The following is a 331,446-nucleotide window of genomic DNA, read 5'->3' as shown; positions in this document are numbered from 1 at the left end:
ACCAGACGGTAGCTTTGGTCCAGTAACCTCGACGGCAACACAGCCTTCGGGAGATGTCTCAACAACCCAAACCGATCCAGCGAATAACATCTCGCCAGCGGTAACGGATACCTATACAGACACCACAGCACCAGCTGCACCAACGCAAGTGATTACGGTAAACACTGACGGTACACTCAGTATCTCTGGAACGGGTGACCCTGGAAATACGGCTACCGTGACGTTCCCGGATAACACGACCGGTACAGCGACAATTCAACCAGACGGTAGCTTTGGTCCAGTAACCTCGACGGCAACACAGCCTTCAGGAGATGTCTCAACAACCCAAACCGATCCAGCGAATAACATCTCGCCGGCGGTAACGGATACCTATACAGACACAACTGCACCAGATGCACCAACGCAGACTATAGAACTTAATCCTGATGGTACTTTAACCATTACAGGTTCGGGTGAGCCGGGTGCTACTGCGACTGTTACATATCCAGATGGAACGACTGATACAGCAATAGTTCAACCAGATGGCACGTTCGGTCCAGTGACATCTACAAATCCACAAACTTCAGGTGAAGTTACAACCACACAAACAGATCCGAGTGGGAATACTTCATTACCGACTACTGACTTGTTCACAGATCTATCAGCGCCTGACGCACCAACGCAAGTGATTACGGTAAACCCTGACGGTACGATAAGTATCACTGGAACCGGTGAACCTGGAAATACGGCTACCGTGACGTTCCCTGACAACACTACGGGTACAGCGACAATTCAACCAGATGGTACGTTTGGCCCAGTGACCTCAGTGGCAACACAACCGTCGGGAACGGTATCAACGAACCAAACAGATGACGAAGGAAAAATTTCTCCTCCTGTAACTGATTATTATACGGATAACTTGTCTCCTTCAGCTCCTACGATAAACGTTGTAGATGGCGCAGATGGTTATTTGTCGGCTAGTGAAATTTCAGCGGGTATTACAGCTGTGATTACAACACCAGCGGGGACTGTTGCAGGTGATGTCTTGACGGTTGATACAGATGGAGACAGCTTAGCTGATCACACGATCGTACTGACAACAGAACAATCTTCAGGTGGTACAGTTAATGTCATTGTGGACCCTTTAGATATTCCTGCTAACGGCACATTTACGATTGAAGCTCAGATTACTGATGAATCAGGTAACACAGGTGATAGTGCTTCAGTAGCTTTGAATACAGACTCTGTAGCACCAAGCTTGACAATTACAGCACCTAGTAATTCCTCGGATGCAACACCTGGACTTACTGGTAGCAGTGATGAAATAGGGGCGGTAGTTTCTATAACGGTTAGAGATAGTTCAGGTGTTATACAAACAATATCTGCAACAGTTCTTCCTAACGGTTCGTATTCAGTTGAAGTTCCATCATCGATGGCGAATGGTGATTATACAGTTAATGCAACGGTTGCTGATGCTTATGGTAACAGCACCAGTATTTCTGCTTCAGGTTCTATAGATGCTGAATCTGCTCCTGTTGCTAATAATGACAAAATGGATGATCAACCTTTAGGGCAAACAGTAACTATTCATACTGTTGGTAACGATATTGATGCGGATAATAACCTTGATCCTAAAACGGTAACGTTGCGTGATACATCTGGTAATTCTGTCACTTCGCTATTAGTAAGCGGCGAGGGTAACTGGACAGTGGATGCAACAACTGGTGATATTACCTTTACCCCAATAACTGGTTATTTGTTAGATCCTACACCTATCAGTTATACAGTCAAAGATACAACTGGACTTGAGTCAAATGTAGCAACGGTAACAATTGATTATGAAGATCCTGCTGCACTAGAAGGGGCTGTTTGGCTAGACAGCGATCAAGATAATACGATTGACGCTAGTGAGACACTCAAGTCCGGATGGACACTAAAGATCAAGAATGACGATAGTGAAGTCGTAGCATCGACTACTACAAATAGTCAGGGTGGTTATTCAGTAACAGGTTTAATTCCACAGGAATACTCAATTGAGCTCTTTAATACCAATGGCACGTTGATTGGAGTCAAGTCTACACAAGGTTCTTTAACATCAGGACAAGTACTCAACTTACTCTTATCAGTAGACCCCAGCGGTATCATGTATGACAGTGCAACTAGTGAGGAGTTAGCTGATGTAACCATACAACTAGTTAACTCTCAAGGTACTGCGGTGAGTGATAGTTGTCTGGGAGAAGGCCAGCAAAATCAGGTGACAACAGAAGATGGAATATACGCTTTTGATGTAAACCCAGCTGCGCACTCAAGTTGTCAAAATAATGAAACCTATACGATCAAGGTGCTATCTGCTCCCGCTGGTTACTTCACAAATAGTACGATAATACCTCCGCAAGCAGGTGTTTATGACAGTGATTCAAATGAGTCTCGTTGTACTGTTGATGTAATTAATAATAGCGGCAGATGTGAAGTGCAGGGTCAGCCTGATGCTCCAAAGGGTGATCAAGATAAAACCTACTATATGAATTTCTCAATGAGTTCGGGTGACAGCAATGTGATCTATAACCATATCGCGCTGGATTCAGAGATAGCACGTCAAGCAGACATAGCTGATGACACTATATTAATGAGTATATCTGCGAGCAAAAAGCAAGTCAGTGTGGGAGACCAGCTTTACTACACGATACGTGCTGAGAATACTGAGGAAGATGGTATTGATGTCGACGTTCGAAATGATTTACCTAAAGGTTTTAAATTTGTATCAAATGAAGCAAAACTGACAAGAGCAGGAGAAGACAAAAGCATAGGTACTGATGACGATATTGTTACAACAATTAAAGCAACAGGTACTGACGCAATAAGTTTTGGCCCATTAGCATTGGATGGTAAAGAAGTCGTACAGATAGGCTATATCGCTAAAATAGGTACCACAGCAAACCAGGGGAATGCTGTGAATACAGGTCAGGCATTTGCTACAGACTCTGACAGCGATGTTGCTAGTAATATCGCTACCGCGACCGTTGCGGTCGTTGCTGACAGTGTATTGGATCAATCTACCTTGATAGGTAAAGTATTCCATGACCGTGATGGTGATGGCTATCAAGATCCAGCAAGTGTCACTGGTCTTACGGTGAAAAGTGATTACTTTGGTTGGAATAGTTTAAACCTTGGCAGACTTAACGGTCGTATCAGCGCCAACGATGATCCCGGTAAATACCGTAGAGTTGTTCGCATGCCTTATTCGAAGAAGAATGACTTCAAGGTTACGACTCAACAAGGCACGGTAATTACAGTGGATAACCAGGGTCGGGTTAAGACAGCTCATAGAGGTGAGAAGAGGAGAGGTCTTACCGCTCAGGATATTCGTGTAACGACACGTAGAATCCGGGGTGTGCCAACGCAGACACCAATCAAATCGAAACGTGTTCCTGCAAAAGACACAGATGTTCTTGAAATTACGATGACAAACTACGGAATTAATGAAGAAGGTATTCCAGGTGTGCGTCTTGCTACAGCTGAAGGTCTCCTTATTGAAACCGATAGTTACGGTCGTTATCACATACCGGATGTAGATGGTGGTCGTCGTGGCTGGGGTAAAAACTTTATTATTAAAGTTGATGTGACTACCTTACCTAAAGGCTCTCGTTTTACTACTGAGAATCCAAGGGTGCTTCGTGTCACAAGCTCTGCGCTGAGTAAGATTAACTTTGGTATTCAATTACCAAACCAACAGTCTTCAAACACACAATCAACAGAAAAAAGTGCCCCAAAGGTGGGGGGTGTGATTGAAAGCGAGATGACTGTCGAAGTTATTCTTAAAAGTGACTTCTTTGTGAGCAATCAAGTGAATATCTTAGCGGGTAATCTAAAAGTGTTGGATGAGATCGCTGCAGCCGTAAAAGAACATGGAAGCGCAATCATTCAAATCAAATCTGGTAAGAATAAGGCTCTGACTAGATTGCGGGCAAATGTAGTGAGAAAAGCACTTCATAAGAAATTAGGAAATCTTATGGGACAGGTAAAAGTGGAAGCTCACTAAATAGAACACTCAGAGAACATATAAAAAGCATAAGACATGGATGTCTGCTATTTCAAAAATATAAAAATAAGACCAACGATGAACAGGTTTAATAATGAATACAAGACTAACAGTAAAGACTGATTTAATTACCAATTTGAGCACCAAGTCGGGCAATGATTTAGGTATCAATCTGGGCACTAATGTTGATACCAGGAAGCCATTCAATAGCGCACCAAAATTTGGTAAAGCGTTGTTTGGTCTTGTTATGTGTAGTGTTTGTGTGATCACACATGCAACTGAAAGTGATGAAAACACCAACGATTCTTATTCGATTAAAGTGGTAAAAAAGCAGGCTGCAGATAAAACTGTCTCTTACACAGTTAAGCCTGAAAAAACAGACCCTTTAAAGTCAGCGGATTCAAATGATGCAAGGACTATTCGATTAGGAGAAGGCGGAATCATCTGGGTCAGTAATGATCCTGTTTCCTTGACGCCACTGTTGAATGTATCAACAAATAAAGATGTGAAATTTTCAGGCAATGCATTTGAATCAGACGTCACATTTACGTTAAATACAAACTATGCAGCATTTATCGATAGCTGGGAATTAGATATATACAGAGCCACTGATGAAGACGAGCGTCGACCATTAAAAAGTTTTAGTGGCTCAAATCTCATCAACGGTCAGACAATCGCATGGAATGGTGATGTCAAAAAAGGAGAAAAACTCACAGCAGGTGATGAATTAAAATATATATTAACCGTTCGCAATAAAACGGGGCACAGTGATACAACCAATGCTCGCACAATTACCCTTCAAGGACCGGGTCGTAATTTCGAAACCGATACGGTAAGTACACAAAGTGTTGAAAATAATCTCGATCGACAGACGATTCCTTTATACGGGTCTAGAATTCGTTTGTTTGGCAACGATATCTTCGATCACAATCAAATATCCATTGATGGGGAAAAGGTAACAATCACCGAAAATCGTTTTGTCGTAGAACGATTACTCCCAGAAGGTAAACACGAATTTAATGTTGAAATCACTGAAAATAATGAAGCCAGCTACAGTAAAAAACTCAATGTTGATGTAGATGGCCGCTATATGTTTATGGTGGGGCTGGCTGATGTCACAATTGGGGAAGGTAGCGTTTCTGATAATCTGGAAACATTAACCGATGGGGATAAGTATCTGGAAGGTGATATTTTTGTTGATGGTCGTATCGCTTTTTATCTGAAAGGAAAAGTAAAAGGTAAATACCTGGTTACGGCTCAGATGGATACAGGTACCGCAGACATTGAAGATCTGTTTGATGATATTCATAAGAAAGACTCACAAAGTCTATTCAGACGTTTAGATCCAGACCAGTATTATCCCGTCTATGGTGACGACTCAACCATCATCGATGATACAGACAGTCAGGGTAAGATGTATGTACGTGTCGATTGGGATAAGTCACGTGCACTCTGGGGTAACTTTAATACGGACATGACTGGCACCGAGTTGAGTTCATTCAACCGCAGTTTATACGGAGCAAAGTTAAGCCATAAAAGTACTCAGGTCACTAGCGACGGTGATCATAAAACGGATGTTACGGTGTTTGCATCAGAGGCTCAAAGCGCCTTTAGACATAATCAGTTTCTAGGAACTGGTGGAAGTCTCTACTATTTAAAAGACACAGACATTGTGGTGGGTTCAGAGAAAGTCTGGGTAGAAGTGCGCGATCGAAACAGTGAACGCGCCATTGAAACCATCGTGATGGAAGAGGGGCGAGATTATGAAATTGATGACTACCAAGGTCGCATCATTCTGCATCGTCCGTTATTGCAAATTGCAGAACAAGCAAGCCCATCTTTAGTTAAAGACAATCCCTTAGATGGCGACCAAGTTTATCTAATGGTTGATTACGAGTATGTGCCGGATGATTTTGAAAGCGATAAAGCCAGTTACGGAACACGTGGCAAAGTCTGGTTAAATGATCATTTTGCAGTTGGTGGCACTTACGCTCATGAAAATCGCGATAACGATGATTACGATTTACAGGGCGTTGACATCACACTGAAGAAATCCAAAGGCACATATTTCACGGCAGAATATGCTGAAAGTGAATCTTTGCAAACTGCGGGTAGTTTTAAGTCTATCGATGGTGGTCTCAATTTTAATGACTTGATCTCTGATGATGGATTAACAGATAAAAAGGGAACTGCTTATAGTTTTGAGGCGCGTGCAAACCTTGAAGACTTTAGTAAACATACAGGGGTTTTAGGTGCCTGGTACAGCCATCGTGACGCAGGGTTTTCAAGTGCGCGATTAGAACAGGGCACTGAAACGGTTGGAGCTGGTGTAGAAGCAATCATCGAAACAATGAAAGCGATGAAATTATCCGCTAAATCCACTTTATTAGATAAAAAAGATATCAGCAAAGTCACCACCGCAAGTGTTCAAGCCGACTATACCTTGAATGATAAAGTGACATTGAGTGCTGAAGTCAGGCACATCAAAGAAGAAGATCAAAGCGAAAATGTAAACACCTCCGAATCGATTGATGGGGAAGGCACATTAGCTGCATTCAGAGTGGGCTACGATGTGAATAAAGATATCAATCTTTATGTTATCGCACAAAGCACCTTGAGCAAGAGCGGCGCTTATACCTCTAATGATCTGATTACACTTGGAACAAAAGCCAAATTAAACGATAAAATTGATCTTAACGCAGAATTCAGTACAGGTGATCGTGGCGAAGCGGTTACTTTAGGTGCTGACTACAAAGTGAGTAAAGATCATACGGTTTATACCAATTACACCCTATCGACAGATGATAGCAGTGATCAAGGAAACCTATTCACGGTCGGTCAACGCAAATCTATCAGTAATCGATTGAAAGTTTTTAGTGAGCATCAATTTACTCATGAAGACAAGCAGTCGGGACTCGGTCATACCTTCGGTATTGATCACGAGTATGACGATGATATTACGCTAAGCGCATCTGTCCAAACGGTTCGACTAGATAAAGAAGACGGTGGAATTACAGATCGTGATGCATTCTCAGTCGGTTTGACGTATGAAAAAGGGAAAAGCACAGGAAGCTCACGATTAGAATATCGTCGAGACAAAGGACAAACTAATCTTGTCCCTGAAGATACGGAACAATGGGTCACAACTAATCGATTAAATTATCAGTTAAGCCCTTCGTTACGCTTGCAGGGTAAAGTGAATTACTCGGTAACCAAAGATATTATCGGCAATAGTAATGATGCCAAATTTGCAGAAGTAGGTTTTGGGTTTGCATTTAGACCAGTTGATAATGACCGATTAAATATTCTTGGTCGTTTAACCTATCTTTATGATTTACAACCTATCTCGCAAAGTACAGAGGCTGATGAAAAGTCGTTAATAGCGAGTCTGGAAACAACCTATCAACTCAATCAAAAGTGGCAAGTTGGTGGAAAAATGGCTCACAAATTAGGAGAAATTCGCACTGATCGAGATTCAGGTTCTTGGGAGAAAAATGATGCGACCCTAGTGGCTGCAAGTGTTACTTATCACCTGAATAAAAAATGGGATGCAATGGCTCAGTATCATTGGATGAATTCTGATGAGTCACAAGACGCACAGCATGGTGCTATGATTTCCGTTGATCGTCATATTAATGAAAACATGAAGGTTGGAATCGGTTATAACTTTACCAACTTTGACGATGATTTAAGCAATACAAGTGGAGATGCAGAAGGGTGGTTTATCAACTTGGTGGGTAAGTTCTAATCCAAACTGCGCTTTAAGTTTAATCAATAATGGCCCACAGAAATGTGGGCTTTTTTATTGATTTAAAATAAAAATATATACACCCCCCTACTTATAAGCCGTTTTTTTGATCGTATTTTACCCCAATAGGGATATTCAGAAACTCTAATATACACGTATACTTTGTGAATCAAATTTCAATCAATATGTTATCAAAAGTGTATCTAACGTATTGCTTACTGATATTTATATAAATTTAAAAAAGATGTTAGAGGAATAGTCAATGAATCAGGAATATTACGATGCAGTTGTTGCAATGGAAAAAGCAGGCGTAGATGCTGAATATCTACAAGGCTGGCAGGGAGGATACCTTGTAAATCCTGAGCGCGAAGAACAGCGTGTGACCGAAGCATACGAAGCAGGATATGCAGATGGTACTGAAAAAAACATGGATGGCTACAAAGAGTGGATTAAATAATCACTTTGTTTTAACCATTTAGACAACATAAAAAAAGCAGGTTTAACCTGCTTTTTTTATGTTTAGCTTTTATGGGTAAATTATCTAAAAGCCACCCCCCCACTTATACCCGTATTTATAGAGGTATACTTTTTAACTGTTTTTAAGCTGGTTTATCCCTTAGTAAGACATGACGAGAATCCAGTGCTTCGCCGCCTACATCTTTAATTTCTTCGTCCACTAATCCTACCGATTTTACTGTCTTTTTAAACAGCCCATAAAACTCCGGCATAAGCACTTGCTGAATATAATCCAGCGCCCATTTTCTATCATTGGGACCAAGTACATCAGCAATATTATTACCGAATTCACGCCCCATAGAGAAACCAGGCTCGTGCTTTTCTTCATTCCACTTGGTGTCGGAATAAGATTCAAAGCGACTATTTAGCTTTTCGATAAAGGGGGTTCTGTAATCGCCTGGACCACTAAAGTCTCTCGCATTGTCTTGCACATGATCCGCTACTTTTTTCGCGTAAAGGCTGATGAGTGTGGCGCGATCTTCATCGCTCATCGTTTCATGCACCACGCGATCCAATGATTGAATCATGAATGCCATCACTTCTTCGATGACTTCGATGCGTTGTACTTGCGAATCTACCTGAAAATTTTCATTTTCAATTTCTAACAAGGTCTGCATGCCGATTTTCCAGCTATTAAAAGCAAGCACACTGACGGCATCTTCAACCGTTACTTCGCGCTCTTCTTTGCTCCACTTTGTTTTGATACGAATTCGCATAATGATTTCCAAACGATAGTTATTAGAATTATAGGTATCTCTTTAGGAAAAGCGAATACCTCTTTAAAACCTTGTATTATGCCTTTATGAATAGCCAGTTAGAAGAACTCGTAAAAACAGTGCAACACAACTGCCATATAGCGGATGCCAGACATGCGGGTGATTACACCTTGTGCGTATATTTGCTGAAAATGCGGGAAATGTATCGCTGGGAGCAGGGGATTAATTTTAAGACGATGCTAACAACCGATGATGTTGGAGATTGGTTAACGCATCGGGAAGGTGTCTGGGATGAGCTGGAAGAACAGGAATATAAACCTCTGAATATCGAACAGCAGCACTTTAAAGCATTCGATAATAAAGCGATCAACGCTGTATTAGGTAAACAGAACCTTGTATATAACGCGGGTCTGGGTATTCGCAGCAGACCACACTTTTTTATTGCAGAACTTGAAAAGTCCATTCGGCACGATGACTACACAATTAGCATTTCTGACAAAGAATATGCACGGGATATGGCCGCTCCACCGGCAATGGCTCAAGGTAAACATATCTTTATTCGGCGCGAATCATTAAGGCGTGTTATTTGGGAAATTCTGGATGATGCGAGGGTGTCTGGTTTAGATAATCCCTTGACCAGAGCAATGAGTTTTTATGATTTCGAATCAGACCCGGAAGTTGCAATCAACCAGATGACAGAGTTTGAAATCGAACACGTAATTCAACATGAAATAGGTGAAGTTAAAGCCGGTGAGCTATTGGCTCAAATAGCAGGCGATGAAATCTGGAATGAGATGCTCAATAACTACGCCCGTACACATGCTGAAATCATGTTACGAGCAATACGGGATCATCTGGCAGATTCTATAACTACCTTAATTAAATTGTTAGATGATAGCTGTATTGAACAAAATAGCGCATCCATACATTTTTATTTTGGTAATTTGACAGCCATGCGAAAGCACCTAGCGCCAAAGCTGGTGGATGCGTATCAGCATTGGAATAAAACGGGACAGCTAGATCAAATTCAGCGGGTGCTTGAATATTCGCAAAATCATTGGTTAGGTCTTTCCAGAAAATTAATTGAACAGTATCAAGCCGGGAAAGATGCAGCCGCAATCGAAGCATTAGTGAATGACAATAAATTAGTATGAGTAAAATAGTAGAAGTAAAATCAGGAAGTTTTATTTTTGAAATCAAGGATGCTTTACCTGATTTCCTATGCGATGACATGGTTGCCCGTTTTGAAGAAAACCAATCCGACCAATATGCCGGACGTGTAGGGTCGGCGATGACAGACAATACCCAGTTAAAGAAAACCACAGATTTAGTTGCCAGTGGCAAAGAGCACTGGAAAGACGTCGATAATAATCTGTTTAGATCACTGGCGATGGCATTAAAAAGCTTTAAAGAGAGCTATCCCTATTTTGCCGATATGAGTCGATATAAAGATATGGGCTATAACTTACAACGTTATCAACCGGGCGAGTACTATCACTGGCATGTGGATGCGGATAATCTGGCACTGGCATCGCGCCAATTGGTTGCCTTGTGGTATTTAAATGATGTGGAGCAGGGTGGGCAGACTGATTTTATGCATCAACACGTATCAATCACCCCAGAGAAAGGAAAACTGGTTTTATTTCCACCATTCTGGACACATGAACATCGTGCAGCGGTGGTTGAGCAAGGCGTTAAATATATAGCAACTACCTGGATAACCTTTAGATAAATGAAGCTGGCTAAAACTAGGCTACAAAGCTTACTTAAAGACTGTTCTAACAGTTCTAACAGTTCTAACAGTTCTAACAGTTTAAGACGTAGAAGGCTCATCCCTTCGAGACAAACGTTTATTCAAAGCCTGACGTGTGATACCTAAAATGCTGGATGCTTTCTTCTGATTGTTATCGCAGCGTTTTAACGCTTCATCAATAAGATTGTTGGTTGAATTCTTTATTGTCGGTAACTCATACATACTTACAAAATCCCCCCATACTTCTTTGGCTTTTGCGCTATCACCAGAGGAAGTTAATGCTAAATGTCTTTTGATGTGATCAAGGCTTAAGGTATCACCCGTGGTATGGATAGCTGCGTCATAAAGCAACATTTCCAATTCACGTACATTGCCTAAAAACAAATGATTATTAAAAAGATCATATAATTCATTGGGAATCGCAGGTGATTCTTTGCCAAGTTCTTCACAAGCGCGTTTCAGGAAGAATTTTGTTAATACCGGAATGTCATCCCGTCTTTCTCTCAGAGGCGGAATTTTGATGGTGTGTATTTGCAGTCGGAAATATAAATCATTACGAAAACTTCCTTCAGAAATGAGGGCTTCCAGGTTTTGATGCGTAGCGGTGATAATCCGAGCCGTATTTGTTTCTGATATATCAGAGCCTAACGGGTAATAGGTATTTTCCTGAATCAAACGTAATAATTTGATTTGTGATTGTGGTTTTAAATCACCTATTTCATCAAGGAAGATGGAACCGTTTTTAGCTTTTTTAATCAGACCTTCTCGATTCTGAAGCGCCCCTGTAAAAGCGCCTTTTTTGTGCCCGAAGAGGCTATCAGAAAACGCGGTGTCATCAAGTCCGGCAGCGTTTACGGTAACGATGTTACCCGTGCTATTCGAAACATTGTGAACTGCATGTGCAAAAAGCTCTTTACCTGTGCCGGTTTCTCCCAAAATTAAGACAGGTCTATTAGATTGTGCAATCGCCTCGATGTATTTAAACAGCTTCTTCATTCCTGTATTTTCAGTCAGAATATTGGAAAAGTGTGCGGATTGAGTGACTGTATTATCAAGAAGGTGTTGCTGGATTTCTAACAGTTCCTGTTTGTGATTTTTCTCTTCGATTGAATTTTCAATGACGTGAAATAAGCGCTCATGATCAATTGGCTTAACAAAATAGTCGGAGGCACCGAGTCTGGTACATTTGATAGCAACGTCGACAGTATCATCACCTGTAATCATGATGACTATTTTTTCCGGAAAATCTTTTTTTATTTTTGATAATAAATCGAGTCCACAGACGTTGGGCATATGCAAATCAAGTAGAATAATATCAGGCTTATTAGTGATTATTTCCGGTATCACTTTTTCAGCATCGGTGAGTATTTGCTGTTTGGTATAACCCTTAGTTTTTAATATGATCGATAAGCCGAGCAAGGTCTTCTCGTCATCGTCTACCATCATAATTGATATATCTTTATTCACTCTGTGTTTCCTTAAAATATGTCTAAACCATTTCTACTGAGGTTTTCTTAAGCTTGATCGGAGCTCGTTTTAGTCGTTACTTCTGTCTGGTCAACTTTGTGTAATATCTCTAAAAGCCTGATGTTGTCTAAAGGCTTAATGAAGTAGTCGAGTGCGCCTAACGCTTTGCATTCCTTAATGGTATCCCGGTGATCCATGGCAGAAATGATGATGATGTTTAGGTCAGGGTCGATTACCAAAAGAGGGGCAATTAGATCTTTACCCGATAAATGCGGAATATTGAGGTCGAGCAATACCACATTAAATTTGGTGGCTGATACTGCTTCGAGTACTTCGCGGCTATCGGTTAAGGTGGATACATCTTTAAAACCTTTAGTTTTTAAATATGTGGATGTACTCCGGGTGATCATTTCCTGATCGTCTACTATTAATATTTTCATGTTCACATGCTCGCTAATATTTTAGTTTTTTTATTGTTCTGTTTCTGTTGGTTTTCTTTATAGTGTTTTCGTTTTTATGCCTTTTTTAATAACGCACTAGTAAATAACAAACTGGTTTATGACAGTCTGGTTTATGGCTATCTGTTTAATTAATCCCTAGTTGAACATCCATCGGCTTCACATCGATTGGAAAATCAATGGTAAATTCTGTGCCTTGTGTGAATGCTTGATTGATTCTGATTTCGGTATGGTGTTGTGCCGCAATACTCTGGGAAATGGCTAAACCTAAGCCTGTACCGCCGGTATCCAGTTTGGTTGAGAAGAAAGCATCAAAAATCTTATGAAGATTTTCTAACGGGATGCCATCACCGTAATCTCTCACTCTTACCGTAACGAAGTTTTCTTTATCGTTTGATGTGTGGATACTAATTTTTTCTGATGGATTATCGATTGCTTCAAGTGCGTTGATAATCAGGTTAATAAGCACTTGTGAAATACGTCTTTTATAGCACCAGATATCAGAAGGGGAAGCTTGTAAATCCAATTCAAAATTATTACAGCGTGTATTAATTTGCGTTCTCAAGGTGTATCTGACTTCTTCAATCAGATCGTTCAAAGAACACACGCTGATGTCCTGATCTTTGTCCTGTCGAACAAAAGACTTTAGATCATTAATGATGTTGGTTATCTGGTCACTGCCATAATGTATATCATTAATAAGCTCAGGGATGATTTTGATTAATTCGTTAAGGCTTATATTGTTAAAAGTAATATCCGGATGCTTTTCTGCATAGGCATTAAGCTCGGGTTGCATTGCATTAAAGGTTTCCTTTAAAACGATAGAGTTCTGTTTAATGATGTGATTAGGGTTATTAATTTCATGCGTTACGCCGGACAACATTGTTCCAATAGAAGCCATTTTGTTTTTCTGGATGAGTTGTAACTCGTAGTCTTGTTGCTTCTTCTTTAACTCCAACTCATTGGTAATATCGTTAAACACAATCTGGATGACTTCATCATCATCTTCTTCTTGAGTGATAAGCATAAACATCGCCTTTACATATTTGGCGGTATTCTTCTTTGTGATTAACTTTATTTCGTTATAAACAACGGGTTCGAAGCTGATTGTTTTTAAGGTGTTATGTATGTCTTTGGGGATGATTTCATTTGGGAAATGAATAAGTAAATCACCAATGATGTTATTGTCATTTGTATATTCCAGAATATTGAACGCTTGTTTATTGCCGTAGATGAATTTCCAGTTTTTATCGACAATGATAATCCCTTGCAGAGAACCTTCGACCAATGCTCGATAGCGTCTTTCACTGGTTTCAACTTCATTCATGGACGAGTGTAATTCTCCACAAAGTTTATTGAATGATTGTGTGAAAACATCCAGTTCGTCATTAATGGTGTTATTACTAGAAGGTCGATTGAGTACTAATTGTTTTTTATCTTTAAAAGCGCTGGGATTTTGTAAGAACTCACTAATCGTACTTAAGTGTCTCGCAACGAGTTTCTGGAAAATATACAGAATGAATAAGGCAACCAGAAAGGTCTTAACAAAATTAGCGGAGAGAACAATTAATAGTCGGTTTTTAAGGTTGTTATAGACATATTGACTGTTCTGGGCGACTTCCAAAACACCGATGACATGGCGTCTATTTCTCGTCGGGGATAATATTTTTTGAGTAAATGTGCTGATATTTTTACTGTGATGCTTAAAGTCTATTTTTGAGTGTTTAAACAGTGTATTGACTTGGCTATCTGCTTTGATGCTGGCTTGGGTAACGGTAGGTAATGCCGTAATTCCTTCCAGTAACGCCTCGATTTGGCGTTTGTTAATACCCCAAACCGCGTTTTCAATACTCTTTAAATAACTCTTATTGATCTGCTCCCGGACTTCATTGATTTGATTCAAATCCTTTTTATACTCGATATACAGTTGAATGCCGGAGAGTAATAGCGTGACCAATGAACTAAACAGCAATACCCGCAATAGAAATGCTCTGCCGATTTTGGAAGAGATATTCGGATTGAAAAAATTAGGACTCGCTGCATTCATTGAATAATGTGATCTACTTTTTATTTTGTTTGTTAATTATTGACTCGCTTAGTTACTTATCAATTAAGCAACTATTGTGCCAATAGAAATAATTGGACAAAGCCCTATATACAAGGGTTTCAATGACTTGGGTGGGGATTAGAATGAGTGCCGGATTTTTACAAATAGACACATGGAGACATAAGTCTCAGATTGGGGACATAAGTTTACATTTTTTATTACTTTGATTGCTACGTTGATTGCTTATTTTGAAAGTATGTATTCAACGACTTTGACTCAATCTTCAAAGCAATATCCTAAAAAAGTGCCTCAAAGTAGGGGGGTGACTTATTGATTAATCTTGGAATAACTAAACAGCGAATGAAAGTCTTATCGGGTTTCCAGATCATAGAGTGTCATGTCGCCTTCGGTATTAAGATGCAGCGCATAAGCATTAGGTACACGAGATAAAATATATCCAGCCATCAACGTTCCGGTTTCTTTATTGCCCGTTTCAAGCGCAGTTAGAATTCTATCGCCGACGATTTGGCAACGTTGCATTAAGTCAGGTTTTTCGATCCACGAACGGCTCATTTGATAGCCTTGATCCATGTCTTTGTCTATCATGTCGAAATACTCACGAGCATCCGTAATGATTTCATCTGGCACGTGTATATCCTGTTCGTGTTCATCAACAAAGATTTTAAGTATCATGAAGCTACTTCCTACAAAAGGGGGGTAAAGAATACTGGAAAACGACGATTAAAAATACGCTATTTAAAGTATGGTAACCTGATCATTATGTTATTAATAATTAAAAATGTCCTTAAGCAAAATCAACTAAAAGTCATTTCTACCTTGCTAAAGCAGGCTGATTTTGTGGATGGTAAATTATCAGCAGGAAAAGAAGCGGTAAAAGTAAAAAATAATGTGGAACTAGCACAGCAAAGCCCACTGCATGATCAGCTTAATCAAATGGTAATGACATCTCTGCTTCAGCATCCTGAGTATCAGGCGAGTGTTTTTCCGCTTAAAGTAGCGACTCCTTTTTATGCTCGTTATGCGAAAGGTATGGAATATGGATTTCATGTGGATGACCCCGTCATGGGAGCCGCTTCTGGGGGAATGCAAAATCGTTATCGATCTGATATTTCCACAACCGTTTTCCTGAATGATGACTATGATGGCGGAGAACTCATCATTAAAACCGCGTTTGGTGAACAAAGCATTAAGTTATCCGCAGGCGATGCGGTTGTCTATCCATCCAGCAGTTTGCATAAGGTAACCGAGGTTACCAAGGGTGAGCGTTTGGTCGCTGTCACTTGGGCACAAAGCATGATCAAGGATAATAGCCAACGCGAGTTATTGTATGAATTAGGTCAGGCGCGAGAAACGCTGTTAGAGAAAAGTCCAAATAGCGATGAAACTTCTAAAGTCAGCAACGTTTATGCAAATCTGGTGCGTCGCTGGAGTGAGTTATAATTGAGTGATAATTGAATTGTAATTAAGAAATAAAAAAAACGCCTCAAAGTAGGGGGTTGGCTTTATATCTTTGTTACTTATTCTAATCAGAAATTAATGCCTTAAGCGTTTGTATTTGAGACAAGTAGGGTAAACGTGCCTGCGCAGCTTCTACAGCGTTGATGCTTATTTTCGCAAAAATCGTTTCTTCACCCGCACAAGCTCTGGCAGCATCAACCCCATCGGGTTGAACAATACAACTCCCCCCATAGTAACGTAAGCCATTTTCAGTGCCGGAATGATTGGCATAGATGACCCAGATTCCATTTTCAAAGGCTCTGGTGGGCATGACTTTTTCGGAAACGACTCCCCAGTTTTCCGAAAGTGCTGTAGGAATAATCACCGCATGCGCGCCTGCCAAGGCAGCGGCACGAATTGATTCTGGAAATTCGGCGTCGTAACAAATCAACACACAGCATTTAAATGCACCGATATTGAAGTAACTCATGCTTTTGCCAGAGTCAAAATGATCAGCCTCAAAACCCGGGGGGAATAATAATTTACGGTGATTGATTAAAGTCTCACCGTGCTTGTCGATGCACAGTGCGGAATTATATATCCGCTCATCTTCCTGTTCTGGGTAACCATATACAATGGCGGTGTTAAAGTGCTTCGCCAATTCTGCAACGTGCTTCGCGGTCTCGCCTAATTTGGATTCAGCCCGCTGTTTGAGTTGCCCCCCCATATTATAACCAGAACTAAAAAGTTCAGGACAGACTAGCAAATCAGTCGACTCAGGTAGGTTTGCTAATGCCTTATCTAGTTTATTAACCCGGTGCCTAACGTCCGACTCATCGGCATCACTTTGGAATATGGCAACGTTTAGTGGCATCGTTTAACGGTCTGAAATGAGAATTTCGCGGGAGAAATTAGTTAAGTATTCAGAGCCTGTAGAAGTTACCACCACCGAATCGCCTATGCGGCCACCGAGTTCACCATCGACAGAGATACCGCCATCGACAGCGAAAGTCATTCCCGCTTGTAAAATGGTTTTATCACCGGTTTTGAGTTCGGGCGTTTCCAGATAGGCCATACCAATCGAGCGTCCGGTTCGATAACCGGTTTCATAACCCTGTTTGTCATAAACTGCATTCGCCGCTGCTGCGATAGATTCTGCAGTGACGCCTGGGCGTATCGCTGCAATCGCAGCTTGTTGTGCGTCAATCGCAACTTGCTGCACTTTGGCCGCTTCATCTGAGACTTCTTTGATAAAAAACATACGGTCAAAGCCAAGTTTGTATTGTTTAAATTGCGCCATATTACAAAAGCAGAAATACACTGGATCACCCAATTCCAAGGCTTTAACACTAGCGCGTCGGTGCACCATAGAAGTGTCTTTGCCAGATTGCATAATTTGTAAATTATGAATCATTGGTGAGATAAATGCTTCCCAGCCTTTGTCTGTGAGAAACCCCGCTGCTTTGCGTGTGCCTGCATTAATCACCGCGAGCGCGGCTTCGTATTCCGGAAGTCCTTCTGCAAGGCTATCTGATGCAGCTTGCATCATCGAACCAGCGATACTGCCAGCCTGTTTCATAACTTCGATTTCTTCGGCAGATTTAATCATGCGCATTTCACCCAGTAACGGTGAGACATTGATGAGTTTATTATCCGGCAAAACTTCATCAAACCAGTTTCTAACTATGGGGGGCAATGCTGCTGCCTCGACAGCAATCGATTGCTGTTTACTTTGATCGCTGTTTAAAGCTAGTGCTTTAGTTAAAATATTTTCCCAGCGATTTGGTCCTGAATCTTCCCAGGTCATAATGTTTTCAACCCAGGTCATTGCAGAAACCATTTCGCTTTCCATCAATGGGGTAATCACAATCGGGTCTGATTCTGGTCGAACAATTAAGAAAGTAGGGCGTCCAAATTCTACTGAAAGATATCCCCAAAAACCTGCAAGATACGCGATTGAACTTTCATCGGTGATGACTGCGATATCAATATTTGCGTTTGCGAGTCGTTGTTGAAATTCGGCGGTGCGAAGTTTGGCTTGTTCTAGCATGAATATTCCTGAGTAGATTCAAGTGAGTTTTTGCACTAATGCAACCTTAGAAATAGTTTAGTAATCTAGATAAGTCAATTAATAGGAATAGGTGTTGAAAAAACGGCCTGTAAGTAGGGGGGTGACTTGGTCATTTAAATGTTTAACAAACACGTACAAAAAAACCGCTATACAAGCGGTTCTTTTAAAATGATTTAATGCTGATTATCGCTAAGCGATTATTTCCAGAAATTAGCTTCTTCAGATGCTAGGTCACGAACTTGATTGGTTAATTCCTGGTAACGTTCACGATAAGCTTTCCATTCACCAACATAATAATCTTCGGCATCAAACTCGCCACTTTGCTCGTATTTAATAAACTTAGCCTGCATATCAAGCATTTCTTGGATGAGTTCTGCTTTGTTGCTCATGTGTCGTCTCCAGAGATATATTTTGGATGAATTATATGTTCAATAATATACCTGTAGCGCCGTTTAAGGGGTATACCCATTTAAGGATATTAGAATTGATTAATATTTATTTCCTTAGTATAGGAGGGGGTGACAATCGATTTAAGCTATGACATTGTATTTCTATATTAGAAAATGCTGAATTGGTTTTAGTGGGCATTTTCATCTTTTGTCTATCCAAAAAAAGAGAGGAGTTAATAGATGGCACTTGAAGTTAATGGTAATTCTATCGCGACGACTGAAGCGGGATATTTAGTAGATTTAAATGACTGGAATGAAGATGTGTGCAAGGCACTTGCCGACGCAGAAGGTATCGAGCTAACCGATAAACACATGGATGTTGTCGCTTTTTTGCGAGATGAATATATCAATAACGGTGGAAATCAGCCCATGGAACGTGCCATTACCAAGCACATGTCCGGCGTTTGGGGCGAAAAATTAAAGGGTAAAGATTTGTATAATCTATTCCCGGGTGCGCCTAGCAAACAAGGCTTAAAAGTATCTGGTTTGCCAGCGACAACACGCAAAGGCGGTTACTGAGCCTCCCTCAAGTGTTGAACAGTTGATAACGGTTTGATAGTTAAGCTATCAGACCGTTTCTGTGTGTTTGGATTGAGAAAAATTATCAATCCACTTAGTTACTCTATTCAGTGTTTCTTGCAGTTTGTCTCGTTGCGCAGGTTTGGTCAGATACGTTGTAGCACCTGCGATCACTCCCTGTACTTCATCCAGAGGAGAGGTTTTACCACTGAGCATAATGATTGGTGTTTTTTTGTATTCCGCCATCGCACGAATCTGCTTGCAGGTTTCATAACCGTCGATGCCAGGCATAATAATATCGAGGAAGATCAGATCGAACTGTCCTTCTTTAACTTTCTCCAAAGCATCTTCACCCGATTCTGCAAAGTCTGATGTAACACCAGCATCGCGTAATTCTAATTCAAGCTGCTTTCTAATTGACGCACTGTCATCGATGACTAAAGCATGATGGGCTTTTTCTGATCTGCTATCTGCTTCAGTTTCTATTTTGCTCTCTGTTTCGCTTGATGCGCTTAACGTGGTGATGCTGTTATCAATGATCGTATCTGTGCTGGTTTGGTGATCAGCAGTTAATGATGTTACGTTTTCAGATAGGTCGACTTCTGATGCAATATCTTCCTGTAGGTTTGCTACAGGCACTGCTAAACGTTTTTGTTTTACGATTTCAATCGCTTCACCTAAGGCATTCATGACTTTGGTGATTAATAACGGACGTTGAATTTGAGCATCTACGCTTTCATTGGATGGTTTATCAGAGACCAGGAAAACGGTTTTATTATTCAGTAGTGTTGATTGGAGTGAAGGATACTCATTCTGACTAACAATGATGAGATCTGCTTCTTCACTATTTGTTGTTTTATGCGCAACCAATCCATGCGTGAAATTGAAAGCTACCACACGATCGAAGATGGCTAACTCTCTAGCATCTAAGCCAATCGTGTGAATGCCAATACTTTTTTCAGTATTCATATCATTAGTTTCGTTTTCGGGGCTTGTGTCATTCATCGTTTAGTTATCCATTTTTTTAACTAATTTTGTCTTTTTGTCTTTTTGTCTTTTTGTCTTCTTATCGTCTAGCGTACTTGTATGTGCTGAATAGACTACTTACATCTTAATCTGGCTTAAATCTTGTTTAATTGATTTAGTTAAAAAGTGCCTGTAAGTAGGGGGGTGTGTTTCTATTATTCAGTCGCTTCTTTCTGTTTTAGCCAGGTATTCATTGATTCGAGTAAGGTCTCGGTAACAACGGGCTTTGTTAGGTAATCATCGACACCGGCTTTTGCTGCAAGGTTTCTATGTTTTGCGGTGGTTCGCGAGGTAATCATGATTACTGGAGTGTCTTTTTTATCATTCCATGCTCGAACGGCTTGCGTGAATTCCAAACCATTCATACGGGGCATTTCAAGATCGGTGAAGACCATATCAATGTCGTTGTCGTTCATCACCTGAAGTGCATCAAGACCATCTACCGCTGTTAGTACTTCGTATTCGGTTTGTTCGATAATCAGACTCAAGGCTTTACGATTGCTCATCGAATCGTCGACCACGAGAATCTTTTGTGCAGCTTTGATTTCTGCTTCAGGCTGTTTGGTTTTGACTTTATGAGTCTTCTTAGTCGAGGATTCTGTAGCCGCATTCTTTAAAATAGTGACCAGATTAATTACCGGAGCAACGCCACCATCATTCAAGTGACAAGCACCTGTTATGCCTTTTCTGGCGTTAACCCAAGGCTCTAGGTTTTTTACCACCACTTCGCGTGAATAGATAATTTCTTCTATTTGCACGGCTTGTAAATGCTCACCTGTTTTAATTAACAGTAGCGTATGTGGTTTACTGAAATCGATTGCCTCGTCGGACCAATCTAGCAACTCCGATAAGGAGTGGATAATCAGTTCTGTGTCATTATGGCTTACATAATGTCTGCCCTTCTTTTCAATAACGCGTTCTGGCGCTAGATACAGAATTTGATCTATGTTTTCTGAGGCTATCGCGACTGGATTATCGGACGCCTTAACCAACAATGTAGTATTGGTAATCAGTGTTAGCGGAATCCTGACGTTAAAGCGCGTGCCTTGATTCATCTCGCTGTTGATCTGCAATTCACCTTTGAGGTTTTCTACAGATGTGTTTACGACGTCCATGCCGACACCACGGCCTGACACTTCGCTGACACTTTCCTGTGTGCTAAATCCTGGGTGTAAAATGAGTTTTAATGTTTCAGCAGGGGAGAATTCCTGATCGGGTGTGATAATGTCCTTATCGATCGCGCGTTGGTAGATGAATTCTGGGTCAATACCCGCTCCATCATCTTGCAACTGCATCAAGATATGATTTCCTTCACGGCTAAAGTCGAGCAGGATAATACCAATCTCATCTTTGTTTTTAGTCGCTCTTTGTTCGGGGGATTCGATGCCGTGATCTATTGCATTGCGCAATAAATGTAGTAGCGGATCTACAAGTCCGTTAAGAATATCAGTATCAATATTGATATCATTACCGGTCACTATCAATTCAGCTTTCTTGCCCGTTTTACGACAGGTTTCGCGCACAATTCTTTCTAGTCGAGGAATCAATGTATTCAAAGAAACCATGCGAGAACTCAGAATAACGTCACTTAATTCTTTGTTTAATTTATCCAGCGACTGCAAGTCTTCCTGAATATCACGTAACTGTTTCGACAGATTATTTTCTATCGTTTCACTATCCAGAATACTTTCTGTTAATAAACCAACAACACTATGAAGTTCGTTATAAGTGTCCATTTCCAGCGAGTCAAAATCACTTTCCTGAAGACTGGACAGCATTTTATGCTGATCTTTTTCTTGCTGATAGATCGTGTCATTCAACTCATTCAACATCTTATGCACATGCGTATCTTGTGTCTGAATGTCTTTATTGGTGATTTCTGTTTGTTTCAGTTGGTCAGATACTTTCGTTGAGGTTGTTACCAGTTCACCCGCCAGATTGAGTAGCTTATCAATAATATCCACGGGAACACGTATATGTGTTTCAGAAACGGATAAGTTTGTATCGACGGTATTGCCTGAATATGATGTTGCTGCCGGGGTCGATAATGTATTAGCCACAGTATTAGACACGGTATTAGACACGGTATTAGACATAGAATCAGACACAGACTCTATAAAATCAGGTAATTCTGGGCTGTCAAATTCGAGGTCGTCCTGTCCACTTCTGTCTGCAGAGCTATTTTCTATAGCGTCTAGTTCTTCGGTAAATGTGGTTAATTTGTCGAGTACAAATGATAACTCTTCTGGAGCTTGTCGCTTTTGCTGAATTGTTTCAAACAGGCTTTCCAGACAATCGGAAGTGTCAGCTAAAAAGTCAGCAGTATCTTTGGGTAGTTCATTGTTGACTGAAAAATCCAGAATATCTTCAAGTCTGTGGGTTAAATCTACCAGTGACGTTAAGCCAACAATGCCGCTCGCACCTTTGATGGTGTGAGCGATGCGTGATGCTTTTTTATAGTCATCCTTGCTTGCTTTATTGTTTGATATTTTATGCAGTAATCCTGCAACTTCAGCGACTTGGTCTGGGGTTTCCTGAAAGTAAGTGGATAGTAATTCAGGGTGTATATCACTATCCCAACTGATTACTTCTTCGGATTGCTTGTTATCACTGCTATTACTGTTATCACTATTGTCGCTACTAATGTTCTCCTGTGTACTGTCTTCAAAAGGGTTAGTGGTATCTAAATCACTTACGTCGTCTACTTTGGGGAGCTGATTTGCCGTAATTTCATTATTATCTGTTGTAAATTGCAGGGTGTTTTCTATAGTTTCTATGTTTGATGTTATGTCGGTATTTGTGTCCGAATTTAAATTGTAACCATCCTCTTCAGGATTATTCACATCATCATTAGCAGAATCTTTAAAAGAACCTTCACTAGAGCTGTCACTAGAGTCGTCGTCAATAGAAACATCAAAAAATGCTTCTTTTCTAATCGCTAACAGAACATTTTGTAACTCATTAATATCTAGCGTTTCGGTCCATTCTTCGCGTATCAGCTCGGCTGTAAGAAATGATAGATTCGAGGGGTCTTCTGGATCATTAAGGCAGATTCCAAGATGCTCTAACCATGCCCAGCATTCACCTGTAGAGATAAATTGTTCGCTTGATTCTGTTTGAATATTTGTGAATTCAAATAAGTTGCTTTGACACCACTGGCTTAATTTTGCAAGTTCAGGATAGCCCGAAATTTCAGCCAGCATTTCAAAACGATCTAACTCGAGATTGTATTTTTCGATGTTTTGGAAAACATCTTCCGAGTTTGCTGTAATACTCGCCAAGGTCATAACAATGTCATCTATCTCGACCGTGATGTCATTGCTGTCATCTGCGATATCGAAATGATCGAGGTTGCCAAAATCGTTGTTCTGCTTATCATCAACGAAGTTATCTATTTTTTCTAAAGCGTTAGGGATTTCGTCAGGGAGTCTTATCTCTTCGAGGGAATGTGCGGCTGATGTAATTATTTCATAATTACTTGTAGCGTCTTCTTGATTATTTGCATTGGTGCTTTCATCAAAAAATGCCTGTTCATTTTTCAGAATGGCATCTTCTAATGCTTCTTCAGATTCATCGGCCAAACCTTTAAAAATCTCAGTTTCGAGTGAATCATTTAAGGAATTCTGAGATTGAATGAAATCTGGTAAATCATTGATATTTAATGCTTCAAGCTCTTCTTCTTGATTACTTATGTCTTGTTGTGACGTGTCGTCATCAGTTTGGTAATCTTCAAGATGATCAACAAAATATGATAATTTATTATAAATACCTAAAAATTCTTGAGGTTCTTTTTGCTTGCTTTGAATCGCATCAAATAAGTGTTCTAAGCAGTTTGCAGTGTCAGGTAATATCGACAACAGTTCGTCTGGTAACGGGTGCTCTACAGAAAAATCCAGTAATGTTTCTAGTCGGTGTGCATATTCAGAGAGTGCGTTGATACCTACAACAGCGCTTCCACCCTTAATGGTATGCGCCAATCTGGCTGCCGTATATTTTTCATCATTGTCAGCTTTGTTTTCGCTAATGGCTGAAAGTAGGGGGGTGAGTTTGGTAATTTGGTCTGGTGTTTCCGCTAAATAAACAGATAGCAACTCAGGATGAATATCGTCATTCCAGCTCGTTTCTAATCCTGATGTCTCATAGCTTTTTCCGGAGCCATCATCAGCGTTATTGTCAAAAAGAGGAATTTCTGAAACTAGATCTGTGACTACTGCGGAATCAAGTAATTCGGGTATTTCAAATAAAGGAAATTCAAGATCATTGTTAGTCTGTAACGAGTTGAAATCATTATCATCATTACTATTAAGGGTCTGATCAAAGTCGTTATTTAAGTCATATTGATGAGTATGGTCTTCAGTATTTTGATTTATATCTATCAGCAGTCTCTCTAGATCTTCTTCCTCAAATGACTCCAACCATTCTTTTCGATTTAATTCTATTGTTAGATTATTTAAGTGAATGGTTTCATCAGAATCACTCATGCTGATGTTTAGCAACTCAATCCAGGTCCAACATTCACCTGACTTCACGAAATGCTCATTGATTCCATTTTGATTTTCTTTAAATAAACGAATGTTTTTTTGACACCAGTTTGATGCATTTGATACACCTTCATAATTTGAAATTTCAGCAAGTTGTGTCAAACGTGATAATTCTTTTAGATAAGAATCAATATCTTCTAAAGGTTTGGTTGATGTTGAAGAACTCGCTGAGAGATTCATTACAATATCGTCAACTTCTAAGGCAAAGTCAGATCGATCATTGTCGTCAAAACCAGGAAAATCCATCTCATCGTTGTTATCTGATTCTGGAACAGTGCTGTTTTCATTGATCGGGGGAGTATCAGACAAGCCCGTTTTATCTATCTCAATCAGCGATACTTTAAAATCAGGGTGTTCTTTTAATTCCTTTAGAATTGCTGCCGTGTTGTGGTTGTAATTTTTATGTAATATCGACAGGTCTACTTCTTCAAAGACATGTTTTTGAAGAAACTCCTCTTCCAGGGTATCTATAAATACCTCATCTGAACTTTCGTCTTTGGTCTCTTTGGTCGGTTGTTTCTTTGATGTCTCAGTTAAAACATCTGTTGATGTTTCTGCTTCTAACTGCGACTTTACATCAACGTCTTGAGAGGGGGCGCGACCTTCCTCAATCCATATGGCAATACTTTTTAGCAGGGGAGCTGATGGCTTAATGAGCCATGGTGGAGAGGTTAAACTCTGGTGTAATTGAGGAAGTAATACAGGGTCATAGTGACGTAACACTGACGCTAAAATATCAATCCATATAGAAAAATGATCTTCCCTGAGTAACGTTGTGATCTGCTCATGGGTATCATCGTTTAATTCAAGATTCATCCCCATCCAGTGAGAGATTACTCTTAAGGCAACGGCATCGTGCTCTTGAGAAATAGCGTCAATGCGCTCCAAACCCTTTTCTACGGTTTGCAACGATTGTGTAAGGTTGTTTTTTTCCAGCATGGAAAAAACAAGTACGATATCTTCAAGCTCATCAGCAATTAATTGCTGTTTTTCTATGGTGTCAGTCATATCAGTCATTTCCATGAGTTCCTTAACTAAACCTTATACTTTTGCGTTATGTATAGTTTTGGCGGAGTCTTCTTCGTCAATCTTAAAGACATTTACAGACTTCACGAGTTGTTGTGCATATTCGGCCATATTGCGGCTCAAACCTGTTAACGACAGTAATTCTTGTCCGGTAGATTGGGTAGATTTAAGAATACCTTCAGCTTTGTGTTTAAGGCCCTCACTGATACTCACCTGATCTTTAGATGCGATGGCGATCTGGTCAACCGAATGTACAAGCTCAGAAGTCGTCTCAAGTACGCGTTTCATCTGCTCTGCAGCATCTTCGGCTTTTGTTGATCCGTCGATTACTTGCTCGATAGTCTGGTCCATGGTGGCAATGGTGGTATTGGTTTCTTGCTGAATGTTTCGTACCAATGTTGAAATCTGGCTGGTAGATTCACGAGAACTTTCTGCCAGTCGCTGAATTTCTTCCGCGATAACAGAGAAGCCACGTCCTGCATCACCAGCTGCAACTGCCTGCATACTGGCATTAAGTGCCAATACTGTTGTTCTTTCAGCGATGGTGTTGATGATTTCAATAACATGAGAGATTTCTTGAGAACGCTCACCCAATTGTTTAATACGTTTCCCCGTTTCTTGAACGGTTTCACGGATGACGGACATTCCGTTTAGCGTGTCTGATACTGACTCATGCGCTCTCTTAGTTGAAATAGAGGTATTGTCAGCCATGGTGTTGGTGGCCGCAGCAGACTCTGCAATGGAATCTAGACGTAGTAACATTTTATTCATTTGATCGGTTGTTTCTATCGCACGTTCCTGCTCTTTCATAGCGAGTTTATTTACCGACATTAAGTGAGTATTTACCTTCTGCGACGTTTCGTTAACTTCTGTGGCAACATTACGAACTTCGAAAAGTGTCGCTGAAGTTTCTTCAGCAAGTAAGTTGATCGCATCCGCTACAGGACCTGTTGCATCTTCTGTTACGTTGGCGCGGATCGTTAGGTTACGTTCACTTAACTCAGCAACGGCTTGCAGAAGACCAAATACTGATTGGTTTAATTCCTTATGCTCTGAGTCAATGGTGTTAAGTGTGACAGCACGGTCATCAAGTAGAGAGTTGAATGCAGTACCTAAACTAAAGAATTCATCCTTACCTCGTGTGGTTACACGGGCATCGTATTCACCAGACGCTAAACGATGAACAACGTCTGTCAGGTTCTTAGTCGGGATGGTGATTGATTGCATGATCAAATTACCAAAAATGATCATAACTAATACGCCACTAAATAAAGCGATAAGTACGTTGTTACGCGTAAAGCCGGCTTGTTCTAATGCGGTGCTACTTATGGCCGATGTTTCAGCAAATTTTTCATCAACAATACTGTTGATTTTGTCTTCCACAGTTTTCGCAAGAGGGAGCATCTTGGTTTGAGCGTAGTTATTCAAAGCAATTTTTTCTGCTTCACCGTAACCATCGCTAAAGAATTTCTTGATCGATACGTAACCTGCGATTAGATCGTCCTGTGCGTTGAAAAGCTCTTTAACTTCGGGTGTTCTTTTTTCTTCTGAAGAAAGCGCACTATTAAACTTTGAGAAGCTAGATTGAATAGTCTGAATGCCTTTTCTGGTTTTAGATTCACCTTCAGACCATGGAATAAATCCCATGTTTATATTCGATAGGAGTAGGCTGTAATGTTGATTGATATTGTAGTTGACGTTAGATGACGCTAAAACCGTCTTTAGGTTTTGGTCGCCCGTTTTTAATGCGCGATGATCCTGGTCAATACCATTTAAAGAAATAATCCCAATCACGAAGAATATGATAACTGGCAGCATGATGAATACTAGCATTCTCATACCGATGGATAGTCTATTTAACATGGTTTTTCCTTTATTTTTTATTGTTGTTTTAGACGCGTTTTACGCATTTATTATTTTATTTTTATTTAATTGAATCTAGCTAAACTCTTTTATCTGACTCAATAATTGATGGTGATCTATCTCAATGATCGAGTTTGTATCATTGTCTAACGTATTTAACATCCACGCAGGTTTATTGTTTATTTTGGTTCTTTTCTTAAGCTTATTAATACTGATCTGTCTAGGAAGGCTATCTACTTTGAACACAATCGGCGAATGATTTTGATGTTCAAGTTTTAAAAGATAACTTTCATTTTGCTGTGTTTCATCTGAGTCACTGTTATCTTGACTCACAGCATTAGTTTGAAAATTGACAAACTGCTGTATATTGATAACGGGCATAATTATCCCGCGTATATTTACGATTCCCATAAACCAGTTAGGTGTAAAAGGAATCTGGTTGATAGGCATGTTTTTTATTGTTTCCGCCTTTAAGTTTTTTTCTAAAAGGAAGTAGTTTGAGCCGCTTGAATAATAAAATTGCTTATCGTTTAATTCGGCATCTTCATGTCCGTTTTGTGACGTATTGGTACTAAAATCAATGGCTTTTTGAAGCGTTGCAGAAAATGATTCGTCACTGTGTTTAGTGAATGTATTTGTGTCATAGAATGCGCTATTTGTTAGAGATGTTTCTAACTGAGTAACTGCTCCCATTTCTACTTCATTTTCTAGGTTGTTTTCAATCTCAAGTGTGGTCACTTATTGCTCCAAATTGCTCAAAAGTTATCATACGAAAAGTACTGAATTAAAAGCGTCGTTTATTGTTATTTTTAGTTATTGAGTATGTCTGTGATTTTAATTAAATAGCCTGTAATTTTTCCAAAACTTCAGAGTTTTCATAGGGCTTTACGATGTAATCTGTCGCGCCTAATTGTCGCGCCCATTGTTTATCAACCGGGTTTGATTTACTGGACACCATAATGATAGGTGTGTTGATTGTTTCCGGGTTCTTTTTAATCGTGCGACACGCTTTATAACCGTCACCATCTTCCATCACAATATCTAGCATAATTGCATCCGGAGATAATGTCTGGCTCAATGAGATTGCTTCGTTTCCTGAATTTGCAGTAATTGTTTGGTAACCAGCGGCTTCCAGAATCGATTTCAAATGCAATAGTTGTGTATCTGAATCATCAGCGATTAAAACGGTGTGAATTGCAGCCATGTATTGCCCCTATTTTATGTTTATTATATTAGAGTGAATCGTGAGTAAGCATCAGCGGTTAGCCATTCACGAACTTATTTATACACCCTAGGTTCATTTTTGGTAGTTTTCGCTGATGAGCGGTTGCTAATTAAGCTTGCTGATAAATTCACTTTTTCAGATGGAATCGCTGATTTTATTGGGAGTGCTATATTGGGTAAAAAGTAGGCAGATTTAGGTCGTAATCACTTCAAGACAGATTTTACATAAGTGAGCGTTTTTACCGCTTTTTTTTATCAGACTAAAAAAACTCGCTGTAAGTAGGGGGGTGACTATTGTTTGTTGAATAGCTAAAAAAATAAAGATAAAAATAAAGATGATACCGAGTAAACTCGTTTAGTCAGTTATTAGCTATGTTGATCTCTACTCGTCTGCAGCAAAATCCACATGTATATGATTTCCGTCAGGGTCCCAGATATTGATTTGTACTAAGTTTACTGCAGATAGGTCAACGCGACGGTATTCTTCCTTCAATTCATTTAATCGTGCTTCAAATTCATTGAGTCCTGAGGCGCTAAACGCAAAATGCTCCAGTTTTAAGTAAGCTTCAGAGCCAATACCTTCTGGGCCATCAATACCAATTAAATGCACCATCACGGTGTCGTTTGAATACAGCCAGGCTCCAGGGAAAGGAAAGTTAGGTCGATCTCCGGTTTTCATGCCTAGAACATGACTATACCAATTGATCATGTTATCAAGTTGAGTGGTTCGTATATTGACGTGATCGAGTTTTTCGATTTGCATTTTGAACTCCATTGAGGAGGTGAGCGTTTACAGGTTTTTTAAAATAAAGGATTAACTAATAGTAGTACAAGCTGTGAAAAGTACTCAGATTCCATTTCAAGCTACGTTTATAAAAGACGTAATATTATTCAAAGTCGGGGTGTAGCTACACAATTATTCGGTGGGTTTTAACGTCTTGATGCTTTTATGTGGCAAGAATAAACCGCATCCTAATTCTCTTGAGCCACCTAAACCTAGTTGCTGAATTTTGATAGAGGTATCGCTGTCTAAGTCAGCAATCATGAGATGTTTGGTATGTAAATCAAGGTCTGGCGTTGTAATGTTATGGCTTTTTCCGCAGAGCATTTTCTTCACTTTAAAGCCGGTTTTAGTGTTGATTTCAGCAGCCATTCGGGTGAGAAAGGTGTTTTCATCTTCGTTAGGTTCGCACAAAACGTAACGTGCGAAGAGTACGCCGACATTGGTAAATATTTTCTTTTTTGCTTTGCCAACAACGAGTTCATGGCCATCGATATTCAGCGTTTGCCCTATGATATTGCTTGCTTCGTCATATTTTTCTAAGGGGATCCGGATTGTGAGTTTGGTTCTTTTTGAGGGATATAGCACAGCGCCTATTTCATCATCCTCTGGGCGCATCCAGCCGTTATTGCTTTCGGCGACATGGATTTGATGGATACCTGCAAAGTCATAGTCTGTGAGCCATGGCAGGTGTTTAATAATCTCTCTCGATAATGGCCAGGCATGATTTAAGGGAAGCGTTTTGCTTTGCATCGCAAACACCATATCAATTACGTCATCAGGCGCTTGATAGGGTAATGTTTTATCTTCATCTTCTTCCCAGAACATTTCTAATCTCTCTAGATTGCAAGTTTTTAGCGTGCAGATTCAAACGCTAGATTGAGTTGATCGTGCCAGTCACTAGGACGATCATCATAAGCTGGCGGCTCGATATCCACCTGAAAATGTAGCTCGCGAGTTTCTATTGCCGTTTTTTGGATGCAGCTTTTTAGTTCTTCAAAATTGGATATGTTATCGCTTTCTTTTAGCAGTAATTCACTGAGTGATAGCATAGTGTATACCTTGTTCTAATTAATAAATATGGTTGCTTTTATAAGTGTTTGCTTGCATCTATAAGCGGTAGTTCGTCATAAAAACGACCACGAAAGAGTAAACGTTTTTCCTCTGGATGATCAGAATCCACATAAGCCGTACGGCAATGAAGCACGTTTCGACAAATGATTCCTTCTCCCGATTTTAATCTATGTTTAATGATGTATTTTGACTCACTTTCAAACATTTTTTCTATAAATCCCACAGCATCTAGTGTGGTGGCATCTTGCTTCCATTCAATATTTCTTTTACGAGCCGAGTAACGCATGTGTAACTGCCCTTGAGTATTCAATGAAAAAACCGGACCTGTTTGCGCTGCTCTGATTTCCTTTCCATTTTGTATATTGGCGGGAATGGTTAGAACATCTTTCTGCATTAAGGCTTCGATATAGTCGGGGTTCTCATCACGCAGCAATATATAAGCAATTTCGTGATCCATAAATTTGGACTCGCCGCCTTCTTCGGCTTGTCGAGCACAATGCAATAGCATCGAATGTATGGTGTTCTGCGGTAAATTATAGTATCCGTCTGTGTGCCAGCTTAGTCGTTTTGTGGAATAGGGAATGTACTCGTGTTGACCCGCTCGGCTTGTCTGTGTGATTGAGGTTAGGCTATCTTCGTCAGCACAGATATTGCCATCTAATTGTGAAAGTCCCAATTTATTGGCAAGTGACAAAATCATACGTTTCGTCTGCTTGATATCGTAGCTTTCATGGTCTCTGATTTGATACAGAGAGAGACAATAATCATTGCATTGTTTGATGATGTTATTTAATTCATTCTCAGTAGGCGAAAGACCATTTTGAATAATGCCCTGAAAGTGGGGGGGTGACTTTTGATAAGCACTTTCAACCCTTGCAAGCTTGGCATCTCTCCAGCGTAGATAACTTTCTTGATTGGCTAAGGAAAAGGGTGAAGGCATAGTTTTACCGGTTTATTTGCTCTTGAGTTATCGCAATATTTACTTGCTATTTAAGCATATTCGAATATTCTTTACTGCTTTTCTAGGACTCATTTGTATTAACGCAAATTTCGTCGAAAAAAACACCTACCCACTAAGGGATAGGATAATTATTTCATAGCATCCCATGGGTGAGATTCTTATATCAGCGCTTAACTATTAGAATATGCTTATATCGTAAATATACCAATATCAAAGACGGTGTAGTGCGGCTTAAATTGAGTGACAGAGTGTTTTTATTCTCTGTTAGATAATCAAAATTATGAGGAGGCAATAATGGCTGATATTAAGAAGTATCCTACGCCGATGCTAGACGTTTTAGAAGATGGTCCTTGGCCAAGCTTCATCAGTGGCATTAAAAACCTACGTGACAATCACCCTGATGAGCGTATCAATAATGTAACGAACGGATTACTCGGTCAGCTTGAGCATTCATACGAGACCAAGATGGGTTACTGGAAAGGTGGCACGATCTCGGTATTCGGATATGGCGGCGGTATTATTCCTCGTTTCTCTGAAGTAGGGGATAAATTCCCTGAGTCTAGAGAGTTTCATACATTACGTGTGCAGCCAACTCCGGGTAACTACTACACAACTGACATGATGCGCAAGCTTGCAGACAGTTGGGAAAAATGGGGTTCAGGCCTTCAGACTTTTCACGGTCAGACAGGTAATATCATGTTTATCGGTGCTGATAATGATAGTTTTCAGCACTTCTTTGATGAGATCAACGACTATGGTTGGGATCTTGGTGGAGCGGGTCCCTGTGTACGTACAGCGATGTCATGTGTGGGTGCAGCACGTTGTGAGCAATCTTGTGCTAACGAGCACGCGGTTCACCGTCATCTAGTGAATAACTTTACTGACGATGTTCACCGTCCAGCGCTTCCTTATAAATTCAAATTTAAAGTTTCGGGTTGTCCTAACGATTGTCAAAATGCTATCGAGCGTGCTGATTTTGCTGTTATCGGTACCTGGAGAGATCACAAGAAAATCAATCAGGACCATTGGAAAGCATTTGTTGCTGACAAAGGTGTTGAGTATGTGATGGATAACGTTATTTCACGTTGTCATTCAAAATCACTTTCACTAGGTGAAGATAATTCATTAATCGCCGATGAGAGCAACTGTGTACGTTCTATGCATTGTATGAATGTTGTGCCCAAGGCTATCAGTCCTGGCGATGACAAAGGTGTAACGATTCTTTGTGGTGGTAAGCGTACGCTGAAGATTGGTGACTTGATGGGAACAGTGCTAGTTCCATTCATGAAGCTGGAAACTGCAGAAGATTATGAGCAGATTGTTGAGCTTGCTGAAGAGATCATTGATTTCTGGGCTGAGAATGGTCTTGAGCATGAGCGTACAGGTGAGATGATTGAGCGTATTGGCTTAGTTAATTTCCTAGAAGGTATTGGCGTTGATCCAGATCCAAACATGATTGCGCAACCACGAAACGTATCTTATGTGCGAACAGATGGTTGGGATGAGGCTGCTGAAGAGTGGTTTAACCGCAAGCGTGAAGAGAAAGCTGCTAGCTAGTAGCTGTTTAACTCTAACCTTATTACAGAATGAATGACTAATTGGCGAGATGTAGTTTATATCTCGTCTAATTAACAGATTTTAGGAGCAAAACCATGTCAAAACCACAGATGCGTGAACCGATAGAATCAGGTTGTCCTGATGGCTTTCAATATATGCACCCGACAATGCGTCGTAACTTCGGTATGTGGGATTATCACGAAGATACGCAGCCAGGCGTAATGGTCCATGTCGCTAAGAATGGTGACAAACTCTATACAGTAAAAGCGGGTACTCAACGTATCCTTGATGTGTTCACTCTGCGCGATCTTATGGATATCGCTGATGAATATGCAGACGGGCACGTACGTTTCACTATTCGTAGTAATATCGAATTCTATACCGATCACGAAGAAAAAGTTCAGCCACTAGTGGATGCCTTAAAAGATAAAGGTTACGCAGTAGGTGGTACACGTAACTCGGTTGCTTCGATCTCGCATACACAGGGTTGGTTGCATTGTGATATTCCTGGTACTGATGCATCGGGCGTTGTTAAATCGATGATGGATGAGTTATACGACGAATTCACAAACTGGAATATGCCTAACCGTGTTCATATCACGACTTCATGTTGTCAAATCAATTGTGGTGGTCAAGGTGATATCGCGATCAATGTACAACACACTAAGCCACCTAAGATAGATCACTCTCTTGTAGGTAACGTGTGTGAACGTCCATCGGTTGTTGCTCGTTGTCCTGTTGCGGCGATTCGTCCTGCCATGGTTGACGGTAAGCCTTCGCTGGAAGTGGATGAGAAAAAGTGTATTTGTTGTGGTGCTTGTTACCCGCCATGTCCTCCGATGCAGATTAATGATCATGAGTTTACTCAGCTTGCAATCTGGATCGGTGGTAATCACTCTAATGCTCGTGGTAAGCCAACATTCCAACGTTTAGTTGCGGCTGGTATTCCAAATAATCCACCACGCTGGCCTGAAGCGACTGCAGTAGTTAAGAAGATTCTTGAGAGCTACAAAGAAGGCGCTCGTGATTGGGAACGTATCAACGAATGGGTTGAGCGTATCGGATGGCCGCGTTTCTTTGAAGTGACAGGTTTGCCTTTCACTAAGTACCACATTGATAACTGGCGCGGAGCGCGTGCGAATTTGAATTCGTCTACGCACATTCGTTTCTAGATCGTTTTTACATAGTTATCAATTAGGATTTATAGATGAAATTTACAATTATGGTTAACGAAGGGCCTTATCAGCATCAGTCTGCTGATTCGGCACTTCAGTTCGCTCGCGCAGTATTGGCGCAAGGGCACGAAATTTTTCGAATCTTCTTTTATCACGATGGCGTAAACAACGGCACACGTTTAAGTGTTCCGCCGGCAGATGATCGTTTGATCCAGAAAGAGTGGTCAGAGCTTGCAAAAGAGCACGATCTTGATTTGGTGATCTGTATTGCTGCTGCACAACGACGCGGCATCATGGATGAAGATGAAGCCAAGCGACAGGGCTTGGATGCTAACAATATAATTGAAGGCTTCCGTATTTCTGGTTTGGGTCAATTGATCGAAGGTGGAATTGAAGCTGATCGCACTGTTGTATTTGGAGATTAAACGAAATGGCTACTAAGAAATTCATGTTTGTTAATCGTAAAGCGCCTTACGGTACAGCTTATGCGCTAGAGTCACTGGAAGTTGTGTTGATATCTGCAGCATTCGAGCAAGATGTTTCACTTGCTTTTATAGATGACGGTGTTTATCAGATCACTAAGGGTCAAGACACAACAGGTATTGGGCAAAAGAACTTCTCTAATACTTATAAAGCTCTAGGAGACTATGAAGTGAATAAGCTTTATGTCGAGAAAGAGTCTTTGGAAGAACGTGGTTTAACTCAAGATGATCTTATGGATCTTGTTTGGGAAGACGAAGATGAGGATTGGACAGAAAAGCCATCAATTATCATGGTAAGTCGTTCTGAAATGGCTGATGTTATGGCCGAACAAGAAGTTACTCTTAGCTTCTAATCACCTAACGGAGAATACTAGAATGGCAATGCTACATATTGTAAACAAGTCACCGTTTGAAAAGGTGGCTTTTAGAAGTTGTTTAAATCATGCTAAAGCAGGTGACTCAATTTTGATGATCGAAGATGCCACCGTTGGTGCAATCGATGGAACATCATTTTCTGAGAAACTTAAGGCAGCATTGGCAGATAAGTCAGTGTATGTTTTAGGTGGTGATCTTGCAGCACGTGGTTTAAGTGAAGATCGTATGATCGATGGTATTAAAGCTGTTGATTATGCAGGTTTTGTCGACTTGACCGTAGAAAACGAGACGACACAAAGCTGGCTATAACCTGTATGACATTAACTTGGATTTTCCAAGTGACCTGAAATACGATTTTTAGCTGATATTTTTTATTTTTATATTTTTTGTATATAAACAAGAGGAGAGCTCACATGGCACTCGAATTAGATGGTCAATCAATTGAATTAGATGAAGAAGGTTATTTAGTTGACCTTAGTGCTTGGACGCCAGAAATTGCTAAAGCATTAGCATCAGGTGAAGACGTAGAATTAACAGATGAGCACTGGGATATCATTAACTTCCTTCGTGAATATTACGAAGAGTATCAAATTGCTCCTGCAGTTCGTGTTCTAACAAAAGCTGTTGGTAAACGTTTAGGCAAAGACAAAGGCAACTCTAAGTACCTTTACTCTTTATTCCCATACGGTCCTGGTAAGCAAGCGTGTAAGTATGCTGGTCTTCCAAAGCCTACGGGTTGTGTGTAAGCCCAGAGCTTATAACGTAGTCTGAAAGATTTCGGAGCGTAATATCTCCGAATTCTTTTTCTCAAACTCATCAAAGTTGGTCTTTTTTATAAGTCCCGAGTACTTTTGTGAGTTTTAGAAAAAGAAGTAAAGTATAAAAAATTAAGAATTACAATAAGTTATAGAGATAGAAGAATTTTAGGAGCTACATAGTGCAAATGACCATTGGTGTTATTTATGCCGTATTATTTTGGGCTGCGACACTTGTATTGGTACTAGGTGTTGCAAATAAAATCCGAATATACGCTAAAGTCCCAGCACCACTCAAAATCCCTACAACGCCAGCACCTGTCACACAGGGTGGGGTAGTGATTCGAATGATGCAAGAAGTATTCTTATTTAAGAGTCTCTTCCGTTCGGACAAATTGTTGTGGGCATTGGGTTTTCTGTTTCACTATGCAATGTTGCTGATTGTGATTCGCCACTTCAGATACGTGCAAGAACCAATTTGGGGTTTCGTTCAGTTTATGCAGCCGTTTGGTAAGTATGCTGGATTCCTGTTTATCATTGGTTTGTTAGGTTTATTAGCCCGTCGACTTTTTATCGACCGCGTTCGTTATATTTCAGCACCTTCTGACATCGCCATGCTGTTATTGCTAATCATGATTGGTATTTCAGGTTTGCTAATGTCCTTTGTTAGTCATACTGACATAGTAATGGTTAAAGCATTCTTTAGAGGGCTAATTACCTTCGATTGGCAACCGCTTCCTACTGATGGGCTATTACTATTACATTTAGGGCTAGTCGCCATTTTGATGCTGATTTTTCCAATCAGTAAATTATTGCATGCGCCTGGTATTTTCTTTAGTCCTACTCGAAATCAAGTAGATAACCCGCGTGAAAAACGACATGTAGCTCCGTGGGCTGAAGAGTTAGAAAAGCAAAATAAAATGTTCCTGGATGAGTTGGATTAAACGATGCTAATAAACCTGAAACTAAGCAGCAAATTGGTGTCTGAAATCGAGAATAAAGTATGGGAGAATCATTGTGGCTGATTATGATGTTCCTGAAATAACCGGTGAAGATGGCATAGTAGATGTGCCAGCTTTGCAGCCTGATGCAATGAAATCTCATGGGCCCTGGGTTTCTAAACCTGAATTTCAGGATGCAATGCATTTTCCAACAGACTTCAATATGCCTGAAGATGTTTCTGCATACGGAAATACTGATACCTTAGTTGAGAATTGGAAAGAGCGTGCGCTAGACAAAATGGCGGACCTAAAGGGGCGCTACCGATCGCTTCAGGTATTTTTAGACATTTGTGTAAAGTGTGGTGCGTGCACAGATAAGTGTCATTACTACTTAGGAACAACAGATCCTAAGAACATGCCCGTCGCCAGACAAGATTTATTGCGCAAAGTGTATCGTCGTTACTTTACCTTTGCTGGTAAGTTTTTCGGCAAAATGGGTATGCCCGGATTTGTTGGTGCGGCTGAACTAGACGAAGATGTGGTTAAAGATTGGTATAACTACTATCACCAGTGTTCACAATGTCGTCGTTGCTCGGTTTTTTGTCCTTATGGTATCGATACTGCTGAAATATCAATGGCAGCGCGTGAGATTCTTGATCATATTGGTATGGGGCAGAAGTACTGTACTGAGATCATGGGTAAGCTTAATAAGATTGGTAATAATCTTGGTCTACCAGAAGCAGCATTAGCTGATACCTTAGAAGGTCTGGAAGAGGATATTTACGATGAAACAGGCGTCGAAGTTAAATTACCTTTGGATAAAAAAGGCGCAGAAATACTTCTAATTACCCCTTCAGCTGATTTCTTTGCAGAACCCCATGTTGATGGTTTGATGGGTTATGCAAAAGTATTTCATGAGCTAGGACTCGATTGGACATTAAGCTCTTATGCATCTGAAGGTGCTAACTTCGGGATGTTTATCGGCAGTTACGAGAATATGCGTAAAATATCTCTGCGTATTCGTAAGGCAGCTCAAGACTTGGGTGTTAAACGTATTGTATTTGGCGAATGCGGTCACGCGTGGCGTGTGGCGTATAGCTTCTTAAATACACTAGCTGGACCCTTTGATTTTCTTGATCAGAATTACCCAATTCCACAACACGTATTAGAAATTACTGAGCCTGCATTAGCGGCCGGTAAGCTGAATATTGATAAGTCAAAGAATGACGACATGGTTCTGACTTTTCATGACTCTTGTAATATTGCACGTGGTAGTCGTATGGGAGCAAAACCCGGTGGTCAGTTCGATATTCCCCGTAATGTGATTAGAGCAGTTTGTAATAACTTTGTAGATATGCCGGCGGACACAATTCATGACGCAACATTCTGTTGTGGCGGCGGTGGCGGAATCCTGACTGATGATCTGATGGATATTCGTATTAAAGGTGCGCAGCCAAGAATGGAAGCACTTAAACATGTTACTGATAAGCATCAGGTAACTCACATGGCGGCGATCTGCGCTATTTGTAAGTCCCAATTCACAAAGGTCGTTCCTTACTATGGATTCAGTATGGATATGATTGTCAGTGTGCATCAGTTAGTGAGTAACGCGATTTTCTTGACGGGCCAACTTACTGAAGAAGAAATAGAAGCAAAAGAAGCTGCTGAAGAGGCAGAGTGGGCAGCTGCAAGAGAAAAAGCAGCGGCAGAAAAGGCAGCAAAAGAATCCGAAGAAGCTGAGAAAGAAACTAGCGATAAGTAAATTACGCTATTTTTGACTATTAAGAGTTGAAAATCTTTAACAGCGTTTTAGAAATTAAATTATCTAGAATTTTCTGGATAGAGTAATGGAGATATAAGCATGGCAACTTCACCTGATGATAAGAAATTGGCACAGACCCACACATTTCGTCGTTACGATGATGGCGATGATACGTGGAGCAGCATGGGAGACCATATCTTCCAGGAAGATACATCGTATAAATGTCCTACCTATATTCAGAAAACTCCACCATGTCAGGGAAGTTGTCCTTCTGGTGAAGATATCCGTGGCTGGCTACAGATTGTCCGTGGCATAGAAAAGCCAACAGGTGACATGACCATGCAGGAATATGCATTCCGTCGTTCTACCGATGCGAATCCATTTCCTTCTATGATGGGTAGAGTTTGTCCTGCACCTTGTGAAGAAGGTTGTAACCGAAATGATGTTGACGAGTTTGTAGGAATCAACTCTGTAGAACAGTACATTGGTGATCAAGCGACAGCGGCAGGTTTAACTTTCGATGATTCTGCAACGCCAACAGGTAAGAAAGTTGCCATTATTGGTGGCGGAGTTGCTGGAATGGCGGCAGCGTATCAATTACGAAAAATGGGGCATTACTCAACAATTTTTGACGATCATGCACAATTGGGTGGCATGGCTCGTTACGGTATACCGGGATATCGTGTACCACGTGACAGCATGGATGCTGAAATCGCCCGAATTACAAATATGGATGGCGTTGAAGTAAAACTAAACACACGTGTTGGTAAAGATGTGGCGGTTGCTGATCTTGAAAGTGAATATGATGCCATTCTTTGGGCATTAGGTTGTAAAAATGGTCGTGGTTTATTTGTAGATAACTGGGATCAAGTTCCTAATGCTGTTACGGCAGTAAAATTTCTGGAAGCCTTTAATCTTGGTGATATGAAATACACTGCACCTAAAGTTGTTTGTGTGGGTGGTGGTGATACTTCTATCGATGTGGTTTCTGTCTCTCGTCGTATCGGTTCATTAGCTAATTACACAGAGCACGCTGAAGATGTTGCAACGGGTAAAGTGAAGCATGATGCAGAACCTGCGAATAAAGTACCTGCGGAAGTTACCTTAACGTCATTGTTTCCATTGGATCAAATGACCGCTGCCGAGCATGAAGTTCAAGACGCACTAATCGAAGGCGTCACAATTTTAACCGAAGTAATGCCTTCTGAAATCGTTGTTGACGAAAATGGCAGAGCCATTGGACTTAAAGTGGTTGAAGCTGTTATGGAAGGCAATATGCCTAAGCCAAAAGAGGGCGGTAAAGAGACGTTAATCGAAGCTGATCTTATCGTTTCTGCTATCGGACAGTTTGGTGACTTAGAAGGTGTCGAGGAATACGGTAATGACCGTAACGCTATCGATGCTGATAACTTTTATCAGGTTCCTGGAAAAGAAGGACACTTCGTTGCTGGTGATATTGTTCGTCCTCACTTATTAACGACTGCAATCGGACAGGCTTCAATAGCTGCTGAAACCATTGATCACTATCTTGTTCATAACGAAGAAAAGTTAAGCAAACGTCCAAAAGTCGATAAACACCATTTTGACTTATTAGACAAACTAAAAGAATTTAACTTGAGCCCGGTTTCTTATGAAGAGGGTAAAGAAGAAGATCTTCGTGGTACAGATAAAGACGATTTTGCAGTACATAACTTTGATGATCGTTCTGAACATGAAATTGTCGCTTCCAGCGAACTATTCCTGGGTCATTTCGAAAATGTAGAGCGAAATAAACGTACTGAAGATGTGCCAAATGAGAATCAGGTACTAGGTCACTTTGTCGAGCGTATGAACGCACTTGAAGAGCAACAAGTTGTCGATGAAGCGGAACGTTGCATGAGTTGTGGTATGTGTTTTGAGTGCGATAACTGTGTTATTTACTGCCCTCAAGATGCTGTCTTCAGAGTCAAAAAAGACCAATCTACAACGGGAAGATATGTTGATACTGATTACAACAAATGCATTGGTTGTCATATCTGTTCTGATGTTTGTCCTACAGGCTACATTGAAATGGGCCTAGGCGGTTAATTCTGGCTATCAGCAATTTTCAGAGAACAATATGTTGAGAATTCAATCTACATTCACACGGTTTTTAAAACAGTCAGTACCTTTGGCTGTTTTATTATCGTTTTTATCGGTAACACTTCTAAGCTTAAGTGCCTGTGATAGTGAGCCGCCTGCATTGATGAAAGCATCAAAGCAGTTTGATTCTGATGAAATCCGCGATAAACATGTAGCTCACATGCGTAAGAATCACATGGATGAGCTTATGCATAAACGAGATGAAACTGTCTACAATGGAATTCGAACGCAAAAGTATAGTTTGAATGCCTGCATTAATTGTCATGTGCCAGAACAGCATAATGGTGAAGTTTTACGGCATACCAACCCCGAGCATTTCTGCTCGACGTGTCATGGCTATGTAGCTGCTAAATTAGATTGTTTTGAATGTCATGTTGATCACCCTGTAAAGCAACCAACTACATCAATATCCAATTCAATACAGAATTATCATAATTCTAAAGCACATACTGAAATTAAAAGTTATATCCAGGCAAATGTAAGCGATGAAATTGCAACACTGTCATTGGCTAAAAACGTCACTTTTGATACCAATGAAGTTTCAGATGTGAAAACAGATCAAAGTAATAAAGCGAGCTCTAAAAAAGGGAGTGATCAGTGAGTAAGATAGATTCATACCGCCGAAATTTCCTCTCTGGCCTAGCAGGAACAGCAGCAGCTGTAACAATTGCGCCGGGTGTATTCTTGCGCGAAGTGCAGGCTAAACCTGCCGATGAGCCAATCAGCGATAAAGTACGTTGGGGCATGCTGATAGATATTAATAAGCTGAGCGATGGCGGTGATGCCTGTATTGAAGCCTGTAAAAAAGAACATGGTTGGGGTGATGAAAAACACTCAAACGATCAACAAGATGCACAATGGATACGTAAAGTAAAAGTCACAGAAAAAATGACTGGTAAAACAATGAGTTTACCCGTTATGTGTCAACATTGTGAGACTGCGCCTTGCGTCGATGTATGCCCAACTGGTGCATCAATGAAGCGTGCAGATGGAATCGTCCAGGTGAATAAACACATCTGTATTGGTTGTCGTTACTGCATGATGGCGTGTCCTTACAAAGCCAGAAGTTTCGTTCATGAAACTCTGGTAGATCAACGCCCAGGCACTCCCCGTGGTAAGGGTACGGTTGAATCTTGCAATATGTGTGTTAATCGCGTCGATGCAGGAAAGAATCCAGCGTGTGTTGATGCAGCGCCTGAGGCAATGCTATTTGGTGATTTAAACGACGAAAACAGCCAAATCAGCAAAGTATTAAAACAATATGGTGGAACGCAGATTCGTGCTGATCTCGAGTTGAATACTGGCGTGCGTTACTGGGGTATATAAAATGTCTACAAATACCGTATTCAGTGAAGTTAAAAATAGTGGTCTCGGCTATTGGGCTGTTTTGGGTTTCTTTGGTTTATTGGCTTTGGCTGGTATCGCTGCGTTTTACTACATACATCATCATGGTCATTATGTTACCGGGATGAATAATCAAATCGTATGGGGGATGCCTCATGTGTTTGCGATATTCTTAATCGTTGCTGCATCAGGTGCTGCTAACGTGGCGACTGTTGGTACGGTCTTTGGTAAAAAAATATATCAGCCATTAGGGCGTTTATCTGCTTTTCTCGCAGTAGCGCTACTGATTGGTGGTTTGGTCGTTTTATTGCTTGATTTAGGAAGCATAGGACATGTTATCGAAATGGCATTTGGTTATATTAATTTTAAATCGATATTTGCGTGGAACATTATCCTTTATTCCGGTTTCATAGCAATTATTGCCGTCTATCTATGGACGATGATGGATCGCAGTAAAGCGTCTAAAAAACTGTATAAGCCTGTTGGTATCATCAATATGATCTGGCGCTTTGTGCTGACTATGGGTACTGGCTCAATCTTCGGTTTTCTGGTTGCGAGACAGTATTACGATGCCGCAATTCTAGCGCCATTATTTATCGTAGCATCCTACGTATATGGTACTGCGATCTACACATTAGTGCTGATGGCAAGTTTCAAAATGACGGGTCGTGAATTAGGTGATGCCGTATTAAATCGTTTACGTTATACCTTGGCGATTTTTATTGCCTTGGTATTTTTCCTGGAATTAGTGAGGCACTTAACCAATCTCTATGCCACAGAACATCATGGTGTTGAGTCCTATATCCTTAATGGTGGTCCGTTCTCTAATCTATTCTGGTACGGCCAAATCCTTTTTGGGAGCTTGGTACCTATGTTTCTGGTTTGGTGTACCTTCCTTAGAAATAATAGAATGGCATTGGCTGTGGCCGCAGCATTAGCTGTTTTTGGCGGTCTTGCCCAGATTTATGTGATCTTGATTGGTGGACAATCGTATCCATTGGTGTTGTTCCCAAACTCGGAAACCAGTAGTACATTCTCTGATGGTGTTTTCAATGCATACTCAGCTACCTTGCCGGAATATCTTTTAGGTATAGGCGGAGTAGGTCTTGCCATTTGTTTCCTGATTATCGGGATGAAAATCTTCCGGTTGTTACCAACGACGTTGTCAGATGCGAGTGTAGACCCACATCATTCTTAAAAACTCATTACTTAGTATTCACTAGGTAATGATCTGAGTGAATAGTTTATTAGTTAGTGTTTAGTCATGTATTGAGCCATGTATTGAGAGCTATGTAGAACTCCATCTAGTCAAAATTAAACTCACAATGAATTAATTCAAAGATATTTTAATCTCTGTAAAACCCTGTAAAAAAAGTGCCCCAAAGTAGGGGGGTGCCTTTAATCAAAAACAACAGTCTCTTTTTATTGAAAATATCCAGTCTCGCATCTCTGAGATTCCACCAATCTAATAGCTGTTTTTGCCTTAAGAAATGCATTGTATTTCGTTAGATAACTTGAGTTGAACACCTCATTTTACAATCATTTATATTGTTATCTAGATATGAGTTCACTATGTAAGACTGGAGTTCATTCAGAAAAGGATGAGAAGCTGATTAAAGTAAACGATACGAAACGACTTATCACATCACAACTAAAGGAAAAGCGTAGCCAATAATCAAAGAGAGAGAGAGAACTAGATTAAGATTAAATCTATAGTGAACTAAGCGTTTGGCGTAAAAGACAGCAGAAAAACTGCCTCAAAGTAGGGGGGTGTCATTTTAATCAGAAGCTATTCGTTGAAGTTAGCTTCTGATTAAAATGAAGTAATAGTCGTGTTTTTGCTTAGCTAACCATACTAATCATCACACCTGCTGCAATAGCAGATCCAATAACACCAGCAACATTTGGTCCCATAGCGTGCATAAGTAAATGGTTGTGTGGGTTTGATTCTAGTCCGACTTTATTCGATACACGGGCCGCCATAGGCACAGCAGAAACACCTGCAGAACCGATCAACGGGTTGATTGGATTCTCGCTGAATTTATTCATCAGTTTAGCGAGTAAGATACCCGAAGCAGTACCAATACAGAAAGCAACTGCGCCTAATGCAAGAATACCCAGTGTTTCCCAGTTAAGGAATTTATCTGCGCTCATTTTTGATCCAACACCCAGACCAAGGAAGATTGTTACAATATTGATCAATGAGTTTTGAGCAGTATCACTCAAGCGATCTACCACGCCCGCTTCACGCATTAAGTTACCAAAACAGAACATCCCTAAAAGAGGAGCCGCGCTAGGTAATACCATTGCGACAAGTCCAAGTAGTAATAATGGGAATACGATTTTTTCTGTTTTCGTTACATGGCGTAACTGAACCATTTGAATAGAACGTTCTTTTTCAGTGGTTAATGCACGCATAATAGGCGGCTGAATAATCGGAACCAATGCCATATATGAATAAGCAGCAACCGCTACAGGTCCGAGAATATCCGGGGCCAGTTTACTGGTTACGAAGATAGCTGTTGGGCCATCTGCACCACCGATAATACCAATAGCTGCAGCATCATTCAGACTAAAATCAAGGATACCAAAGTAGCTTAAGCTTACTGCGCCGATGACCGTTGCGAAGATGCCGAACTGAGCTGCAGCGCCTAATAATAAGGTTTTAGGATTAGCAAGTAGCGGACCAAAATCAGTCATCGCGCCCACGCCCATAAAGATAATAAGCGGGAACATACCTGAGGCGATACCAACGTTATAGATGTAATACATCATGCCGCCAGGACTCGTCATGTGTCCAAGCGAATCATAAACGGGGGCCGCTTCAAAACCGCCACCTGGCACATTAACCAGAAGTGTACCAATAGCGATAGGCACTAAAAGTAGAGGTTCAAACCCCTTTTTAATCGCAAGATAGAGCAACACCAAGGCAACAAGCATCATAGCTGCCTGGCCAAATTGTAATTGAGCGATACCAGAATCGCCCCATAATTTTAATAGAGTTTCCATGAGCGAGTCCTAGGCCAGTGTCACTAATATATCGCCGAGGGCTACATCGTCGCCTTCTTTTACTGCGACATCTACGACAGTAGCGGACTTAGGTGCGATCACCGTAATCTCCATTTTCATTGCCTCAAGAATGATCATTACATCACCTTCATCAACGAGATCTCCCGGAGCGACCTGAACCTTAAATACGTTTCCTGCCATCGGTGCTGGGAAACCTTCCCCTTCCGAAGAGCTTGGTGCGGCACCCGCGCCAGCTGCTGATGCGCCTGCAGCAGATCCGCCAGAGGTAGGAACAACACCCGTGATATCACCACCATTGCCAACGGTAACAACATGATCAACGCCATCAACGGTTACGGTGTAAACCTCTTCTCCCGTTGCTGATGTTACTGTAGAACCTTCTTTACCTGTTGGGATAGGCTCAAATGCATCAGGGTTGTTTCTGTTTTCAAGGAATTTCAATCCCACCTGAGGGAATAGAGCATAGGTCAGAACATCATCGATCAAGCCTTCGCCTTCAGTAAGTTCTATAGACTTCTCTTTAGCAATTGCGACAAGTTCGTCTTTGATCTTATCTAATTCAGACTCGAGTAAATCAGCAGGTCGGCAAGTGACTAGTTCGTCTCCAGCCAAAGCTTCCTTTTGTAACTCTTCATTCACGTTAGAAGGCGTTGCGCCATATTCGCCACGAAGAACACCGGCAGCCTCACCGGTAAGCTTTTTATAACGCTCACCTGTTAATACATTGAGTACAGCCTGTGTCCCAACGATTTGAGAAGTTGGTGTAACCAGTGGAATATAACCAAGATCCTTTCGTACTCTAGGAATTTCCGCTAATACTTCGTCTAGTTTGTCGCCAGCACCTTGTTCTTTGAGTTGACCTTCCATATTGGTAAGCATGCCACCAGGAACTTGAGCCAGTAAAATACGTGAATCGATACCTTTTAAAGAACCTTCCCACTTTGCGTATTTTTTACGAACTTCACGGAAGTAAGCAGAAATTTCTTCAATAAGGACTAAATCAAGACCCGTATCGCGGTCTGTGCCTTGCATGGTCGCAACCATTGATTCTGTAGAAGAATGGCCGTAGGTCATCGACATTGAAGATATTGACGTATCAACGCGAGCCGCACCAGCTTCAGCACATTTAAGATTGGTCATGCAAGATAAGCCAGTCGTGGCGTGACAATGCACGTGGATGTCTAAATCAACAACCTTCTTTAATTCAGAAACTAATTCAAAGCCAGCATAAGGTTTTAGTAATCCCGCCATATCTTTGATACAGAGTGAATCACTGCCGATGTCTTCAAGGCGTTTAGCCATATCGAGCCAGCCTTGTAGATCATGAACAGGGCTAACGGTATAAGACATGGTAGCTTGAGCATGCTTACCTGTTTCCTTGACCGCCTTTAACGCTGTTTCCATATTGCGGGTATCATTCATCGCATCAAAAACACGGAAAACATCTACGCCGTTTACGGCCGCTCGTTCTACGAATTTATTAACAACATCGTCTGCATAATGACGGTAACCGAGGATATTTTGAGCACGAAACAGCATTTGTTGAGGCGTTTTAGGCATTGCTGCTTTAAGTTGGCGAATACGATCCCATGGATCTTCACCGAGGAAGCGTATGCAAGAGTCAAACGTCGCTCCGCCCCATGTTTCAACTGACCAATAACCCACATTATCTAGCTTTTCAGCAATAGGTAACATGTCTGCAAGTCTCATTCTAGTCGCGAATAAAGATTGATGCCCATCACGTAAAACCACATCAGTGATTTGAAGTTTATTGGGGTTGTTGCTTGTATTTTGTTTCTGACTCATAGTGCTTTAACTATTTCATTTAGGTTATCGTTTACCCCAACAAAAAATGGGAATTCGTTTATTTACCTTTACGGTGTTGGTCTATGGCTGCTTGAAGTATTTTTAAGGTAGCAGGAGCAATACTAGCCCCACTAGCTGCCGTAGCTCTCTTTTTTGGGGTAGGTGGTTCAATAATTTTTTCAGGAAACCAGCGTAATATCGTTTTAGACATGCCCGCGGTAGCGAAAATAAGTATCGTAAGGAAAATAAATACTGTCCCCATGCCAAAAAGCATGAGATTAAACCCTTGTTCTATTAAAGAATTATCCATATTTATAGAGTGTTCTTGAATTAATGATTAAAAACTGAAAATTTATTTCAGGAGGGATACTACCATCATAATAGGAAAAAAAGCTGACAATCACAGCAAAAGTTTCAATTATGAACCAGATACAAATTATCTTTCCTGTTAAGTGATGTCAATTCAGATCGTTTTCATACTGGAAAAGCAATTTTAATTATTGGAAAATCAATTGATGAAAAAAGTGGCTCAAAGTAGGGGGGTGTCATTTTTTATTATTTATTTTTAATTGATAACTACCTTAACTCTATTAATTCATTTGTGCATTAATCAGACTTTTGAAGACACATGTTTACATGTGCACGCTTTTTAAATGAATCTGATTATCCGAGTTATTATTTAGGTGGAATTAAACAAAAACTGACAAAAGGACTATTTTGTTAACCGTTTATTTAAATAATTTTAATTCTTTTGATTAAGTTTTTTGGGGTTTATAGTGAGCATTAATTTTTACTAAAAAACAGGTGGTTACATCAAATTTTATTGATTTTTACTCGATTCAAAAACTCACTTATTTAGCAAAGCAGAGTACATATGCTGTCTCAAGCAATTGCTTGTAAATTTAGTTTGCGTATATAATTATTTTCGAGACATGTAAAAAAATATAAACGTTGAAACGTTTTAAAATATAAAAATAACTAAATATATTCGATTTTCAAATGCAGTAAATGGGATGAATCGCAGCTTATCTCTTTTACTTCCAATATAAAAATAATGAGGGATATACCAATGATGTCTATAAGGAAACATCAATCTTTAGCAGTAAAATTAACTATGGTTCTAATGACTTTTTTAATGTTATCAGCATGTGGTGGCGGTAAGAGCTCTACTTCAGTTGATGAAAATTCACAAGAGACGTTAGAAGAAAAAGCTAAATGGGGTTTTAAATGGGATGACGGCCACGTTTGGCAGTAAGACAGAATATAAAAATAAGTTTTAAGTATAAATAACAAGGGAGATTGGAAGTGTATAAATTAAGATCTAAGAAAACGTCATGTTTATTAGCGATACCTTTAATGGTAGGAGCTAATTCAGTATTTGCAGAAAGCACAGTGGTAACTCATACATTTGTAGCAGGCCAACCTGCACTGGCATCAGAGGTGAATACAAATTTTTCTGACTTAGCGAGTGCTATCGATACCAATAAAGAATCACTAACCGTACTTAGTACCAGCGTAAATGAGATGGTAGGAATACCCGGACCTCAAGGTGAACAAGGTCTGAAAGGGGATACTGGTAGTACCGGGCCTCAAGGAGCTACAGGTCCTCAAGGTGCCACTGGTGCTACAGGAGTAGCAGGTCCTGCTGGGGAAAGAGGCGCAACAGGACCTCAGGGAATTGCTGGTAATACTGGTGCTACGGGCCCACAAGGTCCAGTTGGGCCTATGGGAGTCGAAGGGCCACAAGGACCAATAGGCCTTAGTGGTATTGCATGTTGGGATATAAATGGTAACGGTTTAGGTGATTTAGCAACCGAAGATACGGATAGTAGTGGGGTTGTTGATGTCCTAGATTGTAAAGGCGCTTTAGGAGCTGAAGGTTCCGCAGGCCCACAGGGTCCGATTGGCCCGCAAGGTTTAACCGGTGCTATCGGCCCGAAAGGAGATACTGGGCCTACTGGTGCAGATGGAGTAGCCGGACCTATTGGTCTTCAAGGGCCAATAGGAAATACCGGGCCAGAAGGGCCTCAGGGTTTAGTGGGACCAATTGGACCACAAGGACCACAAGGTGATACAGGACCTGAAGGACCGCAAGGAGCTCAGGGTTTGCCTGGTACCGAATTGCCTGATGGCGCTAATACAGGCGATATTATTGTGTGGGATTCTGATCTAACGCCTCCTGCATATAAAACGGCATCAAATCCAGTACCTACTAACGGTGTTCCAGTCGGAAGTATGCTGTACTGGGACAATGTTAGTGAAAGTTATGTTGCTGGGGGGAAGCCAAGTTATACTGCAAACTATGATCAGCCTGTGAATAATATGCAACCTTTTAACACAATCAATTATATCATTGCATTGCAAGGTGTTTTCCCTTCACGAAGTTCAGTTGACCCCCTTTTGGGTGAAATAATTATGTTTAGTGGAAACTTTGCACCTAGAGGTTGGGCTTTTGCAGATGGTCAACTATTAGCTATATCGCAACATTCAGCATTGTTTTCGATTATTGGTTGTACCTATGGTGGTGATTGTAGAACCTCATTCGCTTTACCAGATCTTCGTGGGCGTGTACCCATTCATCCGGGTAATGGACCTGGACTCTCCCCTAGAGTATGGGGTGAAAAAGGTGGTGCTGAATCAACTCTTATCTCAATTCAATAAAAATTTTACTATTATAAATGTAGAGGCCTGCGCAAAGCAGGCTTCTTTTTGTATCACTTACGCGTTATATGAATTTATGATTAAACAACTGCAAATTGCTTTAGTTCCCGCTTTAATTATTGGTTTGCTATTAAATATGGTAACCGTTCAAGCCCAAGAAATAACTGAACAATCATCTTATTTAGCGCAAATTAAATTGCCGAAAATGATTGGTAGTGGAAATCCCAAAAACAAAATTCTTATTGCCATAGTAGATGATGGTATTAGAACTTCTCATAAAGATATCAATAAATATATTTGGAATAATCCACTGGAAAACCCCGAAAATGGTATGGATGATGATGGGAATGGCTATGTAAATGATATCAATGGGTGGGATTTGGCTGATAATAATAATTCTGTGATACCGCCTTTAAATACTCGTTTCGACTTTTATCATGGTACGCATTTAGCCGGTATTATTACCAGAATCACAGAATCCATTTATGGTGATAATGCCCCAAAGTACATAAAGATAATTCCAGTTAAAAGTATTAAGAATGAAGCGAATACACCATATATAAAATACGGCTATCAAGGTATTGAATATGCAATAAATGCAGGCGCCGATATTATCCTTACAGCTTGGGGAGTAGGGCATGTTTCGGATCATGAATCAAAAATTCTGAAGCAGGCAAAAGATAAAGGAATTTTAGTGGTTGCGGCCGCTGGAAACCTTTCGACAAATAGTAAGCAATACCCTGCAGCAGAAGCTAGCGTCTTATCAGTTGCGGCACTTGATATTGATAATAAAAAGATTAAACCGTCCAACTTTGGTGCATACGTTGATATTTCAGCCCCTGGTGAAGATATTTACAGTGCCAGTTTTAGTACGGATAGCGGATACGAAAAACATACGGGTACCTCGCAATCATCGGCAATAATCACTGCTGTTGCAGCAATTGTAAAGTTACAGAATCCTGCTTATTCCTGGGAGCAGGTTAAAGCGTGTATCAAGAACAGTGCTGATCAGATTGATGCGATTAATCCTCGTTTTAGCAATAAGCTCGGGGCAGGTGCAGTTAATCTGGCTAAAGCAATAGCCTGCGATAGCTTGAAGAACAACAATGAAAATAATAAGCGACTAATTAATCCTCAGGGTTATTTAAATTTAACTTCCAATATAAATATTAGTGGGGATCAACAATCCCGTACATGGTCAATCAAACCTAATGGTCGTTTTAAAGGTATAAGGTTTAGAAAAGTTTCATTATCAAGTGATACAGGTGATGCAGTAATCAGTGTCCACAAGGGTTTAACCGCAGATTCACCTGCGTTTCTTCAATATTCCCTAGCGAGTATGCCAGACAGTTTCTATATTCCCGGGGCTACAGCTTCGGTGCGTTTAAAAGCTAATTCACCCTTAGAAGGGCTTGTAGAATATAAAGTGGAGCCGATTGATTTCACGACACTATATTGCAGTGACACTAAATTTTTAAAAAAGGAAGGGGTGCTTGAGGATGGCAGTGGCGCAGATGATTATTCTTATAATAGTAGTTGCAAATGGTTAATTACAGCACCACAGGGAAAAGTGATTCGTTTTAACTTTGCCGAACTAAATACAGAGGCAAAAATAGATAAGCTCTATTTCTTCAATGGAGAAAAAACCAATGGAAAAATCATGGCACTTATCAGCGGTTCTAAACTCCCTCCAGAAATAGTGAGCTGGGGTAATAAAGTATTAATCTGGTTTGTCTCTGATGGAAAAAATCAAGGGCAGGGCTGGAAATTTAACTATAGTTTTGAAGATCTCTAATGAATGCAACTCTTTCTATAAATAGGCATATCTAATAATAGAAATGATGTCATATTTATACCTTTCTGATATTTTGTAAACCATGTCTAAATTATCATCAGCTACGGGGATCGATGCCTCAATTCAAAAATATATTGGTAGTTATCCCGCTACAGTTGTAGGGCAAGTTAGGTCATTAGTGGCTAATGACAAGTTGACTGATTTTTTATTACAGCGGCATCCTGTGCCACATACTATTTATAATGATCACGAGTTACGTGAGTATGCAATAGGGCTGAAAAATCAGCATATTAAGAAATCTTCACCGTTGAGCAAGGTGATTTATGACAGCAAAATTCATGTGGTACACAATGCTTTGGGTTTGCACAGTTATGTCTCGCGCAAACAAGGGAGTAAGCTTAAGGCAAAAAACGAATTGCGCGTTAGTGCGGTGTTTAAGCAATCATCCGAAGCATTGTTAAATATGATTGTCGTGCACGAGCTAGCCCATTTGAAAGAGAAAGAACATAACAAAGCATTCTATCGACTGTGTTTACACATGCTACCTGATTATCATCAATTGGAATTTGAAATGCGTTTGATGCTTATCCAGTTGGAGCAGGGTGGTTCGATTTATGATTAATAGCACTAATATTTCTAGCTAACCCCAATAATCAAAAACCAAAACACACCCCCCTACTTACAGGCGTTTTTTTCATAACTATTCATTCTGTATTACGTTATCCTGTGTTTCGCATTCCCGCTGCAATGGCATTAATTGTCAGCAATAGCTCATCAATCCAGGGTGATTCTTCTTCGGATTTGCTGATAAATTCCCGGTGTCTTCCTAGTACCGTTATCTGGATATGATTTAATGGATCAAGATATGGTTCGCGACGTTCCAGTGAATATTGCAACAATGGTGTTTCTTGAAGAAGATTATCGATCTGTGCAACGGATAATAATTCTCTAACGGTTAGGTGATATTCAGCGGCTATTTTGTCGTAGATAATGGCTGAGCGTTTCTTGTCTTTCCACAGGTTTGAATATTCCTTGGCGATATCCATTTGCGCTTTGAATAAAGACATTTGCACATTACTCAACAACGCTTTGAAGAATGGCCATTTCTGGTACATTTCTCTTAACAATAACTCGCCATGTTCTTTACGGAATGTTTCGAGGGCTGTTCCAATACCATACCAGGCAGGTAGCGTATGTCGTGATAGTGACCAGCCAAATACCCAGGGAATAGCACGAATAGACGCTTTAGAGCGATCTGTTTTACGGTGTGAAGGGCGTGATCCGATATTCATCTGCCCAATTTCGGTAACGGGTGTGTTTTCGTAGAAATAATCCTGAAAACCTTCGGTGTTATCCGTCAAGTCTCGATAACTTTGCTCTCCTGAAACGGCGATATCTGCCATTGCCTGAAGATAATTATCTGCATATTTCCCATGCTTTTTGACGATAGATTGACTCGCTTTTAACAGCCCTGTGATTCCCACACCCAATTCATACACTGCGGTTTCGGTATTACTGTATTTGTTTGATAAGACTTCACCTTGCTCGGTGAATTTGATTTGACCATGAACGGTATCAGGCGGTTGCGAAATTATCGCTTCATGCGTTGGACCGCCGCCACGTCCTACAGTCCCTCCACGACCATGGAACATACGGCATTTAACGCCATAGGAGTCTGTTAGTGCGATAACCTGTTTCTGGGCATTGTATAAATTCCATTGCGACGCGAGGATGCCGCCGTCCTTACATGAGTCGGAATAACCCAGCATGACTTCCTGTAAATTCCCCGAAACTTTAAGTAATTCCATATACACAGGGTTTTCGAATAGATTGGTGAGTACTTCACTGATGTGACGTAAATCTTCAATAGTTTCGAATAGCGGGGAGATTTGTATATTGCAGAATGGTTTGCCATCGGCATCTGTGCCAACGATACCTGCCAGTCTAGCCAGGAACATCACTTCTAAAACATGGCTGGCGGTATGCGTCATTGAAATGACATACGTACCAAAAATGCTATCGCCTGTTTCGGCGCGCATTTCCTCCATCGTATCAAATAATTCTAATGCCTCGACAGATTCTGCAGATAGTGATTCCGGATTGGGTTTTGGTAAATTAACCCGCGATATTAAATTTGCCAGAGTTTCAATGCGTTGTGTTTCAGATAATGTCTCGTAATCCTGATCTGGGGTAAATTGCTTAAGCACTTCGGTAACCGTTCGTGTATGCACGGTTGATTCTTGTCGAAGATCTAATTTATACAAAGTGAAACCACAGGTTTCTACTAAGCGGATTAAATCTTTAAGTTCTCTGTTAGCAATATACTGATCGTTGTGACTGATCAGAGAGTCGCGTATTAAATAGAGCTCATTGAGAAACTCAGTAACTTCTTTGTAGGTGCCTTTTAACGCGCCAGAGGACATATCAGCTTTTTCTCCACTGATATAACTTCTCACGATGAGAAAGTTTGCATTTAATCTATGCGCCATATAGTCAAGTTTCTGTCTATAGGGCTCATTTTCAAACAGTTCGGTTTTTCGTTTAGAAATAAATTCTTTTAGTTCTGCTTCATCCGCTTTCAGTGAAGTTATAAATTCTGCACTTGGTGTTATGTATTCTATATCGTGAGATAAAATACTACGCAGTTTCACAATACGACAATGGTATTCGTTGAGCGCTTCTTGCATATGCAGGCGAATGGCATTTCGAGTGACGGCAGGGGTTACAAAAGGGTTGCCATCTCTATCACCACCAATCCAGGAACCGAATTTTAATAGGCTGGGTATGTTAATTTTTCCAGAGCCATACACTTTACGTGTTGCTCGTTCAAAATAACGATAAACCATGGGTATTGCTTCAAACAGGCTTGCCTGAAAATAAAACAGCCCGTAGCGCACTTCATCTTCTACCGTTGGTTTGTTTAACCTGACTTCTTTAGTGCGCCATAATAATTGAATTTGCGATTTGAGCTGGTTTTGCAGTGAGCCTCTTTCTTCTGAAGTGAGTTCGTCTCTATTCAGTTGATCAATTATAAGAAAGATACGACGCTGTAATGTCATCATCGTTCTTCGGCGAGCTTCAGTAGGGTGGGCCGTAAAAACCGGGGTGTAACGTAACTCATCGATAATTCTTTGCATATCTTCTGCAGAGATTCCAGATTCTGCAATTTCATCGACCGTTCTCAGGAATGAGCCTTGCCAGAGTTTTCGATCGTCTTGTTTATAGAGGTTACGCCGTTCGCGGTGCAAATAATCTTCTTCAACAATATTGGAAAGTACATAAAAGGTATTGAAAGCACGGGTCACTTGTTTCAGTGTGTGTTCGTCAAGTGTTTCGATATATGCCATGAGATCCAAACGTTTTTGTGGATCATCTTTATGACGCAAGCTGATATAGCCTGTTCTTAAGTATTCAACCGTATCAAAAATCGCTTCACCTTCTTGTTCTTTCAAAACCTCGCCAAGAAGGTTTCCTACAATACGAACCTGCTTTTGCAGTGGTTCCATATTTGTTTCTGGTTTTTTTGTTTGTACTTCATTATTCATAAGAATTTAATACGCCGTTAAATTTATTGGTTAATGATTACTTGCTCATTGTGGTTTTTCTTAAAATGCGGTTACTTATGCTTTTTTACAAGTGGTTTGCAAAAGCCTCACCTTATTATTTAGATTAGAATGAATAAAAAATCATAAATAAATTATGTGGTTCAGCTTTTAGACAGCTAAACCTCGGTATTATAGACGACGCTAACAACAAGAAATCGCTTGAGCGATCACATTCAACGGGCCTAGTGCCCGTTTTTTTTCGCCTAAAATTTGTAAGATTTCTGTGACACTCTCTAAAACTATGTAAGAATGCGTCCATGAATGAATCAACCAAACCATCTCCACGTAAAGGTATTTATCTCTTACCTAATTTGGTCACTACAGCGGCTTTATTCAGCGGATTCTTCGCCATTCTAGCTGCGATGAATGGTCAATTCGAAAAAGCCTGTATCGCTGTTTTTGTGGCCATGATCCTAGACGGACTGGACGGCAGAGTTGCACGCTGGACCAATACTTCTTCCGAATTCGGTGAGCAATACGATAGCCTATCAGATCTGGTTTCATTTGGTTTAGCACCTGCATTGGTCATCTATCAATGGTCATTAATTTTCATGCGAGACACGAGTGTATCGTGGGGCAAACTAGGCTGGATGGCTGCGTTTATCTATGTGGCTTGTGCGGCATTAAGATTGGCTCGTTTTAATTCTCAAATACATGAAGTCGATAAAAGACATTTCATTGGCTTGCCAAGCCCAGCATCTGCAGCGATTGTTGTAGGAATGGTATGGATGCTTCACGATTTGGAATTTGAGGGTAAAGCACTTCAGATTCCGGCATTGCTGATAACCATCTTCGCAGGATTATTGATGGTAAGTAATGTTAAATACAATAGTTTCAAAGACTTTGACTTGAAAAGTAAAGTGCCGCATCTGGCGATATTAGTCATTATTTTGATCTTTGCTTTAGTGCAGGTCGCACCTCCAATAGTGCTGTTTTTTGTGTTTTTTATCTATGCCTTATCTGGACCTTTCAACTGGTTACAAACCAGAAGGAAAGCATTGAAGCGTTTATCTGAAACACAGAATAAAAAAACGGGTGATGATGCGTAAAAGCACATCATTAAATGTGATTTGCTTGAATAAATTAAGAAATGAAATTATATTCGAAACATGAAGCACCGACATAATAGAGTTCATTTTGCCAAGACCAATAACATTATTGCGTCAAAAGCCAAGGCAATTACAAAAAATCAATCTTCGGATTTGATCGTGTTAGCAACGCTTGTTTCACTTCTACTGCTCAGTTTGTTACTCCTTCTGCCTTTGGGCAGCTGATAATTGCCTTTGCGAGGCTAAACGCAACTTCCATTTATTTTTTTGTAAACTTTCTCTGAAGCCTTCTTTAGACCTATAATTGGTTATTATTCGCGCCCAGAGAATGGAGTAAATACCAATGACAACTAATACTAATTCTAACGATCGTTTGATCGTTTTTGATACAACTTTGCGCGATGGCGAGCAAAGCCCAGGGGCTTCCATGACGTTGGAAGAAAAGGTGCGTATAGGCAAAATGCTGGAACAAATGCGTGTAGATGTTATCGAAGCTGGTTTCCCGATTGCCAGTCCCGGTGATTTTGAGTCAGTAAAAGCCGTGGCTACTGCTGTAAAAGACAGTACTGTCTGTGGTCTGGCTAGATCGTTGGATGCAGATATCGAACGCGCTGGCGAAGCGCTAAAGCCAGCTAACTCGGGTCGTATTCATACCTTTATTGCGACATCACCGATACATATGAAAGAAAAGCTTCGTATGCAGCCGGATGATGTACTCGCGCAAGCTATTCGTGCCGTTAAAAAAGCGCGCCAATACACAGATAACGTTGAGTTTTCAGCAGAAGATGCGGGCAGAACAGAGTTCGATTTTTTATGCCGTGTTGTAGAAGCCGCCATCGATGCAGGCGCAACTACCATCAACATCCCTGATACTGTTGGATATAATATTCCGCATCAATTTGGTGATTTGATTCGTCGTTTAATCGAAGCAGTCCCCAATGCTGATAAAGCTGTTATTTCAGTTCATTGTCATAATGATTTAGGTTTGGCAGTAAGTAATTCTTTGTCTTCGGTGTTAAATGGTGCGCGTCAGGTTGAATGTACTATCAATGGTTTGGGCGAGAGAGCAGGGAATGCGTCTTTAGAAGAAATCGTAATGGCTATTCGTACCCGTCATGATGTATTCGATTGTCATACTAATATCGATACTTCCTTTATCGTTCCGGCATCACGCTTAGTGTCTTCTGTTACAGGTTTTCCTGTTCAACCGAATAAAGCCATTGTCGGTAAGAATGCTTTTGCACATGAGTCTGGCATTCATCAGGATGGCGTTCTTAAATCAAGAGAAACCTATGAAATCATGCGTGCACAGGATGTAGGCTGGTCAGACAATAAAATCGTCTTGGGTAAACACTCAGGTCGCAACGCTTTGAAATCGCGTTTAGAAGAGATCGGTATCATTCTTGATAATGAAGAAGCTTTAAATGCTGCATTTTCGCGTTTTAAGGATGTTGCAGATCGCAAGCATGAAATTTTTGATGAAGACTTAATTGCAATTGCATCTGAATCACAGGCTGCTTTAGAACATACTCGTTACCATCTAGTCTCTTCTTTTGTCTGCTCTGAAACGGGTGAAACACCAAGAGCTAAAGTCGTGTTAAATATCGATGGTAAAGAAGTCACTGGCGAAGCAGAAGGTGGTGGGTCAGTTGATGCGGTATTCTCTGCAATTAAAACCATTGTTGAAGACCATGGCACACTTGAACTGTATTCTGTCAATAGCATCACTAGCGGAACCGATGCGCAGGGTGAAGTGACAGTTCGCATTGAGAAAGCAGGGCGCCAGTTTTATGGAAATGGGTCTGATCCTGATATAGTCATAGCGTCTGCTTATTCTTACCTTGATGCACTGAACAAGTTAGCCAGTGACGAAAGCCGAGCTCACCCTCAGCATAGTGTTTAACAGACATTGCTTAACAGACAGCATTATAAATAATGTCACACATAATCTATGACTAGTCCTGCACAATTAAACTATCTAAATGCCATGGGAATCCCTGTTTGGGTTTCCCGTGAGTTAGTCATTGATGAAGCATTGTTGATTGATGAGGGACGCTCAGCATCAACGAGCTCAGCATCAACTAATGCAGCACCTAATCAGTCTGCAGAACGTACTGCGGATAATTCTTCTGGTGGCTCAAATGCGATAGAAAATATTCTGCAAGATCTGGAGCAAAAAGAAGACAAAAGCAGAACCGCGAGAGCTAGAACTAGTGAAGCATCACAGGCGGCCAGTGAAACCATTAGACGGATCACTGAAACACTTGAGTCTGAGCCAACAGCCTCTAAGCAAGCACCAACAAACCTCCCCAATATTTTCAATAAAACCGCCGAACATACTGTTTACGCAGAAGGAAGTTTAGACGCTAAGTGGATGATTATTGGGCAAAACCCCGAGTTTATAGAGCACGAACACGGGCAGCCTTATAATAGAGAAGAAGGTGTGTTGATGGAAAACATGCTGCGAGCAGTAGGAATTCCAAACCCGAGAAACGATGCCTATTTAGTCAACGTATTACGAAATTCACAGCAGAATGAAACTGATGCTAAAGTCTCGAAAGCAGAACTCAACGTCATTCTTCAAGAATGTATCAAGCAAGTGCAGCCAGAAATCATAGTCATTGTCGGGCAGTTGGCAGCGCAGAATATATTACATAGCGATGAGCCTTTAGCACGTTTAAGGGGCAAACCATTTACCTTGCCAGAAACAAAGATACACATTGTCGTTACTTACTACCCAAGTTACTTATTGAGTAAACCCTCGGATAAGCGTAAAGCCTGGGAAGACTTGAAACTGGCAATCAGTTTGATTGATTAAAATGAGTTTGATTACAGAATGAAACAATCTACTCAATCGACTCAACTTCAATACCTTCGCCCCATGCTGCATGAGGATTTGACAGAGGTTATGGTGGGGGAGCTTGCCTCTTATCCATACCCATGGACTCTGGGTAACTTTAAAGACTGTATCGATAATAAGGCTTATTCTTGCTGGGTGTTTCAACAGGGTAAACAGCTCAATGGACATGTCGTAATTTCCGCGGTGGTCAAAGAAGCGCATATCCTGAATATCTGCGTTTACCCAGAATTACAGGGAAAAGGGTGGGGAAGAAAGTTACTTGCAGAAGCAGAAGCTATCGCTGAAAAGCACGACGCAGAAACTGTTTTTTTAGAAGTCAGGCCCTCGAATAAAGCGGGAATCAATCTTTACCAAAGTGAAGGTTATAATGAAATTGGTTTAAGAAAAGGTTATTACCCTGCGGATAATGGTCGTGAAGATGCAGTCGTGATGGCAAAGACTTTAGTCTTCAAGTCGTTATAAGAGATCGTAAATAAGAATTCGTAAATAAGAAATCGTAAAAACCTGCTAACTGCTAACTAATTACTCTGTTGTTATTGCGTCGCTTTCTTTAAAAAAGCAATTAACGCTTTTCTTTGTTTATCATCCGCTACTTTTTGCAGTGGCATTTTAGTACCAGGTACCACTTTCGCTGGCCCTTCTACAAATAATTCGTCGATGGTTTTTTCATCCCAGATAATGGGTGAATCCTTCAAACTGTCCGAGTAATTATACCCTGCAAGACTGCCCGCCTTTCGACCAAAGACGTTATGCAATGTCGGTCCAGCGCGATTTGCATCATTTTCGTTCAAGGTATGACAGACACTACACTTGCGTGCGAATTGTAATTCTCCCAATGGCAAACCTGTTTTAACCTGAAAGCGTCTGGGCTTGTGGTCTATCCATAGGTTTTCATCGTCTTTATCGGTGATTTTCCAATATTTCACTTCGTCATCGAGTGAACCATAATAGAGCGATTTACCATCATGATTAAATGCCAATGCCCAGACAGGACCCAGGATGGTTATGGTTTGTCCTTTTAACTCCCAATTAGTAATATCCCAGACCCGAATTATTCCGTCATTTCCACCGCTGGCAATCAAATTATGCTGTTTAGATACGGCTAAGCCCAGGACAGGTTTTTCATGCGGAATCAACACCTTGACGATTTTTTCTGCGGTAGGATCGAATATTTGAACATCGCCATTGGTAGTGCCAAAGATGAGTTGTTTTTGCTCCGGTAACCAACGCATGATATTGATCGGCCAGCCGTGAGAATGGAGTACTTTAATGAAATCACCAGTGGTTGCATCCCACGAGCGAATCTTGCCATCGTAACCTGCGGAATAAAGTGTTTTTGCATCCTCTGAAATCAACACAGCATTGACAGGATGATTCTGCACATGGATTTTATGGATCAGCTTATGAGTCGCTAAATCCCATAAAATCACATGACCATCCCAGCTGGAAGTGGTGGCAACTTTGGCATCATTGGAGATATCGATGGAAACGACTTTGGCGAGATGTCCTTCTAGCTGAGCGATGACCTTCTTTTCTTTCAAGTCCCAAACGTACACATTGCCATGATCGCCAGATGATATGGCTTTGTCACCTGATGGGAAAAACTGAATCGCACTTACTGCGCCTTTGTGTGCAATAAAACGGTGGTGTTGGCTATTTGGTTTGGTTTTTTTAGCAACTTTTGATGCGTCTGGGGATGCGTTCAGGGATGCGTCTAGATCCCACAACATTACGGCATAATCGAGGCTGCCAGAAAGCGCAGATTTACCATCAGGACTAATTGCGACGGTATTAACCGGACCACCATGACCTACCAGATTTCTATTATTTTCGGCAGCGTCAGCATTAAGATTGCTGTGAAACAGCAAACACATAGGGAGAACGAAAGTAATGAAGAAACGTTTCAATTGGTGGCTCTTTTATTCCTTACCTAGAGTTTATAGAATAAAAAGTCGAAAAAGCCAAATCAAGAGTTTGTTTTTGGATTAGCTTTTGTGTGTTTGTAGTTTATCCATGTTCTAAAAAAAGCCTCCAAAGTAGGGGGGTGCATTCAATAATTAATGATTCTTTAACTTAAAGATTCTTTAACTTAAAGGACTCTTTGCCAGTGCTACTTATCTGATACTTTAATTAAGCCATTTATTACGCTCTCTATTTCAGGCTCTTGCCAATCCATTGCTCCCGTTGCGGCGAAGCTGAGCTTTCCGGTTTTATCGACGATGAAATTACTCGGATAGACATAAACTTTCCAGGCTTCAGTTACGGCCGAGTCGCTGTCTTTTAAAATAGGAAAGTTGATTCCCATCGTTTGGGTAAATGCCTTTATCACCTCGGTGTCTTCACGAACGTTGACAGCAAGTATTTCCAGATCCTGTTTGTATTTTTCTTTGAGTTTTACCAGTGATGGCATCTCTTCGATACAGGGACGACACCAGCTAGCCCAGAAACTGACGACAATGATTTTATCGTGATAGTCAGTGAGATTGTGTGGCTTGCCACTCAGGTCGGTTAATACAAGTGATGGAGTAGTAAGTGTTACTTTTTTTAGCATGTTCAAGCGCTTTTTGGTTTTAACGACCGTGTATTCTTTAATAGGTTTCAGTGGCGCTGACTCAGCAAATGCCAGCATACTTAGTGCATTGTTTATTTGTTTCGGAAAAGCATCTTTTGCTTTTAAATCTATGGGAGTTAGATCTTCTTTATTTCTGGCATGAAATCCACCCGTAATGCCTTTGAGGACATGCGTGTATACTTGACTGCCACCTTGTTCAAGCGCTTTGATGAGTTGCGGTAATGGCACGTAACGCGGTGATCGTTCCGCCTGAAAAACATACAAAGGCAGATTACTGTGTTTTGCAATATCAAGATATTCAACCCTTTTACCTATGTCAGGCGTTTGTTTTTGCAAATAGGGGGCGATGAGAATTAGTCCCGCAATAGTGCCTGTATTTTCACTGGTGTTTGTATGGGGGGTATTTATGGCTTTTTCTGTTTGTAGCTGATGTAACGCTTTTAGGGTGTGGCTTGCTGCTCTATCACTGGCAACGATAAAGAGCGTATCGAATTTGTCTGCGTAGTATTTGATGAGGTCCCTATAATCTTCTTCGGGGATTTTTTCCAAGGCAGATCGGGAAGGGCTTAAAAAGTAACTGTCATGCCAGTCGGGCATCAAAATGTGCAGATCATTTTGTTTGCTAATTTCTAGAACCGTTTTTTGTAGTTCGCCAGAGATGCCTCGTTCCGAGGTAAGCCAGAGGATATGCTTTTGACTTTCAGCTGAGCCGTTTTCTTCTACATTGATTTCTTGCTCTGAAGGTAAAAGTACTGTTTCTGCGGATGCGTGTGAACAAAACAATATCGTAGATATCAAAATACCGAAAAAATAACCAGAATATGTTTGTCGTTGCATTTGCCGATAGTAATCGTTTTTATTTTAAATTTAAACACACCCCCCTACTTACAGGGCATTTTTTGAAAACTAGTCTATAACTAAGTAAGTGGTATTCGAAATCGAAATTGATGATGTTTTCTTAAAATTAAACGGTTCTTATTGAGCTAGATGCGAGTGAGATCAATGAAGCCGATACAAAATGCAGTATCTATATTATGAAACGTCATGGCAGTATCAACTTATGACAGGCGTAAATCTGAAACACTGTTATTGTTAATTATGCAGAGGGTTAATCAATAGCAATTTCTATATTTACTTCATTGGTGATATTTCTGTTTAGAGGGGTTAGGGATATTCTTCTAAGCTTGAGTTTTCTGGATATTTAAATTTTAAGGTATCAGATTAGTAAAACTTCGGAATTTCAATATCGGTAGATAAATACCACTGAATTTATGAATACTATTTTTCTTAAGTTGATCTCGATTGAGTCAAATTTACAGATTTATAAATCAACTATGATTTTAGAGTAACTATTTATAACTGGTAAAATGATAATGGCTAATACTAACAAAGAAAAACCGTCTCTAACTACATTGCCAGCTTACAAGAAATTGCAAAAACACTTTGCTCAGGTAAGTCAGCTTCACATGCGCAGATTATTCAGCGTAGATCCACAAAGAGTGAATAAATATTCCATCGAATATAACGGTTTATTTCTGGATTATTCAAAAAACCGGATCTCACACGAAACCATTCCTTTGCTCTGTGAGCTTGCTAAAGAGGCAGATTTGGAAAGTTGGCGAGAGCGCATGTTCAGCGGTGAAAAAATTAACAATACCGAAGGCCGGGCGGTATTGCATACTGCGTTACGCAACCGAACCAATACGCCTATCATGGTGGATGGTGAAGACATCATGCCAATGATCAATTCGACCATTGATAAGATGGACGCTTTCTCTGAAAAAGTCAGGAAAGGAAGCTGGAAGGGTTACACCGGTAAAAAGATCACTAACATTGTCAATGTTGGTATTGGTGGTTCAGATTTAGGGCCGAAGATGGTCTATGAGGCATTGACCCCTTATCACCATAAGCGTTTGAGCGTAAATTTCATTTCAAATGTTGATGGCGCACACATTGATCAATCGCTAGAAAAACTCAACCCAGAAACAACGTTGTTTGTGATTTCTTCGAAAACGTTCACCACACAGGAAACATTGACCAATGCACACGTTGCCCGTGAATGGTTTTTGCAGTCAGCGGTAGATGAGGCGCATATAAGCAAACATTTTGTCGCTGTTTCTACGAATCGTGAGGGCGTCATCAAATTTGGCATCGATCCAGAAAATATGTTCGAGTTCTGGGATTGGGTTGGAGGACGCTATTCGCTCTGGTCAGCGATTGGTTTATCCGTGGTTCTGGCAGTTGGTATGAAGAAGTTTAAGAAGATGCTGAGTGGCGCGCATTCGATGGATCAGCATTTTAGGGAAGCGCCACTTGAACAAAACATGCCGGTGATTCTGGCTATGCTTGGAATTTGGTACAACAATTTCTTTGAAGCAGAATCCTACGGTATTTTTCCGTATGACCATTATTTAAGAAGTTTAACCATGTATCTGGAACAGGCAGATATGGAAAGTAATGGTAAATCTGTCGATAGAGATGGTCGCAAGGTTGATTATGCAACCGGCCCCATAATTTGGGGGATGTCGGGAATTAACGGCCAGCATGCGTTTTATCAGTCGATTCATCAGGGTACGAAAATGATCCCATCGGATTTTATTGTATCGATGTTGACGCACAGTACCCATCAGGACCAACATAATATTATGTTTGCGAATGCTCTGGCTCAAACTGAGGCATTGATGCGTGGCAGAAATTTTGATGAAACCTTAGCCGATATCAAGGCAAGTGACGCTGATCTGGGTGATATTGAAAAGCGGATCCACCACATGGTTTTTGAAGGAAATCACCCGACTAACACCATACTCATTCGTAAATTAACACCACGCACTCTGGGAATGCTTTTAGCACTTTATGAGCATAAGATATTTGTGCAGGGCATAGTCTGGAATCTCAATTCCTTTGATCAGTGGGGAGTTGAACTGGGTAAGCAACTGACCAAAACCATTCTCGAAGATATCGATCAACCGTACGAAGTTAGAAGTCATGATGGATCAACCAATACACTCATCAATTATTACCGTGATGTTATTGGTGTAGGAACAGAATAAGTTTAATAACAAAATACTGGCATAGTAATTGCTTCATTTTACATACTAATGGCTGTTTTAAACAGTCATGCGAATAAAGGGATAACAAAATGGATAGTGGTTCAACAAAGCTAACTCAAAGTCGAAATCAAAACTTTGTGCCAAGAACTGCGACAGAAATGACACGTAAAACACTTGTGTTAATTCTTGCAGGTGGAGAAGGTTCGCGTTTGAAGGATTTAACCAAATGGCGCGCCAAACCTGCAGTGCCAATTTGTGGTAAATATCGCATTATCGATTTTGCACTTTCAAATTGTGTGAATTCGGGTTTACGAAAAATCACCGTGTTAACGCAATATAAATCACACTCCTTGTTAAGGCATTTACAACGTGGCTGGAGTTTTTTACGTGCAGAAATAGGTGAGTTTGTCGAGTTGTTGCCTGCACAGCAACGTACGGCAGAGAAAGCCTGGTATAAAGGTACTGCGGATGCTCTATTTCAAAATATCGATATTATGCGCAGTCACCGAGCTGAGTATGTGATTGTGTTAGGTGGGGATCATATCTACACCATGGATTACACCAAAATGTTACTTCAGCACGTTCAATCAGGCGCTGATTTTACCGTGGGTTGTATCGAAGTGCCCAGAGCAGAGGCGTCGTGTTTCGGCGTCATGGCGGTTCAGGATGATATGCAAATTTCCAATTTTACTGAAAAACCAGAGAACCCCGAACCGATGCCGGGCAAACCAGATTCTGCATTGGCTTCTATGGGGATTTATATTTTCTCTACCCGTTTTCTTTACGAAACGTTGAAAGAAGATGCCAGCAATCCTGCGTCTACTCATGATTTTGGTAAAGATATTATTCCTGCAAAAATCAAAGACTCAATTGCCATGGCCTATGCCTTTGCTGACGAGGAAACCGGTGAGCCTTCTTACTGGAGAGATGTTGGAACGCTGCAATCTTATTGGCAAACCAATATGGAGTTATGCGATATAGAGCCAGAGTTGAACTTGTATGATCAGGAATGGCCAATATGGACTTATCAAACACAAAGCCCACCCGCAAAATTTATTTTTGACGATGAAGGCCGTCGTGGCGAGGCAATAGATTCATTGGTTTCTGGTGGCTGTATTATTTCAGGCGCGCGCGTCAAACGATCTGTGATTTCATCAGGAACAACCATTGAAAGTTATTCGCATGTGAAAGACAGTGTGATTTTACCCAAGGTTCGCATCGGCAAGAATTGCCGCATTAGCAAAGCTATTATCGACAAAGCCTGTGTGATACCTGATGGCACTGTAATTGGTGAAGACCTTGAGGCTGATCGTAAAAAATACCATGTTTCTGATGAAGGTATCGTACTGGTAACTCCAGGGATGCTTGGTCAGGATTTGTTTTCATTTGAAGGTGATTGATTTATGAAGTCTAAGCTTAAAGTAGTACTGTGCTGGCATATGCATCAGCCTTACTATCGTGAAGGGCCTAATGGTACTTTCCATCTGCCGTGGGTTTATCTGCATGGCATAAAAGATTATACCGATATGGCGAAGCATCTTGAAAACCACCCAGATATGGCTGCTGTTGTTAATTTCTCTCCGGTATTGCTGGAACAGCTTGATCAATACGTTGAAGAGCTTAAAAATTATCAGTCGAGTACTTCACATAAAACAAACCCATTATCAGATCCTCTGCTTTCGGTACTGGCGGGAACAGCAGATATCCCATCAAATTTAGCGCAAAAAAAGCGTTTATTTGAAGATTGTCAGCGCTGTTATGCACCAAGAATGATTGAGCCTTATCCTGCTTTTGATCAACTGATGAAAAGTATGGAAAGTGTGTTTGATAAAATTTCCAGAGAGAATGAGTCAGCTTTTGATTCGCAAACTAACTCGCCCATTGACTCATTTGTTGAAGGTCTGGAAGATCAGAAATTTCATGATCTAGTGGTTTGGTATCATCTGGCCTGGTTAGGTCATTCTTTGAAAGGCTCAAAACAGGTCACTGCACTATTTGAAAAAGGTCATGACTATTCTCTGGATGATCGAAAACAGCTGCTGTCAATTATCTATGAAGCCTTAAGCGGCATCATCCCTCGTTATCGTGCCTTAGCAGATAGTGGGCAAATAGAGTTATCGTTAACTCCGTATGCGCATCCTATTGTGCCCCTGTTGAATAAATTTGAGAACATGAAATGCTCATCCCCAGAAGCTCCGATGCCTAATTGCGATGATTATCCGAATGGTGTAAGTCGTTCAGAATGGCATATGGAAAAAGGCATTCAATCGTTTCAGCATCACTTTGGTAAAAAGCCTGATGGTGTGTGGCTATCAGAAGGCGGAGTGAGTGAAGACGCCATTGAGATGTTAGATAAATTTGGTATCAGTTGGACCGCTTCTGGTGAGCAGGTTTGGCGAAATACATGTCATCTGAATCAGATGGATTCTGAAGAAGTACATAATAAAAAGGCATTATTTAAGCCTTATCAATATAAAGATCATGGCACTCAGATGTATTTTAGAGATGATGGGTTGTCTGATTTTATTGGTTTTGAATACAGTCACTGGAACGCTGATGATGCAGCGCATAATTTTGTAGAAAACCTGCAGAATATTGCGAAATTTGTCGGCGATGATGTGGAGCAACAAGTCGTCTCGGTGATCCTCGATGGAGAGAATGCCTGGGAATATTATCATGACAATGGTTATTATTTTCTGGATGCCTTGTATCAACAAATGAGTCAATGCGAAGACATAGAAGTAACAACGTTCGCCAAATCAGCAAAATCTGTGACAGCAACCAAAGTAGATAGCATTTGCGCCGGCAGTTGGGTGTATGGCAGTTTTACTACATGGATAGGGCAGGAAGATAAAAATCGTGCCTGGGAATACCTGGTTGCTGCCAAAAAAGATTGTGACGAGGTTGTCTCTGCTAGCGCTTTATCAAAAGATGAATTGCTGGAGTTAGATGACCAACTCGCGATTTGTGAAGGCTCTGACTGGTTCTGGTGGTTTGGTGATTATAACTCGTCTGAGAGTGTGAATGACTTTGATGAGTTGTATCGTATCCAGTTGAAAAAGCTCTATACATTGATTGATAAAGTGCCTCCTGAACATCTTAATCACCCTATATCCATAGGTGGAGGAAATGCCGAAAACTCAGGTACCATGAGGCGTAATGTTTAAATGGAAACATATTCCGAATTAACCGATAAGGAAGCGCGATTAGGAGGGGTGTTACTGCATCCAACCTCTTTACCTTCCGGCGTCTTGGATAACGATGCTTTTCGATGGTTAGATTTTCTGTCGAATGCAGGTATCAGTGTATGGCAAATATTGCCATTAGGTGTACCTCAGGAAAACTTGTCTCCTTATCAATGCTACTCGGCATTTGCGATAAATCCTGCATTGCTGGCAGCTAACGATTACGAAAATATTAATGTCGGCGATCAAGAATTCATACGCTGGTTATTTGCTCAGGATTACTGGATACATGACTACGCCTTATTCATGTCGTTAAAGCAAACACTGGAATTTAAACCCTGGTATGAATGGCCAGATGAATTTCGCCATCGTGAAGAACACGCCTTAGATCAGTATAGAACAGAGAATCATGATCAAATAGATGCCATTTGTTGGCAGCAATTTTGTCTTTATCGACGTTGGAATGAAATCAAACACTATGCTGATGAGCGTAATATTATGATCTTTGGCGATATGCCAATTTTTATTGCTCACGACAGTGCGGACACATGGAGTAATCCAGAATTATTTTTATTAGATGACCAAAGTCAGCCCACTGTAGTTGCAGGAGTGCCTCCCGATTATTTCTCCAAAACTGGGCAACGCTGGGGTAACCCGCACTATAATTGGGCGCAAATGCGACAAGATGATTTCAAGTGGTGGATGCAACGCCTAAAAAATCACTTCAGTCTTTTTGACTTGGTACGTATTGATCATTTCCGTGGCTTAGAAGCTGTATGGGTAATCCCAACAGAGTGTGAAACGGCAGTCGATGGCGAATGGCAAAAAGTACCAGGTGAGGAATTGCTTGAGCATTTAAAGCAAGAAATGGGCTCATTAGCGATTGTTGCTGAAGACTTGGGAATCATTACGCCTGAAGTGAATGCCTTGCGTGAGAAATATAAACTTCCGGGAATGTCGGTGTTGCAATTCTCATTCGACAGCTTTTCGGATAATCCGCATAAACCTGAAAACATTACTTATGATCGTATCGTTTACACGGGTACACATGATAATGACACGACTCTCGGCTGGTTTACGAGCCAGGATACAGAGATGCAAAATCACATTTTGCATACTTTAGAACTTTCTGACCCAAACAAAATATCGGAGAAGCTCATTGAGGTTGCATTCAATAGCAGGGGGCAATTAGCGATTGCTCCAATTCAAGATTTGCTGAATTTGGGCTCAGAAGCTCGCATGAATGTTCCAGGAATCTCAGAAAATAATTGGACCTGGAAATTCGACTGGGAACAAATAACCAAAAGCATCGCCAATAAAACTAGAGAGCAGCTAGAAAATGCTGGTCGCTTATATAAAATGGATTCTCACTAATGGCACAAGCTAAGAATAATATGACGGGTAAGAAATCGTGAAAAAAGCTAGTCCAAGCACAGTAAGCTCTGCCAAAAAAGCCGCTAGCAAAAACGTTTCTAGCAATAAAATTGAGGTCGAAACGTTGACGCCAGAATTGTCCAAACTACAGCAGGGTAAACATCATGACCCGTTTTCTGTTTTGGGTGTTCATGCCCTAGACAAAAAAGAAGGAGCCATTGTCCGCAGTTTTCTCCCTCAGGCAGAAGTTGCAGAATTGAAAGGCATAGGAAAGATGTCGCGAATTCCTGACAGTGACTTCTTTGAGTATCAGTTATCGGCTAAGGAAGCCAAATCACTGGATAAACATTACACACTCAAATGGCAACAAAAAGGCAGTGAAGAATGGCATGAGTCAATCTCTGCCTACAGTTTTGAACCGCAAATAGGTGAGATGGATATTTACCTATTTGCTGAAGGAAAACATCATCATGCCTATCAATTTATGGGTGCGCATATTCAGACAATTGATGGGGTAAGCGGTTGTCAATTCGCCTTGTGGTGCCCCAATGTTAAAAGGATTAGCGTTGTTGGTGATTTCAATGGCTGGGATGGCCGCAGACATCCAATGCGGAGCCGAGGATCATCAGGTCTATGGGAATTATTTATTCCGGGCTTGGTCGAAAATGACGTGTATAAATATGAAATCTGTACGCAACACGATGAGATCTTAAAGAAAACGGATCCCTATGCTCAGTCTATGGCATTACGTCCTGATACAACATCGCATATATCGTCGGCAAAAGCATTTAACTGGGAAGATCAAGACTGGATAGAACAGCGTGAAGTTTTCGATTGGCAACATAAACCAATCAGTATCTATGAGTTGCACGCGGGCTCATGGCGTCGTGATGAAGACGGTTATTTCCTCAATTGGCGAGACATTGCTAGCCAACTCATTCCCTATATCAAGAAATTAGCCTATACGCATATCGAATTACTGCCGATAGCAGAACACCCGTTAGACCAATCCTGGGGATATCAGGTTACAGGTTTCTTTGCACCTACGGCACGATTCGGTACGCCGGAAGATTTTCGCTACTTTGTTAACGAATGCCACAAAGCAAATATTGGTGTGATTCTTGACTGGGTTCCTGCCCATTTTCCAAAAGATGCGTTTGCGCTGGCGAAGTTCAATGGCGATGCGCTTTACGAGCATGCCGACCCTAGAAAAGGTGAGCATCAGGATTGGGGGACTTTAATCTTCAATTACGGGCGCAATGAAGTACGCAATTTTCTGATAACCAACGCAGTCTACTGGATTGAAGAATTCCATTTAGATGGACTTCGTGTAGATGCGGTTGCTTCTATGCTTTATCTGGATTATTCAAGAGAAGCTGGCGAGTGGTTGCCGAATGAGTTTGGCGGTAGAGAAAATCTGGAAGCCATCGAATTTCTCAAGCAAATGAATACCACGGTTCATGGATTGCACCCCGGTGTACTGACCATGGCAGAAGAATCAACGGCATGGCCGATGGTTTCTAGGCCTGTAGAACTCGGTGGTTTAGGCTTTTCCATTAAATGGAATATGGGTTGGATGAATGACAACCTGAGCTATATGGAAACCGATCCGGTACACCGTAAATACCATCATAACCAACTGACTTTCAGTCAAATCTATAGCTATTCTGAAAACTTTATTTTGCCGTTATCGCATGATGAAGTGGTGCATGGCAAACGTAGTCTGGTCAGTAAAATGCCAGGAGATGACTGGCAGAAGTTAGCCAATTTACGTTTATTGTACGCGTGGCAATACATTCATCCGGGCAAAAAATTATTATTCATGGGGGGTGAGTTCGCGCAATGGATTGAATGGAATGACAATGCGGAACTCGATTGGGCGTTAACATCTGTAGAACAACATCACGGCATTAGTCAGTTAATCACAGACCTGAATAAGCTCTATCAGAGTGAGGCTGCGCTGCATTACTGGGATTTCTCTCACGATGGTTTTGAGTGGATAGATTGTAACGATTCAGATCAGTCAGCACTGAGTTTGATACGTAAATCTAACGACCCGCAAGAGTCGATAATTTGCTTATTGAATTTTACACCAGTACCCCGAACTAACTACCGAATTGGCGTTCCAGCGGCAGATACATACCACGAGTTGTTAAATACAGATTCTGCATTTTATACGGGCTCAAATTGTGGAAATGACAATCCCATTGTTGTTGAACCGACACCATGGACGGGCTATCAACAATCAATCAGTGTTACGTTGCCACCTTTAAGTGCTCTGTTTTTAAAAGGTGATTTTTCTCATTAGGATGAAATAAACATTTAACAACTACTGGCATGAGAATTGCTTATATACGACTAAAGAGAACCCTTAAAAAAAACGGCTGTAAGTAGGGGGGTGACTTTCTACTTTAAATAGCCTGGAGAAAACAGTAAAAAAAGCAAAACAATGTCTGAATGTTAATGATATGACGAATATTTATAAAGAGAATGTGTTAATGGTGATTTTAAGGTGAAGGTTTTATTCGCGACGAGTGAAGTGTGGCCATTAATAAAAACAGGTGGCTTAGGTGATGTCTCTTACAGCCTGCCGCATGCGCTACAAGAAAAGAATCTCGATGTTCGTCTGGTACTTCCTGCCTATCGGGATGTGTTAAACAAACTAGACTCTTTCAAGACGCTAGGTTGGTTAAGCATTAACCTCGGCGGAAGCAATAGAGACGTTCGCATATTAGAAGCAACACATGAGCAGTTTAAAATGCCCATTTGGCTGGTTGATGCTCAACACTTATTCGATCGGGAAGGTAATCCATACAGTCATTCAAATGGCTATGATTGGCCCGACAATGCAGAACGCTTCACATTGTTTTCTCAAGCCGTAGCAGCCCTAAGTTTAGATAAACTGGATCAAGGCTGGAAAGCCGACGTAGTGCATTGTAACGATTGGCAAACCGGTTTAGTTGCCGCATTTTTAGATCACGAACCGGAACGTCCGCGTCGTGTTTTTACTATACACAATCTGGCTTATAGCGGTAGCTTTTCCAAGGATGAATATGACCGTCTTCGATTACCCAGCGCCTGGTGGTCGATGGAAGGCGTCGAATTTTACGGTAATTTATCGATGCTAAAGGCAGGTATTGTTTATTCCGATGCTGTTACAACCGTTAGCCCAACTTATGCAAAAGAAATCTGTACCGCAGAATTTGGTTATGGACTCGAAGGCGTACTTTCGTCGAGAAGTTATAAATTAACCGGAATTCTCAATGGCATCGACACAAACGTCTGGAATCCCTCGACGGATACCTTAATACCTTTTAATTTCACCGCGCAGCGACGAAACCCTGGCAAACAAAAAAACAAAAAAGCGTTGCTCGAATCGTATGGCGTAACGGCTGAAAAAGAACAGCTAGACGCACCATTGTTAGGGCTAGTAAGCCGACTGGTCGAGCAAAAAGGCATTGATATGGTGCTGGAAGCCATTCCTACAATTCTTGATGAAACCACGGCGCGTATAGTCATTATCGGAACAGGGCATGCCTACATCGAAGCTCAGTTGAAACAGCTAAACCAAAAATACCCCGATCGGGTCTTAGTCACTATCGGTTACGATGAAGAGAAAGCGCATCTGCTAGAAGCTGGTTGTGACATCTTTCTAATGCCTTCCAGATTCGAGCCGTGTGGCCTCAATCAAATGTACAGCTTAAGTTATGGCACTTTACCCATCGTCAATCGTACTGGAGGTCTTGCGGATACTGTCGTCGATGCCGACGAAGCGAATGATGAAGAGTCTTCATTTAAACCGAATGGTTTTGTGTTAGAAGCGCCGAATACAGCAGCATTAATTAAGACTATTCAGCGTGCGCTTTCATTGTATGAAAACAAGAAAAGCTGGCAACAACTGCAACGAAATGCCATGACGCAAGACTTTAGCTGGGAAAAAAGCGCCGATGCTTATATAGAAATTTACAACAATTAAACCGTTTAAAACGCCAAGATAGCGACACCACTATTTACTAATGAGAAAAACATGATCGAAAAAGCACAGTTAGAAACCTGTTTACCCACTAACATTAAATCTTTACCAAATACGTCTAAGGCGATTAGTGAAAGCTTTGAAAAATATCTAACGTATCACCTTGGTCGTACTCAAGGTTGCCACTCATTTTATTTTTATGAAGCACTGTCGTTTACCTTACGAGACAGGGTTGTCGCCAATTGGTACAAAACCTGGGAAGCCTATCGCCAGCCAAATGTCAGGCGCGCTTATTATCTGTCATTGGAATTTCTCATGGGCAGAGCCCTGGGCAACCATCTACTCAATCTGGATGCGACCGAAAGCTCCAGAGAAGCGATGGAAAAATTCTGTTTGCAGCTAGAAGACGTTGAATCAATCGAACCCGATGCAGGCCTAGGTAACGGTGGCTTAGGTCGTCTGGCAGCGTGTTTTATGGATAGCTGTGCAACCTTGCAATTACCCGTATTAGGTTATGGTATTCGTTACGAATACGGCATGTTTAAACAAGCCATTGTCGATGGTCGCCAAGAAGAGAGACCTGATCACTGGTTAAGAGACGGAAATCCCTGGGAGCTGGAACGCCCAGAATATACGCAAACTGTAAAGTTTGGGGGGCATACCGAGTTTTATCGTGACGAGCATAATAATCTGCATGCTCGCTGGGTTGAAACCAATGATGTGCTCGCGATTCCTTTTGATGTACCGATTTCCGGATATAAAAACAAAACCGTTAATACCTTGCGCTTATGGAAGTCTTCTGCGACGGATGAATTCGATCTTGAAGAATTTAATGCGGGTAGTTACACCGATGCGGTGGCTGCAAAAAACAATGCCGAAAACATCACGATGGTTTTATACCCGAATGATTCCAGTGAAAACGGTAAAGAGTTGCGCTTAAAACAGCAATACTTCCTGGCTTCAGCCAGTCTTCAAGATGTTTTCCGTCAATGGGAGACAATTCACGGCAATAATTATGAAAATTTTGTCGCACAAAATGTGTTCCAGATGAATGACACACACCCAACCATTTCAGTGGCGGAAATGATGCGCATACTGATGGATAAGAAGTGCTTAAACTGGGATGACGCATGGAGCATCACCACTAAAACCATGGCGTATACCAATCATACGTTATTGCCAGAAGCGCTTGAAAAGTGGCCAGTTCATTTGTTTGAAAGTCTGTTGCCGCGATTATTGGAAATTATTTATGAAATCAATGCGCGCTTCATGCGCGTTGTGCAACAGAAATGGCCGGGTAATACCGAACGCCATGCAAGAATGTCGATCATAGAAGAAGGTCCCTACAAACAGGTTCGTATGGCTAACCTTGCTATTGTCGGAAGTTTCTCGGTAAATGGTGTTGCAGCACTGCATTCACAGTTATTGTGCGAAGGTTTGTTCCATGATTTTTACGAATTATGGCCAGATAAATTTACCAATAAAACCAATGGTGTAACGCCTAGACGCTGGATAGCACACGCTAATCCTGAAATGACGGAATTAATTTCTAGCCACATTGGTGAAGACTGGATTACCGATCTCTCGCACATTAGCGAGATTAAAAAGCTTTCAGCAGCCAAACAGAAAACGTTTGCCAAAGCATTTAAACAGGTAAAGCAATCCAATAAGCAACGCCTGGCAGATTTAGTCGAACAGCTCTGCGGCGTAAAATTTAATACCGATTCATTGTTTGATATTCAGGTGAAACGTATCCATGAATACAAGCGACAACTATTGAATTTACTGCATGTGATTCATCTGTATATTCAAATAAAGCAGGGCAATACCGAAAACTGGTCAAATCGCTGTGTACTCATTGGTGGCAAAGCTGCACCGGGATATATCCTGGCTAAGGATATTATCAAGCTTACCAATAACATTGCTGAAGTGATCAACTCTGACCCTGATGTGGGTGATAAGTTAAAGCTGGTTTTCTTCCCGAATTATGGTGTCACCGCCATGGAAGTCATCGCGCCAGCTGCTGATTTGTCGGAGCAAATATCTACCGCCGGTAAAGAAGCTTCTGGAACTGGCAATATGAAATTCATGATGAATGGCGCCTTGACCATAGGTACTTATGATGGTGCTAATATCGAAATAATTAATGAAGTGGGCGAGGAAAACTTCTTCTTGTTTGGTCTAAAAGCCAATGAAGTACAAGACTTGCAAGGCAATTATGATCCTATGCACTATATCAATCAGGATCAGGATTTGAAGGCAGTGATGGAATTACTTCAGTCTGCGCATTTCAATGCCAATGAGCCAGGGATTTTCGACAGTATTATCCAGAGTTTATATAATCGTAATGACCCATGGGTGACGTTCGCTGATTTTAGAAGCTATGTAGATGCGCAAAATGAAGTCGCTAAAACGTGGCAGGATCAGGAAAAATGGGGACGCATGAGTGTTATGAATACCGCTTGCAGTGGATTCTTCTCAACCGATAGAACCATGCAGGATTACAATAGAGATATCTGGAAATTAGACGCTCTTGAAATCAAGTAGCTAATATTGTCATTCGTTAGTGTTTATTTTTTAATCTAATTAAATGGAGTTAATTGTGAGTATCAAAAAACAATTTCTGAAGTCACGACCAGTGTGTAAAGTGACATTTCGTGTTGGAAAAGATGCAGCTAATTCTGCTGAAAAGATGTATATCGTTGGTGAGTTTAACCAATGGGATAACAAAGCAACACCGATGAAGCGCCTTAAAAGTGGTGATTTCACACAAACTGTAGAACTGGACCTAGCTAAGCCTGAGTATCAATTTCGTTATCTAAACGATCAAGGTGTTTGGGAAAATGATTGGGAAGCTGATAAATATATTCCTAATGGCATTGATGGTGAAAATTCTGTTGTACAGCTTTGTTAAAGCAGTAAGTAAACGCTAAGCAAATTTTTAGAATTAATGTGATGGAAATGTCGGCAGAGTTTTACCGAATAAAACCCTATCGACACTTCCCAATAAAAAAAGCCCCAAAGTAGGGGGGTGTCATTTATTGTTAGTTGTTTTAGTTGTAAAGAGTAAAGAGTAAAGCTATGGATCTTGAAATATGAATGCAAAAGCAAAGTCTAAGCTCCCCGCAAATAAGCGAGTGATTGCCGATATCGGTGGCACCAATGCACGTTTTGCATTGCTAACCAGTAATAAGTTTATTCAAAATGAAAAGGTGCTGGCAGTCGGTGATTATCCTGATTTTGCATCAGCTTATAAGGACTATTTGCAGCAGGTTAACAACCCTCAAGTACTCGAAGCGGCGATAGCCATCGCTAATCCTATTGATGGTGATCGCATTAAAATGACAAACCACGATTGGGACTTTTCGATTGAACAAACACGGCAACACTTGTCCCTCGATTCTTTAGTCTTCAAGAATGATTTTGAAGCACTGGCCCTGTCGATTCCACATTTAGCGCGTGAAGATTGCCATCAAATAGGCAGCGGCGAAATCAAACAGGATGCGCCAATTGGTATTCTAGGTCCTGGTACGGGCCTTGGTGTTGCGGGGTTAATATTTTCGGGTGAAGAATGGCTACCATTAGCGGGAGAAGGTGGCCACGTAAGCTTGAGTCCAACCACTCAACGTGAGAGTCAGATACTAGAAACGTGTTGGAAGGAATTTCAACATGTATCCGCAGAACGGCTGATTTCCGGTAGCGGCTTACAACGCCTCTATCTGGCTATCTGTGAGCTTGATCAAGTAGATCCGAAACCGGATTTAACCCCGAAAGATATCTCCCAATATGCGCTTGATCAAACGGATAAACAGTGCGAGGAAACGTTGAAAGTCTTCTGTGGCTTACTCGGTGTAGTGGCAGGAAATCTTGCCTTAACATTGGGAGCGAAAGGGGGCATTTATATCGGTGGAGGGATAATTCCGAAGCTTGGCAGCTATTTTGACAATTCTCTCTTTAGAGAGCGTTTTGAATCCAAAGGCCGTTTTAAGGATTACTTAAAAGAGATTCCTGTATTTGTCATCAAGTCTGAACATCCTGCCTTGGTGGGTATCAGTCAGGTTTTTGATTGATGTGCTTTCTTCTACTTCAAAATCCAATCCAAACTCAAACTCAAACCCCTAAACGATTCACACGTTAGCTAATTAACCCCCCCCCCCCCCCCCCCCTAAAAAGGCCTCAAAGGTGGGGGGGGGCCATTTTTACTGTGCGCTGAAATATGTCATTCACACCTATTTCAACGATGCTTTAGACCTTGGTAAATTCAATAATAACGCCACCACAATCAAAATTACCGGCAGAATAAATACAGTCAAGGTATCACCGAGCTCTATCTGTTTGGCATTTGCCGCGAGCTCAGCCGGCATATTGGCAAAACTTTTTTCTATCGCATTTTGTTTGTACATGAACTTGACCCAGGCCAAAGCAATTACGATAAGGCCAAAAATATTAAATAGCTTGCGACCACTGTCTAATTTTTTTATCAGTTTAATCCCGATATAAAGCGCTCCTAAGGCAGTAAGCAGGGAAGTGATAGAGAGCGCAATAGTGTATTTATCTTTGGATGATAGCGGGCCAGTATCTCCAGAAGCGGCTTGTAAAACCACAATAGTTATTAAACTGAAAACGGTTGCGACAAGAAAAAACACACCAACGAATGCGATAAGAAAACCCAGTGTTCGCGGAATTTCACTGTGTTTTTTTAATGTGGACTTTGACTCTGAATCTCTGGAATTACTCATAAATTTTTTTTCGCAACCAGCAATTAATTACACACATCTTATCGGCTTTTTCAAAATATAGCCTCTCTTTTTAGTTGTAATAAAATCAAACATATAAGTAATAAGAAATAAGAATTATTCTAAGAAAAACGACTTATATTTCACTAAATGAGATTATTTGTCCCAATAATTAGTTTGACAGAGGTTTGTATGAGCTGTTAATGTCCGTATCACTTGTCGGGGTGTTCACCCCTTTATGATTATTTTTCAGTCTTTACGGAAAATATGATGGAGGGATGAGCTGAGATTTTTACCCGTTGCACCTGATACGGTTCATACCGTCGTAGGAAACAAGAAGATAGTATTTTCAACTACCAAATTGGCAGTGAATTTCTAATCCGACAGGTAATTTTTTAATTAAACTGTTGGAGGAAGAATGCTTAAAACTGCGAAAGCTATACCCGCTAGTATTGTCACTAGCGTCACTCGTGAACCACTCTCTGGTTCCAAAAAAATCTATGTAAGCAACGAAGCAAATACCTTTAAAGTCGCTATGCGTCATATCGAGTTGAGCCCGACCTTATTGCGTGGTTCAGGCGATACTGCAGAATATGAGGAAAATGAGCCGGTTCGTGTTTACGATACATCGGGTCCTTATACCGATCCTTCAATTGATATTGATCTTAATAAAGGCTTACCGAAGTTTCGCAAAGACTGGATAGATGCGCGTAACGATACGGTGCAATTAGAAAACTTCAGTTCGGACTTTACCAATCAACGTTTGATTGATGAGCTTGATATCGAGCCTTTTGAAAACAAGCCAAAACCACGTATTGCGGCAGAAGGCAAAAACGTATCGCAGATGCATTACGCTCGCCAAGGCATCATTACTCCGGAAATGGAGTACATTGCGATTCGTGAAAATCTGGGACGTGCATCAATCCCGCAAGATCAAATTGCCGAATTGACCGCAAAAGGATTGCCTAAAGAAATCACAGCTGAATTCGTGCGCAAAGAGATTGCAGAAGGGCGTGCGGTTATGCCGATGAATATCAACCATCCAGAATTAGAGCCAATGATTATTGGTCGTAATTTTTTGGTGAAAATCAACGCGAATATCGGTAACTCCGCATTAGGCTCATCGATCGACGAAGAAGTTGAGAAGATGGTGTGGTCTACCCGCTGGGGTGGCGATACCGTGATGGATTTATCGACCGGTAAAAATATTCACGAAACGCGCGAATGGATCATCCGTAATTCTCCCGTTCCTATCGGTACAGTGCCAATCTACCAGGCTTTGGAAAAAGTAAAAGGGATTGCAGAAGACCTGACTTGGGAATTATTCCGCGACACACTTATCGAGCAAGCGGAGCAGGGTGTGAGCTACTTTACAATTCACGCAGGCGTATTGCTTGAATACGTACCATTAACGGCTAATCGTGTGACTGGCATCGTTTCTCGTGGTGGTTCTATCATGGCTAAATGGTGTTTGGCGCATCACAAAGAAAACTTCCTTTACACACACTTTGATGACATCTGTGAAATCATGAAAGCCTATGATGTAACGTTTTCGCTGGGTGATGGTTTACGCCCCGGTTCTATCGCTGATGCAAACGATGCAGCCCAGTTTGGCGAACTAAAAACGCTGGGTGAATTGACTCAAAAGGCGTGGAAACACGATGTTCAAGTGATGATCGAAGGCCCAGGTCATGTGCCTATGGATAAAATCAAAGCGAATATGGATGAGCAACTGCATCACTGTTACGAAGCGCCTTTTTACACCTTAGGTCCTTTAGTGACTGATATTGCGCCGGGTTACGATCACATCACATCGGGTATCGGTGCGGCTCAAATCGGTTGGTACGGCACAGCGATGTTGTGTTACGTGACGCCTAAAGAGCATTTAGGACTACCCAATAAAGATGATGTTAAAACCGGGATTATCACCTACAAGATTGCAGCTCATGCGGCTGATTTAGCTAAAGGGCATCCAAACTCACAAGTGCGTGATGATGCGATGTCTAAAGCGCGTTTCGAATTCCGCTGGGAAGATCAGTTTAATATCGGTTTAGACCCTGATACTGCACGCGCTTATCACGATGCAACCCTGCCTAAAGAGTCCGCTAAAGTGGCACATTTCTGCTCTATGTGTGGACCCAAGTTCTGTTCGATGAAGATCACACAAGAGGTACGTGATCAATACGGTACAGGCAGTGAGTATGCAAAACAGCAGGAAGCTGCGGCAGTAGGGATGCAGGAAAAGTCGATTGAATTTGTTAAGTTGGGCAGTGAAATTTACAAGCCCGATTTTAATGAAGCTAATAGCTAATCCTTAGTCCCAGTTTCTAATTCTGAGGTTTAAACGTTTAGATGAAAATAGCAATTATTGGTGCGGGTTTAGCAGGTCGTGTATTGGCATGGCGGCTAAATGAATGTAATCAGGATATAGAAATTACCCTGATCGACCAACATGATCGCCATCATAAAGGCACAGGTCTAGTTGCCGCAGCAATGATTGCTCCTTTTACAGAAGCCGTTACAACCGAAGCCATTACGCAACATTTAGGCGTTAGGTCTTTTGAGTTATGGGCGAAATGGCTGGTTGATTTAGAGAACACAACCCATCAGAAAGTGAGTTTCAATCAGCAAGGAACGTTAGTGGTTTCGCACACTCAAGACGACGCTAGCTGGCAACGGTTTCAGATTAAGGCTAACGCCATGATTGACGAAAAACATGTGCAGGCATTAGACCAAAAAAACTTGCATAAGCTTGAGCCAGAATTAGCGCATAATTTTAGTAAAGGTCTATTTTTCCCTGAAGAAGGGGTGATCAATAACCAGACACTTTACCCTGCATTAAATGATTATTTTGACCAATCAAGTGCGATTGAATGGCATGAGTCATTGGAAGTGAGCCTAGATGAATCTGCCAATTATGGAATCATCGATGGGTTTAACGATTGTGTTTTCGATTTCGTTTTTGATTGTCGTGGCAACGGTGCGCGAGCAGATCTAACACAGCTTCGATCAGTTCGTGGTGAAGTGGTTAGCGTGTATGCACCTGAGGTTAATTTTACCCGTGCCATTAGGCTGATGCATCCGCGATACCCCTTGTATATTGCTCCTCGTGGTGATCATCATTACATCATCGGCGCAACACAATTAGAAAATGATAATGATGGACCGATCACGATAAGGTCAGGTTTGGAATTGTTGTCAGCGCTTTACAGCTTGCACCCGGGTTTTGGCGAAGCACATATTATCGATATGCTTTCAGGGCTTCGTCCCACATTTAATAATAATTTACCTGAAGTGTCCCTGCAGGGACGATTAGTCCGTATCAATGGTTTATATCGTCACGGTTATTTATTTGCCCCAGCACTAGTCAACGACCTGATAACACATTTATTTGGAGAGCAGGAGGATGTCTGCTTTCCCCAATTTTTATCCATGAATCCAGTAAATCCACCCGATCAAGCAAGTCAAATATTATGATAAAAGTCAGTATAAACAATAAAGCAGAAACATTTGAAAAGAGTCTCACCATTAGCCAGGCACTGATCAAGTTAGGTTATAAAAGTGATGGTATGTTAGGGGTTGCGGTTAATCAGGTGTTTGTTTCTAGAGATCACTGGGAAGAGACACTCTTAAATGATCTGGATAAGGTCGATATCCTAAATCCTGTCAGTGGAGGCTAACATGACTCAACTAAATAATTGCAAAGGCACCCCCCCACTTATAGAGGCTTTTTCTGATAAGCAATCAAGTACATGGAATGTCTATGGTGTTGAATTAAGTAGCCGTTTCTTTATCGGTTCGGCACTTTATCCTTCACCAGAGGTTATGCAGCAGGCGATTAGAGCATCCGGAGCAGAAGTCATTACGCTGTCATTGAGAAGACAGTCCCCAGAAAGTAACGGCGGTGAATATTTCTGGGATTTTGTTAAAGACTTGGGTTGCCACTTATTGCCCAATACAGCAGGTTGTCATAGCGCTCAGGAAGCTATCACTATTGCGCAAATGTCGCGCGAAATCTTCGACACAGACTGGGTTAAATTAGAAGTGATAGGTGATGATTACAATCTGCAACCTGATCCCTTTGCTTTGCTTGAAGCGACAGAAATATTGATCAAAGAAGGGTTTAAAGTATTCCCTTATTGCACCGACGATTTAGTCCTCTGCCAACGACTTCATGATCTGGGTTGTGAAGTGATTATGCCTTGGGGATCACCGATCGGCACAGGAAAAGGCCTGATGAATCCTTATGCGCTTAAGATCATTCGCGAACGCCTTCCAGAGGTGAATTTATTGGTCGATGCCGGTATCGGTAAACCTTCTGATGCTTGTCAGGCATTAGAACTTGGGTTTGATGGCGTCTTATTAAATACAGCCGTAGCCGAAGCGGTGAATCCTGTGATTATGGCGAGTGCGTTTGCCGATGCCATCCGTGCAGGGCGTGCCGCATACGAGAGCGGCATTATGCCAGCACGCGAATCAGCAACACCCAGTACCCCAACAATCGGCACACCGTTTTGGCACCAAGGCTAAACAGTGCCATTAGATAATTGAATAATTATTAGTACTATCGTTTTAATACCGCTATCAATAACTTAAGCAAGACACGATTCAATGAGCAAAATACTTTTAATAGGTGGCACTGATCCTAGCGGTGCCGGTTTACAAACCGACTGGCAAGTAGCGCATTACCTTGGGGTAAATGCGAGTAGTGTGGTTAGTGCAGTAACTTCGCAAAATAGTGAAGGGGTCTTCGATCAGGGAGTATTAGCTTATTCTCAAATAAAATCACAGTTGGACAGTATAAAGTCTGAGCCATTTACCGTGATCAAAATCGGCATGTTGGGCAATGCAGATGCGGTTAAAGCAGTAGTCGAATTTATTGCTTCGAATAATCAATTATTAAAGAGCAAACATCGTAAAGCATTTGTCATTGCCGACCCAGTACTGGCTAGTAGTTCAGGCGGAGCACTGATGGATGAAGCCGGTAAGCAGGCATTCTTATCAGATTTACTCCCTCTGATTACACTTATTACTCCCAATAGTGATGAGTTAGAAAGCTTGACCGGAATATCCATTAGTAATGAGCAGGATTTAGCAACAGCGGCACAACAATTAATTACATTGGGTGCAAAAAATGTATTGGTAAAAGGTGGTCACTTGTATAACGCTAATGATACGAATCAGAGTAATGATCTCTTCGTAAGTGTCGATGGAAGCGCCAACATCAAAGGTGAAGAAGAAAGCTTTTACTTAAGTGGCGAACGCTGGAAAAACAGAAGCAATGTACGCGGTACAGGTTGCTCATTAGCGACAGCTATTGCCTGTCAATTAAGTCTGGGATTTCCTCTTAATGATTCTATCGTTTATGCCAAGGCACTCATCAGTAATGGCATTCGTAATGCCAGCCTGACCGAAAACAACCAGTATAAATTACAGTTTTCTCATTACGATACACATCACCCGTTTGAATTAATGGATATGCCGAAGCTGGTGAAACATGCAGAGATGTTATCTAAGAATTTTAATTTTGCCTGTTGCGATGCTGTCTCTGATTCCAATTCTGGTAATATTATTTGCAACAAAGAACCTAATAATAAACTAGGAATTTACCCCGTTGTTGATTCACTTGAATGGCTACAGAAACTCATTCCGCTGGGTATAAAAACCATTCAACTCCGTATTAAAGATCAACATCCTGATGATGTGGAAGAGGATATTATTGCCGCTATTAAGCTCGCAAAGAAATACAATGTCCGTTTGTTTATCAATGATTATTGGCAGTTGGCGGTTAAACACCAAGCCTATGGCATTCATCTTGGGCAGGAAGATCTGGATGATGCTGATATGGCTAGCATCGCACAATCGGGTTGTCGTTTAGGTGTGTCTACGCATAGCTATACCGAAGTCGCCAGAACACTCGCAATAAACCCTAGTTACATTGCGTTGGGACCAATCTACGAAACGACCAGTAAAATCATGCCCTGGATTCCACAAGGTGTTACTGCGGTAGAAAAGTGGGTGAATCTCTTAGGTAAGCAATTTCCGCTGGTTGCCATAGGTGGTATCAACTATCAAAGAGCAGCCGCATTAAAACAGACTGGTATTGGATCAGTCGCCATGATTTCCGCCATTATAAAAACTGAAAACTACGAATTAGCGACAGAAGAATTACTCGAACTTTGGGAGGACGTTTAAAGCCAGTTTGATAAAGCTGTCAGGTGGTTATAGATTCTTTCTACCTGCTTCATACGTATTAATTTCGTTATTGCATTAACGATTGATCAAGAACGATTGATCAAAAACACTTGTCAATTTGAGCAATATTTTTTGTTATTTATTCTCAATAAATAGTGCAACAATTATTTTATCTCGAAGTTTCAGTACATACATTACAAAAGTACTGTTTAAAAAATCGAGGTTTATAAGCTGTTAATTATTATTTTGGAGAATTGATAAATGGCTAAGAATCAGAAGCACGATTATGAAGATGATTTCGACGACTTTGATGATGACTTTTTAGAAGTATCGGATAATGATTATGATCTGAATTTTAACGATAATAAAACGTCTAGAAAATCACATCGTGCAAAACCCAAGAGAAGCGCTCGTCATCGTATCGAAGACTATTTCGAAAGAAAAGCGATGAAAGATACCGACTGGAATTGGGATTTTGATTACGACTATGACTAGTCGTTAAGACACAACTACAAGTCACCGAATTACCCCTTGAGGGTATCCCCCCGGCACCTGGTTAAGAAACATCGTTTTTTTAAGCAGGTGCTTTCCTATATGTGAAATTTCAATGTGAACGGTTAGATAAACTATTAGCGCTGTCATTCAGGGCTTTATCCAATCTATCAGTTTTTAAGCAATAATCGATTTGATGGTGTTGATGATTTCTGCAATATTTTCATGCACTTCAGTATCTTTTCTATAAAGCGCATAGAGCTTTCTTTTAAAGATAAAGGCATTTTCAACTTCATAAAGTGGCAGTGTTGGGTCATTTTGCAAAGGGCTTAAATCGGGAAGGTAAGCGGCTCCGCCATTATCCTTCATAATGTCAATCGCCATTAAGCCGTAGTTAGTGCGCACATTTGAAATTGCCTGATCTTTATATTCCTGTGAATATTCGTATTCAAACGAGACTCCCCAGTCTATTTTTATGTAATTTTTATCCAGTGCTTGTTCGGGTGTTTGGTTTGGCGTGGTCGAAAAAAGTTTGATTTCAAATTCAAGCACTTCGTGCGCTTCAATCGAAGGCAATTGAATCGGCTCGAAAACAAAACCTAAATCCAAAGCGCCGTTGATTAATAAGTCCGATACATCATGAGACTGGTTGATCATCAAGTTAAAGGCAAATTCAGGTCGTTGATCTTTTATTTCGACAATCCAGTTTTTAAGAAACAAATGCCAGATATCAGCCATACAGGCTATTGAGATGGATAGCTCATATTCATCTGGTAAAGCCACCACTTGTTTGGCTTGATCCCAACCAGTAACCACCATTTCTGCGTATTTGAAGAAACGATGTGCGGCAGGTGTCGGTTCAATATTGCGTTTATCCCGTGTGAATAAAGCAACGCCTAATCGGTCTTCGAGTAATTTGATACGAGCACTTGCTGCTGATTGTGTAATGAATAATTTTTCAGCGGATTTTCTGAAGTGCCGAGTTTTATAAATCTCGAGAAAGGTCTTTAGGTGGGAAATATCCATGGGTATAACCGTTAAAAGGGATCAAGATCATCATATTTTCTTGTTCGACTTAAGTCACTAAAAAACTCATCTAGCTTTGCATAAATTCCAATATCGTTTTTTACAAAACAAAAACGAGTTGTCATTCCGCAAAGCATAAATTCCAATATCGTTTTTTACAAAACAAAAACGAGTTGTCATTCCGCAAAGCATAAATTCCAATATCGTTTTTTATAAAACAAAAACGAGTTGTCATTCAAGTAGGGGGGTGACCTTGTGATTATTCTCAGATCAAACGGATGCATAATCCTCAGCATGTTTAATCCAGCGTTCGATTAAGGATTCTATATTCTCCGGATATTGCTCTAACATTTGTTTTGCTGCCTGTTGGACTTTAGGCAGCAGCATTTGGTCTTCCATCAGGTTGGCAATTCTAAATTGTAATTCGCCGGTCTGGCGGGTACCAAACACTTCCCCGGGACCGCGAATCTCCAGATCTATTCTGGCTATTTCAAAGCCGTCGTTGCTGTTGCGCAATGCTTCCAGACGTTTGCGTGCGTTATCTGACAAGGGTGTTTGATACATCAGTACACAACTACTGGCTTTGCTGCCACGACCGACACGTCCGCGTAATTGATGTAATTGTGCCAGCCCTAAGCGTTCTGCATTTTCGATAATCATCAGGGTCGCATTGGGTACGTCTACACCCACTTCAATCACTGTTGTAGCAACTAATAGATGTAGCTTGCCGGATTTGAATTCAGCCATAATTGCTTCTTTCTCGGCTGACTTCATGCGTCCGTGAACTAATCCAATCTTTAAGTCTGGTAAGGCTTGTTGGAGTAATTCGGTGGTTTCTTCGGCATTTTGTGCTTGCAAGGTTTCTGATTCTTCAATCAGCGTACATACCCAATAAACCTGAGCACCTTCATTACATACCACATCAATTCTTTGCACGATCTCATCACGTCGCGAGTTACTAATAACGACGGTTTTGATTGGCGTTCGACCGGGTGGTAATTCGTCGATAACAGAATAATCCATATCAGCGTAGGTAGTCATGGCTAACGTGCGTGGAATAGGCGTTGCCGTCATGACTAACTGATGCGGATAAATATCTTCTTGTTGGGTTTGGGTCTTACCTTTTTCACGTAGCGATAAACGTTGGTGCACACCAAAACGGTGTTGCTCGTCGACGATGATTAATCCCAGTCGTTGGAAATTCACATCATTCTGGAATAGGGCATGCGTACCAATAATTAAATGGCTCGTTCCATTTTCAGTTGCTGCTAGCGCTTCTCGCTTTTCTGCAACTTTTAGTTTTCCTGATAATAACGTGACATTTAAACCTAACGGGCTCAACCAGTCGGTGAAGTTCTTAAAATGTTGTTCCGAGAGTATTTCGGTCGGTGCCATCAGCGCTACTTGATAACCTGCTTCTATGGCTGTTAACGCCGCGGCTGCAGCGACCAGGGTTTTACCCGAACCCACATCACCTTGTACCAAACGACTCATCGGCCATGTTTGCTGCAGATCTTCATCTATTTCTTCGATGACGCGATTTTGTGCGTTGGTTAAGTCGAACGGCAAGTTGTCTTTTAGCCGATTGAAATAAGTCGATTTGGTATTAAATGGAATTCCGTTTGCTTGTTTTTGTTGCTCTCTGAGTTTTCTTAAACTCAATTGATGCGCGAGTAATTCTTCGAAGATTAAACGCTGTTGCGCGGGGTGATTACGCGCTAATAACTGCGCCACTGAAACCCCAGCTACGGGTTGATGCAATGCTTGTAGTGCATGATTCAAATCGTATAAATGATTATCCGCGACTATTTGTTGAGGGATAAGGTCTTCAAGTCCATTGAGGTGACTTAACGCCGCTTGAGCCAATCGTAACAAGCTGCGTTGTTGTAAGCCTTTGGTCGCTGGATAAATCGGTGTCAGTGCTTTGGCTAAGCCACTTTGGGTATTTTGACTATCTGAGTTCGTCAAAATTTTATATTCCGGGTGTACCATTTCACGGCTGGTTTTTCCGATGCGCACTTCTCCAAAACATCTCACTTTGGTGCCACGCGTCAGTGCCTTCTGCTGAGCATTACTAAAGTGGAAAAAACGGAGTGTGAGTAAGCCAGTGCCGTCTGAAATGGTACAGATCATCATGCGTCGACCGCGATACACAATTTCCGAGTGTTCGACTTCGCCGATGACCATCACCTCTTGTCCATGCGAGACCGCACCAATCTCATAAAATTGAGTTCTGTCTTGATAGCGCAACGGCAGATGGAAAAGCAAATCCTGTACTTTTTCGATATCCAGCTTTTCAAGGTTCTCGGCCATTTTTGGGCCTACACCTTTTAATTCGGTTACCGGTGAAAAAAGGCTTATAAGTGGGGGGGTGACCATAAACTACGCTTGGAAGTGCTGGATTAATTCATGGATGGCAATCGCACATGAGGTGGCAACATTCATCGATGAGTTTTCGCCATACATGGGAATATGGACGGTTTGATCTGCAAGGCTGAGTATTTCGTGGGAAATTCCTTCATTTTCAGAGCCGATGACTAAACACAGTTTGCTATTATCAGAGAGGTTTGTTGGTCTGAAGTCTCTAATATCGATGCTAGATTCGGTAATCTCTAAACAGATAATGTTCGTGTCTGTGGTTTTCAGCGTGTTGATGAGTGTGCTTGCTGACTCGTGATATTCAAAATCGACATGTTTATCACTGGCGCGTGCCGCTTTGCGAATTTTGTATTTTGGAGGTGTCGCAGTCGTTCCGGTAAGGTAGAGTTTTTCAACACCCAACGCGTCTGCAATCCGGAATAAGCTACCGACATTACCTGCGATATTAATATCATTGGCGAGAATGCAAATAGGAAACTTCTGCGTTTGGCTCTCTTCGAGAGGATTAACCTGAGCGCTAGCCTGAGCGTGATCGAGTTGCCTATTCATCCGCATATTTTTTCCGCATACTTTACTGGAATGATCTGACTATTTTTTCTCAGAGATTTTATCTTCTGTACCATCGATGATTTCAACGATATTGGTACGATGACGCCAGTAGATAATAGCCGTGATTAAGACTAATCCCAGAAACAGATCTAAGGAGCTTGTTACCCAGAAAAAGTAGAGTGGTGCGAGTAGTGTTGCAATCAAGGCAGACAGAGAAGAAATATTGAAAACCAGTGCGGATATTAACCAGGTTAAAATAACCACAATACCAACGATTGGATTCAACGCTAAATACACACCTAAAGCAGTCGCAACACCTTTGCCGCCTTTGAAGCCATAATAAATCGGGTATACATGACCAATGAATGCAGCAATACCGACTAATATTAACCAGCCCCAGCTAAGGTCCAGTGCATGACCAATCGCGACGGGAACCAGACCTTTCAGTAGATCACCTAATAACGTGAAAAAAGCGGCTTTTTTTCCTGCGTAACGCAGTACATTGGTTGCGCCCGGGTTTTTAGAGCCTACAGTCCTTGGGTCAACTTTTCCAAGCATCTTACAGCTAATTACAGCGGTTGATACTGAACCAAGAAAATAGGCGAGAATAACCAGGAAATAAGGCATGATATGACCAAGAAAATGAGTGTCTGAGCAGTGTAGCAAAAAATGAAAAAACTTTTAGTAAAATCATCAGGTTTTGGATCGTCATCAGATTATAGACCCACACTTTTGTTGTTACACGGTTGGGGTATGAACTCAAATGTCTGGAAACCCGTGTTACCGGCGCTGGAGCCACATTATCAAATTCATTTGGTAGATTTGCCGGGTCATGGCATTAATAACGACGTCAACGCAGACTCGATGCAAGACATCATGGCGCTATTCTCTGATTTGATCGATGAATTGGGTCAGGAAAAAGTGCATATCATGGGTTGGTCGTTGGGTGGTTTAATCGCTCAGGCTTTAGCCGATAAAATACCAGAAAAAATACAATCTTTAACCTTGGTGGCTAGCACTTTACGTTTCTCTCAGGATGAAAGTGCAGAAAGTTTGTGGCCGCATGCCATGAGCTTGAAGGTGCTGAATAATTTTGCGATCAATTTACACAAAGATACGGAAGGCACGTTGAAGCGTTTTATTGCGTTGCAGTTTATGGGTGTTGCAGGTTCGAAAGAGATCCAGCGCGAACTGATTCAAGATATCTGTCCTGCAGAAGACAAAGCAGCATCTTCAAAAAAAGTGCCTCAAAGTGGGGGGGTGACTAGTGGGGTGAAGATTGGAATAAAGAGTGGGGTGACTTCAGATTCTTTAGCATTAGGCTTGAAGCTACTAGCAGAGAGCGATTTCAGAAACAGCGTCAGTCAACATCCACAACACTGGTTGTTCGCAGGTAAAGACCGATTAATACCGGCTGATGTGATAAATGATTTGAAATCTTTACGTTCTGATGCTCAAATCACGCTCCTTGAGAATGCCGGGCATGCGCCTTTTATGACGCACCCCGATGAGTTCGTTAGAGCAGTATCGACTTTTATAGATACTTCAAAGTGATGTTATTAAACAAGCAGATGTCTATAAACGAAATAAATGTCTATGAACGAAATAGAAGTCATTAAACAAATAAAAGTTGATAAATATTAATCATGTTCGATAAGAAAACCACACGCCTTCACTTTGAACGCGCCGCAGAAACCTATGATGCCTCTGCAGTGCTGCAAAAAGAAGTAGCGAATCGACTTTCGGGACGTTTGGATTACATTAAACATTCGCCAAAAACCGTTTTGGATGTCGGATCCGGTACGGGTTTTATTACTCAGGATTTACTCAAGCGTTATCCCAAATCTTCAATAGTCGCGTTAGACCTGGCGCATAGCATGGCGCGCAAAAGCCAGCAATTGGGCGGCTGGTTTCGCAAGCCACTTGCCGTTTGCGCCGATGCCGAACAATTACCACTTAAGCCAGATAGCATAGACTTAATCATCTCTAGCTTAATGTTGCAGTGGAGTAATGATTTAAAACAAACCTTTGCTGGTTTTCACAGTGTATTAGCGCCCAATGGGCTGTTGTTATTCAGTACTCTGGGTCCGGAAACTTTACGCGAGATGCGCGAGAGCTGGGCAACCGTAGATAATGTGCCACACACCAGTCATTTTCTGGATATGCATGAAATTGGTGATGCGCTATTACAATCAGGTTTTATCAATCCGGTGACAGATATGGAAATGATTACCATGACCTACACGAATGTGCGCCAGATTATGCGTGATATTAAGCAGATTGGCGCGAATAACAGCCACAGCGGTCGCAGTAAAGGATTAATGGGTAAGCAAAAATTAAAAGCTTTTGAAACAGCCTACGAGCAATTTAAAACAGATGAGGGTTTATACCCCGCTACGTGGGAAGTCATTTATGGTCACGCCTGGGTGGGAGAAGGTTTAAAACTTGATAATTTTGATCATGTTATTCCGATTCAAAAGGTATAATTTCTTCAAAATCTTTATAATTTGTTTATTCTAATATTTAACCCCACATGAAATTTATACGTATTTTATACAAAATCCCCGCTTTAATTATTTTGTCGATTATTGGCATGATTTTGATGGGCGCATTCAGTTCTCGTGATAAGTCTCTTAAAAATAAAGGCATACCGACCTTAAAACAAAAACAAGTGCGTAAGTGGTGGCTGGCTACGGTGATTAAAATTGTTGGTTTAAATTTCACCGTTAAAGGTGATGTGCCATCTCCAGATCAGCCTGCATTGTGGGTCGCAAATCATGCTTCGTGGTTGGATATTCCGGTGGTTGGTAGTATGGGAGCTGGTTTTCTATCAAAAGCAGAAGTACGCAAATGGCCTGTGATTGGTTGGTTGGGCGAAAAGGGTGGAACGGTTTATATAAAGCGTGGTGGTGTAAATGCTTCGCAACGCGCCTCACAGGAAATCGCTAACAAAATAAATGCTGGGGATAATATTTTAGTGTTCCCGGAAGGTACTACATCAACAGCGGGTGATGTGCGTCGTTTTCATGCGCGTATTTTTGCGCCAGTGATGGATCATAATTTGGCAGTTCAACCGATAGCTGTTCAGTATTTAAACGATAAAGGTGAGCCACACCCTAAAATATTGTGGCAAGATCAAAGCTTTATGTCGAATCTGCTCGGTATCATTGGTGAATCGAGTATTAATGTTATACTGACGTTTCTGTCTTTGATCCCTGCGGGAGAGTTTAGCGAAAGAAAGAGAATAGCTGAACTTTGCGAGAACCAAATCAAGTCTATTGTTGTCAAAAAAATATCGATGGAGAGCAAAGCAATATCGTCTGAGCAGTAAACACGCTTCACAACAATATTTTTACAAATAACAAATTAAAAAAACGTTATTAAATAGTGTGTTATGAGTAAGTAAATAAGAAAATATGTTAGAAGGAAAGGAAATAAAAAAATGCAGCAAGGAGAAAAATTTAACACAATTACGCATTTTCTTGCCGCAGTTTTGGCTGTGCCCGGACTTATCTATTTAATTGTTTTAGCCGCTAATACAGGCGATACCTGGAAAATTGTCAGCGCCAGTATCTATGGCACTACCTTATTGCTTTTGTATATCAGTTCTACTCTTTGTCATGGTCATAGCGGGCGCTTTCGAGACTTATTCGAAAAGCTCGATCATCTATCAATTTACTTGTTAATCGCAGGTACCTATACACCCTATATGTTGGTCACGCTTCGTGGCAACTGGGGGTGGACAATATTTGCTGTGGTTTGGGGCTTGGCGTTGATTGGCATGCTGATAGATGTCTGGCCTAAAGATGCCAATAAAGAAAATAAACGAATAATTCCGCTAATCATCTATCTGGTTATGGGCTGGTTGGTCATTATACCAATACAACCGCTAACGGAGAGTCTAGCCTCCACGGGTGTGTGGTTGCTCGCGGTGGGTGGTGTGCTTTATACAGTGGGCGTTGTATTCTTTATTTTAAGCGATCGGGTAAAGCATGCTCATGGTGTGTGGCATTTGTTTGTTATAGGTGGCAGCCTTAGCCACTATATATCCATCTCTGCTTATGTGATTTAGTCTTCTCTATGGGGTAGCTAAAAAAACGGCTATAAGTAGGGGGGTGCCAATAGTTATGCCAATAAAAAATGTAAATTAATGTTGTTTTCTGAATGTTAATTTGAACGAGAAACACACAAAAAAGCCTGAATTATTTCAGGCTTTTTTGTGTGTTTTGGTATGTCATTGATCTATTGTTTGATGCACGGATTAATATATCTCTGCATCTGCCATTCAGATAACCAGAATAGACAGCTTTAAATAATAGAATGTCTTTTAAGTTTCGAGCGAAGTGTTGCTCTATTGATTCCCAAACACGCAGCCGTACGTGATTGATTGCCATTGGTGTGTTGCATCAGCACTTCTAACAACGGTCTTTCAACTTCATCCATGATTTGTCGATATAAAAACGTCGCGTCATGATCACCTAACAGCATTAAATAGTTTTCAACAGTATCGCGTGTGGTTTCTGATAAAGAACTACCTGTAGTTGTGATAACTGGCAGTGTTTTTAAAGGTTGATTCATGGCTTGTTCTTTCCTTGTTATTAGGTTTTGTTAGAGCAGCTGACTCTAAGCAAAAGGCTAATTATTTTTTAATTGATCAATACTAATACAATACGGGTACATTGCTGGTTTGTATTAAATTGTTTCCATGGCCTTTAAAGAGCTAACAGAATACTTTCTAACTTTTGTAATTGCTTCTTCGAGCATGAGATTGGGTAGATCTCTTTGGTCAAAGGTTTCAGTAGTTTCTGTTGTTGGCCTACTAAACTAGATAAATACCAGCCGATATGTTTTCGCGCAATGCGAACTCCTTGATCAGTGCCATAGTAGCGATGAATGGCATCGATATGTTTTAACGTAGTATCAATCTTCTCCTCCAACTTAATGGGAAAAGTTGGTGCTGCATCGACCAAAATATCATTAATCTCTTTAAATATCCACGGTTGACCGTGACTAATTCTACCCAGCATGAGTCCATCTACGTTGGTGTAGTTCAAAATAAACAGCGCATCTTCAATGGTTTTGATGTCTCCATTTGCCAATACTGGTATGTCAATAGCGTGTTTTATTTGGCGTATGGTTTCGTATTCGGCATGTCCCGTATAGCCTTGATTTCTGGTTCTACCGTGGATGGCGAGTGACGCTATTCCTGCGTTTTCCGCTATTCTGGCGACTTCTAATGCATTGCGATGAGTTGATTCCCAGCCAGTACGAATTTTTAATGTGACAGGCACATCAACGGCAGCGACAATTTTTTCTAAAATCTCTGCAACGAGTTTAGTGTCTTTCATCAATGCCGAACCAGCGGCTTTATTACACACTTTTTTTGCCGGACAACCCATATTGATGTCGATGATTTCTGCACCGAGATCAACATTGAATTTCGCCGCTTCTGCCATCACATGAGGTTCAGTACCTACGATTTGAGCTGATCTGGGGCTGGGTTCATTTCTTTGCGGAAGTCGTTGTTGTGTTTTTCGTGTTTTAAGTAGAGAAAGGTCTGAAGTAATCATCTCTGACGAAGTAAGACCCGCGCCATACTGGCGACATACGTCTCGATAAGGGCGATCGGTGATACCTGCCATCGGAGCCAGCAAAAGTTTGCTCTTGAGCGTATATGAACCTATCTGATACGACATAATGGTAATGATTTAGTGCTTTATAAAAAGTTAAACTGAAAGCGGGTTGCTTTGCTTCCCGGATCTTTGATTTTCAATTTAAGGTTGGTGACTAAATTCTTTTTTAACAACATGGACTCAGTGTAGTTTTCCAAATATTCGTTGGGCTTAAACCTTCTTAAAGCGACGAGTTTGGATTGTGAATCAGTCAGCCGAACTTCTAGAATAGGGAATTTCTGATCAAAATCAGCCTCGTTTTCCATGGACGCAGAAATCAATAGCACACCTTTTTCAATGGGGTGCGTAAAGACATTATGGTTGACCATGTGGATTTTATCAGGCTCGTAGCGGTTTACACCTAAAATTTCATCTTTGTAATGGTATAAAACCTGAGTAATTAGCAAAAGAAACAGTAATAAGGCGGTGGTTTTTAATCGCAAACCAACACCGTCGGAGTCTTTTTCGACCCCTTTGATTGCTGGTTTTTTGTCTGCTTTGGCAGCGTTATTGCCGCCATCCTTATTATCATCAGTGATGATATCCGTGTGCCTGATTTCTTCGGGCTTTTTGGATTCTCGTGTTTTGGCAGATTCTATTTTTTTATCAGAGTAGGGCTCAGGCATATTGGTAGATAATGTTTTTGATCCATTAAAAACCTGATGACATTCACCACAACGCAACATGCCTTTAGCGATAGTGACTTCGCGCATATTGATTTCAAATATGGCTTTACAATGTTCGCATTGAGTAAACATGGATGTGGTTTTAGAACCTCTGCTATTAAGTTTTTATTGCGCTGATTCTTACCCAGTCTTCAAGAATTTTAACCTCAAAATCTTTAAATGCTGCAGAATATGTTTCGAGTATCTGATCTTTTTGTTCGCTCAGAATTCCTGATAAAACGAGTTGCCCACCGCTGCGGGTAAGTGAAGCGAATAAAGGAAAAAGTTCACGAAGTGGTCCGCAGAGAATATTGGCTAACAATAAGTCGGCTGGCTGTTGCGGACAATCATCCGGCAAGTAACACTGGATGGCATCTTTGCTGATGTTATTACGCTCCATATTGTCGTAGGTTGCAGTAAGCGCCTGAGGATCTATATCGGTCGCGATAATGTTTTTTGAGCCGAGTTTAGCGGCTGCCAACGCCAAAATACCACTGCCACAACCATAGTCGATCACTAATTTATCGGTTGGATGATTTTGATCTAACCATTCCAGGCAAAGAGACGTAGTAGGGTGGGTGCCGGTACCGAAGGCTAGCCCGGGATCAAGCAATATCTTAACGCTGTCATCTTCCGGAACGTCATAATTACTGGGGTATATCCAGAGATTGTCACCAAACTGCATGGGATGAAAGTCTTTCATCCAGACGCGTTCCCAATCCTGATCTTCGATAGTTTCGACTAACACGCTGCCTACATGCCATTCTTCACGGTGTGTTTCTAAAGCGTTGGTCAACTTTGATAGATCGGTGTCGTAATCAAACAAGGCGGTGATGATAAGCTCATCCCATAGCGGTGTTTCACCCGGTAAAGGCTCTAACACAGGCGTATCTTTTGCATCTTGAAAGGTAATAGAGAGTGCATTTGCACTCTCCATCGCGTTTTCTATGATTGCGTGGTTCTGCTGATCTGTTTGGCAAACCAGTTGTAACCAACGTTGTTCAGACATGCTGTTGTATCCTTAAGATCAAAATATCCTATAAACCTAATTTTTTCTCAAGATAGTCAATACCGGCACCACCTGCAACAAAGGCCGTATCTTCCATGATACGTCGTTGTAAAGGTACATTGGTTTTGATGCCTTCGATAACCATTTCAGAGAGTGCGCCGCGCATACGTTTAATCGCAGTTTCGCGATCTTCTGCATGCACAATCAGTTTACCGATCATGGAATCGTAATAGGGCGGTACGGTGTAGCCACCATAGATATGCGTGTCGACACGTACACCTAAACCACCTGGCATATGAAAACGTTCGATCTTACCTGGAGAAGGGACAAACGTTTCAGGATCTTCAGCGTTGATTCTGCATTCAATCGCATGACCACGCGGAATCAATCCTTGTTTGATTTTCAGTTCTTCACCAGATGCAATAAGCAGCTGTTGTTTAACCAGATCAACACCCGTAATTAGTTCAGTCACTGGATGTTCAACCTGAAGACGGGTATTCATCTCAATGAAATAGAATTCACCATTTTCGTATAAGAACTCGAATGTACCTGCGCCACGATAGCCAATATCAACACAGGCTTTAGATACCGCTTCGCCCATGCGTGTACGTTGTTCCTGAGTAATTCCAGGTGCAGGTGCTTCTTCAACCACTTTCTGATTACGACGCTGCATAGAGCAGTCACGTTCACAAAGGTGGATGGCATTGCCGTGCGTATCGGCAAGTACCTGAAATTCGATATGACGAGGCTTTTCAAGGAATTTTTCCATGAATACCACATCGTTATTGAAAGCCGCACCGGCTTCTGTTTTGGTGAGTGAGATAGATTCTAATAAATCAGACTCATCATAAACCACGCGCATACCGCGACCACCGCCACCACCCGTAGCTTTAATGATAATAGGGTAGCCAATATCTTTTGCCATTTTTAAACAAACTTTTGGGTCATCTGGGATGGGACCATCAAAACCTGGCACACAGGGAACACCCGCTTTTATCATTGCCGCTTTGGCTGCAATTTTATCACCCATAACACGGATGGTTTCAGCTTTAGGGCCAACGAAAATAAAGCCGCTAGACTCAACACGTTCTGCAAAATCGGCATTTTCAGAGAGGAAACCATAACCCGGATGGATCGCATCTGAATCTGTAACTTCTGCAGCACTAATGATAGCCGGAATATTCAAGTAGCTATCCATAGATGAAGGTGGACCAATACACACCGATTCATCTGCAAGTCTTACATGTTTTAAATCACGGTCTGCTGTTGAATGAACGGCAACAGTTTTGATATCCATTTCATGACATGCGCGAAGAATTCTTAATGCTATTTCACCACGATTGGCGATGAGTAATTTTTTAATCATTTAATTGTCTCAATATCTGACTCGATTATTATTTATCTGTCTATTTGAAAAATTTAATATAAAACGGGTTTATAAAAAACTGTGTTTAAAAGACAAGCTTATTCAATAACATAAAGTGGTTGCCCAAATTCAACAGGCGTCTCATTTTCTAGTAAGATTTCTTTGATAGTGCCGGCTTTGTCAGACTCAATCTGGTTAAGCATTTTCATTGCTTCGATGATGCAAAGCGTATCGCCAATAGCGACTTTAGAACCAACGCTAACGAATGGTGGAGACGTTGGTGAAGCGGCACTATAAAACGTACCTACCATTGGCGCATCAATCGTTTCGCCTTGTGGTGCACTCGTATCCGGAAGTCCAGGAGAGGCCGACATATCAGTAGCCACTGGTGGCGCACTATACTGTGGAGCTGCAGCTGGAGGTGCAGCATATACAGGCGTTGTAGAGTTACGTGAAATTCTTACTGATTCTTCGCCTTCAACAATCTCCAGTTCTGCGATATCGCTGCTTTCGATTAGCTCGATCAGTTTTTTGATTTTTCTAACGTCCATAATGTGTTCTCTAATTTAAATTTCTATAAGTTAGTCATATCGATACAGACATTTAACTGCAGATAATGACTTTATGGTTAATCCAACTGGTTTAAAGCTGCCTGTAAGCCAAGCTCGTAACCGAGCGCACCCAAGCCCACGATAGTACCAACAGCAATATCTGAAAAATAAGAATGCTGACGGAATGCTTCGCGTTGATGCACATTGGATATATGTATTTCTATAAAAGGAATTTGTGTCCCCAGAAGGGCATCGCGGATAGCGACACTGGTATGGGTATAAGCAGCAGGATTGATCAAAATAAATTCGACTCCATCTCTGGCTGCCTGGTGAATAGTTTCTATAAGCGTTGATTCTGAATTACTTTGCACATGTTCAAAGGTGTGAGATTTTTCAGAAGCTTGTTTTTCAAGGCGTTTGGCAATATCGTCTAAAGTATCAGAACCATAGATTTCAGGCTCTCTTGTCCCAAGCAAATTCAGGTTAGGACCATTCAGTAGTAGTATTTTAGCCATTTTTGCTTTTTTCTTGATTTTAGAGGAAGTTGAAGACAAAACGCGTCAAATTTAGTGAATTTTAACCCGATATATCGACAAAGGCTATTCTATTTTAATAAAAATAATGAATAATAGCGGGTCTTATCATAAATTGAGGCTTTCTAGCGTAATTCAAGAAGTTTTACGTTTTTTGTGCAGAAATAGGGTGTTTTTTAGTATTTGTAGTGTCTTTGTTTTGCTCTGGTCATTGATTGTTATTTTGAGGATACTTACGCATCAGATGTCGGAGGAATTAAAACCAGTTTGCCCGTATGTGTTTTTTGCAAGAAGTCCGTTTGGGCTGCTGCGATATCAGAAAGGGGATAGGACTTCGCTACTAAGGGTTTAATCTCATTGGCCTCAATGTACTTGATCAAATTTTGAAAAACGATTTCATCTTGAAATGTACAGCCAAAAAAGGTGAGGTCTTTTAAGTATAATGTTCTTATGTCTAGCTCGACCATAGGTCCAGCAATCGCGCCGGCGGTTGCATAACGACCACCACGTTTTAAAGCATCGATAAACATGGGCCAATCTTTTCCAGCGACCAGATCAATAACGACATCTAATTGGTCGGCACCTATTTTATCGGTGATAGATTCTCCGCGAAAGACAATCTCATCTGCCCCAAGTTGTTTTACTTCTTCGGCTTTTGATTGGCTGGTAACAGCGATAACCCAAGCACCACGGCGTTTCACTAATTGCACTGCAGCTGATCCAACACCGCCAGACGCACCCGTAACCAAAACCAAAACCGTTTCGCCTGCTTTTATACCCGCACGATGTAGTATGTTTTCAGCCGTAGAATAGGCACATGGTATCGATGCAAGTTCAGCATCACTCCACTCACTTTTTACAGGGTAACTTTCTGCTGCTGGAGCCACGGTATATTGCGCAAAACCGCCATCGATTTCTGAGCCAAATGTCCAACACTCGTAAGGTCTAAATTCAGTGTAAGTTTGCATAATGCTTCTGATCAGAACTCTTTCACCAATTCGTTCATTACTCACCTGATCACCCACTGCAACAATCACCCCACAAACGTCTGCACCTTGAATGCGGGGGAATTTAATGGCTTCACCTGTCCATGAGCTATCGTCTGCATTCGCATCATCAAAACCTGCTGTAGCAACAGAGTCTGTGGCTGTGTTAACCGATTTTGAATACCAGGCAATGCGGGTATTAATGTCGGTATTGTTGATGCCTGCCGCAGAAACTTTGATCAAAACCTCATTGGCTTTAGGGCTTGGTGTAGCAACATCGTGTCGATATTCCAGTTTATCCAGGCCGCCGTGTCCTGTGAGTAGAGCGGCAGTCATGGTATTCGGTATGGTGTTGCTCATTATTTCGATTCCTTACAGAATATTTCTGGGTGTATTACACAAGTGTAGTTGTATTTTCTAATTATAAAATAATAGAAAGCCACCCCCCTACTTATGGGCAGTTTTTTTAGATTCGATATGATCTTTAGGATTTTCGCTCGAATTGTACAGAAAGCATTTTGAGGTTTTCACTATATTTTTTAATTTGGGTTTTAAGCTAAAAATTTAACTATTATTTAATAAATACATTGATTGTTTGGTCTATAAAGTTAATTCACAGGCTTGTGTTTTTTATCCTGCTAACAAAGCCTTTTCATACACTAACTAAGAGGTTGCTATGGCAATACGTACAGAAAAAGATTTCCTTGGTAGTTTAGATATTCCCAAAGACGCTTACTATGGCGTACATACTGCTCGGGCACTGGAAAATTTCACCATTACCGGGGTTCAAATTAACCATTTTCCACGAATTATTATCGCATTAGCGATGGTCAAAAAAGCCACCTTGGCCGCTAATCTAGAATTTGGTCTGATTGATGAAAAATTAGCAGCTGCGATTAATCAGGCCTGTGATGAAATCATTGATGGCAAATTGCATGAGCACTTTGTCGTCGACTTGATTCAAGGTGGCGCAGGTACCTCGACCAATATGAATGCCAATGAAGTCATTGCTAATCGTGCCTTGGAAATACTTGGTCATGAAAAAGGTAGCTATAAGAATTTACACCCCAATGACCATGTGAATTTATCGCAATCCACTAATGATGTTTATCCAACCGCTTTTCGTGTTGGATTGCTATTGAGTCATGCAGATTTACTGGCAGCCCTAGAGCAATTGATTGGGCATTTCAAAGATCGTGCGGAATTATTTAAATCGATCTATAAAATTGGTAGAACCCAATTACAGGACGCTGTTCCCATGACCCTGGGGCAAGAATTTCAGGCGTTTGCCGATACCTTAAGCGAAGAGAAACAACGCTTTCGTGACTTAGAAGGTTTACTTGGGGAAGTAGGGCTCGGTGGCACAGCGATAGGCACAGGTGTCAATGCACCAAAAGGGTTTGCAGCAGTCGCATGTAAACACCTTGCTGAGATCAGTGGTTTCTCGGTCACACCTGCTGCAAATCCAATCGAAGCAACGTCTGATACTGGTATTTATCTCACATGGTCTGGAGTGTTACGCCGTACTGCGACCAAGTTATCAAAAATCTGTAATGATTTACGTTTGCTGTCTTGTGGTCCACGGGCAGGCATCGGCGAAATTAATTTACCACCTGTACAAGCCGGCTCATCAATTATGCCGGGCAAGGTGAATCCGGTGATTCCAGAGATGGTTAATCAAGTGGCTTATCAGGTGATGGGTAATGACCTGACCGTCATGCTGGCGTGTGAAGGTGGGCAATTGCAATTGAATGCTTTTGAGCCGGTGATGGTTGCAAACCTGTTTCAATCGATTGACATTATGAAACGTGCAATGCGCATTCTGGGTGATCGTTGCGTTTCAGGTATCACGCCGAATATCGAGCATTGTCAGAAAAATCTGGAAAAGAGTATCACCTTGGTGACGCTTTTGAATCCGCAATTGGGTTATGAGATTTCATCTGAAATAGCGGTCGAAGCATTAACGTCGAGACGTACTATTCGAGAATTAATACTGGAACGTAATTTGATGAGTAGTGAAGACTACGATGCGTTGATAAAGGAGTCTACAGAGCTGGATTAAACAGCTCTCTATCGATAGAGGCTCAATTAGAATGTTCTAAAAAAGCGCCTTTAAGTAGGGGGGTGGGTTTGCTAAACAGCAACCACCCCTTTTATATGAGGATGCGCTTCATAATTCTGTAATTCAAAATCTTCGAACTTGAAATCGAAAATAGAATCCACGTCAGGATTAATTTTCATCGTTGGGAGTGGCAGTGGATCACGACTTAATTGTAATTCGGCCTGTTCCATGTGATTAGAATACAAATGCGCATCGCCCAGCGTATGAATAAAATCACCCGCTTCCAGTCCAGTAACCTGCGCCACCATCATGGTCAACAGCGCATAAGAAGCAATATTAAAAGGCACGCCGAGGAAGATATCTGCACTGCGTTGATACAATTGGCAAGAAAGCTTGCCATTCGCCACATAAAACTGGAAGAATGCATGACAAGGTGGAAGCGCCATGTTTTCAACGTCAGCAACATTCCATGCGCTTACGATAATTCGACGTGAATCAGGCGTATTTTTGATTTGATCAATAATCATTGAAATCTGGTCGATATGATCACCTGACGGTGTTGGCCATGAGCGCCATTGCGAACCGTAAACAGGTCCCAGGTTTCCATCTTCATCAGCCCATTCATCCCAGATACGCACACCGTTATCTTTGAGGTATTTGATATTGGTATCACCTTTTAAGAACCATAATAGTTCATGGATGATAGAACCCAGATGGCATTTTTTGGTGGTTACAAGAGGGAAGCCTTCTGATAAATCGTAACGCGCCTGGTAGCCAAAAACAGATTTGGTGCCAGTACCTGTGCGGTCTTCTTTAACCGTACCGTTTTCATAAACGTGACGCATTAAATCGAGGTATTGCTTCATGCTTTTGCTCCCTTTTTGGTTCTCGGCTCTATGTCTGCATTGTTACTTTTGTATGCCCATACGATTAATCCGATACCAGCAATGATCATCGGTATGGATAATAGTTGGCCCTGTGTGAGCCATTCAATTCCAAGGAAATCACTATTATCCGGAACTCTGAAAAACTCTACGGTCGAACGGGCAATACCATAACCGAGTAGGAAAAGCCCTGAAACGGCACCTAGTGGACGTGGCTTTTTCGAGAAGAACCACAGAATAAGAAATAACAACACACCTTCACCAATAAACTCGTAGAGTTGCGAGGCATGTCGCGCTTGGTCATCAACGTGTGGGAAAATCATTCCCCACGGAACGTCAGTAGGGCGTCCCCAAAGTTCGCCATTGATGAAATTCCCCATTCTGCCAGCGCCTAAACCGATAGGCACCATTGGGGCGATAAAGTCACCGAGTTGTAGAAAGCGTAGATTCCATTTTCTGGCAAGTATCAACATGGCGATTAAAACGCCAATTAAACCACCATGAAAACTCATGCCGGGTTCCCATAAGCGGAACAGCTTCATCGGGTCAGCCATCAATTCTGAAAATTGATAAAAGAACATCTCCCCAATTCTGCCACCTGCGATGACGCCAATTGCGCCATAAAACATGATGTCGTCAACTTGCTCTGGTTTAACCGGGCTGTGTGGGCGTCTGGCTCTGATTTTTCCTAAAACAAGAAAAGCAACAAAGCCGATGACATACATTAAACCGTACCAACGTACTCCAGTGGTTTCAGAGAAATGGATAAGAATAGGATCAATTTCAGGATAGGTGAACATGGGTAAAAATTACCAAATCATTGTGTTAGGTTTATGAGTACGTATTGTTGTTACGTTTGGATTGTTTTAAAGCGTTTTAAACGTGTTTAACTTGGAAAACGATTAAAAATAATTACACGTGACTAAAAGAATAATTTCTTTAGCTCTTCGCCTGGCTCATCTGCGCGCATAAAGGCTTCGCCGACAAGAAATGCGTTGACCTGATGATCACGCATCAATTTCACATGCTCGGCATTATGTATGCCGCTTTCTGTCACCACAATGCGCTCTTCAGGTATTTTATCAAGCAGGTTCAGAGTGGTATCTAGCGAGGTTTCGAAATTTCGCAGATTTCGATTATTGATGCCGACCAAGGTTGCGTCTAGCGGTAATGAACGCATCAGTTCTTCTTCATCATGCACTTCAATCAATACATCCATGCCGAGCTCACGCGCCAGATGATACAGCGATGACATTTTTTCATCGCTTAATACAGCGACAATCAGCAGTATACAATCTGCCCCCATCGCGCGTGCTTCGTAAACCTGATAAGGGTCGACCATAAAATCTTTACGAATTACCGGTAATTCACAAGCTGTTCTTGCTTGTTGTAAATACTCGTCACTGCCTTGGAAAAAGTCGATATCCGTCAGAACAGATAAACAGCTAGCGCCACCGTTCTCATAACTTTTGGCAATTTCTGCAGGAATGAAGTGCTCGCGAATTACGCCTTTGCTCGGCGAGGCTTTTTTAACTTCTGCAATTACCGCAGCATCACCATTGGCAATACGTTGTTGCATTGAGTTGACGAAACCACGTACAGGTGAAGCGTTTTCAACACGTTTGATAACGTCGTCCAAACTATTTATTTGAAGGCGTTCAGCTATTTCTTGTTCTTTACGAAGAATAATCTTCTTTAGAATGTCAGGGGTGTTACTTTCCATGGTGTTCAAATTCCAGTATCGCTAGCAAAGGCTAGAACGAGTTAGTTTCGTGGATAAGGTCGAGCAATTTCTGGCGGGCCGCACCAGATTCAATCACTTCTAAAGCGCGTTCAACGCCAGCCTGATGTGAAGCAGTCAAGCCGGCAACATAGATAGCCGCACCAGCATTCAAGGCAACAATATCTCTCGCCGGACTATTGTCATTGTTTAAAACCGAATTGACCATTGCCAGACTTTCTTCGGCATTCTTGACGCGGATATGGCTAATAGGGCTTTGCTTTAAACCGAAGTCTTCAGGTTTGATTGTGTACTCTGTAATCTCTCCATCTTTGAGCTCGGCAACATAGGTATCTGTAGAGATGCTGATTTCATCCATCCCATCTTTGCCATGCACAACCATTACATGGTTCGAACCTAATTGCAGGAGTACTTCGGCAACCGGTCTTACCCATTGTTTACTGAAAACCCCCAGCACTTGATTCGGTGTGCCAGCAGGACTGGTCAAAGGACCGAGTAAATTAAATAAGGTGCGTGCACCCATTTCTTTACGCGGGCCGATAGCATGCTTCATTGCGCTGTGATGCTTGGGTGCAAACATAAAACCAACACCAATATCATCGACACATTGTTTTACCTGATCTGCAGTTATTTCAAGATTGACACCCGCTGCTTCGAGTAAATCCGCAGCACCGGAGCTACTGGAAACAGATCGATTACCATGTTTGGCAACACGTCCACCAGCTGCTGCAACAACCAGACAACTAGCGGTTGAAATATTGAAGGTGCTACTGCCATCTCCGCCTGTGCCGACGATTTCAACCAGTTTATCTTTATCTAGATTTACCGGTGTAGCGAGTGATCTCATCACTTTTGCTGCTGCTGCAATTTCTTCAACGGTTTCACCTTTCATGCGCATCGCGATAAGAAATCCGCCTATTTGAGCATCGGTTGCCTGACCTGTCATTATCTGGTGCATGACATCAGTCATCTCATCAATGCTAAGGTTTTCTCTTTCTATCGCTTTGTTAATTGCTGATTGGATATTCATGTCGTTACTGTCATTAGTTATTTGTTGCTTTCACGTAAATTCTACGTTTTGGATGGCAGAGAATATTAACATGGAAGTTTTTCAGATGTTAGAGCAAACACTTTAAGTTTCCATCAAATAAAAAAGTGCCTCAAAGTGGGGAGGTGGCTTACACTTTGCAATAGATTTGTAATAGACATGTGTGAATAAGCCGATTTCTACGTCATGCTTGATAACCGTTGCGACATCTACTCAAGGCTTAATGAAAGTACCTGCATTTAGTGGGATAATGCCTTTATACCTTTATATACAACAAGTAAGAACTAAAACCATGTCGACACTATTACACGATTTACTCGAAGAAAAAGGCGTACTTCTGGCAGATGGGGCAACTGGCTCCAATCTATTTGGTATGGGGTTACAAACCGGTGATGCGCCAGAACTCTGGAATACAGATCACTCTGATAGAATTTCTCAGCATTATCGTAATTTTGTCGAAGCGGGTTCAGACATCATCTTGACCAATACCTTTGGTGGCACACAATATCGAATGAAGTTACACGGTGCGGAAAAACGTGTCGAAGAACTCAACGTAAATGGCGTTAAATTACTCAAAGCTGAAATCGAAAAATCGGGTCGTCAAATTGTCTGTGCTGGCTCGATGGGGCCAACCGGTGAATTGATTGTGCCGTTAGGAACGATGACTCATGAAGAAGCGGTCGTGGCATTTCGTGAACAAGCAGAAGCGTTGAAGAAGGGCGGTGTTGATGTCTTCTGGATTGAGACACTATCCTCAAAAGAAGAAGCTGCAGCTGCTGTTGAGGCGTGTGCAGGTTTAGGTTTGCCGATCGTAACTACCTACAGTATCGACACCAATGGCCGCACCATGATGGGTTTATCTCCTGATGATATTGTGAAAGCCTCAGAGGAAATGGATACACCGCTGATTGCATTTGGCTCTAACTGCGGTATCGGAGCGGCAGAGTTACTCGCGGCGGTAATCAATATCAAAACCTCTCTTTCTAATCTTGATGGCAATAAGGCTGATGAAGCGATTATCATCTCCAAAGCTAATTGCGGTGTTCCCGAATATATCGATGGCGAAATCGTCTACAGCGGAACAGAAGCCATTATGGCCGACTACGCCGGAATGGCAATCGATGCAGGTGCCAGAATCATCGGTGGCTGTTGCGGTACATCTTATAATCACGTCGCAGCAATGCGCAAGGCGATTGATAATCACAGCAAAGGTGATTCTCCATCTAAAGAAGAAATCGAACAACGATTGGGTGAGTTAAGCACCGGCGCAATTGCACAGCTTGAAGGTAAGTTATCTATTGCTGAAGGGGCGTATGTGCAGAAGGATGCGCCAAGACGTTCTCGTCGTAGAAAGTGACCTTTCGAGGCTCACCGGGAGCCAGAAAGGTTCATCGTAGATTCCGTAAGGAATTGTCGATGCACAATGATTGATAAGTCTCAGCTCTATTTCCGATAACTCATAATTTACCAAGTCGAGGCTCACCAGGAGCCAGAAAGGTTCATCGTAGATTCCATAAGGAATCGTCGATGTACAAGATAATCTCTGGGGAAATTGTTTTTTATTCATTATTAGGTAAATAAAAAAGTGCCTCGCAAAGCATAAATTCTATTTACGCTTTTAAAAGACAAAAGCGTAATATCATTCAAAAGTAGGGGGGTGACTAAGTCATTTATTGAATTGCTAGCCCTATCTCTTGATTAATTGTTAATTCCCTCTAGCTTCTGATTCGCCATGTCTTTACCAATACCGATGAATTTCTGAATGTAGCTGATCTCCGTATCGTTACTGCGCAGGGCGATATACAGTTTTTTATGAATACTGTTTTCTCCGATCTGTAAGGTCTGCAAGGGATATTTTCTGGTCGATTCTTCTGCAAGCCATTGCGGTAAGGCGCAAACACCACGGTCAAGCGCTGTCATTTGCAGCATCAACTCAATCGATTCGATTTGCTTCATTTTAGAGGGTTTGAGGCTCGCGGGATTTAAAAACTCAGTAATAATATCCAGTCTTTCCAAAGGTACAGGAAAGCTCAACAAGGTTTCTTTTGCCAGCTCAGTCGGAGAAACGATTTTGTGATTTGCTAATGGATGATCTTTGGCGACCAGCAATACCAGTTCGTATTCTGCAATGGTTTCATAATGCACTTTATCGCGAATTTCCATGTCAGGTGTCACCAACATATCGATGTGTTGATTGAGTAAACCTTCCAAGCCTGAAAACTGAAATTTGTTCACTATATCAATATCTACCTCGGGCATCTTCTCTAAAAACACCCCAATTACACCTGTTAACCATTCATAGCAGGGATAACATTCGACACCAATACGCAAGATTCCCTGACGACCTTCGCTATACGCCTTAAGTGTTTCTTCGGTTTGCTTAATCACGGGTAATACTTGTTCGGCCGTTTGTAATAGCAATTTACCAGCTTGAGTCAGGCGTAAATTTCTGCCTTCTCTTTCCCATAATTTGGTATCTAATTTATTCTCTAAATAACTGATTTGGTGTGATAAAGCAGACTGGCTCAGATAGAGGGTGTTGGCGGCTTCGGTCAGTGTGCCGTTGAGATGGAGTGCTTGAATGATTTTCAGGTGTTTGTTTTCAATCATGAGGTTTCTTCATGGATAGTGCAAAAACCATCACTATAGTTCATCTTAAAATAAAAATACACTGTCTGTTCTTTCACACATCGAGCACAAAACAATGGCAATTACACATAATTTGGGATTCCCTCGAATCGGTAAAAAACGAGAACTAAAATACGCATTAGAGAAGTATTGGAAGCAGGAAATCTCGCAACAGGAATTATTAAACACTGGTGCATCACTGCGACAGAATCACTGGAAAGAACAACAGGCGCTGGATTATTCTCCTGTCGGTGATTTCTCTTTTTATGATCAGGTGCTGGATACTAGCTTCATGCTCGGTAATATTCCTCAGCGTGTGCAAAACATATCTGACAATTCCCTGGATGATTACTTCCGTGTCGCGAGGGGACGATCATCTGCAACCGAGTCTGACTGTTCCTGTGTTCAAGCAGGCGAAATGACCAAATGGTTTGATACCAACTATCATTACATCGTGCCTGAATTCGATAAAGACACCACATTCAAGCTGGATGCGAGTCGTATTCTGGCGCAAATCGAAGAGGCAAAAGCACAAGGAGTAAATGTTAAACCTGTCATTATCGGTCCCGTAAGTTACCTTTGGTTGGGTAAAGCAAAAGACGCTTCGAATAAACTCGATTTACTTGATCAATTAATTCCAACCTACGCGCAGTTGATACTTGAATTAGAGAAAGCTGGGGTAGAGTGGTTACAAATTGATGAGCCAATTCTGGTTTTAGAGTTAGACGAAGACTGGCAGCATGCTTTACGAAAAGCCTATTACAGTTTAAAGCGAACCAGCGTTAAATTCTTATTAACCACCTATTTTGGCAAGCTACAAGAGAACCTAAACCTGGCCTGCGAACTACCCGTCGATGGTATCCATTTAGACGCGATTAACGCCAAAGATGAAGTGTTAAAACTCATCGATTGGTTGCCTAATTTCAAGGTGATCTCTTTAGGTGTGGTGAACGGTCGTAATATCTGGAAAACAGATCTGAATAAAACACTGGAATGGTTGAAGCCTATTCATGAGTTATTGGGAGACAGGTTATGGCTAGCGCCTTCCTGCTCCTTATTGCACGTACCTGTTGATCTGGAAAGTGAAGAAAAACTGGATGCCGAGGTACTGTCCTGGTTGTCCTTTGCGATTCAAAAATTAGACGAAGTGACGATTCTTTCTCGTGCTTTAAATGAAGGCGAAAAAGTAGTCGCCGATGCCTTAGCCGATAATGCCAAAGCCATTGAAAGCCGAAAGAATTCAGATCGTGTGCATGACAATGCGGTTGCAACGCGTGTGGCACAAATTAATGATGAAATGCAAAACCGCGTGTCATCTTTTACAGAGCGCGCAAAACGACAACAACAACGTTTCGACTTGCCTTTGTATCCAACCACGACCATCGGCTCCTTCCCGCAAACCGGTGAAATTAGACAATCTCGCCGTGATTATAAAGCTGGGACTTTGTCTGATGATAACTACAAAAACGCGATGCAGGAAGAGATCAAACGTTGTATTCGCGAACAGGAAGAACTCGGTTTAGACGTATTAGTCCACGGTGAAGCTGAGCGTAACGATATGGTTGAGTACTTTGGTGAGCAGCTCACAGGTTATGCGTTTAGCCAATTTGGTTGGGTGCAATCGTACGGTTCGCGCTGTGTAAAACCACCGATTATTTATGGCGATATTTCACGCCCGACGGCAATGACCGTCGAGTGGAGCAGGTATGCGCAATCACTCACTGAAAAGCCAATGAAAGGCATGCTGACAGGACCCGTGACTATTCTCAACTGGTCATTCGTCAGAGACGACCAAACACGCGCCGATACCTGTTTGCAGCTGGCATTGGCGATTCGTGATGAAGTGTTAGATCTGGAAGCATCAGGCATCAGCATGATTCAGATAGACGAAGCTGCATTAAGAGAAGGGCTACCGTTACGCAAAGCAGAATGGCAGGCGTATCTGGATTGGGCAATCAAAGCCTTCCGCATTACCGCCAATGGCGTAAAAGATGAAACGCAGATTCACACGCACATGTGTTATTCGGAATTCAACGACATCATTAAAGCGATTGCCGATATGGATGCGGATGTGATTACCATCGAAACCTCACGTTCGGATATGGAATTACTCGATGTGTTCGACCAATTCCAATACCCGAATGAAATAGGACCGGGCGTTTATGATATTCATTCGCCAAATATCCCAACGGTTGAAGCGATGGTCAATCTGATGCAGAAAGCCACGCAGCGAATTCCCGCAGAGCGTCTTTGGGTCAATCCGGATTGCGGTTTAAAAACGCGTAACTGGGAAGAGGTAAAACCAGCGTTGATAAACATGGTCGAGGCGAGTAAGCAATTAAATAAGGCAGCTGCATAGGTGCTTTTAAATGAAGTTATCTATAAAACATGGATAAGTTTTCAAATAGTGGAGGGGAGTGTTTTACACAAATACACCCCCTCACTTTGGGGCATATTTTTATTTGAGGATTAATCGATCTAAGCTGACTCGTGTTTGTAAATTTATGTAAAGAACCAAAATAATAGCGAGAGAGTCCTATAATTTTTCTCAGTCATCGTGAATTCAAATTATTTTCTAAAGAGATGACTATTCAATTCCCGCTAAATAGACCTATTACAGTTTTTCAAAATTATTCTGTCGTACTTCGATGCTGTGATAACCACGTTTAAAAGGATACGAGTGAGAACCATGTAAGTGGCTTAAATCTCCGTTAGTTCGGATATAAAATTAAAAACACATTAAGAAAAGACGAGGTTAAGATGAATAAATATATACTAATGCTAGTTGCTTTCTTTGTGCTCAGTACACAGGTATTGGCCGAAGAAACGTTAAAGTACAACAAAGAACTGGATGGGTTTGAATATCCTTTTGAAGTGAGTACTTTCGAGTTTAACTCACAGCAACAAGTCTTGAAAATGCGTTACATGGATGTCGGAGATAAAGATTCTGACAAAATCATAGTCTTATTACATGGCAAAAACTTTTCAGGTTACTACTGGGAAAAGGTCGCAAAAGACCTGCTTAAGAAAAAATACAGAGTGATCATGCCGGACCAGATCGGTTTTGGTAAATCATCCAAGCCAGATTATTACCAATACAGCTTTGGGCAGTTGGGTTTAAATACCAAGTCTCTACTGGATAGTCTGGGCATTAAAAAAGCGGTTATTGTGGGGCACTCTATGGGCGGTATGGTCGCTGCGACCTTTGCTGTGAATCATAGTGAATACGTGGATAAACTGATTTTAATGAATCCATTAGGATTAGAAGATTACGGTAAATATGCGCAAGTCAAAGACGTGAATTTTTTCTATAAAAGAGAACTGGCTAAAACCCTCAAGGGCGCAAAAGGCTATCAAAAGAAGAATTACTACGATGGCGATTGGGATCCAGAGTACGACAAGCTTTTGATTCCACTAAAAGGCATGCTGGCAAGTGAAGATTGGCCGGTGGTTGCATGGAATAATGCCTTAACCTACGGTCCTATATTCTCAGAAAATGTTGTTGCTAGATTACCTGATATTACCAGTGAAACCTTCCTGATTATCGGGACTAGAGATAAAACAGGTCCTGGCAGAGGCTGGAAAAAAGAAGGCGTTACCAGAAAGCTTGGCGAATATAACAAACTAGGGAAAAACGCACAAAAGCTTATCAAAGGGTCAACCCTGCTCGAATTAGAAGGACTGGGTCACATGACCTTATACGAAGATCATGCGCGATTTATGGAAGCATTAAATACGGCGCTTGATAAATAAGGTTGCTGTAGGTTTTGATCACCATAATAAACAAGAAAAGCTCTGAAAAGAGCTTTTCTTGTTTTAAGAGTTTGATCCCATTGTTTCATTCTTATCAAAAGTTTTAATAAGTTTAAATGGCACCCCCCTACTTATAGGCAGTTTTTCAATTAATGCTTTTAGAAACAATACGAATAACGTGGCATTCGACTCTTATCTAGTCTTAATCAATAGGTCGCAATATAGCCCATCACAGAAGATATTTTCATCCCGGTATCTTTGAGTTTTTCTAATACGGTTGTTTCCAATTCTTCAGTCGAAATTGTTGCAATAGGGCACGAGACACTAACCGCCGCAACGCATTGAGAATGTGAATTTACAATAGGAACAGCAATACACTGCAAACCCATTGAGTGCTCTTGCAAGTCCATGGCATAGCCGCGCTCTTTACAGCGTATTAAGTCTTCTTCAAATTCAGTTACGTCTGTGAGCGTGTAAGGCGTGATGGGTTTTAATTTTATATTTTCCAGAATAGCATTCAATGATCCCTGTTCCAGATTCGACAACAACACCTTGCCGGATGCCGTTGAATAGAGGTCGGTTCGTTTTCCAATAAACGATGAACATTGCAATGCGCCAGGCTGGTGATTGACATCCACTTTATCAATATACACCGCTTCGTCGTGATCTAGCACCAGCATGTGAACGGTCTGGTTTAGTTCGTTGCTTAATTGCTCCAGATAGATATGTCCTCTTTCACGTACATCCAGACGCTGTAAATAAGATTGCCCAACTCTTACCAGATTAAGACCAATATCATATTTCCGTGAATCAGAATCTTGTTGTAAGTATCCAAATTCGGTCAGGGTCTTTATATGGTGATGTAGCGATGATTTATTCAAATCTAAAGCTTCAGCGATCTCTTTGATTCTAAGTGGACGGTTTGCCATTCGAATCGTTTCAATAACACTAATTGCTTTGCCAATTGTATTCAATTTTGTAATTTTATCTTCCATAGACGTTTCATATTATGAAATGGCATATGATGTCAAGAAATTATATTTCATTATTAGAGGTTTTTTATTGACAAGTTTTCAATTCAGTTCTACTTTAAGTTAAACGTTCAATACTAAGCAACGTAGTTTCATAATACGAAACATATAATAAAGTGGCATTGACCAACCCCGCGTATCGTCATGTCAGGAGAATTTACCTATTAACTGAATAGGCCATGTATTCAAAGTAAACGACAGGCTCGGAAACTTTGTATACCTGAGGCATTGAGTGAATAGGAAATTTAGGCGCAACTCATTTTGAGTTGTCTTTTACTTCAAGGAGATAGGAAATGAAAATGTTAAAAAAAATGGGTGTCGTATTAACGGTAGCCCTGCTAACAAGCTTTAATGCTCAGGCAGCTGAAGAGTTAAAGTTTGCCCATGTATATGAGGTGAGTCATCCATTACACAAAGCCGCTGAAATGGCCGCTGAGAAAATAGAAAAAGCCACGGAAGGCCGCGTTAAGGTCAAAGTATTTCCGGCTTCGCAATTAGGTAAAGAAGTTGCAATCAACGAAGGTCTTTCTTTCGGTACGGTTGATGTTATCTATACTGGTGCGAGTTTTGCTGGTGCAGCCTATGGCCCGATTTCAATGACAAACTTTCCTTTTACTCTAAGAGGATTAGATCACTGGAAAAACTATCGTGATAGTGATCTGTTTAAAGAGATTGCGGCAGGTTACGGTAAAGCAACCAATAATAAATCGCGCGTTGTTGCACTGAATTATTATGGCGCAAGACATGTTACTTCTAACAAGCCAATCACCAAACCTGACGACATGAAAAATTTGAAGATTCGAGTGCCTAATGCACCTGCATTTATCATTTTTCCGAAAGCGACAGGAGCAAACCCTACACCAATGGCATTTGCTGAAGTATATCTAGCATTACAACAAGGTGTAGTAGACGCACAGGAAAATCCACTAACAACGATTAAAGCCAAGCGTTTTTATGAAGTGCAATCTAACATTAACTTAACAAGCCATATCGTAGACTCGGTTGTGACTATTGTGTCGGAAAGAGCGATGGGCAAGTTGAGTGATGCCGATCAAAAAGTTGTTATCGCTGAATTAAAAGAAGCGGCTAAATGGACGACTGAAGAAATTATCGCTGCGGAACAGACTTTAGTTGATTGGTTTAAGGGTAAAGGCATCACTGTAAATGACGTTGATCGTGCGCCATTTATTACCAAGGTAACTCCTTTACTTGATGATCCAAGCTTGCCTTTCACTGCAGAAGACTTGAAAAAGTTACAGGCTATTCCTGGTAATTAATTAAATCTCCCCCTTCTTTTTATAAAGACGCTTGTTCTTTAGATCGTGCGTGCACGTGTTTTGCACTGGCTCTTTAGCGCCAACTCATGTGTAAAAAGAAGGGGGACATTAATACACATATAATTATGAATACAAAAACAGAAAAGACGATCGAAGAATTAGAAGCTGAAGCAGAAGTTAGCGATAATATTTCCGATGTGAAATGGTTTGATATACCGGTCTTATTAATTTTCTTTGTTTTATTTGTCATCGTGGCGTTACAGTTTATTACGCGTTATGTCTTAAACGACAGTCTATCCTGGACTGAAGAAATCGCACGATACATTCTGATTATGTTAGCTTTTGTTGGTTCTGCCAGTAATGTACGAAAGCATAAACATATCTTTTTAGAGTTCTTTTATCGCTACCTAAGTGCTAAGTCAGTAAAGGTTATCGTGCTTCTGGTTGAAGTATTAGTCGGTGGCTTTTTCACTTATTTAGGCTGGTTATGTTATGTGCTGGCCAGCGAAACTACGCAAAACATGGTGTCCGTCAACCTCCCCAAAAATATTGTTTATTACATCGTGACCATCGCTTGTTTTGTATCAGTGGTATTTGCCGTTTTTAATATTGTGAAATACATAAAAACCTCGGCTCAAGATATTTACACTGAAAAACTGAATATTAAGGATTATTAATGGCTCTCACACTTTTATTTGTTACTTTAATCGTTCTGCTAGTCATTGGCGCACCGGTGGCGGTGTCTCTGGGCTTAGCCTCGTTAGTCTATATTTTGATTGATGGTCTACCCGATGTCGTATTGGCGCATAATATGATCAACGGTATCGACAGCTTTCCATTGCTCGCCATTCCATTCTTTATTCTGGCTGGGCACTTAATGAACACCGCAGGCATAACCACCAAGATCTTTGCCTTTGCCAGAGCAATGGTAGGGTGGATGCACGGCGGTTTAGGCCACGTAAATGTAGGTGCCAGCGTGATCTTTGCCGGCATGTCAGGCGCTGCTGTTGCTGATGCAGGTGGTTTAGGAAATATCGAAATCAAGGCGATGAGAGATGCCGACTATGATGATGAGTTTTCCGTAGGAATTACGGCCGCATCATCCATTATTGGTCCTATTATTCCACCATCTCTGCCTTTAGTGATTTATGGTGTCATGGCCTCGGTTTCTATCGGGGAATTATTTGCAGCGGGTCTTATTCCAGGACTTTTGATGGCTTTGTCATTGATGATAATGATTGCCTATTACGCTAAAAAACGAAACTATCCTAGAGATAGTCACTTCGAATTAGCAGTACTTTCACACACCTTTAAGAAAGCCATATTACCTTTGCTCACACCTGTGATTATTATCGGTGGTGTCTCTACAGGTGTGTTTACACCGACTGAATCTGCAGTGGCTGCTGTTATGTACTCTTTATTCTTGGGATTGGTTGTTTATAAAACGCTGACCTGGCGACATATCGTCAGAGTCTCCATGGATACTATCGAGACCACTGCCGCTATTTTGATGATTATTGCCAGTGCCGCGGTTTTTGCCTGGGTTTTGACGGCGAATCAGGTCGCGCAACACTTGGGTGATTTTCTGTTAAACCTGTCAGACAATAAAACTGTTATTTTATTAATAATAATGGTTCTGGTTTTGCTAATCGGCATGTTCATGGAAACGATAGCTGCGATGACCATACTCGTTCCTATACTTATCCCAATCACAACAGCAGTCGGTATAGACCCTGTGCATCTGGGCATTATTGTTGTTTTAAACTTAATGCTAGGTTTGCTTACACCTCCCGTGGGAATGGTGCTATACGTACTCTCTGATGTCTCTGGGGTCAGTTTCGAAAAATGTGTTAAATCAACGGCACCTTTTTTAATTCCCCTTATCTTCGTTTTATTGTTAATCACATTTGTTCCGGAAATCGTTTTATACCTTCCTGAAATGTTTTACCGATAAACACCAGATTAGAGTAACTTTTTAAATTTACACAAATAATCAATCATTTAACCAATTAACTAACTAATTAAACAAGCAGGTCAAAAATTATGACAGATACAAAACTCCCAACAATAGGCTTTATCGGACTCGGCCTCATGGGTGGCAATATGGTTGAATGCCTTCAAAAGAATGGTTTTCAATTAAACGTGATGGATCTCGACAAAGATGCCGTTGCAACTGTACTTTCGCGTGGAAATGCGAGCGCGCCAAGTTCAGCGAAGGAATTAGCTGAAGCGAGCGACATCGTCATGCTTTGTCTGACAACTTCAGATGTTGTAGAAAACATGATGTATGCAGAAGACGGAATTCTGGCAGGCATAAAAGAAGGTTCTGTAGTGATCGATTTCGGTACATCTATTCCGGCTTCTACACGCAAAATAGGCGCTGACCTTGCGGCAAAAGGGGTAGGCATGATCGATGCACCATTAGGTCGTACTCCAGCTCATGCTAAAGATGGTTTACTGAATATCATGGCGGCTGGTGATAAAGAAACATTCGAAAAGGTTAAGCCAGTTCTGGATGTGCAAGGTGAGAATGTCTTCTACCTAGGCGCGTTAGGTACAGGCCATACCACAAAGCTAATCAATAACTTCCTTGGCATGACGACTGTTTGTGCAATGTCGCAAGCATTTGCTGTGGCGAAACTTTCGGGTATCGATGGTCAGCAATTGTTCGACATTATGTCGGCAGGTCCTTCTAACTCTCCTTTTATGCAGTTCTGTAAGAACTATGCCGTAGATGGCGTGAGTGATTTGGGTTTCTCAATCGCAAATGCAAATAAGGATATTGGCTATTTCGTAGAAATGGTTAACGACCTCGGAAGCAAAACAGCCATTGCTGAAGGCACTTCTGCAAATTTAAAAGCGGCACTGGATGCTGGTCTAGGTGAAGGTAATGTCCCCGAAATCTTTGATTACTTCCTTAAACTAGAAAAGTAAATCAAACATTACATTAGCAAAGCACAAGGCTAAAAAATCACATCGTTAAAACCTTTTCTTTGAAGAAAAGGTTCCACTAAATATGGGGTCAAAATATATGAAGCATGAAGAAATCGCACAACAGGCTATTGAATTAGTTAAACCATCAATAGAAGCTTTGTTCGAACGGACTAATCGAAAAGAACTTCATATCGTTATTATGGATCCCCGGTTAAAACCCTGGGAATGTGACTTTAACGATGCGATTTTATATCAGGAATCCATTCGTAATACTGATGTTTGGGAAAATCCTTACGATGAATTTGCACGTAGCAAAGCGGAACAGGCATGGCGCGACAGTCAGCCAAACGTTGTAACACAAGCAATGCACCCATCATCTTTACGAGAGGGTGATTTGCCTTTTTACGGATCCTTTGTTTACGGCAATGTGGTCGTCGCGTGTAGCGGTGTAGAACAATGGTTTGATATGTTAGTCAGTGGCTGGGTTGCTCTCGCCTTTGAACAACTGGCCGTGCATCAGCATCAAACACGTTGATCAACCTGTAAAGACACTCTTGATGAAGACAGGGCACTTCCAGAAAAAAGTGCCCTAAAGTAGGGGGGTGCCAGACGTTTTAAGCTAATACATTGGAAACGTTGTGAATATATAGCATAGTGCCTTATCGATATTCATCAATTAGCTGTTTAAGTTTTTCAGGGTCGTCTTTTTTCAATTTATCCAGATCAGCTTTTACAGTTTGCTCAAGTTTATCTTTGTGTCTATCCTTGACTGCCTCTATTTCAATTGTCAGCTTTTGTAATCTTTTCAGGGCATCACCTTGTTTACCTTCAGCAATTTCAATCAATGCCTCTGACAAAATTCCAAGCTGTTTACCGTAACTGGCAACGTCAGCCACGACTTCTGATTCTATGCTGCGGTCTCCCGCGAAGTTAAATTCGAATTGCGGTGAAAGCAGACTCGTAATAGGAGAAATATCCTGAGTGACATCGCCACTTAATGGTCCCTTAAACATTCCTAACCACGGAAATAACCATGGATTCATATCGGACTCCTTTCAATCGAATAATGTACGTTTGATAGAATTAGTTTTTGTTAAGTGCCTTCTAATTATTCACTGTGTCAGGCTTTTGCAAAACCTATTGTAAACGCTTCATTGAACAAAAATACCGCAAACAGTAAGAGTAGACCAGTAGCAAGATAAGAAAAATTGTCTTTGAGTAAGCGCGTGCCAATTTTACCAATGGCTGCATACACCACAAACATAATGCTTAAAACCAACATCATGCTCGATGCAAATACCAAGGCATTGGTGATGGTGCTACCTGTCAGCTGATTAACAATAGCCGCGCCCGAAGGAAATAATAACCAGATTTTGGGTGATAACAACATGATCACTGCCAGATTGACAAAGCCCAGAGTGAATAAGGTATTGGACTGTTTACTCTTGTACGTTTTGTAAGCGAGGTAAGTGATGTACATGCCGCCCAGAATATAAAATAACAAACCAACCTGAGAGAAAAACGTAGAGACAAATCCAATAAAGAAAACAGAAATGATAGCCTGAGTAGATTGTATAAAAAGGCTGGCTGGGAAAAACACCTTCAAGAAAAACGCAATAATTTCGGGCACAGAAAGCTTTCGTGTCGCTTCCATCACCGACACCCACACAGGTCCGGGTGTAATAAAAAAAATCAGCCAGAATAAAATGACTTTGTAGAGAACATCAGAATCCATATTTTTAAATGCTTATTGTGCTTGTAGAGTTGCTTTAGATCGATCGCTTGAGAATAGGGTTATATTTTAAGCCACCCCCCACCTTTAGGGCACTTTTTTATTGGATATTTCTTGGGTGTTTGATAATTCTTATCTTAGGTTTTCAATCGCTCTTTTCAGTTGAAGCAATTTCACGCAATAAATATGCGCCGGGCCCATCGCGCCATGTAATCAGGTTTCCTGAATAAACAGAACGAGATGAATAGACTATCCACGCATCCTGTGCAGAACCGATCACAGAGTCGACTCGAAATTCCTCGGGATTATTATCAGCAATGTCCAGTGCCGTAATTCCAGAATGATATTTTCCGGATAGGAGTCCTTCCGCTACCCTGACGGTAGATTGCTCCTCGAAATGCTCTGTCCACTGATCCAGGTTCACGTATTCTCTAGTCGCTGGGTGAAAGCCTATGGATGTTGGCTGTTTTATTCCAGTTTGTGTAACTACCGCTAAGGGTTTGCTCTCAGAAATAAACGTATCAATGACGAAAATATCACCGAGGTTAGCCCCAATGTTTTTACTGACATCGGGATGAGCAGCGCATTGGATAATACAATCGACTTCTCCACTTTTTAATAATGTTACAGCACTGTCAAAATCTTCAAATAGCACAATACAGGATTTCTTAATATCAAGTGTCTTGAGGTATTTTTTCGTAACAAAATCATGATTACTATCCGAAGGACCTAAGGTAGCCACTTTAAGCATGATTTGTTCCTGATGATGTCTTCTGAAGGAGAAAATTTCTTTCGATAATATAATGCTGTGGCGAATGGTTCTATTAAATTTTGCTCTATGCTTGTCGTGAGGTGTTCTTCAATAGAACTCAATTCTGAAATTGCTCAAACTTGCAAAACCTACGTCAACTTTCTGCGTGTCTCGGCTTATTTGAAGGAGATGGAAAACGATCGTTAGACAGGAAAAAGTGTCCAAAAGTAGGGGGGTGTGATTTTCTATTCTTAATTGTGCTACATCCATTTGATTATTTATATCGTTATTGCTTAAGTCGGGTTCATATCATTGCTAATTGGCTGAAAATAAAAGCAGTGGTTAACATAGGTATGTCTCAATAGTATTATCAACTAACAATATTTTGATCAGGAATTTATTCGATGATGGCCTTTAAGAAGACAAGCAAAGCTCGTACCCAGGATCTACAAAAGGTAGAAGCACCACTGCTAATTTTTGGTGGCTGTTATTCTAATTTGCAAGCAACTCAAGCGTTACGAGACTGGGCTTCTGAAAATAATTTCCTTCCCGATCAATGTATCTGCACTGGCGATATTGTTGCCTACTGTGGTAACCCATACGAAACGGTGGAACTCATTAGGGACTGGGGCGTTCATTGTATTCAAGGGAATGTTGAGCAATCACTCGCCACGAAAGCGGATGATTGCGGTTGTGGTTTTGATGAAAACACGACTTGCGATATTTTATCCCGAGGTTGGTATCCAATTGCCGATGCGGCGACTACACAAGACCAAAGAGATTGGTTTAAACAATTACCCGAACATTTGCAGTTTACCGTTAAAGATAAATTAGTTCGAGTCGTTCACGGTGCGGTTTCTGATACCAGTCGATTTATGTTTGCTTCCCAATCAGATAAAGACTTTATCGATGAGTTCTCACTGTGTGATGATACTGATACTGATATCATTATTGCAGGCCATTCCGGTTTACCATTCACAAAAAAAATTGATAACAAGCAGTGGCATAACTCAGGTGCATTGGGCATGCCAGCGAATGACGGTACTCAATCCGTTTGGTTTTCGCTATTGGAAACTGTTGATGATGAGATTCGTTTTACACATCATCGCTTAAAGTATGATGCTGAATCAGCCCGCCAACAAATGCTGAAAATACATTTAACCCAAGGCTATCATCAGGCCCTTAAAACGGGGTTATGGCCAAGTATGGATGTCTTGCCTGAGTATGAAAAGCGACAGCAAGGCATTGCTTTAGCGCTGATCTGATGCACTCGCACCCAACAGATTGGAGTGTTCTCACTTTAAATTTACAACAGCTTTTCGTCTTTTTTAAGATGCCAATTGCTTGAGGTGACTCCATTGTTTAGGTGACTCCCCATACAAACGTTTAAATTCCCGGCTGAATTGAGAAGAGCTGGTGTAGCCCACTTCCATTGCCGCAACGTTTACATTCATTCCGCCTGCTATCTTCATTGCTGCACTGTTTAGCTTCATGGATTTAACAAACTGAATGGGCGACAAGGTAGTCGCCTGTTTGAATTTTCGATGGTATACAGCGCGACTCATTCCTGCTTTTGAGGCCATCTCTTCAATAGTCACTGCTTCGTCTAGTCGGGTAGATAAATATTCAATGGATCGCGCAATTTCATTACCCACGCCAAAGGCGCGCCTTGCGGAATCTCCAGCGTCGCCCTTTAAAACAGCATAATACAATTCGCGCAATCGCCCATTCCCCAGTACCGAGGTATCTTCAGGAGTATCTGTTAATTGAAGTAAGCGTAATAATGCTTCTGAGAATGAGTCGTCCCATTGGGCAAGTGCAAAACCTTGTGGGAGCGGGCCACTGTTGGGCTTTCGTATAGCGCCGGGGGCAGTTTCCATCTCTATCGTTAGTTCGGTCATCACTTTCGTATCAAGTGAAATATAAACACCTATAAGGGGATTCTCTGGTGAGGCTGTCGGTGTACCTGCTTCAACCGGCATCGACATGCTACAACACATGTATTGATTGCTGTCATATACATATCGCTGACCATCTAATATCGCTTCTTTTGCTCCATTAAGGATGGCTATAACCGTCGGTTCATAGACGGCTGGCGCGCATCGAATAGAGTCTGTCACTCGGAAGAGTTTTACTCCCTCAACGCCAGTTCCCACCATACCGTCTTCGAAAATTTTGTTTTCAATCAATTGTTTTATTTGTTGTTTACTCATAACCGGAAAGTATCACTAGAAATTACATATTTCAATTATGATGATACAAATAGGCAATTTTTAGAGATTATTTCGCCTATTTAAGAGTATTTATGAGAGTTATAGTTATCTCAATCGAGACGTTAGTCTCATCAATTATTTAACTGTCTTAGACAGGAGTATTTACATGGAAACTACGAAGAATTTTGGAGAAAAGGGATGGACCCCTGAGGAATTAGATTCTCTCGCAGGTAAAACTTACATTATTACGGGCGCTAATAGTGGTGTAGGTTTTGAAGCCAGTAGAATTCTATTGTCTAAGGGTGCAAAGGTTGTGATGTTAAACCGCAATGCAGATAAATCGACAGCCGCTATTGAGTTATTAAAACAGGAATTTGGTGCAGGCACTGATGTGACGTTCATTCGGATGGATCTTTCAGTGTTAGCGAGTGTGCGCGAAGCCGCAGCAGAAGTCTTAAATACGGTTCCTCAAATCGATGCACTGATCTGCAATGCTGCTATTGCACAAGTTCCGACACAAAAGCTTACCGTAGATGGGTTTGAAAGCCAACTTGGTACTAATCATTATGGCCATTTTGTTCTGTGTGGAATGCTCTTTGGTCGTATTGAAGAGTCTAAAGGGCGAATCGTGGTTGTCGCTAGCCTTGGCTACAAGCTAGGACTGAGGACAATCCAGTTCGATGATATGAATTGGGACAAAAAATACAGTGCCAATCCTGCTTATAGTCAAAGTAAGTTGGCGCAAATGATGTTTGCCTACGAACTTCAAGACAAGGTCAAAGCAACAAACAAAAACGTCCAAGTCTATGTTTGTCACCCCGGATCATCCGCAACATCTTTGATCAGTACAAGTGGCGGCATTATCACGAGGATTGCCTGGTGGCTTATGACCAAGTCACCGATGGTTCAAACAGCTGAGAAAGGGGCTTATCCAGAGGTGATGTGTGCAACTCAAAAGGGTCTGGAGCAGAGGGCGCTTTATGGTCCCACTGGACGTATGGAAATGATTGGCCCAGTAGGCAAAGGCACCTTGGAGCCTTACGCATATGACAAAACCGTTATGGAAAAATTATGGAGTCGGTCGGAAAAGGAGACCGGGTTTGAGTGGACTGTTTAACAAGATAAAGTTAAGAAACAGTAAACAGAATTTATAAATAGGTGCATTCACCATTCATAGATAGGAAAGAGTTATGAAGAGTTACAACAACAAAGTAGTTGTCGTTACTGGCGGAGCGACAGGTATCGGAAATTCAATAGCGAATAAATTTGCTCATGAAGGCGCAAAGGTAATTATTTGTGCCAGACGCGAAGACAGGCTTCAGCAAGCAGTAAAAGAAATGACAGATAAGGGGCTTGATGCCCATTACAAGGTTTGCGATGTGTCAGATTTAGATGATGTTAAGGCACTGGCAGATTATGTCTGGAACAATTTCGGACAAGTCGATGTTCTTGTCAATAATGCCGGTGTCTCTGGGGTTCCGCAGCCAATTATCGATTCATCGAAAGAAGCTTTTCAGCAGGTATTTGACGTCAACATATTTGGAATGCTGAATGGCATTTGGGCATTTGGCAAGCGTTTGATTGAGCAAGGTTCCCCCGCATTGATCTTGAACGTGAATTCTGAAGTGGGCTTATATATTCCCAGCCCTATGGTCGGAAGCTACGCCGCATCAAAGTATGCTGCCAGAGCAATCTGCGAAACATTGAGACTAGAGATGCCTGAATATATCCAAGTGAGTTGTATTTATCCGGGGATAGTTCAAACAGAGCTGGGAGGCAGCAAAGCGCTAACACAAGTTGGTATGCCTGCCGATGAGTTTGTAGAAATTATTTGGCCACAGATTGAAAATCGTGAATTCTATATTGTATCTCATCCCTGGGCAAAAGATTATTTCGGGGAAACAGCAGAAGAGCTCACCAAGGCCTTTGACCGTTATGCTCCTCATTTTGAAGGTGATGAAAAATATGATTCAAAGTTGTTAGCAAAGCAAGCGTTCAAAAGCTAACTACAAGATGGACAATACTAAGAAGGTTTATTACGAAATTGAGTATTTCTATCCCGATGTTGACCAGCAAAAATTTTGGGATATGTTCTTCGATTATGAGGCTTGGTCAAAATCGGATATCTTGCCAGGGGAGATATCTATCATTAAGCCCGGCAAAGATGATCCTCTCGGAGTAGGGGCCGTTCGCTCTGTGATATCAGGTTCATTGAATATCACTGAGGATATTGTTGGTTTTCGTCCGCCTGAATATTTCAGTTATGCAACCCGTAACGGCAGCATGCCTGTTAACGACTTTGGTGGCGAGCTATTCTTAGAAGTATACAAAGGTGGACTGCTTTCAAAATATAAAGGCGGTTTTAATCCGAAATACTTTGGAACGGGTTGGCTCATGAAATATGTTTTTCGCAGAGCGCAGAAATCAGCCTTTATAGGACTAGGAAAGGCCTATAAAGCTTACTATGAAAAGTAGAACAAGCAGTTAGTTCAGTCTTGTCAGAATTAGACTGTATAACACAATATTTGAGTGGGTTGCATTATCAACTGTGGTGCAATGTCAGGAGTATATTATGGATATTAGTATTTTTAGATTTATTGGTGTTGCATTAATTATTGTTGGCTTAGTCTTAGTCTCAAACCCAGAGCTTGTAAGCAACAAGCCAATCCCCAGTGATACATTTGAAGCTGTTGAAAGAAGAATATGGTGGGGTTTATTGATCGGTTTCGGATTTTTACTTCTGTTTCATCATCAAATACAACCCTGGATTACAACAATAGCAGCTACCCTCTCTTCACTTTTTTTTGGTTTATTGGTAGCTCGGTTAATTGGGATAATGCTGGATGGTTCAGTGGCAAAGCAATGGCTAAACATAGGCATTGAAATTGTTATTTTAGTGCCTTTGGTATGGTGGTATTTCAGAGTCCGCACATAATAAATAAGGTGGGATATTGAGAAAGAAATTTTGTGTATACAGGTTGTATTCTTGTAGCGCGTTGTGGAAATTTTATTGTAAAAATAATGACTTAGATAAGGTGTTTTTAGGTGATTTATCTATACTAAGTGAAGGTAGAGTGAAGGTAGAGTGAAGGTAGAGTGAAGGCCGATTTTATGTACTTTTATTTATGAAACCGTTAACAACTTGGATTTCTAAAAAGTTTTTAACTTACAGTGTTCTAAAACGCTCCTTGCTCTACATACATTCGCTTTATATTATTAAATGACAAAAACACAAGCTCATTCCGCAAAGCATAAGTTCTTTTTGTCATTTCAAGAAATAGAATAAAAAGTGCCCTAAAGTAGGGGGGTGACTAAAAAAGATTAATCCAATCCAAATACACAAACTTCACCCGTTTCCAACCACAAAGGATATTTGAACATGGCTCTGGAAAATAAGCGACTTTGCAAATGCTTGCTTAACCATAGGCGCAAATTGGCGTATTCGTCTTGTGCAAATACCGCTTTATTTACGCGTGAAAACTGTCGAATAAAAGGCAGCAGCGCGAAGTCTAATAAGCTGGGGGTTGCACCCATGAAGAATTCATTCTCAGATAAACGTTGTTCCAGCTTTTGCACAAAGGGTTCACATTCCAGGCGGCATGTTTCTAGATCGTCGCCGTGAAAGCGTTTAGCTCGTTTGTATTTTTCCAGACTGGGTTTGAATTCTTTGTCGTTTTCTTCGATGACCTTTAGCATTTCTGTGAGTGCTTCTAGGTCATTATAGTAGAGTAGATTTTCTGGGTCGTTGCGTTTCAGTGCCCACAACATTACATCCAGGCTTTCTTCGACAACTTGATCATTCTCTGGATCAAATCCATCGTCTTTGCTGTGTCGTTCTTTTTTGACGATCAGAACAGGCACCGTGCCTTTGGGTGAGGCGTGTAACATATCCTCTGGCTTGTCTTTCATCGTTATTGCGCGTAATTGCACCTGTTGCTCAGCTAATAACAGTGCCAGCCTTGCGCGCATCGCGTAAGGGCAGTTTTGTAACGAATATAGAATCGCTAATGGCAGTGGCGTGTTAATCGACATAAAAGCGTTACAAACCTTGACTGTATTGGGCGTTTGTCGAGAGCGTGACCATGTGGCTTAACTCTAGTTGCGCCTGTTCTTTGTCGTAATCATTGTCTGCATTTAACAGGTTTTCGAAGTGCATAATCAATTCTGTTTTGTCGTGTTCCTGTTTAGAACCTGCACCAATATTGGTGAGATCGATAAAGAACTCGTCAAATAAATCGCCCAGATCATTAACAATTTCCGGGTTCAGGAATTGCTCGTGATTGTATATGCTGGGGTAACCACCACGTTGTTTATCGACAGCATACTTCACACCTCTAACGCTGGTAATCGTGGTTTCTTTTTTGCACTTCAGCATGCAGCCATCTTCAATGCTGGGTTTTTTGCAGCCAACGGTTTGCTGGAAGAAACACTGGCGGCTGGTCATCATCAGAATAGGGTGATAGATGCTGTAGAGCATTTTGAAGTTTTCAGGGCGTGCGATATTTTTGATTTGAATGCGATTTATCTCGTTAGAAATAAAGGCACCGGCACAATTCAATTCTTCTTGCAGCGTTAATAGCGCATAGGAATTGGTGGTGTTCAAGAAAGGTCCTGCAATCCATTCGATACCCATTTCGTAGGCGACAAAAGCGATACCGGTATTATTGCTGACAATGCGAGCAGGGCGGATACGTTCGAGTAGACGCACAGACTCATCATAATCTTTGCCGATTAAAACGGCAGGGAACCACGGAATCAATTGCGGATTACGTTCAAAGATTTCGATGTATTTGTCGTTATCTTTTTTCCAGCTTTCAGGGAGTTTGAAATAGACATCTGCATCGGTGAGGTCACACAAATGCACATCTTTTTCGTCAGCGATGAGAATCGACATGCTGTGTTTAGTCGACGTTTTAGGATGATGTTCTAAACGTGGCACTTCCACATGAGGAACAATCTCAACTTCACCGTTTAATAAATAAGCGGCCTGATTTTTCATTAAAGTCAGTTCTTTAAACGGAATACTTAAGTCTTCGCCTAAATCGCTACAATCAAACCCTTCAACGGTATAACCATCGCTAGCAAAGTTCTTGAAACGCTTTTCAATAACGCCTTGAGTGATGGCTAAATCTTTGGTTGTGCGCAGTTTTGATTCGGTCTGCAAAGTATGGACTTTGTTAGCCGTCACTCCATTCGTACCATCAACATCATCGATAGTAGAATCGCCAATTGTCATGATTAACGTTAATGGTTGATCGAGTTGACCAGAAAAAGTCATCTGCAAGGGAAGTTTTGCAATGCTCAGGTATTGGGTTTTCTCTGCCAGTTCTTCGCCAATCTGATCTTTTTTAACGAATAAGTCGTCTTTGATTTCCTGAATCTGAATCACTGTTTTGGCGCTACTATTATCAACTGCGTGTTTAATACTGTGATCACGAGGGTTGTCGATGAACATATCCTTCGTCAGGTTGCCCTGTAAAAACGAGTTGGTAAAATCGCGATTAAAAACACGATGCAAATTCGAATCGTCAGCAAGTAACTTACCCGATTCAACAAAGGAATCGATCGACTTGCGCCAGGTGTCGGTCACGGTATAAACATAGTGTGCGTTTTTGATGCGGCCTTCAATTTTCAATGAATCAACCTGTGCTTCAACCAACTGAGGCAGATCAAAATAGGCCGAATTGTCTTTGAGATTCAGCGGGAATTTATTACCCGCTTCGGTGATTTCATATTCTTCACGACAGGCCTGGCTACAGCTACCGCGATTACCCGAGTTACCCACACTCACCGAGCTGGAATAACACTGACCAGAAAACGCGATGCACAAGGCACCATGTACAAACACTTCGGTAAGTACATTGTGTTCGTGGGCGAGGGCGGTGAGTGATTTCACTTCGTCGATATTCATCTCGCGCGATAAGTTAAGGCGTGATGCGCCGATCTTGGCGAGGAACTTGATCTGCCCTTCGTTGTGTGTGGTCATCTGTGTAGAAGCGTGAATATCAAGCGTCGGAAAATACTTCTTCACTAAATTGAATACGCCAAGGTCCTGCACGATGATGCCATCGATGCCCGAGTTGACTAATTTATTCAATAGTTTGATCAGGGTAGGCAGTTCTTGTTCCAGAATCACCACGTTCATCGTCAGGAACACTTCACAATCGTATTTGTGCGCTAATCGGATAACACCGGTTAAGTCATCAAAAGAAAGGTTAGAAGCGCGATTGCGCGCATTGAATTTATCCAGACCACAGTAGACCGCATTGGCACCGGCTATGACGGCGGCTTTAATGGCTTCAACATCGCCACCGGGTGCTAATAATTCAATTTTTCTACTCATGTTGCTACTCACTAACTTCTTTAACTTTTATGTTACTAATTGGGCTGACCGATATGATTCGTTGGATACGGACAGTGGATGGTTTAACGCGCGATTTTAACGGTAATGGAGAAGTATCGCTATGTTTCTTATGAATGCCAAATAGTACATTCGTAGCAGGGTGAATAAGTAGCCGAGTTTAACAATGAAAAATTATTGGGATTGAAGATGAGTAGACAAGGTACATCGGCGATTACTTGAGGAATCTACAATGGGCTTTCTTGGCTCCTGGTGAGGTTTAGATTATAGCTTTTGAGTCTTAAGGATATTAGTTGTTGATCGACCATTGTACATCGATCATTGTACATCGAAGATTCCTTGCGGAATCTACGATGTGCTTTCTTGGCTCTTGGTGAGCCTAAGAAAGCCACCTCCCCACTTATGGGCATTTTTTTTCAGGCGATTTTTTCTACATCTATTTAAATGGCTAAAAGACAAAACTCTGCTTTCTTCTTAGACCTAGAATATAGGATAATTCAAATTCAATAATCAGAAGTACATTCTCCTCTCTTGTAGCCAATTAGCAGTCACTTATTTGTCATGATCAACGCCATTCTCCCCATATTTTTATTAATCGTGATGGGTTACACGATGCGTCATTATCAATTAATGAGCGAAGCATTCTGGAATGACGCAGAGAAACTGGTTTACTACGTGTTATTCCCCGCGATGCTGGTGTCGAAAATGTCGGATGCGGATCTCTCAGATACGGATGCGATTCCGCTAATATCTGCCTTGTGCTTGGGCATGGCGATCATCGGCTTGATTACCTTATTGATAAAGCCTTTGTTGAAGGTTGAAAATCCGAGTTTTAGTTCGGTGTTTCAGGGGACAACTCGTTTCAATACCTTTATCTGTTTGTCGCTGGCGGAAAACCTTTTTGGTAATTCGGGCTTGATTACTGCGGTCATCATTACCGCGATTCTGATTCCTGCATTAAATTTTCTGGTGGTGATCGTATTGCATCGTTATGGCACAAGACACGGACCTGCAAACTTCATGGCGGTGCTGAAGCAAATTATTAAAAACCCTTTGATTATTGGCTGTGTTATCGGCATTGGGCTTAATTTGAGTAATATCCATCTACCTTCTCCGGTGCAGATTACGATTAGTTTGATGGGTTCTACTGCCTTGCCGATTGGCTTGATGGCAGTTGGTGCGGCGCTGATAGTTAAAGATTTGAAGTCGGTATTACGACCGCTTTTAACAGCCAGCGCGTTGAAATTATTGATTTACCCCATTATCGCTTTTGGCATCACTCTCGCGTTTGGTTTTGATCGTCAGACACAGATAATTATTCTTATTTTTGCAGCATCACCCACTGCGCCAGCCTCGTATATTTTAGCGAAAAATATGGGGGGAGATCATAGTTTGATGTCTCGTATCATTACGTTTCAGACGATATTTTCCAGCTTGTCTTTTTTTGTGTTGTTCTGGATACTGGGAATATAGCCGTTATTTCTTCTCAAACACGTTAATATGCATCCGGCGAGTTAAATATGCCGTATTAGTTTGAAAGGTCCATCTTTGATATATATGTGAAATAATAATCAAAGGCAAAACCGTTGTTTTGAATTTGAACGTATACAAGATGGCTGATCTAAATAATTCAACTAATTATGATAATTCGAAAGAGGATAAGTACATGCAAGTAGGCAAGTTTAAGACGTTTTTTCTTTATGGTAGCTTAGCTCTTTTTCTATCAGGGGTAGGATTTTCGGTTTATGCCAATAAACCTACCAGCGTTAGCGCAGATGCGGCAATGAATGCTCAGCATCAAATGGCTCCAATTAAAAATATAACGGCTGATTGGGTTCGCCCCAGCGATGCAGAACTTAAGAAAACCCTGACTAAAATTCAGTTCGATGTGGCACGAAGAGATGCGACAGAGCGAGCATTTTCCAATGAGTATTGGAACAATAAGCAGGAAGGCATCTATGTGGATGTGGTTTCTGGCGAACCTTTGTTCAGTTCGAAAGATAAATATAAATCAGGAACTGGCTGGCCGAGTTTTACCAAGCCTTTAGTCGCTACAAATATCGTCGAAAAAGCCGATAAATCACTGTTTTATTCACGTGTTGAGGTTCGTTCAAAATTTGCTGACTCTCATTTAGGACACGTTTTTGATGATGGTCCAGGTGCAAATGGCCTACGCTATTGCATTAATTCAGCGTCGTTGCGATTCATTCCCAAAGATCAGCTTAAGCAAGCAGGATACGAGAAACTGGCGCTTGAATTTAAGTAAGATGCTCAGTGCTTAGCTGAAAAACATAGATTGATAATTTAAAACCACGTTCATAGTAAATATGGACGTGGTTTTTTTATATTTGCTGTCTCTACCAATTAAAATATCGACGTGGATTCATAAAGTTACCGCCATTATTGTAACCATTGTTGTAGCCGTTATTATTGCCACCAAAGGGAAAGAAGTTACCGAAGTCGTTATTTGAATTATTGTAAATAGGGCGTGTTGCATTGAGTAATTGCTGTCTTTCTGCCTGTGGTAAATCCTGAGCATAATGAGCTTGCTCAAAAATTTGTGAACGGCTTCCTTCGTACGAACGTATTTGTTTATTGCCGTTTGACCCAACAAATCTCACGATCGCGCGAAATTTATTATTACCGATTTGTCTAATTTCAAGGCTGTTAAATTCTCTGGGGTCAGGTGTTTTTTGTGAGCCAATCACAACCGGAATCTCCAGAATTTCTCCTTTACGAACGACTTTGATTTTTACCTCACGTTCTGGTTTATCTTCTCGAACGATTTTGATGAACTGGGCAGGGTGGTTAAGTTTAATATCATCGTAGGCAAACATGACATCGTATGGCTTTAATTCACTGCTTGCTGCTGGCGCATTGTCTGAAAAACCTTTAATCAGAACACCCTGTGTTACGCCGTCTGGTAATTGCGCGATTACGGCTTCGGGTAAAATATCCAAAATAATACCTAGAAAGCCTGAGTACTCTCTTTCAGGCTTTTGAGGTGGTTTCTGAAGCTGTGATTGCGTCAGGGTTTGAGGCTGCGTCTGAATCAGTTGATTTTGATTGATTTGATAAGGTTGTGTCGCAGCTTGCTGATTTCCTTGAAAGTTATTCGTGAAATTATTAGTGAAATTATTTGGAAAACTACTTGAGTAATTTCCCGGAAGACTAGGCTGATTCATCTGACCATAAGAATTGCTGTAAGCGTTGTTTGGTGAAACCGGATAAGCAGGAATCGGGTTTTGAGGGAATACTTGTTCTGGTGGGAAAACAGGAGTTTGCGCCTGACTAGTGCCCGTCAATAACGCTATCGCCGCAACGGAAAAAATGGGCGGTATTATTTTTCTAATCCGAAAATTTAGTGCACTGTTTAATACTCTCTTCATTTTCATCACTCATATCACAATTCAATAGAATGAGTATAAAACAGTTCGCTGAAAATCACCCCCCCACTTTGGGGGAGTTTTTAAAACGAAGAACAATCAAGCTAGATAATATTGTGCTCAGGCCCATACGGGAAACCCGTAATATTATTCGCGCCATCATCAGTCAGAACCAGGATATCATGTTCGCGATAACCACCTGCACCTGGCATGCCTTCTGGCAGCATAATCATTGGCTCCATTGAAACCACCATGTCTTTTTCGAGCACTGTTTCAACTTCTTCGCGCAGCTCAAGACCTGCTTCACGACCATAGTAATGACACAACACACCAAAGGAGTGACCATAACCAAAAGTACGGTATTGGAGTAAATCGTGTTCTGCATAAATCTCATTCAATGCATAAGCGATATCGCAACAGCGTGCGCCAGGTACGATCAGTTTTTTGCCTTCATCGTGTACTTTGCAGTTAACTTCCCACATGCGTAGATGTTCGTCAGAGGCTGATTCCGAAAACAATGTTCGTTCCAGCGCGACATAATAACCCGCAACCATTGGGAAACAGTTCAAACTTAAAATATCGCCACTTTCGATTTTTTTAGAGGTAACTGGGTTATGCGCACCATCGGTATTCATGCCCGACTGGAACCATGTCCATGTATCCAGTAATTCGCCATCAGGGAATACCTTGGCGATCTCACGCACCATTGTCTGGGTCGAATGCAATGCGACTTCGTGCTCTGGCACACCTACACCAATTGCTTCGACACACGCTGCGCCACCAATATCTGCAATCGCGGTCATTTTGGTGATGTGTGCAATTTCTTCAGCTGATTTGATCATACGAAGTTTCATGGCACCGGCGCTGATATCGACAAACTCAGATTCCGGCATCGCTAGTTTTAGTTTTTCCAGAATCTCTAGTGGAACTTGATCAAATTCGATTCCAACGCGTTGTTTTCCTTTGATTAAAGATGCGCTGGCTTTGTAAAAATTATCGTTCTGCCAATCGGTATAAACCAGGTTTTCGCCAAAGGTTCGACGGTAAGGTTGCCCGCCATCTATGTTTGCAGTGACTGTAATTTGGGTGTCGTGATTGATAACAAGCCCATATTTGCGACCAAAAGAGCAATAGAGGAAATCGCTGTAATAGTTGATATTGTGAATCGATGTCATCAGACAACTGTCGATATTCAGTGTTGACATCAGAACGCGCAGTTTGTCGACGCGTGACTGCATTTCCTGTTTACTAAATGTTGGGTTGACCGCCTCGCCATTCGGAATGTTGATGTAGCTTGGCATATTTAGTGTCGCATTTTTATTCATTGGTAATGAACCTCTTTAAACGTAATCCCCGTTCTTTATGAATACATCATGTGCAAAACGCCATGCAAAAAGCGCTATGTGAAACACCTTGCAAAAACATCGCAAAACAAAGCACAACGTAATGTACAAAAAAGTGCCCATAAGTAGGGGGGTGTCATTTGTAGCTTGAATAAGCTGTTGTAGTAATGACTAAGTAAGTAAACATCACTGTGGTTTTGCTTTGTTTTAAAAAAATTAAATACAAAAGCAAACCACAGTCATGACTTCGCTTGTTTTCCAACGTTAGCGTTGTTGTTTAAATTCTATTGTTCGTGGTTGATATTAGTAGTTGAAAATCGTTGTTAAAGTTTGATTCTATGCGCGTGAACCAGCATCGACAATCCATTGCCAGATGTAATCACTGAAACTTCTTCTAACCACCAGTTGAAAACTATCCGCACCGGTTCGTCTCATCACAAGCTGTGATTTGGCAAATACGGTCGTGACTACTTTTCCAATGGGAAAGTTACTGATATGTACATCGTAAGTACTGGATTTCTTTAGGATTTTTTCAGCGCGTTCGCCAGATAAAGATAATACCGTTTGACCTCCGCTGACATCCACAATGGCAAAATGTCCTGACATTTCTTCGCGCAGTTTAGCTTCTAAGGCATGCTCTGTTTTATCCGCGGTAAGAATCAAAAATTCATCGGGTGCGATCCAGTTAATCACAAAGTGATTGTTTTCAACCGATGACAATGGCTGTGTTGGTAAATCCAAACCAATCACTGATTTAATCGCTTTGATGGCGTCTGTATTCGTCTCTGGAATACGAACCATCAAATGACCAAGCGCCATTTCCTGCAAGCTGTAGTGAACGCTTTCAGCAGGGTGTTTCTGCGATACATGATGCATGGATAGACAACGTTGAATGCTTGTATCCTTGGGATTGAGTTCCATCATAAAGCCACCCCCGTACTTTGAGGCGTTTTTTTGCAAAGTAGCATTTTACTTGCTCGGTTTTTATTTAACATTTTGACGTTCTCCCTTTGGATCATAGAAAACAGGGCTGCAAATTTCTGCTTCTATGGTTGTTCCATCCGCTTGTGGCATATACACCTTGTCGCCCATTTTATCTAAGCCGCCTTTAATCACCGCCATTGCAATACTGCGCTCTAACACTGCGCTGTAATAACTGGAAGTAACGTGTCCGACCATTGTCATCGGAATTTTTTGATTCGGGTCCAGGACAATTTGCGATCCTTCTGGAGCAACCGTTTTGGCGTCTGTGGTTTTTAATCCCACTAACTGCTTTCTGTTTTCTTTGACCGTATCTTCACGCGCTAAGGAGCGTTTACCCAGGAAGCTGAATTCTTTCGCGGGTGAAACCGCCCAGCCCATATCCAGATCATAAGGTGTCATCGATCCGTCGGTGTCCTGACCTACGATGATGAAGCCTTTCTCAGCACGTAATACGTGCATGGTTTCAGTGCCGTAAGGCGTGATGTCGTATTTTGCACCATGCTCGAATAACTTTTCCCAGACCGCTAGCGCATAGTTGGCTTGCACGTTTATCTCGTAGGATTGTTCGCCAGTAAATGAGATGCGGAAAACACGCGCAGGAACACCCGCGACAACGCCTTCACGTAAATCCATAAATTTGAAGGTATCAGGATTAAGATCAATATCGGTGAGCTCACCCAGTAATAGTCGCGCTTTAGGGCCTGATATAGAAAGCGTTGCCCACTGATCGGTGACGCTATTGAAGTAAACTTCCAGCTCTGGCCATTCGGTTTGATGCCAGATTTCCAACCAGTTGAATACATGAGCTGCGCCACCTGAAGTGGTCGTCATGATAAAGTGGTTATCCGAAATGCATGAAGTAACGCCATCATCAAATACCATGCCGTCTTCGCCACACATCAAACCATAGCGACAACGACCGACAGGTAATTTGCTCCAGGCATTGGTATAAACCCTGTTGAGGAATTCACGTGCGTCCGGACCCTGAATATCTATTTTACCCAGTGTTGATGCATCAATAATACCCACGCCGTTTCTGGTTGCCAAACACTCGCGATTAACCGCTTCGTGCATGGATTCTTCACCTTTCGGGAAGTACCAGGGGCGTTTCCATTGGCCAACATCTTCAAACTCAGCGCCATTTTCCACATGCCATGTGTGCAGGGCAGAATAGCGTTCGATGTCGAAAAACTCGTTCACATTACGACCAGAGATCGCACCGAAAGTTACAGGTGTGTAATTAGGACGGAAAACAGTGGTGCCGGTTTCTGGTATCGTCTTACCTAATTTTTTAGCTGCAATCGCCATACCATTGATATTGCTTAGCTTTCCTTGATCGGTTCCGAAACCTAAAGCGGTATAACGCTTTACATGTTCGATGGATTCAAAACCTTCCTGAACTGCAAGTTCGATACCTGCGGCGGTTACATCCAACTGAAAATCAACAAACTGCTTCGGTGCACGACTGGTCGGTTTAAAGTGCGGAATATGAAAAATCGGCATGGATGGTGCAACGTCTTCAACTGCAGCTTTCGCATAGCTCGTTTTAGTCGCGTTAAAGCCGCAGGCATTAGCGGCAAATGCGCCTGCAGAGGCCGCGTCTTGTAAAATCTCAGTAAGCGGATACAAACCGTTACCCGCACCGGTTGCGATCATGTTTTTATTGAAGTTATCCGGAACAAAGCCTTGAATATCTTCACGCCAGGTAGGGCGACCGCCTGTGTGACAGGATAAATGCACCGCCGGGTTCCAGCCGCTAGAGGTTGCAATTGTGTCGCAATCATATTGCTTAACACTACCGCTTAGTTTTTCACCGGTTTCATCCAGAGGCGCAACCATCGCATTACTAATACAAGTGTTACCTTGTGCCTGAACGATAGCGCTGGAGTAGATGATTTCGATACCCGCATCTGTGGCCTTTTTAACCACAGTTTTTCCTGCCGCAGGACGGGTATCGATGATTGCTCTGACGAGACGACCACTGTTATGCCAATCAAATGCGGTGTTGTACGCATTGTCATTAGACGTCATCAACAATAGTTTTTTGCCGGGTACAACGTTATAACGGTTGATGTAGGTTGATACCGCAGAGGCCAGCATACAGCCCGGAATATCATTATTACCAAATACCAAGGGGCGTTCATGTGCGCCGGTTGCGAGAATTACTTGTTTGGCACGAACTCGATGCATTCTTTGGCGAATTTCACCTTCGGGCGCTAAATCAAAGCTTTGATCAGTACAGCGTTCGTGAATGGTCAGGAAGTTATGATCGTGATAACCATTAACCGTGGCATTTATTAGTAGTGTTACATTATCTGCCGTTGCTAATTCATCGATTGAATTATCGATCCAATCCTGGGCAGGGGCACCATCGAGTAGATCAGTCTGACTTAATAGATTGCCACCAAATTCGTTTTGTTCATCCGCCAGTATCACGCGTGCACCTGTGCGTGCAGCATTCAATGCGGCGGTTATGCCTGCAGGGCCACCACCAACGACTAATACATCGGCATGTTGATTAATGGTTTCATAAGTATCGGGATCAACCGCTTTGGGAGAACGCCCCAAGCCCGCACCTTTACGAATCATTTTTTCGTAAGTCATCCACAGCTTGCTGGGTGCCATAAAGGTTTTGTAGTAAAAACCCGGTGGCATAAAACGTCCGAAGAGTTTACCGACGACACCCATCACATCGCGCTCAGTGCTAGGCCAGCCATTGGTACTATGGCATTCAAGTCCTTCGTAAATCAGTTGTTGAGTGGCGCGAATATTGGGAACCTGGGTCGCTTCTGTTTTCCCTAATTGCAGGATCGCATTGGGTTCTTCCGCACCGGCAGCAACGATTCCACGAGGTCTTCCGTACTTGAAACTTCGCCCAACCACATCAACATCATTAGCTAATAGCGCCGAAGCGATGGTATCGCCAGCATAGCCCGTATATGGTTTATTATTAAAGCTAAAGGTAATTGGTTTGCTCACATCAACACGGCTTTGTGCTGATGCGTTGTTTCCCTGAATTCTATTTGGCTGGCTCATTTTTTCACCGCCTGTTCACTGCTGAATTGATCGTATTTATTCGGAACCGCAGGTGCAGTGGCAACTTTTGGTTGTTCTCCGACTTTGTAAATTTCTTTGATTTCGTAGGTCGCGGTGTCGCGGGTCATGTAAAAGAATTTTCTGCAACCCGTGGTGTGTTGCCATAACTCGTGGTGATTACCGCGTGGATTTTTACGGAAGAAAACGTAATCTCCCCATGCTTCATCACTCAATGACTCGGGATCAGTAGGGCGCACGATATGCGCTTCACCAGAGGCATGAAATTCTTCTTCTGCGCGTTCTTCTTCGCAATATGGACAGTAAATAAGGAACATTAGTGTGCTACCCCCGCTGCGCCGTGTTCATCGATTAAAGCGCCGGTATTGAATCGATCGATTGAGAATGGTTTTGCCAGTTCGTGCATTTCGCCTTTCGCCAGAGATGCTGCAAAAACATGCCCGGAACCCGGTGTGGCTTTAAAGCCGCCAGTACCCCAGCCGCAGTTGAAATAGAGATTTTCAATTTCAGTTTTACTGATTAATGGACACGCATCAGGCGTAGTATCAACAATTCCACCCCATTGTCGATTCATGCGAACACGACTGAAAATAGGGAATAGTTCTAAAATCGCAGACACAGTGTGTTCTATTGTTGGGTACGAACCACGTTGGCCGTAGCCGTTATAGCCGTCGATACCCGCACCAATCACCAAATCACCTTTATCGGATTGGCTGACATAGCCATGCACGTGGTTTGACATTACCACGGTATCTAAAATGGGTTTTATCGGCTCAGACACTAATGCCTGCAAGGGATGTGATTCAAGCGGCAGGCGTAATCCCGCCATATCTGCAAGTACGCCGGAGTTACCCGCAACCACACAACCAACTTTGCCTGCTTTGATAGTGCCGTATTGCGTTGTTTTGACGCCCGTAACCGTGCCATCTTCTATTTCGAAACCTTCTACTGCACATTGCTGAATGAGATCAACACCCAGGGCATCAGCACCGCGAGCGAAACCCCATGCCACTGCATCGTGTCTGGCGACACCTCCGCGAGGTTGCCATGATGCGCCCATTACTGGATAACGGCGATTCGCGCTGCAATCCATATCAGGTACAATTTCTTTGACCTGTTGTGCATCTAGCATTTCACCGTCTATACCATTCAGTCGATTGGCATTAACGCGTCGAGAAATGTCTCGCATATCTTGTAATGTATGACCTAGATTTAATACGCCGCGTTGTGAAAACATTACGTTGTAGTTTAAATCCTGTGATAAGCCTTCCCAGAGCTTCATCGCGTGTTCGTACAAAAACGCAGATTCATCCCAGAGATAATTGGAACGCACGATGGTTGTGTTTCTTGCTGTATTACCACCACCTAAATAGCCTTTTTCGATAACCGCGACATTGGTTATACCGAACTCTTTAGCTAAATAATAAGCGGTTGCCAGACCATGTCCGCCACCACCGACGATAACCACATCGTAGGATTTTTTTGGGGTAGGGTTACGCCAAACACGTTGCCAGTTTTCGTGGTGACTCATGGCATGCTTTAACAGGCCAAAGCCCGAGTAATGCTGCATAATCTTTATCTCTGCGTTTTATGGTTAATCGTGGTTGTAAATAATCATCATTAATACAGTGTAAGTCTATTCAGACTCATGTGCCTGTCATTTTGACTTTTTGCCATTTTAACGATTACTTTTCTGAGCCTTAAAGTATCGTTATAACGACATAGAATAAAAAAAAGCCTGAAAGGTGGGGGGTGGCTTTGTTATTACTTATAGATTTACAACTAATACACTGTTTTGTGCGTATCTAGTTAAATAATGCGTTTTTACTTAAATAAAGAATACAGTAAGCGTTAATAAATACACCAATTAAAAGTAATTAGAGGATTTATGCGATCTAAACATACCTTGTATATTGTGGCTCTGTTAATGCCTGTTTTGTTGTCGACTAGCGCACTTGCGAAACCGGTTAAGAATGGTTTTGATCTTGAAAATAGTATCATCCCAGTGGATAAAATATTACGTGGTGGGCCACCACGTGACGGGATTCCTTCCATTGATAAACCTGCTTTTTTAAACGCTGATGATGTGGATTACCTGAAAGAGTCAGATCGTGTTTTGGGGATTGTAGTAGGAGAAAAAGGAGATGAAGAAGCACGCGCTTATCCCATCAAAATATTAAACTGGCATGAGATTGTGAATGATGAGATCTCAGGTAAAGCTGTTGCGGTAACCTATTGCCCCTTATGTGGAAGTGGCATTGTTTACGACGCTGATTTTGAAGGTAAAGCACATAAATTTGGTGTGTCTGGCTTGTTATATAATAGCGACGTGTTGCTGTTTGATCGAGAGACAGAAACACTCTGGTCACAAATACTGTCAAAAGGCGTAAGTGGCGAACTGGTGAATAAGAAGCTGAAGGTGATTCAATCTGCTCATACCAGTTGGGCATCGTGGAAAAAGCAATATCCAGACACCAAAGTGCTCTCTAACGACACGGGCTTTAATCGAGATTACAATCGCTCTCCTTATGGTACTTATGATAATGATGTCAGTGTCTATTTTCCGGTAGCTTTCAAAAGCAAACGCTATCACCCGAAAGAGAGAGTCTTGGGAATTACGATTAACGATAAGCAAAAAGTGTATCCGTTTGCGGAGTTATCTAAATATTTTGCAGAAACTCAACAAACTTCACTAATCGATCGCGTTGATGGGCAAGAATTAACGCTTGAGTTTGATGTTGAAAACAGAGGCGGGACTTTCAAAAATGCAAACGGTGAAGTGGTGACCAGTACCAATACTTTCTGGTTTGCCTGGTATGCGTTTCATCCTAAAGGCGAGGTGTATAAGTTCGTAAAAGGCGCTAAATGATCCTAATAATGATCTTAATTAAGTAATATTATCAATTAAGCAATATCGAACCTATGTCAAACTTTTAAAGTCTCGTTGGTATTAGTATAAGTGTTAACTACTATCAATCTAACAGGAGTTTGGTGATGCACTCGATATTGAAAGGACTGCAAAAAGATCATATAAACCTGGCTAAAGTGCTAGATATTATGCAACTTCAGCTGGAGCGCATTGCAGAAGGCGATGATGTTGCACTTGCTTTGATGTTTGACGCGAGTACTTATATTCAAAACTACCCTGATATGATTCATCACCCCAGAGAAAACAAGGTGTTTGAGGTTTTCAAATACCGTTCTGGCGACGAGGCTGAGGTGTTTAAAACGCTAATTCAGCAGCACGAAGAAATGCCTGATGTAACGATTAAGTTTAAGCGATTGCTCAATGAAGCTATCAATGGCTTGGGTTTTATCAGTCGTGAAGAGTTGGTGAAGAAAATTCAGGAATACATTGATCTGGAAAGAGAGCACATGAATCTGGAAGAAGCAGTTGTGTTCCCCTTGATCAATAAGACTTTGGAAGATAAAGACTGGAAATTACTCGAAGAGCTTATTGAGACTGAATCTGATCCATTGTTTACGGATAAGATTGAAGAGTCTTTCAAGGTGCTTTATCAATCTATCAGTGGACAGGCAGCTTAGCTCAAGTCCTATTGGACTATAAAAATCTAAAGTATGTTTTTGATAATATGCATAAGGTTAGCGCACATAACATTCATGCGTATTGATTAAACATACTTTAGAATTTCAGTTCGACGAGGTTGGCTCGTTATTTAACGCGCATTCCAGGTAAAGCACCTTCATCCGGATTAAGCACGAAGATATCTTTGCCACCAGGGCCGGCTGCTAATACCATGCCTTCTGACATACCAAAACGCATTTTTCGTGGTGCTAAATTAGCCACCATGACTGTCAACTTTCCTTCAAGTTCAGCAGGCTCGTAAGCAGATTTAATACCTGCGAATACGTTGCGCTGACCTTTGCTTTCACCTTCGCCCAGATCGAGTGTCAGCTGAAGTAATTTATCAGCACCTTCCACATGTTCTGCTTTTAGAATCTTAACCACACGTAGATCAATCTTTGCGAAATCATCAAATTCGATGGTTGGGCTGATTGGGTCTTGTTCTTTAGTAGCCTTAGTAGCAGATTCGCTAGCATCACTCATTTTTGTATCCGTATCTTTCTCAGTGTTGTTTGTATTGGTTTTCGCCTGTAACGTTGCCGCTTCAGCCAAAAGTAGTTTATTCGCTTCCAGCATGGCATCTACTTTATCTTCTTCGATTCGCGTCATTAGCGGTCTGAATTTCTTAATTTCGCTTGAAAGTAGGGGGGTGGCTATATCATTCCAGCTTAATTCGCCAGCATTCAGGAAATCTTCTGATTTCGCAGCCAACTCAGGTAACACAGGTTTTAAGTAGGTAATGATCGCGCGGAACATATTGATACCTAAGGAACAGATATCTTGTACTTCCTGCTGGCGTGTTTCATCTTTAGCTAAGACCCATGGCTGTTTTTCATCAACGTATTGATTAGCAAGATCAGCTAAAGCCATGATTTCACGCATTGCCTTACTGTAACGGCGGTCTTCGTAGGCTTGTGCGATTGAGTCGCTGGCATCAATAAATTGCTGATACAAGGCTTCATCTGCAAGCGTAGCAGACAGTTTTCCATCAAACTTTTTGCTGATGAATCCTGCGCAACGAGAGGCGATATTCACGACTTTTCCTACCAGATCACTATTAATACGTAGCTGGAAGTCTTTTAAATTCAGGTCGATATCGTCAACGGTATTGCTTAGTTTTGCCGCATAGTAGTAACGCAAAGGTTCAGCAGGTAAGTGATCAAGAAATACGCGTGCCTGTATAAAGGTGCCGCGTGATTTAGACATTTTCTGACCATTCACGTTTAAGAAACCGTGACAGAAAACGGCTGTAGGTAAACGCATATCTGCTGATTTTAAAACTGCGGGCCAGAATAGAGTATGAAAGTAAGCGATATCTTTACCAATGAAATGATACAGCTCGGTTTCATTGTTCTGGTTTCTTTCTGCACTCCAGTACTCATCGAAATCGATATCGACATCTTCACGATCACAGTAGTTTTTGAATGATGCGATATAGCCAATAGGCGCATCTAGCCACACATAAAAGTATTTATCTTCAGTACCCGGAATTTTAAAGCCCCAGTAAGGTGCATCGCGAGAAATGTCCCAATCATTCAGGCCGTCTTCCAGCCATTCATTCATTTTGTTAGCGATTTCTTTTTGAACGCTGCCGCTATTTACCCATTCTTTAAGAAAATCAGCATAGTCGCTGATTTTAAAGAAATAATGTTCACTGTCTTTTTCGATAGGGGTTGCGCCAGTAACGACAGAATAGGGGTTAACCACTTCTGTGGTTGAATAAGTTGCGCCACAACTCTCGCAGTTATCACCGTATTGATCGGGTGTGCCACAATTCGGGCATTCGCCTTTGATGAAGCGATCCGGTAAAAACATATTCGCTTCAGGGTCGTATGCCTGTTTGATGGTTTTGGTCGCGATATTACCTTTAGCTTTTGCGGCTAAATAAATGGTTTCTGAGAAGTACTTATTTTCTTCAGAATGCGTAGTGTGGAAGTTGTCGTATGAGATCAGGAAATCATTGAAATCACGCTCATGTTCCTGCTTCATTTTGTCGATGAGTTCCTGCGGCTCGATACCTTCTTGTTGAGCGCGCAACATGATCGGTGTGCCGTGTGCGTCATCAGCCCAAGCAAAGATGCAGCTATTGCCTCGAAGTCGTTGGAAACGTGCCCAGATATCCGTCTGGATATACTCCACCATATGGCCTAAATGGATCGGTCCATTGGCATAAGGAAGAGCAGAGGTAATCAGTATTTTGCGTGGTTTTTCAACGGGATTCATAAGGCTAATTTTTCAGGACTAATTGTAAGAAGTAAAGACCGTGTAAATTAACAGACTGGCGTATTAATCGCTAGTAAGGATTGCGTATCATTAGTGATCATTTGGTATTTCTTTTTCAGTAGTTTATCGTTCTTTGATCTCGTATTTTCACTATAATGTTTTATTTTTGATTTGTGCATTCTATGGAAAACCGTCGTTTATTGTTTCGCGTTATTTTGAAATCATTATTTTTCGTTGGTTTATTCGTTTTAATCGCGGTATTTGTTAATTCTTTATTTACCAATCAACAAGACAATAATCAGAAAGTTAAAAAAGAAAAGCAAATTGCTACGGTTGCTATCGATATCAGCGATATGCGAAAAGGTGAAATAAGAAAAGTGCGTTGGGGAGTAAAAGAAGCCGCAGTGCTTTATCGGCAATTTACTAAAAAAGCTCAATCAGAAGAGGGCAGTGACTCATCAAAAGATACCTTGCATAAGTCCTTATCAACCGAGACTCGATCAATCAAACCAGAATATTTTGTTTTCATAAATCATGGCGATTCGGGTAACTGTCCTTTGTATTATGCCAAAGGTGAGTTTAATGATACCTGTTCCAAGAATGTTTTTGATGAAAATGGACTGCCCGTTTTTCCGAATCAGTTGAGTTATCAATTAACCATTCCGCCACATTATTTTGATGGTAATTTGATAAAAATAGGGGCCTGGGAATAATTGCTACCGGAATTCTTAATTATTCAAGCACCCCCCTACTTACAGAGGGTTTTATTGCTTTTATTAATGACTAAACCATAAGTTTGCATACCAACCGGTATGTATGTATGGTACTGAATTAATGAAATCACTTTCAAAAACTATTGAAACTCCCCAAAGCTGGTGGAAATTATGGTCAAGTTTATGCCCGTGTTCCGCTGACGCTGAAGGTTCTGAGCCTTTAAGTAAAAGCTCAGCTACTCGTGAAAAAATCCTGCTTGCAGCCTTTAATGAAATCTATCACTGTGGTTTTCAGGCGGCTTCTCTAAATAATATTCTTAAAAATACCGGCACCACCAAGGGTGCTCTATACCATCATTTCAAAAATAAGATGGATCTTGGCTATGCGGTGGTTGATGAATTTATTTTTCAGTCGATTAAAGAAAACTGGATCGAACCATTGAATCAAACCGATGATCCGATCAGAACGATTCAGGATATTTTGATCAATACCTCTAAGATTATGACTGATGCGGATATCCGCTTAGGTTGTCCGATGAATAATCTGGCTCAAGAAATGTCACCGATAGATGAAGGGTTTAGAGAGCGTATTTCAAAAGTATATTCGGAGTGGCAAGAAGCCATCGAAGCGGCTTGCGAAAGAGGAAAGCTGGCAGGTAATTTCAAGAATAGTGTCGATTCCAAACAAGCCTCATTGTTGTTTGTTGCATCCCTAGAAGGGTGTCTGGGATACGCTAAAAGTTTGCAAAGTAAAGATGCCTTGCTGAGTTGCGGTCAGGGTCTTATAGATCAATTAGAATCGTTACGGCCAACTAAAAAAACTTAGGAAAAAGAGCATGGTAAAGAAGTATGCTGAGAGTGTTATTCAATTTCGTTGGGCTTTGTTAATACTGTCTGTTTTATTTATGTTATTAGCGGGTGTTGGCGCTAAGAATCTATTTTTTAATAACGATTACCGGATATTCTTCTCGGCAGATGATCCTCGTTTACAAGCCTTCGAAGAATTACAAAATACCTATACCAAAAATGACAATGTCATCCTTGTATTGGCGCCTAAAGACGGTGTTGTGTTTAAAACAGAAACACTCACTGCAATAGAAGATGTCACCGAAAAAGCGTGGCAAACACCTTATTCAATTCGAGTCGATTCACTATCAAACTATCAACACAGTGAATCTGTAGAAGATGATATGTCGGTGGCTAATTTGTTTGAGGAAGCGAGTGAGCTGGATGCAGATGAGCTCACTCGTATTAAAGCGATTGCGCTGAATGAGCCACTATTACTGCATCGTTTGATATCAGAAAAAGCACATGTGAGTGCTATCAATATCACCATGGAATTTCCCAAACAAATTCCCGATGGTAAAGGTGGAACAATCGCTGCGGACCCTACTAAGCAAGTTTCAGAAGTGGTTACTTCTGTCCGCGAACTAAAAAGCTATATCGAAAAAACATACCCCGAACTAAGCGTTCATTTATCAGGCATCGTAATGATGAATAATGCTTTTGGTGAGGCGACTATTTACGATATGTCACATCTTTTGCCGATGGCGTTATTGCTGATATTAATTACCGTCTTTTTATTGTTAAGAAGTGTTTCCGGAACCTTAACGACCTTGCTGGTGATTTTGTTTTCTGTCATTACAGCGTTTGGTTTAGCCGGTTGGCTGGGAATCGAACTGTCTTCTCCTGTGATGTCTGCACCCGTCATTATTATGACGCTGGCGGTTGCGGATTGCGTGCATATCCTTTCCACCTGGTTATCTGAAATTCGTCAGGGGTCTGACAAGAAAACGGCAATGGTTGAAAGTCTTAGGGTCAACTTTATGCCGGTATTTTTGACTTCCGTCACCACTGCTATAGGTTTCTTATCTCTTAATACAAGTGATGCGCCACCTTTTCGCGACCTGGGGAATGTTGCCGCAATGGGAGTAATTGCAGCATTTATCTTCTCTATATTCTTTCTGCCAGCAATAGCGACTCTTTTACCGATTAGGGAAAAGAAAAAAGATACGCACACCTTAAAAATCATGTCTTCGTTTGCGGAATGGGTGATTGCGAAGCAAAAATCTCTGTTAGTAGGTATGAGCTTAATCGCAGTTGTCTTGATTTCGCTTATTCCAATCAATGAATTAAACGATGTGTTTGTTGAGTACTTTGATGAACGCATTGAGTTTCGTCGGGATACTGATTTTATCAGTCAAAATTTAACCGGTATTTATAATATCGAATATTCTATTAATACAGAAAACACCGGTGATATCTCCGATCCCGATGTGTTGGTGAATATCAAGAAATTTACGGATTGGCTAAATACTCAACCAGAAGTGGTTCATGTTAATACTGTTACGGATACTTTCACCCGTTTAAATAAAAATATGCACGGCGATGATAAGAGCTATTACAAGCTACCTGAATCCCGAGAAATGGCTGCGCAATATCTGTTGCTATACGAAATGTCTTTGCCCTTCGGTCTGGATTTGAATAATCAGATCGATATCGATAAGAAGAGTACGCGTATCACCGTGACGTTGAAGACCATATCGACAAAACAAGTGCTAGAGATGGAAACCCGGGTTGATCAGTGGATGGAACAGAATATGCCACATCTGAAAGCAGTTGGCGCTAGCCCTACAATCATGTTTGCCCATATTGGTATGAAAAATATTATCAGTATGATTAGTGGAACAACCATCGCTTTAGTGCTGATTTCGTTGATTCTGGTTTTTGCCCTGAAGTCGTGGCGATATGGTTTATTGAGTTTAATCCCTAATCTTGTCCCTGCCGGCATGGCATTTGGTATCTGGGCGCTTATTAGTGGTGAGATTGGCTTGGCATTGTCGGTGGTTACAGCAATGACGTTGGGGATTGTGGTAGACGATACCATTCACTTTTTATCTAAATATTTACGCGCCAGACGAGAAAAAGGATTGGGTGCTGAAGATGCGGTGCGTTATGCCTTTTCTACGGTAGGCGTGGCTCTTTGGGTGACCTCTGTGGCATTGGTTGCAGGCTTTTTGGTGTTAGCAACATCCTCCTTTAAATTGAATTCAGGCATGGGGCTGCTAACCGCGATAGTTATCGCAATCGCGTTGATTGTTGATTTCTTGTTGTTACCGCCACTTCTTATAAAGCTGGACGCCTGGTTGAACAAAGATAAAAAAGTGACAGAACCTGTTGCGGCTGTCATTAGTGAAAATCAGATTTAATGTGAAATGTATAAAAAGATCATAAAATGAAAAGGTCGTAGGTATTCGTTGCAAAACGAACACGAATATAAAGAAAAGGTTCGATAGTAGAAGAACCGACTATCGCAGTGATTGAACTGCAAAGTAATTATCGAGTCTTAATTGGATAGATAAGACTTAACAAAAAGTATGAATAATTGGAGAGAGAATGAAAATCAAACTGTTACTAGCGACATTGTTAACTGTTTCATCATTGGGTGTATTTGCTGAAACACCTGCAGAAAAAGGGCTAAGAATTGCTAAAGCGGCAGACCTCAGTGACCAGGGCTTTTCTGATTTCACTGCGAATATGGTAATGACCTTGAAAAACCGTGCGGGTAAAACCAGCCGTCGAATTATTCGTATCAAAACCTTAGAAGGTAAGGGTGATGGCGATAAGTCTTTATCCTTATTCGATGAGCCGGCTGATGTCAAAGGCACGGCGATGCTGACCTTTTCTCATGGTTTAAAACCTGATGATCAATGGCTTTACCTTCCTGCACTTAAGCGTGTTAAGCGAATTAATTCGAAAAACAAATCTGGTCCTTTTATGGGGAGTGAGTTTGCCTTTGAAGATTTGGGATCACAGGAAGTCGAGAAATTTACATACAACTACCTCAAAGAAGAGCCGTGCGGAAATGGCATGAAGTGTCATGTGATTGAACGCATTCCTGCGTATAAATATTCCGGCTACACAAAGCAGGTGACGTGGATTGATACCCAGGCTTATCGACCAGTAAAAGTGATGTACTATGATCGTAAAAATTCTTTGTTAAAGACCTTAAATGCTACTGGATTTAAACAATACGCAGGTAAGCATTGGAGACCAGCGTTGATGGCAATGCAGAACCATCAAACGGGTAAAAGTACCACTTTAGAGTGGACTAACTACAAATTTAAAACCGGTTTATCAAAACGTGATTTCAATAAAAAGTCACTAGCGCGTTAAACGTATACGAAATAAGGCGTTGAGAAAAGTCTATGTCAGTATCAGCAGAGTATCTCGCATATATTCAGGATTTACTCTGCGATGTGCCTGATGTCAGTGTTAAAGCATTCTTCGGTGGTAAATCGTTAAGATCTCGTTATCGGGTGAGCCCAGAGGGTGAGTATCAGGAGCAGTTGGAAGAAATCCAGTTTGCAATGATTATCGATGATGTTCTGTATTTTGTGGTTGATGATCAAAGTCGTCCAAAATATGAAACGCTGGGCATGACGCCTTTTGAATACGAAAAGAAAACGGGTACGGTTAAAGTGCGTAAATTTTATACCGCCCCAGAAAGCTGTTTTGAAGATCAGGATGTAATGCACGAATGGGCTAAAGAAGCGTTACAAGCAGCGAGCCGTTCGCAGTAAAATACTGAAATAGAAAAGACAAATTTAACCAAAAGCACGGAAGCTTTTACATGTTACAACTTAAAATCCCACCACCCGTTTATGCGATCAGTATTGCCATTCTCATGTGGTTACTGAGTAAATACATGCCAGTTGCCGAGATTATTCAAACACCCTGGAACAAAATTGGTTTGGTGATTATTGTTATTGCAGTGAGTTTTGATGTCTGGTCGTTATTACTGTTTTTGAAAAAGAAGACCACGCCCAATCCGATGAAACCCGAAAATACTTCTGGTATTGTCACCAAGGGATTGTATCAATATAGCCGTAATCCTATGTATCTTGGTATGTTAATTATCTTGTTTGGTTTCGGTATATGGCTAGGTAGTTTGTCTCCTTTTATTATGTTACCTGCGTTTTATTGGGTCATTACAGAGATGCAGATAAAGCCGGAAGAACGCATGCTAGAGCAGAAATTTACGAACGAATATTTAGACTATAAAAACAGGGTTAGACGATGGCTTTAAAAAATCAACATCTATTCAACAAATGTTTCGGGGGTAATTTGTCGCTATCAGTAAAGAGACTGGCTGTGTCTATTGCAGCTTTGGCGTTCACTTCTACTGTGACTGCTGCTGAGCTCTCAGGCAATGTTGCGGTTGAAGGACGTTTGTTTACTACCGATCCTGCTTATGAAAAACAGGCCGAAAGTGGGGGGGTGTCATTGAGTTTTCTGCCTGAGTTTAAACACAAGTGGGATAATGAAGACCAGCAGTTTACCTTCACACCTTTCTATCGTTGGGATGAAAATGACGACGAAAGAACCCATGGTGATATCCGTCAGCTAGATTACCTGGTGAGTAAAGGAGACTGGGAATATCAGCTTGGTATCAGCAAAAAATTCTGGGGTGTAACAGAGTCGCAGCATCTAGTAGATATTATTAATCAGACCGATGGTGTTGAGGGGATCGATGGCGAGGATAAACTCGGTCAGCCCATGTTTCGTGTGAGTCGTCTCACAGATACGGGTTCAGTGGATTTCTTTGTATTGCCTTATTTTCGCGAGAGGACGTTTTCGGGTGTTAATGGACGGTTTCGATCGCCGTTGGTGGTCGATACAGATGCTGCAACGTATGAGTCAGCTTCTGAAGATAAACACATAGATTATGCGGTGCGTTGGTCAGAGTCGTTAGACGAATTTGATTTTGGGGTGCATCTCTTCGACGGTACTTCGCGCGATCCGGATTTACGTATAGGTCAGAAAAATGGGGAAGCAGTTCTGGTGCCACATTATCCGTTAATTACCCAGCTTGGTTTAGATCTTCAATACACAGGGGAAGCTATCATCTGGAAGTTAGAAGCGATACATCGAAAGCGAAAGGGGGATGATTACTCTGCAGCGGTGGGTGGTTTTGAATATACCTTACCCGCTATCTCAGAATCTGGTGCAGAACTGGGTTTGCTGGCTGAATACCATAGAGATTCGCGTGGAGAAGTAGCCAACGCTCCCTTTCAGAACGATCTGTTTTTTGGTGCGCGTCTGGCGTTAAATGATGAAGACAGTAGTGAGTTGTTAGCAGGTGCTTTTGTCGATTTAGATAACTCTTCAAAAAGTTTGAGATTAGAAGCAAGTCGAAGAATTGGTAATGGTATGAAGCTGAATATAGAAGGACAGGTTTTTACCGATGTGGATGAGAATGATCCTTTTTACACCTTTAGCAAAGATGATTATATTCAGGTAGAGCTAGAAAAGTTCTTTTAAGATTCAAACGTCATCACGTTTCGAAATAGTCGTAAATGGGTCTTGATAGGTATCATCCTGAAACCACAGTAATTCCGTTAAATAACAATATTTAATGAATAAAAAAAACCGCCTTAAAGTAGGGGGGTGACTTTAAAGGCACCTCCCCACTTACAGGCGGTTTTTTTGCTTATAAATACCTAATAATCATCTATCTGATTATTAGGTATTTAATGGGCTATTAACGATTTTCGCGATTATCAATCAAGTCATCCACAACAGATGGATCAGCAAGTGTAGATGTATCGCCCAATCCATCAACTTCATCTGCCGCTATCTTACGTAAGATGCGACGCATGATTTTACCAGAACGTGTCTTAGGTAAGCCTGGAGCAAATTGAATAATGTTGATTTTTGCAATCGGTCCGATTTCGCCACGAACAAGTTTAACCAGTTCTGCTTTAAGCTCTTCTGATCCTTCTTCGCCATCCATTAGTGTAACGTAAGCGTAAATTCCCTGACCAGTAAGATCGTGTGGGTAACCAACAACAGCAGCTTCCGCAACAACTTCATGTAAGCCAAGAGCCGCTTCGATTTCAGCCGTTCCAAGACGATGACCAGATACGTTTAATACGTCATCAACACGTCCTGTGATCCAGTAGTTTCCATCTTCGTCACGTTTCGCGCCATCACCCGTAAAGTAATAACCTTTAAACATTGAGAAGTATGTTTCGTAGAAACGCTTGTGGTCACCAAATACCGTGCGAATCATGGCAGGCCATGGACGATCGATTGCCAGATTACCTGATGCAGGGTTTCCTTCAATCTCGTTGCCTTCGTCATCCAGTAATACAGGGTGAACACCAAAGAATGGCGCTGTCGCAGAACCCGGCTTCAATGCATGCGCGCCTGGTAATGGAGTCATCATGTGTGAGCCTGTTTCTGTTTGCCACCAGGTATCAACGATAGGGCATTTTCCATTACCGACAACACCGTGGTACCACTCCCAGGCTTCTGGGTTGATTGGCTCGCCAACGGTTCCAAGTACGCGTAAGGTCTCGCGAGAGGTTGATTCTACAGGACCATTACCAGCACCCATTAATGAACGGATTGCAGTTGGAGCAGTATAGAAAATGTTAACTTTGTGCTTATCAACGACTTGCCAGAAACGTGAAATATCAGGGTAGGTTGGTATGCCTTCAAACATTAAGGTTGTTGCACCGTTGGCTAGCGGGCCATATACGATGTAAGTGTGTCCTGTTACCCAGCCAACGTCAGCCGTACACCAGTAAACATCACCGTCTTTATAATCAAACACAGCTTCGTGTGTCATTGCGGCTTGAACCAGATAACCACCAGTTGAGTGAAGTACACCTTTTGGTGTTCCTGTAGAACCAGACGTGTAGAGGATAAATAGCGGGTCTTCTGAGTCCATTTCTTCTGGAGGACAATCTGGGCTTGCAGCTGCAATAGCTTCGTCGTACCAGATATCACGGCCTTCTGTCCATGCTACGTCATCACCACCACGACGAACAACGATACAGGTAGTCACGCCAGGGCAATTATCAATAGCTGTGTCAGCATTCACTTTCAGTGGGATTTTACGTCCGCCACGCATTGATTGGTCAGAAGTGATGACAACTTTACAATCAGAATCGTTGATACGACTTGCTAATGCGTCAGGTGAAAAGCCACCGAATACGATTGAATGGATAGCGCCGATACGCGTACAAGCAAGCATTGCCACTGCAGCTTCTGGAATCATTGGTAGGTAAAGTGATACACGATCACCTTTTTGCACGCCGCGATCTTTCAGTACGTTTGCGAAGCGTGAAACTTCTTCGTGAAGTTCTTTGTAGGTAATCTTGCGGTCATCTTCTGGGCTATCGCCTTCCCAGATAATTGCAACCTGATCGCCGCGTTTTTCTAAATGACGGTCAAGGCAGTTATATGAGACATTCAATTTGGCATTTTTAAACCATTCGATATGAAGATCTTCCTGATCAAAGCTCCAGTCTGATACCGTATCCCAAGGTTTGAACCAGGATACATATTTATTGGCTTGTTCTGCCCAGAATCCGTCGGGGTTGTCTATGGACTCTTTGTACATAGCTTGGTATTGCTCTGCATTAATATTTGCATTTGCTGCAAATTCGACAGATACGGGGTGTACAATGTCTGGCATGTGCTTCTCCTATTAGTTATCGTTATGTTTATGCTCGCGTACGAATACGACTTCTCACAATTTGATAATATTGAATGCTTATATTTTGCATCCTCATTAATTAGTTGTAATAGCATAATGTAATACTTACATTATATTTGGCAAGTGCTGTTGTCATGATTGAGCAAAAGTTGTCTTTAATAGTGTCAGTATTTGTCGCTATTAAATATATGTATAAATAGAGTAAAAAATATTTTACTAATAAAAACAACAAGATACAAAGTTGGCATGTGATTTGCTATTAGTATTGATATCTTGAAGTGTTTACTATAAAAAGATCAATGATTTAAAATTCAAGATGTTTTTATATTAAATAAATGAATTAAGGTGAATTGAAGGTGTAAAAAATATGGGTGCTTTATCAATGACAATTTTGATTGGAGTTCTAGTCATGTTGATTGTCGTTTTTGCGTTTGTGCTGACGGTGAAAAGTGGTCAGTACGATGATATGGAAGGACCAGCACATAGGATTCTGATGGACGATGATGATCCTAGAATTCCTGGTAATTCATCGGAGCAAAAAAAAACCGAGGTTTCTCAAATAGATAAAGAGCAAAATCAGATTTAGATTTTTCTGATACCGTATCATTTTGAATGTTACTTTAGTATTTTTAGTAACAGAGTAAAGTACAAGGGTTATATAATAATTTTATAGTGTCAAAAAAAGTATCTTGTAATAAAAATATTTTCTAGACAGGGTCTAAAAAGGTCGGGTTTCTTGATTTTTAAAGGAGTTCACCTACTATATAAGTTGATTGTTATATAAATACAGTTGCTAAGGATAATAATAAAAATATTTCTTAGCATTCAATTATTGCGAGTAAGAGTTAATTTAGGAGTACAAAAACCTATGTCAGATAGGAGATTACAGGTATTTCATGCTGTAGCTAGACTGCTGAGCTTTACAAAAGCTGCAGAAGTACTACACATGACACAACCTGCCGTTACGTTTCAAATTCGTCAGCTAGAAGAACAATTTGATACAAGATTATTCGATCGTGCTCATAACAGGGTTAGCCTCACAGAGGCAGGGCATGTCGCGTTTGAATATGCAGAAATCATTTTTGAAAAATATTCAGAAATGGAAAATGCTATTCGTGAGATAACGGGCAGTATTAGTGGTTCGTTGACACTTGGGGCTTCAACAACCATATCCGAATATATGCTACCGGCATTACTAGGAGACTTTAATGCAAAGAATCCTGAAGTGTTGCTGAGGCTTAGAGTATCTAATACTGAGGGTATTGTTTCGATGGTCGAAAACAATGTCATTGATTTAGGTGTGGTTGAAGGTCCTGTTACAAATAAAAATTTGTTGGTGGAAATCTGTCGTAAAGACGACCTTGTGGTTGTTGTACCTCCAGATCATGAATTGGCTAAACAAAAAGCTATCTCTGTTAAAAAGATGCTTGAATATCCTTTCATCTGTCGTGAAGAAGGATCAGGCACAAGAGAAGTAATCGTTGATCACCTGAGAGCTCAAGGTGTTGGCAAGCATGCTTTGAAAGCCTGTTTAGAGCTAGGTAGTCCAGAAGCTATAAAAGGTGCGATACAAGCGGGAATGGGTATTTCTGTATTGTCTAGTGTGAGCTTGGCAAAGGAATTAAAACTTGGTACGTTGGTAACAGTTCCACTAGACCCGCCTCTAAGCAGAGAGTTTTCTTTTGTTAGGCAGCGTCAAAAATTCCGTGTAAGAACCATGGAAGAGCTACTGGATTTTGCCAGAAGCTATTGTAAAGAAAATAAATAGTAACCTTGTTGTTAGCTAAAAAATCGGAGACTTTGTTCTCCGATTTTTTTGTCCGATTTTTTTTGCTTATCGTGCTATTATTTTGTTTTAATACCTTTAGTAATAGTTATTTAGCGGTAGAGTAGAAGTAAATGTTGCCAACCTTACCAACAATGCCTATTCAAGGCAGTAAAACTGAGCGAAAGCTGCTCAAGCTTTTTAAAGGGCTTGATGCTTCCAAGCAACAGACATTAGTTTCTTTTGCAGAATTTTTACTAACTCAAGCATCTGAAGAAGCTAAAGTATCGTTAGAGCAGGAAGGTAAGGAAACATCCCTTACTGAACCTCTTGATATTGAACGCCCTGAAAATGAGAGTGTCATAAAAGCTATTAAAAGACTGAGTGAGACTTATCCTATGGTAAATAAGGATAATATTTTACACCCGATATCCGATCTTATGACGGCTCATATGTTGCAGGGAAAGGAAGCAGAACAGATTATCGATGAGCTTGAAGCGGTATTTTTGAAAGAATACCAAGGCCCAAACAATTAAGCTCATCAATAAATAAAAATAAATTATAAAGTACAAAAGAGATAAGCTTAAATTATGTTAAAACTCGTTAATGACTGGTATCGCCGGCATTTTACAGACCCTCAGGTAGCCATATTAGCGTTATTGCTTGTTTTAGGTGCAACTGTTTTATATTTTATTGGTGATGTATTAACACCTTTACTTGCTTCAATCATCATCGCCTATTTGCTCGATGGCGCTGTCAGCATGTTAAAAAAACGCAAGGTGCCAAGGCTGGTTGCAATACTGTCTACCTTTAGTGTGTTTATTATATTGTTATTAATCGTGCTGTTTATATTAGCGCCGTTATTGTTTAGACAAGCTACGCAGTTTGTTTTGGAAATTCCTAAAATGTTTGCCCAGGGGCAGGCATTATTAATGCAGTTGCCTGAAAAATATCCGAATATTATTTCTGAACAGCAAGTTAGCGAGTTGTTGATAGGGATAAGAACCCAGATTACTGATTTTTCTCAAGCCGTCGTTAGTTTCTCTTTATCTTCTGTGTCAGATTTACTCACCTTTATGGTTTATCTGGTGGTTGTGCCTTTATTGATATTCTTCTTTCTTAAAGATAAAGAAATCATTATCAATTGGTTTAAAGCATTCTTACCTACTGATAGAACATTGGTATCGCAGGTTTGGTATGAAATGAACGGTAAAATCGCAGGATACGTAAGAGGTAAATTTGCGGAAATCGTTGTGGTATGGGTCATAACGTATATTACCTTTATGGTGTTTAACTTGAACTATGCGATGCTATTGTCATTTGCTGTTGGTGTTTCCGTATTAATTCCTTATGTTGGTGCAGCTCTTGTTACCTTGCCTGTTGCGATTGTGGCTTATTTTCAATGGGGTTATTCTACTGAAACGGTGTACGTGATAATCGCTTATGGGGTTATTCAGTTTCTGGATGGTAATTTACTGGTTCCTTTATTGTTTTCAGAAATGGTAAATTTGCATCCCGCTGCAATCATCACTGCGGTGTTATTATTTGGTGGTTTGTGGGGTGTTTGGGGCGTCTTCTTTGCCATTCCATTGGCTACGTTGGTTCACGCAATTATTAATTCCTGGCCAAGGGCACAAAAAGAACTTGAAGAGTGATACATATTCTTTAGCCTTATCTGATGGTGCTCACCCCTATCTAGTCGTCCGCTCTAAACGGGCAAAACATATTAGAATCAAGTTATCTAATTCAGGTGAGTTGAGTCTTGTCCTGCCCGCAGGAACCCCTGATAGCTTGGGGCATTCTTTTATTCAGTCGAAATCTGTCTGGGTAGAAAAAAATCTAAGCAAACTTTCAATTTCTGAAAAAGAGACAATCCCAACGTCATTGAATTTACGTGTTTTGAATGAACAGTGGAATATCGATTACATTAATCCATCAAGTACTCAAATGAGTTTGCAAGAGGACGATGATTATTGTTTGAGAATTTCTGGTGATATCTCTGATATCAGTGAACTGCATTTTCTTATTAATCAATGGTGTAAAAAAAAATCAAAAAAGATTTTTACCTTGATGCTCCAACAATTGGCAGAAGAACATGGTTTTCATTATAACGGTTTGAGTATCAGGGCACAGAAAACACGCTGGGGAAGCTGCTCGAGTAAAAAAAATATCAATCTCAACTGTAAATTACTGTTTATGCCTGTAGATGTGGTGCGATATGTAATGATACACGAGCTTTGTCACACCCTTGAAATGAATCATTCTTCCCGATTCTGGGATTTAGTCGAAGATTGTGACCCAAATTATAAAAAACACAGGCGAGAGTTAAAGCGATTAGGCAAAGAAGTGGTTTTGTAGTTGCGAAGCACGCTATATCCTATTTTCTTATTAGGCTGTTACTCTAATAAGGTTCCCAGTTACCGTAAAAAGTGTTTAAAAATCAGCCTATAAGTAGGGGGGTGACTTATAAATTACCATTTATCAATGAGTGTCTACCGCTAGTCTTGGGATTGGCAAAATAATATTAATTATGATAAAGAAAATGTAGAATTATTGATCAATAGATGAGCTCGGTTCAACTGAGCTTAAGAAACATACAGTTATAATAGTTAAAATAATAGAGTTGTTGTTTGTGATTGCTGTTAGATAAAACAGTAATATAAGAAAATATTCCATCGTTGTAATTACTGAGTTTTTATAACTTCGATGAATAGTTTTACTTACCAATCATTAGTTACTTCAACATAAATATAAAAATAATACAGAGAATAATAGTGAAAAGACTGACTTCCAAAAATTTTCAAATTATTAATAGTAATGCATCAAAACAATCAGGCTTTAGTTTGATTGAAGTAATGATTGCGGCACTCATTCTATCAATTGGAATTCTTGGAGTAGCTGGTCTGCAGATAGTGGGCATGAGAGGAACTCAGCATTCATACATGCAACAGCAAGCGATGAGTTTGGTTCATAGTCTCACTGAAAGAATGAATTCTAATAAAGCCGGAGTAGTAGCTGGCGACTATATATTTACTAGTACAACTTTTGATTGCTCTGCTACACCACCATCTTGTTCTGCTAGTACATCTAGTTGTACAAATGCACAAATCGCTCAAATAGATAAACTAGATTTGGTTTGTGGATATCAATCCGGAGCTGGTAATCGAACAGGTGGAGTTCAAATTACATCAGCTAATGATATCGCTACATTTTCCGGTGGTGAATTGAATGTTACCTGTCCAACTGACCCCATTTGTGCGAATGGTGAAGTTAGGATTGAAGCACTTTGGGATCAAAGGGAATATAAAGCTGAAACAAACGGTACGACCGAATCCATTATTATAAATACGAGAATCATGCCATGAGTTTTACATTAAGAGCTCGTAATAATGAGTCAAAGAATGCGCCCCTTAAAAAACAATTGGGCTTATCACTCATAGAGTTATTGATCGCGATGATCATAGGTCTGTTTTTATTAGCCGGTATAACATCTTCTTTTTTAAGTAGTAAAAAGTCTAGCATTCAGAGAGATCAATTTTCACTGCTTGAAGATAATGGCCGGATAGCATTAGAGGTTATGTCAGATATTCTTGAACATACCGGATATGCATCAAATATTGGTGCTCCATTGTTGAATAATTTCATTACCGGTGGAATAACGTCTCGCACTTGTAGTGGCGGTGAAGCCAGTGTGGTTAATACAGGTATTTTCGCAGGCATTGAAACAGAAGATGACGATGTAAATGGTGACACTATAGGTGTTGTATACCTTGGTGATGATCAAGTTTCAAGGGATTGTTCTGGCTTACCTTTACCCGCAAATTGTCAGATTTCACCAACAACTGATCCAGAGACTGCCAGCATTTATAATGCATTTTACCTTAATAATGATGACACTCTAATGTGTGCGGGTTCGAGGATTAACGAGGCTCAAGTCATCGCTGAAGGCGTTGAAAATATGCAGATTTTATATGGCATTGACGCTAACGGTGATAAAACTGTTGACCGTTATGTAAATGCAACAAATGTAAATGGATCATGGTCAGATGTCATTAGTGTTCAAATTGGTGTTCTGGTAAGAGCATTGAAAGAAACTAAAGATGAGCCTGAATCAATTACTTATTCCTTATTGGATACAGCAGTAGTTTCACCAAATGACAGATATAGAAGAGCTGTATTTAGTACTACTGTAAACATTAGAAATACACTTTAAAGAGAATATTCATGACAGCAAATAAAATGACAATGCAAAAACATCAAAAAGGCATAGCGCTGATTATGGCTTTAATAATGCTGTTGGTAATTACTATTCTTGGTGTAAGTGCAGTAAAAATGTCGACTTTAGATACACAAGTTGCAGGTAATTCTATTTACTCAGCACTTGTTTTCCAAGGTGCAGAATCCGCTCTTGGTAAAGTGATGTCAGAGAGTGATTTGAGCAATGTAGATACAGCGGCATCTACTAGAACTGCAGTCATCAATGTACCCGATGATTATTTTAATCCTGCTGAGACAGTATCAGCTGGTGCAACTCTAAACTCAAGGGCTACTGTTGCGTTCGATGGTGTTTTGGATTCGCCCGTATTAAACAATGTAGCTAATTCTTCTGAATTTCAATATCAAGTATTTAGGGTGGTGGCTGAAAGCAGATTAACATCGAGCTCGGCTAAAGACACACACACGGACGGAAGAGCTGTTCAGATTCCCAAGCAATAAACTAATTAAAATAATAGGCAAGAAAATGTGCAAATTTAAGAAAATACTGCTCACGATAATTTTCTCGATTTTTTCAACAGCTTCAGCTGATGATATCGATTTGATAGATTCTGAGACACTGCTGAGTGCAAATATTCTATTTGTTATGGATCTTTCGGGTAGTATGAAATGGTGTCCAGGTCCTTATACAGATGATGAATATTGCGCAACAGGTCCAACGCGCCTAGATATTCTTAGAGGGGCTTTTCAAGATATAATTGCTGATACAGACTTTGATAATATTGATTTTGGTTTATCGTTATTTTCTGGTGGAGCTCAGGGCGCTAAAGGAGCCTCAGTTGCTCATGGAATTAGGTATCCAGTAAGCCCTGTTATAGGAACGTTAGCGCAAGATGAGCTAAGTAAAGCTGGGTATGCTTTTCCGGGTACATCTCCCAACAATAGTTTTATGCCTGCTGCAGGTTCTAACGATACTCGCCAATACTTGAGTTTGTTTGCAGATGATACTTCAATCTGGAATTCATATGGTAGTACACCTATTGTGGATGCATTATTTGAAGCGGCTTTATATTTTAGAGGTGAAGACGTATTTGCAGGAAAGTATCCAGCAAGTGATATTAGATCGGCGCATCCTTCGACTTTTACTGGTGTCGGTTATTCGGAAACGAGTTCAACGTCTACGCCTAGCTGTGATGCATCAACAAGACAGTCTTGTACCAAAGGGTCTTGTGGTACTTCAGAGGTTTGTACTGCTACAACTGGTACAACAACAAGCTCAACAGATACTGGTGGCTGTACGCTACAAACTGGGAATAGGGCTTATTGTGGGTCTGGGTCAACTACTTGTGGTTTAGGTACTGGTTGTGTTGATGATACATATACTTACACTAGATACTGTAATTCATCATATACCACTGCTGCCAGTTGTGCCGCTGATAATCCTGACTGGTATGCGTGTGAACCATACCCACATACAAGTACAGAAACTAATAGTGAAGGTGTAACTTCTAGCACCACAACTACGCGTGTAAGGTGTCAAGAGCAAGTTACTTATTATAATTGTGATGCCGCTGATAATTATTCATGCCCCACAACTGGTGAAAGTTGTACAAAGTGTCCTGATGCCGTAACAACGACATCATCTAGTTTTGTTGGGACTTATAAATCTCCAATCGTAGGTGAATGTAGAAATAATGGCATTATCTTACTTTCTGATGGCGGTCCAACAGAAAATAATACTGCTGATTTAATCAGCTCTAAAATCGGTAGCTATGCTCAAGGGTGCGAGGCAGTTACTACTGGATCGGATACAGAGGTTCATGGACGTTGCGGTCCTGAACTAGCAAAGTATTTGGCTTCGGAGGATCATGCCGATGGAAGTACGTCTGTAGCAGATATCCCTGGTCTACAAAATGTTAAAACATACACAGTTGGTTTATCTTTATCAGCAGGATCGGATGAAGCAGTTTATCTTGATGATGTTGCTACCCAAGGTGGTGGTTCGTTTGTCACTGCTAACGATAAAGCGGGATTAACTAAGGCATTTAAAGATGCAATTTTAGGAATTGCTGATGCTAAAGGGCGTTCGTTTGCAGCTCCAACTTACTCAATTGACACCAGTAATTTATTGTCACATGGAAATACAGTATATGTTCCTGTTTTCGATAAAGATGGTGTGGTTTGGCCTGGTAACTTAAAGAAATTCCAGCTTGTTGATGGCGTTTTGTCCGATGCGGCGGGGAATCCTGCTATAGATTCTGGCGGAGCATTATTGTCTACAGCCAGAGATATGTGGTCTAGTGTCACGCCAACCGATATTATCAGAAGTGGAGGAGCAGCTAATAAAATTGATGCTGATACTAGAACTATATTAACTGATAATGGATCTACAGCTTCTCCTTCTTTAATTAGTTTAAATACAAGTATCGATAATTCAAAATTTGGTATTTCAGGGACTGGTGCTGCGGATAATGCACTAAAAAGTGATCTGGTAAAATTCATAAAGGGAATAAACCCAGAAGACGATACAAAACGTTTTCACATGGGAGATATACTTCATAGCAAGCCAATTCAACTTGTGAAAGCGGATGGCAGCAAATATATTTTTGTAGGTACAAATGAAGGTTATTTACATGCTATTGATGATAGTGATGGAACAGAAATATTCGCCTACATGCCTCAAGAGTTATTGCCAAATATCAAAAGACAATATGAGAAGAATATTGATAATGGTCATATATATGGTGTCGATGGACCTATTACATTATGGATTGATGAGAGAGGTAGTTCACCTAGTGAATATGGAAATGGTGTTTTAGACCCAGGTGAAGAAGCGTATCTATTCTTCGGTCTACGTCGAGGAGGAAAGCATTACCATGCCTTGAAAGTTACGAATCCATCTAGTCCAGAGTTATTATGGAAAGAACAATTTGGTACTGGTGATTCCTGGTCACAACCTGTTCTTGCGATGCTTAAGCAGCATGATAAAACCGAGGTAACCCCGGTTCTTGTTATAGGTGGTGGTTATAATGAAGATAGTGCTGGTAATCAAACTGCTGGCGGAAATGCGGTTTATATTGTAGATGCTATAGATTCAACGGATGGCGGAGATATCATATGGCAAACTCCTACAGCTAGCCAATTTGCTCCTCATGGTTCAATAGCAGCAGTGGATGCGGTGCCTTCAAGAATTCGAGTTCTAGATGTCGATAGAAATGGATCAATAGATAGACTCTACTTTGGTGATACTGGTGGTAATATTTGGCGTGTCGACTTAAATGCTTCTTATTACGATAGTGGTACAGGAAATGATGGTGAAATTTCTGAAGCAAAGTTATATAGAATTGCAAGATTAGGTGCGACAGGTTCAGATACGGAAAATCGTAAGTTCTTCGAAGAGCCTGATGTGGCGGTATTTAGGCAGGGTGGCAAGTATGTGGCATCTATTGCAATTGGTAGTGGTGATAGAACAAGACCACTAGACGATACTGTAGATGATAGATTCTTTGTTATTTATGATAAAGAAGTACTCATAGAGCCTACGGCGACTCCTTTATTATTAAGCGACCTAGATGCCTCAACAGCAATTACTTTGGGTGCTACACATAATGGTTGGCATAAAGATCTAACGAGTACAACAGGTGAGAAAGTGCTCTCAACAGCTGTAACTTTCCAGAATAAGGTGATGTTCACTACCTTTGGTACCACGTCAATTACGACTACTACTGATGGGTGTCATACAAGTAATACGAATGAAGCTCGCCTTTATATCATGGATTTGTTATCAGGCGATGTGGATGAAAATGTAGTAGCGGCAACAGGTGAAATTTTAGGTACTCCACAAATTATTTTTGAAGGATTGCAATCTCAAAGTGGAGGAAGCTGTGATAAAGGCGACTGTGAGCGTAAAGTCGTGATTCGAGTTGGAAAGGCTGGTCCATTCGTATTGCCACCTGTAGGTGCGGCTTCCCCAGTGCCTAATTCTTTGCCGAGAGTTTATTGGATTGATAATGAATAATAAAAATAGGTGCAAAATGAATAATAGGAAATTTAATAAAGGTTTTACCTTAATGGAGTTGATGATAGTCGTTGCAATTTTAGGAATTATTGCTGCTATCTCTATTCCTTCTTATATGGAACATGTTAAAAAGAGTAAAAGGACAGATGCAAAAGTTGAGTTGTTGCGGATAGCACAAATTCAAGAGAGTTACTATGCTCAGAATCTAAGTTATGCATCGAGTCTTACAGCGGCAAGGAACGCTGGTGGTTTAGGCATGACTGCTCCTGTAATGTCAGAGCAGGATAACTATGCAATTGAGTTGACCGCATTGCCAGCTGCATGTGGAGGTACTGCTGTATCACCGTGTACTTCATATACGTTAACAGCAGATGCTCAAGCTAAACAAAATGATTCTCATTGTGATAATTTTACTATTACCAATACGGGTTTGAAACGAGTTTCGGCTGATGGTGGGAGTGTTGATCGTTCAAAAGAGTGTTGGAAATAAAATCTAACACTTCAATCTGGATGAAATGAAAAAAGCGCTTATATTATATATAGGCGCTTTTTTTGTGTGCTTAGAGTAGAACTAATAAGACTTTGCTAAAGTTATTCTTGTATTACCAGCAAGATCTTTTCTACTTTCAATCTCAATAAATTCAGATATTGCTAAATATTCTTGAGTCTTTTCATGCTGATCATATCCATGTTCCAACAGCAGCCACCCGGATGATGTTAAATATTGTTTACAGTTTTCAATAATATTCTTAATATCTTTAAGTCCATTTTCCTTCGCCACTAACGCCGAATATGGCTCATGTCTTATTGTTTGCTCAAGATGAGGGTCGTTTGGTTCTATATATGGTGGGTTGGATATGACCAAATCAAATGTCAAATCTGGCGCTATTTCTAAGAACCAATTAGAATGTAAAAATTCAATTTGATGATCTAGTTTAAGGTTCTTGGCATTTCTCTCGGCTACTGCTAATGCTTTTACTGAAAAGTCGCATGCCATAATTGATGAGTCGGGACGCTCAGAAGCAATTGCTAATGCAATAATTCCGGAACCTGTGCCTAAATCTAATATTCTTGGGTTTTTAATATCTACTAATTTCTCTAAAGCTGTTTCAACAAGCAGTTCGGTTTCAGGGCGTGGGATTAAGACATCTGGCGTAACTTCTACGTCGAATGTCCAAAAAGATTTTTTCCCTAATATATAAGCTACTGGATAATCGTCTTTGCGACGTGTGATAGCGTCTTCAAAGCAGGTTAATTCTGTCTCGGTTAATTCGTGCTCGGGCCATGTATGGCAATAAGTCCTACTTTTATTGAGACAGTGTGCAAGCAATAACTCCGCATCTAATGCAGCCGAGTCTGATACCCCTTCTAATTCTTTTCTAGCTTTAGATAAAACACGTTGAATGGTAATAGCTGTCATAAGCAACAAAAAAAGTGCCTGAAAGTAGGGGGGTGACTCATAACTTTATTTTGAACTACGTTCTAACTATTTTCTTCGCTTAACGCAGATAATTGCTCAGCTTGATATTCATTGATCAATGGATCAATAATCTGATCTAAATCGCCAGATACAAACTCATCTAGTTTATACAGAGTAAGATTGATTCGGTGATCAGATACGCGTCCCTGAGGGAAGTTGTAGGTACGAATTCTTTCTGAACGATCTCCACTTCCTACTAAAGATTTACGTTGCTCAGCTTGTTCTGCATCTTGAACCGATCGTTCACCTTCCAGTATTCTGGCTTGCAATACAGACATGGCTTGCGCTTTGTTTTTATGTTGCGAGCGTTGGTCCTGACATTCAACGACGATACCTGTTGGTAAATGTGTAATACGAATTGCGGAATCTGTTTTATTAACGTGCTGACCACCAGAACCAGAAGCTCTGAATGTGTCTACGCGAATATCATTCTTGTTAATGTTTTGTGCTTCAACCTCATCCGGTTCGGGCATTACCACGACAGTCGCAGCAGAGGTATGTACACGACCTTGAGATTCTGTTTCTGGAACACGCTGTACACGGTGCGCACCTGATTCAAACTTTAAACGCGAATAAGCACCAGCACCAACAATACGGGCGATAATTTCTTTATAGCCACCATGTTCGCCCAGGTTTTGACTCATGATTTCTACTTGCCAGCGCTTTTGTTCAGCGTAGCGTGAATACATTCGGAATAGGTCGCCTGCAAAGATTGCTGCTTCATCTCCACCTGTGCCAGCACGAACTTCCAAAAAGATATTGCTATCGTCATGCGGGTCTTTCGGCAGTAATAATTTCTGCAAGGTTAATTCAAACGTTTCAAGAGAATCCTTAATGTCAGAAAGCTCTTCCTTTGCCATATCTTTTAGTTCAGGATCATTAAGCATCTCTTCTGCAGTTTCTTTGTCATCGATGATTTGCAGATATTTTTTATATTCTACAACCAAAGGTTCTAACTGGCTGTATTCCATAGATAGTGCACGAAAATGATTTTGATCAGCCATCACTTCTGGCTCTGCCAATAATCCAGCAATTTCTTCGTGTCGATCACTCAGTGTATCGAGTTTATTTAAAATGGATGCTTTCACTGTTTATTGTTTTCCTTATCAATCATTTGGTTTTGACTCTCAACTGTTGAAAGATTGAGTATTTTATTAGAGGCTTCGAGTAATTTATGGTCCCCTGAATGAGCGGCTTTATTCATCGCCACTGTAGCATCATGAGCCAATTTATTGGTCAATGTATGCGCCAGAAATGACAATGCTTCATCTGCAGTTGAACCATTTCGCAGTAATTTAAGTGCTTTTTCAAGCGTCTCATCCTGAATTGTATTGATTTTATCACGATAACTTTTAATGAGGCTCATTTGATCTTGTGCACGCATCCATCCCATGAAGTTTTCAACTTCCTCGGCAATCATTTCTTCGCCTTGCGTGGCAGCCTCTTGTCGAGACTTCATATTATCTTCAATCACGGACTGTAGATCATCAACCGTATATAAATAGATATCATCTAGTTCGCCGACTTCTTCTTCTATATCTCTGGGTACTGCGATATCCACCATAAAAATCGGTTTATGTTTGCGCTTTTTCAATGCAGCCTCAACCGTTCCTTTACCAATAATTGGCATAGGTGCAGCGGTTGATGAGATAACAATATCAGCATCGGGTAAGTAATCACCGATATCTTGCAAAGTAATGCCGAGCCCATTGAAATCATTCGCAAGCTGAGTCGCTTTTTCTACACTTCGATTGGCAATAATGACTTTACCAATATTGGCGTTACTCAGGTGCTTACCAACCAGTTCGATGGTTTCACCTGCACCAATTAACAAGGCAGTTTTATTATCCAGATTACTGAAGATTTGTTTGGCAAGGTTTACTGCTGCAAATGCGACAGATACGGGATTGGTACCAATGCCCGTTTGAGTACGTACTTTTTTAGCTGTCGAAAATGCATGTTGCATTAATCGTTTCAGCGTAGTGCCTGCGGTCTTTTTTTCAGAAGCGGTTTTAAGTGCCCCTTTCAATTGGCCAAATATCTGTGGTTCACCTAACACCATAGAATCCAATCCACTAGCAACACGCATTACGTGCTTTATAGCTTCATCATTAGCATGGTTGTAGATATATTCTTTTAAGCTTTGACTATCCAGACCTTGCTGTTTAGATAACCAATTCAGGATTTGTTCTTCTGTGTAATTAGAATAAGTATAAATTTCTGTTCTATTACAAGTAGATAGGATAATTACTTCGTTTTCTTTGTGATTGCTCTCTATGTCATTTTTGATCTGAGAAAGTGTTTCAGTCAATCCATCTGGTGAAAACGCAACTTTCTCGCGGATCGCGACGGGCGCTGTTTTATGGTTGATTCCAATTACACGTAAAGACATAGGGGCGCGATTATAGCGTGAATTCCGAGGTTTATTACAGAGTAGTTTACTGCTTTGTTTTATAAATTTATCTAGCTTGATTTATGAGTAGTCTTATTTATTTTATAAAAGGTGAAGTACAGCCGAATTCTTATGGTTGTAGCGTGAACACTTTCGGTCGTTTGGGGAGTAAACGAATAAATCCAGAGATAATTTTTATGCCCGTTTCTGCTGGTAGGTGTCATAACCTACGATTTATACAGCCTGTTTTGTTTTATCTACCAGTTAGCTGATGATAGCTGGACTTTATTCTTTACCATGCAACTGAGCACAGTTGGCCTATGTACACTATAGTTAATATATCGATAGTGTTTTTTGTTGATATAGGATCTATGCAGTCTCAATAATCCAGGGAAGGATTTTATATATGATATTTGCTATTTTAAAACAGGCCTTAATCTATTTAGAGAAAGGCAAACAAGGCAAGCATGTCATATGTCTTGGCTCTTGGGTTGTTCATAGTAAATCATCGAAGTCGCAAATATTTCTTTATCCTTTAAAACTCATTACTGTTGTTACTGTTATATGTTCTTCATTGGTTTTACCTGCTCATGCGCGTGTTTTAAATCAAGAAAATACCGAATCAGGCAACTTCAAAGCTGAATTTCTTTATCAGGCGCTTGCTGCTGAAATTTACAGAGAAATGGGTGATGAAGTCCTTGCAGTTGAGCAATATCAGCACCTGGCCTTAGAGAGTAAAGATCCTGCAATTGCCAGAAGAGTTACTATTCTCGCCGCGGCAACAGGGCAGCTACCCAAAGGATTAAAAGTAGCAGAACGATGGGTTGCATTGACTCCTGATGATCTTGAAGCACGACAATACCTTGCGTTACTCTACCTTAGAAATAATAAAATAAAATTATCGTCTGCCCAGTTTCATACCATTCACGAATTGGTAGAACAAACATCTTTAAAAGATGAAGAGGTATCAACTCGACAAGAAAAAAGCATACCAAAAGAAAGCATATCAAAAGAAATCGATAAAACAGACTTGCCAACGAATACCCAAACTATCAGCGAGATGAAAGTCAGTCAGGGGTTGACCTTTATTGGATCTGTTTTAGCAGCAGAGACCCATAGAGATAAGGCCTATCGTGTCTTTGTTGATTACATCAAACAACATGAAAGTAGGAATTATTATCGGCAGCAAAAACTAATTGCCGCCAATCTAGCCCTAAAGGCTAAAAATTATAAGGCCGTAATATTTGAATTAGAAAACCTTGAAAGACTTGATTCTCAAAATCTGGTTGATGCCATGGCAATGAAGGCGAAAGCCTTACATAAGCTCAATAGAAATTCAGATGCTATCAATGTGCTAATGGCGATTAAAGATAATCCTATGGTAAGTGATAGCAGTCGGCTTGAGTTGGTTCGCTTGTTTGTTTTGCAAAAACAAAAAAAACAAGCATTACCCATTCTTGAAAAACTCATTATCAGACATTCAAAGAACAATGATTTATTGAAATCGTTGATAGCCTTGCAAATTGATCAATCTCAACTTAAAAAAGCAGAAGCCAACATAGATAAATTACGTGCTACAAAAAGTTATGAGTTCGATGCAGACTATTTCGCTGGTGAGGTTTTTCAGGCAAAAGGGAACTTAAAAAAAGCATTAACGTTTTATGAAAAAGTAAATGGTGGAGCGTTCTTAAGAAATGCGCATCAGAAATCGATATCACTTTCGAGTGCATTGAAAGGTGATAAGGGTATTGAGAGTTACTTTGAGAAAAAACAAATATCTTCAACTGATCCGGTCGACAAGGCATATTGGGCAAAACTTTATGCAGATCATCTCTTTAGTCTAAAAAAATACCCTCGGGCACTTGTGCTTTATAATCAGGCAATCAATTTATCGCCCTTGAATGCACAATATTATTATAGGCGTGGTCTGTTGCATGAACGCATGAGGCAATTGCGTTCTGCGGAGAATGACTTCAATCAGGTATTGTCGATTAGCAAGAACGATGCAGATGCGTTAAATGCGCTGGGATATATGTTATCGGTTAATACCCAGCGCCTTGATGAGGCAAAAAACTATATTAAAAAAGCACATCAAATTAAACCGCATGATCCCGTTATCATGGATAGTTTGGGTTTTGTGCATTTTAAAAATGGGGATTTTGCGAAAGCTGAAAAGTACCTGAGGAAAGCATTTAAACTGATTAAGGACCCCGAAGTTGCGAGTCATTTAATCAGTGTTCTGGCAGAAAATGATAAGCAGGAAGAAGCTTTGAGTATTTATGAAGAAATGACTAAAAAATTCCCTCATAACAAAGTTTTACACGAAGCAAAACAATATTTACAAAATTGATATATACCAATGCAGGCCTAAATTGATACTATTCAAGTATGTTACATCGTTTTTGTAACGGCTTGATCTTTCAAAGGATAATATAATGTCAATAAGGTTAGTGTCTTGGTTAAAGCCACGCGCACTGTTAATCAGCAGTGTTATTTTACTTGGTGGTTGTACGCAATATGGAACACAGCCACCCCAGGTTAAATCAGTAGTAAATCCTACGGTTAAACAATCTTCATGGGAACAACGCCAAGCTTATCTGGCTCGCAGACAAAACTGGAGTCTGGGTAGCAAAATCTCATTACGCTATGGTGACGAAAATTATATTTTCGGTCTAAGTTGGGCGCAACAAAACGCCAGCCAATATACCATGCAAATCACACACCCGTTAACAGGAGCACTGGTCGCAAAATTAAGCCGCCAAAGTGGGGGGGTGACATTACTCGCCGATAATGGCAGAACGTATCGCGATACAGATGAAGAGCGCCTATTACAGAATCAATCGGGTGTAAGAATTCCAGTCAAGGGTATGCAGTATTGGGTAAGAGGAATGACATCTCCCGAATACAAGGTAGATCAATTGATTCTGGATAACCTAGGTCGCCCAGAAACGCTTTATCAGGCCGGTTGGAAGGTAAGTTATTCGAATTATACAAATAACAGTACACAGGCGATGCCACGAAGAGTGGTTCTTACGCGCAGTAAAGATAAGCTGTATATAAAGCTTATTGCAAAAACATGGCAGGGTGTTTAAAGCGTTTCAATGGTTGCAAAGTTAACGTTACCCGCTCCGGCAAAGCTTAATTTATTTCTCCATATCACGGCACAACGTGAAGATGGTTATCATTTGTTGCAGACAGTATTTCAACTACTGGATTATTCTGATGAAATTACATTGGAAATTCGTCAGGATGGAAAAATAATTCGCAACGAATCAAACAAAAATTTTAATGCTTTAGATCAGATTCCTTTAGAGTCAGATTTATGTGTAAGAGCAGCAAAATTACTTCAATCACATACCAATTCAAAATTTGGGGTTGAGATTACACTTGATAAAAAATTGCCAATTGGAGGTGGTATCGGAGGAGGAAGTTCTGATGCAGCCACCGTATTACTTGGTTTGAATGAGCTTTGGGGTTGTCAGTTGACCATTCAGGAGCTTGCAGAATTAGGGCTGAAATTAGGTGCGGATGTCCCTGTTTTTATCCACGGTCATTCTGCCTGGGGAGAAGGAATTGGTGAACAATTAACGCCAATAAATTTGCCAGAATCATGGTTTTTAGTGATTCAACCGGATATCTCTGTATCAACGGCAGAAATTTTTGCAGATCAGGGATTGACACGAGATTGTGATGCCCTCACAATAGCGCGCTTTCTGAATGACGACGTTTTCACCAAACAGTCAAATGTTTTTGAAATAGTTGTTAAAAAGAAGTACCCAAAAATAGCAAATGCGCTAGAATGGCTAACTTCTTTTTCAGAAGCACGATTAACTGGAACTGGTAGTTGTATCTTTGCAAAGTTTAAAAGCGAAGATGAAGTAAATCAGGTACTTGATGCTTTAGCAAAGTCGCCGAATAATTGGCAGGGCTTTGTAGCTAAAGGGGTTAATCAATCGCCATTGCATAATGCAATAGCGGCGTTACAGAAAACGTAACGAAAGCAGTAAATGTAAGTAAATATTGGGGCGTCGCCAAGTGGTAAGGCTCTGGGTTTTGATCTCAGCATGCGTAGGTTCGAGTCCTACCGCCCCAGCCATATTTTATTGATACATTGTCATATTTCATTTCCTTCAGAAATATGACAATGTGTTAATTCCTTCATAACTTCAAAAGAGATCGTTCATGTCAGAATCAGACAGGATAATGATTTTTTCCGGTAATGCGAATCTTGATCTTGCTCGAGAAGTCTCAGAACTATTAGATATCAAACTAGGTAACTCAACAGTCGGTCAGTTTAGCGACGGTGAAGCCCATGTTGAAATTCTAGAAAATGTTCGTGGTCGAGACGTATTCGTACTTCAGCCAACATGTGCACCTACCAACGATAACCTAATGGAACTACTGATCATGGTAGATGCATTGTATCGTGCTTCGGCAGGTCGTATAACGGCAGTGATACCATACTTCGGTTATGCCCGACAAGATCGTCGTGTGCGTTCAAGACGTGTTCCTATCTCAGCTAAATTAGTGGCAGATATGCTGTCTACCAGTCGTGTAGATCGTGTCTTAACCGTTGATTTGCACTCAGATCAAATTCAGGGCTTCTTCGATCTTCCCGTTGATAATATCTATGCTTCTGCTGTGTTACTTCGAGATATCGTAGAGAAAAACTATGATGATCTTGTTGTTGTATCACCTGATGTGGGTGGTGTAGTTAGAGCAAGAGCAATGACAAAAAGCCTCGGTGGCGATGTCGGATTGGCTATTATCGACAAACGTCGTCCAGAGCCTAATGTGTCTGCTGTGATGCATATCATTGGTGATGTGAAAGATAAAACCTGTGTATTGATTGACGATTTGGTCGATACCGGTGGTACCTTGTGTCATGCCGCAGAAGCCTTAAAAGAGCATGGTGCAAAAGCAGTTATCGCTTATGCAACCCATCCTGTTTTCTCTGGCCCTGCTATTGATAACTTCAATAACTCTCAATTGGATGAAATTGTGATAACAAATTCAATTCCATTGAGTGAAAAAGGTCAAAACTGTGCTAAAATCCGCCAGCTTTCTGTAGCGGACATCATTGCAGATACTATCTCACGCATTCATTACGATGAATCAGTGAGTGATTTGTTCGCGCATGTAGTTGACGATTAGTCATAAAAATTCGTCAAACTAGCGTTATTGTAAAGTAACGCTGGTTTGACAAAATGTTGCAAAACTTGGTCGCGAGTTTTGCTTTTTTGTTTATGGATTGCTTACTCATTTTTATTTCTTGTTTAAGAATAAAAGTAACAATCCACAATTTGGAGTAGAAAAAAATGGCAACTAAATATGAGTTGGCCGCGGAAATGCGTGAAGACTTAGGTAAAGGTGCGAGCCGCCGCCTACGTCGTGTAAACAAAATTCCAGCGGTACTATACGGTGCAGGGCGTCCTGCATGGTCTTTAACGTTAAACGAAAACCAATTAATGCGTAACCTTCAAGAAGAAAGTTTCTACGCAGCGATTATCGAATTAACGCTAGAAGGAAAAAAGCAAAAAGTGTTCTTACGTGATTTACAACGTCACCCAGCAAAACCATTTGTATTACATGTTGATTTACAGCGTGTAAGAGACGACGTTGAGATGACTGTTGTTCTTCCATTACATTTCGTTAACGAAGAAGACGCTCATGGCGTTAAAATGGAAGGTGGTGTACTTACACGTAACCTTTCTGATATCGAAGTTGTATGTTTACCAGGTGATTTACCTGAGTACATCGAAGTTGATCTTGCTGAGCTTAAATTAGGTGAGTCTTTACACTTATCAGATATCAAGTTCCCTGAAGGCGTATCTTCTACAGAACTATCTCACGGCGAAGATCATGACCATCTTGTGGTTAGTATCCATGCACCAAGAGCTGTTGAAGAAGTGTCGGATGAAGCTCCAGAAGCTCCTGAGACTGAAGTTGATGGTGAAGCAGAAGGTGGAGATGACGCTTAATTAATTTAAGCTAATTTCAATATGCCTGATCAAGCAATCACATTGATTATAGGTCTGGGAAATCCAGGCGAGAAGTATTCTAAAACCCGGCATAATGCCGGGTTTTGGTTTATTGATGGATTAGCAAATGAGTATGGCGCAAGCTTCAAAACAGAAACAAAGTTTTCTGGAGAAGTAGCTAAAGCCACCATTCATGGCAATCAGGTTTGGTTGTTAAAACCGTCTACATTTATGAATCGTAGTGGTTTATCCGCGCATCAAATATCTTCTTTCTATAAGATCAATGTAAAACAAGTGTTAGTCGCCTACGATGAGCTGGATTTACCAGTAGGCACTGTGCGTCTTAAATATTCAGGCGGTCACGGTGGTCATAATGGCTTAAGAGATTTACACGCGCAAATTGGCAAAGACTATGCACGTTTGCGTTTTGGGATTGGTCATCCCGGTGATAGTAAGAAAGTAGCAGATTATGTGCTTTCCAGACCCAGTCAAAATGATGAAATTGCAATACAAAATGCTATCGACCGTGCTTTAAAAGTAATCGATCTGATCATTCAAGGTGATGATCAAAAAGCCATGAATGTACTGCATACAGATTAAGTCATACAAACTAAAATCATTAAACACTAAAATACACCCCCCCCCCCACTTATGCACACTTTTTAAGTGGATCTTTTGAGGATTTAACATGGGTTTTAAATGTGGCATCGTTGGACTTCCCAATGTTGGTAAATCAACGCTATTTAATGCATTAACGAAAGCAGGAATCGCTGCTGAAAACTATCCTTTCTGTACCATCGAGCCAAACGTAGGAATCGTACCAGTACCCGATCCACGTCTGGATGCACTCGCTGAAATAGTACAACCTGAAAGAGTATTACCTACCACCATGGAGTTTGTGGATATCGCAGGCTTGGTAGAAGGTGCAGCATCGGGTGAAGGTTTAGGTAATAAGTTTTTATCTCATATCCGCGAAACCGATGCAATCGCGCAGGTTGTTCGTTGTTTCGACAACGATGATGTCGTGCATGTAGATGGCAAAATAGATCCGGTCTCAGATATCGAAACCATAAATACCGAATTGGCATTAGCAGATTTGGATGTGATCGAAAAAGCCATTCATCGTGCTACCAAGAATGCGAAATCTGGCAATAAAGATGCAAAAGCACAGCTAGCTGTATTCGAGCGAATTCACGAGCGTCTGGCAGAAGGCCATTCAGCACGATCTGCAGACCTAAGTGCAGAAGAAAAATTACTCGTCAAAGAATACCAGTTGATCACCATCAAACCGATTCTGTTTGTGGCGAACGTAGCAGAAGATGGTTTTGAAAATAACCCTTACCTTGATTCAGTTAAAGAAATCGCAGCTAAAGAAAATGCTGAAGTAGTTGCTGTAAGTGCCGAAATGGAAGCAGAAATGTCTTCATTGGATGATGAAGAATTAGCCATGTTTCTCGATGATCTCGGTTTGAAAGAGCCAGGACTCAATCGTGTGATCAATGCCGGTTACCAATTACTACATCTACAAACCTTCTTTACAGCAGGCGTAAAAGAAGTACGCGCCTGGACAGTAAAACAAGGAGCAACAGCACCAAACGGAGCAGGTCGAATTCATACAGATTTCGAACGTGGTTTCATCCGTGCAGAAGTAGTTGGCTACGATGACTACATCGAATGTAAAGGTGAAGCCGGCGCGAAAGATGCAGGTAAATGGCGTTTAGAGGGTAAAGACTACATTATGCAAGAAGGGGACGTAGTACATTTTCGATTCAACGTCTGATTATTTAGCCCGATTGCACTCTGCTTTTCCCAGACGCAGCGTTGAAAGTGCTCACTTATACTTATAAGCTGCGCTGCTTTCGCCTTGCCTCTGGAAAAATCAAAGCACAATCGGGGTAAATAATAATTAGTAATAGCATAAAGTTAATCACTTACACTTGTAAGCTCATAATTTCCGCCTTGCTCCTGTGCAAGCTAGAAACTAATTTGAAGAATAAATCCATCCTTTTAGGGATTTTAAAAAATGCTCATCTTATTCAATTAAGCTGAGCATTTTTGCTTTGATCGTATGTGATTAACGTAATATCTAAATAACAAATTTACCCTCATAAGATACGCAAAACAAAGTGACTAGCCAAACGCATTGAGACAATGTCGGAGTGAAGCGACGATGGCCCGAAGGGTGTGTTTTTCATTTAAAATGAATAAAAAAAACACATAAAAGTAGGGGGGTGTGTTTAAATATCCATTCCTGATCTAAATAATTGAAAAATCATGTTAAATAACGAAAACCAAAAAGCTATTGATGCTTTGAAAGATGTCGCGATGGCTGGCATTAAAGAGCAGCGCAGTTCCCGTCGCTGGTCTATCTTCTTCAAATTTGCGACTTTGATTTTATTGTTCTTGTTGATAATGGCGGTTGTAGGTTCTGCCATGTCTAAAAGCACACGTATGAGCGCCGCTCCGTCTTACACCGCAGTGGTTGATGTTCAGGGTGTGATTTTGCAAGGTGCTGAAGCGAGTGCGGATAATATTATCCCTGCGTTGCAGGATGCGTTTGCAGACAAAAAAGTGAAAGGCATTATTCTGCGTTGTAATAGTCCTGGCGGAAGTCCTGTTCAATCAAGTTATGTTTATAACGAAATCAAACGCTTACGTGGTATTTATAAAGATAAAAAGGTCATCGCGGTAGCGGCTGATTTATGTGCTTCTGGCGGGTATTTTATCATCTCGGCAGCGGATGAAATTTACGCGAACCCTTCTAGTTTAGTTGGTTCTATTGGCGTGCGTATGCAAAGCTTCGGTGTAGTAGAAGCGATGAAAAAGATCGGTGTTGAAAATCGTGAACTAACGGCTGGTGAGAATAAAGCCATTCTTGATCCATTCTCGCCACGCAAACCGGAAGATGAAGCCTTCGTTAAAGACTTATTAGCAACAACCCATAAGCACTTTATCGATGCGGTTAAAGCAGGTCGTGGTGATAGATTGAAAAATGACCCTGATATATTCAGCGGTTTATTCTGGACCGGTGAAGACGCTAAAGCACTGGGGTTGATCGATGATTTTGGAAGTCCTGCTTCGGTTGCACGAGATGTGATTGGTGCAGAAACCATGGTTAATTTCAGTCCTGAAAAAGATATTTTCGAACGCCTGAGTAAACGTATCGGTGCATCGGTAACGAAACTGTTGCTGGAATCGAATAATTCTCCTGCACCTGTTTTATATAAATAAAACCCGCTGTAAGTAGGGGGGTGTACTTATGAATTATTTACATCTTTTAGATTATGCCGGTGTTGCTGTATTCGCAGCAACGGGAGCATTGGCGGCATCACGTTTGCGCCTGGACATTGTTGGCTTTATCTTTTTTGCCGCAATCACAGGCGTGGGTGGTGGCACCTTGCGTGATCTACTGCTCGGTAAACTCCCCGTTTTCTGGATTAAGCAACCGCTGTTTATTGGCATTTGTGTCATCATCGCTGTACTTGTTTTCTTTACCGCGCACTTGGTTGAATCTCGTTATCGTCTTCTCCTGTGGTTAGATGCTATTGGAATGGCAGCGTATTGTGTGATGGGTGCAATGATTGGGCTTGAATATGGCATATCGCCTTACGCAGCGATTGTAACGGGAATTTCTACGGCCACATTCGGTGGTATTTTCCGAGATGTCATATCGGGTGAAAAGTCAGTACTACTCAGTGATGAAATTTATATCAGTGCAGCCTTATTGGGCGCGACCAGTTTTGTGTTTTTATTCTCAATGGGTGTGCCACAAATAGTTGCTGTTTTTGTTGGCGTGCTATTAGCATTTGGTTTGAGGGCTGCAGCATTGCTATTTGGCTGGACAACCCCACGTTATAAACCACGTCAAGGTAGAAAGATTAAGTAACTGAAAACACTAAAACTCTCTTTTGGTGTCAATGTCCAAAAACAGACCAACCAGTGCGTTGCGTTAACATTTCCAGAGCGAGGGTTCCCAAATAGCTATTGCCGACTTTATCTAATCGAGGTGACCAAACCGCAATAGACGCTTTGCCTGGCACAACCGCCATGATTCCACCGCCAACGCCACTTTTTCCGGGTAGTCCGACGCGGAATGCAAACTCGCCTGATCCATCATAATGACCACACATCATCATCAGTGAATTAATTCGTCGTGCGCGTTTTTCAGAGACCACATTCACGCCGCAACTTTTATCTAAACCATCCGATACCAGAAAAAGTGCCGCTTTTGCCAGTTGCTCACAAGTCATGGTGATCGAGCAATGGTTGAAATAGGCCCACAACACATCATCTACCGCGTTCTCAAAAAGACCAAAAGAAGCCATGAAATGCGCTAAAGACGCATTTCTATCTCCCGTTTTTAATTCCGATTCTGCGACTTTTTTATCAATCTGGATACTGTCGTCATGCGCAATCTCGCGAATAAATTGCAGAATTTCTTCCATTAACTCATCGGGGGTACGACCTTCCATAATGGTATCGGCGATTGTGATGGCGCCAGCATTGATAAAGGGATTACGCGGTTTGCCGCATTCCATCTCTAATTGAACAATAGAGTTAAACGGGTCGCCTGATGGTTCGCGGCCTACGCGTTTCCAGATGTCGTCGCCAAATTTTCTCAGTGCAATGGTGGTGGTGAACACTTTTGAAATACTCTGGATAGAGAATAGCGTTTGCGCATCACCTGCATGAAAAATCTGTCCGTCTGCCAGAGCAACCGCAATGCCAAACTGATCGGGATCTACCTCGGCAAGTTGCGGTATGTAACAAGCGACTTCGCCCTCGGCAGGTAAAGCCGTCACGGCTAACGTGATTTCATCAAGAATTGTTTGTAAATCTTCCACTGTAAAGGTCATACCAGGCTATAAGTAATCGCTAATGATAACGTGATTTAGTCGTGTGACTAAGGATTTTAAGCGTCATAAAACGGATTGGGAGAAGATAGGGGTAAATAGCGAGTAGAACAAAAATTTAGAAGAATGTTAACCCGTCTTAATAAATTCTAAATAACTCGCTTTGAGTTCAGGCATCACCTCAATAGTTGATTGATAACCCAGCTTTACCAGCTCCACATCTCTGGTGAAATCTTCAAACTGGTATTCAGAAGTATCGGGCAGGATTAAAAAGTCGCTGTCATTTTCATAATGATTCTCTAAGCCATTCTGTCCGACTTCCAGTGCGCGAAACAGGGTTCCGATTAAGCCCACTTTTTTCATTTTAGCTTTACTGGTGGTGCTATCGTTTTTACCGAAAGACTTTTGCAGTTTTGCGCCAATACTTACAGAAACGATGTAATCAACGTTGTTATTGCGTAACACCGAGCTGGGGACATTGTTCAAAATGCCTCCATCAATCAAGGCTTCACCATCACGTAAAATGGGGCGTCCCAGTAGCGGGTGGTTGATGCTTTCGCTAACGCTATCTGCCACATTGCCACTACTTCTCACAACCTCATTGCCGCTAATCAAGTCAGTGGTGATGATATGCGTGGGTAATATCAATTGTTCAAACTGGGTGTTCTTGCCGAAGACTTTATGAAAACGTTTTTCGATTAATCCAGATCGAAACATCGCCAGTAAATACCATTTGTTTCCCTGCGGAATATATTTCACCCATTTCGGTGGTTTAATGCCGATATCGAAAAGTTGCAACATGTACTCACTATCAAAACCAGCGGCATAGAAAGCTGCGACAATCGCACCACCACTGGTGCCTGAAATTCTGTCGAAATAGATTTCATGTTCTTCTAAGGCGGCTAATACACCAATGTGTGCCAACGCTCTCGCCCCACCACCGCCGAGTGCAATACCCAGTTGAATATCATTGGCTAAATGGAATAAGCGGCTTAAATCGCGTTTAACTAATGTTTGTTTCTGGTTATCGTCATCTTCATCGCCACTGCCATTATCAATATCCGAGTTAACGTAATGAAGGCGCAATGCATCATACGGCGTATTTTCCGAGGTATTTTTCGAAGTACTGATGACAGGGGCGAGCGTTGTCGATTTCTCCTGCACCCACACCCATTGGGTTTTAAGTAGAATACTGCTCCGATAATCCAGTAGTTGCATCGCACTTGCCAGGGTATTTTCAGAACCTCTTGATTGTTCGATGAAACACCAGATACGATCACATTGTGATAACAATGGAATGAAATCTGTTGCTTGATGGCCAATATCAATAAACACATGATCGACAGCCTCTGAGGCTTTAATCACATATTGTTGAGTTCTCTCAATAGCCCCTTTTTCGATTGATGCCGCTGGTACACCAATGCCTTCCCAATAATTCTGCCGATCACTAAACACTGCGATCTTTTTATCTTTGTCCGCGAAGAACTCAATGACCTGTACCGCAAAATTAGCAGTGATGCCACAGCTATACACCAGACCAATAATGTGCAATTTGTTGCGAACACTATCTCCCTTAAGTTCACCCTGCAGCCAACTACCAATGGTACGACTCAGGTTAATCGAAAAAGCAGGGATCTCATTGAGCAGGGCTAAAAAATCATCTTTGGCGACTTCCAGAATAACGGCATCACTCAGCGCAATCGCAGATGCGGTTCTAACACCACCAGATAACAGCGCTAACTCACCGAAATGGTCGCCTTCTTTGAGTATATTCAGGTTTTTTTCAACGCCATTCGCTTTCGTAACACGCATATTGATGCGTCCAGAACGAATAATAAACAGGCTTTCGCCAATCTCATCCTGCTTGCAGATATATTCACCGGTTTCGAATATTCGTTCTTCGGCTTTATCGATAACGCTCTGAATCTGAGCCTCAGTAAAGTCCTGAAATAATCGCCACTGTTGAAAGGTGTCGTTGATGATAGCCTCTTTTGAAATATAGTTGATGGTGTAAATAATTAGATCACTACTATAAATATAGCTGATAGAAAAAAAAGTGCCTACTCTACGTAAACCCTTTTTGTATTGACCCGAAGGAAAGTTATAACTACAAAAATATCATTCAAAGTAGGGGGGTGCCTTAAAAACTATAAATATATTCCCCGAATCAATTACACTCAGTGCTTTATAGCAATACACTCAATAAACACTGAACTCCATCCCTTATGAAATTACTCCCCACTACCCAGGTAATGCGTCTCTCCTTATTAGCCTTTGTCGCAACGCTATTTTTGGCATTATTCAGCATGGGTTTTTTAGGCTTGCTGTTGTATTACATGGTGTCACCCGTTTTGAATCTGTCATTTCCGGATATAGACTCATTACACGGAGACTGGATATGGCCAGCAATCATCGTGGCAGGTATGGTTTGGGCGTTCGGTTTTCTCATTGCAGGAAAACTCTATCTATTCATCAAAGCGCGTTTCAAATTAACAGGCTCTAAATCATTGCTAATAACGACATACACGATCGTTTTGGTAATCTGGGCTTTAGTGATATGGACAGCGATATTTATCGGAAGACCAACTTAACCTATCTTTTTTCATAGCTTGTCAATATGCAAATCGTAATAGCAATAGCAATCCTAGTATTTGACTAATGCTTGAGTAGTCAATTATAATTCAAGTATTGATCGTCTTGAAGGAGATTACAAAATGACAAACGCAACAGATTTTATTTTATTAAATACACTCCTAAACACAAAGTTACAAAAGGGTGTAGAAGGGCAGTTAAGTTTACATGGCATTAGCTTTACCGAGTTTATGATCATGCATCAATTGATGCAGGCACCCAATCATACATTGCGCAGAATTGAACTAGCCGACCAGATTTCTATTACAGCATCCGGTGTCACCCGAGTACTGGCGCCAATGGAAAAGATTAAACTGGTCGAAAAGCAAGCTAATCCAAGAGATGCCAGAGTGAGCCTGGTAAAACTAACCGAAGCAGGCGAACGTATATACACAGAAGCGTTGGTAAGTTTTGAGCACTCAGCAGAAAGCTTGATGAGTAACGTGAGTGCAGGGCAGCTGGATGAAATGTTAAAGCTAAGTGGCAAGTTGTTGTAAAAGTATTGTAGAAAAAGCAGTGTAAAAAAAGTCCATCGTAGATGCCGCAAGGTAACTACGATGGACAAGCATTGATTCACCACTCGGCATGGCAATAACACTTTTATTTTTTTGACGTTTGAAAATTAGATTGACCCTGATTTATATCACCATAATCAAAAAACTTTTGATTCTTCTTTTGAAACGCCCATGTTGCATCTAACCAAAGTCTTGAAGAATTATCACCTTTTTGAACGGCCTTATTTGCAACCTTATTTAAGCCATCAGGCATTGCATCACGTAATTTCTCCAATATGCCTTGTGGCCATTTAAGATGAACAACACCTGCTGCCTCTAATTGTTCAATAGCTTCACCTTGCATGCTAAGAAGTCTCGCTTGAGTATCAACTATACTTGCTTGAGCAACCGTTTTAATGAGATCTTGTTGTATTTTGGTGAAGCCGTCCCAGAAGTCTCTATTAAATACTAGTTCTACTAATAGGATGGGCTGGTGCCATGATCCTGCGTATTTGTACGGTGCAACGATGCTACTTAAATCTGCGTCAGCATTCTTCTTATCCAGCTGCTTACTCGCAAGTTTCAAAAACTGAATGTCTTCTGTTGGCATGTTCAATTCAAATGCATCAATATTGCCACTGCCAAACATTTGATGAGGAATCACACCTGGAGCAAAGCCACCAAACGTCAAAACAGTAGGTATGTTTTTCACTGGGTTAGAAGGGTTTTTAATAGGATCACAGGTTGCTTTAGGGTCTACGCAGCGGGTCTCTTTACCAATATAAGCAGTTGTAACCCCAACTCTAGAGCAGGCTTCTTTTATGACTTGAGCAGCAGAGTCAGGCCAGCGAACAATTAATGGCATGTTACAAAATTCTGCCATAGCATCTTCATTACTTAAACTTGGATTGTTATCAGGGTCTGGTAATTGCTTAGGAAAAAAGCCAGATCCTTGTGCGCTTGTTAGTGCAACAGGAATGGTTACAAGTTTACTATCGAAAGCATCGTCGTAAATTTTTTGCTGCAAATCAAGACCACCACCATAATATATATAAGCAGCATATTCATCTGTAGACATACCAAAGGGAACTCCTCCAGATAGCATCTCACCAAAGGCGAGGCCTGACTCAGCAGGAATTGAAAGTGCTGCGTTGATACCACCTTGCTTGTCCCCTAGAGCAACTGCTTTATAGAGATTTCCATGTTTTTTTCTATCAACTAGTTTAGGAAGAATATTCTTTTCATCATATTTATTCACTTTGCCAGAGTTATGCATAACAAAATTGATTCCAAGAGGGCTCAATGTATCATTAGCTTTTAAAACGAAGGCGTGACCAGGCCCACCAATTGGGTGCGCCCCTCCAAAAGCTGAATCTATGAATTGCAAGGGTGAGTATCTTGATTGAACGTTGATTTCTAATACATCCGCAGCCCAGCTTTTAAATGGTGCAAATGCAATTATTGTGGCTATAAGTAATATTTTTTTTAAACGTAACATTGAATTCTCCTCAAATTAATGTCGATAAGACAGCAAGCGGCAGCTTGTAGTCTGCACTTCATATTCTTTCGATAGACAAAGATCCATCGACGTCTTAATACGTTCTTAGATTGTTGTTGTTATTATCACTTCGAACTCAATTAGGCTCTCTAGTGGCTATTGACCCAAACAACTAGGTGCCAGATATTGCAGACTTTCTGTTACTTGCCTGGAAAGTCCGAATTCATAAAAACCTTACCTCCGTGTATGTTTATAAGTATGCCGTACTATCAAATTTCAGGACTAGGAGCCATCGCCAGAGTTGAGTTAAGCGGGTCTGTAACTTTTTTTGAATCTGTTAATCAGGAACTACTTTAACGTATGTGAAACACTAGTATGAGCGGGTACATAGTAGTTACACACATATTCAATGTTAATGGTCTTTCAAATAACTCATGTAGCTTTTGATGCTCCTCTGGTAATTCGGGAGAGTTGGACTTTAAGACGTGAAGTTAAAAAATTTCCCATCTGCTAAAAATGTTTTTTCTAGAAAATATTTGCTTGCAGCGGGGTGCTTTCCTAAATACTGAATGCTTAAAGTTGCCGTTTTATCTCCAGATTTTGTTATTTACAAAAAACCTTAATTGGGAATTAAGCTAAGGAAAAATCACTATAACTATAATTGAATGATCATTCAAGAAATAATTGAGTGATCGCTCAAATTATAGTCGAATCGTCGTTAAAAAAAGATTAAGGGTGAAAGTTGGGGATAGGCTCAGCAAAAGCCAACAATGTCCGTCAGGTTTGCCTTAGAAAAAGCTAGCGTAAGATAAAGACCGATAAGAGAAAACTCAAGCAGAGCAAGGCGGAAGCTTGATCAGTGCTTTGCCATTTTTGTTAAACGATGCTTTATATGGTTTTTTATTTTTTAAATTAACGGCAACTAAGCCGTTTGATATTTCTGATCCAGATACACGAATATTTCCTAGCTCACTTTGCGCTAAAGTATCATCAACATCGATACTGAAGCTGGCCGACTTGTTAGGCCCAATGCTCTCGATACTTAGCGACAGCGTCTTGTCGCCATCCTTCACTGTAGTGGAAGAAATCAGTGTTAGTTTACCTTTGACGACTTCAAAAGGCTGGAAAACTTCAACCCCGGCACCCGTTGCACTCGTATCAAAAATCAATCGTCCAGCGCTGTTGGATAAATCTACATTCAGTACAAAATCCTTTAAAACGCACTCGCTAGTATTCTTAATTTCAAATCTATCTTTAGGTGCACTTTCTACAAAGGTCACTTCTAAGTCTGCATAGGCAAGCTGTCCGCCAAATAACAGCACGTGAAGAATAATAAATAACACTTTTTTGATCATGGTAACTGTCCGTAGTTAAGAGTGAATCACTGTAACGAGCTGATAGTAATAAGGTATATCTTGAAAATCAGAATAGCATCAACGCTGATTCTTATAAAAATGACCTTAAAGTGGGGGGGTGACTTTACTTCAATGCCCTGAATGAACTAGCAAACGACAACGAATTAAAAGCAGTCATTTAGCCAATCACTATTGTTTTGAGTTTTTGATTAAGTGGTTGATTGAGTGGTTGACTAAGAATCCGCAAATCATTTTTTGAGAAGAGATACCAGCGTGCACAACATAGAGGCAAATGCCAAGAAGCTAGTCACCATTCTTGCGTGATTCCACAGAACCCACGGACCAACGTAGGAAGCCCAATTAGAACTATTTGCCAACTCATCATTAAGAGGCAGATGTTTGGTAAAAGTAATAACCAAAGTAGAAATGGCAAACACAAGCGCAAATGATACCCAAAGCAAAAGCCTCTTATTTCTTGCCCCAAATATCAAAATTAACGAAAACAGAATTGATAGGGGAGTACCAAAAAATATGACACCAAACCAGCCATTGCGAATATTGGCATTGATAGAAATCATCGCCGTAGCTGCATTGCTATCACCAATAAGATCAAGGCTTTGCATGATGGTGAAAGACCAGGTATAGAAAAACCCCGCAAGCAGCCCAGCCAATAGGGTCGCTAAAAATAACAGTGGGAATTGGAGATTAGATTTCATTGTTTATATTTCCTTTCCTTTCGTTTCGTTTTCTTTCCTCGTCATCATAATGTTCCATGACTAGTCACCTTTTTAATACCTGACGGCGTGTTAATGTGGGCAACTAGATATGGCGTACTATTTTTTGGCAACGCCTTAATCTCCACAAGATCCAGAGCACTAATAGACGTTAGGGCATCTTTCAACCATGACGGATACGGATGGTAAATTTCCAGCTTGTGAAGTTTACAGCCTAAATCAGCCATATTTGTCGATGGGTGTACATCTGTTTGCCATTCGATGGCATAAGGTAGCATTCCACCAGCTAACAGCCTGCCATCTTCCGGGAGACCAAAATACCAGCTTAAACTCCCTCGGCTAATTAACTCAGCGTTCCCAACTGTAAAGGTTGCCTGTTTTGTTAGTTCTTCGATGTTCTTTGTATTGACCACCCAGGTTAATAACGCTGGCTCAATTTCATTTTGGCGGCGTACAAAAGGATCATCCAACCCATACCACCTAGGGTTATTAGGTGCTTCGTCATCTTCGTTTATGGCAATGACTTCAAGAAACGTATTGTTGCCGAGTTGCATCAAGTGGTTATGTGTTCCCATTTTTTCATGAGCACCACCATAGGGGATATCAACACCCAATAAATCTCTTACGTAATCAACGCCCTGTTTTAGATTAGCGGCTCCTATAACAAGGTGATCCATTTGAATATTCATATTTCCTCATTATTGTGAAAGTAAAAAACACGTTTATTTTCGTTTATCTGTCACCCTGAAAGCTGGTATCCGAAATGGATACCAGTGAGGGTATTTAATCTGCCATTTCTAGCTCTGGGTATTTCTCCACTAACTGCTCGCGGGTGATGCGAGGATTGGTACTGGCTGCCGCAGGATACATATAACTGAACCCTTCGTTCTGCCATTTGGCGATCTCGATCACAGCCGCAGGAACTACCGTGGCGAATTCGTAGAAATCTTCTGGCCCGTAACCGCGTGAACGTGCCGCGTTGCGACAGATTCTGATCTTCACGCCCAAGCTGTTTAGCTCCTTCAGGGCATCGTACATCTCCGGATAGATAGCGCGGTTCTTGCGTGCCATGGTGTGTAGTTCATTGCCATGGGCAACGATCACGATCTGCGATTTGTCGAAATCGCTGAATTCCTTAAGCGCCTTGATATGATTTAACACATAACCAAAACTCTGACGCGGTTTCGGTTCGGCAAAATTGAAGTCATATAACGCTTTTTGTGGTGCGTAAGGCGTTGGATCAAATTTTGATGGGGTATCCGGTCCGGCATGAACCAGAACCGGTGACAGTAGTCCTACCAATAAGATGGCAATCAATTTAGACATAAGTATTCTCCGTGGTGTATCACAGTAGGTTAAAGGGTTTATGGAATATTCTTTTGAGAGTATTCCTATCAGAGCTTAGTCTAGTTTTAGAATAAATACGGTTGTTTGAGCTGAGCTGAGCAGTCTAAAACATCACTACAATGAAAAACACCCAGCCCTGCATAAGTTCTATTTACGTTTTCAAATAACAAGCCGAGCGACAGTGAGACAAAAGCATTGTTGTTTAATGCTTACCCGTAGGGAAAGTGCGGCCACATAAATATCATTCATAAGTAGGGTTGGTGGTGTCTTTGTTTTATAAATAAGTCATACTTTATTATTTAAGATTATTTAATAGCCTTTTAAAAGACTATTAACTTATTTATTGTTTACAAGAGGCTTAAATAAGACCATTAAACTGTTAGCCTTTGAAGTTAATCACTTTAGATATTATAATAGCCCAATAAAAGGCTCTAAAATTATTTAAAGCTATTAATAGTTTAATATAAGGTTGTTATGGATTTTTATTCTCTTTCAGATAAAGCGATAGAAAAAGAGCTGGGTGATCGTCTCAAAGCATTGCGTCTGCGCAAAAACAAGACCCAGCAAGAACTCGCCGATGCGACAACATTATCGCTGAATTCCATTAAGGCGCTTGAGTCTGGTCGCAGTAAGCTTTCAACATTGATCGCAGTATTAAGAGAGCTTGACGCGCTCGATCAGCTCGATAATTTCATTCCTGAAATAACCATCAGCCCCATGCAGTTAGCCAAAAATAAAGGCATTGTTCGACAACGGGCATCGGGTGAACGTCTTAATAAAAAGCCTAAGCAAGATAAAAAGTCCAAGCAAGACAAAGAGAGTGAGCCAGAATGGTAAAAAAAATTGATACAGCCTTTGTGACACTCTGGGGTGACGTTGTAGGCGCAGTCGCATGGCTGGATGATCGTGAGTATGCAGTTTTCGAATACGATAAAGACTTCCTCAAAAAAGGGCTGGATATTGCACCGATCACGATGAGTTTGAATGATGCCAGAAGAGGCGATGGCAAGTTTGCATTCTCCGCGCTCAATAAAGAAACCTACCTGGGGCTGCCCGGCATGCTGGCTGATGTGTTACCCGATAAATTTGGTAACAGTATTATCGATGCATGGTTGGCCCGTAATGGTCGCGACAGTGCCAGTTTTAGCCCCGTGGAAAGGCTTTGCTATAGCGGTAAACGCGGTATGGGTGCGTTAGAGTTTTCGCCGACGGTGATTGAAAAATACGATGATTCAGTCGCGGTAGAGATAGCTGAACTGGTTAAGCTGGCACGAGATGTCATGCAGGAACGCAAAGCGCTGGATGTGCAATTTAGCAAGGCCAGTGATAAAGAGAACGAAGACGCGATTCTCGATATTCTTCGCGTCGGTACATCAGCGGGTGGCGCCAGGCCAAAAGCCGTTATTGCGATGAACGACAAGGGCAATGTCATCTCCGGTCAAACCGATGTGCCCAAAGGCTACGACTATTGGCTACTAAAATTTGATGGCGTGACTGATCTTGAATTGGGTGAACCCAAAGATTATGGCCGCATCGAATACGCCTATTACCTTATGGCAAAGGAAGCGGGTATAGAAATGATGCCCTGTAAATTACTCGAAGAAAATGGCCGCGCGCATTTCATGACCAAACGTTTTGATCGTGAGAATCAAAGTGGGCAGCAAGTTAAGCAACACATGCAAACCCTCTGCGGCATCGCACATTATGATTTCAATAGCGCAGGCGCAACCAGTTACGAGCAGGCATTCGAAGTCATGCGCAAACTACGCCTAAGCAAGGCCGAGGCAACACAACAATATCGTCGCATGTTATTCAATATCATTTCACGCAATCAGGACGACCACACCAAAAACATATCGTTTCTTATGAACCAACAAGGCGAATGGCGATTATCACCCGCATACGATGTGACCTATTCACACAATCCCGCAGGTCAATGGACCAATCAACACCAGATGAGCGTCAATGGCAAACGCGATCACTTCACAAGGGAAGAGTTAATTGAAACGGGAAAATCGATCAGTCTTTCCAGGCCCGATGAAATACTCGAAGAAGTGATAAGCGCTGTGGGTAAATGGATGGATTTTGCAAAAGAAGCGGGTGTCTCGAAGAAGATAAGTTTGGAGATACAGAAACATCAGCGTATGGGTATTTAGTAACTGCTTATTTCGCTTAATTATAAAAAAGTGCCCCAAAGTAGGGGGGTGTCATTTCTTCTGCTTTAGCAATGGCATCGAGAGCTATTTTTCTTATAGCGCCAAATAAACGAAATGTAGACTAAGCTTAAATTATAAATCAATAAAAATGCATGAATTTATATGAATACGCATCGTAATAACTTAAGCAATAAATTTTTTAAGCTGCAATATTCCGCATCTTGTAAATGTGACGTTTGCGAATGCTTGATTACTTATGCTGATTTTTTACAAATCAAAGAATTAGATTACCTGGTTTGTGGTTCGTTTGAGTGCAAAAGAATCATGAGTCAGAAGTCAAAAATGGTGCCTCTCCATTTTAAAAGCTATCTAATCAATCAGAAAAAACGGCTTCAAACATCTCGCGAACAAGCTGCTCTCAGAGAAGCGTATATTCAAAAGATAAAAAAGCATGAAAAAAAGCAGAATCAAACAGTATTACAAACATTCTTAGACAGTAACCCTCAATATTTAAAAACCAATGTTCAACTCGTTCGAATACCATCGGGTTTGACAAAACTAAGCTCCCCAAGCAATGAAAGAATAACGAAATACAGCGAACATCTAAGCAATATTATTAATGAGGCATTAGACAATATTGACAGTAAAACTTTTATAAATGCTCAAGATGAAGGCTTGGAAAACAGGGTGTTAACGGTAGAGCAGAGATTTTCTAAACATCCAGAATTAAGAACAATAGCGGATGGTTTCTGTGGAATGTGTAAAGGAGGTTGTTGTCCCTCGGGGAAGGATCATGCCTACCTTTCAGCTGCAACTATTAAGCGATTAATGAAAAATAAACCTGAATTAACAACAGCTGAAATTCGCGAACTGTATTTATCTAAAATTAACAATAAAACAGTCAAAGATTCATGTATCAACCAAACAAAACAGGGATGTTCACTTCCCAGATTTATGCGTTCGGATACCTGCAACGGATATTATTGTGACTCAGTAAAGTCTTATCTGGAACACGAAGCAGATCAAGATATAGATTCAGAGAAGCAAATGAGGAAGCCAATAGATAAGCCAATAAGGAAGCAAATAAGGAAGCAAATAGAAAAGCACTCGATTGCTCTTACTGTGCAGTGGTCAAATACAAACTGGAATCGCTTTGATCCCAGTGTAGACAATAAAATAGTAAAAGCGGTAATGATTACTGATAAAGAAATATTACCCATAGCCTGATTTATCGACGTTTGTCAGTTATGCCATTTTCACGTGAGGCTTTGAGAAAAGCGCCCCAAAGTAGGGGGGTGGGTAATCGCCTGATTTATTATTCCTTCATTCCACAGTCGCAAGTTTCGAATCTAGCTGACTGCGCAACTCCTGTTCATTAGTCGGTATATATGTAACTTCCAATGGCTCACCGTTTTGTTTTAAGAACACCGCCTGACCATTAAACATCTTATGACGGTCGGCAAATGCGAAGCCTTGTGGTGTGCCTAAATCTGCCACCACAAAATCAAGTCGCGAATGATAATCGCCTTTTACCTTTTGCAGCCGACTAAGCGCCTCTCCACCGTCAGGTGAATAATTCTCATACGCTAACACCAGCACGGGTTTACCCTTGCCAATAACGGACAGATCAGTGCTCATGGGCTTTACAAAACCAATTGTAAAGAAATAACCCACTCCAATCAGCAAAGCCAGTGATGCAGCGCCTATCGAAATTACTTTAACCATCGTTGTGCAAATCTCCCACGTTAAATACCCTAAACCACATCATAGTGGTAATTTTCAGGCCGAGCTTATTTTGAGTTGTGAAGCGCCACAATATTCCACGATTAGACTAAGGCAATCAGGCTGAAAGAGAGAATGATATTTACATACGATACCAACAATGAAACACAGCGACGATTATCCGAAGGGTTCGGTAAAAAAACGCCCGTAAGTAGGGGGGGTGACTAAAGGATTAAAATCGCTGAGGTGTAGTGTTGTTTAAAATGAATAAGGCGTGATTGGCACAGCTACTTATTTACTAAAATGCGTATATGCGGCAAAAATTAATAGTTGAATAAAAGCAACCGCCCAAAAATAGACACCACCAAATAAAAATTTCATCGTGAAGCCTTCTGCATTTTTATTGCGAATGCTTAAAATGGTCGCTACTACGAGAGAAATAGCTATCCCAATAAACATCATCGTCATCCATGATATTTTCTCTGATGCAGCTGAAGCAGCAAATGCTAACGGACTAATTAACATAAGCGCGCTAGCTGGAAGTACTTTAAGAAAATAGGTATACCAGAGTTTCATTATCGAATTCACTTTACTGTTTAATCCGCCATTAGGGCGAAATTTTCATGATTGCTAAATAAAGTATCATAAAAGCCGATTTATTACGCCGCTAGGGCGAATAAATCTTCGATATACAATGTGTACGCGCTTGGAATGTAATTTACTATTAGAACTGATTTTGATTGATGGCTCTTAAAAAAGTGCCCTAAAGTAGGGGGGTGGGATAAAAACAGATGTTGAAATGTAAAGTGCCAGCCGAACACATCGAAACAACAGCTTTGGTGTTTAAAGCTGACCCGCAGAGGGAGTGTTTTAATAAGCCACTCCCTCCTTGTACATGCTTTTTATAAAGTAGTGCTTTATTTGCGAGGTCAGCTCAATAGTTGCCGTTCAATGATGTGAGACTCGAACGTCTTGCAACGTCGTTGTATCTCTGGGGATATCTCCATCAGCAATCATCGATAAATAGCGTGAGCAACAGACACGCAGAAATGACGTAAAGTTACCCATATCATGTTCTGCATCTAAGGATTCTAAATATAATTTAGTGATTAATTGATTACAGGTCATGTCATCACGAAAGGATATTTCTTCAAGAATTTGCCAAAAAAAGTTTTCCAATCGGATGGAACTTACAACGCCGTCAATCCGTAGCGATTTAGTATGACTCGCCCATAGATTACTATCGGCATTAATGAATAATTGACACATAATGGTCACTCCTCAATCTAGGTAGTTTTTTTTCGATTTCTCGAACTTATTCTTTTTTCTACCTATGATAATAGCGCATTAAATTGTTTTAGCATGGCTGGGTGTGCAGGCCAGGCAGGGCTTGTCACCAAATTGCCATCAGTAACCGCACCATCTATATCAATATTCATGTATTCGCCACCCGCACTTTCTACTTCTGGCTGACAAGCAGGGTATGCTGAACACTTGCGGTTTTCTAACACACCTGCAGCGGTTAACAATTGTGCACCATGACAAATTGCCGCAACGGGTTTATTCGTATTAAAGAAATGTTTGATATGATTTAACACTTCAGGGTTGAGTCTTAAATACTCAGGTGCTCTGCCACCTGGAATGTACAAAGCGTCATAGCTCGTCACATCAATCGCAGCAAAATCAGCGTTTAATGCAAAATTGTGACCTGGTTTTTCAGTGTAGGTTTGATCTCCTTCAAAATCATGGATTGCAGTGGCAATAGTGTCGCCTGCTTTTTTATCAGGGCAAACGGCATCAACTTCATGTCCCATCGCCTGTAGCGCCTGAAAAGGAACCATGTTTTCGTAGTCTTCAACAAAGTCACCGGTAATCATTAATACTTTAGCCATCATTATCTCCTCAAGTTCTTTGGTTTGTGTTTTTTTTATCGTTTCAGTGTTTGTGTACACGAAGCTAAAAAATGCTTCTGCATTTTCTTAAGAGGGAGTAAGCCATAGTAAGGGGTTAAACGGGTAATATGATGTTACTACATACGAAAAAACATCCGTAAATAAAGAATGCCTATTCTCTAAAAGCAGAAGGGGTAACAATAAGTGTCTGCCGTGTAACTCTTTGTTTTTCGCGCTATTATTTACAGTCACATACAATGTGGGATCAGTTTCGAAAAAGTGGCTTAAAGTAGGGGGGTGACAATATTGATGAAAAAGTACCTAACTGATTACTTACTGAGCAACACATTTGTTCGTCATTGTCCCAATACCTGGAACAGTCGTAGTGATGGTTTCACCTTCCGTTAAATAACGTCGCGGATCACGCACAGAGCCAACGCCAGAGGGTGTACCGGTAAAAATGAGATCACCAGGGTTTAGTTCTGTCCATTTCGATAAAAAGGAAACTATCTGCGAGACAGAGAAGATCAGTTTCGCAGTATTACCCGATTGTACTGGTTCGCCATCTAGCTCACAGGTGAATGCAATGGCATCGGGGTTATCAAATGCATCTGCCGTCACCACAACAGGACCAATTGGCCCGTAGTTTTTAGATGACTTGCCCAGACTGAATTGTGGTGGGCGATCAGAAAACTGCTGTCTACGATCAGAAATATCCTGCCCAGCAGTAAACCCGGCGATATGTTCCTGAGCATCACTTTCGGCTATATTTCTGCCGCCACGACCAATAACGATGACAAGCTCAGCTTCCCAGTCAACGCGATTAGACGTCAATGGAATCTCAGCGGTAGGTCCGGCAATGCAGCTAGGAAATTTAGTAAATACCATGGGTTGCTTCGGTATATCTAACTTAGCTTCCTCTGCGTGATCCGTATAGTTCAGCCCAATTGCATATACAGCACTAGGTTGTGGAACAGGGCATTGCAAATCGGCATCAGTGACTGGCGACTCATCTCCCTTAAGCACTTGTTTACCAGCCCAATCGGTAAATGTATCCCAGTTCTGGTAAATCTTCATAGGGTCGGCAGAGAACTGACCATCAGAGCGGTTTTCGATATCGATCGCATGCTCATCTAAAACGAGTACTGACCGACCAGCTATCATCCCGAGACGTATTGCTGCCATAAAATTCTCCCTTTCTTATATTAGTGTCTTCTTAAAATTTGTAACTACTTAAGATTGTTATTTGAAATCTTGGAACGAAAGTATGACGCTAGAAAAATGTGCGTGATTTTTCAGGTTTTTCATGAAAATAAAGAAATTATGAATCAAATAAAACTTCAAATTGTTCTAAAAAATAAAGCGCTTCATCTAATGTGTTGTAATGACCTACAGATATTCTTGTTACTGCTTCAAGATTTAAAGGACGTAATATGTTGCCTGAGTATGCATCACTTGATCGAGCATGAGTTCGAATCCCTTTATTCTCAAGAGCCTCAACCACTTCTTTGGAGCTATAGTCATCTATGGCAAACGACACGACGCTTTCGTGAGGAGAGTTTATTAAATCACCAATGATTTTTACATTTTTGTAATCCAGCAATCCTTTTGTAAATCGTTCTCCTTCCTTTACACCATAGAGCAAACAATGAACAAGTAACTGCTCCTGATCACTCATTGCCTGCCCAGCTGCTTTTAGTTTTGAGGAGCGATCTGAGCTAGTGGTAAAGTGACGGCCTAGCCATTCAAGGTATGTGATTACTTCGCTAACTGAAGCTAATGCAGACGGGTCGCGGCTACCGAGTTCCCATGCCTCGTTTGGTTTCCCCAGTAATTTATCGTGAGGCAATTGGCTCATTCTTTCAGAAATCCAGGCATAACCATTGTTAAACTTAGAAAAAACTTTGTACATTGAAATTACATAAGCATCCACATCATAAGATCCAACATTTGGTGAACCATGAGGAGCATGTTGTATGCCGTCTACGATGATATAACAGTCTGGTGATATCTTTCGAATTGCTCGTGAAATAGCCTCAACGTCCATCACCATACCTGTAACAGGGTTGGTATGAATTATTGTTGCAATACGTGTATCTGGTCTAACCAAGGCTGCATAATCATCGGCGTTAACAATCCCTGTTTGTGTATTGAAAGATACTTCGATCCACTCACGGTTTGTTCGATCCGCCCATATACGGGTGCCATCGTAAGTTGAAGGATGCTCTATCGCGCTACAGATAATTGACCCTCCTTCAGGAAGTGCCAAAGCTGCAACTCTGATTAATCTAAATAGGCACTCGGTGCCTGTTTCTCCACCAAAGACCATACTATTGGAATGATTATTAGATACGCCGAAAAAATCAAAGAGATCTTTTTTGCCCTTATCTACAATTTCTGACATAGCATGAGAGGCAGGGTTATTTCGATGTTCATTATCTGGAATGCGGGAAATAACTTCACTTTTCTCTACTACAGATTTTAATGTTAAAGAGCCTCCTGCATTTTCGAAGAATATGCGTTTGCCGCTGTAAGGGCATTGATCAACATAATAAAAACGATCACGAATTCTTTGCATTAAATCGTCGTTAAATGGTGCGCTTAGATTATGTGTCGATAAAGACATTTTTAATTATCCTGTTAAAAGAAATTGAGGTGGCAAATTTAAAAATCAGTTTAGGAACCAAGGTTAACTAAGTCAATGCTAGCGTTTATATGCTTTTGATAAAATATGAATTTTCTTGTTGATTTATTATGAGCCGACAGAGTTTAAGTAAGATCTCAGTGATTTTAAAAAAATCTCTACAAATTCATTTTCACTTTCATGTTTTTTTATAACAACAATAGAGCTGGTTACTTTTAGGTCATTGATGGGAACAAAAACAACATCATTAGTATTTCTAAAGCTGACACATTGTCCTACAATCGTTATTCCTAAGCCTGCAGAGACTAAAGCCAATGCAGTATGAATTTCGATAGCTTCATGATTAACGCTTGGAACAGCACCAGCTGTTTCGATTATAGATAATAAGTCGTTGCTAAAATTACTGTATGGATCTTTTGGGTAACTGATAAAAGGGATGTCATTTAATTCTTCTACACTAATTGATTTTCTTTTAGCCAAAATATGATCGCTTGGAAGTACAGCCACAAAAGGCTCATTAAATAAAACATCATAATGCAGATCTTTATATTCTTCATACGGTCCTAAAAAACGAGAAATTCCCACATGTATCAAACTTTCTCTAAGTTGAGACACTTGGTAATCTGATAAAGCTTCCACTAAGTTTAATTGTACATCTGGGCATTCTTTCTTGAATCCACGAATACTATTTGGAAGAATATTGAATAAAGTTGATCTAACGAAACCAATTCCTAACCATCCTTTTTTGCCGGTAGCAAGTCCCTTAGTTTCATTTTCTAGTTCAATAATTTCACACAGTAATTTCTTTGCTCTGGGGTAATAAAAATGTCCCAACGTTGTTAATTTCATTGGTCGATATGATCTGTCAAAAAGCTGTCCACCGAGGTGATTTTCTAAACGGGATATCTGCATGCTTATTGCTGTCGATGCTACAAAAAGGTGTTCAGCAGCTCCAGATATGCTTCCTGATTCTACCGTTTCGCAAAAATATTTAAGGCTTCGTAAGTTCATAGTTTTGTTATCTTAAGCTCAATTTTCAATGTTTGATCTTTATTCTAGTTTACCTAAACTACTTTGCAATAGAGTTTTGTAGAAAAAGAATTTCTAACAAAACGACAAAAAGAATATATAAAAGTTGAGGAGAATGAATATAATTCGCGGCATATTTATGCGCTGAATTATGTCGAAGTACGTGTTCCTAAAAAATCCCTCACCTGGCTTTATTCGCTGTCTTAATTTTGAAAACAAAAAAGGCCACATAAATATGACTATACCCAAATTACCAAACGAACAATATCAAAAAGCCATAGAGCTTGGTTCTGCAACTATTTGTGAAGCTCAAGGTTCTAGAGGCGTTATGGCTAATGAAATCAGACCTGTGCACCCATCAATGAAAATGGCTGGTCCAGCGGTAACATTAGACATGAAGCCTGGAGATAACCTAATGCTTCATTACGCATTATTAAAAACTAATCCGGGAGATATTTTAGTTGTTGATGCCAAAGGTTTTTTGGAGGCTGGAATTTGGGGAGATATTTTGACAGAACAGGCTCTGTTTAAGCAGCTTGGAGGGATTCTTGTGAATGGAGCCGTTCGAGATACTGATCAAATTATTGAGATGGATTTTCCCGTTTTCACAAAAGGAATATGCATAAAAGGAACGACAAAAATTCAGTCTGGGGAGCTCAATGTGCCGCTGACTTTTAGTAACGTAAGAATTAACCCGGGAGATATTGTTGTAGCCGATTCTGATGGCATCGTAATTATCGAGAAAGAAGATTTTGATGAGGTACTTGCTAATGCAATAGCAAGAGAGGAAAAAGAAATGAAATTTAGAGAGTCGATAAAAAAAGGCGGCGTAACTGCAAACCTTTTAAATTTAGAGAAAACTCTAGAGGACAATAATTTTATTCTTGATTAATTATTCCAATAATTAATTGAGTAAATAACATGTTAAATATTTAAAACAAGGAGAAGACCATGAATTTAAGAAAAAGAAATATGACAAAAATTATGTCATCAGTAGCACTTAGTTGTGTTGTTTTTACATCAAGTGTTTTTGCGGAAGAATATCCAGCCAAGCCAATTTCAGCCATTATTTCATACGGTGCTGGCGGCAATACTGATGTAGGTGCCCGCATTCTATTTCCAAATGTAGAGAAAGAACTTGGTGCAGCACTAACCATTTTAAATAAACCAGGTGGTGGTGGATGGGTAGGATGGACAAATCTACTAAATTCAAAAAATGATGGCTACACAATCGGATATATTAATACGCCAAATTTAATTACAGGTTATCTAAACCCTCTGATGAAAAGAGATAAGAGCCTAGAAGATTTTGATTTGATCGCGAATCATGTAACCGACTACGGTGTAATATCCATTAATAAAGACGAAAAAAGATTCACCAATATAAAAGAGCTAGTTGAATACGCCAAAGCTAATACATTAACAGTGTCTACTACAGGCGCTAACGGCGATGATCATATAGCGATGCTAAAAATGAATCAAAAATTCGGTACGAAATTTGTTCCTGTTCATACCAAGGGTTCAGCAAAACAACGTGCTGCTATTCAAGGTGGTCATGTTGATGTTGGCTTTTCCAATGTAGGTGATACAAATAATGCGCACAAAAATGGAGAATTGAAAGTTGTAGCCGTTATGGCAGAAGAACGTTCTAATTTCCTGAAAGATGTACCAACATTGGCTGAATCTGGTTTCCCCGGAGTAGTTTCATGGTCAGCTCGAGGTATCGCCGCACCAAAAGGGTTGTCTGCAGAGCAACTAGAAAAATTACGTGAATCATTTATCAAAGGTATGAACGCTCCAGAGCATTTAAAGAAGATGGAAGAAATGGGACTTCAAGTTGATATTAAGACTGGCGATGATTACAAAAAGATGTTGATGGATGAAGAGCAAGGCGTAATAGAACTTAAGCCTATTCTTGGTTGGTAAAATATCAGGTGAAGTAATTAAAAAATTACTTCACCTTTTTTAATTTATGATGACATATATTTTTATGTAAATCGGAGACTTATGAGAAATATACATTTAGATACCTTCATAGGGCTATTGATGCTTTTGGTATCTGCTTACTTTTATTATTTAGCTCAGAATATGCCTCCTGAGCCAGCTGAATTCCCCAAATTAGTCATTAGTATCTTAATAGTTTTTTCCTTAGTGATTATGTCGAAAGGGGTTTTGTTGACTCTTCGTGCAAAGAAAAATGGAACCATCGTTGATCATTATTTTGAAAGAATACGAGGGCCGATGGCAGTATATCTTGGACTGTGTGTGTATGTGGGCCTAATTGAGTTGTTAGGTTTTTTTACTTCAACAACAATCGCATCCGCATTTTTTATGCTTTTATTTGGAATGAGAAGTTATATAAAACTACTTTTGGTTTTAATTGGAATCAATGTGTTTATTTATTTGCTGTTTGTTTGGCAATTAAAAATTGTTCTGCCAGCGGGCGTATTAATTTAAAAAGGAGATTAACATGGGCATAGACTTTACTGTCTTGAGTTCCGTGATTGCGGAACTTGCATCTTTTGATGTCATATTGATGTTATTTGCTGGTGTAATTGGTGGGATATTTCTGGGGTCATTACCTGGTTTAAGTGCGACCATGGGTATCGCACTTTTGATTCCCATTACTTTCGGAATGGAGCCTGTTGCGGCACTTGTTCTACTTTCAGCGATTTATACATCAGCAATTTTTGGTGGATCAATTACAGCAATACTGATTCATACACCAGGCACCCCTTCCTCGGCTGCAACAGCTATGGACGGTTATCAAATGACACTTCGAGGAGAAGGCTTAAAAGCGCTTGGAACATCTACTGTTTGTTCCGTAATTGGTGGTGTTGTTAGTGCTATCGCACTTCTGATTTTAGCGCCACCTTTAGCTCAGATTTCACTTAAATTTAGTGCGCCAGAATACTTTTTGATGGCTGTATTTGGTTTAACAATTATTGCCAGCCTATCAACAGGCGCAATGATAAAAGGACTTGCAGGTGGTTTATTTGGCTTGCTAGTGGGGTTGGTTGGTGTTGATATGATGACAGCATATCCACGCTTTACTTTTGGCAAAGCAGAGCTTGAAAATGGCATTTCTCTTATTCCTGCAATGATTGGACTATTCTCAATTTCTCAAGTACTGATGCAGGCAGAGATATTACATTCAGCAAAAAAGAAAGAAACCGTTGTAGTTGAATTGAAAGGCAAGGTATTTCCGGATAAAAAAGACTGGCTAAAGATATGGCCTACTGTTACTAAATCGTCAGTTATTGGCTTATTGGTTGGCATACTTCCAGGTGCAGGAGGCGATGTTGCTTCATGGGTTGCTTATAACGAAGCAAAACGAGGGTCGAAAAATCCTGAAAACTTCGGAAAGGGAGAAATTGAAGGACTAGCAGCTGCAGAAACAGCGAATAATGCAGTGACCGGTGGAGCGATGATTCCACTGTTAACGTTGGGTATCCCCGGAAGTGCGGCAACAGCTGTAATGCTTGGTGGATTATATATCCATGGTTTAAAGCCCGGACATGAATTATTTACTCAGAATGCTAACATTATTTATGCGGTCATAATTGGCTTGATCCTCGCCAACATTCTTATGGGTATTTTCGGACTCACTATGGCAAGGCAAGTGGTTAAAGTCGCCAGCATACCGTTTTATATTTTGGCACCAGTAATTATTGTGTTATCCGTTGTTGGCTCATACGCAATTAATAATAATATGTTTGATGTATATGTCATGGTTGCTTTTGGCTTGATTGGTTATCTCATGCGAAAAACTAATTTCTCAACCGCAGCTGTTGTTATTGCAATGATATTAGGTTCGATGGCAGAAATTGGTTATCGACAAGCAATTGTTATGTCTAAGGGAGATGTTCTTGCTTACTACTTTAGTCGTCCAATTTCTATCATTCTTATGGTCTTGATTGCACTTGCGTTACTCACACCTCTATTGCAGAAGTGGAAATCTCGTAAGGGAATTAAAGTCTAAAAAGTGCAAACATCATACACGTATTAACTTAATACGTAATTTGGAATTCGGCCATTTTGGAATAACACTGTTATTGGAATAATAATATGGTTCAAGCTTTAATCAGAAAATCTGCTTGTGTTGCAGATCTCAAAAAAAGAGCAAAACGTCGGATTCCAAAATTTGCATTTGATTATATTGAAGGCGGTTGCAATAGTGAATTAGCCTTAAAAAATAATAGAGAGGGATTGGATAGTGTTTTTCTTCGACCTGAATACTTGCAAGGCTACAGTAAGCCAGAATTAGGTATAGAGTTATTTGGAAAACACTATTCTGCACCTATCGGTATTGCGCCTCTGGGCTTAACTGGTTTAATTTGGCCAGACGCATCTGCAATGCATGCGCGTTCGGCTTTAAAAGCAAATATCCCATTTGTGCTAAGCACGGTTTCTACCATCTCAATTGAAGACGCGGCAAAAAACGCTGAAGATAATTTCTGGTTTCAATTATATCCACCAGCAGATGAAGAAATACTGAATGATATGCTCGATAGACTACGCGCTGTAGGGTGTCAAAATTTAGTCGTCACAGTCGATGTACCAACGCCTAGTCGACGAATAAGCTCGATAAAAAGTGGCTTAGCAGTTCCGCCCAAAATCACCATCAAAAGTGTGCTCGAAAGCGCGATACGACCGATTTGGTCTTTAGCTACAGTTCGAGCTGGCTTGCCCCGGTTTGCGACGCTTCATCCGTATATAAAAGATGCTAAAAATATCGAAGACATTTCGAATTTTATCCGTGTAACACTAAAAGATGTTGTAGATGAAACCACGCTCAAGACTCTCAGAGATAAATGGCAAGGTAACTTGATAGTTAAAAGCATAAGCCATGAAGATGATGCCATTGCAGTAAAAGAAATTGGAGTAGATGGCATCATTGTTTCAAATCATGGAGGTCGCCAATTAGATGCATCTTTACCACCTGCAGAGACCTTAGAAGAAATCATTAATGCAGTTGGGTCTGACTTAACTGTTATGGCAGACAGTGGTGTAGAAACAGGAGTAGATATTGCCAGATATCTTGCACTCGGTGCAGAAGCAGTATTTGCTGGTAGAGCATTTCTATACGGTGTAGGTGCACACGGAGAGCTTGGCGCAGAACATACAATAGATCTTTTAAGAGATGAGTTAGAACAAGTTATGTCGCAGTTACACTGTTCAAAACCGGAGTTAATGCATCAGTACTTAGAATAATTTAATGCTTGAAAATATTCGTAATAGAAAAAAACGCCTCAAAGTAGGGGGGTGACCTTATTAATTAATGTAGGTCGTATAAGCGCAGCGCTATACGACATTACCATCGTTGAGATTTGAAAGATTAGGATGGCGTTACCTTATCCGACCTACGTATGCGGGTTACCGTGTTTATATTCCCATGTGCCAGAATACGATATTTCCTCATGTTCTACATAGCTAGTTTTAATCTTCCCATTACTTAATTTATCCATGAGGTAATGGTTTGTTTGAGGAGCACCACAGTGATAACAGACGTTACAATATGGGAAACCAGGCGCGTTACCCTTTATTGTGCCGAAACTAGATATAGAATTTAGCCCCATAGAATGCAATGCTTTCTTTCCGTAAGAATTTAATATTCCGACCAAAATCGTAGACGCATTAGGAACTGTTTTGGCTCTATCTTCATATACATCGAATCCAGAGCCAAATATTTGTTTATTCTTGTTTTTACATTTCCAGCATTCATCTTCAAAAAACATTATATAGGATGTGTTAGTTATGGGACGCTCTTCCCAAGTTAGTCTTTTATTTAGCATTCCTTCTACAAAATCTGTTAACTCGACCTCAAAGTTTTTTACTTTTGGAATAACTCCTACCTTTGGTTTGGTAATAAGAAAAAAAGGAGTCTCTTTATTGGGATATAGATACTCAACGTCAAATGATTGTTCTGATGCAAACCAAGCACAGCGGACACCAGATTTAGTATATTCCCTTTGTCTTTTTAAAGTGATTTGATTTGTTTGATAAGATAATTGAACTTCAAATACAATTTGAGTTTTATTTTTTTTACAATATACATCAGCTTCCCAGATTTTATTTTTAGGGTTTGGGTCGTTGGGCCACTCTGTTTTTACTAACCAGCCACATTTACTAGCAGTTTTAGCAATTAGAGTTTTTATGTAAAGGTGTTCTGGGCTTTCTGCTTCAGAACTACAATTACTTTTAACAGAGTGAGCAAAATAAAAATTACCTAACTTGCTTGTCTTTGGAATAGCTTTAGCTGAACAACATGACATTGTAAGCCCCATACTCTTATATTGAGACTTTAATTTTTCCCAAGAGTTTTCATTATAGTTAAAAGAAAAAATATCTTGGTTATCTATTTTCGCCCGAAGTGGCAAATATATCTCCTTTTATTCTAAACGCCTACATCAGTCGACTGCAAAAGTGGGGTGACGTAGGAACCCTGCTTTTGTTGGTCAGATGCATGTACTTGTTAGGCATTGTTTGGATATTCTTGGGCATATAAAGTTAGATGATCTTTTTTAGAAAGAATTGAAGAGTCTTTGTATAATTCTGCAAGGTCATTTAATGTTAAATTTCTAGAACCAATTCTTCCTTGGTTAAATAACTCTTCAAACATTTGATGTGATAAAGATACTTCTCTTATATTCTCATACTCAAGAATTTTTGCGCTTTGTTGTGTAATAGTTGCACACTCATCGATCTTACAAATTGGTAAGTGCTCACCTGAAGAAATAAAATTTTGATTAGGGTGTTGTAATTTATCTGTCGGTCTTAAAAAGCTGGCACAACAGGGGAAACGATATGTGTTTTTAGTTTCTTTATTGCAAGCACATATGCCTTTCTTACAAGTGAAGTTCTGTAATTTTTGAATTTGTTCTAGCATTCTTTCATTAGATTTATTTTCGCTTATATATAATTTTTTATCCTCCCAAATTTTGTATTGAACGAATGCAACGTTGACCGTATTGTCTGCTTTATTATATCTTTCATAAACTAGATCAGCACCTGTAATATGTTCAGGTATTTCAGGGTGCAATACACGGATTGTTAAAAGATTGTCATCAAAAAGCTCAAAAGTACTATTATTATTGCCCTTAAATAGTAAGGGGGTGTCCCTCTCTACTTTATAAACATCTCTGAAAATCAATTGATTTTCAGAAGACTTATCTGGGTTAATTTCTTCTTCTGATTTGTATAAATTACCAAGTTTTCTTTTTAACTTATCTGTTTTTGTTTTGTCGTTACTAGATTTTGCAATATCTAATAAGGACTCCAATTCTTCTATATCAGTTTGTACGAGGAATAAAGGGGTAATATCTTCATTGTCTTTCAATGATTTATATCTTGCCCGTTGACGATATTCTTTTGTTAAATCAGATTCTCTGTTATGTCTTAAAATACTGACATCATCTCCAAGTATTTCTGGGCAAATAGCAGCACCTAAATCCAAAGCTTTATTATAAGTAGATTTTGAGTTATCACCTTGTGCTGCAAGTTTAATTAAATCTCTTACTGCGTTTAAAGTAAGCCATTCTGGATCTAACCTCTCATGATAATCATTGTTATTCATAAATACCTATAGGCTAAATTAATTAAATATATTACTTGGCTTTAGTTTGTGCAACAGATGATTGAATTGTTTGTTTGCCTAACAGCTAATTATACATGTGAAAATAATACCTGAGTCCTTGCTGTCATGTATTCTAAAAAGTGCCCCAAAGTAGGGGGGGGGACTTTTTATTTTCCTATAGTAAATAGCCAAATAAAATAATGTAAAAAGGTCTCTTTTTCTGCAATAACTATTAGGTTAGGTGTGACTAAATTATATAAACATTAAGTATTTTAAAAGCTAACCTTTTGAATTAACTATATCTATTACCTTGTGCTAGCAAATGTCATTTTTTCTACTTTCTAAATTTTGTGTTACGATGTAAACTTTGTGTTACATAAGGTAATTTTATGACCCAGACAGTTTCAATTCGTTTGCCCATAGAAGTGTTAGAGCGGCTTGATGAATTAGCAAAAATTACTGATAGATCGAAAGCCTGGTTAATGGCACATGCGATTGAGCAGTATGTTGAGCATGAGTCGTGGCAGATTAAGGCGATTGAATCAACCTTAGCTAAAGTGCAAGAAGGCGATGCCGAATTTGCAGGTCATGATGCAGTGGGTGATTGGCTAAAAAGCTGGGGAACAACTGACGAAGGAAAAACACCTCAATGCAAATAAGGTGGGAGTCAGATGCAATCAACGACTTGATTGAAATACGAGAATTTATTGAACGAGAAAACCCTGAATCCGCTAGCAGGTTGGCAAACAAAATTCTCAATCCGGTCGATATCCTGATTGAACACCCGTTATTGGCAAAAGCAGGTCGAATTCATAAAACCAGAGAACACGTTGTTTCGGGCACGCCATATACCCTAGTTTATTTGGCAGAATCAGAATTGATAACGGTATTGAGAGTTTTTCATCAATCAAAAAAATGGAAGCATTTAAACGAATAAAGCTTAGTTAATTAGAACACTATGTAGAGTGATTTTTGATGGCTTTATCAGTACAAGAAAAAAACGCCCCAAAGTAGGGGGGTGACAAAATTAATTAAAGTAGGTCTTATAAGCACAACGATATAAAACATTTCAGTCGTTGAGATTAAAAGAAGTGGAATGGTTAACTTATCCGACCTAAATATGCGGGTTACCGCGTTAATTATTTCTCTAATTTTATTAAACAAGTTTAAATCTAATTTATGTTTATTAACAAAAGGGTTAAACGTAGAAAGTAGACTTAATTTAAAAAACACATCTCTGTAATGGAAGGTTAAATATGGTAATAATTTCAATTATTTTTAAATTGTCATCAATGTATGTTTCTATCACCTCAGAAGGTATCCAATGAGTTTAAATACATATGACCCTCGTGAACATATTCGCGGCTTTCATCAAATCTTAATTTCCGATAAAAAACGTATAGGATTTCTCTTTGGCGCTGGAACATCTCTAGCAACTAATGTTTCAGCAGCTTGGATACCTGCTATAGCAGAAATGACCACGAAGATTGTGGATAAAGTGGAAGCGGAATCGGTTGATTTTGCAACCGCCATAAATGAGATGAAGGTTGAAATAGGTGATACCTTATTCAATATAGAGTCGTTGCTGTCAATGATAGAGGCAAAGCGAGCAGTAATTGGGAGTGGTGTTCTTAATGGGCTAAGTGCAGAGCGTTTTAAAGACCTTGCTACGTTTGTGAAGCTGGAAGTTGTAGAACTAGTATCTGTTCACAATCTTTTGCCAGATAAAGACATAAGTAAGCTCGCCCACTCAAATCTTTCCAGTTGGATTTCGAAGGCAAGGAGAAGATATCCTGCAGAAATTTTCACTACCAATTACGACTACCTTTTTGAAATTGCATTGGAAAATTCTGGCGAACCTTACTTTGATGGTTTTTCTGGTAGTTACGAACCATTTTTTTGTCCTGAAGCGGTTGAAGATATTGAAGCATATCCACACCTAGTCAAACTCTGGAAGATGCATGGTTCACTAGGTTGGACGTATCGAGAGCGTGATAAAGCAGTAGTTCGTAATAAAGAATCATCTGACGAAGATATTCTGATATATCCATCTCATTTAAAATATAACACCTCTAAGAAGCAACCTTATGTTGGTCTAATTGATCGTCTTTGCACATTTTTACAGCAAGATGATGCAGTGTTGATTACGTGTGGCTACTCCTTTGGTGATAAACATATTAATGAAAGGATAGCCACATCACTTCGTCGTGGAGCAAACTCACATGTTATTGCTATGTATTATGACAAAGTAATCGACAAAGATGGTAAGGCAGTATTTGAACTTGCTGATACTACAAACGCATTACAGGAAATGGCTATTCATGGGACTGGCGGAAAAATGTCTGTGTATGGTTTACGGCATGCTGTAATAGGAGGAAAGCTTGGTGAATGGCGTCTTAGAGGTGAACCAAAGATAGAAGACTTGATTCGAGTCAGTCAATATTTTGATGAGGACGGTGCTATACCTTTAGAAGAAACAGGTGAACATAAGGGAGGTGAACGATGGGAAGGCACCGGTGAATTCTGTTTACCTGATTTTTGCAAGCTCACTGAGTTTCTTAATGACTTGTCATCATCTGATACAGAAACAGTAAAATAATTATGAAACATAATCCAACGCATATAGGCCAAGTCGAAAGCGTCAGTGGCAATTCAGTTACCATAAAAATGGCAAGTAACTATCCTTCAAATATGCCAATTATTGATGGTACTGTTTACAGAATAGGTCAAATTGGCTCGTTTCTTAAGATACCACTCGGTTACGCAAATCTCTATGGACTGATTACTCAAGCAGGTGTGCTAGCGATGCCTGAAACATTGTTAGTGGCTTACAAAGAAAACCCATCAATCGTAGATGGACATCGCTGGTTACGAATGATTTTAGTTGGTGAACAGGTTGGTTCTTCTTTTGAAAGAGGTGTACTACAATCTCCAACCTCTGGTGATCAAGTACACCTTGTAACAAATGAAGATCTTCGAATTGTATATGGTGGATATAACTCTCAATCTTCAATTATAGTTGGTAACCAAAGCGCATCTGAAGGTCTCGCTGCACAAATGGATTTGGATAAGCTCATATCGAGACACTGCGCGATAATCGGTGCTACAGGTAGTGGAAAATCCAATGCTGTTAGCGTAGTAGTTAAATCTATTGCAGATAAATCATTGCCTAGTGCGCGAATTCTCATGTTAGATCCACATGGAGAGTATTCAAGTTCCTTATCAGGAAGATGCCGCGTGTTCAAAGTGGATGCCGATATGGCGAAGGGTGAAGTTGAATTATGTGTTCCTTATTGGGCATTACCTTTCAAAGAATTGATGGCAATATTCCCCGGTAAGCTCTCAGATCAGAATGAAGATTATATTAGAGGAAAAGTTTTAGAGCTTAAACGTACGTCAGCTACTAAACTCGGCGGACTCCGAGAAGAAGCAATAACTGCTGATAGCCCAATTCCTTTTTCAATTAATAAGCTTTGGTTTGAGTTAGATAATTTTGAGCGAATCACATTTGCTACCGACAGAACAACAATAGAAGCCCTGACTGTATCTGGTGACCCAGCTAAATTAAAGTCTAACCAATACCCAACTGCAGGCCTTGGTAGTAGCGCCCCATTCTTGAACAATAAAGCCAAAGGATTATTGGGTTTTCTAGATGGAATGCGTTCTCGACTCCTCGATCAAAGTTACAATTTTTTATTTAAACCAGACGGATACACACCAGAACTAGATGGTACTATCAAAAATGATTTGCCAAATTTGTTCTCAATATGGTTTGGTCACGATGCTCCAGTTTCAGTTTTTGATTTGTCAGCAATACCGTCAAATATAATGCAGACAATTTCAGGCTGTATTTTAAAGATTATTTACGATGCTCTTTACTGGGGTCAAAATACACTTGTAGGTGGAAAGAAGCAGCCATTACTCTTAGTTTTGGATGAGGCGCATGCATACTTAAAAGCGGGTGAAGACTCAATATCATCAAGAACTGTGCAAGCTATTGCAAAAGAAGGAAGAAAGTATGGCGTAGGCATGTTGCTTGTTACTCAGCGTCCATCAGAATTAGACGAAACTGTTTTGAGTCAGTGTGGTTCAATTATCGCCTTAAGGATGACAAATACTCGTGATAAAGGGCATGTTACTTCAGCTATGCAGGATGAGTTACGTGAAATGGCAGATGTGCTTTCCGGATTAAGGACAGGCGAGGCTATTGTCAGTGGCGAGGCAGTGCGCATACCTTCACGAATCAAATTCTTCCAAGCGAATAATGCTGGTAAAAGTTCAGATCCTATTGCCTCAATGCTTTGGGGGAACGAAAAGCCGAAAACAAAAGAGTACGAAGTCAGTATCCGTAACTGGCGAAATCAAACTTTCAATTAAGGAAAAAATATGTCAATACCAGAAATGCAACCCGTAAGCTCATCAAATATCGCCGCTGTTGGATACGATCCAGATACAGAAAATGCATATGTTGAGTTTTTAGATGGCTCAACTTACGCATACAAAGGTGTGCCTGAATATGAATTTAATAACTTACTAACAGCAGCATCCGTTGGTTCTTATCTCAACAGGAGTTTTAAGAATGTTTATCCATACGAACGGCTATAGTTGTTAAAATTATAGGAAAGACGGAGCAGCAATAAAACCCTTTATTATATCGCCTCGAAGGTGAAATAGAACTGAGGGTAAGGAAATGAATTAAATTGTTTATGAATAAAAATGCCCCAAAGTAGGGGGGGGCCTTTCCAATATTTCTAACCGCCCTAAAAAACAAAATACAGATGATTGTGATATTGGGTGATTGTCATTTACACTGTCCATCTGATCTTAATGAGACAATTTTAAATGCGGATATTACACACATCAGACTGGCATATTGGGCGGCAATTTCACAATGTTTCTCTGGTTGACGATCAGGCTTATGTTTTAGATCAGATCATTGACATCGCTAAATCTGAAGCGGTTGATGTGGTGATTATTGCGGGCGATATTTACGATCGTGCGATTCCGCCTGCGTCTGCGGTTAGCCTTGTTGATAAGACCTTAAACCAGTTATGTAATGTGCTTGATATTCCGGTGATTATGATTGCGGGTAATCACGATAGCCCAGAACGATTGAGCTTTGGTTCTCGCCAATTGTCTCAGGCAAATTTGTATATCACTGGGCCTTTAAGCAAAAAGGTTGAAACGGTTGTGTTAAACGATGCGTTTGGGGAGGTGACGTTTTATTCCATTCCTTATGCTGATCCGGCGACTGTGCGTAGTGTGTTTGTTGAGGATGATGATGATTCGGCTGATTTAAGAACGCACGATCAATGCATGGCAAGGATCATTAAAGAAATTCCTGATCATAAAAAACAACGTTCGGTTGCTATCAGCCATTGTTTTCTTGCAGGCGGTGATGGCTGTGAATCCGAAAGGCCTTTGTCGGTAGGTGGTGCCGAGCATGTTACAACCAAGCACTTTAAAAGCTTTAATTACACGGCATTAGGGCATTTACATAGTCAGCAACATCGCACCGAAAAGAACATTCGTTATTCTGGTTCTATCCTTAAATACTCATTCTCAGAAGAGCATCATAATAAATCCATTACCCTGGTTGATATGGATGAGAAAGGTGAGTGTGAGATTAAGCAGGTTGGGTTGAAAGCATTGCACGATATGCGTTCAATTTCTGGCGCATTTGATGAGATTATCGAAGCGGCAAAAACGGATAAACATCCAGAAGATTATCTGCTGATTAGTTTAACGGATAAACACGCGATTCTTGATCCTATGGGTAAACTGCGCCAAGTGTATCCCAATGTACTTCATCTTGAGCGACCTGGTTTAATGTCATCGGGTGAGCAGAAATTAGCGCATCGGGATTTACTGAAAAAAGGCGAATTATCGATGTTTAAAGACTTTTACAATCAGGTTCAAGATCAGGCATTAGATAAAGATCAGGAGAAAGTATTAGAGACAATACTTGATGAAATCCACAGTAATAACGAAGCTGATTAGTTAAGAGTTTACCCAATGAAACCGATAAAACTTTCCATGACTGCCTTTGGGCCATTTATCAATACAGAAGTGATTGATTTTGAGGCATTGGGCGAGAACCCATTGTTTTTAATAAATGGCACAACCGGTTCAGGTAAAACCACGATTCTCGATGCGATCTGTTTTGCGCTTTACGGCCAAACCACCGGAAAAGAACGCGAAGCGATGCAAATGCGCTGTGACTTTGCGCCCGATGATTTACTCACCGAAGTTGAATTTGTGTTTGAATTAGGTGGTGAGCTTTACCAAATTAAACGTGTGCCCGAGCAGGAGCGAGCAAAGACTAAAGGGGAAGGAACGACCAAACAGGCAGCGAGTGCTGAGTTAAACCGTTTGGATGCTAGTCGCAAGATCGCGCAGAATTTAGTCGCACGAAAGGTCTCAGATGCGACTCAGATGATTGAGCAGTTAACTGGCTTACAAGTTGATCAGTTTCGTCAGGTTATGGTGCTACCACAAGGACAATTCAGACAGTTGTTGATGGCGGATTCTAAAGACCGTGAGAAAATATTCAGCCAGCTATTTGAAACGCATGTTTACAAACGCATTGAAGATAAATTAAGGGCACAAGCCAGTGTCGTCGCCAAAAAAGTTCAGGGTTTAAAAGATCAGCAAGAAGGCGTGTTCCAAAATGTAGGTGTCGAAAACCTTGAAGCACTGGAACTGATCATCAATCAAATCAAGCCTGAAGTGAAAACCTTAAAAGCAGAATTGGCGGTAAAAAACACGGCGTATTTAGAATCAGTCAAGGCATTCGAAAAAGCCAAAGATTTAGAAAAGGACTTCCAGAATTTAAAACAACAGGAAGAAAGATTCGAAGCATTAAAGCAACAAGAAAGTGAGATCAAACAAAAGCAAGAACAGCTTTCGCTTGCCGCTGTTGCTGAAAAAATCACATCCGTATTTTCTGATTTATCAAAAGCCAAAAATGCCTATGAGGAATCATCTACACAGTTAACAGCGATTGAAGAGCGTCATCAAACGGCTGTAACGAAACTGAAAAGTGCAGAAGAAGATCTATTAAAAAACCCACAACGCCAAATTGAACTTGATAAGAAAAAAGAACAAATAATTCATTTAAAAAGCTATCAGGAAAAGGGCGAAGTTTTAAACAAAGAATCTGTAAAGCTTAAAGCCATAAAGGACAATTTTGTCGCGGTTGAAAAACAGTTTACCGAGGCGCAAGTTGCGCTTAATAACCTGCTACAAAATCAGGAAACGACAGACAAAGAAAAAGCCGCACTTGAAGCACAGCTTAGCAATGAAGCAACGTTAAAACTGCGATTACAAACGCTGTCTGATCAGATCAAAAAACGCCAAAACTATGAAGCGTTAGACACTAAAATAGCGACGCTGACGCAAGAGTTAACAGAGCTCACCCAGAATGGTAAACGTTTAAAGGCTAGTCTTGAAGCGGAAGATATAAAGGCAAAGTCCTTAGAGTTAAAATGGCATCAGGCGCAAGCTGCGATTCTTGCCAAAGATTTACAAGACGATCAGGCATGTCCTGTGTGTGGTAGTTTTGAGCATCCGCAACCTGCTTACAGTGAGGAAGATTTACCGACAGATCATGATCGAGAATTAGCGCAAAGCGCTGTGACAGTTGCGAGAGAGAAACATGCAAAGGCTCAAGAGGCATTTTTAAGTTTACGCTCCAGCCTGAATGGTTTTAAAGAGCAATTAGCAGAATTACAAAAGCAATGGAATGACATCGCCAGTATCTCATTGGATGAGCTGAATAAAGAACATCAGGCATTAACGCAACAGTTAGCTTTGCAGGAAAATCAGCAAAAACAATTAACCGAACTAAAAGAAAAAATAGACCAGTTAAAAACCCAGATAGAGAACGCGAGAAAAAATCAGGATCAGTTGCAAGCGCAAAAATCTGAGTTGAACGGACAACTGGAAGCAAGCAAAGCGCTGGTAGCAAATGCCGAGAAAGCACTGCCCGAAGAGTACCGCGATCTGACATCGTTAAACGCAGAAATTCAGCGCGTTAATGAAAACATCGAAGCGCTTAACAACAGTATTGCTCAGGCTCAGCAGCTACAGGCAGCCGCGAGCAATGAGAAAACCGAAGCGGAGACTAACTTAAAAAATCAACAGCAGGCGCAACAGAAATTAAAATCAGAATTAGAAAAAGCGCAATCTGCCTGGCAGTCTGCTTTGGAAAAAAGTGATTTTGAGAATGAAGCGGCGTATCAACAGGCACGACTGGATGAAGCTGCCTTAGCCGTTATCAAAACGACAATCGAAGAATACACGCAAGAGTTGCAAAAAGTGAGTGGCATCATTGAGAATCAGCAGGCTGCGCTGAAAGGCAAGGTCAAACCCGATATGACTTTATTGGCAACGCAGTTACAAAGTCTGGATGATGAAAAAAATCAAATTGAGCAGCAAAGCAAAGAGAAAGATAAAGAGCTGGGCAATTTTGAACAAGCTCAGAAAACCTTAAATGAGATCAGTAAAAGCCAACAAGCCGAAGAAGACGAATACAAAATCATTGGGACTTTATCCAATGTCGCGAATGGCAATACCGGTAATAAAATCAGTCTGCAACGCTTTGTATTGAGTGTTCTGCTGGATGATGTGTTGATTGATGCAAGCCATCGATTAAAGCTGATGAGTAAAGGCCGTTACAATTTATTGCGCAAGGAAGATCGAGCCAAAGGTAACAAGGCATCGGGATTAGAACTGGAAGTGGAAGATAGCTACACGGGTAAAATTCGTCCTGTTTCAACCTTGTCAGGCGGCGAGAGTTTTATGGCATCGCTGTCGCTTGCATTGGGCTTATCCGATGTGGTGCAAGCCTATGCGGGCGGGATTCATCTGGATACTTTATTCATCGACGAAGGTTTCGGTAGTCTCGATGCGGACTCTCTGGATCTGGCGATTCGCACCTTAATGGATTTGCGCGATACGGGTCGGATGGTGGGTATTATTTCTCATGTATCGGAATTGAAAGAACAAATCCCTGTGAGAATAGATGTGAAAAGCAGGATGGAAGGAAGTTATATTGAATTAGTTAACTAAAATTTGTTTGACTATTTTTATCAGTCCTCCACAATCTGTTTTTAATTCTACTTGAATGTTCTTATGACGACTCTTTTAGAAAGCCTCGGCTTTTCACTCACAGTCACTACGCCAATCTTTATCGTTCTTCTCGTCGGTATTTTTCTTAAGCGTATCAATTTCATCAACGACTCGTTCATTGATGTGAGCTCTAAGGTCGTTTTTAATATCTCACTGCCGTTATTATTGTTTTTTGGTATTCAAAAAACACCCTTGGAAGAAGTGAATAATCTACCGCTTATTATTTATGCAGCGATAGCAACGATTGTTGTCTTTGTGCTGTTAGGGCTGTGGGCAAAACGTCTGGAACCCGCGAGCGATAGAGGGGTTTTCGTACAAGGTGCTTTCCGCGCGAACATGGGTTTTATTGGTCTGGCTTATTGTGTAAATGCCTATGGCGAAGCGGGTTTGATTGCGGCTTCATTGTACTTAGGGTTTATTACTGGGCTGTATAACGTGTTATCTGTGATCACGCTCAACCGTTCTTCTCAGGTCGATCAAAGTGTCGGTAAAATCATCAAAGGCATTGCTAAAAATCCGTTGATTATTGGTATTACAGCCGGCTTAGTCGTATCCGCCTTACATATACCCATGCCAGATTTTGCCGCGAAAACGGGTCAGTACTTTGCCAACCTCGCTTTGCCTTTGGCATTGATTTGTACAGGTGGATCATTGAACTTCCAGGAGTTGAAATCAAACCCGAATAAGACAATCTACGCGACCGTTTCCAAATTATTTATCGTGCCTTTCGCAATTACCCTCGGCGGCATATTGGTCGGGTTTAGAGGCATCGATTTAGGTATTCTCTTTTTGATGTGTTCTGCACCCACCGCTTCAGCCAGTTTTATTATGGTGAAAGGCATTGGTGGCAACTACAAACTCGCAGCGAATATCATCGCGCTGACTTCATTGGGATCACTGGTGAGTGTGAGTTTGGGGATTATGATTCTGCGTAGTCTGGGCTGGATGTAGTCCTGCATGTAAAAAACCCCCTATAAGTAGGGGGGGTGTGTTTGAATAATATTTAATATCTAAAAGAACAATTAGGTATAAATAACTTCTCTGGTAATCTGCCAACGCCCATCTTCAAAGATGAAATCGATACTCAGTGTGATAATCTTTTCTTCACCTGTTAGATTCACCTTGCGGCTTATAATGACATGTCCATATGTTTCGTCAGCCTCTACCAGATGGTAGTTAGCCCAGGTACTGGGAGTGTTTCCATCTTTCATAGACTCTTTAAGATGAGCGATAAAATCAGGTTTATTCATTATGTGTAATTGGTCGCTACCTGCGAGCATGTAAATCTTCATATCATTGTGATACAAGGTTTCGAGTATTTCGAGATGCGCACTAGAAGCGGCATGGATTAAACTATCCAGTGTTTCTTTTACGGTTTGTGCTTGTGCTGAATTCGGTGTCATTGATCTGTTCCTATATTTAATGTCGTTATTTGTTTAGTGTTTAATTTAAAGATTAATTAAGTGATTTAATTTTGGATAGCTAAGTATTTACTGGCTTGATTCTGATTTAGCAGGAGCATGCTGGTGCCACATATCGGTAACAATTTTCCATGTTTTTCCATCAGGACGAAGTACGAATAAATACGTTCCGGTAGCGTCCATCCCAATTTTTTCTAGTTTGGCTTCTACAGAACCAATCATGACTGCAAGACTGGAATCTTCTGATACAAACAAATTGTCGATGGTGTGGTTAACCTGTCCTTTGTTAGAAGTGATAAAGTTAAATAGCTTACGAGGTTCTTCCAAACCCTGTGCAACAGGTTTTCCCTGTTCAATCCAGAGTGCTTTGTCGTCATACATGTTGACTAAAGCGTCTGCATCTCCGGCGATTACTGACGCATTAAAATGATCATTAAAAGCGTTTAAGCTGGCAACTGAAGTAGATTGTTTTCCCATCGCAAAAGAAGCAACCGATACTCCTATTATCAAGGCGAGAAACAAAGAGAGATTAATAGATTTACGCATGAAATTGATCCTTTTAAATTTGTTTAAAAAATGTGTCATAATGATTAAGTTATTTATATATGTAACGTTTGATATATAATTAATGAAGATAAATTAACTGTCAAGGAATTATATATTGAACGATACAAATATAATTGCAGGTAAGAAGGGAAGACCCAGGAATTTTGATATAGATGAGGCTCTGCTTGCCGCTATGAATACTTTTTGGGCAAAAGGTTATGACGGCACTTCGATGAAAGACCTGACAAAAGCCATGGGAATCAGTGGTCCAAGTTTATACGCAGCTTTCGGCGATAAACGTGAACTCTACTTAAAAGCTATCGACCGTTACGCCGATGTTGATGGTTGTGCACCGATAGTCGCTTTCGAATCTGAAGATGATATAGCCAAAGCCATAGAAGGCTTTTTATTATCCGTTATTCACTATTCGACTGAACACGAAAGTGGCGCTAAAGGATGCTTTCTTGCATCTTGTGTAGCGACAAGTGTCGGCGAAGTGGAGGGCGTTGAAGAACGCATGATGCGTGCAATTGAAGAAACTGATTTTCGTCTATCTGCTCGATTTGATCTGGAGAAAGAAAAAGGGGTGTTACCGAGTGATTTCCCATCTCTTGAACGAGCAAAATTATTGCATGATATGCGACAAGGGTATGTGTTTCGTGGAAGAGCAGGCTGGACAGAGGAGTTACTGACGAAGGATATAAAAGATCGAGTCAAAATGCTTATTAGCTAAGCATTACGACACATTTACAATCGTTTTACTGCAAGATTAAAAAAGTGCCTGTAAGTAGGGGGGTGTATTTGCACCCCCCTACTTACAGACGTTTTTTTTGTTAAATTCCCAAACATGCATATCTAGGCACAAATCTTTAAAAAACAACTCACGCAAATTTCTAGGCAAATTCCGGCCATTTATCAAAGTGCTGTTTTTCTAGGGTCATTTCACCATTTTCATCTTTGTGTATATTGATCCATGCCTGCCAGTTTTCAGTATCAATACCTGGGTAATCCAGACGGTAGTGACTGCAGCGGCTTTCTGTGCGCATCATTGAAGCTTTCAGTTTCATCTCAGCGGTGATAATCATGTGCATGGTTTCATGCGCAAGGCGTAAATGGTGGCGATCTGATGCCATCATCATTGGGCCGTGATGTTCCTTTAGTTCTTCAATATAGGCTAAGGCGGCTTGCATCATGCGTTCTTTTTTAATGTATAAAACAAAATTTGGAATCATTGTGCTTTGCAGCGTTTGCGTGACCCACGCCGGGCTGTAGCCAGTTTCGCGTTTTAATGGCGCGAGGATTTCATCTCGAGTTTGGGTTAGCTTTTCTTTTGGTATCGAAATCGCTGTAACCGTTTTGCTGGCTTTGGCTGCGGCTTCTCCCGCAATCGCTCCTTGCACCGCGGAACCCGCCATAGAGCTACCCACTTGCGTATAAATACCACCCGACATATAAGAGCCTAATGCATCACCCGATGCCCACAAACCCGGTATCGTACTTAAGCCGGTTTCATCGATAGGCACTAATCCTTCTGATTTATGAATCGCCATACCTGCAGTCGAACCACCTACAGATTCGCCCCCCATATTCGGTGGACCTTGTCGTTTCTTTTTAGCAAACAGCGCACTCAGACCTGTTGCTTCTTCTTGTTGTGGAGGAGGGCCGCCTGCATGACGGAATGATTCGGGAATATAGGGACCACTAGGGAAATCTGCACCTGAGTTGTTATCTGAGTTTGAACGATCACTCGGCGGCCCCATGCTAACTGGACCACCCTTGGTGTAAGCGGTGTAATTTAAATCTACCCCTAAATCATGGTGGATATCTTCCGAGGTAGTGCTCGGTTTTTCCTCTATCTGACCATGCCAATTATCGTAACTCGAACCAGAATTTTTGGCTGATGCGGGGTGGCCATCGTTCCATTCTTTACCGGTGACTTTTGCGCCGATGTTGTAAGCCATAATGGTGCCATCGTGGGTTAAATCACATAAAGGAAAACCGTTGGCTTTAAAGCCGCCAGAACCGGTGCATAAAACCACGGTTTTCGCTGAAAAATTAAAAATGGTGTTGTGATCTAAACTAAACCCGGATGCCCCGACAACACGTCCTTGTTCTTTATGCAGATGGGTCATCATAATGCGTTCGATAATGGGTATTTTGCGTTCTTTCATGGGCTTGGAAAAACTTTCGAAACACAACGCAGAATCGAAGAAACCCCATTCTTTTAATTCGGCCACTCTATCTGCTGAATGTTCTAACAGTTGACGCGTAAACACTGGGTTATTCGTACCAATCGAAGATTCAGCGACCTTTGCAAGGTATTCATCCACTTGCATTTTAGGATTCTTTTTATCGTAACTAAATACGCCTTTACCGAAGGGGGTCAGCCCCGAACTGCCTAAACGACCTTTGGACACCATTACTACTTTTGCGCCAGCATCGTGGGCTTTAACCGCCGCGAACAGACCTGCGATACCGCTGCCAATTACTAGCACATCGGCTTCTAATTGTTCTTCTTTAAAACTATCTGCATCAACCTTCGTCTCATTTCTTTGCGGAGGATGCCCCATGGGTGGGTGTCCCATTGGAGGAGGACCGCCTGCTGGCATCGGTGGCATATTTCCTGCGATGGCGCTTGCACCAAGTGTCGCACCTGCTATTCCCAGAAAGGTTCGTCGTGAGATTTTAGTTTTATCTGACTTGATTTGATCCGACATGATTTTATCTCCAGGAAACGACAACAGGAATGGATTTTTCAGGGGTGATACTAATCGCGTCTACCGGACAGTAAAGACGGCATAGGTGACAAATCTGGCAGTCTTCAGGGTAGGCGATGTAGGCCTTTTTCTTGTCAAAATCGAACTGTATGACGTCAGTCGGGCAGGTTTGCACACAGGTTTGACAGCCTATGCAGCCTGCTATTTCACTTATTGGCATGATGAATTCCTCTTACCTTTAAATTATCAACAGTCATTTAGAATGAAAGCTGTTCATAATGAATATGTTCTTTGGGTATGTTGAGCGATTTCAGGCTAGTGTTAACGCCTGCAATCATCGGTTTCGGGCCGCATAGATAAACCGTACAATCTTTTTTCGCTTCGATGCTATTTTGGTTATTGATGCTGTTGAAAACACCTTCAATGCAGTCTTTGTCGATGACTCCCTGATAGATATCCTCTCGATGTTCTTGATTAAACTCCTCATTGCAGACTAATTGTTGTTTGAAATTTGGCATGGTTTTTTCCAGCGCTTTAATTTCATCTTGAAGCACCATTTGATCGAGCCGATTATTGCCATAGATAAGTCGAATAGGGCGTGCGTCGTTTTTCTCTGCCAAGCCACGTAACAGACTCAACATTGGGGCGATTCCGGCACCACCTGCGATTAACACTATAGCTTTTGCTTTGCTTGATTCCGCCAGATTAATACTGCCGTAAGGACCATCGACATAAACATTTTGACCAATCTTTAGGGTGTCTAATTTTGAGGTGTAATCACCCAGATTTCGGATAAGAAATGACACACGGGGAAGATCCGCCTGACAGGATGCGATTGAAAAAGGGTGCTCTTTTACCCCGCCACTGTGTTTGCTGGTATTGAGCCAGACAAACTGACCGGCTTCAAAATCAAAACCTGATGCGTCTTTTTTTTCGATGGTGACTTGCCAGTCGGTGCTACTGACTTGTGCAACATCGATCAATTTGAAGGGTTTAGATCGGAGTATTCTAGGTTTGATGAAATAGTTGTACAGAACCATTGTCACCGAGGTAGCGCACAATGCCCACCAGATGAGATTGAATTTTTCCTGAAACTGTCCATGACTACCTACAGAAGTAATATGCAGCGTCGCCAAAATCATAATTGTCACTAAACCCAGCATGTGCGTAAAGCGCCAAGTTTCATAACTGATATTGAGTGTGTTTTTAAATATTGCGATCAATATCCAGATGATCATGCCGACCCAGGCAATAATCCCCGTGAGCATTTGAGGCGCAGTGATGACTGAAACAAGGCTGTGCATACCATCATCAAATGAGACCAAAAATCGCGGCGCGAGTATCAACACAGGATGTAGCAGGAAGATAATGCCAAGCCAAAGGCCAATTTTTTTATGGTGGGTGATATTCCAGTCAATATTCGCAAATAGACTAAATGACTTTAAGCGGCTGACTAAGGGGAACTGCATATAAAAAGCCATCATTGCCAGCACATTTACCGTGGTCAGGATAGTGGCATAAGTTGTTTTATCTGCCATATCCAGACTAAAGGTCGCGAGGAATGGAAGCAACATTAGGCAAAAATAACCTAATGCCAGTTTGCTTTTTTTATTGAATTTAAACGGATACTGTAAGCCGAATTTTTCTAACACTGAAGATTGAGTTATCATGATTTTCATCCAATTTGCTATCAGAATAAGTACATTGAACAAGCAAGGTACTCATTACCGCACACACCAAATATAAGTCTGAAATGTGCATGAAATGTGAAAATTTATGAGAACTAATTTGATTTCTAGTCATTTAATGACGTAGATCAAAAGGCTTGGAAAAATTGGTGTCGGTATGGGAAAAGTCTCAGGGAAATGATTTTTGAGACGATGAATCAATCATCAGGGTTTTTATCTGAGATTAGCGAACATTGATGTCTTTGTTATTGGATGTTTTAAGATATTACACAAAAAAATACACCCCCCTACTTATGGGCACTTTTTTAAAAAAGTGCCCATAAGTAGGGGGGTGTAACTTGCTTTGTTCTATTTCAATGGATCAAAACAAAGATGAATAATTTACTCAGGCCAGCTGTATGCAGCAAATGCATCATCCAGTTGTGAGGCAAATAGGTGATTAGAGTAGTTGCTGATCACTTTAACGGAAATCGCCAATACAATCGCAAGCATGTCTTTATCTTCATAACCTGCTGCGTGGAATGCCGCAATCGCATCTTTGTCTGGATTGCCTCTTGATGTCACCATTTCACGTGTAAAGGCATCTAATGCTGCTAATTTAGCGTCCGGTATTTCTTTTCCTGCTCTGATAGCTTGAAGCACATCGGCTGGAACGCCAGACATTTTGTCAGCAATCATGCTGTGAGCACCCATGCAGTATTCGCAATTGTTGGTGCTGCTAATCGCAAGGAAAATGACTTCCTGTTCCTGCGAGCTTAGGCCACTTCCTTCGTGGAATTTTCCGTAACCATGAAAGTAGGTATCTAGCAGGGCAGTGTTATTCGCCATGTTGGCGTACATATTAGGGACAAAACCGACTGTTGATTTAGCTTCATCGAATAATTCTTTGGCTCGTCCTGTCGCTGTTTCAGGGTTTACTGCTTCAAGTGATACTAGTTTTTCGCGTGACATGTTTTTTCTCCAGGACGTTTTAGTCCATTCATTGAATTAAATTGTTTATAAAATATATCTGTACCGTTCGGTACATATTTGACATTCTTTACCGCTCGGTACATTATGTCAAGCATAATTTATTACGCTGTAAAGAATTGATACATCGTAGTTAACGACTGAATAAGAACTATTGGACGCAGAAATATATGAGCGCAGGAAGAAAAAGAACTTTCGATAAAGATGAAGCATTGGATAAAGCCATGCGTGTGTTCTGGAAGAATGGCTATTCAGGAACATCGCTAAGCGATCTAACAACCGAGCTAGGTATAAATAAGCCAAGCCTTTACGCTGCATTTGGCAATAAAGAAAAGTTGTTTGAAGCAGCCTTGGAGCGCTACCTATCTGAATATGCATCACCATTAAGCCAGACCCTTTCTGAGGGTGAAGCGATTCCTGTTAAAGATGCATTGCGTGCTTACATTTACAAAATTATCGAAATACAAGCGGGGGATGAAAATCCGGGTGGCTGCTTTTTTGTTAAGAGCCATTGTGAATCTGGCGGAGTGGGTTTTCCGGATGATATGTCCGCGTTAATGGAAAAAAAGCAAGCGATGCATGAGGAAATGATTTCTAATTTTCTGCAACAGAAAATAGCAGAAGGTCAATTTACAGAAGAAGCCAACCTGAAAGAAATAACAGGCTATCTGATGGCTGTTATCTATGGTTTATCCGTTCACGCGCGTACCGGTAAAAGCAAACAGGAATTGCAGGAGATTGCTAATTTTTCCCTAAATATGCTTCCGGTGAAATAAGCCTTTATTCCGTGAGTAAGCAATAGAGTTGTCATTGCTAAAACAAATGGCCGTAAAAAAAAACGGCCTCAAAGTAGGGGGGTGACTTTGTTAGGCTCACCAAGAGCCAACAAAGTCCATCGTAGTTTCCGAAGGAAATGTCGATGGAATAGGTTAGATCAACCACAAGAAAAGGGCTTATAAGTAGGGGGGGGCTAATCTACTTATTTATTTGTTTACTTACTTACTTACTTACTTACTTACTTACTTACTTACTCATTCACTCATTTATCGTAATACACAAATTTATCTGCTTCTTCTAAAACAAAGGTCCGAAAAGCCTCCGCAACAGGGGATATTGCTTTTCCCTCTCGGGTAACCAGGTGCCAGTGTCTTTGTAGCGGAAATCCTTCTACATCTAACGTTATTAAATGATTATTGGCCAGTTCTAGTTCTACGGTATGTAACGACACTATGCCCAAACCGAATCCGGCTGAAACCGCATGTTTTATCGCCTCGTTACTGCTCATTTCGAGTGTCGTTTCACAGACTAATCCATTTTCAGAAAAGTGTCTTTCGATTGCACCGCGTGTGCCGGATCCTTTTTCTCGTACAACAAACTTTTCCTTCTGTACCTGTTTTAATTTAAGGTTCTTTTTGTCTTTCAAGGCGTGTTCAGGTGATGCAATGATCGCCAATGGGTTTGGCATAAACCGTTCTGATTTCAGGCCATGACCTTTAGGCGGTTCGCCCATGATCACCAGATCGGGTTCGTAATTTTCTAGCTGTTCGAGTATGCGTCGACGGTTGGTGACATCCAGACTGATAGTGACATCCGGGTATTTTTTGGAAAATGCAGAAAGAATTCGGGTGGTGAAATGATTCGCAGTGGTGGCGACGGTAATCGTCAAATGCCCTGTATGACAGCCTTTGATTTTGTCTACAAAGTCCATCATGTTCTCATAACCCTGAATGATTTCTTTGCTGTATTCACGCAGTTGCTGACCTGCATCACTGAGGCTGAGTTTTTTGCCGTGTCTTTCGAATAATTCAATATCCAGATTTTTTTCTAATTGTTTCATCTGCATTGAAACGGCGGGTTGCGTCATGTGCAATTTTTGCGCGGCTTGCGTGTGGCTCTGATAACGAGCGACTGAATCGAAGATATGAATTTGACGCATTGAAATATGTGCCATAGCGGTTCTCCTCTTTTATTTTTTCTTAGCGTAAAAGTCAGATAGCGGATTAGAAAATACCGACTTCTCTAATTATCTTACGCCGATATTTTAACATAAGCAATTCTTATATTAGAGGGGTTTAATATTTAGTTTCGTTTATGGATAAATTATTACAGAATGATCTCGCTCTTAAGGAAAATGTCATTTAGATGTGATTTGTTTTTCAGTAATTCCAACGTAAAAAAGGAATAAAACAGACACAACGATAAAGATAAATTTTTTAATTAAAGACTAATCAAACGATAGGAAACGCAACTATGGCTAAGCAATATGATGCCGGTGTAAAAGAATACAGAGAAACGTATTGGACACCCGATTACACTCCAAAAGACACCGATATACTGGCTTGTTTTAAAATCACTCCACAAGATGGTGTACCAAGAGAAGAGGTGGCTGCAGCGGTAGCCGCAGAATCTTCGACAGGTACATGGACAACGGTTTGGACTGACCTTCTAACAGATCTTGATTATTACAAAGGTCGTTGTTATGCGATCGAAGATGTACCGGGAGATGATACCTGCTTCTACGGTTTTGTTGCTTACCCAATCGATTTGTTTGAAGAAGGTTCGGTCGTTAATGTACTGACTTCTCTGGTAGGTAATGTATTTGGATTTAAAGCACTTCGTGCGCTTCGTTTGGAAGATATTCGTTTTCCAGTCGCTTATGTTATGACGTGTAATGGTCCACCACAGGGTATTCAGGTTGAACGCGATATTCTGAATAAATACGGACGTCCACTATTAGGTTGTACGATCAAACCGAAGTTGGGTTTATCCGCGAAAAACTACGGACGTGCCTGTTACGAAGGTCTTCGTGGGGGCCTGGATTTCACCAAAGATGATGAGAACGTAAACTCACAGCCATTCATGCGTTGGAGACATCGTTTTGACTTTGTAATGGAAGCCATCCATAAAGCCGAAGCAGAAACTGGCGAGCGCAAAGGTCATTATCTGAACGTTACCGCTCCCACATCAGATGAAATGATGCGTCGTGCAGAATACGCCAAAGAAATAGGTGCACCGATCATTATGCATGACTATTTAACCGGCGGTTTATCAGCAAATACGCAACTTGCACAATGGTGTCAAAACAACGGCATGTTGTTACATATTCACCGTGCGATGCATGCGGTACTTGATCGTAATCCGCATCATGGTATTCACTTCCGCGTACTGACTAAAGTTCTTCGTTTGTCTGGTGGTGATCATCTTCACTCCGGAACAGTTGTTGGTAAGTTGGAAGGTGACCGAGATGCTACTTTGGGTTGGATCGACATTATGCGAGATTCATTCATCAAGGAAGATCGTTCACGCGGTATTTTCTTCGATCAGGATTGGGGCTCAATGCCAGGCGTTATCCCCGTTGCTTCCGGTGGTATCCATGTATGGCACATGCCTGCGCTCGTTAGCATCTTCGGCGATGATTCCTGTTTGCAGTTCGGTGGCGGCACATTAGGTCACCCATGGGGTAATGCGGCAGGTGCGGCAGCTAACCGGGTAGCGGTAGAAGCCTGTGTTGAAGCACGTAATATGGGTGTCGAGCTGGAGAAAGAAGGTAAAGATATCCTTACCAAAGCGGCGGCACATAGTCCTGAACTGAAGATTGCGATGGAAACCTGGAAAGAGATCAAATTCGAATTTGATACTGTCGACAAAATCGACGTTGCCCACAAGTAACAATTTCATCTAGCGCGCTCTGGCGACATTGGTATAAAGAGCTGCTGAAAAGGGTCATGTATATTTTATACACTCTCCTTTTCGCGCCTTGCCAGAACGCACTATTCAACTTTTTTACGTTAAAAATTAATTATTTGGAGTAAATCACATGAGTGATGTACAAGATTACAATTCGAGCTTAAGCGATGCTGCACAAAGCCGAAAATTTGAAACATTTTCTTATCTACCACCTTTAAGTGCTGAGTCAGCTCGTGCACAAATTCAATATATTGTAGATAAAGGCTGGAACCCGGGTATCGAACATACGGAGCCAGAAAATGCGATTAGCAATTACTGGTATATGTGGAAATTGCCAATGTTTGGTGAAACCGATGTCGATGCAATTATGGCTGAGATAGAGGCCTGTCATAAAGCGCATCCAGAAAATCATGTGCGCTTACTGGGCTTTGATAATTTCGCCCAGTCTGCAGGCGCTGCGATGGTTGTTCACCGCGGCAAATCTGTATAGCGTTTAGATAAATGTGCCTCTGTCAGATTAGTTCTGACATACAGTTAAGTCAGATTCTGGCAGAGGCATTTTTAGAAATTATTTAAATAAAGATTCAATAAGGATTCAGTTGAGTTTACTGTCGGGTATTTATATAAATGTTTTTTGATCTTAAAAACTAACAATGAGAATACTATGGCTAGACCAGATAAATACGTTGGTATCGACAAAGAAGTAAATGGTGGAATGACCACCATAGGCAAAATCATTCGCGATGCATGGGTCTTTGGACTGATTGAAGAAAGCGAAACCTGTGAAGGCTGGAATTTTGCAGGCGTTGATTCTTTATTGGATAAAGTGAATAAAGAGTGGGACAAATACGGTTGTTTAGTGAGCCAGTTACCCCCTGAACTCTTTGAGAAACATCAGCGGATACATGATAAAGCTATCGCAGAAGCACGTGCCGCAGGCTGGAGTGGTGAAGTAGAAACAGAGGATGAAGATTAGTTTTATTCTGGGAGTACTCTCATTCTCTCCTTTCTGTTAAACCAAGCTAACAAATATATTAACAGTAGATCACAGAAGATCTCACGAATTAGAGAGAGTAACGATGTCCATTACTGAAAATATCGTAGATGCCAATCAATATATCATTAATGATGAGCCTTACTATGAGCCGGTAGATCAAGAGATCGCATTATATGAATCAGCGTATGCGGTTCGGATGCCGATGATGATTAAAGGCCCAACAGGCTGCGGTAAATCTCGATTTGTTGAATACATGGCATGGAAATTAGGCAAGCCCTTAATTACCGTTGCCTGTAATGAAGACATGACAGCCTCTGATTTGGTAGGACGTTTTCTTCTCGATAAGGATGGCACAAAATGGCAAGACGGGCCATTAACGACTGCCGCCAGAATCGGTGCCATCTGTTATCTGGATGAAATCGTTGAAGCCAGACAAGACACCACCGTAGTTATCCATCCCTTAACGGACCATCGTCGGAGTTTACCGCTGGATAAAAAAGGCGAGTTGATTCAGGCCCATCCTGATTTTCAGTTGGTTATTTCTTATAACCCTGGCTACCAGAGTTTAATGAAAGATTTAAAGCAATCGACCAAACAACGTTTTGGTGGAATGGACTTTGATTACCCTAAAGAGAAAATCGAAGTCAGTATCGTGGCGAAAGAATCGGGTGTTGATGTGGAGACGGCGGAGAAATTAGTACAAATTGCACACCGTGCACGTAACTTGAAAGGCCATGGTTTGGATGAAGGTATTTCAACGCGTTTACTGGTTTACTCGGGGCAGTTGATTGCAAAAGGCGTGTCACCACTAGCGGCTTGTAGTATGACGATGGTAACACCGTTAACGGATGACCCTGATATGCGCGATACACTGAATGCCGCAGTGGAAACTTTCTTTGGGTAGACCTTTACCTTCAGGTAACCAACATTACATTGGTGAATGAGATAAAAATATGTCAATAAAACTCGAAGACTACGAAGAATTCCTGATTGATGCCGCCCCAGAAGTGAGGGAAGTGTTAGAGGGTACTTTTCAGGAAGCCTCACGTGTAATGTCTCCGTCCGGTTTGCAAACCTATATGGATGGCGCAAAAAGTCTGTGTAATTTAGGGCGCGGGCATGACGTAGTTATCTCGTACATTCAGGAAATGCCACTGGTTGCCAAAGAGTGTGGCGAAGATGTAATCGGCGATTGTTTAACGGCTGCACTAAAATTATCTTCAATGACTTCGGCTGAAGTTGTTTCTCTCTTATTTGCCAGTATGCCCAGTGCTGCGCGCAATCTAGGCGATGCAGAACTGTTTCGTGGCTACTTAACGCTGGTGCATCAATTGGCCTCTACCGCTTCTCGTGGTGTGCGTCCAATGCTGAATCACATGGATGAATTGCTCTCTAAATTAACCTTGAGTGGTTTACGCCGTTGGGCAAATTTTGGGGCGCAGGCGTATCGTCGTGATTTTAATAATCTCACGGCTTATTTTGATCTTGAGTCTGCTGATAGTCGTGCCATGTTACAAAAAGAACGACGTGGCATTCTGTTTATCAAAACCCAAAGAAAACTCAATTTTTATCTGCGTGCTTTGTGGGGTAGGGATTTTTTCTTACGTCCCACGGGAGCCGATTTTGCTGATTTTCGTCCCTATATTGAACACCGTATTTTGTACTTGCCCGATGCGCTGGATGATTATGGTGATATCGCGGGTCTGGAAGTGTATCGTGCAACGGCGGCGCACATGGCTTCGCATATCATGTATTCATCCGAGCCTATTTCAGCTGAAGGACTGAGTCCGGCGCAGATGTTCTTTATTGGTTTGGTTGAAGATGCGCGTATCGAATATAAAGCTGTAAATGATTTTCCCGGTCTGAAAAAACTATGGCGTCGAATGATGCAAGAAGCCGCTAATAGTGACGAGCAAGATACGCAGGCAGAACATCCGACCATGCCTATTTTAGTCCACTTTTCCTTGATGTTGCTGGATGAAAACATCACATCGGATGATGAAGAACTCAATGCTCTTGCCAAAAGTTTCCATGCAGGGATCTCGGAAAATCAGGACAACAACACATTTTGCTGGAATCTCGGGCTGGACATCTTTAACTTGTTTTCTCAACGAAAAGAAGTGCCCAGCCTTCGAATACTCGAACGTATTGATATTCCATATCGTGACGATAATCGTTATGTCTGGGAGTTTGAAGAATTCACAAGTGACGTTGAATTTGAATATCTGCCAGCCAGTCAGCAGCAAGTCAGGCGGGAAGTGAGCGCACTGATGATGGCGCATGAGGTGGATTGCGAACTGGCGGGTGATGATGCGCAAGAAATCTGGACCAATAAAGATGTGATGCGTTTTTATGAAGATGATTTAACCGACGATGCAGCAAGCTTCAATGATGCCTGGGGCAAAGAGCCGGTTTCTGATCCCTTCCATTATCAGGAATGGGATTATCAAATTCAGCTACATCGTCCTGATTGGGCCACGGTTTATGAACGTCGACAGCCGCGTGGTCATGTCGAAGATATCCAGTCAATCATTGATGAATACAAACCAGTCGCGCACCGTATCAAACAAATTATCGACTTGCTGACACCGGAAGGTGTGCAACGCCAGCGGAATATGGAAGACGGCGACGAAGTTGATATCAATGCAGCGATTGATGCGATGATTGCAATACGAATGGGGGAGCAACCTAATACGCGAATCACGATGCGTAATGTATTAAAAACCCGTGATCTTTCTGTGGTGCTATTGCTGGATTTATCGGAATCCACCAATGAGCCCATGAATGGTTCTGAAAAGACCGTTTTACAGCTAACACGAGAAGCATCGACCTTAGTCGCAACCGCCATAGAAGGCATTGGTGATCCCTTTGCGATTCATGGTTTCGCATCTGATGGGCGTCATGATGTGCAGTATTATCGCTTTAAAGATTTTAATCAGCATTTTGATGATGATGCTAAATCACGTTTGGCTGGAATGAAAGGAGGCTTATCGACTCGAATGGGTGCTGCATTACGTCACGCAGGTAACCACCTGTTAAAGCAGCCAGAACGTCGCAAGCTGGTGTTGATGATCACCGATGGTGAGCCGGCAGATATCGACGAGCGCGATCCACAGCATTTACGTCATGACACCAAAAAAGCTGTTGAAGAACTTTATGCGACAGGTGTCTTAACTTATTGTTTGACGTTAGATCCGCAAGCGGATGATTATGTGAAAAGAATCTTCGGTGCGAATAACTACACCATAATCGACAAGGTAGATAAATTGCCTGAACAATTACCAACCTTGTTTGCGAGCTTAACCGCTTAATGTAAATGATGATGTGTAATCAGGCTTTAAAAAAGTGCCCCAAAGGTGGGGGTGCCTTTAACTCATTCCAAGATCTAATTTGGCTTAATTTTATCCGTTTACAGGTGACACTAAATGACCTGTTTTAATCCAGACCTTCGCGCCTTGATCGCCGGTTTTTGCAGTAACGGTAGTATTCACCGGAACGCGTAACCAGGAGTCTTTGCGAAGCTCGTCACCACTTTCTGTAAAGCCTCCGTCTAAAACGAAAAGTTCTGCTCCACCAGATGCGTCTACTTCAATGTTTGTGTTTGCTTCCCAGTATTCTACGCGCACATCTTCGTAACTATCTTTGTATAAAGGCGTGACTTTAACCCCAGCTCTATCAGCATCTGAAACCGAGCCTATTTTATTTATATCAATATGCACAAAGGTGCGATCATCGGGTTGAAATTGGGACAGCTTCACAAAGATAATGCAGCCATCTTTAGAGCCTGGTTTATGTTTCGATGTAGGCGGGTTACGAATATACGAGCCGGTTGGCCAGTTGCCATAATCATCTTCGAAGATGCCTTCCAAAACGATAAACTCTTCACCGCCAGTGTGAACATGTGGTGAAAAGCTGCTTTCTGGTGCATAACGCACAATCGTCGTCACACGATCGGCTTCATTATCGACGCGGTCTAGTCTGCGTCTTACTACTCCTTTCATGGGGGAGTCTTCCCAGTCGATTTCATCACTGTGAAGCATGATACGTTTAGAAAAATCAGCGTTTACATCCATTATTTTTTTGACTCCGCTCTAGTGTCAGTTCAACTCTACTTTGACTCCAATATAAGATAAGAATCGTTTCAATGATAGTTAGCGCTACTATGCATTACAATTTTACGTTATATAAGGAAGGTTGAGACTGATTATGATGAAAAAAATAATATGCACACAGAAATACTGATTGTTGGCGGCGGAATTAGCGGCTTACATAGCGCCTACCAGCTGCAAAAAGAAGGAATAGCTTTTAGGTTGATCGAGGCGAGAGAGCGACTCGGTGGCCGGATATTATCAAAAAATTACGCTGTGTTAGATTCAGAGTCTTCGAATCAATATGCGGCAGATAAACCCGCCTATGATCTTGGTCCCTCATGGTTTTGGCCGGGGCAAACACAGATGGAAAAGCTCATAAATGAGCTCGGCTTGAATGATTCTGTTTTTCTGCAACAGGGAAGTGGTCAGGCCGTTTATGAAGACCAGCAGGGTACTATCCAAAAAGGTTTTTACGGTATTTCCATGGAAGGGGCTTATCGATTAAAAGGCGGAATTCGTCAAATCATATCGACGCTGAAAGATCACATAGACGATGAGAATATCAGCTTAAATTCTCAAGTAACGCATGTGGAATATCTGGACAATCAGATCGTCACCACCGTTGTTGATAATGCTAATCGTAAACTGTCGAGTGAAGAAAATAACGAAGAAAGCAGTTACCAAATCACCAGCAATAAAATCGTCTTTGCGTTACCGACGCGCATTGCCATGTCAGCGATTGAGTTTACTCCTCCGCTATCAGAATCAAGAGTGACCGAGTTGAACAGTTATTCAACGTGGATGGCAGGTCATGCAAAATTCATTGCGGTATACGATTCAGCGTTTTGGTTAGAACAGGGATTATCGGGCGACGCAGTGAGTCAATTAGGCCCTTTACGTGAAATTCATGATGCCTCGACAGATGCTAATAGCTCTAAGGACAATAAAGAGTGCGATAAAAAGAGCAAAACAGGATATGCCTTATTCGGATTTGTTGGAGTACCCGGAAGTTACCGTAAAGGAAAACATGAGGAAATCTGTCAAGCCGCTATTGATCAGTTGACCCGGTTATTCGGTGACAAAGCGGCGAGTCCGGTTGATGTTGTATTGCAAGATTGGGCGCAGGAAGCATTTACTGCCACTGATATTGACCAATCAATGAGCGCTGGTCATGCGACATCATCCATGAGTGATTATGCGGAAAGTAATTTTGGTCGGCGTTTAATCTGGTCAGGGACCGAATCGGCAAATCATCGCCTAGGGCACAATGGCTTATTAGAAGGAGCCTTAGAAGCCAGCAACCGCACATTGGAACTCTTGCTAAAATGACAACGCGCAAATAAAGTGCCCCAAAGTAGGGGGGTGGGTTTCTTTATCTAGAGACGATATATTAAAAGATATGAAATCAACCTAAGTTTTGTATGTGTTGAGAGTAATCACATCCGCTTTACTTTTTGGGTACTGATCTTTCATCTTTTCCAATTCTACTTGTAGTGCTTTGTTAAATTCCCATTGGATTCGTTTCATGGTTTCCAGCGCTTTCTCATCGTAATAACTCATCCGGTAAGGAACAGGATCGATTAAGTTTTCGCGTTGCTGAGGGTGAAATTTACGCCATGCTAATTCAATGGATTTTTTGGCGCATAAACCATCGACAAAAATTATTTCTTGTTGGTCGATGACTGCCATATATTGCATCGATCGAATCGGCAGGAAAATGCCTGATGATTCACTGTTATCAAGGTCCGAGTATGCTAACAGAGTACGCATGGCGTTATAGGAGACAGCGGGCAACATTCGATCTTCATGCCCGAGTTTTTTGCCGCGATAGAATACTTCTTTAGTATGCATAGCTAGCCTTTTAGTTGGATGAAATCCGATGTAATTGCACTGTATTTTATCAAAAACTGTGTTAGCTTACTGCGCTAATTTATCAATGAATATAAGGATGAGCAGATGGACATAGCAGAATATATTGAACAGGTAAAAACTTCCCCGGAAACACTTGAGTTTAATGACCTGATGTCATTGATCGAAACGCACTATGATTTCACGCCCACAGCGTTTAGTAATGGGGATTTGCAAAATGCAGCTGATCAAAATCAGGGGTCGTGTAAATTATTCGCATTTGCTCAACTAAATGGTTTATCAAAAGAACAGACGCTAGCCTGTTTCGGTGCGTTTTATCGTGAAGATGTGTTGCAAAACCCTGACGCTGATAATCACCAGAATATCCGTAATTTTATGCAAAATGGCTGGGATGGTATTCAATTCTCGTCGAATGCTTTAGAGATAAAAATCCTGTAGCGCTGAATAAATTCCTAAGGGTGTTTTAATTAGCAAAATAAAAAAGCCGCTTAAAGTAGGGGGGTGCCTTTATCAAAATGCGATTGATACTGATATCGTCATCCCTCTGATTTTCGGCACAATATAAAGTATTTACTTCTATATTAGCGAATACTAATGTAGTATATGCTGATATGTCTAGAATCTATATATCAGCAGCGCATAAATCATCGGGTAAGACCACGATATCGATTGGCTTGTGTGCAGCGCTTTCTAAACAGGGGTTAAAAGTCCAACCTTTCAAGAAAGGTCCCGATTATATAGACCCACTGTGGTTGGCGCGTGCGAGTGGTTTATCTAGTATCGCTTTAAAAAATCGAATGGAATCAGACGATTTGGTCGGTTGTTATAATTTAGACTTTAATACGCAGTCAAAACAAGAAATTCTGGACACACTCACAGAACACAGCCGCAATGCAGATATCAGTATTATTGAAGGCAATAAAGGTTTGTACGATGGTGTTGCTCTAGACGGTAGCGATAGCAATGCCGCAGTGGCAAAACTCACACAAAGCCCTGTTGTTTTAGTGATTGATAGCCGCGGTGTAACACGCGGCGTAGCGCCATTATTGGCAGGATATCGACTCTTTGATCCCGATGTAAATATCGCGGGCGTGATATTTAATTTAACCGGTGGCCCACGCCACGAAGAAAAACTGCGAGCAATAACAGAGACATATACTGATATACCCATTCTTGGTATGGTCAGAAAAAATAAAGCTATGACGCTCGATGAAAGGCATCTTGGATTAATGCCGAGTAACGAAGATCATCAAGCTGACCAGAAAATTTCCGACATTGCACAAATAGTGAGCGATTCTGTAGACCTCAATAAGCTCATTGAAATTGCGCAGTCTGCTCCGAAAATTACCCCAGTCACATCCATATCTAAAAAAGATGTTACTAGTAAAAACCGACAAAGCCATTGCTCTAAGCAGCCAAAAGTGCGCATCGGTATTTGTGAAGATGAAGCCTTCGGTTTTTATTATATCGACGATAAAAAGGCATTTATGGCAGCCGGAGCAGAACTAGTAAGTATTAATACACTTCACGATAAAAGCTTGCCTGATGATCTGGATGGTTTGTTTATTGGGGGTGGTTTTCCGGAAACTCAAATGCAGAAATTGTCAGATAATGTATCGATGCGAAACAGTATTCATGATGCTATCGAAGCCGGTATGCCGACCTATGCAGAGTGTGGCGGTTTGATGTACCTGACCCGCAGTTTAGAGTGGAACGGTAAAAAATCAGATATGGTAGGAGTGATTTCTGCTGATACGATTATGCATAGAAAACCTCAGGGAAGAGGATATGTTGAACTGGAAGAAACAACCAAAATGCCCTGGGGTAAGATTAATCACGATTCCGCATTAGCGAATCTTAGAGAAGTTGATAGCGCTGGCGACGAAGACAGTATCAGTAACTCGCTAATTAAAGCACACGAGTTTCATTATTCACGTTTGGTCAATATCTCAAGTCATGGCGAATACGCCTATAATGTTCATCGAGGTGTGGGTATCACCGGCGATAAAGATGGGTGGATTTATAAAAACCTACTCGCCAATTATTCTCATTTAAGAAATACAGATAATTTTCAATGGGCAAAACGGTTTGTTAATTTTGTACAGGAACACGTGAGCTCTAATAGACAAGATGATAATCAAGATATTCTTAATGACCTTCTTGGTGAGGGTCTTAAGACAGTTGAAAAAATATAGCTAAACAAATATAGCTAAACAATGTAGCTAAACAATGTAGCTAAAAAAGAACAAAGTAAAAGTTAAGAAAAAGGAGGGTCATATTATGATCAAAATTTCAGACAATGCCGCAAAACAAGTGATGATTTCATTGGAGCAAATGGGCGCTGATGTTCTGCCTTTAAGAATAGCGATAAAAGTGCAGCCTGATGGTTCTTTTCATTACAACATGGGGTTTGATGATAATACGCATCCAGGCGATAAAAGCTTTGTCGAAAAAGACATTAGTTTCGTAGTTGATGCTGCCACCCTGCCACTTATAGGCGGTATGACAATGGATTATGTGGAAATTGGTGGTAAGCATGAGATTGTTTTTCTGAATCCTAATGATCCTAATTTCAAGCCTCCTACTGAGTAAAACGGCTTACTATGGCACAACAAAATTCCATTCATATTCCGATTAAAGCTGTTGATAACACAGGCAATGACAGTGAAAGTCGAAACGAGACTGCTACTGAAGATGCTTCTACTTCTAATGGACGAGAAGAAATGAAGGAAAAAGCACGAGAAGATAATTACCAGATCCCAGAGGAATTAATCAAACTGCCTTTGATTGCTCGTACTGTTTTTTCTATTTTGTTTATTTTCTTTGTGATTATTGGCGCAACTTACTTCTGGGCTGTTAGTCATGATGAAGCACCAACATGGGTAGCGCCTTTAATGACTTTTTTATGGGTGGTTTCAGGTGTTGGAGTGCTTGGCCTATTGTATTTGATGTGGCGTCAATTCAATCTGTTCTGCACCGATCTTACTGATTGGGCAAATGGCTTGTTGCAGGGCGATTTATCCTCTCGTATGTTAATTCGTTCTTCGCGGTGTCCTTCTGAAGGTCTTCGCATGCACGTAAACAAAATTTCTGAAGATTACGAATCACTGGCAAAATTTGAACAGCAACGTTTTGAGCGCCAGGCAGAACGCATAGAGCAGAAAAAATATTATCTCGATGTTTTATATGATGTTTCATCAACCATCAATAAGTCGAATAATTTAGAAGATTTATTGCAGCGGTTTTTACACACACTCAGAAAGGTCGTTAAAGCTGAAGCTGCAACGGTGAGATTGCTGGATAAAGAAAATCAGATGCGCCTGGTTGCCAGCATTGGTTTAAGTGATGAAATCATTGCACTAGAAGACACCTTGCCAGCGCCAGATTGCCTATGTGGTAAGGCATTAATCGATGCTAGTGTGATGGTAAATACAAATGTAACTCAGTGTGCTTTGACGGTTGGTCAAAACTTTTTCGAAAGCGATGAAGATATCGAAATGCTGGCGATACCTTTGCAATATCGCGGCAAAACGTTGGGTGTTTATAATCTTTTTGTGCACAGAAAAGACCACGATTTCCTTGAGGGAGAACATGAACTTCTGGTCAGTATCGGTCAGCATCTTGGTATGGCCATAGAACAAGCTGGTGTTGAAGAAGACGCGAGAATGCTTTCAATCATCGAAGAAAGAACCCGCATGGCGCATGAGTTACACGATTCGCTGGCGCAAACCATGGCTTCATTAAGATTTAAAGTACGTCTCATGGATGACTCTTTAAATCAGGGTGATGAAGAAGTCATCTGGCATGAATTAGAAGGTTTGGAAAGCACAATAGATGAAGCCTATGCTGAACTGAGAAGTCTAATTACGCACTTCAGGGCGCCGATTGATGGTAAAGGCGTGGTACGGGCAGTGGAACGAGTTGTTGGCCGTTTCAAATTAGAAACAGGCGCTGATACATTCTTCTATCACAACTGGAATCTGAAAACGCTGTCTCGAGATACTGAAGTAGAAGTGATTAGAATTGTGCAGGAAGCTTTAGCCAATATTAAGAAACATGCCAATGCTAAAAATGTACGTATTCTCATGACCAGCACTGAAGAAGGACATTGCAGTGTGCTAGTTGAAGACGATGGCGTAGGTTTGAATGATGAGTGGTCTGAACAGAATAATGAGACGGGAGACCATCTTGGGCTTTCGATAATGAATGAGAGAGCTGAAAGAATAAATGGTGAAATACAATTTGAAAGTGATGGCGGTGAAGGGACTTTATTGCAGCTTAATTTTGATGTAGATGCGAACCCCGTTACCTTGAACACCTTTAAGAAATAGAGAAAGTTTGAAATAGATAAAATTTGAAATAGATAAACGTTAAAGAAACGTTATCTCTTTATTGCATGAGATTTTATTTTCAAAAAGTAGACTTTGAATAAAATACACCCGAGTACAAACTGAGTACAAAAAGATATGAACGAAAGAATATTATTGATAGATGACCACACTTTATTTCGTGCTGGCTTGCGTGACTTGCTTACTCGAAGAAAAATCAATGTTGTTGCTGATGTGGGTAATGGCTCGGAAGGTGTGAAAATAATTGATGATGAGCAACTAGATATCGTATTGCTTGATATGCGTATGCCAGAAATGGACGGCATAAGTGTGTTAAAGGTCATTAAAGCTGCACATCCTGATCTTCCTGTCGCGATGCTTACCACAAGTAGTGATGAAAGTGATTTGGTTGGGGCTTTAAGAAATGGCGCTCAGGGTTACTTACTAAAAGATATGGAACCTGACGATTTAGTGGTAGCGCTTCGGGATATTATTTCAGGTAAAACTGTCGTTGCGCCTGATCTTGCACCGGTACTGGCAAGTGCAGTGCAGGGCGATAATCAGGAAAAGTCTGAGAAGGAAGATCCTTTCGCTGTGTTAACACCCAGAGAATTTGAAATACTGACGTTACTGGCAGAAGGCCAGAGTAACAAAGTTATTGCGAGAAACCTTGGTATCTCTGATGGTACGGTTAAATTACATGTGAAAGCTATTCTAAGAAAACTCAATATTAGTTCTCGAATTACTGCTGCAGTGATGGCGGTAGAGCATGGTGTGAAGAAGTCTCCAATTACAATGCCACCGAAAAGAGTGTTATAGGTTTTATGTGTAAATCGGTGTCATTTTAAGAAGCGCTAGAATTACGCTAAGATAAATTTTAAATAAAAAAAAAGCGAGCCGAAGCTCGCTTTTTTTTTTTTGGTTATCAGTAATACCCCCGTAAGACTAATAACCGTCATCGTGTTAGCCCAGCAAACCAGCTCCCCAATATTTGGCCGATTTTTCGGAACGGTGACTATGTTCAGCAGTTGAGGGAGGATTCCTTAATTCGGTTGTATTTGAATACAAACCTTTTTTATTATTTTTAGGAGTCTAGGTTTCCCCAATCAACAAAAGTCACACCACAAACCCCTTTGAAAAGTGACTCTCTGCTGAAGTTGTATATAGAATACCTTTATGAGGCTGAATCGAAGCTGAATGAGATTAAAAACTGTCAATTAAAAGCAGATAAATTGTAAAACATTAAATATATCAAATACTTAAAATTAGTAAAAAGAGGGTTTTGATATAATTAATTACTGTTTAGCTATGAATAACGCGGGATCTACAGCATTTCCGTTCAGGAAAACAGTCCAGTGTAAATGCGCTCCGGTGACACGACCTGTTTTTCCTACCTTACCAATAATTTCGCCACGTTTTACTTGTTGGCCTTTTTTAACATTCATTTTACTGAGATGAGCATAAAGGCTTAAAACGCCATTTCCGTGATCAATATAGATAACATTGCCAGAGAAGAAGAGGTTACCAACCCACAACACTGTGCCAGACTCAGTAGCTTTCACAGATCTACCCTGAGGGGCTGCGATATCCATGCCGCTATGTGGGTTTCTTTTTTGTTTATTTAAAATTCGACGTAGTCCGTATCTTCCGCTATCTCTTCCGGCTACAGGTCGAATAAAGTTTAGTTTAGGTGATGAGTTAGAGAAGGTAGACTTTAGCTTTTTCTTCATAACAAATTCACGTTCAATCCTTTTCATGGATTTGTTATTTGGGTTCACCTTGTTCTTATTCTTAATAGTTAAGTATTGGGTTTTATATTTATGAGGCTTAACTGTAAATTTCTGTATGCTCGTTTTTCCTGACGAATCTTTAATGTCTATTTTATGTTGTCCGGTTTTTGCATCTAAGGATATGCCGACAATGGCAAGCCAGTTCTGTTGTCCTTTAACTAAAGCGATGGGTTTATTGTTGTAGCTTACGTATGGCTTTGCATTGTGTGATGGGGCAACGCTTAAAACCGCTACACCACCAGGCCTTAGGCTATTATTAGGGAAGGCATAAGCAGCTGAACTTAACAAAGACAATAGAAACAGAGTAAAGATACTTCTACAGATGATAGTGAGTGTGTTGTTCATATTTGAGTCTAAAATGAATTAAGTTTAATTGACGAAATTATAATCGACTTAGGTATCTGATAGGTAAACATATTGCATAAATATAACAGGCAAATAAACCTGGTTAATCTCAGCTTTAGTTGAGTCAATTAATACTGAAAATATCCCATTGGGTTTTCAATAGTGGGAACTTATATACCTAAAAGGGTAGAATTAATGGTAATTATTGTGTTATCTTCAATCAAATGCTGCGCAGCTTAGAAGCTTAAGTTGAAAAAAATAGCGAAGCTAAAAAGAGCTAAATTATCAGCCCCCGTATAAGATGTTATGTCTTTTTTTGATAATTTAAATTTTATGGTAGCAATACTATTACCCCAAGAAAATTAATAATATTTAAACTTTGCGAATGTACTGTTTGTATATTGTTATTTTCACCAAAGGATTGGAGTGTGATCTATGCAAACTGGACATTCGGCCCCTGATGTTCTTTTCGAAAGTGTTTCTACAACTAAAAATAATGTTTCTGAAATCAATGGTGATGTAACAGACCTCATTGAGGCAAAGAAACTGAAAATATCCCAAAAAGCTGGTCTTGATAAGTCAAAAGAAGATTTAATTGCTGATAAACCTAAGCCAGCTAAAGTTCCACGTAAGGAACTCGACGCCATTCAACTTTATTTGAAAGAAATAGAGTTCTCTCCATTGTTGACCCCTGAAGAAGAAGTTAAGTACGGGCGTTTAGCAAAAGAAGGAGATGCATTGGGTCGTAAAAAAATGATCGTATGTAATTTGCGATTAGTCGTGAAAATCTCACGTCGTTATATGAATCGTGGATTACCTTTACCTGATCTTATCGAAGAAGGAAATCTTGGTCTAATTCACGCCGTTGAAAAATTTGATCCTGAGCGTGGTTTCAGATTTTCTACCTACGCAACGTGGTGGATACGACAAAATATCGAACGTGCGCTGATGAACCAGTCTCGTACCATTCGACTTCCTATCCATATTAATAAAGAAATCAATCAGTATTACCGTAAGTTCCAGCAACTCACTCAAAAAAGTGGTGAAGAGCCTACAATTGCAGAAGTTGCTGAAGCATTGGGTAAGCCAGTAGAGAAACTTCAAAAGTTACTCCATTATGGTGAGCGAGTGAGTTCACTTGATATCAATATAGGAAAAGAAGGCAATAACCCTTTAGTTGATTTTGTTTCAGAAGAGTCTCAACTAGAACCTTCTGAATCCATCAATGATGAAGCGGTATGTAACTCAGTTGAAAGTTGGCTTACACAGCTGGAACCAAAGCAACAAGAAGTCATTGTTAGACGTTTCGGTCTACATGGTCATGATAATTCAACACTTGCACAAGTTGGTGAAGAGCTTGGATTAACAAGAGAACGTGTACGCCAGATTCAAATGGAAGCACTCAGACGCTTACGTCGTATTCTTGAAAACCAAGGTTACTCTGGTGATGTACTTCTTGGAAGTGTTTAATACACTTTTTGGGAGATACCTAGCCACCTAGGTATATAAAGAATGAAGCGAAAAAAACTCCCTCAAAGTAGGGGGGTGACAATAACTTTCAAAGCATTAATGCTCTAAAAATGAAAACAAGCCGATTTTTATCGGCTTGTTTTCATTGGGTCCAGGATACTATTCACCTGATTAAGTTTGGGGTCTAAATCAGGGAAGTCCAAATTATAATGTAATCCTCGACTCTCAGTTCTTTGCTGGGCAGACCTGATAATTAGTCTCGAGACTTCTGCAAGATTTCTTAATTCCACTAGGTCGCTTGTTACACGGAAGTTTGAATAATATTCATCGATTTCTCTGAGTAACATTTCAATACGATTTCGCGCGCGCTTCAAGCGCTTTGTGGTACGCACAATGCCCACGTAATCCCACATGAAGCGCCTAATCTCATCCCAGTTATGATTGATGACAACACGCTCGTCAGAGTCAGTTACTCGACTTTCATCCCAGTCAGGTATGGTTAGGTCTTCAAATTGGTTGATATCTGTAGCATGTCTTTTAGTAATATCTTCTGCTGAGGATTGGCCGTAAACAATGCATTCTAGTAGTGAATTACTCGCCATGCGATTTGCGCCGTGCAAACCTGTAAATGTGGTTTCGCCAATTGCATACAATCCTTCAACATCTGTATGACCAAATTTATCAACCATTAAACCACCACAAGTGTAATGTGCAGCGGGTACTACTGGTACAGGTTCTTTGCTCATGTCATATCCAAACTTCTGGCACATGGCATAAACATTAGGGAAGTGATCCATGATGAAATCAGTCGATTTATGGCTGATATCAAGAAATACAGAATCAATGCCCAATCGTTTCATTTCATGGTCAATGGTCCTGGCGACAATGTCTCTTGGCGCAAGCTCTGCTCTTGGGTCAAATTTGTCCATGAAACGTGAGCCATTCGGCAATAGTAATCGTCCACCTTCACCACGAACGGCTTCGGTAATTAAATTAGATTTAGCATGCGGATGGTATAGGCATGTTGGGTGAAATTGCATAAATTCCATGTTGGCTACACGACACCCAGCGCGCCAACCCATGGCGATACCATCACCGCTAGCACCATCTGGATTACTGGTATAGAGGTAGACCTTGCTGGCGCCGCCAGTTGCAAGCACAGTATATTGAGACTTGAAAGTAATGACTTTTTCATTCTTGATGTCTAAAACATAAGCACCGATTGAATGATTTAATCGGCTTTTGTGGTGCAGTTTTCTTGTAGTAATTAAATCGATAGCAATATGATGCTCAAACAGTTCTATGTTCTTTCTGGCGCGGACCATGGAAACGAGTGTGGTTTCGATAGCGCGACCACTTGCATCTGCAGCGTGTGCTACACGTCTATTTGAGTGACCACCTTCACGAGTTAGATGCAGTCCTTCTGTGCCATCGGCTTTGTTTTCTTCTCGAGTAAATGGGACGCCTGCTTTTAATAGCCAGTCGATTGATTCAGGACCCTGTTCAACGACATGTCGAACCACGGATTCAATACAAAGGCCGGCGCCGGAATCTAGTGTATCTTCAATGTGAGATTTAAAGGAATCATTCTTGTCGAGTACTGCTGATATCCCACCTTGCGCATATAAGGTGCTTCCTTCGGTGAGCACTTCTTTACTCAAAACGGCTACTTTCATTGTTTCTGGAAGGCTTAAGGCCAGTGTTAAGCCAGAAGCCCCGCTGCCTATAATCAAAACATCATGCATGTATTTACTCTGAAATTACGGTGATTAAGATAATTATTTTATTGTAGTACTCAAATCGTTCATCTATTACAACTATTTATAAAAATTCATTTCGTCTAGGTTTATCAAAAATTGCTTAAGTGATAGATTGATTCAAATATTCCTTATATGTTCGTATTAGATTATCATACGTTTAATTAATAACTTAGAAGTGAAGGCATTTTTGCAAAAAATAGACCGAGTGATTCCACTTATCTTATCAGCAGCGCCTTATAGGAGAGAGCCCTAATGGGCGCGAATCAAACAGATTTAGAATTGGTGCGAAGGGTACAATCAGGGGATAAGGCAGCTTTCGATATTTTAGTTTTAAAGTATCAGCAGAAAGTTATTAATCTTGTCACTCGATATGTGCACGACCCCCATATCGCCATGGATGTATCTCAGGAGTCATTCATAAAAGCTTATAAAGGTTTAAAGAACTTTCGTGGAGACAGTGCCTTTTATACCTGGCTTTATAGGATATCCATCAATACTGCTAAAAACCATTTAGTTTCTAAAAGCCGTCGTATGCCTGATGATGATATCGATGCGCAAGAAGCTGAACAATACGATGGTGGTGGCAAACTAAGAGATATCAGTACCCCAGAAAATCAGATGATGACTGATGAAATTAAGAATACGCTTAATAAGGCGATAGAAGCATTGCCAGATGACTTGCGCATTGCAATAACGTTGAGAGAACTCGAAGGTTTAAGTTATGAAGAGATTTCTGATGCTATGGATTGCCCAATAGGGACCGTACGTTCACGTATATTTAGAGCGCGTGAGTCGATAGAAAGTGAATTAGAGCCGTTAATAGGCAAAATTTAAGATGCTTGTGTAAGAGCAAAATAGACTGGATTTTAGTTCAGCATCGTTTAAGTTGTAAAAAATTATAATGTATGCGAACTAAGTGAATAAATTCTTGTCTATTAACATGAATATAATGGAAGTGACCAATGGAAACTAATAAAACCCCAACTTCAATGCCTGAACACCTTTCTGCTTTGCTTGATGATGAAGCTGGTTCGTTTGAGCAAAAACGTGTTTTAGATGAGTTGTCTACTAACGATGCATTGCGAGATAAATTATCTACTTATGCGTTAATCGGTGAAACCATGCGCTCTAGTGATGTGGGTAAACCGATGTTAAATTTAGACTCTAGTTTCCTTGCCGGTATACATGCAAAAATTGAAGAAGAAGAGCAATACCATGATGTCCAGATAGCTCAAGTAGCCGCTGGTCAGAGTGCACGTTCACAGTCATGGATAAAGCCTTTAGGAAGTTTTGCTTTAGTCGCATCCGTAGCGGCAGTAGCTGTCGTAGGATTGCAAAATTTCCAGCAATCTAGAATGGCAGAGCCCTCTGCATTAGTTGCTAGCAATAATGCGATTAGTAAAACAATGATTGCGCAAAAAGATCAGCTTACCGAAAACGAAATGTCATCAGCAAAACAGGTTTCAGCTGCTGACTTAGCATCTAATAATGTAAACACTAACAGTGAGCCGATGGCTGCTACTCAGGAATATGCTCAGGCAGATACTCAAACCCGCTCTTTATTGAAACGCTATGTGGATTCTCACATGCAATATGCTTCAACTGCTGCATTTGTCCCTTCGGTTCGAGTCATTGCTTACACAGATAACCAATAATGATTAGATTTTATTTGGAAAATAAGAAAAAAATAAAAATGAAGAAATTAACATATCTTTTGCTTATCCCCATGCTTTTGCCAGTTACGGCATTTGCTGATAAAGCTGCCGTTGATTTGTTAAATAAAATGAATCAGGCGCTACACGAATTAAACTACACAGGTACATTGGCATACTTGCAAGGGAACTCACTGTCTACTTTGCATATTGATCATTCCGTAGTGAATGGTGTTGAAGGGGAACGCGTTGTAAGGCTGAATGAGGCTGGTAGCGAGCTATCAAGAGAGCTAAAAGGGTTTTCATTATCTTCAATCCCACGCATACGACCTGAGATGGAAAAAGTATATTCTTTTGATATGGGGCGAGAAAACCGCGTAGCCAATATTCCTTGTCGAATTATTACGGCAAGACCAAAAGACCGTCAGCGTTATTTGCAAAAATATTGCATAGATACGGTTTCAGGTATGTTGCTGGATTACATGTTGGTGGGTAAGTCGCATAAGCCTGTTGAACAGTTTATGTTTACTACAATTGAAATTAGAGTGCCAGAAAGTATGGCCGCAACGAATAGTTCTATCTGTGCCGCAGGTGATTGTGCTCTGCAGTCTTTAAGTGCAAATACAGGTACTACAACGGCTATTCTGGATCATTCGATTACTACGGTAGATCCTATTCAAAATTCAATCACTAAAAAACCGTCTAAGATCATTTCTAAGCAGGTCCTAAGGCAGGTGAGTCATACTTCTCTTGAAGATGGCTGGGTCATTGAAACGGTACCACTGGGCTATGAGATTAAACAAGCACCTCACTTAAAAGAACAAAATAACAATGGTGATACCAGACATTATGTCTTATCAGATGGTTTAAGCACTGTTTCGGTTTTTGTAACGCCATATTTGGGAAATACACCAATGGAAGCCGTAGAGATAAATTCTGGGGCGCTAAATGTTGTTACTCAACAAAAGGGCAAGCATAGAATTACTGCAGTAGGTGAAGTGCCAGAGATCACATTGAAAAACCTAGTGAAAAACTTACGTAAAAAATAAACGGAACGCTTATCTAATGCAATTTACTCAAGAAGAAGCAGTAGTAGATGATGTTAATAACGGTTTTGTTTATCTAAGTACTAATAACTCAGCCTGTAAAAGTTGTTCATCGCAGTCAGGTTGCTCTAGCTTTTCATTTTTTTCAAATTCACCTGGTCGATCGCTCAAAGTATTGAACACATTGAGCCTTGAGAAAGGTGATAGAGTGATGGTTGAGCTGAAGACTGAAAAACTCATCCTAGGGACTTTGTTGGTTTATATATTACCTTTGGTGAGCCTTTTATTCTTTTCTGCAATGGGAAAGCTTTTTTTGAGCGAAGGGTATAGCATCTTATTTGGTTGCTCTGGTTTTGTTCTAAGTTTATTTCTTGTTAAGCGCCTCTTGTCTAATAAAGCACTTGCGCATCAATTTGAACCAAAATTACTCAATAAAATAATATTGATAAATCCTTCTAGTTCATAATGACTTTGGATATATAATCCATTAGCTTTACTATAGCTATTTTTACACTAGTGATAGTGACGTCATACAAAATTAAATACACCCCCCTACTTACAGCGGTATTTTCTAATCAGGATTGGTTGGAATAATCAGAGAGGCTTGCAGATGATAAAATCAATAAAAAAAACAATTCCTATATTCTTAATTGGTTTTTTAATGTTCTCGTTCTCTGTGTCTGCAGAGCTTCCGGATTTTACCAAATTAGTTGAAGAGCACAGTGCTGCTGTAGTCAATATTAGTACCAAGAAAACCGCCAAATCGGCAAAAAAGTTTCCGCAGGAGCTCTTCGGAGAAGGTGAGAGAAATGAAATGCTCGATGAGCTTATGAAGCGTTTTCTCGATAAAGATGGTGGCGGTTTCCCTAATGACAACGACACAAGTTCTCTAGGATCAGGGTTTATCGTTTCAAAAGATGGTTATGTCGTGACCAACTATCACGTGATAGCAGAAGCAGATGAAATTATTGTAAAGCTAAATGATCGAAGAGAATTATCTGCCAAATTGGTGGGGAGTGACAAACGTAGTGATGTTGCCTTACTTAAAATTGAAGCAGACAATTTGCCGGTACTGGAAACCGGAAGTTCTGAGGATTTAAAAGTAGGGGAATGGGTTATTGCCATCGGCTCACCTTTTGGTTTTGACCATAGTGTCACGGCGGGTATTGTTAGTGCTAAAGGTAGAAGTCTTCCGTCTGAGAACTATGTTCCTTTTATTCAAACAGATGTGGCAATCAATCCGGGAAATTCCGGTGGGCCATTATTTAATCTTAAAGGAAAAGTCGTAGGGATTAACTCGCAAATATTTAGTCGAACTGGTGGCTTTATGGGGGTTTCATTTGCTATTCCAGTAGATGTTGCTAAACGCGTCATCGAACAATTAAAAGAAAATGGCAAAGTTTCAAGAGGCTGGTTGGGTGTTTACATTCAGGAAGTCACGCGTGAATTGGCTTTATCCTTTGGCTTAAGCAGTCCAAGAGGCGCATTGATCGTAGAAGTTATCAAAGATGGGCCTGCAATGGGTGTGCTTAAACAAGGTGATATTGTTTTAGAATTTAATGGCAAGAAAATTAAAAACGCATCTGCTTTGCCCGTGATAGTTGGCTCAACAGAGCTAAATAAAGACGTTGAGATAACTGTGCGAAGGGGTGGAAAAACAGAGGTGTTAACGCTTCAGTTGTCAGAATTACCTTCTGATGATTTAGCCAAAGCTCCTGTGAAGAAAGAGTCAAAACCTAAGAAAATTGATAACTTTATGGGTATGGAGTTATCGAATCTGGATGATACGGCCAAGGAATCACTTGATGTTGAAAATGGTGTAATGGTTAAACGCGTTATTAAAGACCCAGCTAGAAGTGCAGGGGTGGAGCGCGGAGATATCTTGTTGATGTTCAATGGCGAAAATATCGATGATCTTGAGCATTTTCACGAGCTGACCGAAAATATTGAAGAGGGTAAGACCTATGCACTATTGGTGCTAAGATCTGGAGCAGCCAGATTTTTGGCGATTAAAATAGATAAGAAATAAAAAGTCTAATAAAAACATACTTAAACTAAGCGTATTGCTAATATCAAAATGTCCATACTCTCTAAAGAATTAATAGTGTATTATCGCGATGGCTGCCACCTGTGTGATCAAGCAACAGACTCTTTAATTACTCTACAACAAGAGTTGGGGTATGAAATTAAGCAGATTGATATCGATAATGATCCTCAGGTAACGGAGGTGATGCGTAAGCAATATCATGCTGACATTCCAGTGATAACCTACCAAGATGAGGTGATTTTTTATCATTTTTTTGATGAAATTGCCGTAAGACAAGCACTAGCAAAGAATTCATAATGGCTTTAGCAAATCAGAATATTCGTAACTTTTCCATAATCGCCCATATCGACCATGGTAAATCAACCATCTCAGACCGCTTCATTCAGGTTTGTGAAGGATTAACTGAGCGTGAAATGGATAATCAGGTTCTTGATTCGATGGATATCGAGCGTGAGCGTGGTATTACAATCAAAGCGCAAAGTGTTTCGCTGGACTTTAAATCGAAAGACGGCGAAACGTATCATCTGAATTTTATTGATACGCCTGGCCATGTGGATTTCTCTTATGAGGTTTCTCGCTCCTTATCTGCTTGTGAAGGCGCATTATTAGTCGTCGATGCATCTCAAGGTGTTGAAGCGCAAAGTGTGGCTAATTGTTATACTGCGATCGATCTTGATTTGGAAGTCGTTCCGGTTCTAAATAAAATTGATTTACCTGCTGCTGATGTATTTCGTGTATCTCAGGAAATCGAAGAGATTATTGGTATCGACGCGACTGATGCTATTCATGTCAGTGGTAAAACAGGCATCGGTATTGAAGACCTGTTAGAGCAATTAGTGGAACGAATTCCTCCGCCACAAGGTGATCCTGAAGCGCCACTTAAAGCTTTAATTATAGATTCCTGGTTTGATAATTATCTCGGTGTTGTTTCATTAGTCAGAGTCATTGACGGTAAGATTGGCAAAAAATCTAAAGTCATGCCAATGTCAACTAAGGCAGAATACCAAGTAGATAATGTTGGCATATTTACACCTAAACGCGTTGAAAAAAATGAATTGGTTGCTGGTGAAGTAGGTTATGTCATTGCAGGCATCAAAGATATTGAAGCAGCTAAAGTAGGTGATACGTTCACAACTGTCAAAAATCCGGCAGAAAAACCTTTGGATGGGTTTAAAGAAATTCAACCTCGTGTCTTTGCCGGTATGTTTCCTGTCAGTGCAGATGATTACGAAAATTTGCGTGATGCTTTGGATAAGTTGCATTTAAATGATGCATCTTTACATTATGAGCCAGAAACATCACAGGCACTTGGTTTTGGTTTTCGCCTTGGTTTCCTCGGTATGTTGCATATGGAAATTGTTCAGGAACGCCTCGAACGTGAATATGACCTGGATTTGATTACCACAGCACCATCAGTAGTTTACGAAGTGGAAACGACTAAAGGCGAAACAATTAGTATTCATAATCCGGCTGAATTACCAGCGGTTAACTATATTGAAGAAATACGCGAACCAATCATTCGTGGCACTATCATGGTGCCACAAGAATACGTGGGTAATGTGATTTCCCTCTGTATTGAGAAGCGTGGTATTCAGAAAGAAATGAAGTACTTAGGTAACCAAGTTACGCTTGATTATCTTTTACCGCTCAGTGAGGTCGTGTTGGATTTCTTTGATCGCCTCAAATCAGTCAGCCGAGGTTATGCTTCTTTTGACTATGAACTCGATCACTTTGAACCAGCTCCTCTAGTTAAAGTGGATATTTTGATTAATGGTGAGCCGGTAGATGCATTGTCGATTATCGTACATAAAGATTTTTCTCAGTCGCGCGGAAGAGTATTAGTAGAACGAATGCGTGAAGTAATTCAGCGTCAGATGTTTGATGTTGCGATTCAAGCAGCTATAGGCGGGAATATTATTGCGCGTTCCAATGTGAAGGCTTTACGTAAAAATGTTACAGCCAAGTGTTATGGTGGTGATGTTTCTCGTAAAAGAAAATTATTAGAAAAACAGAAGGCTGGTAAAAAACGAATGAAACAAGTGGGGAATGTAGAGATACCTCAAGAAGCATTTTTAGCAGTTCTTAAACGAGATGAAAATTGATGGGCGTTCATCTTAATTTAGAAGTAATTCTAGTTTGTCTTACCTTATTTACAGGAATAGTTTTACTTTATTATTTTTTTGCACCTAAAAAAGACGATGAAAGTGGGGAGGTGCCTTTACTACTTGATTATTCAAGGTCATTTTTCCCAATTTTATTGATTGTTATTGTTGTGCGATCATTTGTGGCAGAACCTTTTCGTATTCCCTCTGGTTCCATGATTCCAACCTTGGAAATCGGCGATTTCATTTTGGTAAAGAAATATGCGTATGGGGTGAGACTTCCTATTACGTATAAGAAAATATTAGATATAGGCGAGCCAGAGCGCGGCGATGTAGTTGTTTTTCGTTACCCTCCTGATCCAAAAATCAATTATATTAAAAGACTAATCGGTCTACCCGGCGATAAAATCCGTTGGACTGCAGATAAGAAAATTATCATAAACGATAAGCCCGTTATCTATGAAAATGATGGTGAGTATCTAACCAAGGACAGGATCGGAAGAGATATAAACGTCAGCCAATTAAAAGAGTTTTTACCTGTTAATAATTCAGCAAACAAATCGGAGGAAAACTCCGTCGAACATAAATTAATAAACTTTCCTGGTTTTTCTCAAGCTGGAGAATGGCAAGTTCCTGAAGGTCACTACTTTATGATGGGGGATAACAGAGATAATAGTAGCGATAGTCGGTTCTGGAAGTTTGTTCCCGAGCAAAATTTAGTGGGTAAGGCTTCATTTGTCTGGATGCATTGGGATTGGTCAGACGGTGGCGATGGTTTTAAAGGTTCTCGTATCGGTGCTTCTGTCGATTAATTTCTCTGTAGTTAAATTGTTAAGCTTAGCTTCACTATGTTTATGTCATATTATCTTCGAATAAAGTTGTAATTCTAAAGAGATAATAAAATGAAAATTAATAAAAATAAGCAACGTGGTGCAACAATGGTTTCTTGGTTGTTAGCAGCTGGAGTTGCAATATTATTAGCTAGTGCGGTTGTTAAAGTAGCACCTTATTATGTGGAATTTAATAGTGTGAAAGGTTTGATGAAGAATATAGCTTCGGAGCCAGGAATTAAAAATGCAGATAAAAGAGTCATTTACTCCAAAGTTGAAAAATATTTAAATTTAAATAATTTAAGAAGCCTAGAATATAGTTATTATGGTAGCAAAGATAAATCAAAGAGAATTAAGAACCCATTTACATTAACCAAGTTAAAAAAAGGTAACAATAGAAAAGTACTTACTGTTACTTATGATGTTCCGGAAAACTGGTTTTATAATTTAAATTTTTTAATCAAGTTTAAACATTCTGTGATATTGGGTGAGCCTGATGCGAAAGTCGATATTGATTCAAATGATTTAAAAGCTAGTCGTGAGAGAGAAAAATTAAATCTTAACTAAACTATGTTTTAGTTCTACTTAAGAGTGCGTGATAAGATAAATATCATTTTTTTGTATAAATCTGATATTTATGAGATCAAAACTTATAGACCTTTTAGGTCATAAACACATGGCAACTGATTGCTTTGTGCAATCGTTGACCCACAGAAGTGCTAATAATACACATAACGAGCGGATGGAGTTTTTGGGTGATAGCGTTTTAGGCGTTATTATTACGCATGAGCTGTATGTAAGAATGCCTCGTGCTTCTGAAGGTTATCTATCTCGCCTTCGCGCTTCTTTAGTGAATGAAAATACTTTAGCTGAAATCGCTAACGAGTTATCGTTGGGCGATTTTTTGCGTTTGGGCGCAGGGGAATTAAAGAGTGGGGGATTTAGGCGAAAGTCTATTTTATCTGATACTCTGGAAGCTGTTATTGCCAGTGTCTATCTTGAAAAGGGTATTGAGGAAGCTAAACGTTTTGTATTGAAAATATATACTAACCGTTTTGATGAACTACCTTCTGAAGATTCGTTGAAAGATCCGAAAAGTCGCCTGCAAGAACTTTTGCAATCTCGTAAATTAGAAATCCCAAGTTATGCTTTGATAGATACAAGTGGTGATGACCATCGTCAGGTATTTACGGCAGAGTGTATTATAGAATCTCTGGATATTGAGACCAAAGGGATATCAAGTTCCAGACGGAAAGCAGAGCAACAAGCTGCTCAAAATGCATATGATATTGTGAAAGAACTATTCTCTAAGAAAAAGGAAAAAACCAAGTGAGTCGTGAAGTGATAAATCCTGTAGATACGCAATGTGGAACCGTGTCTATTATAGGTCGTCCAAATGTTGGCAAATCCACGCTACTTAATCATTTGGTCGGTTATAAAATCTCTGCTATCGCAAATAAGCCTCAAACCACGAGAACTAATATTCGCGGGATTGTGACAGAGGTACAAGGCGACACTCATCCCGGTTACCAAATCATATTTACAGATACTCCAGGTATCCATTTAAATTCTAAAAACCTACTCAATAGAACATTGAATAGTGAGGCCGTTGCTGCTGTAGAAGATGTGGATGCTATTATTTTTATCGTTGAAGCGCTGAAGTGGACAGAAGAAGATGATTTTGTCATCAGCCGACTAAAGCATACAACTAAACCGGTGTTACTTTTAATCAATAAAGTGGATCGTATCAAAGAGAAAGAAAGACTCTTTGAGTTCTTGCAAATGGTGTCTAAAAAAAGAGATTTTGCCGAATTGATTCCAGTATCTGCGGCGAAAGGGATCAATACCGATATTGTTATTGAATCATTGCTAAAAGTAATACCAAAGTCTGAGTTTATCTACCCTGAAGATTATATTACCGATAAATCAGTGCGCTTCATCTGTGGAGAATTAATTCGCGAACAGTTGGTGCTCAATTTACACGAAGAGTTACCTTACACCACAGCTGTTGAAATTGAGAGATACGAAGAGACTGACGACTTGGTAACAATTGAAGTGGTTATTTGGACGGATAGGAAAAATCAGAAAGGCATCATCATTGGTAAAAAAGGAGAAACCTTAAAGCGTATTGGCCAGGGAGCTCGTCGGTCACTGGAAGAGTTTTTGATGAAAAAAGTAATGCTCAAACAATGGGTCAAAGTTGAAGAAAACTGGCAAAACAACCCAAGGCATTTAAACGAATTAGGTATTATTTCTAATCGTGAATTATAACCAGTATTTCTCAAATACTGATTTCTAAGTATTTGAAATGCAAAAATCCTTTGGTTATGTATTAAATAGGCGCCCATTTCGTGATACTAGTTTATTGCTCGATATATTCACGGAAGATTATGGGCGTATCTGTTGTGTCGCTCGACCCGCAAAAAAACGCGGTAAAATTGTTAAAGGAAATACTGAACCATTCAGATATCTTCATTTGCAATGGATAGGTAAAGGCGACGTTCAGACCTTGGTCGAAGCTGATGAACGTGGCCGACATGAGATTCCTCCCTCAGAATTGATGATGGGACTTTATTTGAATGAACTCCTGTTATTGCTCACTCAACAACATATGCCTCAGAATGAGCTTTTTTCAGCTTATAAATACACATTGCATAAACTCGGTGATACTCAAATAAACCGTCAAATACTGATGCGATTTGAAGTATATATGTTACATATCATGGGTTTTCCAATTGATAATATCGAATTATCAGAGGAAGCGATTAAGCAGAATGTTAAGTATTCGTTCTCCTCTGCAGAAGGCATTACAGAAATAGATATGAATTATCCCGTAAGTTCAGATATCCCGATTATTCATGCCCAATTACTTCATCAAATAAAAGATATGCAATCAATGGACGTCAAGTATTGGGCAGAGTTGAGGCCCTTTTTAGATAAGGTAATTTCTAGCTTATCTCCTCGAGTCATAAATACGCGTAAATTATTGAAACTATAGCAATAAGAGAAATACTGAAAACATTCACCCTTTGAAGGATTTAACCTATAATTCAACACAAATAAGCGTAGACGAATCGATAGCTTTGACTTTGTCGTGTCTCATCTTATATAAGCGTATAGAAAAAAGTTAAAAAAAACTTAGATTAAATAAAAGAAGGAATGTGATGCAGGATAAGGCAATACACGAAGAATTAGAGCTTGGGGTAAATATCGATCATATCGCAACGTTACGACAGGCTAGAGGAACAGCGTATCCTGATATATTAGAGGCGGCTTTTTTAGTAGAAGAAGCAGGCGCTCATGCGATTACTATTCATTTAAGAGAAGATCGCCGTCATATTCAGGATCAAGATGTCTACGATATCCGCAAACAGATAAATGTCCGCATGAATCTAGAGCTTGCTGCAACCGATGAAATGGTTGGTATTGCTTGTGACGTTAACCCTGAAGATGCATGTATTGTACCTGAAAAGCGAGAGGAGCTAACTACTGAAGGCGGTCTGGATATCATTGGACAATTTGATCGTATTCAAAAATGTACTAAAACATTATCAGAACAAGGAATCCGTGTTTCATTATTCATCGAACCTGATATCGAGCAGATTAAACGTGTTAATGATGTGGGTGCCCCTGTTATCGAACTGCACACAGGAACCTATGCAAATGCGCAAGGTGATGCACAAGCTCGTGAGTTTGATCGGATTGTTGAAGCAGCAGAATTTGCTCACTCACTTGGTATACAAGTCAATGCAGGTCATGGATTAGATTATTCGAATACAACCGTGATCGCTAAAATTCCCGAGATTAGAGAATTAAACATCGGGCATTCCATTGTCTCGCGTGCAGTCTTTGTGGGTATTAGTCGAGCAACCCGTCAAATGCTACAAATCATGCGAGAAGCAAGAGATTTAGGTTAAATAGTCTTACACGTATGGGAATTATAGGTATAGGTACAGATATCGTTCAAACCAAACGAATCAAACGATTGATGGATAAGTTTCCGACCGGGTTTATAGAGCGAATTCTGCATGAAAACGAATTAGAGGTTTATAAGGAGTTTAAAAACCCTGTTTCGTATGTCGCAAGGCGTTTTGCCGCAAAGGAGGCAGTATCCAAAGCTTTGGGTACAGGTATCGCTGGCGGGGTGTCATTTCATGATATTGAAATTAGCAACACCAAAGATGGTCAGCCAGTATTAACGCTTTATGGGGAAACATTAGCCATTGCCAACAAGCTCGGTGTAAAGAAGCACCATATTACACTCAGCGATGAGAAAAAATATGCAGTTGCTTATGTTATCTTAGAAAGCTAGATAAACATTAGTTATCGATTAAGACACGTTTAGCTAAGTTAGGCGAACCGAAACCAGATCAGCATTATTATTTAAAATACACCCCCCCACTTATAGGCACTTTTTATTTATACTCCTAGTTTTAACGAGGGGCACAGGGAAACACAGATGGAATATCCAATTATTGAAAGCCTTATTGGCAATACACCGTTGGTAAGACTGCAAAGATTACCTGGCAACACTTCGAATACGATTCTTGCAAAATTAGAAGGGAATAATCCTGCGGGCTCAGTTAAAGACAGAGCGGCTTACAGCATGATTAAGCGTGCAGAAGAGCGTGGTGATATAAAGCCTGGCGATACATTAATTGAAGCGACCAGTGGCAATACAGGCATTGCCTTGGCAATGGTTGCAGCTATGCGTGGTTACAAAATGAAATTGTTGATGCCTGCGAGTCTCAGCGCCGAAAGACGCGCATCAATGAAAGCTTATGGTGCTGAACTCAGATTAGTCACTAAAGAAGAAGGTGGCATGGAAGGCGCACGAGATATAGCCATGCAGATGCAACAGGATGGAGAAGGCCTGTTGCTGAATCAATTTGCCAATCAAGACAATCCTTTAGCGCATTACGAAACCACAGGCCCTGAAATCTGGCGAGATACTCAAGGCGAAGTAACACATTTTGTCAGTGCAATGGGAACAACAGGAACAATTACAGGTACCGGTCGTTATTTGCACGAACAAAATAAAGACGTAAAAATTGTAGGAGTCCGTCCTAAAACGAATGATGAAGAAATTCCTGGAATCAGACGCTGGTCTCCAGAATATATCCCTGAAATATTCGACGCTAGCGTGGTAGATATTGAAATCGACATCACCCAGAAAGAGTCAGAATCCACCATGCTTCGACTGGCTACCGAAGAAGGTATCTTCTGCGGTGTTTCTTCAGGTGGCGCGGTTGCATCTGCCCTAAAATTATCAGAGCAAGTTAGCAATGCCATCATTGTTGCCATAATCTGTGACAGAGGTGATCGATACATATCAACAGGAGTTTTTCCTTCATGAATGTACTGGTATTTGATATAGAGACAGTACCCGATATCGCAGGTGGAAAAATTATCCATGACCTTCAAGGGCTGGATGATGAAAGTACTGCAAAAGCGTTATTTCACTTACGAAAGCAAAAAACAGGCAGTGACTTTCTGCCACTTCATTTGCAAAAAATTGTGGCTATCTCAGTCGTTTATCGTGGTATGGGCGATGATATGGGGCATGAAGTATTGGTCAGAAGTCTGGGTGATGAAAATAGTAGTGAAGCCGATTTACTATCATTGTTCTTTAAAGAAATAGAGCAGCGAACTCCGACGATAGTTTCATGGAATGGCACGGGGTTCGATTTACCCGTGATTCACTACAGAACGTTAAAAAATAAAGTTAGTGCGCCCGGTTACTGGGAAAAGGGGGATAACAATAGTGCGTTTCGTTACGACAACTATCTAAGTCGTTATCACGAGCGTCACACCGATTTAATGGATGTGCTTGCTAGTTATAATCATAATGCGGCGGCATCTTTGCAAGATATTGCGATGCTCTTAGGGTTTCCCGGAAAAATGGGAATGGATGGCTCTGTGGTGTGGGATGAATATCAAAAGGGGAATTTGAGTGGGATTCGCAACTATTGCGAAACAGATGTACTCAACACCTATCTGGTTTATTTGCGTTATCAACTGATGCGCGGAGAGTTGGATAACGATGAATTAGATGCTGAGTACACGCTGTTAAAAGAAAAGTTAGATAACTCTGGCAAAGAACACTTGCTTGAATTTTCAAAATCTTGGAAAAATATTTGAAATGGTAGATGAAACACAATTAGACCTATTAGGCGCTGATACAGAAGATATGGAAGACAAACAGATCGATAGCGAAGAGATAGACGATGAAAGCATCGCTGGCAATAATGGAGATGGCCTTGGTGGGAATGGAGGCTCTGGCAGTGGCGGAGGTTCTTTCGACGATGGTATAGAAAGATTGTCGCTAGAAAAATACACTGAAAAAGCCTATCTCGATTATTCCATGTACGTTATTTTGGATCGAGCTCTGCCCAATATTGGTGATGGTTTAAAACCTGTTCAACGACGTATCGTCTATGCGATGTCGGAGCTGGGCCTATCTGCCGCTTCCAAACATAAAAAATCAGCACGTACCGTTGGTGATGTATTGGGTAAATTTCATCCGCATGGTGATTCCGCCTGTTATGAAGCGATGGTGCTGATGGCTCAGCCATTTTCCTATCGTTATCCATTGGTTGATGGTCAGGGTAACTGGGGTTCGCAGGATGATCCAAAATCCTTCGCTGCTATGCGTTACACCGAATCTCGATTAACACCTTATGCAAAAGTCTTGTTGCAGGAATTAGGGCAGGGAACGGTTGAATGGGCTGACAATTTTGATGGCACTTTAAAAGAACCATCATTATTACCAGCACGTTTACCTAATGTTTTGCTAAATGGTGGTTCAGGAATTGCCGTTGGTATGGCGACCGATATCCCGCCACATAACTTGCGTGAAGTGGTTAATGCCTGTTTGCAATTACTGAAGAAGAAAACCTCTTCCATTGAAGAGCTAAGTGAATTCATCAAAGGGCCTGATTACCCAACGAATGCAGAGATAATCAGTACGCCTGAAGAAATTGCTTCAATATATGAAACGGGCAAAGGAAGCATAAAACAACGTGCAGTCTGGGAAAAAGAAAATGGAGATGTGATCATTACCGCGCTTCCATTCCAGGCTTCTGGCGGCAAAGTTTTAGAGCAAATTGCGCAACAAATGCGTGCAAAGAAATTGCCAATGGTGGCAGATTTACGCGACGAGTCAGATCACGAAAATCCAACGCGATTAGTGATTACACCGCGTTCGAATCGTGTCGATATCGACCAGTTGATGTCACATCTATTTGCCAGTACCGACCTTGAGCGCAATTACCGCGTCAATATGAATATGATCGGTATTGACGGTAAGCCACAAGTTAAAAACCTGAAAGCCGTATTGTCTGAATGGTTAGAATTCCGTCGTGCTACGGTTATCAAGCGAATCGAATGGCGCTTAAACAAAGTTCTTGAACGCTTACACATATTAGAAGGCTTATTAACGGCTCACCTTAATATAGATGAGGTCATCAGAATCATTCGAGAGAATGACGAGCCTAAACCAATCCTGATGGAGCGCTTTTCTCTCAGTGATATTCAGGCAGAAGCAGTACTTAACTTACGCTTACGTAATTTGGCAAAACTGGAAGAATTCCAGATTCGCGCAGAACAAGATGAGTTAATTAAAGAACGTGATGAGCTACAGGGCTTATTGGATTCTCCTAACAAGCTGACGTCATTAATCAAGAAAGAGCTCAAAGAAGACGCAGAGAAATACGGCGATGATCGTCGTTCGCCGATTGTTATACGTGAAGCATCACAAGTTCTTGATGAAAATGCATTAATCCCTTCAGAGCCTGTTACAGTTGTATTGTCACAAATGGGATGGATTCGAGCGGCCAAAGGTCACGATATTGATCCGCATTCCTTGAGCTATAAACAAGGCGATAAATATCAAGCTTCAGCGCAAGGGCGATCAAATCAACAAGTTGTTTTGCTTGATAGTACGGGTCGAAGCTATACGCTAGCAGCCCATACATTACCATCCGCGCGCGGGCAGGGTGATCCACTCAGTGGGCGTTTCAAACCCGCAGAAGGCGCTACTTTCAATTATTCCTTAATGGGAAAAAATGAAGAATATTTCTTGCTAGGAAGCAGTTTCGGTTACGGTTTCATCTGTAAGTTCGAAGACATGCTAAGTCGTGCAAAAGCCGGCAAGGCGACTGTGAGTTTGGGTAATGCAGGTGCAAAAATCATTAACCCTTCGGTAATTAGTGATATCGAAACGGATATGATTGCGGCAGTAACTAGCGAAGGGTATTTATTGATTATTAATGCCCATGAATTACCGCAGCTACCTCGCGGAAAAGGCAATAAAATCATCAATGTGCCGAGCAAGCGCCTTAAAGAAGGCGAAGAAAGTGTAGTGGCGATGATCGCTTTCCCACAAGGTGCTAAATTGATTATTCATGCGGGCAAAAAGCATAAAACAATACAAGGCGCCGAAGTGATTGAATATCAGGCTGAACGCGGTAAGCGGGGTAAACTTTTGCCACAAGGTTATCGTAATGTGAGTCATTTAGAGGCTGAATAGCGCTCGATACAAGTGAGTAGCGCAATACCCATATTGATAGCGATAGATAAATTATGAAGATATTACTGGGCTGGATACTATTTACATCCCTGTTATCTATGGCGATTGTCTTCAAAGCCCCAGATTTTTTGCCTATAGGTGAAAGGTCGGGAGCGATGATAAGCCAATCATCCCAGTTGCAGTTGTTAGACGATTTAATCAGTCAGGATGAAATAGACTCCAAGAAGCTTCAAGAAAGGCAGTTAGCATTAAAACTTCGTTATAAAAACAGTGTGGCAAACGCTCAGCTTGAAACATTGCCAATCACCAGTTTGTTCTTTGCTTTGGTGGGTTTGAATATACTTAATATCGTTTTGATTCTTGTTTTCTTACTATTTATGCGCAAGAAAAAAGATCTGTAAAAAAAGGCCTGTAAGTAGGGGGGTGACTTACAATTTTATTTAGCCTTGTTTTTAATCCTATTTAATAGCGTTTCAACACCTGGATAATCTTCAGGGGTTAACTGGTATTTATTACCCGCATGCCCCCATGATTCTTTGTTAGCTAATGCCAGTTTCAAAGCGGGAATGTCGGTGAAATGATATCCGCCAATGGCATTTACCCCACGCTCAAATAAAATATCAGGAAGGCTACTGCCGCTCGGGCCAATAAGGCTGAACGACTTTGCTTGTTTGCTGTGTGATAACACCTCATCCAGCGTGTAATTGATGAGCGTAGAAGCAGTACACAGAATATGCTGGCAGCTGGTCAGGTCTTTTACATTTTCGGTTAAAACCACACCTGCCTGTAATTCTACGCGACCTGGATTTTTTTCAAGTACGAGTACCTCAATACCTTTTTTGGTCAATCTTTTGATTAACGGTGAGAAGTAACCAATCATGCCGATCCGTTCTCCCTGCCTGGCCTGATCAATTCCAGTACTGGTGTTATTTTTATTGGTTGGAATATAACCCGCTTTATCCATAATAAATTGGCTAACCGCATTGATTGCGCCCAAAGCGATTGCTCTTTCATGCAGTGAATGACTATTAAACTTTTTGATAAGACTCAGTGTGCTCTGGTTTTCGTCTTTGATGTTTGAATAGATGTTTTCCAAGTGGTTTTCCAGTTGAATGAGCGTGTCATCTAAACTGGTATAAAAAGCGCCGGCACTGCCATCTTCTAAAATGACCACACCAAATTCGTCTTTCTTTTTTAGATTCTTATCGATAGTAACGATATCTTTTTTATTGTGTTCTTGATTTGTATTTTCGTAATCGTTATCCGATTGCGGTAAGCAGAAACCTTCAATCTTTGGTAGCTCGATTTGCTGAGCTATGTCTGTGAATAGTTCTATGTATTCGCTGTTAATGTCCATAACAATGTCCGTAAAAAAGAAAACAGAAGTGATAGTAGATTAAGTAAACAGGTATTCGACTATTCAATGTTGTTGTCTCATTTCAGCTATTTTAGTTTTTCGTCTTAACAAAAAAACCGCTGAAAGTAGGGGGGTGTGAATCAGAGTATTTAGATTAGTTGATTAACCAGTTCTGGCAGAATCTCTTCGCAGGATTCTGGAACAACCAGATCAAACATTTCTTCTCCTCGCATTTCGCCTTGATTAATAGCGTATAACGGCAGATTATTTTGATGTGCCCAACGCGGGAATCGAAAACCGGAAAATACTTTCAGTGAGCTGCCAATCACCAATAAACAATCAGCTTCTGCCAAGGTTTTAAAGGCTAGCTCAACGCGTTCTTTAGGTACAATGCCGCCAAAAAAAACAACATCTGGCATCAATGTGCCAGCGCATTTTTCACAAGGTGGAATGTTCACCGTATCGGTCGCATAGTCATCGATATTCGCATCGCCATCAGGCAATGCTTTGCTGCTGATACGTTCAATATAGCTGTTTAACGCGGGATTGGATTCTTCTAATCTTGGTTGATAATCTGCGCGTCTACTGATGTCGTTACAATCCAGACAAATTATTTGATCTATCCGTCCGTGTAAGTCGATAACCTCTTTAGCGCCAGCATTGCTGTGAAGTCTATCAACATTCTGAGTCACAATTTTTGATACACGTCCGCTTTCTTGCAATTGGGTAATAGCCTGATGAGCCGCATTTGGTTTTGCATGCCCCGTAATAATCCAGCCAGCCATGCTTCGTGCCCAATAGCGTTTTCTGAATGATTCCTGGGTTATAAACTCATTATGTTGAATAGGATTTCCGGCCTGCCAATTGCCTTTGTTATCTCGATAGGTAGGAATTCCGGATGGAGCACTAATTCCTGCACCACTGAGTACCCAGATATTGCGTTTGTTTTTTAACGCAGTAATGAGCTGATCAGTGTTTGAATATTGGGTATTCGTGCTTTCTTGAGGCATAAATTAAAATGAGTCTTAATTATTAAAATTATGGAATAAAACAGTCGCTTATACGTCTATAGTATAGAGACAGGTTTAAAAGTATAGAAACATGACTAATTTTATGAAGACTTTTACAACTTTCTGCATATAAAAACAAATTCTAAACGTACATTCTTACAGAATGTTTTGCAGACAGTGATGTTGAATCAACCCTGGTGAATGTTTCTAAAGCCATTTTGATCGCTCAGGTGTTGCTTCAGTCATTTGATATGGGAGTAGGGCTTGACGTATATTCAGGCTTTATCTATACAAAAAATAGGGTATGAAGGCTTTTTTACTTATCGGTAGAGTGAAATGCCATCAATAATAAATACCGAAGCTCGCTTAGATTTAGATACTCAAACAATGAATATTAACCCGTTAGGAGATCGACCATGAAAAAAATAATGACCAGTATTTTAGCTTTAGTATTTTTAACGATAACCAGTTTTTCTACAGTCAATGCGGCTGAAAATGGTTATGGAAAGCAAAAAGTGGTTTACCACATAAATTATGATAATCCGAAACAGCAAAGAGGTGCATTAGTGAATATTCAGAATCATATTAATGCTGTCGGTGCAGAAAATATGGATATTAAAGTAGTTTTGCACGGTAATGGATTGGCGTTATTGTTGGAGCCAGATTCACTCGAAGGTTTACCTAAATTCAAACATGCAAATGCAACGGATAAAATGACCGCCAGAATTGATGGATTAAAAGATCAGGGTGTTGTGTTTAATGTGTGTAACAATACCGTGAAAGGCAGAAAAGTTAGCGTCAGTGATGATTTGTACAACGTTGAAGAGTCGGAGATAGTACCGAGTGGTGTTGCAGAATTATCAAAGCTACAAATGCAAGGTTACACTTACATCAAGCCTTGATTATAAGCGTGATGATTAGCTTGTTTCATCGACTAATGTGATTTGAAGCTGGGTAGTATAACTACTCAGCTTCAATACTAACTTGCTTAGGCACCCCCCTACTTACGGGCGTTTTTTTAGGTCCTTATCTATTAATACTGTAGGTTTGTCTTCAGTAATACTGTCTTAAGTAATTACAGTTGGCTCGTCACGGCCTGTAAAACCAATAATATTAGCAATCAACTCAGCGGTTTCAATCAAGTCGTAAAGCGCTTCCTGAGTATCAAGATCATGTTCCTTGATGTCTTTAACGTAACGCTCGATATACAAACGCAAGGTAGCGCCACCGGTTCCTGTTCCTGAAAGCCGGAAAATAATTCGAGAACCATCATCGAATAAGATGCGAATACCCTGATTTTTACTGACGCTGCCATCAACTGGATCGTGATACGTAAAATTGTCTGCGGTGATAACTTTACGGTTATTGAATTCACGTTCTACCAAAGAATCCATATTATTCTGCAGGTTGAGAATCAGTTTGTCAGCAGCTTCGCTAGGGATGTTTTCATAGTCATGTCTGGTGTAATAATTACGGCCGAATTCTGCCCAGTGTTGACGCACGATGTCTTCGACACTCTGACCGCGTTCAGCAAGTATATTCAACCAGCATAAAACAGCCCATAAACCATCTTTTTCTCTTACGTGGTCAGAACCTGTACCGAAGCTTTCTTCGCCACATAATGTAATTCTTCCATCATCTAATAGATTGCCGAAGAATTTCCAGCCAGTGGGTGTTTCGTAACAAGGTATCTCTAATTTTTCTGCAACACGATCAGGTGCCTGGCTGGTTGGCATCGAACGTCCAATACCTTTCAATCCACCCTTATAGGCAGGAATAAGGTGGGCATTTGCTGCAATGACTGCCAGTGAGTCGCTGGGTGTCACAAAGAAATAATCACCCATAATCATATTGCGATCGCCATCACCATCTGAGGCCGCCCCAAAGTTAGGAGAAGAGCCAGTTTCTTCGGCATCGTACATTAAATCGACTAATTGTTTAGCATGTACAAGGTTAGGATCAGGGTGACAGCCGCCAAAATTTGGCAAGCTTTCGCCACGAATAACCGTGCCTTCTTTAGCGCCTAACTGGCCTTCAAGAATTTTTTTTGCATAAGGGCCACATACTGCGTACATGCCATCAAAACACATCGTGAATTTATCTGATGTGAGTAGTTGTTTGATTTTAGGGAAGTCGAATAAACTTTCCATCAATTCCGCGTAGTCAGCGACAGAATCAACAATTTCGATTTGTAATCGATCAATCGTATATTCACCAATGATATCGAGTGGAATGCCCTTTATCCCTGCGATGTGATACTCAGTGATCTTTTTAGAGGCTTCAAAAACGGCTTCGGTAAATTCTTCGGGAGCCGGACCACCGTTGCTGATATTGTATTTAATCCCGAAATCACCATCCATACCACCAGGGTTGTGGCTGGCAGATAATATGATTCCGCCAAGTGCTTTGTGTTTTCGAATCATGTGGGATGCAGCTGGCGTAGAAAAAATACCACCTTGTCCTAGAATAACCTTGCCAACACTGTTAGCCGCGGCCATACGTAGAATAATCTGGATTGCTTCGCGGTTATAATAACGACCATCTCCTCCAACAATTAACGTTGATCCAGCGAGGTCAGGCAGGCAGTTAAAAATCGACTGAACAAAGTTTTGCAAATAGTCAGTTTGTTTAAACGTATTAACTGTTTTTCGTAAACCGGATGTGCCCGGTTTTTGATCAGTAAAAGGTTGTGTTTTTACTGGCTGAAGTTTAATTGGTTTGCTGTAGTACATGATTGTTATGTTAAAATAATTGAATGGAAGTAAAAAATAAAAATACAGACGCATTTACCCCGCGTCCGCACTCATTCATTGATTTAATGAATATGTATGAGGGTAATTATATACGTCTTCGGCTCTTCTGTGGTGATATTCGACAATTACCTGACGAAACAATTTCCAGAGTTGAGGGAAGCGTTCCAGTCAGTTTAAAGGTCCTTGAACGTTCTCGTCATACCACACTTTTAATGATTACTTATCTGTTTGAAGATGAGGACAGGCGTCCGGATTTAAAAGTGCAAATTTACCATGACTCCCGACAGGCCGACGTTGTTAGCCGTAATTGTAGAATTACAGGACGTGATATTCGTCTATGGGAAAAACAGTTTGATAATGTCTTATTATGCCGTTGGCGTTTAAATCGTTTTCTATATAAGTGGTTAGGCTACCTTGAACATCAAGGTCATTCATTTAAATCTAATAATAATATTTAACATAAAAACAGTTTTTATTTAATAATATTGAATTAATCCAGAAAATTAATTGATTAGTAGATCAAATTAATTGCGTAAATGGTCAGCGCTAATACTTGACAAAAATCCTTGGTTGTTTAAAATCCTTAGTAAATTAGTAGGGTATTAGTGCAATTCGAATGCATCTCTTGCAGTCTTTCTGACGTTAAGGTCCTACACCAACCCGGAGATCGACATGAAATTATCAACAAAAGGGCGTTATGCAGTTACCGCAATGATGGATTTGGCTATCCACGACAGGGATGGCCCTGTGACATTAGCCGACATCTCAAACTGCCAGGGAATATCACTTTCTTATTTAGAGCAACTTTTTGCCAAGCTTCGACAGACAGGTCTGGTTGAAGGTGTACGCGGCCCAGGTGGCGGATATCGTTTAGGTAAACCCGCTAACCAAATCAGTGTTGCAGATATTGTCGTCGCTGTTGATGAATCTATTGATAGCACACGTTGCAAAGGAAATCTTGATTGCAATAAAGGTGAGCGTTGTCTAACCCATCATTTATGGAATGATTTGAGCGAAAGACTCTACGAGTTTCTCGATGGAATTAGCTTGTCGGAATTTATAAAAGATCCTGAAGTGCGTAAAATTTCACGAAGAATGGATTCGACAGCAAGTCGTATTGCTAATATGTTCCCGCCTGTTTCAAAGGCAAGTTAAGCCTGTCTTAATCCATAATATACAATATACAACAATGCATCTCGATTAGTAGTCGCGATGCATTGGTCTTTATGTGGTTAACCCATTAATCCTGGTTAAATACATATTCTTTTGAGTTCTTCAAAAAACTTCTGAAATTAAACTAATCTGCTTTTATACTAAATATATGAGCAATTCGCTTAATCATAAACAGCAGCATAATCTCAAACAAACGTTAGAGTTAAAGCCTAATTCACCGTTATGGAAACGTGTTCCCACAAAAGATGAATATGGGAATTATCTGGGGGATTTCATGATTATGATTCCTAGGTTAAAAGCGGCATCCTCTGATCATCAAAAACAAACACTAGATAAACTAAACGCTGTTTTACATCGTTATCAGGAAGTGGTCGTTTTTGCGGATTTAAACCTTAAAATGAATCTACTCTGGATATCAGTTCGTCCAGTTAAAGGTGTAATACTCGATATTGTTAGCGCGATAATCGAGTCAGTGCCTGAAGCAAAGTTGATTTCAGATAGACCTCCCAGGTAATCAATCAAAAAGGTCTTTGCTGGCATATAACTGTTGTTAACTTACCTGTTTATTAACGTGCCTTTGCCTTCATCAGTGAGTAGTTCGAGCAGAACGGCATGAGGAACGCGACCATCAATGATACTTGCTGATTCTACGCCGGCTTCAACCGCATCCAGCGCACATTGAATCTTAGGCAGCATGCCGCCGCTGATTGTGCCATCGTCAGTTAATCTTGAGACATCTTGTTTGTTTAGACCCGTTAATAGCTCCCCTTGTTTATCGAGTACACCGGGAGTGTTGGTGAGTAATAATAATCTCTCTGCGTTTAAGACCGCCGCCATTTCACCCGCAACGATGTCGGCATTGATATTGTATGAAACGCCATCTTCACCAACGCCAATGGGAGCAATAACAGCAATGAATTTCTCATTATCCAGCAAAGTGACGATGCCAGGATTAATTTTATCAACGGAACCTACGAGCCCTAAATCAATGATTTCAGAAGGGTGTGATTCAGTGGCTTTGCTTTTCATTTCGAGCTTTTTAGCTAAAATTAAATTGCCATCTTTTCCCGTTAATCCAACAGCTCTTCCGCCTGCTTGATTGATATTACTAACAATCTGTTTGTTTACTAGGCCGCCTAAAACCATTTGAACGACATCCATGGTTTCACCATCTGTCACTCGCATGCCTTCAATGAATTTACTTTCTTTGCCTATTTGCTCAAGCAGTTTTCCGATTTGTGGGCCGCCACCATGAACAATAACCGGATTGATGCCCACTTGCTTTAACAGTACGATGTCTCTGGCAAAACTTTTCTTGAGATTTTCATCCGTCATTGCATTTCCGCCATACTTGATGACTACCGTCTTACCAGCGTAGCGCTGAATATAGGGTAGGGCTTCAGTTAAAATATGGGCGGTTTGATTGGCATCTTCGACAGACATAATATGAAATTCGCTTCTTGGTTAAATCATTTCTAAATACTGTTGAAATGTATCTACAGTACGGGAAGGTATTAATAGATCGGGATTATAACTAAAAAGGCAGGGGATGGTGATATTCAATCAGCGTAAATACTGTTCTAAATTGGTTTTTTATTTCAAGTAATCTTTGTTCGGTCGCGCCTTCGAAACGCAAACCAATACTGGAACTGGTATTTGAGGCGTGAATGAAAGCCCAGGCGTCCTCATATTCGACTCTTAGGCCATCAATAAGATTGAGTTCAGCACCGGGAAAAGATGCATGTTGAATAAACTTTTTAATTAGCGCATTTGATTCAGCGCAATTAGAAAATTTAAGTTTGTATTCTTCTGTAGCAAATTGATTAGGGATTTCAGCAAATACTTCAGCGCTGCTTTGTGTGGTATTTGATAGAATTTCTAGAAGTCGGGCTGCCACATAAGGAGCGTCATCAAAATCATTCCAGCGATCGCGTAGAATAATGTGCCCACTAAATTCCCCACCCATAATCGCATTTAAACGCTTCATCTCAAGTTTTATTTTTGAGTGGCCATTAGCACAAATTGCTGCTTGCCCACCGGCTTTACGAATGGCTTTGGGGAGTAAATAACTACACTTGATTTCGTAGGCTATGCGACTACCCGGAAAAGATTGAAGGATATGTTGTGCCAGCAAAATCATGATTCTATCCGGCCATAAAATATTGCCCAGATTATCTACAGCAATCATGCGATCACCATCTCCGTCAAAGGCAATACCAACATCGAGATTGTTTTCTTTAACGTGTTGAATTAAATAGGTAAGATTTTCAGGTGTCGTAGGGTCAGGCGAGTGATTGGGAAATGTTCCATCCAATTCACAAAATAGGGGGTAGACGTCACAGCCCAAATTATTAAAAAGATTCTCAGAAAATAGCGAGGTGGCGCCATTGCTTGAATCAATCCCAACTCGCAGTTTTCGCTGGATTGATATATCTTCGCTGATCGCCTGCTGGTATTGATCATTGGCTGATTCGAATGTTTTCAGCTTTCCTGGAGTGACTATTGGGTAATCGTTTTCAGTAATATCAACATACAAAGACTCAATCGCTGCAGTGGATAAGGGGTGAGAGTCGTAAACGATTTTTATACCGTTATGATCAGATGGGCTATGACTGCCAGTGATCATAATAGCATTGGTAATATCAAGTTGGTTTAAGCAAAAATAGACAACAGGTGTTGCCGTTAAACCTATATCAATAACATTGCAGCCAGAGCCTAGAAGGCCTTTGATTAATTGTTGGGCGATAGCTTCGCTGGATAGTCTGCCATCTCGGCCTATGATGATATTGGGTGAATCAAATTCTAAAAGTTGATTGCCAATTGCTTGTCCAATCAGAAAGGCGTCATGAAAATTATTTCCTGAACACCATTCTTTGCCTATTTGACCGCGAATGTCATAGGCTTTGAAAATGTCTTTATTGATTTCGTTATTTTTGACCAGAGTGTCCAAAGCCACCAGTTCCTCGTTCGCTATCGTCAAAAGACTCAACCAGATTTAGTTTTGCCTGAATCACGGGAATTATTACTAATTGCGCAATGCGGTCTCCAGATTCGATGGTGTATTCGGTGTCACCACGATTCCAGCAAGATATAAAAAGTTGACCTTGGTAATCAGAGTCAATTAGACCCACTAAGTTGCCTAATACGATGCCGTGTTTATGACCCAGACCAGAGCGCGGTAAAATGGTTGCAGCCAGCGTTGGATCTTCGATATGAATGGCTATACCGGTTGGAATTAAATGCGTATCGCCAGGTTTAACCACTAACGCTTCGTCTATACAGGCTCTTAAGTCCATTCCTGCAGAGCCCAATGTTGCGTATGAAGGTAAAGGGATTGTATCTCCGATACGATCATCAAGAATTTTATAGTCTACGATATAATTTGGTTCGTGCATTTTTGTGTTTAGCCCTTGTTTGCATGCTTTTCGACATGTTTGTAAAGCTTAGTGTCGAAAATTAAAAATTGGTTTAATAAAACTTTAACGATAGTTAAATAAGGTTAAGCATTTTCTGCAATCACATTCATGATTTTGAATGCTAATTCTGACTTGTCCATTTCAGGAATAGAAATCTGCTTGTCGTGGTCACCATCTTTTACAATAATTTCTACCTGATTGGTGTCCTTGTCGAATGCTTTGTTTGCACCGACATGATTCGCAACAATCATATCCAGTTTCTTACGTTGCATTTTTGCTTTTGCATGCTCAACTAAATGCTCGGTTTCTGCAGCAAAGCCTACACTAAATAGATTAGGGAATTGATGAGATACATCAAATAAAATGTCAGGGTTGTAAGCCAGTTTTAACGATAAATCATCTTCAGATTTTTTGATTTTCTGATCGGCTATATTGGCAGGTGAATAATCTGCCACAGCAGCGGTCGCGATAAAAATATCTGCCTTATCTGCCAGCGATAATGTTTTCGCATGCATTTCTTTTGCAGACTCGACTAAATGTCTTTCCACTCCATTTGGCGCTTCTAAAGCAACAGGACCTGATACCAGAATAACCTTTGCTCCCATGTTCTGTGCAGCGCTGGCGATGGCATAACCCATCTTTCCCGAGCTCCGGTTAGTTATGTAACGCACAGGGTCAATGGCTTCACGAGTAGGGCCAGCTGTTAATAAAACGGTTTTACCAGCAAGGGGCTTTTCCGTTAGGTCTTTTGGATCTTCTATATTTTCTAAGGAGAGCAAAACATCAGTTAGCTGTTGCGGTTCTAGCATACGACCAGCGCCAGTTTCACCACAAGCCTGTTCGCCTTCAGCCGGTCCGTGTAAAGTAATGCCGCGTGATTGTAAAGTCTGAGCATTATGTTGAGTTGCTGCATTCGCCCACATTAATCGATTCATTGCTGGCGCCAGATGAATTGGCGCATCGGTCGCCAGACAAATCGTGGAGAGCAAATCATTGGCATGACCGTGGGTAATGCGCGCCATGAAATCTGCACTGGCGGGAGCGATCATAATGAGATCAGCCCAGCGTGCGAGTTCAATATGACCCATTCCGGCTTCTGCATCGACATCTAACAAGTCAGTATGCACAGGATTGCCGCTGAGTGCTTGAAGTGTGAGTGGCGTGATGAATTCGCAGGCTGCCTTTGTCATGCACACCCTGACGTCAGCCCCATTTTTGATTAGCTGGCGCGCTAATTCAGCAGTTTTATAAGCGGCAATACCACCGCTTATCCCTATAAGTATTTGTTTATTCGTTATAAATGACATAATTACGCTAATTATACCAAATTACCTGAGAATTTTGCATGTTACATGACGAGATGAATTGAATTCATTTATTTGTCTTGATTCGTTTAATACGCAAAGTAAAAGGATACCCCCGTACTTATGGCAATAACTGATTGGGCTGTAGAAGATAGACCTCGTGAAAAATTACTGGTTAAAGGAGCTGCTGCATTAACAGATGCTGAGTTGTTAGCGATATTTTTACGTACGGGGATAAAAGGAAAAACAGCAGTCGATCTTGCTCGCGACTTGCTCGCCGAAAGTGGTGGTTTAAGTCCACTATTGAGTGCTGATGAAAAAAGTTTTTGTCAGGGGAAAGGACTAGGTCAGGCAAAGTTTGTACAAATGCAGGCAGTAGTCGAGATGAGCCGTCGTTACCTTGAAGAAAAAATTCATCGCGGCGATGCGATGAGCAATGTCAGCGATGTTAAAAAGTACTTACAGTCTCGCCTTCAGCAATATCCGTTCGAAGTTTTTGCCTGTTTGTTTCTGGACAATAAACATCGAGTCATTGAATACGAAGAGCTGTTTAGAGACACGATTGATGCAGCTAGTGTTCACCCTAGAGAAGTGATTAGACGGGTATTGCATCATAATGCTGCTGCAATTGTACTCGCGCATAATCACCCTTCAGGTGTGGCTGAACCCAGTCAAAGCGATAATCTCATTACCCAAAAACTTAAAGATGCGCTCCAGCTGATAGATGTTCGTGTGCTCGATCACTTTATTATTGGTGATGACATTGTTTCATTTGCTGAGCGTGGACTGCTTTGAAGCAATATAAATGTAGCGTCGATATAAACTAAAACCCCCTATAAGTAGGGGGGTGACCATTTTATTTTTCATCAAGCAGTGTGTTTAATCGCGAGGTGGTAAACCCTTAACCATCGTTAAAAATTCCATATTGGTACCCGCACGGCGATGTTCAGAAATTGCCTGATAATCCGCATCGGCGTACCAGTCTTTGGCAGCTTGTTCTGAGGGAAAAGTGAAAAGAATCATGCGCCCTTCGCGAGGTATAGTGCCTTCTAGCGTTTCTGCAGAATCATCATAGGTTAAAAACTCTCCGCCATATTTTTTCAGAATAGGGAAAAAACTTTTCTCATATTTTCGGTATTCATCTTTATCAGTGATATGTAAATTCACCACCATATATACAGGTACATCTGCCATCCTCAACCTCGTCTTTATTTAATTGTTTAGGAGATTCTAGTCTAAAAATCTGATTATTTTTCATGATTGTTAAAAAAGAGCCCCCGCAAAGCATAAATTCTATTTTCGTTTTCAAACAACAAAAACCTAATATCATTCAAAGGTGGGGGGTGGCTTAGCTATTTAAGATTGAACTGTCAGAATCAAAAAAATTAAAATTGTACCTTGTTGAATCGTTCTCATGCACTACACTTGCGCTCTATGAAAGAAACCAAGAAATTATTTTGGCAAGGTGCGCGGGATATCATTCCGTTACTCATAGCTGCCGCACCTTTTGGTATTGTCTATGGTGCATTGGCCCAGGCAAATGGGCTTTCTACTCTGGCAACTATTGGCATGTCGCTGTTCGTTTTCGCTGGCTCTTCACAATTTGTAGCGGCAACATTAGTCGGTGTAGGTGCAGCCTTACCTGTTATTTTACTGACAGTATTTATCGTTAATCTCAGGCACATGTTGTACTCGATTAGTATGATGCCTTTAGTGGGTGAACTACCACAAAAGTTGCGCTTAATTATGTCGTTTTGGTTAACTGATGAAGCTTATGCAACCTTGAGTAAGCGATTGCTAGATGAACCCAAAATGGCACATTTTCACCGATATTATTTAGGTGCCGCTTTTGCCATGTATTTTAATTGGCAATGCTGCACCTTGATTGGCGTGTTTCTTGGGCAACAGGTCCCAGATCTTACAAAGTGGGGTTTGGATGTTGCCATGGTGGTGGCTTTTGTGGGTATTGTTGTGCCAATTTTGCAAAACAAAGCACAGTGGGCGTGTGCGGGAACGGCGTTTATTTCTGCATTGCTGACGTTTAGCTGGCCGCATCAAACAGGCTTGTTGTTCTCATCTTTGTTGGCGATTTTAGTGGGGTTGTTTTTGTCTCGCGATGAGTATGCAAAAGTCGTGCACGATAGTGTGGAAATAGGACCTAACAAGGACAATGCGAATGAATGAATGGTTGCTAATTATTGGCATGATGGCGCTAACATTTATCCCCAGATATCTACCAATCGCCATGGCGGGAAAATTTAAAATACCACCTTTGTTGGGGCGTGCATTAGAGTTTGTTCCTATTGCCGTGCTTACCGCGATTATTTCACAAACAAGTCTGGTTCATGAGGGGGAACTGGATTTGGCTTTTACTAATCCTTATTTGTATGCCTTGGTAGCTGCTGTCATTACGGCATGGGTGACTAAGCATACGTTTAAAACAATTGTCATTGGCTTAGTGGTCTATGCGATTGCTTTTGTTTTAAATTAACCTTAAGACCTGATTATCTTACTAATAACTTCTTAGTTATTGATTTATCTGTCATAAAAGCCATTAAATCTCTGGTAAAAATAGAAAATGTTGTTCAAAGATTATAAAATAAATTTTTTACAGCATTTTATATTCCTACTATGAGTCAAGAGTGTTAAATGAAACTACGTTTCTCCCATATTGTTTTATTTATTTTTATCCAGTTTATTCATACTTCGCTTGTCTCTAGTGTTGCCTTGGAACTTACTGCTGATGACAAGTCTGTTAACAGCGCTGTTATAAAAACCGTCAAAATGATCACGCCTTCCTGGGATAGATATACCAATGAGGATGGCACTGGATTATATTTTGATCTCTTCAGGAAAATCTATGAGCCTGAAGGCATTCAACTAGAATTTATCATTGCGCCATGGAGGAGAGCTACCCATGAGGTAAAATCAGGTCACTATGATTTTATGGTGAATGCCTATTTAACACCTCAGTTGTCTGATTTTATTTATCCTAAGCAACCCATGAACATGAGCTATACACTTGCTCTTTTTGATAAAAACAAGTTTGACTGGAGCGGTCAAAAATCGATTGAAAACAAAAAAGTTATCTGGATGTATGGTTATGGTTTCCACAAATACCTTGATGTAAAAGTCGAATGGAGTGAAATTGGTACGTTAAAACAGGGTTGGGAACTGTTGAGGGCGGGCAGGGTCGATTATTTTCTGGATGACTCGCTAACGACTGATAATTATATAAAAGAAAATAACCCGGATATGAGCAATATTGGAAAAGAAGTCGCCTATACCATAGATACATACCCCAGATTCAACAATTCTAAAAGATCCAGAGAGTTAATAAAGATTTACGAAAAAAGAATGAAGACCCTTGTCGAAAGCGGAGAATTACGCGCAATTTTTAAACAATGGGATGTGAGACTGCCACCCTGGTTGCCTGAAAAAGTTTAACTGTGGCTTAGCAATTATTTCTAAGCGTTTGTATACCCATATTTAAATCCGTCTGGGTTATGAATTCGTGCGTGGAAAGAGACAATGACACGATCTTCTTCACCAGAATAAGGAAAAGGCATATGTTTGATATGCGGCGGAAAAACAACCAGTTTGCCATCTTCCGGGTATGAGTCAAAATGCGTGTCTTGTAAGTAAACATTGCCAAATTCGCCATGACCGCCTGCAGTCGCTTCCATGTTAGGACCATAAAAACGGGTAACACCGTTCGGCATTTTGCCTTTCTCTACATCCTCAGCTGATTTATCTGCATCTCCGGATTGTACATAATAGACCCCAGACCAAGCGCAGTTTCCATGAACGTGTGTTTCATGAAAAGTGTGTCCATTAGCCACTTGAAACCATAATCCCGTGATTTCGATATTAATGTCTTTAGGTTGTCCCCAATAAGGTGCATTCACTTCACTGGCTATCTCAAAAACACCGTCCATAATGAATTTAACCAGTTTTTGAATCGCGGGATTATCCTTGTAGTGTGCATAGATATCATCAGAGCTGGCATACATCTCTGACTTAACTGTTTGATGCGCGCTGCGATGTTTGCCGAACAGTTCTAGTAGCTCTTTATTTACTTTTTGGTGTTGGCCGAATTTCTTAATCAGGATAGGAGTTGGCCAGAGCAAATGAAGATTGGGATTCTTTTTTTGTGGAGCGCGTTTTTTCATGGGGTGTTTAGCCTGATTAATCTGTTTAAACGAATCGTGAGAATAATAGCTAATGGAATTTAACTCAACGCACTTGTATAAAAAAGTCAGGGTCAAGGCTAGTCAAAGTTAACCTTGAGGTTTTGTTAGTAAGGTGATGAGAATGATTCACGGTGAATATCTAACCAGTAAAAATAGGGAAAATACGCCTATAAGTAGGGGGGTGACTTTTCTTATATAAGGTATTCATAATTTCTTTTAAAAGAAGCACATTTAGTGGCTGCTAAAACTGTCTACTGTCAACACGGTATGATACGATTCGCCCCTGATATTTTACTAGATATAGTGAAAACATCTTGTGTGAAAATAGCTGGTTTGAGCGCGACTTGACTAACATTATTCTCACACAAAGATTTCACTAAAATTAATCAGATGCGGAAAACCTTTTTATGACTCGTTATATTTTCATCACCGGTGGTGTTGTTTCTTCTTTAGGAAAGGGTATTGCAGCCGCTTCTCTAGGCACTATTCTTGAAGCACGTGGTTTAAAAGTAACCATGATGAAGCTTGATCCATACATTAATGTTGATCCCGGGACCATGAGTCCATTCCAGCATGGTGAAGTTTTTGTTACCGAAGATGGAGCAGAAACGGACTTGGATTTGGGTCATTATGAACGCTTTGTAAACTTCACTGCGACTCAATTAAATAACTTCACCACAGGCCGAATTTATCGCACCGTTATTCGTAAAGAACGACAGGGAGATTATTTAGGTGCAACGGTTCAGGTTATTCCTCACATTACCGATGAAATCAAAAATTCTGTACGCGCTGGAGCAGAAGGTTACGATATTGCTATGGTTGAAGTTGGCGGAACGGTTGGTGATATAGAATCTTTACCGTTTATGGAAGCTATTCGCCAAATGGGTGTAGAAGAGGGCAGTAATGCCTTGTTTATGCACTTAACCTTAGTGCCATATTTAGCAGCAGCTGGTGAGCTAAAAACCAAGCCGACCCAACACTCGGTAAAAGAATTACGTTCGATTGGTATTCAACCAGATATCTTGATGTGCAGAAGTGAGCAGCCGATTCCAGATAATGAGCGCCGTAAAATCTCATTATTTACCAATGTAGAAGAGCGTGCGGTCATTCCAGCGATTGATATGGATAATATCTACAAGATTCCATTGTGGTTGCACTCACAAAATCTTGATCAGATAGTTGCAGAAAAACTAAAGCTCGAAAACCTTCCAGAAGCTAATCTTTCTGATTGGGAGTTGGTGGTTAATCGTATGGCTTACCCGAAAAGCGAAGTAACCATTGCGATGGTGGGTAAGTATGTTGATTTGACAGAATCTTATAAATCATTGAATGAAGCCTTAAGTCACGCAGGTATTCAGACTGAATCAAAAGTTAGAATCAAATACATCGATTCTGAGAAAATTGAGAAAGAAGGTTTAGGTGAACTTGAAAACGTCGATGCAATTTTAGTACCCGGTGGTTTTGGTTCGCGTGGTGTTGAAGGTAAAATTACCGCAATCCAGCATGCACGAGAAAATAATATCCCGTACATGGGGATTTGTCTGGGGATGCAGTTGGCTGTTATCGAATATGCGCGTCATAAAGCGGGCCTTGAAAATGCGAACAGTACCGAGTTTGATCAAAATACTCCTGACCCTGTCATTGGTTTGATTACCGAATGGAAAACCGAAGAAGGTGAAGTAGAAACGCGCGATGAAGACTCTGATATGGGTGGCACCATGCGTTTGGGTGGCCAAACGTGTTACCTAACAGAAGGCACCTTGGCGCATAAAACCTATGGGACGGATGAGATTGTAGAAAGACATCGTCATCGTTACGAATTCAATAATAACTATAGTAAAGTGCTCAGCGATAATGGGCTGGTAATTTCTGGTTATTCACATGATAAAACCTTGGTGGAGATGGTTGAATTGCCTGATCATCCCTGGTTCCTTGCATGCCAGGCGCATCCTGAATTTACCTCGCATCCACGTACTGGGCATCCATTCTTTACCGGGTTTATTTCGGCGGCAATAGAATATCGAGACTCAAAACCTAAGAAAAGCTCTACTTAATACCAGGTAAGCTAGGAAATAATATGAAATTGTGTAATTTTGACGTTGGACCAGATAAGCCTTTCTTCTTGTTGTCAGGCCCTTGCATTGTCGAATCTGAAAAACTAACTCTGGAAATTGCGGCTAGTTTAAAAGAAATGACAGACGAGCTAGGCATTCCTTATATATTCAAAGCGTCATTTGATAAAGCGAATCGCTCATCAATCAATGGCTATCGTGGTCCTGGTATGGAAGAGGGTTTACGCATCCTCGAAAAAGTAAAAACTGAGCTTGGCTTGCCTATCATTACTGATGTTCATGAAGACACGCCGCTGGATGAAGTTGCTTCAGTAGTCGATGTGTTACAAACGCCGGCACTACTATGTCGCCAAACAAACTTTATTCAAAATGTGGCAAAACAGGGATTACCTGTGAATATCAAAAAAGGTCAATTTACTGCACCTTGGGATATGAAAAATGTCGTGGATAAAGCAAAAGCGACGGGCAACGAACAGATCATGGTGTGCGAGCGTGGATACACTTTTGGTTACAATACTTTAGTGTCTGATATGCGCGGTTTAGCGACGATGCGTGAAACAGGTTGCCCAGTGGTATTTGATGCAACACATTCTGTACAACAGCCGGGTGGTAAAGGCGATAGATCTGATGGCGAACGTCAGCATGTGCCAGTGTTAGCAAGAGCTGCTATAGCAGCAGGCGTTTCCGGCGTATTTATGGAGTCACATCCAAACCCTGATGAAGCCTTAAGTGATGGCCCAAATTCATGGCCAACAGGTCGTATGCGTGAATTGCTAGAAATGCTACTCAAGATTGATCAGGCTGTTAAGTCTGCGCCGTTTTTGGAAGAAACGCTCTAAGTTAAAGTCTTGCAAAAACGAATAAGCCAAATAAGAGAATAAAAAGACACCCCCCTACTTGTGGGCACTTTTTTTCCATTAATAGAATTCGAATTTAATAATTAATTGGAGACGTCATGTCTGAGATTTCAAATATTATAGCAAGAGAGGTTATTGACTCTCGTGGTAACCCAACTGTTGAAGCGGAAGTTACGCTGGCCAATGGTGTTAAGGGAAGTGCGATCGTACCTTCTGGTGCTTCTACGGGTGCACGTGAAGCAATTGAATTACGTGATGGTGATAAGTCGAGATTCATGGGAAAAGGTGTGTTAACAGCGGTTGCTAATATCGAGGGTGAGATTGCTGATTGTATTAAAGGTATGGACGTTAACGATCAAAAAGGCATCGATAAAGCAATCATCGAACTAGACGGTACTCATAACAAATCACGCCTAGGCGCTAATGCACTTTTGGGTGCCTCTCTAGCGGTAGCGCATGCAGCAGCTAACGATAATGGGTTGCCTCTGTATCAATATCTGGGAAATGAGCTTGCTTCTGGTGAAGAAAGTAAGAATAAGTTTCAATTGCCAGTTCCAATGATGAATATCATCAATGGTGGTGAACACGCTGATAATAGCGTAGATATGCAGGAATTCATGATTGTGCCTGTGGGTGCAGATAGCATTGCAGAAGCCATTCGTTATGGAACTGAAGTTTTCCATAATTTGAAATCCGTGCTTTCAAAAAAGGGATTGAATACAGCCGTTGGTGACGAAGGTGGATTCGCACCTGACCTGTCATCAAATGAAGAAGCTATCGAGGTAATTCTTGAGGCGATTGAAAATGCTGGCTTTAGCGCAGGTAAAGACATTTATCTAGGTCTGGATTGCGCGGCTTCTGAATATTATAAAGATGGAAAATATGTTTTATCTTCAGAAGGTAAAAGCTTTGATGCAGAAGGCATGGTCGATTATCTTGAAAACTGGGTGAATCAATACCCAATTATTACCATCGAAGACGGCCTGGACGAAGCTGATTGGGATGGTTGGTCTGTACTTACTCAACGCTTGGGTAATAAAATCCAGTTAGTGGGTGATGATCTGTATGTGACTAATCCTAAAATCTTTGCTGAAGGTATTGAAAAGAATATCGCGAATTCTATTCTTATTAAATTCAATCAGATTGGTACGCTTACTGAAACACTCGAAGCTATCAAGATGGCTCATGACTCAAATTACACGGCGGTTGTTTCTCATCGTTCTGGAGAAACAGAAGATACTACAATTGCTGATCTTGCTGTTGCGACTAATGCAGGTCAAATCAAAACTGGTTCGTTGTCTCGTTCAGACAGGATCGCAAAATATAACCAATTGATTCGTATCGAACAGATGTTAGGAAATAATGGTGTATATGCAGGGAAATCTGCATTTAAATACCTTTCTTAATCGTTATATAAAGCGTTAGTTTAAGAACTAAAAATCATTAATTTACCCCGTGTTTGTTGAAAAAACCGGGGTAGATTATACTGCGTTAAAGTATTTCCCATTTTACTATTAGAAACCGATCTATGAAGGCCTTGTTAATTATCTTTTCATTGCTTCTTGTGCTGCTCTTGGCTGGCTTATGGGTTGGTCCAGGTAGTTATCCGCATCTGTGGAAGCTGGAAAACCGCAAAGTAGTTCAAGAACAATCAAATGCTGAGAAGAAAGAGCAGATTCGTAAAATCCAGGCAGAGCTAGATGATGTCGCTTCTGGGAAAGATGCATTGGAAGAACGAGCACGTAGCGAACTTGGGATGACTAAAAAGGGTGAAACTTTTTTCGAAGTAGTGCTTCAACCGGAGCCTAAGAAAAAATCTGAGAATGTTAAGGGTGAAGCAGAAGATGGCGCTGAAAAAGATTCAACTACTAAACACTCTGGAAATGACTCTTCTAGTATAGATATCAAAACAGGTAATGACTGATACAAGCCTCTCATCTGTTTGGGTCGTGATTCCTGCTGCAGGTGTAGGCTCCAGAATGGAGGCTGAGACACCAAAGCAGTACCTGAAAATTGAAGGTAAAACGATCCTCGAGCATACGCTTTCGTGTTTTATCAATCATCCTCATGTCGCAGGTATCATCGTTGCCTTGAGTTCGGATGATCCCTATTGGAATCAATTAAACATCAAATCAACAACTACGCCTATCTATACCGTTGAAGGTGGGGCAGAGCGAAGTGATTCGGTTGAACAGGCACTTGAATATCTAAGAGTGTTAGAAAAACTCGATGATGATAACTGGGTGATGGTGCACGATGCGGCTCGACCTTGTGTGTCACAGTTAGATATTGATGCTTTGCTTGAAATTCGTTCAAGTGAAAGTGTTGGCGGCATTTTGGCGACACCTGTGCGTGATACGATGAAACGAAGTTTTTCTGATCAAGCAAAAATCTCACACACAGAGTCAAGAGAAAACCTCTGGCATGCATTAACACCACAGTTATTTAAGCTTGGCCCTTTAATGAGAGCTTTAGAATTTTGTAAAAATAAATCTATTGCCGTTACCGATGAAGCATCAGCATTTGAGGCGCTTGGTGAACATCCGCAGTTGGTAAATGGCGGGCATGACAATATTAAAGTGACCTATCCTTCAGACATGCAGTATGCCGCTTTTATCCTTAGAGATAGGTGTGCATATGACTAGTAACTTAATTTAAAAGAATGTACTGCAAATAAAAAACACATAAACAGAAACATATAGATAAAAACACAATAAATTACGGGTAATGGCTGATGATGAGAATTGGTAATGGGTATGATGTGCATGCTTTTACAGAAGGCGATCACATTGTATTAGGTGGTGTAACAATAGAGCACACACGTGGGCTTTTAGCGCATTCGGATGGTGATGTTCTTATTCATGCTTTGTGTGATGCTTTACTTGGTGCACTAGCGTTGGGCGATATCGGTCAGCACTTTCCGGATAATGATTCTGATTTTAAAAATATTGATAGTCGAGTGCTACTTAAGAGTGTTTACAAATTGGTAACTTCACGATTCTATAAGCTATCAAATTGTGATTGTACGATAGTGGCACAGAGTCCAAAAATGGCGCCGAATATATTAACGATGAGACAAGTTATTGCCGAAGACCTTGGTGTATCACTTGATAGAATTAGCATCAAAGCAACGACTACTGAAGGTTTAGGTTTTGCAGGTAGAGAGGAGGGTATTGCAGTGTATGCCTCTGCTTTATTGCGAAAATTTGAAAGGGATACTAAATAGAAAAGTACGGTATGTTGCTAGCATGTAACGAGTATTATTCTGTTTCAGATTAGAAAAGGTCGTGCGGTTCTATTGTCGTAACTGATAATTAGGTTGGTTCGAAGAATCTAATAAATGGAATGCAATTAACCATTCAAGAGCATCTTCTGCATCCTTCTCAAACCAGTTTTTAGCGGAACCAAGTCTGAATGTATAGCCCCATTCATCCATATCCGACATCATTTTTAGTCTGCCCATTTCTGGTATTTCATCGGCTAACAGTATCTGTAAATAGCATACTGCATTTTCTTCATCATAATCACCTTCTGCATTCGTATCGAGGTTTTCTCGACGTTGACGATCCATGCAAATAAAATGACAAGCTTCATGAAGGGCTGAGTGCAGAGGGGTGTCGTTACGAACAAATAGTTGGTTGTTGATTAGACCGGCTTCAGAGTCTCCCCAGTAACTGCCTGGTATTTCTTCGGAAGAGCTGGTGATTTTAAGTTCTAGCTTATACTTGCTAAGGAGCTTTTGAAGTGAGCTGACTTGAATGTCAGAAATATATAAAACGTTGATAATATGCCGCTGTAACTGAAAAAGTTAATAATAAAATATCTAAACGAGGGTGGGAAAATTAATTACTGTTCAATCGAACTGTTTTCTAGCTCTAGCTGATTAATGCTTAATTTATTTCCGTCTTTTAAAAGGGTAATTGTAGCGATACCTTCTCTGGTTAGCCATCGCTCTTCACCTTTTAGGTGGTAACGAGAAAGAAACTTTCCTTTGCCTTGGACTTCACCAGAAGTATTTTTCCAGTCAAAATCAAATAGCACCATTTTTCTTTCACTGGTGATTTCAAAAAGCGTTTCTAATTTATCAGTGAGTTGCTGATCTGTTTGATTCTTTATTTCAGGTGTATTGGCAAGTATTGGTTTGATGATATCAACGCGACCATCTTCATAGGCACTTTCGAGCTTTCGAAGCATAGACTGCAGATTGCTGTCAGAAACTTCAATTGCCGTGTTAATCGCTGCTTTTCTAATTGGATTAGTTTGCCCGATAGATTCTGGATCTTGAATTGGGTTTTCTATATTAGTGGTGATAAGTTCCGGGTTTGCAGGATCATAAAAATGTCCTATCATTGCCACTAAAGTGAAGATGGTGATGGCTGAAAGTACGGCCATTGCACTTCTTGTATTGGAAATTTGCATCTCTGTTTTCTGAGTTGCATTATAAAAACTTTTAGGTGGTTTTCGGTATTCAGATACGGTGATTAATTCTTCTTGATCGCTACGCTTTTGTTTTAAGTTTGTGTAGGCATTGGTAACTAGCGTTGAAAAGTGTGTAGCTTTAGGGTCTGAATTTACATCGGGGTGAAAAATTTTCATTAAAAGTTGGTAGTGCAGCTTTAATGTTTCTTCTGATTGGTTGCGATTGGTAAATGTAGAATTGACTAATTTCGTTCCCAGTATTTTCTCATCACTGTTGCCATCTATTACCATCGCTTTTTCTACAAAGTTAAGCAGGGCATGATGAAGTTCGCCACTTTCTAGGTTATGTACGTTCGCAAATTCTTCTAATTGTTTTTTTGAGGTACATAAGCGGAGTAGCTCAGTAGTGCCTTCTGGTAGTTCGGAATCGGGAAAACAAAGCCATGCCATTTCTTCAGGGTATTTGTCCAGACGTAAAGCCTGATGTATGGCAAGATTTTTCATAGCAGTGATATCCTATCAAATTTGCTTATAAATGACTATTCGAAATCTATTTGATTTCAAAAGTTATGGTTTAATATCAGTGCGCTTGTTGGGGTAAAATGTTCATATTAATCTTATAAAATTAGGCATTTATTGTAACTAAAATGTAATTATATTTTTTTGATTTATGTCTGGTATATGAAAATTGGTTTATCATTTTTTTTTATTTATTCAGTGTTAACTTTTCTTTTGGATTTAGGCTTTCTATTAGTTTCTGCCCTTATAGCAAAAGCTCTACCAATAGGTCCCGACTTATCCTGACCAATTGCTGTTTCAAGTTCGTCTATTCTTTGATTTAATTCATCAATATGTAAGGTGCTCGAACGCATACTCTTTTTTTTAGCTGCAACAGCTTTAGCTTTGAGTCTGGGATCACCAGCAACAACCAGGTTGGTCACCATTGGTATATTTGGGGTTATTTTCATTATAAATCGATAAATCGAAAGTCATAGCTTATGGTATCCAAGAGTATATCCGCGATCTCGATAGAAGGAATATCGTTTGCGACCGGCGGTTATTATTTCATCCTCAGTGTCCAATATTTCAGCAACTTTAGTAAACCTTGAGAAAAATGAAGGACGTTCTATCGACATATTTATTAGATAGTCACAGTTTTCAATAGGCTCAAAATTGTGAGAAATACTTATTTTGTCTGGTTTGCTATTTTTCTTATCAGCATCTGTAGAGCTGTCTTCGGTAGAAATAATTGAATGAGGAATGAAGCTTGTAGCCTCATTCCTCCATAAAAAATCATCTACTTTCTTACTCAGTGATTCAGAGCCTGTATGAATATGAACACAAAGATTTCTACTCATCGCCAGATTAATTAAACGATATGCAACAGCAAGTCTATGTTCTAGTCCTTGTTCTTTGCTGACGTAGAAGTTTATTTCGGTCATGTATTTTCGAGGCTATGTTTTTGTTTCAAATGAATCACTTTAAATAAGTAACAGAATAGGTAGCAGTCTGTTTAATTGAAAGCTCTGTTAATAAGATATTGTGATAGCAATGGAACAGGTCTTCCGGTGGAGTCTTTTCCTGACCAGGCTGTTCCTGCAATGTCCAGATGAGCCCACTTATAATCTTTAGTAAATTCTGCTAGAAAACATGCAGCTGTAATTGTTCCTGCTGGTGGTCCACCAATATTGCCTAAATCGGCGAAAGAGCTTTTTAATTGCTTTTTGTAGTCTTCTCCCATCGGTAATTGCCACGCGCGGTCATTAATAGAGTTTCCTGCGTCTATGATGTCTCCCGCTAAATCATCATCGTTTGATAGAACCGCACAAATATGATGTCCTAGCGCTACGATACAGGCGCCGGTAAGTGTTGCAGCATCAATTACAACTTCTGGCTTATATTTACCAACATAGGTGAGGGCATCACATAGGACTAATCGACCTTCAGCATCTGTGTTTAATACTTCGATCGTCTTTCCAGCCATAGACGTAACGATATCGCCAGGTTTAGATGCTCTGCCACTCGGCATATTTTCTGCCGCAGCTAAAACGACAACAACATTTAAAGGTAATTTCATCTCAGCACAGGCTTTTAAAGTGCCTAACATTCCTGCAGCGCCACACATGTCGAATTTCATTTCATCCATGTTTGCACCAGGTTTCAAAGAAATTCCGCCTGTGTCAAATGTTATTCCTTTGCCAACTAGCGCAATTGGTGCCTGCTTTTTGTCCTTAGCGCCTTTGTATTCAAGAACAATCATTTTTCCAGGTTGGTCACTGCCTTTGCTGACAGATAAAAATGACCCCATACCAAGTTTTTCCATGTCAGCTTCTTCGAGGATTTCAATGCTGATTGATGAATAATCCTTAGCGACAGCTTTTGCTTCATCGGCAATATAGGTAGGGGTGCAAACGTTGCCCGGATGATTGGCGAGATCGCGTGATAGCTTCATACCTTTCGCAATTGATGCTCCATGCTGGATACCAAGCTCTGCTTTTTCAGAAAGTTTATCTGATGGTTTGGTAAATGAGATGCTAACTTTATCTAATTTGCTTGGGTCTTTCTTCTCGCTTTTATAATCAAGTAATTGGTATTCATTGTCTGCGTAGGCAATGATAATTTGAGTAACCGCGTTTTGTACTTCCTTCGGTTTGAAGGCATCAGCAAGATAAAGACTTACAGAAGATAGGGTTGATGACTTGAGTGCTTTTGCTGCTGCCTTGGTTGCTTTATTGAGACTTGTTGTGTCAAATTTATCTTTATCACCGCAACCCACGAGCATTACTCTTGCAGCTTTAACGCCATCCAGTGCATAAAATATATGAGTCTCTTCAAGGGTTCCCTTGAAGTCTCCAGTATCAATGAATTTGCTTATTTTTCCAGAGCAGGCTTTATCTACTTTCTTCGCAGCCAGGTGAAGTTCAGCGCTCTCATCGGCGCTAAAGACAGGCAGGACAATACAATCGTCTTGATTGTTTGCTGGAGAGTCAGAATTATTTATTGTGTATTGCATTTTTTATCCGGTGAGTTGATGTTATTTAGATGTTAATCAATCATAATATGAATCTAGTTCATGTTTAAAATCGACAATGCTTGGTGGTTATTTATTGGGGAATTCTAAAGGAGCGAAGCTCAAGAATAAACTGATTAATGAAGCTAATATTGAGTTGGCTATCTGGATAAGTTTTCTGTGAAGTAAACCCGTTAGAAAAAAACAGAAAATGATTGTTCTTTTTCCTATGTCATATAAGTGCTTTACTATATAATATCGCGTTTTTTCGACTCGCCTATAATTTGGTGTGCTGATTTGATACGGCCACTAAAAAATATAAGCATTAAACAAAGCGTAGTTATTGCTGTGATTCATATACAGCCTGACTACAACTTTTAATTAAGAGTAATAACACAGAGTATAGTCATGTCAGCAGACCTATCAAAATATCGTAATATCGGCATCTTCGCACACGTTGATGCAGGTAAAACAACTACAACAGAACGTATCCTGAGTCTTACAGGTAAAATTCACAAGATTGGTGAGGTTCACGATGGTGAATCTACTACCGACTTCATGGAACAAGAAGCAGAGCGCGGAATTACAATCCAGTCAGCTGCGGTAAGTGCATTCTGGAAAGATCACCGCATGAATATCATCGATACCCCGGGTCACGTTGACTTTACGGTTGAAGTATATCGTTCACTTAAGGTATTAGATGGTGGCGTAGGTGTATTCTGTGCATCTGGTGGTGTTGAGCCTCAGTCAGAAACTAACTGGCGTTATGCAAATGAATCAGAAGTTGCTCGTATTATCTTTGTAAATAAATTAGACCGTATTGGTGCTGATTTCTTCAGAGTTGTAAAGCAGGTTGAAGACGTACTGGGTGCGCATCCTTTAGTGATGGTTCTTCCTATTGGTGTTGAAGACAACTTCAAAGGTGTTGTTGACTTACTTACACGTAAAGCCTGGGTATGGGATGGTTCTGACGATCCATTAAAATACGAGATCCAGGATGTTCCTGCAGATATGGTTGATCAGGTAGAAGAATACCGTGAAAAGCTTATTGAAACTGCTGTAGAGCAAGACGATGATGCAATGGAACAGTACCTTGAAGGCAACGAGCCTGATATGGACGTTATCAAAAAATGTATCCGTAAAGGTACTCGTGATCTAGCATTCTTCCCAACTTACACAGGTTCTGCATTTAAGAACAAAGGTATTCAGTTAGTGCTTGATGCAGTTGTTGATTATCTTCCAGATCCAACTGAAGTTGATCCTCAGCCGTTAACGGATGAAGAAGGTGAAGAGACAGGCGAATATGCAATTGTTAGCGCTGATGAGCCATTACGTGCTTTAGCATTCAAAATCATGGATGACCGTTACGGTGCATTAACTTTCTTACGTGTTTACTCAGGTAAACTAGAGAAAGGTTCTACTGTATTGAATTCATTCACAGGTAAGACTGAAAGAATTGGTCGTATCGTTGAAATGTCAGCTGATGATCGTATCGAATTAGAATCTGCACAAGCAGGTGATATCGTTGCTGTTCTTGGTATGAAGAATGTTCAAACAGGTCACACACTTTGTGATCCAAAGCATCCTTCTACACTTGAAGCAATGGTTTTCCCTGATCCGGTTATTTCTATCGCAGTATCACCAAAAGATAAAGGTGGTTCTGAGAAGATGGGTGTTGCGATTGGTAAAATGGTTGCAGAAGATCCTTCATTCCGCGTTGAGACTGACGAAGATTCAGGTGAAACAATTCTTAGAGGAATGGGTGAGCTTCACTTAGATATCAAAATCGATATCCTTAAGCGTACTCACGGTGTAGATGTTGAAGTAGGTAAGCCACAGGTTGCATACCGTGAAACAATTACACAGCGCGTTGAAGACAGCTATACACACAAGAAGCAATCTGGTGGTTCTGGTCAGTTCGGTAAAATCGACTACATCCTTGAGCCTGCAGAAGTTGGTGAAGGATATGTGTTCGAATCTAAAGTAACAGGTGGTAATGTTCCTCGTGAATACTGGCCTGCAATTGAAAAAGCATTCTTGGGTATGATGGATAATGGTGTACTTGCGGGTTACCCTTGTTTGGACCTAAAAGTAACGCTTATGGATGGTGCTTACCATGCGGTTGACTCATCTGCGATGGCATTTGAATTAGCAGCAAAAGGTGCTTTCCGTCAGACTATGCCTAAAGCGGGTGCTCAATTAATCGAGCCTATCATGAAGATCGATATATTCACTCCAGAAGATCACGTTGGTGATGTTATTGGTGATATGAATCGTCGTCGCGGCATGATCAAGTCACAAGAGCCAGGTCCAACAGGTGTACGTATCAAAGTTGATGCGCCTCTATCTGAAATGTTTGGTTACATCGGTGATTTACGTACAATGACATCTGGTCGTGGTCAGTTCTCTATGGAGTTCTCACACTACATGCCTTGTCCGAAGAATGTTGCTGAAGAAGTTATCAAAGAAGCTCACGAAAGAGCTGAAGCAAAGAAGAAGTAATACACTCTTAAACATTCGTGTTTATATAGTTTGTATTAATAAAGCCCCGATTCGTCGGGGCTTTTTTTTGCTATATTTTTATGGCAATTAAATAATTTACGTCTTATAGGGATTTAATAATGAAAAAATGTGCAATAGTTACGGGCGGAGCAAGCGGTATTGGTAAAGCGTGTGTCGAGGCGTTAATTGGTGAAGGCTATGATGTCGTTATCGCAGATTTAAATGAGGATACTGGTCACCAGTTGGCGGCTGATTTAGGCTGTCATTTTACCATGACTAATTTAGCTAGCCGTGAGTCCTGTAAAAACCTTATCGATGAAACCTTAAAAACATTTGGTCGAATTGATGTGCTGGTAAACAACGGTGGCTATCAGCATATTTCACCTATTGAAGATTTTCCCGAAGATACCTGGGATGAAATGATTCATATTTTACTGACTGCACCTTTCCTCTTAACGCGCTATGCATGGCCAACCATGCAAAAGCAAAAATGGGGACGTATTATCAATATCGCTTCTGTGCATGGTGAGATTGCTTCACCGTTTAAATCGGCGTATGTATCGGCTAAGCATGGTTTGATTGGTTTAACGCGCACAGCGGCTTTAGAAGGTGGGGAGTACGGTATTACTGTTAATGCACTTAGCCCTGCTTATGTGCGTACGCCTTTAGTAGAAAACCAGATTGCAGATCAGGCGCAAACACGCAATATAACGCCAGAAGAAGTGGTTGAAAAAGTTATGCTCGAACCTGCTGCAATTAAACGTTTGATAGAGCCTGATGAAGTAGCTAATCTGGTACTTGTTATGTGTTCTGATAAAGGCTCATCAATTACCGGTTCTAACTGGAAAATCGATTGCGGTTGGACGGCTAAATAGAAGCCTTTCTTCTAGTAAATCACTGTTCGGGGCTGTGGCAAACAGCCTCGATATTATGCCCGTCCGGGTCAATCACAAACGCACCATAATAATTGGGGTGGTAGATTTCTCTAATTCCTGGCTCGCCGTTGCATGTTGCTCCTGCTTTTATTGCAGCAGTATAAAACTCGCCCACCTTTTGGCGACTCTCAGCTAAAAATGCGATATGCATTGGGCTCTGTACTTTCTCGTCTGGACCAAACCAGAATTCTGCCTTTTCTTTGCTATTGCCAAATCCTGCCCAACCTTCAACTTCCATTACCAGAAAGAGTTCTAAAGGCGCCAAGGCCTTGGTGTAAAAAGCCAGACTTTTTTCATAATCTGAAATTGCAATACCGATGTGGTCGATGATCATGAGAATTCCTCGGTTTAATAACTAATGTAGCTATATTTGTAACTATATTTTTAACTATATTTTTAACTATATTTAGATAGCGTAAAAAAAGTGCCCCAAAGTAGGGGGGTGGCTTTTTAATCTCTACAATAGCTAGAAATTAGACACTAATAAATTGAATTTAGTCTACTGTATCTTAAGTGGCCAATAGACTTCAAATCTTGCTCCTCCTAATGCAGATTCTCGAATTTTGATTTCTCCGTTATGGGCTTTGATGATTTTATCTGAAATCGCTAAGCCCAAACCGAAGCCTCCGGTGGCTTTGTCTCGACTTGCATCCAGACGTGAAAAAGCTTCGAACACTTTTGTTCGCTGTTGCTTTTGGATACCACAACCATCGTCTTCGACGATAAGCAAGTAATGGTCATTATCTTTGCACAAAGTCACTTCAATGTTGTGTTGCGCGTAACGAATGGCGTTTTGCACCAAATTATCCAAGACTCTGGACAATAAACGTGGTTCAAAAGATGCGCTTTCGTTAGCGCCTATGCCAATAATTTGATAATTAAGGTTTTTATCGTTAGCCAATGGCATGAGCTTATTCATACTCTCCGTAAGCCAGTGAGATAATTTTTCCATACGTACATTTAAGCGTGTAGTTGATTGGTCAAAGCGGGCATAACTTAAAAGCTCTTCGAGTAGTTGATCTAGTTCGTCGATATCATCATTGATATCAGAGCTGTAACGCAGTTTGGCTTTTTGATCATCCGTGTTTTCCAGCATTTCCAGAGCAAATCTCATGCGTGCTACGGGAGTTCTTAGCTCGTGTGAAACCGCAGAAGTGAGCTCTTTTTGAGATCGAATACTGTCTTGAGTACGTTCTGCCATGCTGTTGAATGCAGTCGTAACATCAGCAATCGATGAGCGTTTACGAGTAGGAATACGGGTATCGTAATTGCCGTTTCCAAATTCAATGGCAGCCTTTTTGATTTTTTGTAAATTAGACCAAAGCGGCAACAGCCAAAGAAACAATGCTGTTGCAATGGATAAAACAAATGCAAGTATGATCAGAGTTGGCAAGTTACGGATAAACCACGGGATTTCTATGGGGCCGACCTGAATCGCTAAATTTTGATTAGCGCTTGATCCATTGTCTGGATATTTGCTTAGGATGTCGGCATTTATTTTTTGTACAAAAGTCGTGTAATTGCTCCCTTGGGTGCTGTTTATAACTTTTCCTTCTAATAAATTTACTAATTGTTCAGCTGGGTTGCTAAGTGATTTTTTGATGTCATCAAGATTAGTTAATTTAAGCGTAAGACCAAAGTGCATTTGAATCTCTTTGATCACATCGGGCCACTGTTTTAAGGGAACTTGAGAAAGTTTTTTCTGTATCAAATACAGCATGCCTTCAGCGTATTGCCCGCCTTTTATTGTGGTACTTACTCCTTGGTCGTTAATGGCAACTGCAGAGTCTATATCCAGATTTATTCTCCAGGCTTTGTCCGACTCTGGTATTTTTCGATACAGGATATTATGAGCGTCTTCGTCTTCGTGTTCGTTCTCATTTTTATTCTTAATATCTTCATCAGTTCCCATTTCTACAAGGTCAGATGAATCATCAGAATGTGTCGAATGATCGAGGATTACGATTTCACCTGTTTGAAGTTTAACGGTTTGTTTCTTATCCAGCGTTATCTGTGAAATATCTGTTATGCCAAACTCATCGCCAAATTTGCGTTGATACTCTTTAATCAAGTCTCTGGTTTGACCTTCGTTTAATCCATGAATAGATTGATCGAGTAAATTAAATGTACCCTGCGTTATATCTCTTTCGATATTGCTGCTGGCGATGAGTTTATCGCCCAAATAGTCCAGCATTACACCAGAGCCGATGAAAAGGCCAAAAGATGCCAGTACCATAATGTACAGAGTGATGAATAATTTAATCATTGATCAAGCCTGGCTATGCAGTGACGCCCAGCCATCAGCCACAAAAAGATAGCCCTGGCCACGGACTGTTTTTATGCCTTGTGGTTTACTGGTGTTATCACCAAGCAACTTACGTAATCGTGAAATGCGTATATCAATAGATCGATCTAATCCGTCATATTCGATACCAGAGAGCGCTTCGCTAATTTGATCTCGGCTGAGAATTTCTCCAGCCTGACTAGCCAATAACCAGAGCAAATCAAATTCGGTTGTGGTGAGCTCAACAGATTTTGTGTTGATGGTGACGCTGCGCGAGCTTTTGGTAATTACCAATGAATCAAAATCGAGTTTGTTTGCCGTTTTATTTTGATGTTTTTCTGTCTCAGCGAGGGGTGAACTTCGGCGCAATAAAGCTCTTATACGCGCTAACAACAATCTGGGTTGTACCGGTTTTACCACATAATCATCCGCGCCAATTTCCAGTCCAACCACTTGATCGATCTCTTCGTCTTTAGCGGTCATCATCAAGATGGGGCCAGAATATTTTCCACGCACTTGTTTGCAGACTTCAAAACCATCTAGTCCTGGTAGCATAATATCCAGTATTACTAAATCCGGTTGTTGTTGAATAATGTCGTCAACCGCATCATCTCCTCGCAATTGCGTTGCAACCTTTAAGCCATTCTGGCTAAGGTATTCTGCGATTAATGAAGACAGCCTGACATCATCTTCTACCAGTAAGATGTCGTTATAGGGTTTGATCGTTTTGCTTTCAGTATTCATTGTTGGTTATTGCTAATTACAGTTATGTAAACTGATTCATTATTACTTCAATTATTACCATAAGAGTACAGGAGTATTCGTGCAATAAAAAAGTGCCCGTAAGTAGGGGGGTGTAAATAAGAGTTAATACAGGCACGTATTTTTATGATTGTAACGATACGAGCGAAGTAATATCTCCATGGTGTTTATGCACGGTTACTTTGGTATATTTTCCGATAGTATAAGAGCCACCACGCACGTAAACCTCCTTGATCGTACCGTTATCGAGAAGTAATTGTAAACGGTAAATTGTTTTCCCATAGTTGTTCATAACAACATGCTCGCCCACAATTGCGCCAATAGCCGTAACCAATTCCTGCGCTTCGTCAGATCCATTTTCGCTGATCGCGTGTCCGATGACAGCACCTGAGATAACGCCTACTAGTACTTTTTCTGGCGGTGCTTCTTTCTCGGATAATTGAATGATATTGGTTATTTTGCCTTTATGCGTCGTGACATTTTCTGATATCTCTAATTTACCCGGGGTTACCCTGGGAGATTGTCCTGAACACGCGGTTAAACATAGAGCAACCAGTGTCAGAGCGATAACAGGTGCAGCGCAGATGAGTATTCTTTGAGTTTTCATTTTGGGTTTCCTAAGCGAATAAAGTGAAACCTTATAATGCTCAAACTCAATCAAAACGTCTGTTTATAGAATGTTATTGAAATGTATCGGTTTGTAACATACATCCTTGCTCGGCTACAAATCACAACAAAAGCATAACCATGCAGCAACAGAACAGGGGCGTGCTTCATCTTATTATTTCTTCGAAGTTTTTAATTCAGATTTAACTTTTATCCAAAACTATTAACGAGGAAATAACATGAAACACTTTAGAAAAAACATCGACCAACGCATTACTAGAGCTATCGCGAAAAAAGGACGTTTAATCATCGCTACAAGTTGCATGTGCCTACTGACAACTCACGCATCTGCTGATTGGGGTGTGTCACTCAATGTAGATAATGAAATCGGTCGTTATAACCAAAAAGATACCGATGCCTTCGCATCCTTGGGGCTTCAATATCGTGGCGAGAAGTTTAATATCGATAACAAAGCGCTGTCTTATGGTCTGTTGGAGACGGATAAATACGCCGTCGAAATTATCGGCAAAAGCAATAATGGTGCCATCGATCCCAAAGATCTGAAATTCTTTAAAGGAATGGATAAGCGCAAAGCATCGCTCGATCTTGGCGCACGTGCCATGCTCAAAACCAAATACGGTCCACTGGCGCTTGAGGCGACCCGTGATGTATACGCGAGTAAAGGCTTTTCTGCTGATTTGAAATTTGGGGGTATTGAGCCTCATGCAAAACACTGGAATGGTAAGCGTGAGTTTAAGGTTGCAGGAGTTGCCGGTGTTAAATATCAGAATAACAAAACCGTCGATTACTATTACGGTGTTAAGGCATCTGAAGCGACAGCATCTCGAGCGGCCTATAAAGCGGCAGCTACGACGACACCTTATATTGGAGTGGAATCACAATTGAATCTCACCAAGCACTTTTCATTTGATGCGGGGCTTGTGTACGAGAAGCGAGATGACGCGATGCGTAATAGTCCATTAACCAACGATAAGGATTATGACGTAGTGGCTAATCTTGGTGTGACTTACTGGTTTTAATTCAACAACTGTCACGCACGGCATGTTCGTTTGATAAAAATATTAAGTAGTTAAGTAGGTTTTGAAACATGAAACCTACTTTTTTTCTTATCTATTTTTCTTGTTTTGGTTTCTTATTCATATTTCTTGTTTTTTCTTATATTGCGGAGTTTAAACGTTAACCGAGCCTAGCATAGCGCTGTTTAATGATTAAAAAGAAAACAGTGCTTTTGTGCTTATCTCTATAATCAGCTGTTAATCCAATCTTTTTATGATTTGTTTGCTATGGTTTATTAACAGCCAAGTTTTGACTGAAACTTAAGACAATAAATAACAAAGAGGAGAATCAAAAATGAGTCGTGATGTCGTAGTGTTAAGTGCCGTTCGTTCAGCCGTAGGTGGTTTTGGTGGTTCGTTAAGCCAGATAGAGCCTCATGAATTAGCCGGACAAGTCATGAAAGAAGCGGTTAACCGTTCAACGGTTGATCCTGCAAATATTAATTATGTCACCGTAGGTAACTGTATCCCTACCGATTCTCGTTATGCCTATGTTTCTCGTGTTGCTGCGATTCAAGCTGGCTTGCCGATGGATTCTGTCGCGATGACGGTTAACCGCCTGTGTAGTTCTGGCCTTCAGGCAATCGTTTCAACCGCGCAATCCATCATGCTCGATGATTGTGATTACGGCGTTGGTGGTGGTGTAGAGGTTATGTCACGCGGCGCTTATATGTCTCCTGCGATGCGTACAGGCGCGCGTATGGGTGATACGCATCTGGTTGATATGATGACATCGGCACTGACTGATCCATTCGGTGTGGGGCACATGGGTGTAACCGCAGAAAACCTTGCAGAAAAATGGGGTATCACTCGCGAAGAGCAAGATGCATTGGCAGTGGAATCACATCGTCGTGCAACTCAGGCTATCGAAGAAGGTCGTTTTAAATCGCAGATTGTTCCGATCACCATGAAAACGCGTAAAGGTGAAGTGACGTTTGATACAGATGAGCATGTAAGACCGGGTACCAGCATGGAGTCGTTAGGTAAAATGCGTACCGTATTTAAAAAAGACGGCACAGTAACCGCGGGTAATGCATCCGGTATCAATGATGGTGCTGCATTCTTCGTTCTCGCCGCAGCAGAAGCTGCAGAAAAAGCGGGACAGAAACCTATCGCAAGAATTGTTTCATACGCCCTTGCAGGTGTGCCAAATGAGATTATGGGTGAAGGCCCGATACCAGCGTCTAAGCTCGCATTGAAAAAAGCAGGTTTGACGATTCAGGATATGGATGTTGTAGAATCAAACGAAGCGTTTGCTGCACAAGCTATCGCAGTGGCAAGAGGTTTAGAGCTAGATATGGACAAGACCAATCCAAATGGCGGCGCGATTGCACTAGGTCATCCGGTCGGTTGTTCAGGCGCTTTCATTGCAACTAAAGCACTTTACGAGCTTGAGCGTGTCGATGGTCAACATGCATTAGTGACTATGTGTATTGGTGGTGGTCAGGGAATTGCAGTGGTATTTGAGCGTTTGTAAAAACATTCAAAATCAACTGATCAAAAAAGGGCAACAATAGGTTGCCCTTTTTTATGGGTGATCTTTAATATTTTTGGAAACTCGTAAAAAAAGTACCCCAAAGTAGGGGGGTGACTTTTGTCTTTAGCACGAAAAGATTACCAAATCGCTTCACTCAGGTTTTCATCCAGCTCCTTACCCTTCGCGCATTTCTCGCTAAAATAGGGATGAAACCTATATGCACCATCGTAATAATCTCGCGCATTTTGTTCGGCGACATGATGCAGTACGCCTAGCATTCTGGCTGCTCTGACATTTCTTTGGATGGCCTGGCAGTCGGTTTTTTGTTCGTTCATTTCGCCGCGAACGTGCATAGCCTCGTGGGTGAACACATGGAGGCTGGTGATTTCTCTTGTATTTGCCGTTTCAGGATCTTCCAGATAATCACGTAAATCATTACAGGTCGGGTATTGCAGTACGATTTCCCCCGTTACTGGATTGCCTGTGCCGGCAAGCCCAAACTTGTCATAGACCGATTGAAATACCGTAGCGCATTTAACATGGGCGGGTTTGCCATCAGCCAGTAACGTGGCTTTAGAAGATAATAGACTTTCAAAACGCCAGTGGTCGAGAATCGGCTTGCACGAGAGCACGCCGAGTATAAACAACACGGCTATATAACCTTTGGAAAAGGTATCCAGTGCTTGATGGCTTTTGATCTCCCGATAAATCATCCAGAAGAAAAACAGACTTACGACAAAAAGAATTAGCATTTTTGTTTCTTTGAAATTGTTTAATTAGTATACAAATTAATGTAAGCAGTAATTTAACAGATTCACTATTTATCCCAGATGAATGAAAAATCCGCTATAAGTAGGGGGGTGGATAACATCTAAGCTGATAATTAGCAGAGAGACCTTTTTGATTGCTATCACTATTTACTCTGTTTTCTAGTAAACTCCCGCCCTTTCGTTTCTACCCACTTCTGGATTCATTATTTTGCATACCCTTTCCCAATTAAAATCTGGTGAACTTTCAGGCATTCAACGTCTATCATTGTCAGAAAATCTAACGTCATTTCCTATGGAGATTCTATCTCTGGCGGATAGTTTGGAAATCCTTGATTTAACCAATAATAACCTGTCTTCGTTACCCGAAGAGTTGCTGCAGTTGCAGAAGCTTAAAATCCTGTTTGTTTCAGATAATGACTTCGAAGAATTACCAGAAGTGCTTGGGCAATGCCTGAATCTGGAAATGATTGGTTTCAAATCGAATAAAATAAAACACGTTCCTGAGAACGCATTACCGCCAAAATTACGTTGGTTGATATTAACGGATAACCAGATTGCTAAAATGCCTGATTCTTTGGGCGAGCGACCTCGACTCCAAAAATTAGCATTGGCAGGTAATCGATTAACAGAGTTACCGCAAACTTTAGCGAAATCTACTAATTTAGAATTAGTCCGAATCTCAGCGAATCAATTGACTGAATGTCCTGATCAATTGCTGGGTTTGCCGAAACTTGCGTGGTTTGCATTTTCGGGCAATCCATTTAGTTATTCGGATATCGTGATCAAGTCAGCTCCTGAAATACCTTCAAATAGTTATGAATTGCTAGAAGAACTCGGTCGTGGAGCTTCTGGCGTGATTTCCAAAGCGCGCTGGAATCAGCAACAGACTGAGCACCATAACCTGTTTCAAAACGATATTGCGGTTAAAGTATTTAAAGGCGAAGTCACCAGCGATGGTTATCCAAAAGATGAATTGAATGCCTGTTTGAAAGTGGGCAACCATCCAAATCTGGTGAAGTCTTTGGCTCAAGTAAATGAAATCGGGTTGAATGGAAAAGGCTGTCTCGCTTTAATCATGAGTTTGATTCCGCCGCATTTTGATAATCTGGGTCAACCACCAAATTTTGAAACGTGTACTCGCGATACCTTTCCTGATGATTTTTTCTTGTCGATAGCGCAAATTCAGAAAATAGTGGGGCAAATGGAAGATGTCTTTCACCATTTGCATTCCAGTCAGGTGTGTCATGGAGACTTATATGCGCACAATGCTTTGTTCGATGAAGAAGCGAATATTATTGTTGGAGACTTTGGTGCTGCGACCATGTATCACATGCTGAATGAAAAACAACAGGCGCAAATCAAGCAGATTGAACATCGTGCTTTAAATTATTTTATTGAGGATTTATTGAGTGTGTGTCGGGAAGAAGATAAAACCAGCGAAACTTACAAGAATCTTGAGCGAAAGATTATTGGTTAATTTAGATTCTTGCTTGATAAGTTGTATTTAACAAAACTGTTCTGCAAAAAAGTGCCTAGCTATGCACAATTCAATTTAAGTTTTTAAAAAACAATAACGTAATATCATTCAAAAGTAGGGGGGTGACTTAGCTCTAATTGTCGGGCGTATGTTTTTCCAGTATCTCTATAAATGCTTTACCAGCATTCGATAAGCTGCGACTGGCGTGTTGCACAATACCAAGTGTTCTTTCAATTTTAAGACCTTTTACTTTTATCTCCGTTAAATCATCGCCGAGCATGGTTTTGGGCAACGCACTCCAGCCTAAACCGATGGTGACCATCATGCGGATGGTTTCGAGATAGTTGGTTTCCAGTATCACATCTAACGCACCTTGTTTCTGTATCACCGGTTTCTCGATAACACTTCTGGTGTAAGTGCCTACCGCAGGAAGAATAGCGCTGTGTTTGGCAAGTTCAGAAAGATTAATAGCCTTGTCTTTGGCTATTGCTACTAGCGGATGATCGGGAGATACGGCAATCGTTAATGGATCATTCCACAGTGGCGTGATTTTTAAACGTTTTGAATTACTTAATGGGAGGGTCACGACACCCAGTTCGAAATGGCCTTTTTCAATTTCGTGGCAAGCGTCTTCAGAATCCATAAAAGCTAAATCTAATCGTACTTGTGGGTAGCTTTCGGTAAAGTTTTTTAAAATATCGGGTAGACGATGCAGGCCGATATGGTGTGAGGTGACCAGTGATAGTTCACCGCTGACCTGGCCATTGAGGTTGTCGATAACGCGTTGCGATTCTTTCATGTCTTGCAGAATGCGTTCTGCAATTGGTAACAGGGCGCGACCCGCTTCGTTTAACATCACGCGTTTACCAACACGATCAAACAATTTGCTGCCGAGTTGGTCTTCTAATAGCGCTATGCGTTTACTAACCGCCGGTTGCGTTATATAAAGGTGTTCCGCCGCTTTAGAAAAGGTGCCTAATTCGGCAACTGAGATGAAGGCTTTGTAAGCTGAAATATCCATAAAAGTAAAAAGCAAATCCTATATAACTAATTGGAATGAAAATTATGAAAATATACAATTATAGTTATATAAGTATTAAGAGTAAACTCGCCCGAATGATAGATAAGTTGGGCGCTGTTGGTTTTTTATACGTTTAAATGCCCTACGACTAGTTAATGAAAGGTAAATTTTATGTCAGGAAAAACACTTTACGACAAGATATTCGATTCCCATGTGGTCCGTGAAGAAGACGGTACTTCATTATTGTATATCGATAGACATCTGGTTCACGAGGTTACATCGCCACAGGCCTTCGAGGGTTTGAGATTGGCAAATCGTGATCTATGGCGCACCAATTCAATTGTTGCAGTACCTGATCATAATGTACCGACGACTAAAGCGAATCGCGGTAATGGTACGGCGGGTATCTCTGATCCTGTCGCCAAGATTCAGGTTGAAACACTGAATAAGAACTGTGAAGAATACAAAATCAATGAATTCTTGATGGATGATATCCGTCAGGGAATCGTTCATGTTATTGGTCCAGAGCAGGGTGCAACTTTACCCGGTATGACGGTTGTTTGTGGCGATTCACATACGTCTACGCATGGTGCGTTTGGTGCATTGGCACACGGTATCGGAACTTCTGAAGTTGAACACGTAATGGCGACTCAGTGTTTAATTCAAAAGAAGATGAAGAACATGTTAGTCAGTGTCGACGGTAAAGTTGGTCCTGGCGTAACCGCAAAAGATATCGTATTAGCCATTATTGGTGAAATCGGTACAGCGGGAGGCACTGGTTGTGCGATCGAGTTTGCAGGTGAAGCCATTATGGATCTTTCTATGGAAGGTCGTATGACGGTTTGTAATATGGCTATCGAAGGTGGAGCGCGTGCGGGCATGATCGCGGTAGACCAAAAAACTATCGATTACGTCAAGGGTCGTCCTTATGCGCCGACAGGCGAGACTTGGGATAAAGCCGTTGAAGCATGGCAAGACTTAAAATCAGATGATGATGCAGAATTCGATGAAATCGTTCGTATTCATGCAGGTAGTATTGAGCCACAAGTAACGTGGGGAACTTCACCTGAGATGGTGCTATCGGTAAATGCGAAAGTCCCTGATCCAGCGGCAGAAGATGATGCGGTTAAAAGTCAGGGCATTGCTTCTGCACTTAAATACATGGGGCTTGAAGCAGGGCAATCAATCAATGAGATTGCTGTCGATAAGATTTTTATCGGTTCTTGTACCAATTCACGCATCGAAGATATGCGCGAGGCGGCATCGGTTGTTAAAGGGCATAAAGTTGCGGATAACGTAACCTTGGCGATGGTTGTTCCGGGATCTGGTTTAGTCAAAAAACAAGCGGAAGATGAAGGTTTGGATACTATCTTCACTGATGCCGGTTTCGAATGGCGAGAGCCGGGCTGTTCCATGTGTTTGGCGATGAATGCCGATAAATTGGAGCCAGGTGAGCGTTGTGCGTCGACGTCAAACCGAAACTTTGAAGGGCGTCAGGGACAAGCCGGAAGAACACATTTGGTAAGTCCAGCTATGGCTGCGGCGGCTGCCATTAACGGGCACTTTACTGATGTGCGCGACTTAGAAAGAGCGGAGGTATAGTCATGGAAAAGTTTACAGTACATAAAGGTTTAGTGATCCCATTGGATCGTTCGAATGTGGATACCGACGCGATTATTCCTAAGCAATATTTAAAGTCGATTAGCCGTACAGGCTTTGGACCGACATTATTTGATGATTGGCGTTATGAAAAAACGGGCGAGCCAGGAATGGATCATTCCAAGCGTGCACTTAAGAAAGACTTTGTTTTGAATCAGCCGCGTTACCAAGGTGGTTCGATTTTATTGGCGCGAGAAAATTTCGGTTGTGGTTCATCACGTGAGCATGCGGTTTGGGCTCTGGAAGATTATGGAATACGTGCGGTAATAGCGCCGAGTTTTGCTGATATTTTCTATAATAACTGCTTTAAAAATGGCATTTTGCCGATTGTTTTATCAGAAGAGAAAGTTGATTCGCTATTTTCAGAAACAGAAATGATGGAAGGCTACAGTCTAACGATTGATCTTGAAAAACAACAAGTGATCGAGAAAGATGATTTGCATACTGAAGCTACCAGTTTTGAGGTTGATCCGGTGCGCAAACATTGTTTGTTGAATGGTCTGGACGATATTGGTTTAACTTTACAACATGCCGATGAAATCAAAGCGTATGAAGAGAAACGTAAACAGACTGCACCTTGGTTGTTTAGTTAAAAAAACACTTCAAAAGTAGGGGGGTGACTTAATTTAAGCCACCCCCCTACTTATAGGCACTTTTTGTGAATATTGTTGTTTAGTTGATAAAGCAAACGACTAATTAAAGAATTTTAAAGATTGGAAAGGATAGAGAAATGACACAGAAGATTTTAGTACTTCCCGGTGACGGCATCGGTAAAGAGATTGTTGCAGAAGCAATCAAAGTAATCGACACCCTTAAATCAGATTTTGGTTTGGATGTGGAAATTACCAACGGTGATATCGGTGGAGCAGCTTATGACGCTGCTGGTCATCCTTATCCTCCAGCTACTCAAGTGTTAGCAAAAGAAGCCGATGCCATTTTATTGGGTGCTGTAGGTGGTTATGAATACGAAGAGTTACCTCGTGACCTTAGACCTGAGCGCGGCTTGTTAGGTATTCGAGCTGATCTGCAATTATTCTCAAACCTTCGTCCAGCTATTTTGAATGAAGAGTTGGCTGATGCTTCATCGTTACGTCCTGAGATTGTTGCAGGTCTGGATATGATGATTGTTCGTGAATTAACCGGTGGTATTTATTTTGGTGAGCCACGTGGTATTCGCACATTGGAAAATGGTGAGCGCCAAGGTTACAACACATTGATCTATAAAGAGTCTGAGATCGAGCGTATCGCTCATTCTGCATTCCAGATTGCCATGAAGCGTGGTAAACGTCTTTGTTCAGTAGATAAAGCTAACGTTCTTGAAGTGATGGAGTTGTGGCATGAAGTGATTGATCGTGTTGCTAAGGAATATCCTGAAGTTGAAGTAAGTCATATGTATGTGGATAACGCATCGATGCAGTTAGTTAAAGATCCTAAGCAGTTTGACGTTATGGTAACGGGTAATATGTTTGGTGATATTTTATCTGATACGGCGGCAATGTTAACAGGGTCAATCGGCATGCTTCCATCGGCTTCTTTAGATGCAAATGGCAAAGGCATGTACGAACCGATTCATGGTTCAGCACCTGATATCGCAGGAAAAAATATTGCAAACCCATTGGCGACAATTATGTCTGTGAGCATGATGTTACGTTACTCTTTAGATAAAGCAGAGTTGGCAGACAAGATCGATGCAGCGGTAGAAGTTGTATTAAAGCAAGGATTACGCACAGCGGATATTTACGTAGAAAGCGAAGGTCTGAAAAAGATTTCAACAAGTGAGATGGGCGATGCAGTAGTTGCTGCCCTAAAAGGATAATTAAGATGTCTAATAAAACATACGATGTAGCGGTAGTCGGTGCAACTGGCGCAGTAGGCGAAGTAATGCTGGAGATTCTGGCTGAGCGTAATTTCCCAGTGGGAACAGTTTACGCCTTAGCAAGTGAGCGTTCTGCAGGTAAACGTGTAAAGTTTGGAAACAAAAGTCTGGTTGTTGAAGATCTTGCGACGTTTGATTTCTCAAAAGTGCAAATCGGTTTATTTTCACCAGGTGGCGCAATTTCTCGTGAATATGCGCCAATCGCAGCGTCTCAAGGTTGTGTTGTTATCGATAACACATCTGAATTTCGTTATGACGACGATATTCCATTGGTCGTTCCAGAGGTTAATCCTCATGCAGTTGCTGAATATACCAACCGTGGAATCATTGCGAACCCTAATTGTTCGACGATTCAAATGCTGGTCGCTTTAAAACCGATTCATGATGCGGCAAAAATCACGCGTATTAATGTATGCACTTATCAGGCGGTTTCAGGTTCCGGTAAACCAGCGATTGAAGAGCTTGCGGGACAAACAGCGCAGTTATTAAACGGTAAAGAAGCGAAAGTTGAGGTTTATCCGAAGCAGATAGCTTTCAATGTTATTCCTCAGATTGATGTTTTCCAGGATAACGGTTATACCAAAGAAGAAATGAAAATGGTTTGGGAAACTAACAAGATCATGGAGGACGATGATATTTTAGTGAATCCGACAGCGGTTCGTGTTCCTGTTTTCTTTGGGCACTCTGAAGCTGTACATATCGAAACACGTGACAAAATCTCGGCGGAGTATGCGACTGAGTTGTTACAGAATACTGAGGGTGTAGAAGTCATCGATCGTCGTGAAGATGGCGGTTATCCAACAGCTGTATCAGAAGGTGCGAATAACGATCCTGTGTATGTGGGTCGTATTCGTGAAGATATTTCTCATTCAAACGGTTTAAATATGTGGGTTGTTGCAGATAATGTACGAAAAGGTGCTGCATTAAACAGTATTCAGATCGCTGAAGTTCTCATCAGAGATTATATTTAAACAAGATTGTTAGTCGTTTGTGTTAGTAGATCCTCTATATATAAGTAGGGTTTATATAGCTTACAACGTTAAAACCTGTCAGAAATTGTCACTTTCTGACAGGTTTTTTTTTATATAAGGACAAATAAGGACAAAAAATGACAATAAAGTGAATCGTTCAGTTTTGATTCATCCTTATTTTGATATATTTGTGCACAGTATCCAGTATTTAGGGGTCTGGAGTATTTACATCATAGTATTAATAATAATTAAAAGACCTATGAGTAGATACGATAACAATAAATATAACTAACCATTAGCTCTGTTTGGAGCAATGAGTCTCAGGAATGTTTCGTAAGTTTGTTGAAGCAATGAATGGATTCAGAATGTTGATAAAAATAATAAAAGGGGAATAACAAGTGAATAAGAAAGCCTTAAGTCTAGCCATCTGCATGGCAATGGCTATCCCAACAGCTTCTAACGCACTCAGTCTAGGTGAGATTGAATCCAAATCCAGTTTGAATCAACCTTTCCAGGGTAAAATTAACTTACTTTCAACAAGCGTCGCAGAAGCGAAAAGTCTACGTGTTAGAGTTGCTTCTCCTGATGTATTTAATAGAGTGGGAATTGATAGACCAGCGTTTTTGAACAGTATTCGTTTTAAAACAACTGTACAAAATGGCCGACCTGTTATTCTGGTTAGTTCTAATCAGCCTATTAATGAGCCGTTCCTTAACTTCTTATTAGAAGTCAGCTGGCCAAATGGGCAACTCCTTAAAGAATATACGGTTCTTCTTGATCCGCCAGTGTTAATGCGACCTAATACAGCAATCGCAAGTAACAACGCAGGTGTTCGAGCAGAACCAAGAGCACAAGGTCGCATTACACGACCCGCTGCTCAACCACGTCAGGTTCAACAACAACCACGTCGCGTAGTAAGAGCAGCTGCTCCCGCACAAGCTCAAAGAGCTCCTGTCAGAAGACCGGCTGCTGCACCTGCTAGAGTTGCACAAGCTTCACAGAGTAGAAATTATCGCGTAAGACGCGGTGATACATTATCTAAAATTGCTGGCAAGTTAGGTTATCAAGGTGTACGTAAAGAGCAGATGATGGTTGCCTTGTTTGAGAAAAACCGAAGAGCGTTTAGCCAGGGTAATATGAATAACCTGAAATCAGGTGTTCTGATGGCTCGTCCTTCTATTCAAGAAGCGAGATCCACTCCTGTTCGTACAGCAAAATCTCAGATTGTTGCTCAGGCAAGGTCTTGGAAAGCGGCACGTGCTGAGCAAGTTGCAAAAGCAAAAGGCAGTTCAAAGTCTGTTAATCAGTCAGCCCGCCTAGAAGTAATGGGTAAGAATAATAAAGCATCTGGTGAATCATCAGGTTCTGGTAAAGGTTCTGTTGCAGAACTTAATAAGCAGTTAGCGATGTTAACGGAGTCATTGACTTCTAAGCAAAATGAAAACGAAGAATTGAAGTCACGAGTTTCCGAACTTGAATCTTTATTACGTAAAAAGAATCGTTTGATTACGCTTAAGAGTGAGCAACTCGCTGGTTTACAAGCTAATCTGAATGGTGAGCCTGCTCCAGTGCAGAGTACTGAGCAAACAGTTGATGCGGCAGTAGAAAATAATAATGAAACAACTCCTGTAAATTCATCAGAAACACCTCAACCAGTTGTTGAAAATCAAGGTACTGATATTCAGGAACAAGTTGCAGGCAGTCTAGCGAATGAGAACGGTGAAATAATTCGTACTCCTGATCCTGCGGTAGTTGCTAATGTACCGGAAGTGGTTGAGCCAATCACTCCTAAGGTAAAACCAACGCCACCGTTTAAGAATGAAGCTGCTGAAGAATCAGCTTTCGATATCATGGGTATGATCAGCTCGCCAACTGCACTTGGTATAGGTGGTGGTTCATTACTAGCGCTGTTAGGTGGACTGGCCTTCATGAGACGTCGTAAATCTAAAGGTGAGGAAGTAGAAGATTTCTCAAGCATGATTGATAGTGGTCTGCATGGTGATCAAGTCGAAGATTTTGCAAACGATGAAACAACGTTTGTTGATGACAACGAAATGATTGATGAATCTGAGTTTGTGATGCACGATGAAGATATCGAAGCACATGCTGATGTAGAAGAGAATCATCCTGAGCCAACTAGCGCTGAATCTGATAACGAATTAGATGATTTAATCCAGGAAGTGGATGTTTACATAGTGTACGGCTTACATGATCAAGCTGAATCTGAAATAAAACGTGCGATTACTAGTTACCCGAATAATGCAGCGCTTCACGCTAAGCTACTAGAAAATTACAAAGCAGCAGGTGAGAAGGATGCATTTGAAGAAGCAACTAAGGTCTTCATGGATCTGGATGCAGACGATAAACAAAATTACTGGGACGAAATTTGTGAATGGGGTAAAGCATTACTTCCTGATAGCAAATTATACGAAACTTCATCGTTACCTAAGGCAAGTGGTGTAGCAGCAGCTGCAGCAGGAGTCGCAATGGTAGCCGGAACAGCAGTAGCATCTGCAGGCGACAAAGCCGAAGAAGTTGTAGGAGATATGGCAAACGCACTATCTGATGATGACTTAATCGAAGACACTATTCTGGATGAATCAGAGAAGCTAAGTTTTGATGAAGAAATGTCTGAACTTGGTGACTTAGATGATATTGACACTGATCTGGATGATCTGGAAGATTTCGATCTAGACGATATTTTAGGCGAAGACGATAGTATCGATCCAGTTGCTGAAGTAGGTGATCTAGAAGGTTTTGAAACTGATATCATCGATACAGACGATACGAATATGATAGATCTTGATGATGACTTTAGTATCGACATTGACGATGACATGGATGACTTGACTGAAAAAGCATCAGATTCAATTCTAGATGTGGCAACAGATAAGTCAGATGATCTAGAGTTCTCAATGGATGATGATTCCTTAGATAAGTTACTAGATGCTGAAGACTTTTCTGAAGTTTCTCTAGAAGAAGGCTTAGATAGAGCTGAGAGCCATGATCTAACAAATCTTAATCTAGAATTAGATTCAGATGACTTTGATAAAATAATGCCAGGTGAGCATGCTTACAAAGCAGTTGCTAGTGAAACATTAGATAGCAAGCTTGATGATGATAACTTACTCGCAGATTTTGATGATAATTTATCATTCCTTGATCTGGACTCAGGTTCTGAAGTAATCGAAGAAACACAAGTTGAAACTAAGATTGATCTTGCAAAAGCATATATCGACATGGGTGATATAGAAGGCGCAAGAAGTACTTTAGAAGAAGTTATGGAAGAAGGTAGTGATGAGCAAAAACGCCAAGCTGAAGAACTACTTCATAATAATGGCTAAGCTACTAAAGAGTTAGATGCTTACAAACTGATCTAATTTTTAATAGTAAATCAAAAACCGGGCATAGCCCGGTTTTTTTATGTCTGAAATTAATAGGCAGTTCTGGCTCAATAACAAGATAAAAACGATCGCATAGGATCATCGAAAAACTGTTGGTAAAAGATAGAATAGTCTTCAGACTAAACGATATACTTACATATCATCATCAGAGAGTTATTAATGAAATACGCAGCATGCATCGAATACAATGGTACCGCTTATTATGGCTGGCAACGTTTATCGCATGGCCCTTCAGTGCAAGGTGAAGTTGAAAAGGCGCTTTCCTCGGTTGCAAATCACGCTATAGATTTAACATGCTCAGGTCGAACTGATAGTGGTGTGCATGGAATAGGTCAAATCGTACATTTTGAATCTGATGCTGTGCGTACTGAAAAAGCATGGATTATGGGAACAAATACCAATCTGCCTGATGATATTGCGCTGCGCTGGATTCAACCTGTAGATGATGAGTTTCATGCGCGCTTTGCTGCGCTTTCAAGGCGCTACCGATATATCATTCTGAATCAACCAACACGTCCTGCATTATTGGATAAGAAAGTTTGCTGGTTTCGATACCATCTTGATGAAAATGCTATGCAAGATGCTGCAAGCAAATTATTAGGCGAGAATGACTTCAGTAGCTTTCGAGCGGCTGGTTGTCAGGCAAAACATGCGATGCGTGAGTTACAGGAAATCACAGTGACACGTGATCATCGATATATCTATGTTGATATCGTCGCCAACGCTTTTTTGCATCATATGGTTAGAAATATTGTAGGTAGTTTATTTCTGGTGGGAACTGGCGATAAATCACCGCAGTGGTTTACAGAACTCCTGGAAATAAAAGATCGAACACAGGCAGGAATAACTGCACCTGCCTGTGGTTTGTATTTTGTCAGTGTTAAATACCCTGAAAGATTTAATTTGCCTGAAGTGGCTTCGCCACCATTTTATGGTTTGTGAAAAGTTCTGATTGGGTTTTGCAAATAATCTTATAAAAAGTGCCTAAAAGTAGGGGGGTGACTTCTTATTCAGTTTATTTAAATGAGGTGATTTCCCATTCTCGTTTAGTGCCAACCTCGCGTAATCTTTCATCCGGATCAACAACAATAGGTGTATCTACTATTTCTAATAAAGGTAGGTCATTGATTGAATCACTATAGAAATAACTTCCCTCCATTGAATCATTATTCATTTTCAACCAGTCATTTAAACGCGTAACTTTGCCTTCTTGAAAACAGGGTATGCCCTCTATTTCAGTTGTATATTTTCCATCTATAATTTTTGGTTCGGTAGCAATCAGGTGTTCAATGCCTAAGTGAGTCGCTATAGGGCGAGTGATAAAGCTATTGGTCGCAGTTATGATGACCAAGGTATCCCCCTGGTTTTTGTGTTTATTCAATACTGTAGGGGTCTGAGGTTTTATTCTTGGTAAGATATAAGTTTGCATAAATTCCTGGTGCAAATTATTCAATTCTTCTCTGCTAATTAAAGACAAAGGTTTAAAGCTAAAAGCTGAAAACTCAACGATATCTAATGTGCCTTGTTTATATTGTTCATAAAAGTAGGTGTTTGCTTTTTCGTATTCATCGGCATCTACAAGTTTTTTAGAAACTAAAAAATTACCCCATTCATAATCGCTGTCCCCATCTAAAAGAGTATTGTCTAAATCGAATAATGCTAGTGCCATGCTGTTTCCTGCTTATTAAATATTAATTCCCTTATTGTATCGCTAAAAATTTGCTGATTCACTGCCGATGTGGAAGAATCGACTTAATTAATAGTTTTGGAGAATATCGTGATTGATGATGACGGCTTTCGAGCCAATGTTGGTATCATTCTATCTAATTGCGATGGTGAAGTATTTTGGGGAAAAAGAATTGGCCAGACATCCTGGCAGTTTCCACAAGGTGGTATAGATGAAGGTGAAACGCCACTTGAAGCGATGTTTAGAGAATTGCATGAGGAAACAGGTTTGCGTGAGAAACATGTTGAGGTAGTAGGCTCTACTCAAGACTGGTTGCGTTACCGCCTTCCCAATAAAATGGTTCGTCGTTGTAATAATGGAAAAGTGTGTATTGGTCAGAAGCAGCGTTGGTTCCTGTTAAAACTTACCTGTGATGATTCTTCGGTTGATTTGGAGGCATGTGACGTGCCTGAGTTTGATGGCTGGCGTTGGGTTAATTATTGGCTACCCGCAAAAGAGGTCGTATACTTTAAACGAAGAGTGTATGAGCGTGCGTTACAAGAACTTGCTCCTCTGACGCTAATAGGTCACCCATCTACCATTGATTCAGATGATGAAGATAGCAGAGAAGTCGGCTAGCTACTTGGGGCAGTTAATCACTGTCCTGAGTTAATTTATTGTCCGCTATCAAATAGCTAAAAATAGAAATAATAAAGAGTATTAACTTGTCTCCTAGTGAAAACAGACTGATTCCCTATCTGGAAAAATATGGAAGTCATTGTATGGCTTATACAAGCCTAGAGCCCTGCATGAAATATTTTGTTATGGAGGATATTGGCTATATTGCCTATATCGATTTCAAGCATTGGTTTTGGTCTCGCAAAGAGCGCAAAATAGTACTTTCTAATCCCGTCTGTCATCCTGACAACTACAGAAAAATGCTGGATGCTTTTCTCTATAAATTTTCAGATGTGATTTTTGTTCAAGCGTCTCGCAGTTTTGCAGAAGTGCTTGACGAGGCAGGTTATCAAACAAATATTTTCGGTATTGAAACTGAAATACCTATTTCAGACTTTAGTCTGGCAGGTAAGCAGCGGGCAAAACTAAGACAATGGCAAAATAAATGTAAGCGTGAAGGTGTTTCTGTATTCGAAAAAAATATTTCTGATATGTCAGATACGGAAGAGCAACAAGCGATTTCGCAGATTTCTGAAAGTTGGTTGAATAATAAAGGTGGAAGTGAATATAGCTTTCTAGTTCGACCGCTGAGAACGGAAACCGAAAAAGATGTGCGGTATTTCTGGGCTTACCAGAATGATAAATTAATAGCTTTTGCTACCTTTGATCCAATCTATCGAGACGGTAAGGTTGTTGCTTATTATCACAATATTGATCGTATTGCTGATAATGTCCCACACGGCACCAGCGCAACGATTATATTAGCTGCAATCGAAGTTTTTAAGGATGAGGGTGTCGAAGTTGTAAATCTGGGAATGTCACCGTTGTTTCTGCAAAGAGGATTATCTCAAGAGCTCAATTATAATAAATTGACTCGAAAAGCCTTCTGGTATGCTTTCGAAAAATTAAATTATATCTACCCATTCCAGGGGAATGCTTCACACAAAAAGAAATTTAATGGTAAAGCGAATCCCGTCTATATTTCAGGTACTAATGGTACAGGTTTGAGGGAAGTGTTTGCGATGGTTAAAGCGAATGGCATGATTTGAATTACACTGATTTGATTGCATCTTACACATAAAAACGTGTAAAAAAACGCCTCAAAGTAGGGGGGTGGCCTAGTCAAAATTAAACGGTTGAAGCGATTAAATTTGATATAAGTCTCTTGTTTAATGCTAGTGCTGGCAATATTATGCCGCTCTCTAAACTTAGAATAAAATTTTATGAGTGATTTCATACCGCCATACCCGAAACGTCATACTAAAGAAATAAATCCGTTTCAAGCGCTTTACTATGCACAACAAGACTTGCTCTCTATCTGGGATGAGGAATCATTCGAAGTAGAGTTTATGCATCGGAAAATTCTGAAGCAGAATATTTTTATTGCGAATTCTCCAGACTTAGTGCGCTATATCTTCGTAGAAGCGAAAGAAAATTATGAGCGTAAGAGTCCTCAAATGAGACGAGCGCTTGAGCCTTTACTGGGTGATGGGTTGTTCATAAGTGATGGTGATACCTGGGCGAGTAGACGCAAAATTCAAATGCCACTTTTTGATTCTGCACATATCAAAATGTTTAGTAGGGTGATGACCTCCACGATTCATGAAATGGCAGAAGAATGGGCGAAAGTACCTGAAGGTGGAGAGGTAAATGTTCACACAGAGATGGGTAAGCTGACTGCTGAAATCATCGCAAGAACCTTGTTTGGGGAAAAATTAGGTTCTGAGAATAGTGCTGCTGTGGTTGATGCTTTTGCCGCTTATCAGTCAGTAGTAAAGCAAATGGCATTAAGTAATTTTCTCGGATTGCCGGATTGGTGGCCAAATGTTAATGCTAAAGTGGGCAAGGCGCGTAAGGCAGCAAAAACAATTCATAATGCTGTCGATGCAATCATTGCGAAAGCCGAAGAAGGTGGTCATGACGGGACATTGGTTGCCGAACTGTTAAAAGCAAACCAGACTGAAAGTGGTATCGATACCATGACTAAGGAACAAATTCGCAATGAATTAATTGTTTTATTTATGGCTGGTCATGAAACTACTGCTAATGTGTTGGCGTGGACTTGGTACCTGATTTCACAAGCGCCTGAGGTTGAAAAAAAGCTTCACGCAGAGTTAGATGAAGTTTTGCAAGGAAGAACGCCTGAATTTGCAGATGTTGATAAGCTAAAATATACACGCGCGATTCTCGATGAGACCATGCGTTTGTATCCGCCGGTTCCAATTTTATCCAGAGAAGCGCTCGAAGGAGATACTATTCGAGGTAAGAAAGTACCACCGGGTTCGATTATGTTGATTGTTCCATGGTTAATTCAACGTCATAAAAAATATTGGGATAAGCCGGATCATTTTATACCTGAACGCTTTATGCCGGATGCGCCTAAGCCAATTAAATTTACCTATATCCCTTTTAGTGCTGGTCCTAGAGTGTGTTTGGCGAAAAATTTCGGAATTATCGAATCTGTTTTATCAATTGCTATTTTGGCTCAAAAATTCCGATTGTCACTCGATGAAAATCAGAAAGTTGAGCATGAGTGCCGCCTGACATTAAGGCCAAAAGGGCGTTTACCAATGAAAATTCAGAATAGAAATTAATGAGTTAACGCTTTATTTATATGGTATTTATTAAGTGAAAAATGGTTTGTGCGGCTTTTATTGTTACTCTGGATTCTTCTGTTATAAACATAGCCTGTAATTAAGTGACAGAAGCTATGCACGAAAGGTGCAATATCATGTAGAATCCCTCACATAATTAGGATGTGAGATCTCCTCAAGGATAGTTCATTGTCAGAAGTAAAAAAGAAAATTGCCGTTGTCGGTATGGCTTGTCGTTTCCCGGGTGAAGCCTCTTCACCAGATGCTTATTGGGATGTGTTGAAAAATGGTAAAGATGTCGTCACAGAAGTCAGTTCAGAACGTTGGGGAACTGATTTTTACAAACATCCAAACAAAAAAGAACCCGGTAAAAGTTATACCTTTGCTGCAGGTGTTCTGCCACAAGTAGATGAATTTGATGCGGCTTTCTTTGGGATATCCCCTCGTGAAGCGGCACAGATGGATCCTCAGCAACGTCTTCTTTTAGAATTAACATGGGAAGCGTTAGAAGACGGCAAACAAATTCCGCAGTCTCTTGCAGGATCTCAATGTGCTGTATACGTTGGTATAGCGAGTACTGATTACGCGCATCGCCGCATGGATGATTTGAGTTCGTTAGATCCTTACTCAATGACAGGTAATACAGCCAGTATTGCATCTAATAGAATTTCCTATATTTATGATTTGCATGGGCCAAGTGTTTCCGTAGATACGGCCTGTTCATCTTCTTTAGTTGCTCTTCATCAGGCATGTAATGCTATTTGGAATGGTGATGCTCCTTCAGCGATAACTGGCGGCGTGAATATGTTGCTTCATCCGTTTGGTTTTGTCGGTTTCTCAAAAGCTTCTATGTTATCTCCTCGCGGTCGCTGTCGTGCTTTCGATGCTACTGGAGATGGTTACGTAAGATCTGAAGGCTCTGCTGTTTTATTCTTAAAACCTTTGGAAGATGCAGAAGCCGATGGCGATCCTATACATGCTGTAATCGTTGACACGGCGATAAATAGTGATGGTCGTACAAATGGAATCACATTGCCAAGTACTGAAGGCCAAGCTGGCTTATTAGAAACGATTTACAGCCGTGCAGGAATTCATCCAAATGATCTTAGTTATTTGGAAGCGCATGGAACAGGCACGGCAGTAGGTGACCCCTTAGAAGCTGGAGCGCTGGCAAAAGTACTGGGAAGACCTCGCAAAAAATCATTGCCTATTGGTTCTGCAAAAACGAATCTTGGGCATCTTGAAACAGCTTCTGGTATGGCTGGTTTACTAAAAGTAATCTTAAGTCTAAAAAATAGAGCAATACCGCCTTCATTACACTTTGAAATACCTAACCCTAATATAGATTTTGAAGCTGATAAGTTATCCGTTGTTACTTCGTTTACACCATTAAGAGAACGAAAAAAACCATTACTAATGGGTGTTAATTCATTCGGTTTTGGTGGAGCAAACGCGCATATTATTGTTGAGGAATATAAGAAAGAGAAAACAAAAAAATCTTCAAATGCGAAAAAAGTTAAAAATAAAGGACTTGTAAGTAATGCACTTGCAAATAAAGAAGAGCAACACGCTGCACATTCTCCTCTATTGCTTTCAGCTAAAAGTGAAAATGCACTAAAAGCCATGGCTGGTCAGTATCGTGATTTATTACAGAGTGCGAGTGAAGATTTCGATGATATTTCATACTCAGCTTATAAAACTCGTCAGAAGTTTGATCATGGCTTAGCGATAAATGCTGATACCGTAGAAGAAGTTGTCGAGTGTTTACATGCTTATTCTCAAGGGGAAATTCATACCGGCGCTACAGCGGGCACAAAAGTAGAGATTCACAACAAAAACTCTTTGAATAAAGACGGTGGAGTGAAACTTGCGCTTGTGTTTTCCGGTAATGGATCTCAATGGCAAGGAATGGGGTGCGAATTATTAGAAAAAGAACCTCTTTTTCTGGAAACAGTAATCAAAATTAATGAGTTGATTAATGTTTATGATGATATTTCTTTAATCGATGAGTTTAAGGCTTCAGAGGAAAACTCACGACTTCATCTAACAGAAGTTGCTCAACCTCTATTATTTGCATTACAAGTTGGCGTAATTAAAGTTCTCGAATCTAAAGGCTTAAAAGCGGATGCTGTTATTGGTCATAGTGTTGGTGAAGTAGCGGCAGCATGGGCGGCAGGGGCTTTGGATTTATCTCAGGCAACTGAAGTTATCTATAGAAGAAGCCATGCACAGGGTAAAACCAGTGGCATGGGTAGAATGGCTGCAGTCGCTATTAGTGAATCAGATGCTAATGAATTAATATCAGAACTACTTCTTGATAGTGATGTGTCAATTGCCGGAATCAATAGCCCCAAATCTGTCACGCTGTCTGGCTCGTTGGAGTCTCTGCAGTTAATTGAAAGTAACTTAAAACAGAATAGTATTTTTTGCCGCATTCTCGATTTGGATTATGCCTTTCATAGTAGTGCTATGGATCCTGTTAAAAATGAGATTCAGACTTCTTTGAAAGAATTGAAGCCTCAAGAAACCAAGATAGAATTTTTCTCTACAGTCAGTGGAGACTTATTCAAAGGTGAAGACCTAGATGCAAATTATTGGTGGGAGAATATTCGAAAGCCGGTTCTTTTCTCTAGTGCTATGGGTAATATGTTGGATGAAGGTTATCAAGTTTATCTTGAAATCGGGCCTCATCCGGTACTTCGAACTTACGTTAATGAGTGTAGCAGAGCTAAGGATGTATCATCTCTGGCATTAACAACGATTAAGCGTCAAAGTGAAACTAAAACTGGTTTATTAAGTGGGCTCTACAGCTGTTATCTGGCTGGATGTAACTTGGATGAAACAGTTCTTTTTCCTAAAAAAGTTAGTCAATATGTTGATTTGCCTCATTACCCATGGCAAAAAGAGAGGCACTGGTATTCTTTGACTGCGGAAGGATCAGATCTTGTAAATAGAGATCGAGTGCACCCTCTATTAGGTTATCGCTTAAAGAATCATGAAGCGTGCTGGGAAAATCAAGTAGATGTCGAAATCTTATCTTATTTGAATGATCATGTCGTAGATGGTGGTGCAGTGATGCCTGCTGCTGCTTTTGTAGAAATGGCTTTAGCAGCTTCTAAAGAATGGTTTTCAACGGATGAAGACCAGAAGAAACAATGGGAAATAGAAAATTTAGAAATCAGAGCTCCAATAGTCTTAGATCATGGTAAGTCATTACTTTTCAAATTATTTCCTAAAGATGGCAGCTTCATCATTAGTAGTCGAGATCGTCTGAGTGAAAGTCAGTGGTCAGAAAATGTTGTTGGTAGGCTGTTAGGTAAAACCAATAAGAAAGTGCCAGAAAACTATGCGCTAAATAGTTTCGTTACAAACTCAAATCATACTATCTCGTCCAAAGGGCATTACAAATTAACTGAATCAGTTGGTTTGAGCTATGGTCCAACCTTTCAGGGAATTGACGAAGTATGGGTTTCATCGCTGAGTGCTATAGCCAAAATTAAAAGCGAAAGCCAATTAAATATAGACAATAGTTTATATTTATTACATCCCGCTTTGCTTGATGCTGGTTTTCAGGTACTGGTAGATATTTTCTCTAATAAGATTGAAAACGGAAATCAAGCCGCATTAATACCTGTTCAAATAGGTAAGCTCTATTACTATTCATCGTCCATAGAAAACCTGTCTTATTTACATGTGAATGTAACTAAACAAAGCCCTCAATCAGTAGTTGCTGATTATTTATTGCTGGATTCTGAAGGAGCGGTCTTAGTTGAATTGAAAGACTGTCGTTTCAGAGGTGTCCAGCTGATGCGCAGTGCGGCTTTATTACCAGCGTGTTATGAATTCCAACCATTCTTAATGCCTCTTAATGATTCTGCTTCGGTTTCTCCGGTTGCGGAGCCTGCTGTATTAGTCAGTAATGCAGTTGAGTTTTTAAAAGATCATGAATCTACTCTGCAAAGAGATAGGCATTATCAGGAAGTTTTACCATTATTTGATTTAATGGTGTCCATGTTTGCTTGGCAAGCAATACAAATGTTAAATCCAAAAGGAGATGAGTTCACTCTTCAATCATTAGCGGAACAAGCTCATATTGAATCTGTAAAGCTTCCTTTATTATCTCGTTTACTCGAGATTTTAGTAGAAGATGATTTAGCTACGTTTGAAAATGATCAATGGCTATTAGTAGCATCAAGTGACTTACCTTCTGCAGAGGATATTTGGCTTTCTGTTCTTGGTGATTCACCTGATTATCTTCCGGAGTTAATGCTATTAGGACGATGCGGCGAACATTTAGCTGATGTTTTACAGAATAAAGTCGAAGCTAAAAGTTTGTTATTTTCCAATAAAAGTAGCATTCAAGAACATTGGAGCGGGGCTTCTCCTAGTAACTTGAGCATGAACCTTGCTCTAAGAGATATTTTAAGTGAAATAGTATCTGATTGGCCTGCAAATAAACGACTTAGGGTTTTAGAAATTGGTGGTAACGATACAGAAATCAGCCAGCAAATATTACCTGTTCTTCCAGAAGATCAGTGTGATTACCTATACGTACATCACGATGAAGAGCTGCTATTAAAAGCGGACTTTTCATTAGAAAATTGGGACTTTGTAAAGACTCATCAAATAGACTTAAGTCAGGATATTTCTAACAGCTTATTAAATGACGCTAAATTTGACATAGTCATTGCCGCCAACACCTTATATCGATCAGATGACTGCGCTAAAGCGCAAGAAAATATCAAAAAGCTCCTTTCAGCAAAAGGGGTTATGTTGTTGATTGAAAGACAATCAGATCGTTTTATGGACATGACTTTTGGTTTGCAAGCCGATTGGTGGATACATACCTCTGATGTGACTAGACCATCTCCTCTTCTTATGACAGCTAATTCCTGGCGTTCAGATTTGAAGGATTTAGGCTTTGATCAAGTCGAGTTGTTAGTTGAACCAGAAGCTACAGGTGATGTTGGTGCCTTTATGGTTATAGCAAATCATAATCATACTGTAGAAATTGAAAAAACAGCTACCAAAGAGAGCGAAATTCAAAATTGGATGATTTTGAAAGATGATGATGAAATCTCTAGTTCATTATCGCATGCAGTAATTACAGAATTGAATAAAGCAGGTCATCAAGTCATTCTGGTTGAAACAGGTGAAACCTATAAACGCTTGGGTCCTATGCATTTTTCATTGAATTTTGATTCCAGCAACAATGAAAAAGAAGAACATTTTGATCACATCATATCTACCTTAAAGAAACAAGAGGTGAGTTGTGATGTGATCGTGCATTTGATGGGCTTACGTTGGTATAACGAAACCGAATCTAGTGAAGTTGAAGATATACAGCTTGGACTTCAGAATTTAAGGTGTAGCAGTACAATAGATTTGGTTAAAGGCTTAGAAAAGTCTGGCGTAACAAAAATGCCTCAATTAAAAATTGTAACTTCTGGTGGTGCAACACTGGCAGAGGATAATCAGGACTTTTTGTTTGAGTCAAATCCATCGCAAGCGCCATTGTGGGGACTTGGAAGAGTCATCATGAATGAGCATCCGGATCTTGATTGCAAGCTTATTGATTTGCAGGGGAAATTTGATTTAGATATAACTAGCCGCGTTCTTATGAACGAATTGATGCTGGTAAGTACTGAAAACAATGAAAACGAAGTCATTGTTAATGAAAACGTACGTCATGTAATGCGTATGAAACGTACAGATCTACGTCCGAAAGTGGTTACTAAGAAGATAAAGAATGCGAAAAACGTTAAAACAACAACTGCGAAAATCAAAAAAGACATAGATTACTGTTTGAAATTTAGTTCTCCGGGGCAGCTCAAAAATTTAATTTGGCAAGAATTATCAGAAAACTTCTGTAGAGCAGATGAGATACAAATAAAACCTCATGCAGCAGGACTTAACTTTCGAGATGTCATGTACGCAATGGGGCTTCTCTCTGATGAAGCAGTAGAAAACGGTTTTGCTGGTCCAACCTTAGGAATGGAAGTTTCTGGATTTGTGACGAAGGTAGGTAGTGCTGTTACTGAGTTCAAAGCAGGAGATGAAGTCGTTGGTTTTGCTCCGGCTTGTTTTAGTTCAAGAGTCATTACTCAAACCACCGCTATAACTCATAAGCCCAAAGATTGGAGTTTTGAAGAAGCGACGACAATACCTACAACTTTTTTCACTGTTTATTATGCCCTCAAGCACTTAGCACAAATTGAGCCAGGTGAAAAAATATTGATCCATGGAGCTGCTGGTGGAGTGGGAATTGCTGCTATTCAATACGCGAGATATTGTGGTGCTGAAATTTTTGCTACCGCGGGAAGTGATGAAAAGAGAGATTTTGTTCGATTACTAGGTGCAGATCACGTAATGGATTCCAGGTCTTTAGCATTTGCTGATGAGATCATGGAAATAACCAATGGTTCGGGTATTGATATAGTATTGAATTCTCTGGCGGGTGAGGCTATTACAAGAAATCTGTCAGTATTAAAACCATTTGGTCGATTCCTTGAGTTGGGAAAACGTGACTTCTATGAGAATAGTAAAGTTGGGTTAAGACCGTTTAGAAATAATATTTCCTATTTTGGTATCGATGCAGATCAGTTACTGATTGAAAGACCTGAGCTAGCTAATCGTCTCTTTAAAGAAATGATGAAGTTATTTGATGACGGTAGTTTAAGGCCTATGCCTTACCGAGCTTTCCCTGCCACTCGAATTGAAGATGCATTTCGTTATATGCAACAATCAAGACAAATAGGTAAGGTTGTTGTTTCATTTGAAAATGGTAACTCGATATCTCAAGATGATATTCATCCATTACCAGTTAAAGATGAAGAATTAGTCTGTGATTCAAAAGCTAGTTATTTAGTCACCGGTGGGCTCAGTGGTTTTGGTTTAAAAACAGCTTGTTGGTTGGTGGATAAGGGTGCCAGATCATTAGTGCTAGTGAGTAGAAGTGCCAATGTTTCCAAAGCAGATGAAGAAACAAAAGCGATATTAGACTCACTTAAGGTCAAGGGTGTGAGTATTTATACTCGCGCTTGTGACGTTACTAATATGAAGGCTGTAACTAAATTAGTGTCTGAGATTCAAAAAGATATACCGCCATTAAAAGGTGTTGTTCATGCAGCAATGGTTTTGGATGATGGGTTAATTCGAAATATGTCTCAAGAACAGTTGCTAACAGTAATGCAGCCTAAAGTAATGGGTGGCTGGAATTTACATAAGGCTACAACTGATATTGATCTTGATCTCTTCGTATTGTATTCGTCTGCCACTACTTATGTCGGCAATCCAGGTCAGGCTAACTATGTTGCTGCAAATAGTTATCTCGAGTCTTTAGCCGCGTATAGAAAGTCATTAGGTCTGTCTGCAAATTATGTAGCCTGGGGTGCGATTTCTGATGTGGGTTATTTAGCACGAAACGAAGAAACTAAAGAAGCGTTACAATCACGTTTAGGCGGTGAAGCGCTAAACTCGGATAAAGCGCTTAAAATGTTAGAAAAAATAATACTTAGCGATAAGGTCGGTGTTGGAGTTATAGATTTGGATTGGGGAGTCATACAACGTGTAATGCCTGCTGCTAACTCTCCAAAATATGATGAGTTGAAGAGAATGGTCAAAACATCAGACAGTGACCATTTTGAAGATATTCAGACACTGATTGCAAATCTGGGACAGGCGGAGATTCAAGAGCTTGTTGTAGATTTGTTGCTTGATGAGATAGAACAGATATTGCGTCTGCCAAGAGAGAAACTTGATGTAGAGAGGTCAATTTTTGATTTAGGTATGGATTCGTTAATGGGTATGGAACTCGTGTTAGCGATTGAAGAGCGTTTTGGGGTTAAATTGCCTGTAATGGCGTTGACCGAAGGGGCTAATATTCTACGAATAGCAGAAAGAATTACCGAGCAATTATCTGAGTCTGATGATGATTCAATGGCCCCTGATTCAGATCTAGCTAATAATAAATCAGCACATGAAGAAAGTATTTCTGTCGCAGCATCTCGTCACGGTCATGCAGAAAATATGACTGAGAAAGAAGCTGAAGAGTTGTCGAAGAAACTTATCGAAGATGCAATGAAGCATTAACCAGTGGTAAAGTAAACGGATGTCAAAAATTAAAAAGAGTAACTTGTTCGGTTTGAGCGGGTCTGTGAAAGACCAACTAGCACAAAAAATGCTAGAAAAACGCTTAAAGAAAGTCACAGAAGCCAAGATGCAGAACGGTGATGTGTTAAGAACAAGAAAGTCACTTCAATCAAATTCGAAGATACCTGATGAATTTTGTCGATTTGATATGTTTCCTGGTTATCAACAAATCAGAATCTTGGAAGCGGGCGGAAAACAACTAGGCGTACCTAGTCCTTTCTTTAAAGAACATGAAGGTGTTGCTGGTAATACGACCACTATCAATGGTCATGAATATATTAACTTTGCCAGTTACAACTATCTGGATTTGTGTGGGCATCCTGAAGTTTCTGAAGCGGCAAAACAAGCTATCGATAAATATGGTACTTCTGCATCTGCGAGTCGACCTGTGGCGGGTGAAAGACCTATTCAGCGTGAATTGGAAATTGCCTTAGCGAAAAAATACGAAGTCGATGATTGTATTGTTTTTGTCAGTGGGCATGCGACTAATGTCACCACTATTGGTTATTTGTTTGGTCCTAAAGATTTAATTTTACATGATTCTTTGATTCACAATAGTGTCGTTCAAGGCGGTCAATTATCGGGTGCAACTCGTCTACCGTTTCCGCACAATGATTGGCAAGCTCTGGATGAATTGTTATTTCAGCAACGAAGAAATTATGAGCGAGTGCTGATAGTTATCGAAGGCATCTATAGCATGGATGGTGATTATCCCGATCTGAAACGTTTTATAGAAATCAAAAAACGTCACAAAGCTTTTTTGATGGTAGATGAAGCCCATTCTTTGGGGGTGCTGGGTGAAAAAGGTCACGGACTTCAAGAGCAGGAAGGTGTAGACGGGCATGAAGTTGATTTATGGATGGGTACACTTAGTAAAACGTTAGCGAGTTGTGGCGGTTATATCGCAGGTGAAAAAGCACTGGTTGAACACCTTAAGTATTCAGCTCCCGGGTTTTTATACAGCGTAGGGATTTCTCCACCGCTAGCAGCTTCTGCAATTACTGCTTTAAAAATACTAGACCGTGAACCGGAGCGCGTTGAAAGCCTCAAAGCTCGTGGTCAGCAATTTTTGAAATTAGCTAAAGAAAAAGGATTGAATGTTGGGTCGAGCGCAGGTTTATCAGTCATTCCTATCATAACAGGTAGCTCAGCAACTGCTGGAAGACTTGCTAATGCGTGTTTTGAGCGTGGTATCAATGTCCAACCTATTTTTTATCCTGCAGTGCAAGAAGGTATGGCGCGCCTACGTTTCTTTATCTGTTCTTCTCATACTGAAGAGCAAATAGAACAGACTATCGATATTCTCGTTGAAGAAATGGGCAAGTTTTAATAGACGATGGTTCTATTAAAGAATGAGAGTACGTCTGCTCAAGCTAAAAAAAGAATTGTTTTTTGCACCTACGCAAGCATTTATTCCTCCAAAGTTATGGAAATGCTCATAGCAGATAATGATATAGAACTAGTCGGGGTCATAAACTCTACCCGTGTTTTAAGTACTAAATATGGTCATTTAAGTGGTGCCCTTAAACAAATAAAAACATCGGGCTTACGATACTCGAGTTATCTTTTTATGGTGACCGATGCATTTAAAGCATTACAGCCCCTTTTCCTATTCCAGAAATGGCCATTACGAGATGTACATCGATTGGCTAAATTACATGATATTCCCGTTCACGATACCAAAGACATTAATTCTATAGACTCCGTTGAATTTATAAGGTCAGTGACTCCTGATTTTTTATTAGGCAGTCATTTTAATCAATTAATAAAAAAAGATGTTTTATCATTAGACTCGCTTCAATGTATCAATATACATCCTTCATTACTTCCCAAATATCAAGGTGTTGATCCGGTGTTCTTCGCGATGAATGATGAGCAAAAAACAATTGGTGTTACTGTGCACAGGATGGCAGAAACATTCGATTCAGGGGAGATACTCATGCAGCGTGCGTATGATGTCGATAAAACCAAATCGTTGTTTTTTAATAATTGTTTGTTGTTTCAAGAAGGTATTAGATTAACTTTGAAATGGATTAAAACGGATCAAAAGCAACTTTTACCGACCAGTACTGAAAATCTCAGTGGCAATTACGATTCTTGGCCAACCTCAAAGAATGTCAAAAACTTTAAAAAAATGGGTAATCGTTTTATCTCCTTAACAGGGCTTTGGAAGCAGCAATAAACAATAATGACAAAGAATTCTTACTTTAAAAGCTGTGGGTATACCGCTGATTCAATAATTAAGTCAGACATTGGACCTGACCTTGATCTTAATAAGATGTCACCATTTTTAAGGACTATGCTGGTCACAGATGGGACTGTAACCAAATCGCTTGAAGCCTGGTTTTGGGAACCCATTAGCATCACTCCTTTAAACAATACTTTGAAAATTCTAAGCCATAAAGTTGATGGTCTGGAGGTAAATGCAGGGGATAAAGTATTGCAACGTGAAGTGTATTTAAAAGGGGATCATAGCGGCCAAATATTTGCTGCAGCCAGGTCAACGGTATCTTTACAGCATTTACCAGAGCACATTGGCAAGCGTTTAGAAGAAGGTGAAATAGGTATTGGTGAACTGTTAAGAGAGCAGGGTGTGGAAACCTACAGAGATATTTTCGATGTTAATTATATAAAATCTGCATCTGCTGAAGACGCACTAACCAATCAACTTCAAGGTGAAATAATTGCTCGAAGTTATCGTATTCGGGTTAATGGTCATCCTGCGATTATTGTCACAGAGTTTTTTCCAATTAGCATTTACAGTTAAAAAAAGCCCTCAAAGTAGGGGGGTGTAAATTAACTATTGTTATTATGATGATCGCTTATAGATCAGTATTTTTACGCCCCTTCCTTGTGTTTCTTTATAAACCATTGGTGGTTTAATTTCCTCGATCAATTGGTAATTTGGCGCAAACTCTTTCATCTTGCTGAGCAAGAATTCCTTGCTGCTCTCTCCTTCAATTTGAGTCGCATTGATGCACATCATCAATTGGCTATCAAAATCCATAAAGCTATCCAGTCGACGAATAATCTTAGCGTAGTCTTTTGCGATATCGACACTTCCTTTTTGTAAGGTTGGAGGATCACAAATCAATAAGTCATAAGGGCCAAATTTTCTTATTCTGCTGAAAGATTTAAAGATATCCAGTTTCTGGAAGCGTACATTATCCAGATCATGGTTATTGAGTCGATGATTAGTTCGGCCGATATTCAATGCAGCACTGCTCATATCAATATTCAATACAGACTTTGCACCGCCTTCGATTGCAGCGACAGAAAAACCGCAGGTATACGAAAATAAATTCAGAATACGTTTGCCATGGCTGTGTTGCTTAACCCATTGACGGCCATTCCTCATATCTAGAAATAAGCCAGTATTTCTCGCTTTTCCTAAAGTTATCTGGAATTTTAAATCACCTTCTAAAACTTCCAGCCTTTGCACAGGATTAGATGACTCATCACTGTAAATCTCGTCTATAGGTCCATGCGATAAATAACGGTGCTGCAACAATACCTTTTTTGCATCTGGAAGCTTTTTTCTAAGTTCTGTAGCTAATTCATCTATAGCAGTTGTTGATTCCTTGGCAAACAGGGTAATCAAAATAATCGGTGGTAACCAGTCAATCGTTACATGATGTAAACCTTCATAGGCATGCCCTCTACCATGAAAAATTCGTTGAGCTTGTTCAAGTTCACTAGAATTAGTAGGGAGATGCAGGTTATCTAACAAGACAGATAAGTTAGTTATAAGGTCAGGCATAGTCGTTTACTTGATGTGGCTTTAAATGAATCGGTTGAGCTATTGAATTATTTATATTTTTTACCATTAACTGAGATCCAGCCTCCAGCCTTTTTGCCTTTCGGGTCGTGGTGAGTCCAATGAATCACTCCGCCACGGTTATTCCATTCATAACGGCCTTGTAAGCTGATTTGATCATTCTGCTTAATCGGAACGCGTGGCGCAAGATCAATATTATGAGAGACCAATAGTGTCATGCCATTTTCTACTTTGATTAAGAATTTCTGGTGACGACTGCCTGTTAAATCATCTTTTAATAGTTTGATGACAGTTGCATTCAAGCCAACCCAGAATCGTGAATTGGTTTGATCTTTTGCTTTTTCAAGTTGTGCGAGTGCCTGAGTCTGATGCTTATTGCTGAACAGTTGATCTTTTTGTATACCAGAACTATTGTGATTTTCACTGAGTTCGACGTGTGAGTTATCAGATTTTTTAAAATTGGTGTTGTAATAGTTGATGCCAGTTGCAATTGCAGCGGCCACTAACATAAAGATAATACGTCTGACTTTTCTATTTAACTGACGCTTAAAGGGATAATTTCTTCTTTTTTTATTGTTGGTTTTTAAGGTCATATATGGAGGTCTGAATGTCGTTAGCTAAATGAAAATCGTGTTAATGTATGTCTATGATAATTGATTCAATACTAACTTGCCCTAATTGTAACCATAAATTTCAAGAACAAATGCCCGAGAATACGTATCAATCTAGTTTTCGTTGTCCTGAATGCAAAGAGGTGATTAAAACCAAAAAAGGTGAGTGTTGTGTTTACTGCAGTTATGGTGATTATCCTTGTCCTCAAGCACAAATTATTGGTTCTTCATGCTGTAGTCCAGATTAACTTCTATACTCTTTACAATTTAATATAGAAAGAGAGAAAAAATGAGCGAACAATCCTTTGCAAGCGGCGGCTGCTTATGTGGAAAAGTTACGTATACCTTGGCAAACGAACCGGCACGAATGGCGCAATGTCATTGTGATCACTGTCGACGCTCTACAGGCACAGGGCACATGTCTCTCGCTTTCTTCAAGAAAGAAGATGTCAAAATTGAAGGGCAAACAAGCTCTTACACAACAACGGCAGATGATGGTGCGCAGTTAACACGTCATTTTTGTCCTGATTGCGGTAGCAGGTTGTTTGGTACGAATACTTCAGCGCCAGCAATCATTAGTATTGCCGTTGGTTGTGTTGATGATAGTTCTTGGTTTAAGCCACAAGTCATTGTTTATAATAAAAAGAAACCAGTCTGGGATTGCATGGATGAGAGTATAAAAATGTTTGACGAAATGCCACCACCTGCACCGAAATAAATTTGAATCTTAGACTTTAAATGCCTGCTATGAACTATCTATATCTTTGATACTACTAGAGTTAATGAGGGAATATTGTTTGGCATTTTTACCTTTTGTTTAAAATTTAAACCTTCACTTTTTACTTACTGTTAGGAGCAATACATATGACTTTATTCTTATGTCAGCTATGGCCATATCTGGCTGGTGGTTTGATTGGATGGTTACTCGCCGGCTGGTTCGCTAAACGACTTAAGCACGGTGAACCACCTGTTGAAAAAATTGTAGAAAAACAAGTTGATAGAGTTGTAGATAATCCAAAACATTTATCGCTTATCAGTAAACTAGAAAGTGAAAATAGCCAAATAGCGGGACTACAGTCTCAAGTTGCAAGTCTAGAATCAGCGCGATCTAAAACGAGAGAAGTAACTGTAGATAAAGTTGTTAAGTCTGAAAAAATAGTCGAAGTAGATAATCCTGAACATTTAAAGAGAATAAGCGAGCTTGAAGCTGAAATTCGTGCGCTTAAAAGCGACGCATCAACAGCTCCAGCGTCCTCAGGCAATACAAATACCTACGGTGTAGCGAGTACATCTACAACTGCCGCAACTCCAGCTACTTCTACGCCATCTTCTGTTTCAACTCCTGTGACTAAGCCATCATCTTCACAAGGTTCAACGGTTGATCTGGATGCCGCAAAAAAAGCGGGTTTTAGAGTAAAACAAAAGAACGGACAAGACGATTTTACTATTGTTGAAGGAGTCGGACCAAAAATAAACGACTTAATCCATGCCGCCGATATTCACTACTACGCTGCTTTGGCAACAACATCAGTAGATGCTATCCAGAAAATTCTCGATGATGCTGGCCCAAGATATAAACTGGCAAAACCGGGCACATGGCCTGATCAAGCCAAAATGGCTGCAGAAAATAGATGGGACGCTTTAAAGAAGTGGCAAGATGAATTGGATGGAGGGCAATAATCATGAGTAATAATTCACAAATATCATCTAACTGGCCTGGTTTTCGTAAAATATGGGGCGTTTTTGCAGTTATTTTATTCTTATTGCTTTTGCTACTGTGGGCATTAGGTTATGGCCCCGGTGGTCGAAACTGCGAAGTTCCACCAACTATTGTTGAAAAAGTTGTTGAAAAAGTTGTAGAAAAAGAAAAACTCATAGACAACCCTGTGTTACTCACTCAAATTGCTGATCTGGAAAAAGCTAAGGAAAAAGAAACCGGCATGGTTGCAGAACTAAAAGCCAAAATAGCTGAACTTGAGGCTATGCCACCCAAAGTTGTCACCAAAGAAGTTGATAATCCAGAACTGTTGAAGAAAATTGGTCTACTCGAAACACAGAATGGCTTAATTCCTGGTTTAAAGGCGAAAATTGGCGCACTCGAGAAAATTGATCCAATCGTGATCAAAAAAGCAGATGCGAATGATGCACAACTCACTGAACGTCTGGCTAAGCTTGAAAAAGAAAACGGTTTGATTGAAGGCTTACGTGCAAAAATTACCGCGCTTGAAGGTATTAGCCCATTAACAGTTAACAAAGCGAGCCCAGAGTTCGCTGAGCGTTTAGCCAAGTTAGAAAAGGAGAATGCTTTAATTCCTGGTTTGAAAGCTAAAATCACCGCTTTAGAAGGGATAAACCCAATTACCGTCGGTAAAGAAAATCCTGAGTTAGCGAAACGTGTTGAAGCTTTAGAAAAGGAGAATGGTTTAATTCCCGGTTTAAAAGCTAAGATAACTGCCTTGGAAAATATTGATCCGATAACGATTAAGAAAGAAGATCCTGAATTAGCTGCACGTATAGCTGCATTGGAAAAAGAGAATGGTTTAATAGCTGGACTTAAAGCCAAGATTGCAGCACTCGAAAGTATCGAGCCCGTGACCGTGACCAAAGAAGTGGACAACCCCAAGCTATTAAATAAAATTAATTTCCTTGAGATCGAAAACAAGCTTATTCCTGGTTTACGTTCACGCATTAAAGAACTGGAGAGCGCCAAACCCAAAATGATGAAAGCTCCAGCAGGTGATTTGCCTGATACGGCTAAGCTTTATTTTAGGATTAATAGTGCAACGAGACCTGCAAATACAACTAAAACGTTGTCTGGAATTATCAACTATTTAAAAGATAATGACGGCTCAAAGGTACTGGTTTCAGGTTTTCATGATGCTACGGGTAATCTTGAGCTGAACCAGATTCTGTCATTAAAAAGAGCAGAAGCCGTTGTGGTTGCACTGAAGCGTGCTGGTATCTCAGCCGATCAAATAATCGTTGCTAAACCGACTCAAACTGTTGGTTCGGGTACCCGTAATGAAGCACGACGTGTTGAGGTGAAGATCGCACAATAAAACGTAACTTGTTATAAATTAAAGCATGTCTCTATAGACATGCTTTTTTTGTCAAAAATTTGTGTATTTATAAAAGATTCACAGATTTGAATCGTTTTTATTTACACTTTCAATACGTAACAGCGTGACGATTACAGTGAGACAACAATAAAATAAAACGTCGCCCAAAGTGGGGGGGTGGGAATAATGGGATAGCTTTAGATTGATTATTTTAAGCCAGTTATTTTATTTAAAGTTTAGTTAATCAAGAAAAAATCCGGCGACTACGTTTCTGCCTTCTGCCATTAAAATATTAAAAGTACGGCAGGCTGCTTGAGTATCCATCACTTCATAACCGATTTTACCCTCGGCTAAACGTCGTAGAATATCGGCTGATGGAAAAATCTGGGTATTACCCGTTCCCAGAATAATAATTTCTGCATTCAAACGATAAAACGCTTCAAGGTGATCAGCTGTTAAATCTGAATAGCGCTGAGGTGCCCAATCTGCAATTAATTCCATGGGAGATAATACTAGCGAACGCATATACGGTTCGCCATTGATTGCAACTGAATTGTTATCGTAAGCACTGATTTTATAACGCGCACTGTTGTGATCTTCGGCAAATTTCATAGTTGCATTGATGAGTCAATTAATCGCTGAGTAAATGGTAATATTTACAGCTTAAATAAAGGCTGTAAATATCAGGAAAACCTAACCCTATCATAGTGAATGCTGATTGACAGTCAAGGTACACAACTGTAATGTTCTGCGTCTAATTATTGACACGAAATGAAGGTAACTAATGAAAGCGGTAAAGGTTGGATTATTGGGATTAGGAACAGTGGGTGGCGGTACAGCGACTGTTCTAAAAAGAAACGCAAAAGAAATCGCAAGACGCGCAGGACGCGGAATTGAAATCGACTTTATTGCAACCCTAGAACCAGAACGCGCAGCTGAATTAGGCGTAGAGAATATCCGTTTAACCAAAGATGCTTACGAAGTTGTAAACGACCCAGATATCGATATCGTGGTTGAGCTAATTGGTGGATATTCACCGGCTAAAGAGCTTGTGATGCAAGCCCTGGAAAATGGCAAGCATGTGGTTACAGCGAATAAAGCATTAATTGCCATACACGGCGATGAAATCTTCGCTAAAGCACAAGAGAAAGGCTTGGTCGTTGCATTCGAACCTGCAGTAGCTGGTGGTATCCCAATCATCAAAGCATTGCGTGAAGGTTTATCAGCAAACAGCGTTGAATGGCTAGCGGGCATCATTAACGGAACAGGTAACTTCATCCTGACTGAAATGCGTGACAAAGGCAGAGATTTTGATGATGTGCTTGCCGAAGCTCAGGCACTCGGTTATGCCGAAGCGGATCCGACCTTTGATGTCGAAGGTATCGACGCTGCGCATAAATTGAGTATTCTTTCATCAATCGCATTTGGTATTCCACTGCAGTTTGATAAAACCTATACCGAAGGTATCTCTAAGATCACTCAGGAAGACGTGGCTTACGCAGAAGAGCTGGGTTACCGCATCAAACATCTTGGTGTTGCAAAACGCACAGACAAAGGTATCGAACAACGTGTACATCCAACACTCATACCGGAAAGACGCTTAATCGCAAATGTTGATGGCGTAATGAATGCTGTTCTTGTAAAAGGCGATGCAGTAGGTGCAACGCTTTATTACGGTGCAGGTGCAGGCGATGAGGCAACAGCATCAGCAGTAATTGCTGATATTGTTGATGTCACTCGTGCTTTAACAACTGATCCTGAGAACAGAGTACCTCACCTGGCATTCCAGCCTGATGCTTTATCTGACACACCTGTTGTTGGTATGGATGATATTGAAACGGCTTATTACTTACGCATGTCTGCGAAGAATGAGGCTGGCGTTCTCGCTGAAGTGACGCGTGTTTTAGGTCAGCAAGGAATCAGTATAGAAGCGTTTATCCAGAAAGAGCCAAGAAAAGGCGAGACGGACGTTGATATAATTTTGCTGACGCATGTGGTCAATGAAGGCAATATGAATAGTGCCTTAGAGCAGATTGCCGCACTGGATGTGATCAATGGTGAAGCAACCAGAATTCGCGTTGAATCGCTAAGCTAAATCTACCCACATCTGATTGGTAATACTATTACTAATCAGATGGTTAGTAAGAATATATAAATACGTTTAAACAGGAAGAAAACTCAGCATGAAATTTATAGAAACACGCGGAAATGATGGAACCAGAGCCACTGAAGTGAGCTTCTCAGAAGCTATCCTCGGCCCAATGTCATCTTTTGGTGGGATTTATTCACCTGAGTCTTTACCTGATCTTGGCACTGATTTTTTACAGAGTCATCTGGACAAAGATTATAAAGCGTTAGCGCGTGATATTCTGGCTGCGTTTAATGTCGATATCGATCAGTCAGATATTGAGACAGCATTGAATCTGTATGATGAGTTCGATAATAGCGAAAATCCTGCGCCATTAGTGAAGGTTAAAGATGACCTTTATGTGAGTGAGCTTTATCACGGTCCAACCCGTGCTTTTAAAGATATGGCATTGCAACCGTTTGGTGTGGTGCTTTCGTCAATTGCGCAAAAGCGTGATGAAGAATACCTGATTCTTGCAGCGACCAGTGGTGATACTGGCCCAGCAGCACTAGAAACCTTTAAGAATCGTAAAAATGTACGTGTAGCGTGTTTGTACCCTGATGGTGGCACTTCTGATGTTCAGCGTCTACAAATGGTGACTGAAGATGCAGAAAACCTCAAAGTCATCGGAATACATGGCGACTTTGACGATGCTCAATCGGCATTAAAGCTATTGCTCAGTTCTGAATCATTCAATGCTAAATTGAAAGAAAAGAACATCTCTTTATCTGCAGCAAACTCAGTCAACTTTGGGCGTATTATCTTCCAGCTGATGTATCACATTCACAGTTATTTAGAACTGGTTAGACAGGGCGCAATTGAACTGGGTGATAAGGTTTATCTCAACGTACCAAGCGGAAACTTCGGTAATGCGCTGGGTGGTTATTACGCGATGCGAATGGGATTACCCGTTGAAAAAATACTCATCGCTTCCAATCAAAACAATGTGTTAACGCATTTAATTAATGAAGGTATTTACGACATTAGTGATTCATCTGTAATACCTACAAGCTCGCCAGCGATGGATATTTTAAAATCATCAAACGTTGAACGTATCCTATTTGATTTATTTGGCAGTGAACGTACCAAAGAGCTAATGTCAGATCTGGATACAGATAAACGTTATGCGTTGATCCCTAGTGAACTTGCTGAAATTCAAAAGGTATTTTCTGCTGATTTCTGTACGAATGAAGAAGGTCAGGAATACATAAAGCAGGCTTTTGATACAGGTTACTTAATGGACCCTCATACAGCGACTTGTTTTAAAACATACGATACCTGTCGAGATAAGCCTTTAAAAACGATCGTTTACTCAACCGCAGAATGGACTAAGTTTTCCCCAACTATTGCGAATGCATTAACGGGTGAAGACGGTGGAAGCGATAAAGAAGCACTTCAGGCCATTGCGAGCAAAGCGAATATCGAGATACCCGGAATGATAAGTAGTTTGTTTGATAAAGAGATTACGCAAAGCACTGTTATTGATAAACAGGATATCGAGAAAGAGATTCTCGCTTTTCTGGATTAATCAGAGCAGACTAAACTAAAGTAAATTGAGCAATTATAAAACCCCTCGTAAGTAGGGGGGTGACTAAGTCTTTATCTAAAGCATCAAAGGAAACCAATAAGGGAAAATATTTGTTAACTAAAATAGCAGCAGTTCAAATGGCTTCAGGGCCACAAATAAAAGCGAACCTAATGGAAGCCACTCGACTGATTCGAGAAGCAGCCAAGAAAGGCGCACAAATGGTTGTTTTGCCTGAGAGCTTTGCTTTGATGGCGATGCACGAATCAGAAAATATTGATCTGGCTGAAAATTACGGTAAAGGCCCAATTCAAGATACCATGCGCCAATGCGCTATTGATAATAAAGTCTGGATTGTTGCTGGATCGGTTCCGTTAAAGCTGGATGATTCTGAAAAAGTCAGCGCTTCTTCCTTAATGTTCAACGATAAAGGCGAGATAGTCGCTCGATATAACAAAATTCACCTATTCGACGTCGATATCAATAGCGACAACAATAAAACCAAAGAACATTACCGAGAAAGCGATACCTTCGAATACGGCAAAGACATCGTTGTTGTCGACACCCCGTTTGGCAAAATTGGCATGGCTATTTGTTATGACTTACGCTTTCCTATGTTATTCCGCGAAATGGTCAAACAAGGCGCTGAGATATTCCTTATCCCATCGGCTTTTGCCAAATCAACGGGAAAAATTCACTGGGAGCCTCTAATCAAGGCCCGCGCTATCGAAAACCAGTGTTATGTCATCGCACCCGCCCAAGGTGGCTATCATGTGAATGGTCGACATACCTATGGAAATAGCATGGCTGTAGATTATTTGGGACAAGTTCACGGTCTACGCTTGAAAGGTTCGGGAATCATCACCATTAATATAGACTTAAAGGCACAGAAAAAATTGCGTGAAAGTTTTCCTGTGCTAAAACACACTAAACTGATCTAGGCGAGAAACCATTTCGTTATTATTACTGCAATATAGTTTCCATCATTTTTGTTACCGTTAATGTTACTACCGCTATTGTGATCATCGTTACCGTCACCACTGTTATCGTTAAAATTGTTTGTTAATGTCAGTCGGCAAATCATTGGCTTAATAACCAGATGTTGATACACCCCAACTAAGTCCTAAATAAAAAAAGGCCTCAAAGTAGGGGGGTGTGTTTGCATATACCTAAAACCGTATAAAGAGCATGTATATATGAGTTCATCCATTCTAGACCAAGCTAAACAGCATTTACTCGAGCCTTCAGGGCTGACAGAGTCAAATCTTGAGAATGTTTTTTCACATTTGAAAGGCGCTGATTTAGCAGATCTTTATTTTCAATCTAACCGCTTTGAATCGTGGGTGCTGGAAGAAGGCATCATCAAAAACGGTTCATACAGCATCGATCAAGGTGTGGGTGTGCGCATGGTAGTCGGTGAGCAAACCGGTTTTGCCTACTCAGACGAAATTACCATAGAAGCCTTAACCGAATCGGCGAAAGCCGCTGCCGCAATTGGTCGCTCTGGTACATCTGCGCAAACTCAAGCATGGCAGGCACGTGAAAATAAATCAGTGACTGCATTGTATGGCGTTGATAATCCATTGGCTTCAATGTCTGAAGATGAAAAAATAGCATTGCTACGATTGGCCGATAAATCAGCGCGTGCTGCAAGCCAGTACGTGACTCAGGTTATCGCTAATATTGCGGGTGTACATGAACACATATTAGTGGCCGATAACGAAGGCCACCTTAGTGCAGATATTCGTCCATTAGTCAGAATGAATATTACCGTGATTGTCGAGAAAGACGGAAAACGTGAATCCGCTGGCATGGGTGGCGGTGGTCGTTTTGGGTTTGATTACTTTACTCAGGCAGATCGCATTCGAGAATACGCTGAAGAAGCGGTTAGATTAGCGCTGGTTAATCTGGATGCGGTCGATGCACCAGCAGGTGCACAAACCGTGGTATTAGGCTCAGGCTGGCCAGGAATTCTACTGCATGAAGCCATCGGGCACGGTTTAGAAGGTGACTTCAATCGCAAAGGTACCTCAGCATTTAGTGGGCGTATTGGCGAAACCGTTGCTTCAAAAGGCGTTACCGTAGTCGATGATGGAACCATTGAAAATCGTCGTGGCTCCTTAAGTATCGACGATGAAGGTACTAAAACAAATTGCACAACCTTAATCGAAAACGGCGTGTTGAAAGGCTATATGCAAGACAAGCTCAATGCGAGATTGATGGGGGTTGAATCAACCGGCAACGGTCGTCGTGAATCTTATGCGCATTTACCCATGCCGCGTATGACAAACACCTATATGTTGCCTGGCAATGATGATCCTGAAGAGATTATTGCTTCGGTGAAGAAAGGTCTATATGCGGTGAATTTCGGGGGAGGTCAGGTCGATATCACCTCGGGTAAATTTGTATTCTCAGCTTCTGAAGCGTATTTGATTGAAAATGGAAAAGTGACTCGCCCCGTAAAAGGTGCAACCTTGATTGGTAACGGTCCAGATGTACTGACTAAAGTCAGCATGATTGGTAACGATCTAGAGCTCGACAGAGGCGTAGGCGTTTGTGGCAAAGGTGGTCAAAGCGTGCCAGTAGGTGTTGGGCAGCCAACCTTGAAGATTGATGGATTGACAGTAGGGGGCACGGACGCTTAGTCCGGGGATAAATTAGATATGGCAAATAACAACATCAAACAAGATGAAGCGTTTCTACAGGAAACAGCAGAAACCGTTTTAAAACTGGCGAAGAAATACGGCGCTACTGATGCAGAGCTGAGCCTGAATAAAGGCGCAGGTTTATCCGTAGAAATTCATAAAGCGAATGTCGATAAACTCGAATACCATCGAGATCAGGGTTTGAATTTATCGGTATATATCGGTAAACATACTGGCTCAGCGAGTACCGGTGATCTATCGCCAGCAGCAATTGAAGACACGGTAAAAGCGGCGTGTAATATCGCTAAATATACCGAAGAAGACAAATACACCGGTTTAGCCGATGCCGATATGATGGCAACCGATGCTAAAGATCTGGATTTATACCACCCTTGGGATTTAACCGCAGAAAAAGCGATTGAAGTAGCCAAGGAATGTGAAGCAGCAGCGTTTGATTATGATCCACGTATTATCAATTCAGACGGCGGCGCACTCAGCACATACAGTGGAATTGGTGTGATTGCTAATTCGCATGGCTTTATGGGCACAACCCCTTCCAGCCGACATACCTTAAGTTGTTCGGTAATCGGTCAGGAAGTAGGCGATGACGCCATGCAACGCGATTACTGGTATAGCACCTCTAGGGTGAATACCGAGTTACAATCTGCGCAAGAAGTCGGTCAAAAAGCGGCAGAAAAAACCCTGGCGCGTTTAATGAGTAAGCAGATCAGTACCCGCGAAACCAATGTACTGTATTCGCCTGAAACTGCCCGCAGCCTGATTGGTCATTTCACAAGTGCAATAGCCGGCGGCGCACAATACCGTAAATCTACTTTCCTACTCGACAGTATTGGTGAAAAGGTTTTTCCTGATTTTATCCATTTACACGAACAGCCGCATATCAAACGCGGATTCGGCAGTGGTTATTTTGATAAAGAAGGCGTAGCCACGAGTAATCGCGATTTGGTTGTCGATGGTATTGTTCAAAACTACATCATGAGCAGTTACTCAGCGCGTCAATTAGGCTTAAAAAGTACCGCGAATTCAGGTGGTACCCATAACTTAACCATCGATTCGACAGGTCAGGATTTTGAAGAGCTATTAAAAATGCTCGGAACAGGTTTGTTTGTGACAGAACTCATCGGTAGTGGTGTGAATAATATCACTGGTGATTATTCACGCGGAGCAGCAGGCTTCTGGGTAGAGAATGGAGAGATTCAGTTTGCCGTCGAAGAAGTGACCGTCGCGGGTAACCTCAAAGATATGTTCCAGAATATTGTTGCGGTCGGTACCGATGTTGATTTACGTGGCGGAACGCGAACAGGTTCTATTCTTGTGGAAGGCATGGTGGTTGCTGGGTCTTAACACCAGCAAACTGCTGAATAAGGAAATTTTAAAAAGAATGGTACCGTTCATCCTGTAGCAAGCTTCGATAAGTAATAATAGAATCGTTCAACAAATTCCCCCGAATAATAAAAATAATAAAAGGGGGATGTATGAACAGCACGTTTTCAACCACTACAGTTTCTACACTGATACCAGTTACAACGGTCTGTAAAGCTAGGCTTAGCATTGCAGATATCGATCGCCATTACTATCAGTCACACCAGCTTACCCTGGCACATCTATCAACTGAAACGATTCGAAAAAATATGATGCGCATTGTCGCTTATATTTATAGTGCTAACGACAAACTCACCGTAAGAAATCAAAAATGGCATAACGATCAGCCAGAACTTCTCGAACACTCTGCGGATAACCAAATCAAACTCTGGATAGATTTAGGTCAACCAGACTTTAAACGGATCAAAAAAGCCTGCAAACTTTCCAAACGAGTTATCGTCTATTCTTATAATCAAAACCGTACGAGTGATTGGTGGATGAAGAATAAAGACAGATTGAATCGGTTTAAAAATCTCGAAGTGTATTCGGTAAATGCCAATGAATTGGAAAAACTCAACAATAAAAGAATGTCGTTAAATTGTGTGTTACAAGACGGTGATCTTCAGATTACGGATGGTGCAAATAATCTGCTTATCGAGCGAGAAAGGTTAATTTAGTCTTGTTTTACGAGCTGAATCTGGGCTTTGAATCAGTTATGTATATTTAAGCCACCTCCCCACTTACAGGCACTTTATTAAAAAAAGTGCCTGTAAGTGGGGAGGTGGCTATTAAAAATGACGCAACTGAATGGTTACAAATTGTTATTTAGTTTAAGTCTTTAATAACGACAATTGCTCCGCGAACTTGTCCTTTTTCATACCCCACAGCTTTATCATCAGGATACAGTTCGTTTATTTTAGACTGAACATCAGCACCAATTTTACTGCCATGACACAGCAGGCATGTTTCACCCGTTGGCAATGCTTTCATAAAACGCAGCGACTTTTTACCATCTTCTTCAATAATTTTGCTATAGCCCATTTTCATCACGTCTTCGCCTTTTGCTGCACGTGCATCGAAGTCTTCAAGCACAAGTTTCTGCCAGGCATTGGGGATGTTTTCAGGGTTGCGGTTGTTAAGGCTGACACGTGTGACTAATGCCTTGTGATCAATTGCAGCTTGTTTGGTAATAGGCATTGCTTTGGTGTTACACACGCCTAATGCATTGATAGGGCCACCGGATTTCATGGCTGTTACCAATTCTTTTTTAAGCTCACTCGCAAACGCCTGAGTGATCTTTTTAGCCTCTTTGACTGCCGCTTGTTTTTCAGCTTTTGCCGTATCAGTCTGGGCGAAAACCTGAGCTGAGAAAATCATACTCAAGCTTGCGATAATGATAGTTTTTTTCATGATTCTCATTCACCTGTTCATTAGTTAATTGATTTTTAGTTAGTTAATTAATGATCATAACAAGAGTTTATTTCAATGAAATTAACAAATATCAATCTGAAAAAATCATTTGCCGGTGTCTGAGTGAGTGTTATTGGAAATAATAACTTCAAAAAAAGCCCCCAAAGGTGGGGGGTGTAAATTTTTTTATTTAAACGGTATCAGTTTTGATGAGGAAATCCAAAGCACCTACAACTGCTGCAACTTGTGCCTGAATACAGTTTTCATCATCAACTTTAGGGCTGTCAGGATACACTTCAGTCGTCGATGAATATTGAGTGCCACTAAAGCCCGCGCACAAGCCGAGCTTTCGTGTTTGATAATTAATCACACCGTGTTGTTCTACCTTATCTCCAATCATTTCACCTTTTTCATCGCCGGGAGCAATATGCGTGACTTTCTCTACGCTCTGAATAATCGCTTTCTGGAATTCGGGTACCGGGTTTTCTGTATCGCCCACCAGATAAAATCCATCGGGTATGTCCCAGTTGTCCATTGTAATAGCATCTCTTGCGGCTAATGCAGGTCTGAACACTGAGTTATCGGTATCCGTTGTTTCATGTAAATCTAAATGTGCGAGAAATGTTATGTCTAATGATTCGACATAAGCCATGATGTTAGCTGCTTCTTGCGCAGGGCTTGGTAAAGAAAAGGATCGGTTAGGGTCGTCGGTTTCAGGGTTCCAGCGGTTAATCGTTTCATAACCCCAGGGGCTGATGCAGGGTGCAACAACAAAGTTAAAATATTCGGTGTAGTCTAAAGCCTTTTTCTCTAAAAATCGTATTGCACCTTGTACACCGCTGGTTTCATAGCCATGCACACCACCCGTTATCATTATATTGGGTTTATTTTTGTCACGGGATTTGGAGTGGACGGCAAATAAGGGGTAATTGCCAATTTGATATTCTAAAGTTCCGTATTGATGGATATCGAAATCATTGTTGAGTTGCTGAATTTTTGCAACAACGGAGTCCTGATAAGAACGTTGGATCTTTTGTTCGGAAAGCCATTGTTGTTTTTCTAATGTCCCCCATTT

The 331,446-nt window shown here is 40.7% G+C and carries 293 protein-coding genes, 1 tRNA gene, 1 pseudogene and 1 riboswitch (1 of these 296 cut by a window edge); of the genes and pseudogenes, 183 read left to right on the top strand and 112 right to left on the bottom strand.

From position 1 onward, the window contains the following. From EV695_RS14525 to EV695_RS14515, 3 genes are all read left to right on the top strand, one after another. The coding region (locus EV695_RS14525) for an Ig-like domain-containing protein (protein ID WP_207907094.1) at positions 1-4,018 on the top strand (4,018 nt) is incomplete at its 5' end. A 94-nt stretch (positions 4,019-4,112) separates the two neighbouring features. Then, complete coding sequence (locus EV695_RS14520) at positions 4,113-7,766, top strand: TonB-dependent receptor (protein ID WP_131906698.1); 3,654 nt, start codon at positions 4,113-4,115, stop codon at positions 7,764-7,766. A 262-nt stretch (positions 7,767-8,028) separates the two neighbouring features. After that, positions 8,029-8,223, top strand: a complete 195-nt coding sequence (locus EV695_RS14515; RefSeq protein WP_131906697.1) for an Alvin_2107 family globule sulfur oxidation protein — start codon at positions 8,029-8,031, stop codon at positions 8,221-8,223. Between the two features lie 142 nt (positions 8,224-8,365). On the opposite strand, the gene EV695_RS14510 is transcribed toward EV695_RS14515, so the two are convergent. Next, entirely contained in the window at positions 8,366-8,998 is a 633-nt protein-coding gene (locus tag EV695_RS14510; RefSeq protein ID WP_131906696.1) for a hypothetical protein, read from the bottom strand. A gap of 86 nt (positions 8,999-9,084) precedes the next feature. On the opposite strand from EV695_RS14510, the gene EV695_RS14505 reads away from it, so the two are divergent. Then, positions 9,085-10,152: an Sfum_1244 family protein gene (locus EV695_RS14505; protein WP_131906695.1), complete on the top strand. Its 1,068-nt coding sequence runs from the start codon at positions 9,085-9,087 to the stop codon at positions 10,150-10,152. Continuing rightward, positions 10,149-10,730 carry a prolyl hydroxylase family protein gene (locus EV695_RS14500; protein WP_131906694.1) on the top strand — a complete coding sequence of 194 codons (582 nt, stop codon included), beginning with the start codon at positions 10,149-10,151 and terminating at the stop codon, positions 10,728-10,730. The genes EV695_RS14505 and EV695_RS14500 overlap by 4 nt, the downstream gene beginning before the upstream one ends. An 81-nt stretch (positions 10,731-10,811) precedes the next feature. Here EV695_RS14500 and EV695_RS14495 read toward each other — a convergent pair whose 3' ends face one another. The 4 genes from EV695_RS14495 to EV695_RS14480 form a co-directional block, all read right to left on the bottom strand. Then, positions 10,812-12,218 (bottom strand): sigma-54-dependent transcriptional regulator, encoded by a 1,407-nt coding sequence (locus tag EV695_RS14495; RefSeq protein WP_131906693.1) that lies wholly within the window; start codon positions 12,216-12,218, stop codon positions 10,812-10,814. A gap of 47 nt (positions 12,219-12,265) precedes the next feature. Then, positions 12,266-12,658 carry a response regulator gene (locus tag EV695_RS14490; protein ID WP_131906692.1) on the bottom strand — a complete coding sequence of 131 codons (393 nt, stop codon included), beginning with the start codon at positions 12,656-12,658 and terminating at the stop codon, positions 12,266-12,268. 145 nt (positions 12,659-12,803) lie between these two features. Further along, positions 12,804-14,723, bottom strand: a complete 1,920-nt coding sequence (locus EV695_RS14485; protein ID WP_131906691.1) for an ATP-binding protein — start codon at positions 14,721-14,723, stop codon at positions 12,804-12,806. A gap of 369 nt (positions 14,724-15,092) precedes the next feature. Next, positions 15,093-15,416, bottom strand: coding sequence for a hypothetical protein (locus EV695_RS14480; protein WP_131906690.1), 324 nt, complete (start codon positions 15,414-15,416; stop codon positions 15,093-15,095). An 87-nt stretch (positions 15,417-15,503) separates the two neighbouring features. Between EV695_RS14480 and EV695_RS14475 the strand changes: the two genes are divergently transcribed. Next, positions 15,504-16,184 carry a Fe2+-dependent dioxygenase gene (locus EV695_RS14475; RefSeq protein ID WP_131906689.1) on the top strand — a complete coding sequence of 227 codons (681 nt, stop codon included), beginning with the start codon at positions 15,504-15,506 and terminating at the stop codon, positions 16,182-16,184. A gap of 82 nt (positions 16,185-16,266) precedes the next feature. Here EV695_RS14475 and EV695_RS14470 read toward each other — a convergent pair whose 3' ends face one another. The 3 genes from EV695_RS14470 to EV695_RS14460 form a co-directional block, all read right to left on the bottom strand. After that, entirely contained in the window at positions 16,267-17,055 is a 789-nt protein-coding gene (locus EV695_RS14470) for a carbon-nitrogen hydrolase family protein (RefSeq protein WP_131906688.1), read from the bottom strand. Positions 17,056-17,058: 3 nt separating this feature from the next. Beyond that, positions 17,059-18,231: a M24 family metallopeptidase gene (locus EV695_RS14465; protein WP_131906687.1), complete on the bottom strand. Its 1,173-nt coding sequence runs from the start codon at positions 18,229-18,231 to the stop codon at positions 17,059-17,061. Between the two features lie 218 nt (positions 18,232-18,449). Beyond that, positions 18,450-18,641 carry a hypothetical protein gene (locus EV695_RS14460; RefSeq protein ID WP_131906686.1) on the bottom strand — a complete coding sequence of 64 codons (192 nt, stop codon included), beginning with the start codon at positions 18,639-18,641 and terminating at the stop codon, positions 18,450-18,452. 240 nt (positions 18,642-18,881) lie between these two features. On the opposite strand from EV695_RS14460, the gene EV695_RS14455 reads away from it, so the two are divergent. Further along, entirely contained in the window at positions 18,882-19,220 is a 339-nt protein-coding gene (locus EV695_RS14455; RefSeq protein ID WP_131906685.1) for a TusE/DsrC/DsvC family sulfur relay protein, read from the top strand. 48 nt (positions 19,221-19,268) lie between these two features. Here EV695_RS14455 and EV695_RS14450 read toward each other — a convergent pair whose 3' ends face one another. From EV695_RS14450 to EV695_RS14410, 9 genes are all read right to left on the bottom strand, one after another. Further along, positions 19,269-20,225 (bottom strand): response regulator, encoded by a 957-nt coding sequence (locus EV695_RS14450; RefSeq protein WP_131906684.1) that lies wholly within the window; start codon positions 20,223-20,225, stop codon positions 19,269-19,271. Between the two features lie 176 nt (positions 20,226-20,401). After that, positions 20,402-25,804, bottom strand: coding sequence for an Hpt domain-containing protein (locus EV695_RS14445; protein WP_165874718.1), 5,403 nt, complete (start codon positions 25,802-25,804; stop codon positions 20,402-20,404). 24 nt (positions 25,805-25,828) lie between these two features. After that, positions 25,829-27,676, bottom strand: a complete 1,848-nt coding sequence (locus tag EV695_RS14440) for a methyl-accepting chemotaxis protein (protein ID WP_131906682.1) — start codon at positions 27,674-27,676, stop codon at positions 25,829-25,831. Between the two features lie 75 nt (positions 27,677-27,751). After that, entirely contained in the window at positions 27,752-28,414 is a 663-nt protein-coding gene (locus EV695_RS14435; protein WP_131906681.1) for a chemotaxis protein CheW, read from the bottom strand. 100 nt (positions 28,415-28,514) lie between these two features. Then, positions 28,515-28,880: a response regulator gene (locus EV695_RS14430; protein ID WP_131906680.1), complete on the bottom strand. Its 366-nt coding sequence runs from the start codon at positions 28,878-28,880 to the stop codon at positions 28,515-28,517. 402 nt (positions 28,881-29,282) lie between these two features. Continuing rightward, the gene (locus tag EV695_RS14425; RefSeq protein WP_131906679.1) at positions 29,283-29,663 is read right to left on the bottom strand and encodes a VOC family protein; all 381 of its coding nucleotides are present in this window, start codon (positions 29,661-29,663) and stop codon (positions 29,283-29,285) included. A 153-nt stretch (positions 29,664-29,816) separates the two neighbouring features. Then, a complete protein-coding gene (cas6, locus tag EV695_RS14420) occupies positions 29,817-30,509 on the bottom strand; it encodes a type I-MYXAN CRISPR-associated protein Cas6/Cmx6 (RefSeq protein ID WP_131906678.1) in 693 nt (230 codons plus the stop codon). A gap of 26 nt (positions 30,510-30,535) precedes the next feature. Continuing rightward, entirely contained in the window at positions 30,536-30,733 is a 198-nt protein-coding gene (locus EV695_RS14415) for a hypothetical protein (protein WP_131906677.1), read from the bottom strand. Between the two features lie 38 nt (positions 30,734-30,771). Continuing rightward, positions 30,772-31,695 (bottom strand): TauD/TfdA family dioxygenase, encoded by a 924-nt coding sequence (locus EV695_RS14410; RefSeq protein WP_131906676.1) that lies wholly within the window; start codon positions 31,693-31,695, stop codon positions 30,772-30,774. Positions 31,696-32,010: 315 nt separating this feature from the next. Here EV695_RS14410 and dsrA point away from each other — a divergent pair, with 315 nt between their 5' ends. The 12 genes from dsrA (at position 32,011) to nrfD (ending at position 43,426) form a co-directional block, all read left to right on the top strand. Beyond that, entirely contained in the window at positions 32,011-33,273 is a 1,263-nt protein-coding gene (gene dsrA / locus EV695_RS14405) for a dissimilatory-type sulfite reductase subunit alpha (RefSeq protein ID WP_131906675.1), read from the top strand. A 95-nt stretch (positions 33,274-33,368) separates the two neighbouring features. Beyond that, entirely contained in the window at positions 33,369-34,445 is a 1,077-nt protein-coding gene (gene dsrB / locus EV695_RS14400; protein WP_131906674.1) for a dissimilatory-type sulfite reductase subunit beta, read from the top strand. Positions 34,446-34,480: 35 nt separating this feature from the next. Next, entirely contained in the window at positions 34,481-34,873 is a 393-nt protein-coding gene (gene tusD, locus EV695_RS14395; protein ID WP_131906673.1) for a sulfurtransferase complex subunit TusD, read from the top strand. 5 nt (positions 34,874-34,878) lie between these two features. Further along, positions 34,879-35,283, top strand: a complete 405-nt coding sequence (gene tusC / locus EV695_RS14390; protein ID WP_131906672.1) for a sulfurtransferase complex subunit TusC — start codon at positions 34,879-34,881, stop codon at positions 35,281-35,283. Between the two features lie 22 nt (positions 35,284-35,305). Further along, a complete protein-coding gene (gene tusB, locus EV695_RS14385) occupies positions 35,306-35,614 on the top strand; it encodes a sulfurtransferase complex subunit TusB (RefSeq protein WP_131906671.1) in 309 nt (102 codons plus the stop codon). A gap of 104 nt (positions 35,615-35,718) precedes the next feature. Continuing rightward, complete coding sequence (locus EV695_RS14380) at positions 35,719-36,051, top strand: TusE/DsrC/DsvC family sulfur relay protein (RefSeq protein ID WP_131906670.1); 333 nt, start codon at positions 35,719-35,721, stop codon at positions 36,049-36,051. Positions 36,052-36,248: 197 nt separating this feature from the next. Beyond that, the gene (locus EV695_RS14375; RefSeq protein WP_131907078.1) at positions 36,249-37,004 is read left to right on the top strand and encodes a respiratory nitrate reductase subunit gamma; all 756 of its coding nucleotides are present in this window, start codon (positions 36,249-36,251) and stop codon (positions 37,002-37,004) included. A gap of 73 nt (positions 37,005-37,077) precedes the next feature. Then, the gene (dsrK, locus tag EV695_RS14370; protein WP_207907093.1) at positions 37,078-38,763 is read left to right on the top strand and encodes a sulfate reduction electron transfer complex DsrMKJOP subunit DsrK; all 1,686 of its coding nucleotides are present in this window, start codon (positions 37,078-37,080) and stop codon (positions 38,761-38,763) included. Positions 38,764-38,862: 99 nt separating this feature from the next. Beyond that, positions 38,863-40,830 carry an NAD(P)-binding protein gene (locus tag EV695_RS14365; RefSeq protein WP_131906669.1) on the top strand — a complete coding sequence of 656 codons (1,968 nt, stop codon included), beginning with the start codon at positions 38,863-38,865 and terminating at the stop codon, positions 40,828-40,830. A gap of 31 nt (positions 40,831-40,861) precedes the next feature. Next, entirely contained in the window at positions 40,862-41,485 is a 624-nt protein-coding gene (locus tag EV695_RS14360) for a hypothetical protein (RefSeq protein ID WP_131906668.1), read from the top strand. Then, on the top strand, positions 41,482-42,210 hold the full coding sequence (gene dsrO, locus EV695_RS14355) for a sulfate reduction electron transfer complex DsrMKJOP subunit DsrO (RefSeq protein WP_131906667.1): 729 nt from the start codon (positions 41,482-41,484) through the stop codon (positions 42,208-42,210). Before EV695_RS14360 ends, dsrO begins: the two co-directional genes overlap by 4 nt. 1 nt (position 42,211) lies before the next feature. Next, positions 42,212-43,426 (top strand): NrfD/PsrC family molybdoenzyme membrane anchor subunit, encoded by a 1,215-nt coding sequence (gene nrfD, locus EV695_RS14350; protein ID WP_131906666.1) that lies wholly within the window; start codon positions 42,212-42,214, stop codon positions 43,424-43,426. A gap of 644 nt (positions 43,427-44,070) precedes the next feature. Here nrfD and EV695_RS14345 read toward each other — a convergent pair. From EV695_RS14345 to EV695_RS14335, 3 genes are read right to left on the bottom strand one after another with little or no spacing between them, the layout of a single operon-like run. Next, a complete protein-coding gene (locus EV695_RS14345) occupies positions 44,071-45,237 on the bottom strand; it encodes a sodium ion-translocating decarboxylase subunit beta (protein ID WP_131906665.1) in 1,167 nt (388 codons plus the stop codon). Positions 45,238-45,246: 9 nt separating this feature from the next. Further along, positions 45,247-47,064 (bottom strand): sodium-extruding oxaloacetate decarboxylase subunit alpha, encoded by a 1,818-nt coding sequence (gene oadA / locus EV695_RS14340; RefSeq protein WP_131906664.1) that lies wholly within the window; start codon positions 47,062-47,064, stop codon positions 45,247-45,249. Between the two features lie 58 nt (positions 47,065-47,122). Next, positions 47,123-47,374 (bottom strand): OadG family protein, encoded by a 252-nt coding sequence (locus EV695_RS14335; RefSeq protein WP_131906663.1) that lies wholly within the window; start codon positions 47,372-47,374, stop codon positions 47,123-47,125. A 759-nt stretch (positions 47,375-48,133) separates the two neighbouring features. Between EV695_RS14335 and EV695_RS14330 the strand changes: the two genes are divergently transcribed. The 4 genes from EV695_RS14330 (at position 48,134) to EV695_RS14315 (ending at position 52,142) form a co-directional block, all read left to right on the top strand. Further along, on the top strand, positions 48,134-48,319 hold the full coding sequence (locus EV695_RS14330; protein WP_131906662.1) for a hypothetical protein: 186 nt from the start codon (positions 48,134-48,136) through the stop codon (positions 48,317-48,319). A 50-nt stretch (positions 48,320-48,369) separates the two neighbouring features. Then, positions 48,370-49,725: a tail fiber protein gene (locus EV695_RS20425; RefSeq protein WP_131906661.1), complete on the top strand. Its 1,356-nt coding sequence runs from the start codon at positions 48,370-48,372 to the stop codon at positions 49,723-49,725. A 76-nt stretch (positions 49,726-49,801) separates the two neighbouring features. Continuing rightward, positions 49,802-51,520 carry a S8 family serine peptidase gene (locus tag EV695_RS14320; RefSeq protein WP_243651639.1) on the top strand — a complete coding sequence of 573 codons (1,719 nt, stop codon included), beginning with the start codon at positions 49,802-49,804 and terminating at the stop codon, positions 51,518-51,520. 82 nt (positions 51,521-51,602) lie between these two features. Next, the gene (locus EV695_RS14315; RefSeq protein WP_131906659.1) at positions 51,603-52,142 is read left to right on the top strand and encodes a YgjP-like metallopeptidase domain-containing protein; all 540 of its coding nucleotides are present in this window, start codon (positions 51,603-51,605) and stop codon (positions 52,140-52,142) included. A 97-nt stretch (positions 52,143-52,239) separates the two neighbouring features. Here the strand turns inward: EV695_RS14315 and ppc are convergent, their stop codons facing one another. Beyond that, positions 52,240-55,065, bottom strand: a complete 2,826-nt coding sequence (gene ppc, locus EV695_RS14310; protein ID WP_131906658.1) for a phosphoenolpyruvate carboxylase — start codon at positions 55,063-55,065, stop codon at positions 52,240-52,242. Between the two features lie 317 nt (positions 55,066-55,382). Between ppc and pssA the strand changes: the two genes are divergently transcribed. The 4 genes from pssA (at position 55,383) to rimI (ending at position 59,496) form a co-directional block, all read left to right on the top strand. Continuing rightward, positions 55,383-56,174 carry a CDP-diacylglycerol--serine O-phosphatidyltransferase gene (gene pssA / locus EV695_RS14305; RefSeq protein ID WP_131906657.1) on the top strand — a complete coding sequence of 264 codons (792 nt, stop codon included), beginning with the start codon at positions 55,383-55,385 and terminating at the stop codon, positions 56,172-56,174. 343 nt (positions 56,175-56,517) lie between these two features. Next, positions 56,518-58,077, top strand: a complete 1,560-nt coding sequence (locus EV695_RS14300; protein ID WP_131906656.1) for a 2-isopropylmalate synthase — start codon at positions 56,518-56,520, stop codon at positions 58,075-58,077. Between the two features lie 48 nt (positions 58,078-58,125). Beyond that, complete coding sequence (locus EV695_RS14295; RefSeq protein WP_131906655.1) at positions 58,126-58,992, top strand: uracil-DNA glycosylase; 867 nt, start codon at positions 58,126-58,128, stop codon at positions 58,990-58,992. An 18-nt stretch (positions 58,993-59,010) separates the two neighbouring features. Then, positions 59,011-59,496, top strand: coding sequence for a ribosomal protein S18-alanine N-acetyltransferase (gene rimI / locus EV695_RS14290; protein WP_207907092.1), 486 nt, complete (start codon positions 59,011-59,013; stop codon positions 59,494-59,496). Between the two features lie 71 nt (positions 59,497-59,567). Here rimI and EV695_RS14285 read toward each other — a convergent pair whose 3' ends face one another. Beyond that, positions 59,568-60,941 carry a c-type cytochrome gene (locus EV695_RS14285; protein WP_131906654.1) on the bottom strand — a complete coding sequence of 458 codons (1,374 nt, stop codon included), beginning with the start codon at positions 60,939-60,941 and terminating at the stop codon, positions 59,568-59,570. Between the two features lie 203 nt (positions 60,942-61,144). Further along, positions 61,145-62,443 (bottom strand): TlpA family protein disulfide reductase, encoded by a 1,299-nt coding sequence (locus tag EV695_RS14280; protein ID WP_131906653.1) that lies wholly within the window; start codon positions 62,441-62,443, stop codon positions 61,145-61,147. A gap of 536 nt (positions 62,444-62,979) precedes the next feature. Here EV695_RS14280 and pgi point away from each other — a divergent pair. From pgi to EV695_RS14235, 9 genes are all read left to right on the top strand, one after another. Beyond that, the gene (gene pgi / locus EV695_RS14275) at positions 62,980-64,656 is read left to right on the top strand and encodes a glucose-6-phosphate isomerase (RefSeq protein WP_131906652.1); all 1,677 of its coding nucleotides are present in this window, start codon (positions 62,980-62,982) and stop codon (positions 64,654-64,656) included. 89 nt (positions 64,657-64,745) lie between these two features. Next, positions 64,746-66,056: a glucose-1-phosphate adenylyltransferase gene (glgC, locus tag EV695_RS14270; RefSeq protein WP_131906651.1), complete on the top strand. Its 1,311-nt coding sequence runs from the start codon at positions 64,746-64,748 to the stop codon at positions 66,054-66,056. Between the two features lie 3 nt (positions 66,057-66,059). Beyond that, on the top strand, positions 66,060-67,823 hold the full coding sequence (locus EV695_RS14265; protein WP_131906650.1) for a glycoside hydrolase family 57 protein: 1,764 nt from the start codon (positions 66,060-66,062) through the stop codon (positions 67,821-67,823). Continuing rightward, positions 67,824-69,215, top strand: coding sequence for a 4-alpha-glucanotransferase (malQ, locus tag EV695_RS14260; protein ID WP_131906649.1), 1,392 nt, complete (start codon positions 67,824-67,826; stop codon positions 69,213-69,215). It abuts the gene before it with no gap. Positions 69,216-69,339: 124 nt separating this feature from the next. Then, on the top strand, positions 69,340-71,523 hold the full coding sequence (glgB, locus tag EV695_RS14255; RefSeq protein ID WP_131907075.1) for a 1,4-alpha-glucan branching protein GlgB: 2,184 nt from the start codon (positions 69,340-69,342) through the stop codon (positions 71,521-71,523). 204 nt (positions 71,524-71,727) lie between these two features. Next, a complete protein-coding gene (glgA, locus tag EV695_RS14250; protein ID WP_131906648.1) occupies positions 71,728-73,191 on the top strand; it encodes a glycogen synthase GlgA in 1,464 nt (487 codons plus the stop codon). 51 nt (positions 73,192-73,242) lie between these two features. Then, a complete protein-coding gene (locus EV695_RS14245; RefSeq protein ID WP_131906647.1) occupies positions 73,243-75,735 on the top strand; it encodes a glycogen/starch/alpha-glucan phosphorylase in 2,493 nt (830 codons plus the stop codon). Positions 75,736-75,790: 55 nt separating this feature from the next. Next, positions 75,791-76,102, top strand: coding sequence for an isoamylase early set domain-containing protein (locus tag EV695_RS14240; protein WP_131906646.1), 312 nt, complete (start codon positions 75,791-75,793; stop codon positions 76,100-76,102). 181 nt (positions 76,103-76,283) lie between these two features. Further along, positions 76,284-77,258, top strand: a complete 975-nt coding sequence (locus tag EV695_RS14235; RefSeq protein WP_131906645.1) for a glucokinase — start codon at positions 76,284-76,286, stop codon at positions 77,256-77,258. Between the two features lie 159 nt (positions 77,259-77,417). Here the strand turns inward: EV695_RS14235 and EV695_RS14230 are convergent, their stop codons facing one another. Then, a complete protein-coding gene (locus EV695_RS14230) occupies positions 77,418-77,927 on the bottom strand; it encodes a hypothetical protein (RefSeq protein ID WP_131906644.1) in 510 nt (169 codons plus the stop codon). Between the two features lie 207 nt (positions 77,928-78,134). After that, positions 78,135-78,273, top strand: a riboswitch (TPP riboswitch). Between the two features lie 69 nt (positions 78,274-78,342). Here EV695_RS14230 and thiC point away from each other — a divergent pair. The 6 genes from thiC (at position 78,343) to EV695_RS14200 (ending at position 84,614) form a co-directional block, all read left to right on the top strand. Further along, the gene (gene thiC, locus EV695_RS14225) at positions 78,343-80,235 is read left to right on the top strand and encodes a phosphomethylpyrimidine synthase ThiC (RefSeq protein ID WP_131906643.1); all 1,893 of its coding nucleotides are present in this window, start codon (positions 78,343-78,345) and stop codon (positions 80,233-80,235) included. A 41-nt stretch (positions 80,236-80,276) separates the two neighbouring features. Beyond that, positions 80,277-81,401, top strand: coding sequence for an FAD-dependent oxidoreductase (locus EV695_RS14220; protein WP_131906642.1), 1,125 nt, complete (start codon positions 80,277-80,279; stop codon positions 81,399-81,401). After that, positions 81,398-81,604: a sulfur carrier protein ThiS gene (thiS, locus tag EV695_RS14215; protein WP_131906641.1), complete on the top strand. Its 207-nt coding sequence runs from the start codon at positions 81,398-81,400 to the stop codon at positions 81,602-81,604. Before EV695_RS14220 ends, thiS begins: the two co-directional genes overlap by 4 nt. A 1-nt stretch (position 81,605) precedes the next feature. After that, positions 81,606-82,454, top strand: a complete 849-nt coding sequence (locus EV695_RS14210; RefSeq protein ID WP_131906640.1) for a thiazole synthase — start codon at positions 81,606-81,608, stop codon at positions 82,452-82,454. An 81-nt stretch (positions 82,455-82,535) separates the two neighbouring features. Further along, the gene (gene thiE, locus EV695_RS14205) at positions 82,536-84,119 is read left to right on the top strand and encodes a thiamine phosphate synthase (RefSeq protein ID WP_131906639.1); all 1,584 of its coding nucleotides are present in this window, start codon (positions 82,536-82,538) and stop codon (positions 84,117-84,119) included. Between the two features lie 261 nt (positions 84,120-84,380). Then, on the top strand, positions 84,381-84,614 hold the full coding sequence (locus EV695_RS14200; RefSeq protein ID WP_131906638.1) for a hypothetical protein: 234 nt from the start codon (positions 84,381-84,383) through the stop codon (positions 84,612-84,614). Between the two features lie 174 nt (positions 84,615-84,788). On the opposite strand, the gene EV695_RS14195 is transcribed toward EV695_RS14200, so the two are convergent. From EV695_RS14195 to plsY, 4 genes are all read right to left on the bottom strand, one after another. Next, positions 84,789-85,637, bottom strand: a complete 849-nt coding sequence (locus EV695_RS14195) for a LysR family transcriptional regulator (protein WP_131906637.1) — start codon at positions 85,635-85,637, stop codon at positions 84,789-84,791. 270 nt (positions 85,638-85,907) lie between these two features. Then, positions 85,908-88,016 (bottom strand): ATP-dependent DNA helicase RecG, encoded by a 2,109-nt coding sequence (gene recG / locus EV695_RS14190; RefSeq protein ID WP_131906636.1) that lies wholly within the window; start codon positions 88,014-88,016, stop codon positions 85,908-85,910. 3 nt (positions 88,017-88,019) lie between these two features. Beyond that, positions 88,020-88,565, bottom strand: a complete 546-nt coding sequence (locus EV695_RS14185) for an RNA methyltransferase (RefSeq protein WP_165874717.1) — start codon at positions 88,563-88,565, stop codon at positions 88,020-88,022. 39 nt (positions 88,566-88,604) lie between these two features. Next, the gene (gene plsY / locus EV695_RS14180) at positions 88,605-89,192 is read right to left on the bottom strand and encodes a glycerol-3-phosphate 1-O-acyltransferase PlsY (RefSeq protein WP_131906634.1); all 588 of its coding nucleotides are present in this window, start codon (positions 89,190-89,192) and stop codon (positions 88,605-88,607) included. Between the two features lie 42 nt (positions 89,193-89,234). On the opposite strand from plsY, the gene EV695_RS14175 reads away from it, so the two are divergent. From EV695_RS14175 to trhA, 4 genes are all read left to right on the top strand, one after another. Then, on the top strand, positions 89,235-90,119 hold the full coding sequence (locus tag EV695_RS14175) for an alpha/beta fold hydrolase (RefSeq protein ID WP_131906633.1): 885 nt from the start codon (positions 89,235-89,237) through the stop codon (positions 90,117-90,119). A gap of 92 nt (positions 90,120-90,211) precedes the next feature. Beyond that, positions 90,212-91,051, top strand: coding sequence for a malonyl-ACP O-methyltransferase BioC (gene bioC / locus EV695_RS14170; protein ID WP_131906632.1), 840 nt, complete (start codon positions 90,212-90,214; stop codon positions 91,049-91,051). A 47-nt stretch (positions 91,052-91,098) separates the two neighbouring features. Beyond that, positions 91,099-91,896, top strand: coding sequence for a lysophospholipid acyltransferase family protein (locus EV695_RS14165; protein ID WP_131906631.1), 798 nt, complete (start codon positions 91,099-91,101; stop codon positions 91,894-91,896). Between the two features lie 111 nt (positions 91,897-92,007). Beyond that, complete coding sequence (gene trhA, locus EV695_RS14160) at positions 92,008-92,637, top strand: PAQR family membrane homeostasis protein TrhA (protein ID WP_131906630.1); 630 nt, start codon at positions 92,008-92,010, stop codon at positions 92,635-92,637. A 236-nt stretch (positions 92,638-92,873) separates the two neighbouring features. On the opposite strand, the gene EV695_RS14155 is transcribed toward trhA, so the two are convergent. The 8 genes from EV695_RS14155 to EV695_RS14120 form a co-directional block, all read right to left on the bottom strand. Beyond that, positions 92,874-93,143 carry a helix-turn-helix domain-containing protein gene (locus tag EV695_RS14155; RefSeq protein WP_131906629.1) on the bottom strand — a complete coding sequence of 90 codons (270 nt, stop codon included), beginning with the start codon at positions 93,141-93,143 and terminating at the stop codon, positions 92,874-92,876. A 134-nt stretch (positions 93,144-93,277) separates the two neighbouring features. Continuing rightward, the gene (gene dusB, locus EV695_RS14150; protein WP_131906628.1) at positions 93,278-94,261 is read right to left on the bottom strand and encodes a tRNA dihydrouridine synthase DusB; all 984 of its coding nucleotides are present in this window, start codon (positions 94,259-94,261) and stop codon (positions 93,278-93,280) included. A gap of 20 nt (positions 94,262-94,281) precedes the next feature. After that, positions 94,282-94,995 (bottom strand): zinc-ribbon and DUF3426 domain-containing protein, encoded by a 714-nt coding sequence (locus EV695_RS14145; RefSeq protein WP_131907074.1) that lies wholly within the window; start codon positions 94,993-94,995, stop codon positions 94,282-94,284. Between the two features lie 25 nt (positions 94,996-95,020). Further along, a complete protein-coding gene (gene prmA / locus EV695_RS14140; protein ID WP_131906627.1) occupies positions 95,021-95,911 on the bottom strand; it encodes a 50S ribosomal protein L11 methyltransferase in 891 nt (296 codons plus the stop codon). A 28-nt stretch (positions 95,912-95,939) separates the two neighbouring features. Next, on the bottom strand, positions 95,940-97,277 hold the full coding sequence (gene accC / locus EV695_RS14135; RefSeq protein WP_131906626.1) for an acetyl-CoA carboxylase biotin carboxylase subunit: 1,338 nt from the start codon (positions 97,275-97,277) through the stop codon (positions 95,940-95,942). A gap of 98 nt (positions 97,278-97,375) precedes the next feature. Beyond that, positions 97,376-97,828, bottom strand: a complete 453-nt coding sequence (gene accB, locus EV695_RS14130) for an acetyl-CoA carboxylase biotin carboxyl carrier protein (protein WP_131906625.1) — start codon at positions 97,826-97,828, stop codon at positions 97,376-97,378. A gap of 77 nt (positions 97,829-97,905) precedes the next feature. Next, complete coding sequence (gene aroQ, locus EV695_RS14125) at positions 97,906-98,343, bottom strand: type II 3-dehydroquinate dehydratase (RefSeq protein WP_131906624.1); 438 nt, start codon at positions 98,341-98,343, stop codon at positions 97,906-97,908. A gap of 251 nt (positions 98,344-98,594) precedes the next feature. Next, a complete protein-coding gene (locus tag EV695_RS14120) occupies positions 98,595-99,707 on the bottom strand; it encodes an alcohol dehydrogenase family protein (RefSeq protein ID WP_207907091.1) in 1,113 nt (370 codons plus the stop codon). Between the two features lie 316 nt (positions 99,708-100,023). On the opposite strand from EV695_RS14120, the gene EV695_RS14115 reads away from it, so the two are divergent. Then, complete coding sequence (locus EV695_RS14115) at positions 100,024-101,409, top strand: aspartate ammonia-lyase (protein ID WP_131906623.1); 1,386 nt, start codon at positions 100,024-100,026, stop codon at positions 101,407-101,409. A 71-nt stretch (positions 101,410-101,480) separates the two neighbouring features. Here the strand turns inward: EV695_RS14115 and EV695_RS14110 are convergent, their stop codons facing one another. The 4 genes from EV695_RS14110 to trpD all read right to left on the bottom strand — a co-directional run bounded on the left by EV695_RS14110 (position 101,481) and on the right by trpD (position 105,064). After that, a complete protein-coding gene (locus tag EV695_RS14110; protein ID WP_131906622.1) occupies positions 101,481-102,275 on the bottom strand; it encodes a thymidylate synthase in 795 nt (264 codons plus the stop codon). Further along, a complete protein-coding gene (gene lgt, locus EV695_RS14105; RefSeq protein ID WP_131906621.1) occupies positions 102,272-103,093 on the bottom strand; it encodes a prolipoprotein diacylglyceryl transferase in 822 nt (273 codons plus the stop codon). Before lgt ends, EV695_RS14110 begins: the two co-directional genes overlap by 4 nt. Before the next feature lie 122 nt (positions 103,094-103,215). Further along, positions 103,216-104,016, bottom strand: coding sequence for an indole-3-glycerol phosphate synthase TrpC (gene trpC, locus EV695_RS14100; RefSeq protein ID WP_131906620.1), 801 nt, complete (start codon positions 104,014-104,016; stop codon positions 103,216-103,218). A gap of 31 nt (positions 104,017-104,047) precedes the next feature. Next, positions 104,048-105,064 (bottom strand): anthranilate phosphoribosyltransferase, encoded by a 1,017-nt coding sequence (trpD, locus tag EV695_RS14095; protein WP_131906619.1) that lies wholly within the window; start codon positions 105,062-105,064, stop codon positions 104,048-104,050. A 181-nt stretch (positions 105,065-105,245) separates the two neighbouring features. Between trpD and bmt the strand changes: the two genes are divergently transcribed. Further along, the gene (gene bmt / locus EV695_RS14090; RefSeq protein ID WP_243651627.1) at positions 105,246-106,439 is read left to right on the top strand and encodes a betaine--homocysteine S-methyltransferase; all 1,194 of its coding nucleotides are present in this window, start codon (positions 105,246-105,248) and stop codon (positions 106,437-106,439) included. A 341-nt stretch (positions 106,440-106,780) separates the two neighbouring features. Here bmt and EV695_RS14085 read toward each other — a convergent pair whose 3' ends face one another. After that, positions 106,781-107,692 carry a LysR family transcriptional regulator gene (locus tag EV695_RS14085; protein ID WP_131906618.1) on the bottom strand — a complete coding sequence of 304 codons (912 nt, stop codon included), beginning with the start codon at positions 107,690-107,692 and terminating at the stop codon, positions 106,781-106,783. Between the two features lie 94 nt (positions 107,693-107,786). On the opposite strand from EV695_RS14085, the gene metE reads away from it, so the two are divergent. Beyond that, on the top strand, positions 107,787-110,069 hold the full coding sequence (gene metE / locus EV695_RS14080) for a 5-methyltetrahydropteroyltriglutamate--homocysteine S-methyltransferase (RefSeq protein WP_131906617.1): 2,283 nt from the start codon (positions 107,787-107,789) through the stop codon (positions 110,067-110,069). A 401-nt stretch (positions 110,070-110,470) separates the two neighbouring features. Further along, complete coding sequence (locus EV695_RS14075) at positions 110,471-111,463, top strand: alpha/beta fold hydrolase (protein WP_131906616.1); 993 nt, start codon at positions 110,471-110,473, stop codon at positions 111,461-111,463. Positions 111,464-111,669: 206 nt separating this feature from the next. Here the strand turns inward: EV695_RS14075 and EV695_RS14070 are convergent, their stop codons facing one another. Then, a complete protein-coding gene (locus EV695_RS14070) occupies positions 111,670-112,458 on the bottom strand; it encodes an IclR family transcriptional regulator (protein ID WP_131906615.1) in 789 nt (262 codons plus the stop codon). A 329-nt stretch (positions 112,459-112,787) separates the two neighbouring features. Between EV695_RS14070 and EV695_RS14065 the strand changes: the two genes are divergently transcribed. The 5 genes from EV695_RS14065 (at position 112,788) to EV695_RS14045 (ending at position 117,240) form a co-directional block, all read left to right on the top strand. Next, positions 112,788-113,771, top strand: coding sequence for a sialic acid TRAP transporter substrate-binding protein SiaP (locus EV695_RS14065; RefSeq protein WP_131906614.1), 984 nt, complete (start codon positions 112,788-112,790; stop codon positions 113,769-113,771). Positions 113,772-113,896: 125 nt separating this feature from the next. Then, positions 113,897-114,448 (top strand): TRAP transporter small permease, encoded by a 552-nt coding sequence (locus tag EV695_RS14060; protein WP_165874716.1) that lies wholly within the window; start codon positions 113,897-113,899, stop codon positions 114,446-114,448. Next, positions 114,448-115,725, top strand: a complete 1,278-nt coding sequence (locus tag EV695_RS14055; RefSeq protein ID WP_131906612.1) for a TRAP transporter large permease — start codon at positions 114,448-114,450, stop codon at positions 115,723-115,725. The genes EV695_RS14060 and EV695_RS14055 overlap by 1 nt, the downstream gene beginning before the upstream one ends. Positions 115,726-115,814: 89 nt before the next feature. Further along, positions 115,815-116,705, top strand: a complete 891-nt coding sequence (locus EV695_RS14050) for an NAD(P)-dependent oxidoreductase (RefSeq protein WP_131906611.1) — start codon at positions 115,815-115,817, stop codon at positions 116,703-116,705. A 97-nt stretch (positions 116,706-116,802) separates the two neighbouring features. Continuing rightward, positions 116,803-117,240, top strand: coding sequence for a hypothetical protein (locus EV695_RS14045; protein ID WP_131906610.1), 438 nt, complete (start codon positions 116,803-116,805; stop codon positions 117,238-117,240). A gap of 124 nt (positions 117,241-117,364) precedes the next feature. Here the strand turns inward: EV695_RS14045 and EV695_RS14040 are convergent, their stop codons facing one another. From EV695_RS14040 to EV695_RS14030, 3 genes are all read right to left on the bottom strand, one after another. Then, entirely contained in the window at positions 117,365-117,748 is a 384-nt protein-coding gene (locus EV695_RS14040) for a hypothetical protein (RefSeq protein ID WP_131906609.1), read from the bottom strand. A gap of 77 nt (positions 117,749-117,825) precedes the next feature. Next, positions 117,826-118,440 carry a hypothetical protein gene (locus tag EV695_RS14035; RefSeq protein ID WP_131906608.1) on the bottom strand — a complete coding sequence of 205 codons (615 nt, stop codon included), beginning with the start codon at positions 118,438-118,440 and terminating at the stop codon, positions 117,826-117,828. Between the two features lie 142 nt (positions 118,441-118,582). Then, positions 118,583-119,188 carry a type 2 periplasmic-binding domain-containing protein gene (locus tag EV695_RS14030; RefSeq protein ID WP_131906607.1) on the bottom strand — a complete coding sequence of 202 codons (606 nt, stop codon included), beginning with the start codon at positions 119,186-119,188 and terminating at the stop codon, positions 118,583-118,585. Between the two features lie 404 nt (positions 119,189-119,592). Here EV695_RS14030 and EV695_RS14025 point away from each other — a divergent pair, with 404 nt between their 5' ends. Beyond that, the gene (locus tag EV695_RS14025; protein WP_131906606.1) at positions 119,593-120,453 is read left to right on the top strand and encodes a metallophosphoesterase family protein; all 861 of its coding nucleotides are present in this window, start codon (positions 119,593-119,595) and stop codon (positions 120,451-120,453) included. A gap of 63 nt (positions 120,454-120,516) precedes the next feature. Here EV695_RS14025 and EV695_RS14020 read toward each other — a convergent pair whose 3' ends face one another. Beyond that, complete coding sequence (locus EV695_RS14020) at positions 120,517-121,401, bottom strand: AraC family transcriptional regulator (RefSeq protein WP_131906605.1); 885 nt, start codon at positions 121,399-121,401, stop codon at positions 120,517-120,519. Between the two features lie 166 nt (positions 121,402-121,567). On the opposite strand from EV695_RS14020, the gene EV695_RS14015 reads away from it, so the two are divergent. The 4 genes from EV695_RS14015 (at position 121,568) to EV695_RS14000 (ending at position 124,336) form a co-directional block, all read left to right on the top strand. Further along, positions 121,568-122,518, top strand: a complete 951-nt coding sequence (locus EV695_RS14015; RefSeq protein ID WP_131906604.1) for an SDR family oxidoreductase — start codon at positions 121,568-121,570, stop codon at positions 122,516-122,518. A gap of 73 nt (positions 122,519-122,591) precedes the next feature. Further along, positions 122,592-123,407 (top strand): SDR family NAD(P)-dependent oxidoreductase, encoded by an 816-nt coding sequence (locus EV695_RS14010; RefSeq protein WP_131906603.1) that lies wholly within the window; start codon positions 122,592-122,594, stop codon positions 123,405-123,407. 7 nt (positions 123,408-123,414) lie between these two features. Continuing rightward, the gene (locus EV695_RS14005) at positions 123,415-123,876 is read left to right on the top strand and encodes an SRPBCC family protein (RefSeq protein ID WP_131906602.1); all 462 of its coding nucleotides are present in this window, start codon (positions 123,415-123,417) and stop codon (positions 123,874-123,876) included. Positions 123,877-123,973: 97 nt separating this feature from the next. Beyond that, complete coding sequence (locus EV695_RS14000) at positions 123,974-124,336, top strand: DUF4345 family protein (RefSeq protein WP_131906601.1); 363 nt, start codon at positions 123,974-123,976, stop codon at positions 124,334-124,336. Between the two features lie 386 nt (positions 124,337-124,722). Here EV695_RS14000 and EV695_RS13995 read toward each other — a convergent pair whose 3' ends face one another. Beyond that, on the bottom strand, positions 124,723-125,433 hold the full coding sequence (locus EV695_RS13995; RefSeq protein ID WP_243651622.1) for a glutathione S-transferase: 711 nt from the start codon (positions 125,431-125,433) through the stop codon (positions 124,723-124,725). Between the two features lie 7 nt (positions 125,434-125,440). Further along, positions 125,441-127,744 (bottom strand): peptidase U32 family protein, encoded by a 2,304-nt coding sequence (locus EV695_RS13990; protein WP_131906600.1) that lies wholly within the window; start codon positions 127,742-127,744, stop codon positions 125,441-125,443. A gap of 579 nt (positions 127,745-128,323) precedes the next feature. On the opposite strand from EV695_RS13990, the gene EV695_RS13985 reads away from it, so the two are divergent. Further along, entirely contained in the window at positions 128,324-129,235 is a 912-nt protein-coding gene (locus EV695_RS13985) for an AEC family transporter (RefSeq protein ID WP_131906599.1), read from the top strand. Between the two features lie 328 nt (positions 129,236-129,563). Further along, positions 129,564-130,028, top strand: coding sequence for a peptide-methionine (R)-S-oxide reductase MsrB (gene msrB, locus EV695_RS13980; protein ID WP_207907125.1), 465 nt, complete (start codon positions 129,564-129,566; stop codon positions 130,026-130,028). Positions 130,029-130,119: 91 nt separating this feature from the next. On the opposite strand, the gene EV695_RS13975 is transcribed toward msrB, so the two are convergent. The 6 genes from EV695_RS13975 to EV695_RS13950 all read right to left on the bottom strand — a co-directional run bounded on the left by EV695_RS13975 (position 130,120) and on the right by EV695_RS13950 (position 138,099). Then, complete coding sequence (locus EV695_RS13975) at positions 130,120-131,151, bottom strand: PDZ domain-containing protein (protein ID WP_165874715.1); 1,032 nt, start codon at positions 131,149-131,151, stop codon at positions 130,120-130,122. A 101-nt stretch (positions 131,152-131,252) separates the two neighbouring features. Then, positions 131,253-132,473 (bottom strand): aminopeptidase P family protein, encoded by a 1,221-nt coding sequence (locus EV695_RS13970; RefSeq protein WP_131906596.1) that lies wholly within the window; start codon positions 132,471-132,473, stop codon positions 131,253-131,255. Between the two features lie 354 nt (positions 132,474-132,827). Further along, the gene (locus tag EV695_RS13965; RefSeq protein ID WP_131906595.1) at positions 132,828-133,415 is read right to left on the bottom strand and encodes a sarcosine oxidase subunit gamma; all 588 of its coding nucleotides are present in this window, start codon (positions 133,413-133,415) and stop codon (positions 132,828-132,830) included. A gap of 60 nt (positions 133,416-133,475) precedes the next feature. Next, complete coding sequence (locus EV695_RS13960) at positions 133,476-136,511, bottom strand: sarcosine oxidase subunit alpha family protein (protein WP_131906594.1); 3,036 nt, start codon at positions 136,509-136,511, stop codon at positions 133,476-133,478. Then, the gene (locus EV695_RS13955; RefSeq protein ID WP_131906593.1) at positions 136,508-136,846 is read right to left on the bottom strand and encodes a sarcosine oxidase subunit delta; all 339 of its coding nucleotides are present in this window, start codon (positions 136,844-136,846) and stop codon (positions 136,508-136,510) included. The genes EV695_RS13960 and EV695_RS13955 overlap by 4 nt, the downstream gene beginning before the upstream one ends. After that, a complete protein-coding gene (locus tag EV695_RS13950) occupies positions 136,846-138,099 on the bottom strand; it encodes a sarcosine oxidase subunit beta family protein (protein ID WP_131906592.1) in 1,254 nt (417 codons plus the stop codon). The genes EV695_RS13955 and EV695_RS13950 overlap by 1 nt, the downstream gene beginning before the upstream one ends. A 318-nt stretch (positions 138,100-138,417) precedes the next feature. Between EV695_RS13950 and EV695_RS13945 the strand changes: the two genes are divergently transcribed. Continuing rightward, positions 138,418-139,398 (top strand): DUF3179 domain-containing protein, encoded by a 981-nt coding sequence (locus tag EV695_RS13945; RefSeq protein ID WP_131906591.1) that lies wholly within the window; start codon positions 138,418-138,420, stop codon positions 139,396-139,398. A 125-nt stretch (positions 139,399-139,523) separates the two neighbouring features. Further along, positions 139,524-140,075: a hemerythrin domain-containing protein gene (locus EV695_RS13940; RefSeq protein ID WP_131906590.1), complete on the top strand. Its 552-nt coding sequence runs from the start codon at positions 139,524-139,526 to the stop codon at positions 140,073-140,075. A gap of 127 nt (positions 140,076-140,202) precedes the next feature. Here EV695_RS13940 and metG read toward each other — a convergent pair whose 3' ends face one another. Next, positions 140,203-142,338, bottom strand: a complete 2,136-nt coding sequence (gene metG, locus EV695_RS13935) for a methionine--tRNA ligase (protein ID WP_131906589.1) — start codon at positions 142,336-142,338, stop codon at positions 140,203-140,205. Positions 142,339-142,520: 182 nt separating this feature from the next. Between metG and EV695_RS13930 the strand changes: the two genes are divergently transcribed. The 7 genes and pseudogenes from EV695_RS13930 to EV695_RS13900 all read left to right on the top strand — a co-directional run bounded on the left by EV695_RS13930 (position 142,521) and on the right by EV695_RS13900 (position 149,375). Further along, the gene (locus EV695_RS13930) at positions 142,521-143,051 is read left to right on the top strand and encodes a Rieske (2Fe-2S) protein (protein WP_131906588.1); all 531 of its coding nucleotides are present in this window, start codon (positions 142,521-142,523) and stop codon (positions 143,049-143,051) included. Positions 143,052-143,172: 121 nt separating this feature from the next. After that, complete coding sequence (locus EV695_RS13925) at positions 143,173-143,877, top strand: TetR/AcrR family transcriptional regulator (RefSeq protein WP_165874714.1); 705 nt, start codon at positions 143,173-143,175, stop codon at positions 143,875-143,877. 10 nt (positions 143,878-143,887) lie between these two features. After that, a complete protein-coding gene (locus EV695_RS13920) occupies positions 143,888-146,260 on the top strand; it encodes an efflux RND transporter permease subunit (protein ID WP_131906586.1) in 2,373 nt (790 codons plus the stop codon). A gap of 187 nt (positions 146,261-146,447) precedes the next feature. Continuing rightward, on the top strand, positions 146,448-147,227 hold the full coding sequence (locus tag EV695_RS13915; protein WP_131906585.1) for an outer membrane lipoprotein-sorting protein: 780 nt from the start codon (positions 146,448-146,450) through the stop codon (positions 147,225-147,227). Between the two features lie 32 nt (positions 147,228-147,259). Further along, on the top strand, positions 147,260-147,634 hold the full coding sequence (locus EV695_RS13910; protein ID WP_131906584.1) for a TfoX/Sxy family protein: 375 nt from the start codon (positions 147,260-147,262) through the stop codon (positions 147,632-147,634). Positions 147,635-147,675: 41 nt separating this feature from the next. After that, positions 147,676-148,140, top strand: a pseudogene (locus EV695_RS13905) (methyltransferase family protein); the annotation flags it as partial. 65 nt (positions 148,141-148,205) lie between these two features. Next, positions 148,206-149,375 (top strand): hypothetical protein, encoded by a 1,170-nt coding sequence (locus tag EV695_RS13900; protein WP_207907090.1) that lies wholly within the window; start codon positions 148,206-148,208, stop codon positions 149,373-149,375. A 220-nt stretch (positions 149,376-149,595) separates the two neighbouring features. On the opposite strand, the gene acs is transcribed toward EV695_RS13900, so the two are convergent. Then, complete coding sequence (acs, locus tag EV695_RS13895; protein WP_131906582.1) at positions 149,596-151,539, bottom strand: acetate--CoA ligase; 1,944 nt, start codon at positions 151,537-151,539, stop codon at positions 149,596-149,598. 403 nt (positions 151,540-151,942) lie between these two features. On the opposite strand from acs, the gene ccoS reads away from it, so the two are divergent. From ccoS to EV695_RS13845, 10 genes are all read left to right on the top strand, one after another. Continuing rightward, the gene (gene ccoS, locus EV695_RS13890; protein ID WP_243651621.1) at positions 151,943-152,146 is read left to right on the top strand and encodes a cbb3-type cytochrome oxidase assembly protein CcoS; all 204 of its coding nucleotides are present in this window, start codon (positions 151,943-151,945) and stop codon (positions 152,144-152,146) included. A gap of 282 nt (positions 152,147-152,428) precedes the next feature. Continuing rightward, entirely contained in the window at positions 152,429-153,328 is a 900-nt protein-coding gene (locus EV695_RS13885) for a LysR family transcriptional regulator (RefSeq protein ID WP_131906580.1), read from the top strand. 131 nt (positions 153,329-153,459) lie between these two features. After that, a complete protein-coding gene (locus tag EV695_RS13880; RefSeq protein ID WP_207907089.1) occupies positions 153,460-153,861 on the top strand; it encodes a hypothetical protein in 402 nt (133 codons plus the stop codon). 54 nt (positions 153,862-153,915) lie between these two features. After that, positions 153,916-154,980, top strand: coding sequence for an AI-2E family transporter (locus EV695_RS13875; RefSeq protein ID WP_131906579.1), 1,065 nt, complete (start codon positions 153,916-153,918; stop codon positions 154,978-154,980). Continuing rightward, positions 154,970-155,683, top strand: a complete 714-nt coding sequence (locus tag EV695_RS13870; RefSeq protein WP_165874713.1) for a M48 family metallopeptidase — start codon at positions 154,970-154,972, stop codon at positions 155,681-155,683. Before EV695_RS13875 ends, EV695_RS13870 begins: the two co-directional genes overlap by 11 nt. Before the next feature lie 416 nt (positions 155,684-156,099). Next, positions 156,100-156,690: a type IV pilus modification protein PilV gene (gene pilV, locus EV695_RS13865; protein ID WP_131906577.1), complete on the top strand. Its 591-nt coding sequence runs from the start codon at positions 156,100-156,102 to the stop codon at positions 156,688-156,690. Continuing rightward, positions 156,687-157,538, top strand: a complete 852-nt coding sequence (locus tag EV695_RS13860; RefSeq protein ID WP_131906576.1) for a PilW family protein — start codon at positions 156,687-156,689, stop codon at positions 157,536-157,538. The genes pilV and EV695_RS13860 overlap by 4 nt, the downstream gene beginning before the upstream one ends. Before the next feature lie 11 nt (positions 157,539-157,549). Then, positions 157,550-158,041 (top strand): pilus assembly PilX family protein, encoded by a 492-nt coding sequence (locus EV695_RS13855; protein ID WP_131906575.1) that lies wholly within the window; start codon positions 157,550-157,552, stop codon positions 158,039-158,041. 25 nt (positions 158,042-158,066) lie between these two features. Beyond that, entirely contained in the window at positions 158,067-161,558 is a 3,492-nt protein-coding gene (locus tag EV695_RS13850; RefSeq protein WP_131906574.1) for a PilC/PilY family type IV pilus protein, read from the top strand. Then, positions 161,551-162,048, top strand: a complete 498-nt coding sequence (locus tag EV695_RS13845; RefSeq protein WP_279388051.1) for a type IV pilin protein — start codon at positions 161,551-161,553, stop codon at positions 162,046-162,048. Before EV695_RS13850 ends, EV695_RS13845 begins: the two co-directional genes overlap by 8 nt. An 81-nt stretch (positions 162,049-162,129) precedes the next feature. Here the strand turns inward: EV695_RS13845 and prmC are convergent, their stop codons facing one another. The 3 genes from prmC to hemA form a co-directional block, all read right to left on the bottom strand. Further along, positions 162,130-162,978 carry a peptide chain release factor N(5)-glutamine methyltransferase gene (gene prmC / locus EV695_RS13840; RefSeq protein WP_131906573.1) on the bottom strand — a complete coding sequence of 283 codons (849 nt, stop codon included), beginning with the start codon at positions 162,976-162,978 and terminating at the stop codon, positions 162,130-162,132. A gap of 62 nt (positions 162,979-163,040) precedes the next feature. After that, positions 163,041-164,126, bottom strand: a complete 1,086-nt coding sequence (gene prfA / locus EV695_RS13835; RefSeq protein ID WP_131906572.1) for a peptide chain release factor 1 — start codon at positions 164,124-164,126, stop codon at positions 163,041-163,043. Continuing rightward, the gene (gene hemA, locus EV695_RS13830) at positions 164,123-165,430 is read right to left on the bottom strand and encodes a glutamyl-tRNA reductase (RefSeq protein WP_131906571.1); all 1,308 of its coding nucleotides are present in this window, start codon (positions 165,428-165,430) and stop codon (positions 164,123-164,125) included. The genes prfA and hemA overlap by 4 nt, the downstream gene beginning before the upstream one ends. A 406-nt stretch (positions 165,431-165,836) precedes the next feature. Here hemA and EV695_RS13825 point away from each other — a divergent pair, with 406 nt between their 5' ends. From EV695_RS13825 to EV695_RS13780, 10 genes are all read left to right on the top strand, one after another. Then, on the top strand, positions 165,837-167,780 hold the full coding sequence (locus tag EV695_RS13825; protein WP_131906570.1) for a tetratricopeptide repeat protein: 1,944 nt from the start codon (positions 165,837-165,839) through the stop codon (positions 167,778-167,780). An 85-nt stretch (positions 167,781-167,865) separates the two neighbouring features. Beyond that, positions 167,866-168,522 (top strand): lipoprotein insertase outer membrane protein LolB, encoded by a 657-nt coding sequence (lolB, locus tag EV695_RS13820; protein WP_131906569.1) that lies wholly within the window; start codon positions 167,866-167,868, stop codon positions 168,520-168,522. A gap of 9 nt (positions 168,523-168,531) precedes the next feature. Further along, a complete protein-coding gene (gene ispE, locus EV695_RS13815) occupies positions 168,532-169,425 on the top strand; it encodes a 4-(cytidine 5'-diphospho)-2-C-methyl-D-erythritol kinase (RefSeq protein ID WP_131906568.1) in 894 nt (297 codons plus the stop codon). A gap of 26 nt (positions 169,426-169,451) precedes the next feature. Beyond that, positions 169,452-169,526, top strand: a tRNA-Gln gene (locus tag EV695_RS13810). 86 nt (positions 169,527-169,612) lie between these two features. Then, positions 169,613-170,584 carry a ribose-phosphate pyrophosphokinase gene (locus tag EV695_RS13805; RefSeq protein WP_243651619.1) on the top strand — a complete coding sequence of 324 codons (972 nt, stop codon included), beginning with the start codon at positions 169,613-169,615 and terminating at the stop codon, positions 170,582-170,584. Positions 170,585-170,748: 164 nt separating this feature from the next. Then, positions 170,749-171,411, top strand: coding sequence for a 50S ribosomal protein L25/general stress protein Ctc (locus EV695_RS13800; RefSeq protein ID WP_131906567.1), 663 nt, complete (start codon positions 170,749-170,751; stop codon positions 171,409-171,411). Positions 171,412-171,432: 21 nt separating this feature from the next. Next, complete coding sequence (gene pth, locus EV695_RS13795) at positions 171,433-172,011, top strand: aminoacyl-tRNA hydrolase (RefSeq protein ID WP_131906566.1); 579 nt, start codon at positions 171,433-171,435, stop codon at positions 172,009-172,011. An 88-nt stretch (positions 172,012-172,099) separates the two neighbouring features. Then, positions 172,100-173,191, top strand: a complete 1,092-nt coding sequence (gene ychF, locus EV695_RS13790) for a redox-regulated ATPase YchF (protein WP_131906565.1) — start codon at positions 172,100-172,102, stop codon at positions 173,189-173,191. Between the two features lie 494 nt (positions 173,192-173,685). Next, positions 173,686-174,642 carry a S49 family peptidase gene (locus EV695_RS13785; protein ID WP_131906564.1) on the top strand — a complete coding sequence of 319 codons (957 nt, stop codon included), beginning with the start codon at positions 173,686-173,688 and terminating at the stop codon, positions 174,640-174,642. Positions 174,643-174,670: 28 nt separating this feature from the next. Next, positions 174,671-175,297: a trimeric intracellular cation channel family protein gene (locus EV695_RS13780; protein ID WP_131906563.1), complete on the top strand. Its 627-nt coding sequence runs from the start codon at positions 174,671-174,673 to the stop codon at positions 175,295-175,297. A 28-nt stretch (positions 175,298-175,325) separates the two neighbouring features. Here the strand turns inward: EV695_RS13780 and EV695_RS13775 are convergent, their stop codons facing one another. Next, positions 175,326-176,267, bottom strand: a complete 942-nt coding sequence (locus EV695_RS13775; protein ID WP_131906562.1) for a glutaminase — start codon at positions 176,265-176,267, stop codon at positions 175,326-175,328. Between the two features lie 126 nt (positions 176,268-176,393). Continuing rightward, a complete protein-coding gene (locus tag EV695_RS13770; RefSeq protein ID WP_279388061.1) occupies positions 176,394-178,157 on the bottom strand; it encodes a patatin-like phospholipase family protein in 1,764 nt (587 codons plus the stop codon). 332 nt (positions 178,158-178,489) lie between these two features. Here EV695_RS13770 and EV695_RS13765 point away from each other — a divergent pair, with 332 nt between their 5' ends. Next, on the top strand, positions 178,490-178,855 hold the full coding sequence (locus EV695_RS13765; RefSeq protein ID WP_131906560.1) for a hypothetical protein: 366 nt from the start codon (positions 178,490-178,492) through the stop codon (positions 178,853-178,855). A 123-nt stretch (positions 178,856-178,978) separates the two neighbouring features. Beyond that, positions 178,979-179,392, top strand: coding sequence for a MarR family winged helix-turn-helix transcriptional regulator (locus tag EV695_RS13760; protein WP_131906559.1), 414 nt, complete (start codon positions 178,979-178,981; stop codon positions 179,390-179,392). A 103-nt stretch (positions 179,393-179,495) separates the two neighbouring features. Here the strand turns inward: EV695_RS13760 and EV695_RS13755 are convergent, their stop codons facing one another. The 5 genes from EV695_RS13755 to EV695_RS13735 form a co-directional block, all read right to left on the bottom strand. Next, a complete protein-coding gene (locus tag EV695_RS13755; protein ID WP_131906558.1) occupies positions 179,496-180,887 on the bottom strand; it encodes a type 2 periplasmic-binding domain-containing protein in 1,392 nt (463 codons plus the stop codon). 830 nt (positions 180,888-181,717) lie between these two features. Continuing rightward, the gene (locus EV695_RS13750; RefSeq protein WP_131906557.1) at positions 181,718-182,242 is read right to left on the bottom strand and encodes an aggregation factor core; all 525 of its coding nucleotides are present in this window, start codon (positions 182,240-182,242) and stop codon (positions 181,718-181,720) included. Between the two features lie 248 nt (positions 182,243-182,490). After that, positions 182,491-182,958, bottom strand: coding sequence for an anthrone oxygenase family protein (locus EV695_RS13745; RefSeq protein WP_131906556.1), 468 nt, complete (start codon positions 182,956-182,958; stop codon positions 182,491-182,493). A 44-nt stretch (positions 182,959-183,002) separates the two neighbouring features. Continuing rightward, on the bottom strand, positions 183,003-183,665 hold the full coding sequence (locus EV695_RS13740) for a VOC family protein (RefSeq protein WP_131906555.1): 663 nt from the start codon (positions 183,663-183,665) through the stop codon (positions 183,003-183,005). Positions 183,666-183,759: 94 nt separating this feature from the next. After that, positions 183,760-184,302, bottom strand: a complete 543-nt coding sequence (locus EV695_RS13735; protein ID WP_131906554.1) for a DsrE family protein — start codon at positions 184,300-184,302, stop codon at positions 183,760-183,762. Between the two features lie 495 nt (positions 184,303-184,797). Between EV695_RS13735 and EV695_RS13730 the strand changes: the two genes are divergently transcribed. The 3 genes from EV695_RS13730 to EV695_RS13720 all read left to right on the top strand — a co-directional run bounded on the left by EV695_RS13730 (position 184,798) and on the right by EV695_RS13720 (position 187,706). Then, positions 184,798-185,160, top strand: coding sequence for a helix-turn-helix domain-containing protein (locus tag EV695_RS13730; protein ID WP_131906553.1), 363 nt, complete (start codon positions 184,798-184,800; stop codon positions 185,158-185,160). Continuing rightward, positions 185,154-186,479, top strand: coding sequence for a type II toxin-antitoxin system HipA family toxin (locus tag EV695_RS13725; protein WP_131906552.1), 1,326 nt, complete (start codon positions 185,154-185,156; stop codon positions 186,477-186,479). Before EV695_RS13730 ends, EV695_RS13725 begins: the two co-directional genes overlap by 7 nt. Before the next feature lie 162 nt (positions 186,480-186,641). Continuing rightward, positions 186,642-187,706: a hypothetical protein gene (locus tag EV695_RS13720; protein ID WP_131906551.1), complete on the top strand. Its 1,065-nt coding sequence runs from the start codon at positions 186,642-186,644 to the stop codon at positions 187,704-187,706. A 96-nt stretch (positions 187,707-187,802) separates the two neighbouring features. Here the strand turns inward: EV695_RS13720 and EV695_RS13715 are convergent, their stop codons facing one another. The 7 genes from EV695_RS13715 to EV695_RS13685 all read right to left on the bottom strand — a co-directional run bounded on the left by EV695_RS13715 (position 187,803) and on the right by EV695_RS13685 (position 193,748). Beyond that, entirely contained in the window at positions 187,803-188,117 is a 315-nt protein-coding gene (locus EV695_RS13715) for a hypothetical protein (protein ID WP_131906550.1), read from the bottom strand. Between the two features lie 375 nt (positions 188,118-188,492). Beyond that, complete coding sequence (locus tag EV695_RS13710) at positions 188,493-188,777, bottom strand: hypothetical protein (protein WP_131906549.1); 285 nt, start codon at positions 188,775-188,777, stop codon at positions 188,493-188,495. A 372-nt stretch (positions 188,778-189,149) separates the two neighbouring features. Beyond that, a complete protein-coding gene (locus EV695_RS13705) occupies positions 189,150-189,470 on the bottom strand; it encodes a ribbon-helix-helix domain-containing protein (RefSeq protein ID WP_131906548.1) in 321 nt (106 codons plus the stop codon). A gap of 62 nt (positions 189,471-189,532) precedes the next feature. Continuing rightward, positions 189,533-190,093 carry a DJ-1/PfpI family protein gene (locus EV695_RS13700; protein WP_243651617.1) on the bottom strand — a complete coding sequence of 187 codons (561 nt, stop codon included), beginning with the start codon at positions 190,091-190,093 and terminating at the stop codon, positions 189,533-189,535. Positions 190,094-190,426: 333 nt separating this feature from the next. Continuing rightward, positions 190,427-191,278: a fumarylacetoacetate hydrolase family protein gene (locus EV695_RS13695; protein ID WP_207907088.1), complete on the bottom strand. Its 852-nt coding sequence runs from the start codon at positions 191,276-191,278 to the stop codon at positions 190,427-190,429. A 136-nt stretch (positions 191,279-191,414) separates the two neighbouring features. Beyond that, entirely contained in the window at positions 191,415-192,719 is a 1,305-nt protein-coding gene (locus EV695_RS13690) for an aminotransferase class V-fold PLP-dependent enzyme (protein WP_131906547.1), read from the bottom strand. A gap of 126 nt (positions 192,720-192,845) precedes the next feature. Beyond that, positions 192,846-193,748: a LysR family transcriptional regulator gene (locus tag EV695_RS13685; protein ID WP_131906546.1), complete on the bottom strand. Its 903-nt coding sequence runs from the start codon at positions 193,746-193,748 to the stop codon at positions 192,846-192,848. A gap of 169 nt (positions 193,749-193,917) precedes the next feature. Between EV695_RS13685 and EV695_RS13680 the strand changes: the two genes are divergently transcribed. The 5 genes from EV695_RS13680 to EV695_RS13660 all read left to right on the top strand — a co-directional run bounded on the left by EV695_RS13680 (position 193,918) and on the right by EV695_RS13660 (position 198,980). Then, a complete protein-coding gene (locus EV695_RS13680) occupies positions 193,918-194,658 on the top strand; it encodes a 4-carboxy-4-hydroxy-2-oxoadipate aldolase/oxaloacetate decarboxylase (RefSeq protein WP_131906545.1) in 741 nt (246 codons plus the stop codon). A gap of 59 nt (positions 194,659-194,717) precedes the next feature. Beyond that, positions 194,718-195,692, top strand: coding sequence for a tripartite tricarboxylate transporter substrate binding protein (locus EV695_RS13675; RefSeq protein WP_131906544.1), 975 nt, complete (start codon positions 194,718-194,720; stop codon positions 195,690-195,692). An 81-nt stretch (positions 195,693-195,773) separates the two neighbouring features. Next, positions 195,774-196,223: a tripartite tricarboxylate transporter TctB family protein gene (locus tag EV695_RS13670; protein ID WP_131906543.1), complete on the top strand. Its 450-nt coding sequence runs from the start codon at positions 195,774-195,776 to the stop codon at positions 196,221-196,223. Between the two features lie 13 nt (positions 196,224-196,236). Beyond that, entirely contained in the window at positions 196,237-197,748 is a 1,512-nt protein-coding gene (locus EV695_RS13665) for a tripartite tricarboxylate transporter permease (protein WP_131906542.1), read from the top strand. 86 nt (positions 197,749-197,834) lie between these two features. Beyond that, positions 197,835-198,980 carry an alpha-hydroxy acid oxidase gene (locus EV695_RS13660; protein WP_131906541.1) on the top strand — a complete coding sequence of 382 codons (1,146 nt, stop codon included), beginning with the start codon at positions 197,835-197,837 and terminating at the stop codon, positions 198,978-198,980. Positions 198,981-199,129: 149 nt separating this feature from the next. Here the strand turns inward: EV695_RS13660 and EV695_RS13655 are convergent, their stop codons facing one another. Together EV695_RS13655 and EV695_RS13650 are read right to left on the bottom strand one after the other, a co-directional pair. Beyond that, a complete protein-coding gene (locus tag EV695_RS13655; protein ID WP_131906540.1) occupies positions 199,130-200,146 on the bottom strand; it encodes a competence protein CoiA family protein in 1,017 nt (338 codons plus the stop codon). Between the two features lie 95 nt (positions 200,147-200,241). Continuing rightward, a complete protein-coding gene (locus EV695_RS13650; protein WP_131906539.1) occupies positions 200,242-201,342 on the bottom strand; it encodes a hypothetical protein in 1,101 nt (366 codons plus the stop codon). A 389-nt stretch (positions 201,343-201,731) separates the two neighbouring features. Between EV695_RS13650 and EV695_RS13645 the strand changes: the two genes are divergently transcribed. The 8 genes from EV695_RS13645 (at position 201,732) to EV695_RS13610 (ending at position 211,425) form a co-directional block, all read left to right on the top strand. Further along, positions 201,732-202,001, top strand: a complete 270-nt coding sequence (locus tag EV695_RS13645) for a CopG family ribbon-helix-helix protein (RefSeq protein WP_131906538.1) — start codon at positions 201,732-201,734, stop codon at positions 201,999-202,001. After that, entirely contained in the window at positions 201,992-202,279 is a 288-nt protein-coding gene (locus EV695_RS13640; protein WP_131906537.1) for a type II toxin-antitoxin system RelE/ParE family toxin, read from the top strand. The genes EV695_RS13645 and EV695_RS13640 overlap by 10 nt, the downstream gene beginning before the upstream one ends. 387 nt (positions 202,280-202,666) lie before the next feature. Next, positions 202,667-203,941, top strand: a complete 1,275-nt coding sequence (locus EV695_RS13635) for an SIR2 family NAD-dependent protein deacylase (RefSeq protein ID WP_131906536.1) — start codon at positions 202,667-202,669, stop codon at positions 203,939-203,941. Positions 203,942-203,943: 2 nt separating this feature from the next. Beyond that, entirely contained in the window at positions 203,944-205,719 is a 1,776-nt protein-coding gene (locus EV695_RS13630; protein WP_131906535.1) for an ATP-binding protein, read from the top strand. Between the two features lie 9 nt (positions 205,720-205,728). Beyond that, entirely contained in the window at positions 205,729-205,947 is a 219-nt protein-coding gene (locus EV695_RS13625) for a KTSC domain-containing protein (RefSeq protein WP_131906534.1), read from the top strand. A 237-nt stretch (positions 205,948-206,184) separates the two neighbouring features. Continuing rightward, positions 206,185-207,342 carry an exonuclease SbcCD subunit D gene (locus EV695_RS13620; RefSeq protein WP_131906533.1) on the top strand — a complete coding sequence of 386 codons (1,158 nt, stop codon included), beginning with the start codon at positions 206,185-206,187 and terminating at the stop codon, positions 207,340-207,342. Between the two features lie 15 nt (positions 207,343-207,357). Continuing rightward, positions 207,358-210,414, top strand: a complete 3,057-nt coding sequence (locus EV695_RS13615) for an AAA family ATPase (RefSeq protein ID WP_131906532.1) — start codon at positions 207,358-207,360, stop codon at positions 210,412-210,414. A gap of 63 nt (positions 210,415-210,477) precedes the next feature. Beyond that, a complete protein-coding gene (locus EV695_RS13610; RefSeq protein WP_131906531.1) occupies positions 210,478-211,425 on the top strand; it encodes an AEC family transporter in 948 nt (315 codons plus the stop codon). Between the two features lie 71 nt (positions 211,426-211,496). Here EV695_RS13610 and EV695_RS13605 read toward each other — a convergent pair whose 3' ends face one another. Together EV695_RS13605 and EV695_RS13600 are read right to left on the bottom strand one after the other, a co-directional pair. Further along, positions 211,497-211,877, bottom strand: a complete 381-nt coding sequence (locus EV695_RS13605; protein WP_131906530.1) for a hypothetical protein — start codon at positions 211,875-211,877, stop codon at positions 211,497-211,499. A gap of 87 nt (positions 211,878-211,964) precedes the next feature. Next, positions 211,965-212,441: a YybH family protein gene (locus EV695_RS13600; RefSeq protein ID WP_165874712.1), complete on the bottom strand. Its 477-nt coding sequence runs from the start codon at positions 212,439-212,441 to the stop codon at positions 211,965-211,967. A 115-nt stretch (positions 212,442-212,556) separates the two neighbouring features. Here EV695_RS13600 and EV695_RS13595 point away from each other — a divergent pair, with 115 nt between their 5' ends. Beyond that, positions 212,557-213,174: a TetR/AcrR family transcriptional regulator gene (locus EV695_RS13595; protein WP_207907086.1), complete on the top strand. Its 618-nt coding sequence runs from the start codon at positions 212,557-212,559 to the stop codon at positions 213,172-213,174. Positions 213,175-213,334: 160 nt separating this feature from the next. On the opposite strand, the gene EV695_RS13590 is transcribed toward EV695_RS13595, so the two are convergent. From EV695_RS13590 to EV695_RS13575, 4 genes are all read right to left on the bottom strand, one after another. After that, on the bottom strand, positions 213,335-215,158 hold the full coding sequence (locus EV695_RS13590) for an FAD-dependent oxidoreductase (protein WP_131906528.1): 1,824 nt from the start codon (positions 215,156-215,158) through the stop codon (positions 213,335-213,337). Positions 215,159-215,162: 4 nt separating this feature from the next. Continuing rightward, a complete protein-coding gene (locus EV695_RS13585; RefSeq protein WP_131906527.1) occupies positions 215,163-215,378 on the bottom strand; it encodes a 4Fe-4S dicluster domain-containing protein in 216 nt (71 codons plus the stop codon). Between the two features lie 37 nt (positions 215,379-215,415). Beyond that, a complete protein-coding gene (locus EV695_RS13580; protein WP_131906526.1) occupies positions 215,416-216,837 on the bottom strand; it encodes a ferredoxin reductase family protein in 1,422 nt (473 codons plus the stop codon). A 390-nt stretch (positions 216,838-217,227) separates the two neighbouring features. Then, entirely contained in the window at positions 217,228-217,797 is a 570-nt protein-coding gene (locus EV695_RS13575) for a carboxymuconolactone decarboxylase family protein (protein ID WP_131906525.1), read from the bottom strand. 188 nt (positions 217,798-217,985) lie between these two features. On the opposite strand from EV695_RS13575, the gene EV695_RS13570 reads away from it, so the two are divergent. Continuing rightward, entirely contained in the window at positions 217,986-218,591 is a 606-nt protein-coding gene (locus EV695_RS13570; RefSeq protein WP_131906524.1) for a TetR/AcrR family transcriptional regulator, read from the top strand. 263 nt (positions 218,592-218,854) lie between these two features. On the opposite strand, the gene EV695_RS13565 is transcribed toward EV695_RS13570, so the two are convergent. After that, on the bottom strand, positions 218,855-219,766 hold the full coding sequence (locus EV695_RS13565; RefSeq protein ID WP_243651615.1) for a LysR family transcriptional regulator: 912 nt from the start codon (positions 219,764-219,766) through the stop codon (positions 218,855-218,857). Positions 219,767-220,065: 299 nt separating this feature from the next. On the opposite strand from EV695_RS13565, the gene EV695_RS13560 reads away from it, so the two are divergent. The 5 genes from EV695_RS13560 to EV695_RS13540 all read left to right on the top strand — a co-directional run bounded on the left by EV695_RS13560 (position 220,066) and on the right by EV695_RS13540 (position 225,810). After that, a complete protein-coding gene (locus EV695_RS13560; RefSeq protein ID WP_131906523.1) occupies positions 220,066-221,484 on the top strand; it encodes a form I ribulose bisphosphate carboxylase large subunit in 1,419 nt (472 codons plus the stop codon). Between the two features lie 148 nt (positions 221,485-221,632). Further along, entirely contained in the window at positions 221,633-221,992 is a 360-nt protein-coding gene (locus tag EV695_RS13555) for a ribulose bisphosphate carboxylase small subunit (protein WP_131906522.1), read from the top strand. A 174-nt stretch (positions 221,993-222,166) separates the two neighbouring features. Then, positions 222,167-222,478 (top strand): hypothetical protein, encoded by a 312-nt coding sequence (locus EV695_RS13550; RefSeq protein ID WP_131906521.1) that lies wholly within the window; start codon positions 222,167-222,169, stop codon positions 222,476-222,478. 103 nt (positions 222,479-222,581) lie between these two features. After that, a complete protein-coding gene (locus EV695_RS13545; RefSeq protein ID WP_131906520.1) occupies positions 222,582-223,403 on the top strand; it encodes a CbbQ/NirQ/NorQ/GpvN family protein in 822 nt (273 codons plus the stop codon). A gap of 49 nt (positions 223,404-223,452) precedes the next feature. Beyond that, positions 223,453-225,810 (top strand): nitric oxide reductase activation protein NorD, encoded by a 2,358-nt coding sequence (locus EV695_RS13540; protein ID WP_131906519.1) that lies wholly within the window; start codon positions 223,453-223,455, stop codon positions 225,808-225,810. Between the two features lie 90 nt (positions 225,811-225,900). Here EV695_RS13540 and EV695_RS13535 read toward each other — a convergent pair whose 3' ends face one another. Next, entirely contained in the window at positions 225,901-226,572 is a 672-nt protein-coding gene (locus EV695_RS13535; RefSeq protein ID WP_131906518.1) for a cupin domain-containing protein, read from the bottom strand. A 150-nt stretch (positions 226,573-226,722) separates the two neighbouring features. Here EV695_RS13535 and EV695_RS13530 point away from each other — a divergent pair, with 150 nt between their 5' ends. After that, positions 226,723-227,919, top strand: coding sequence for a flavin monoamine oxidase family protein (locus EV695_RS13530; RefSeq protein WP_131906517.1), 1,197 nt, complete (start codon positions 226,723-226,725; stop codon positions 227,917-227,919). Positions 227,920-228,000: 81 nt separating this feature from the next. Here EV695_RS13530 and EV695_RS13525 read toward each other — a convergent pair whose 3' ends face one another. Continuing rightward, on the bottom strand, positions 228,001-228,441 hold the full coding sequence (locus EV695_RS13525) for a hypothetical protein (RefSeq protein ID WP_131906516.1): 441 nt from the start codon (positions 228,439-228,441) through the stop codon (positions 228,001-228,003). A 105-nt stretch (positions 228,442-228,546) separates the two neighbouring features. Here EV695_RS13525 and EV695_RS13520 point away from each other — a divergent pair, with 105 nt between their 5' ends. The 5 genes from EV695_RS13520 to EV695_RS13500 all read left to right on the top strand — a co-directional run bounded on the left by EV695_RS13520 (position 228,547) and on the right by EV695_RS13500 (position 233,606). Next, the gene (locus EV695_RS13520; RefSeq protein ID WP_131906515.1) at positions 228,547-228,897 is read left to right on the top strand and encodes a HopJ type III effector protein; all 351 of its coding nucleotides are present in this window, start codon (positions 228,547-228,549) and stop codon (positions 228,895-228,897) included. A gap of 173 nt (positions 228,898-229,070) precedes the next feature. Further along, a complete protein-coding gene (locus EV695_RS13515) occupies positions 229,071-230,654 on the top strand; it encodes a cobyrinic acid a,c-diamide synthase CobB (protein WP_131906514.1) in 1,584 nt (527 codons plus the stop codon). 85 nt (positions 230,655-230,739) lie between these two features. Further along, entirely contained in the window at positions 230,740-231,051 is a 312-nt protein-coding gene (locus EV695_RS13510) for a HesB/IscA family protein (RefSeq protein ID WP_131906513.1), read from the top strand. Positions 231,052-231,062: 11 nt separating this feature from the next. Then, positions 231,063-232,790 carry a histidine kinase gene (locus EV695_RS13505; RefSeq protein WP_131906512.1) on the top strand — a complete coding sequence of 576 codons (1,728 nt, stop codon included), beginning with the start codon at positions 231,063-231,065 and terminating at the stop codon, positions 232,788-232,790. A gap of 135 nt (positions 232,791-232,925) precedes the next feature. Next, positions 232,926-233,606 carry a response regulator gene (locus EV695_RS13500; protein WP_131906511.1) on the top strand — a complete coding sequence of 227 codons (681 nt, stop codon included), beginning with the start codon at positions 232,926-232,928 and terminating at the stop codon, positions 233,604-233,606. A gap of 476 nt (positions 233,607-234,082) precedes the next feature. Here EV695_RS13500 and EV695_RS13495 read toward each other — a convergent pair whose 3' ends face one another. Further along, complete coding sequence (locus EV695_RS13495; RefSeq protein WP_131906510.1) at positions 234,083-234,922, bottom strand: peptidoglycan DD-metalloendopeptidase family protein; 840 nt, start codon at positions 234,920-234,922, stop codon at positions 234,083-234,085. Between the two features lie 435 nt (positions 234,923-235,357). On the opposite strand from EV695_RS13495, the gene rpoS reads away from it, so the two are divergent. Further along, on the top strand, positions 235,358-236,392 hold the full coding sequence (gene rpoS, locus EV695_RS13490) for an RNA polymerase sigma factor RpoS (protein WP_131906509.1): 1,035 nt from the start codon (positions 235,358-235,360) through the stop codon (positions 236,390-236,392). A 128-nt stretch (positions 236,393-236,520) separates the two neighbouring features. On the opposite strand, the gene nadB is transcribed toward rpoS, so the two are convergent. After that, positions 236,521-238,137 (bottom strand): L-aspartate oxidase, encoded by a 1,617-nt coding sequence (gene nadB, locus EV695_RS13485; protein WP_131906508.1) that lies wholly within the window; start codon positions 238,135-238,137, stop codon positions 236,521-236,523. A 267-nt stretch (positions 238,138-238,404) separates the two neighbouring features. On the opposite strand from nadB, the gene rpoE reads away from it, so the two are divergent. From rpoE to EV695_RS13395, 18 genes are all read left to right on the top strand, one after another. Then, positions 238,405-238,986: an RNA polymerase sigma factor RpoE gene (rpoE, locus tag EV695_RS13480; protein WP_131906507.1), complete on the top strand. Its 582-nt coding sequence runs from the start codon at positions 238,405-238,407 to the stop codon at positions 238,984-238,986. A gap of 128 nt (positions 238,987-239,114) precedes the next feature. Continuing rightward, positions 239,115-239,807, top strand: a complete 693-nt coding sequence (locus EV695_RS13475; protein WP_131906506.1) for a sigma-E factor negative regulatory protein — start codon at positions 239,115-239,117, stop codon at positions 239,805-239,807. 38 nt (positions 239,808-239,845) lie between these two features. Beyond that, positions 239,846-240,853 carry a MucB/RseB C-terminal domain-containing protein gene (locus EV695_RS13470; RefSeq protein WP_165874710.1) on the top strand — a complete coding sequence of 336 codons (1,008 nt, stop codon included), beginning with the start codon at positions 239,846-239,848 and terminating at the stop codon, positions 240,851-240,853. Between the two features lie 16 nt (positions 240,854-240,869). Next, on the top strand, positions 240,870-241,316 hold the full coding sequence (locus tag EV695_RS13465; RefSeq protein WP_131906504.1) for a SoxR reducing system RseC family protein: 447 nt from the start codon (positions 240,870-240,872) through the stop codon (positions 241,314-241,316). 144 nt (positions 241,317-241,460) lie between these two features. Next, complete coding sequence (locus EV695_RS13460; protein ID WP_131906503.1) at positions 241,461-242,879, top strand: Do family serine endopeptidase; 1,419 nt, start codon at positions 241,461-241,463, stop codon at positions 242,877-242,879. 48 nt (positions 242,880-242,927) lie between these two features. Beyond that, complete coding sequence (locus EV695_RS13455; RefSeq protein WP_131906502.1) at positions 242,928-243,194, top strand: glutaredoxin family protein; 267 nt, start codon at positions 242,928-242,930, stop codon at positions 243,192-243,194. Next, positions 243,194-244,999, top strand: coding sequence for a translation elongation factor 4 (lepA, locus tag EV695_RS13450; RefSeq protein ID WP_131906501.1), 1,806 nt, complete (start codon positions 243,194-243,196; stop codon positions 244,997-244,999). The genes EV695_RS13455 and lepA overlap by 1 nt, the downstream gene beginning before the upstream one ends. Positions 245,000-245,181: 182 nt before the next feature. Further along, complete coding sequence (gene lepB, locus EV695_RS13445) at positions 245,182-245,811, top strand: signal peptidase I (protein WP_424273801.1); 630 nt, start codon at positions 245,182-245,184, stop codon at positions 245,809-245,811. 90 nt (positions 245,812-245,901) lie between these two features. Continuing rightward, positions 245,902-246,396 (top strand): DUF4845 domain-containing protein, encoded by a 495-nt coding sequence (locus tag EV695_RS13440; protein ID WP_131906499.1) that lies wholly within the window; start codon positions 245,902-245,904, stop codon positions 246,394-246,396. 70 nt (positions 246,397-246,466) lie between these two features. Continuing rightward, positions 246,467-247,162, top strand: coding sequence for a ribonuclease III (gene rnc / locus EV695_RS13435; protein ID WP_207907085.1), 696 nt, complete (start codon positions 246,467-246,469; stop codon positions 247,160-247,162). Further along, positions 247,159-248,100: a GTPase Era gene (era, locus tag EV695_RS13430; protein WP_243651610.1), complete on the top strand. Its 942-nt coding sequence runs from the start codon at positions 247,159-247,161 to the stop codon at positions 248,098-248,100. Before rnc ends, era begins: the two co-directional genes overlap by 4 nt. Before the next feature lie 37 nt (positions 248,101-248,137). Further along, positions 248,138-248,827, top strand: a complete 690-nt coding sequence (gene recO / locus EV695_RS13425) for a DNA repair protein RecO (RefSeq protein WP_131906497.1) — start codon at positions 248,138-248,140, stop codon at positions 248,825-248,827. Between the two features lie 166 nt (positions 248,828-248,993). Beyond that, on the top strand, positions 248,994-249,746 hold the full coding sequence (pdxJ, locus tag EV695_RS13420) for a pyridoxine 5'-phosphate synthase (protein ID WP_131906496.1): 753 nt from the start codon (positions 248,994-248,996) through the stop codon (positions 249,744-249,746). Between the two features lie 14 nt (positions 249,747-249,760). Continuing rightward, on the top strand, positions 249,761-250,141 hold the full coding sequence (gene acpS, locus EV695_RS13415; protein ID WP_131906495.1) for a holo-ACP synthase: 381 nt from the start codon (positions 249,761-249,763) through the stop codon (positions 250,139-250,141). A 147-nt stretch (positions 250,142-250,288) separates the two neighbouring features. Further along, the gene (cysM, locus tag EV695_RS13410) at positions 250,289-251,185 is read left to right on the top strand and encodes a cysteine synthase CysM (RefSeq protein ID WP_131906494.1); all 897 of its coding nucleotides are present in this window, start codon (positions 250,289-250,291) and stop codon (positions 251,183-251,185) included. Continuing rightward, positions 251,182-251,970: a 3'-5' exonuclease gene (locus tag EV695_RS13405; protein ID WP_131906493.1), complete on the top strand. Its 789-nt coding sequence runs from the start codon at positions 251,182-251,184 to the stop codon at positions 251,968-251,970. The genes cysM and EV695_RS13405 overlap by 4 nt, the downstream gene beginning before the upstream one ends. After that, the gene (gene parC / locus EV695_RS13400; RefSeq protein ID WP_243651609.1) at positions 251,939-254,359 is read left to right on the top strand and encodes a DNA topoisomerase IV subunit A; all 2,421 of its coding nucleotides are present in this window, start codon (positions 251,939-251,941) and stop codon (positions 254,357-254,359) included. The genes EV695_RS13405 and parC overlap by 32 nt, the downstream gene beginning before the upstream one ends. Positions 254,360-254,412: 53 nt before the next feature. Then, the gene (locus tag EV695_RS13395) at positions 254,413-254,760 is read left to right on the top strand and encodes a hypothetical protein (RefSeq protein WP_131906492.1); all 348 of its coding nucleotides are present in this window, start codon (positions 254,413-254,415) and stop codon (positions 254,758-254,760) included. 35 nt (positions 254,761-254,795) lie between these two features. On the opposite strand, the gene EV695_RS13390 is transcribed toward EV695_RS13395, so the two are convergent. Beyond that, positions 254,796-255,716, bottom strand: a complete 921-nt coding sequence (locus EV695_RS13390; protein WP_131906491.1) for a Rossmann-like domain-containing protein — start codon at positions 255,714-255,716, stop codon at positions 254,796-254,798. 149 nt (positions 255,717-255,865) lie between these two features. Continuing rightward, positions 255,866-256,726, bottom strand: coding sequence for an NAD-dependent protein deacetylase (locus EV695_RS13385; RefSeq protein WP_131906490.1), 861 nt, complete (start codon positions 256,724-256,726; stop codon positions 255,866-255,868). A gap of 416 nt (positions 256,727-257,142) precedes the next feature. On the opposite strand from EV695_RS13385, the gene EV695_RS13380 reads away from it, so the two are divergent. Then, a complete protein-coding gene (locus tag EV695_RS13380; protein ID WP_131906489.1) occupies positions 257,143-257,628 on the top strand; it encodes a DsrE family protein in 486 nt (161 codons plus the stop codon). Positions 257,629-257,793: 165 nt separating this feature from the next. Here EV695_RS13380 and EV695_RS13375 read toward each other — a convergent pair whose 3' ends face one another. Continuing rightward, positions 257,794-259,458 (bottom strand): alpha-D-glucose phosphate-specific phosphoglucomutase, encoded by a 1,665-nt coding sequence (locus EV695_RS13375; protein WP_243651608.1) that lies wholly within the window; start codon positions 259,456-259,458, stop codon positions 257,794-257,796. Positions 259,459-259,481: 23 nt separating this feature from the next. Here EV695_RS13375 and EV695_RS13370 point away from each other — a divergent pair, with 23 nt between their 5' ends. The 3 genes from EV695_RS13370 to EV695_RS13360 all read left to right on the top strand — a co-directional run bounded on the left by EV695_RS13370 (position 259,482) and on the right by EV695_RS13360 (position 261,166). Further along, positions 259,482-259,937 carry a DUF1249 domain-containing protein gene (locus EV695_RS13370; protein ID WP_131906488.1) on the top strand — a complete coding sequence of 152 codons (456 nt, stop codon included), beginning with the start codon at positions 259,482-259,484 and terminating at the stop codon, positions 259,935-259,937. Positions 259,938-260,151: 214 nt separating this feature from the next. Further along, on the top strand, positions 260,152-260,634 hold the full coding sequence (locus EV695_RS13365) for an Rrf2 family transcriptional regulator (protein WP_131906487.1): 483 nt from the start codon (positions 260,152-260,154) through the stop codon (positions 260,632-260,634). A 166-nt stretch (positions 260,635-260,800) separates the two neighbouring features. Continuing rightward, positions 260,801-261,166, top strand: a complete 366-nt coding sequence (locus tag EV695_RS13360; protein WP_131906486.1) for a hypothetical protein — start codon at positions 260,801-260,803, stop codon at positions 261,164-261,166. Between the two features lie 41 nt (positions 261,167-261,207). Here EV695_RS13360 and argB read toward each other — a convergent pair whose 3' ends face one another. The 4 genes from argB to coaBC form a co-directional block, all read right to left on the bottom strand. Beyond that, positions 261,208-262,095, bottom strand: coding sequence for an acetylglutamate kinase (argB, locus tag EV695_RS13355; protein ID WP_131906485.1), 888 nt, complete (start codon positions 262,093-262,095; stop codon positions 261,208-261,210). A gap of 91 nt (positions 262,096-262,186) precedes the next feature. After that, the gene (locus tag EV695_RS13350; RefSeq protein WP_131906484.1) at positions 262,187-263,608 is read right to left on the bottom strand and encodes a phosphomannomutase/phosphoglucomutase; all 1,422 of its coding nucleotides are present in this window, start codon (positions 263,606-263,608) and stop codon (positions 262,187-262,189) included. Continuing rightward, positions 263,580-264,047, bottom strand: coding sequence for a dUTP diphosphatase (gene dut / locus EV695_RS13345; RefSeq protein ID WP_131906483.1), 468 nt, complete (start codon positions 264,045-264,047; stop codon positions 263,580-263,582). Before dut ends, EV695_RS13350 begins: the two co-directional genes overlap by 29 nt. A 104-nt stretch (positions 264,048-264,151) precedes the next feature. Beyond that, positions 264,152-265,375: a bifunctional phosphopantothenoylcysteine decarboxylase/phosphopantothenate--cysteine ligase CoaBC gene (gene coaBC, locus EV695_RS13340; protein ID WP_131906482.1), complete on the bottom strand. Its 1,224-nt coding sequence runs from the start codon at positions 265,373-265,375 to the stop codon at positions 264,152-264,154. Between the two features lie 120 nt (positions 265,376-265,495). On the opposite strand from coaBC, the gene radC reads away from it, so the two are divergent. Then, the gene (gene radC / locus EV695_RS13335) at positions 265,496-266,167 is read left to right on the top strand and encodes a RadC family protein (RefSeq protein WP_131906481.1); all 672 of its coding nucleotides are present in this window, start codon (positions 265,496-265,498) and stop codon (positions 266,165-266,167) included. 84 nt (positions 266,168-266,251) lie between these two features. Here the strand turns inward: radC and EV695_RS13330 are convergent, their stop codons facing one another. After that, positions 266,252-266,566 carry a DUF1330 domain-containing protein gene (locus EV695_RS13330; protein ID WP_131906480.1) on the bottom strand — a complete coding sequence of 105 codons (315 nt, stop codon included), beginning with the start codon at positions 266,564-266,566 and terminating at the stop codon, positions 266,252-266,254. Between the two features lie 240 nt (positions 266,567-266,806). On the opposite strand from EV695_RS13330, the gene EV695_RS13325 reads away from it, so the two are divergent. The 3 genes from EV695_RS13325 to EV695_RS13315 all read left to right on the top strand — a co-directional run bounded on the left by EV695_RS13325 (position 266,807) and on the right by EV695_RS13315 (position 268,819). Continuing rightward, complete coding sequence (locus EV695_RS13325; protein ID WP_131906479.1) at positions 266,807-267,556, top strand: AzlC family ABC transporter permease; 750 nt, start codon at positions 266,807-266,809, stop codon at positions 267,554-267,556. Then, positions 267,549-267,863, top strand: a complete 315-nt coding sequence (locus EV695_RS13320; protein ID WP_131906478.1) for an AzlD domain-containing protein — start codon at positions 267,549-267,551, stop codon at positions 267,861-267,863. The genes EV695_RS13325 and EV695_RS13320 overlap by 8 nt, the downstream gene beginning before the upstream one ends. 158 nt (positions 267,864-268,021) lie before the next feature. Then, positions 268,022-268,819 carry a substrate-binding periplasmic protein gene (locus tag EV695_RS13315; protein WP_131906477.1) on the top strand — a complete coding sequence of 266 codons (798 nt, stop codon included), beginning with the start codon at positions 268,022-268,024 and terminating at the stop codon, positions 268,817-268,819. Positions 268,820-268,839: 20 nt separating this feature from the next. Here the strand turns inward: EV695_RS13315 and EV695_RS13310 are convergent, their stop codons facing one another. Further along, a complete protein-coding gene (locus EV695_RS13310; RefSeq protein WP_131906476.1) occupies positions 268,840-269,544 on the bottom strand; it encodes a putative 2OG-Fe(II) oxygenase in 705 nt (234 codons plus the stop codon). A 428-nt stretch (positions 269,545-269,972) separates the two neighbouring features. Between EV695_RS13310 and EV695_RS13305 the strand changes: the two genes are divergently transcribed. The 6 genes from EV695_RS13305 to ispF all read left to right on the top strand — a co-directional run bounded on the left by EV695_RS13305 (position 269,973) and on the right by ispF (position 275,720). Continuing rightward, entirely contained in the window at positions 269,973-271,619 is a 1,647-nt protein-coding gene (locus EV695_RS13305) for a CTP synthase (protein ID WP_131906475.1), read from the top strand. Between the two features lie 23 nt (positions 271,620-271,642). Continuing rightward, positions 271,643-272,476 (top strand): 3-deoxy-8-phosphooctulonate synthase, encoded by an 834-nt coding sequence (kdsA, locus tag EV695_RS13300; RefSeq protein WP_131906474.1) that lies wholly within the window; start codon positions 271,643-271,645, stop codon positions 272,474-272,476. Positions 272,477-272,592: 116 nt separating this feature from the next. Further along, positions 272,593-273,900 (top strand): phosphopyruvate hydratase, encoded by a 1,308-nt coding sequence (eno, locus tag EV695_RS13295; RefSeq protein WP_131906473.1) that lies wholly within the window; start codon positions 272,593-272,595, stop codon positions 273,898-273,900. A gap of 122 nt (positions 273,901-274,022) precedes the next feature. After that, positions 274,023-274,418: an FtsB family cell division protein gene (locus tag EV695_RS13290; RefSeq protein ID WP_131906472.1), complete on the top strand. Its 396-nt coding sequence runs from the start codon at positions 274,023-274,025 to the stop codon at positions 274,416-274,418. Beyond that, positions 274,411-275,139, top strand: coding sequence for a 2-C-methyl-D-erythritol 4-phosphate cytidylyltransferase (gene ispD, locus EV695_RS13285; RefSeq protein ID WP_131906471.1), 729 nt, complete (start codon positions 274,411-274,413; stop codon positions 275,137-275,139). The genes EV695_RS13290 and ispD overlap by 8 nt, the downstream gene beginning before the upstream one ends. 86 nt (positions 275,140-275,225) lie before the next feature. Then, positions 275,226-275,720, top strand: coding sequence for a 2-C-methyl-D-erythritol 2,4-cyclodiphosphate synthase (ispF, locus tag EV695_RS13280; protein ID WP_279388060.1), 495 nt, complete (start codon positions 275,226-275,228; stop codon positions 275,718-275,720). 69 nt (positions 275,721-275,789) lie between these two features. Here ispF and EV695_RS20535 read toward each other — a convergent pair whose 3' ends face one another. The 5 genes from EV695_RS20535 to EV695_RS13255 all read right to left on the bottom strand — a co-directional run bounded on the left by EV695_RS20535 (position 275,790) and on the right by EV695_RS13255 (position 279,926). Continuing rightward, positions 275,790-276,065: a hypothetical protein gene (locus EV695_RS20535; protein ID WP_341539032.1), complete on the bottom strand. Its 276-nt coding sequence runs from the start codon at positions 276,063-276,065 to the stop codon at positions 275,790-275,792. Positions 276,066-276,340: 275 nt separating this feature from the next. Beyond that, positions 276,341-277,417: a J domain-containing protein gene (locus EV695_RS13270; protein ID WP_131906468.1), complete on the bottom strand. Its 1,077-nt coding sequence runs from the start codon at positions 277,415-277,417 to the stop codon at positions 276,341-276,343. Positions 277,418-277,623: 206 nt separating this feature from the next. Continuing rightward, positions 277,624-277,881, bottom strand: coding sequence for a hypothetical protein (locus EV695_RS13265; protein WP_131906467.1), 258 nt, complete (start codon positions 277,879-277,881; stop codon positions 277,624-277,626). Between the two features lie 21 nt (positions 277,882-277,902). Next, entirely contained in the window at positions 277,903-278,355 is a 453-nt protein-coding gene (locus tag EV695_RS13260) for a DNA polymerase III subunit chi (protein ID WP_131906466.1), read from the bottom strand. A 71-nt stretch (positions 278,356-278,426) separates the two neighbouring features. Next, on the bottom strand, positions 278,427-279,926 hold the full coding sequence (locus EV695_RS13255) for a leucyl aminopeptidase (RefSeq protein ID WP_131906465.1): 1,500 nt from the start codon (positions 279,924-279,926) through the stop codon (positions 278,427-278,429). Between the two features lie 405 nt (positions 279,927-280,331). On the opposite strand from EV695_RS13255, the gene fusA reads away from it, so the two are divergent. Beyond that, positions 280,332-282,425, top strand: a complete 2,094-nt coding sequence (fusA, locus tag EV695_RS13250; protein WP_131906464.1) for an elongation factor G — start codon at positions 280,332-280,334, stop codon at positions 282,423-282,425. Positions 282,426-282,544: 119 nt separating this feature from the next. Beyond that, positions 282,545-283,300, top strand: a complete 756-nt coding sequence (locus EV695_RS13245; RefSeq protein WP_207907084.1) for a 3-hydroxybutyrate dehydrogenase — start codon at positions 282,545-282,547, stop codon at positions 283,298-283,300. 19 nt (positions 283,301-283,319) lie between these two features. On the opposite strand, the gene EV695_RS13240 is transcribed toward EV695_RS13245, so the two are convergent. The 4 genes from EV695_RS13240 to EV695_RS13225 all read right to left on the bottom strand — a co-directional run bounded on the left by EV695_RS13240 (position 283,320) and on the right by EV695_RS13225 (position 287,013). After that, positions 283,320-283,694 (bottom strand): VOC family protein, encoded by a 375-nt coding sequence (locus tag EV695_RS13240; RefSeq protein WP_131906462.1) that lies wholly within the window; start codon positions 283,692-283,694, stop codon positions 283,320-283,322. Positions 283,695-283,859: 165 nt separating this feature from the next. Then, the gene (locus EV695_RS13235) at positions 283,860-285,626 is read right to left on the bottom strand and encodes an ATP-binding protein (RefSeq protein ID WP_131906461.1); all 1,767 of its coding nucleotides are present in this window, start codon (positions 285,624-285,626) and stop codon (positions 283,860-283,862) included. A 3-nt stretch (positions 285,627-285,629) separates the two neighbouring features. Continuing rightward, positions 285,630-286,388 (bottom strand): response regulator, encoded by a 759-nt coding sequence (locus EV695_RS13230; protein ID WP_131906460.1) that lies wholly within the window; start codon positions 286,386-286,388, stop codon positions 285,630-285,632. Between the two features lie 142 nt (positions 286,389-286,530). Then, entirely contained in the window at positions 286,531-287,013 is a 483-nt protein-coding gene (locus EV695_RS13225; RefSeq protein ID WP_131906459.1) for a hypothetical protein, read from the bottom strand. A gap of 238 nt (positions 287,014-287,251) precedes the next feature. On the opposite strand from EV695_RS13225, the gene EV695_RS13220 reads away from it, so the two are divergent. Continuing rightward, entirely contained in the window at positions 287,252-288,052 is an 801-nt protein-coding gene (locus EV695_RS13220; protein ID WP_131906458.1) for a MipA/OmpV family protein, read from the top strand. A gap of 331 nt (positions 288,053-288,383) precedes the next feature. Then, positions 288,384-289,565 (top strand): acetyl-CoA C-acyltransferase family protein, encoded by a 1,182-nt coding sequence (locus EV695_RS13215; RefSeq protein WP_131906457.1) that lies wholly within the window; start codon positions 288,384-288,386, stop codon positions 289,563-289,565. A gap of 137 nt (positions 289,566-289,702) precedes the next feature. On the opposite strand, the gene EV695_RS13210 is transcribed toward EV695_RS13215, so the two are convergent. Then, on the bottom strand, positions 289,703-290,317 hold the full coding sequence (locus EV695_RS13210) for a hypothetical protein (RefSeq protein WP_131906456.1): 615 nt from the start codon (positions 290,315-290,317) through the stop codon (positions 289,703-289,705). A gap of 226 nt (positions 290,318-290,543) precedes the next feature. On the opposite strand from EV695_RS13210, the gene EV695_RS13205 reads away from it, so the two are divergent. Continuing rightward, a complete protein-coding gene (locus tag EV695_RS13205) occupies positions 290,544-291,812 on the top strand; it encodes a leucine-rich repeat-containing protein kinase family protein (RefSeq protein ID WP_131906455.1) in 1,269 nt (422 codons plus the stop codon). Between the two features lie 133 nt (positions 291,813-291,945). On the opposite strand, the gene EV695_RS13200 is transcribed toward EV695_RS13205, so the two are convergent. After that, complete coding sequence (locus EV695_RS13200) at positions 291,946-292,833, bottom strand: LysR family transcriptional regulator (protein ID WP_131906454.1); 888 nt, start codon at positions 292,831-292,833, stop codon at positions 291,946-291,948. A 171-nt stretch (positions 292,834-293,004) separates the two neighbouring features. On the opposite strand from EV695_RS13200, the gene leuC reads away from it, so the two are divergent. From leuC to truA, 6 genes are all read left to right on the top strand, one after another. Continuing rightward, the gene (gene leuC / locus EV695_RS13195) at positions 293,005-294,435 is read left to right on the top strand and encodes a 3-isopropylmalate dehydratase large subunit (RefSeq protein ID WP_131906453.1); all 1,431 of its coding nucleotides are present in this window, start codon (positions 293,005-293,007) and stop codon (positions 294,433-294,435) included. Between the two features lie 2 nt (positions 294,436-294,437). Further along, positions 294,438-295,085 carry a 3-isopropylmalate dehydratase small subunit gene (leuD, locus tag EV695_RS13190; protein ID WP_131906452.1) on the top strand — a complete coding sequence of 216 codons (648 nt, stop codon included), beginning with the start codon at positions 294,438-294,440 and terminating at the stop codon, positions 295,083-295,085. Positions 295,086-295,222: 137 nt separating this feature from the next. Then, a complete protein-coding gene (gene leuB / locus EV695_RS13185; protein WP_131906451.1) occupies positions 295,223-296,308 on the top strand; it encodes a 3-isopropylmalate dehydrogenase in 1,086 nt (361 codons plus the stop codon). 5 nt (positions 296,309-296,313) lie between these two features. After that, complete coding sequence (locus tag EV695_RS13180; RefSeq protein ID WP_131906450.1) at positions 296,314-297,339, top strand: aspartate-semialdehyde dehydrogenase; 1,026 nt, start codon at positions 296,314-296,316, stop codon at positions 297,337-297,339. A gap of 398 nt (positions 297,340-297,737) precedes the next feature. Beyond that, positions 297,738-300,683: a motility hub landmark protein FimV gene (locus tag EV695_RS13175; protein WP_131906449.1), complete on the top strand. Its 2,946-nt coding sequence runs from the start codon at positions 297,738-297,740 to the stop codon at positions 300,681-300,683. A 219-nt stretch (positions 300,684-300,902) separates the two neighbouring features. Then, positions 300,903-301,685 (top strand): tRNA pseudouridine(38-40) synthase TruA, encoded by a 783-nt coding sequence (truA, locus tag EV695_RS13170; protein WP_131906448.1) that lies wholly within the window; start codon positions 300,903-300,905, stop codon positions 301,683-301,685. 73 nt (positions 301,686-301,758) lie between these two features. Here truA and EV695_RS13165 read toward each other — a convergent pair whose 3' ends face one another. Continuing rightward, a complete protein-coding gene (locus EV695_RS13165) occupies positions 301,759-302,412 on the bottom strand; it encodes a histidinol-phosphatase (RefSeq protein WP_131906447.1) in 654 nt (217 codons plus the stop codon). Between the two features lie 108 nt (positions 302,413-302,520). Between EV695_RS13165 and EV695_RS13160 the strand changes: the two genes are divergently transcribed. From EV695_RS13160 to EV695_RS13130, 7 genes are all read left to right on the top strand, one after another. Continuing rightward, positions 302,521-303,048: an RNA pyrophosphohydrolase gene (locus EV695_RS13160; protein ID WP_131906446.1), complete on the top strand. Its 528-nt coding sequence runs from the start codon at positions 302,521-302,523 to the stop codon at positions 303,046-303,048. Between the two features lie 86 nt (positions 303,049-303,134). Next, on the top strand, positions 303,135-304,136 hold the full coding sequence (locus EV695_RS13155) for a DUF2156 domain-containing protein (protein WP_131906445.1): 1,002 nt from the start codon (positions 303,135-303,137) through the stop codon (positions 304,134-304,136). Between the two features lie 174 nt (positions 304,137-304,310). Continuing rightward, the gene (locus EV695_RS13150) at positions 304,311-305,681 is read left to right on the top strand and encodes a cytochrome P450 (protein WP_131906444.1); all 1,371 of its coding nucleotides are present in this window, start codon (positions 304,311-304,313) and stop codon (positions 305,679-305,681) included. Between the two features lie 189 nt (positions 305,682-305,870). Beyond that, positions 305,871-313,772 carry a type I polyketide synthase gene (locus EV695_RS13145; RefSeq protein ID WP_131906443.1) on the top strand — a complete coding sequence of 2,634 codons (7,902 nt, stop codon included), beginning with the start codon at positions 305,871-305,873 and terminating at the stop codon, positions 313,770-313,772. Positions 313,773-313,791: 19 nt separating this feature from the next. After that, positions 313,792-315,162 (top strand): aminotransferase class I/II-fold pyridoxal phosphate-dependent enzyme, encoded by a 1,371-nt coding sequence (locus EV695_RS13140; RefSeq protein ID WP_131906442.1) that lies wholly within the window; start codon positions 313,792-313,794, stop codon positions 315,160-315,162. A 102-nt stretch (positions 315,163-315,264) separates the two neighbouring features. Beyond that, positions 315,265-316,014 carry a formyltransferase family protein gene (locus tag EV695_RS13135; RefSeq protein ID WP_165874709.1) on the top strand — a complete coding sequence of 250 codons (750 nt, stop codon included), beginning with the start codon at positions 315,265-315,267 and terminating at the stop codon, positions 316,012-316,014. Positions 316,015-316,020: 6 nt separating this feature from the next. Continuing rightward, complete coding sequence (locus EV695_RS13130) at positions 316,021-316,599, top strand: chorismate--pyruvate lyase family protein (RefSeq protein WP_131906440.1); 579 nt, start codon at positions 316,021-316,023, stop codon at positions 316,597-316,599. Positions 316,600-316,641: 42 nt separating this feature from the next. Here EV695_RS13130 and EV695_RS13125 read toward each other — a convergent pair whose 3' ends face one another. Then, a complete protein-coding gene (locus tag EV695_RS13125; RefSeq protein ID WP_131906439.1) occupies positions 316,642-317,592 on the bottom strand; it encodes a class I SAM-dependent methyltransferase in 951 nt (316 codons plus the stop codon). A 47-nt stretch (positions 317,593-317,639) separates the two neighbouring features. Next, on the bottom strand, positions 317,640-318,203 hold the full coding sequence (locus EV695_RS13120) for a DUF3465 domain-containing protein (protein WP_131906438.1): 564 nt from the start codon (positions 318,201-318,203) through the stop codon (positions 317,640-317,642). A gap of 47 nt (positions 318,204-318,250) precedes the next feature. Between EV695_RS13120 and EV695_RS20515 the strand changes: the two genes are divergently transcribed. The 4 genes from EV695_RS20515 (at position 318,251) to EV695_RS13100 (ending at position 321,280) form a co-directional block, all read left to right on the top strand. Continuing rightward, positions 318,251-318,469, top strand: coding sequence for a GDCCVxC domain-containing (seleno)protein (locus EV695_RS20515; protein ID WP_131906437.1), 219 nt, complete (start codon positions 318,251-318,253; stop codon positions 318,467-318,469). Between the two features lie 41 nt (positions 318,470-318,510). After that, complete coding sequence (locus tag EV695_RS13110; RefSeq protein WP_131906436.1) at positions 318,511-318,939, top strand: GFA family protein; 429 nt, start codon at positions 318,511-318,513, stop codon at positions 318,937-318,939. 146 nt (positions 318,940-319,085) lie between these two features. Next, the gene (locus EV695_RS20280) at positions 319,086-319,901 is read left to right on the top strand and encodes a hypothetical protein (RefSeq protein ID WP_207907083.1); all 816 of its coding nucleotides are present in this window, start codon (positions 319,086-319,088) and stop codon (positions 319,899-319,901) included. Between the two features lie 2 nt (positions 319,902-319,903). Continuing rightward, entirely contained in the window at positions 319,904-321,280 is a 1,377-nt protein-coding gene (locus EV695_RS13100) for an OmpA family protein (protein ID WP_131906435.1), read from the top strand. 240 nt (positions 321,281-321,520) lie between these two features. Here EV695_RS13100 and EV695_RS13095 read toward each other — a convergent pair whose 3' ends face one another. Then, positions 321,521-321,892 carry an Mth938-like domain-containing protein gene (locus EV695_RS13095; RefSeq protein ID WP_131906434.1) on the bottom strand — a complete coding sequence of 124 codons (372 nt, stop codon included), beginning with the start codon at positions 321,890-321,892 and terminating at the stop codon, positions 321,521-321,523. Between the two features lie 172 nt (positions 321,893-322,064). Between EV695_RS13095 and EV695_RS13090 the strand changes: the two genes are divergently transcribed. The 6 genes from EV695_RS13090 (at position 322,065) to EV695_RS13065 (ending at position 329,638) form a co-directional block, all read left to right on the top strand. After that, complete coding sequence (locus EV695_RS13090; RefSeq protein ID WP_131906433.1) at positions 322,065-323,375, top strand: homoserine dehydrogenase; 1,311 nt, start codon at positions 322,065-322,067, stop codon at positions 323,373-323,375. 88 nt (positions 323,376-323,463) lie between these two features. Further along, positions 323,464-324,936, top strand: coding sequence for a threonine synthase (gene thrC / locus EV695_RS13085; RefSeq protein WP_131906432.1), 1,473 nt, complete (start codon positions 323,464-323,466; stop codon positions 324,934-324,936). 110 nt (positions 324,937-325,046) lie between these two features. Continuing rightward, positions 325,047-325,874, top strand: a complete 828-nt coding sequence (locus tag EV695_RS13080; RefSeq protein ID WP_243651605.1) for a carbon-nitrogen hydrolase family protein — start codon at positions 325,047-325,049, stop codon at positions 325,872-325,874. A 255-nt stretch (positions 325,875-326,129) separates the two neighbouring features. Then, entirely contained in the window at positions 326,130-327,578 is a 1,449-nt protein-coding gene (tldD, locus tag EV695_RS13075; RefSeq protein WP_131906431.1) for a metalloprotease TldD, read from the top strand. Between the two features lie 18 nt (positions 327,579-327,596). After that, on the top strand, positions 327,597-328,943 hold the full coding sequence (pmbA, locus tag EV695_RS13070; protein WP_131906430.1) for a metalloprotease PmbA: 1,347 nt from the start codon (positions 327,597-327,599) through the stop codon (positions 328,941-328,943). Between the two features lie 131 nt (positions 328,944-329,074). Beyond that, on the top strand, positions 329,075-329,638 hold the full coding sequence (locus EV695_RS13065) for a YaeQ family protein (protein ID WP_131906429.1): 564 nt from the start codon (positions 329,075-329,077) through the stop codon (positions 329,636-329,638). A 148-nt stretch (positions 329,639-329,786) separates the two neighbouring features. On the opposite strand, the gene EV695_RS13060 is transcribed toward EV695_RS13065, so the two are convergent. Next, a complete protein-coding gene (locus EV695_RS13060; RefSeq protein ID WP_165874708.1) occupies positions 329,787-330,371 on the bottom strand; it encodes a Tll0287-like domain-containing protein in 585 nt (194 codons plus the stop codon). Positions 330,372-330,561: 190 nt separating this feature from the next. After that, positions 330,562-331,446 carry the 3' portion of a M14 family metallopeptidase gene (locus tag EV695_RS13055; RefSeq protein ID WP_131906427.1) on the bottom strand. It continues 27 nt past the right edge of the window, so 885 of the gene's 912 nt are visible here — the last part of the coding sequence; its start codon lies off the right edge, out of view — the gene reads right to left on this strand; the stop codon is at positions 330,562-330,564.

The organism is Cocleimonas flava, assembly GCF_004339015.1.
Lineage (GTDB): Bacteria > Pseudomonadota > Gammaproteobacteria > Thiotrichales > Thiotrichaceae > Cocleimonas > Cocleimonas flava.
This window is presented reverse-complemented; position numbering and strand designations above follow the sequence as displayed.

Coding starts and splice junctions, on each gene's coding strand:
- EV695_RS14520 (WP_131906698.1), top strand. CDS start 4,113: ATGAATACAAGACTAACAGTAAAGACTGATTTAATTACCAATTTGAGC.
- EV695_RS14515 (WP_131906697.1), top strand. CDS start 8,029: ATGAATCAGGAATATTACGATGCAGTTGTTGCAATGGAAAAAGCAGGC.
- EV695_RS14510 (WP_131906696.1), bottom strand. CDS start 8,998: ATGCGAATTCGTATCAAAACAAAGTGGAGCAAAGAAGAGCGCGAAGTA.
- EV695_RS14505 (WP_131906695.1), top strand. CDS start 9,085: ATGAATAGCCAGTTAGAAGAACTCGTAAAAACAGTGCAACACAACTGC.
- EV695_RS14500 (WP_131906694.1), top strand. CDS start 10,149: ATGAGTAAAATAGTAGAAGTAAAATCAGGAAGTTTTATTTTTGAAATC.
- EV695_RS14490 (WP_131906692.1), bottom strand. CDS start 12,658: ATGAAAATATTAATAGTAGACGATCAGGAAATGATCACCCGGAGTACA.
- EV695_RS14485 (WP_131906691.1), bottom strand. CDS start 14,723: ATGAATGCAGCGAGTCCTAATTTTTTCAATCCGAATATCTCTTCCAAA.
- EV695_RS14480 (WP_131906690.1), bottom strand. CDS start 15,416: ATGATACTTAAAATCTTTGTTGATGAACACGAACAGGATATACACGTG.
- EV695_RS14475 (WP_131906689.1), top strand. CDS start 15,504: ATGTTATTAATAATTAAAAATGTCCTTAAGCAAAATCAACTAAAAGTC.
- EV695_RS14470 (WP_131906688.1), bottom strand. CDS start 17,055: ATGCCACTAAACGTTGCCATATTCCAAAGTGATGCCGATGAGTCGGAC.
- EV695_RS14465 (WP_131906687.1), bottom strand. CDS start 18,231: ATGCTAGAACAAGCCAAACTTCGCACCGCCGAATTTCAACAACGACTC.
- EV695_RS14460 (WP_131906686.1), bottom strand. CDS start 18,641: ATGAGCAACAAAGCAGAACTCATCCAAGAAATGCTTGATATGCAGGCT.
- EV695_RS14455 (WP_131906685.1), top strand. CDS start 18,882: ATGGCACTTGAAGTTAATGGTAATTCTATCGCGACGACTGAAGCGGGA.
- EV695_RS14450 (WP_131906684.1), bottom strand. CDS start 20,225: ATGAATGACACAAGCCCCGAAAACGAAACTAATGATATGAATACTGAA.
- EV695_RS14445 (WP_165874718.1), bottom strand. CDS start 25,804: ATGACTGATATGACTGACACCATAGAAAAACAGCAATTAATTGCTGAT.
- EV695_RS14440 (WP_131906682.1), bottom strand. CDS start 27,676: ATGTTAAATAGACTATCCATCGGTATGAGAATGCTAGTATTCATCATG.
- EV695_RS14430 (WP_131906680.1), bottom strand. CDS start 28,880: ATGGCTGCAATTCACACCGTTTTAATCGCTGATGATTCAGATACACAA.
- EV695_RS14425 (WP_131906679.1), bottom strand. CDS start 29,663: ATGCAAATCGAAAAACTCGATCACGTCAATATACGAACCACTCAACTT.
- cas6 (WP_131906678.1), bottom strand. CDS start 30,509: ATGTTCTGGGAAGAAGATGAAGATAAAACATTACCCTATCAAGCGCCT.
- EV695_RS14415 (WP_131906677.1), bottom strand. CDS start 30,733: ATGCTATCACTCAGTGAATTACTGCTAAAAGAAAGCGATAACATATCC.
- EV695_RS14410 (WP_131906676.1), bottom strand. CDS start 31,695: ATGCCTTCACCCTTTTCCTTAGCCAATCAAGAAAGTTATCTACGCTGG.
- dsrA (WP_131906675.1), top strand. CDS start 32,011: ATGGCTGATATTAAGAAGTATCCTACGCCGATGCTAGACGTTTTAGAA.
- dsrB (WP_131906674.1), top strand. CDS start 33,369: ATGTCAAAACCACAGATGCGTGAACCGATAGAATCAGGTTGTCCTGAT.
- tusD (WP_131906673.1), top strand. CDS start 34,481: ATGAAATTTACAATTATGGTTAACGAAGGGCCTTATCAGCATCAGTCT.
- tusC (WP_131906672.1), top strand. CDS start 34,879: ATGGCTACTAAGAAATTCATGTTTGTTAATCGTAAAGCGCCTTACGGT.
- tusB (WP_131906671.1), top strand. CDS start 35,306: ATGGCAATGCTACATATTGTAAACAAGTCACCGTTTGAAAAGGTGGCT.
- EV695_RS14380 (WP_131906670.1), top strand. CDS start 35,719: ATGGCACTCGAATTAGATGGTCAATCAATTGAATTAGATGAAGAAGGT.
- EV695_RS14375 (WP_131907078.1), top strand. CDS start 36,249: ATGACCATTGGTGTTATTTATGCCGTATTATTTTGGGCTGCGACACTT.
- EV695_RS14365 (WP_131906669.1), top strand. CDS start 38,863: ATGGCAACTTCACCTGATGATAAGAAATTGGCACAGACCCACACATTT.
- EV695_RS14360 (WP_131906668.1), top strand. CDS start 40,862: ATGTTGAGAATTCAATCTACATTCACACGGTTTTTAAAACAGTCAGTA.
- nrfD (WP_131906666.1), top strand. CDS start 42,212: ATGTCTACAAATACCGTATTCAGTGAAGTTAAAAATAGTGGTCTCGGC.
- EV695_RS14345 (WP_131906665.1), bottom strand. CDS start 45,237: ATGGAAACTCTATTAAAATTATGGGGCGATTCTGGTATCGCTCAATTA.
- oadA (WP_131906664.1), bottom strand. CDS start 47,064: ATGAGTCAGAAACAAAATACAAGCAACAACCCCAATAAACTTCAAATC.
- EV695_RS14335 (WP_131906663.1), bottom strand. CDS start 47,374: ATGGATAATTCTTTAATAGAACAAGGGTTTAATCTCATGCTTTTTGGC.
- EV695_RS14330 (WP_131906662.1), top strand. CDS start 48,134: ATGATGTCTATAAGGAAACATCAATCTTTAGCAGTAAAATTAACTATG.
- EV695_RS14320 (WP_243651639.1), top strand. CDS start 49,802: ATGATTAAACAACTGCAAATTGCTTTAGTTCCCGCTTTAATTATTGGT.
- EV695_RS14315 (WP_131906659.1), top strand. CDS start 51,603: ATGTCTAAATTATCATCAGCTACGGGGATCGATGCCTCAATTCAAAAA.
- ppc (WP_131906658.1), bottom strand. CDS start 55,065: ATGAATAATGAAGTACAAACAAAAAAACCAGAAACAAATATGGAACCA.
- pssA (WP_131906657.1), top strand. CDS start 55,383: ATGAATGAATCAACCAAACCATCTCCACGTAAAGGTATTTATCTCTTA.
- EV695_RS14300 (WP_131906656.1), top strand. CDS start 56,518: ATGACAACTAATACTAATTCTAACGATCGTTTGATCGTTTTTGATACA.
- EV695_RS14295 (WP_131906655.1), top strand. CDS start 58,126: ATGACTAGTCCTGCACAATTAAACTATCTAAATGCCATGGGAATCCCT.
- rimI (WP_207907092.1), top strand. CDS start 59,011: ATGAAACAATCTACTCAATCGACTCAACTTCAATACCTTCGCCCCATG.
- EV695_RS14280 (WP_131906653.1), bottom strand. CDS start 62,443: ATGCAACGACAAACATATTCTGGTTATTTTTTCGGTATTTTGATATCT.
- pgi (WP_131906652.1), top strand. CDS start 62,980: ATGGCTAATACTAACAAAGAAAAACCGTCTCTAACTACATTGCCAGCT.
- glgC (WP_131906651.1), top strand. CDS start 64,746: ATGGATAGTGGTTCAACAAAGCTAACTCAAAGTCGAAATCAAAACTTT.
- EV695_RS14265 (WP_131906650.1), top strand. CDS start 66,060: ATGAAGTCTAAGCTTAAAGTAGTACTGTGCTGGCATATGCATCAGCCT.
- malQ (WP_131906649.1), top strand. CDS start 67,824: ATGGAAACATATTCCGAATTAACCGATAAGGAAGCGCGATTAGGAGGG.
- EV695_RS14245 (WP_131906647.1), top strand. CDS start 73,243: ATGATCGAAAAAGCACAGTTAGAAACCTGTTTACCCACTAACATTAAA.
- EV695_RS14235 (WP_131906645.1), top strand. CDS start 76,284: ATGAATGCAAAAGCAAAGTCTAAGCTCCCCGCAAATAAGCGAGTGATT.
- EV695_RS14230 (WP_131906644.1), bottom strand. CDS start 77,927: ATGAGTAATTCCAGAGATTCAGAGTCAAAGTCCACATTAAAAAAACAC.
- thiC (WP_131906643.1), top strand. CDS start 78,343: ATGCTTAAAACTGCGAAAGCTATACCCGCTAGTATTGTCACTAGCGTC.
- EV695_RS14220 (WP_131906642.1), top strand. CDS start 80,277: ATGAAAATAGCAATTATTGGTGCGGGTTTAGCAGGTCGTGTATTGGCA.
- thiS (WP_131906641.1), top strand. CDS start 81,398: ATGATAAAAGTCAGTATAAACAATAAAGCAGAAACATTTGAAAAGAGT.
- EV695_RS14210 (WP_131906640.1), top strand. CDS start 81,606: ATGACTCAACTAAATAATTGCAAAGGCACCCCCCCACTTATAGAGGCT.
- thiE (WP_131906639.1), top strand. CDS start 82,536: ATGAGCAAAATACTTTTAATAGGTGGCACTGATCCTAGCGGTGCCGGT.
- EV695_RS14200 (WP_131906638.1), top strand. CDS start 84,381: ATGGCTAAGAATCAGAAGCACGATTATGAAGATGATTTCGACGACTTT.
- EV695_RS14195 (WP_131906637.1), bottom strand. CDS start 85,637: ATGGATATTTCCCACCTAAAGACCTTTCTCGAGATTTATAAAACTCGG.
- recG (WP_131906636.1), bottom strand. CDS start 88,016: ATGGTCACCCCCCCACTTATAAGCCTTTTTTCACCGGTAACCGAATTA.
- EV695_RS14185 (WP_165874717.1), bottom strand. CDS start 88,565: ATGAATAGGCAACTCGATCACGCTCAGGCTAGCGCTCAGGTTAATCCT.
- plsY (WP_131906634.1), bottom strand. CDS start 89,192: ATGCCTTATTTCCTGGTTATTCTCGCCTATTTTCTTGGTTCAGTATCA.
- EV695_RS14175 (WP_131906633.1), top strand. CDS start 89,235: ATGAAAAAACTTTTAGTAAAATCATCAGGTTTTGGATCGTCATCAGAT.
- bioC (WP_131906632.1), top strand. CDS start 90,212: ATGTTCGATAAGAAAACCACACGCCTTCACTTTGAACGCGCCGCAGAA.
- EV695_RS14165 (WP_131906631.1), top strand. CDS start 91,099: ATGAAATTTATACGTATTTTATACAAAATCCCCGCTTTAATTATTTTG.
- trhA (WP_131906630.1), top strand. CDS start 92,008: ATGCAGCAAGGAGAAAAATTTAACACAATTACGCATTTTCTTGCCGCA.
- EV695_RS14155 (WP_131906629.1), bottom strand. CDS start 93,143: ATGAATCAACCTTTAAAAACACTGCCAGTTATCACAACTACAGGTAGT.
- dusB (WP_131906628.1), bottom strand. CDS start 94,261: ATGTCGTATCAGATAGGTTCATATACGCTCAAGAGCAAACTTTTGCTG.
- EV695_RS14145 (WP_131907074.1), bottom strand. CDS start 94,995: ATGTTTACTCAATGCGAACATTGTAAAGCCATATTTGAAATCAATATG.
- prmA (WP_131906627.1), bottom strand. CDS start 95,911: ATGTCTGAACAACGTTGGTTACAACTGGTTTGCCAAACAGATCAGCAG.
- accC (WP_131906626.1), bottom strand. CDS start 97,277: ATGATTAAAAAATTACTCATCGCCAATCGTGGTGAAATAGCATTAAGA.
- accB (WP_131906625.1), bottom strand. CDS start 97,828: ATGGACGTTAGAAAAATCAAAAAACTGATCGAGCTAATCGAAAGCAGC.
- aroQ (WP_131906624.1), bottom strand. CDS start 98,343: ATGGCTAAAATACTACTACTGAATGGTCCTAACCTGAATTTGCTTGGG.
- EV695_RS14120 (WP_207907091.1), bottom strand. CDS start 99,707: ATGAGCAACACCATACCGAATACCATGACTGCCGCTCTACTCACAGGA.
- EV695_RS14115 (WP_131906623.1), top strand. CDS start 100,024: ATGGCAATACGTACAGAAAAAGATTTCCTTGGTAGTTTAGATATTCCC.
- EV695_RS14110 (WP_131906622.1), bottom strand. CDS start 102,275: ATGAAGCAATACCTCGATTTAATGCGTCACGTTTATGAAAACGGTACG.
- lgt (WP_131906621.1), bottom strand. CDS start 103,093: ATGTTCACCTATCCTGAAATTGATCCTATTCTTATCCATTTCTCTGAA.
- trpC (WP_131906620.1), bottom strand. CDS start 104,016: ATGGAAAGTAACACCCCTGACATTCTAAAGAAGATTATTCTTCGTAAA.
- trpD (WP_131906619.1), bottom strand. CDS start 105,064: ATGAATATCCAATCAGCAATTAACAAAGCGATAGAAAGAGAAAACCTT.
- EV695_RS14085 (WP_131906618.1), bottom strand. CDS start 107,692: ATGATTGAAAACAAACACCTGAAAATCATTCAAGCACTCCATCTCAAC.
- metE (WP_131906617.1), top strand. CDS start 107,787: ATGGCAATTACACATAATTTGGGATTCCCTCGAATCGGTAAAAAACGA.
- EV695_RS14075 (WP_131906616.1), top strand. CDS start 110,471: ATGAATAAATATATACTAATGCTAGTTGCTTTCTTTGTGCTCAGTACA.
- EV695_RS14070 (WP_131906615.1), bottom strand. CDS start 112,458: ATGGAAGATAAAATTACAAAATTGAATACAATTGGCAAAGCAATTAGT.
- EV695_RS14065 (WP_131906614.1), top strand. CDS start 112,788: ATGAAAATGTTAAAAAAAATGGGTGTCGTATTAACGGTAGCCCTGCTA.
- EV695_RS14060 (WP_165874716.1), top strand. CDS start 113,897: ATGAATACAAAAACAGAAAAGACGATCGAAGAATTAGAAGCTGAAGCA.
- EV695_RS14055 (WP_131906612.1), top strand. CDS start 114,448: ATGGCTCTCACACTTTTATTTGTTACTTTAATCGTTCTGCTAGTCATT.
- EV695_RS14050 (WP_131906611.1), top strand. CDS start 115,815: ATGACAGATACAAAACTCCCAACAATAGGCTTTATCGGACTCGGCCTC.
- EV695_RS14045 (WP_131906610.1), top strand. CDS start 116,803: ATGAAGCATGAAGAAATCGCACAACAGGCTATTGAATTAGTTAAACCA.
- EV695_RS14040 (WP_131906609.1), bottom strand. CDS start 117,748: ATGAATCCATGGTTATTTCCGTGGTTAGGAATGTTTAAGGGACCATTA.
- EV695_RS14035 (WP_131906608.1), bottom strand. CDS start 118,440: ATGGATTCTGATGTTCTCTACAAAGTCATTTTATTCTGGCTGATTTTT.
- EV695_RS14030 (WP_131906607.1), bottom strand. CDS start 119,188: ATGCTTAAAGTGGCTACCTTAGGTCCTTCGGATAGTAATCATGATTTT.
- EV695_RS14025 (WP_131906606.1), top strand. CDS start 119,593: ATGATGGCCTTTAAGAAGACAAGCAAAGCTCGTACCCAGGATCTACAA.
- EV695_RS14020 (WP_131906605.1), bottom strand. CDS start 121,401: ATGAGTAAACAACAAATAAAACAATTGATTGAAAACAAAATTTTCGAA.
- EV695_RS14015 (WP_131906604.1), top strand. CDS start 121,568: ATGGAAACTACGAAGAATTTTGGAGAAAAGGGATGGACCCCTGAGGAA.
- EV695_RS14010 (WP_131906603.1), top strand. CDS start 122,592: ATGAAGAGTTACAACAACAAAGTAGTTGTCGTTACTGGCGGAGCGACA.
- EV695_RS14005 (WP_131906602.1), top strand. CDS start 123,415: ATGGACAATACTAAGAAGGTTTATTACGAAATTGAGTATTTCTATCCC.
- EV695_RS14000 (WP_131906601.1), top strand. CDS start 123,974: ATGGATATTAGTATTTTTAGATTTATTGGTGTTGCATTAATTATTGTT.
- EV695_RS13995 (WP_243651622.1), bottom strand. CDS start 125,433: ATGTCGATTAACACGCCACTGCCATTAGCGATTCTATATTCGTTACAA.
- EV695_RS13990 (WP_131906600.1), bottom strand. CDS start 127,744: ATGAGTAGAAAAATTGAATTATTAGCACCCGGTGGCGATGTTGAAGCC.
- EV695_RS13985 (WP_131906599.1), top strand. CDS start 128,324: ATGATCAACGCCATTCTCCCCATATTTTTATTAATCGTGATGGGTTAC.
- msrB (WP_207907125.1), top strand. CDS start 129,564: ATGGCTCCAATTAAAAATATAACGGCTGATTGGGTTCGCCCCAGCGAT.
- EV695_RS13975 (WP_165874715.1), bottom strand. CDS start 131,151: ATGAAGAGAGTATTAAACAGTGCACTAAATTTTCGGATTAGAAAAATA.
- EV695_RS13970 (WP_131906596.1), bottom strand. CDS start 132,473: ATGAATAAAAATGCGACACTAAATATGCCAAGCTACATCAACATTCCG.
- EV695_RS13965 (WP_131906595.1), bottom strand. CDS start 133,415: ATGATGGAACTCAATCCCAAGGATACAAGCATTCAACGTTGTCTATCC.
- EV695_RS13960 (WP_131906594.1), bottom strand. CDS start 136,511: ATGAGCCAGCCAAATAGAATTCAGGGAAACAACGCATCAGCACAAAGC.
- EV695_RS13955 (WP_131906593.1), bottom strand. CDS start 136,846: ATGTTCCTTATTTACTGTCCATATTGCGAAGAAGAACGCGCAGAAGAA.
- EV695_RS13950 (WP_131906592.1), bottom strand. CDS start 138,099: ATGCAGCATTACTCGGGCTTTGGCCTGTTAAAGCATGCCATGAGTCAC.
- EV695_RS13945 (WP_131906591.1), top strand. CDS start 138,418: ATGCGATCTAAACATACCTTGTATATTGTGGCTCTGTTAATGCCTGTT.
- EV695_RS13940 (WP_131906590.1), top strand. CDS start 139,524: ATGCACTCGATATTGAAAGGACTGCAAAAAGATCATATAAACCTGGCT.
- metG (WP_131906589.1), bottom strand. CDS start 142,338: ATGAATCCCGTTGAAAAACCACGCAAAATACTGATTACCTCTGCTCTT.
- EV695_RS13930 (WP_131906588.1), top strand. CDS start 142,521: ATGGAAAACCGTCGTTTATTGTTTCGCGTTATTTTGAAATCATTATTT.
- EV695_RS13925 (WP_165874714.1), top strand. CDS start 143,173: ATGAAATCACTTTCAAAAACTATTGAAACTCCCCAAAGCTGGTGGAAA.
- EV695_RS13920 (WP_131906586.1), top strand. CDS start 143,888: ATGGTAAAGAAGTATGCTGAGAGTGTTATTCAATTTCGTTGGGCTTTG.
- EV695_RS13915 (WP_131906585.1), top strand. CDS start 146,448: ATGAAAATCAAACTGTTACTAGCGACATTGTTAACTGTTTCATCATTG.
- EV695_RS13910 (WP_131906584.1), top strand. CDS start 147,260: ATGTCAGTATCAGCAGAGTATCTCGCATATATTCAGGATTTACTCTGC.
- acs (WP_131906582.1), bottom strand. CDS start 151,539: ATGCCAGACATTGTACACCCCGTATCTGTCGAATTTGCAGCAAATGCA.
- ccoS (WP_243651621.1), top strand. CDS start 151,943: ATGACAATTTTGATTGGAGTTCTAGTCATGTTGATTGTCGTTTTTGCG.
- EV695_RS13885 (WP_131906580.1), top strand. CDS start 152,429: ATGTCAGATAGGAGATTACAGGTATTTCATGCTGTAGCTAGACTGCTG.
- EV695_RS13880 (WP_207907089.1), top strand. CDS start 153,460: ATGTTGCCAACCTTACCAACAATGCCTATTCAAGGCAGTAAAACTGAG.
- EV695_RS13875 (WP_131906579.1), top strand. CDS start 153,916: ATGTTAAAACTCGTTAATGACTGGTATCGCCGGCATTTTACAGACCCT.
- EV695_RS13860 (WP_131906576.1), top strand. CDS start 156,687: ATGAGTTTTACATTAAGAGCTCGTAATAATGAGTCAAAGAATGCGCCC.
- EV695_RS13855 (WP_131906575.1), top strand. CDS start 157,550: ATGACAGCAAATAAAATGACAATGCAAAAACATCAAAAAGGCATAGCG.
- EV695_RS13850 (WP_131906574.1), top strand. CDS start 158,067: ATGTGCAAATTTAAGAAAATACTGCTCACGATAATTTTCTCGATTTTT.
- EV695_RS13845 (WP_279388051.1), top strand. CDS start 161,551: ATGAATAATAAAAATAGGTGCAAAATGAATAATAGGAAATTTAATAAA.
- prmC (WP_131906573.1), bottom strand. CDS start 162,978: ATGACAGCTATTACCATTCAACGTGTTTTATCTAAAGCTAGAAAAGAA.
- hemA (WP_131906571.1), bottom strand. CDS start 165,430: ATGTCTTTACGTGTAATTGGAATCAACCATAAAACAGCGCCCGTCGCG.
- EV695_RS13825 (WP_131906570.1), top strand. CDS start 165,837: ATGATATTTGCTATTTTAAAACAGGCCTTAATCTATTTAGAGAAAGGC.
- lolB (WP_131906569.1), top strand. CDS start 167,866: ATGTCAATAAGGTTAGTGTCTTGGTTAAAGCCACGCGCACTGTTAATC.
- ispE (WP_131906568.1), top strand. CDS start 168,532: ATGGTTGCAAAGTTAACGTTACCCGCTCCGGCAAAGCTTAATTTATTT.
- EV695_RS13805 (WP_243651619.1), top strand. CDS start 169,613: ATGTCAGAATCAGACAGGATAATGATTTTTTCCGGTAATGCGAATCTT.
- EV695_RS13800 (WP_131906567.1), top strand. CDS start 170,749: ATGGCAACTAAATATGAGTTGGCCGCGGAAATGCGTGAAGACTTAGGT.
- pth (WP_131906566.1), top strand. CDS start 171,433: ATGCCTGATCAAGCAATCACATTGATTATAGGTCTGGGAAATCCAGGC.
- ychF (WP_131906565.1), top strand. CDS start 172,100: ATGGGTTTTAAATGTGGCATCGTTGGACTTCCCAATGTTGGTAAATCA.
- EV695_RS13785 (WP_131906564.1), top strand. CDS start 173,686: ATGTTAAATAACGAAAACCAAAAAGCTATTGATGCTTTGAAAGATGTC.
- EV695_RS13780 (WP_131906563.1), top strand. CDS start 174,671: ATGAATTATTTACATCTTTTAGATTATGCCGGTGTTGCTGTATTCGCA.
- EV695_RS13775 (WP_131906562.1), bottom strand. CDS start 176,267: ATGACCTTTACAGTGGAAGATTTACAAACAATTCTTGATGAAATCACG.
- EV695_RS13765 (WP_131906560.1), top strand. CDS start 178,490: ATGAAATTACTCCCCACTACCCAGGTAATGCGTCTCTCCTTATTAGCC.
- EV695_RS13760 (WP_131906559.1), top strand. CDS start 178,979: ATGACAAACGCAACAGATTTTATTTTATTAAATACACTCCTAAACACA.
- EV695_RS13755 (WP_131906558.1), bottom strand. CDS start 180,887: ATGTTACGTTTAAAAAAAATATTACTTATAGCCACAATAATTGCATTT.
- EV695_RS13750 (WP_131906557.1), bottom strand. CDS start 182,242: ATGATCAAAAAAGTGTTATTTATTATTCTTCACGTGCTGTTATTTGGC.
- EV695_RS13745 (WP_131906556.1), bottom strand. CDS start 182,958: ATGAAATCTAATCTCCAATTCCCACTGTTATTTTTAGCGACCCTATTG.
- EV695_RS13740 (WP_131906555.1), bottom strand. CDS start 183,665: ATGAATATTCAAATGGATCACCTTGTTATAGGAGCCGCTAATCTAAAA.
- EV695_RS13735 (WP_131906554.1), bottom strand. CDS start 184,302: ATGTCTAAATTGATTGCCATCTTATTGGTAGGACTACTGTCACCGGTT.
- EV695_RS13730 (WP_131906553.1), top strand. CDS start 184,798: ATGGATTTTTATTCTCTTTCAGATAAAGCGATAGAAAAAGAGCTGGGT.
- EV695_RS13725 (WP_131906552.1), top strand. CDS start 185,154: ATGGTAAAAAAAATTGATACAGCCTTTGTGACACTCTGGGGTGACGTT.
- EV695_RS13720 (WP_131906551.1), top strand. CDS start 186,642: ATGAATACGCATCGTAATAACTTAAGCAATAAATTTTTTAAGCTGCAA.
- EV695_RS13715 (WP_131906550.1), bottom strand. CDS start 188,117: ATGAGCACTGATCTGTCCGTTATTGGCAAGGGTAAACCCGTGCTGGTG.
- EV695_RS13710 (WP_131906549.1), bottom strand. CDS start 188,777: ATGAAACTCTGGTATACCTATTTTCTTAAAGTACTTCCAGCTAGCGCG.
- EV695_RS13705 (WP_131906548.1), bottom strand. CDS start 189,470: ATGTGTCAATTATTCATTAATGCCGATAGTAATCTATGGGCGAGTCAT.
- EV695_RS13700 (WP_243651617.1), bottom strand. CDS start 190,093: ATGGCTAAAGTATTAATGATTACCGGTGACTTTGTTGAAGACTACGAA.
- EV695_RS13695 (WP_207907088.1), bottom strand. CDS start 191,278: ATGGCAGCAATACGTCTCGGGATGATAGCTGGTCGGTCAGTACTCGTT.
- EV695_RS13690 (WP_131906547.1), bottom strand. CDS start 192,719: ATGTCTTTATCGACACATAATCTAAGCGCACCATTTAACGACGATTTA.
- EV695_RS13685 (WP_131906546.1), bottom strand. CDS start 193,748: ATGAACTTACGAAGCCTTAAATATTTTTGCGAAACGGTAGAATCAGGA.
- EV695_RS13680 (WP_131906545.1), top strand. CDS start 193,918: ATGTCGAAGTACGTGTTCCTAAAAAATCCCTCACCTGGCTTTATTCGC.
- EV695_RS13675 (WP_131906544.1), top strand. CDS start 194,718: ATGAATTTAAGAAAAAGAAATATGACAAAAATTATGTCATCAGTAGCA.
- EV695_RS13670 (WP_131906543.1), top strand. CDS start 195,774: ATGAGAAATATACATTTAGATACCTTCATAGGGCTATTGATGCTTTTG.
- EV695_RS13665 (WP_131906542.1), top strand. CDS start 196,237: ATGGGCATAGACTTTACTGTCTTGAGTTCCGTGATTGCGGAACTTGCA.
- EV695_RS13660 (WP_131906541.1), top strand. CDS start 197,835: ATGGTTCAAGCTTTAATCAGAAAATCTGCTTGTGTTGCAGATCTCAAA.
- EV695_RS13650 (WP_131906539.1), bottom strand. CDS start 201,342: ATGAATAACAATGATTATCATGAGAGGTTAGATCCAGAATGGCTTACT.
- EV695_RS13645 (WP_131906538.1), top strand. CDS start 201,732: ATGACCCAGACAGTTTCAATTCGTTTGCCCATAGAAGTGTTAGAGCGG.
- EV695_RS13640 (WP_131906537.1), top strand. CDS start 201,992: ATGCAAATAAGGTGGGAGTCAGATGCAATCAACGACTTGATTGAAATA.
- EV695_RS13635 (WP_131906536.1), top strand. CDS start 202,667: ATGAGTTTAAATACATATGACCCTCGTGAACATATTCGCGGCTTTCAT.
- EV695_RS13630 (WP_131906535.1), top strand. CDS start 203,944: ATGAAACATAATCCAACGCATATAGGCCAAGTCGAAAGCGTCAGTGGC.
- EV695_RS13625 (WP_131906534.1), top strand. CDS start 205,729: ATGTCAATACCAGAAATGCAACCCGTAAGCTCATCAAATATCGCCGCT.
- EV695_RS13620 (WP_131906533.1), top strand. CDS start 206,185: ATGCGGATATTACACACATCAGACTGGCATATTGGGCGGCAATTTCAC.
- EV695_RS13615 (WP_131906532.1), top strand. CDS start 207,358: ATGAAACCGATAAAACTTTCCATGACTGCCTTTGGGCCATTTATCAAT.
- EV695_RS13610 (WP_131906531.1), top strand. CDS start 210,478: ATGACGACTCTTTTAGAAAGCCTCGGCTTTTCACTCACAGTCACTACG.
- EV695_RS13605 (WP_131906530.1), bottom strand. CDS start 211,877: ATGACACCGAATTCAGCACAAGCACAAACCGTAAAAGAAACACTGGAT.
- EV695_RS13600 (WP_165874712.1), bottom strand. CDS start 212,441: ATGCGTAAATCTATTAATCTCTCTTTGTTTCTCGCCTTGATAATAGGA.
- EV695_RS13590 (WP_131906528.1), bottom strand. CDS start 215,158: ATGTCGGATCAAATCAAGTCAGATAAAACTAAAATCTCACGACGAACC.
- EV695_RS13585 (WP_131906527.1), bottom strand. CDS start 215,378: ATGCCAATAAGTGAAATAGCAGGCTGCATAGGCTGTCAAACCTGTGTG.
- EV695_RS13580 (WP_131906526.1), bottom strand. CDS start 216,837: ATGAAAATCATGATAACTCAATCTTCAGTGTTAGAAAAATTCGGCTTA.
- EV695_RS13575 (WP_131906525.1), bottom strand. CDS start 217,797: ATGTCACGCGAAAAACTAGTATCACTTGAAGCAGTAAACCCTGAAACA.
- EV695_RS13570 (WP_131906524.1), top strand. CDS start 217,986: ATGAGCGCAGGAAGAAAAAGAACTTTCGATAAAGATGAAGCATTGGAT.
- EV695_RS13565 (WP_243651615.1), bottom strand. CDS start 219,766: ATGGCACATATTTCAATGCGTCAAATTCATATCTTCGATTCAGTCGCT.
- EV695_RS13560 (WP_131906523.1), top strand. CDS start 220,066: ATGGCTAAGCAATATGATGCCGGTGTAAAAGAATACAGAGAAACGTAT.
- EV695_RS13555 (WP_131906522.1), top strand. CDS start 221,633: ATGAGTGATGTACAAGATTACAATTCGAGCTTAAGCGATGCTGCACAA.
- EV695_RS13550 (WP_131906521.1), top strand. CDS start 222,167: ATGGCTAGACCAGATAAATACGTTGGTATCGACAAAGAAGTAAATGGT.
- EV695_RS13545 (WP_131906520.1), top strand. CDS start 222,582: ATGTCCATTACTGAAAATATCGTAGATGCCAATCAATATATCATTAAT.
- EV695_RS13540 (WP_131906519.1), top strand. CDS start 223,453: ATGTCAATAAAACTCGAAGACTACGAAGAATTCCTGATTGATGCCGCC.
- EV695_RS13535 (WP_131906518.1), bottom strand. CDS start 226,572: ATGGATGTAAACGCTGATTTTTCTAAACGTATCATGCTTCACAGTGAT.
- EV695_RS13530 (WP_131906517.1), top strand. CDS start 226,723: ATGCACACAGAAATACTGATTGTTGGCGGCGGAATTAGCGGCTTACAT.
- EV695_RS13525 (WP_131906516.1), bottom strand. CDS start 228,441: ATGCATACTAAAGAAGTATTCTATCGCGGCAAAAAACTCGGGCATGAA.
- EV695_RS13520 (WP_131906515.1), top strand. CDS start 228,547: ATGGACATAGCAGAATATATTGAACAGGTAAAAACTTCCCCGGAAACA.
- EV695_RS13515 (WP_131906514.1), top strand. CDS start 229,071: ATGTCTAGAATCTATATATCAGCAGCGCATAAATCATCGGGTAAGACC.
- EV695_RS13510 (WP_131906513.1), top strand. CDS start 230,740: ATGATCAAAATTTCAGACAATGCCGCAAAACAAGTGATGATTTCATTG.
- EV695_RS13505 (WP_131906512.1), top strand. CDS start 231,063: ATGGCACAACAAAATTCCATTCATATTCCGATTAAAGCTGTTGATAAC.
- EV695_RS13500 (WP_131906511.1), top strand. CDS start 232,926: ATGAACGAAAGAATATTATTGATAGATGACCACACTTTATTTCGTGCT.
- EV695_RS13495 (WP_131906510.1), bottom strand. CDS start 234,922: ATGAACAACACACTCACTATCATCTGTAGAAGTATCTTTACTCTGTTT.
- rpoS (WP_131906509.1), top strand. CDS start 235,358: ATGCAAACTGGACATTCGGCCCCTGATGTTCTTTTCGAAAGTGTTTCT.
- nadB (WP_131906508.1), bottom strand. CDS start 238,137: ATGCATGATGTTTTGATTATAGGCAGCGGGGCTTCTGGCTTAACACTG.
- rpoE (WP_131906507.1), top strand. CDS start 238,405: ATGGGCGCGAATCAAACAGATTTAGAATTGGTGCGAAGGGTACAATCA.
- EV695_RS13475 (WP_131906506.1), top strand. CDS start 239,115: ATGGAAACTAATAAAACCCCAACTTCAATGCCTGAACACCTTTCTGCT.
- EV695_RS13470 (WP_165874710.1), top strand. CDS start 239,846: ATGAAGAAATTAACATATCTTTTGCTTATCCCCATGCTTTTGCCAGTT.
- EV695_RS13465 (WP_131906504.1), top strand. CDS start 240,870: ATGCAATTTACTCAAGAAGAAGCAGTAGTAGATGATGTTAATAACGGT.
- EV695_RS13460 (WP_131906503.1), top strand. CDS start 241,461: ATGATAAAATCAATAAAAAAAACAATTCCTATATTCTTAATTGGTTTT.
- EV695_RS13455 (WP_131906502.1), top strand. CDS start 242,928: ATGTCCATACTCTCTAAAGAATTAATAGTGTATTATCGCGATGGCTGC.
- lepA (WP_131906501.1), top strand. CDS start 243,194: ATGGCTTTAGCAAATCAGAATATTCGTAACTTTTCCATAATCGCCCAT.
- EV695_RS13440 (WP_131906499.1), top strand. CDS start 245,902: ATGAAAATTAATAAAAATAAGCAACGTGGTGCAACAATGGTTTCTTGG.
- rnc (WP_207907085.1), top strand. CDS start 246,467: ATGAGATCAAAACTTATAGACCTTTTAGGTCATAAACACATGGCAACT.
- recO (WP_131906497.1), top strand. CDS start 248,138: ATGCAAAAATCCTTTGGTTATGTATTAAATAGGCGCCCATTTCGTGAT.
- pdxJ (WP_131906496.1), top strand. CDS start 248,994: ATGCAGGATAAGGCAATACACGAAGAATTAGAGCTTGGGGTAAATATC.
- acpS (WP_131906495.1), top strand. CDS start 249,761: ATGGGAATTATAGGTATAGGTACAGATATCGTTCAAACCAAACGAATC.
- cysM (WP_131906494.1), top strand. CDS start 250,289: ATGGAATATCCAATTATTGAAAGCCTTATTGGCAATACACCGTTGGTA.
- EV695_RS13405 (WP_131906493.1), top strand. CDS start 251,182: ATGAATGTACTGGTATTTGATATAGAGACAGTACCCGATATCGCAGGT.
- EV695_RS13395 (WP_131906492.1), top strand. CDS start 254,413: ATGAAGATATTACTGGGCTGGATACTATTTACATCCCTGTTATCTATG.
- EV695_RS13390 (WP_131906491.1), bottom strand. CDS start 255,716: ATGGACATTAACAGCGAATACATAGAACTATTCACAGACATAGCTCAG.
- EV695_RS13385 (WP_131906490.1), bottom strand. CDS start 256,726: ATGCCTCAAGAAAGCACGAATACCCAATATTCAAACACTGATCAGCTC.
- EV695_RS13380 (WP_131906489.1), top strand. CDS start 257,143: ATGAAAAAAATAATGACCAGTATTTTAGCTTTAGTATTTTTAACGATA.
- EV695_RS13375 (WP_243651608.1), bottom strand. CDS start 259,458: ATGTACTACAGCAAACCAATTAAACTTCAGCCAGTAAAAACACAACCT.
- EV695_RS13370 (WP_131906488.1), top strand. CDS start 259,482: ATGGAAGTAAAAAATAAAAATACAGACGCATTTACCCCGCGTCCGCAC.
- EV695_RS13365 (WP_131906487.1), top strand. CDS start 260,152: ATGAAATTATCAACAAAAGGGCGTTATGCAGTTACCGCAATGATGGAT.
- EV695_RS13360 (WP_131906486.1), top strand. CDS start 260,801: ATGAGCAATTCGCTTAATCATAAACAGCAGCATAATCTCAAACAAACG.
- argB (WP_131906485.1), bottom strand. CDS start 262,095: ATGTCTGTCGAAGATGCCAATCAAACCGCCCATATTTTAACTGAAGCC.
- dut (WP_131906483.1), bottom strand. CDS start 264,047: ATGCACGAACCAAATTATATCGTAGACTATAAAATTCTTGATGATCGT.
- coaBC (WP_131906482.1), bottom strand. CDS start 265,375: ATGTCATTTATAACGAATAAACAAATACTTATAGGGATAAGCGGTGGT.
- radC (WP_131906481.1), top strand. CDS start 265,496: ATGGCAATAACTGATTGGGCTGTAGAAGATAGACCTCGTGAAAAATTA.
- EV695_RS13330 (WP_131906480.1), bottom strand. CDS start 266,566: ATGGCAGATGTACCTGTATATATGGTGGTGAATTTACATATCACTGAT.
- EV695_RS13325 (WP_131906479.1), top strand. CDS start 266,807: ATGAAAGAAACCAAGAAATTATTTTGGCAAGGTGCGCGGGATATCATT.
- EV695_RS13320 (WP_131906478.1), top strand. CDS start 267,549: ATGAATGAATGGTTGCTAATTATTGGCATGATGGCGCTAACATTTATC.
- EV695_RS13315 (WP_131906477.1), top strand. CDS start 268,022: ATGAAACTACGTTTCTCCCATATTGTTTTATTTATTTTTATCCAGTTT.
- EV695_RS13310 (WP_131906476.1), bottom strand. CDS start 269,544: ATGAAAAAACGCGCTCCACAAAAAAAGAATCCCAATCTTCATTTGCTC.
- EV695_RS13305 (WP_131906475.1), top strand. CDS start 269,973: ATGACTCGTTATATTTTCATCACCGGTGGTGTTGTTTCTTCTTTAGGA.
- kdsA (WP_131906474.1), top strand. CDS start 271,643: ATGAAATTGTGTAATTTTGACGTTGGACCAGATAAGCCTTTCTTCTTG.
- eno (WP_131906473.1), top strand. CDS start 272,593: ATGTCTGAGATTTCAAATATTATAGCAAGAGAGGTTATTGACTCTCGT.
- EV695_RS13290 (WP_131906472.1), top strand. CDS start 274,023: ATGAAGGCCTTGTTAATTATCTTTTCATTGCTTCTTGTGCTGCTCTTG.
- ispD (WP_131906471.1), top strand. CDS start 274,411: ATGACTGATACAAGCCTCTCATCTGTTTGGGTCGTGATTCCTGCTGCA.
- EV695_RS20535 (WP_341539032.1), bottom strand. CDS start 276,065: ATGGATCGTCAACGTCGAGAAAACCTCGATACGAATGCAGAAGGTGAT.
- EV695_RS13270 (WP_131906468.1), bottom strand. CDS start 277,417: ATGAAAAATCTTGCCATACATCAGGCTTTACGTCTGGACAAATACCCT.
- EV695_RS13265 (WP_131906467.1), bottom strand. CDS start 277,881: ATGAAAATAACCCCAAATATACCAATGGTGACCAACCTGGTTGTTGCT.
- EV695_RS13260 (WP_131906466.1), bottom strand. CDS start 278,355: ATGACCGAAATAAACTTCTACGTCAGCAAAGAACAAGGACTAGAACAT.
- EV695_RS13255 (WP_131906465.1), bottom strand. CDS start 279,926: ATGCAATACACAATAAATAATTCTGACTCTCCAGCAAACAATCAAGAC.
- fusA (WP_131906464.1), top strand. CDS start 280,332: ATGTCAGCAGACCTATCAAAATATCGTAATATCGGCATCTTCGCACAC.
- EV695_RS13245 (WP_207907084.1), top strand. CDS start 282,545: ATGAAAAAATGTGCAATAGTTACGGGCGGAGCAAGCGGTATTGGTAAA.
- EV695_RS13240 (WP_131906462.1), bottom strand. CDS start 283,694: ATGATCATCGACCACATCGGTATTGCAATTTCAGATTATGAAAAAAGT.
- EV695_RS13235 (WP_131906461.1), bottom strand. CDS start 285,626: ATGATTAAATTATTCATCACTCTGTACATTATGGTACTGGCATCTTTT.
- EV695_RS13230 (WP_131906460.1), bottom strand. CDS start 286,388: ATGAATACTGAAAGCAAAACGATCAAACCCTATAACGACATCTTACTG.
- EV695_RS13225 (WP_131906459.1), bottom strand. CDS start 287,013: ATGAAAACTCAAAGAATACTCATCTGCGCTGCACCTGTTATCGCTCTG.
- EV695_RS13220 (WP_131906458.1), top strand. CDS start 287,252: ATGAAACACTTTAGAAAAAACATCGACCAACGCATTACTAGAGCTATC.
- EV695_RS13215 (WP_131906457.1), top strand. CDS start 288,384: ATGAGTCGTGATGTCGTAGTGTTAAGTGCCGTTCGTTCAGCCGTAGGT.
- EV695_RS13210 (WP_131906456.1), bottom strand. CDS start 290,317: ATGCTAATTCTTTTTGTCGTAAGTCTGTTTTTCTTCTGGATGATTTAT.
- EV695_RS13200 (WP_131906454.1), bottom strand. CDS start 292,833: ATGGATATTTCAGCTTACAAAGCCTTCATCTCAGTTGCCGAATTAGGC.
- leuC (WP_131906453.1), top strand. CDS start 293,005: ATGTCAGGAAAAACACTTTACGACAAGATATTCGATTCCCATGTGGTC.
- leuD (WP_131906452.1), top strand. CDS start 294,438: ATGGAAAAGTTTACAGTACATAAAGGTTTAGTGATCCCATTGGATCGT.
- leuB (WP_131906451.1), top strand. CDS start 295,223: ATGACACAGAAGATTTTAGTACTTCCCGGTGACGGCATCGGTAAAGAG.
- EV695_RS13180 (WP_131906450.1), top strand. CDS start 296,314: ATGTCTAATAAAACATACGATGTAGCGGTAGTCGGTGCAACTGGCGCA.
- truA (WP_131906448.1), top strand. CDS start 300,903: ATGAAATACGCAGCATGCATCGAATACAATGGTACCGCTTATTATGGC.
- EV695_RS13165 (WP_131906447.1), bottom strand. CDS start 302,412: ATGGCACTAGCATTATTCGATTTAGACAATACTCTTTTAGATGGGGAC.
- EV695_RS13150 (WP_131906444.1), top strand. CDS start 304,311: ATGAGTGATTTCATACCGCCATACCCGAAACGTCATACTAAAGAAATA.
- EV695_RS13140 (WP_131906442.1), top strand. CDS start 313,792: ATGTCAAAAATTAAAAAGAGTAACTTGTTCGGTTTGAGCGGGTCTGTG.
- EV695_RS13135 (WP_165874709.1), top strand. CDS start 315,265: ATGCTCATAGCAGATAATGATATAGAACTAGTCGGGGTCATAAACTCT.
- EV695_RS13130 (WP_131906440.1), top strand. CDS start 316,021: ATGACAAAGAATTCTTACTTTAAAAGCTGTGGGTATACCGCTGATTCA.
- EV695_RS13125 (WP_131906439.1), bottom strand. CDS start 317,592: ATGCCTGACCTTATAACTAACTTATCTGTCTTGTTAGATAACCTGCAT.
- EV695_RS13120 (WP_131906438.1), bottom strand. CDS start 318,203: ATGACCTTAAAAACCAACAATAAAAAAAGAAGAAATTATCCCTTTAAG.
- EV695_RS20515 (WP_131906437.1), top strand. CDS start 318,251: ATGTCTATGATAATTGATTCAATACTAACTTGCCCTAATTGTAACCAT.
- EV695_RS13110 (WP_131906436.1), top strand. CDS start 318,511: ATGAGCGAACAATCCTTTGCAAGCGGCGGCTGCTTATGTGGAAAAGTT.
- EV695_RS20280 (WP_207907083.1), top strand. CDS start 319,086: ATGACTTTATTCTTATGTCAGCTATGGCCATATCTGGCTGGTGGTTTG.
- EV695_RS13100 (WP_131906435.1), top strand. CDS start 319,904: ATGAGTAATAATTCACAAATATCATCTAACTGGCCTGGTTTTCGTAAA.
- EV695_RS13095 (WP_131906434.1), bottom strand. CDS start 321,892: ATGAAATTTGCCGAAGATCACAACAGTGCGCGTTATAAAATCAGTGCT.
- EV695_RS13090 (WP_131906433.1), top strand. CDS start 322,065: ATGAAAGCGGTAAAGGTTGGATTATTGGGATTAGGAACAGTGGGTGGC.
- thrC (WP_131906432.1), top strand. CDS start 323,464: ATGAAATTTATAGAAACACGCGGAAATGATGGAACCAGAGCCACTGAA.
- tldD (WP_131906431.1), top strand. CDS start 326,130: ATGAGTTCATCCATTCTAGACCAAGCTAAACAGCATTTACTCGAGCCT.
- pmbA (WP_131906430.1), top strand. CDS start 327,597: ATGGCAAATAACAACATCAAACAAGATGAAGCGTTTCTACAGGAAACA.
- EV695_RS13065 (WP_131906429.1), top strand. CDS start 329,075: ATGAACAGCACGTTTTCAACCACTACAGTTTCTACACTGATACCAGTT.
- EV695_RS13060 (WP_165874708.1), bottom strand. CDS start 330,371: ATGAAAAAAACTATCATTATCGCAAGCTTGAGTATGATTTTCTCAGCT.